We start from the raw sequence: 461,373 nt of genomic DNA, 5'->3' as shown, positions 1-461,373 counted from the left end.
CGAGCAATGCGGGCAGAACGCCCCGCACGGGGCGAACGGCGCCGGTCTGCGCGAGCTCGCCGATGATGACCATGCGCGGGAGCGACTTCTGCTCGAGGGCCATGAGCAGCGCCGTCGCCAGGGCGAGGTCGAGCATTCCGTCGTTGCGGGTGCCGGCCGGGGAGAACTCGACCTTGACCTTGTAGCCGTCGAGCCACTTCCCAAGCCTCGCAAGCGCAGACAGCACGCGGGTCTTGGTATCGCGGACGCTGGCCTCCGCGAGGCCGATCAGCTCGACGGCGCTCGATCCTGCCTCGATCGTGACCACGATGCTGACCAGCGTCGCGACGAGACCGGTGAGCGCGATGGACAAAACCTCGCTGCGGAGAGGTTTCTCCGGCAGGGGATTGGTCCCCATAGTGGTCTCCTTTTGGAGTGATTGAAGTGGAAGGAAGAGGGCCCGGAGGCGAGATGCCCCCGGGCCCTTCGTGATCAGAGGTCCCCGGACTCCTGCTTCGACCCGCCGGTGCTCATCGGCTCGCCCTCGGTCAGCTCCTGCCCGCCGAGCTTGCCCTTCTCGATGGCGCTCCGCAGCGCGACGGCCACGTTCGGCATGATGAGCTCGACCTCCTCGGCGAAGAACTCCGTCTCGGCCCGCGTGAGGCGCACGCCCCGCCACTCCTTCCGCCCGCGCCGCTTGTCGGCGGGCAGCTCGTCCTCGTGGATGTAGACGTGCCCGTCGCTGGCGAGCGCGAACGAGGCCATGCACTCCTCCACGCGATCCTGCTCCTCGGTCTCCGCGTTCTTCGTGGGCGACTGCTTGGACGACATGTGTCTCCCCTGAAAAAGCGAATGCGGCGCACGGAAGGACCGCACGCCGCATTCTTGTTGTTGGTTTGTCGCTCAGTCCTCTTCGGGTAAGAGGATCGTGATGACCGCCTCGCCGTCGTCGCCGGGGCCGATGATGGCCTTCAGCTCGACGAGAGACGGTTCGATCGCGTCGGTGATGACATACAACTGGTACCGGATTTCGACTTCATCCGGCCGTTGCAGGGCGGCGCAGCGGAACATCCAGAGGATGTCCCAGAGCCTGCCCGTCTTGTCGTTCCCCGCCTGCTCCGCGGCCGGCGACAGCTCGACGTACTTCTCCCAGACGGAGCGCGTCAGCGCCACCGGCGCCTTGATTCCAGCCTGCTTCGCGAGCTCGGTGACGTCGACGAGCGTGCCGTCTTCGAGCGCCTGCGCGCGGCTGTAAGCCGCAATCAGGACAAACTCTCCACCGACATCATGGTCTTCGTCGCTCACGTTGCCCCCGCGAGGAGCGTGATGCTCGAGCCCTCGGTCATCGCCTTGTCGTTGAGCTCGGTGTATTGCGCGGCCTTCTTCCGGAGCGGCGAGTCCTCCGGGATGGAGCACTCGATCGCCACCGTCCAGAGCCGCGCGCCGATGCTCGACGCCGCGTCGACCGACTTCTTCTGCTCCTCCTCGTGCCGGTCGATGCCGTCCGTGACGAGGACGATGTCGGCGCCGTGTTGGCCCTTCTGCGCGAGCGCCTTCACCTGGTCGACAGCCACACCGAGCGCCAGACCGATGGCCGTCCCTCCGCTGAGGAAGTGCAAGATCATCTTCACCACCCCGGCGGCGTCGTTCGGTTTCACGATCTGGACCACGGTCGAGGTCGCGTAATGCACCACGGCCACGGGCCGCTTCTCCTCCGAGGCGACACGGGCGAGCGCCACCGCAGCGGCCTTCGCCCACTCGTTCCGGATCCCGTGCATGCTGCCCGATTCATCGAGCGCGAGCACGAGCGGCCCTTTCGACTTCTTCGTGGTCCCCCGGACCGCATACTGCGCAGCCCGGCGAGAGGCGATTCGCTCGAGGGTCACAACCTCGAGCTGGGGTTCGGTCAGGAGCACCGTCTCCGCCGGCAGAAGCCGGGCGACGTCATTGCCCTGTTCAACCGAGTACACCTCGCCCGAGACCCCGTGGACCTTGCTCGCATGGGCACCGCGGAGCGAGGCGAACATACGACCTGCCAGCCGAGCAATACGCTCGACCCGATCCATGTCTCCCTGCGCGGTCTCGACCTCCCGCACCTGCGCCCAAGCCGCGGCGAGGTCCCATCCGAAGCCATCAGAGACGTGCCTGGCCTGCTTGGCCTTCTTGTCGAACGCCGCCCACTGCTCACGAGCGGCGCTCCGCATCTCGAAGGCCGAGGCCCCCTCCGGGACGTCTTTCCCCGCCTTCCAGAGGAGATCGAACGCGTAGGCTGCGCCGACCTCATCGAGGGCGAGGAAGGCCATGTGCTCGGGCGGCACCGTGTCGCGCACCGCCTCCGCGAAGGTCTTTGCAGGGGGATCCCTGCCCAGACCCACGATCGCATTCCAGAGGTCGCCGGCCTTCTGCGCGTCTTCACGCGAAGCCTCTTTCAAGGTGAGATGCCGGCGCCTCGCTTGCAGGAATGAGCCCATGGCCTACGAGAGCTGGTAGCGCTTCGAGAGGTCGCCCGTGAGCGCGTCGTGGGCCTTCTTCAGCTCGTCGAGCTTGGGCTGGATGCGGGCATGGGCGCGGCGCGACACGCCGTTCTTCAGCATGTCCTGCACGCGTTTGCCCGCCTCCGTGACCTTGTCGGCGAGCTGCGGGAGCGTCGTCTGGTAGGCCGCCGCGTCGGTCGGCCGATTGGCGTACGCCTTGAGGGCCTCGTCGACGACATCGATGGCCTGCGCGACGACGGAGCGGTCCACCGTCTGCAGCACGGCGACAACACGCGCCCGATCCTCCGGCTTGTTCCAGAGCCCGTACTTCAGAACGGACAGGTGATCGAGCTCGACCGCGGGCGCATCGTCGAGCCACGCCGCGGCCTTGAGGACGCGCGTGAGCGCGATCCAGCGCCGATCCGAGAGGACGAGACCATCCGCCTTCAGCGCCGTACGGAGCCGGAGCAGCTCCTCGACGACACGCTGGGGCAGCTCGAGGCGCTGCACGTCCTTGCACGCGGCATCCCACTCGGCGAGAGCGATCTGCGCCGTGGGCTTGTACTCGGGCGGCGCAGCGACGAGCTGCATCCACGTCGCATCCGCCTGCACGTACTCGACGACGTCGCGCAAGAGGAAACGGTCGTAGATCGCCGCGAGGATCTCCTCCTCGGGCAGCTCGTTCGAGGCCCCGACGAGCAGCCGCAGGGGAATGGGATTCCCCTTGTAGAGCCGCTCGTTCATCGCGCTCAGGAAGGCATTGAGCACGCTGTCCGAGCCCTTGAACACCTCGTCGAGGAAGGCGCACTCGACGGCCGCGAGACGGCCATCCAGGTTCCTCTCCCAGAGGTCGTTCTTGAGCGCCGAGAGCTTCACGGGGCCGAAATACTCGTCCTCGGTCCCGAACTTCGTGACGAGCGTCTGGAATTTCCGCGCGTCCGGGAACGACGCGAGGAAGCCGAAGAAGAGCGCGCTCTTCGCCGTGCCCGGAGGCCCGACGAGCAGCGCGTGGCTCTGCGCAAGCGCGGCGAGCAAGATGCACTCGATCGCGTCCTCGCGCTCCCGAAAAGCCGCATTGAGCCCATCACGCACGGCACGGAACCGCGCGCGGACGGAGCCCATGTCGATGGAACCGTTCTTTTTCATGTTGTGGAAATCCGCGACTGGTTGAAGCCGCGGCGGCGCCCCGCCCCGGTGTCACCCGAGACGGGGCCGGTTTGTCGTGCAATCAGTCGTTCACAGCGATGGAGAACGACGGCCCGCTGCTGCTCCCACCCCCCGAGAGCTGGCGCTGGAAGCTGTCCTGGAGCTCCTTCACCTTCGTGGTGATCTTGTCGGAGACCCCCGCGAGCACGCCGCGGTAGAGCTCGGCCTTGGCGACGAGCTCGTTGCAGAACTGCACCCGCCGCGTGAGCGCGTCCTGCCGCATGCCGTCGGTCTTCGCCTTTTCGAGATCCGTGAGGAGCTCGGCGATGTCGGACTCGAGCGCGCTCTGCGCCGCGGACTTCGCGACGGCGACGTTGTCCGGCGCGTCGTGCATCTCGATGGTGAGGGGCTCGACGCGCAGTTCTTCGAGCGCGGGTTTGAGGCGCTTCCACGTGCCGCAGGACGGCGGCGGAAGCAGGTAGAGGCCGCCGCGGTTGCGGATGGGCACACCCGAAAGGGCCTTCACCATGGCGACGAGGACATTCGAGATGTCCCGCGTCTCGCAATGCGTGACGAGGTGGTTCGCGTGGGCGGCGATGTTCTCGGCATGCGCGAGAGCGGCCTCGAGCCCGGCGCCTCCCTCGGGCGGCAGGGAGACGATACGGTTGCCGCCCGAATCGACGCGGCACCGCGCGCCGCAAACGACACTGTCGCCCTTCTCGCCGTCGTTCTTGTTCTGGAGATAGACCCCGAACGACGCGGGCGTGTCGACGTTCGGGCGGGAGAACGGCCGGACGAGGATGTTCGCCGGCCGCTTGACCTCACCGGCGGCGCGGGAGAGCGCCGTGGCGGGATCCATATCCACGATGAGATGCTCGAACTTCTCGGGCTCGAGGAGCTTCCGAGCATCCTCGCGGGAGACATTGATGCGCTCCGTGTTCCATCCGACGATGTCGCCGATATGGCGACCTCCGGCGGCGGCGACACGGCGCTGGGACCGGGAAAGGGTCGAAGCAGCGCTGCTGGTCATGGGGTTATCCGGAGAGAGGACGCAATGCCTTGCAGGCATGCCGTCCGAAGAGAGGGCACCGCAGACGTGGTTCGTCGCGGTATTACGATCTACCAGGCACTACGCGAAGAGCGTCATGTTGACGACTTCATCGCCCAGCGAGACCGGACGCCGCGCTGGCCGCTGCGTCCGGTGCACGCTCGTCCGCTGCACGGGCGGTGTGAGATACACGTGCAGCCCGTACGCGATGTCGCGCGCGGGCACGTGCTGCGAAAGGAGGTTCAGACCGCCCCGCCCGTTCTTCCAGCGGAAGTGAAGCCCCTCGGCATCGGCCCAGACGACGAGGTCGTCGTGCTGGGAGAGCGCCTCGCCCGCGCTCCACAACGTATGGCGCAGCATGCGGACCTCGAACGCACGTCCGCCGTGGAACGCGATGAACTTGTGCCCCACATCCGCGAGGATGGCACCGAAGAGAATGCTCGGGTCGAGGTGCGCCCGCCCCTCGTGCCACACGGCGGTGCGAGCAAGAAGCTCGGCGGCGGAGCCGGCGATCTGAGCCGCCCGCTCCGCGCGCCTGACTTCCTGCGCTTCTGCTCGCCTGTGAAGCAGGGCCTCGAGCTTCGGCCCCACTTCACGGTCGGGTTTGCCGAGGAGCTGCTCGAGAGCCTCGCGCTCGACCCCGAGGAGAGCTGCCACGTGCTCGGACGTCTCCTCGAGATACCGACTGAGGCTCTCCGTATTCGGCTCCGCGATCCGAAGCGCGCACCGCAGCTCTTCGAGGCTGCTACGCCGCGGCATGGAGCGGCTCGTGCGGCTCCGGCAGCACGGGCTCGGGCCGATCGAAGTCCGGCGACGGCCCCGGCGCCTGGTCCGGCGCCCGCCTCGCCTGCGTGGCGAGGCTCTTGAAAAACTCCATATCGGGCGTGTTGTTCTTCGCCGCCCGAGCGATTCGCCGGGCGACCGTATACGGGTTCATGGAACGCGGCACGCGCAGCTCCGTGATGCCGAGCGAGAGAAACATCCGCCGCTCGGCGAGGGTGGAGTAGCGAAGCGTGCGGCCATTGACGCGCATGGAAATCTCCTTTCCGGAAACAGAAGGGCGCCCCGGAGCACGTCACTACGTGCCAGCGGGACGCCCTGGTCGACGGACGATGAACGTTTCAGCGATCCCACAACCTGCTGGGCCTCCAGGCCGGCGGCGGCTCCTCCTCGTCTTCGTCGAAGAGGTGGCGCTGATTGGGAGGCGGGTACTGGTTGGGGTATTGGGGTGGACCGTATCGAGGCGCATGCCGCGTCGGCGCATGCCGGAATGCCAGCATGGCCACGGGCCGGTTTCGCTCGACGAACACGACCCCGGTGAACATGGCCCCGTCCTCGCTGACGAGCTCGACGCCCGGTAGCGGACGTGCCGCTTCACGGAGCCATTCGAGCGTCTCATCGGCGACGGGCGCGATGTCCTTGAGGCGGCGCCGCAGTTCGTCGAACAGCGCCTCGCCGAGGATGTCGGCTACGAGTTGGAGGGCCAGATGGCCTCGGTCACGACCGCGAGCACGACACCGGCCACGAGGGCGGCGGCGCCTTTCTTCGCCGAATCATTGGCCATGACGCGCTTGATGAACGAGGCGCCGGGGTTCTCGGGGTTCGTCGGGGCGGCGTTGGGCGTGATGGGCATGGGTTCTCCTGTATATCTTTCGGATTGAATCGGGACGAGGTGGCTCCTCAGCCCAGGCAGATGGTGATGATCTGCGCGACCAGGGTGATAACGGCCGCTGCGATGCGAAGCGCCTTGCTGACCGCCTTGGGGTCGCGAAGGAAGCGGGAGATACGAGACATCACGGTGACCTCCAGGGTTGAGGGGTTCCTCGTGATTCTTATCCCCGCACTCTCGCGATTATTGCGAGGCCGGCTGGCTCGCCCACTGGTTCGCAACGAACGAGCTAAAGCTGCCTGACGCGACCACGATGACGTGATCGACGAGCGGCATCCCAAGCAGGTCTGCGGACTCCTGCACGCGCCGGGTGAGAGCGATGTCCTCGAGCGAGGGGTCCGGATTTCCGCTCGGATGGTTGTGGACCAGGACGAAGCCGGACGCGGCAAGCTCAAGGCCGGCTCGCAGGATGTCGGAGGGACGAACCGCGAGCGCGTGGAGGCCGCCTCGTGCGATGAGGCGAGCTCCGCGAAGCCCGCCCTGACCGCTGAGCGCGAGGAGGTGCATCTCCTCGTGAACGAGGTGCCCGAGTCGCGGGTGGGCCCAAGCGACGACCTCCTGACAGGAGAGAATGCGGGGTGCGTCTGTGCCTTCGATGAGTCGGCGGTGGCCGAGCTCGAAGGCGGCGAGGATGCGGGTGGCTTCGTCGGGGGTGAGGGCGAAGCGCTCGGTCAGCGCTTCGGGGGAGAGGCGGGCGAGAGCGGCAAGGTTGCCGAGGGCTTCGAGGAGATGGGCTGCGACGCCGGGGCGTCCGAGCACGTGGTCGAGGAGGGTTTCGGTGGCCTGCTGTTGGATCTCGGTAACAGGGAATGAAGGATTGTCGTCGGGCGGGTCTGCCACGAGTGGGATCTCCTTTACGGCTTGTGTAGAGTAGCCCCGGGGGATCACTCCCCCGGGGCCCTCGCCGGAACCGGACAAGGAGATTTCCACCATCCGGCTCTTCCGTTGATGTGGCTTGCGGCTACGTCCCCCAGATTCGGACTATCACGCGGGGACGGGGCAGAGGCAGGCTCTTCAGCATCTCGCCGAACCCCTCCCAATTCAGGCGCACCCGATTGCTCCGACGGCAGAGCCACTTGTACCAGGCCCTCTTGGCTTCTTCGACGAGCAACAGCAGACTGCGAACATTGCCGTTGACGCCGAAGTAGTTGAAGTGCCCTTGGATGCGCCTCTTGAGCGCGGCATGCTGCACCTTGACCGGCAGGTGCCGATAGCGGCGGCACCAGTCGGCGACGGACTGGACTGCCCGTCGAAGGCGAGCAGACCGAGTCTTGCACGCCATTTGCCATTGACCTCTCAAGGTCCGCCGCCAGTACAGCGTGAACCCGAGGAAGTCGAACGTCGCCAGACCTTTGCCGCCCGTCTGCGCGGCCGGTGGCCGCTGGAAGGGTAACAGGCGAGTCTTGTCCGGGTGAAGGGTCAGTCCGAATCGCCCCATCCGCTTGTGGAGCACCTCCATCACGCGCTCCGCGTCGTCCTGGCGCTCGAACACCATCACAAAATCATCCGCATAGCGGATGAGGTGCGCCTCACCCCGCGTACGCGGCTTGACCTCGCGATCGAACCACAGGTCGAGCACGTAATGCAGATAGATGTTCCCCAGGAGCGGGGAGAGCACCGACCCCTGGGCCGTGCCGATCTCCGGCTCGGAGTACTCCGCGCCGTCGAGCACACCCACGTGCAAGCATTTGCCGATGAGCCGCAGGAGCGACCCATCGGCCACCCGAGTCTGGAGCATCTCCAGCAGCTTGGTGCGATCCACGCTGTCGAAGAAGGACACGATGTCAGCCTCCAGAATCCACCCCACCTTGCCCTTGTACACGAGCCGGTCGAGGGCACGGATGGCGTCATGGGCACTGCGTCCGGGCCTGAAGCCGTACGAGCAGTCCAGAAAGTCCTGCTCGTAGATCGCTTCGAGCACCTCGCGCACGGCGTCCTGGACCAGTTTGTCCTCGAACGCCGATATCCCAATCGGCCTCGTCTTGCCCTTGTCCTTGGGGATGTGGACACGCCGGATCGGCTGGTGCCGATATCGCTTCGACCTCAGCCGTTCGTGCAGGCCCTGGAGGTTGCGCTCCAGGTCCAGCCCATACTGCTCCTTCGTGACTCCATCCACCCCCACCGCTGCATCCTTCCGCATGCGGCGATACGCGCGTGCCAGGGCTGGCCCGTCGATGAGATGGGCCAGCGCGTGGAACCGTCCTTCGGGCTCCCTTCTCGCTCTTTCCGCTACCTTCAACAGTCCCGGTGACATGTTCTCCGACATCAATGCGTCGGGCATGGTTCCCTCCTGAAGTTCACACCAACACGGGCTGCCTTTGCTCGGCCGGGTCCGGGCGCTACCCCGTTCCCCGACGTCATCGCTCGTATTCAGCCCTCCGACTCCCGCGTTCCCGTCGGCATCGGCTCCGGTTGTCCCTTGCCTGCTGCCTACCTCGGTGCGAATACTTCTTCTGTGCAGAGCCACGAGCATGGCTTCGGCCGGCCGCGCGCGTATCCGCAAGCGCGCGGCGCGTCGGAGATTGATCACCGGGTCTCCGTGGCACCGGTTGTTCCCGAAGAGGAACGCGGGTCTCCCAGGTCTCTGGACCGTCCCCTTCCTACGTGCCGTGGTCGTACACCCCGCCGGGAGTGCCCTTCCCTTGCCCACTTCTGGGAAGTTCACCGTCGCCTTCGGGTGCAATGACGCCCTCGGCCCCCGGAATGATTATAATTTTCGTGGCTGCATTCCCCACGGCCCGCACGCTCGCGCACCTACGCATCGCCGGCCGCGTTACCGTGACCGTCGCAAGGCTCGCTACCGGCCTGGGCGGGCCACCCTTGGCCGGGCGGGGATCGCACCCGCCGGACGGCAAACCGAATTTCATGAGTTTATCGCATCTCATTCCTTTCGGACCAGACTTGCCTGGTCGCACCATGGCTCTTATCCCACGAGCATTCACCCATTTGCCGACAGGTTACATTGTTCGGCTGGAGGCCGTTGAGGTCGAGGCCGCGGAGGTCCGCTTCGGCCTCGTCGACGCGGACGACATACCCTGATCCGAGTGGACGCGCCTGAATCCGACTTGTCTTTCCGCGTCCGCACTGAGCCACGTATCGTGCGGCGACACGTGGTCTGGGGCGTGCTGTTGTCGATGTACGAGACGGTGCACGTGCGCTGGCACGAGCAGGTCATCGACTCGCCCGGGGCGGGTGCTCGGGCGGCAGATGGTGGAGTACGAGCTGCGGGCGGCATCAATCGCAGGGGGTGGGGCGTGCGTCCGTGCCGTCCTCACAATTCACGTACAGGCACCCGCCCACGGATGGCGCACATGGCCTCGTAGCGCACTTCGACATCCGGATCATTCTGCATTTGCACAAGCGCCGCCGCACACTGCTCCACAGCCTCCGCTTCGTTGCTCCCCTTTGCGATGAGGGCGAAGGCATGAACCAGCTCCCGGCGAAGTGGGGCAGACGGGTGCGATAGGAGAGCGATGAGCGCGGGCAACGCTTCCGATGCCGCCGCCCCCATCTTGCGGAAGGCGATCACAGCTCCGGAGCGGATCTGTTGGTCGTTCTCGCAGGAAGCGCCCCAAGCGTTCCTCCATGTCCCCCTGGCAGCATCCACGAGGTACGGAATCGCTGACGGACCCATTCGCGCGAGCTCCTCCGTCGCCAGCGCGCGCTCCCCTGGCGAGCTCAGCCTGGCGATGAGGGTGTCGATGCCCGTGAGAGGGATGAGCGCGGCATGAGGTTGCCTTGTAGCACGAGGGAGTAGTGGTCCCCTTCCGACCCCGACCGATCCAAGTGTGCGGCCAGCCGCCCGCCGACAGACGAGGGTTTGACCTCCCCTGCGTGGTTTGCCATCATGCCAAGTTCCCGCAGGGCTGGCGGGTGTGCGCCATCCTGGTGAGGCGTCCTGGAGATCGGAGCTTCCCCCATGTACGACCACGTTCCCCGCCGTGTTCGCTTCGTCGACCTGTGCGACGCCCTCGCTGGGAAGCGGACCATCGAGGAGTTTCTGCCGCCGGACGTCGTTGACAGCCTCGCGGGCGCCCCGATGCCGCTCGTCCTCGCAGACTTCGCCGGACGCGACAGCGTGGCCGCGGCCATGGCGTGGCTCCGCGGGCGCGAGGTCGCGACCTTGATCCCGGTCGCCGACGTCGTGCCGACGAGGTACGGCAACTGGAGCGTCTACGACGACAACTGGGTGCGGATGCGCGACCACGTGGGTCGCGCGTTCCCGGGCGTGCGCGTGACACCGTGGTTTTGCCTGGAGGACGTCGATTTCTGGCGGATGCTCAACGCGCGTTTCCTGAATGATCTCTCCCGTACGTTCGGCTTCTTCACGCCCTGCCTCGGGTGCCACCTTCACTTCTATGCAATGCGCGCTGTCCTGGGGGAGGCTCTCGGCGCGAAGGTTCTCATCTCCGGCGAAAAGGAGCTCCACCACGGCGCGCGCCGCAAGGCCAACCAGACCGTGGAGGCGGTCGACGCTTATCTGCGGTTCTCGAAGGACCACGGAATCAATCACCAGTTTCCCATTCACCACGTGCGGACCGAGGCGGAGATGGCCGATCTGCTCGGCGATGATTGGAAAGAGGGAGATCGCCAGCTCCGTTGCGTCATGAGCGGGAACGACGCCGGGACGGATGGGCGGCCGCTCTTCGAGCCGGCGCAGATCAAGAGTTACATGGAACGATTCGCCTCCCCGCTCGCGGCTCGCATCGTCGAGCTTCGCAGGGCGGGCGTCGACGGCGCGCGGTTTTCCTCCGCCGTGGAGGCGTACGTGCGCGAGTTGCTGAGCGCGGGGGCCTCGTGACGGCATATGTCGAGCTCGGAGCCGGGAGCGTGCCCGAGCGGGTTGGCGGGAAGGCGGCGGGGTTGTTCCGGCTGCGGAGCCTCGGCGTGGCCGTGCCCGATGGGTTTGTGGTTCTCGCGGGCGAGGAGCCTTCCGAGGCGGAGATCGCCGAAGCCTTGCGCGCGCTCGTCGAGCGGTCCGGCTGCGTGACGGTCGCGGTCCGTTCGTCGGGGGCGCTCGAGGACGGCGGTGCTCGATCCCTCGCGGGGCTCTTCGAATCCGAGCTCGATGTCGAAGCGACGGCCGCGCGCGTGCTCGAGGCCATTGCAAGGTGCCGAAGCTCAGGGCGATCCATGCGGGCCCAGGCTGCAAAAGCCGCTGAACGACTCCCTGCCGTCATCGTTCAGCAGATGATTCACCCGCAATGGTCCGGGCTGCTCTTCACGAGGGATCCGCGCGACGGTGTTGGTGCAGCCGTGATCGAGGTCGTGCAGGGACATCTGCGCAATCTGGTCGACGGCGCCGCGCCGGAGCTGCGTGTTTCGCTCGATGAGCAAGGCCGACAGGCCGTCGCGGCGCGCCTCGGCGTCGATGGGCTCGACGCCCTCGACAAGCTCGCGCGTCGTGCAGAGCAGGCCGTGGGAGGGCCCACGGACGTCGAATGGGCGCTCGTGAACCACGACGTGATCGCGCTGCAAGCCCGACCGATCACCGGCCTTCGTGGACTTCGTGGCGAGCCGGGGATCGAGCTCGTTCCCGTGGATCGAGCGCATGCGGCGCGCTTGCCGGATGCTGTTCGGCGGCATGACAAGGTGACGCTTCGGCTCCTCGCAGAGGAGCTCGACATCCCGATCTCGCGAGGCTTTGTCGCGGTGTGCCAGAAGCCTGAGGCCCAGCATGTTGCGGCGGTAGCGGAGGCTTTGCGCTCGTGGGGAGAGCTCATTGCGGTGCTGCTCGTCCCTTTTCGCTGGCAAGACAAGATCGTCCGAAAGTTTGGCGCAGGAAACGCTGCCGAGGCTTGCATTCGGGCACTGATCGAGGAGCTTTCAGGACACGACGCGTGGTTCGCGTTCCTGCTCAAGGAGCTGCAACCCACGGCGCGGACGGGTATCGCGGTCCGACGCGAAGAGGGCGACGTGGTCGTCGAGATCGTGCATGGCCACTTCATCAGCAAGGGCATCGCCGACGCGACGACCTACCGGATCGGCCCCGGCGGCGTAGTGCGATCCGTGCGTCTCGGAAAACAGGCAACGCAGGCGGTCGTCGAGCATGGGAACGTTCGGGAAGAACCCGTCGACGACCCTCCCGAGCTCTCGCCCGCCGAGAGGAAGCAGATCTTCGATATCGCCCAGCGGCTCGCGACGCATCATCCCAAGGCCGGGATCGAGTTCGGCTATACGCCTGCGGGCGAATTTTTCCTGGTGGATCTCTACGAGGGCAACGCGGTTGCTCCCCGCTCTCTGCGCGACGACGTGATCTGCGAGGGGCGCGTCGTCGGTCGCGTGCAGTTCGTCGATCACGACCCGAGCGCTGTGCGCGCGAGCATCGAGCGCCACATCCACAACACGCGCAGCGCCGCGAGCGGAGGCGCTGGCGAGCCGCTGATCCTCGTGGCGCGAAGGCCCTTCCACGTGCTCGACGAGATCGTCTACGCAGCGCCGCCCGGCACGCTCGGGATGGTCTTCGAGGAGGGCTCGTTGCTCTGCCACCTCGCCGTGGTGATGCGCGAGCACGGCGTGCCGGGGTTCATCCTGCCAAACGTGCGACAGGAAGTGTCCGACGGCGATCGTGTGGTCCTCGACGTCAGCCCGGGATTTGCTCCGACGCTGCGCAAGCTTTAGCCCGGTCCGCGGCGTCGCAGCGGGACGAGCGCCTCGGCTGCGGGACGGATGGCGTCGTGTTTCCAGCCGTAAATCCCGCCCCGCTCGAGGAACCCCTCCACGTCCCAGCCCACCTGCCGCACGACCTCCCAGACACCCACGTCGAGCACCGACTCCGTGTAAACGTGCTCGCCCGTCTTGTTGCTGAAGAGCCTGCCCAGCGCATCCAGCATGAGGTACGTGCCCGTGAGCGCGCGATTGTCCTCGGCGACGGGCCCGAGCCCTTCCGCGTCGAGTTCGCGGTGCCGAGCGACGTAGGTGTCGAACTCTTCCCGCTTGATGAGCAGAGGCTCGACCTTGCCGTCGTTCTGGCCCTTCACCGGCAGCACCTGGAACACCTTCCAGCGCGCGGGGCGGAGCTCGCGGATGAGCGCGCGCATGTCATCGTGCACGTTCTGCCGGGTCACCACGGTGTTGATCTTCAGGCGGAGGTGCGGGTACTCGGAGAGCTTCTTCCAGCAGCGGATACAATGCTTCCAGAAGGCCGCATTTCCTCGGCCCATCTCGGCCATCAGCTCGGGCGTGCTCCCGTCGATGCTGAGCGAGACCCAGTCGAGCAGCGGCACGATCCGGTGAAGCAGCTGCTCCTTGGCGAGCCGCGTGCCGTTCGTCACGAGCATGGTCACGAGGCCGATGCTCTTCGCGTGCGCGATGAGCTCTTCGATGTGCGGACAGAGCAGCGGCTCGCCGCCGACGAACGTGACCTTCTCCGTCCCGGCCTCGCGAAACAGATCGAGGACGCGGATCGCTTCTTTCTTGCTGAGCGTCCGCGGAATGTCGCGGAACGTCGCGTAGCAGTAGGTGCATGCGAGATCGCAGTCGGGCCAGAGGTGCCACGAGACGTTCAAGGGCACGGGGAGCCCACCGGGGCCTGCGTTCTTCCAATTTTCTGCTCGCGTCATGACCGCCCCTCCAGTCGGGCGACGATCTGCTTGCGAAGCAGGATACCAGGCGAGATTGCGACAGGGCCGTCGAAGTGAAGGCCCGCGCGACGGGAGACCCACGCGCGGCAGGTCGGATCGGGGACGAGCAGGAGCGAGACCGCGTCCTCCACGTCGACGAGGTTCAGCATGGCTCGCGAGCCGAGCTGCTCGACGTGGGGCAAGCAGTCGTCGACGTGATGCCGCGCGCCCGGGAACTCGAGCTGCGACAGGATGTAGGCGCCATCCGCGTGATCGAAGTCCTTGCGCTCGAGCGCGATGGCGGCGCGCAGGTCGAGCAGGATGGCGCGCCGGCGAGCGTCGAACTGGGCTGCGATGAACGCGTCGTCGAGCGGGAAGAGCGCCGCGAGGGTGCGGTACGCCGCGCGGTCGCGCTCGGTGGTGATCGTGCCGCGTAGGGCCTGGGTGTTGGACATGATCGCGGCCTGGAGGAGCTGCGCGGCGAGGGGCGACGGGGGGATGCCGAGCGAGGGGTAACGCTCGGCGATGAGGGTCGCTGCCGCGCCGACGGGCTCGATGCAGAGGGCGGCGTTCGGGAAGAGCTCGGCGGCGCGGTGGTGCAGGCGGTGGTCGATGACCTCGACGACGCGGAGAGGGTCGAGCGACGGGGGCATGCCGCGGAGGTCGCTGGCGTCGACGAGGATGAAGGCGCAGTCGTTTGGCGGCGGCGTGTGGTCGAGGGGGATGCCCAGCTGGTCGACGACGAAGCGGGCTTCGGGGTCGGGAGAGCCGGCGATCCAAGGGCGTGCGGGGATCGACTCGGCAAGGAGGAGCTCGGCGTACGCGATGGCACAGGCGAGGCCGTCGAGGTCGGGGGTGGTGCGGGGGACGGTGAGGTGGGGGAGCATAATCCGTGTTGCTCTGGCAGGTTCTTGATACGTATGACATCTCACGATACAGCGAGGAAGCCGGACCATGTCTAGGATCCGCCGCGCGAACACGGAGCGCGCCCTCTTCGCGCCGCTCGTGAAAATACGCAACCGCCCGCCCCCTGAGCGCCTCAGGATACGCCCTCCAACGCCCCCACGTCTCGCGCCCGCAACACCTCCGTACGCTCTCGAGGCCCCATGACTCGCTTCGATGCTAGCCCCCTCGCCTCGCTGCCCTTGGTCGCTCTTTCGGTATTGCCCTGGCGGATGACGCCGGTCGCGTCTCCTCGCGCTCGACATAATCTGCTTGGTCCCCCTGCCGGTGAAGCCGCAGCCGCGCGCTCTTCCGCAGGCGGGTTGGATCAAATCGAAGCTCGAATGGGAACGCGGCCGGATGCATGAGAAGTTGGCTGAGCGGCATGCCTCCTCTTCCCGCGGCAAGGAGGAGCCCTTCGAGCAGAAGCTCAGAGACCTCCGCCGACACGACGATGCGCTTGGTAGGCGGAAGGTATTGGCCCGGTCGCTCGCCTTCCCGCAGCACGCCCCACCGGATCATCGACCGCACAACGCGCTGCGCGGCGGGTCGCAAGGTCGAGCGATCGCCCCAGACCTCGACCAGCCGCCGCGTCAATTGCGACAGCGAGATTTCACCGTTTAGCGCGATAAGTTTGCCGATGCTCGATGCGAGGTCAACGAAGAATGTGTACGCTGCCGACATCAGCGCCCAGTGGATAGCCTGGCGCTCCTCCACAGAGGCATGACGGATCAGCAACAACGCGGCGTCGCGCATTGGGCTCACGCCGGGTGGCACGGTCAACCAAATGCGTGAGACGACAGTGAGAGTCTTCCCCCGGGCGCTCTGGAGCGTCTCTCCGGCGACGACGCCGTCGAGCAGGTTCCAGATGACCTCGCGAGCCTCCTTGGCGGAAGCTCCAGCGGCGAGTCGATAGGCCAGGGCATCGAGCCACTCGAGTTGAACCGGACGGTCAAACCCGATCGTTCGTCGCTCTCCCTGGGTCATGGCGTCCTCGTAATTCGAACGAACGGGACGATGACCTCTTCCACGCATACGCCGCCGTGGACGACCGCTCGTTTCCCCGAGTTGATGAACGCTCGACGGGCAGGAGCGATCAAGGACAGATACTCGTCTGGCAGACCGATCGTTGGCCACACGATAGTTCCTGGATACTGTCCCGCGACGTTGTCGCGCGTGCGATCATCCCGGAACACGTGAACGCGCTCACCACGTTGCTCCACCGTTTCACCGACATTCGGCTTGCCAATGCCTTGGCCCTCGATGTTCCCGTGGTCGGCAGTGAGCGAGACCTCGAAGCCTGCGTCGAGCAGCATCCCGAGGAGCTTCGCGAGCCACCCCCGCTGGGCCCAGTGGCGCACGCTCGCGTGCAGCCCGTCCGTGCCGGTCACCACGCCGTGTAGCATCTGGTCGACAGTGCCCACAACGATCGCCAAGGCTTTGCATTTCGGTTGTTCTGCGTGCTCGCGGACGCGTTCCAGCAAGAGGTCGTCGTGCTCCTGATCTTTCTGGCACAAATACGCGATCTCGTTCTTTCGAAGCCCGTGGTCCTCCCAGAACCGTGACCAGTGCTGCTCCTCCTTGCTCGTCGTTCCAATGCTGGAAGCGAAGAAGAAAGGTGGATCGGCAGCAAAGATCGACTGGCGCGAGACTGACGTGAGCGTTGGCACCCACGCGAAGAGAGCGTTCTCGTCCATCAACCACGTGCCCACGGGGAGTTCCGGACGGATTACGGCCCACTGGTCTAGCGAAAGGCCATCGACGACGATCAGTGCCCGCTTGGCTGGAGAGGTGCCCGTCACTGAGTGCGCGAGGAACCGCAGCACGTGGTGCACCATCACCGGCCGGGGCCACGGCGCTAGACTAGACAGCGACGCATAGTGCGACTGAAGCCACCCCTGGAACGCGGCTTCGATGCGCTCGTGCATAGTCTCGAAACGTAGGTGCTCGGGCTCGGCAAGCGTAGGCTTGAGCGCCCATCGCACCGCCAGCGCCTCTCCCCAGCGTTGTGCCGCCTGGAGCCATTGATGGTGATCCGAGTCGGCACCAGGAAACTTGTCTTCTAGAAGGTCGAGCAGCTTACGGCCGCGTGCGGCCTCGTCGCCGCTCACGCCCACGGCCAACCAGGTCCCCCTAACGCTCGCTTTGGAGACCGCCTTCGTCGGGGTGAGAAGGCCCTCTACGAAGAGGTTGTCCATGTAGACACGAACATCGTCATGGTCGAAGGGAAGGTCGGTCGGCCCCGGGTAGCGTAGCCCACAGGGGTCCGAAGCGGGAGGCTCGGCCAACGTGTCCGGCTGCGGGAAGCGGTTCTGCTTCACGAAGATCGGCCAGCGCTCCTGGAGAAAGCCGAGAAAGCCCGCACGATTGGGAACAATCTGGTCTAGCGGCCAAGCGTCCCATCGACGGCTGTTCTTCAGCTGTCGAATCAGGTGCTCGTCTAGTGACGCGGGAAACACGCGTCCACTGTGGTGGCGCCTCAAGAGAACACGAAGCAGGTCCGACGGCGCCCGGATGAGCTCTGGGACGACCTCAAACACATGACGGAGAAGAAACTCCCGCGTGGCATTGACGCCGAGTGGCCCTGGCTGGTGCAACGCTTGGGCTGCATGAACGGCTTCTAGTTCATTGCGATCGAGATCGGCGATCACATGAGGCTGCAAGTTCGGAAAGAGTTCGGCTACGCTGAACGAGAGAATCCGCGACTCGCGCTTGGCTTCCTGGAGCAGATCATAGGGTAACCAATCGAGCTCGGCGCGTGGGGCTCGCAGCACGACCACGAGCTTGGTCGGCTTTCCGCGATCCCAGACGCGCCGGAAGCGCTGTTCGTAGGCGTAGCGGAATACCGCATGATCATCGAAGGCCAGGATCTCGAAGCCACGCTCGCGAACGCCGTCGACGATGCCCCGCTCCATGAGAAGTTGGTCTGGATCGGCAACGATCGTAAGTCTTGATACGGCCGCTATCTCCGGCGTGAAGTGCGAGAGGATCGGGTCCCGCCAGCTCGTCATGGTTGATCCTGACGAGCGACGCGCATGAGCACGATCGCTGTGAGTTCGGGTAGCGCAGCCTCACGCGCTGCCAGTCCCGCGGACCAGGCGCGCTCCTCCTCCACGAGCTGCGCCAGCCTGCGCGCCCTAACATGTGGCAAACCCATGCGCTCGATAACCCGCTTCCGCGACGTGAATGCATGGCTACCCTTCTTGCGCTCACGTCGGATGCTTTCGCGGTGGGCTCCCGCCAGTTCGTCGAAAACGGTTCCGCCATGCGCCTCCGCCGCAAACCGTGACATCTCGAACGTCGAAACGGCGGCCTCCTTCACGAGGACAGTCGCGTTCAGGCGCAGATCGTCGGGGAGAGCGATGAGGCGGTCCCAGATGGTACGCGCGGTGGGGCCGAGAACACGACCGTCGTCGCTCACGAAGAGCGCCATACACCGCTGCTCTCGGCCGTCGCTGGTCTGAAGACTGATCCGCCACAAGGACCAGACGCCAGACACTTTGTCCGAGACGCCGGGAACGAGCATTGTCGGGATGGGTTGCCCGGGCGCGAACACTGGAAGCTGCGTCGTCAGCGCCCGGATGTGCTCGTCTTCGAGCGATAGATGAACGGCTCCGGGCGGCTCAGCATTCCTGCGGGTGAAAACCGCGCTCTTGACCTCGTGCCCGTCCGGCCAGCGAAGGTTGTAGCCCACCTCGGCTCGTTCAACGGCAGCACCCGCCTGACTTCGGAGATGGGCGAGAGTCAGGCGCTCGGTCCAGAACGACATCTGATGACTCGCGATCTTCTGCGCGGCGCCGGGATCGAGCTGCGGCGTTGGGTTCAGTAGCTTGGTCCCCTCCCGGCCGGCCTCGGCCTTTCGCCGAATGTCCTCGACCAACGCAGCGGCCCGCCGCTCAGCATCCTGGGGCGAGAGGACGACTTGCACGAAAAGATCTTCGAAGGGAGCGCCGCCTTCCTCGGAATCGAGCACGTCGCCAAGCTTGTCGACCCCGAATTCCTCGAGGATGAGCTTCAGCTTCTCTTCAAGGACCGCGCGCACGCGGAGCTCGACCGTGTCCTCCAGCGCGAAGTTGAGGGCCCGGACGATGTGCTTCTGTCCGATGCGGTCGACGCGCCCGATGCGCTGCTCGAGCTTCATCGGATTCCAGGGCAGATCGTAGTTCACGACCACGTGGCAGAACTGCAAGTTCAGGCCCTCGCCGCCCGCATCCGTGGAGACCAGCACCTGCGCATCCGCGGCGAACCGTCGCTGCACCTCACGCCGCTCATCGAGGCACATCGAGCCATTCAGGCACACGACGCTGAAGCCGCGCTGGCGCAGGAAGTCGGCAAGCATCGTTTGAGTGGGAACGAACTCGGTGAAGACCAGGACCTTCAACGAAGGATCGTTGTCCTCCCGCTGCAGTCGTTGCACGCAATCAAGGAGCGCGAGCGCCTTTACATCGGGTCCCCGCGCCTCGCAGCGCCGTGCCACCGAGAGTAACAGCTCCACCTCTTGGCGCTCGTTCTTGAGTCCCTTAAGGCGAGCCTTCAAAACCGTGTCGAACTGCTCTTGCCCATCCAGAGCGGACCAGTCGTCAGCGATGTCTTCCGGGAATAGCGAGAGCTGCCCGGCGGGAAGCTCGAGCACCTGTAGGCGTCGTTCTAGCGCCGTGCGGATCGCCTCCGTGCTCGACGTGATCAGCCGCTGCATCAAAATCATTAGGAACCCAACGGCGTTGTGCTTCTCGCGTAGCGCCCTGTTGTATCCATCCTGCACATACTCAGTCACCGCCTCGTAGAGCGCTTGCTGCTCCGCATGCGACGGCCCCCAGGCGATGGGCACGAGCTGCGTGTGTCGCGGCTTGAACAAGGGCGCTCCCTGCGCATCGATCGCGCGGCGCTTCTCGGTACGGATGACGTAAGGGGCTACGTTCTCTCGCGACACGGCGCCGCCGACCGGGAGCGCATCGGGGTCAAGGAAGCCAATGAGCCGCCGGAAGGCGTCCGACTTGCCCTGGTGCGGCGTGGCCGAGAGCAGCAGCAGGTACGGCGCCGCTTCAGCGAGCGCTTCTCCGAGCTTGAAGCGAGCGACCTGTTCGGTGCTCCCACTGAGCCGGTGGGCTTCGTCGACGATGATGAGGTCCCAGCTCGCGGAGACCAGGTCCTCGAAGCGCTCGCGATTGTGGCGGGCGAGCTGCTGACCGCTCCAGCCACGACGGGCCTCGAGAGGCTTCACGGAATCCAGGGGGCAGACGACTTGGTCGTAGGTGCGCCAGGGGTTCTCGACTTCATCAAGTCCCGCGACCTGGCGGATCATCGCGAGATTGACCGGTAGCATGAGTCGGAAGTCTTCGTTGAAATGCGTCTTCATCTCGCTGACCCACTGACTGACTAGACCGGCGGGCGCGACCACGAGCACCCGCCGAACCAGGCCGCGGATCTTCAGCTCGCGGAGGATGAGGCCAGCTTCGATCGTCTTGCCGAGACCGACTTCGTCTGCGAGCAGGTACCGGACGCGATCACCGGACAAGGCGCGCTGGAGGGCGTGGAGCTGGTGAGGCAATGGGATGACGTTGCCCTCGAGCGGCGCGATCAGAGCGTCACGTTCAAGGGCGTCGGCAATGCGCGCCGCGGCGCTGATGAAGCTAAGGAGATCGAGCAGGTTGGCTTCAGTAGTTCGGAGCGGCGCTAGTCGGCTCTGAAGGGTGCGGAGCGTATTGGCACGGCGCGGGAGCCAGACCACGCATGTTGTGTGGTTCCACAGCACCTCGATGCCGACGATACGGCAAGGCTCGTCGTAGTCGAGGCTGTGCCACCACTCGCCAACGTGCATGCCGCCTTACGCCCCTCCGAGACACATGCGCGCGACATCGTAGTACCAGAGGAGCCCATGTGTCTCTCGCACAACGATCCACGGCAGTGTCGCAACTGCTATACTTGTGCGCTCTTCAGCGCTTCCCTGCGTAGACTTCACGTGGCAATTTCCCGCAAGTGATCGGCGATGAAGTACGTGCCCTCGCGTTCCGTCAGAAGAACCTGCCCGACAAGCACACGGATTGCCGCCTGGGCATCATTGAGAGTCAATCCAGTACCAGACACCACCGCTACGGGAGTGATACCCGCAGGATCAAGGGCCATATTGAGAATTGTGGCTTGATCCGGCGTAAGCCGTGCGCCGATGCGGCTTTTCCAAAATTCATCGTATGCATTCACCAACTCGCGCCAATCCAGTTGCACGGTAAAGGCATTATTTTCCCGACTGGTCTCAAACCGTGGCGGCCGGCGATTGGATTGGCGCCAAGCTCGCTGAAGCGCACTGATTCCTGAACCTGCGAGCTCAGCAAAACCGATGAGTCTCAACGCCCTTGCGATCAGGGGGTTGCGAGCCTGACTTTTGCCACCCTCGACGAGTTGCTCTGCAGCGAGCAACGAGTGCCCCATGTTAAAGAACGTCGCGCGCTGGCGCCCAATCTCAACTTGGGCCGCCGCGCGTGCGTCTCCATAGTCCTGATGGATGAATAGATTTACCAGGGCCTCGCGCATCGCCAGGTAGTCGGCGGACCCCGTTGTCTCAGAAAGCTTGTCGACGGACGAGCCCTCGATGTGAAGATGCCGTATAAGAAAATCCACCGCGACTCGAAGGCTCGCCAAGATATTCGAAGAGGTCTCTACGCGCTCGGCCCAACGCTGGTCGCCTTCTCCAGGCACGCGAAGGTCCAGTACCCCACGCCCGATGAGGCGGCGGACAACCCCCTCGGTCCCAAAGAGTATTTGGATCTGCCGGATCTCCTCTACCGAGAAGCTTCGGCGCCCGTCAAAGAGAAGCTCAGTGATGTGTGCCTGCATGTTTCCCGAACCGTTGGAGGGGAGGCGCGACGCGTACCACTGTAGCGTCGTCGCGTCGAAGTCCTCCCAGGGCAGCGTGCCATCAATCCGTTGAAGCGCGTCCTCGAGACGCCCCTTGCGTTCTCGCCAAGCACTAGAAAGCTTCCGACCTTGGGTGAGCAATACTCGCTCGGCGGGCCTAAGCTGGCCGGCCACGAGCTCCGCCAGACTCGATGCGGATGCCCCGTTTCGTTCGACCTCCACCGGATCCAATGTCTGATACCGGAGGCCTTTCTCTGTCACCCCGTCGACCACGAGTATACTGTACCGCTGTCGCGCTGGAACCACGGCCCAGGCGAGCACCGGATCCAAGCGCAGAAGCCGCTCATCAATTGCCACGTACGGAACCCTCGTCTCCTCGACGCCTAGATTCTCGACTTCGACCTCCTCGGGATCCGGATCCGGAGAATCGCCCATGAGCCACATTCGCACAGCCCAGACGCGTCGGCGCTCGAGTCGTTGCTGGTCGATCACGAACAGCGGACATGAAAGCAGCCCCTCCAGAGCGTCCAACGCCTCAACAAAACGCTCGACGGGACGGTGCTCTTGCACAATGGCGGTCGCGCGGGCGGCGCCAAGCCCAACCAAGTCGTGCCCGATCTCATTTCGCAAATTTAGAAGACTCACGAGGACGACGTCAGCGATTCCGCTTGTACGTTGGGCCCCCTTACCCTTTGAACGAAAGGGCGCGAGAAGTGAGCGGCATGGATGCTCGACGTCCATCGCGGAGACCTGCTGCACAACCTGCAAGAAGCGCCCAAAAGATAGGTCCCCCGCGAGTGGCGCAAGCGCGCGCCCATCCGAGCAAGCGCTCTCGCGGGCAGCGAAGGACGACACGCAAATACCGGCGAGATACCGAGCCAGTACTTCGGCCGCCTTCAGACAGCCATCTGCACATTCCGCGTCGTTGCGGGCACGAGCGAGGCGTCCGACCGCCATCGCCACTGGTTGCGGATAGACGGCGGCGCCTCGACGTAGCTTGGCCTGGGTATCCGTGTTCTTCGCCACAGTAGTCACTTAGCTCTCCAAAGAACTCGAAAATGTGCGCCTAGGTCTCCGTGATACAAGTGCTTTCCGATGAGCATCGTGACCCTACTCTTCTCCGAGACGCATACTTGCGACGTCATAGTACATTAGGAGCTTCTCGTCCTCTTGGAGAACCGCCTCTGGAATTCGCTTAGCAATGCTGACGATCGTCCTATAATCCCGAGCGTCGTAGGCCGCCTTGAAACCAGTTCGCAATGCCTCGGTGCGGAACTGCCGGAGCTTCTTTGGCGTACTTGCCTTGTACTCCTCGAATTCACGCAAAAGCGCCCGCTCGCGCAACTTATGAAGGTCAGATTGCTTGGTCGGATCGGGTACGTACCAGCGGTCCTTGCCCTTCTCCCGTAGTTCAGGATCATCCTTGTCGCGATTCCTAAGCTCCTTGTAATTGCTGGACAGGTACGAATGCACCTGAGTAGGCACAGGCTCTCGTCCATCGTAGACTAGAAAGTTCTGCTCAAGCATCTCGCGCAACTCAATCGTTCGCTCGTGTTTCGCCCAAGACTGAAGTTCGCGCATGAACTGAGGCTGCAACTCTTGAAACGTCTGCGGCTTTCGCTGAAGATGCTGGCGGAGCCACTGGACCGCGCTCGCCTCGTCACTGACGAAAAGGTCAAGTTGACGCAATTCCGTAACGGCACTCCGCTTTCGGTCGTACTCAGCAATTTGGTCCGAAAGAAAGTACATTCCATCTCGTTCTACAAATCGCTGAGACAAACCCGCGTAAAATTCGCTCGCTCCCATGGGTACAGCGACTCCAAGGCGTATATGGAACGCCACCATCCGATCGAACAGCAAAAATGGCTGTCGCTCCGCAATCATGGCTGCGTTCGCGCCGGAACCTACGAACACGGGGAGGTATCTCATGTGCTCCCTAACGAACTGCCAAGCGGAGTCCGACGTGCCGGAGCGCAATACGAATTCCCTGACGAAACCATCGCTCGGCTTATAAGCGGAGATAACGAGGTCTTGCTTAACAGCGCCAGCGGTAGTCATCTGCTTGTACGTACCTTGTCCTTTGTCCAACGTCCTCACATCGGCAACCACAAACCCGGCTTGCCCAAGCGCCTCCTGGATGGCATTCCAAACCGAATTCTTGCTATTATGAAACGCGACTGTTAGCCATCGGGCTGGCTTTAGCACTCGAAATAGTTCCTTGAAGGCCCTCACCATGAGCGCTTGATAGTCGGGCAACCCTTTCGATTGTTCCGATGAGATTATCGCCTCCTGATTCGTATCAGTGAATACGCGAAGCCAAGATTCGTATAGAAAACTTAACTCCGAGTAAATGATGTTGTCGCCAAATGGCGGGTCAATAAACACATAGTCCACTGAGCCGTCCGCCAAACCCAGGAGTGCGGTCGCGGAGTTCGTGGATATGAAGGTCGAATCTGGAGTTTTTTGAATCGAGAAGACGCTCTTGATGTCTTCCAGCTTTCCACGGGCCAGAACGAGAAGGTTGCGTTCAGCGCTTACGCTGGTGAGTTGAAGCGTATTGTAAATTTGACCGGCAAGGTTGATTTTTCCTCCCTTGAACCCAACGTTGTGCATGCGGCTTCCAGTCTTGACCGCGAGAGAAGTGCACAGGAATAGCATTTCACGTGGATGCATAGACTTTGCAGCACGCTCGAAGAGTTCCGAAAGGACGAGAAGATTTCGCCTTGTCCAGAAATGATGCGCATGCGTGATGCCGAAGTGGTAGCCGGCACGAAACATATCCCCCCATTCCGCACCCTTGAACATCATGGGCTGCATTGGGACGTAGTTCGAAATGGGTTCCGCTTCAACCTTCTTAAATAGCTGCATGTCAAACGCGGAAGGTCGCTTCCTCAGGGTCGCCCCATCAACGCGCGCCTCAACGAACACCGGGGTCTGCTTGTTCTGAGTCACCGGCGTGTTTAGCACGCTGTCTACGAACGTCGTTGTTGCACGTTGCGCACTCCGTTTCACGACGTTCGCCCCGCACGCAGGACATTTGAACACGGTTTCGGGCTCGGGGAGCGTTCCAGCGGGATTTGGCGGGTCCCAGAAGAGAATCTCCCGGCCGCACTCGCAAAATATTGATTCCGACCAAATTACATATTGAAGCGAGCCGCGCGCTGCAGTGCGACCGCCATCTGTCTCGTAAACCCAACCGTACTTTTTCTCAGTCTCAGCAACGATCCGCTGGGCTTCCTGTTCAAACGTAGTGACATCCAGGGTGGCGTTGAAGTTATGCGCGAGGAAAGTGGCAAAAGGAGAGATGTCCGAAAGGACTGCGAATCGTCTGCCCCAGGTCGGAGCACCAAAGCCAGCAGTCCTCCATTCCTCCTCGATCGTGTTGCGGAAATCTGGGTCGGGGGCGCCGCAAATTTGGGCTGCGAGACCAGTCATCCCAGTGCCCGAAAAGGAATCCAAGACGACGTCGCCAGGCTTTGTGTAGTGAAGAATGTAGCGCACGATAGCTCGATAGGGGACCTTTGTGTGGTATGTGTGCGCCATGCAAACCGGGTCTTGCTTACCCTCAGTGACGTCGAATGCGAATGGCTTGTGAATCAATGCAGGTCCAGAAGCACCTACACAAGAACCTGTCCTTTGAAGCAGCTCTCCGATAAACGGATTAGGGCATGCAGTGAAGTAGGGAGGGTCGCTCAACCGGAGGATCGCATCGTCGTCGGCTTTCGGAAAACCTGGCGTGTTACGAAAGCTTGGGTCGCCAAGCTTCTCACGTAGCTTATCCAGGAAATACGCGCGACGCGCCTCCTCGCTCTCAAATGTCAAGCCGAGGCACTCGACCGGGGGCCTCTCGAGTGCCCGCTGCTCGACAGACTTGTTGGCTATCCGCAGTTGCCCCGACTCTTCGATGAAGAGATCACCGTTCACAGGCTGAGCCTTCTTCGCCACTTTCACGTCTCCATTCACTCGATCACCACGCGCACCCTCGACGCGTCCTTGCCCTGGGTTAGCACCGTCAGATGCCGCTCGAATCGCGCACGCAGATCCGAGACGGTGCACGGCAGCCCACCATCGGCGAGGGCATTTCGAAGGTCTGCTGGGGTCAAGATAACCTTCAGGAGGCCGCTCAGCACTTCTTGCAGCGCCTTCACGAACGCTGGCGTAACCGGGTCCGGCAGTTGCTTCAGTCTGAGGAACGAGTGTACGTCCCGCTTGCCCTTGGAGTCGCTCACAAGCTCGACGTTCCCTGCTACCGTCGGGTCCTCAAGGTTCGTGAGCAAGGTCTGAGTCCATGCCTGCCCGAGCAGGTCGAGCTCCTCGTCGAGGTCGTCCAGTATCTTCGACGACACCGATGGCGAGCCCCCTTCCTCGGCAGGCCGGAACCCGCAATGAGGACAAAGTGGGTCCGCGTCGAGCTCGGGCTTGCCGAGCTGGAAGCACGTCTTCAGTGCGAATAGCCTATTCTCGAAATCGCGCAGTTGCTGGGTCGGCATCATCTCCACGGCGGAGAGCCTCTGAAGCTGCGCGAGACGCGGGCTTTTGCTGAGCGTCACCTTGCGCTTGTCGTCGTTGACACCCAGCCGCGTACGCTCGTGGGCACCGAGGTAGGCCTCCTGGTACTTCCCCTTAAGCTCGGCGAGCGTCTGACCCAGCAGTCGCTGGAAGCCCGCGTCCGCGCGATGCTTGGGGCTTCCGATTTTCGTGAGGAGATCGGCACGTCTGGAGCGGACCTCCTCCTGCCAAGCGTGGTTCGCATCCAGCAGTGCCTCGGCCTTCCCGAGGTACGACGTGAGGGGTGCCACCTTCTGGACGAGTGCGAGGAGGTCCTCGACCTCCCGAGTGAGGCCCAGGGCAGGCTTCTGGACCTGAACGCTGGCGGCGTCGTGCGGAAAGTTCTTGAGCTTGCCGGCCGTGTTAAACGGTTGCAGCGACTCCAGAAACGTCTTCAACGCACCGAGACGAGTTCGCCAATCGTTCTGTTCCTTCCCAGAAAGAACGGGCTGTCCCCAGAACACCAGCTCGCCCACGCGGGCCTGAGCGGTTACGACCTTGCCGAGCAGTGCCCCAACCGCCAGCTGGATTTTCGCGACGGCATCGTCGCGCGTCGCTGGGTTCACGATGAGCCCCGGGGCCACGCCGAGCAAGTCGCAGAGTTCCTGCAGCGAGCCGAGCGGCAGATCCTTCGGTCGCTCGACGTGCTTGAACTCGCTAACCTCCCGGACGCTCAGCTTGGCAAGCTGGTCGAGGCTCGCTGCGTCGATCTTCTTGCCCGCGAGGCTAATCACCACGTCGCCGCTGTGGACGAGGGCTGCGGCGACAACAGCGAGGAACTCCGGCTCCAGCCGAAATCGCGTCCAATAGTCGACCCCGAACTCTGCCTGCACGAGCTCGGTTCGGTTGAGCACTTGGCTCTGACCCTTCAGCGAAAGCAGCTCTAGCACGTGCTTCGCGTACCGTGACTCGCGCGGCTTCAGGACGTCGCCGTCTAGTAGCTCGAGAGCATCTAGGACCGCCGCGCCCTGCTTGCTCTTCACGTTGCCGGCCACCCAGCGGAGTGACTCCTGCGCCGCCTGTTCGCGGTTCTGGCGCGTGATGAGGACGCTGAAGATCGGGTAGTCGGGGCTCTTGTCCTGAAAGTGCGGTGCGAGCAGCACGGACCCTGCGCTGTTCACGTAATCGCGGACTGTCGCGTTCGGCGGGAGCTTACCCCTGACAACGTCGAGGAGCGACTTGCTTCGCCCTTCGTGGGATACCTCCATCACGCTCGGCACGTGCTCGCGCAGCCATGAGGTGAGCGTCCGCAGGTGCTCACCTGCCTTTTCCTCGTAGATCTTTTTGTTGACGCCGGATGCCGTCGCGGCCTGCTCCCGCGCACCGGCGTAGAGCTTGAGGGTGCGATCGAAGACTTCGTCGCGTTGCTTCAGGCGGAGGAAAACCTCATCGGCCTTCTTCTCGTCCTTGAAGTACGGCGGTTCGAAGGGCTGGACGAAGTAGACGTAGAAGTCCCGCGGCGGCTGCGCAGTGGACCGCTCGTTGGGTGCTCCGAAAAAGAGGTAGCCATCGCGCCCCGCCTTGCGTTCGCGCCACTCCACCTCGTACTCCCAGATGCGATAGCCCGTGACATAGGGCGGGGCGTCGGGATCCTCAAGCACGACGCGGCGTAGGGCCTCGAAGTAGTAACGGTCGAGCTGCGAGTCTTCGAGGGCCTCGGCTTTCTTCTCTATGAGCGAGTCAAAATCGACGTCCTTCTTGAGGTCGATGAAGTATTGGCCGTTCTCCTTGTTGAACGACAGAAACTGCCCGCTCACCGTGCGAAGGATCTCCTTCAGCACGGTTTCGACCACTGTGCGCAGGAAGCCCGCCTCGCGCTCCGGCAGCGGCAGCATGAGGCAAAGGTCATCGCGCAGCTCCTCCAGCGTAGCGCCGAGCGGCGCATAGATGTCGCTGGCGGTCAAGCGGTGCACGGAGAGCGCGTGGACGATCCGGAGAGCCGCCGGGCGGTACTGAGGTCGCGTGAACGCCTGCTGGATGCGCGCCTCGAGCACACTGCTTTTGTCGATGACCGCCTTGATCTCGGGGACGGAGCGGAACGATGGGTTATCGCGCAGCATGCCCCAGTACGAGTCGTACGCGATGACTCCAGTATCATCTGGGGGCACCTCGTCGTTGATGACCCGGCGGATGGTCACGCTCAGCGTCTTGAGCACCTCTCGCTTCTCGGCGACGTACACCCGCTCGAATGTGTCGAGGTACGCGGGGTGCACGGGGAACAGGCGGACGAAGTCGTCCATGCGCTCGTTCATCGAGCCGTAGAGCGGGGCAAACTTCGTCAGGTGCTCACGCACGAGCGCCTGTTGCCTGGCGTCTTTCTTCAGCAAGCGCTCGGCCACGACGTAGGCCACGTCCTCGCGGGCGATGCGCACCTGCTCGAAGCGGTCCTTCACGCGCCGGAGCGTGTCGGCCACAAACTGGAAGCGCGGGTTGTCGAAGAGGCTCTCCTGCACGCCCGAGATGAAACGAAAACGCGTGCCCTTGCAGACCTCGCCCAGCTCGCGCAGGAATGAGAGATCGAGGCTGAGCTCTTGATCTTTTCGGGAGCGGAGGTAGTCGAGCAACTCGTCGATGACGAGCACGAGACCGCGGTCAGGGTACACCGCCTCGAAGGCGGCCATCATCTCCTGGAAAGCTGACTTGTTCTCGTGCCGGTCGCCCGCGGCGGGAAACTCGAACTTGACGCCTAGCCGGCTGAGGTTGTCCTCGAGCACCGTGCAGACGATCTCGCGCAACGTCATCGTCGTCGAGCCAATTTCGGCGCGGATCACCTTGAAGCGCCCGGCGATCTGCACGGCACGGTCGGCGACTCGCGCGATGGAGATGCTCGTAGCAAGGTCTGCGTGCTCGGCGATGGCTGAGATTACGGCCATTAAGTGCGACTTACCAGTGCCGTAATTGCCAACAACAAGGAGCCCCTTGTTGTCGGCGGGCTTGGCGAACTGGAGCTGCGGGATGACCATGTCGCAGAGCAGCTCCGCCATTCGATCCGAGATGACGAAGGTCTCGACGAGGCGCCGCGCGTCGGGCTCCGAGTCCGCTTCGCGGAGCTGAACGACGGTCTCGATGGGCTCGAAGTGGATGAGCTCGGAGTATTTCATAGGGTCTTTTCCGAAAAGCCGAAAACATCGAGGGGTCGGGGCTCGTGCGCGTTTACGATGACGGCCTGGGGAGTCGAGTACTTCTTGAACTCGCGGTGCCCCGGCTCCGCATAAGCGAGGACTCGACCGTCGAACGTGCCCGGCCACGACGCGACGATGGTACGGTTGCGCGACAACCCCTGCAGGAGCCGTAGTGGATCTTGGGCGAGCTCGACGGCGAATAGCATCTCGATGTTGTCGAGGAGCACAACCTCCGCTGACGTGGCCTTCACGATATCATCGAGCAGACCAGCGACGCGAACAGCGCGCTGTTTCTGGGTAAGATCGAGGAGCCGCTCCGCGAGCTTGAGGTTCACGTTGATGCACGGCCAGCCGTGCGCGGCCGCAAGGTCGGTGAACGCTTCCGTCTTCCCGGAGCCCGCTGGACCGACCGTCAGGACGAGGCGGTGGTACATGACGCCGGCATCGGAGACGCGATCAAGCAGGCGGGCAGCAAGCGGAGCGGTCATGCTACTCCTCCTCCGAAAAACGCGCGCGCGCGCGCCGCGGTGGTCGATACTGCGACGCGCGGGACCAATAGCAGTACGCCGTGGGCGAGGTGTGGTTCCCCGCACCGTGGTCACGTCCAGCCGAGCGTTCGAGCAGAACGTGGGTGTTGAGCAGACTCATGCGCATCCGGAGAGGCTACTGTCGCCGGATCTGCCCGGCGAATCAATACCGAGAACGCCGACCGCACGGGTAGACTGGGCACCGCCGCCGGTGCGAGCGGGTGCGGCCCAGGATCGGGGAAGCCCTCGACGGCAAGCTCCGCCATCTAGACGAACATCCCCCGGCGGACGAGAGGGGTCTCGCCATCGTCGGCGACACGGGGACTTACCTTACCCGCTGGAAACCCAACGTTTCCCTTGAACTCTGATGGCACCCCCACCGCGAGTTCGGTACTGCCACTGAGGCCGCATCTACCTGTTTCGCCGCGGTTGTTCAGGCTCCTGGCGAGGTCGGGCAGGGAACGCATCGAGCACGGGCCTCGGCCAGGGTGGAAGCGGAGAGCGCTGCTTGAGCTCGCTCTGCACCGGAGTTGCTCAGGCTCCCGGCGAGGTTGGGGAGGAAACGCATCCGGCTGGGCGCCTCGTCACGATGTGGGGGCTTTGCAACAAGCGTGCTGCGCGCCCCGATGCTCGTCTTCCCCTCCGGCTCGGTCCCGGTCCGCAGCCACGCGATCACGCTGCCCCCCCCAAGCTCCCCCCACCCCCCTCCCGCCCAAACCTCGATCTTCACCAGAACCCCTGCAAAATCCCACGCTGGCAACGTTTCCGTTCCCGCTCGGGATCCGAACCTGCACACGGTGTGTAGGCCAACAATCATGGTTCTGTCAGGGGCTCACTGCTTCCTCCCGCGAAGGGACATCTTCGTGCCAAATCTCTGCCAAATCTCATGGCCAGACCGGTCCCCTCGTGTCCTCCCCTGGCTGCCTACAACCTGTTGGAATTACGTCGAAAACAGTGAGTTTCGTAGGACTCACTGAACGCCCCGGAAGAGGATTCCTAAACCGAAGGTCGCAGGTCCGATTCCTGCCGGGGGTGCCAGTAAATCCGAGGACTTAGCTCATCCTCTTGTGCCGCCGGTCATCAGCAGTGGCCTTGTGCCAGGCGGCAAACGAGAGCGCCATCCCTGTCAACCGGAAGTTGCCGCAGACCAGGCAAGCACGACCTTTGACGACCACGAGCAGGCGGCACAAACCGAAGGCGGCTCCGTGCGCCACGATGACATGCTGCGTCACCGGAGCGACAGACGCAGGGAAGCCACTGCGCACTCGTCAGGAAGATGTGTCGAGTCCGTTCGTCGTGCTGATGAGCGAACGAGCCACGTTTCCCACCCCACCGACGCGCCGCCCGTCCGCCCGCGGCCTCAGGTGTCTAAAGTTACACTCATACAGGCCCTGGAGAACTGCATCGTCGCAGCCATCGAGGCAGGAGATGCGCGGACCGCAAGGGCGGCGTTGCACCTTCTGCTTGGGCTCGTAGATGAGGGACAGCAGGGATGACGACTGCACGAGTAAGCCAGCCCCTATTCTCCAATGAGAAGGAGCTACAGATGCGCCTTCTCAACTCAGCGACTGCCTGGGGGACATTTCGTGCCAATGTCATCAAGGTTCGGCGAGAGATGCCTATTGGCGGTTGCATTCCTGATATCGTCACGGCGCTCTTCCATGACGAACCACCGCAACTCTTGCCAAGGGATTGGAGCTATCGGCACACCTCTATTATTTCGTTACTCCGCCGATTCAACAAACTATCGCCCCCAAGCATTACATCCAAACTATTTGACTCCCTCAAGCCAATAGAACAGGCATTAGCCGAGCTGAAGAGCAGTGGTGCAATTGAGCAAGTGGCATCCGGGTCCGTACGGCTGTCGACCTCGATGAGGAGTCTTGCTGGTGAGGTAATTTCAGTGGAGGCAAAGCTGCGACGGTGGTCTGACGCGCTAGCCCAAGCCATTACATACAAGAAATTCTCTGACACATCCATCGTAGCGATGGATCCGTCTTTTCAACCATCAGATAAGGTCCGACACGAGTTCAAAGCCGCTGGCGTGGGCTTGTGGACAATCAGCGATACGATTACGGTGCTGGTGCCTGCTAGGCGTGTCCCCTGTCGCGGTCCCGATAAGGAGTACATACTCGCATCGGCCACACAGAAGAAGACTCACACGTTATGGGTGCGTCGATAGTGCAGAAGCGCGTCGAGCCAGCCGCGCACGTGCCCAATTTTCGTTTTAGGTGAGCTACCAAGTCTTCGCGCAACTTGTTGCGTATTGGACACCGCCTGTGTCAGCCACTGCTCAACGCTCGGTAGTCGCTGAGACTCCGGCAGGTTCGACAACCGCGTCGTAGCCGCGATCGAGGACAGGAAGAAGTGTTCGCTACAGGTGGTCACGTTTGACTGCGCGTATCTCCACGGCGGAACGTCGGAAACACGGTTGCCGCTACGCGCAGCCTGCAACAAGCCGGCGGATGCATTCGTGTGATCTTGAAAGCACCCCAGCAGCCGTGCAGCCACCAGATTATCAAAATCTTCGTCTAAACTGAGATCGGATGCTGCGAGGTGGGACCAATAGCTTGGGAATGCTCGTCCACCTGCGATTGCGTCTGCAAGGCGCATGCGATATTGGCTCTTATACCAGCCGCTCGCCCACAAATTTGCGCCAGCAGCGATACAAACCAACCCGAACGAGCCAACAAAGTTCACTGCGACACTAAGCCCACTGTCGCGCGCCAAAAGGTGAATCAAGTGTAGGAGTGACGCCAGTGTCCTGAAGTTGCTACACTGGCGCGACTCAGTAGCCTCACCCCCTTGCTCAACGACGATATAGACGCCATCCACCCCGCGGGCACTGACACTATCAGCAATCAGGTCCAGCAATGAATTGCGCTCAGGATCGGTATATCGGAGACAACCGTCCGCTATGGCTACGGTTGCATAGACAGGGCGATCGGCACACTCTCGCGCGTAGCGAATACCCGCGTCCAGCCAGTCTATCTCACGATCGTAGCTCGTGCCCGGATCCACCGTCAACGGACTCGGAAGTATAATGAATCGAGTCGCAAGGCGGCGTTGAAGATCCACGCATTGCGCAACAGCTGCCGCGACTTCGTCGGCGTCTACAGGCGCAGAACCCCGCCAGTGGCGCGCGACGGAATTGACCGCATGAGATCTCCACTCAGTCTGCCGCTGGATGTCACTGTCATACTGGGGCAACCCGGGCGAGCCAAACTAGGGGTATGAACAGAGATACGCGCAAGTTCTCGGGCACGTATTCGCATCCATACCAGCCAAATACAGCTGCGGATCGAAAACAATGTTGGCAAGGTGATCGCGGCGACTAAGCCGACGGCGAATCAGCTGGTGAAATGGCATCCCGCTCGCCAGGATTACGCTACCCTCGGGACTAACGTCGTTCGGCAGGCTGAACCGGTACCCGAGGTTGGCATAGAAGCTCATTTTCCACCATCCCGTGCATGTGATGCAAGACTCTGCATTATCGCGGCGGGAACGGGCCGCGCCGTCGGTCGTGGCTGCAAGAGACTTTTCAACAGATCTGCGTAGCTCGATTTGCCGATACTCCCAGGCAAGAATTCGTGATAGCGACTCGACATCAAGCCCACCTGATCTCTTTGAGTCGGATGTCGACCAAGTCGCGCCTCCAGCATAACGATGCCCAAGGCAAAAACATCCGACTTGCACGTCAACTGCTTGGTTCCGCGCATTTGCTCAGGTGACAGATATCCCGTAGTCCCCCATGTCATTCCCGTCCCGGTAATAGATGACTGGGACACGTGGCGCGCGATCCCAAGATCAATCACCGAGACTCGTCCTGATGGCTCTACTATCAAATTGCTGGGCTTTAGGTCGCGATGCACAACCCGGAGTTCCCACATGTGGTGGATGGCGGCCGCAACATCGTAGGCCATCGCACACACATCGTCGTCGGACAGCTTTCTCTGCTTGAGCACCTCGCTCAATGGTCTACCTGGTACAAACGATGTCGCTACAATGCGTACCTTTTCTCCAACCAGCACTATATCGCCAGACCACAACAGACGCGCTATCGATCTGCAATTAAGACGTACAAGAGCATTTACCTCGCGCTCGATGCGTGTCTCAATCTGATCGGTCACGTAGAGTTTGATGGCTGCAGGAAGCCCGTTGACGTGCCCCTTGAAGACAAGCCCCTGGCCGCCGTCACCAAGCAGGCTCTCCGCGCGTACATGCGGAGGAAGGAGACGGTTAATCTCGTCTGGATCTTGCGTGTAGAGTGACGAATTGTCCCTGCGCAAACCGTTATCCTCCGCCCTAGGAGAGGTTACGCGTGCGACACACAGCCGTCAAGCCCTGGAAGTGCCGCATCAATGTACCACGGCACACTTTTCAAAGCCACGCTTCGCACGCTAGCCATTCAATATTGCTGCTCCGTGCCACATCGCCAAATCCCCCTCTGCCGCCGCACTGGCCGGAGTCGTTCGTGCCCCAGCAGCGAACCTGACCGCGCGCGTTGAGGAAGCAGGAGAAGGCGCGGCCGAGGGCCAGCGTGGTGCTCACGGGATCAGGGGCGCCAGCGGCGGGCGGGGCTCCGGCGCGGCGGTGGCGGAGGGTGCGGCAGAGGGCCGGGGTGAGGGGATGGGAGGGAGGGCAACGACGGACGGGAAGAGGGGGAGGGGGACGGCGACGATGTCGAAAGGACACCTGTCGAGCATCGAGCAAGGTCTCGCGGCGATCACCATCGAAATTGTCGAACGCATCTCACACGCGCTCTGCGTGTCCCCGTTTTGCGTCATCACCTTCCCGGCCGACGACGAGCTGAATCATATTGCGGATCTCACTCGTAAGCTGCCGAAGGGCGAGCGCCGGAAGGTCCGACGCACGACGGCGGATCCCCCGTCTCCGACGTCGGAGTAGCCCCCCTGGCTTGGCGTTGTCCTGATGAGGCGCCGACACAGCAGCCGCGATGCGGACCCCTGCATCTCGCTTTGATCCCACGCCGCAGTTCTGGAAGAGCCGGGAGCTTGGGCTGCGGACCGTGATTGGTGCCCCAGCATTTCTCTGGGTGCCCGACCGGGCACCAGCAGCGCGGGCTTAATCTTCGTCGTGTCGCCCATGCGAGAGCGCGGCGCACGAGAGGCAAGAAAAGGATATGTTGCCAACACACTTCGTCCCGCGTTTTCTCATCAATGACCTCCGCCCTGCCCAACCAACGGCGGCCCTTATAGCAGTCCACGAACAGATCGCGGATATGGACGCCCCTTCCGCTGGGCCGAGCGAAGAATACGAAGACCAACGGCCCGAATCGCGTGGACACATAGACCTCGACCATGAACCGGTCGCGGTAGCGATGTAAAATGAGCCGGGGCGGATCGCACTCCGCGATCGACATGTCCACGCTTGCCCCAACACCAGCGTGGCACGGCGGCGATCGTGTGACGTTGGTGGCCATTCGGCGCCTACTTCGACCGCGCTGCGAGAGTCAGATTGAACGCGGTGCGGTGGAGTTCCTGAACGATGCGCGCGGCTTCCTTGTCGGTGAGGGCGTAACCACTGAACTCTTTGCGCCCTTCGGGCTCGATCGCCCCCTCTTCGACGTACACGCCCCCATCGCTCCCGAGAGCGAGGCGTTGGAGGCAGGCCCAACGAAGCAAGCCGCCGATGCCATACCGTTTTCGTTCCTCGCTGGTCAGCGCATAACCAACAAAAACGCGTCGGCCCGCTGGCGGAACGTCCTCGAAGCGGACGTACATCGTGCCATCGCTGGCGAAAGCAAGCTCGGTTTCCATGCGTCAACCTCCCTCGAAAAGCTTGGCGAGATCAGGGTCGTTCTTCACGAATCGGATGAGGCTGCGCGCAGCGGCGGCGAGCTGAGCGTGGGGCTCCGCGAATATGCCTGGAATCACGAGCGTACAGGACGCACGCCACCCTTCGCCCTCCCGTTTGATGCAGCCGAGGATCTGCCCCCGCCATTGTAGGTCGTAACCAAAGGCGACAGGGCGCAGCCTGATCACAAGGGAACCCGAAGCAGCACGCGCTCGACCCGCATCGTGCCTCCCTCCGTCGTTCCCGTGAGCGTGACAATGCCAGCGGCCTCCAAACGAGTCAGCGCCGGCACGAGCGTCCCCGAGTACGACAATTCGGGAAGGCGGTCTCGCAAACGTGCGACGGAGACGAACCCCTCGGCATCCGGCCGCATGCGCGAGAGCGCGAAGTGCAGGAGCCCCTCGGCATACGCGTCGTCCCCGAGCTTCCGGAGTACCACCGCGTAGTTCGCGACGTACACCGCGGCGTTCTGGTACGGCCGCGCCGCGCGCACGAGATCGAGGAGGAGTTGCTCGCCTCGTTCGTCATGCACCACGGTGCCCACCGAGACGTGGGTCGCCGTCATGGACCGCAGTGGCGGAAGCGGGGGCAGGCGATCCGCGAGGCGAGCCTTGCGGAAGCGCTCGCACACGCTGCGGAGCGCGGCCCCGAGCGCGGCATGGGCACGGCTCCACGCCGACGGCGCGTCCACGACGGTATCGCGCGGCGGTTCGGAATGCGCGAGGCTGGGGCGTGTCCCGCTCTGCGGCGGGAGCGCGGAGCGGTCCGTCACGGTCGTCGCGACGTCATCGTCATCCATGTGCGGGGCGACGCTCATTGTTTACCTCCAGGAAGTCACCGACCCGAGGCGGCTGCGTCGCGTGAAGCGTGCGCGTACGGGGAAACGCCGCGCGGCGCAGCCGGCTCGGAGCGATGACAAACGACCGGCAGAAGAGGACGATGGAGGCGAGAGGTGCTTGCCCAAACGCGCGCGCCCCCCATCGCCCTCTTCTGCGGGCCGTCTATCGAAAAACCCGCCCGAGGCCGAACACGGCGCCTTTTCGTTTACGAGGCCAGGAGGACCGTGGTCGGCTCGGGCAAGAGGGGGGCAGGCGCCGGCCGGAAGCAGCGAGCCGCCCCCCTACCCACGCCCTTGACCGACCCCCGAATTTTGTTCGCTGATTTTTCGAGAAAGGTGGGAGCTTTTCCTACTCGGCGAACTCGAACGGCGGGAGGCAGCAGAACGTCACCACGTCGGTGGGGTCTTCCGAGACCGCGCCCGTAGGCTCGCCTCCCGTCGCAAGGCAGATGCCGGGGAGGTACGCGAGGTCCGTGATCGCCTTGCTCCCGAGCGCTCGGCCCGGCGGGTAGACGTTCGTGCATTGGTCTCCGAACGAGGCCACGTCAACCGTGTCCGCCCCGGCTTCGCACGCCGCGTCGCTGTAAAACCGCAAATTTCCAAGGCACGCGCTCCCGACGGGGCTACCGCCGCACTCGCATGCCGTGCAGCCGCGCGTGTCGACGGGCACCTCGCCGTAGAGATAGATGGGGTCATAGCGGTCGTAGTTGCCGGGGCACTTGTCGTGTATTCCCCTTAGCGCGACGCACTGGAGAAACGGGTACGGCAGATCGTACATGCATCGGTGCGTGGCCTTCTTGCACGTGCCCTCGCACTCCTTCGCCTCGCAGGCGAGGCCCATCCAGAGCCAGTCCGTGGTCTTGGTGACCGTGGCCGGCTTCGTGATGGACGGACACGCCTCGCTCGTCGGGCCGGGGAGCGGAGAGGCGTAGACGGACTGCGCGCAAGGCTCGCCGCCGCAATCAGCCCCCGCCGGCAGGGCGTTCGTGCTCGTGCACGAGCCGTCCCAGCCGACGGGTCCGCCGAAAGGGAGTGCGGGCGCTCCGTCTTCCGCGCACGTGCCAGCGCGGACCTCGAGCGTCTCGGGGAGCTTGGTGCACGTGCCTTCGGAGGCCGGACACGTGCATGGATCGCACGCCGCGGGGGGCGCGTCGAGGTAGGCGAAGCGTCGGTACTTCTCGAAGAACTCCACGTCATCGCCGTAGCCGCCGAGCTTGCGTGCCTCGTCGCAGTTCGCGGGCGCAAACTCGCGCGGACCGTACCAGAGAAGCATCGGCGTGCGCGGCCAATCCCCGGCCGACTCGCTACTCGGCTCGGGGGCGCAACGGCCGAGGCATTCGATTGCTTGGGGCCCAGGGTTGACCGCGTCGTCGCTTGCGTCGGCGTCGGCATCGGTACCCGCATCGGGGATACACTCGGGGGTAACGACGATCGCATTGGGATCACATTCGCCGCGAAAAAACTTATCCGGTGCGGAGCACGCGGCAAGGAGCGCTAGCAATAGGATTGAAGTGGCAATACGCGAGTTTTGCATAGCTAAAACTCCCATCCGGCCCCAAACTGGACAGCGATCATCACCGGCGGCTGCTCCGCGATCACGGTCTGGCCCACAGCGATCTGCGTGCCGCTCCGCAGTCCGAGGACATCCGCCGATGCTTGGATGAAAAATGACTGGGTGAGGGGAACTTCTGCGCCAATTCTGCCGCCGGCGCCGGGGTATACCTCTACGAAGCTCGCGGGCTTGTAGCTCTGTGCGGAAAAAATTAACGTTGATCACTCCCAAGTGTCCAAGCGCGCAGCCTGAAAACCACCGCAAGTGCCCGCACACTTTCAACAGCCCACCGGCCGTCATAGCCTCGACGGGCCTGCCTTCTACGCCCGTCGTGAGCCACGCGGCCCGTCCCTCAATCCCTAGCGATACGTACTCGTTCGGCCGCCAGCTCCCTCCCGCGGCCAGACCCACCGCAGGCATCCACGACGCCACCCCGAACACCACGACCGGCCCACCTCCGATCGACCAGCGTTTTTCCTCGGACTTCTGCGCAGGCCGCGGATCCTCGTACCCCCACGGGTCCTCTTGCTTCGGGAGCTTCGCATCGCTCCCAACAACCACCCGCTCCACCTTCGGCGGGTCCTTCTCCGGTTTGTACACCGCTGGCGCAGGTGGGGCAGGCACGGGCAGCGGTTTCAACGTGACCGGGAGCTGCTTGTCCTCCCGCTTCTTCACGGTGAACGGGACGAGCGCCTCCTCGTAGCCGTCGAGCGTCGCGCGTAGCTCGTGCTCTCCCGTGCGCATGAAGATCCAGAAGGACGAGCGACCCATGCGGTTCTTCGGTTTCCCGTCGATCGTGACGCGCACGCCCGCATGCGACAGGAGCACCTCGATCCAAGCGCCCGCGTCACGCGCGACTTCGTGCGCCTCGAAAAAACGTTTCCGCTCGGCCGGCGTTGCTTTCACGGCGAGCTGGAGGGCGTCCAGGAGATGGTCGGTCACCTGCTCGGGCTTGCCGAGCTGCACGAGGAGGACACCGAGCCGGCCGGCGATGAGAGGATCCGGCCGGAGTCTGAGCGCCTGCCGATAGGCCGCGACCGCCGCGCGTGGACGGCCCGCGGCGGCCTCGCGATCTCCCAGCGCTGCGAACGCCTGGAATCGCTGCTCGTCGGTGCTCTCCTCGGTCTCGTAGGCATCGTCGTCAGCTTGCGCCCACGCGGGCGAGACGAGGCCAATGACGATCGCGGACACCGCGGCGAGCCGACGCATACGCTTGGATCCTAGCGCATTCTCGCCAGCGGTTCTAGAGGGACCAACCTCTCCCCTCCGTCACGGAGCGCTCCGAATCTTCGCTCTCGCCTGCGTCGGTGGCGTCCGGCGCTTGGGACGCACGGGGACGCGCGGGGCGAGATGTTCGCAAGGGCTCTGCGGGATTCGGTGACCGCGACGGCGCGGATGCACTCGGGAGATCGTCGGGGACAACGAGCGCGAAACCGGTGGCGAGACCCGCGAGCACGCGCGCCGTGCCCGCGAAGGAGGCTCGCACGCGGGCCAGCTCCGGCTCGGGGCAGTGCATGCAGGCGAGCGCGAGGATGATCGGGCCGGACAGATGCGCGGCACGGTGGATGCACTCGTAGGCGCTGCGCATCGAGGCAGCACGACGTAGCCGCACGAGCAGCACGCCAATCCAGTCCTCGCGCTCCCCGAGGTGGTAGCGAAGGTGGTCGATGGCGGCGGATCGCCTCGACTTCACGGTTCCGATCGAGATCCGAAGCCTCTCCGCGGTCTCCTCGTACGAGACGTCCATGAAGTCGACGAGCACGAACACCGCGAGGTATCGCTCGGGCATGCTGCTCATCGCCGCCATGAGCTTGGTTCGGGCTTCGGCGAGGAAGGCGTCCTCTTCGGGCGTCCGCCCACGACCCGTCGCTTGCTCGGCGTCGTGCGTGTCCGCGGAGAACAGTTGGCGCTCGCGTCGCTCTGCGCGACGCGCTTCGTGCTCGACGTTCTTCGCAATGCCGAACGTCCAAGGACGAATGCCGTCCTCGTGGGGCACGTAGGAAGGGAGGCGGGCGAACGCTCGCGCCATCACTTCCTGGACTCGATCCTCGGCTTTCGGGGCTCGTCGTCCCCGGTGCACAAAGCGGGCGTTCAGGGCAAACGGAAAGTAGTTCAGTCCACAGTTGGGAAAGTTTGGCAGGACGCTCCATGCGCGCCCCATGACTGGGAAGGCGATTTGGTTCGCAGAAATCGACCGTTGCATGTCGATTTCTTCCGATCCTCGAAAAACGCGTCAAGTCGAGCCGTTATCTACCATGGCGGGGGCTTGCCCGGCAAAACTCAGGTCTGCGGCGTCACCTTCTCCTCGGCGACCCGGGCCACGTCGTCGAGCCCGTCGACAGCCGCAAGCTTCGCGACGGCCTGCCATGCATCGCCGTTGCCGCGGAGTTGCGCCGCGCCGACGAACCCGCGCCGTGCCGCGTCCCGGTCGCCCGCGGCGAGGTCCGCGCCCGCGAGCGCGAACATGACGGCCTCTGCCTCGCCCGCGAGCCCTCTCGCCCGGCACGCGTCCAGCGCGGCCCGCAGCTCCGCCCGCGCGGCCGCGACGTCGCCGCCATTCGCGACGAGCGCCGCCTGGACGACCTTCGCGCGCGCGTTCGCCGCTTCCAGGGCCGACGACGCAAGGAACCCCGCGAGGAGCCGCTGGTCCACCTCGAACCGCGCCTCGACGTCAAACACGTCGCCGCCGAGCACCGCGTGCTTCACGCCGAGCGGGAGCGGCAGGCCCGTCCACGTGCGCATCGCCGCCGCGAAGCCGTCCTCGACGTGCGGCGGGAGCAAGGCGACGAGCACGCCCTCGCGCTTTGCTTCGGCGATGCGCGCGACGACGACGGCGGCCCGGTGCATGGCCCCGCCCTCGCGCGGAGTCCGGAGCTTCACGAGGCCAAGTTGCGCGCAGTCAGCGGCGAGCTTCGCGGCGAGCCCGGCGAAGTAGCGCTCTTCGGAGGTGAAGTGCTCTTCGTAGAGGAAGAACGTTCGTCGATTATCGGGGGCACGCTCGATGAGCCGGAGCGTATTCACGGCGCTTCGGCGCTCTTCATGCGAGGCGACGATGCGCAGCGTGCGAGCGCGAGGGCGCCGGAGAAACGTGCACACGGAATCGGCGAACCGCTGCGAAGCCATCGTGATCGGATCCATTGTCGCTCCTCAATTCAGCTTCAATGCACCGCCCACGACATCCGTGACGCCGCCGGATACCTTCACGCAAGGTGCAGCGATCTCGATGGAGCCGGCCGTCATGCGAATGGATGAGCCGCCCACGCAGAGCAGTAGCTCGGCGAGCGCGACGATAGCTATGCTCGGCGCCTGCATCCCGCCCTCGCCCTGGGCGACGAGGGACATCGCGCCACCCGCGGAGACCGTGAATCCCGCGCCCGTGGCGAGCGCGACGTCCGCGCCCACGGCTGCCTCGGTGCTCGCTCCGACCTGCACGCCGAGCGCGCCCCCGATCGTCTGCGTCGCGCTCCCGCTGATCGAGCCGCCGTAGCTGCCCCCGATGTTTGCGGCTTGGTCGGCGCCGACCGTGAGAACGCGGCTCCCCGCCACGGCGAGCGTCGCGCTGCCGCCGATCGTGTCGCTCATGCTGCCGCCGACGTTCCGAGCCTGATCCGCTCCGACGGTGATGCTCCGCGAGGCGGACACGGCAAGCGACTGCGCCGCACCCACGGTCTTCGATTCGTTCGCCGCGACGGCCACGCTTCGGTCTGCACCCACGGAGATCGACTGGTTCACCCCGATCGTCATCGCCTGGTTCGCGTCGACGGCGATTGTTTCGTTTCCGCCGACGTGTTCGGCGTTGTTCCCGCTCACGTCCGTCGAGCGGTTCGCGCCCGTGCTCTCGCTCCGGTCGACGCCGACGCGTGAGCTTGCGTTGTTCGTCACGGTCTCGGCGCGGTCGTTCCCCGCGTGCGTCGCCATGTCACGGCACGCGTGGAGGCTCATCCGCTCGCGCCCCTGCGTGTCGTCGAACGCGAACTCGTTCTTCACGCCGCCGCCCGGCGTCGCGAGCGACTTGATCGTGCTCACCGATGCGGCGCCCTTCGCGTCCGCGGGCGGAAGGTTCTGCCCGTTGTAGACACTCCCGCTCACGAGCGGCCTGTCGGGATCGCCATCGACGAAATGCACGACGACCTCGTCCCCGACGCGCGGATGGAACAGCGCCCCGCGCCCCGCGCCCGCGGAGAGCTGCGAGACGCGCACCCAACATGAGGTGGCTTCCTTCGCGTGCCGATCGCTGTCTTCGTCCCAATGGAACCGGAGCCGCACGCACCCGATGTCGGCACCCACATTGACTTCGGCCCCGCGCGTCGACGGTTCGTCCGTCACGAACGCCGTCTGCGAGCCCATGACTCGCGGCTTCGGCGTGACGCGCGCCGGCCGGAAGCGCGACGGCTCGACGCGGGAGCCCTTGCCGCGCCGCACGAGCTCGAACGTCGCCTTGAAGGGCTCGGGGTTGTGATCGGAGGCTTGCGAGATGACGCCCGACTGCTCGGCGCGCAGTTCCAGGCGCGTGACGAGGTACTGCCCGTCGTGGTGCGTGCCGTCGTGGTCGAGGTGGAAGATCGAGCACGCGGAGAGCACGCGCACGCCGCCCGAGCCCGTGGCGTAGGCCGCCTCGACCGCGAGCCTATCGAGCCGCGCCTGCACGAGCGGAGCGCCGAGCGCGGGGCGCTCGTGGAAGACGCCCGGATAGCGGTGCTCGAAAAGCGCGGCGTCGCGTCCCGCTTCGGCCTGCATGGCGACCGAGGGTTTGCGCCAATCGTAATCGGAAAGCTTGACGGCCCTCTCGCGCAACCGCCCGCCGAGCTTGATTGCCGTTACGTCGCGTCCGTGCACGCCGGGACCGAGCGAGCCGAAGGGGTCAAGCTTCGTCTTGCCTTCATCACCGTCGGAGAGCACGAGGACGCACGTCCCGGGGCCGTGCTCGAAGTGGTACGCGATGCCCTCTTCTTCGAGCAGCCGTGACAGGAAGGCAAAGTCGCTCTCGTCGTATTGCACGCAGTAGGAGCGCGCCGCGCGGTCGTCGAGCCGCGTCGTGTCCGTGATGCGGTAGCAGTACCTCGCGCCGGCCGGCGTGTACGCGTCGGGGTGCTCGTCGTCGCCCTTCGCGTGTGCGCCATCGCTGCGCAGGAAGAACGGAGCGAGTACCGCGTCGATGATCTGGCGCAGCGTCTTGTCGACGAAGACGCGCGACTGCGTGCGGCGCGCAGCGAGCGCGAGCGGGGGCTCGAGGACGACGCGGTAGAGCTGGCCCTCGGGGACGGTCGCGAGCTCTTCGGTCTCGGTGATGATGCCGTGGACGATGCGGTAGCCCGGCGCGGTGAGCGTCGCGACGCGGAGCGACGCCCGCGCGCCGAGGAGTTCGTGCGGGTCGAGGCCGCCGTGGGCGCGGTGGAGGAGGTGGATCTCGTACGTGTAGGGCGTCGAGATCGCCTCGCGGCCGACGAAGCGCACGACGAGGAGCTCGTCCCAGCCCGCGCCCTCGCGGGCGAAGGTGAAGTCCGGATGCGCGCCGCCGAGGAAGGCGCGGATCTTCTCGATGACGTCGGCGACGACGCGAGCGGCGCCGACGCCGGCTTGGATGGAGTCGAGCCCGAACTTCATTGAAATCACATCCTACTGTCGAAGGCTCGTAGCCGTTGCAGAACGCTGTTCGCATTCGCAAATTTTCTTGCGGCGGCAGCACCGAGCACGCGCTCAAGGGCCACTTGTTGTTCAGGAGGCGCCAAGGCAGCAGCGTTCAGCAGTGCCTCCGTATAATCCGCATCGTTCGTCATTGCGCCGACGAGACCGATCGCCCAGTGTTGAGCCACACCTTCCATATCGGATAGCACTGCCAGCACCGACGGAACATACAAGTTGATCGGAACGGCTTCTACGAGGTGAATCAGTCCCCCCATCACTTCGCGATGCTGCGTGTCATCCCGAAAGATCCGGAGAATGGCTTCGACCTCGGGTCTGGTAAATTCGCCGAGGTGCTCCGCGCAGATCGAGAGCGCTTCGTCGAACGACTGCACGTCCGCTTCTGTTGTAAGGCTCTGGTGCACCACCAAGCGTCGAATCGCGCCTCGAATGACTTCACTCATTTGCATCCCTTCGGCCTTTGAAATGCAGACTGGAAGCTGTTCTTGTTCAGCGTAATCGCCTGGAGCAGGCCAGCGCGAATCCTGGACCCATATAATCCGTCGGCTTGGTAAATCCGTCGAAGGTCTCTGATGTCCTTTGCCAGTGCTTGCCTGGGAGTGAGCGAGAGAGCCGGCTGTCGTCCATAGGACCACGTCTGCCGATGGCGTCCGCCCCTCCCGGGAGAAAACTGCTCCATGTAGAAGCAAGCCCCGCTGTCATAAGAGTAGCCGGGCACCCCCAGCGATTGCATGTACGCATGCGAGGGCATGTGATGGGGCGTGAGGTGATCTCCAGGCCGGCGGAGTGCCCAGAGTTCTTCAAACGTTCCGACGCGCCCTTCATTGGGGAGCAGTGGGCCCAGCCCCAGCGGATCCACCCACGCCCACGGATCTCGGACGTAGGCATAGAGATTTAACCCTCCTGCCAGCCCGATCGGATCCTGCGAGATGTACCGGCCGACCTCGGGATCGTAATACCGGAACCTGTTGTAATAGAGCGCCGTCTCATCGTCGGCGTACTGCCCGGGAAACCGCCACGGGTTCGCGGTCTCGTCCACCTGCGTCCACACCTCGCCCCATACGTCGAGTTCCCCCACCCAGGCGGGCGCGCCGTCTTCGTCCACGAGGGCGAGCCGCACGCCAAGGTGATCGGCGAGCACGCCGTACCTCCGCTCGCCCTCGCCCTTCGCGAGCGGCGCGAACGTCCCCGGCTCGAATACCCACGTCACGAGCGGCGTCGCCTCGGGCACCTCGTGCACGAGCTCGTCGCCGTCCCATATGAAACGCCGCACCTCGCCCTCCACGCGCTTCGCCACGCGCCGGCCGAATGCGTCATACGCGAACTGCACGATCCGGTCGTCGGGGAGCAGCACCTCGATGAGCTGGCCGAGCGCGTTCCACCGGTAATCCCATTGCTTGCCGTCGGCCGTCCGCTTGGCGACGAGCTGCCCGTCGGCATCGTGCACGTACTGCGCGCCGTCGGCCTCGGTGAGTCGGCCTCCCGGCCCGTACTTGCGATCGTCACGCTCGGCGCTGCGGTAGACGTTGCCGACCTCGTCGACGGCCCGGTGCTCGACGTGCCCCGAGCGGTCCGCGCCCCACGTCAGGTTCCCGCGGAGGTCATGGCCGAACGACGTCCCGCCGAAGGCCGCGATCTCGTCGTCGCTCTTCCACCGATACTCCCGCTGGATCGTGGCGCCACGGAGCCCAGCCCGAAGCGCCGCCGGGCGACCGAAGCGATCTCGCGCCCATCGCATGTAGCCGTCGCCCGGCAGACGTCGGAGCGCCTCGTCCCCGTGCTCGTCGCGCTCGATCGTCGCTTTCCACGGCGCGCGGAGCCCCAGCTCGCCGCTGCGCAGGGACTCGAACGCGCCGAAGCGCGCATCGTAGCCGAAGGACATGGCCTCGAGCCCGCCGCGCTTGTCGTAGGCGAAGCGCGCCTCGTGCCCGAGGCTCGTCCGGCGGAGAGCGAGCTCGCCCGCGGCGTCGTAGACGCGCTCGACGCGAACGGTGCCCACGAGCTCCTCGACGACGCGGCCGAGCGCGTCGCGGCACAGCGTCGTCTCGACGGCCTTGCTCTTGCCCCACACGACATCGCCCCGTTCGTCGTAGCGGAACGCTACCTCCTCGATCTCGGGCAGTGCCTTGCCCTTGGGTACCCGCCCCGGCATCTGCATGCGCACGGCGCGGCCGAGCTTGTCGCGCTCGATGTCGACCCACTTCTTCGCAGCGTTCGTGTACCGGATGAGCCATCCCGCTTGGTCGTGGATGAATTCGGCCGTGCGGCCGTCGAAGCCCTTCTCTTTCTTCACGCGGCCCGCCTTGTCGCGGAGCATGTCGTGCTTCTCGCCGCGCTCGTTCGTTACGCTGACGAGGTCCTCCTCGCGATCGTAGCCGAGCTGCACGACGCCGCCCTCGGGGTCGACTTGCTCGACGAGCCGGTTCATGCCGGCGTATTTGTAGCGCCACGTGCGGCCACCTTCGTCGACGCGCTCGACGACATTGCCCTCGCCGTCGCGCTTCATGCGGACCCACGTCCCGTCGGTGCGCTCGACGCGTTCGAGGTGACCGGCCCGGCCGTAGCAGAACCGCAGCTCGCCGTGGCGGACGAGGCGGCCCAGCTCGTCGTACACGCGCTCGCCCGTCACGAGGTTACCCTGGTCGTCGTAGGCGAGAGCGAGCGAGCGCCCGAGCGGCCCTTCGATCCGCACGAGGAGCCCACGCCGGTCATAGAAGAACCGCGTCACGTTGCCGAGCGGCTCCGTCTCGCGGACGAGCACGCCGCGCGTGTCGTAGGACCAGCGCCAGGCGACCCCCGCGGCGTCGACCATCTCCTCGGGCAGGTTCATCGCGTTGTAAGCGAAGCGTGTCTCGTGCCCAAGCGGATCGCGAATGGAGACGACGTTGCCCCGCTCGTCGTAGGACCACTCGGTCCGATTCTTGTGGGCGTCCATCTCGGCCGACTTGCGATTGTCGATATTCCACTCGTACCAGCGCTCGATGCCCATCGGGTCGATCTCGCGCTCGACGAGCCCGTCGCCGTTGCCGATGTACGTCGTCGTGCCGCCGCGCGAGTCCTCCACCATGCAGGTGAAGCCGTACTTGTGGTACGTGAGCTTTCGTTCGTAGATCCCGCCGTCGCCCCACGTCTTGGTGCAATACCCCCACGGGTGATACCAGTCGTACTCGAAGTGAAAGGAGAGGCCATTGCGGTTCGTCTCTTTCACGAGCACGCCGCCGTTGTATTCGTACCGGAGAACCTGCTCGGCCGGGTCGATCACCTCGGCGAGGAAGCCGTCGTCGTGGTAACGAAAGCGCACGAGGAGCTGCCAGTCCCCCTTCACCAGCACGCGCACAGCCCACAGGCGATCGCCTCGCATGAGGAAGCGCAGGTGCCGGCCCGCGCTATCGATCACGTCGTGGAGCTGCCCGTCGCGGTATTGCAGGACAATAGCGTTCCCGCATCGATCGGACACAGACGCGAGCGGAAACGAGACGCGCGCCCCGGGGACGGGCTCGCATCGGTATCGCGTGCCATCCGCGAACGTGAGCGTGTAGCCCCCGGCGTCGCGCGCGAGCGTGTAGCGGTCCTGCGCGCGCCATTCGCTCTCGCCGGGCTCGAGCGGGTCGTGCTTCGCGAGCCGGCCGTCGGGCAGCCGCACGTGGAGGAGCAGCTCGCCCTCGTCGACGCACACCTCGAACGGGTGATGCCACCCCGGCCCGAGGACACCCACGGGCTCTTCCCATCGGCTGTAGTAATTGCGCTCGAAGACGAGCGGGAGCGGCCCCGGGAGCTCGAAGTCGACGTGGTCGGTGAGCACCTCGCCCGTCATGACGTCGACGGGATGGCCGGTCAGAAAGCAGACGAGCTTGCTGATTCGGGTGCGCGGCGTGATGCGGAAGAAGCCGTGGATGGCGTCCGATACGGCTTTCGTCCGAATACCGGCCATAACTGCGGCGAGGCCGTCGACGGCCTCGGGGCCGCCCACGTCGACGGAAGACGAGGCGATAATGGAGGCGTTCGGCGTGTTCACCGGGTAGCTACACGTCGACACCGCGGAGCCGGCGCGCGCGGCGGCGAACCCGCCGATCGAGACGGTCTTGCTGCCCGAGATGAGCGTCCCCTCGCCGTCTGCTGCGTCATCGGGCGCGAATGCGACGCCGGGAGGCGTGGGCTGGTGCGGAGTGAGAATGCGGACCGCGGTGCCCGCCGTCGCTGCGGGCAAGCCATTGATGAGCACGGGCCCCGCGCCGAGGGCGCATGAGAGCATGAGGCCCAAGGGGTCGAAGACGATACCGATGTAGATGTGGGGGAGAAGGACGGGGTTTGGCGTGCCAGGCACGATGACCGAGTGGACGTTCACCCCGACGACGACATCGAACCACTTGCTGCCCGAGGACATGCGACCCCCCTTACGCGGCGAGGTTCTACCGGGCGGCACGCGAGTCTGGCAAGTCTGGAGCTAACGTTGGGCGGACGGTGAATGTTTAGGCGGTTCAACGTGGTGGAAACGTTGACGAATAGCGCGGCGACGTGTTGTATCCTACAATGTAGAGCGAGGGGCGATGCGATGGGCTGGTTCGCCTGCGCCAGCACCCACGTCGCGAACCGCTTGTTCACCTTCGAGGGCTCGCCCGTGCCGTCCGCGTTCGCGAGGATCTCGTCGTCAGCGTCCTACGCCCTGGAAGGAGCCTCAGCGTCCTCGTTCGACGAGGGCGACCTCGGCCGCCTCGTCGCCCTCGGCCTGCTCGTCCTCGCCCCGCAGGCCAAGCATCCTGGCCTCTTCCTCAAGTTCACGAGCCAGCGCGCCCGACAAGAGGTCCACGACAAAGCGGCGCGACCGCAACAGCACGTCGTGCGCAGCGGCATCGATGACGGCTTCGAGCGTCATCCCGTCCGCGCGACGCGCAAGGAGTTCATTCCGCTGGCGCTCGCTCGGCGGGCTCGCCTGCAATCCCACGTAAGCATACCAGATGCGGTAGGCCCAATCGCACGCTTCAACCACGCGCTCCGCCCGCGCGTAGGACAACGCGATCGCATGCGTCACGGCCACTGCGACGCGGAAAAAGACGCGATCATCGGGAGCTTTTCCCTCCTCCGCCTCCCCCTGCTCGAGCGCGAGAGCCGCCGCGTCGGGTCGATCGGAGACCGCAGCGACGTAGGCGCGATACATATGCGCAGTGGCGCGGGTCTTCTTGGGAGAAATCGACGCGTGGCGAAGCACCTCGGTCACCCCCGCCTCCTCGCGAATCGCCTCGATTTCAGCATGGATCTGTGCGATTTCGAGCGCGGCGTCGTCCCGCTCCCAATGTATCCATTTGTTCCTTTGCTCGTGCACTTGATCGATCGCCTGCTCGAGGCCACGCACAAACGCGCGGGCGGCGGCTTCCATCCGGCCGAGAGCGCGTAAACATCGGCCGCGAAGGAGCCACCGCTCGACCTCGCGCCCGTCTGATATCCGAAATGCGTCGCCGAGGCGCTCCCGGGTCGCATCGGCGCGCTCGAACATGGCGAGCGCCTCCGCCGGACGTCCCGCGTGGTGATGCGCCGAAGCGCTGAGATCGAGCACCTGGGCGCCGAATACTGCCCGCATTTCTTCTGGCACATCCGACGCCCGCTCCGCAAATGAAAGGAATCGCTCGAGCCATGACAACGCGACCGCGAGCTCCTCCATGCCGAGACCCGCGCACGGCTCGACGGCAGCAGGCATCGGGGCCGGGAGCGCCAAAATCGGTCTCATGCGAAGCACGCTCACCATGAACAGCGCCTGCCCCAAGTCCATGTCACCGTCCATCGTGCGTACGTCGATGCCCTCATAAAGGACACTCGCCCGCTCAAGCCATTCGATGCACGCGCGGCTCGGGTCCTCCGCATGAAACGCTGCCTCTCCCAGCCCGAACGCGGTCTTGGCGAGCTTCGCCCTTCGCCCCCAATCGTCACGACCCAGCCTCACGTCGTCTGCCGCGCGATCGAACCAGTCGAGCGCCTCGTCATCGCGGCCGAGAGACACGAGCGATTCGACGAGGATGATGCGGCTGTCGGGAAGTGATTGCTCGGGGATACACCCCATCGTCCAAAACTCCGAGAGCAGGGCGACAGCTCGCGTGTAGTGACCTTTCGCCTCTTCGTGCCGACCGAGCCGCCCCATGCGCTGGGCGACGGTGGCCCAATGCACACCGCATGTCTCACGCCACACCGAGGCCGCGTCGAAAAGCTTCGCCGCTGCTTCAGCGGCCTTCTGGATATACCCAACCGCGACGACAATGCGACCATCGTCGTCGCCCGCAATCTCGTCGTATAACGTTCCGATTTGCGCGACGAGGTGCCACAGCTTCGTCACGAGCTCGACGCCGTCCCGCGTAGTGACGTCGCATTCCGAGGTTGCGGCCTCTACGTCCGGCAGCGCCCGCAGCAACCAGGACAACGCCTGCGCACGGCGCCCGCTCCGATCGACGCGCGTGATCGCCCGGCCGATCGTCGAGGCCATCGCCGTCAACGCCGCGTCGACCTCCCCCCCGAGGCCGTCCCAATCCGCGCGCTCGAGCGAGTAATCGAGGAACGCTTCGATGGCCGTCGCATCCGTGGGCCTGTCGCACACCGCGCACGCCGCGCTCCACAACCCCTCGAGGTGTGCGTGGATCACGCTCTCCGGCAGCGCAGGGCTCAGTTGACGACGAACAAACGCCGCGATGGGAGGTGGTACGCAGAGCTTCTCTCCATCGCGGACGAGCAAGCCCTCTTGCCGCGCTTCTTCGTACGCGATCTCGAAGAGATCCTCGTCCCATCCCTCCCCGCGGAGCAACGTCAGGAGCGGTCCGATCGGGACCCTCTCCGCGGCAAACAGACAGGAAATCCGCAAGAAAAGCCGCGTGTCCGCGGACAACCCTACCCATGCCTCGACCATGGAATCCAAGACGAATAGACCTCCTGCCCTTGAGCCCGATGAACCTGGGCGGGCCTCCCTCAATGTGTCCACGACGAGCGTCGACCGAGGAATTCGACCCTCTGCTCGAGAAGAGTAGGACAATGTAGGCGTATGCAACCGTGCCGAAGAACGAGGCCACCCCTCACGACTTGCCAGCGCTGCGCGCCGCGAGTTCACGCCGTAGTTTCGGCAGCTCCTTCTTCGGCACCCTCCGAACGAGGTCCGCGATGCGCGCACGCTCGTCGTCCTCGGGAAACGTGCACAGGTCCATGGCGAGCAGATCGAGCCCGCGCGCGATGCGCTCCAGGGTCTCGATGGTGATCGCGGCGAGCCCGTGCTCAATGCTCGAAAGGTGGCCTTTCGAGAGCTGTCCGGCTTCTGCGACCTGCTGAAGGGACAGACCTCGTTCGAGGCGTAGGTCGCGGATACGGGCGCCCACCTTGGCGGCGCCGGGAGAGGGTGTCGTTCGTCTGGGCATGACCAGCTTGTACCACGACAACCATCCGTGGACAAACATAACGAAGGAGCAGCGTGCACGCTCGAGCTCGCGCTGGCGCAGGCGGTACGAAGCTCCAGCCACGCAAACCGACTTGTCCCCGGCTGTGCAGAGAGTAAAAACGCAAGCCACGTGACTTGGACGTCCGTTCGCGTGCTTTACCCGCATGTGCGGCTCCGCCCCGAGGACTGGGGCGTCCAGCGTTGAACCATGACCGCACCGAAGCCCTACGAACTTCGCGCCGACTACGACACCAAAACAATTACCGTGTACCAGGCGTACTCCCCGCAAATTGCGACGGCGGCGCTGGAGCACGGTCGGTTCGTGGCACCGTTTTCGTTCAACCGGATGACGTGGATCAAACCCAGCTTTCTCTGGCTGATGGCACGGAGCAACTGGGGCGCCCGGCCAGGTCAGGAGCGCACGCTTGCCGTGCGGATCACGCGAACGGGCTGGGAACGCGCGTTGGCCCTCGCCGTCCCGACCGATCCCCAAGCGCCCGGCTACGGAAGTTATGATCGCTGGCGCGTCGCATTTGATCGCGCAGCGGTACATGTTCAGTGGGATACCGAGCGGTCACTCCACGGAGCCGGCCTCCCCTACTACAGCATCCAGGTCGGGCTGAGCAGGCACGTCATCCGGGAGTTCGTCGACGAGTGGATCACGGAGATCGTCGATCTCACGGAGCGCGTCCGAAAGATGAGGGACTTCCTCAACAGCCGGCAGGTCGACAAGGCGCGGCGCCTCCTACCTCGCGAGGCGGTTTACCCGTTGTCTCCAGAACTGCGCAGGCGCATCTGCGCTTCGGAGTAGGATCGCGCGCAAGGCCACTGGCAAGCCACCAAGTAGCCCGCCGTGGCGGCTCACGACCTCGCAGGGCGGGCGCCACGAGCTGCTCCCCGGCGTGCGCGGTGGGCGACACGGTAGCGTCTTGCTTGCCGGCCTCCGAGACGCTCCCGGGACGTTGGACGCAGCGCCCGAATCCTGCGGCGCCATGGTCGGCTTCGGCGCGCGACATCCCTTGCCGCCTTCGCCGGGTCGCCCTCCCCCCCACCGCCCCCCGGCAGCGCACGCCACGGTCACGTCGTCATCGGCACGCCCGGCCATGCCCCGCGCGACGTCGACCCGTGACCGCGAACTGGCCCTTCCATGGAAAACCCACTGCATTTCCCATGGCGTCTCCATGGCCGAGCCATGGCCCCCTCCATGGCTCGGTAGGTCGGCGGTCATATGCCCCTCGGGACATCTACGCGCATGTGCCACACCGCACCAAATCACCCAAGACAACGCAACTCAAACCACATTCATGGGTTCGTCTCGACGATCGAGGGTGAGGCATCCGCGATCCACCCCGACATCCGAAGCAAAAAGTGGATCGATTTCATGGATCACTCGAAGATCGACCTCTTAATTTCAAGGGTCGACTTGGAGATTTCCGTGTGTTGAGCGGGAAATTCGCACGCTCTCGGCTTGCATCAGCCTACGTTGACGGCTCCAGATGGTGAGGTAGCATCCCGCCGTAGATGCTTAGATCGGCCGATCCGGTCACCGTTATTCCGTGAAACATCCTCGGTCGCCAGTTCGGGGGATGAAATCGAGCAAAAAGTGGATCGATTTCACGGACTGTCCAAATTTCGACAGCCGTGAAACAGGGGTTTCCGAGACGTGCCTTCGAAAAGTGCCGGGTCTCGAATGGAAAAGTGGGTCTTTGGTCTGGGTTGTGCGCGCCGCCCACAAACGTGAACTAACCAACCAAAATTGAGCGCCCCGGAAGCCGCTATCAGCCTCCAAGTCTGAGCCTGGGTTTGTCTTTCTTCAGAACGCCTCAAAACCCGGCCGATTTTCCGTGCAACCTCGATCCCGGGAGCCGTGAAACAGGCTCCGGAGCGAGCTCGCGCCAAAACTGACGAAAAAGTGGATCGATCAGTGGCCGTACTCGGATCCGAAAGCCGTGAAACAGGCATTTCGCGCACAGCGCCCTCGCCGCGACACAAAAAGTGGATCGATCGCATGGACCTCCCGCGATCCGACCCTTCTCAACCAAGGGGGTCCGTGCAGGATCCCGCAGCGAATACGGCAAATCGATCGACACCTCGCAAACCGTTGATTTAGTTCACGAAATACCTTGGCACATCGCCCCGGCGGAGATAGGCTGCCATTGCTGGACGTCGCCTACGCGCGCAGTGCAGGGCGACGCCGACTTCCTTCGTGGGGCTCCGATGGGCGGAGCTTCAGGGGAGGGTTTTGTCGAAAGGAGCGCCGGGACCATGCACGATCGTCGTGCCCAGCTCGAAGCCATGCGCGCGCTCGTCGAGGCAGAGCTCGCCAAGCTTCCTCTTTCGTCCGAATCGAATCATCCACCACCGTCGTCCGTGCCCGCATTCATGACCGTCGAGGAGTACGCGAGGCGGATCCGGGTCCGGCCGGCGACGGTCCGCCGCATGGTGCGCGAGGAGAACCTGCCGCACGTGAGACCGAGGCCGCGGTTGATCCGGATTCGAGTGCGGGATGCGGACCAATGGGTGGCAGCGAGGGCATCCGGCGCGCTCGCGAGGCGCAGGGCCACGCTGGAGGCCCGCAAGGGGGTGGTTCCATGAGCTTGCCGAAGGGGACGTCGCTGTTCTGGCGGAAGAGCAAGAAGCGGTGGGTGCTCAGTTATGCGGATCCCGTGCGGGGGCAGCCGCAGAAGGTGCTGCCAAAGGAGATCGTTCGGCAGCGGGGCGCGGAGATTTGGGCGCTCGAATGGTTGCGGGTGCAGGGGATCCGGCCGGATGTGGTACTCACGCAGCGGCGCGAGGAAGGTCTCTCGGTGGCGGCGTGTGCGGAAAAGTGGATCGCGTTGCGGACGAAGGATAGTCGCGTCGCGCCGGCAACGTTGACGAACAATCGGCTGCACCTGGACAAATGGATACTGCCTCGGTTTGGGACGAGGGCCATTGCGGGGCTTGAAGTGCCCGAGCTGCGGGCGTTCATCCGGGACCTGCGGGAGCAGCGGGCAGCGTCGACGACGCGGAACGTGTACTACACGTTCTGTACGCTGTACGCAGATGCGATGGCGGAGGGGTGGGTGAACAGTCCCGCGAACCTGGTCGCGCATCCGGCGGTGCAGCGCGAGTTGCCCGAGCTCGAGGCGCGGGCGGTCGTGCGGATTCCGATCGAGTGGGCGCGGGTGCTCATCGCGGATGAACGGATCGCGCTGGAGTGGAGAGCGCGGTATGCGGTCGCGTTCACGAGCGGGGCGCGGGACGGGGAGATTGCGGGGCTTCGCTGGGGCGACGTCGACATGGAGGCCGAGCCGCCGGTGTTCCGAATCGAGCAGGCCGTGGCGATCATCGGCGCCAAGGGCGAGGGCGGGTTCGCCAAGGTGAAGGGGCCGAAGACGAAGGGGAGCCGGAGGACGATGCCGCTGCATCCGGCGGCGAAGGGGGCGCTCGTCGAGTGGCGGGAGCGGTGGCCCGAGCTGGTAGGGAGGAGGCCGCGGGCGGAGGACTTCGTGTTTCCGGGGCCGGGTGGTGGGCCGTCACGCCCGAAGAGCGCGGCGCAGATGCGAGAGGATCTCAAGCGGCTCGGGTTGCCGGGGGAGATCCGGGGGCATCCGGTGGAGTTCAGGGCGACGAGGGCGAGCTTTGCGACGTGGTTGGAGGAGGCGGGGGTGGCGGAGGGCGTGAGGAAGCGGTTGATGGGGCATGCGGTGCGGGATGTGACGGAGAGGCACTATACGGCCCGGGAGATGGAACAGCTAGCGAAGGCAGTATTGGCGATCCCGCTTGGCCCCTGACGTCTTCCAGGACTGTCTACAGCGTCAACGTAGGCCCAGCGACCGAACTCTCCTTCGATGCGTCAACACCGCGTCGGAGCCCCCCGGAGCCGTGACAGGCTGCGTAGGACCCGTAATGAGTGAGCCCGTTGACACGGCCAGGCAACTTCGTACCCTGTGTGCTCCATGGCACCGTCCACGACGAACGACGACGTCCAGCCGCGCCCGGAAGCCCGACCGCTCGCCTGGCAGCAACAGTCTAATCTGCCCACACCATACCTAAGCGCGGACCAGCAAGAAGCTGCCAAGCGTGCGTCTAAGCTCCTTCGCAAGATCGCTGCGAAAGACTGGAAGCCGCGACCGGACAAACCTTCTGGGTTGGACCTGTTCTTGCCGCCTATCGACGAGGAGCGGGTCAATCACGTCGTGATGCTCGATGGGAAACGTGGCTCCGGGAAGACCGCGCTCCTGGTCACGCTCCTGGATGCGGTGGCCTGGAACCTACGCGACGAGGACGGGTCCGTAGCGAAGGACGCGCGGCAGGTCGAGATCCAAGAAGCGTTGGAGCTCCGTGGGCAGGTCATCGTGCCCGTTGGGCTCGTGGACCTGCAGCCCCTGTCCACGTCGGCCAACTTGCTCCTCTACATCGTCGGCAGGTTCCAACGCGTGGTCGAGGCCATCGAGCAAGCGATGGGGGGCCAGGGAGCAGGCGCGCCCTGGCATGCAGTCGGGGAAGATGAGCCGAAGTGCCAGAAGCGGTGGCGTGACTTCCTGCGCGGAGCGGCCATCGGCTGGGACGGGAACCTCTCGGGGCGACGAGCAAACCTCGACCCAGAAGCCTACGCGCTCGAGGTGGATCAGGCGGAGCGGCAGCGGCTCGACGTGGTGACGAGCTTCCGGCGGTTCGTGGACGCGCTGGTCGAGGTGTTCTGCCTCCCTCGTGGAGGAAGATGTTCGCCAGGATCGGCGAAATCACTCCTCCTTGCGGTGTGCCCGCGCCGGGGTACGACAGCTCCCCCTGCTCGAGCACGCCTGCATTCAACCACTTTCCGATGAGCCGCAGCAGCACTCCATCGCGTACCCTGCGGCCGAGGATCTCCCTCAGCATTCGGTGGTCCACGAACTCCTTCTCGAGGAGCACGCGCTCGTGCCCGGCCGTGTCCCAGCGAGAGGTCGAGATGAAGTGGTGAAGCTGCTGCGTCTCACCTGGGCAAACTCGCGCGGCCATCGGCTCGATGCTCTTGCGGTCGCCTGGCCCGAGCAGCCCACGTAGGTAGACCGGCCCCCACTTCTGCTGGGACGGGTAGCCGAACTCGTGCAGGAACGGTGCAAACCAGTGCTCGAACTCGCGCTCCCAGTGTTCCTCAGGAAGTTCGTCACTCTCGAATGTGGGTTTGACGGCGGTCACGCGGGCAAACCAGCGCAAGGGAAGACGCTGGGCCAAATTTTTCGCCACGGCAGACCACGAAGGGCCGTAGATCAAGCTCGGCACGCGTCAGGTCGCGGGCAGGGTCGGTCAGGATGGCAGAGTAGTGCTAAGAGGGTGTTCATCAGGAAGTTTGGCCCTACCAGACTGGTCGTGCCAAACCCAATGTCCATGGGCATCGACGAGCGACCTTCCCGCCAGGGTTATCCTTCCGACCTGACTGATGCCAAATGGGATCTCATCGCCGAGCTGCTTCCACCTCCGATCTGGATCCAGAATCTCCAGCAGCCGAAGTACCACCCGCGGGAGATCATGAACGCCATTCGTTACCGCACGCGGACTGGCTATTCGTGGAGACAGCTCCCGCATGATTTCCCACCGCTTTCTTCTGTCTATCAATGGTACCAGCGGTGGACGAACGAAGGCGTGCTGGATGATATCCACGACCGGCTTCGCCGCATGGTCCGCGTGAAAGCCGGCCGCGAGGCAGAGCCGACCGCGGCCATCGTCGATAGCCAAAGCGTCAAAGCAACAGACGTCGGTGGCCCAACGGGCTTCGACGCGGGAAAAAAGGGGAACGGGCGAAAGCGTCATCTCCTCGTCGACGTCATGGGGATGCTCCTCGCCGTGCTGATCACACCGGCATCGACGCAAGATCGTGATGGGGCCGTTCCCCTGTTGCAAGAAGCGCATCGGGAGTATCCTACGCTCAAACACATATGGGCCGACGGCGCGTATCATGGGAGCGTGATCGACAAGGTTCGCGCAGACACGGGACTGACCATCGAGATCATCAAGCGCTCCGATGACCTGCGCGGATTTGTCGTATTGCCAAGAAGGTGGGTCGTGGAGCGCACGAATGGTTGGCTCTGCAAGTGGCGCCTCCTCAACAAGGAATACGAGCGGACTACCGCATCGAGCCGCGCCGATGTCCTCCACGCAATGACCGCACTGATGCTCCGACGCCTGACGACCACAGACAGGTCGCGTAAGCTCGCGCACGCCCTCGATTCGCCGTCGCCTCGGATCGGCGATGCCCACGGAGGAACGATGAATGCTCTTCGGGACGTCGACGACGACGCAGCAACGACCGTGATGGACCGCTCGGCACTTCCGCCGCAGATCGGGACGCGGATGAGCGTGGCGCATTCCGAGCCGCCGCGCGACACGATCGTGGATACGAAGTGCGGGCCGTCGCGATGGGAGCGATTCTGGACGTTCGTCGTCGGAAGGCGGACAGCTTCCTGAACGCGCTCCGCGAACCTCCCCTGTCGACCCTTCTCCCTCCTGTCCCTCCATATCGATCACCCCGTGAGACGCGCGTGTCCGCGGGAACGAGGCTCGGGGACGACCGATGGGAATTCCTGTTGTTCGAGCTCCTGCGCGCCCCCGGCATTACCAGCGGGCGGCACGAGAGGTCATCAAGTATGCCGTAGGCCTCCGGCAGCTCGGGGACGAGGCGTCCGTCGACGGCCTCGTTCACCTCGTCCTGTCGCGCCAGCGCGAAGACGCAGACGGCACCATCAGCATTGGGCGTCTGCGGGACATCCTATGCGACATGTCCTTCTCGGGCACCCTACATGCCCGCGCTGCGCCGCCTGGACGAGGAGGGCACGGTCGATCTCCTGCCGGCCCACGGGGACGTCGACCGCAACACCCCCTCGGAGCTCCGGGCCCCTCCGGCGCGTATCCGCCTCCGGGCGCTGGTTTGAGCGACGGAGGCCGGGCATGCCACGTCGGCAAGTCACGTCTCCCTTGCTCGTCGAGATCGGCGCGCGCATCCGGGAGATCCGCCTCGAGCAAGGGATGTCGCTGGACCAGCTCGCCAAGAGGAGCGGCGTCGCGAAGGGCAACCCTTCGAGCACCGAGAACGGGCGGGTTAACATCACGGTCGAGACGTGCCTGAGGATTGCGGCAGCGCTGGGGGGTCAGTGCGGCGGAGCTGTTGCCGGAGCCGGAGGAGAAGCGGGGAGCCGGCACGGAGAGGCCACGGCGACCCGCGACCGGGCGACCCGCGACCGGTAGACAACCGGGAAGGCCCGAGACGACGATGACGTCGACCCGCCGACGTCTTTTCGCGGCGCTGCGAAACGCGCGCCGGGGTCAGGGCGGCCGCTCGTCGGTGCCATGCGCGTGAAGCCAGATGCGGCCCACGAGGAGCGCGGGTGCCGGAAAGAAGTCGTTCGCCTGAACATCACGGGCGCTGAGCGCGAGGAGCTCTTGCGGCGACAGACGTGGACGATGCCCCAGGCAATGCCGTCGGCGGCCGGGATGCGGGAGTTCGTCTCTGTCCCGAGCGGTGATTGGTCATCATCTGGTTGTTCGCTTGCGCTCATGAAGAAGATCCGGCTTGAGTAGCGCCTGCAATGGCTGAAGTTCGATCTCCAGCATGTGACGGGCGAGCGATTCGTTCGCTCTCGGTTGATCTACCCGTCGAGCCGTACGAATGTTGCCCGCCACGGTAGCCCGCGCCTGGTTATCGCCAATTTCGACGTTCTCGCAGAAGGACCGCGGAACGCCTCCGGGCATCGAAAGCATACCGATAGAAACCAGCACTCTTCTTCGCGCATATCGCGCTTCGGCGATACGTTTGATCCATGCCTCATTCGATTCCCGGACAGCCTCCTCGTCGTCCGTTTGCGATGTCCTCCTTGTCCATCTTGAGCCAATCGTGCCCCTCCTCGTCCAGCTCATCCCATGCGTTGCGGAACTCAATCTCATTCCTGCTCGACGGCGAGGAATGGCGCCATGGCAACGAGCAAGCGAACCGGAGCCGGGCTGTCGTCCCGACGCGCCCTGGGATCGTGCCTGGCAGGGCGGCGCGCGCTGCATCGCCACTCATCGCACACCTCCGAATCGTCCGCCGGCAGGATCGTGCATGCCGTCGTCCGAAAAGATCCCTTGTAGGGTGGAGGCCGCCGTGATAGGGTTTCGAGCCGTGCGTGAGAACGCGCCTGTCGTCGCTGTAATCGCCCTGCCGGCGTCGGCCGCCGCTGCCATTGCGTGGCGCACCGCAGGGCAGCTCCACCTCACCGTCATCGCCAAGGCCACGTTCGCCTTCGTGCCCGACGCCGACATGCAGCGCGCCGATCCGCAGCCGATCCTGCGGGCCGAGGTCCATCACGGCAACAACCCGAGCCGCAGCGTCCGTTTCACCACGGATGTGGCGCCGTATCTGGGCCGCGCCGATGTGCTCTTCACGGGCCACGCCTATGCGCCCCCGGAGCGCGCCGCGCAGCCTTTGCCATTGCGCCTCGCGGTCTTCGACGGCCCAAGGCCCCTGCTCGACAAGCGGCTCGTGGCCCATGAAAAGGCGGGCTTTCAGCGCATGCCCGTCGTCTACGAGCGCGCGTGGAGCGGCGCGCTGGGGGAGGAAAATCCGCTCGGGATCGAGCAGGGCGCCGGCGAGGCAGGCATCACCGATCCGGGCGCACCGCTTCGCCCTGCCGGCTTCGGCCCGATCGCGCGTGCCTGGCCTGTGCGCAAGCGGCTCCTGGGAGCCACGCCGCGCAAGGCGCTGGAGAGCGCGATCGCGGAGATCCCCGATGGCTTCGACTGGTCGTATTTCCAGGCGGCGCCCCCGGATCAGCGCACGATGTTCCTGCGCGGCGATGAGTGGATCGTGCTCGAAGGGCTCTCGCCCGCACGGCCGCGCGTCGCCACGCGCTTGCCGGGGGCGCGCGGCTTCGTGAAGATTTTTGGTCTCTCCCAGTTCGGCGTGCCCGAGGGACATCTGCTCGATCTCGTGGCGGACACACTCCGCATCGACGGTGACGAGCAGCGATGCACGCTCGTGTGCCGGCGCAGCTTCCCCGTCGCGGGCGAGGCGGCGCTCGCGGCCGCGCGCATCGTCGCAGGCATCGAGGTCGCGGGGGAGGCGCTCGTGTGGCCCGATCCGCGATGGATGGAGCTGGCCGCGGCTCCGGCGTCACTCGTGACATCGCCCAGCGTCGATGGTGGCGACGCCGTGACGGTGGTCATCGGCAAGGGCGCGGAGACCGTGGTGCTAGCGGGCGACGAAGGAGCGTCGTCGGCGACGCGGCCGATCCTGCCATTTTCGCGTGCTTCGAGTCACGATGCGCCCGCTGCGCAGACCGGCGCCGCGGCCTCGACGCTCGTGCTGCCGCCCGATGACGGCGTCGTCACGGCGTCACCGCTCCCCTTCGCGGATCCGGGCACGCAGGGCGCGCCGCGCGCAGGGCCCGCTGCGCCGATCGCGGGCGCTCCCTGGTCCGGTCGGAGCGCGCCGCGCATCGTGGCGCCCGCATTCGACGCCGGTACGATGATGCTCGCCCCGGAGCCCGAAGAGGTCGCTCCGATTGTCCCGCCCGAGCCGGCGCCTCTCGCCGCTCCCGCACCTCCGGCCACGCCAACGCCTCCGGCCGTGATGGCACCCATCGTTTTGCCCGGGGCAGAGCCCCCTGCTGCACCGGCGCCTCCCGCGGCCACTGCACGAGCGACCACACCTTCACCGCACGACCGGATCGACCTCGAGCGCTGTGCCGCGATCGCGGCGGAGCTCGCCGAGCGTGCTGCGTCGCGCACCGAGATCCTCGCCGGGCACGGGCTCACGGAAGAGATCTGGCGCGCCGCGGAGCAACGCTGGAACGACGCTGTGGATCAGGAAGTCAAGCGCGGGGCGAAGGCGCTGCGCGATCGCTTCGACGCGGCGTACGTCGCTGCGTGGGAGGCCATCCGTGGCCCGTTCGACGTAAAAATTTACGCAACACTCGTCGTCGCCGACGAGCGCGGCAGCCTTTCCGCGGCGCTCGATGCTCGCCGGATCCGGCGCACCGTGTGGACACGCGTGAAACGGCGGTGGGAAAAGCGGATGGTCGATCCGGTGCTCGCCGCGCAGGTCAAAGAAGAGATCGCCCGGGTCCGGTCCGAGTGAAACGGCGTCTCGAAGGTCTCGCTCCGGCTGCTCGACTTCATCATCACCTCTTTTTCCTCGGGAGCCGGATCGCTATACTCCGCGCCCGAAGCGCCGGGCCCTCGGCGCCGCGATGAGAAAGGTACATCCATGCGCGACCTCATCACCTTTTCGTCGAGCGGACTTCCCCGCCCTTCGCGTGTCGTCGGCTTCCGTGGCATCGAAGCCGTGTCGCGTCCCTATCGATTCGAGGTCTACCTGCAATTTCACAGCGACGACGGCGACATCGATTTCGCCGAAGCCGTGGGCGACCCGGCCAGCCTGGTGATCGATCGCGAGAGCGACGACATCCCGCCCTTCGTGCTCGCCGGCGTGCTCGGCGACGTCGATCTGGTGCACGAGTATGGGGGCCGGGCCTTGGTGCGCGTAGTCCTCGTGCCCCGCTTCGGACGCCTCGCTCTCTCGCGGCACAGCCGGATCTTCACCAAGAAGAGCGCGCCCGACGCCATCCGGGCGGTCCTCGACGACAACGGCCTCGCCGGCAGCTACGAATTCCGCCTCACCCAGAGCTACGAGGTGGAGGAGCACATCGGTCAATACCGCGAAAGCGATTTCGATTTCGTCTCCCGCTGGCTGGAGCGCGAGGGTATTTATTATTTCTTCGAGCACAGCGAGGGGGGCGAGAAGGTCGTCTTCTGTGATGACAAGTCCTACCCCGCCGAGGGCATGGGCAAACCGGTCCGCTATTTCCCCCAGACCGGGGAGGATCGCAGCGCCGGCGCCTCGTTCCGCTCCTTCTCCCTGAATCACGGCTCCATGCCCGCCGAGGTCAAGCTCCGCGATTACGATTATTCGCGGCCGAAGTTCGACATGTCGGGGTCTGCGGAGGTCTCGGCCAAGGGGGCCGGGAAGGTCAGCCTCTATGGCGAGCGCTTCTTCTCTCCCGACACCGGGGCCCGCCTGGCCAAGATTCGATCCGAAGAGTTCCTCACCCGGAAATCGATCGCCCGGGCCACGGGCACGCGGATGCACCTCCGCGCTGGCCACACCTTCGATCTCGAGGAGCACCCCCGCGCCCGCTTCAACACCAAGTATCTGGCCATCGAGGTGCACCACCAGGGCAACCAGGCCGCCGGGGATCTGCACCTCAAGGAGCTCATCGGCCTCGAGCACGAGGACACCTATTTCGTCGAGGTGGCGGCCATCCCGGCCAGCACTCAGTTCCGGCCCGAATCCCGGACGCCGTGGCCGCGGATCTACGGTTTCGAGAACGGCGTCGTCGACGGCGGCGGGGAGAGCGAATACGCCCAGATCGACGAGTACGGGCGCTACCTCGTGAAGTTCAACTTCGACGAGAACGACTCCCCGAGTGGCTCCGGATCCACCTACGTGCGGATGATGCAGCCCCACGGCGGGAGCATCGAGGGATTTCATTTTCCCCTCCGCAATGGCACCGAGGTGGTCCTGAGCTTCCTCGGCGGAGATCCCGATCGCCCGGTGATCTCTGGCGTGGTCCCCAACGTGCTCACCCCCAGCCCGGTGACCAGCGGCAACCACACCAAGAACGTCCTCCAGACCGGCGGGCGGAACCGCCTGGAGCTCGAGGATCTGGCGGGCTCGCAGCGGGTCACGCTCTCCACGCCCTATTCCAACAGCTACATCCGCATGGGCTCACCCAACGACGGCCACGAGTTCATCGCCAAGACCGACGACAATGGCCTCATCGGCATCGGCAAGAACCTCGACACCAACGTGGGCCAGAACTGGAACATCACGGTCGCCGAGAACATGGAGGCCAAGGTCGAGGGCGACATCGAGATGACGGCCGTGGGCGACGCCAAGGTCGAGTCGGAGAACAAGATCGAAATCGAGCGCTCCGACAAACTTTCGATCACCGGCGGCGCCACCATGGATATCAAGGGCGGGGTCACGTCCGAGTTCTTTGGCGGTTGGAAGCAGGAGCTGCTCCTCGGGGCCAAGACCGAGCAGCTCATCGGCGTCAAGCAGGCCACGCACTTCGCGCTGGTACACGAGGTCTTCCTGGGGGCGAAGATCGAATTCATCAAAGGCAAGAAGGCGGAGACGCTCAAAGGCCCCAAGACCGAGCTCCACGTCGGCGACAGCAAGTCGACGGTGACCGGCAAGCAGACCTCGCTTCACACCGGCAACGCCAACTCGCGGCACATCGGCAACCTCGACGAGTTCCAGCAGGGCAACGCCAAGTCGGTCCTCCACGGCACTTTGCAGGAGACGCACCGGGGGAACGCCACCACCTCGCACTACGGAAACGCCAAGGATACCCACATCGGCAACCTCACCGAGACCCACCGCGGCAACGTCACCTCGAACAGCACCGGCTTCTTGCGCGAGACGCACAACGGAGCGGTGGTCTCGAAGGTCAAGGGGTCGATTCTCGAAGTCTTCGAAGGCCCCTTTGCCGAGGTGAAGATCAAGGCCCTGGAGCGCCACGAGGCCAACGTGCGGGTGAGCAGGATGAGGACCGATATCCAGAACGAGGTCAACACCCTGTACCGGACCAGCCGCTTCGTGATCCTCTGAGGTCCTTCGAGGTTCTTGCGTCATGCGTGTCGTCAAACCGAGCCGCATCTCCGTCTTGCAGCGCGTCTTTACCGTTCGCGGTAAGCACTATTTGAGCGTCGGCCTGCTCGCGTACTTCCCTCTCGAGGCCCCGGAACTGCCCCTGCCCGAAGTGGCCCTGTGGCAGAAGGCGACGGCGGAGATGGGCAAGGGCGCGAGCGCCCCGCCCATCGTCGACGAGTGCATGCCCAAGCCTCGCGGTGAGGTTCTCCTCTATGGTAGCGCCTTCGCGCCCGGGGGGAGACCGAGCCCTGCCTTTGCCGCGCGCGTCGTGCTTGGCCCCGCGGAAAAGCCCCTCGTGGACAAGACGGTTTACGTGGTCGGCGCCCGTCAGTGGCGTAACGGCGTGCCCACGGATCCGGAGCCGATCCTGGAGATGGCCCTCTCGTGGGAGAATGCCTTCGGCGGACCCGCGTATCCGCAGAACCCTCGAGGAATGGGCCTCTCTCCGGTGGAGGAGAATGGCAGGTCGGTGCATGGTCTCCCCCACCTCGAGGATCCCAGGCACCTGATGACCTCGCCCCGGGATCGGCCCCCGCCGGCCTGCTTCGGCGCGCTCGATCCCGCGCTCGAGGCGCGCATCGCCAAACTGGGCACCTACGGCACGGCCTGGCTGGAGAAAGAGTTCCCCGGCTTTGCCAGCGACATCGACGTCGAGGCCTTTCAGGTGGCGCCCGCGGATCAGCGCCTCGGCGACTACTTCCAGGGAGGCGAGGCGATCGCGCTCGAGAACCTCCACGCCAGGAAGACCCGCCTCGAGAGCCGGGTCCCATTGCTTCGCGCTCGCTGCTTCGTCTCCAGCGCCGAGACGGCCGAGACGGTGAGCGCCGAAGGGGCGTTGCGCGAGGTGCCGACGCGCCTCGAGACCGTGATTCTCCTCCCCAACTTGGAGCGCGGAATTGCCGTCTTTCGCGGGGTCGTCGAGGTCAGCGAGAACGACGCCGGCGACGTGGCGCTGCTCCTCGGCGCCCTGGAAAAGGCGGATACGCCGAAGCCCGTCGAGCATTACCGCGACGCCCTCGCCGCGCGCCTCGACGAGGAAAAGGGCGCCATCAACGCGCTCCGCGATCGAGATCTGTTGCCTCCGCCGGACCCCGGCGCGCCGCTCTTCGAGGAAGAGCTGAGCACCGACATGGACGACCTCCTCGAGGACGAAGAGATCCTCGAGAAGCGCGCCGAGCTCCGGGCCGAGCGCGATCTCGAGCGAGCCCGCGAAGAAATCCGCGCCGCTGGTCTCGATCCCGACGCGACACTCCCCAAAGAGCCCGTCAAGGCCATGCGGCCGCCGTCCTCGCTCGATGATCTGCCGGATTACATTGCACGTGCCGACGCCGAGTCGGCCGCAATGGAGAGGGAGAGCGAAGCGCGAGCCAAGGAGACGGAGGCCAAGGCGCGCCGCGATTGCGCCGCACAGGGGCTCGATTTCGACGCCCTCGTCAAGCGATCAGAGCAGGGGGGTGGCGGCCCGCCCCGGTTCCGCGCCGACGCCGAGCTCACCCAGATGCGCGAGCTCGCCGAGGCAGCGCGCAAAGGCGGCTCGCCGATGCCGGACCTCGAAGCCAAAATCGCGGATCCGAAATTCGTCGCCGAGCTCCGGGAGGTAGAGGCCTCCTCGCTCGAGGCCTATCGCGCCAACGCGCACATGTTCCCCCCTACCGAGGCCCTCTCGGATGCAGAAAAGGCCACGTTGCGCGCCGAGGTCGAGGCGGCGCTCGGCGCGGGCGAGTCGCTCGCCCGGCGCGATCTCACCGGCGCGGATCTCCACGGTCTGCGCTTCGCCGAGGCGGATCTCCGCGAAGCCCTGCTCGAAGGCGCGGATCTCTCGGACTGTGACTTTACCGGGGCGGATCTCTCGGGCGCGGTCCTGACCCGCGCCAACGTGAAGGGCGCGCGCTTCGAGGACACCAAGCTCGTGGAGGCGAACCTCGGCTTCACCGAGGCCTCGGGCGTGCGCTTCGCCGGCGCCAATCTCCACGATGCGGTCCTCTACAAGGCTCGCCTCGATGGCGCGCAGCTCGCCGGGGCCGATCTCACCGGCGCCGGGTTTTTCGAAACCCTGGTGAACGGCGCCGACTTCACCGACGCCGACGCCCGCGAGGTGCAGTTCTTCGAGCTCGATCTCACCGAGGCCCGCTTCACCGGGGCCCAGCTCGGCGGGGCGACCTTCCTGCAATGCAAGGGAGCCCTTGCGAACTTCGACGGCGCCCACCTCGAAGGGACGAGCTTCCTGGACTTCGCCGGAGAGAAAGCCTCCTTCCGCGAAGCGCGGGCCCGCGGCCTGTGCATCATCGCCAGCTCGGCGCTGCCGGGCGCGGATTTCTCGGCGGCCGATCTCGAAGAGGCCAACCTCAGCGGCGTGAACCTGGAAGGCGCCAACTTCGAGAGAGCCCAGGCCGAGGGCGCGGACTTCAGCGAGGCCGTGCTCCGCGGTGCGCGCCTCACGCAGCTCGCGGCCCGGGAGGCGCGCTTCGCCGAGGCCGATCTCAGCGGCGCCGATCTCCGCGAGGCCAACCTCATGGAGGCCATCCTCGACAAGGCCAAGGTACCGGGCGCGATCTTCGAGAAGGCCAACCTCTTCGGCGCCAGCCTCCTTCACACCATCGGCGATGACCGCACCAGCTTCGCCGGGGCCCTGGTGAAGCAGGTGGTGTTCACGAGGCAAGAAGGATGAACGGCGACGAGCTCCTCGCGGCCATCGCCGAGGGCGAGATCATCACCGGAGCCGATCTCGCCGGCCTCGATCTCGCCGGCCTCGATCTCGCGGGCGTGGTCTTCGAGGGCGTGGACTTTCGGCGCGCGAAGCTCGCGGGCGCGAAGATCAGCGAGTCGATCTTCAACGCCTGCGATCTCGGCGGCGCCGATCTCGCCGGGGTCAAGGCCCGCCACACCTCGTTCTACAAGTGCGCCATGCAGGGCACCACGCTCCCGGGCAGCGATCTCGTGGACGCCAAATTCGTCGATTGCGATCTCTCCCGCGCCTCCTTCGAGGGCGCGGATCTGAGCATCGCCACCGTGGTCCAGGGCCGCGCCGCCGAGACCAGCTTTCGCAAAGCCAAGCTCGATCGCTTCGTGCTCGTCGAGACCGAGCTCGAGAAGATCGCCCTCGATGAGGCCGAGCTCGAGCGCTGCTGCCTGATCGGGGCCGACCTCTCCAGCGCCAGCCTGCGCGGGGCCAGGATGCATCTCTCGGTGCTCAGCGGAGCCAAGCTCCGGGGGCAGGATCTCTCCGGGATGCACCTGTCCTTCACCATGCTCGACGAGGCCGATCTCAGCGGCTGCGATCTGCGCAAAGCTGAGCTCGTGCAGACCAACTTCAAGGGCGCCAAGCTCATCGGCGCCAAGCTCGACGGCGCCAACGCCGAGCGGGCGATGTTCGCAGAGGCCCGGCTCGGCGGGGCCTCGGCCAAGGGACTACACGCCCGGCAGGCGGTCTTTCAAAAGGCCAACCTCGAGGCCGCGAATTTCGCCGACGCCTGCCTCTACCAGGCCAATTTCCAGCGCGCCGCGTGCAAGCTCGCGAGCCTCCGCGGCGCCGATCTCACCTACGCCGATTTCTCCCACGCCGGCGTGGAAGAAGCGGATCTGTCGCAGGCCAAGCTCTTCCGCGCCCGCTTTCACCAGACGCGCGACGAAGGAGCGGTGTTCACGAGCCGGGCCGGGATCCTTGGCGATGACGAGGAGCTGCTGGAAGCAGAGCGTTGGTCTCCTTGAGAGGCCTCTTGCGAGATATGGAGACGAGCGATGCGAGACAACTTGGCTAGACAGCGGACCGAGACCCTGGCCACCCAGGAGGTCGGCACGGTGACCGCGATCCTGGGCAAGCGCCTCCAGGTGCGCGTGGGCTCGGGCGAGTACGAGGCCCAGAGGGCGGTGAGCTGCCTGGTCGAGCCCGAGCTCGGGGACCTGGTGCTCCTCGCCCTCCACGACGAGGGCTGCCACGTGCTCGCGGTGCTGGAGCGCAAGGGCGGCGGGGCGACGCGGCTCGTGGCCGAGGGCGATCTGGAAATGAGCGCGCCCGCGGGCAAGGTGACGATCCGCGCCCAGAGCGGCGTGTGCATGGCCACGCCCGGCGAGACCACGCTGGCCGCGGGCAAGGTGCGGGTCCACGCCCGGGAAGGGGTCCTGGCCGTGGAGGCCATGAGCTACCTCGGCGATCGGCTGGTGGCGAAGATCGATCACGTCAAGACCATGGCCCGATCGGTGGAGTCGGTGGCCGATCGCTGGGTGTCGCGCGTGGCGCGGGCCTATCGCTTCATCGCCGAGTCGGAGCAGGTCCGGGCCCGGTATTACGAGGTCTCGGCCAAGGCTGCGGTGAACATCAAATCGCAAACCACCCTGGTGACGAGCGGAGAGTTGACCAAGATCGACGGCGGTCAGGTCCACATCGGTTGAGGAGGATCCCATGTTTGCCAACACCCAGCGCGGGGGCATGGCCTTCGCGATCCCCGACGTATGCCTCACGCCCCCGGGGCCCACGCCGATCCCCTATCCCAACTTCGCCGCCAACCCCATGGCGGTCTCTGCGGTCTACAAGGTCCTGTTCGTGTGCGCGCCGGCGCACAACATGCGCACCAAGGTGCCCATGACCAACGGGGACAACCCGGGCATCAACGGGGGCGTGCTCTCGCGCTCGGTGATGAGCACCTCGCGGCACGTGATGGGAGCCCGCAAGGTGCTCATCAAGGGCGCGCCGGTGACGCGATTGACGAGCCCCACCATGCAGAACCGCACCAACGCCCGGGGCATGACCATCGCTCCGAGCCAGACCAAGGTGCTGATCCTCGCTCCCTGACGACGCAGCGCATGAAAGAGCAGAACCGCCTCCGCCTCGAGCGGCTCACCGCGCGCTACGCGCGGCGCATCGCCGAGGGGCGGACGCCGGACGAGGCCGATTTCCTCCGGAGCTTCGCGGCCCTCCGCGACGATCTGCTCCGGCCGAAGATGGAGGAGTTCGCGGCCGAGCTCCGGCGTGCCGGGCACGAGGCCCGGATCCTCCTCGATCAAGGGCACGACACCCCGAGCATCGAGCTCGCCCTCGGCCTCCGCGGGGCCACGGGGAGCCGAAACGTGGTCGGCTTCTGCGTGATCCGCTGGAAAGGATATCCGCTCCAGATCCTCGCCTATCTGGAGGTCAACCCGCCGCCCTTCGATCTCGAACGCTTCGCCGACGCCGCAGCCATCGGGGCACCGCGGGTGGAGCAGATCCTCATCGACGCCGTCGAGCACATCATCATGTGCAACGCGCCCTGATACCTCAGCGCGGCCGGCGAGCGCAGCGAAACCCCACCCAGCTCGTCGCAGCCGTAGGGTCGTAGGCGATCCGGAAAAACGAGCTCAGGCTCGTCGCGTCGTTGTTCCAGTCGCCGCCGCGCGCCTCGCGGCCCCCGATGACATTCGTCAGGTTGGCGCAATCGTCGCAATTGTCCGGGTACGCGTCGTGGAAGTCGAGGGTCCACTCGCGCATGTTGCCAGCCAGGTCGGATTGTCCCCATTTCCCATCGCCCGCGGGAGACCTGGAGCCGACGTCCGAGATGTCGGCGAGCGTCGCGGTCGGACAGCCCTGATCCACCTCCGAGTAATTCGGGCAATACACCGCATGGTCATCGTCCGGCGCGGCGCTCCCCCACGGGTAATTCGTCTCTTCGCTGCCGCGGGCCGCTGCATAGTTCCACTCGGCCTCGGTCGGCAATCGGCCGCCATCCCAGGCGCAAAAGGCGAACGCGACATACCAGTTGACGCAATTGATGGGCTTGTGTTCACCGTCGCCGGGCACGTCCGTCCAGGTCTGGTAGTATTGACTGCACTTCAAAGAAGCGGTGAGCTCGGCCTGGTCCTGCGGTAACGGCCAGGAATCGTACCACCCGCTGTTCTCTATGTTCGGATGAGCCCCCTCGCCCGCGGCCGGAATATTACCAGGATACTCGCGCAAGAACCTTCGAAACCGCCCGACCGTCACCTCGAAGCGATCCAGCCGAAAGTCGCTCACCGTGGCCGGGTAAGACTTGTTCTGGTCCAGGTCGAGGCGCTCGTACTCCCCCCCCGTGACAAGCGAGTTCGCGCAGCATATCTCGTCGCTCCTGGGCCCGCACGTGGCCGCCAGATCCGTGCAGCTCGCGAGCGAGGAGTTCGGCACGACGTCGGCGATGCAACCGGCCGGCCCCACTGCCAGGGAAAGGGAGCACAGGAGAGACCACTTCGAAGTAGCCATCAGAATCTCCCGGAAATCAATGCTCCGGCTGCGCCGGGAGCGACCCAGGGCGTCACCGCGACGCCCTGCGGCTCGGCCGGTTTCGAGCGAGGCGCTGTCGCGATCCCATAGACGGCGGCGCCAAGCGCCAGGACGCCTGCGCCGCCCAGCCCCAGGGCGAGGCCGAAATCGAGGTTCTTGCGCCCGTTGTCCGCCCGGTAGTCGTAGCCCGAGGCGCAGTACGTGCCATTGTAGCTCGCGTCGCAGTTTTTATGCAGGGCGTCGATCGCGGCCTGATTGTCATAGACGAAATAGACGCTGACGCCCGCGAGCGCGAGCCCGGCGCCGCCGGCGATCCACGCCCAGACGGGGACACCGCCCCTGGGCGTCGTGTCGACCTCGAACGCGATCTCGACCGTGCTCGTCTTGCCTTCTTCGAGTGTCACCTCGACCGTCCGAGGCTTGCGGCCCGGGGCCCGCGCGCTGACCTCGTGTTTGCCCGGATCGACGGGGAGCGCCTCACCCCACGCGGCGCTCGGCAAATCCTTGCCGTCCCGCGAGACTTCGATTCCGGCAGGAGGCGCGGTGACGACGACCCTCAGCCTGGGCAGGCGCGGCTCCAGGTCCTTGATCCCCTGGTTTGCGATGTCGTCGAGCTCCCGCTTGCGCGCAGCTCCCGCCGTCTCGCGATTTAATGTCTGTGCGCGGTGGTAGTCCTCCCACGCGGTGGCGAGCTTGCCGTCATGCTCGTGGCACCTGGCGATGTTGAGCATCGTACCGGCGGATGGATTCAGCTCGAGCGCAGCCTCGAACTTGGGGCAGCCCGCAGCATAGTCACCCTTCTTGACGAGGTCGCGGCCCGCTTTGAACAGCGCCTCCGCGGCCGCTGGATCCGATTTCACGGGCTCGGCGTGCGCCGCGGCCGAACCCGTGACGATCGCCCATGTCACCCATACCACGGCTGGCCGGAAGCGTGCCCCGCGGCGCGCGGCTTCACTGATGGTCGAGCGGATCATGGCCTGTCTTGGTCCCTTTTTTCAGCTGGACCCCGCCCTTGACGGGCCTTCCGGGCGGCGCCTTTGCGCCCCCCCCCGTGGCGCTCGCGGACGCCGTGGCGCTCGCGGACGCCGTGGCGCTCGCGGACGCCGTGGCGCTCGCGGACGCCGCGGCGCTCTCGGCTCCGGCGGGACTGGGCTCGGAAGACGCCGGACGGTTTCCTTCACCTTCCGGATTGGAAACAGGCGCGCTCGGGGCCGAGGCGCGCGACCACGCGAACGCGCCCAGCCCGACGGCGAGGCCGGCAGCAAGAGCGATGCTGACCGCCACCGCGATCGTGCGCGGCTTGCTCGCCGGCGATTGCGCGAGGCTGAGCCCCGAGGGCGAAAGCGTTCCGCCCGCCCCCGAAGCTGATTCCGGCGCGCTGACGGCTGCTGCGCTCGGCTCCGGCGGCGGGCCGAGCGCGTTATTCTGCGACGAGGTGCTCATCGGGATTGGCCCGCTGCCCCTCGCCACCGCCGCGAACGCGTCGGCGAACTCGCCCGCGCTTTGGAATCGCTTGCCTACGTCGCGTGCCAGCGCGCGCTCGAAGAACTGGTCCACGTCGGGGCCGAGAGCGCCGTGGATGCTCGATGGGGCAGGGATCGGGTCCGTGCAGATCTCGACGAGGAGATCGCCGAGCTCTTCGCCGGAGAACGGCAGCCGGCCCGTCACGCAGCGGTAGGCGATCACCCCGAGCGACCACAGATCGCTGCGGGGATCGACATCTTTCCCGCGCCGCACCTGCTCCGGGCTCATGTATTGCGGCGATCCGATCAGCGTGCCCGTCCTGGTGGCGTTTCCAGCGAGCACCGGACCTTTCGCCTTCGCGATCCCGAAGTCGAGGATCTTGACGAGTTCCTCGTCGTCGTGGCGCGACAAGAAGAGGTTCGCGGGCTTCAGATCGCGGTGCACGAGCGCCAGCTCGTGCGCGCGACGAAGGGCCTTGCAGACCTGTTGCACGATGTCCATCGTGGCCGCGAGCGAGAGACGCCCGACGCGGACGAGCCGGCGCTCGAGGTCCTCGCCGTCGAGCAGCTCCATCACGATGTACGGGCAGTCGCCCTCCACGCCGTAGTCGTACACCTGCACGACGTTCGGGCTCTTGATGACCGCGGACGCCTGCGCCTCACGCTCGAAGCGTGCGCGCGCGTCGGCGGAGGCGGCGAGCTCGGGCGCCATGAGCTTGATGGCCACGCCGGTGCGGAGCTGGAGATGCTCCGCGAAAAAGACGGAGCCCATGCCGCCCTTCGCGAGCGGGCGACCGAGCCGGTATCGGCCGGCGATGATGCTGCCTTCTGTAAGCGCGCTCATGCACCTTCCGCCACGGCTCGCCGCCTGGCGGATACCCTAACAATAACCGAAACCGTCTGCTCGTCCTAGCAGCCGTTGATTTCCTGCTGCGCGCCCCGCCGCCGGTCCGACGCTGGATGCGTGGAGCGGTATCGAGGACTAGGAAGCGCAAAGGGGTTCGCGAATGTCAAGTGCTTTTGTGCGCCCGCCCCGGCCCGGGAGGATCAGGTCGTCGAGCCCCCCAGCGCGTGCCATGCGGGGCTGTTCGCGTGATCGGCGTTGAACCAGATGAACGGCGGCACGATGGCGCTCGCGAAGATCGACAACCCCACGAACAGGCGCCCGGCCAGCGAGCCGCGCTCCGCGCCGCGAGCAGGTGCCTGTCCACGGGTGCGCTCGTGTCCACGATCGATTGCATAGGTCGCTCCCCAGGCTGCGGCGGACGAGGGCCGTGATGCCCGGGACGCGGCCGTATTGCTTGCCCCGGTGCACGCGCCCGAACGGAAACGCAACCGATGAAAAGGGAAGCCCATGTCCAAACGTCTTGTTGATCCCGCCCGGCGTCCTTCTGCTGAAGCCGGTCCCCGAAACCACGCCGGCGATATCGCCGCGCGAGAGCACCCGGTACTGGCGAATGCAGGGGCTATCGCATTGCCTATACCCACGTGCCGCGACGCGGAGACGGCCCGCAAGGCCGCCGGTCATCTTCCGGCGGGCCCGGCGGATACATCCACTCCTCGACGATCGCCGTCATCGGCCAGACTGCCGGCCGGTTCAGGACGAAGGCTCGGCTGGCACATAAGGCATCAAGGCCCGTTTACGCGACAAGGTACTGCTGCTACGGTATAATAACGTGCACGATGAGGACGGCTTCCCCCGTCTGTCATGGTAACATCCTGAACGTGCAGGGTCATCGGTGGGTCGGGGCTTGGACCAGGAGACTCATGCCGGTGGCGCTTCTCGCGCGGGGGGAAGGAGAGGTGGTGCGCCTTCCGGAAGCCCAGGGCGTGGCATGTACACTCTGACAGAGCTGCTTTTCGACAATAACGGAGTCGCCCTTCATCGCGGACTCAGGAATAGCGATCACCGTCCGGTGGTGGTCAAGACGCTCGATCCGAGGCGGTGCCGGCCGAGGGATCTCGTGCGCCTGAAGAACGAGTACGAGATTGGCCGGAAGCTCGACATCCTGGCGGTCGCGAAGCCCCTCGCGCTCGAGACGCTCGAGGGCATGCCCGCCCTGGTCATGGAGGATACTGGCAGCGAGTCGCTCTGCCGCCTCCTCGGAGCACCGATGGGCGTGGAGAGGTTTCTCCCTCTCGCCGTTTCCATCGCGCAGGCAGTCGCGGAAGTCCACGGCCAGAACGTCGTCCACAAGGATCTCAAGCCGGCAAACATCCTCGTCAATCCCTCGACCGGCGAGGTGAAGATCGTCGATTTCGGGATCGCCTCCCGGCTTCCCCGCGAGCAGCAGGCCGCGCAGCCCCTCCGCCTCATCGAGGGCTCCCTGCCCTACATGTCGCCAGAGCAGACGGGGCGGATGAGCCGGGTGATCGACAACCGCTCGGACCTCTACTCCCTCGGCGTGACGTTCTACGAGATGCTGACGGGCAGGCTACCCTTCCAGGCGAAGGATCCTCTGGAGTGGGTGCATTGCCACATCGCGCGGTCGCCCTCGCCTCCTCGGGAGGTCGTGCCGTCGGTGCCGGAGGTGCTGTCGGCCATCGTCATGAAGCTGCTCTCCAAGGTGGCGGAGGAGCGCTACCAGAGCGCGGCCGGTCTCTGGCACGACCTCGCGCGCTGCCTCACGGCGTGGCAATCGACGAGCCGGATCGAGCCCTTTCCTCTGGGTCAGCGAGACGTGGCGGATCGTTTTCAGACGCCCCAAAAGCTCTACGGTCGCGCGGAGGAGTTCGCCGCGCTCCTCGGCGCCTTCGAGCGGGTGGTCGCCACCGGGACACCCGAAATCGTGCTGGTCTCCGGTTACTCGGGCGTCGGTAAATCGGCCCTGGTGCACGAGCTATACAAGCCGATCTTCCGGCAGCGGGGCTCATTGGTCTCGGGGAAGTTCGAGCAGTACAAGCGCGATATTCCCTACGTCACGATCGTCCAGGCGCTACGCGAACTCGTGCTCGAGCTCCTCGCCCAGAGCGAGGACCGGATCGATACCTTTCGGCAGCGGCTGCGGGCCGCCCTCGGGATGAACGGCCAGCTCATCGTCGACGTAATCCCCCAGGTCGAGCTCGTCATTGGCCGGCAGCCGTCCGTCCCGGAGCTGCCCCTCGCCGAGGCGCAGAACCGCTTCCACATGGTGTTCCGGCATTTTGTCGGGGTGTTTACCCGGAAGGAGCACCCCCTCGCGGTCTTCCTCGACGATTTGCAGTGGGCCGACTCGGCGAGCCTCGGGCTCCTCGAGGATCTGATGACCCACCCAGAGACGCGCCACCTCCTCGTCATTGGCGCGTATCGCGACAACGAGGTGACCGCCTCGCACCCTCTCGTGCGGGTGCTCGACAAGATGCGGAAGGAGGGCGTGCGCGTCTCGGACATCGTGCTCGGCCCGCTCTCCCGGGAGTGCCTCGCCGCGCTCGTCAGCGATACGCTCCATTGCCCCTGCGAAGACGCCGCTCCGCTCGCGAGCCTCGTCCACGAGAAGACGGCCGGCAACCCCTTCTTCGCGATCCAGTTCCTCACCGCGCTCCACGAAGAGCGCCTGATCGAGTTCGACGGGCGCGCCGGTGCCTTTCGGTGGGACTCCGCGAAGATCCGCGAAAAGGGCTTCACTGACAACGTGGTTGCCCTGATGGTCGGGAAGCTCGTGCGGCTTCCCCAATGCGCCCAGCATGCGCTGAAGCAGCTCGCCTGTCTGGGAAACACCGCGGAGGTCACCATCCTGGCGACGGTCCGCGGCCGCTCGGAGGAGGCGTTGCATGCGGACCTGTGGGAGGCCGTCCGCGCGGGGCTGATCCTCCGCATGGGCGGCACGTACAAGTTTCTCCACGACCGTGTCCAGGAGGCGGCCTATTCGCTCATCCCCGCAGGCGAGCGGGCGGCGATGCACCTGGAGATAGGCCGGCTGCTCTCGGCGCGTACGGCGCCCGACGAGTTCGAGGAGAAGATCTTCGAGATCGTGAACCAGCTCGACCTCGGCGCCGCGCTGATCACGTCGCGGCAGGAGAGCGAGCGGGTGGCTGAGCTCAACCTCGTCGCGGGCAAGCGCGCCAAGGCGAACGCGGCCTACGCCTCGGCATTGAAGTACCTGGCTGCCGGCTCGACGCTCCTCCCGGAGGAGACCTGGGACCGGCGGTACGAGCTCGTCTTCGCGCTCGAGCTCCACCGGGCCGAGTGTGAGTATTTGACGGGCGAGCTCACGTCCGCGGAAGAGCGGCTTTCGACGCTCTGGCGCCGCGCCGGGAACCTCATTGACCTCGCGGTCGTCACGTGCGCGCGCCTCAACCTTTATACCACCCAGGATCGGACCGACCGCGCCGTCGACGCTGGCCTCCAGTACCTCCGGCTCATCGACATCGAGTGGTCGCCGCACCCGACGGCGGAAGAGGTCCAGCGAGAATACGAGCGGATGTGGCGACAGCTCGGGGGACGGCCGATCGAGGGGCTCATCGATCTGCCGTCGCTCTCGGATCCGCGCTGGCGGGCGACGATGGACGTCCTCACGATGCTCGCGCCCCCGGCCCACTTCATCGACAAGAACCTGAGCTGCATCGTCATTGCTCGCATGGCGAACATCAGCCTCGAGCATGGCAATAGCGACGCGTCGTGCTTCGCCTATGGCTGGCTCGGCACCGTCCTTGGACCGCTCTTCGGCGACTATCCGACGGGGTTCCGCTTCGGCAAGCTCGGCCTCGATCTGCTGGAGAACCGCGGGCTGCTCCGCTTCAAGGCCCGCGTCTACCTGCTCTTCGGCAAGAGCATCAATCCATGGTCGAAGCACCTCCGCACTGGCCTCGAGTGGCTGCGGCGCGCCTTCGCCGCGGCGCAGGAGACCGGCGATCTCACGTATGCGGCCTATGCCTGCAACCAATCCTTGACGCTCCTGCTCGCTGCGGGAGATCCGCTCGGCGAGGTGCAGCGAGAGGCCGACGACGCGCTCGAGTTCGTGCAGAAGGCGAAGTTCGGTCACGTCGTCGACTCCATCACCGGACAGCGCGTGCTCATCCGGGTTCTTCGGGGCAAGACGCCGGATTTCGCCTCCTTCAACGACGCCGAGTTCGACGAGGGCCGGTTCGAGCGGCACCTGGAGAACGATCCGCGCCTCTCGATCGCCACCTGCTGGTACTGGATCCGCAAGCTGCAGGCGCGCTTCTTCGCGGGCGCTTTCGCCTCCGCGGTCGAGGCCGCGTCGAAGGCGGAGCGGCTCCTCTCGACGTTGCCATCCTGCTTCGAGCAGGCCGAATACCATTTTTATGGCGCGCTCGCGCGGGCAGCGCACCTCGACACGACGCCTGGCGACGAGCGGCCCCGGCACCTCACGGAGCTCGTCGCCCACCACGAGCCGCTCGCGGTGTGGGCCGATAACTGCCCCGAGAACTTCCGGAACCGCGCCGCGCTGGTCGGCGCAGAGATCGCGCGCATCGAAGGGCGGCACCTCGACGCCGAGCGCCTCTACGAGGAGGCCATCCGCTCCGCGCGCGACAATGGCTTCGTCCACAACGAGGCGGTCGCCTACGAGACGGCCGCGCGCTTCTACCGTGCGCGAGGCTTCGAGCTCTTCGCCGACACCTACCTGCGCGAGGCCCGCGCTCGCTATCTTCGCTGGGGCGCCGACGGCAAGGTGCTGCAGCTCGACCAGCGCTACCCCCGATTGCTGGAAACGAAGCCGATCGCGCCCACCGCCACCTTCGCGGCCCGACCCGAGCAGCTCGACCTGCTTTCGGTGACCAAGGCCTCGCAGACCATCTCGAGCGAGATCGTCCTCGACAAACTGGTACGCACGCTGCTCGAGGTCGTCCTCGAGCAGGGCGGCGCGCAGAGGGCTTGCCTCATCCTGTGTCAGGGCCAAAGCCTCTCGATCGAAGCGGAGGCCGCCCTCGAAGAGAGAGGGGAGGTGACGAGCTTCCGCCAGACTTCGCCGGTGGAGGTCTCACAGCGCGTCCCTGTGTCGCTCGTCCACTACGTGCAGCGGACGAGGGAGCGCGTCATCCTCGGCGACGCCGCCTCCGATGCAGGGAAGTTCTCGGGTGACGACTACTTCGCGCGGCACAAGCCCAAATCCGTCCTCTGCATGCCCATCCTGAGGCCGGCCGAGGTGATCCATTTCCTCTATCTCGAGAACAACCTCCTCGCCGGTGCCTTCACGCTCGACCGGCTCGTCGCCCTGGAGCTCCTCGCCACGCAGGCGGCGATTTCCATGGAGAAGGCGCTGCTCCACGGCAAGGAGCAGGCAGCGCGGGCGGCGGCCGAGGAGGCGGAGCGGCGCGCGGCTTTCCTGGCCGAGACGGGGGTCATCCTGTCGGAGTCGCTCGATTGCGAAGAGACGTTCGCCCGCCTGGTGCGGCTCTGCGTGCGCTCGCTCTGCGATTGGTGCGTGATCGATATCGTGGAGTGTGAAGAGATCCGGCGTATCGCCGGGGCCCACAAGGACCCCGCGAAGGAGCCGCTGCTCGAGGAGCTGAAGCAGCGCTACCCTCCTCGGAGGGATTCGCCGCACCCGGCTGCCATGGTCCTGCGGACAGGAAAGGCGCTCCTGTTTCCCGAGCTCTCCGTCGAAGACATCCGGGCTACCTGTGATGATGACGCGCACGCGGGGCTCATCCGCGCGCTGGGGACGCGGACGGGCTTGGCGGTGCCGCTCGTGGCGCGGGGGCAAACGCTCGGGGTGCTGAGCATCGCCTCGTCCGCGCCGGGGCGCCGCTATGGGGACGCCGACCTCACGCTGGTCCAGGAAGTGGCGCGCCGGGCCGCGACCGCGATCGACAACGCGCGCCTCTACCGCAAGACCCAGGAGGCCATCCGCGTGCGGGACGAGTTCCTCTCGGTGGCCTCGCACGAGCTCAACACGCCGATAACGTCTCTCACGCTCGCGTTGCAGTCGATGAGCAGGGCCATCCAATCGGGTCGACCCTCCGACGGGCAAGCCGTGGGCAAGCTGGTCGAGCGCGCCTTGCGGCAAGGGGCGCGCCTGGCTCGGCTGAACGATGATCTTCTGGATGTCTCGCGAATTCACGCGGAACGGCTCCCCCTGGAGCCGGAGGACGTCGACCTCGGGGCCCTCACCCGCAACGTGGTCGAGCAATTCACCTTGGATCTGGCGCGGGCCAGGTGTGCGGTCTCGGTCCGGGACAGCGCCCCGATCGTGGGCCATTGGGATCGCTCCCGCGTCGAGCAGATCGTCACCAACCTCCTCTCCAATGCGATCAAGTTCGGGGCCGGCAAGCCCATCGAGATCTCCCTCGGCGAGGAGGCCGGGACAGCGTGGCTCGCGCTGACGGATCATGGAATCGGTATCGACCCAGCGAGGCAGGGCCGGATCTTCGAGCGCTTCGAGCGCGCCGTATCCAAGAACTACGGCGGGCTTGGGCTCGGCCTGTACATCAGCCGGACGATCGCGGAGGCGCACGGGGGCACGCTCCGTGTCCAGAGCGAGCCGGGTGTGGGAGCCACCTTCACCCTTAAACTCCCTTGCGCCGGGCCGGCCTTGACCGGACTGATGTCGTAGACCGAGAGGTACATCACGAGGAGCAACGCGCGGTTCCAGATAGCGTCGGCCACATTCGTTGCGTAGTCAGCCAAAAGGGCCAAGATGCGAAAACGACCGAGCGAGCTCTGTTCATCTCGTCTCCCCAGCGACACCTGCCGGCCGCGCAGGCCATCTCGAGCCGCGCGATGGTCGAGCGAATCTTCACTGCGCTAGGCGCGAGCCAGCCGCCGCGCTACCGCAAGCTGGGCGACTTCATGCTGCGCGGGCTCGGCATCGTCATTCCCATGCTGGGCCGATGGCGCTGAAGGGGGTGGTCGTTCCTCGGCTCAAGACAGGTCCGCTCGCCCGCGTTACCAACCCGTTACCACGACTCCATTCCGCTGCGGTCCGTGCGGCGGACCGATGACCGTGACGAACAGCAAGCGCAGCTACGAGACCGTGAAGGTCTACGGCTGCGCCTACAGCCGCGACAGTGTACTGCTCACGCCGATCGAGACGCCCGAAGAGAAGCGGTTTGGGGTGGAGGGTTCCGCGAACGTGTGGGCCCTGTTCGCGGCTGGATGTCTTCAATCAGCGTCCCCAGGGGGATTGGGAACGTTAATGAGGAAGGGGATGAGGGAGCGAGGATGGGGGGGCGGCGTGAGGGGCGCCGCGAGCATCATGTTCACCCCGTCATGGTCAGGTCCCTCGCGCGGCTGGCCGGGTATCCACGCCCAAGCACAAAAGCCCGGTGATCAGCGCGAGCACAATGGAGACCGTAGAGTGGGCAGCGTCGGTGGTGGGGGCGGTGGTGGTTGCCGTGGCGACCGTGGGCGTCAACGCGGGATCAGGTAGATCGCGGGCTCTGCGCTCAGGTTGCGCTTGACCTCGCGGGTGCGTTCATCGGCCAGCACCTCGCTTTCGCCGGCTTCCAGCGCATCGAGGGCGCGGGCGACGATGTCCTCGGGAGTGGCCTTGGGCGCGCTGATGCCGTGGGTCAGGTCGGTGTCGACGAAGCCCATGTGCAGCGTCAGCACCTGGGTGCCCTGCGGGCGCAGGTCGTTGCGTAGCGCGTTGCTCAAGCTCCACAGCGCGGCTTTCGACACAGCGTAGTTGGCCAGGGTCGGGGCAGAGAGCCAGCTTGCGACGGAGGCCACGTTGAGCAAGGCGCCGCCGCCGTTGCGCGAAAGCACGGGCGCGAACGCCTGACTGACACGGAGCACACCGAAGAGGTTGGTCTCCAGGTGGCGGCGCAGCACGGTCTCGGCCTCGGGGGTGTTGAAGCTTCCGAATGTGGCGATGCCGGCGTTGTTGATGACGAGCGTGGTGTCGGTCGCAGCCGCAGCCGCGGCGCTCACGTCCTCGGGCGAGGTCACGTCCAGCTTCACGGGCGTCACGCCTGCGAGCTCGATGCTCGAGGGGTTCCGCGCGGCGGCGTAGACCTTGCGCGCTCCGCGCTCGAGGACGGCCTTGGCGAAGGCCAAGCCGATACCGCGGTTGGCGCCGGTGATGAAGACGGTCGCGTTCTGGATGTTCATGGTCACTATCCGGGTGATGGTTGTGTTTCTTACTTCTGGCAGCATGAGTCGGGGTGTCGGCGTCCGCGCCAGGCAGCCGAATATTACGACCATCATATTATGATCATCATATGTACCTGTCAACCCAGCCCCGTGGCCGCTAACGCTCCCGATCAGGGAGCGCGGCGGGTCCGCTCGGCCCTGACGAGCTCGCCGAGGACGAACGCTCTTACCTTGGGCAACGGGTTCGACGGGAACCGACGATCGTACCGCTCGAACGCCGCCCGTGCGTCCGCGATGTCGCCTTGCTCCAGCGCACCCACCGCCCGATTCAGCAAGGCCGAGCTTCGGTCACCGGATCCGCAGGACGCGGCATCGAACTCGGCGGGCTCGGCGGCGGCGCAGGTGATGATGGCGCTACTGTCGGCGAAGCGGCAACAGCCGGGGGAATGCGCTCGTCGAGGTGGCTCCTCGTGGCCTCTGGCACGACCGCCGCGGGACGCATGAGGAGATAAACGACGACCGCTCCGACAATCCCGCCTGTGATGTTTCCTCCAAGAAACGACGCCACGTCCGGCCCGGCCTGCCCGGTGCCTGGAGCTTCGCCGTCCGGCGCGGTCGCGGGCGTTTCCGGTCCCGTTGATCCAGAGCCCTGCTCGACGACGGCGCGAAGCCGCTCCCGCAGCTCCTCCGGAACGTGCTCCGTGCGAGCGCGCAGGAACGCGAACAGCCCGTCCACCGCGAAGGGCAGGACGACCATGCCGTTGTCGCGCATCTTCCTCTTTGATCCGCCGCGTGAAATCTTCCTCGAGCCAACCATCCCGGCACGCGGAGCGCAAGCTGCGCGAGTAGCTCGCGAGGATCATCTGGGGTGTCGGATCGTCGGGTCACGTTCTATGGATTGGGTTGGGCGCCCGAAAGGGACACCCAAATCGTACACTTCAGAGAAACGCTCACCGGCTCCGGCGGGGCGGCCGCCGGCGCGGGCCCTCGGGCGCCGGATCTGATGGCTCGTCTCTCGGCGCTGCTTCGAGGCCCGCGAGAATGAGCTGGATCCCGTAGCGGAACCGCGCATCGAGGTCGGCATCGAGCAAATGCGTGGAGGCCTGCCCGAGGTGCGGGTACGCGCCGCGGGCGAGCGCCGCCCGGAGGTGCTCCGGATCGACCCTGCCGCCCTCCGTACCGGGAAGTGGCGCCAGGGCTTGCTCCTCGAGGGTGAAGCCGATCGTGTAGTAGACCATCGTCCAGGTCCCCCACGCGGCGGCGCGCGGCGAGAGCCCTGCCTCACGCAGCGCGCCGACCCACGTGTCCGCGAAGCGGAGCGTGTTCTCCTGCGTTACGTAGGTCCCCGCGAAGACCCGCGCTCCGTCGCGGTGCGCGAGCAACGCCCGGCGGAGCCGCTCGGCCATGTTGGCCGCCCGATCCATCCACGTGAGCCCCTCCGGGGCGCGGGCCACGCAGTCCGCCAGCATGGCTTCCGCCATGGCGTCGAGCAGCTCCTGCTTGTTCTTCACATGCCAGTAGAGCGTGGCCGCCTGCACGTTCAGCTCCTGCCCGAGCCGGCGCATCGTCAGCGCGTCGAGCCCGACCTCGTCCAGGAGGCGCAGCGCCGTCGAAACCACCAGCTCGCGTCGTAGTCGCATCGCAGTTCCCCGTTCTTTTCTTCCTTGCTTGCCCGAGGCGGGAGGACGAGCCCGCGCCGCCGCCTTGACTCTAACACCGTTCGAGTTACTCTAACGTTGTTAGAGTTAGAGACCTGGAGGTTCCGTGATGGTGGATACGGACGTGGTGATCGTGGGCGCAGGTCCGGTCGGGCTGATGCTGGCGTGCGAGCTCGCGCTCGCGAGGGTCCGGGTGCGCGTGCTGGAGCAGCGGACGGCGCGGATGGAGCAGTCGCGCGCGCTCACGCTGCACCCGCGCAGCATCGAGATTCTCGACCAGCGCGGGATCGTGGGCCGCTTTCTGGAGCGCGGGGTCCCGATCCCCACGGGGCATTTCGCGATGCTCGACACCCGGCTCGACTTCTCGCGCCTCGACACGGAGCACCCCTACACGCTGTTCCTGCCCCAGGCCCGCAGCGAGGAGCTCCTGGAGGCGCGGGCGCGCGAGCTGGGCGCCGAGATCCTGCGCGGCCACGCGGTCGTCGAGATCATGGAGCGGGAAGGGAGCGTCGCGCTGCGGGTCCAGGGCCCCGAGGGCCTGCGCGACGAACGCGCAAGCTACGCCGTGGGCTGCGACGGGGCGGCGAGCGTGGTGCGCCGCTCGATCGGCATCGCCTTTCCGGGGAGCGAGACGACGCTGACGGCTTTCCTCGGCGACGTCGAGGTCGCGGAGCCTCCTGCCCGTCCGGGCTCCCGCGTGGGCCCGCACGGCGGCGTGATGGTGGTTCCTCTCGGCGACGGAGGCTACCGCTTCGTCGTATTCGATCCTCGGAGGATGCACGCGGATAGGTCCGAGCCGGTCACGCTGGACGAGCTGCGGAGCTCCGTGCAGCGGATCCTCGGCACGGACTTCGGAATGCGCGACCCTCGCTGGCTGTCGCGCTTCGGCAATGCGACGCGGCTCGCGGAGCGATATCGCGCAGGGCGCGTCTTTCTCGCGGGCGACGCCGCGCACATCCATTTCCCCGCCGGCGGCCAGGGGCTCAACGTCGGTCTGCAGGACGCGATGAACCTCGGCTGGAAGCTCGCTGCCGCCGTGAAAGGCTGGGCGCCGCCCCACCTTCTCGACAGCTACCACGAAGAGCGACACCCCGTCGGCCGCGCCCTCGTGCGCAATACGGAGGCCCAGATCAGGCTGATGGACGTCTCGGATCCCGGCCTGGCCCTCCGCGAGATGATGAGCGACCTGCTCGGCATCGAAGCCGTGAACCGGCGCCTCGCCGGGCAGATCAGCGCGATCGACATCGCTTATCCTCCTGCCGAGGGCGCGTCGGCACACGCATGGGTCGGCAAGAGGGCGCCCAACCGCGCGCTCGAGACGGGCCGCGGCGCGGCGCGCCTTCACGAGCTCTTGCACGCGGGTCGGTATGTGCTGCTCGATTTCGCCGACGACGCAGAGCTCCAGGCCGCGAGCGAGGCGTGGGGCGATCGCATCGACGTCATCCAGGCCAAGGTCGCGGCCCCGCAGACCGATCTATCTGTAATCGATGCGCTCCTGGTGAGGCCGGACGGGCACGTCGCCTGGGCGAGCGACGGCGAAAGGCGCACGACGCGCCTCGACGGTCTCCGGGCTGCGCTCGCGCACTGGTGCGGGCACGCTCGATGAGCGGTCTCGTTGATTTTGGAGTCGACTTGCTTCCAAGGGTCGAGCCCGCGGGCAAGTCGAAGCAGGCTTCCTTGAAAGGGTGGTCCACAAGAAGTTTGGCCGGCTCCGTCTGGTCATGCCAAACCCTGTGGCGTGGTCATCCAAGATCGTCCGTCGGAGGCGCGGCTACCTAGGCGCCACATGGCGATGAACCTGCGTTCGTTTTTCAGCGCTGCCGCGCTCACCATGACTGCGCTCCCCGCAATCTGCACGCTCGTGGCGTGCGCGTCATCCGAGCCTATGGGCACAGGCTCGGGGGGCGGTGGAAGTGGTGGCGGCAGGGCGACGGGCGGCAGTGGGCCCATCATGAACGACGCAGGCGTAGAGCCAGAAGGCGGCGCCGAAGACGCAGGACCGCAAGGCGACGACGGGGGGCAAGGTACGCCCGATGCGGGGAATGGCGACCCGGGCTACGGCCTCGACGGATGCTGGATCACCCAAACGAACTCGGGCAATACCCAGCTCGATCTCGACGAGGCGCAAGGGAAGGTGACGGGCACCCAGTCCTACGCAGGGATCAGTTATCCCGTCGAGAATGGGGTGGTCGATGCGCAAGGGCTCCGCTTCACGGTGAACTGGTCGAACTACAACTTCACGTGTGAATACAACTACACCGTTGTGGGACCGGCGTTTCTCTCCGGCGTGAGCAATTGCGCCGGCAACAAGCAGACGATGACCGCAGACCGCACCTGTCCCTGACAACCTGGAACCAGCCCCATCCCAACCGAACCATCGCCATCGCCGCCGCGCCTGGTCGAGTCCGGTGTCGAGTCAGCGCAGCGCCGGGTAGTCCGTGTAGCCCTTCTCCTCGCCCGTGAAGAAGGTGGCGACGTCCGGCGGGTTGAGCGGGGCCTCGCGCCGGAAACGCTCCGGGAGGTCCGGATTGGCGAGGAACGGCACGCCATAGGCGACGAGATCGGCTTCGCCCCGGGCCAATGCCTCCTCTCCAGCGCGCGCGTCGTAGCCGCCGTTGACGATGAAGGCGCCCTGGAAGGCCTTGCGCAGCAGCGGGGTGATGCGCTGCTCCGCGCTCGGCACCGCGTTGCCCGACACGGCCTCGGTCACATGCAGGTAGCCGAGTCCCAACCGGCGGAGCTCCCGGGCTATGTAGGTGAAGGTCTCGACCGGGGTGGAGTCCTTCATGCCCGCGTAGGGGAACGGTTGCGGCGAGAGCCGGTAGCCCACCTGCTCCGCGCCCCAGACGCCCGCCACCGCCTGGGCCACCTCCAGCGGGAGGCGTGCCCGGTTCTCGATGCTGCCGCCGTAGGCGTCCGTGCGCTGGTTGGAGCCATCCCGCAGGAATTGGTCCAGCAGGTAGCCGTTGCTGCCGTGCAGCTCGACGCCATCGAAGCCCGCCTCCCGGGCGTTCTCCGCCGCGCGCCGGAATTGCTCGACGATGCCGGGAATCTCCTCGGTCTCGAGCGCTCGCGGCGTCACGATGCGCGTCTTGCCCTTGAACGTGAAGACCTCTCCTTCGTAGCCGATCGCCGAGGGCGCTACAGGCAACTGGCCGTCATGGAAGTCCGGGTGCGAGACGCGCCCGACATGCCAGAGCTGGGCGAAGATGACTCCACCCCATGCATGGACGGCGTCCGTCACCTTCCTCCAGCCCGCCACCTGCTGGGGCGAGTGCATGCCGGGCGTGCGGATGTACCCAACGCCCTGGGGGCTGACCTGGGTGGCCTCGGTGATGAGGAGCCCCGCCGAGGCGCGCTGCTCGTAGTACGTCGGCGCCAGGGGGCTGGGCACGTTGCCATCCACGAGCGCCCGGCTGCGCGTCATCGGCGCCATCACCAGCCGGTTCTTCAGCTCGAGGCGGCCCAGGCGGAAGGGGGACAGGAGCTTCGAAACGTTTGCCATGGTTCTTCCTTGTTGAGGTCTGGTGGACAGAAAATGGGCAGGCCGCTATGGACGTGCCATGGCATCCAGTCCAAATAAATTGACCGATCGTCCAGCGCCAGTGGACGAGCCGGTAACCGACGTCCTCGCGGATGTGCTGGACGCGATGCGTCTGACGACCCTCATGCATGGTCGCTTCGAGCTGGGTGCTCCCTGGGGAATCCGGTTCCCGGAGAGCCCCGGCGCGCACATCGTCATCGTCGCGCGTGGGAGCGCTCGCCTGGAGGTCGAGAAAGTCGAGGGAGCCATCGTCCTGTCCGCCGGTGATCTGGCGCTGTTTCCGCACGGCGGAGGGCACACGCTGCGCGATGCGGAAGGCAGCCCGCTCCACATGCTCGGACACGGTGAATGTCAGCGGGCCCGCGGGGTAGGGCCGATCCGGCTCGGCGGTGATGGGACCCGCACCACCCTGGTCGCGGGGACCTTCCGGCTCGGCGCCGCGCCTCGCACGCCGTTGTTCGAGGGGCTTCCACGCGTCATTCACGTCACCGCGGACGATCCCGCGATGTCCCCCTCGCTGGCGCCCCTCGTGCAACTGCTCATCGCGGAGAGCGCCTCGGTAAGCCCGGGCGCGACCGTCATCATGAGCCGGCTCGCGGACATCCTGTTCGTGCAGGCACTCCGGACGCACATCGCGGCGCGCCAGTGCCACGAGCACGGGCTGTGTGCGCTCGCGGATCCGCAGATCCGCAAGGCCCTCTCCCTCATCCACGAGAGACCCGCCGAGCCCTGGACCGTCGAGCGTCTCGCGACGGCCGTTGCCCTCTCGAGGTCCAGCTTCGCCGCGCGCTTCAGCTCGCTCGTCGGAGAGCCCCCGCTCGAGTACCTCGCGCGGTGGCGGATGACGAAGGCCGCCCAGTTCCTTCGGGAGAGCGAGCTACCACTGATCGAAGTCGCGGAGAGCATCGGTTACCAGAGCGAGGCGTCGTTCAATCGGGCCTTCAAGCGCTGGGGCGGCGTGGCCCCAGGCGCATACCGGCGAGAACACCGCCGGGGTGAACGGCATGAGGCCTGATCTCCCCGATGCGCCTTAGAGGCGCTTGCGCACACGCAGCGCAGCACGACGCCCGGGTGCCGGCGCTCACGTGAGCGCGACAGGTGGGCGAAGGCGGGAACGATTTCGTCTCACCCGTGAGCCGTTTTCGCGCGCCGATCCACTTGCTGCTCGATGAGGCTCCCTTCCCTCTTCGTTCGCGCTGCTCTCGTGATGCTCGCCTGTGCCTGCGGAGGTGGAGGCCAAGGCAACGCAGGATCCTCGGACGGGGCCGGAGGGAGCGGCGGCACGACGGGCTCCGGCACGACGGGCTCCGGCCCACAGACCCCGGAGCCGAGCACGCCGACGCGCGGCGGGACCATGACGTTCACCAACGTCGGCGCGCCCGGATGGTGGCCCCGTCGAATCGACCGCGAGGCCGGCGATCCAGCGTGCACCTACAAGGACGGGACAGACACCTGGGGAGGGCACTGCTGCATGAAAGAGCAGCACACGACGAGCGACACGCTCGCGCCCTTCGACGAGGAGATGACCTTGATCCTGAAGGCCATCCGCCTCAAGCAGCTCGCGGTCTACCAGCCGGGCGAAGACCCGTCGTCGTGGCCTTTGGTCTCCTCGTGGGACGCGCAGAGCGGCCACGGCAAGAACCTCGTCGTCACCGAGGGGCAGACGACGTCTGCCGACTTCACGGGCGACTTCACGAAAAAGGATTGCGTCAATTACTTCATGCAAGAGACGCCGTTCTCGTGTGGAGACGGGAAGGATTATTATTGCCCGAACGATCCGGGCATCAACCACCTCGGCTGGAAGGGCTCGAAGCTCATCGTCTTTCTCGCGTCGATGACGTTCGACGACGCGGGCGTGCAGAAATGCGACGGCGGCGGGCAAGGTCACCCGGGCCCGTGGGTCGCGTTCGTGGCTTCCGAGCTCATCCGCGACGGCGGCCGCAAGTGGAACGGGCTCTGCAATTGCTACTCGAAGACGGGCACGGTCGGCGACGGCTGCGGCGAGATCAACGTCTTCGAGGTGGTGATGGACAACAATCAATACAGCAACCGCGAGTTCATGAGCACCGGCGTCCGCTCGTTCCAGGCCGGCCACGTCGGCGGCAACGTCTGCGGGGAGGGCTGCGATCGCGACGCCTTCGCCGACGACGTCGAGGTCGTCGATGCCTGCGCGAAAAAGGCCTACACGACGGGACCCGAGATCGCGGTCGGCGGCGCTTCGGACGGTTGCCCCGTGTGGCGCCGGCCCATCGGCGATCGCTACTTCATGATCCTGCTCGACGAGAAGCAGCGACAAATCCAGGTCGCGGTGATCCACCCCGACAAGGTCCCTGCCGCGGCCGCGGAGATGCTCCCGTCGCTGCCCGGCGGCCTTTCCCGCACGACCATCGACGCGCTGCTCTCGATGCGCTTGCCCGAGTGATTGATCCCATGCTTCACGACACACGAATTCGATGGTTGGCGGGTGCGGCGATGGCGGCGCTCGTCTCGGCTTCCTGCGGCTCGAGCGAGCCGCTTCCGGGCCCGGGCGGCGGCAGCGGGCCGCCGATCCAGCATGCCACCGGCTGCAAGCGCGGCGTCGCCTACGGTTACCATTCGAAGGCGGACATGGCGGCGCTCTCGCCAGCGGTATCGTGGTGGTACAACTGGGCGCACGTGCCGGACGAGGGCGTGAAGCCCGACGTGTACAAGATGCTCGGCGTCGAATACGTTCCCATGGTGTGGGGCGGCGGCGGCCTCGACAGCATGCGCGCCGCGCAAATCGCCGGAGAGATCCCCGACGGCGTGAACTTCTTGCTCGGCTTCAACGAGCCGAACTTCGGCGAGCAGGCCAATATGTCGGCGGCCCAGGCCGCGGCGCTCTGGCCCCACGTGGAGGCGGTCGCCGACGCGCGCGGCCTCGCGCTGGTGTCGCCCGCCGTGAACTTCTGCGGAGGATCGTGCCAGGAGACGGATCCCTTCAAGTACCTCGACGACTTCTTCGCCGCCTGCGAGGGGTGCCGCGTCGATTACATCGGCATCCACATCTACACGGCCTGCCAGGGCGACGGGACCAACAAGGCCCGGTGGCTCATCAACCACATCGAGACCTACAAGACGAGGTTCGACAAGCCGCTCTGGCTGACCGAGTTCGCGTGCGACAACGCAGGCTCGCTCGCCGAGCAAAAAGACTTCATGGTCGACGCGCTCGAGTACCTGGAGGACGAGCCGCGCATCGCGCGGTACGCGTGGTTCTCCGGTCGGCCCGACAACGTGGCGAACGCGAGCCTGCTGGGGGACGACGGCGTATTGACGGAGCTCGGCCAAGCGTACGTGGCCGCGCCCCAGAAGCCCTGCGAGTGACAAGACCGCTTGATTGGACTGGAGGGTGCTCTCGATGAAAAGCGCAATCATGATAGGAATTGGCCTTCTCTCCAGCGTCCTCGCCGGCTGCGGGGGCGATGGCGCGAACTCGGACGGCGACACCGGAGGGCCCTGGGTCGACAACGGTCCTGACAACCGCCCCGAGGACGCCTGCCTCGCGGAAGGTGTCGACAACTCCACTCCATTCTCCAAGACGTACCGGGTCAAGCACATCGGGGACACGACCTTCCAGGGGACTCCCTACGAGATCGTCGCCTCGATGCCGTGGACCTACACCCTTCAGGCGGTCCAATGCGAGAAGGCGTTCCCGATGGTGGAGACCGAGACCCACTACATCGTGGATAGCAACTTCGAGCTCCCGTACATCAAGGGAGTCATGGACGACGTCGCCTGGACGCCCGGCGAGAAGAACAAGGGCTGGTCGATTGGATCGAACGACGACCCCGGCGAGCTCGTCCAGAAGAATGGAGGGATGCGTCCCTTCATTTATCACGTGAACGGCGGCTACGAGTACGGATACTCCATCTACAACAAGGATCCGCTCCCCGGCGATCCGATCAACTTTACGGGCTTCCGGCCGACGTGGGTCGTGCACCCCGACGGCGACGGCTACGAGATGTTTTTCCTCAACCCGGCGGCGCCCGACTCGCAGGGGTTCGAGTGGCCTCGACACGGCGCGAACTGGCAGCTCAACTTCGGACTCTACGTCGATCCCACGGGCCACGTCTACGTGCCCAAGCCGGAGAAGGCCAAGCTCGCCAGCCACGACGAAGGCTGGGACGATTACCACGGCTGCGTGACCATCAACAAAGCCAACGCGCCCATCCCGACGACACGGACCCAGTTCCCCGGCAACGAGTCGTATTACGCGTCCGAGACCTTCCTGCCCGGCTACGCCGCGCCCGGGGCTCCTGGACACAAGTACTGGGGTCAAAAGGGCCGGCCCATGGAGGAGGTCGCCATTTGGGAGGACGACGGCGCTCCCGGCCTCAACTCGCCCGGCAACTACCACAAGCCTTATTCGGGCGGGTGCGACAAGGCTGGCTACAACTTCGCCCACGCCGAGGGCTTCACGTGGCCTGAACTGCGCGCGGCGCGGACGCAGATGGGCGACATCCCGACGAAGGATCAGCTCTACAAGATCACGCTCTACCGGTATCTCGGCAAGGACAAGACGACCGAGCTCCTCGGCACGCTCTCGTACGAGCAGCAGGAAAATGGCGAGTGGATTCCCACCGGATCGGGCCCCGAGTGCCATTCGCTCAACGACAAGAACGGCCGGTGGATCATCAACGGCCCCGTCTTCCAGGACCGCGGGGATCACGTTTTCGCGATTCTCGAGGATCTTTGAGCCTGGATTCCTCCATGAGGTTTTCTTTGCGTCGACTCTTCGGGCTGGCTCTCCTCGTCCTCTCGGGCGTGATCACGGTCGGGGCGTGTGGCTCGAGCAATGGCGGCGGCGGCGGTGGCTCCGGCCAGGCCGGAGGCGGCCCGCCGCTCGGCGATCCGGACACGGGGAACTGGCTCGATCTCGGCAACACGCACGCGCCGCCGCACGAGCCGGCGGTCCCGACGAACACGGGCGTCGTCACCCGCGGCGGGACGTTGACGTTCCTCAACATCGGAGCGGAGGGCTATTGGGGGCGTCGCATCGAAGCCGAGCCCGGGGACCCCCGCTGCGACGTGCAGTCGGAGACCATCGACTTCGGCTGGGGCAGCGAGTTCTGCTGCCGGACCAAACACGAGGTCACGTCCAACCTGCTGACCCCGTTCAACGAGCAGCTGACGATGGTGCTCGACGGGCCGCTCCGCGTGAAACAGTTTGCCGTCTATCAGCCGCTCGCCGATCGAGGAGGCCCGTGGGCGATCCGTTCGTTCTGGGACCGGCGGACGCCGGACACGCCGTACAATTTCCACTTCTCCGGGCCGAACGACGCATCGATCTTCGACGGAGACCTGGGCAACAGCTGCACGTTCTTCGCGATGCAGCAGCGCAAGTTCCCGTGCGGGCCCGGCAGCGATCCGTACTGTCCGGGGTCGGGTCTCGACTACGATGGATGGCCCGGCTCGAAGCTCGTCGTCCTGCTGGCGTCGATGCCCTACGCCGATGATCCTTCGCTGAAGCCTTTGAGCTGCATCGCGGCGGACCAAGACGAGCGAGAGCAAGATTCGCCCTGGATCGGCATCTCCCCCTCCGAGCTGAATCGCGACGGCTGGTCCGGATACCACCCGTGCCATTGTTTCAACAACACGAACAACGGCCAGCTCGGCGACGGTTGCGGCCAGATAAACGTGTTCGAGGTCATCGCCGAGGCGTCCGGGCCTCAGTGGGGCAACCGCGACGTCATCAGCACGGGCATTCGCTCGTACCAGGTGGGATCGCTCGGTGGTGTGACGTGCGGCATTCAGTCGTGCGGGATCGAGCAATTTCCTGCCGACGCCGATCTCCTGGACGTGAACAGCCTGACCGCGATGAATGCAGGCGCGGTCATCGACGCGGATCACCCTGCGACGAAGGAAGGCCCGGCGTGGCGGCGCGCCCTGGATGATCGCTACTACCTGTTCCTGCTCGACGAACTCTCGCGCACGGTGCAAGTGGCCGTGATTCATCCGGGCAAGATCCCGCAAGCCGCGCAGGCGATCGTCCCCGCGCTCCCCAACGCGGTTCCGCGAACCGTGATCGACGAATTCGCGAGCCTCCGCCTACCCCAGTAGACGATGGAATCCGCCACACACGGCCAGTGAACGCGGAAAAATCGCGCGCCGGGTGAGCCGTTTTGTGCGGTCGAGCTACTTAGCTCGTGGACCCACCATGGCCGAGCCCGTCACGAGACTGGACCCGCGGCGGAGCGACGCGGCGCTCGTCACGGCTGCGCTCGAAGGGGACGAGCCGGCGAAAGAGGCGCTGTTTCGCCGGTATGTGGGGATGGTGAGCGGGCTCTCGTTCCGACTGCTCGGGCGCGACGAGGAGCTCGAGGACATCGTGCAGGAGAGCTTCGCCCAGGCTTTCGGCGCGCTCCACAAGCTCGAGCGGCCCCAGGCGTTCGCGGCGTGGCTCTCGTCGATCGTGACCCGTGTCACAATCGCGACCATCCGACGCCGGCGGCTGCTGGCGCGCCTGGGGCTCCTGCGCGGCGAGCCGGTGCACCTGGAGACGCTCATCGCGTCGACGGCGCCCCCGGACGTTGCCGCCGAGCTCGTGGCGGTCTACGGCCTCATCGCCAAGCTGCCCGTGAGGGAACGCGTCGTGCTGATCCTGCGTCGGGTCGAGGAGCTCTCGCTGGAGGAGATTGTCGTGCAGACCGGGTGGTCGCTCGCCACCGTCAAGCGCGCGCTGGTCCGCGCGGAGGGCCTGCTCGACGTTTCGCGTTCGCGCGGGGAGGAGGGGCGATGAGATCGGTGTCGCGTCGCCGCATCGCGGACTTCGTGAGCCCGGCGCTGAGTGAGGCGCGCATCGCGCGGATGTGGTCGGCCATCGCGGACGCCGAGCGAGCGCGGCTCCGGGGATCGGAGAGCCCGCGTTCCGCGGTGCGCCGCGCGATGCGCTGGCGGGCAGCCCCGATCCTGGCCGCTGCGCTCGTGGCCGTGGCGCTCTTCCTTGGTGTGTGGCGAAGGCCGCCGTCGAGCCCCGTGATGACGGGGCTCGTGATCGACACGGGGGCGGCGGTTCAGGAGGTGTCGCTGCCCGACGGGAGCATCTTGAGCCTGGCCGCGGCGACGCGCCTGCACGTGCTCTCCGCGACCGCCCACGAGGTCCGCCTGCGCCTCGAGCGCGGCAGCGTGATCTGCGACATCGTGCACCGCGAGGAGCGCCGCTTCGTCGTCGCCGCGGGAGACGTCGAGGTGGAGGATCGAGGCACGCGCTTCGCGGTCGACGTGCGCCCGGAAGCGGATCGAGAGGTGGTCGAAGTGCGCGTCGAGCGCGGCGCGGTCGAGGTGCGCGACGCGGCGCAATCGGTCCTCGCGACGCTCAAGCCGGGGCAGGATTGGAAGAGCGGCGGCCCCGAGCCGCTCACGATGGGGCCGCCGCTCGCCCCGCGGGGCAGTGGCGAGCCGGCGGCGCCGAGCGCGTCGGCCTCGGCGCCGAGCGCGCCGGCCAGCACGGCGGCGCCTTCGGTGTCCGCTCGATCGGCGCGCGCGCTCTCGCCCGAGGCGCTTTTCGATCGCGCGACCGCGGCGCGGCTCGCCGGACGCCACGCGGACGCGGCCGCCGACTTCGAGCGGTTCTACCGGCGCTTCCCCGACGATCCGCGCGCCGGGCTCGCCGCGTACGAGCTCGGGCGAATCCGCCTCGGATCGCTGCGCGATCCGCAGGGCGCGGCCGCGGCGTTCGAAGCCGTCCTCGAGCGTCCGAGCGATCCGTTTCGCGAGGACGCGGAGGCGGCCCGCATCGAGGCTTTGGCGAACCTCGGCGACCGGGAGGCTTGCACGCGCGCGCGCGACGCGTTCCGTGCGCGCTACCCGCGGAGCCTGCATGCCGGGCGCGTGGCAAGGCTCTGCGGAGGCCCATGAGGACAGGACTTCGTTCCCGCATCGCCGGCGCTTTGCTGCTCGCGTTCGGCGCGCTCTCGGCCCGCGCCGAGGCCGCGCCCCCGCAGGCCGGGAGTGGTCGCGCGGTGGTCGAGCTGGTGCTGGAGGTCGAGCCTCCGGATCGCATCATCGGCACGGCCCTGGAGCGGCATCTCCGCGCCGAGCTCGGCGCGCGCGATATCGACGTCGTCGTCGTCCCGAGCGCGGCCCCGGGTCCCCCGGCCTCCGGTGCGCGCCCCATCGCTCGGATCACCCTTCACGTCGAGCACCAGGCGAGTGGTGCTTTCCTCGCGACCATCCGGGTCGGCGATCTGATCATGGACAAGCGCGTCGAGCGCACCATCGATCTGGGACGAATCCCCGCGAACGGCCGGCCTCTCGCCGTCGCGGCGTCGACCGACGAGCTGCTCCGCGCGAGCTGGATGGAGCTGACGATCGCCGACGCGCCGGCGCCGGTCGTCACGCCGCCGCCGCCCGTCCTGCGCGCGATCGCGGCCCCGGCTCTCCCCACGCGCGCGCGGCCGCCGCTCGTCGAGATCGGCGTCGTCGGGACCGCGGTCGACTTCTTCGGCCACCGCGTGGGGTTCGGAGGCGCGGCGTGGGTCGGCGCCTGGTGTCTGTCGCGCTTCCTCGTGGAGCTTCGTTTCGCCGCCGATTTCGGCCTCCCGCGCGCATCCCTGCACGGCTCGGCGCGCGCGGACACCCTTGGCCCGGGCCTCGGGTTGGCCTTCGCGTTCCTGCCTCCCGACGCGCCGTTCGGCGTGCGGCTCGAGGCGAACGCGGACGCGGTGCGCGTCCACCTCGTCGGATCGGCCTCGGGCTCCGCGACGGCGAGCGACGGATCACGCTGGACCGGTCTCGCCGGCACGACGGTCCGCGGCTGGGCGCGGACCGGCCCGATCGCCTGGACCCTCGGCGTCGGCGCGGTCGTCGCGCTGCACACGGTCGCGGCCACCGACGACGGCGCCGCGGTGACCGCGATCCAGGGCGTCGGGGGCAAAATCGAAGCGGGGCTCTCCTTCACCCTTCGCTGACGAGCCGTTTCCGGCGCTCGATCCACTTACCCCTCGATGCACCACCCTCCGCGTCTCCTCGCTCGCGTGTCCATCGGCCTCGCGGCGGCCCTCACCGCCTGCGGCTCGAGCAGCGTCGAGGTGCTGCACACGGGCACGGGGGGCTCCGGCGCGGATGCCTCGAGTTCGAGCGGCGAAACCGCGTCTGGCGGCGCATCGTCGTCGTCGAGCACGGGCGGCGCTGCCCCGGCCGCGTGCAAGCGCGGAATCGCGTACGGCTACCACTCCGTGGCCGACCTCACCGCGCTCTCGAAGGGGATCGGCTGGTGGTACAACTGGGCGGCGAAACCGGACAACACCGACGTCGCTGCCGCCTACGCCGGGCTTGGCGTGGAGTACGTGCCCATGGCGTGGGGTGAGGCATCCCTCTCGGGGCTTTCCGCGGAGGTCCCGCCCGACGCGCGTTATCTCCTCGGCTTCAACGAGCCCAATTTCGGCTCGCAGGCGAACCTCACACCGACGCAGGCGGCCGCGCTCTGGCCTCAGATCGAGGACTTCGCGAAGCAGCACGACCTCGCGATCGTGTCGCCCGCTGTCAACTTCTGCGGGGGCACCTGCAACGTGGCGGACCCATTCGAGTGGCTCGACCAGTTCTTCGCCGCCTGCCCGGCCTGCAAAATTGACTACATCGCTATGCACTGGTACGCGTGCGACGGTAGTGCGCTCACCTGGTACCTCCAGCAATTCGAGAGCAAGTACACGCAAAAGCTCTGGCTGACGGAGTTCTCGTGCCTCGATGGGAGCGACACCTCCGAGCCCGCGCAGCAAGCCTACATGAAGGCCGCGCTCGCGATCCTCGAGGCCAATCCCAGGGTCGTACGTTATGCCTGGTTCACCGGGCGGAGCGACTTCACGCCAAGCATCGATCTGCTGGGCGCCGACGGCGAGCTCACCCCGCTCGGCGAGACGTACGTGAACTACCCTGCGAGCTGCAAGCCGTGATCGGATGAGCCGTTTCGCTTCTTCGCCAAGTCTTTCGAGATCCCGAGCTCCTCGGCGACCTCCTTGTGCGACTTGCCCTCGATGCCAACGCGCATGCGTACCTGGGAAAAGCTCGGCAGGCATCTCCTCCATGGCCTTCACGGCCTTCCGCTGCACGTCGCGCAAGTGTGCGAGGCGCTCGGGGGAGGTGGTCGGCGCGGGCGTGGATTTCCGCTTTGCCGTCCTCCGGCCCCGAGATCGGCTTGCACTGGCGGACGTTGTACGGCTGGGCCAAGGGCGCGGCGCCGCCGAAATTGCCGGCTGCCGGGTTTTCGCCTGTTGGATTGCTCAGAAGAATCGGCTGCTCGTCGGCGAGAAGTCGGAGCGTCGCGGCAGAGTCGAGCACGACGCATCGCCGAAGCCGCCACAGAAGGGCCACGGACCGAAGGCGCAGCCGTCGTTGCTGATTGTGGAGCTCGTGCACGGGCTCGACGAGGCCGATAAGGTCTGCAGCTCGTGCGGCGGCGCGCTTGAGGCGTGGGAAGGGCAATTCGAGGAATCGGAGGAGGTCGACGTCGTCCCGCGACGCTTCGAGTTCAAGAAGCACAAGCGGCAGAAATATCGGTGCCGTTGCGACGGCCGTCAAGCAAGACGAGGCTGGGCGTGGAGATACGGTTGAAGTACATTGACCGTGTCCAGAGGTCATTCCAGCCAATTGCTACGGTTTTGGGGTCCGTCTGGCACGAGACGGTGGACAAGCACCTGCTGGGCGCTGGGCCAGAGGGGATGCGCGAGTTCTTTCGCGGAGGGCTCGAAGCTGCGACGAAGGCAAATGCACCGCCGGTATTGTTCGATGAGGGGGAAGACCTCGGGCAGAGGATCGACCTCGGCGTACGCAAGTTCGGCGTCTTCGTTGAGCGCGTACCACGGCCGAAGAGGGTACTCGGGGTCAGTGTCTCGGGATCCGCTGCCCGCCCCCGGAGGGTATCAGCCATACGGAGAGATCCCCCTACTACGCTTCACCGCAGAGGATGTGAAGAATCCACCGCACTCCTCCTTCCGGCGACACGTCTGGCATATCTCGACGTACACATTCTTCCAATCCGAGATGCTCTTCCGGGCGAACCGGTGCAGCGTCGGATCGAGCACGCAGAGCTGATGGTTATAGATCGAGGTCGCCATCCCCGCACGTTCCAAAGTCAAGACGGCTTCCCGTAGTGGCCCTTGGTAATCGAGCGGATCGATCCACAGCGCCTCGAGATTGGTCTTCGCGAACCCCACGTGCTCGAGGCCCATGAGCGCGACGTGATCCAAAAAGGTTAAGTTCCTCGCGACGAAGCGCGCGAACTCCGCCATCCTCTCGACCGTCTCCCGGTGGATTACGAACCGAAGCTCGACGCGGACGCGCCGCCGCTTCAGGTTCAAGATTCCTCGCACCGTTTGGTCGAAGGCTCCTTCGGCCTGGACGACGTAGTCGTGTTCCTCGGCCAAATCCGAGTAGAGCGGAATGCCGATCATCAGGTCAGGGTGCCTCACATCACCGACAGCGCGCGCAAAACTGGCGTCGGCGAACCTTCGACCATTCGAGAGGACATGCACACTCGTGCGGGGGAGGTGCTCCCGGAGCAGCACGAGGAGCCGTACGAGACGCTCGCCGAGGAGAGCAGGCTCGCCGCCCGTGACACCGATCTCCGAGGCTTCGGGCGAAATCAAGGGGATGGCCCGCTCGATATCGTCCACGAGCCACCCATCGTCGTGGTCCTTGGGCGGCTGGGAACACATCACGCAGAAGTTGTCGCAGCGCTCGGTCACGAGGAACGTGTTCGACCGGGAGTTCGCTCGGTAGAGGGCCGAGACCGTACCCCGCACGGGGTCGATCCGCACGACATCCCCCTCCCGCAGGTAATCGTGGTCGACGCCGAGGTGATACGTGTCCTTTCGGTCTGAGGGTCGTGGCTGGCGCAAGAGGTATCCTCGGAACCCCGGCGGGAGCTCGGACGCCTCCTCGGACAGAAGCAACAGATCGCTCGATCGATACGCCTCCGGGAGCGCGGGATTCTCCGAGATTCGCGCGACGAACGGCCTGCGCGAGGTTTCCGACAATGCTCGTAGACCACGCGCGGAGAGCTTCACCAGCATGGACTCATACCCACCGGAGAAGGATGTCTCGCGCCTCGGCGTCGGTCTCAAGGAGCCCGATCACGTGCCGCAGGACGCCCATCTGCTTCGTGCAGAATGCGCTGAACGCCTTGTGCCCGACGGCGTCGCCCTGCGTGGCCCTGTGAAACACGGGATCGGCGCCGCAGTAAGGCAGGAAGGGACAGTCGGCGCACATGGGCATGCCCTCGAGGATGGTCTCGCCGAGCGGCACGAGGAGCGCTTCGGACGTCAAGAGATCCTCGTAGCTGTGCTCATCCAGGTGCCCCAATCGGAAGGTCTGGTCCCCCATCTCGGCCAGCATGCGGCCCTCGTCCGAGGCGTACACGGCACCGTCGTAATTGTAGACGAGCGCCCCGATCCCGATTCCTGCGGGGGATTGGAGATCGACGTATCCCGAGCTGAGAGGCGAGAACATCTTCTGGAGCAGGATGGTCGTGAACTCCTCGCGCAAAAAGTAGCCCCCGGCATTGATCCGGAGGATGTGCGAGAGCCCGCGCTTGTAGAAGTCGAGCCAGTCTTCGACGCCGTACCGTTTGACCAGGCTCCGCGCCGCGAATCCGTACGGGCTGAGGCTCCGCAAGAAGATGCCGTGGAACCCGAGGTGAACGTACTCGTCGATGATCTTCTCGACGCGCGACAAACTCCTCGGCGTCGTCGTCATGAGCGCCGATATCCGGTCCGGCCCGAGCGCCTCGCGGACCCTGTGAATCCCTTCGACCGTTTTCCGATGGCTGCCACCGCCGCGCGTCGGCCGCTGGCCGTCGTGGAGATCGGCGGGACCGTCCAGCGAGGTCGACAGGTACACGCCGTGCTCCTTGCAAAATGACAATACGTCATCGGACAGACGTGAAAGATTGGACGTGATGACGAACTGGAGGTCGCGCCGGTGGTCCTCGTTTTGCTTTCGCGCGCGCTCCACGATGTGGCGGACGAGCGGGAAGTTGAGGAGCGGCTCGCCTCCCTGAAACTCGATCTTGATGTGCTCGTTTGGGCTTCGGAAGACGAGATCGAGCGCCTTGTCGGCGTGCTCGACCGTCATGTCGAATGCGGTACTGTCCTCCGATTGTCTAGAGACCTGGCAATACTGGCAGGAATGATCACACCGCAACGTGACGACGAAGATGTGGAGCCCCGTAAACGCAGCAACGCGTTCTGCTCGGCTCCTGTATTTCAACGCCAGCAAGTCGAAGGCGACGGACGAATCGTTTTCGTACAGGAAATGGCGCGACTTCAGCGCCTTGTAAACGCTCGTGTTCGGATCGAGCCTCCGCTCGAGGAACGCGACGAGCTCGTCACGCGCGAGGCGGACGTACTCGCCGACGTCGTTCGTTACGATGTACGCATGCTCGTCGAGGCGACCGAAGCGCAGGGGCAGCAGGCGATATCCCGCCGACGGCGCGTAGGCACTCCTCGGATGGAAGACCGCCCGCACCATGTCACCCGCGGGGAGGGAGGCTCGTGCGCGAGAAGGCGTGAGCGAGGATCAGCGCGCGGAGCGAGGCTGTTTGTTCTCCAACTTTCTCACGGAGCTCCTGGTCGAGGAGCTCCTGGAAGAAGAGCCTCGCCGTCTCGAGGGCCTCGCGCTCGCCGGTCGTGGGCGCGAAGGTGAGCGTCACGACGAGCGAGTGCTCCCGGACCTCACCGATGATGGCGGTGCACTTCGCGGCCAGCCTGTAGGCGGTCTTCTGTACGGCCGAGAGGCGGTAGGCGCGGACATCGACGGTGACGCCGATGCATCCGTCCCGAAACACGAAGGGAGCGTCCGCACCGGGATCTTCGGCCCTCATCCGCCTACCACTGGACCACGATCATGCCGGTCTGCCCCTCGGACACGTCGATGCTCGTGTTCGTGTCGCCGACGAACTTGTTCTCCACGCGGACCTCGTGTCGTCCGGGCGTGAGCGTCAGCGTCGCCGTGGAGTCGGTTCCCACGAGCTTCCCGTCCACGAAGATCCGGCCCCCGGGATAGGCCACGAGCGACACGGTGGCCGGCTTGGGGGGAGGAGGCGGCGGGGCCGGCGCTTCTTCGCTGTCGGAACCTCGGGAGCCCGAGCCATAGCCCCCGGAGTAGTGGCTGCGGTGCGACGCGTGCGAGCGATGTGAGCTGTGCGACCGGTGCGCGAGGTACATCGGCTGCTCGATGCTCGGGGCCGTGAGCAGCAGTGAGTCGTCCTCGCCGTCGTCGTCGGGCTTCCGTGGGGACTGGGCGAGCGCGCTCGGGACGAGCGCGTCGGAAGGCAACGCTCCCTGCACGACGGCCATGATGGCTGTTCCCAGCGCGACGAGAGGAGGACGCGGGTTGCCCACGTCGCATTCTCGTCCGGATCCTCCGTGTGCGTCAAGGCGACCTGTTTGTCCGACCCGAGGAGGGCTCTTTGGCGCACTTTTTCCGCTCCGCGGGGATGTCTGGAAGCTCTACACGGCCCGTCGGGACGAAGGTACGCTCGCCAAGATGGTCGCAACTCCGTATCGGGGCGAGGAGACGGACGACGCAAGCGCGAACGTGAACGTGCGTACCGCGTTCGCGTCGTGGGCCCGCACAGTGTTCGGGGCTCCTCGACACCCCGATGCGTTGATCACGTCGGTGAAGGAGCGTGACGAGCTCATCACGCGCGTGGCGACGACGGTGATCCGTCGCGACCTCGTGCAGCAGCGCATCCCCACGCACGAGCGCAGGAGCCGCAGCACGAGCCCGGTCCACGAGGCGACGCTCGATCCGTTCCGCGGGACGATGGAGGAGCTGCGCACGCGTACCGAGCACGTCGACCGCTGCACGCCGTGCGGCGGCGGCGGCATCGCGGCGTGCCCCGCATGCGGCGGCAGCGGCAAGCAGCGCTGCGGGGGCTGCGGCGGCAGTGGGCGTGTGCTCAAGCACTACAAGAAGTCGAGCAAGTACATCAACTGCTCGATCTGTCGCGGAGGCGGCACCGTGGGCTGCGGCGGGTGTCTGTCGAAGGGCACCGTCACGTGCGCGGGCTGCGCGGGGAGCGGCCAGCAGCTCGTGTGGTGGACATACCAGGAGAGCATACGCGTCGTCGTGCAGAACTCGACGGACAGCCCGATCGTGATGGCGCACGGGCAGCTCCGCGAGGAGCGATTCCTGCGGCCTTCGGACCTCGGAGCCTTCACGCAGTTCGTCTCCGTGGAGGGCGCGGGCAGCATCGCCGGAGGAGAGCTCACGCCGGACGATGACGCGGTTCTGCGAAGACAAACCCCCGCGATCGATCCCCGGCTCGAGCGGATCCAGGCGCAGCAGTTTCTCCGCTTCGGTGTCCTTCGCCGCGACGTGCGGTACGAGATGTGCGGCACGAAGGGGACGGTCGTCCTGTCGGGCGCGAACCTGGTCGGGGCCACGACGCCGAAGGCCGTGCGGCCGATCCGCCGACGGCTGATCCTCTGGGGCATCACGTCGTTCCTGCTGTTGATCGGCGGCACGTGGTTCATCACGGCGATGAGCGGGCCGACGACCTATTTCCAGTCCGTCAACCGAGTCATCGCCTTCGCGTCGTTGATCGGCATCGCCGCGGCCATCGTCGCGGTCGGAGGCCTGCTGCGCGCGCTTCGACCCGGCTTCCGTTTCTGGCCGGCGAGCGTCGTGGATCGCGCCGCGATAGGGATCAGCGCGGCCGCCTTCCTGCTCTGCCCCGTGGTGGGTTACTTCGGCAAGCCGAGCCCAAAGGAGGTGCAGCAGGCGGTCGCCACGGGGGACCTCGATCGAGCCCGGATCACCGCGGAGGCGCTCACGGCGACCGAGTCGTCCAAGCAGGTCTCGGATGTCGTCGACGAGCTCGAGCTCGCCGAGGCCGAGCGGCTTTCAGGAGATGCGCGCCTCGAAAAGCTCGACGAAATCGCTGCGCGAAACGGCAGTCATGCGGGCGATGCCAAGGCGCGCACGCAGCGGGCACGCATCGAAGCGATCGAGGCGGCCCTCCAGGCGAACCGGTCCGCGGACGCCGCCGGGCTACTCGAGCGCTGGTCGTCGGAGCTCTCGGACGTCCCGGAGATCGGTGATCTCAAGGCGCGCGTGTTCGACGTGCAGGGCGCTGCTTGTACAGAGGATGCCTGCCGCTTCGGAGCGGCGAGAGTTGCAAAGGCGGCACACAGCACGCCCGAGCGCGAGGCTACGCTCGACAAGACGCGGCGGAAGCTCTGCGAGGAGCTCGACGCCCGGAGCATTCCCGCAGGCGATCTCCTCTCGCGGGTCCGCTGGCTCAGGTCCCAGTCGAAGCTGGCTGCCTCCGCGCGACGGCTCGGCGAGGGGGACGGCGAGGTCCAGGAGAAGGCGAAAGCGGCGGCGGTGTGGGCGAGCAGCGAACTCGGCAAGGTGGCGCTGCTCGGCGCGCCCGTGAGCGTGGTGAACGAGATTCTTGAACGCGAGCCGGGCTCTGCGAGCACGGGGTGGACCGAATTGAAGGGCGTGTCCGTGTACGCGGCGATGGTCGGCGGCGTGTGCACGGGCATTTATGCCGTCGGAGCAGCGCGGGGCCAGCGGTCTCTCTACGGGCAGGAAGAGGGGCTGCGGCGGCTCGTCGCGCAGGCGACGGGGCGGTCCGAAGTGAAGCTACCCGCGCGGCCGGCGTCCGCCAAGGCGCATGAAGTCTCGAAGTGGAATGAGGGGAGCACGCCGGTGATGGCGCGCTGGAACGACAATCTGTTGATGGAGTTGCGGATTGGGAGTGTGAATCTGTAATGCATCGGGGCATGTCGTGAACTGGGCTCCAATCTTGATGGGCGTCCTGGGCGCGTGCCTCGTTGCGTGCGGCGGCTCGACACGTCGTGCTGCGTCGCCAAACCCGACCACGCCGACCTTCATCATATTGCCGCCGTCGAGCCCACCCATGCCAATCACCGCTCCGTGGCACGCCGAGCTCACGAAACCATGCGGTTCTGCGCCCCTGGTCTCGCGGGCGCAGCTTGCTCCGGTCGGCGATATCGACGGCGACGGGCGCATCGACGTCCTGGAGACGACCTGCGCCGACCACGCGGGGGCCGATGCGTGCGTCATGCGTCTCTGCCTCGGTGTTGTCCAGGGAGGTGGGTTCATGGCTGCGGCGTGGACAGCACCGACGCCCCAGTCGGTCGTCGCGTTCAGCGACGTTGCTGCGCCGCGAGACTTCGAGGCATTCGAGGTGAAGTACGCGGGGGGTGGTGCGTGTGTCTCCGGCCGCCGCTTTCACTGGGTTCGAGGCCGAGGCGGCTACCTGAGGACAACGAATCTCCGCTGCGCGTGCACAATTCCGGCGGGTGCCCCGCTACCGCCAGGATGTGCGAGGGTTCTCCCGTGAAGCGACACTCGCTCATCGCCGGGGGCATGTTCATCATCTCGGTGCTGGTCGGATGCAGCGCGCAGATGGACCGACGCCTCGGACAGGTCGAGCAACGGCAGTCGGAGCTCGATCTCCGGGTGGCTGAAGACGAGCGACGCGCAGCAGACCTACGCGCCGATACACTTCAGTTGCAGCACCTGCTCGATGCGCAGCGACGATGCATCGCTTGGCAGGAGTGCCGAGCTCGGACCTCGCGTATCCAAGCGACCATCATGGCCAAGCTCGCCTCGTGCAACATGAACACGGCGCACTGGTTCGCGTGCGACGCGCAGCGGACGAGAAACACCGCGGAAGGTGCCGGGCTGGGCTGCCTCCTCGGCTGGGTAGTCGCCGGCGTGACCGGCGGCTCCGCGGCGCCTGCAGTTCTGATCGGCTGCGGGGCGGGTGCTGCTACCGGCAGTTCGGGGAGCACGGGCTCATGCACGACGCAGCCGAAGCCGCAGCCTTGTGGAAGGATGGAGCCCGCGTTCCGGAGTGAGGCGCTCATGCTCGAGGGCCTCACCACCATGCCCGATTGCGGAATAATGCCGACAGAATGCGTCGCGCTGAACTTTTCCTCGCGCTAGGCGTTTTCGCCTGCGGTTGTGGCGGAGGCCGTCTCGAAGGAGTGGCCGCGGTGGAGCAGTCGCTCGCGGACAGCGAGCAGACCCTCGAGCAAGCGGATGAGACGTACCGCCTGACGGAGCAGGACATGGCCTTCATGCGCGCGATGGCCATGGATGTCCTTGAGCGTGGCAACCGAGCTGCCCGTGATCTGGAGGCTGCGGCGCGGACCTACGAACAGGCTGCGGCGTTGTACGGGACGGCGAGCGTGGAGTTTGGCAACGCGGCCGGTTCCTACAAGATGGCAGCGGACAAGTACCGCGAGGTGACGATCACGCTCGTCGCCGCCGCGGCCTCCGACCTCTTCCTTCGCGGCGTCTGCGGGCGGTCCGTGAGCACGCGGCAATACCGCGAAACGCTCCGAGCGCAGGGCGTCAACCTGGAGGGCAAGGACATCGACCACATCGTCCCGCGTTCGCGTGGCGGGCCGGACATGCCGTGGAACTACAACCCGCTGGACGCGAGCATCAACCGGAGCCTGCAGGCGAACGGGACGTGGTGGAAGCTAATGAACTACCCCCTGGAGACGATGAACGCATGGGCCAAGTACGCATCGTATTTGCTCATGTGCTGACTTCACTTCAGTTCCTTCTGAGGTAACTCAGAGGGGATTCCACAAGAAATTTGGACGGACCAGTCTGGTCATGCCGAACCCTGTGGCGTGGCCATCCAAGATAGTCCGTCGAGGTGATCCTCCCATACGAGCGCATGATCGTCCCGGCACTCGTCCGTCTCGAAGAACAGGGCGTCGTGACGCTGGTCCAGACCAGAACGGGAGACCCGGGATCACCCACGTCGAGCTGCGGGTTCCCGCGTGAGCCGCCTCGTGAGGTTCCGCGGCATCGCCTTCGGCAATCGGCTCGAGCTGCGAGGGCGAGCGCCCTGGGGGCCGTCGTTCGTCACGCAGGCGAGAATACGAGTCCCGTGCGCCTCATCGGGGCTTGGACATTTCGTCGGCGAACGGGCAGGTCTTGATGCCCTGAGCTTCGACTTCTTTGCGAAATACGCCGGGTCGACTGCCAGGGTCGAGCACGCCCATTTGCTTCGCAAGATCCTTCGCCTGATCGGTCTGAAGCTGCGCGGAGATCCACTCGGCCAGGATCCGCGGTCTGTCCGCCGCCGAAGCCGTTGCGGCCCCCGGCGCGCGCGAGGGCGCATTGCACCAGGCTTCGAGGTCCGATTTGTAGGACGGCTTGGCCTCGGCAGGCGCCGAAGCCTCGGCGGAAACCGAAGTCGCCGGGGCGCCCGTCGCTCCCGCTTCTGACGGGGGAACCTCGACCGTCGATGCAGGAGGGGGGCTGCTTCCACCGCACGACGTGGCGAACAGACCAGCCATCAGGGCCGCAGAAAACAGGAAACGCATGAAGATTCTCCTGGGGCAAGCTCCTACGCGCGAATCGCAGGCCCTGCAAGCACGATTGCATACGCGGGGCTTGCAGCCCGGGGGCGAACTCGTGGACGTGAGCGAGCCGCGATGGGGGCGGCTCCGGGGCCCGTGGCGGCGGAGGAGCGGGAAGGGGCGGTGGCTCCAGCCTCACGGGAGGCGCCGGCGGGACCCGTCGTCGCGGAACGCTGCTGGGGCGCTCGCGCTTGTGGTTCGTCGCACCGAACAAAAAAAACGCAAAAGCGCCCCTCCCTCCCCGTCTCTAGGGCGAGCGCCGGCGGCCCGATGGTCCCGGCGACACCGTGAGGAGAACAGGGATGCGCAAGCTCGTGGTTGTCATGGCGCTGCTGGCGGTGGCCGGCTGCAATTCGAACAAGGGCGAGGACGCCGCCGCCAAGCCGGCCGGCTCGGGCGTGCCGGCGGCAAAGGGCGCGGCCGAGGCGCCGAAGGGTGGCGATGCCAAGGGCGAACTCGTGGACGTGGAGCTCGCCTCGCTGCCCCTCAAGATCAAGGTTCGGCCGGGCGGCATGGGCGCCATGGACATGAGCCTCGACGATCAGCACAAGAGCGCCACCGTGGACATCGGCGACGGGGCCTCGCTCAACGTCAGCGAGGCCAAGGACGATTTCGCGGCCCTGAAGAAGGGCTTCGAGGGCGACACCGCGCTCTTTCCCTTCAAGAAGTGGGCGAAGGAGGGCCCGAATATGGCCATCGTCCAGTTCGAGAACGCGGGCAAGACGGGGTATATCGGCTTCATGCTGAAGGAGATCGGCGGCAAGAAGTACGTCTGCAAAACGACCGGCCTGGACGGGGTTCCCTCGGTCGAGGTCGCGGAGAAGAACCTCAAGCCCTGCGAGACCCTCGCGGCCAAGTGAGGCGGCCGCGCCCCGGAAGGGCGCGCCGCCCGCAGCAGGCGGGTAGCGAGGATGGCGGCCGTGTCCTCCGAAGGGGTCGACGCGGCCGCTGCCGAGCCGGCTGGGAATACGCGAAGCCGCATCTTTCAAGGGAGCATCGAATGTCATCCGAATGGTTGTGTGCTGTTCTCGGAGGTCTCCTGCTCGCCACAGCCGCGGGGTGCGCGGCCGGTCATGCAGGTCAAGATCCGTCGGGCGGTGGCTCGGACAACGCAGGCGGGGCCGGCGGGGCCGGCGGCGGTGGTCACGGGGGCGGCGGCAGCGGCGGCGGCGGAGGATCGCCGGGCCACGCGCTGCCGCCGCTGCCGCTTCACACCGAGGGACGCTGGATCCTCGACGCCTCCGGGGAGCGATTCAAGTTCGCCGCGGTGAACTGGTACGGCGCCGAGGAGATGGACTACGTCCCCGCCGGCCTCGAGATCGCGGAACTCGGCGCCATCGCCGCGCGCATCCGCGCTCTCGGCTTCAACGCCGTTCGGCTCCCGTGGTCGAACGAAATGGTCGATCTGAACCCGGTCGTCGCCGACAAGGTCGTCAGCGCCAACCCGAAGCTCAAGGGCAAGACCGCGCTCGAGGTGTTCGACGCCGTGATCGACGCGCTCGCGCACGAAGGGCTCGTGGTCATTCTCGACAACCACGTGAGCGAGGCCGACTGGTGCTGCAGCGATACCGATCAGAATGGTCTCTGGTACACATCGAAATACCCGGAGGCCACGTGGCTGAAGCACTGGGAGGCCCTCGCGAAGCGCTACGCGGCGCAGCCGGCGGTCGTGGCGGCGGATCTTCGTAATGAGCCGAGGCCGGTGCTCGAAGCCGGCTGCCAGGCCTGCACGCAGTGCCCCTGCGGGAGCTGCGGCTGCGTGACGCCCGTGTGGGGCGGGGGCGATCCCGCCACCGACTGGCACGGGGCGGCCACCCGCGGGGGAAACACCGTGCTCAAGGAGAACCCGAACCTGCTCATCGTCGTGGAGGGGCTCAACTATGGGTCCGACCTCGGGGGGCCTTATACATTGCCCGTCACGCTCGACGTCCCGGGACGGGTCGTCTACTCGGCGCACGACTATGCCTGGTTTCACACGGGGCTCAGCGATTATCAGCAGCTCAAGACGGAGCTCGGCAACAAGTGGGGCTATATCCTCACGCAGGGGCAGCCCTTCACCGCGCCCGTGCTCGTCGGCGAGTTCGGCACCTGCCACAGCGGGGCCACGTGCGTGAGCGACGCGACGGGGCAAGGGTTCTGGTTCTCGGCGTTCCGAACGTATTTGAGTGAGGCGGACATCGATTGGGCGTATTGGGCGGTGAACGGGACGCAGGCGCGCGGCACCGGCCGGGTCTTCGGCGCGGAGGAGACATACGGTATCCTGGACACGAAATGGGAGGCTCCGGCGTCGGAGCCTCTGCTATCGTCGCTGCAAGCGCTCCAGGCGGTGACGCAGAAGCCGTAGCTGCCGCCGGCAGTTGACGCTTGACATCCCCGCCAAATCCGGGGAGCTTTCGCACCGTGCCCCCCGAACGGTCCCGTCGGCGCGCCCAGCTCCCGCTGGCGAACACCGCTGGCCCCGCACCGCGCCGGGCCCTCGCGCCGCTGGAGACCTGCGGGCCCGACGATCGCTTCCACGACTACATCCTCGCCGAGTACGAGCCGATCGCACCTGCCCTCGGCAAGCTCCGCTCGCTCAACGTGCTCGTGGAGTCGTTCGCGATCGCAGGCGTCGAGCGCGAGGGGCTCGCGCTCCTGTCGGCCGTTCGCGCAGGGCTCGGACCATTCCGCACGGTATGGGGTATCAAACGTCATCACGCGCACGGCGAGCTTGGTTGGGAGCTTTATTTCTACGATTTCCAGCGCGCGCACGCCGACCTCTCGATTGCCCGTGTTGCTTCCCTCCTTGCCCCCCACGTTCGGGTGACGGGGCGGGAGCCCCGGCCGCTGCCCTGGCACATGTTCAGCGTCGAGCTCGGCCCGGCTGGGCTGCTCCAGGGGGCGCCTTCGGCCATCGACATCTACATCGACATGCGCTCTTACAAGTGCGAAGGGGACGAGCTCGTCTTCGAGAACGTCTACACCTTCCACGACGCGCACACCGAGATCGAGGAGGTCCTGCACCGCCTTCGCTCTTGCATTCATTTCGATCCGAGCCGGGACGCGCTCCACCGGCTGATGCCGCCGCACCTGTTCAACTGCCGGAAGATCTGCGTCGCAAACAAACGGCACGCCGACGCGATGTATTTCTCACGGATCCCCACCCCCGCGCTCGCGCGTTTCCTCCGTGACCATCAATGGCCCGAGGCGCTCCAGGATTTCGTGCGCACGCGTGAGGATGCGCTCGGCCACCTGCTCTGGGACGTGGGAATCGACTTCCGGGCGATCGATGGGCGCGCAACGACCCTCAAGAGCGGAATTTATGGCAGCTTCTGAGCCGCAATCCCCCTTGCCGGAGGGCGGCGACGTCCGCTTCCTCCCGCCTGCTCCTCCGTGGCCGGGCGAGAGTCTGATGGTCACGTTTGCGTTCCGGTGCAACATCGCCTGCACGTTCTGCATGGTCGAGGACGCGCTGAACGTGCTGCCCGGGACCTCGCTCGAGGCGTTCCAGCGCGCCGTCGAGGATCGCTCGATGCTCAACGGCATCTCGCGGATCATCTTCAGCGGCGGCGAGGTCACCCTCGCCAAGGACCTGCCCGCCTATGCCGCATTTGCCCGATCGCTCCCCGGGATCCGGCACGTGCGCATTCAGACGAATGCAACGCGCCTCGGCGACCGTCGGGCCCTCCGCACGCTGATGGACGCCGGCATCGACGAGTTTTTTGTGTCCTTTCACGCGCCAGAGGCGGCGCTGTACGACAAGCTGGTGCAACGCGAAGGCAGCTTCGAATCGATCCTCGCGGGCCTCGAAAGCATCGTGGCAGAGGGGGGAGCGTTGTCGACCAATACGGCCATCGTCGCGCCGAACCACGACCATCTCGAGGCCATCGTCGAGCGGCTCCTGCCTTTCCGCCCGCAATCGGTCGAGTTCTGGAATTACTGGCCGCGCGGAGACGAGGAGGCACAACGCCAGATGGCTGCGCGCGTGGGCGACGTGCGGCCGCACCTCATCGGCGCCCTACGCCTCGCGCTCCAGAACGGCATCCCGCCGGTGGTGAAATGGTTTCCGCGCTGCCTGCTCGGGCCCTTCGCGCGTTACCTCGACGACGCCCAGCCGAAGGCCTTGATCGACGACGCTTACTGGACACGCGAGCCGGCGTATTCGTGCATTTACGAAGGGATCTGCGCCGACGCTGGGAGCGCGTGCTCGGGCCTCAGTCACAGCTATGTCGAGCAACACGGGTGGGAGGAAACCCTGCTTTCGCCGCGCAGGCAGGAGGCCGGCACGAGCCGCCCGAACGAAGCGCGCGTCGAAACGCGCTCCCTCGTGAAGGACGCCGGGGAGAAACGTACACACGCGGCTGCTGTCGCGACGTGGCTCTCGCAGTTCGGGCTCGCCCCTGGCATGAATCTCGAGGGATTCCGGCTGCACGGCGCGGCACTCGGCCGGGGCGTCGCCATGCTCGCGCTCCAGTTCGAGCGGGAGGGCGAGCGGATCGAGGTACGCCTCTGCCCCCGGGATCCGCGCCGCCCCGCGTTCACGCGCACGGCGAGCTACGACATGATTTACGCACGCGTGCCACCGGCGCTCGAGCGCGCGGCGCAGCGGCTCACCGAATCCCTCGCCCGTACCATCGCCGCACAGGATCAAGGCGGCAGGGGCCTGCCTGGATGAACGATCTCGTCCGAGCCATCCCCGCCGAGCGTTATACCTCGCCAAACTGGCTCGCGCGGGAGCTCGAATCGGTGTTCGGCGTCGCCTGGCTCCTCGCCGTGCACGCCTCCGAGCTCGAGGGCGCGGGCGCGTTCACCACGCTCGACATCGCGGGAGAATCGATCTTGATCGCGCGGGGTGATGACGGCGCGTTGCGCGGGTTCTACAACGTCTGCCAGCACCGCGGCGCTTCGCTCTGCGCACAATCGCATGGTCGCGCGGCGTCTTTCCGTTGCCCTTACCACCACTGGGAGTATGCGACCGACGGGCGTCTCTTGCGCGCGCCCGGCGCTGGCTCGGCGGCGCTCACGGACGAGGGGCGCCCGGTCTCCCTCCGCCCCGTGCATTGCGCCGAGCGCTTCGGCTTCGTCTGGATCTCGATGGCCGAGACGCCGCCCGATCTCGACGCCCACCTCGCGCCCATTGCGACCGAGCTCGCCCGTCATCGACCGGAGGAATATCGCCTCGTCAGCGAGACCGTGGTCGAGATTGAAGCGAACTGGAAGGCGTCGGTCGACGTCAACAACGAGGCCTACCACCTGCCCATGCTCCACCCCGAGCTCCGCGACGTCGTCGACGCCCGCGGAGCCCGGTTCGTCCTGCGCGGCGATCACTCGACCATTTCGCTCCCGATCGGCCGGCCCGGGCGCGAGGTCGCCCCCGACGAGCGCGCCTCCGAGGCATTGCGGGGGCTGCTCGCGCGGCTCGGCGTGAAGGGTTTTCCGAGCGACGGGCTCGCCTCGGACGTGCCCCCCGCCATCGCGCGTGCCTTTCGCGAGCGCGCGCGGCGCGAAGGATTCGACCTCTCCGCGAGATCCGACGACGAGCTTGCGCGCAAGGAGCAGATCCACATTTTTCCCAACGTGCAGATGAATTTCCTCCCCTTTTCGCTCGAGCTCTACCGGCACCGCCCCCACCCGATCGACCCGTCGCGTTGCTGGTTCGACGAGCTCACGTTCGAGCGCCATGGACGCGGCGCCGCGCCAAACCCGACCCGCCGCCGCGTTCGCCACGGGGAGCACGATCTCGGGCCTGTGATGGGCGCCGATGTCGACATCCTCGCACGCTTGCAGGTCGGGATGCGCTCGCGCGGCTTTCGTACCCTCCGCTTGACCGAGGGCGAGCTCGGCATCGCCCACATGCACCACGTGCTCGAAGATTGGCTCTCGCGAGGCAAGGCAACGTGAGCATCACGCCGGCCGAACAAGAGGCCTTCGCTCGCGACGGGTATTTCGTCCGGCCGGATTCGGTCTCTGCGACGATGGTGGACGCGCTGAACGCGCGGTTGTCACAGCTCATCACCCGCTGCGCGGCCGAGCACCAGGACGGCACGCGAAGAAGCCTCGCATTCTGGGACATCCTGCGCGGGTCGCGCGACGATGCGTCCGTATGTTGGGAGATGTCGCACGGGGAAATGCCGGCCCGCGCGGAGGACTGGGAGGCGCGAGCGATGCGGGTCGGGCACGGGCTGCATCGCGTCGACGAGCTCTTCGCCTCGGTGGCGCGAGGGCAGATGCTCGGCGGCGTCCTCTCGGCCCTCCTGCCACCGCCCGCCTGGATCGTGCAATCGGCCGTCGTCTACAAGCAGCCCCGATCGGACGTCGTCCAGTTCGGCCTGCACCAGGACTCCGCGTATCTCACGACGGAGCCGGAATCGCTGGTGCTCGCGTTTTTGGCCCTCGACGACATGGACGAGGAAAACGGGGCGCTCTCCGTGGTGCCGGGGACGCACCACGATCCGCTGCACGTGGCGCTCGCCATGGGGCCCGATGGGTTTTACCCCGTGGAAGGACGGCCGCGGCCGGAGCGTGATTACGCGCCGGTGCTCCTCCCCATGCGACGTGGAACCGTGGCATTCATCCATGGTCGCACGCTCCACGCCTCGGGGCCGAATCGATCGCCGCGGCCGCGGCGATCCCTTATCGTGCACGTGATGAGCGGAACGTCGAGGCTCTCGCCGAATACGTGGATACAGCCGCCCCCCGAGGGCTTCCTGTCGATCTGATGACTGCCCCCGGCGCTCCTCGTCCGGTTCGCCTCGATCGCGCGTGCGCGCTGCGAGACGCCCTCTTCCCGCGCGCCGGCTCCACGGAGGCCGAGCGACGTTTCGTCGACGCGGTGCTCGCCCGCTTCGCCGAGGACCGCCGGCATTTCTCCGACATCCTCGAATGGTCCCTCGCCGAGGACGAACGAGGCGTGGATACGGCGCGGTTCTCGTATGCTTTTCCCGGGTTCGTCCACGCGCGCGAAGACGTGACGCGCGCCGTGCTCGCCTGGGCCGATGGCCTCGGGGAAGGCGCCTCGCGTGCGGCCAAGGGCGTGCTCCGCGCGGCGCGAAGCCCCACGGTCGAGCAGATCCTCATGGGATACGCGCGTGGTACGGGGGGAGGCCCCCCGCGCACCAAGTTCTATCTTCAATTTCGCGACGGCGCTGGGCCAGCGGCGCTGGCACTCTCGCGCGCGATCCTCGGGACGCAACGCGCCACGCAATCGGACAGTCTCCCACTCCACCTCCTCGGGCTGGACATCGGCCCCGAGGGGCTCGCGGGCGCAAAGCTTTACTTCGCACACCTCGGCGCTCCGCCCCCTGTCGAGGGATTCTCCGGTCCCGTCCGGAACGCGCTCTGGATCCATCGCCTGCGGCACCCGGACGACCCTACCTTCGAGGCGCCCACCGAGATCGATTTCGCTCTCGTGGGTTCGACGTGGGACGCCCTCGCGAGCTCGCCGGCGCTCGATCCCCACGCCGCGGCGCGCACGGCGTTCGATGCACTCGGGGTCTCGTTCCGGCTTCGCGCGCGCCGCGCCTCGCTCGGGCTGCGGGGCGCGCACAAGCTCAATGTTTATTACGTGCTCGACGAGCTGGAACCGTGATGCCTTCGATCACGGAGGAACGTCGAGCTACACGTTCGACCTCATCGTGCGCACATTGCTCTCGCGGCTCCGCTTGCTCGCCGACAAGCATCCTTTCCAGGTCCTCGTGTCGAGCCGAGGAGCGAGCGCGAGGAGCCGCACACCTGCGTAGCCACCGCGTCGGAATTGCGCGGGCGCGGTCGGCACCGGTAGCATCCCGTGGGTGAGCGATGATCCGCCTCTTCGCAAGCTCGACCAGATCGTGGGCGAGCTGCTCGCGCCGTTGTTGAACGCCCGCCCGGCGCCCGGTGGCTGGCGCCTGGCCGGCTGGGACGTCGAGCAGGGCGTCTGCGTCGTGCTCGCCCGCGGCGACGAGTGGGTGCTGGTGGAGTTCGAGAGCCGCGACGACACGCGCGACTGCTACACGCGGACGTCCCGGTTCAACGTGTGCGCGCGGCACCAGTTCGATCCCGAGAAGCCTCTGAGCGCGTCGGCCCACCGCGCGGTCGGGCAGCTCGTCGACATGGTGCGCCGGCGAGAAGGCGCGCTGCCCATGGTCCCTCGCCCGGCGCCGACGCGCGGGAGCGAGGTGCGCGAGGTCCGCGTCGAACGAGCGCTCGTGCAGCAGGGCCCGGGGCATTATTACCTCAACCCGTACGTCGGCTGCATGATCGGCTGCGAGTTTTGCTACGTCGCCGACCGCGCTGACCTGTCGCGCGAGCTCGAGGGCCGCGCGCAGCTGCCGTGGGGGCGCTACGTCGACGTGAAGGTCAACCTGCCCGAGGTGCTCGCGCGCGAGGTCGCGACCCTGCCGCCTGGGCTGGTTCGCATGAGCCCGATCGTGACGGATCCCTACCAGCCACTCGAAAAGAAGTACCGCATCACGCGGCGTTGTCTCGAGGCGCTGGTGGGCACGGGCTTCACGCCCGGGGTGCTCACGCGTGCCGCGCGGATCGGAGAAGACGCCGAGCTGCTGGGGCGCTTCCGCCGCGTGCTGGTGGGCCTCTCGATCCCAACGGACGACGACGAGGTGCGGCGGCAGTTCGAGCCCGGCGGGGACCCGATCGAGGAACGGTTTGCGGCGCTCGATGCGTGCCAGCGCGCTGGGTGCGTGACGGTCGCCGTGGTGCAGCCGGTGCTGCCGATGGACCCCGAGCGGCTGGCCGCGCGGCTCGCGCCGCTGGTGCGTGCCGTGCGAATCGATCGAATGTACGATGGCCATCGCGTGCGCCACCTGTACGAAGCGGCCGGCCGGCTCGATGCGGCGACCGAGGAGTTTTACCAGCGGACCGCGGGGGCGTTGCGGGCCGCGCTCGAGGCGCGCGGCGTTCGCATCGACCCGCTTGATGACCTGCACACGTTGATGCAGTGAACGACGAGCCTGGATCGACGTCCGGGCTCGCCAAGGCTCCTGATTCCACGGCTGGACATTCGTCCCGCGTGGTCGCCGCAGCATGTGGACACTCCCCGCAGGCACCATGTTGCGCAAAGTGAAAGAGTGAATTCGTTACAGTGACTATTCTTACGGCAAACGAGAGGATCTAGATCGGGGACGTCGCCGCCGCGAAGCGTCGACGGCCACCCGGCTCCAAGCGAGGGAGAATCCTCATGTTTGCCACCACTTCGACCACGATTCCCGTCACCCATCACCGGACCGCGACCGTCGAGGGACTGGAGATCTTCTACCGCGAGGCCGGCCCGGCCGACGCCCCGGTGGTCGTGCTGCTCCACGGCTTTCCGAGCTCGTCGCACATGTACCGCAACCTCATTCCCGCGCTCGCCGACCGCTACCGCGTGATCGCCCCCGACTTGCCGGGTTTCGGCTTGTCCGCGATGCCTCCGCGTGAGGCGTTCGAATACAGCTTCGCCAAGTTCGCCGCTATCGTCGACGGCCTGCTCCAGCAGCTCGGCGCCGATCGCTACGCGCTCTACGTGATGGACTACGGCGCGCCAACGGGCTTTCGCCTGGCGCTCGAGCATCCCGAGCGCGTGGCTGCGCTCATCACCCAGAACGGAAATGCCTATGAGGACGGCCTGCTGGCCTTCTGGGATCCTATCAAAGCGCTATGGGCCGACAATTCGAAAGCCCATCGCGACGCACTCAGGCCCTTCATGACGCTCGAGATCACGAAGTTCCAATACGTCGATGGCGTGAAGGACATCTCGCGGCTCGATCCCGCGGCGTGGCTCTACGACCAGCTCTTCCTGGACCGCCCCGGCAACGTCGAGATTCAGCTCGACCTATTTTACGACTACCGCAACAATGTCGCGCTTTATCCCAGATTCCAGGAGTTCTTCCGGACGCACAGGCCGCCGACGCTGATCGCCTGGGGCGCAAACGACAGCATCTTTCCCGCCGACGGCGCCAGGGCCTTCCTGCGCGACCTGCCCGACGCCGAGCTCCATCTTCTCGATAGCGGCCACTTCGCGTTCGAAGACAAGGCCGACGAAATCGTGCCGCTGATACGCGACTTCCTCGCCCGCCACCTGCCGGCCTGACCAGCCGACCCATCGGTCGACCCCTGTGCCGTCCGGAACGCGCCGGGCGGCGCACCGCTCCACGCGTCTCGTTTTCAAGGAGTGAGACAATGAACAAGAAAGTCGTCATCATCACGGGCGCCTCGCAAGGCATCGGCGCCGGCCTCGTCGAGGGCTATCGCACGAAGGGCTGGAGCATCGTCGCCAACTCGCGCTCGATCAAGCCCGGCGCCTTCGGGGGCGATCCCGACGTCCTGATCGTCGACGGCGACGTCGGCCATCCCGAGACGGCGAAGAAGATCGTGGATGCCGCCGTCACCACGTTCGGCCGGGTCGACACGATCGTCAACAATGCCGGCATCTTCATCGCCAAGCCGTTCACCGAATACACGGCCGAGGACTTCACGAAGAAGCTCAACGTCAACGTCGCGGGCTTCTTCTACGTGACCCAGGCGGCGGTCACCCAGTTTCTGAAGCAGGGCGCGGGCGGGCATATCGTCAGCATCACGACCACGCTCGTCGACCAGCCGATCAAGGGTGTGCCCTCGGTTCTCGCATCGCTGACGAAGGGCGGGATCGACGCAGCGACCCGCAGCCTCGCGATAGAATATGCCGCAAACGGCATTCGCGCGAACGCAGTCTCGCCGGGCATCATCAAAACCCCGATGCACGCCCCCGAGACGCATGCGTCCCTCGACGGCCTGCACCCGCTCGGCCGCATGGGCACGATTGACGAGATCGTCCAGGCAGTCCTCTATCTCGAGGATGCAGGCTTCGTCACGGGCGAGACGCTTCACGTCGACGGCGGCCAGCACGCCGGCCACTGGTGATCAGGGAGAACCACGCCAGCGGCAAGGCCTGACCACCATGGAACGGCGCGGCGTGCCGCCCCCGCATGCCGCGCCGGCTCTCTTTAGCCGCCGGTGCAGGCGATCTGGCGCCGCGTGAATTCTGCTTTCAGCCGCGGGCCCGCGAATTCGAAGAAGGCGCGCACCTTGGGCACCGAAAGCCGGCCCTCGGGCGTGATCAGATGAACGGGGAGTGGCACAGGCTCCGCGTCGGCCAGCACGATCCGCAGTCGACCCGCTGCCACCTCGTCGGCGACCTGGTACGAGAAGACGCGTGTGATGCCGTTGCCCTCGACCGCGGACGCCACCGCTGCCTCGACGGTGTTCACCACCAGCCTCGGCTCGATCGCTACGTGCCGCGTGGCGCCCGTGGCCTTTTCGGGTGGGAAGTTCCAGCTCTCTTGGCCAAAGGAGGTCATCTGGATACAGCGATGGCGGACAAGGTCGGCCGGGCTCATGAGCGGTGGCGCCGCTTCGAGATACGCAGGCGCCGCGCAGAGCACCTTCCGCACCTCACCGATTCGGGTCGCGAGGAGGCTCGAATCGGGCAAGTGCGCAATTCGCAGCCCCACATCGATGCCTTCCTCGACGAAGCTGACCGTGCGGTCCAGCAGCAGCAGCCGCGCCCTGACCGCGGGTTCTTGCGCCAGGAACGCGTCGAGGATCGGACGCATGATCTTCGTTCCGCTCACCAGCGGCGCGGTCACGGTGAGCAGACCTCTCGGCGCGCCGCGCTCGCTCGCCGCGAGCATGTCGGCTTCCTCCAGATCGACCAGCACACGCCGGCAGGCCGCGGCATAACGCTCGCCAGCCTCGCTCAGATGGATCGAACGCGTGGTGCGGTGGAGCAGCTGTACGCCGACATGGTTTTCGAGAAAGGTGATCGCGCGCGTGATCGACGCCGGCGAGCGGCCGAGTTTGCGCGCCGCGCCCGCAAGGCTCCCCTCGTCCAGCGTCGCGACGAAGACGCGCATGGCGTCAATCCGGTCCATGACCCTTCCTAAAGCAGAATATTGGTGTGCCTGTCTCGGTCATTCTCTCGGATGTTGCAGAGATCCTTTGTAAGCTTGTGGCGCGGATCCAGCGTCGCTTCAGGAAAGGCTGCCGATGCGACGCCGCGCTCATGCTCTTCGGTTCACCCGGTCTCTACGGCAAGCGCAGTTCGCCTAAGGCGGACAAACCGGCATGTCCTCCTCCCCGACGCCTAGCACGTTTCCCGTACGCCGGGCAACCGTGACGCTATCCCAACGCGACGGGCCCGCACTTGGTGTCCACGATCATGTCGCGAGTGCCGGGCGCGGAGGCTGACTCGAAAGAGAGGCAGGCTCGACCTCGACGGGCTCGTGAGATCGATGCCCTCGTCACACCACAGGCAAGCTCTGCGCGAAGCGAAAGACGTTTTGCGGATCGTATTTTGCCTTCACCTGCAGGAGCCGCGGCAAGTTCCCGCCGTAATAGGCGTGCTGCCAGTCGGCGAGGTCCGGATCGATATAATTTTGATACGCCTCTCCGGACATGTACGGGCGCAGGGACGCATGGAGGTCGTTCAGCCCGTCGCGGTTCTCTTGTTGCGTCTCGGGCGTGTCCGTGGGGCGCTCGTAAGCGAGATACTGGCAAGAGAACAACGGGGCACGATGCACGAACGCCGTCGCGTCCGGCGCGACGCGGCTCAGCGCACCACCATAGGCGTCGAGCAGAATGTACCCTGTAGCGGTCGCGGTCGCGCGCGCGGCCACCCACTCCATCATGATATCAATGGCGGCAGCCGGCAGCGGCTCCGTGACGTAATCCGATTTGGCGCGATAGATCTCGCGCTCAAGCGTGCCTTGCGGCGCGAGGTGGCATGCCGCCGCGGTGCTCTCGCAGCCCGCCCACATCAGCGTGATGTTTTCGTAGGAGTCGGCCTCGACCACTGTTGTCGTCGGCGTCCCCAGCGCCGGCGACAGCATCGGGAGCAACAGCTTCTCGAGCGCCGCCACCGGCCCCAGGTACATGCCAATGACGCGGACCCACGGCTCCTTGCCAGGACGACAGAACAGGCCGCATAACGATGTGAGCTCGTCCGGCGCGTACGGGGCCCAAGCCTGCCACGCATCAACGACCTTCGCCGCGTCCGGCCAGCCCCATATGAGTCTGAAATAAGACGCCTCGCTGACGGCATACACCTGCAGCTTCAACGAGGTCACGACGCCGAATTGCCCGCCGCCTCCGCCGCGACATGCCCAGAATAGATCCGTGTTTTGCTTGTCATTGCAGGTGAGCAGGTCCCCGGCGGCCGTGACAAGCTGGATCTCCAGCAGGTTGTCCGAGGTCAAGCCAAACTTGCGCGAAATCAATCCATAACCACCGCCGAGCGCATGACCCGCGATGCCGACCGTGGGGCAGGTGCCGGCTGTCAGCGCGAGTCCGTGGGCAAAGAGCGCGCCATAGATGTCGATCAGCGATGCGCCGGCCCCGACCAGGACCGTATGGTTCGTCGTGTCCACTTCGATGGTCGCCATGTCGCGGACGTCGAGGACCAGCCCGGACGTCGTCGAGAAACCACCATAACTATGCCCGCCGCTGCGCGCTGCGATGTGAACGCTGTTCCGTCGCGCCCAACCCAGCGCTTTTTGTACATCGCTCGCTGATTTGCATTTCACGACAGCCAGCGGTCGAACCGCATCGAACCGGGTATTGTACAGGAGGCGTGACGCGTCATAGGCCTCGTCCGCCGGTACCACGACGGTGCCCTGAACTGATCTCGCGAGCGCGCCAATATCGTCGGGGACGGGCGCGGGCGTATCCGCGCAGGCATCCAGGAGAGCAACTCCAAGCGCACCAGCGGCGGTCTGGGTAAGAAACGTGCGGCGTGAAGTCAGGCAATGCGCAGTCATGCGCGGAAAGTGACAGCAAGGACCCCACAATGCAAAGCCTGGCGGCGCTCGACCGAGCTCCCGGATGTATCTACCGCGTTCCCTGCCCAGGCCGATTCGGGTACCGATGGCTCCATCCCGGACGGCGGCGCCGCAGGGCCGTCCAACGCGGTTTAATGTAGAATGAATCGGCGGATGCGAGCCACCGGCGGCATCGTGCCGCGTATGCGCTACCAGCTCCTCGTCACCTTCCTGCTCGTCTCGCACGCCGCGGCGTGCGTCTCCCACGACGCCCAGCCCGCGCCTGGGAACGACATCGATATCGTAGCCCCTTCGGAATGCACGACCGACGTCCCAGATGGGGAGGTCGTCGTCGGTTGTGACTTCGGCCCCGGCATCACGCCATTCGCGGTTGGCGCGGGCCGCGTGTACGTGGTGTCTCCAAGCGGCACGTATTCGGCGATCGACCTCGCCGCCGCAAGCACGACGCGCCTCTTCCGCTACCAGTTCACCGCGACCACGACGCAGCTCGCGAGCAGCACTGTAGTCCGCGGGGATACGTTGTACTTCCCGGGGAGCGTCATCGAGGGCGGCATCGTGCGGACCGCGCTGATGGCGTTCGACGCCGTGACCGCCACGCCCGACGGCGCGGCGGAAATCGTCGCATGGGGCGACCGCTACGAGCTGGTCGCGCCGATGATCGGCGACGGTGAGCGGCTGTACGCGGAATCGGTCGTCCACGAGGACATCTCGGCGAGCTCGGGCCCCGTGATCGCAATCGGGTACGACGGCAGCAGCCCGACCATGCTCACGGAGGAGTACGACGCGCCCATCGGCGTCGCTGGTGGCTTCCTCTATTATCGGCACGGCTACGAGGCGAAGCGTGTGCCGACGACGGGCGGTGCGGCCGAGTTGCTCGCGTCGGGACTATCGTCGCACGGCCTCGGCGATCACGCGGTCGACGCGGACTACGTGTACACGACGTCCGCGGTCGCGCCGTACGAGCTGCGGCGCTTCGGGGCCGGCGGCTCGAACGAGCTCGTGCTCGCTGCGCCAATGGGCGACGCCGAGTTCCCGCGCGGCGCGCCGCACGACCTGCGGCGCCACGGCGCGTGGCTGTATTTCCTGCAGAATTTCGGCGATGGCTACGCCATGCTGTCGCGCGTGCGCGCCGACGGCAGCAGTGAGTTCGAGCAGCTCGCGCAGGGCACGCAGCTCACGCCACCCGTATTCGATGACACCGGCATTTACGTCGCGTATACGCGCGGCGGCGCCGACGATCCGTTCGAAGGCGTGATCGTGCGGATCGCGCAATAGCCGCCGATATCATCTGCCGAAGGAGATCCGCCGGGCTTCCCGAGCACGCCGAGGGCACAGTGGCGCGCCAGGCTCGGTCGCCCGGGGACGCGTGATCAGTGCACGCAGGGATCGACCGGCGGCGGGTCCGCCGGGGCCACTGCGCCCAGCTCGACCGCCTTCATCGTGAATCCGAATCCGATCGAGATCCCGTCGCACGTCTTCGTCGGGTCCTGCGTCCCGTCCTTCATGATATCGGACGCCTGGCGGATCTGGTAGAGAATCGATTGCAACGTCGGCGAGTTCGGATCACAGAACGATTCGTCGAACTTCGCGGCCGACTTCGCGATCTCCACCAGGAACGCCTCGGTATCGATGATGCCGCCGAACTGCCCCTCGATGGCCCCGTCGTGGCCTGGAGAGAGCTTCATTTCGATGCGCGCGTGGCGGATGGGGAACGCCGAGAGGATCGCGCCGCTTCCGTCGCCGAGCACCAGGTCGAAGTTTACCCCGAGGCCGGATCGGTACACGTCCTGATCGATCACGCTCTCCAGAAACACGTTCTTCGCCGAGGCCGGATCCGCCGGGTCGTTCAGGAAATCCGGGCCGAGGGGCCAGGCGTCGGTCCCGTCCCATGTCGGCAGCGTCCCCAGGTTGTCGCCGCGATAAAGCTTGCTCGTCGCCGCACATGACGTCGACGCGCCTAGCCCCTCGATGGCCAGCATGTAGGTGAATTTGCCGGCCTGCACGTCCTGGTTCACCTGGTTCGGGTAGTCGCCGTAGAGCCCCAAGATGATGGGCAAGAGGTTCCTGCCGAAGGAGTTGTCTTTGCCATCGTACGCGTCGGGGTACGCTGCGGCGGGGGTGCCGCCGGCCGCCGGCTTGCACAAACCGACAGAGTCCTTGGTCGACGTCACGCCATCGAGGTTCAACCCATAATGCTTCCAGCCCGTGCTGGCGTTCGGCGTGCCGTCGGGATCTGTAACGCCCAGCAGGAACTTGTCGATGGCCAGGACCGTCGTCGTCCCGTCATTGCAGGCCGGCAAGCTTCCTCCGCCGCCGCCCTGACCGCCGCTGCCGCCCTGACCGCCGCTGCTTCCCTGACCGCCGCTGCCTCCCTGACCGCCGCCCCCTCCCTGATCGCCGCCATCGCCCCCGCTGCCGCCTTCGCCGCCCTGGCCTCCGCTGCCTCCTGGGCCACCGGCACCCGCGCCGCCGTTGATCACGGTGACATTGCAGCCGGCGGCGAATGCGAGCGCCGCCGCCAGAATACCCCCACCCGCTCGAAATATCAAAGAATGCTTCATGCCTCTCTCCTCGCGACTTCCTCTGCCGGCAACGGCAGCATTTCGACCATTCAGGCCTGATGCATGGCAACGTACATGCCGCGACAGGGTGGCTATCTTTTTCGGTCTACGCCTTCGCTCCTTGGCAACCTGGTTGGCATCCCGCCGGTCATGCTGCCAACCTGGCAAGAATCCAACGTTTCTGGCAGCGCCGGCGCCCCGGGGTTGATTTCCTGCTCCGAAGGAGGGCAGAACGCCCACGTCGCCGAGCTCGAGCGCGCGCGTGGAGTCTCGGCTCACCCCCACGGGTTGCGCTCGGGGGATGACCTTTTTGCGCGCTGGGGAAGACGGCTCCGAACCCGATCTCCGTCACGTGCTCGCGGACGCTGCCGATTCAACCCCCAACGCTTTCATGATCCGCGCAAGCACAGCATCCGAATTTCGCGCCCAATCCCGCGCCGTCACGCGTATGACCTTCCAGTCCCGCGCCCGCAACGAAGCCGGACGATGAACATGGCGCTCGAACGCTTCGCATGTCTCGTCCCCTTCGTCGCACAGGACAGCAACCGCATAACGCGATGATTGAACGCGATCTACCACAGCCAGCGGAACCTTGAAATCCGACGTCCCCACATCGAGCTCGCAGGTGACCCCGCGTTGCTGCAACGCCATGGCGATCTGCGCCTTGAGCGGGACATAACCCGGCGGGAGGTCCCTCGTCGCCGACGGAGCGCTCGTCGGACGGCTCTCGCGGACGACGTGCAACACGCGCTCGGCCAGTGCACGCTGCCCACTCGAAAGGTGGAAAGCAAATTCGAGGAATAGCTTGAAGAGCTTGGGGCCTTCGTTCTTGGTCCGTCCAACCGACAGCATCCCCGGCTCGAACGATGCGACGATGATGCACTCGCGTTTCGCACGTGAGACCGCCACATTGAGACGTCGCTCCCCGCCACGCTGCCCAAGAGGCCCGAAGCGCGCTGGAACAACTCGTTCCGTGCCCTTCTTGGTGACGCGCTCAACGGGCGCATACGCAGGCGAAAAGAGGATGATGTCGCGCTCGTCCCCTTGCACGTTCTCGAGGTTCTTGACGAACGGCCGCTCGTCAAGCCGTTCGGCCGAACACGCCTTATCCCAGCGTTCCGCAAACATACGATCCGATGCACGGCGCCGATCGATTTCGTCGAGGATCGTCTGCCGTTGCTGGATGTTGAGCGTCACGATGCCAATGGTCGGCACGGGGGTTCGTCCCAGAAGGTCCAGCACGATATCCATGACCACGCGAGCTTCAGGCTCGTTGCGGCCGGCATCGTACTTGCCATCGGGAACCATCACGGTACGAATGGCCGGGGGCGCCGTGCGGCTCGCCGTCGAGGGAATCGTGAGCAGCGAGCCGTCATACATGGCGTAGTTGGAGAATGCGATCAGCTCCTCGTGGGCGCAGCGGTAGTGCCACAAAAGGCCGCTTCGAGGCACTCGTGATCGCGCGAGCGTGAGGAGCGATTCTGCCTCGAAAAGCTCACGCGCTCCGGTCGCCTCTTCGTCATCCGAAATCTCCCCCTCGTCCGTTGATCTCGCTGTGAAAAACGACGTCGGCGGCATCTGCTTCTCGTCACCCGCGATCACCGAGCGCTGAGCACGAAGGAGCACCGGGAGCCCGCTTTCCACGGTGCACTGTGAAGCCTCGTCGAAAATCACCAGATCGAAGAGCGGCTGCCGCGGGAAGAGCACCGTCATGGTCTCCGGCGACAGGAGCCAAACGGGAACGAGATCGAGCAGGCCCTCCGGCGCGAATTTCCGCATGAACGTGCGCATCGGCATGACGTTCCGCTGCTTGCGACACTCCTTGAGCATCGCCTCTTTCATGGCCTGATCCGCCGTGCGACGACGACCTCGCTGCGCTGTCCCCGCGCGCAGGAGCGCATGGTTGTCGAGCCGGGCAGCGATACGTTTCCGCTCGAGGTCCGCCGCACGTCCGACCGTCGCCGCCATCCGCTGCTCGGCGGCCTCCTCATCTCCGTACGGCGTGGGACCGTCGAGCTGCCGGAGCTCCGGCGTCGATCGCTCCAGCGCGTCGAGGCGGGCAACGGCCCACGTCTTGACCAACGACTCGGTCCATGCCGAAGCATCCGCCGTCGGGAGGTGCTCCGAGAATGCATGAAAGACTGCGGGCGCCTCGGGGCACAACGTACTGAATGCAGCGAGGCGACGATCTGCCTCGGCAACCCGACGGGCATCGCGCCGAAACGCCTCCAGGAACGCCTCGAGCACGGCCCGTCCCGGCAGCCGACCCAACCAGGGGAAGAAGCCCGAAAGCGATTGTGCCGCGGTGTGGTGCGCGTCCCGCGCGGTGAGAACTTGGAGCCTCGCATCGAGGGCGCGATCCCATGCCTCGATCTCCTCGATCGAGAAGCGGGTCGGCCATGCATTCACGGCCTCGAGCAGATGCCTCGTCGCGACGAGGGCCGTCAGACGCCGATACGTCTCCCCCACCTTCCGAAGCAAGCCGCCCACATGGGCCGCTGAGTTGGACGCGAGCGAGCGCAGGCTGAAAGCTTCGAGGCATGCTTCTGCTTGCTCCCAAGCGCGCGTCGCGCGCGCCCGGGACAAGAGCTCCGTGAGAAGCGGCGGGTCGAGGGACGCACCGGCTTTCTCCGGGAGGAGGGCCGTTACGGAGCCGCGCACGACGCCCCTCGCTCGCCACCAAGCTGGCGAGAAGTACCGGAAGAATCGGTTGCCCCATTGCAAAAGCACCCCCATGGCGGCTTCGACCGTTGGCCCTGGATTGAACGCCACGCGTTGTGCGAAGTGGAGCAACGCTTCCTGTGCCTGCGCCCACGCCTGCTCTGTCTCCCCGAGGTTGCGAGCGCGGTCCGGGTAGAGGGTCGCGACCGTGAGGGCATTCGCGAAGAGCATCTGATCTTCCGGTTGGACGCGAAGATCGCGTGTCCCCCGCGCCGCCTCGAGCATGCCCTTTGCTGACTCCAGGCGCTCGATGGGCGTCGGCGCCACCATTGCAAGCCATTGCTCCAGCTCCGCGGCCGTCGTCACGGACCTGGCAATCGTAGGCTCGAAGCTCTGGAACCAGGACTCCGCCTTTTCGGCGAGGGAAATCCGCCCCGACCGCCACTGCGAACCCCTTCCGAACAAGTCGGAATAACGTTTCAGCGCCGCTATCTCCGTTTGAGCGCGGTGCAAATCGCTGTCACGGAGCCCCATGCAGCCGGACGCGGCTGGGACGGCTGTCGCGGGAAGTCCTGAGCCGAGCGCGTGAAGCTGCCCGACACGCATCGAGCATCCTGGAAGTTTTCGACCGAGCAACTCGGCACGCCGATCGAAGACCTGTGTCAACGCTGCAAGCTCCTGCGTGGTCTGCGCGGCCGACGCCGTGTCGAAATCCGACGATTGCCCGGCTTCGAGACGCGCCGCGATTTTCTGGTAGACCGGTTTCCGATCCTCCTGCACATCGTGCACGAGGGCAACGGCATGCTCGAACCCCGTTTGCTGCAGGCGTTGCGCCACGACATCGAGTGCGGCCCGCTTCTCGCTGACCACCGCAACCCGCTCGCCTCGCCCGATCGCATCCGCAACGAGATTGACGATGACCTGGCTCTTGCCCGTCCCTGGAGGCCCGTCGACCACGAGCGCACGCTTCGTCCGGGCGAGCGCGAGGACCTGCCGCTGGCTCGGATCGGACGCAATCACGGGCACACCGAGACTCTCCTCGCTCGTGGTCTGCGGGGGGCTCGGCGTCAGATTCGACCCGAACCTGTCCCGCATCTCGGCCGGTAAGAGCTCCAAGGCGCCGCCGAGCAATGTGCCCGTCGGGGTGTCGCCGCGTGCCAGGTCCGCGAGGAGACCGTCGTAATCCTGGAGGAGGTCCGAATTCGACTGGGGAAACAGCCCAAGGACCGCAATCTCCTCGACTTCGAGGAAGTCATCGCGTCGCCCCAGCACCTCCTCGCGTCGGTCTTTGAGGGGGGAAAGCTCGCCCGTCAGTTTGTTGGAGCTGATGCCAAGGCGTGAGAGCTCGCCAAGCAGCGCCTCGGGCCCGTGCGCCAGATCGGCAGCCAATTCATCGAGCCGTGCCGCAAGGTCGTCCTGCAGGGGAAGCCCTTTTTTGGTGAACAGCACCCGAAGAAGCGCGAGGTTTGCCGTGGGCGGCTGGTCCTTGTGCGGCTTCAAGGCGAAGCTGCGTGCCCCCCGATCGTCACGCTCGAGATCGACGGGGTAAAGGACGAGCGGTCCTCGCACGAGGTATCCGCCGGCGAGTCCGATCAGGAACGGATACCCAAGGGCCAGATCGTTTGCCCCCGTTTCCTCCAGGCGCCCATTGTGCTCCCGGTCGAGCATCAATAGCTCGCGTAGCGCCTGGTTTGCCCCTGCATGCCGTCCCGCCTCCGCGGCTTTCACGAGAACCGCGCGCTCTCCGGTGCGCACCTGCGCGAGCACCCGCTCCGACAAACCGACCGAGACTTGCTCGAGCGTTTCGAGATCAAAAGCGCGTCCGGGGCGAGCCTGGTACAGGCGGACCGATGGGCTCCGGCCATCGCCCGACACGAGCTGCTCGCGCAACTTGCCGATCCCGCGAAGGACGACGCTCTCGGGGCTACCAGGGACGACCGACGACGTCGATGCCGTGGGAGGAGGCGGCGTGACGCTCCGTGCCTCCAGGTGAAGCACGGTATCCAGCTCGACAGAGGCGATTTCCTCCGCAGGCCGCAACCCAGCGCGCTGGATCGCCTCCTGCACGGTGCGCAGGAGCTCCGAGCCTTTCCTTTTTGCGCCAAGGAGCCGCAAGAGACGGCGAAGCGTCGCCTCGCCTCCACCACGGCGCGCCATGGCACCGAGAAAGGCGTCGAGCGCGCTCTGCGCTTCCTTCGCGCGTGGGGGGAGCGGAACGTCCAGCACCGGCTGCGGAATCGCATCGGGTGACAAACCAAAACGGCGAACGAGGACAACCGCCAGGCGCTGGAACAAGGCGCCTGCGCCGATCGCATCCCCGATGGCCAGCAGCGTACTCACTTCGCGCGGATCCAGGACCCCATCCGCTCCGATCACATGTGCCAGGAGGCCGAAAAGAGAGCGATGGGACGCCGCCCCGAGAGAGGCCATCAAACCCGCGAGCTCGCCGAAGCGCCGGCGAGCAAACTCGACGTCGAAGTACGCCGCATACTCCGAAACGAGCGGAGCAAACACCCGCTCGATCGCCTCGGCCTCGGCATCTGCCATCTCCCCGTCGGCGGCTGCCACGAGGACGCTGCTGGCGAGCGCGCACGCATGAAGCTCGGCAGGCTGGGGCTCCAGCATGTGATAGCTGGTGTCGAATCCCGGCACCGCGAGGACCTTGGCAAGCACGGCGTTGATGTCGGCCATGCTGCGCGAACCGGGGCCACGACCGGTCAGCGAACGATAAAGATCGGATTCGCTGAAGAGCCATGCCGCATAGGCGCGGAGGTTGTGCTCGGGATGGGTGACGCCCAGGGTGCCGGATCCCTCGCGCAGGCACTGCTCGATGAGCTCCTTGCACTGTGCCAGATACGCTTCCGTATCCCACGTCAGGGCATTGCCAGGGAGCCCCGTGGTGCTGATCATCTCGAGCCGGAGGAGCGCATGCAGATCCTGGCACGCGAGCAAGCCAAAACGGTCGGCCGTGAGCTCGCCCGCCATGCTCAAGGAGCTGGACAATTTCTGGATGGGCTCGGGTACGTCCTCCGCGTCGGCAAGCACGCTCGCCATTCGACCCGCCTGCCCGAGCGGGGTCCACGGTCCGTGTGCAAGGTAATGCCCCAGCTCGTGACCGAGCACGGCGCGCATGCTCCCTGGGTCGAGCAAGGTGATCATGCGTCCCTGCACCTCGACGAGGATGGGCTCCTCGATGAGGTGAATCGATGCATTCTCGATCCCCGCCGACTGGTAGATCTCGACCGGACGCTCGATGCCAAGGACGCCCAGGCATTCCTTGGCGCTCGCGTGGAGCTCGGGAGCCATTCCCTCGCTGAGGCGCAGCGACTGCCCCATCAACTTGCGGCGGACCGCCGCAGGGTCGGGCAATGCAAGGGAACCTTGGATCGATGCCACGAAGGGCTCATGCTGGAGCTGGGCAGCGAGCTCGCGTTCGAGCGGGAGGCGTATGGCCTCCGTATCGAGATTGCGGATCGGGGTGGGCTTTTCTTGTTTGAAAGCGACGCCGGTCATGGAGATGGTTCCCCTGGCTCAGATCATTTCTGCGGCGGCATTGCGACGAAGTTCATCGAGATCCACGCGATACTCCGGCTGCAGCCGGTCGAACCGTGTCCCATGGCACGTGAGGAGAATGACCTGCAGCTCCTTGGCCGCATCCCGCAGGATCCGCACCATCGAGAGGAACCGCGCGTCGTCCGTCCAGCCCATCGTATCGTCGAGGATCAGCGGAAGCGGCCGCCGATCCTTGGCGAACACCCGCGCGAGCGCGATTCGCACGATGACCGAGAGTTGCTCTCGTGTTCCGCCCGAGAGCTGCCCGAAGTCCTCCTCCATCCCGCGGCGAACCACCTTGTCGAGCCGAAGATCCTGCGTCATCCGGATCTCGGTCCCGGGCCTCAGGTTGTTCAGATAAGGCGCGGCCTCGTTCAGCACGGGCCCGAGGAAGATACGTTGGGCCTCGGTATAGGCCTCCTCCGTCAAATCCCAGAGGATCCGCGCCGCGCGTGCCTGCCGCTCCACCCGCGTGAGCGCCTCGGCGGCGGCGGCTTGTTCTGCCTTCGCTTCGCTGAGGTCCTCGAACCGGCCCTCGGCCGCGGCTTTGGCGAGCAGCGCCTGCAAGCTGCTCACCTCGTCCCGCAATTTGCGCAGGTGTCCCTCGTGTGAATCCAGGGCAGACTGCGCGCGCCCCTCTTCATCCCGGAGGAGCTCCGGCGTCGCGGCCGCGAGCTCCGTGGACGCACGTTCGACATTCGACCTGGATTCTTCGAGCTCGCGACGGGCCTCTTCGAACTTCGCTTCGAGCACCGCGTCAGGCGCTTCCCTCCGGGATACGACGAGCTCTCCGGCGCGCCTCTCGTGCTGGGTGACGAGCTCTCTCCACCGGCCGCGGAGTTCCCCGACCTCGTGCATGCAGTCATGCTCGAGCTTTTCGGCCGCAATCGCTTGCTCTTTCGCGGCCGCCTGCGTGGCCTCCAGCGGCGACACTTCGGCCTCCAGCGCCTCGATCCGTTGCCGGAGCGCCTCGACGGGCATCTCCGATTCCCCCGCGGGCCCCTCGGTTGTCGCGGCCGCTTCGAGCGCGCGTTTGCGCCCGCGTAATGCTTCGAGGCCGTCCGGGGCCACGAGCTTCAGCGTTTCGACGAGCCGCTCTCGTTTGCCGACGAGGTCCCGAGCCGCCGCCCACCGCGCTCTCGCAGCGCTCACGTCCGCAACCTGCGCCCGCTGGAATGCCTCGTCGAGCGCACGCTCGGCCTCTTCGAGCCTCACCCATTCGCTCGATTCCCCGGGGATCACCGTCCACCCCGGCCCGCCGGCGGTTTCTTCGATCGGCACCGGCTCCCCCACGACGACTTCCCGCCCCGCGAGCAGGCCGGACAAACCACGCAGACGCGCTGACTTCATCGTGACCGTCGCCTCGCGTGCGAGGAGGGCCTCTTCGAGCTCGAGGAGCCGCTTGAATTTCGGTGCGCTCACGGGATTGGCGCCGAGCACGACCTCGACCTCGGCCTGCCGGGTGAGCGCCTCCCGCGCCGCGGCGAGCTCGGTCTCGGCGGCCTGGGTTTCGCGCTGCATCCGGTCCACCTCGACGCGCAGCGGATCGATCCCACGCGGCGCGGCCTCGGCGAGGCGCTGTTCGAAGGTCGCTTTTTTTCTCGCAATCGCGTCGCGGGCCTGCGCCATCACCTCCGCCTGCTCCAGCGACTCGACCGCGTGCACGCGCAGCGCCGAGGCAAACGCGCGCTCGGCGTTCTCCAGGCGCGCCGTGGCCCGGACGAGCTCCTCCCCGCGCGGCGTGAGGAGGACCTCGGCCAGGTTGCCGATGGAAACCGTCGTCGGACGCGTGACCTGGCGCGCAATCGTCTCCCCGGACGACAGGGTCACGGGCGGCTCTTCGTCCCCCACCTGCACGGTGACCTCGGAGTTGGCCCGGAGCAGAAGCTCCGTGCCCATCGCCCCCCGCGACTCCCTCGCGAGCGCGACCAGCTTCTCGGCGGCGCGCAACGCCTGGATCGCGTCCGCGTCGATCGTGTGCCGCGCGAGATCGGACCGGATACGATCCAGCTCCTCCTGCGCCTTCAGGGCCGCGCCGAGACGCCCTTCCAGGCGCTTGTGCTCTTCGGCCCGCTGCGACGCGCGGACGGCAAGCTCGTCGAGTCCCGACGGCGCGAGCTGCTTGATACGCCGGCGCAACGCCTCCGCTTCTCGCTCGGCCTCCTCGCGCGCCGCGCGCCGCTCCCGTGCGCGCGGCACGTCCTCGACGCCGAGGTTGTAGAGCGCCTCCTTCAGCGCGGAGCGGGCCTCCTTCACGAGCACCACGGCTTGCCCGAGGCCCGGCTGCGCGGGCACGAGCTCGACGTTCCCGAGCTCGGGGACCTCCATCCCCTTGCCCGTGCCGATCCACACGCGCCCGTCCGATCGCGCCTGGATCCGCGTCCCCTCGATCGACAGCTTCGCGCGCAGCGTCTCGACCCTCCCCGAGAGCTCCTCGATGTCCTCGTAGCTCCGCGCGTCGAGGCCTCCGCTCGTGCGGGCCTGATCCACAGCCGATAAAGCAGCCGCAGCGCGCGCTCCGTGTCCTCGGTCGGTTTGTCGGGCAGGCCCGCCTGGAGGCGCTCCGCGACGCGGCCGATCCACCCGCTCGTACGCAGCGCAGCGATGTCCTCGTCGCCGAAGATCGTGTGCAGGTTCTCGTCGCGCACCCGCAAGAAGCGAAACCTGTCCCGCGCGCGCGCGAGGACGTCGTTCTCCAGGCGGCTGCGGAGCTCCATGCGCGGAGCTCCCTTCAACGTCAGCTCGATCAGCGTCGAGTCCTTGCCCTGGTACGCGTCGAGGAAGCGTTCGAGCCGCTCGAGCTCATCCTCCGTCTCGACCGTGAACTCGTGCTGCTTCCAGTGGAACGTGCAGACCTGTTGGCGAGCGACCACGGGCCGCTCCCCTCTGCCGCCCACCTCGACGAGCAGCACGCTCCCCGGGTTCTGCTCCTTGAAGCGTGTCGCCTCGGGTGTCCCCGAGTACCAGGTGCGCTCGTCGATCTGCAGGAGCCCGTGCCAGTCGCCGAGCGCGAGGTAGTCGAGCCGCGCGCGCCCCGCGAGGTCCTTGGGAATCGCGTTGTGGATCATCTCCTCGTCGTCGACGAGCGCCGCGAGGAACTCCTTGATACCCCCGTGTGCGACCCCGATCCGCACGTGATCCTGCGGCCCGTACTCCGCCGTGAGGTGCTCGGTCACGTCGCCGAGCTCGTGCCGCTCGAAGAGCGGGCATGGCAGGAGCGCAACGCCCTCGCGGAGGATCATCGGCGCGCGCGAGTCGAGTACGCGGACGTTCGGCGGGCACTCCTTCTTCCACAACGCCGTCCGGTACAACGCCTCCGGGGTGAGCGGGTCATGGTTCCCAGGAAGCAACAGCACCTGCGCGGGGATGTCGCGCATCTTGTCGAGCGAGCGCCGGATGGTGTCGGGCTTGAGGCCGTGATGCTCGAAGACGTCCCCTGCGACGACCACGAAGTCCGCCTTGAACTCGCGGGCGATGGTTCCGATCTTCTGTACGGTCTCGAGCCGCGCGTTCCGCACGACCGCGCCGGCGTCTCCCGGGATGAAGTGCGCTCGAAGCCCGAGTTGCCAGTCAGCGGTGTGGATGAAGCGTACGGGGGTCATGGTGCGGGAAGGAAAAACGTACCGTGAACTCGGATCGCGTGACGTAGCGCAAAACAGTTTGGGAGACAAAACACAATCTTGGGGCGACACGGCAGCTCAGGGCACCGGATCGAGGATATCCGCGTGCATCCACCCCTCGTAGGCCACACCGTTCACGACCGCCCGCACGTGGTACCACGTCTGGCCCGCTTCCGTCTTCGCGCGGCCCACGTCGACCATGGTGCCATGAGGCACGAACGCAGCTTTGGGCGTATCGAGTCCGGGGAGGGTCCGCAAGACGCCGGTTTTCAGATCTGGCCGTCGGACATTGACGAGCGCGTCCCCCGAGGCGCAGCGGCTTCAACCGAATGCAGCGGGAAGGGACCACCTCGTCACTGCTGCACGGGGATTGCCCATCCTCATCGACTGTACGGCCCTGAGCATTGGTCTCATCTGGGAAGCGCCGCGTCGGGGCGCCGCCCCGGACCCCGCGAGGGGCTGTCCGCCCCCTCGACCCCGGACCAGCCAGGGGCTGGACCCAGGGTTGAAAAACTGCGCGGTGCGCAGTTTTTCAAACAGGCCGACGAAGAAGCCGGAGTGCCAGCAGAAGCAGCAGCGCGGCTGTCTCGGTGGGGAACGCCGCCGCCGGTCAAGACCGGTGATGGCCCTGCCCTGTCTACCAAAGGCCGCAGCGCTGGCAGGTCGGCGGGCAACGTCTCGTCGCATGACGTCGTGTCGTGAAGCGGTGGCCTCAAGTGCCAAACGGCACGGCTCCGTCCCACCACGCGATGGGGCCGTAGGTCTAAGGCGATGAGCCGATGGTCTCCCGCATCGTGCCCATCTCTCGACGCCACGAGCCCGTCACGTCTTCCATCGCCCCCGTCCCTCCAAGGCACGGCCTCGTACCTCCGGAGACTCGGCCGCACGCCCCAGAGACACGTCCCCGTCCCTCCAAGGCACGGCCTCGTACCTCCGGAGACTCGGCCGCACGCCCCAGAGACACGTCCCCGTCCCTCCAAGGCACGGCCTCGTACCTCCGGAGGCTCGACGTCGTCTCTTCAGACCATGCCCCCCATCTCTCGCACACACGTCCCCGTCGCCTTTTGGCTCGGCCCCCAAGCTGGAAGACACGGCCTCATCGATGAACTGCGCATCGCGCAGTTCATCGAACCGACGCCAGCGAACCCCCCCATGGTTGATGCTGCTCGTGTGCGATGCCGCTCCGACGACGCAACCGTTCCTGGTCAAGGAGATGGAGGAGCTCCGGCGGAGCCGGCAGGCGCCGGTGGTCATGGTCTTTGCCGGACGGAGGTGACCCGGCGCCCATACCCTCGAGGCCAAGGCAGAATTCGATGAGCTCGCTGGGTTCGTGCGTATCGTTCCGATGCCGGGCCGTCGGGGCATGACATCCAGGCGCCGTCCACTACAACTGGGCGCCAAGGAGACTTCATGAAGCGCCCTCTCGCGAATCCGCAGTTCGACCCCCAGATCGCGCCGCTCCTCCCGGCCCTGGAGGGGTATGTGCCGGTCGGCATGACGCCCGATCGCCTGGAGCATTTCCGCGCATTGAAAATGCCGACCATCGAGGAGATCATCGGCGACCTGCCCGTCCAGTGCGTCGACCACACGATTGCTGGCTATGGAGGTGCCGAGATCGTCGTCTCGGTGATTTCCCGCAAGGACCACCACCAGCCCGGCCCCGGGATCTACAACATCCACGGGGGCGGCATGGTCATGTGCAATCGGTTCGCGGCGGTCCACCCGCTCGTGGACTGGGCCATGAAGCACGACGCGGTGGGCGTCACGGTCGAATACCGACTGGCGCCGGAGCACCCGGCCCCGATCCCCGTCGAGGATTGTTATGCCGGCCTCGCATGGATGGCGGAACATGCCGAGGAGCTGCGGTTCGACCCGGAATGTCTGGTCATCTTCGGCGGCAGCGGCGGCGGCGGGCTCGCGGCGGGCACCACGCTCCTTTCGCGCGACCGGAAGGGGCCGAAGCTGGCCGGACAATTGCTCCAATGCCCGATGATCGACGACCGCAACGAGACGGTCTCCTCCTATCAGTACCAGGGCACCGGCATATGGGATCGCACGAGCAACCTGACTGCCTGGACGGCCGTACTCGGCGAGAAGCGGGGCACCGAGAACGTTTCGCCCTACTCCGCACCGGCGCGCGCCACCGACTTGCGTGGCCTGCCGCCGACGTTCATCGACGTCGGCGCCGCCGAGGTGTTCCGTGACGAGGACGTGGCGTACGCCAGCGCTATCTGGGCTGCCGGCGGCCATTGCGAGCTGCACGTATGGGGCGGCGCCTTCCACGGGTTTTACGACATCGCCCCCCAGTCGGAGATCGCCAAGGCCTGCCTCGCCGCGCGCGAGGCCTGGCTCGCCAGGCTGCTCTCCCGCTGGCAGGCGAATCGAGCGCACGCCAGCGAAGACCGTCGCTGATCCCCTCCCCCCGCGCCCTCTCAGCCGCCCGTGGGCGCGGGGGCCGCTTGGGATGGCGGAGCCGGCGCTGGCTTCACGTCCGTGTTCTGGCCGGCGACAATCGCCCACGTGCCCCCCGATTGCTTCATGACATAGCGCATGCGGGTGCGCAGCACGCCCTGCTCGGTGGCCTGCACCCCCGGGGGCAACCCCGTGTACCCCGTGACCACGTGGTCGGTGTCCACCACGGCCACGGTGGGCTCAACGAAGCGCATTTTCCTCACCGTCACCTCCGCCCGGCTGTCCTTGAAGACGCTGGCGAAGATGCTGGCGTGCCGCTTTTGGATCTCGTCACGACCATTGAAGACCGTCCCCACGATATTGATGAACTCGGCATCAGGAGCGAAGGCCTTGCTCCACGCCGCCGCGTCGTGGTGATTCCAGGCCTCGGTCTGCTCGGCGATGAGCTTGCGCAGACTCGCCTCCTCGTCCTGGGACGTGCCCTGGGACTGCCCCTGGGTCTTCTCGGTCGGGTCGGGTGCGGAAACACAGCACGACAGGAACAAGGCCATGACGGCCGAGCTTCGCGCAAACCTGTTCATGAAGAGCTCTCCTGGGATCCAAGAATGAGAATCAGGGTTTGGGTCGTTGAAAACGCGGTCAGTCACTCAATGCCGCGAGCGATTCGGGCAGCGTCTGACCGCCGTCGACGACGAGGGTCTGTCCGGTGATGAAGCCGGCCTCCTTCGAGGCAAGGAAGGCCGCAGCATGCCCGATGTCCTCGACGCTGCCCAGGCGCCGCAGAGGAATCGAAGCAATCATGGAATCGACATAGTCCTGGCCGAGATCGGCGAGGCCCTCGGTCGCGATGTTCCCCGGCAGGATCGCGTTCACGGTGATCCCCTTCCGCGAGAGCTCCAGCGCAGCGGTCCGCATGAAGCCGAGCTGCCCGGCCTTGCTGGCGGCGTAGTGCGACCAGCCGGGGAATCCGGTGATCGGCCCCGTGATCGAGGAAGTCAGGATGACGCGCCCGGCCCCGGAGCGCGCGAGCGCGGGGATGCAGGCGCGCACCGACAGGAAGCAGCCCTCGAGGTTGACGCGCATGACCTCGCGCCACTCCGCGAGCGTCATGGTTTCGAGCCGGGCGGCGGGGAAGATCCCCGCGTTTGCACAGAGCACGTCGAGGCCGCCATGGCGCTCGACGGCCGCGTCGACCATGGCCCTGACCTGCTCCTCGTCGCTCACGTCGGCGGCGAAGGCCGAGGCGACGGCGCCCGCATGCGCGAGGTCCGCGGCGACCTCGGCTGCCGCGCGGCCATCCCGCGCGACCAGCAGCACCTTGGCGCCGTTTTGCGCGAACACCCTCGCGATGCCGCGGCCGATGCCCTTGCTCGCGCCGGTGACGATGACGGATCTTCCTTCGACGAGTCCTCGCATGGGCGAATCTCAAGGACGTCCGTCGGGAGGTGTCAAGCGTGCGTTTGTGGCACGACACAACTCGGCGTCGAGCGCGTCCTTGAAGGGTGCTTGGGCCAAGGCGAACGCCTCATCCGCCAGCCGGCGGACGCGTTTGATACAGCGTGTCGCCGAGCAGCTCGAACCACGTCCCCGCCGCCAAGGGCGCTCCGCCGATCCTGGCGGCTTCGCGTAACGTTCCACTCGAAAGCTCGCGCGCCTCGCCTTGGAGTACGACGCGTGTCTCGGCTGCGAGCGGAACGCCATCGACATCGTGAGCGCGATCGAGCACGCCGGTGACGGCCGCAGAGAAGACCGGATCGTACACGGTGACCTCGTGGCCCGCGCGGAGCGGAAGCCCGTCGATCACGAGCGGCTCCGCAGGCGTGAAGCGCAACGGACGTCCGGTCACCGGATGAAGCGACAGGGGCGTCCCCGCTGCGCATGCAATTCCATCGACGACTGCGCGCGCCGCGAGTGTCAGGAAGTGGATACGTCCCTCGTCGGTGAGGTAGATCGACTCGCCGCCGCGCGCGGGAAGACCGGCGGCGAGGACGTCGTGCGCGGAGACGACTTCGGCGGGCCGGCGCGTGCGCGCATGCACGCGTCTCACGTCGACGAGCCCCTCGATGCCGGGGACGCGCACGGCGCGCGGTAGGTTGGCCGATGCCTCTTGGTCGAGCGTGGGCAGGTCGTACGGGTCGAAGCCGCGAGAGAGCCGCGCGAGAAGCTCGGGGTACGACGGCGCCGCTCGCCGCGCGTCGCCGTAGCCGCCGGACATGTGGAGGTGAACGATCGATCCGGCGCCTCCGCCGAGGTGGTCCTCGACATCGCAGTACCAGACGCCACCACCGCCATCGGTCCCGAAGGGCACGAGGGTGGGAAGCTCGTCGCTTTCGTCCATGTCGTCGGCGAGTTCGATCTGGCTGTTTGGGCCGGAGATCGACCATGTTTGTGTCTCACGCGCTCGCGCGAGATCGTCGAGAAGCTTCGGCGGAAGACGTGCGTTCATGAAGGCCATGCGAGGTTGGCCCGGGCAGCGTCGGCACGCAACGGGGCAGCGCTCGTCGGGGTGATCGCCGAATCGTGAACTGCGCCGACACCTTGGCGCGACGCTCCCCGGCGCATCGGACGGGGCGCGATGGCGCGCCTACCGCTTGGAGAGCGAGCGTTTCGTCACGATGCACGGATCTCGGGTGGTTGCCGAGACAACCTGTCGCATATTCTTGTGGCGAATGACATCTTGTCGCGCATTCGACGCTTTGCGCGTGTTTTCCTCGTGGGATCGCGCAGTACATCCCTGGCACATGTCATGCATCGGCATGGGTCATGCGCTTTGCAACGTGGTGCTTGGTTGGTTTGTCTGCGTTGATCTTCGGCTGTGAGGGCGAGCCGCTCGGCGAGGAGCCCGGTGATTGCCCCGGCCCGGAAGGGCTGGACGCGTCGCTCGTCCAGTCGACGTTCCTGCTACCCGACGAAGCGACACCGAACGAGAATGGTTACATCGGGCCCTTTTGTTGCACGGGCGACACGGCGACCATCGAGTCCATCGAAGGTCATCCCGTTGGATATGCCTACTTCTTCAACTGGAAAGGGCAGGCGTACAATGGGGCGTCGGATCATTCGTATGCGCCGGACGTGCAAATCATGGTCGCGGGGCTCGAAGACGTGCACGATCCGAACTCGGCGCTCGTGCAGAGCGTGATCGAGTTCGACGCGAGCGAGATGGCCATGTGCGCCGAGCGTTCGGTGAAGGCCGGGCAGCTCCGGTTCACGGTGACGCTCCTGCATGTGACGCTGACACCGAGCAAGGAGTACTTCGATATGCAGTCGCTCGAAGCGAGGCTCGACGTCTTGGCGGAGCCGGCTGGGGAATGAACCAGATCAGCCGAGCGCCTCGTGCTCGCTCGGTACAGCCAGCTCGACATCGTTCCCATCGGGGTCTTGGAGGATGATTCCTGCCCCAGGATGCGCGTCACGACGCCATCGGCCGCCCGCTGCGATGGCGGCCTCTGCAGCTCGTGCTGGATCGTCCACGCGGAAGCCCAATCGCATACGCCCACGCGGCGCCTCCTTGGCCGGATACAGTTCGAGCAACGTCGCTCCGACCCGACACGAGTCATGTCTTGGCCCGCCCTCATGCCGCTCCTCTCGCCAGAGGAGACCAAGGGCTTCGTAGAAGCGTTTGGCCGCATCGATGTCGGAGGTGCGAATGACGAGCAAGGACAGGTCGACCACCATGCTCATTCCCCTTTGCGGCGAACGTGGAGGCTTGCCGAGGGACGTCGGCTCGAGCGAGCGACGGGTCAGGCCACTACACGCCCGCGAACTGGTTCTGCATGTCCGCCGCGCTGCCAAGGAGTGCGCGGGCCGCCGGGAGAAGGACCTCCGCCAATGCCCGCCGCGCCGTCCGGCGAGAAGCCTCGCGATCGAGCAGCCCCACCTGGGCCAGCACCGCGGGGTCGTCACAATCCCCCGCGAGCGGGACCGCGACGCCCATTCGAGCCGCCCGAGCAAATACGTTTTCGACAGCCTCCCTCACGTCGGGACCTCCGACACGCAAGGCCCAAGCCACGGTGCGCCATCCGAGCAGAGAGTGCCGCTCCTCGTCCTCCGCGATTCCCAAGAGAACCGCGCGAATCTCGGGTTCGTTGCAAATCGCCGCAGCCTCGCGGGCCAGGAGGGAGGCCACCGCTTCGCCGATGCAGCCGTCCTCCGCGGCCTCCGCCGCGACCTCCGCGAGCCCCGCCGAGAGGGGCACTTCCATGCCGAGCGGGAACGCCCCCGGGCCCACCGGCGATTCCATCAACGCCGAGGCAATGGCGAATCCCTGTCTGGCATGGCGAACCTCGTCCAGAGCGGCGACGTGGGCTTGCTCGATCAGCTCGGGCGGCGCCCCGAGCCGGAGCAGATCCAAAGCCACACGGCTGAACGCTGCAATGGATGCGTGCTCGTCCAGCGCCGAACGGCACCACCTTTCGGCCAGCGCATGCCGGGCCTCCGTCGAGAGCGGGCGAAGGACGAGGCTCGCCGCCCAGGTCGGGTCTTCCACGAGGCTCGATCGCAAGGCCTGCGCCGCAATCTTCAAGGGGCGTCCATAGTTACAGCTCGGCTCGGTTTCCAGGACCGGATAACAACAGCCGGGCATGGGCTCGGGCGGCACACCGTTGAACGGCACCTGCTCCACCCGCGTGCCCTGACCGATCACCTCGGCCACCTCGACCCCGCAATCCTTGACGGTGAGATCTTCGGGATCCACCTCGGCAGCCGCGGGGCAGGTGCGCTGGTTGGGAGCGATCTCCATGCAGGCGGTGCTCTCGGTGTTCGCACAGGCGGGGAGCGCAGCGAGGATACCAAGGAGGAAGGTATGGTAAGCGTTTCGCATTCGTTCATCATGCCATGAGACGGCAGCGAGGGCGACGTGTTGTTCGGTCCGGCGCAGCAGCAAAATCCTGCTCCGATGGGTTGGAGGCGTCGGCCGGGTGCAGGTCAAACCTTCCGCGTCGACTTGACACCTCGCACGCTTGCCAAGTAGCATTGCCCAATACGGGTTGGGCTTCACGCAAGCACACAACCCGTCATTTAAACTCATATTCAACAACAAGCAGCGGCTCGCTACCCTCAACGCGCACGCCGGTGGAGACCATGAGTCCCTTTGAAGGTAAAAATTCGTTCGACAGCGAAACGTTCGACAAGCTCACGCTCGAACGAGCGGACCTCAGGGATCGCGAGTTCTCCTACTGCGTATTTCGACGCTGCAAGCTCGGCGAGAGCCGATGGACGCGGACGCGGCTCGAGGGCTGCGTATTCGAAGAATGCGATTTGAGTCGGATCGACCCCACCATGCTCTCGCTGCGAGGCGTGACGTTCACCTCTTGCAAGCTGATTGGGGTCAACTGGACGAAGATCGCCAAGTTCCCCGACCTGTCGTTCGAGGACTGCGACCTCCGATATACCGTGATGGACTCGCTCGCGCTGCGCAAGACGCGCTTCACCCGATGCGGCATCACCGAGTCGGTCTTCGCGTCGATGGACTTCACCGACGCCGTGTTCGAGGAGTGCCGTTTTGGGGGGACACGTTTCGACGGTTGCGACCTTCGCAACGCGCAATTCCCCCGCTCCTCGGATCTGTTCGTCGATCCGGCGAAGAACAAGGTGAAGGGCGCCCGCGTCCCGCTCGATACGGCGATCCTCCTCGCGACCTCGTTCGGGATGCGCGTGCTCGGCTTCGACGAGCAAAAGAACGATTGAACCCCCGGCTCGAAAGGCCGGGGTTCAAGTTCCTACGAGTGGATGGGGGAAACAGGGCCGGTCCACCTCTCACCGCTGCGGGCGGCGGCGCCGGAACGACGCCAGGCGTACCATCACGAGGCCCCACACGGGCGCGCTCCCAGCAGTGCCGCACCCGCCACCGCTGTCGTTCTCGCCGTCTGGCTCATCGACGGGCGAACCCTCGCCCACCCTCACCGTCAGCTTCGTCGCTGCGGCCCTGTCCCCCTCCGGGAGGAGGTCCGCATTCGAGGAATTGCCGGCCCCGAAGAGCGTGAGAGTAACATCGGTCGCGGGCGCGACGAGCGAGAAGTCGAAGCGCAGCTCGTCGGCATGAAAAGGCTGCGGGGCGGAATGCGTCAACTCGGCGCCGAGCTTCTTCATCCCGCTGCTGGCGGTCTCCAGGCTGGCCTCCGCGTTGTCCACGGAGATGTCCACCCCTCCCGTCTTTGCGGCGCCCCCCCGGATGACGAAGCTGTACTGGCCCGTGGCCCCCGGCGCCAGGGTCGTGGGGCCCTCGAACTCCACGGTGCAAGGCTCTCCGCCCTTATGGCACGTGATGCACGTCGCGCCCTTCTTGCCGGACTGCCCCGTGATGCCCGCGCTGGCGGCAAGAGCAGGAGACGACCCCAACGCCAAAACGGCGAATACACCTACGACACGGAACAAAGGATGCATCGAATCTCCAAGGAGGGATGAGAGCCGGTGTTGCTTTTGCAGCCGCGCTAGCGAAGCTGGAGGAAGGAGAAGGAGAGTCCCTGCGTGGTCACCGTGGGCTTGCCATTGTCCTCCAGCACCCGCAGGGTGGTGGACGTGGCGCCCTCGCCAAACTCGGTGTAGAGGGTCTGGTTCTGCGACTCGAAGAGAAAGACGCTGCCCGAGGTCGCCGGGAAGCTGGCCTTGTGCGTCGCGGTCAGCGTGTCGAACTCGAGCTCCCACCACTGCCAGCCCGTCCCGCTCGCAATGGTGCGGGGATGGGTGCCTTCCACGACCGGGGCAATGGTCTCATCGAGCACGCGCACGTACGCCGTCCCCTCCGGGCCTGGGACGAGCGTGCCCGCGGTGCCACCGCCCACCAGCCCGTCGAGCGTCCGGTAGAAGGCGGGGTCGAAGGTGCGGGTCTCGGGATCGAACCTGAGCAGGCACGGCGCGGGCGCTTCCTCGCCCACCACGCGGCGCACCGCCGCTCCATATGCCTCCGTCGCGACGTACACCTTGCCGTCGGGGCCAACGGCGGCGTCATGCGTGTACCCACATCGATCGTCTGTCGCGATGGTGGGCTCATCGGTCGCCGTGTCGATGGAAACCACGCCCGCCTTGGGGGTGATGCCCACGCCCGAAACGGGACGCCAACCCACGGGCATGAGGACCTGACCGTCCAGTCGGATGGCTGCGCCCGAGAAGGCCATGACCGTATCCGGAATCATCAACGCATCGAGCGCGATGTGACCCGTGACCTTCATCTCCTCGGGATTCCAGATCACGACCTGTGCAGTGGCCCCATCGAAGAAGTAGGCCTTGGTCTCCGAGATGAACTGGAAGTTCGCCTGGTACTCCCCGAGTGACGTCACCCCCAGGCTGTCGAAGCTCACGGTGCCCGTCGGCTCCAGCCCCCCCGTGCTGGTGAGCGTGTAGCGGGTCACCGTCGCGCTGTCGTCGCTCACGACATAAACCGCGCCTGACTTGGGAATGCCCACGCCGAGCGCACGGCCCGTCACCCGGACGGCGTTGTCCAGAGAGAGCGACGCCGTCTGCTCCGCCTGGTTCGTCACGATGACGTAGCTGTCCACCGGATCGGCGATGAGCAGCTGCGTGGTGATGGCGTACAGCGGCCCGTTGTCGTCGCCGTTTTGCCCCTCCGAGCCGCCACAACCCGTGGCCAGGGCCAGGGCGAGCATGCCGGCGGAGAGCCGCAAGGAAGTGACAGACCCCACATTCTTCATCGGAACGGCCTTTTCTGCTGAAGTGAAAACGATACTCATTATCATTTTCAACACTAGGATGTTCCCGCGCACCGTGTCAAGAGCAGGCGCGACGCCGAGCAGCACGAGCCGCAGGAGCACGGCTCGGCGCGGCGCGGTCCCCCCTGCCCGCGCCGCCGGGCCCCCTGCGTCTTGCTTCGTGGTCCTCGACGGACGGCTCGGTGCCCGTCATCCTTTCGTCGCCTGCCACGAAGGCAGGGTCAGGACGCAAGCATGGAGACAACCCAGTCCGCAGACGAGTGAGCCGCAGCAACCCCTGAAATCGTTGCTGCGGCCATCTGCTCTCGATCGCTCGACGCATGCCGTCCTGGAGGCAGATCGCCGCCGAATGTCCACCATTTGCGCGGGTGTATCGTCGTGCCTCGAACAAGAACCTCGAATTGGAATGTTTCGCTGTCCGCAGCGCTGCTGCTGATGGCCCCCTTCGATCTGTTGGCCTCGCTGGCCATGGATGTCTACCTGCCCGTGGTGCCGATCATGCCCGGCATCCTCGGCACGTCGCCGGCAATCGTTCAGCTCACATTGAGCCTCTACATGGTCGTCCTGGGCGCGGGACAACTCGTGTTCGGGCCCATTTCGGACAGAATGGGTCGACGGCCAGTCCTGCTCGGCGGCGCGGCCTTGTTTGCTGCCGCGTCGTATCTGCTTGCGGGCACCGGAGCCGCTGCATGGTTCATCGCGCTCCGCGTTCTTCAAGCGCTGGGCGCGGCCGCCGCGCTCGTCGCGACCTTCGCGACGGTACGCGACGTTTATGCGGAGCGTCCCGAGGGGGCGATGATCTACAGCCTGTTCGGATCGATGCTCGCGTTCGTCCCCGCGCTCGGGCCCGTGCTCGGCGCTCTGCTCGCGGACCATTTCGGGTGGCGCGCGATCTTCCTCGCGCTCGGCGTCGCCGCCACCGCGGCGGCATTGCATGCGGCTCCAAGGTGGCACGAGACCCGGCCCGTGAACGCGTCGAAGCCACACGCGGCCTTTGGTGAGATCCTCGCGGACGCCTCGTTCTGGACCTACACGCTCGGCTTCAGCGCGGCAATGGGCGCGTTCTTCGTCTTCTTCTCGACGGCGTCACGCGTCCTGATCGATCGGGCCGGCTTCTCGCAGCTCGCCTTCAGTCTCCTCTTTGCCACGGTCGCGCTCGTCATGATCGCGACGGCTCGGTTCGCCAAACGATTCGTGGCGCGGTGGGGAAGGGCCGGAAGTCTCGTCCGCGGAATGGGAATGCTGCTCCTGGGGGCCGCATTGCTGGTCGTCGGGCAGGTGACGGCCGCTCCGTCCTTCTGGACGTTCGTCCCGCCCATGTGGATCATCGCGATCGGCATCGTGTTCACCAGCTCGGTGACGGCGAATGGCGCGCTCCAGCGCTTCGGCCACGTCGCCGGCACTGCGACTGCGCTGTATTACTGCATCGAGAGCCTCGTCGTGGGGATCGTCGGAACGACGCTCGTCGTTCTCCTGCCTGGGGATACGGCATGGCCGCTTTCGGCCTATTGCACGCTCATGGCCGTCGTCGTCCTCGGCTTCGTCAGGCGTTTGGAAAAGGCCCCGGGGCTCCTGCCGGCGTGAACGAGGAGGCTGGAGGGGCGGCAGACACGCCGCCTCTCCGGCTTCGGCTCACCGCCTCTTTCGCCAACGGCCGTGCGTCAGGTACACTCTTGCATCGAACTGCGACGACCGGAGGCTCCGCATGAACCCCATGGAACTGCGACAGCGTTGCCACACGTTTTTCTCGGGAGAAAAGCCGACCACGGCCGCCGAGGACTTCGCCGCCATGGCGCGCTGGTGCGAAGCCAACGACATCGCCCATGACGCCTACGGCGAGGGCGCGTTGGTGCAGGGCTTCGAAAGGAAAATGGCCGATCTGCTCGGCTTCGAAAAGGCCGTCTTCTGCATCACTGGCACCATGGTGCAATCCGTTGCCTTACGGCTCGCCTGTGAAGCCGCCGGCAGCAAGCTGGTCGCGCTGCATCCGACCGCGCACGTGCTGCTGCACGAGCGCGGCAACCATCAATTGCTCGACCATTTCAAGTCGCTGCACGTCGGAGATCCTTTCCGCACCTGGACCGTCGACGACCTCCAGGTCTGGCCCGACCGGATCGGCGCGGCACTCTATGAATTGCCGATGCGCGAGATCGGCGGACAGTTGCCGAGCTGGGCGGAACTCGAAGCACTCAAGGCATATTGCCGGCAACGGAACATCCACCTCCACATGGACGGCGCGAGATTGTGGGAAGCCTCGGCCGGCTACAAGCGCTCGCTGAAGGAGATCGCACAAGGCTTCGATTCGGTCTACGTTTCGTTTTACAAGGGCATCGGCGCGCATGGGGGCGCGATGCTGCTCGGCAGCGCGGATTTCGTCGCGAAGGCCGATACGTGGATGAAACGCATGGGCGGAAACGTCTATCGCCGCTCACCCTATGTCGTGTCGGCGGCGATGCGCTTCGATGAGCGGCTGGCGAAGATGCCTGCTTACCTCGAACGCACCCAAGGGCTGTATGACGTCCTGCGCGATTTCCCGCAACTGCGCGTCAATCCGGCGCGGCCGCACGTCAACATGCTGCATGTGTATTTCCCGGTCGGCCGCGAGCGCCTGACCGAGATACGCAACGAGCTGGCATCGGAACACGGCATCTGGCTGTTCGGCGGCGCGAGACATGCCGCCTTGCCGGATCAGAGCTCGATCGAATGGTATGTCGGGGAAGCGTTGTCGACCCTGTCCGACGCGCGGGTCCGGGAAATTCTCGCGCTCGTGAACACGCGCCTGTCGGTGCCCCAACCCTCGCAACCGTCCTCCGCCGTCTCGGCCTGAACGGAGGAGACGTCGTACAGGCGTCCTCGCTTTCCGTTGCACGACACATATTGTGCCCAACTGAGCCAAACACCAGCTCCGCACCTGGCACACACGCATCAAAACACCGACTTACTTCGTGTTTTCGATTGGCACAGTTCGTGCCTGGGGCCGGCGCACGATGACACGTTCCGCTTTTTCTCCCCGCTCTCTCCTTCTTGGCGCCCTCTCCTTGGTCCTGACCCTTGGCTTGGTCGCGTGCGACAGTGAAATCGACGCCGACCCACCGAACAACGTCCCTGCACACGTCGATCTTTTCGCTTGCGGCGTGCAGCTCACCTGCCCTGCCTACTGCATTCACCTCTCCATTGCCGACTGTAGTAGCGGCGGACCGGAAACGCTGGGGTGCGCGGGTGAACTCTGGCTCGAAGGCGGGAGCGGAGCGCTCGAAGTGCACGATCGGCCGGGCCCCGGCAATTGGATGGGCGACAAGCTCACGTTGCTCCTGGGTGACGGCAAGGCGCTCGTCCAAAGCCGAACGCGCAGTTGCCTAGACGCCCCCTGCGAGACGATTCCCTGGGAGCTCGGCGCGCACGAGTTGTGCGACGTGGCGACGCCGCCTGCAACCTGCCAGCCGGGCGCCTGCTCCGAGCTTCCCGTCCTGGAAAACTGCGCTCCGCTCGAAACCGATTGGAGCTGCGGAGAGGTCGCGACGGCGATGTCCCCCATGCCGTGAGCTGATCCGGCGGCAGGAAAACCTCCCAAAGCCTACCGCGTGGTCTCTCTGCCCTCGGACTCCGCCCCTCCGAACGCGTCCAAGAGCGAGCCGGCGCCGCTTCCGTTTGACGATCCCGCCGGCGACGTGCGAGCAATCTGCCGATGGCATCGGCAGGGAAGCCCCATGGCGAGCGGCGCACCTTCATCGAGGAGGCGCGACGTGCTCAGATCATCGAGTGCACGATCGCCGTGCTCGCCAGCCACGGGTACGCGCACGCGTCGCTCGCGACGATCGCCGAGCGGGCGGGGATCAGCAAGGGCGTCATCTCGTATTACTTCGACGGGAAAGAAGACCTGATCGCCCAGGTGCATGCCGAGACGATGACGCTCGTCACGAAGCTCGTCCTGCCTGCGGTGGTGAAGGAGGAACGCGCGTCGGACAAACTGCGCGTTTACATCGAGGGCAGCATCGCGTTCGTGGAGACGCACGCGGCGCATGCCACGGCGCTGCTCGAAATCTGGAACGGCCTCCGTACGCCGGAGGGCCGTCCTGCCTTCGACGCTCGTGCGCACGAGCCGGGCCTCGAATTCTTGGAAGGCATCATGCGCCAGGGCCAGAAAGAGGGCGAATTCCGCACGTTCGTGCCGCGCGTCATGGCCCTCGCGATCCGCGGCGCGATCGACTGCGTCTTGCTTCAGCGGGTCGCTTATGGGGACAAGGTCGACCTGCGCGAGGCCGCGTGCGAGCTCGTGGCGCTCTTCGACGCGGCGATGCGTGACGTCGGGGGGCGTCGACCGACGAGCGCCGCGCCGCCGTCTAAGGCGCGTCGTGGGCGTCGATGAACGACGAGAGGCGATCCCGGAGCATCGGGTCGATGATCGTCGTCAGATGCGTCCGACCCGGCACGATGACGGCCTCGAGGTCCGGTAGCTCCCGCCTGAGCCGCGAAGTGGTGGAGTAGGGCTTGTCGAATTCTCCGATGATCGAGAAGACCGGAAACTCGATCGCGCGCAGATCGACCGGCGGCGGCCACCACGTGCCGTGCCCCTTCGCGATGGCTTCCACGACGAGCGGGTCCGGCGGCTCGCCGCCCATGGCCAATTCGAGGAGCTTTTCCTCGTCGGGATCGGTCCCCTGCGGGTCCATCGCCTCGGCCTCCGTTCGGAAGGCCTCCTCTGTCTCCTCGAGGCCCATGGCGCCGAGGCTCGCCGTGAGGAATCGCTCCGGCGCGCGGTGCATCAATCCAAGCGTGATCGCTCCTCCCATCGAGTAGCCGCCGATGTGGGCACGAGGGATCTCGAGGTGCTCGAGCAGCTCGATCACGTCCGTCAGCATGCGTTCGCCGTACGCCGCAACGTCTTTCGGTTTGTCGCTCTCGCCGTGCCCCCGCTGATCGAGCAGCACGACCCGATGACGCGACGCGATTGCGCTGGAGATCCCGGGCGCGATCCAATTCCCCTGCGCCGATCCCAGGAAGCCGTGCACAAGGACGACGGGGGAACCGGTCCCTGCGTACTCCACGTAATGCAGCTTGATTCCGTCGCTCGCCGAGAACCAGTGGTCGACCGGCTCACTCGGCAGAGCCGGGGCCTCCGGTTCGTGCGCGTCTTCGGCGGTACAGCCGAGCAACGAAGACGCAGCGACCGTGAGCGCAAACAGGATGAATTTCGACATAAGGATCCTCCTGGACGGGGATGGCCCGGCGCTGGACGAGCCGCGCACACGTCGCCATCACCCGAAACGAATTCGAGCAAAGAACGCGAATGCTGCATCGACGACGACGCGCACGTGTTCCGCGCGCCGAAAGGACACGACGTCCTCCGAACCGTACGACGAGGACAAGCATGAGGCAGCGCGCGCATGTTGTCCAGTTGATTAACAATTTGACCCATCGGTCAAATTTTAGGATGTAAGGCCAACACCCGACCGCTCGTGTAGGGCAGAAGGTTGCTGTTCCCGGCCGACGCTCCATCGCGCGCGCCGCCACCCCGGTTGGCGGTCCACGCTCGAATCCTCAACCCGGTTGCAACAACATCCGCGAGACGCAGAGCACCTGCAAAGGAACGGTTCGTGCATGAGCTTCCTGCATGCGCACATCGATAGCTTTGCTCTTCGTCGCCCCGCTGCTTTCTCCCCTCGGCTGTTCTGCTGACGTCCACGTCAATCGTTGTGATCCGGAGTTCTCGATGGAGCTCAAGGCGGTGCCCCCCTCGAATGCTTCCCTCACCGGTCAATGCCTGCCTGCGGCGCCGCCGCTGCTTTCTTCGGGAGAATCGGCGTGCGCCGTGATCGTCGCCGAGCACGTGTCCGCTACCTGCGCCTGCCAACCGGCCGCAGCGCGCGTCCCCGTGGCGCCCGAACACGAGGAGGCGCTCATGATGCTGCGCGATACGGACCTCGCGCGCGAGCTCGATTGGAACTGCTTCTGCGAGGTGCCTCAACTCAGCGGCGCCGCGGCGGAGGGGTGTCGGACCGATCCATCGGATCCCCCCGTCGTCGACGACCACCCCGTCCATGGCTTCTGCTACATCGACCCGGGGCACGAGCCGCCGATCGGGAATCCGGAGCTGCTCGCAGCGTGCCCCGCGGAAATGCCACGCGCGCTGCGTTTCGTGGGGACAGGCAAGGCTTCTTCCAGCGCACTCGCGTCGGGCTCCCACGTCGCGGTGGTGTGTCCAGCCCGCGTGTGCGCCGGCGAATCGGGGGACTGACCAAGGGCTGTCCACCGTAGCGGCAATGGTAGACCGATACCATCCACATCTACGGAGCCCCATGGTGCCCCAATGAACGGCGCGGCGCCGCCGCTCGCTTTTGCCGAGGGACGAGATTGCGGCTGCCGAGCACCCATTGCATTCTCGGTGCATGTACCACCTGCCGAATCCCCCGGAGGTCTTCGAAGGCCGAACGGACGAGCGCGCGTGGCTCTGCGACCGGCTCGCGCAAAGCCCTTTGTCCGTCCTTTGGGGCCCGGTCGGCCTCGGCAAGACGGGGCTCGCGCTGCGCGTCGTCGCGGACCTTCGAATCCCACGCGCCGCCTATCACTCGGCGCTCGACACGCCCGAGGACACGACCTTTCTCATCGGCCTCGGGCGGTGCCTCGCCGGGCTCGCCGGAGAGACGGTCGAATGGCTGGCGAAAGGACGCTCGCGCGCCGATCTCATCCTGCTGAATATCGAGCTCGCCGAACGAGCCCGCGCCGTGGTTCTTATCGACGACCTCCACGCGGTCGATCACGACCTCACGGAGCGGTTGCTCCTATCGATCAGCCGTCGTGCGCGCACGAGCCGTTTCGTCGTGATGACACGCACGCGCCCCCGCCACGAGGAGCTCGCGGACAAGGCGCTCCGCATCGAGCCGCTCCCCGAGGAGGACCTCGCGCGGCTCGTGCGTCGCTGCGCGCCATTTCGCTCCATCCCCGAGGCGACGGCGCTCGCGCGCGAGGCCATGGGCTCCCCCTTTCGCGCCCGCCGCCTGGTCCTTTCGCAGGGAGCCGATCCGGGCGGATCGCTGCTCGTCGATCTCGGCGACGAGGCGAAACGCGCCGTGCAAGCGTTGCGGGTCCTCCGCTTCGCGGTCGCGTTGCCCGCGCACGTGGCGCGCGAACTCGACGAGCGCGGGTTGATCCGGCTCACGGCGGGCGGGGTTCGTCTCGACGATCGCGTGCGCTCGTTGGTGGACACCGAGCCGCTCGACGCCGAGGCGCGCCGTACCGCGCTTGCGCTGGTCCTCCACACCGAGGGCCCTGCCTCCGCGTTCGAGGCCGTGCGACTCGCGATCGAGGAGGGTGACGCGGCGCTCTGCGCATCACTCCTCGACGAGCGCCTGTTCACGCTCTGCGCGGCTGGGTATGCCGAGGGGCTCTTCGAGCTGCTCGGTCGCCTCGAAAGCAATGCCCTGCTCCCGCATCGGCTCGGTTGCGCCGATTGGATCCACGGGGGTGCGTCGCTCGCATGGGCCACGGCCCTGCCCGAGCCCACAGATCCCCGCGTCCGCCTGCTCTGGTGCAGGCTGCTCGTGCATGGCGCAGCCGTGGCGCAGGCGCACGATGCGGCCCGCGCGCTCGCGGAACACGGGCCTCTCGACGTCCGGACGGACGCGGCGTTGCTCCTCGCCGACATCCTCCGCCACACGGCGGAGGTCGACGCGTCGGTCGCCTTGCTCGAACGACTCGACGTACGCACGCCATCCCAGCGCATCGATCGCGACCTGCGGCTCGCGACCGCGCTCATGTTGCGCGGAGACTTCGCCCGCGCGACGGACATGCTCGCGTCCATGCCGGACCAACTCCAAGGCCTCCGCGTCGAGGAACGCCGCCGGCTGCGCGCGACGCTCGCCTCGGCGCTCCTCGCGTCTTCGCGCTTCCGCGAGCTCGAGCGCGTGCTCGGCCCCGGCGATCCGCCCGCTGATTGCCGCCCGACCGAGCTCTTCGCGCACCTCGCGCTGGCGGTCGAGCGCGGGCGCTTCGGCCTGGGGCAGCGGCTCCTCGATCGCGTCGAGCCCTTCGTCGACGAGTCCGTCTACCTGCGCTTCGTCCACCGTTACAATACGCTCCGGTTGCGCCTCTTCGCGGGCCCCGGGGATGGCCTGGAGGAACTCGCGCGCGAGCTCGCCTTCGACGCCCCGCTGTTCAAGTTGCCGGAGCTCGTCGTATGGGCCCTCTGCGCCAAGGCCGCGGTCGACGTCACGTGCGCGCCGCCTGCCACGCTCGCGGATCTGCCGGCCGGCATGGCGGTCCCGGAAGGAACGGCGCGGGTGCTGCGCGAGGCGTGGCAGGCGATCGTCGCGACACGTCGTGGCGCGGCGACGGCCTCCTTCACGGCGCCGCCGGACCTGCCGACCGACGTCGGGCTCGTCGCGCGACGCGCGGAGGCGGAGGTTGCGATCGCCCGGGATGAGCTCGATCAGGCCGACGGCATCCTCGAGGGCGCGCTGGAGTTCGCCCAGCGCGAGGGCTTCGCGATCGAAGAGGCAAACCTGCTCGCGCTCCTGCTCGACGTGCGGCTCCTCCGTGCGGCCCGGGGCACGAGCGCGCGCACGCTCGTCGAGCTCATCGCGCGTGTTCTCGCGCAGGCCGCGGAGCGACTCGGCTCGCCGCGCCTCGCCGCGGAGGCGCGCCTCGCGACGTGGCTCGTCTCGGACCGGAGGGACCCGGCCGTCCTCCTGGAGATGGCGGAAGACCCGGCGTCGCACGTCGTGCGCAGGCGAGCGCGAGGGTTGCTCGGGCGCGAGGTCACGCTCGACGCGCTGGACCGAAGAATCGTGGAGCGCTCGGCCCACGGGGTGACACGAAGCGAGAATGCGGTCGTGGTGGTCGACCTCGAGCAACGCGCCCTGCGGCTGCCCTCTGGCAAGCAGGTGGACCTGTCGTCGGCGGACCTGCACGTGCGCATCCTGGAGGTCCTCGTGCGGGGTGGCGGGCGCGCGACGAAGCAGGACCTGGTGCTCGGCGCGTGGGGCCTCGCGAGCTACCATCCGCACCGCGATGACAAGCGGCTCCAGGTCGCTGTCCACCGGATGCGCCAGGTGCTGGAAGAAAACCCCAAAGAGCCGGCGCTGCTCCTCCGCGACGGAGACGGCTACCGCCTCGGCGCGCCCGTGCACCTCGGCCGCCTCGACGCGAGCGCGATGTAATCGCTCGCCGGGCAATGCTGGGTGAACTTCAACGGCATGTTCAAAACGGCGTCCGGCAAGACGACGGCGCCCCTCTCCCATTCCTATCGCGACGACGGCTCCCTCCGGGCGAGCTGGTGAAGCGAGCGAAGGGCGCGGCAGCGCAGCCTCCCCGCGACGCCGTCAACGCGCATTGAGTCGGACGCTCTCGCCGAGGATGCTCTTCGCCTCCTCGTGCTTCACCACACGCGCCGGCGCGCACAACCGCAATTCCCCTTCCTCGACGCGCTCGACCTTCGGGCCACCCAGGTAACGCGATGCGAGGAATGCGCTCCGCTCGATGCACACTTCCTTCGCCCCGGCCGCGGGCTTCGGGACGTTGATCTCTTGCCGCACCTTCGTGACGACGTGCCCCGTCTCGGCGGCGAGCGCGGTGCCCGCCGCGAGGTACCAGCGCTCCACGCCCATCACCCGACCGAATCCGATTCCAACGCCCACGCTTGGCCCGGGAGGGGGCGCCTCGTACGATCGGACCTCGGCCTTCGCTGCGAGCACGGTCGCAGCGCCACACCGGCCCGACAGCGGGAACATGACCTGCGCGCCCTTCGGCTCGACCGTCGCGGCCAGCGGCGCCATCAGCCGGATCGGCAACGGCACGCGCGTCTCGGCGAAGCCTACGTCCCTCGCCTGCAGCACGAACTTCGGCTCGAACGTCTCCCGCGACTCCTTCGGCAGCGTGGGGTACGCGTATCCGATCGACGCCGCGGGCAACACGACCGGCATCGACGCGAACGCGAACCCGACGAGCGAACGCCCATCTGCGAGCGGCACGATCGGCGCCCCGGGCAACACCTCGATCTTGCTCCCGTCGGGATACGACGCTGCGAACTTCGTCGTGACGACCGGCGCGAGGTCCTCACGCTTCACGAACAACCGGAGCCGCCCAACATCGAACTGGCTCCGCATGTTGAACCACGCGCAGTCGGTTTCATCGTTTTGCGCCTCGTCGAGGAACGGCGTCTCGACCTCGACAAACGCCCCCTTCGCCGCGACCACCCGCATCGGCACTGCCTCCGCGACGTGGTCCTTGCGCGCACCGAGCTTCGCGAGCTGGAGTCGTGGTGCGTCCTCCTTCGCCGCGAGATAAAACGGCGCATCGACCCACACAAGCACGCAGCCTGCGAGCGGCGCGTCCAGCGGCGCGCCTTGGGGCGCGGCGAGCTCCAACACCGGCACCACGGGCTTCTCGGCCGGCAGCGGAGGCGGGAGAGGCGCGGGGGGCGCAGGCTCCGGCGCAGGCGCGGGCTGCGCCGCCGCGACGACCGGCGCCGGATCGTTGGCGACCGGCGCTGAACTCCCGCCGCAACCAACGATCACGATCGCCACGACGCTCGTGGCGATGGAGCTAAACCGCATAACGTGCATACCGAAATACCATCCGATCTTTGCTCATACCATCTCGCGCGCAGGTGTCGACGCGACAGAAAATACGGGGGCGCGGAATGAGGAAGCTGGCATTAAATGAGGTTACACCAAACATTGCGATCCCAACAACAGGAATCGACGGTAGGACGTTCCCACGGACCCGTCCAAGCGTAGGGGCTCCTACCGCGGAGACGCGGGCGCCGACGTCCGAACGAGATCGACCACGAAGCCGCGAGGGACGCGTCGAGCTCCCCTCGCGTATCGCCGCGCCTTGGGGTTTGTCCACGGCAGTGGGGGAGGGTCGCCCTTGCCACGTCGACGTTCATGAGCAATAAAAGGTCGCCACCTACCTGGAGATAACATGGTGAACAAATCGCGCTTCCTTGCAATCGGTCTCCTGGCTGCCCTCGCCGTGCCCGCCTGCGCTGCGCAGGATTCTACGCTGCCGGAGGAGACGGAATCGGCTGCCTCCGCCGCCACGGCGACCCGGATCTATGCCTCGGAGGGGGACCTCGACTTTTCCTTCGAGACGCTCGGCACCTTCGAGGAGCGGGACGGCGTCCGCGCCCTCATTTTCCGCGGCACCGCGAACCGCTACCTGAAGAACGTGTTCAGCTTCGTGCCGGATGACGCCTTCGGGCAGGCGAACATCATCAGCGAGCGCCGGCTCGAAGTCGTGATCCACGAGGGCCACGAGTTGAATACCTTGCTCTCGGGCCTGCCGCTCTTCGTCTCCATCAACACCTTCACGGGCACGCCCAACCAGTACACCGCCCGCGTCGAGATCGCGGCGCGTTTTTACGATTTCCTCGGGGCGAGCGACCTCTGGATCGACGAGGCCGTGCAGCCCTACTACTCCGTCAACGGCATCGATAACGTCGTCTACCGCGGCGGCGTCGACGTGCTCGGAAACCCGCTCACCGTCACGGCGCCCGACGGCGCGCCGTCGGTCTTCCCCGTCGATGCGAACAGCTACCGCCTCGACTGGTCGTACACGAATCTCCACGACGCCATCGATCCGCACACGCAGCAGCTCTCCTTCAGCGCGACGCGCCCCGACGGCACCCTCGCGAAAAAGACGGCGCGCCTGGTCGCGCGCGTGACGGGCCTCGCCCTCACCTCCGGCGATCCCTACAACGTATGGCCGTCCCCCCCGTGTGAGCCGGCGGTTTATGCCTGCTACCACAGCCAGCCCGTGGGCACGACCGACTTCGCGGCATGTGGCACCTACCGCCAGGTGCAGCGCTGCGTCTATGCGGACGCGTGCGACGTGGGCCAGGAGCCCCTCTCGCTCTCCTCGATCGACGCTTCCTCGCTCGAACCCGCGCGCGCGGTGTGGAACCAGGGATCGAGCGGCTACAACTGGCGCAACCTCCAGCCCATTGCCGCCTACGACACGCCGGAGTGCCCGGAGTCGCCGGTCACGATCGCGAGCGTGGTCGACGAAATTGCCGCCTCGGATCAGAACCAGCCGGCCGCCGAATACGGCACGTTCACCGATCGCGCCGGCCTCTCTTCGACCACATTCTTCGGCTCGAGCGGCGGCAGCGCCCTGCTCGCCGCGGTCGACGCCTTCGCGGGCGGCGGCGACATCGAGGCGTGGTCCTACAGCGAGCAGGTGTCGTGCCACAACTGCACCGACTTCATCACGCGCGTCGTGCTCTTCTACCCGGCTAGCGGCGTGGTTCTCGTCCTCAACGGCAATTACGGCTACGATTCCTGAGCTCGCCCGACCCCCCTCCCCGCGCCCCTTTTCCTTCCACGAAGGCGCGCCTGCACTCAGCTTCCCCGAGCAGCCTCGAACGCACGTAGGGCGTCGAATCCACGTGCAGCGAAACGAGGCGCATAATCGCGCTCCAGCGTTCGCTCCACGATCTTGCCGTAGCGAGCCGGAGGCATGAGCCCCCATACGCGATCCTCCGCGGCGATCGCATCGTTTCCCCTTGCGCTGGGCGGCGCGTAGTTCCGCTGCAGGCGCCCGAACATCGCCGGCAGCTCCGCATCGACGAGGCGTCGCACATCGTCGGCAAAGGGCAATTCGAGGAAATGATCGAGCAGGCTCCAGCCGAAGTCTCGGTGCCGGACCTCGTCGCGTAACACGCGGTCGAGCGTGCGTCGCGCTTGCGGGACGGTGCACCCTTCGCGCAGCACCTTGAACAGCGGCACCGCCACCGTTTCGCCCAGGCAAAACACCTCGATCCCCGCGCGCGCCGCGGCCAGGTGAAGGGGCTCCGCCGGATTGCGGCGCAGCCCGAGCGTCTCCTGGGCGAGGAGCGGCGCCTCCTTTCCGCCGGCCGCTCGGTACGTCGCGTGGCTCATGCGCGCGTGGGCCAGCTCGTCCTTGACGATCCGCAAACCGTCGTGGATGAGGTCGGGCGAGACGCCGAGCTGAATGAGCCAGAGCGTCAAGTGCTGGGTGATCGCAGCCGAGCGGTATTCGGCGTGCACACGGCGGAGCCATTCGGCGCGGACCGCGTTGCTCGCGGCGGCGCGTGGAGCGCGCTTCGGGGAGGGCGAGGGCATGGCAGACTCAGGGGGCCGGCGGCAGGCATACCGAGACGGTCATGCCGCAAGCGTCGCACGCCTGGTTGTAGCAGGGATCGATGACCGCCTCCTGGCACATTTTGCCGTCGCCACACGTGACGCCGACGCAGTCCAGCTTGGCAAAACAGCCTGCCTGCGGAAGGATGGGAGGCTCGCAGCCCGGAACGAGCCAGCGGCAATCCTCCGCCGCGTTGCACTCCGCTTCGGTCGCGAGGGCCTGACAAGTGTCCGGGGGATTGTCAGTCGGGACCGGGGGATTGCATGAAATCCCCGCATCGATGACCCATACGTCGTTTTTACACGTGGCCTTTGCGGGTTGAGGACCGCAGCCGACATTGAACTCGTAGTCGCACGTGAGGTCGCCGATGCAAGCCTCTCCCTGCGACGGCTGCTCGGCAGGGCATGAAGGCTCCTCGGTGGGAGGCGGGTTCGACGTGACGGTCGTCTCGATACAACCGGGCAACAACGCGACGGTCGCCACCTGGGCAAAGGTGATGACGAAGGGCTTTCGTCGAGGCTTCTGCTTTCGGGGAAGAGGCATGGTCGTCATCTCCTGGTGATGGCTCAAGATGGCGCAACGGGCGCGAGAATAGGCTCGACGGGACGACCTATGCAACAACCGTGCGTGCAGCGACGCCGGGTTCCTGATGTGTCGTGGGAATTCGAGCGCTGGCTCCCTTACGCCCCCAGCACGCGCTCACTCTCGTCCGCCCAGCTCAACCACGCGCGCTCGCGCGTGATGCCGAGGCGCAGCGTCAGATAGATCAATTTTTTCCACTGCGGCATCTCAAGGACCGGCTCCGCATAGTGCTTCGCCACGATCGCCTCGTAGGTGGCGAGCAGCGCCGCATGGCGTTCGCGCGCGAGCGCGAGCTGGGCACGTAGATCCTCGATGCCGACGAGCTCGGCCGCGAAAAACTTGATCATCAGCGGGTCGGCGTGACGGGCCACCTCAGGCGGCTCGCGAAACCAGTCGGCGAACGCACGCCGGCCTTTCGCCGTGATCGTGTACACCTTCTTGTCCGGCTTGCCCTGCTGCGCGACTTCCTTGAACCGCACGAGCCCCGCCTCGGCGAGCGCCGCGAGTTCGCGATACACCTGCTGGTGCGTCGCGCGCCAGTAGAAACCGGCGACTTCGTCGAACTCCTTGGTGATCTCGTAGCCCGTGGCCGGGTGCGTGCCGACGACGGCCAGGATCAAGTGCTTCAGGGACAAGGCGAGGCTCCTCCGATCGGTCTACGTATGCACAGTGTTGCATACCCCGACACCGGATGCTAGGACATATGCCACAAGGTGCATACGTGGTCGCGATGCCTTCGCTAAAGACGCTTTCCTCCGGGCGCATGCGCTGGGCGCTCCTCGCCCTCGGCACGCTAGCGCTCTGCTTCTCGAACGGCGTTCACGCCAACGTCTTCGCGGCGTGGGTCGCGCCGGCTTTGATGTTGCGCTTCGTGATGATATCGCCGCCGCGCTCCGGCTTCGCCGCGACGGCGGTCGCGTGCGGCGTCGCCTCCTTCGTCACGTTCCGAGGCGCCATTCCCATGCCGGACGCGGAGTACGCGGTCACGAGCGCGATCTCCGGCCTGTTCGGCGCGCTCCCTTATTTGCTGCACCGCCTCGCGTCCCCACGTCTCGGAGGCGTGCCGGGCTCGCTCGTGTTCCCTGCAGCGAACGTCACGCTTCTCTACGTGGTCTCTCTCGGCAGCCCGTTCGGCACGTGGGCGAACGACGCGTACATCGAGCTCGATTTCCTGCTGCTTTCGGAGCTCGCCTCGGTGACGGGGGTATGGGGCGTCGCGTTCCTCGTCGCGTGGTTCGCCAGCGCGGTGCAGGGGCTTTTCGAATCGCGCGCGCCCCGCGCCAATCCAGCGCTCGCGGCGTTCGGAGGATGCTTGCTCCTCGCGCTCGGCTACGGCGCCTGGGCCCGCTACGCGCCCGCGCCCGCGCGTCAAACCGTGCGCGTCGCAGCGCTCAGCAATCCTTCGACCCTGAGCGACCTCTTCTTCGAAGGGTGCCCCTCACGCGAGGACATCACCTGCCGCGCGAAAAACAGCCGCACACGTCTCGACGTCCTCTTCGCGATGTCCAAAACCGCCGCTCAAAATGGCACGCGGCTGATCGTCTGGTACGAAGGCGCGGCGCAATACGACGAAGAATTCGAGCCCGAGTTCGTCACGCGCGCACAAGACTTCACCCGCCATCACGACGTCCATCTCGTCGCCGGCGCCCTCCAAGTCCCCCGGGAACCCGGCGCGCTGATGACCAACAAGGCGATGGTGTTCACGCCCGAGGGCCACCTCGCGTTCGAATATGTGAAGTCGATCCCGGTGCCTGGCGAGCCCATCGTCGCGGGCAAAGGCGACGTGCAAACGCTCGACACGCCGTACGGACGCCTCGGCGTGATCATCTGCTTCGACGCCGACTTCCCCGCGCTCGGTCGCCAGGCTTCACTGCGGGGCGTCGATCTGCTGCTCGTGCCGGCCAACGATTGGCGCGCGATCACGCCGCTTCACGGCGAGATGGCGGTGTTCCGCGCAATCGAGGGCGGCTTCAGTCTCGTGCGGGCCGCGAGCAACGGCCTGTCGGTCGCAACCGACGCGCGGGGCGTGCGCCTCGGGTCAAACGATTCGTTCGCCTCGCCTGGCGCCATCTTGTACGCAGACGCGCCGATGGCAGGCCAAGCAACCATTTACGCCAGATACGGCGACTTCTTTGCTTACCTCTGCGCCCTCGCTCTCGCAGCCCTCACAGTCAGCGCAATCGTGTCGATTTTTCGGCGACGGGCGACGTGAAGACGCACCCCTCCTGGCTCGAAAACGTCCATCCAAGCCCGCGCGCCTTGGGTACCGCCTGACCGAGCACCGACACGAGCGCCGAACCGTTCGGCGCTCGGGAAGCGAGTTCGCCTCGGGGATGCATCGGCCGGAGGCAGCCCTCGACGATCCGGAAGCAGCCGCGCACGCCTTCATGCGCGCCGGCGTCGACGCGCCCCCATGCCGACGACAAAGATCCCTTACGTCGCGCGCCGCAGTGACGTATCATCGTGCCATGTCGTGTGACCGCCGCTTCGTCCTCGTGCTCCTGCTCGCCGCATGTGGCGGGACCTCCTCGCCGCCACCTGCGGAGCCCGCCGCGCGCACCGCTGCTGATCTCGGGCCGATGTGCCATCGCTACTACGCGCGGCAGGCCACGTGCACCGACGACTACCTGTCCGCGGTCCTCGACCTCCGCATCGAGCTCGACATGCCGAAGGGCATCGGCGAGCGCGTCAAGACCGAGGGGCGCGACGTGGTCCTGAAGGAATCACGCGCCCAGTGGCAGAGCGATATGGAGCCCGCGAAAATCGACGCGATGTGCGAAGCGATGGCGACGCGCACGCCCGCCGACCAACTGGAGCGGCTGCTGAAGCAGGGCGACGCCTGCGAGGCGGCGGCGGACTGCAAGGCGTTCGCGACCTGCGCGGTCGGAACCGAGCGGTCGTACATCGCGTCGGGCGCGACGCACCATTGAGCGGGATCGCACACCAGCAGGTGTGAAACGACTCGAGCCTCCGAGCGGGAACCTCGGCACATGACGCCTCACATTCGCTTTTACAGCGTCCAAGACGCCTATGGCGAATTTTCCAATTTCGCGCCGTATCCCATCGTCCTGGGCAAGAAACGCTGGCCGACCTCGGAGCACTATTTTCAGGCTCAGAAGTTTCTCGATCCAAAGGTGCAGGAGCGCGTTCGCTGCGCGTCCACGCCGCTGCTAGCGGCACGGCTTGGGCGCGATCGGCGACAAAAACTCCGCGCTGACTGGGAATCGGTGAAGGTTTCGGTGATGCGCCGGGCGGTCGAAGCCAAGTTCCGGCAACATGACGACCTGACCAAGCTCCTCCTGGCGACGGCAGACGCTACCCTCATCGAGCACACCGACACCGATTCCTTCTGGGGCGACGGCGGGGACGGCTCGGGCAAGAACATGCTCGGGCGCATTCTCATGGACGTCCGCACGATCCTGCAGACGGAACGACGGCCATAATATGCTGTCGCGAGCCCGGCGTTACCCGCCGCGACGCTGACGAGCACGCAGTTCTTGCAGCGCTTCGCGTTCCTCCGTGCGCTCGGCGATGGCGGCGCGTTTGTCGTGGACCTTCTTCCCGCGACCGACGCCGAGGGCCACTTTTACGTGGCCATTCCGGAAATGCAGGTCGAGCGGCACGAGCGTGTAGCCCTCGCGCAGAATGACGCGTTCGATCTGCCGAATCTCGCGCGCGTGGAGGAGCAGCTTGCGCGCGCCGCGCTCGTCGTGCGGAAACGCGCGCGCGTGAAAGAAGGATGCGATGTGCATGTTCCTCAACCATACCTCGCCACGCTCGACCACCGCGAACGCATCGGCCAGGTGCACGCGCCCCTCGCGCAGCGACTTCACCTCGCTCCCGCGCAGCACGATGCCCGCCTCGTACCGATCCGATAGCTCGTAGTGAAACGTCGCCGCGCGGTTTCGCGCGATGACGTGCTCGTCGCTCTGCTTTCGTCCTGTCATGGGCAGCGTCGTTCAAAAGTCTACGCGTCGCGCGCACGCAAGGGAAGTGCGTTTGAGACACTCGGCTGCGAACATCGCGTGCCCGTCTGTCGCGTCCGCCGTTGGGCAACGACGAAATGGATGCCGAGACTGGGTTTCACGAACGTTCCGTAGCCCGAGCAAGCACGTCCGCGGCTCAGCAATCTACGGCGTAGCTCCACCCTCCGACGCGTCCGGGGCGCCGGCATCCCCCGGTGATCGTCCAGGCGAACGAAACCTCTCCAGCGCCTCGTCACGGCCGAAGTCCGCCAAGAGCTGGAGGTTGCCGCCGGACACGCACATCATCGGGTAGGACCTTTCGGGATTCGTCGGATTACGTTCGAAAATCAGAACGTCGTCGGACGATTCCTCGACGAGCACGTGGTGTGTCTCGCGGACGGGACCAAAGATACGCGCGCGCTCGTGGATGTCCCCGGAGCTCTGCGCAAAGGAACTGCACAAGGGGCGTAGGAGCCTGAGTTCGGGATGAAATCCGAGATCCTGGTTCGAATACGTGAGCTTGCCACCGGAGAACATCCAGCCTAGATGATGCGCGGCTCCGATGGACGCCATGCTGCACAGAAGCATGGCGACAAACAGCCCGAAGAACGAGGCCGCCGAGCGGAGGCGCCACGGCCGCGCCGATGGCTCGTCCTTCCGCAGGTGGCTATTGATACGCGAGATCACGGCATGCAGCCCTGCGAAAAGCGCCCCCGCGACGAGGAGCGCAACGAGGACGGCCTCCACGTCGACGTGGACCTTCGGCAATACGCGCACCAGGAAATGGAGCCATCCCATGGCCAAGAACCACGGGGCCTCCAGCACGATGGTCGACCCGCTCAAACTCAGGAGCCCAAGAAAGAGCATGGCCAGGGCCAGGCATCCGACAGCCGCAACGCGTCCCTTCACGGTGCCCCTTTGCTCGTCGGCGCGGCGTCGATGCGGCGCGTGATCTCGTTGATATCGAGCGCCGTGATCTCGCCGCTGCTCAGGAGCGCCATGCGCTTGCCGGAGTAGATGCCCGGCTCGTACGCGACGGGCACGGCCCCGCGTTCCGGGTGCAGGCCCGACACGTACACGTAATGCATTACGGAAGGATCCACGATGCGCCACGTGGCCTCGGGAATCTCCTCCACGTAATCGTGCGGCGGGAATTTGCCGCCGTGCGCATGGGCGTACCCCCATAACGCGGTTCGTAGCCTCTCGAGCTGCTGCTTGCGCGCATACGCGAGCGCCTCTTCGGCGGGGGCCGCGCGGGCGGGGCTGAGCTTGTACGTCGCCCCGTCCTTCTCCCATGCGCCGGGGGTCATGAGCTCACGGCCGCCGGCAATCATGCTGAGGACGAGGTGCATGCCGAGCGCCCACAGGCCGACGATGCCGAGCGACGCCTTGTGGGAAAGGCGCGGGAGCCGCGGGATGTCCCGCTGCACGGCGTTCCAGAACCACTGGACCAGCAGCGTGAGCAGGAAGATGAGGAGCACGAAAAACGAAATCGCCTCGAGCCGCATCCGCGCGAAGTCCGAGAGCCGCACGAACGGCATTCCAGCATGCGCTACCGCGGGGACGACGAGCGTCGTGACGAAGACGAGGATGCGGAGCTGTCGCATGGTCGCGTTTCTTTTGAAGCCTGCCCTGGAGCGGGCCGATCGGAAGCAGGACCCATACCAGAGGCAAAACCAAGCAACCGGCGCCCGAGAGACGTCGCCAGGGTCGAAGCGGTATGACGGTCTGTCGCGCTGCGCGGCGGGCGCGAGGACAAGTTGTCAACGAGTCGATCGCGGAAGACGAGGGGGAGCACGTCGCCCGGACGAGTGGCCTTGTAGCTCGGCAACGTTCGTGAGATACGCCCATGTGGTGAAGGCCCTGGAGCAGACAAGGACCACCTCGTCCAGAGATCGCTGAGCACTTCGCATGATCGACTTCCCGGAGGACATCGATGCCATCCGTCGCAGGCCAGGGATGTTCATTGGTGACGTCCGCGACGGTAGCGGCTTGTTGCACATGGTATGGGAGCTGCTTGCGAATGCGCTCGATGAGCACGTTCGAGGCATTTGCCGGGCCGTGTCGGTCGAAGTTGGCGAGGACGGCTCGGTGACGGTCAAGGACGATGGGCGTGGGATTCCCGTTCATCAAGTCGATGGGGTTCCTTTTGTTCAGAAGGCCCTCACGTCCCTCCACCGAACGCCAACCTTCGACGGACACGCGCCACATGAGCACGTGGGACTGCATGGCGTCGGGTTGGTTGCAGTGAACGCCTTGTCCTCGTGGCTCAGCCTCGAAATCTTTCGGGACGCCAGGTGCTACCGACAGCGCTACGAACGCGGAATACCTTGCGGCGATCTCGAAGCGGTCGGACCGACAAGCCAAACGGGGACGGCCATCACGTTCCTTCCCGACCCGACCATCTTTTCGGACCCCTGGATCAACGCGGGCGCCATCGCTGCACGGCTGCGCGAACTCGCATGCCTCGTGCCCTCGCTGAGCTTCTCCTTCGTCGACCACCGGAAGCACCACTTCCACGAGACGCGCGGCATTCGCGTATTTCTTGAAAGAACACGCTCCCCGGGCAAGCGTATCTTCGGCGTCGTCGCCGTCGAAGAGGTCGTGAATGACATCTCGGTCGAGGTGGCGATGGAGTGGCGAGACCATCGCTGGACGTCGATTGACAGTTTCGCCAACATTCAACGTACGACCGACGGCGGCACGCACGTCCGAGGTCTATTGAACGGCTTGGCTCGTGGGCTGCGGGATGTCGAAGAAACACGCGTGAACAAGCGACCGCTGGAGCAACTCCGCGACATCGTTGCCAGCGGCTTGCATGCAGTCGTCTGCGTGCGGCTCCGGGACCCAACCTATGAGTCCCCTACGACGAGCAGACTCGCGACACCGGAAGTGGCAACCGTCGTTTCGACGGTGGTGCGCCGCGCCTTCGCGCATGGACTTCGACACAACGCCGAGTTGCGAACGCATATCGTCGGCCTGATCGAGATCGTTGACAACCACTAAACAGACGTCCGCGCTGGCGCAGGCCGATCATGCCCTGACGCCGCGCCGAGGTGACGGCGCCCGCCCCTTTCCTCGCACTGCGTACGCGATGCCGTCCTGCAGCGACGCGAGCGTCACGACGCCACCGAGATCAGCGCCGAGGTCGACCAGCGCCTGCGCCACGGCGGGCCGGATTCCCGTCATGATCACCTCTGCGCCGAGCAGCTTCGCCGCCCGCGCGGCGCGCACGAGCACCTCGGCCACGTGGGCATCGACGTCGCTCACGCCGGTCACGTCGACGACGACGATATGCGCCCCGCGGGCATCCACCCCGCGCAACATCGTCTCCAGGAAATGCGCGGCGCGCACCTCGTCGATGGCCCCGATGAGCGGAATGGCCACCGCCTCGTCCGTGAGGGGGACGAGCGGCGTCCCGATCTCCTGAATGGCCAGGCGCTGCGCCTCGATGACCTGCTCCTGGAGCCGCCGCTGCTCTTGAGCCGCGCGCCTCTGTTCGGTCACGTCGCGCCCAAAGATCGCCAGGCGCGCGGGCAGTCCGTCGCCGCCCCGCACCGGATACGCGGTCACCTCGAACCAACGCTCGTCGCGCGCGGCGTCGAAACGCGCAGGGGTGCCGGTGCGCCGCACCTCCTCCACCAAAGAGGCCCGGCGTGCCGGCTCATCGAGCGGGAATACGTCGCGCATCCCGACCGCCTCCGCCGGGGAGCACCCGAGCCGCCCCGCGGCTGCCTGGTTGGCCATGACGACCACGCCTTCGAGGTCCACGAGCAGGAGCAGGTCCGTCGACGCGTCGAGCATGGCCTGCGCGCGCGCCTGGCTCTCGCGCAGCCGCTCCTCGGCCCTGCGCTCGGCCGTCACGTTCGACGCGATGCCGCCAATCCAGCGAATGGTCCCCTCGCTGTCGCGTATGGGGAACTTGATGGATCGGTACACTTGTACGCCGTCTTCCCCCGGACCAGACTCCTCCGCCACGATTGCTTCGCCCTTCGCGGCCACGAGGCGATTGTTCTCCCTCCAGGAGGCGAAAACTTCGGGAGGAAAGAACTCCCTGGCATTGTGCCCGACAATCTCGGAGACCTCCTGGCGGCCCATGAAGGCGGCGCAGGATTGGCTGGTGTGGCTGTACGTGTCCTCCAGATCCATCACGAAAATGAGCGCCGGGACGTGGTCGATGATCGTCTGCGTGACCCGATCTCGCTGCCGGACGGTCTCCTCGAGCTCGGCCACACGCTTGCGCAGCGTATCGTTCTCGAGCGTCAACCGCTCGACGGTTTCCATCTCGTTCGTCATCAACGTCTCCCGGGATGATGAACGTTACCAGGCCCTTCCCCAACAGAACAGAGAGGAAAGCGCGTCCTGGCCGCTGCACAATCGGCGAAGTACGCAGGATCGCTCCGCCAGGCGTGACAAAAGTTGGAGTTGGAATGAAACGTGGATGCCCGAAGGCGTGACGCGTCGAAGCCGCTCGGCTCAACGTGCCTTGCAGCGATTGCGCATCGAGCCATCCATGCTCGAGAGCACGCTTGCGGTGTTCATGGGGCCTTGCAGCACGTAGGTAGCGAACGGCCCGGTGTTCAGGGTGCAGCCTTGGCAACTGTTGCCGTACCGATAGTAGCCGCTGCTCACGTCATAACCGCAGGTCGTGGTTGCCGCGCCGAACAAGCACGTACCGAGCGTATCATCGTCGATAAATCCGAGCGCCTTGCACGTCTTCATCGTCTGACCGCCGACGGCGTTGAGCCGATCGAGCGGGCGATTGTTGCCCGAGGCGCGGTCAACCGCCGCGCCTCGACTGCGGCACCCGACGGCCGCCCCGCTCATGGGCTCTCCGTGCTTTCGTTCACCGCCGAGGCGCTGTTCGACGCTGGCGGCGTTACCAGTGGCTGCCCGCCGTCATACATCTCCACCATCCGGAACGGCGCCATGTCGAAATGAAAGTGGTTGTCATGCCCCGCGTAGCCCGGCCCGAGCAGAACCCGGAAGACGTCTTTCCGTGCGATGAGCCTCCTCGCCAGCGTCTTCAGGAACCGCGCGTGGATCGCCGCGTGGCCTGTCTGCGCCTTCCAGTGCGAGAGCACGCGAACCTCGAAGCCATTCTTGAAGCCGGCCGGGATGCCCTCCGGCAGGCTTTGTCCTTTCGGTAGCGGGCCAAAATCGAAGCCCGCAATGTCGATGGCGTTCCCCAGCGCGTGCTCGCTGAGGAACTCGGGATACGCGGCAATGCGGCGACAGCTGTACGTGCCGAGGTGCACGACGCGGCTCGGGGGGCGACCGTAGATCTCGGTCGCTGATCGGTCAGGGAACCTCCCTCGCCACGACCTCCAGCGACGCCTGCTTCCTCGACGCCGACCGCGTGGTGAATTGCCGAAAGCTCGTGGAGGAGGGCGACGGGATGTCCGCTATCTTTTCGCGCAGAGCTCGGCCCAGTTTGCCTGGTGAAGCGCGACCGGCCTCGGAACCGCTGTCCTCGTGGCGCGCGCCGGCGGAACGAGCACCTTGCCCGTCGGATCGAGGACGGCCACGTACACCTCGCTCACGCAGGTGCTCGATGGAGCGCATTGGCGCTGATCGTCATCGCGCAAATCGGTCCAGGTGGCGAGGATCCGGCTCTTGTCCGCTGTCGCCCAGAGTCCGTGTGTCCCGCCGGCCGCTTGGCTCAGGAGGACCTGCGGCGCCTGCGCTCCAGGTTCCGACGCAAAGACCAATTTTCGATCCTCGCTCCACAGACGCGTGAGCCGGCTGTCCATCCACGCCGCAGCGCCGAAGCGCGCCGTCTGCTGGTCCCAAGGACTGGCCGGCGTGTCGGAGAGCAGGCGGAAGTCGGCGGCCGTTAGCTCGATCGCGTGCAGACCCATGGTATCCCGCGCGATTGCATGATTCACGCCGTTATCGGCAACCACGATGCCCACCCGGTCGCCAAGCATCCCGAGCGCGACGAGCGTCCCCGTGTCCGCGAGCTTGACCGTGCCAGCGCTCCCCGTAGGCGCACCATCGGCAGCAAGGCGCTGGAGCCGAAGCTCGGGACCACCTTGGTGCCAGGCCAGCAAATAATCGCTGCCGACGGGCGCGAATAACATGTTTCCGCCCGCGAGACCGGCGCTCGACGAAATCGATACCGCGCCCCCCGTGGGCTCGCCATTCAGCCCGAGCGGCCTGAACCTCAACACCTCGTCCCCGCCCACGCGGCCTTGCCAAACGATACCCGCGCGGGCACCGGCGCGCGCCAGCGCGAGAAACACGGGCCGCCCAGGCTCCGTCGAGATCGTCTTGATCGGCCCCGGCCTCGGCGCTCCCTGGCTCGTGTCCACGTACACCAGACGAACGTCGCGGTCCTTCTCGCCACGGGCCGTCGTGAAGGCCACGAGCAGCCCGCCCGGAACGTCCAGCGTCTCGACGAGCCCCGGCCAGTCGTTATCGCTCCGCGCGAGCTCGACGGGCGCCCCGACCGGCTCGCCCCGACGCCCGAGCTGCTGGGCGAACACGGCCCCGATGGATTTCGTCTCCCCAGGCCGCACGTGCGTCTCGGTCCGTCGATAGACGAGGAGGTAGCCGTCTTCGCGTGCGACGAGCCGAGAAGGCGTGTTCTCCGCATACACGTGCTGCCTGGCCCGCTCGACCTGCGTGTTGCGGCAGGCCCAGAGCGCCTCATTGCCGCCGCGAATGGTGAGCTCGACAGGGTTCGAGACGAGCGCGAGCGGCGTGACCCCGGGCAGGCCGTCCGCCCGGTAGCGCACGCGCAGCGACACCACGCCGGGCCGGGCGTGATCGAGGACGCGGAACGCAGGCGCCCAGGCGTGCGCGTCCTCGATCACGAGCTTGCTACGCGCGCCAAGGACACGTCGATCCTTCGGCTCGATCGGGTTCGTGAGGGCACACCGCGCGGCGGGGGTGAAGCCCAGCGCGTGCGGCAGCGGCTGGCCTTTGGCATCCGCGAAGACGAGCTCATAGGCGGGCTGCCGCATGTCGCTCCACGAGCCGTCGAGGGGCGGGACGACGACAGCCGCGTCACCCGAGGCGTTGCGGAACGCGAGTTGAAAGCGGAGCTCATCGCCGACGGCGAGGTCAGCGTCGTCGACCGTCAGGACGAGCGAGACGCCCCGCTGCACCTCTTGCGCGGCAACATTTGCACGGGAAGCGGAGGTGGGCTCGGCGAGCGCGTGGCCCGTGTCGCAAGAGCCGAGCGCGAGCAGGGAGAGGAGCACGAAGCGCCGGTGAGCGACGGGGCTTTTGCCTATCACAAACGTATGATGCGAGATCCACGTGCGCCTTGGCAACAGCCACGTGGCGTCCGGCTGGCGGTATCCGCCTTCGAGGCGCTGGCCACCGCGGTCCAAGCCATCAAGTCCACCAAGCTCACGCCCGAGCCGAAGTGGACCGAGCCCGCGGCATCGAACGAGCGCGAGGCGTACGGTCGCGCGTACGCCGATGGTCGATCAGCGCTTCGGCTCGAAGGCACCGTTCACGAACACATAGCGGCGCTTCGGTGGTTTCTCCCAAGGGGTGACGACGGGGCGGATGGTGCCGCCGAGGGGCGCCTCGGTGAATTTCGATTCGCTGAGGCGCCAGGGTCTTTCGGCGCTGATTTCGATCGTCCTTGGGCTGATGGCGACCGCGTCGCGAATGTGCGGCGGCGCGTTCGCCTCGCTCCCGCAGCAGAGATAGACGGAGACTTCGTGTTCGAAGATCGGCACGAGCGGCGCGCCGGAGACGACGGGGACGACCTCCATCACGAGGTGCTCGGCCGTGTCCCGCGTTCGCCAATAGTGGAGGACCAAGTCGTCCTTGTCATCACGCGTGATGCGCTGGGCGCCCGCGCCCTCGACGCGCGTCTCGCCGGGAAAGGTGCGGGTCTCGCAATGCGCGTCGACCGTATTCTTGGGCTCGCACACGGTGATCTGATTGCCGAGCTTACCGACGCGCTCGAGCTTGGAGTCGCCGGTCACGTCGACGGCGATCGGGTAGTCCGCGCCGGCCTGGAACCAGGATCGCGTCGCGTGAGGCCAGAGGCGCTGGGCGATCGGATCGAGGCGTGCCAGGAGGACCTGCTCGAACGGCATGGGACAGAGATCTTCTTCCGCGTCGCCCATTCCGATCACCGCGCGCTCGTGACCGTCGCGCTCGTACACGAGCGCGGCGCGGATCCCGACGCGGGAGCGGGCAGCCGGTGCGAGCGCGGTCCACGGGATGCGGGCTTCGAGCGTCGTCTCGTCACCCGAGATCTGGAATCGCGCGCTCGCGTCGGATACGGCCGTCGGGGGCGGGCCTCCCGGCGCGCGCACCGTGACGGCGCCGCTCCTCGCTGCCACCGACACCTCCCAAGGCGCGCTGCTCGTGCCGCGGTCGAGGAAGCGAAGCCGGAGCTTCACGGTCGCGCTTCCATCGCGAGCAGGCCGGATGCGCGCTGCGATGTAGAGGGCCGCGTCGTCCGCGCCGAGCGTGGCGGCGAAGGTGTCCGGCGCGTCGGGCACCGCGCTCACGCCGGAGACGAGATCGCGCCATTCGTCGAGCTTGCCGTCGATCTCGACGCGCTTGGCAGCGTCGAAGCGGAGGCGTGATGCGAAGAGCGGAGGCGGGGAGCCGACAGCGGGGCCCTGCTGCGCAGCCGAGGTGGACGGCGCCGGGGACGGCGGGGCGCTCGTGGGCGCTTCGAGCGACGCGGGCCCGTTCTTACGGGTCGACGTCGGCCATTGCCTCTGGGTCTCGTCGAGCTTCTCGCGGGACGATGGTGCGGAGCCGCATGCAACGAGCGCGGCGAACGAGAACAGTGCACCCACGAAGATTCGCTTCATGATTGGGTCGATTGTGTACGCTGCGGGCACTTCCGTGTTCGCGCCCGAGGGTATGCAACGCGAAGGACTTTGTCCAGGTCCGCCCCCCGCCGCCGAGACGACGGCGGGGGGCTTCGAGCGCCACCTGCCCCAACGGGGCCCAAAGCGAAAGGCCGCCGGTACAGACGGGACATCTTCCCCCGCCTTCATGATCGAAGTGCCGAACGCGCTGCTCTCGCTCGATACCGATCACGGTCCATCCTCCGTGCGCCTCGGGTACGGGCGTACGCATTCTGACGGGGACGGTGCGTCCTTGCCCTGGCGGCTGTCCAGCCCGTTACGAATGTCCCGCATTCAGGGTGGCGCGTTGGCGCGCATCCATCCTAGAATCCTTGGAGGAGGTGGAGTATCATGAATACGCTCACCGGCGTGGACCCCCAAGCACTCGACGATACGTCCCCGTCGAATCGCGCGGATGCACTCGGTCCGGAGGCACCTTTCCATTGCGGTGGTCTCACGCGCGCTGAGGAGGAAGTGCGCACGCTGAGGGCTGTCGTAAAGTCGCAGACCTCCATGATCGAGCAGCTTGGTGTTGCTCAGGCGCTCGTCAATTGCGCCCTCGATGGCATCACGCTCACGTCCCTCGACCGCCGCGTTACTTATGCGAACGCAAGCTTCAAGGCAATGAGCGGGTTTGGAGAGAGCGCCGTCGGCCGCACGCTCGAGGAGTTCTACGATCCCGAGAATTATGCAAGGCTCCAGGCGGAAGTCGTCCCTGTGCTCTTTACCACGGGCGCATGGAGCGGCACCCTTCGAATCAGGCGTCCGGATGGCAGTGAATGGCTGGGACAGACCTCCGCCTTCCTCGTCAGAGACGCCGCGGGGGCGCCCGCGGGAATGGCCGGATTTTTCCGGGATGTCACGACGAGCACGGCCGAGCGCCTCCAGCTCGAGCTCCAAACCGAGCTGGTCAAGACCCAGCAGCGGGCCCTCCGCGCGCTCGGGACTCCGCTCTTGCCTATCGCCGACGGTGTCGTGGCCATGCCCCTCGTCGGAGATATCGACGACGCGCGGGCAGAGGAGATCCAAAGGGCGCTCATCGACGGCATCGCTTCGCACCACGCGCGGGTCGCCATCCTCGACATCACAGGCGTGAAGCTCATGGATGCCGAGATTGCAGATGCGCTGGTGAGCGCCGCGAAGACTGCCCGGCTGCTCGGCGTTGAAATCTTGATGACCGGCATCAGCTCCGCCGTCGCGAAGACCCTCGTCGAAATCGGAGCCGAGCTTTCAGGCATCGTCACACGCGGAACGCTCCAGAGCGGGATCGCGTATGCGCTATCGCGGCGCTGAGGCTCAGCCAGTTCCTACCGCGTAGTCCTGTTGGCAAGGGGGAAAGCGTGACGCGAACAACGATGATCAGCACGGATGCGCCTCGTGACGGAACGGTTCACTCCCTCTTCGAGGCGCAGGCCCGAGCGGCACCAGACATGATCGTGGCCGTGCACGAGGGGCGAACACTCACCTATGGCGCGCTCGATCGCAGCGCCGGACGGCTCGCACGCAGATTGCGGCGGTGCGGGGTGGGACCGGGCGTGCTCGTCGGCATATCCTTGGCCCGGTCACTTCCGATGCTCGTGGGCATCCTCGGCGTTCTCAAGGCGGGGGGCGCTTATGTTCCCATGGACCCCACATACCCCAAGGAGCGCCTGCGATGGATGCTCCACGAGACCGAGGCACCGGTGCTCGTCGCGCAGCCGGACCACGCGCGTCAGCTCGGATTCCAGGGCGACGTCGTCCCGCCCGACGACGACAAGGCGAACGGAGATGCCGACCTTCCATCGGGCGATCCGTTCCCAAATCCCACATCCGAGGCCCCGGCGTACGTGATGTTCACGTCCGGCTCAACGGGCCGCCCGAAGGGCGTCGTCGTGCCCCATCGCGCGATCGTCCGGCTCGTCGTGCAGACCAATTACATCGAGTTTTGTCGCTCCGACCGCGTCATGCACGCTGCGAGCCTGTCCTTCGACGCGTCCACGTTCGAGATATGGGGCGCGCTGCTCAACGGCGCGCGCCTCGTCCTCGTCCCGCAAGACACGTTGTTGTCGCCCGCCGCTCTCCGCGCCGCCAAGGACCGCGACGGCATCACCGTGATGTTCGTGACGACCTCGATCTTTCATCATCTGGCGAGCGCCGATCCCGATATCTTCTCGGGCCTCGAATATCTCGTCGTCGGCGGGGAGACGCTCGACCCGAAATGGGCTCGTGCCGTGCTGCGTACCGGCGGCGTGAGACGACTGATCAACGGGTATGGTCCGACCGAGAATACGACATTCTCCACGACGCATCTCGTCCGTGATGAGCCCCATGACGCCTCGAGCATCCCGATCGGTCGGCCCATCGCAAAATCCACCGCCTACGTGCTCGATCCGGACCTCTCGCCCGTTGCCGCGGGTGTACCTGGCGAGCTTTATGTCGGCGGCGACGGGCTCGCCATCGGGTATCTTCGCCAGCCCGAGCTCACGGCCGCTCGTTTCATTGCGGATCCATTTTCGAGCAAGCCCGGGGCGCGGCTCTACCGTACCGGGGACTTTGCTCGTTATCTCCAGGACGGCACCATCGACTTCCTCGGGCGACAAGATCGTCAAGTCAAGATCCGCGGCTTTCGCATCGAACTCGGGGAGATCGAGGTGGCGCTCTGCGCCTGTCCCCTCGTCAAAGAGGCCGCCGTGGTCGTGCGGGAGGACGTCCCCGGCGACAAGCGCATCGTGGCTTATGTCGTCGCCGACGCGAGCGTCGACACGAAGCAGATTGGCGCCCACCTCGAGGCACGCTTACCAAGCCACCTCCTCCCCTCACACACCGTACTTTTACCCGCTTTCCCCCTCTCGTGCAATGGCAAACTCGACGCCGCCGCCCTTCCGTCGCCACGGGACGTGCGTGCACGGGCCGAATTCGACGAGGCGTCGCCTCCTTCCACGAGCACCGAGATGCACCTCGCACGAATCTTTAAGGATATCCTCCGCATGGATGGCATCCACCGGGAGGACTCCTTCTTCGACCTCGGAGGTGATTCCATCCTTGCCGCGCGGCTCATCGTCCGTATCCGCCAGGATTTTCGGGTTGACTTGCCCGCGCGATATCTCTTCAACGCGCCGTCGCTCGCGCACCTTGCGCAGAAGATCGACGATGCTCGACGCGGCGTCTGCAAGGACGTCGCGTCGAGCACGATCGCGTCGTTCCACGACGACGTCGAGCTCGATCCGAGCATCCGCCCAGGTACTGCGACCCGCCCGAGCGGCCCTCCCCGGCATATCTTCTTGACCGGCGCCACCGGTTTTCTCGGCGCCTTCCTCCTGCGCGATCTCCTTCGACATACACGCGCGGAGATCCGCTGCCTCGTGCGCGCGGAGGATACGCAGGCGGGCATGGAGCGTATTCGCGCGGCGCTCACGATGTACGGACTGTGGCAGCCGCAGCACGAGGCACGCATTCTGCCCATTCCTGGCGATCTGAGGCAGCCGCTCCTCGGGCTCGATGCGCCCCAATTCCACGCCCTGGCCGGGCAGATCGACACGATCTACCATTCCGCCGCCGAGATCAATTATGTCAAGCCCTACCACGCGCTCAGGGGCGCGAACGTCTCGGGGACGTGTGAGGTCCTCCGGCTGGCGTGCGCGATCCGGCAGAAGCCGGTGCATTACCTATCATCGATCGGTGTCGTCGGCCATGTGGGTTATTTCAAGGGCGTGAGCGTCGTGTACGAGACCGACAATTTCGCGCACGGCGCGCCCTACCTCGATACGGACATGGGCTACTCACAGAGCAAGTGGGTCGCCGAGCAACTCGTCTCCACGGCGCGCTCGCGTGGGCTCGCCACGAGCATCTTCCGACCGGGGTTCATCATGGGCGACACGACGACGGGCGCCGCCAACCTGAACGATTTCGTCTGCCGGTTGATCAAGGGCTGCATACATGCGGGCTGTTATCCCGACCTGCCGCGCCAACGCAAGGACTTCGTCCCTGTCGATTACGTGAGCGCCGCCGTCACGCGCATCTCGCTGAACCCTGCAAACCTGGGCCGGACGTACCATCTCGTGCCGCCGGTGGCCGAGTCGCCTGATCTGCAGGGCTTCTTCGAACTCCTGCGCGGCGCCGGACATGCGCTCCGGAAGCTCCCGTTTGCGTCTTGGCTCGAATGCGTGGTCGATTCGGCCGGGCGCTCTCGGAGCAGCCCGCTGCTTCCGCTCATCCCGATGTTGACGGAAAAGGTGCACGAGGGGCTCACGCGATGGGAGCTCTACGAAGGCATGCCGGTCTTCGATGACACGAACACGCGCCATGCGCTCGCGGATACCTCGTTATCATGTCCACCGCTCGACGCCAGGTTGCTGCGCGTCTACCTGGCCTATCTAGGCGATCGCACGCGCCACCGAGGGGCGCCGTCCGGCAGTGCCGCGCACGCCGCACCACGTAGCGGCGTCGTCGTCCGGTGTCCTGCAGGGCGCTCATGTTCCTCCGTTGGCGTCGCTGACCCGAGGCGACGGCGAATCCATAGCGTGCGTAAGTCCACGCACAACAGATTGCGTTCGAAGCTCGGCGGGACGCGTTGATGGGTCTTCGCGTCGAGCCGCGAAGATGGTAGATGCCCGGCCCATGAGCCAGGCCACGATTCGTCGCGCCACGCCCGCCGATACCGAGACCCTGCGCGCGCTTGCCTGCGCGACCTTCGTCGAGACCTTCGGCCACCTCTACCCGCCCGAGGACCTGCGCGACTTCCTCGAAACGGCCTACGCCGAGGACAGGGCCCGGGGCGAGCTGTCCGATCCGGCGCAGGCCATCTGGCTGGCCGAGGCGGATGGCCGCGCCGTCGGTTATGCCCACGTGGGACCGTGCAAGCTCCCGCACGAGGACGTCACGCCCGCGTGCGGCGAGCTGAAGCGCCTCTATGTGCTGAAGACCGAGCAAGGCTCCGGTCTGGGCAGCCAGTTGCTGAAGCTCGCGCTGCATTGGCTGGAGCGGCCGGGGCGCCTCCTGTGGATCGGCGTGTGGTCGGAGAACCACGGCGCCCTGCGGCTTTACGGCAGGCTCGGCTTCGTGAAGGTGGGCGAATACGAATTTCCGGTCGGGCGTGTGCGGGACCGCGAGCTCATCCTGCGCCGCGGCTAAGAGCCGACGCGTCCCCTAGCGCGCCGGCGCACACGAAAGACGCGGCACCCTACAACGAGGCCGTGACAATCCTGCTGCGAGCAGCACTATCTCGACTGCCAGCGAGATTGACCCCGGAATGCAAAGGACGGTACGGTGTCCTTGCCATGCGAAACCAACACAGTAAGCGCACGAAATGGGCAGAGCTGTGTCGCTCGAATGAGTTCAGCGGGCGGTGGGTGGCGCTTCAAAATGTCCAATACAAGGCCGGCACGATCGAGCCGCACGAAGGGGACGTGGTCGACAGGGATACGGATATCGGCCTGCTATGCAGCCGGATGAGAGCGTCCGAACACAAAGAATGCGTGATTCTACACTGCGGGAACGACGGCAAGCCATGACCCAGGCCGCCCGTCCTCCGTAGGGAACGCGGGTTTGGCTCGGTCCATACGCCCATTTGAGTCACACGGGCCATGCGAGCTCTCGGGGCCAGCAGCGCATCCCCGGAGGGACACGCTCGCCCCTCTTGGAGGACCCTCTCGATCCTCCCCAACGACAGTCCCATCCCCCCGAAAAACGCTCTCGTCCCTTTTCGAGAACAGCGTCATCCCTCTTCAAGAGGCCCTCGCCCCTCTCGGAGGACGCTCTCGTCCCTCCCCTTGAAGGGGAACCATCCTCTCCGAGACCCTCCCGACCCCCGTCGGAGAACCCCTCGTCCCTTCCGGGACAGGGTTCTCCTTCACCACGAGGACACGCTCGACCCTCTTGCAGGAGGGTATCGTCCTTCCCCGGAGGTCCTGTCCTTCCTCCCTGAGACACCCGCGCCCCTTCCGGAGGGGGGTCTCCTCCCCCTCAAGGACACGCCCACCCCTCTTGCAGGAGGGTCTCACCCTCCCGGAAGACACGCGCATCTGTCTCTGGTGACCGTCTCACCCCTCCCGGAGACAGTCTCAACGATGCGGCCGCCTGCTCGCTACCCACCGAAGGCACCACGCCGAGCGTACCCGCGGTCACCGAGGAGGATCCGAGAAAACACGCGCGCTCGATGCTAGCATCGCCCCCGCGAAGCGAGGTCAAGGGGCGGGAGGCACGAACGGCGATGGTGCAGAACGAAAACAACGGCCCCCCCGAGGCGCATCCCCAAAGCCCGGACCCCGATCTCCCTTTGGCACGGACGGCCAGCGCGGAATCCCTCGCGGGACCGGGATCCGAGGCGGAGGCCGGGTCTTTGCGGGCCGGCTCCAGCATCAAGCACTACGAGCTCATCCGCAAGCTGGGCGAGGGCGGCATGGGGGTCGTGTTCCTCGCCCGCGACACCAAGCTCGGCCGCCTCGTCGCCATCAAGGTCCTGCTCGAACACAGCGGCCAGGGCGCCGAGCGTTTTCTCGCCGAGGCGCGGGCCACCGCCCGCTGCAAGCACGAGAATATCGTGGTCATCCACGAGGTGGACGAGCACGACGGATACCCGTACATGGTGCTCGAGCACCTCGAAGGCCGCACCCTGAGCGCCTTTCTGGCGCAACGCGAGGTGCCCGGCGCGTTCGAGCCCCGCTCCCCCGCGGACACCCGAAGCGGGCGCGTGTCGCCGAGCCTCGCGGTCGAGCTCGTCCTGCCCGTGGTGCGCGCCCTCGGCTGCGCCCATCAGCTCGGGATCGTGCACCGCGATCTCAAGCCCGACAACATCTTCCTGACCGGCGGCGGGCATGTGAAGGTGCTCGATTTCGGCATCGCCAAGCGGTTCGAGGCCGAGGAGCTCTCCGCCATCACCGCCTCCCGGCCGCCGCTCGTCAAGGGCGCCGGCCTGACCGAGGACGGCGCCCTCCTCGGCACGCTCCCGTACATGTCGCCCGAGCAATGGCGCGCCGAGGACATCGACGCGCGCAGCGACATCTGGGCCGTCGGCATCATTCTCTTCGAGCTTTGCACCGGGGCACACCCGCTCGCCCCGGCCAATCTGTTCCAGCTCTCGCAGGTCGAGATCCTCGACCAGCCCATGCCCAGCGTGAGCGACAAACGCGCGGACGTGGGCCCGCTCGGCGCCGTCATCGACCGCTGCTTGCGGAAGCACAAAGACGAGCGCTTCGGCTCGGCCGAGGAGCTGCTCGCCGCGCTCGAAGCCGTCTTGCCCGGTCGAAAGTCACTCACGCCGAGCGAGGACGAGAGCCCCTTCGCCGGCCTCTCCGCCTTCCAGGAGGCGGACGCTGCGCGCTTCTTCGGCCGCGATCGCGACGTCGCCAGCGTCCTCGGGCAGCTCCGCCACCAGCCGCTCGTGGCCGTGGCCGGGCCCTCGGGCGCGGGCAAATCGTCCTTCGTGCGCGCGGGCGTGATTCCGGCCCTGAAGCGCTCGGGCGAACGCTGGGAGACCTTCCTCCTGCGCCCGGGGCGCCGTCCTCTCGCCGCGCTCGCCGAGGTGCTCCTTCAAATCGCGGCGGCCGCGCCGGAGAGCAGCCGGGCGGGCGCGAGCGAGCCGAGTGATCCCGAGGATCTCGTGGCCAGCCTGCGCACGCAGCCGGGGCTCCTCGGGGCGCGCCTGCGCTCGCGCTGCCGCCGGCAGGGGAGCCTGCATCGCATTCTGCTCTTCGTCGATCAATTCGAGGAGCTTTATACCCTGGGGACCGACCCCGCCGAGCGCGCGGCGTTCGCCGCCTGCATCGAGGGCGCGGCCGACGACGCCTCGTCCCCGCTGCGCGTCATTCTCTCCATCCGCTCCGATTTCCTCGATCGCATGACCGAAGATCGAAAGCTGATGACCGAGGTGATTCGCGGGCTCTCGTTCCTGCCGCCCGTGGGGCACGAGGGGCTGCGCGAGGCCTTGACGCGGCCGATCGAGGCCACGGGGTATGGCTTCGAGAGCGAGGAGATGATCGAGGGCATGCTCGGCGCGCTCGAACGCACGCAGAGCCCGCTGCCCCTCCTGCAATTCACGGCCGCGAAATTATGGGAGGCGCGGGATCGGGAGCGCCGCCTGCTCACCCGGGATAGCTACGAGCAGCTCGGCGGGGTCGCGGGGGCGCTGTCCACGCACGCGGACGCGGTCCTTTCCGGGCTCTCGTCGCTCGATCAGCGGCTCTGCCGGGCAGTCTTTCTGCGGCTCGTCACGCCCGAGCGCACGCGCGCGGTGGTGAATTTGGAGGAGCTCTATGCGCTCGCCGAGGACGGCCGCGCGGTGGAGCAGGTGGTCCATCACCTCGCCGACGCGCGGCTCCTGCTCATCGAGACCTCCGGCGGGCGCGAGGGCACGACGGTGGAGATCATCCACGAGTCGCTGGTCGAGCGGTGGGCGAAGCTCAAGCAATGGCTCGACGAGAGCGAGCTCGACGCGCAGTTTCTGGCCCGGCTGCGCGCCGCGGCCGAGCAATGGGAGGCGAGCGGGAACGCCGAGGGTTTGCTCTGGCGGGATCGCGCGGCGGAGGAGGCGCGCGTGTGGCTCGAACGCCGGCGCGCGCAGGGGCGCGAGGCTTCGGCGGTCGGGTTCGGCGGACGCGAGGAGCGTTATCTCCAGGCCGTCGTCGCGCTCTCCGTGCATGCGCGGCGCATGCGCAGGCGGATCGCCGCGGGCACCGTCGTCACCCTCGGCGCCATTGCCCTCCTCGTGTCGCTGCTCGCGAGTCGAGCGAACCGAGAATCCGCGCGCGCGGATGAAGCGTCGGCGCTCGCCCAGGGCGAGGCCCGGCAGACGCGCAATACCACCCGCATGGCCTTGGCGCGCGAGCTCCTGGAGACCGATCCGACGACCGCGCTTGCGCTTCTGCGCGAGGTCGAGCCTCCCGGCGTGCCGCACGAGTGGTCCGATCTGGCGCTGACGGCCTTGCACAGCGGGCTCACGCTCGTGGTGCTCCACCACAACGACAGTGTCTTTTCCGCGGCGTGGAGCCCCGACGGCAAGCGCATCGCCTCCGCGTCGCGGGACAAACTCGCGCGCGTGTGGAGCGCCGATGGAACCGGTGAGCCCCTCCTCCTGCGCGGCCACGACAGCGCGGTCAATGCGGTCGCCTGGAGCCCCGACGGCAAGCGCGTCGCCTCCGCCTCCGACGACAGGACGGCGCGGGTGTGGAAGGCCGACGGGACCGGCGAGCCCCTCGTCCTGCGCGGGCACGAGGATGCGGTGAGCTCCGTGGCCGTGAGCGCCGATGGAAAGCGCATCGTCACCGCGTCGTTCGACAGGACCGTGCGGGTATGGAATGCCGATGGAAGCGGCGCACCCCTCGTCCTGCGCGGCCACGACAATGCCGTCCTGTGGGCGGATTTCAGCCCCGATGGCAAGCACATCGTCAGCGCCTCCCAGGACAGGACGGCGCGGGTGTGGAAGGCCGACGGGACGGGCACGCCTCTGATCTTGCGCGGGCACGAGAACAAGGTGCGTTCAGCGTCGTGGAGCCCCGATGGCAAGCGCATCGCCACCGCGTCGGAGGACAAGACCGCGCGGGTGTGGAATGCAGACGGGTCGGGCGAACCTCTGATCTTGCGCGGACACGAGGGCTGGGTCCGTTCGGCGAAATGGAGCGCCGACGGCAAGCGCATCATCACCACGTCCGACGACAAACGGGCGCGGGTCTACAGCGCCGATGGCGTGGGCGAGCCCTGGATCCTGCGCGGTCACGAGGGCTGGGCCCGTTCGGCGGAATGGAGCCCCGATGGCCGGCGCATCGTCACCGCGTCCTCCGACAGGACCGTGCGAATCTGGGACGCCCGGAGGATGGGGGAGCGGCGGGTCTTCCGCGGGCACGAGGGCGCGGTCTCTTCCGTGGCGTATAGCCCCGGCGGCGAGCGCATTCTCACGGCATCGGAGGACGGCACCGCGCGGGTGTGGAAGGCCGACGGGTCGGGCGAACCTCTGATCTTGCGCGGGCACGAGAACTGGGTCTCCTCGGCGGCGTGGAGCCCGGACGGCAGCCGCATCGTCACCGCCTCCGAGGACCGGACGGCGCGCATATGGAATGCCGAGGGGACAGGCGAGCCGGTGGTGCTTCGCGGGCACGAGAGCGCGCTCAATGCGGCGGCGTGGAGCCCTGATGGCAAGCGCCTCGTCACCGCCTCCGAGGACCGGACGGCGCGCATCTGGAACGCCGATGGAAGCGGCGAGCCGCGGGTCCTCCGCGGGCACGAGGGCGAGGTCCGCTGGGTGGCGTGGAGCCACGACGGCGCGCACATCGTCACGACGTCCTCGGATCGGACCGTGCGGATATGGAATGCCCATGAAGCGGGCGAGCCACGGATCCTTCGCGGACACGATCATTGGGTCGAATTCGCGGCATGGAGCCGCGATGGAAAACGCATCGTCACCACGTCCTCCGACAGGACGGCGCGCGTGTGGGACGTCGAGGGGACGGGCGAGCCGCTGGTGTTGAATGGGCACGAAGGCTGGGTCCGTTCGGCGGCGTGGAGCCCGGACGGCAAGCGTATTGCCACCGCCTCCGTGGACAAGACCGTGCGGATCTGGAATGGCGATGGGGTGGGCGAGCCGGTGGTCCTTCGCGGGCACGAGGGCTGGGTCTCCTCGGTGGCGTGGAGCCCCGACGGCAAGCGCCTCGTCACCGCATCCGACGACCAGACCTTGCAGGTGTGGAACGATCTGATGCCGCTCGTCAGCCCCGAGGACCCGCAGCTATGGGCCGCGACGCCCTACTGCGTGCCCGTCGATTGGACGGCCAAGCACCTCGGCTTGACCGAAGAGATGGCCCGCGCCGAGCAGCAGACCTGCCAGCGTCGCGTCGAAGCGGCCGCTGGCGGCGCCTCACGATAACACAGGCAGCCCTACGCCCAGACCAGCGGCAGGCTCGTGACGGCCAGGTTGAAGCCACCCGTGAATCGCGGCGGCGCCTGGGGGTCGAGCCGGAACGGCGGGACGCGCTTCAACCACTCCTGGTAGAACACCTTCATCTCCAGGCGGGCCAGATTCAGACCGACGCACCGGTGGGGGCCCGCGTTGAACGTCATGTGCTGCTCCGTCCGGCCCAGGATGAACTGCTCGGGGTTCGGGAATGCGGCGTCGTCGTAGTTCGCCGCGGGAAGGAGCAACAACAAGGCGTCGCCTTCCTTGAGCTGGACGCCATGACAAACGACGTCGCGCGTCACGCGCCGGGGCGGGCACGCGACGCCATAAAGACGCAGCAGTTCCTCGACGGCGCCGGGCAGGAGGCCGGGGTCGGCCCGGAGCTTCGCCTGCAATTCCTGATCACGCGCCAGGTGACGGACGCCAAAGCTCAGGGCATTCACCACGGTGTCCAGCCCCCCGAGGAACAGGGTGATGCTGTAGCCCAGCATCTCCTGGAACGTGGGGTTGCGGCCATGGATGTTCGCGTCGAGCAGCCGGCTGATCAGGTCGTCCTCGCGCTTCTCCTGCCGGAGCTTGATGGACTCCGCCAGGATCCCCGCAATCTGTTTGAAAATCTGCGCGCGGGTCGCGTGATCCACCGTGGCGGAGGTGGCCTGCGTGGCGAGCTCACGGAACTCGGTCAGGCGGTTCGTCGGCATGCCGGCGAGCTTCATGAAGAGCGTGACGGGCAGCGGCTCGGCGATGTCCGAAAGGAAGTTGCAGCGTCCCGCGTCGAGCACATTGTCGATGAGCTCGTTCGTCATCGTCCGGATCGCCGTCTCGAGTCCGGCGACGGATTTGGCCGCCAGCGGCTGGTTGAGGGGGGCTCGGTACGCCGTGTGCTGCGGCGGATCCGTCGAAATGGGCAGCATCAGGAAGCCCGGCTGCGGGGCCGCGTGGTCCCCTTCCCCCGCGTGCGGCTCCGAGGCATGGAAGAGGCTGTTGCTGTAGAGCTCCGGGTTCATCGTGATGTCCACGATCGCCTGCTTCCGGGTCACGAACCAATGGCCCCCATTGTGCGGGGAGAAGAAGATGGGCGGCGCCTCGAGGATGAGGGAGCGCATCCGGCCGTGCGGATCCTCGAGCATCCGCGGATCTCGGCTGCTGTCGTAGTCGTACACCAGCTCCGGCGGGACGTGCGCCGGAATCTTGTCCAATTTCTGTCCGCTGAATGCTTGCATGTTCGAACCTCTCTCGGGATTGCTCATTCACTCGTCTGCGAAAGGGGAAGACGGACCACGAGTCCATCCAGCGCGGGCGTCACCGTGAGCTGACAGGTCAGGCGGCTGTTCGGCCGGACGTGATAGGCGCACGCGATCATTCCCTCTTCCGCCGCATCGGGCGGGGGGACCTTCGTCAGCCAGGCCTCGTCGACATACCCGTGGCAGGTCGCGCAACTGGCGAAACCTCCGCACTCGGCGACGATGCCGGGCACGAGGTTGTCCATGGCCGCCTGCATGACGGACTGGCCCTCCTGCGCGTCGACCACGTGCTCCTTCCCATCCGCCTCGATAAACTTGATCTTCGGCATCATGTCCTCCTGGATTTCTTGTGGGATTCGATTGTCCTCAAGCGACGAGGCTCGCGAGCGGGACGGCCGCGTCGCCCATGCGGGTGACGTCCACCTCCGCCCGGCTCGCGACGAGCCGCTTCGCGGCCATGAACTCCGCGGGACGGCCAACGACATCCGCGGCGAGGAGCCGTTTGTCCTTGAGATAGAAGGCCGAGAATTCCTTGCCGCCGGCAGAGCCTCGCGTGACGCATTGGTCGTAGCCGGCGGAGAGCCCCACCATCTGCAGCTTCAAGCCGTACTGGTCCGACCAGAACCAGGGAATGGCGGCATAAGGCTCCCGCTTGCCCATCAGGGTGGCGGCGGCGACGCGCGCATGCTCGATGGCATTGGGCACGGATTCGAGCCGGATGCGTCCGCCCGTGATGGCGCTCGGCTGGTTCGCGCAGTCCCCGATGGCGAGGATGGCCGGGTCGGCCGTGCAGGCGTATTCGTCGACGACAATGCCGTCGTCGACGGCGAGGCCCGCCCCGGAGGCAAGCTCCGTATTCGGGACGAGGCCGATTCCCACGAGCACGAGGTCCGCATCGATCTGCTCGGGTACGCCATCACGAACGACGCGGACGCCGCGCACCTGGCGCCGCGCCTCGTCGAGCTCCAGGCCCTGCACCTCGCAGGCGAGCCGGAACTCCACGCCCCGCTCGCGGTGAAGCTGCTCGACGAAGGAGGACACCTCCGGCCCCGTCACGCGGGCGAGCAGGCGAGGCGCCGCCTCCAGCAGCGTCACCCGCAGCCCGAGCTGCACGGCCACGGCCGCGACCTCGAGCCCCACGTAACCGCCACCGATGAGGACCAACCGGTTGCCCGCGACGAACTTCGCGCGCATCGCCTCGATATCGGCGATCGATCGCACCGAGAACAGGTTGTCGAGCGTTGCGCTCTCCAGCCCGGGAAGGCGCAAACGACGCGCGCGGCCTCCCGTGGCCAGGACGAGTTTGTCGTAGGAGAGCCGGCTCCCGTCCTGCAGGGCGAGCTCGCACGTGGAGCGGTCGATGGCTTCGACGCGCGTGCCGAGCCGGAGCTCGATGTCGAAGCGCTCGTAGGTCGCCAGGGGCTTGAGGTAGAGGTCGGTCAGCGCCGCCTTTCCAAGCAGGAACCCTTTCGAGAGCGGAGGGCGCTGGTAGGGCGGATGCGGCTCGTCTCCCAGCAGGACGACCCGCCCCGCGTAGCCCTGCTTGCGTAACCCGGCCGCTAGCTCGCCACCGGCCTGGCCGGCTCCCACGATCACGATGCGCTCATCCATGTCCGCGACGTACCTCTCGTGCGTCTCAAGGCAACTCGTAGTTGCCATAGTACCCAGCACCGAGGTATTTGGCAACAACGAGTTGCCTTTGTGGCAAATCTGCGCGAAAACTACGGAAGATCCGTTAGGTAGACTCAGGCCATGCAGCACGAGAGCAGCCCCCCGCCCGGTCCTCGAACCCGCCGCACCGAAGGCACGCGCATCCGTGGACGCGCCGAGCGCGTGGTGTCGGCCGTGCTCGCCGCGACGCACGAGGAGCTCGGGCGCGTGGGCTACGGCGCGCTGCGCATCGAGGATGTCGCGGCACGCTCGGGGGTGAACAAGACGACGATCTACCGGCGCTGGCCGACGAAGGCGGAGCTCGTCGCGGCGTCCCTGCGCGCGGCCAACGAGGAGCAGGAGACGCTGGATACGGGCACGCTGCGCGGAGATCTGCTGGCCGTGGTGATGACCTCCGTGCGGATGTGCCAGACGCCCACGGGCCGCGGCATCGTGCGGATGCTGCAGATGGAGCGCGCGGATCCGGAGGTGGAGGCCATTTCGAGGGCCCTGCGCGATCGACGCCGGCTGCGCAACACGGCCATGCTCGAGCGCGGCATCACGCGCGGCGAGTTGCCCGCGGACGTGAACATGGAGCTCATCCTCGACCTGATCTTCGGGGGGATCTACGGGCGCCTCATCCAGCGCGGCGAGGACGTCAGCGAGGACTACGCCGCCGCGGCCATCGACACCGTGCTCGCGGGCGCCCGCGCAGGTGCGGCGCGCCTGCCCCGGTGAGACGGGCGCGCCCGATCGTCCACCGCCTCAGGGACGCGGCGTACGCGCGCCGATCGTCCAGCAGGCCGCGGAGAAGCGGACGTCCGCTCCGTGCACATAGGGCTCGAAGGCGGCGCGCACTGTCTCGATGACCTGCACGCGCGTCCGATCGTCCGCCTGTTGCAGGATCAGGCCGACAGGACCGAGCCGGGTCAGGTAACGGACGAGCTCGCTCTCGGGCAGGGTGCAGGCGACGTCGATCGGCTGGATGTCGATCTCGGCCCAGCCGCTCGCCTCCAGGAGGGAGGCGACCCGGTGCCGGTCCGCGAAGGCGAACTGCCCCACGGGCGCGTCCGGCCGGCGGGCGGGGAGGTTCGGCAGGAGCGGCGCCGCGGCGCGCTCGGCCGTCGTCATGAACGGGTTTTCCGCAGCACTCCGCCAGGCGATAAACCGACACGCGGCGCCGTCCCTCGCGGCGCGCCGCAGGTTCGTAAATGCCCGGACAGGGTCGTCGAAGAACATGACGCCGAAGCGCGAAATGAGCATGTCGAAGCTCGCAGGCTCGAACGCGTGGAGCTGCGCGCTTTCGCGAAGGAAGCTTGCCGGCGTGTTGTCCCGTTCCGCGCGGGCTCGGGCGGCGGCGATCATCGGTTCTGAAATGTCGATGCCAATGCAGCGGCCCTTCGCTCCGAGCAGCCGCGCGACGGCGAGCGTCGTGCTGCCCGTGCCGCAGCCGATGTCGAGCACCTGGCCTCCGGGTCCGGCGGCGACCGCTTCGACGAGCAGGTCTTCGAACGGCTTGAACATCTGATCGAGCAACGCCTGCTGGTCGACCCAGGCGCGTCCGGCAGGGCCGTTCCAAAGCTTTGTTTGTTCGTCCTCGGTGTGTTGCGCAACAGCCATGGTCGTCTCCTTTGCTTGCCATCAAGAAGCGGAAGCTGCACTGTGCCAGTTCAAGTCGACTTGAGGTCAAGAGGATGAGAGACCTGGACATCGCTGAAGTGGCGCGGCGGTCTGGCGTTCCTGCCTCGACGCTGCGGTTCTATGAGGAAAAGGGGCTGATCGCCTCGATGGGCAGGCGGGGCCTGCGCCGTCTGTTCGATCCCGGCGTGCTGGAGCGGCTGGCGCTCATCGCGCTGGGGCGCACCGCCGGCTTTTCGCTCGACGAGATCGCGCTCATGTTCGCGCCGGACGGGCAGCCGCGTATCGATCGGCAAATGCTCACGGCCAAGGCGGAGGAGCTCGACAAGACGATCCGCGACCTGAGCGCGATTCGCGACGGCCTGCGGCACGCCGCTGCCTGCCGCGCGCCGAGCCACATGGAATGCCCGACCTTCCGCCGCATTTTGCGGGCCACCGCATCGGGAGCGACGGGAGTGCGAAGGAAGAAGGCTCCGCAGCCGCCGCGGGGTTAGCACGATTCTGCCCATGACGCGGGATGCGGTGCGCCATTGAGCCGGCGCGTCGCCGCTGAATACGCCATACGAGGGCTCCTCAGCCGGCCTTCGCCTTCCTGATCTCGTGCGCCACATCGACGAACGCCTTGAGCGCGGGGGATACCTGCGCGCGACTCGGGAAGTACAGGAACAAGCCCGGGACCTCGGGTGCGTAGGGCTCGAGGACCACACGAAGCTGCCCACGTGAAAGCTCGTCGGCGATCGTGGGTTCGAGCACGTAGGAGAGACCAACCCCAGCGACAGCGAGGAGCCGCATGAGCTGGAAATTGTTCGTCGTCACGGGGCCACGCACCGGGACGCGCCAGGTCTTTTTTCCCCGTTCGAGCTCCCACGCCCACGGCTCGCCCGCCGTTGCCCAGCGCATGCAGATGCAATCGTGCTGGAGCAAATCCGCCGGCTTTTGCGGAATCCCGCGGCGCTCGAGGTAGGACGGGGCGCCCACCACGACCAGGCGGGCCGGGGCCGAGAGCCGGACGTGCACCATGTCGCGATCGATGGATTCGATGAGGCGAATGCCCGCGTCGAACCCTTCGGCCACGGTGTCCACGAGACGGTCGTCGACGCGCACCTCGACCTCCACCTTCGGGTGCCGCTCCACGAACCGCGGGAGCAGACGCGCGAGCACGAGCGTCACGGCGGCAGTCGGAACGGTGAGCCGAACGCGCCCGGTCACTTCGCCGCGCCTCGCCTTGACCGTCTTCATGGATTCGAGCGCCTGGTCGATGGCGGGACCGGCGTTGTCGAGCAGGCGCTCACCCGCATCGGTCAGCACGACGCTGCGCGAGGTTCGCGTGAGCAACGTGACCCCGAGCCGCTCTTCGAGCTGACGAACCGATTGGCTCAGCGCGGACGTCGAGACGCCGAGATCCTTGGCTGCGGCCGCGTAGCTCAGGCGGCGCGCGACCGCGACGAAGGCGTTGAGGGCGTTGAGCGGAGCAAAGGCCATCGGAACGATTTCCTACACGCTCCCGCGGCCCCATGCCACTTCACGAACAGCGCGGAGGCCCGGTTCGTGTTGCGCGTTCGGTCGCTCATTTGCCGACGCGCGCAGCCAAGTGCGCGGGATAGCGCTCGCCTTGCACCTGGAGGTGGGCGAGAGCCTCTTCGATCTGGCGCAGATCCTCCGCAGTCAGCTCCACGGACGCGGCGCCCAGGTTTTCCTCGAGGCGATGCAGCTTCGTGGTGCCCGGGATCGGCACGATCCACGTTTTTCGGGACAAGAGCCACGCGAGTGCGATCTGAGCGGGGGTCGCTTTCTTGGCTGCGGCGATCCGCCCGAGCCGATCGACGAGCACCTGGTTCGCTTTGCGGGCTTCCGGCGTGAAGCGCGGGACGATGTTGCGGAAATCGTCCTTGGCGAAGGACGTATTCTCGTCGATCTTGCCGGTCAAGAAGCCTTTGCCGAGCGGGCTGAAGGGCACGAACCCAATGCCCAGCGCCTCGCACGCCGGGAGCACGTCCGCCTCGGGCTCACGCCACCACAACGAATACTCGCTCTGGAGCGCCGCGACCGGCTGTACCGCGTGGGCGCGTCGGATCGACTGCGCGGAAGCCTCGGAGAGGCCGAAGTGCCTGACCTTGCCTTCGCGGATGAGCTCCTTGACCGTGCCGGCCACGTCCTCGATCGGCACGTTGGGATCGACACGGTGCTGATAGAAGAGATCGATGCGATCGGTCCCGAGGCGCGCGAGGGATGCCTCGGCGACGGCCCGGATGCGCTCGGGCCGGCTGTCCATGCCCGCTCCAGGATCCCCGTCCTTGAAGCCAAACTTGGTCGCAATCACGACCTGGTCGCGCATCGGCGCCAAGGCTTCGCCCACCAGCGCCTCGTTCGTGAAGGGGCCGTAGGCTTCGGCGGTGTCGAAGAACGTCACGCCCTTCTCGAATGCCGCCCGGATCAGGCCGATCGCCTCCTGTTTGTCCAAGGCGGGGCCGTACCCAAAGCTCAATCCCATGCAGCCGAAGCCGATGTCCGAGACTTCGAGGCCACTGTTTCCGAGTTTGCGCTTGTGCATTGCTCTCCTCCTGTGCGGCGCTGGCGCCCGTCGTTGCGAGGAGAACGTAGATCCGCGCGCAGGCTCGTGAAACCGGCATGAACCGCATGGGCCGTTTAGGAAACCTTCACGATGGCGAACGGCCCGTGACTCGGGAGGAGAGGACGGCACCTGCTACTGCAACATCGCACTGGCCTCCTGCGGCATCACGAGCGCGAGGATCTCCTCGCCGCTCCGGGAGGAGAGCACGGCGTACGTCGCGGGGCAGAGCGACAGGATCTGCTCGAGCCAGGCGTCGGCCTCGAACGCCGAGAGTTCGTCGTGCGACGAGGTGATCCAGCAGAGCAGCCCGAGCAGCGACGACGGCCCCGCGAAGATCCGCAGCTCGCCCCGCCCGCCCTGAAAAATCCCGCGCTTCGCGGGGCCGCGGGCGAAGGAGACCGAGAGGCGCACGAGGCCCGCGGCCGGGTCGTACCCGAGGGCGAGCGTCGAGTCCACGGCGACGCGCCGCACGGCGAGCCCACCCGAAGGTGCCCCGTCGATCGGCGAAAAGCCGGCCTCGTGGAGGTGGTGCGCCGCTCGCCTACAGAGGTCGTCATGCTCCCGGTCCGTGTTGCAGTCCATGTCGAACTATAGTTGCAACTATGATGCGTTTGCAATATAGAAGCGCTCGCCATGATCAAGCTGCCAGAGCCCGGCCTCTACCGGACCACGAAACCCTACCCAGGCCAGGAGGAGGTGATCCCTGCCGGCGTGCTCGTGTACGTCGGCGTCGAGGACGGCGTCGCCTTCGTGGTGCGCCCCGGCCAGAACCGCCGGAATCGCTGGTTCTGGGGCAAACCCACGTACGTCCTTCGCTCCGCGGCCTGGGGCGAGACGCTGAAGCCGCTCCCTTCGGAGGGCTTCTACACGCTCCCCCACGACCTCACGCTCGACGGCGGCGGGCGCTGGCTGAAGAACGCCATCGTGCAGGTCGGATACAACGGCGAAGGGCGCGGCATCCTCTTCGTCGCCGAGGACCACGAAGGCGAACCGCGCAACGTGCTGGCGTTCTCGGACCGCGGGGTGCTCGTGAGCGACGAGCTGCTCGCGAAGCTCGTATGGGCGCCGATCCTGCCCGTGCGCAAAGAAAGCGGAGCGCAGGAGGAACGATCATGACGAGCCTCGTGGCCCTCCCCGCGGTCCCCTCTTCACGGCAGGACAGCTCGTTTCGCCTCGGCGGTGATCCCGACGTCCTCGCGTCGATCCACGAAGCTTCCGTGAACGTCGCGATCTGGGCGCGTCCGGTCCCGCCGGCCCTCGGGCCCGAAATTGCGACGTGGGCCGGCAAGAAGGACGCTTTCGAGGGGATCTTCGACGCGGCGGAGATCAAGGCGGGCCGGCCCTTCGACCCCGAGGATGACACGAGCCCGCTGCGCTCGGATATCGGGCGTCTGCTCCGGCGCTTCGCGGAGCTCACCCGCGTCCGACGTGTCCAGGTGTTTTTCGGAGCGATACGCCACGATCAATGCCGCAAGTTCCACGTGGACTACGTGCGCCTCCGCCTCGTGACCACGTACCTCGGGCCCGGGACGGAGTGGTTGCCGGAGGACGTGGTTCGTCGGGAGGAGCTCGCGCCGGCCCCGCTCGCGCCCGCGGAGGCCAATCGTCGGATCGTGCGGGATCCTGACAAGATTCGCCGGGCGAGCGCCGGAGACGTGGTGCTCCTCAAAGGAGAGCGATATCCAGGCACGGAACGGGCGGCGGTGCACCGGTCGCCGCCCATTCAGGAGCTTGGTCTCGCGCGTGTCGTGCTCATCGCGACGACGTACGACAAGAGATGATGGTGGTCGGCGTCATCGGACGTGCTGCGTGACCCAGTCGACGACCGAGCGATGTCGAGGGCTCCAACCAAGCTCGGAACGGGCCTTGTCGGCGCGGACGCGGCTGTTGGAGCCGAGCGCGAAGACGGCAAGCTCACGGCCCCATTTCGCGACCGCTGCCTCGGCCGGCCAGGACTGCGCCTCGCCAAGCCCGAGCGCCTTGCCGATCGCGCGGACGAGATCGCCAAACGAGGCCTCGCCGTTCTCGACATAGTAGAAACTGCCTGCCGGCGCCTTGTCGAGCGCGAGCAGATAAAGATCGACCACGTCGGCGATGTGGACGTTGGACCAGACGTTGAGGCCTCGCCCGATATAACGAGGAATCCCGCTCTCCTTCGCCTGCGCGACCAGAGGCGGAATCTGCACGCTCTGCGCGGGGGGGCCCAGCGTGTCGCCATAGATCAGGCTGTTGCAGAGGACGATGGTCCGCACGGCAGGCGCCGCGTCGATGATGCGCTGGTTCAACGCGACGCGGTGGACCTTGTCGGGCTCGGGTTTGACCGGGGTGTCCTCCGTGTAGATCGCGTCGGAGGGCGCGCCCATCGCCTCGTCCCCGACGATGCTGCTGCCGCTCGTGTGGAGGAAGGGTTTGCCCGATCCCGCGAGCCCGGCGAGCAGGGCCAAGGCGGCGCCGGCGTGATCACTGTCGGCCGCGTTGATGACGGCGTCGGCGGCCTTCGCCTCGGCGCTCAGCAACGCGGCATCGTCGAGCGTGCCAAACACGGGCGTGATGCCCTTCGCGCGGACGCCATCGCCCTTGGCCGTCGAGCGAACGAGGCCGCGCACGGCGTGGCCTCGGGAGGCGAGCTGCGCGGCGATCGAGCCGCCGATGTAACCACTCGCGCCAGTCACGAAGATCTTCATGCGACGTTCCTTTCCATGCAGGAGGATGGAGCCTCGGAGGCCTTTCGAGAATCCCAGCCGCGTGCACGGGATCTGTGAAGTTGGTTCACCGAACCGACGAGGACAGACTCGACGCGCGCCGCAGCGTCGCGTAGACCCACCCGGGGCAGAAACAAGATGGACAATCGCGCGGGCGAGATGCAGGTCTTCGTGCGGGTGGTGGAAGCGCGGAGCTTCTCGGAAGCCGCGCGCCAGCTCAGGATGACGCCGTCGACGGTGAGCAAGCTGGTCAGCCGGATCGAAGCGCGGATGGGCGTGCGTCTCGTCGAGCGTTCGACGAGGCGTCTGTCGCTGACCGACGAAGGACAGCTCTACTTCGAGCGGAGTCGCGCGCTGCTCGCGGAGCTCGAAGATCTCGAGCGCGAGCTCGCGCGAGGAGGCGCGCACGCGAGCGGGACGGTGCGTGTCAGCGCCTCGGTGGCCTTCGGCGCGCGCGGGCTCGTGCCGTTGCTGCCGGCGTTTTGGCAGGCGTACCCCGACATCGTCGTCGATCTGTCGCTTTCGGATGAAATCGTCGATCTTTACCTCGATCGCACCGACGTCGCGTTTCGCATCGGGGCGCTCACCGATTCGAACCTCGTCGCTCGCAAGATCGGCACGGCGCGGCGCCGAATCGTGGGATCTCCGGCCTACCTGAAGCGGCACGGGACGCCGCGGACCGTCGAGGATCTCGACCACCACAACTGCCTCGGCTTCAATTTCCGGCGGGCAGCGCCGGTGTGGCCACATCGGCAGGGAGGTCGCCTCGTCGACCGGATGGTGCAGGGGAGCCTGCTCGCGAACAATGGCGAGACGGTTCGCACGATGGCGATCGCGGGCGTGGGGCTGGCGCGATTGGCCGATTTCCACATCGATCCCGATATTGCAGCCGGCCGCCTCGTGGAAGTGCTGACGTCCGAGGAGCACAGCGACGCGGAAGATGTGCACGCGCTTCATCTCGGGGGCCAGCGCGTGCCCCCGCGGGTGCGCGTCTTTCTCGACTATACCGTTCCCCGGCTGCAAGCGTTCATGGCGGGGAAAGGGCGAGATGACGTCGTTCGACGAAGCAGTCAACCCCGAGCGACGAAGAAGCGCGTCGATCCGGCGTGCAGGTGATCCAATACCACCCAGCGCCTCTCCATATCGTGAGGCTGTTTTACCAGGCCAGAATCGACGACACGGTGCTCCTTGGGCCGCATGCTGCGTGCGCCCCGACGTGATCGGTGTCCGTGGATGTCCGAGGACCATTGACACCGCCCCCACCCCAAGCAACGCTCCAGCGCAAGGAAGGAGCACAGGAGGATCTGATGGAGTACAGGCAATTGGGTGGATCGGGGCTCAAGGTCCCGGTGTTGAGCTTCGGCACCGGCACCTTCGGAGGGTCGGGCGAGTTCTTCAAGGCGTGGGGTTCGAGCGACGTGGCCGAGGCGACTCGCCTCGTCGACGTCTGCCTCGACGCTGGATTGACGATGTTCGATTCGGCCGACATTTATTCGGGCGGGGCGGCGGAGGAGATCCTCGGGCGCGCCCTCCAGGGGCGGCGCGACCGCGCGCTCATCTCGACGAAGGGCACGTTCCGCGCCGGCACGGGCCCGAACGACGTCGGGTCGTCGCGAAGCCACCTGCTGCGCGCGGTGGACGCAAGCCTCGCGCGTCTTCGCACGGACTACATCGACCTGTACCAGCTCCACGGCTTCGATGCGGTGACGCCGATCGAGGAGGTGCTGAGCACGCTCGACACGCTGGTGAAGGCGGGGAAGATCCGCTACGTCGGCTGCTCGAACTTCTCCGGCTGGCACCTGATGAAATCGCTGGCCGTATCCGATCGCCACGGATGGGCGCGGTACGTGGCGCACCAGACGTATTATTCGCTGATCGGGCGCGATTACGAATGGGAGCTGATGCCGCTCGCGCTCGACCAGCGTGTCGGCGCCGTGGTGTGGAGCCCGCTCGGATGGGGCCGACTCACCGGGAAGATCCGGCGCGGCCAGCCGCTGCCGGCGACGAGCCGGCTGCAAAGCAAGGTCGTTGTCGATCACGGGCCGCCCGTCGAGGACGAGTATCTCTATCGCGTCGTCGACGCGCTCGACGTGGTCGCCGCCGAGACGGGCAAGACGGTGGCGCAGGTGGCGCTGAACTGGCTCCTGCAGCGGCCGACGGTCTCGACCCTCATCATCGGCGCGCGCAACGAGGAACATCTAAGGCAGAACCTCGACGCCGTGGGGTGGACGCTGGCACCGGAGCACGTCGCCGCGCTGGATGCGGCGAGCGTGGTGACGCCGCCGTATCCATACTGGCACCAGCGCGGGTTCAAGGAACGGAATCCGCCGCCGGTGTGACGAGACGCGCCCTCGACGGCTGGGACGCCGCCGACGAGGGCCTTCCCTGCAAGCCCAACGACCTGCTAATAGGTAGGACCCGTCTCCGCAGCGAGCTGGGTGAGCGCCTTCTCCCAGGTGGCGCCGCGCTCGTCATCCTGCCAGTTCGTGGCCACGCTATCGCCGCGGCTCACCTCCCCGATATGCGCCATGGCCTCGACGTGCGCGGGGCTGCCGACGAACTGGAACATCGCCTCTTCGTCCTTCCAAACGGTGAGCGTGCGCCCCACGTGGCAATGCGCGGAGCTGCCGAGACGGAACGCCACGAGCCCCGGCTGGCTCTGGAGCGCCTCGCCAATGGGGCCCACGAGCTCCTCGAACTTCGCTTCGGACGCCGGTGTGCCCTTCCGATGGATCCAGGTGCTGCTCACGATGTAGCTCCCCGGCGCAAGGTTTCCCTCGGCGTCGACCCCCGCGCCCTGAAGGGGAGAGGACCCGAAGTCTTGCTCCAGTTTGTCTCGCAAACAACCGTCGTCGCTCGTATCGGGGGGCGTCTGCGTGGGTGGCTCGGCGTCCGAGCCGCTGCACGCAAGCAGGGAAAAGGAAAGGAGAGCTGCTGCTACGAGGTTTTGTTTCATGGTGTGGCTCCTTTGAAGGGAAAGCAATCGCAGGGAAGTCAGCGCGTGGCGGGCGCTCCGGACCGAACGGTGCCGAAGAGGAGCGGCGAGAAGTCGCGGCCCAGGCGCTTCGAATGGAAGTCCTCGGCACGCGCGAAGATCCGAACCTCGACGTCCTCCGCCGCAGAGGCGGTGGACGTCAGCGTGGCGATCCAATGACGCGCGCCCGCCGAATCCCGCACGCGGAGATAAAGGTAGGATCCGGCGGACAGGCGCTCCTCGACGTGACCTGTGAAGTCGAACCTCGCCGATGGCCCGAGCGCATATTGCACCAGGGGGTTTTCGACACGCCGCTCCGAAAAGATCGTGGGGGCCGCCGCGAGCCCCGCGGTCAGCATCATCAGCGCGGCAAGGACCGTTCGTCGCATGCACGGAAGCTACAGGTCCTGCCGTTCGCCTCCGGTCCGAGCCGATGTACGGCGCGGGAGAGCGGATGAGCGGCACGCCCCGACCGACGAGCGGTCCTACGCCTTGCGGAGACCGGGCTCGTCCGTGAGGCCCAGCGCCGCTTTCACCGCGGGCAGGGAGCGCCGGCTCACGCGCGCGACCTGGCCATCGTCAAGCTCGACCTCGTGGATCCCCTCTTCGCTGCGCAGGGCCTTGACGCTGTCGATGTGGATGAGCTCCCCCCGGTGCACGCGCAAAAAGCCATGGGCGCGCAGCCGCTCCTCGAGCGTGGACAGCGGCTCCTCGGTGCAATGTTCGTCCTGGTCCGCGCGAAAGAGCGTGTATTTGTCGCTGCTCCAGAAACGCGTGACATCGCGGGCATCGAAGAAGCGAATGACCCCGCGCGTGAGGGTGACGATGCGCGTCGACGATCCCCCGCGGCTCGTCACCATGGAAAGGGCGCGGGCCGCAGCCTCCTTGGTCGCGAGGAGCCGCTGGCGCGCGCGTTCGATGGCAGCCTGGAGTCGCTCGGGGCGCACCGGCTTGAGCAGGTAATCGACCGCGTTCACCTCGAAGGCCTGTACGGCGTATTCATCGTAGGCGGTAATGAAGATGAGGGGCGGCAGGTCCGTGTACCGTTGCGCGAGCGAGAGCCCATCCAGGCCGGGCATTCGGATGTCGAGCAGCATGAGCTCAGGGCCCCGCATCTCGATCTGCCGAAGCGCTTCTTCCCCGTCCCCGGCCTCGCCCACGACCTCGGTGTTCGGGATGTCTCGCATGAGGCGAATCAAGCGGCGGCGCGCGGGCTCTTCGTCGTCGACGACCAGGATCTTCATGCCACCACGTCCTTCACGGGAATGGCCACGCGCGCGAGACAGCCTCCTCCAGGCGCCGCCGAGAGGGCGATCGCTCCCTGCTCCCCATAAAGCAGGCGCAGGCGTTTGCAGATGTCCTCCACGCTCGTCTGGCTCCCGCGGTGCGACGAGGCGAAGGGCCCGGGGCCATCGTCGAGCACCTCCAGGGAGACACGATGCCCTTCGTGCCGTATGCAGACGAGCACGCTGCCGCTGCGCCGGTGGGCCATTCCGTGCAGGATCGCGTTCTCCACGAGCGGCTGCAGGATGAGCGGCGGGACGAGGATTTCGGCGGCCCGCTCGTCGAGCTCAACCCGCGTGTGGAGGCGCGAGCCATACCGCGCGGACTGGATGGCCAGATAGTCGCGCACCATCTCCACCTCGCGCCGGAGCGTGACGAACCGTGTCTTCGAGCTGTCGAGCGCATACCGAAAGAGATCGGCCATGCGTTCGAGGGTGCGCTCCGCGAGCGCGGGGTCGTCGTGGATGAGGCTCGCCACGGTGTTGATGCTGTTGAAGAAGAAATGCGGATTCGTGCGGCCCTGGAGCGCCTTGAGCTGAGCTTCGAGCGCGGCCTGCCGTTCGAGCTGGGCCATGCGCTCGATGTTCTGGGCCTTGTTCCGCAAGCGCTGCACGATGAGCGCCGGAAACACGTAGAGCCAAGAGATGATAATACATTCGAGGACAAACTTGGGCAGATCGTAATGTCCCGGGACGATCCTCCTCTTGAAGGAGAGGACGAGCGGGCCGAGGAGGACCGGGACCGCGGTCGTGGCCGCGACGTGGAGCGCGCCACGCAAAAGTGGCGTGCGGAGGCGCGGCACCACCTTGGGCATGACCCCTACGTAGAGCACGTGGAAGGCAAACGAGTGGGCGAGGAAAGGAATGTAGATCCCCGCGATCCGCACGAGCGCGGTGTCGAGCGGGAGCGAGAACAGGTTTTTGAGGAGCAGCGGCGCGGCTGCGAGCGGCACGATCGGGTAGAGCCAGAGCATCTCGCGAGGCAGGAGATCCCCACCTCCGGGCAGGAGGATCTCGACACGGCTGCTCGGGCGGCTTTCGGAAGGCCTCCTCATACGAGGCGGAGCGTAGCGGGCCTCGCTTGCAGGGTTCAACCCGCCCCGGATGGATGGTTCCTCCGGGCCGATGAACGGCCGGCGGAAGGACTGCGGACCCGCGCCGTCAGCGCGGACGGGTGTGCTTCTCCGCCAGCAGCACGAGGATCCGCGTGAGCTCGGCGCGCTCCCCGGTCGAGAGCCGCGCGAGCCTTCGCCCGAAGGCTTCGTCGAGGATCGTGCGGGCCGCCTCCATCGCTTTGCGCCCCGAGGGGGTGAGCGTCAGGCGGAAGCGCCTGAGGTCGTCCGCCTCCGTCTGGCGCTTGACGAAGCCGGCCGCCTCCAGCCGCTTCACCATGAAGGTAATCGTCGGCTTGGGCGTGAGCAGCGCGCGCGCGAGGTCCGCGGGGTACGGGTGGTCGTCGAGCTTCCCGAGGAGGAAAAACTCCTTCATCTCGATCCCCTGCGCGCGCACCTCGGGCTCCACCTCGGCCATGACCCCCATGGTCATCTCGAAGTGGAGCGTCCAGAGCTCCCAGGGTGAAGGCTTTCCCATGTTCTCCTGCTTGCGGCTTGACAACGGAAACGGCGGCGTTACTAGTAGTTCAACCTTGAACTGTTCGGAACCGGAACCGTTCGGGTGTGGAACTTTTTTGGGAGGAGACGCGATGCCGCTCGATCATTACGTCACGCTTGGTCGCTCAGGTCTGCGGGTGAGCCCCTTTTGCCTCGGCGCCATGACGTTCGGAGAAGACCTCGGCTGGGGGAGCAGTGTCAAGGACTCCGAAGCCATCCTCGATCGCTACATCGAGCTCGGGGGCAACTTCATCGACACGGCAAACCTTTACACGAAGGGGCATTCGGAGAAGATCATCGGTGACCACCTCGCCCACGACCGCGAGAAGCGGGACCGGCTGGTGATCGCCACGAAGTTCAGCGCGAATCTGTACGTCGGGGATCCCAACGGCGGCGGCTCGGGCCGGAAGTCGATCGTCGCGGCCTGCGAGCAATCGCTCCGCCGGCTGCGCACCGACTACATCGATCTCTATTGGCTGCACAACTGGGACAAATTCACGCCGATCGAGGAGACCATGGCAGCGCTCCACGATCTCGTCCGGTCGGGGAAGGTCCGCTACATCGGCGTGTCCGATACGCCCGCGTGGAAGGTGGCGCAAGCGCAGCTCATCGCGCAGTTCCGCGGGTGGGCGCCCTTCATCGGGCTGCAAATCGAGTATTCGCTCCTGGAGCGGACGATCGAAGGGGAGCTGCTCCCCATGGCCGAGGAGCTCGGGCTGGGCGTGACGCCGTGGTCCCCGCTGAAGAGCGGGATCCTGAGCGGCAAGTACACGCGGGCAAACGCCGCCACCCTCAAGCCGGAGCGGCAGTGGGCCGCGGGGTTCCTCGACGAGAAGAGCTTCGCGGTGATCGACGAGCTCGAACGGATCGCCAAGGAGCTCGACACCACCGTCGCGCGCGTCGCCCTCGCCTGGGTGCAGGCCCGCCCGACGGTGACGTCCACGATCATCGGGGCGCGCACGCTCGCGCAGCTCGAGGACAACCTCAAGGCGCTCGACCTCAAGCTCACGCCGGAGCAAACGGCCTCGCTCGACGCGCTCACCAAGCCGAAGCTGAACTTCCCGGCCGATTTCATTGAACTGGCGCGGATGATCCAGGCCGGGGGCACGACGATCAACGGGCACCCCTCGCAGCTCATCCCCTTCGGCGTCACGAAGAAGGGCGATCACTACTGACGAAGGCGGACGGAGGGGGCGCGTGGTCCCGCGGGCCGGCGCCCCCTACCTGAGCTCGACCCTCCTGCCCGTATCCTCACCCACGAGCACCCAGCACCCCGCCTTTTCGTCCCAGACGACCCGCCCAGGGTCGTCCCTCTGCGCTTTGCCCAGCAAGCGGGCGTCGCGCGGGCTTCGGGTGACCTCGTACACCTGACCGTCGAGGTCGAAAAAGGCGACGGCCCCGTCGGCGCGCACGCCATGGCCGCCCTTTCGGAGCGTCGGCGGGCTCCCCGGCACCTCGATGGGCGGCTCGGGCAGCGTCCCTGGCTTCACGAAGGCCACCCCCAGGTGGTTGTTTTTCACGCCGATCAACGCGAAGTAGCCGCCTTCGAGCGCGATCACCTGTTCGATCTTCTCGAGCGAGACCTCCCCCACGCGCGCCGTGGCCACGTCCGCCGCAGGCGCGGCATACGCGATGTGCTCGACGGCGCAGCGCTCCCTGGGCCCGTCGCAGCCGACGAACAGGGTTTCCTGCCGGTTCGAGACCGACGCCTGGAAATGCATGGCCATGTAATCGTGCGAGACCACGAGCGCGCGATGGGCGGGCTCCCAGCGGGCGAGGCGCCAGGCGCCAGAGACGAGCAGCTCGTCGTCCGGCAGGAGCGCCAGGCGGACGGAGATCCAGTCGGTGCCGTGGGTGTTGATACCCGCGAGCCAGGGCCCGACCTTTCCATCCTGGAGGCGGACCGCGGCGACCGAGAAGTTGTCGACCGCAAAATAGGCCGTGCGCTCGCTCGGCGCCTTGCCCGTGCAGCAAGCCACGTCGACGACGTTGCCGTCGAGCTCGAAGACATCGAGGAGGCGCTCGCCCGCGAAGCGCCAGACCCGGTTGTCGTCGCCGCCGCCGGCGAGGATGCCGGTGACCGGATCGAAGGTGACCGCGCGCTGATCGCGGGCGATCCCCCTATGTCCCGCTCGATACCCGTTCATCAGCACGGTCGAATCAAAGACGTACTCGTACGACGGCTGGGAGACGCGGTGGATGTCGATCGTGTCTCGGTTGCTCGCGACGGCGACCTGGTCGGGGCGCCCGGGCATGGGGAACACGTCGTTGGAGCCGCCGCCTACCACGTGGCTCTCTCGGGAGGTGATGTCGAGAAGGTTCACATACGCCCCGGCCATCGCAACGCGGGCGCCGTCGGCCGAGAAACGCATGCGGGAGGGGGGAGCGACATCGGGGAACGAAGCGAGGGGGGCGAGCGACGGGAACGAGACGACCTCGACGCGGGCCTTTTTGTCGTCGGGTTTGCCGATGGCGTAGGCGATCCTCGTGCCGTCGGGGGAGGCGGCGACATCGAGCACGGGCGGCGGCGCGAGGCGGGCGCGCATGGCGAGGGTGCGCGTCTCGTGGAGCCAGAGGCCGGTGGGGCTCGCCACGACGAACCACGTCCCGTCGCCCACCGGCGCGACGCTCCGCGCGGCGTGCGGGACGAAGCCGAGGGCGCCGTCCTCGCCGGGGAGGACCGCGCCGCGCAGGGCGCGCTCGAAGTCGCCGTCGACAGGGAGCGTCGACGGGTCGCCACGCGTGCCGCCGCGGCGCTCGGCGAGGAGGAGGGGCGCGGGCGTGCCCTCGGGGAGCGTCTCGGGGAGGGGCAGCCGAGGCGCCGGGCCGAGGGGGATGGGGCGCTGCCTGATGGGGCGCTCGGTCCACGGGCGCTCCTTGCGGCCGCAGGCCGAGGGCCCGGCGAGGAGGGCGAGGCCCGCGAGGGCGCAGAGCAGGCGGGCGGCGTGGTTCATGCGCGACGGACGATAAGCCACGCCTGTGGCGGCAGGCAACATGTGGCGGGGAGGAACATCCCTGATCCGTCTGTCCTGCGCCGCCGAAGGCGCCGCGCCGAGGACACGCGCCTTCCTCGCGAACGCCGCGGGAAAACCTCGTGGCATCGACGTTGCTCTTCCTGTTCGCATGACGACCGCGCTTCGCTTTTCGACGTCCCTCCCTTCCGCGCTCCTCGTGCTTTTGATGGCGCTCCCTGCGTCCGCGGAGGAGTCGCCCGAGTCCGCCCCCAGCGTGGGGCCGCGCAAGCGCTCCTTGTCGGCGAGCTTGAACGTGACGCCCTTTTACTTCGGCGAGGCCGTGGGGTTCACGAGCGGAGGCGGCGATTATTACTCGTCCGCCGAAGACCCGCTGCTCGTTGGGTTCTCGGCCGATTACATGTACAAGTACGACCTCGTTCGCCTGGGCTTCGGGCTGCGGTACTCGCACACCTGGGACACGAGCCCCGGCTGGAGCAACTTCTACGTCCACGAGCTCGGGGCCACCGCGCTCCTCGGGCTCGGCGGCACGACCAAGGGCGGCGTGGACTTCGCCGCGACGCTCGGCCTCGGGATCGGCCACTCCTGGATACCGACCTTCGATTTGTACCCCCCGAGCTGGGGCGTGACCGGCGAGCTGCTCGTTTCGGTCGCCATTCCGGTCACCCGGTATACCGATTTCCTCCTGCGCAGCGGCCTGCGGGTGGCCTTTTACAAAGGCAACCTGCCCGAGAACGGGATGCCGGCGGCTCAGGACGCCTTTCTCGCCCGCGCCTACATCCCCTTCGAGGTGGGCTTCCGCAGACGCTTTTGAGGGCCAGGAACGAGACGGGCACGGCGATGTAAGCCGCATGTAAGTTCCTCCGCAGCCCTCTTCGGGCCAGGTCTGAGCCGACCGGAGCGCAAACGATGACGCCGCGCGCCGGGCCCTTCCCACCCAACGGAGACAGACATGATGGTCCGCAAGAGCTTCCTCCTCGTCGCCGGAGGTTTCCTCGCTTTGATCGGCGCCTGCGGCGGCGACGATGGCGCCGCGTCGAGCGCGTCGGCTGCGTCGGAGGTCGTCGAATTGCCCCTGCACGGAGAAGACGACCTCCTCCCCGGATTCGCGTATTCCACGGGGCTACAGCCGAGCGGCTCGCCGGTGCAGGCGTCGTTCGACCTCTCGGCGAAAGGCGCGGCGACGGTGGACGCCAAGGCGGCGCCAAGCGGATCGAAGAGCGCGCCCAAGCTCACGGGCATCGCGGGCAGCGGCAAGGTCGCGTTGTCCGGTGGCTTCTCGATGGTGGGCAACCTCAAGGTCGACATCACCGGGCTGCCTCCCTATGACGGCCCGATCCCCGGCCTCGAAAACATCGAAATCACCTTCGAGGGGAGCACGGCGTTCGACCCCTTCTCGATCGGCACGGGCGTCACGACGAAGGCGCTGATCCCGGCCGTGCGGCTGCCCGAAATCCCGCTCGGGAGCGTCCCCGGCTCGCTCGTCCTCGAGGTCGAGGACGGGAGCTTCGTCGAAATCGGGTTCACCGGCACCTGCGCCGCCATCGACGGGACCGACGTGGCCTACGAAGGCGACATCGTGCGTGGCGGGTCGCTTATCATCCAGCCGAGCATCGAAATCAAGGTGCCCGGCCTCGGCACGAAGACGTTCGAGATTCCCAAGTTCACGGCGGACCTTGCCCTTGGCACCACGAACCTCGCAATGAGCGCCGAGGTGTCGAAGTTCGGCCTGCCCGCGAGCGGAGACGATGCCAAGGTGGGGACGTGCGAAGGGGATGGGGCTGGCGGCGGCGGTGGCGGATCGTCATCGTCCTCCGGCACCGGTGGCACGGGCGGCTCGGGCACGGGAGGTTCGGGCACGGGAGGCTCGGGCACGGGAGGCTCCGGCGCGGGAGGAGGCGGTCCCCTCTGCAACGACGACCTGAACCCCGAGCCGAACGATACCAAGGACACGGCGACCCAGATCATGGCCGACGTCAGTTGCAGCCCGCTGACGGAAGACACACGGGTCGGCGTGCTCAGCAGCGAGACCGACATCGACATTTACTCGTACCCGAACGGGATGGATACCTGCGCCGGCCCAGCCAAGCCGTGGCTCAAGGCCTATCCGACCAAAGCCTCGACGTGGTTCTGCCTCATCCCGCATTGCTACACCAAGGACATCCCGGATATCCTCGAATGCCAGGACGGGCAATACTACACGATTGACGGCATGGAAGCCTGCTGCAACCAGGGCGCTGACGTGCTGATGCACCTCCAATGCACCGTGGGCGCGAGCACCCTGACGAGCTTCCTCGTCTACGTCGATCAGCCCGGCGTGAACGAGTGCACCGACTACGCATACTCGCTCACGTACGTATCACTTTGAGGAGACGCCGCGCGCTGCACCCTCGCGTCGCAGCGCGCGGTTGTACCGCTCCACGAAGCGTCGGGCCTCGCTCTTCGTGAGGAGGTGGTCGTCCGTCCATCCGTCGTAGGGCGCGCCGAGGAGCCCGAGCCCCGCCGCCAGCGACGGGACCGAAATGCCCAGCATGATCCCTCCGACCGCGGGCACGCGCCGGTCGGACACCGCGGGATTGTCGGTGGCGAGAATCACCACGCCCACCGCCGCAGCCAAGACGCCGAGGCTCCCGACGACCGCGCCGGTCACGCGCATCTGCGGCGAGCGATCGCGTACGAAATCGTCGAGTTCGTGGGAGCCGGTCCGGTTCGCGTAGCGGCGTATGAATTCGTTTTCCGTGATGCACCGCTTTTTCGTGCAGAGTTCGAAATGGTCTCGATTCCGGGTCGATTCACGGACCTCGATGCTCTCCGCATCGTACGTCGCCCCCCCCGCGTGCTCGGGTTTCGTCTCGTCGGCGAAGGGGGGCTGCGCGCCCTGGCCGCCGAGCGCGAAGGCGACATAGCCGCGCACGTGGCGCCGGTCGATGCGCGTGAGTTCGAGCGGACGGGGGCCCTCGTCGAACGCGACGTCCGCAGGGCCGCCGGGCGCCGTCTCGCGCGCGAGCGTGATCTCCCCTTCGCCGAGCGTCGCCGAGCGGACGTAGCCGACGCCGCACGAGGCGCTCTGACAGCACGCCGTGTAGGCCTTCGTGGCGGCCTTCTCGACACGTGTGCGCACGTCGAAGCGGTAGTAGACGTGCGACGCGCCCGGAGCGCCGGCCGCACGCGCGGCGTCCGGGGAGAGGGGCTCGGCGTCTTCGATGACGTCGCCTGGAACCGGCCGCGGCTCGACGTCGACGAGAGCGGCCGCGCACGGGTTGGGGGCGAGCTGGTCGGCGAGCGGCCGCGTCGTGACGTAGGGCGCGAGGAGGACACGGCCGAGGAAGGACGCGTCCTCGGAGGGGGCGAAGACGAGGTGTTCGTCGCCCGCGAGGGGAGCGCGCGCGCGGAAGGGGGCGAACGCACCTCCGCGCAAGGTGGGCGGGGTGTTATTCACACAGCCGGCGGCGGACGCCAGCACGAGGAGGGCGACGAGGACGGCGCATGGTTTCATGAGGCTCCACCGTGCGGTCACGGGGGCTTACGTGCCGCTTACATCCGAGGTTCCCCCGCGGGTTCAGCAGAAATCGAGCGAGAGATCGGGCGAGAAGAAGTAGCCGAGGTCATTCCCGAGGAGGACCTCGCGCAGCCCGAGATCACGCATGCGGGTCAGCATGACGTGGAGGCGGTTGCGCGCGGCATCCGCCAGGATCCGCTCGCCGGGCCAGCCGATCTCGATGAGCTGCTCGAAGGAGGACGGGCGGGCCGGCGCGACGAGGTGGGCCCGCGCGAGCGCGACGAGGAGGCGCCGCATGACCGGTCGGTTCGCACACGCGACGCGCGGACCCCGCGGCGGCTCGAACCAGCGGCCGGTGGCGTCGATCCGCAGGACGCGGGGCGCCGTGGGAGCCGCGGGGGCCGGGGACGCGTGGGTCGCGAGCGCGCTGCCGAGGAGGCGCGCGAGGACACGCAGCTCGGTGACCCACCGAGCGCCCGCGCCGTTCGCAGTCGCGAGCACGGCGCCGAGCCGTCGGTGTGCGCCGCTTTCGAGCTCGGCCGCGGCCCCGCCGTCGCCGTTCGTTCGAGCGCGCTGGGCCTCGGCCAGATCGAGGAACCCTCTGCAGATTTCGAGCGCCGGCAAGTGCGTGTCGGCCCCCGCGTCGAGGTCGTGCTCGGCCGCCGCGAGCAGCTCGCGCGCCTCGTCGAGGTGGCCGACCGCGGCTTCGAGCACGCTCGAAACGACCGTGACGAGCCCCGAGTAGACATGCCGGCCGAGCCTACGCACCCGCGGGAGCGTTTCGCGCAGCTCCAGCCGCGCTTCGAGAGGACGCCCCTGCTCGAAGAGCACGACCGCTCCGCACGCCAGCGCGGCCACCTCCAGCGTGTGCTCGCCGGTGGCGCGCGCCGCATCCCGGGCTTCGCGGTACCGAAGCGATGCCTCGCTCGGATCCCCTGCTTCGAGCGCGGCGTGCCCCAAGCCGAGCAGCAGGCGCGGGGGCGGCGCGAGGCCGAGCGCTCGGGCATGGGCGAGCGCCTGCTCGGCGTAGGCACGCGCGGCATCGAGCTCCCCGGCGTCGAGGTGCACGTACATGAGCTCGAGACGCATGCTCAGCTCGAAGGGGGCTTCGCCCACCTCGCGGAAGCGTTCGAGCGCCTGCTCCACGAGCATCCGGGCGCGCGGCTGCTCCCCGCGCAGGCGGGCGACGAAGCCGAGCATCGCATACGCGAGGCCCTCCAGGCGGCGGTCGCCGACCTCGATCGCGAGGCGGAGCGCGTGGTCGGCGGCGCTGCGGCTCTCGTCGAAGCGCCCGCGCAGGAGCAGGACGAGCGCGAGGAAGCGCCGGGCGAGCGACTCGAGGGACACGTCGTTCGCGCGCACCGCGAGCGCCACCGCCTCGTGGAAATCGCGCTCGCTCACGTCGAGCCTCGCGGCGCGCCAGGCCACGCGCCCGCGGGCGATCAACGCATGGCCACGGACGCGCGGATCCACCTCGGCCGCGCACGGGTGCGCGAGCGCTTCGTCGAGCCAGAGGAGGTGCGCGGAAGGGGAGCCGTCGTGCCAGCGGGGCTCTTCGAGCGCCACGAGGATCCGGAGCGCGGCCTCCACCTCCTTCGGAGCGCTCGACGCGAGGCCTCGGCGCACGACCGCGAGCAGGTTCTCTCGCTCGACGAGCAGCCGCCGCGCGGCAGCGCTCGGATCTTTGCGCGTGAGCGCGGCTCCGCGCTCAGCATACGCGAGGAAGTAACGCGCGTGGCGCTCGAACGCCGCAGCACATCCCTCCGACGCCACGAGCCGCTCCTCGGCGTACTTGCGCACGCTCAGGTACATCGTAAGCCCCAGCTCGCCTTTGCCGTCGTCGTGCCGCGCATGGATCAGGAGCGACTTGTCGCGCAGCGCCTGCAGGGCCTCGAGCGCGTCGTCCCCGCCGGGATCGAGCACCGCTTCGGCGGCGTCGGCGCCGATGCGGCCGTGGAAGACAGCGCACTGCGCGAAGGCTTCCTGCTCCCACGGCTCCAGGAGCCCCCACGACCAGTCGATCGCGTCGCGCAGGGTCGATTGACGGCCGCCGGCCTTGTCGCGTCGCCGCAGGACGTCGATGCGCCGTTCGAGACGTTCGAGCAGCTCGGCGGGCGTGAGCGTGCCGAAGCGCGCAGCCGCGAGCTCGATGGCGAGCGGGAGTCCGTCGAGCTCCCGCACGAGGCGCGCCACGACGGGCACTTCGTCCGGCGTCGGGTCGTACGAGGGAACCACCTCGCGGACGCGCGCCATCCACAACGCGACGGCTTCGCTGCCGGCGAGATCGTCCCGCTCGGGCAGCGACAGCGGGGTGAGCTCGTGCACGACCTCGCCCGGGATGCGCAATCGCTCGCGGCTCGTCACGAGGAACTGGAGCTCGGGCACGGAGGTGAGCCACGCGCCCACCGTCGCGTCGGCGTGCTCGACGACGTGCTCGAAATGGTCGAGCACCAGGAGCGCGGGCCCGAATGCCGCGAGCGAGCCGACCATCCGCTCCATCAGCTCGTGCTCGCCGGCCCCTTCGGGCTCGGGCACGCCGATCGCGCGCGCGACGGCGGCGCGGATTCCGGCGGCCCCGCGCGCGCCTTCGAGGTCGCAAAAGCCGACCCGCAGCGGCTCGTCCTGCGCGGGATCCGCGAGCCTTTCGGCCAGACGCGCCGCGAGCGCCGTCTTGCCGATCCCCGCGGCGCCGGTGAGCGTGACGAGCGGCGCTCCTTCGGCGATGAGCGGCTCGACGCGGGCGAGATCGGCGCTCCGGCCGACGAACCCTTTGGGGGCCGATCCGGGCTGCACACGGAGCCGCAGCGATGAGCGAACACGTCCTCTCGTCACGTTTGATGCCAAGGACGGATGCTACGACCGCTGCGTCGAGCGGGAAAGCATCGACGTTCCCGGGGCTCTCGCGGCTTCTTCCACCGTAGGCCTCGAAGTCGAAAGTCCCTGCTTCCGTGGGGGCACATGAACACCCATATAAATTTTCCTACCCGACAAGAAAAACGAGGGGGTCGCGGGGCGGAATCCCCTCGAAAAGCGCCCGAGCCTTGCTGTCGCGCCGGACAATCCTGCGCGGGCCCCCTATCCTCGCCGCCCCGTGCGTCGCGAAAGAATCGTCATCCTGGGCGGAGGAATGGCCGCCCTGACCACGGCCTTCGAGTTGACCCAGGTGCCCGGCTGGGAGGATCGCTACGAGGTCACCGTGTACCAGCACGGGCACCGCCTCGGCGGGAAGGGCGCGAGTGGCCGCAACCGCGAGCGATTCGATCGCATCGAGGAGCACGGCCTCCATCTTTTCTACGGCTTCTACGACAACGCCTTTTCCGTGATGCGCCGCTGCTACGAGGCGCTCGGGCGTCCCGCCGGCGCGCCGCTCGCGACCCTCGAAGACGCATTCAAGCCGCACTCGCTCATCGTCTTCGAGGAGCAATCCGAAGGCACCTGGCAGCACCAGCCCCTCCTCTTTCCTCGGAACAGCGATCCCCCGGGCCTCGGCCAAAAGGTCCCCACCCCGGCCGCGCTGATCCCGATCATGTTGCAATTCCTCCTCGACCTCTTCGACGCGCAGCCCGCGCTCCGCGGCGGCGCGGACACGACCCCGCGGCCGCTCGGCGTCGGGCTCCGTGTCCTCCGACGGGGCGTCGCTCGCTTGCTCGTGTCCCTGCGCGACCTCCTCGCCCCGCCCGAGCGGGGCCTCGTGGCCGTGCGTCGCGAGGAGCTCCTCCGACGGCTGCTCACCTGGTCGGCCGCTGTGTTCCGCCGGGGCGAGCGGCTCCTTTCGCGGCAGCCGGAGATCCGGAGCGCCTGGGTGGCCGTGGACATCACGCTCGCGATGATCCGCGGGATGATCGCCGAAGGCCTAACCGACCAGGACAACGTCGATTGGCGGCGCCTCGACCACGAGGACTTCCGAGCGTGGCTCCAGCGGCACGGCGCCTCCAAGGCCTCCGTGCGGGCCTCGACGGTCTCGGGCGTCTACGCCGGGGCCTACAGCGCCGACCGCGAGATCGGTGCGGGGACAGCCCTGCACTGGACGCTGCGGATGCTCTATACGTACCGCGGCGCGATTTTTTACAAGATGCAGGCGGGGATGGGCGACGTGATCTTCGCCCCGCTCTACGAAGTCCTCCGCCTTCGCGGCGTGCGTTTCCGGTTCTTCCATCGGGTCGACAGGCTCCGCCTCTCGGCCGATCGCCGGCGCGTCGCGGCGATCGAGATCGGCCGGCAGATCGCGGTGAAGGACGGCACCGACTACGAGCCGCTCGTCGACGTGAAGGGCCTGCCCTGCTGGCCGAGCGAGCCCCTCTACGAGCAGCTCGTCGGGGGCGAGGCCCTGCGCGCGAGCGGCGAGTGCCTCGAAGATTGGGGCTCGCGGTTTCCCGATCAGGAGCCGCCCCTCCTCCTCGAAGACGGCCGCGATTTCGATCGGGTCGTCCTCGGCGTGGGCCTCGGCGTTTTGCCAGCCCTCTGCGAGGAGCTCGTCACCGACCCCGAAAACCCACGCTTCGCCGCGATGCTCCGGGAAGTCACGACCACGCCGACCGTGTCGGCGCAACTCTGGAAACGCGACGATCTCCGCGCGACCGGCTGGCCCCTGCCCTCGCCGGTGATGATCCCCTACGCCGCGCCCCTCGATACCTGGGCGGACATGAGCCACCTCCTGCCGCGCGAGAGTTTCCCCGAGCCGGGGGGCCCGAGGAGCCTCGCGTACCTCACCGCCGCGATGGACGACGACGAGCCGCCGCCCATCGAGCGCTCTGCCTACGTGGGGTACGGCGCCCGACAGCTCGAACGCGTGCGCACGCTGACGGCGCGCCATGTCGACGCGTCCTCGGCCCACCTCTGGCCTGCGATCTCCCGGCCCGACGGCGCCCTCGATCGCAGCCGCCTCCACGCGCCGGCGTCGAGCGACGATCCCCTCGCCTTCCAGCACTTCAGCCCGGTCCAGCACCCCTCCGATCGGTATGTCCTCTCCCCGCGGGGGACGACGCGCCACCGCCTCGCCGCGGACGAGTCCGGCTACGAAAACCTCGTCCTCGCAGGCGACTGGACCCTCACGCCGATGAACCTCGGCTGCGTCGAAGCGGCGACGATGTCGGGCATCCGCGCCGCCCAGGTGCTCACGGGCCTGCCGATCCCGATGCACGACGACTGGCTCGGCGGCAGCCCCGCCGCGCCGGCGAACGCCCCCCGCCCCCTCTACATCGAGCGCGGCGTCAACGAGTCGACCTCGCCGCCCTACGACGCGCGGTCGAGCGTCATGGTCGCCACCCTCCTCCAGGCCGATCCGCGTCGCCTGCGCGACCTCTGCGGCCGCCACCTCGGTCTCCACGAGGAGCGCGTCTATATCCCGCTCGGCCCGACGGTCGTCTTCTACGCCCAGGACAACCGCCTCCTGTCGGCTATCGACGCGCCGGGCGTCGTCGCGGAGCGCGATTTCGGCTTCCTCGTCCCGGTGGTGATCTGCGAGCGCCGCGGCGGACGGCTCGAACCACGCGCCGTCGGCGCCTACATCCCTTACCTCTGGGTCGACCTCGGCGCGGCGCTCGTCGGCGGCCGTGAGGTCCTGGGTTTTCCGAAGGGTCACGCCGCTCTCGGCTTCGAGGCCCATACCTCCGGCGCCCTCGCCCTCCATGTCGACGCGTGGCTGCCGCCCGAGGGCGGCGGCGACCTCACCCCGTGGCGCCACGAGCGGCTCGTCGAGGTCCGCGACGCCGGCGAAAGCGCGCCCGCGATCTCGCTCCTCGACGCCCTGCGCGCGAGCCACGACGCGACCTGGCTCGGCGCCGCGGGCCTCGACGGCCGCGCGCAGCGAAAGGTGCTCGCCCTCGCCGTCGACTGCCTGCGGACCGGGTCGGTCACCATGGTCTTCCTCAAGCAATTCCGCGACGCCGCCCGCCGCGAGATCGCCTGTTACCAGGCGATCGTCGAGGCCCCCTGCCGCCGCATGGGCGCCTCCCGCGTGAGCGCGAGGCTCCCGCGCCCGATCGAGCTCTCCGTCTTGCGACGCGCCGGCCTCGCAGGCGCGCTCGGGCTCGCCGGCGAAGGCGACGAGGAGCGGGTGCGCCTGCGGGCCCTCGCCGGCGTGTACATGGAGCTCGACTTCACGATAGGCGCCGGCGAGGTCGTGACCCCGCGCCGCGACGGGGATGAAAAGGGATAGGAAGGCCCCCTCATTCACGAGGCGAGTTTCGTGTAGCATGGGAACATGCATCTCAGAACTCTATGGGTAAACGGCGCGATCCTGATCGCGATGAACACGGCATGTGGCAGCACCCCGGACCCGCCCCGCGATAGCACCGGGTCGACCGGCGCCTCGACAGGCGGCGCGGGGGGCACGGGAGGCACGGGGGGCGCGAGCTCGTCGAGCGGCAGCGGCGGCGCGAGCGCATCGTCCAGCAGCACCGGCGGCGCGGGCGGCACAGGTGGCGTGGGCGGCGCAGGCGGCACAGGAGGCATGGGCGGCACGGGAGGCATGGGGACGACGACCTCCACGAGCTCCGGCGGGCTCATGTGCAATGGCAATCAGGTGCTCTGCGGCGATGCTTGCGCGGACCTCGCCACGGACCCGAACCACTGCGGCGCCTGCGGCCATTCATGCCTCGACGCCGCCTGCAATGCGGGCCAGTGCGCCGCCACCGCTCTGTATACGGGCCATCAAGCCGAGCTGGTGCGCGTGGACGAGCTCCGCGTCTTTTTCTCGTCGCATATCGATATCCTGAGCATGCCGCTCGCCGGGGGCGCCACGTCCAAGGTGAACAAGGAGGAGGGCGTGCAGGCCTTCGGCGCAAGGACGATGGAGATCGTCGGAGGCAAACTTTTTTGGACGACGCCGTCTTCGCCGATCTTCGGCTACATCTCGATGGTCAACAAGAGCGGGTTTGGCCAGGTCCACATCGTGGAGCCCGCCGTGAATCACGGGCAGCCGCACAAGATTGCGCTCGGAAACATCGATCCTTCTGGAAATGCAACGGCCGTGTATTGGTGCGCGAAGGGCGACGGTCAGTCGCCCAAAAACGCCATCGTGAAGACGACGTGGGGCGCCGGTGGCAACGGGACCTCGACGAAGCTCGCGGACGCGTCGGCCCTGTTCCTCCGAGGAATCACGCTGCATCAAGCCGATGTGTATGTCCTCTCCGCCGAGCCCTCTCAGATCCTTCGCGTGCCGCAAGCAGGCGGCGCGGCGACGGTGTTCACGCCCGGCACCTGGTCCGGGATCGATCTCCTTTCGGACGCAGAAAACCTGTACGTGCTCGACGTGGGTCCAGCCACGAACGGCAAGTACGCCGACGGCAAGGTGTGGAAGATCCCGTTCGCGGACGGCGTGCCCGTCGCGCTGGTGACGGGCGTGCCCAATCCATGGGCGTTCGCGACCGACGGCGAGCGTATTTATTACACGTCCGCATGGACGGAGAACGGGCAGCTCGCCGACGGAGCGGTGTTCGCCGTGCCCATCGCGGGTGGTCCGGCGGTCACCATCGCGGACAAGCAGCCGGCCCCGCGCGGGGTCGCCGTCGACGGGACGCATGTATACTGGGCGAATTATGGCGTCGGGCCCAACCAAGTGGATGGCGGGGTGCTCAAGGCGCCGAAGTAGGTGGGGAGCGAGCGGGCCTCGTCAGAAATCCGCGACCCGCCCGCCCATCATCACCTTGCGGACCCCATTGATGACGACGTTGATGTCCGTCAGGGGGTCGCCCTCGACCGCGATGATGTCGGCGTAGTAGCCCACCGCGACCTTTCCGATCTCGTTCTGGGCGCCGATGCTCTCGGCGCCATGGATGGTGGCGGTACGGATCGCCTCGAGCGGGGTCATCCCGGCCTGCACGAGCCAGGCGAGCTCGCGTGTATTCTCGCCGAATCCGGTGAACACGGCGTCCGAGCCCATCGCGATCTTCACGCCGACCTGATGCGCCTGGGTCGCGCTGGCGAGGTTGTCCTGGATGTACGCCTCGAACTTCGCCTCCAGATCGGGGGCGTAGCCGAAGAACGCGAGGTTGTCCTTGTAATACCGGTTGTGATCGATGGTCGGCACGTAGATCGTCCCCTTGTCGATCATGTTGCCGCAGTCCACCATGTCGAGGCCCTCCGGGTGCTCGATCGAGTCCGGGCCGGCCATGATGGCGAGCTTGGCCGTGTCCTGGTGGTACGCGTGGATCGCGATGGGCAAACCCTCCTGGTGGGACGTGTCGACCAGCAGCTTGAGCTCGTCGAACGTGAACGTCGGCGAGCATTCGAGCGTCTGGTCGGTGCACTTGTCAGCCCATACCTTCACGAGGTCGGCGCCGCGCAGCACCTGGAGATGCACCCAGTTCTTCAATTCCTCGGTGGGGACCGCGGCCGGGTACTTGTAATTCGAGATTCCGCCGATGGAGTTGTACATCCGCGGTCCCAGCGTCTTGCCGGACATGATCTCGGCGCGCAGGGGGTTCAGGATGAAGTCGCGGCCTCCCTTGTCGATCGCGGTGGTGACGCCGGTCTTGAGCGTCGCGAGAGCGGCGTTGCGGGCAAGGTCCATGAGCTTGTAGACGTTGTTGTTCATCAGCCAGTTGACACGGGTCCAGGGGAGCGTGCCCGGCTCCTGGTCCGTCTGGTAGGTGAAGTGGACGTGGGCATCGACGAGGCCGGGGAGACCGGTGTACGCCGTCCAATCGATGACGCTGGCTCCGCACGGGATCTGCTTCTCATCCGTGCCGACGTAGCTGATCCGATCCTCGTGGATCACGATGATTGCATTGTCGATGACCGTGCCATCCTCGGGCTTCACGAGCTTGCCCAGCCGGATGGCCTTGTCGCTGGTCACGCATTCACCACCGCCGGTGCCGCCGGTGCCACCGCCGGTGCCGCCGGTGCCGCCGGTGCCGCCGGTGCCGCCGCCGATGCCGCCGGAGCCACCGGTACCGCCGGTGCCGCCGGCTCCGGTGGTGTTCTCATTTCCCGGCCCGCAATGAACCGTCGCAAGGAGGACGAAGGCCAACGAAGATGTTCGAAAAGCTAGGTTCCACATGAGAGAACTCCTGATCTGTCGGGAAGCGGCTCCATGCCGAGCGAGGGATGGACGTCAAGACGCCAGGTTCGTGAAGCGCAAACTGAACATCCGGATGCGCCGCACCGGTTTTTCGTTTCCTTCGCGTCGAAACGCCCATGGACGTGACCTGTGCACGTGACCGGACACGGGGCGTCAAGAAAGTCGTATGAGAAGCTTACGTCGACCTACCGCGCCAAACCTGAGGCTCGGCGGGCCGTGCGCATGAGCACATCCCGGGCCAGCGGCACGAGGGCCGGCGACACGGGAAATCTCCGAGGACGACGGGCAGCACCCGCGGATCGACGAGCTGTTCTGGCGCGACAAGAGCCACTCTTGCGCGAATTGCGCGTGGAATGAATCCACCGAGAGGTCTGTCGCCGCGGTGCGTCGCACGTTTCCCGCGCGTGCCCGGATCGGGCCATCCGGCTCCTGGAGCGTGATGCGTTCAGCGAAATGCCAGATTGTGCACCCACCGCACGCTGGTCGGAATGGCAATCTGATAATAATCAATCACGACAACCGAAGCTGCTCCCTGCGAGCTTGATGGGGGGACAACGCCCGCGAGGATGCCCAAACGCCACGGTGCGAAATCTACGGGAGGAGCGGCCTCGCGCAGCGAGGGGTGATTTCGTCGATCACCCCCGTGATCGATCCGAGCGCACGCCTTTTCGCGGGGCCGCCGGCGATCGCCTCGAATCCTCGGCAATTTCAGGTGTTATCGACGTGGCACAGGAGCTGCTCTGGCCCCGCGCCAACGACGCCAGCCCGGAGCGGGCCGGCCGATCCTCAAGGAGCCCCCATGAAGACGAATCGCGCCTTCTCCCACCTCGCAACGTACAGCCTTCTCGCGGCGACCCTGGCGATCGGCTGCGGCGATATGGATGCACCCGAGCTCGACGAGGACGTGTGGGAGGCCGAGAGCCTGCTCATGGCGCCGAGCCAAGCCGATGCGGACAGCGCGATCAACAGCGCCTACAGCACGTGGAAGACGAAGTACGTGACGGCCTCGGGGGCGGGCGGCTTCCTGCGCGTGCAGCGGCCCGAAACTCGAATGACACCGTGTCGGAGGGCATCGCGTACGGCATGCTCCTCTCCGCGTACCTGGGCGACAAACCCACGTTCGACGGCCTGTGGGGCTACGCGAAGAGCCACTTCGACGGCAATGGCCTCATGCACTGGCAGATCAACGCGAGCAACTCGGTCATCGGCTGGAACGCAGCCACCGACTCCGACGAGGACATGGCGCTCGCGCTCATCGTGGCAGAGAAGGCCTGGGGCGCGTCGTACGGGGCCGACGCGACGACGCTGCTCGGGCGCATTTTGCAGCACGAGGTCGAGAGCGGGACGAACGTGCTCAAGCCCGGGGACGCGTGGGGCGGCTCCTCCGTGACGAACCCGAGCTACTTCGCGCCCGGCTATTACAGGGCGTTCAAGGCCTACACGGGTGATGCGCGGTGGGAGAGCGTGGCTGCGTCGTGTTATCAGATCATCGCGAACCTGAATACCAAGACGGGCGCGGGCACCACCGGCCTCTTGCCCGACTGGACGACCGCGGCGGGCACGCAGGCTTCCGGGATGGGCTTCGATTACCGATACGACGCGGCGCGCGTGCCGTGGCGCCTCGCGGTCGACGCGGTCTGGTACGGGACGCCGCAGGCGATCGCGCAGCTCGACAAGCTGAACACGTTCTGGAAGGGCGTGGGTGTCGGGAACATCAAGGACGGGTATACCGTCTCCGGGGGCCTCCTCGGGCAATGGCACAACGCGACGTTCGTCGGCATGGCGGCGAGCGGGGCGGCCGTATCGTCCGACGCGGCCTTCAAGACGGCGATGTGGAACGAGACGAAGAATTTCCAGAGCGAGAATTATTACAACGATTCGCTCCGCGTGCTCGCGCTTCTCTTCATGGGCGACCGGATGCCGAACCCGGTGGGCGGGAGCACGCCGCCTCCTTCGCAGAATGCGGCGCCCTCGGTGAGCGTCACGGCCCCCTCGAACGGGGGCACGTTCACGACGCCCGCGAGCATCACGATCCAGGCTTCGGCCAGCGATAGCGACGGGACCGTGAGCAAGGTGGAGTTCTTCGCCGGCGCGGTGAAGCTCGGAGAGGACACGACCGCCCCGTACGCGTATACGTGGAGCAACGTCGCGGCAGGCTCGTATGCGATCACGGCCAAGGCGACCGATAACGCGGGCGCGTCGACGACGTCGAGCGTGGTGGCCGTGACGGTGAACGACCCGAGCCAGCCGCCGCCCGTCGGGGGCGGCTCGCTGTCGGTGCAGTACAGGGCCGGAGACACGAATGCGAGCGACAACCAGATCAGGCCTCATCTCAATATCGTGAACACCGGGGCGAGCAGCGTGCCGCTAAGCGAGCTCAAGATCCGGTACTGGTACACGAGCGACGGCGCGAACGGGCAGCAGTCGGCGTGCGACTATGCCGTGGTCGGAGCTCGAACGTGACGCGGCAGTTCTCGGCGGTCAGCCCCGCGCGAACGGGGGCCGACACGTACGCCGAGGTGGGCTTCACGGCGGCGGCGGGAAGCGTCCCGGCAGGCGGGCAGAGCGGCGAGATTCAGCTCCGCTTCAACAAGGACAACTGGTCGAATTACAACGAGGCGAATGATTATTCGTGTGATCCGACGAAGACCAGCTTCGCGAATTACGCGAAGGTGACGCTGTACCGGAACGGCGCGCTCGTGTGGGGGACGGAGCCGCAATAGCACGCGTCTCCGCCGGGCGAGCCTTTGCTCACGCCGACTCCGTTCGACGTACCATCCGCACGGCCAGGGCGGCGGCGGAGGCGGTCGTCGCCAGGGCAACGACGCCGAGCCAGCCCCATTGCGCCAGTGCCAAACTACCTAGCGCGGCGCCCGCGGCCATACCAATGAACATCCCGGTGAACAGGAGCGCGTTCAGGCGGCTGCGCGCGCCGGGCTCGATGCCATAGACCAGCGTTTGGTGCGCGACCAGCGTGCCCTGGACGCCGAAGTCGAAACCGATCGCGGCGACGACGATCAGGCCCAGTTGCGCCGTCGTCGGCAGCAGGGGGGAAAGCCCCAGGGTCGCGAACGATACTGCGGTCAGTCCTGCGCCGAGGCGCGCGACGAACTCCGGCCCACGTCGATCGGCCAAACGCCCGGCCAGGGGTGCGCCCAGCGCGCCAGCCGCGCCGGCTAGCCCGAAAGCGCCGGCAGCGGCGCTGCCCAGGTGGAAGCTACCGTGCAACATGACCGCGAGCGTCGACCAGAAGGCACCAAAACCGATCGACAGCAATCCCTGCGAGAGCGTCGCCTGGCGCAACGCCCCGTAACGGCGCCATAACGCAACGAGCGAACCCATCAAGGCGCGGTAGCCGAGCTGGGTCGTGGGCTGAAAGCGCGGCAGGCCGCCCCAGGCAACCACACCGATCATAGCAATGGACGCCGCGGCGGCGAGATACACGGCGCGCCAGCCAAACTGCTCGGCCACGAAGCCGCTGACCACACGCGACAGCAGGATGCCCAAAAGCAGGCCGGTCATGACCGTCCCCACGACCTTGCCGCGCCGCGATTCCGGCGCCAGGGTCGCGGCGGCCGGCACGATGTCCTGCGCCAGCGTCGCCGTCAGCCCGACGGCCAGGTTTGCCCCGAGGAGCGAGGCAATCCCCGGGGCAAAGCCGCCCAGCAACAGCGCCAACGAAAGCAGCGCGGCCTTGACCAGAATGATGCTGCGCCGATCATAACGATCCCCCAAGGGGGCGAGCAGCAGGATCCCGAGGGCATACCCCAATTGCGTCATCGTGGGCACCAGGCCCACCAGCCGGTCGCCGGCTTGGAGGTCCGAGCCCAGCACCCCCAGCATCGGCTGACTGTAGTAGAGCGACGCGACGCTCAGCCCGGCGCCGGTGGCCAGCAGAAGCACGAGCGAGCGTGAGAGCCCAGCCTGAGTGGGGACGGCAACATGCGCTACATGAATAGATGCCATGGGGGACGCCTCTTCGGTTGACGTAGTGCCATCGTACAAGCCGTTCTGAAGACGTGGTAGCTGCCTCCCGCGCAGACTTGATATACGCTGGGCGCATGACCAACCCAGACATGAGCGGCATGGACCGCATCGGACTGATGCAGACCTTCGTGCGCATCGTCGAAGCCGGCAGCCTTTCGGCCGCGGCCGCGCAGCTGGGGACCAGCCAGCCCACCGTGAGCCGGCGCTTGCAGGCGCTCGAACGCTCGCTGGGCCTCGAGCTGCTGCAGCGCTCGACCCACGCGATGAAGCTCACCGACGATGGCGCGCGTTGCTTCGCACATGCGAAGACGCTTCTGGAGAGCTGGCAGGCGATGACCGCCGACTTACGCGGGGCCAAGGACGCGCCGGAAGGCCATCTACGGGTCCTGGTTCCACACGCGTTCGGGCAGGACCAACTGATGGCCCCCTTGATGGCGTACCTGCGTCGGTATCCTCAGTCACTGTCGAATGGTTGTTGCATGATCGGCGTCCCGATTTCATTGCTGAGGGCATCGATTGCGCCGTGCAGGTCGGCGCGGTGGACGATCCCGCCGTGATCGCCCTTCGATTGGCCGAGGTGCCGCGCATCGTGGTGGCCTCCCCGAAATTGTTCGGCGAGCGGCCGTTTCCGCGGGAGCCAGACGATCTCGCGGCGCTGCCTTGGCTCGCGCTGCAGACCTTTTATCGCAACGAAGTGGCGCTCGTGCGAAAGGCCGACGGCGTCACCCGCCGCTTCGCGATCCGACCCCGGCTGAGCACCGATAGCCTGTATGCGCTGCGCAACGCGATTCTCTCGGGCCTGGGAGTCGGAATCGTCTCCGCGTGGATGGTGACCGACGATCTGGAGCAGGGGCGGATTCGGCATCTGGCGCCAGGGTGGGAAGCACCGCGGCTGCCTGTCCATCTGGTCTATCCGTATGCGCGCTTCTACCCGGCCCGGCTGCGCGTGTTCCTGGAGGCCATGCGCGAGGCGCTGCCGACCATCGCCGGGTAGCTTCGTGCACGGGCGCAGTCTCATGGACATTCGCGCGATCCTGCAGAAGGAAAGTGAATCTCGAGGCCTCTCCGTTTCTGCATTGCCTGCGTGCGCGAGAATCGTGCTGCGGCGCCACGCCCAGGCTGCTCGATTCTTGCCCTGATCACTCCCACCATGTTAGGGTCCCAACCGTGCACGCGCAGTGCGGCACATCCTTAATGGTGGTATGATGAAGGCAGAACAGATACTTGTGGGTTCCTTGCTCGGCCTCGCTCTTGCTCCGGCGACGGCACGCGCTGAGCCCGTCACCGTGCCGGAGGGCGTCGCGGATGCCCTCGCCGGCCCAGGCACGGGCCTCTGCGCCGCGTCGGCGATAGCGACGAACCCGTCGACGGACTTCAACCTCCCCAATCCCGGCACCTACACGGAGTCGATCAACACGTTCATCGAGGCGCACGCGGCCGATCGCGTCGAGCAGGTGATCCGCACGCCCCTCGATCTGTCCAACAACAACGCGTCCGGCGTCCAGCTGAGCCACGGCGATTTCATCGACGCCGCGCTGCAGGAGGGTTGCAAGACGGGCGGATGCGATTTCTTCGTCAACGACACGACGACGGCCTTCGCCTCGCGCATGCGCGGCTTCTTCAACGTCACGGCCGACCTCGCGAACAAACCCATCCACTTCGGGCTCTACACGGACGACACGGTCAGCCTCACGGTGTACGACAAGGAGTTCACCGCGTATCCCGTCGTCGTCCGCCCTGCCGAGATCGGCATTTCAACGTGGCGCGTGACGAACCAAGTCACCTTCTCGACCCCGGGGCTCTACCCGATCGAGATCCTCTACACCCAGATCGCCGAGCACGCCGCGCTCGAGCTCTCGTACTTCGTAGGGGACTTCGAGGACTTCGCGCGACCGGCCAACACGCTGCCCATCGTCAAGCTCAACGACGCGGGATTCACGCTTTTCCCGTCGACCTCGTTTTTCCAGACGGTGAACGGCAACCCCTCGTTCCCGGATCTCGGCCTCTGCAAGCAATGCGAGCGGCAGTTCGTCAACCAGGCCGGCGACAACGGCTGCGACGCCGGGCACTTCTGCAATGAAGCGGCGCTCTGCGCACCTTGCGACACGGACAAGCACTGCGGGTCGAGCTGCTCGCCTTGCGGCGCCGACACCCCGTTCTGTGTGAACCTGAACGGCGATGCCCAGTGCGCCGCTTGCCGCACGGACGCCGATTGCCAGGGCGGCGCCACCTGCGATCCGACCACGAGGACCTGCGAGGAATCGTCTTCGCCCGCGGGCTCTGGTGGAGCTGGCGGCAGCGGAGGCGGAGGCGGCGGCGGCAACGGCGGCGGCGGCAACGGCGGCGGAGGCAGCGGCGGCGGAGGCAGCGGCGGCACGGATGTCTCTTGTGGCTATCGGGCCGCGTCGAGTTCGTCGCACGCCGGAATCGCGGGCATTCTGTGTCTCGTCAGCGCGGCGATGGCGTATGCCCGGTCGCGACGGCGCGCATCCAGCTCCTCGCGACGTTGACGCCCGCTGTGCTGTCACCGGCACATATCGCCGGCGCTGACGAGCCTGCTTGATCCGCTCCTCCCCTTCCCTTCCGCGCACGTACCAACCGCGCCTTGACGATAGGGGCTCCAGGGCGCGTCCCACCAGGGGACGATCTCGACGGCTCTGCGAACGGCGGCGCTCTTCGGCTCCGCCTGTTTCGTGGCCGTCACCGCGCTGATTTCCTTGACGATTCTCGGGACCCCCTCGAGGATCGCGATCCGACGCGTCCCACGGATCACGAGCGTCGCGCGCCGGGCCTTGACACGGCCGGTTCCGGTCACATGTTGCTCAGCCTGAATGAGCACCAAGGCCTCCCTTCACCTCGCCCGAGCCAGCAAAGCCGCGAAGCTTTTGAAGGAGGCGACGTCGCAGGAGGAAGCCGCACTTTTGCTCGACGCGGGCCTGACCGAGCTGAACGCAGCCCTGGCAGCGGCGCCGAAGGCGATCGCTGAGCGCGTGCAGCGCGTCGTCAACGACATCGCACGGCAGATGATGAGCGTCGTCCACGAGGACGTGCTCGCCGAGGCGGTCGAGGCGGCGCAGGCCTGATAGCGAGGGTATCCTCCCTCACCAGCCTCCTCCTTCCACCAACATCTCCAGTTCCGGCGCCACGGGCACCTCCCGCTGCCCCTTCGCGTACGCGCCTCCCCGTGCGACAGAATGCTCTGCCCACCGGCTCGACGAGCCGCGGCATCTCCGCGATCATCGCGCGCGGGTATTTCGGCGCCATTGCAAAATCGCAGTGCCGACTGGGGTATTCGTCGACCGGCCTACGTGGACAGCGCGTTCGTCGAGCGCGCGTAGGCGATGAGGCGATGCACGCTCGGACGCCCGAATGTTGGCGAGCCCTTGACTTCGCGAATCCATTTGGGCCCACTGGTCGTGCCCGCCTGTCCGCTACGCTCTGTCGCTTTCCTTCGCGGACCAACGCTCGTCCGGAAGGAACCCTCCCAGAAAGAACCCCACAGGATGACGCGACCACCGACGTATCCGTTCGACCACGCTCGTGCCGGAGCGCTCGCGCTCCTCGTCGTGCTCACAGGCTGCTCCAGCAGCGAGGGCCCGGGCACCTCCTCGGGGTCGACGACCCCGCCTCCGTCAAACGGCGGCAACGAACCGCCGCCGCCCGTTGTCGAGGGTGCCACTTGCGACAACGGCGAGTTCGAGGTCCGCTTGATCGGGACGACCGAGCTCGACGGCGAGACATACAAGGTCGTCACCGCCACGCCGTGCGAATACGTCCTCTCCCACATCCAGGGGAAGAAGAACTTTCCTATCGAGGAGCACGAGACGTTCTACGTGGCCGACAGCCATTTCGAGATCCCGTACATCCCCGGCGTCATGGACGACGTCGCCTATACGCCTGGCGAGAAAAACAAGGGGTGGGCGACGGGCATGGATGTCGAGGCCGAGGTGAAAAAGCTCGGCGCGCTTCCCGTCCTTTACCACGTCATTCCTGGATACGAATACGGGTACTTCACCGAATACGACGACGACCTCGGCGACATTTTCGGCGCTTTCCGGCCCACCTGGCGGTTCGTCAAGAACGGCGGCGACGTCAACCTGCTCTTCTTCTCGCCGCCCGACACCGAGTGGCCGCGCCACCGCGGTGGATGGAATCCGAGGGAGATCAACCAGGAAATCGGCTTCGGCTTCCTCGTCGACACCGACGGCAAGGTCTACGTCCCGAAGGGCGTACCGCTCGGACGACGGGGGTGGGACGACGAGCTCCGCTGCGTCGTCATCAACAAGGCGAAGCAGCCGGTGCCGGTGACGCGCACCCAGTTCCCCGGCGACGAGTCCTATTACATGGCCGAGACCCTCATGCCGGGATATGCGAGCATCAGCTCGCCCGGTCACCTGTACTGGGGCCACAAGGGCAAACGCATGATCGACGTCGCCAAGTGGGACGACACCTTGCCCGGTAATTTCGACAAACCCTTCATCTGGGGCTGCAGCCCCGACGGTTACAACGTCGGCCACGCCGAGGGCTTCACCTGGCCGGAGCTCCGCGAGAAGAAGCGCGACGAATACCTTGCTGGCCTCATCGACGCGATCCCCAAGGAGAACCTCTATCGCATCAAGGTGTACCGGAAGGACGAGCCGAACGGCGCCACCGAGCTCCTGGGCGAGCTCTTTTACGAGTGGGACGGCGATGAGTGGCTCCCTCGCGCCACGGGTGAAAAGCTCATCACGATCGACGAGGCCCGGTCGACGTACCGGATCAGCGGGCACCTGGGCGAGGGCCAGCGCGCATTCATCGTGATCGAGGATCTCTGAGCCCTCGAACGAAAAGAGGACCGCAAGGCGCAGGGAATGCACGAGGGACGCAAGGAGGAGAACGCATGAGGAAGCTCTCTAGGCAATTCGTTCACGCTGCTCTCGCAATCCTCGCCTGCGCCTGCGGAAGCGCGCGCGAGGAGGGAACGGGTGGCACAGGAGGCGACGGGGGCGCCGGGGCGAGCGGGTCGACATCGAGTTCGATGTCGAGCGCAGACACCGGCGTCGGCGGAGGCCTGGGTATGCACCCCACGGAGCCGAGCACGCCCACGCGGGGTGGGACCATGACCTTCACCAATGTCGGCGCGCCCGGGTGGTGGCCGCGTCGAATCGATCGCGATTCGGGCGATCCGGCCTGTACCTACAAGGACGGCACGGATACCTGGGGCGGGCATTGCTGTATGAAGGAGCAGCACACGACGAGCACCACGCTCGCGCCCTTCGACGAGGAGATGACCCTCATCATGAAGGCCATCCGCCTGAAGCAGCTCGCTGTCTATCAGCCCGGCGCCGACGCGTCTTCCTGGTCGATGATTTCCTCCTGGGACGCGCAGAGCGGTCACGGCTCGAACCTCGTCGTCACCGAAGGGCAGATGACGTCCTCCGACTTCACGGGCGACCTCACGAAGAAGGATTGCGTGAACTATTTCATGCAAGAAGCGTCATTCGCGTGCGGAGACGGGAAAGATTATTATTGCCCGAACGATCCGGGCATCAACCACCTCGGCTGGTCGGGCTCGAAGCTCATCGTGTTCCTTGCGTCGATGACGTTCGATGACGCAGGCGTGAGCAAGTGCGACGGCGGCGGGCAAGGCCACGCGGGCCCGTGGGTGGCGTTCGTCGCGTCCGAGCTGATTCGCGACGGCGGCCGCAAGTGGAACGGGCTCTGCAATTGCTACTCGAAGACGGGCTCGGTCGGCGACGGCTGCGGTGAGATCAACGTCTTCGAGGTGGTGCTCGACAACAATCAATACAGCAACCGCGAGTTCATGAGCACCGGCGTCCGCTCGTACCAAGCCGGTCACGTCGGCGGCAATGTCTGCGGGGAGGGCTGCGACCGCGACGCCTTCGTCGATGACGTCGAGGTCGTCGACGCCTGCGCGAAAAAGGCCTACACGAGCGGCCCCGAGATCGAAGCCGGCGGCGACGCGGAGGGGTGCCCCGTGTGGCGCCGCCCCATCGGCGATCGGTATTTCATGATTCTCCTCGACGAGAAGCAGAGGGAGATCCAGGTCGCGGTCATCCACCCCGAGAAGATCCCCGCTGCCGCCGCCGGGATGCTCCCGTTGCTTCCCGGCGCCCTGTCCCGCAATACGATCGATGCGCTTCTCTCGATGCGCCTTCCCGAGTGATCGATATCCACGCAGAGGTGACCATGCCCATGATCCATCATGCACGGACCCAATGGTTGGCGGGAGCGGCGGCAATGGCGGCGCTCGTCGCGGTTGCCGCGTGTGGCTCGAGCGAGCCGTCCCCGGGCTCGGGCAACGGCGGCAGCGGCGGCAGCGGCGGCAGCGGCGCGTCGATGGCCGAAAGCAGCAGCTCCAGCTCGACCGGCGGCGGGCCGCCGACCAGCCATCCCACCGGCTGCAAGCGCGGCGTCGCCTACGGATACCATTCGAAGGCGGACATGCAGGCGCTCTCGCCGGCGGTGTCGTGGTGGTACAACTGGGCGCACGAGCCGGACGAAGGCCTGAAGCCCGACGTGTACAAGATGCTCGGCGTCGAATACGTGCCGATGGTGTGGGGCGGCGGCGGCCTCGACAGCGCGCGAGCCACGAAGATCGCCGGCGAGATCCCCGACGGCACGAGCTTTCTGCTCGGCTTCAACGAACCGAATTTCGGCGAGCAGGCCAATCTGTCGGCGACCCAAGCCGCAGCGCTCTGGCCCCACGTGGAGGCCATCGCCGACGCGCGCGGCCTCGCGCTGGTGTCGCCCGCCGTGAACTTCTGCGGAGGCTCGTGCCAGGAGACGGATCCCTTCAAGTACCTCGACGAGTTCTTCGCCGCCTGCGAGGGGTGCCGCGTCGATTACATCGGCATCCACATCTACACGGCCTGCCAGGGCGACGGGGCGAACAAGGCTCGGTGGCTCATCAACCACATCGAGACGTACAAGACGCGGTTCGACAAACCGTTCTGGCTGACCGAATTCGCTTGCGACAATGCAGGCTCGCTCGCCGAGCAAAAAGCGTTCATGCTCGATGCGCTCGACTACCTGGAGAACGAGCCGCGGATCGCGCGGTACGCGTGGTTCTCGGGTCGCCCGGACAACGTGGCCAATGCGAGCCTGCTGGGGGACGACGGCGTCCTGACGGAGCTCGGCCAGGCGTACGTGGACGCGCCCCAAAAGACCTGCGAGTGACGGGCCCGCGGAGGCCTCGAGGGGACCTCCGCGGACGCCTATTCGCGCACGACAGCCCGCCAGTAATGTGACGCGGCTTTGGCGAGATGAAACCGGACGACCGCAATCATCTCGTCGAGTCGCGCATCGTTTCATCCATCGCCTTGCTCCTCGCGAGAAACCGCAGTCTACTCGCCGATGTCGATCGCGCGTGGTCCGAGCTTCGGCGGCGCCGCGACCTCGGACGCCTCGGAGCTGTCGCCGTGGATCACGTCGGCGATGATCCGATCGGTCACCTCGTCGAGATACGCGCGCATCGCCGCGTTGATCTGCTGGAACTCGGGCCACAGCGTCTCGTGCACGAACGGCTTCGGCACCTTTACCATGACCGTGGTCCGACGCTGACCGCGGTACCGATATGGTTTGAGCTCATAGCGGCGAAGCAGCGAAAGGAAGAGCTTTCGTGACCAGGCGTCGGCGAGTGTGAACTGGAACTCCACCGGCGGATCGAGTCGCTCGACACTTTCGAGGCGCTGCTGGATCCGCCGCCGCGCCTCGGCCGCCGCGACACGCTCGCCTTCCGTCGTCGCGCCGGCAAACAACGCCTCGATCCTGGACAACTTCTCGCGCAGCTTGGCTTCATCCATCACGTTCCTCCTCGGGCTCACCCGCCTCGGACAAACCTGATAGCCTGGATGTCCAGCGATGCCAAGGGGCTTGGCGCACCGTTCGTCGACGTGGCGTCAGCGCGGCAAGGAAGTCGTGTATGCTTTTACTTCCCGCGTTCCTCGAACACGTACAGCCAGCTGACCGGCGGCAGTCTTCGACGCTGCGGTCCGTCTGCGGCCATGAAGCGGATGGTCAGGCACTGCTCTCCAGGCTGGATCTCGACCTCGCATGGTTCGGTGCGCACGGCGCTCACCCAAACCTCGCCGCGAAGAAGCAGATAACCTGGGTATCGCTCGACGATGCTGGCGATGAAGCCATCGAGCCAGTCGTGCCGGGGCCACATCGGATCGCGTTCCAGCGCCCGAGCCAGGAACACCTCCACCGCATCGCACAACGCCCGAAGTTCCGTGTCCGTGCATGTGGCCGACGCCGAAAGCAGCTGGGCCAACGCGAAAATATTCTGCATTATCGGCCCATCCGGCGCGGAACATGATCGTGTAAAGTCGACCTCTTCACGCAGCTCGTGTCAACGAAGGATGAGCGGGGGCGTGACCTTGGCGAAGTCGTGAAGGTAGCCCGCGTCGCGGCAGCTCTGCGCTTCGCACGGCAGGCGGAGGCGCCACGGGCATTCGCGCGCGAGCTGCGCCTCGATCACGTCGGTCCTCGCCCCCCATAACCGTTCGCATGCCACACGATGCCCTTCCGAGAGCGGCAAACCAGGGTTTGGGGGTAGCACACCAGGTGGCTGGACGAACGTCGACGGCCGCGCCGGGCAGATCTCTTTCAGCGCCGCGCGCGTCATCCCATCGTCCCAGGTGAATGCCCCGCTGGGGAGCCCGTGCAGCGGTAGCTCGGGTCCCGTCTGCCGAAAGCCGATGCCAGAGTCACAATGGTCCGCGACGGTATCGAACGGCCCGAAGCTCGTGGCGTCGAGGCGCCCGTCGCCGTCGAGATCCTTGAGATCCTGCACGATGACTTCTTTGAGCGGTGCGTACGGCTCAATGTGACCGCTCCGGAACGTGAAAACCCGACCACGCGAGAAAGGTGCTTTCTTGTCGTGCTGTCCTCGCACCCTGACGAAGGCCTCCGGGCTTCCATCACCGTCGAGGTCCATGAGACGCACGTTCACGCCGGTCCAGTCGTCGGGCTCCGCCGAGAGCCGCTCGCCGTCGAGCTGCACGTTATCCTCCTGCGCGTCCGAGTCGTCGCCTTGCTCCGTGGGAGCAATGGCCACACGCGCGGTTCCTTGGACGTGCTCAAGTTGCCACCGTAGTCGTATGTGCCCGCCTGAAATCACCGTCAATCTCGAAAGCATCACCACCCACGCGCCGTCTGCGCCCTCCGCGCATGCGCCAATGGCCCTGGGCACATCCCATGGGAAATACGCAGGTGGGTACTTCGCACGCTCTGCTTCGAACATCCCACGTGCCCGCTCCGTGGCTGCGGGCCGAAGGCTTTCGCAAGGCGTGAGCGTCGGCGAGGACAACAAGGTGGAGGGGGCCGTCCGAGCGCTCGACGCAGGGGACGACCCGCTGCCGACCGAGGCGCCACCCGCGCACGCGGTGCACGCCAGAACGACCAGGGCCCAAGCGCGGCGCATCCCTCGGAGATGACGTCGCTGCGGGCGTTTGTCAACGGAGGAGACGCGGGGCGTCGGCCCGGGGAAGGCGGGGCTCATCCCCGATCCGACGCAATGTCAGTCGAACCCGCCCCAATCCCCTCCGAAGTCGTCCCCCCCGAAGTCGTCCCCTCCGAGGTCGTCGCCCCCAAAATCGCCGCCGTCGCCCGCATCTCCGGAATCGGCAACGTCGGGCTCCTGCGCGACGTCCGCAGCCGACCCGACCGGCGCTCCGGACGGAGTCACCACGTGGAGCATCGGCATGTGCATCATGTGCATGAGCGACGAGATGAGCATCACGTCGAGCATCATCCCCATCGGGCTCGGGTAATACCGCGCGTAAGGGTCGTAGGCAGGGTTCGATGGATCGAGCTTCGTTTCCTGCTCCGCCTCGCGGGACGGCTTCACGACGAGCGCCTCCGCGCGCTTCTGCGAGATGATGGCCTCGGGCATCGTGGCCCGCAAAGCGTCCTCGAGACGCGCGACAAACGATTCGAACTGGAGCCGTGCGCTTTCGAGGCGCGTGCCGTCCGAAATGAGCGGCGTGACCCGCGTTCGATATTCCTCCGCAGACTCGCCGCGTTTCGGTTCGAGCTCCTGGATCCGGCCGCCGATCGATACATAGGCCGAAGGTTCTCCCGTACGATGCTCGGTGAACGCCCGCGTCTCCACAAGCAGGTGCAACCCGGCCTCCTCGTGTTCGAGCGCCAGCCGCAGCTCCTGGAATCCACTTCCAAAGAGCGACGTGTGCTCCGACATCGCGATCATGAGATCCGGTAGATCGCCGGCCTTGCCGTCCGTGTCCTGGAAAACGACGGTATCGTCGACCACGAGGGACACGGCGTTGTCGAAGCCCAGGCCGACGAGCGCCCGCTTGATGGCGTCGACGAGCGCGCTCGCCTCGAACGCCACCCGCACGCGGTCCGTCGTGAGGTCGGGCGAGCCGCCGAGCCGTTGCTTGATTCTCTCCCAGAAGCTCGGCTCCCGATGGATGACCTCGCCCCGGAGCGTCACGTGGATCTGTCCGACGAGCCTCATGCCTGCTCCTTCGCGGTCACGCCGACCCAGGGGCGGCGTCCCGCGTGAAGTTTAAGCACGAAGCGCAAGCCGTCACGCGGAGCCCGCAAGAAATCGGCCGAGGCCGCTCCGCGGACCGCGTGGTCGACGCTGGACGCTCGGCGCTCGCCCGCCGCCGTAGGCGATCAGAGGTAGTCGAAGCAGCTCGGCTCGCACGATACCGCCCCGGACGCAGCGCAGACGCTGAATTGCTTCAGCATTGCATCGGTGGCAGCGTCGCACGCGTCGTAGCAGATCTGGAGCCCGCCCGGGTTGAAGCACATGAAGAAGTTGTACACGTCGCAATGATCGTAGCACTCGAGCTTCAGGTCCGGGCAATCCTGAGGGCAGCTCTGCGACGACTCGCCGGCATCACATACGCCGTTGCCGCAGGGGTTCGGCGGCGCGCAATCTTCCGGACAAGTCCCGAACGATTCGCCGGCGTCGCATACCCCGTTGCCGCAGGGGTTCGACGAGCAATCGGCCGGGCAGGAGGCGGCGTCCTCGCCGCCGGTGCACTTACCATCCCCGCATACACTCGCCGTGACACAGGAGCCACCCGTGCATACCTCGCCGCAGCCGCAGTTCGCATTCGATACGCAACCTTCGGTGCAGTCCAAGATCGTGGGATCCGAGCAGTAGGTCCCCGGCTGACAGGTGATAGCGATCCCCTCGGGGCCACACGAAATGAAGCCTTGTTTCATCGGATCGCAGGTCCCGCCCGCGCCTCCTCCCCCGCCCTCACCCGCGTCTCCGCCCTCGCCCCCTTCGCCTCCCGCACCACCTGCTCCCCCCGAACAACCACTGACGCCGAGAAGGAATCCGACGAGGAGCGAGGGCACAAGAATACCGATCAACGACCGCATGGGTTTCACCTGGAATCGCGGATGGACCACGAGCCCACGCGGGCGCATACCTCGCCCACGGCCCGCACGCGGTCCCCGCTCGCCTTTCGCGCTACCTGACGCCAGCCGCCTGCGGTTCTTGCACGGAAGCTCGAAAAAAATTTCGTCCGGCCTCAGCCAGCCGATCTTCCGAGCAAGCTCTCCAGGCTCACGTCCAGCGATTGGGCCAGGCCAAGCAGGCTCTCGACCTGCGAGGCGGAGAGCTTCAGGCGCGCGCTGAGGCCGCCGCGCGTGCGTTCGAGCACCTCCTCACGCGCCCGCGCAATCCAGCGGGAGATCGTCGAGGCATTCACGCGGTGCATGATCGCCAGCCTGTCGAGCTTGATCCCCTCCGCGTAGTACATGCGCAAGAGGTTGCGGTCGCGGCTCGAAAGCGCCGCCATGGCCTCGCGCAGGGCCTCGCGTAGCTCCTCCGCGTGGCGCTCGCGCGAGAGCCTCGACTCCGGATCGAGCGTCGGATCCATGGCCGCCAGCAGCGCTCGCTCGTCCGCGCGCACCTCGCGCCGCCCGCGCCTGCGCAGGCTGATCCCCGTCCGCAGCGCGGCCACACGGATCCACGCCGAGAGCGGCCCGAGCCCGGCGTACGTCGCGAGCTTCGGCGCTCCCCCATCGCCCACGAGCAGCCTGGGGCCAAGCACCGATCGCACCTCATCGACGAGCTCGGACGCGGCGGCCATCCCCCGGAGCGCGGCGTGCACCTCGACATCGATGCGCCGGTCGATCTCCCGTAGCGCAGCGGCGTCGCCTGCAAGGCACGCGAAGGCGAGCAGGAGGTCGGCGGCGAGCACGCTGGAGAGCGCCTCTTCGATGTCGTCCTCGCCCGCGATGCGCTCCGCGAGATGGCCGATGAATGCCGCCTCGTCCACCACGACGTCGGGAAAGGCGCGCCGCGCCTCTTCGAGCAACGCTCGCAAGCGGAGCTCCAGCGCGTCGACGTCGCCGAGCCTCGCCGCCAGCGAAGGCGCGAGGCACCCGCAGAAGGCGCGGGACAGAAGGGGCAGCGGATCCGGATGCACGCGGGGCATGATACACAGCCCCGCAACGACGATGGAGCACCCTTCCGAGAACACGATCCTCGCATTCGTCGAGGGGCGACTCGTCGCAGCCGAAGCCGGCAGGCTCGACGACCACATCGACGCGTGCGAGCCCTGCCGTTTGTTGGTGATCGCGGCGGCCCGAGCCTCGCTCACGCCGGGGAGCGACGCGGAGGAGGCCTCCCCTCCCCCGGCCTTCGACGACGCGGCCCCGCTGGAGCGCGGCGCACAGCTCGACCGCTACACCATCGCCGACGTGCTCGGCAGAGGCGGCATGGGGATCGTGTACGCCGCACACGATCCAACGCTCGATCGCAAGGTGGCGCTCAAGGTCCTGCGCGCCGAGGTGACCGCGCGCGTTGGAGCCGACATCGCGTCGGCGAGGCTCTTGCGCGAGGCGCGCATCGCCGCGCGGCTCTCGCATCCGAACGTCGTGACGATCTACGACGTCGACAGCCACGGCGGCCAGATCTTCATCGCGATGGAGTACGTCGACGGGCAGCCGCTCTCCGCGTGGCTCGAAGAGGGGCCTCACCCCACCCGCGAGATCCTGGAGCGCTTCACGCAAGCCGGACGAGGGCTCGTGGCGGCCCACGGGGCGGGGCTCGTGCACCGGGATTTCAAGCCCGCCAACGTGCTCCTCGGCAAGGACGGGCGCGTCCGCGTGAGTGATTTCGGCCTCGCAGGCTGGACGGGTGAGGACGCCTCGGGCAAGGCCACGGCCGAGGGGGCGGGCACGGCGCTGACGCGAACGGGCGCGCTCCTCGGGACGCCGCTCTACATGTCCCCGGAGCAGCACCACGGCGAGCGGGCGGGACCACGCGCGGATCAGTTCAGCTTCGCGGTCGCGCTGTACGAGGCGCTGTACCGGCGCTCGGCCTTCGAGGGCAAGACGCTCGACGAGCTCGCGGCAAGCAAGGCCCGAGGGCCCGCCGAGCCGCCCGGCGGCGGAGAGGTGCCGGAGCATGTGCGGCGCGCCCTGCTGCGCGCCCTGCGCCCGCAGCAGGAAGAGCGGTTTCCCTCCATGGAGGCGCTGCTCCAAAAGCTCGAAGCCGACCCCGCGCGCACCCGCCGCCGCGCCGCTGTCGCCGTCCTCGCAGGCGTCCTCGTCGCCGCCGGTCTCGTCGTCCCTGCCTGGGTCGTGCGCGAGCAGCAGCGTGTCTGCCGCGGCGCGGAGGTGAAGCTTTCGGGTGTGTGGGATGATGCGCGGCGAGCCGCCGTGCGCGATGCGTTCGGCGCCTCCAAGGAGCCGTTCGCCGCGGTGGCGCTCGGGCAGGTGGAGCGCGCGCTCGACGCGCAGGCGGCGGCCTGGGTCGCCGGCCATGTCGATGCGTGCGAGGCGACGCGGGTGCGCGGCGAGCAGGCGGAGTCGGTGCTGGCGCTGCGCATGGCCTGCCTCGATCTGCGCGCCAAGGAGCTGAAGGCGCTGGTCGACATCTTCTCCGAGGCGGACAGCGCCACGGTCGGACGCGCCGTGCAGGCCGTGAACGCGATGACCCCGGTGCGCACCTGCGCCGACGTGGCGGCGCTCTCGGGTCCACTCCCGCCGCCGGACGATCCCGCGCTGCGCGCGCGCATCGACACCACACGCGGGCAACTCGCGCGCGGCAAGGCGCTGTACGACGCTGCGAAATACCCGACCGCGCGCGCTCTCGCCGACGAGGTGGTCGCAGAGGCCAAAGCGATCGCCCACCAGCCGCTGCTCGCCGACGCGCTCGACCTCTTGGGAAAGCTGCAACAGTCCCAGGGCGCGCACGCGGAGGCCGAAGCGACGTTCCTCGCGTCGATCCGGGCAGCGGAGGCGGGCCGCCACGATTGGCAGGCCGCGAATGGGCTGACCTCGCTGGTGTTCCTGGCGGGACACCCGCTCGGTCGCCCAGCGGACGCGCACCGGTGGGCGGAGCTCGCCGCGGGGGCAATCGCTCGGCTCGGCGGAGACGCGGAGTTCGAGGCTGCGCTGGCCGGGAACGAAGCGACCGTCTACGTCGAGGAGGGCAAGCTCGACCTGGCGCTCGACGCCGCCTCGCGCGCCCATTCGCTCGAACAGCGGCTGCATGGCGACGCGCATCTCCACACCGCCAAGGTGAAGACCAACCTCGGCGCCGCGCTGGTGGCGCTCGGCCGATATGCCGAGGCGCGCGGCCACTACCAGAGCGCGCTCGCGACGTTCGAAGGGATGCTGGGCCCGGATCATCCGGCCTGCGCGACGGTCCTGAACAACAGCGTGGAGGTCCATGTCCGGCTGAACGATCTGCCGGCGGCGCGCGCAGCGGCCGAGCGGGCCTTCTCCATCCGCGAGCGCGCGCTGGGCCCCGAGCACCCCGCGCTCGCCACCACGCTGCTCAACCTGGCCGAGGTGAGGATGATGGAGCGCGCATTCGCCGATGCCCGCCCTCGGCTCATGCGGGTGGTCGCCATCTACGAGAAGGCCCTCGGGCCCACGCACCCGAACCTCGCCGAGCCGCTGGAAAAGCTGGGCGAGCTGCACATGGACACCGGCGAGCCGACGGCAGCGATCCCGCTGATCGAGCGGGCGCTTTCGTTGCGGGCGTCGGGCGCCGAGGGGCCGTACAAGGACGCGTCGACGAGGTTTTTGCTGGCGCGCGCCCTGGTGGCGGCGGGCAGCGACCGCGCCCGTGCGAAAAAGCTCGCGGAAGAGGCCCGGGCGACTTATGCCGCCGGGGGTGAGGCCTGGGCGGCGCCAAGGGCGGAAATCGTGGCGTGGCTCTCGCAGCGATGAGGCGCGTCGCGGCGGGCCTCATCGCGAGCGGATATCGCGCGCGAACCTCTTGACCGATTTCAATAGAATCAACGAGGACAAACCGCGCATTTTCGGCCTGCGCATCGCGCCACTGTTCGGGTCGAAATACGCGCCGGCAGGAACAACGTCGATGATTGATGCGCGCAGCGTGTGTGAGTACGCACGGAAGTTGCCCTACAAAGACACGCGCTGGTAGGTTGCTCTGGATGAACACCGGGGATCGACTCGGGGGCAAGTACCGCCTCCTGCGCCAGCTCGGCGCGGGTGCCATGGGCGTGGTGTGGGAAGCTCTGCACGAGACCACCCAGCGGCGCGTGGCCATCAAGCTGCTCACCCGGCCCTCCGAGGACCTCCGGCACCGCCTGCTCCGTGAAGCGCGCATTTGCGGATCCATTGCACACCGAAACGTCATCGAGATGTACGACACCGGGGAGACACACGAGGGCGAGCCCTACCTCGTGATGCAGCTCCTCTCCGGCGAAACGCTCGCCGAGCTGCTTCGTCGAAAGCGTCGACTCGAGCAGCCCCTCGCGGCCCAGATCGGGCGCGACATTGCGCGCGCGCTTGCGGCCGCGCACGCCGTGCACGTCATTCACCGAGACCTCAAGCCCGCCAATGTATTTCTCCATCAGGAGGCCGGAGGCGACGGGCTCGTCGTGAAGGTCCTCGATTTCGGGGTCGCCAAGAACCTCGCGGTGAACGAATCCCTCGTGACGGCTGTCGGCGGCGCTGTCGGGTCCCCGGCGTACATGAGCCCGGAGGCCATCAAAGGGGCGCGGGATCTCGACGCCCGCACGGATGTCTGGTCGCTGGGCGTGGTGCTCTTCGAGATGCTCACGGGGACGCGACCTTTTCCCGGCGGTGGACAAGAGGTGCTCATTCGTGTCGTGACCGGCAACATCCCGCGCGTGTCGGAGATCCTGCGCCACATCGAGCCGGGGTTCGATGACGTCGTGGCCATGTGCCTCGAACGTGACCGCGCCAAACGGATTGCGTCCGCCACGGTGGTCGAGCGCCTGCTTCAGACCTACGTGGGACCCGAGGAAGGATCGCGGGTTCACATCGGTCTCGCGGAGCGCGCCCTGGCGCTTCCCGCGCCCGCCGCAGCGCGCCCGGAGGTGCCGGCGAACCTCGAAGTGACGGAACCTTTGGCGAGAAACTCCCCGGCGCCCATTGCACCGATGCTGCCGTGGACGGCGTCGCCGGCGGTGGATACCACGATGCCTTTTTCGCCCTCGTCGGCCCCCAAGCCACCGGTCGGCAAAGCAGGGACGGCGATCCTCGCGCCGGAACCGGCGAAGCGGATCACGGGTCCCCGCGGAACCGCGCTCATGATCGACGCGCGTGCAGCACTCGCGCAGGCGCAGCGGGCCACCCCTCCACCGAGTCCACCGCCGCCGCCGCCATCCGTGCAGCACGTGGAGAGGCCCGTCGTCCGGTCGAGCCATGCGCCGGCGTCGCAGACCCGGAAGCGCTTGCCCCTCCTAGGCCTCGCCGTGAGCGCCCTCGTGGCCTTTGGCGTCGGTGTGGCCGTGATCCTCGGTTTGGCTCGGTAGATCCCGCGCAGCGCCGCACGGCTCGTCGACCAGGCACATGTGTTGCGGCTGAACGCGCGCCCAGACCAATCCGGCATCGTCTTGGGAACCGCTGACGATCTGCAAAAGTTCGTAAGCGGAGCACGTTGGCAGACAAAATTCTTGTGACACCGCTCGCTTCCATGGAATGCTCGCGGGACCATGAAATCGGGCGATCTCCTCGGCGGCAAGTACCGGCTCGAACAGGCGATCGGTCAGGGTGCGATGGGAGCCGTGTGGGCGGCGTACGACCACACGATGAACCGCAAGGTCGCGCTCAAGCTGATCCTGCCGCAGCAGAAGGAGCACCTGACGAACGACCTGCGCCAGCGCCTGCTGCGCGAGGCGCGGGCGTGCGGGAAGTTGTACCATCGCAACATCGTCCAGATCTTCGACGTGGGCGAGACGCCGCAGGGAGAGCCGTTCCTCGTGCTCGAGCTCTTGCAGGGGCAAACCCTCGGCGACCTGCTGAAGGAGAAGCGGCGCATCGAGCCTGCGATGGCGGCGCGCATCGCGGGCGAGATTGCGAGTGGGCTCGCGGTCGCGCATGCCGCGCAAGTCATCCATCGAGATCTCAAGCCCGCGAACATCTTCCTCCACCGTGAACCTGGCATGCCCGAGGACACGTTCGTGTCGAAGATCCTCGACTTCGGCGTGTGCAAAAACCTCGACTCGGTGGACAGCGTCGCGACGCAAACGGGCACCGCCGTGGGGTCGCCCGCGTACATGAGCCCCGAGCAAGTGGGCATGCGCAAGGACCTCGATCACCGCACGGACATCTGGTCGATCGGGATCGTGCTCTACGAGATGCTGACGGGAAGCCGTCCGTTCACGGGCTCGGTGCAGGACGTGATCCGTCACATCCTGATCACGCCCGTGCCGCCGCCGTCGAGCAAGGTGCGCGACGTGCCAACGGAGTTCGACGAGGTCGTGGCGCGTTGCACGGCCGCGAAGCGAGACGCGCGGTTCCCGAGCACGGATGAGCTTGCGCGCACGCTGCTCGCGATCGCGGGGATGCCGCGCCCCATGACGCGCAAGCCGACGTTCACGGGTGTAGGCCAACCGATCCCGCAGACGCCGGCCCCCGAGCGCAAGCCGACGTTCACGGGCGTCGAGGCAGCACCGCCGCCACCCATGTCGAGCCCCGAGCGCAAGCCGATGTTCACGCCGATGGACGTGACCGTACCGTTGCCGAATCCCGCGCCGCGCGTGGCGATCGCAGCGAGCACGGAGGACGAGGACGAGAGCGATCTCGCCGCGACGATGCCGCTCCAGGGTCGGATGCTCGCGAACATGCGTCGTCCTGCGCCGTCGGCGGCGCGTGGAGAGGACGCGTCGACGGGGACGCAGCTCTTGCAGCCAAACCTGCCGATCGCGTCTCCAGCGCCCGCGTGGAAGGAAGAGATGCATCAGGCGATTGCTGCGCATCGGCAGTCGTCGTTCAGCCTGGAGCCGCCCGTGTCGGAGCAAGCGGGGAACGGGCAAACGCAGATGATCACGCCGGAGATCCGGGCGACGCTGGCGGGCGGGCGCGTGGATCACGCGGGGACGACGTCGGCGGCGGGCGCGCTTTCGCACGGGACGGGCGGGTATCCAGCGCCGCCGATGCCGCTGATGATGGATCCAGCGGTGGCTGGGGGGAGGCAGAAGCGTGGGAAGGGGGTGCTGTTTGGCGTGATGGGCGCGGGGGTGGCGGCAGCGATCGGGGTGGTCGGGTTGCTGGTGGTGAATGCGGGGAAGATCGGCGCGGGGGAGGAGGCGGCGAGCGGAAAGGCAGCGGGCCCCGAGGCGGCGAAGAGCGCGGCGGCGGGGTCGGTCGGGCAGGAGTTGCCGAGGCCTCCGGTGAAGGCGGAGGTGGCGGTGCAGCCGACGGCGCAGGCGGAGGGGACGAGTGTGCCGGCGGCGGTGCCGTCCGAGGTGGCGACGGCGGCGCCCGTCGTGACGGCTGCATCAACGTCGGTTCCCGCGCCGCCTGTGGCGTCGACGGCCGCGGCACTGCCCACGCCGACGTCTACGTACAAGGCGCCAGTGACGAAGCCGACGACGCAGGTGGCGAAGCCCGCGCCGGCAACGAAGAAGCCCGAATGCAAGACCGTCGGGTTGTTCAAGAAGTGCAACTAGGATCGATGCGTCGCAACCTGTTCATCGCGCTCGTTTCGTTGTCGAGCTTGGTCCACGCGGGCTCGGCGTTCGCGATCCAGTCGCGCCCGCGGATCGCGGCGCTCCTCGGTCGTGCGGAGTTCGAGCTCGGCGAGCATCGAAGCGCGGCCGAGCATCTGTCGTTTTTCCTGCGCGAGCAAACGAACCTCGGCGCAGAGGACCGCAAGCGCGCAGAGGAGATGCTCGAACGCGCGTCATCGAAGGTCGCGACGGTGACAGTGACAGTCGATCCTGCGGCAGCGAAAGTGCGCGTGGACGGCCGCGAGGTCGACGCAACGCCGCTCGCGGGCCCCGTGTACGTCGACCCTGGGACGCACGGGTTCGAGGCTGTCGGGGCGAACGGCGCTCGTGCGCGTGTCGAGCTTCCGGCGACGGCGGGCGCGAAGCACGACGTGGCTTTCTCGCTGCATGGCGGGCGTGCGCCTGGTGTCGCCCCGATGAACAGCGGGCTTCGTTGGAGCATCGCCGGCGTCGGGCTCGTGGCGAGCATGGCGGGCCTCGGTGCAGGCGTGGCGCTTTGGATGGTGGCGGAAGACGAGCGAAGCAGCACCCTTGCGACTCGGTACCACGAGGGCTCCCTGGCCGCGTTCGTCGCGGGCGCGGGCCTCGGCGCCGCGACGACCTTGTTCGCGCTCGTGACGGCGCCTGGAGATGCGTCCGAAGCGAAGGTCACGGCGGCACCGTGGGGTTTCCCCGGAGGCGGGGGATTTGGGGTTCGGGGTGTGTTCCAACCGCGTGATTTTGCTTGCCGTCGATCAGCTTTTGCAGTCGAGTTCCTAGGCGTAACGCATGTTCAGGAGCGACGGGTTGAATGCGCTGAGAAAGCGGAGCCGAGGTGCCACTTGGGTTCTCGTAGCGTACGTGGTGAGCGCAAGCGGGGGCGAGGTGTGGGCGCAGGGGAACGCCGTTCCGCCGACGGCGGGATCGGCGCAGCCAGCCACGACGCCGACGGCGAGGGCACCAGAGGCGCCAGCAACCCCGGAGGCCGACAAGCATTTCGAGAAGGGGCGCGCGCTCGTCGACAATGACAAGTGGGCCGACGCGTACGGGGAATTTCGGGCGGCGTACGAGGTGTCGCCGGAGCCGAAGTATCTGGCGGCGTTGATCAGGGCAGAGATCGTGACGGGGCGGAAGCCGGATGCGGCGACACATCTAGTGCTCCTACTGCGTCAGAGGCATCAGCTCAACGGCCCGACGGTGACGCAGGCCGAGCAAACACTCGCGGAGCTGCGGGAGAGGCTCGGGGTAGTTCGCATAGCGGTGAACGTCGAGGGGGCGGAGGTGCTCGTCGACGGGAAGGTGGTGGGGAGGTCGCCGATGGAGGGCGAGTGCTTCGTGGCGGCCGGGTCCCACACGTTCGAGGCGAGGAAGGCAGGGCTCGTGCTCGCGCAGGGACCCAGGGCGGTCGAGGTGAAGGGAGGGACGACGTTGCCGGTGGAAATGACGCTGGTGGCGAAGAAGGACGAGCCGGGGAAGGTCGGGGGGCCGAACAAGGCGTTGGTATATGCGGGGATTGGGCTGGCGGGGGCACTGGCGGTCGTCGGGGTGGGGACGGCGATTGGGGCCGCCGTCGCGGAGCAAAAAAGCCTGGACGACTGGAATGCAGACAATTGCACTGCGGCCCCGAAGGACGCGTGTTATTCCAATTTCGACGAGCAGGAGAACAAGCGGTTCCTGCTCGGGAACACCGCGGTCTGGACGTTCATCGGCGCGGGGGCGGTAGGCGTCGGGACGCTGGTGTACGCGCTGATCGCAAAGAAGCCGGCCGAGAATTCGCCAAAGCCGACGGTGACGGTGGCGCCGGCCGTGGGTGGTGTGGTCGTTCTGGGGACGTTCTGAGCCAAGCACGTTTGTGACCGCATGAAGAGCCGTGGATTGTTGCTTTCGGTCGGCATCTCATTCGTGGTGCCGGCAATCGTGCTCGTCGGATGTTTGATTGGGGAGAGCAATGAGTATCCGGACGGAATGACGCGCCCCCGCAGTGGGCACGTGGTCACGACGGGGGGCGCGGGTGGAGAGGGCGGTGGAGGTGGGAGCGGGGCGGGTGGCATGGGGGGCGGCGCCGTTTGTGGGGATGGAACTGTCCAGAAGCCGGACGAGGCATGCGACGACAAGAACATGATCGACGGCGATGGATGCAGCTCCACGTGCCAGGTCGAGGAGTGCTGGGATTGCTCGGACGGCGGGTGTGCCCTGATCATGCCCGGCACTGCTTGCAATGAGGGTACGCAAGTCTGCGATGGGCCCCGCGGCTGTGCCGACTGTGTTTCCATCGATCTCGCATGTGACAATTGCAAAAACTGCGGCGGCTCCCCGTGTGATGGAGCGGAAGATTGTGCATCCGGCGTGTGCGTCACGGGCATCTGCCGTTCCGCGACGGAGACCGGATGCGAGGCCGCAGTGCAGTGTGTATCCAATTTTTGCCTGGGCTCAACGAAGGCCTGCGCAGAATGCACGAACAACCAGCAATGCAAGAGTGGCTCGTGCGATGCAGGCCGCTGTCGCGCTGCGGCCGGTGAGCCTTGCGATGAAGGCATGCCTTGCTTCGATGGAGCCGAGTGCATCGAGAACCTTTGCAAGGCGGGGCTGGACGGCCAATGCGAGGGCAACCATCAGTGCAAGAGCAACCGGTGCTTGAACGGTTTCTGCGCCGCCTGCATGAACGGCGGGGATTGCGGTGGCCCCGCATGCACCATGGGCGCCTGCCCGCCTGCCACCGCCCCTGACGGCGCCTACTGCATCGACAACGACGACTGCATCAGCGGCAGCTGCACCGGCTTCCCACCTCGCTGCGCCCCGCCCTGATCCCGAGGCTTTCCTCTCGCCCATATCTTGACCACCGCCACGGTTCGTCGTACATCCCGCGACAAACACGTTAGGGGGAGATCATCGATGGCAGCGACCACGCCGATGACCATTCGCATCCGCCGCACCTTTCTGCTCGCTGCGGCTCTGCTACTCACGACCCAGGCGCACGCCCAGCCCTCCGCCGCGAGCCGACAAACCGCGCGTACCCTTCTCCTCGAAGGCCGCGAGCTCCTCGAATCCGGCGACGCCCGCGCCGCGCTTGCGAAGTTTCGTGCTGCCCACGAGATCATGGGGGTACCGACGACGGGCCTCGATGTCGCCAAAGCGCTCGAAGCGCTTGGCCAGCTCATCGAGGCGCGCGCCATGGCGTACGAGGTCACCCAGATGCCCCTGCCGCCCAACGCGCCGGCGGCCTTCACGAACGCTCAGGCTGCCGGCGAACAGGCCGTCGAAGCGCTCGATAGCCGGATCCCCTCGCTCATGCTGCGCATCGAGGGGGCGCCGAGGGAGGCCGTACGGGTGACGGTGGACGGCGAGACGATCCCGGCGGCTGCGCTGACGATGGCGCTCGCGCGGAATCCGGGGTCGCACGAGATCGTGATGACGGCGCCGGGATATCGGACGGTGCGGAGAAGCGTTGTCCTGAAGGATGGTGTGCTGGCGGCCGTCGAGGTGCCAATCGTGCTCGAGCGGGACATCGATATCACGACGAAGGTCGATGCCACGACGAAAACGGAGGCGGGGAGGAGCAAGGCGCTCATCTACGCGGGGGTTGGCGTGGCGGGGGCGCTGGCGGCGGTGGGGGTAGGGACGAGGATCGCGTCATGGGTCGTCTATGGGAAGGCCAATGCAATCGATCCCACTGTCTGTGGACAGAAGGACCGTTTGCCTCAGTGTTCGGCTGATTTCAATAAGTATGAACGGACGCGGGTGGCGTTGAATTTCACGTCGCTGTTCACGCTCCTCGGGGCGGGGGTTGTTGGTGGCGCGACCGCTGCATACGGATTGACGGCGGGCAAGACACCTGCCAAGGGGCCGACAACCGGGTTCGTTACGTTTGGCCCCGGCAGGGCTGAAGTTGTCGTCATGGGCGTTTGGTGAATTCATTTACCAAGTAGACGCCTTCAGTCTCCTGCGAGGAATGAGAATGCTTTCGAGTGCGCGAACGAAAACGCTGGCGCTTTTGCTTGCTGTCGGGGCAGGGCTCGTCTGGGGTTGTCAGAATAGTGAGTTTCGCGCGAGGACGCTCGACGGAGGTACGTCCACCGGAGGGAGCGGAGGCATTGGGGGCACCGGGGGAATGGGAGGCATGGGGGGCGGCCCCGTCTGCGGGGATGGGAAGGTTGAGACGGATCGCGGGGAACAATGCGACAATGGGGAGCCCGACGCCGGCGACAGCGACGGATGTAGCTCTACGTGCCAGGTCGAGGAGTGCTGGACGTGCCCGGGCGGCGATTGTATGCCGCTCGCGGCTGGCACTGCTTGCAATGAGGGCACCCAAGTTTGCGATGGGAAAGACGGCTGCGCCGACTGTGTTTCCATCGATCTGGCATGCGACAACTGCAAAAACTGCGGCGGCTCCCCGTGTGATGGAGCGGATGATTGTGCATCCGGCGTGTGCGTCACGGGCATCTGCCGTTCGGCGACGACGACCGGATGCGAGGCCGCGGTGCAGTGTGTATCCAATTTTTGCCTGGGCTCAACGAAGGTCTGCGCAGAATGCACGTACAACCAGCAATGCGATAGTAGGTCGTGCGACGCAGGCCGCTGTCGCGCTGCGGCCGGTGAGCCTTGCGATGAAGGCATGCCTTGCTTCGATGGAGCCGAGTGCATCGAGAACCTTTGCAAGGCGGAGTTAGACGGCCAATGCGAGGGCAACCATCAGTGCAAGAGCAATCGGTGCCTGAACGGCTTCTGCGCCGCCTGTATGAACGGCAGCGATTGCGGTGGCTCCGCATGCACAATGGGCGCATGCCCGCCTACCACCGCCCCCAGCGGCGCCTACTGCATCGACAACGACGACTGCCTCAACGGCAACTGCACCGGCTTCCCACGTCGCTGCAATTGATCCCGTCGCATCCACACAACTTCCAGACTAAAAGAGCCGGGGCCGTCCGGACGAAACCGCTGGTTTTGCAGTCGGCTGGCTGCTCGCCGCGCCAGTGGACGATGTTCGAGGCTTATTTCGCGTGTTTGCCGCCGGCTTCACCGATGCCGTCCCGGCCGGCTGATCCAAAATCACCGCTGCGTCCTGCACCTTCACGCTCGGCTCCGCCGTCGGCCCCCCCGTCCCCACCGGCTTCCCCGTCCCCACCACCGGCGCCACACTCCCCGCCCCCGCCCCCTCCTCCACCACCACCGGCGCCGACCCAATCCACACCGCCGCAATCACCCCGAGCACCACCACCAACAACCCCACCCCGATCAACGTCGAAAACTGCTGCTTCCGCTGCTTCGTCTTCAGCTCCGCCGCCAGATCCGGCTGCGGCAACAACAATCCAGGCGCCGCCTCCGCCCTCTCCACCACCTGAACCAATCCGCCGAGCCCTGCCGTCTTGAGCGCCGGATCCTCCACCGCCGCTGGCGCCTCGACCGGTTGTGCCCACGGCCGCGCCCTCTCCTCCGTCGGCATCGGCCCGGGCCTCACCGAACCAACTCCATTGCTCGTCGTCGCCATCCCCGCGCCGTGCCCCGTCCCCGTCCCATTCTGCTTCGCCTGCTGCTCCTGGACGAACCGCCAGTTCATCCGCAGGTCCGGGAGCTGCGAGACCCGCACCTCGTGCGCATTGAAAAGCTGAGCCGCGATCTCCGCCGGATCCTCCGGCACCTGCTCCAGGTACATCAGCACCACATCCGCGGGCTCCGCCGTCGCCTCGCGGCGCGGCACGAATCGCACCGTCAAGCCTCCCACCACGTCCTGCTCGCGCCCATTCGAGATCGCCGTCCACTTGACGTCGGACTCCACGAGCACGTTCGCGATTCGCGCCATGCAATACGCCAGCGTCGGGAAATCGACCCGGTCCGGGTACACGATCACCACCCGCTTCGGCGGTGTCGAGTTCTCCACCGTCCACCGGAACGACAAACCGCTCGGCCCCGGCTTGTGCAGATCCTCGAAATCCTCGAGGTACATCTTCAAGAGCGGCAACAGCGCGTCCGCGTTCTGCGCGTGCTGCACGTACGTGTGATACCAGCCGCTCCCCTCCGCCTGCGACTCCTCGTCCGGCAAAAGCTTCTGGTAGAACTGCACCGCCGTCCCGTAAATCGCCTGTCCGTCGAGGTTCCGGTCGACGATCGCCGCCGAATGGCAAAACGGCGGGTCTTGCCTCCCCGCGTGATCCTTCGCCCCCTTGATGCGCAGGCCGAAAATCAGCGCGAGCCCACCGTGCCCCGGCTCGTATTGCGTATCGTCGCGCGACAGGTTCCCGATCGCGAACGCATAAGCGCTCCCATGCCGTGGCTCGATGTATTTCACGAGCCGCGAGAGGTGGCTGAAATGCTGCCGCGTCAACGGCTCCTGCGGCACCTCGGGCCGGTAGATGAAGTCGATCTGATGCCCCGGCACGTTCCCGTGGAGGAAATGGAACCACGTCGCCCCGTAGGGCACCTTGTAGGTCGGGACCTCGTATCCCGCAGTCACCACGTGCGTCTCGTCCATGTCCCCCTCCGTTCAACCCCGCCGCGGAGGTGGCTGGCGATTCAAGAGTGGCGCCGTGACTTCCATCGGGTTGAGGTCCTCAATTGGCATCGTCCCCTTGACGTTCAGCTTTGGCGGGCCGAACGCGGGCGGCCGCGGCCCGAAGCCCTGCGGGGCCGCCTGCGGCGCGGGCGCGTGCTGCGCAGCCTGCCCGTAATGCTGCGGCGCCGGCATCTGCGGGTGCCCATTCGACGGCGGCGGCTGCGCGTGCGGGATTTGCGGCGCCGGGAACTGCGGCTGCGATTGCGACGTGGGCGCGTTCATCCCGGGCGTGACTGTCGAAGCGCGCGACCGGAACTCCGACTTCATGCGCTGCAAAAGCTGGTGGTCGTAGGCCGACTTCGGGAGGATCTGCTCGACGAAGTGCGAGAAAAGGACGTGCGTCGAGTGCCCGTAGCTCGCCGACCCCACGAGCACCTTCACGTCGATCTGCGTCGCGTATTGCCGCAGGCTGTCGATGAGCGGCGTGTAGAGCGCCCTCGCCTGCGCCTCCGCTTGCGCGGGCGAGCCCGGGATGAGGTCGCTCTTGTTGATGAAGAGCACCACGCTCTTGCACGACGCCACCGTCTTCGGGCTGAAGAAGTACTTCAGCGCCTGCGGGTTGAACTCGTTGAGCTGCTCGCCGATGCGGTTCGTGTCGACCTGCCGCGCGTCCTTGCCGCCGAGATCGACGACCATCAAGAGCCCGTGAATCTCCTCGATGATGAGCTCCTGCTGCGCGTCCACGATGTGCTCACCGCCCCAGTCGTGCACCTCGAACACGTGCTCGACGAGCGTGTCCTTGTTCCGCACGTGGCTCACGGTGCGCTCGTACCGCTCGATCTTCGTCCCCTCGATCGTCCCGAGGTCCACGAGCGGGTTCGACCACTTCAGCGTCAGCGAGCTCTTGCCCGTCGCCTTCATGCCGAGCGTCAGGATCCGGTAGACCTTGCGGTCGATCTTCGGCCGCTTCTCGAGCTCGGCCTTGTGCCAGTTGAGCTCCTCTTCCATGTGGTCGAGCCAGCCGATCTTCTTCTTGTTGTCGCCGTCGAGCGTCGTGACTTGCGTCTGGAGCTCACGGTTCGCCGCGGCGAGCGACTGGTGCTTCATCTCGGCCGCTTCGAGCTCCTCCGTGAGCTTCGAGGCGCGCATGCCGAGGACGATCAAGACGACGACCAGCGCCGTGATGATGATGCCGATGATGATGAAGACCGTCGTCATTCGCCCCTCGCGTCGGACATGGTTTGGCTCGTGCCATCAGATCACGCGGCCCTGGTAGCGCGCAAGAAATCTTACCACGAATCGTTACACGGTTCGCCTGGTACGCTACGATGCTCCGCATTGGCGGCATTGCCGGCACATCTGTCCTGACCAACGATGAAAGCTGGAAGTACGATCGGGAAGAAGTACCGCCTCGTCCGGGCCATCGGCGCAGGCACGATGGGCACGGTCTGGGCCGCGGAGGAGATCGACACGCGCCGCGAGGTCGCGCTCAAGTTGCTCTCGAAGTCGACGACGGAGCTCCGGCAGCGCTTCCTGCGCGAGGTGCGGCTCTCGTCGCGCTTGTCGCACCCGAACATCGTGCGCCTGCTCGATGCAGGCGAGACCGACGACGGCGAGCCGTACCTCGCGCTCGAGCTCCTCTCGGGCGAGTCGCTCGCCGACATGCTCAAGAACAAGCGGCGCATCGAGCCGAAGGTTGCCGCGCGGATCGCCCGCGACATCGCGAACGCCCTCGAAGCGGCACATCAGGCGAAGATCATGCACCGTGATCTGAAGCCCGCGAACGTCTTCCTCCACCGCGCGCCGGGCGCGGGCGAAGACGAGTTCGTGGTGAAGGTGCTCGACTTCGGCGTCGCGAAAAGCCTCGGTCCGACCGAAGAGACGCAGGCAACCATGACGGGCATGGTGATCGGCTCTCCCGGCTACATGAGCCCCGAGCAGGTCGGGCTTCGCGCGGACATCGACCATCGCACGGATCTCTGGTCACTCGGGATCCTGCTCTACGAGCTGCTCGCGGGCGTTCGCCCCTTCAGCGGGTCGCTGCAGGATGTGGTGCGCCAGGTGCTGATCGCGCCCATCCCGCCGATTTCGGCGCGGGTGCGCGACGTGCCGCCGGAGCTCGAGGACATCGTGATGCGCTGCCTCGAACGAGACCGCGACAAGCGCGTCGCGAACGCCGCCGAGCTCGTCGCGCTGCTCACGCCGCTCGTGGAGTCGAGCCGGATCTGGCGGGCTCCGTCGAGCGCCGCAATCTCCGCGCCGCGGCCCTCGCAGTCGTCGCCCCTGCTCGCGCCGCCCGACACGACGCCCGAGGGCACGGCCTTTTTGCAGGCGAACGCGCCCACGCCCGATCCGCTACCGCCGTGGCGACGCGAGATGCAGGAGTCGCTCTCCGCGCACCGGCGAACCTCGACATTGACGGCGGGGATTCCCCTGCCTGCCGCAGAGCTCACCGCGCCGCCGACGGTGCGCGAAGAGCCCGTGACGAGCACCACGACGATCCCACGGCGCAGGCAGGGCCGTACGATCCTGCTCTTGTCGTTCGGGCTCGGCGCGGCGGCCATGCTCGCGCTCGTCCTGCTTGTCGTCGTGATCGGGCTGCCCGGGAGCGACCCCGCGAACGCAACGCAGGCGCCGACGGCCACCACCGTCGCAGATGCACCGACCCCTCATCCGACGGCTCCGCTGGAGCGAGCAGAGCCGACGACGCCCCCGACGCCAACGCCCCCGCCCGCCTCGACGCAGACGGCTGCTCCGAGCGCGACGCCCGCACCCACCGTCGCGGCGCCGCCGTCGTCCTCCGCGCAGGTGGTGGCGGCCGCGAAGCCCACGTCGACGTACACGCCGCTGCCGCCGTGCACGCTGACGCTCCGGGTCGGGTGCAGGAACGTGAACAAGGCGAAAGGCACGTTTGCCCCGTCAGGACTCTGAGCGAGCGCGCTGAGGGTCCAGCGAAGCCTTCGACCCATATCTGTGTTCACAATTGCTACGAACTTGTCCTTTCGGAGCAAACACTGCTAGCGCCCTGTGCATGATCGCCGGGAGCCGACTCGGAGGCAGGTATCGTTTGTTGCGCCCGCTCGGAGAGGGCGCGATGGGCATCGTGTGGGAGGCCGAGCACATCGCGACCTCTCGTCGTGTCGCCGTGAAGGTCCTCCGCGTCGCGTCCCCGAGCCATCGGTATCGATTGTGCCGGGAGGCGCGCCTCTGCGGCGCCATCGCGCATCGGAATGTCGTCGAGGTCCACGACGCTTCGGAGACGGACGTCGGCGAGCCGTACCTCGTGATGCAGCTCCTCCACGGCGAGACGCTCGCCGATCGCCTGCGCCGAAAGAGGCGCCTCGAACAACCGGAGGCTGCGCGGATCGGCCGCGACATCGCCCGCGCGCTCGCGGCGGCGCACGCGAAGAACATCATCCACCGCGACCTCAAGCCGTCGAACGTCTTCCTGCATCAAGAGCCCGGGACCGAAGGGTTCGTCGTGAAGGTCCTCGATTTCGGCGTGGCCAAGGACCTCGACGCGGACGACACGCTCGTGACCGAGCGCAACGGCGTCGTGGGAACGCCGGCCTACATGAGCCCCGAGCAGCTCGCGTCGTCGCACGACGTGGACGCGCGCACCGACGTTTATTCGCTCGGCGTCGTGCTTTTCGAGATGCTGACGGGCGTGCGTCCCGTCTATCCGCTCGAGCTGAAGGAGGGCCATGGCCTGCGCCTGCGTCCGACGCCGCGCGTCTCGGACTACGTGATGAACGTCGACGACGAGCTCGACGACCTCGTCGCGTATTGCCTGGAGCGAGACCGGCAGCAACGGATCGCGAAGGCCACCGCCGTGGCGGATCGGCTCGACCTGTATCTCGCGCTGCAAGCTTGCACGGCGCCACGCGTGAGGGACACATGGCCACGGATGGAACCAGGGCGTGTGCCCCGAGATTGGCAGGCGCCGGAGCCGCGGATCACGCAGCCCTGGAACGGGAGTGACGGCGCGTCGTGGATTCCCGAGACGCTGCCCTCACGGCGGGATGGATCGACGGCGGCGGCGATGGTCCGATCGCACGCCGCGCCGACGACAACGGCCGCGGCCACGATGCGTTTGGGGCCGCAAACGTTGAACGTGCTCGGGGGGCTCATGTCGCTGATCCTGGTGGCGGTGATGGTGGGGGATCGGATGCAAAGGCCGGCGCCGATGCCCGCGAAGGCGGAGCGGGGCATCGCGAGCGTGACGGCGGAGCTCGCGGTGCTGCAGCGGCCGAAGTGCTTGGATGATCCAACGCTCGGGGACGAATCGCGGAACGCAGAGAAGGTGCAGGGCACGAACCCGAAGAAGAAGTAGGATCGGGAGCAGGCATGGAACTCGTTTGTCTCTGTCCCCTTCGCGCGTCGACGTTTGCCTGGCAAGCCCATTCCGGGACGCATGCACTGACGGTGATTGTCAAGGCTACTTTCGTAGTAGAACCGGGCGCATGCTCGCTCGCGCCGGCGCAGGAGCAGGTGCACGAGGAGGACGGGCACTGGAACGACGATCCGGCGCGGAGCGTGGTCACGCCGAGCGACAAAGTGCCATACAAGCCGCGGGCGGACGTGATGCTCGTCGGGCACGCGTATACGCCGGGAAAACAGCCGGCGCGCTCGGTGATGACGCGGCTCGTCGTGGGAGAGCTCGACAAATCGATCGAGGTCTGGTGCGATCGAGGGTTCCGCGTGCAGGACGGGCAGCTCCTCGAGGGTCCGCGATTCACGAAGATGCCGCTCCGGTGGGAGCGCGCGGCGGGCGGGCCGGAAACGAACAATCCAGCGGGGCTCCGGTTTGACGCGGCGCCGGATGCGTATGGAATGGTGTCGATCCCGAATTTGCAACCGCCGGGGATGTTTGTGTCCAAACGATCGGATACGTTTGCCCCGGTGTGTTATGGGCCGGTTGGGGGGGAGTGGCCGGCGCGGAAGCAGCGGCTCGGTCGTTTGGCGGGGACATTTTCGCAGGCGGGGTGGGCGGAGAGGCCGCTGCCGGAGAAGCTGGATCCGGGGTATTTCCAGGCGGCGCCGCCGGATCAGCAGGTGGCGGAGATCCGGCCGAACGAGCGGATCGTGCTGGAAGGGTTGCATCCGGAGCATGCGCGGGTGGTGACGAATTTGCCGGGGGTGCGGCCGAGCGTGGTGGTGGATCGGGCGACAGGGGAACGGGAGGACGTAAAGCTGATCGCGGATACGTTGTGGATTGACACGGACCGCGGGGTATGCTGCGTGGTTTGGCGGGGAACGATCGGCCTGCGGAGCGCAGACGAAGCCGGGCGGATTGCGGTGCGGATGGAGGGAGCGGGAACGCAGGCGAACGCGGCGGCGGCGGTCGAGGAGCTCGCGGAGGATTTGCTGGAGACGATTCCGCCAACAGCACTCACGGCAGCGGACGGAGACGAGGGGGAGGACCTCGCGGCGATGACGCTGGTGCCCGCATTTGGGGCGAAGGCGGCGGGGCCGGTGATGCCGTTCATGGGTGGCGAACGGCAACGGGTGACGGGGGCACCTGCTCCGAAGCCGGGGGACGCGGCATTGCCGTTCGGGCAGCCGACAGGTTTGGCGGGGCTCCGGGCGGTGGACGTCGCAGCGGTGCCGGTGGCGGGGGACCAGACGATGCTTCCGCCCATGGGGAGAAAGGCTGCGACGCCGGCCCCGAGCGCGACGCCGATAGCGCCTCCGGCGTACGTGCCGCCGCCTCCACCGGTGGCGGCTCCGCGCGCGACGGCGGAGAGCGTGTGGGCCTCGGGCGGGCCGAGCACGGCGGCGCCGTCGCGGGAAACGATTGGTTCGGCCGCGGCGACCGCGGCTGCTGCGGCGGCGGCGATTGCGACGCCGAGTGTAGATCGCGCGAGCCAGGAGGGCGCAATGGCCGCGTCGAATGCGGCGGCCGGTGCGACGCCGTGGAGCGTGCCGAAGCGGGATTTGCGTCCGGCGACCACCGAGAACGAGGCGCTGGGTGTCGAACCGGCGCGGGAGATGTTGCAGCTCCTCTGGTACGACCCGGAGAGCATCGCGCGAATGCGGCGGGTCCCCGCGTGGAAGAAGGTATTCGAGGAGCTTGAGCGGAGTCCGCGATCACGAGAGATCGAGATTGTGGATGGAGCACGCGAGCCGTGGGAGATCGAAGATCGGCAAGAGGTGTTTCAGGTCCTCGCCAAGGCACCACGTACCGACGGCAAGGGTGTGGACGAGGCGCTGGAGGGCGCGATCGGGGAGGACGGGAAGTTCGTCCCGCCGATGGTGTTGCTGGCGGGGGAGATTGAGATGCCGTTCGACGAGCTGGAGGCGCTCAAGGCGGCGATGTCGACGGCGGCTCCGCTGGTGACGGCGGCGGACGAAGGGCTGAAGGCGGCGGTGGGGGTGGCGAAGGATTTCGTGCAGATGCCGGGGTTATCAGCGGCACCGGCGGTGTGCGAGGGGTTGACGACGCGGATACGGGATGCGTTTTCGCGGGAGAAGAAGGGGTTGCCAGCGGATTATTTGGAGCAGCAGATGGAGAGGGTGCTGCTCGGGGGGAGGCATTACCAGAAGAGAGAGGTGTTCGGGGGGAGGTTCTTGCGGTGTTTGATCTGGTTGCCGGGGGAGAAGGGGGCGATCGTGGGGTATTTGCCGGAGGAGGTGGGGAAAAAAGTGCCGATGTGGAGGCGGTGGCGGGGGAGGGTCGTTGGGGAGGTTTGGCCGGCGCAGGATCAGTATGAGGCGGGCCCTGTGACTGTCAGGGGTATGGCGCTCGCGAGGGGAACGATCCGACCGAAGACGCGATGAAACGGAGATCTAATCGAGGTTCTTCCGGATCTGAGTCATGTAGTACCGACGCCCGATGGCCGCCCCTCGCTCTTGCCCGGGAATCCCTTCTGCAGTGAGGTTTTTGGTCGTGGGGTCGAAGCTAAATTCCCTGTTGGCCCCCTGCGCTTTGTGGGCCGTCGCCGGGTCGTGAAAACGATACTTCCCTTCACTGGTCTTCTCGAAGACCACAACCCAGTGCTCGGTGAGCCCCTCGTTTACTCGTTTGTTGGGATCAGCAGGCTGATCTCCGTAACTTACGCCAAGCATGACCGCCCTGCCCAGCAAGAGCTGTGCATCGAGATACACGACGCCCGTCGCCAACGCGATCGGATCGATCGACTGGGTTGGCACGTCTCCCTTCCACGTCTCCTTGGTGATGATCCGAAACGTCTCGTACTTTCCTGCCTGTTGGACCCCCACGGCATGTAGCATCGTGTCGGCCGCGGCGAAGCAGCCTTTCTGTCCCGCCCCGATTACGTGGACCTCATCGAACTGGTCGATGAACGGCACGGGATAGAGCGCATCCGGCGTGAAGGATCGCCCAGGGAGCACGGCCGGCACGGGTTGCGACAGAGTTTTCCACGTCCTTCCCACGTCGACGGTCACCTTGCCGTCCGGCTTCGGCAGTCCCACGACTTTTTCCTGGAAGTGGAGGACGGCCCCGTCGGTCGCCCAATCAAAATGGCCGCTCTCGTTGACGTCATACCCCCAGTTTTTTAGCATACCTTGAAGTTGCTTCACCTGGGGCGCAAGTTCCGAGCGAATCTTCGGAAAACCGTCACCAAGCTTGAGGGTGGTCATACAGTCACCTTCGGAGCACGCTCGTCTACTTCGTCTGCTTGGCCTTTTCGTCCCACCACGAGAGCCACTTCTGCTTGACCTCCCGTGGGCTGAACGCGCTCGGGTTATCGATCATCTGCACGCCGGTGATCTCCTGAAGCGCGAAGCCCCAAGGCAGGTCGTCTCGCCGATATCTTTCGATGATGAGCGGAACGGCAGGTTCTCCCAGCGCGACGATGCTCCGGTATGCCGGGTGGTCCAGGTAGGTCGCCATCTTGGAGGAAAAACTATTTCTCAGGCAATGTCTCTGCCACTCGTCGGCCAGTTTCTCGAACTCGCTCATCTTGACCTCATCACGGGGTGCATTGGTCGGCACGATTGCAACATCCGTGCGTTCGCTGCACCCAGCCCCCACAAGCCATCCGCAGAGCAATATCTGGCATGGATTCATTTCTCGTATACCGCCACGGGCTCGCCATAATCGGCACCATTCAGCGCTCCCGGGGTCTCATGTCGGATCAATGGCCAACCTCCGAGCTTGCTCGTCCACGTGCCGTGCTCGTCCTGGATCGCCCCGTGAGTGACATCTGCGATCGACCCATCTGGATTTTTCGTAGCATACACCACGATCTTTTGTTTACCGGGCTCCAGATCGAAGTTCATGTCGGACGAACGAGTATACCCTTGAGCGCCGTAGATACCGTCCATCCCCTGGAGTGGATTTGAGGCCGGGCCCGTTATCGGATCGACCCATTGGTTATGGTCGCCCAGGGTGTGCGCGATGCAGTTATAGTCCCTCGTGTGTGGTCCGAGAACCTCGAAATTGTCCCCGAGGTTGGAAAAAATCGTGGCCACCCCCAGATCCTTCATGAACTGGCGTTCTTCGGGGAACTTGCTTTGGTCCATGGGAGGCGGCGGTTTCCTCTCCTCTTCCTCTTCGTCCTCCTCTCTATCCTTGTCCTCGTCCAGGTCCCCAGGCAGCTCCGGCTCCTCCGGCTTCGCCCCCTTCCCCTTGCCGGCCTTCTTCCCTCCCTCGTTGATGTAGACCATCGTCCCCTTGATGGTCACACCCATCGAATCAATACGGATGAATCCGCCGGGTCCCTGGATCGTGATGTCCTCCGCCGCCTCCCCCACCAGGACCTCGGCCGAGCTCAGGTGAATCTGTTTCCCCGTTTCGAGAGCGTATCGACCTTCCACCTTCTCGTGGCGGCTCTCGATGACCATCATCGACTGGTCCTTCTCGATGATCTCTCGCCGATCGCCCTTGACGAGAAGGTGGATGTCCTCGTCGACGAGCTCCCGCTTTTTTTTCGCCAGCCGGATGTCTTGATTCTTGCCCACGCGAAGGCGCCTCTCGCCTTGCGTCTGCTCGGCTTCGTTTTTCTTGATCAGCTTGCGGCGCGTGCCACCAATCACGGTCATCCGGTTCGCTCCGGTCGTCTCCGAGCGATTGATGCCAGTCACCTCGAATCGGTTCACGCCGGTCGTATCGGTCTCGTTGACGCCGACCTGCTTCTGCCGGTGGCGCAGCACCGTGATCGTCTCGTTGTTCTTGACGAGCATCCGCCGATTCTTCTGGGCCTGCTCGTAGAAGAGCTCATCCCCCTTCTTGTCCTCGAACTTGAGTTCGTTGAACCCGTCGGAGCCCAGTGAGGAGTCGCCCTTCCATGTGCTGATCGTCTTGTTCTCCGGCAGCGCGTAAGGGACTGGCTCGATGCGGTTGTAGACGCGGCCCACCACGAGGGGCTGCTCCGGATCACCGTCGAGGAAGCTGACGAGGACCTCCTGGCCGATCCGCGGGAGCGCCAGCATGCCGAAGCCCGTGCCGGCCCACCCCTGGCTGACGCGGATCCAGCACGACGAGCCGTCGTCATCCTTGCCCTCGCGATCCCAGGGGAACTGCACGCGCACGCGGCCGAACTCGTCGGTATGGATCTCCTGCCCTTTGGGGCCGACGACCTTCGCGCTTTGCATGCCCAGGGCCCTCGGCTTCGGCGTTCGGGCCGGGGGACGGAATGGCATGTCCGTGAAGACGGCGCGACCGCTCATCGTCCACTCACCGCCGTGCGAGCCTTCGATGGAGAAATCCGTCACGAGGAGCGGCTTGCCGACGACTGCGGAATGGGGGTGACCGAGGATGGAGAAGACAGCGCCGGCCTGGGTATCCATCACATTCGTGCTGAAGGATACGGATTTTCGTCCCATCCGTTCGGCGTGGAGCATCTGCTCGGCGCGCGTTTGGCCATACGCCTGCTCGTACCGCGCGACGCCCTTGTCGTCGGCGACCGGCGTATCACCGCCCTTGCCGTCGTCGACGAGGAACGTGCCTGGATCGTAGACGTACTGCTCGTACCGGTTCTCGGGGGCTTCGGCGTTCGGAGCCTTGCCGAAGAGCTCGAACGCAGGGCGACGGAAGTCGTGATCGCGCATCGTGAACGCGCCGGGGCGCACTTCGCGCGCGAGGCGGACGTTCTTGACGCACTCCTTTTCTGCTTGCTGATTCGGGTTGTTCGTGAAGACGAGCCCCGGCCGCGGCGCGCCCGACTCGAACGCACCGCCGAAGGTCAGCTTGGCGCCTTCACCGTTCGGATCGAGGAAGGCGAACGCGATGCCGACCTCCTCGAGCAGGCGCGAGATGAAAGCATAGTCGGTTTCGCCGTACTGAACCTTGTATTCGAGCTTGTGGTACTTCCCGGCGTCGATCTTCCAGTCGGCCTCGATCTTCCATTCGCCGAGGATCTTCTTGACGATGTCGGGCACGGTGACGTGCTGGAAGATGCGGTGGTTGCGGCGCTGGGTGAGCAGCCAGAACGTGGGGACGATGCGGGCGTGATACGTGTGCAGCGGCTTCTGACCGGGCAGCGGAGTGACGGCCTTGAGCTGCTGGAAGTGAGAGCAGATACCGGCCCACAGGCGTGTACCGCCGCTCGTGACGTGCGCATATCCAGTCTCCAGGCGGAAGCTCGCGGGCTTGCCGACCACGGATTCCATCGAGATGCTGTCGTCCTCTGAGCGGGCCCAAATGGAGATGGTGAAGGGGGAGGAGATGGATTCGTGGACGGAGAAGCGGCGGACGGAGAATGCCGTACGTGCGCTAGTGATGATTTGGGATATGGCCATGAGTTGGACTCGTCGAAATTAGGCCGTGAAGACGACGAGTTTCCTGCCGTCGACTAACCTAACAGCATGGCCATCCCACGATGAACACAAGCTGATCATCCGTGGGTCGAATTCTGGGCCCTCGGGGGGTTGCTGCAGAAGAAACCCCTCATACCAAACATCGCCAGCCCAATCGTCATAGATTCGCGCGCGGAACACGTAGGGAGGATCATCCGAAACGCGCTCAATAAGAGCAAACACTCCGCCATCGGGACCGCCAAACCATGACGCAGTATCAGGAACAGCTTTGGGGCGCTGCGCGGACATTAAACACTCCAGCTTGTTTTTGCTTCACTCAGGGTAATTCACGTTTTCGTAAATCTTGCGAAGCCCGTCCATACCACTCTTGGGAAACAGCGCATCGCCTGCGGAGAGATCGGTGCCTGACTGTCTCGCAACATCAAGCGCGAAGGTATAACAATTATGACTACGGATGGCGTATGGCTTTCTCTTAGGATTATCATTCTCCTTCAGATGCTTGAGAGCATACGCTACCATGTTACCATATTTATCCTTCGCTGTGAGCCTCACGCCGATAATTTTGCCGGAGTGGGCGGCTTTTCTCGACACATCCGCGAGCGCTTTCTTTAATGAATCCCTAGCAGCCCGTGGATCTACGCGCCCCCGATCGCGACCCCAACATCTTGCATTTGATGCGGGTACATCCCGCGCCACGTGGCCCGGGAAAATCGTGCCAACCGCCTCGGCGTGCCCCGTACCAGGGCCACCATGGCTGCCCATATCACCAAAACTGCAAGGGCGGAGCCCTTCCGGGCCGCGGCCAGGGCCCGCGGGGTCCCTGCGCCGAGTATTTGACGTAGCACGAGCCCCAAATTGAGCGCGGCGATATGCGCCAGGTAGCGTTTTCTCACGTTCTCCCGGCCTCTCACTCGCACCCTCCTCATTCCGCCCGTCTCGCATGCGTGGGCGAATGTTCGTTCGATGAGCTCTCCACGTTTGCGTTGAAGAGCGCGCCCCTTCGGACGACGCACGCGGTTTCGGTTCCCGTAAAACGTTTGCTGCATATCCCAGCCCTTGTCCACCCATCTGCGGACGGACTGGATCCTCTCCGGGACGTACGTGCGATAGCCGGACACCTTCAACGATAGAAGCAGCTCGGCCTTGTGATACCCCTTGTCCGCCACGACCTCGATCACGGTGCGCTCGGGCTCCGCGTCGCTGCTGCCGCCCTCCGGAGGCGGATCGTCGTCCGAATCGCGCTCCTCGCTGCTCTTGGCCTGCTCGACATTCGTGCGCGCCTGCTCGAGGCTTTGCGCCATCGTCGCTGGGTCGGCCTCGTTCGCTGAATAGACCTCCGCGGCGACCACGACGCCCGTGCTCATGTCGACGACATGCTCGGTCTTGTAGGCCAATCGCGTGCGGCCATCCTTGAGCTTTGCGATGCGGGCATCTTCGTCGGTGGGGCTTTTCCAGTCGGTATTCGACGTCTTCTTTCCCTTGCGCTTGCGGTCGAGTCGCCGAGCATCCTCCATGGTCGGATTCTCGATGCCTTCCTCCTTCGCCAGCCGCTTGATGTAGTCCGCGTACACCTCGCCCGTCTCGCGCCGCACGATCGCCTTCATCGAGGCGTCCGCGCGGAGATACGTCGAGTCCACGCCCATGACTTTGCCATGGAGGAGCCCGGAGCGATTCACGACCCCGAGCACGAAGGCGAACATCCCCTCGAAAACCTCACTGCCGAGGCGCTTGCGCATCTTGGAAAGCGTCGAATGGTCGGGCACCGTTTCGCCGGGCAACAGCCCGAGGTATTCCCGCAGCGACAGCGAGTCCGAGCAGCGCCACTCGAGCCCACGCTCGGACTCGATCCCCTCGAAGTAGCCGACCAGCAGCATCCGGAAGTAAAGCCCAGGCGGGATCGATGGCCTCCCCGCCGTCCCGTCGGCCTCGAAATACTTCGCGCACGCCGCCTCCATGGCCCGGTCAAACCCGTTCTCGCGAAGAAGCTCGTTCAGCTTCTCGTAGAACCGGTGCCCCGGCGACCGCGGCAGCGAAGGCGCCGCCACCCAGAGCGACGCCTGCTTCTCACGTGTTCGCCCCATCGACATGACGCGGACAAACTACCATCGACGCCAGTTCCTGTCGAGCCTCCTTCGGGATAAGTCCACAGGCTGCTAGTAGGCGTGCCGTCTGATTCCACTTTCACATCTGACACCGAATGTTCACGCACGAGTCCGATGCGCGCTGCATCATATCTACCATATTCAAAGTATCGAGTCTCCCCGGTCTTGCCGTTGATAATCAGAACCCCCGCGTGCCCCAGCCCAGAGATCTTGACCTCCTTGTCAGTTTCACTGGCGATGGATACTCCTGGCGTAACCTTTATCCCCGCTCTTTCCTTCCAAGAAAAATCCTTTTTTTCTACGGTGATAAGGAAATCCGGAAATACCATTGGAATAACCGAATCCTCGGATTCGCAAACAACTTTACCATCCTTATCATTTGGGAATTTTTTATCGATGTTGCAGGCGACTTCGCTGGCGTTGGAGTGCTTTCTGTCCATGGCGTCTCATCCGCGCAGATCACCTGCATCCGCAGTCGATTGGGCTTCCAGAACAAGCAATTCGATTAGTACTTCCGGCTCAACCTCGTCTCTTTGTGAGAGCAATTCTCTGGCCCAGGCATGCATTTCATGAAATTCACTTCCGAACAAGGCCGAGAGCATGACAAACTTGGCGATCTGTCTGTCTGTCGTGAACCCGTAGCTCATTGCTCTCGCAGCTGCGTCTTGAGCAAAGCGCAATCCCTGATCGCTGGATTCACACCAGGTTAGCTCTTCGCGCTGCAACACCTCGGTCAGATACTGGTAGATCTCCCTCACGAGCTGCTCATGTAAGATCGCTTGAAGACCGCGGCTGACCTCAGCGCTTATTTTGAACATGGTCGATATCCTCTGCAGGGTTCTTTACAATCACGGGCGTGCGCCCCCTGCACCGGAACGAGGTTCGAGAACATTCAGCACCGTGAACTGGCGGCCGTTCCCTTCCGCGAAAAGCAGGAGATTGAAGCCTTTCACGGCTTGTTGGTGCCGCATCGACGAGAATGACCAAAACGTGCTAATCACCCACGGATCATAAAACCTAAAATATACCTTCTCCCCCGTCTCCTCCATCTCCACCATCAAAAGCCGCCGAAAATGCCTCCTCACCTCCGTAAACCCCTCCCGACTCGTCACAAAAATCCCCCACCGTCGCCCCCACCCCTCCATCACGAGCCTATCGAGCAGCACCGAATCATCCCGAAACGGACCCGTCAAATACGGCGCCACCGTCGCAAGCGGCTCCCCCTGGATCCCCTCGTACAGCGACTGATACGGCTCCGCCGACTGCCGCAACAACTCCAGAATCCGGTCATCCCGCGCCGCATCGAGGATCGCGTACATCGGCTCCTTCCCCGACTCCTCCCGCAACTTCGCCAGCGCGATCCGGGCCGCCTCCCTGCGCTTCTCCTCCTCGGCCCGCTTCTCCCCCGCAAGCGAGCGCTCGTCCTCGGTCGCAGGCTCGTCCTCGTCGAGATCGTCCTCCTCTTGTGGGGGGATCTTGTCCTCGACGTACACCATGAAATCCGTCTCGCCCGCCCGAATCCAGGTCCCGTGCCCGACCTCGCCGAATTTCACGCGTTGCCCATCGAGATACGTGCCCTCGACCGTCTCCTCATCCCGGAGCGTCCCTCGCTCTCCATCCCAGCTCAGCGTGAAATGGCGACGCGAGAGACCCTTGTCGTGAGGAAGAATCAAATCCGACCACTCGGTCCGGCCGACGCGTAGCGATGCTCCGGCGCCAATCAACGCCTTCCGACCCTTCATCGGCCCCCAGCGGACTTCCACGATCAAGCGACGCGGCATCTCGACCCCTCGTTACTTCCCCTTCGCCTTCTTCTTTTCCTGCGCCTTGCGCTTCCGCTCGCAATCCTCGCAAAACGGCTTATCCGTCCGCAAAGTATCCGCCTGCGCCGACGACCCAATCAACACCGTCGGACACCCCTTGACGATGATCCCCCCATGCGACGTCGGGTCACCAATCCGCGCCGCATGCTTTCCGCCGATCCGCACCGTCGGCTCCCCCCGCGACACGGAGTCCGGCGGGCCCACGCACACGAGCTTGTCGCCCACCCGCGCCGCCGGCTGAAAGCCAATAAACACGGTCGGTTCGCCGACGACGACAGGCCCCCCGACGTGAGGAACCGGCCCAGGTTCCACCTTGGGACACACGTGCATATCCGTGATTCGCGCCGCCGGAGGCATGCTCTCACTCCTCCCCGTACCTCATTGCGCCAAACCCGTGACGGCCACGTTGTCCGGCACCGGCTTCTCCGGTGCCTCGATGACCGCTTCGACAGCCTCGGCCGGCTCCTCCGGTTTCGCACCGCTCCCGGACCCAGGCGACCCACCGCTGTTGATGTTTACGATGTTGCCCTTAATCGTGATGCCACCCGCGTCGATCCGGATGAACCCCCCCGGCCCCTTGAGGGTCAAGTCCTTCGCCGCCTCGATCACCAGCGCGGTGCCGGCCTTGAGGTGGATCTCCTCGCCCACCTCCATCGCGTGATTCTTGCCGACCTTCTCCTGCCGGTTCTTCTTTACCGTCAATGATTGGTTGCCGTCGATCCGCTGGTTGCGCTTGCCCTTGACCCGGAGATGGCTGTCGCCCTCGATCTGCTCGCGCTTCGTCTGCTTGATGACGATGTCCTGGTTCTTGCCGATGTAGATGACGAGGTTGCCATCGGTGCGCTCGATCTCGTCGCCGGCGATCTGCTTGCTGCGATTGCCCCCGATGACCGTGGTGCGATTCGCCCCGGTGATCTCCGTACGATTCGCGCCCGTCACCTCCGTGCGGTTGGCCCCCGTCGTCTCGGTCTCGTTGACGACCACGAGTTTCTGGCGGTTGTTACCGACGGTAATGGTCTCGTCGTTCTTCACGAGCTTGCGCAGGTTCTTCTGCGCCTGCACGTAGACGAGCTCCTTTCCCTTGAGATCCTCGAACATGACCTCGTTGAACCCGCCGCCACCGAGCGAGGAGTCGCTCTTCCACGTGCTACGCGTCTTGTGTTGCGGCAGCTTGTAGGGCACCTGGTTCGTTGCGTTGTACACGCGCCCCACAATGATGGGCTGATCCGGGTCCCCAGCCAGAAAGCCGACCAAAACTTCCTGGTTGATGCGCGGAATCATGATCATGCCGAACCCCGCGCCCGCCCATCCCTGGCTGACGCGAATCCAGCATGAGGATCGGTCGTCATGCTTGCCCTCGCGATCCCAGGGGAATTGAACCCGCACTCGACCAAACTCGTCCGTGTGGATCTCCTGGCCCTTGGGGCCCACGACCGTCGCGCTCTGAACGCCGTACACCGTCGGCTTCGGCGTCTTGATCGGCGGCCGGTAGGGCACCTTGGAATCCACGAACAAGGCGCGCGCGGACATGCTCCATTCTTCGTCCGGCGTGCCCTGTGCAGAGAACTCCGCGACCAAGAGCTTTTGCTCGGCGCCGATCTCTGCGTGCGGATGGTTCTCGATCGAGAAAATCTGCCCAGGCCAGAGATCGATCGTGTTCGTGTCGAACGTGACGCTACGTTTGTCCGCGCGCGTCGACAAAAGCACGCGCTCGGCAAGGTCCTGCCCGTACTTCTGCTCGTAACGCGCGACCCCCTTGTCATCAGCGACTGGCGTATCGCCGCCCTTCCCTCCCTCGACCAGGAACGAGCCGGGATCGTATTGGTACTGCTCGTACATGTCCTCCGGGGAAGACGCCTTCGTCGCCTCGCCGAAGAGCTGGAACGCGGGGTTGCGGAAGTCGTAATCGCGAACCGTGTGAGCGCCGGGGCGAACCTCGGAAGCGATGCGGACCTCGGTGACGAACTCCTTCTCCGCGGCCTGGCTCGGGTTGTCCACGAAGTGGATCGGTGGCGCAGCCCGGGGCTTGCCGGCGTGGAGCCGATCGCTGAACGCCAGAAGCGAGCCCTTGGTGTCGTTGTCCGGGAAGACGAACGCGATACCTGCCTCTTCGAGCAACCTGCTCACGAAGGCGTAGTCACTCTCGCCGTACTGCACCTTGTACTCGAGCTTCGGGTACTGGGCCCGGTCGATCTGCCATTCCTTCTCGAGGCCCCACTCGCCCAGCAGCGCGTCGACGATGTCGGGGATCGACATGTGCTGGTAGACGCGGTGACCCCGACGCTGCGTCATGAGCCAGGCCCTTGGCACGATCCGTAGGTAGTAGGTCGAAAGCCCTGTCGGCTCCGCCTGAACCTGCTCCATGTAACTACAGATGCCCGTCCAGTACCGCGCTCCCCCCATCAGCGCCCATTTGTAGCCGGCGACGATGCGCAACGTGGCGCTCTTCCCCACGATCGCGTCGAGATCGAGGCTATCGTTCCTCGACCGTGCCCAGACGGAGACGGTGAAGAGGCTCGAGATCCCCTCTTGAACCGAGAAGCGACGAACGGAAAGGGACCCGTCCCCCCCTTCCAGCGACAACTCCAGCACCGCCATACAGCCTCTTCCTTACTCCCGCGGCGACCCATGTTCGCACCGGTACACCGCGCCCAGGCTCCGCGACATCTCACCCTACCAAACCTCAGGGTTTGCTCGTGAACACTCTCGTATGCACCACAACAATCCCAAGCAAGTTCAACGAGTTAGTACGCCCCAACCCAGCCCCATCCCTGGATCCGCCATCCCCCACCTCATCACCTCCGCAAAAGTCAACATGTAACCACATCACCCACACATCCCCCATCCCAAGGGACCCACCAACTCCGCTCCCATGTCAATTCCACGAACGTAGTACCCGTACCAGTTTCCCCTACCAACCCACTCCCTGTACACTCCCGCCTCATGTCATCGACGGGAGGACCCGCGGCCCCTGGCGACGTCGTCGCCGGGCGGTATCGCGTCGATTCGTGGCTCGGGCAGGGCAACATGGCCGCGGTGTTTCGCGCGACGCACCTCGGGACCGGAAAGACCTGCGCGCTCAAGCTCGTGCATCCGCAGCTCATCGAGCGCACCGAGATCCGCGACCTCTTTGTTCAAGAGGCGCGCATCGGCGCGCGAATCGGAAAAAACCCGCACATCGTCGACGTGTTCGACGCCGGGATCGATCCACAGCGCGGCGTGCCTTTCCTCGCGATGGAGCTACTCGAAGGCGATACACTCGACAGGTACATCAAGCAGCGTGGGCCCGTGCCGCCGGGCCTCATGCGAATCCTCTTCCTCCAGCTCGCAGATGCCCTCGGACAAGCCCACGCGGCGGGCGTCGTTCACCGCGATCTCAAGCCCGGGAATCTGTTTCTCACGTACGAACGCGACAAGAGCCCGCTGCTCAAGGTCGTCGATTTCGGTATCGCCAAGGTCCTCGAGGAGGGCGTCCAGGGAACGGCCACGCAGGTCGGATCCCCCGCATATGCCGCACCCGAGCAGCTCGGCGCGGCCATGCGGCCCATGGCCGCGAAGATGGGGGTCGACATCTCGCACGGCGTCACGCCCCAAACCGATATATGGGCCCTCGGCGTCATTGCCTACGAGCTCTTGCTCGGCGCTCCGCCGGGCCATCTGTGGACGGGCTCGGAGCGGGGGAGCATCGCGGACATCATGATGGGCGTCGCCATCCAGCCGACGCCGTCCGCGGTCGCTCGGGCGGGTTTCAAAGCGCACCTCTTCCCGCGAGGATTCGATGAATGGCTGGATCTATGTCTCCGAAAAAACGCCACCGAGCGATGGCCGAGCGCCGCGAAGGCCGTCCGAGAGCTCGCCACCCTACTCGACAGCGGGTACGACGACGGAGAGACGCAGCAGATTCGCCCGCACGCATTGCTTGGCCTCACGAAGCAAGCATCGATGCGCGCGACGATGCCGCTCCAGCCCAAGCCGCCCTCCATGCCCCCTCCGCCCGTGCAGACGGCCGTGCTTCCACCGGGTCTCTACCCTGTTCCCGAACAGACGGCTGTGCCGCCCCCCCAGCCACAGAAGCCTCGCGCGGCCGTTTTGCAAACGCTGCCGCTGCAGGCGATGCCGCCCGAACTCCGCGCAGCGCCGCCTCCTCCCATCGAAGTCCCTCTGCCGCCGACGGCCCGCGCGCCGCTGCCCTCGACCCCGGCGCAGGTTGGTCCCGCGTATTCCTCCACGTCCTCGACGCATACGCCGATGGCATCGGAGCCGCGGCCCGCGCTGCCATCGGTCCCTCAATCGGCCACGACGACACACGGTCTGGCCGCGACGAACCCACCGACCCCGGGAAGTGCTTCGAAGAAGCTTGGAATCGTGCTTGGCGTCTCGACGCTGCTCGCGGCCTTGAGTCTCGCGGCATTCGTGCTGACGCCGAAAACAGGAGGGCTCCGGATCGAGGTCACCGGCCGTGATCTCGGCAAGGTCGCGATTTACGTGGATGGTCAGGAGCGGTGCGGGACGACGCCGTGTGTCGTCGGTGATCTCGTGCCAGGAAACCGCATCATCAAAGTCATCGCGCCAGGAAAGGGCGAGAAGCTCGTCTCTGCGAGCGTGGAGCGAGGGGAAGAAAGCCCTGTCCTGATTCCCATGGAAGCGGCGGGACCGGACCATCCGAGCCCTGCCAATGCCGAGCCGCCGAAGTCCGTGGATACAGCGTCGACCCCTCCCACCGAATCACCCACCGTGGCGGAGGCGGTCGGCGCCATCCCGGCCGCAACGCCAGGAGAACCCGCACGAGCGCCGGGCCCCTTGCCGACGACGACGCCCACGGTTGGCACGGCAACCCCCCAGGCAGCGCAAGGCAATGGGACGCTCAACATCAACTCGATCCCAGTCTCGAAGGTAGTGCTGGACGGGCGGCCGCTGGGCAACACGCCCAAGGTCGGCCTGTCCGTGCCGGCGGGGACGCACACGGTGACTTTCGTCCATTCCGAGAGGGGGAAGCAGACCGTGACCGTCACCGTGAACGCGGGGGAGACGAAGACGGCCGCGGTGAAGTTCAAGTAAGGGGCGAGAACGCGGACGGCGCGGTCAAGACGGTTCTTTCGTCTTGCACCCGGAGACGGTCACGCGCGCCGGACGCGCCGCCGCCATGCGAGGAGAAGCCCGAGCCCGAGCATTGTCAGCGCGGGCGAGTGCCCTTTCTGCGGCGACGTGCGGCATCCGCAGCCGCCCTCTTCGGAGGTCTGGCCACCGCCCACGCCTCCACCGCCGGCACCGCCCATTCCACCAGCACCGCCCATTCCACCAGCACCGCCGGTCCCGCCTGCGCCATCCATTCCTCCGGCACCACCCGCACCGCCCATACCGGTCATACACGCGCCGGCTTCACACACGCCATCCGCGCAGGGAGTTCCATCAACCACGAAGCCGTCCGCAGGACATTCCCCGGTTTGCCCGTCGCACGCCTCGGCCACGTCACACACACCTGCGGAATCACGGCATTCGATACCGGCCGACAGCGGCGCACACGTCCCGTCCACCGCCGCTCCCGCAGCGACGCTGCACGCCTGGCAATCACCAGTCGCGCCTCCGCCGCACGCCGTGTCGCAACAGACGCCGTCCACGCAAAAGCCGCTCGCGCACTCTGCGAAAGCCGCGCACGCATCCCCCTGGCTCGACGCCAGGACGAACACGTAGGCAGCGCCGGCATTGTTGCCCTTGTCCGCGTCCCCTGGAGCCCCGAGGAGCGCCGTGTTTCCCGAAATTGCGACCGACGTGCCGCTCTGATCAGCCGCGCTGTTGTTCACAAGCAACTTCGCCTGCTGGACCCACGCCCCGCCGCTCCGCGCGTACACGTACGCTGAGCCGGCTTCCGCGCCCTCGTCGCTGTCCAGGTACGCACCGACGAGCGCCGTGTCCCCCGCGATTGCGACGGACGCGCCGAATTCGTCCCCCGCTGCCCCGTCGTTCGCCACGAGCTTCGCCTGCGGCGCCCATACCCCGCCGCTCCGCACGTACACGTAGGCCGCGCCGGCATTCGAGCCCTTGTCGTCATCGCCGTACGCACCCACGAGCGCCGTGTCCCCCGAGAGCGCGACCGCATCCCCGAAAGAATCGGTCGCCGCCCCGTCGTTCGCCAGAAGCTTCGCCTGCTGCGTCCAGACGCCCCCATTCCGCGCGAATACATAAGCCGAGCCGGAGAACGTGCCTTTGTCGTCGTCCCCGGGCGCCCCCACGAGCGCCGTATCGCCCGCGACCGCGACCGAGTCGCCCAAATAGTCTTCCATGGCCCCGTCGTTCGCCAGGAGCTTCGCCTGCTGCGTCCAGACGCCTCCATTCCGCGCAAACACGTAGGCCGAGCCGGAATTCGAGCCCTTGTCGTCGTCGCCGTACGCGCCCACGAGCGCCGTGTCCTCCGAAAGCGAGACCACGCCGCCAAAACAATCCCCTGCCGCCCCGTCGTTCGCCAGGAGCTTCGCCTGCTGCGTCCAGATGCCAGCGTCTCGCACGAATACGTAGGCCGAACCCGCGTCCTCGCCGAGGTCTGCGTCCCGATAAGCGCCCACGAGCGCCGTGTCCCCCGAAAGCGCGACCGCGCGGCCGAACCGGTCGCCCGCCGCGCCGTCATTCGCCTGAAGCTTCGCCTGCTCGGTCCAGACGCCGCCGCTGCGCACGAACACGTAGGCCCTATTGACATCCGTTCCGTAGGTCCCGAGGAGCGCCGTATCCCCCGAAAGCGCGACCACACCGGCCAGGCGGGCACTCGCGGCCCCGTCGTTCGCCAGGAGCTTCGCTTGCTGGGTCGCGATCAACGGATCGATCTCCACAGGATAGACCGCCCCAGCGTCATCCACGTGAACCGCGACACGCCCCGATTCGAGCGACAACCACGCGGGGAGCGTTCGACCCGCTGCGTCCTTCACATAAAGGTCGGTATACCCGAGCGCCGCGTGGCCCTCGTCATCCCGGAACGTCAGCGCCTCCCCGCGCCCGTCGCCATCCTCGTCCACGAGCGCCGCGCGCAGCTCCCCATCCGTTTCGATCGTCACGACCTTCGTCCCGGCGCACGACGGCGCCGCGCCGAGGACGAACCCCTGTTCGAGCCCCAGCGGCCCGTTCACGTACCATTCTTCCAGGCCCTCACGACCATAACGAACCCGGTTGCCGGTTGCCTCTGCCTGCGCCGCGCCGAGCTCCGTCCCCTGACTCTCGCAGCCGACGCCCGCCGCGCGCATTCCCAGCGTCCACGCCCCATCGTCCGACGAGAGCACGATCCCCGAGCTGCCGAGCGTCGTCACGAACGCTTGCGCCTTGTTCTCCGCGCGCCAGAGCCCCGGCGACACGGCACGGGCAGCATACCCTGCGGACGCGCCCCGCTGCACGGACGTGATGTAAGCCGCGCGCAGATCCTTCGGGATGGACGCCGTATTCTCTCGCGCCTCATTTGGCGGTGCGCTCGAAGACGCGGAAGCGCCCTCGCCGCCACACCCCGCGAGCATGACGCCCATGAAAAAGACGAGGGCGTGGCGCGGCCACGGCCCGAAATGCCTTCGTTCGCCGTTCATTGAACCGTATTCCTCTTCGCTGTGTTCTTCGTGCCCGGATCGCCGCGGCTTACGCGCGCACGCGCGGCTCGCTCCGCCTTCACGTCGTGAATCGGCGGCAGGGATTTCCCCGGGGTTCCCTAGACGATGCGTCTCGTGATTGATTCACCACGAAAGCGTCAAACGATTGGAACGTCGGTCTTCCTCAGACACGCCCGCCGCGCGGACTCCTCTCGGCTCGCAGCATGCGGAGCGTGAGCTCGACGTGGATGTCGGCGAGCGCCTCGAGGGGAAGAGCCTCCGACGGCTCGTACCAGGAGGGGATTCGCACGCCGATCGCGGAGAGCGCCGATGCGGTCGCCGCCTTGTCAGGGATGGAAAAGCGCCCCATGGCCACGCCTCGTTCAAGGATCTGGAGGACGAGCGCCATCGACTGTGCGCGAATCGCGAGCGCCGGCGCCGCCAGCTCGGCGGTCAGCGCGAAAATCTCTTCATTGACCACCACTGCCAGGTGCGGATACGTCGCGTGGAGGAGGGTATGGGCACGGGCGAGCGCACATACCTGCTCGATCGGATCGTCGCTCGCGTCGCGGAGCGCCGCCTGCAACGTCGATGCGTGCACCTCGTAGCCCACGCGGACGAGTTCCGAAAGGATGTGCTCCTTGGAGGGGAAATGCGAATACAGCGCGCTCGGCTGCAGCTCCAGCACCTTGGCCATGTCGCGGACCGAGGTGCCGTGGAAGCCCTCGCTCGCGAAAAACCGCAAGGCGACCTCCAGAATCCGTCGCCGCGTGCCCTCGGGCACGGACGACGGCGGAAGAATCGCCTTTGCAGCCCGCAATCGTGAGGCCCGGAGTGAACTCATGACGTGATCCGCAAAACGAAGGCTCGTTCCGCGCTGGGTAGCAGAGTCCACTGGAGCGGTCAATACGGTCTGCTCATGGGTGCGCGTCGAACCAGCCGACAACCTCTTCGGGGCCGGCCGCGAGCCAATCGTGTCCCACACCTGGCTCGACGACGACACGCGTCTCCTTGCCCTCGGTGACGAGGCGTGCGTTGTACTTCTCCATCGTGCCCACAGGGACGACGAGATCAGCCTCGCCATGAAGGAAGAGCGTCGGCGGGTGATCCGCCGGCAGCGCGTCGGGCAGGATGCAAAGCGGGCCGCTGCACGTCGCGTACGACGCGGAGTGGATCGCAAGCGCGCGGAACTTTCCCTGGTAGCTGACGGCCATCCGGCTCGTCATGTAGCCACCACTCGAAATGCCGGTCGCGTACATCCGCGATGCGTCGAGCGGACCGAACAAGCCGTCGGCAATCGAATCGAACAACGAAAGCATGAACGCATGGTCCGGCGCGGTCGACCAGGCAATCGAATACGGGGGGACGTTCGTATCCCAGAACGTCGAGCCCTCCGCATGCGCCTCCGGAGCGAGCACGGCGTAACCCGCGTCGAGGAGCCCCTTCACGGTGAGCGCCAGGTGATACACCCCGTGGGGGCCATCCACTGCACCCTTGAACATCTTCGGGGGACCATAAAGGGACCCCTGGAACAGGAGCACCACGGGAAAACCCTTCGCGGGCGGCGTTCCGAACGGCACCTGCCAGATGACGTCCCGCAGAATCCCCGCCTGCGCCGGGATGCTCTGCGTTTCGTAAGGACACGCGACCTCTTGCGGCGAGACGGTACAGCGCGACGCGGCACCGCCGCCCGAGCCCCCGGACCCCGAACCGCCGACACCCGAACCGCCGCCCGCCGTGCCGCTGCCGCCCGAACCGTCACCACCCGAGCCGTCGCCGCCCGAGCCGCCAACCCCCGAACCGCCGACACCTGAACCACCTGCCCCGGCGCCGCTGCTCGAGCTCGCAGCCTGCGGTCCTTCGCCGGGCGGCTCGACATTGATCGTGCATCCGCTCGTGGAAACAACGAGCGGCATCCAGGCTGCCACCAGAAATCGCCAAGATTCACGTACCATGACAAACCTCCCCGTGTTCCGCCGGAGCCGTCGCGTGCTCCTTCAGGAAATCGAGCAAGAGCTGGTTGAACGCTTCCGGTTGATCGATCGGCGTGCAATGCCGCGAGTCGGCGACGACGGCTACGCGGGCACGCGGGATCCGGGCGGCATACGCTTCCTTGGCCGCGACCGGGGTGTAGTCCTGATCCCCCGTGACGACGAGGACCGGGCATCGAATCGTGCCGATTCGTTCGGCGACGCTCCATCCGAGGATCGCGTAGGACGCGGCGCGATACGCGGCCTCGTCATTCTGCGCGAGGCGCGCGGCGAGCTTCCGCCGCAGCGCCTCCTGATCGGGGCGCGGGAGATTCTTCTCGGCGATCTTCCGCGCGAACCCTGGCAGGCCGAGCACGCGCAGCGCGACGATTCGTTGCACGACCGCCAAACGCTCGCGGAGCGTGCGCGGCACGAAGGCCGGAGCGCTGTTCACCACCACGAGCGATCGGACGAGCGAGGGGTGGTCGACCGCGAGCTGGAAGCCGATCATGCCGCCCATCGAAATGCCGACGACGTGCGCCGGGCCGAGCGCGAGCGCGCGCATCACCTGCGCCACGTCGGCCGCAAACGTGGCGATCCGGTACGGGCCCGGCGGCTTCCCCGAGCGGCCATGTCCACGCATGTCGACGGCGACGACCGTGTACCGCTCCGCGAGCGCGGGGATCTGCATTTCCCAATCGAGCAGGCTCGAACCAAGGCCGTGCAAGAGGAGCACAACCTCGCCCCGCCCCTTCACCTCGTAGTGGATCTCACACCCATCGACGTGTATGTGCGGCATCGTTCCCCTCGAACGCGATCCCAGCCACTGAACGATCGTTCGTTCAGAAGAGGACTACCAGAACTTCGGCCGGGAAGTCAACAGGTGTCGGCATCCCCAGCGCGGGCCCGTCCACGAGGCGCCCGCTTGCCGTCGTACGGAATTGCGAAGTAGGATCGCCATCGATCACGTGGACGCAGGCAACGTGAACGAGACGGCGATCGAGAGGCTCTCCCTCGCACATTACGCGGCGGTCAAGGCGGCCGTCGCGGAGGGGTTCACGCTCGACGAAGTCCTCGCGGCGGAGGGCCTTTCGTCGGAGGACTTCAAGCGGGCAGATGCCACCTGGAAAACGAAGCTCGCCGCGGACCCGCACTTGCTCGGCAACTACGCAGAGGCGCTCGCGCATGCGGAAGGCCGGCTCGACCGTACAGTGGAACCGCTCTCGGGCGATGCAGCCGCCTGGGCGAGTTTTCTCACGGCCATCGAGACCCACGAGCACCCTCTCGACCTGCTCGCGACGCTGGGACTCGGCGTGAACGATCTGTCGCGTCTCGCGCGCCACTGGTCGCGCCGGTTGGAGGCGGAGCCGGCGCTTGCGAAGCGTCTGGCAGAGCTTCGAAAAAAGAATTCCGCCGCGATCCCAGCGTTCAAGGTTGGAGCGCCCATTCTACGGCCGTCGCCCATGGCGAAGGTGAAGGACAAAGATGCGTCTGAACGACCGGCCGCAGCGTCTCCTTCGATACCGGACGTCGTCCCGCGTGGAATGCGCCATTTCACGCGCCTCACAGGGACGACGCCTGCCCCTGATGTCGTCGCGGGGCCGGTCCTCCCTTTTGCATCGCCCCACGAGCCGGAGCCCGCGCTGCCGCCCGGGATGCGCCATTTCACGAGCCTCACCGGAACGACGCCCGCGACCAACATCCCCCGCGGGCCCGCCCTGCCTTTTTCCTCTGGCCCAGCCCCGAGCGCTCCGACCCTGGCCGCCGCACCGAGCCTCCCGCTCGAGCATTACGCCTGCATGTGCGTCGAGTTCGCGCTTTACCCCACGCACGGCGCAGCCATTCTCGCCCGATATGGCATCCATGACGACGAGCGCCGGCGGCTCGACGGCTACTGGGGCGCCAAGGTCCGGCAGGACGCTGGCGCTCGAGCTTTGTGGGAACGCATCTATGCCGAGCACTGGACGCGGCTCGGCGGGCCGCCGAAACGGAATCGCTGACGTCAGCGCCGCTGCTGACCGCAACACGCGACGGCCCCCGGCGCGCGGAGAATGCAGGTCGTCGCGCCCTGCGTGGACACCATGACGGCATCGGAAACCCCGACCGCGTGGACGGGCTGCGCATGCTCATCCGTCGTGCCGTCGCAAAGCTCGCCCCATTTGTTCGACCCCCAGCACGCGACCTTTCCGTACGTATCCACCGCACACGCATGCATGGGCGCCACGGAAACCTGAGCAGCGCGCAGATCCGGCACCGGCCGAGCCGTCCACCCGCCCTGGCCCCGCGCGCGAACCGCCGCGGCGCCGAGGTCCCAGCAAGCCACGGCGCCTTCCCGATCGATTGCACACGCGCGCTCCGACGACGACGCGAGCGTGACGACGTCGCCGAGCCCGGCCACGTCGCCGCCGAGCACCTGGCCGTTGGATCCCCTCATCCAGCAGCGAACGTGCCCGTCTTGCCCCGCAACACAACCGACATATCCGAATGCGGGCGTCATTGCGCGAAGCCCTGCACCGAAAGGCACACCTTGCTCTTCTTCGAGGGCGCCTGGTGCATGGGAACCCCAGCAGCCCGCCGTTCCCTCGGCGAGCAGCACAGACCCGCATGCCGCCCTCGTGAACCGGCGCAGGGGCCAGCGCCGTCACGCGCGCGTCCCCGAGGCGCTTCTCAACGCCCGGCGTGCCCGTCCGCGGCTCGATAGGCGTGCACGCGGCCTGTCCACCCGTCGTGATCCCGCACGCGTGCCATTCATCTACGAACGCCGCTTCGAGCGGGCCCGAGAGGGGGATTGGTTCTGCGGGGGCGCTTGGCTCTGTTGGGCTCTTGCCGCCGCGACGCTTGCGCGAGCGGTGCGAACCGCGGTTTCGGTCGAGACGCGCGCATGGAAGCGACCTGCGCTTGCGCTCGTCTTGATCGCCGGCACACTCGCAATCCTCCAGCAGGTGGATGCGCGGCTGGGCGAACTCGTGGCCGTTCAGGGATGAGACCTCGCCAGGCCATCGTCGCATGGGGCGTGGAGTCGGTGGCCCACGGGAGCACCGACAGATCCTTCCACGCCGCGTCCGTTTCGTAGTACCTCGCCGCCCCGCCCTTCTTGTTGTTGCTAGAATGCGTCTCTCGCGCCCCAGGATGACACGAAGCGCCCATCGCGCCTTTTTTACCTTGCAGGCCGCAGTAGAGGACCGACTTGTAGCCCACGACGAAGATTTCTTTCTTGCTCCATCGCTTTCCTGCCCCGGTCAAACAGCACATGAAGAAGACCCCGGTATGCGAGCACGCGCTCGATCTGATCGAGCGGGGTCGTGTACTTGGAGATCGTGCCTGCGTTGAGCATCCGCGGATCGTGCACGACGCTCGTATCCATGTCCCTTCCCGTCGTGTTGTCGATGTCGATGCCGCCCGGAGCCCCGTGCGCGAGGAGCGCGAGGCGCGTGTTCTGGTTTTCTTCGATCGGACCGCAGGCGAACAGCATGTTCTTGCAGACGAAGCTGGGCAGGTCGAGCTGCCCGCCGCCGAGCTTGTTTCCGAGGTCTGCAAAGTTCGCGAAGTCGACCCCGACGAGCCAGTTGTCCTGGCCAAACGGCTGATCACCGCCTCCGGGGTTCGGCAGCCGCGCGTCGTTGTCGCTGAATCGGAGCGGCGTGCCAATGCCCGCTGCCCACACGTGAATCGGATTCAGGTGCCTGCCGTTCACCAGATTGTGGGCGCTTCCCGCGTCCCCGGGTGTCGCCGCAATCGGCTAGCTCACGAGATCCTGCGAGGTGCTTTCGTTCCCCATCGTTCGATCTCCCTGTCAGCTCCCGTGCGCCGAGACGAGCGCTTCCTTCGTCGCCTCGTCGGCTTCCTCGCTGACGTGTAACCCCGCTGCTCGCTGAAACGAGGCGAGCGCGAGCCGCAGGCGTTGGTCGGCATCGAACATTTCGAGCCCCTGCATGTAGCCGAGGTGCTCGAGGCGCTTGCGGACGCCGGAGGGCTCGTCGATCGGCTCCATGTCGCCGATCATGATCGGGAAAACCATGCCCTTCTTCGTGAACCGCACGCGGACCTCGCGCACATGCGCGGGGATCTGAAGGGTCACCTTGCCCGATGCGTCACTCTCGCCGGTCTGCGGGGCCCCGAGCCCTTCGACCTCGTAAGGCTCACTCGCGATGGCCTTGCCTCCCACGTGGAACGTGAGACGCACCGGGACCCTGGGCACGTCGGCCTTGTACCGGTTCGTCGTGCCACACTGAAAGGGGAGCGTGGGCCGCGCGGGCTCCGGGACGAAGAGGACGTCGCCGGGCACCAGCAGGTTCGGCTTGCGCTTTGCGCGGAGCTCGCCGTTCTTCGGGTGCTTCCAGATCTCGTCGGCGGCGATGCCGAAACGCAGCGCGACTTTGGCGAGATAGTCTCCCTGCCGAATGACGTAAGACTTCATGATCGGGGCCGCCTCCTCATGCCTCTTCGACGCCACGCAGCTCCGGGAACGAAATCTTCCCCGGCGCCTTCACCTCGACCACCGCTTTGCCGTCCTTGTCCGTCACCCCGCTGATCTCGGTCCCGTCGTCGAGCGTCAGCACGTAACGCTGGTGGGCGAGCGGGTGGCCTTCCTTGTCGACGAGCTCGAGGATCGTGGGCGGTTCCGGCTCGGCCACCGGGGGGTCCTTCGCCCTTTCGGGCGAGTTGAGGAGAATCTGCGCGCCGTCCACCTTCACCTCGTTGCGCATCACGAACGATGCCCCCGCGTCGGTCTTCAGGAGAATCGCATCCCCCAGGACCTGCGCATACGCGTGCTCCGACGTCATTCGCAGACCGTCTTCGGACACGGACAGCTTGCTCGACCCGCCCTTCACCCGCAGGCTGGGCGCATCGAGCTCGATCCCACTCTCCGTGATCCGTATCGAGCTCTTCCCGCACCGGAGAATCAGCTCCTTGTCCGTCCGGATCTCCGTGGTGCCCGTGCTGGAAAGCGAGGTCACGCCCTCCACGTGGACCGCGAGCGAGCGCTGCGCCTCATGATGGCCCACCACAATCGTATGGCAGCCTTGGACCCGCGTGGTGAGATCCCCCATGTACGCGAAATTCGCGTCTCCTGAGACCTCGTGCCGCTCCTGCCCTTCGACACGCGCGACCCGATCCCCCGACACCCGCGAATCCACGTTGCCGCTCGTCACATCGATGCGGTTGCCCGACACCTGCGTCGCGAGATCCTTCGCGATTCGCTCGTCCACGCTTCCACCGACCCGGAGCCGCGCGTCTCGCCCAATGGCGTCGTCGCGGTCACGCTCCACCCGGATCGCCTCGTCCACGCGCACGTGCAGGGTGTGGTTGCGTTCCACCACCTCGTCGAGGTCCCGCTGCGCGCGCAGATAGATCTGCTCCTGGTCTTTCTTGTCCTCGAAGCTCAGCTCGTTGAAACCACCTCTGCCCGGGGACGATTGCGTGCGGATCCCGCTCCGCGTCTTGTCCTCCGGCAGCCGGAACGAGGGCGGATGCGTGCCATTGTACATGCACCCGAGCACCATGGGTTTGTCCGGGTCGCCGCCCTCGAACGTCACGACCACCTCCATCCCGACGCGCGGAATGAACTGCGTGCCCCAGCCGGCCCCGCCCCAGGTCTGCATCGTGCGCACCCAGCACGAGCTGTGCTCGTTCGCCTGCCCCTCGCGATCCCAGTGGAATTGCACCTTGATCTGGCCCATGCGATCGGTGTGAATCTCGACGTCCGGAGGGCCTACCACCGTGGCCGTCAGCGCCACGGTCGCGCTCCGTCGCTTCGGACGCGGCGGGCAAGAGACGACGCTCGCAGGCACGCACGAGAAGCGATTGCGATACACCTCCCGCTGCCCCTGGAGGGATGCCGCCCCTTCATGCTCCACGGCCGTCACTGCATACTCGCCATTGACGTCGTGTACAGGGTGATCCTCCAGCCGGAAGCGGTGTCCGACCCCCAGCGCAGGGCAGAAGCTTTCGCCCTCCGCGACATGCGCATCCCGCCGCATCTGGCGCAATATCAGCGGCGGCTCCTGGCTGGCGTCGCGCCACTTCGGGAAGAGTAAAGGGGAATGATGCTCGAAGTATTCGAGCTCGGGCTCCGCGAGCTCCCCGCCGGGCGAATCCACCGGCGCGCTTTTTTCGGCCGCCGTGAGCATCGTCATCGGCCGCTCGGGGTCGTATTCACGGTACGTGGCTGCGGTCGTGCGCACGCGCCGCTCCGGCTCGAATCTCGTCACCTTGTCGAACGCCGCAGTGCTCGTGCCCTGGATCGACAGGTAATAAAGCGTCGGGCTCGGAAGCTCCACCGCGATCGAAGCCCCTCCCACGTCGGCCGTCGGGCCGGCAAGCGCGAACGCCGCGATCGCCGCGCCGACCGGGTTGCCATCGTCAATAGGCGCATAGGCGCCTGCATGATCGGCAAAGAGGATCGTCTCGCCGGAGAAAAGCTCCGCCAACACCGCCCGCTCGCGGGCGCTGGGCGGCGTCCCCGGAGCTCGCACGCCCACGGCGCTCGCGGCAGCCAAGGCTTCCTCTACGGCCTTTCCGCGCTGCGAATAGCGGAAGAAGAAGCCCGCCTCGGCGGCGAGCCGCCGGAGGAAGCGATAATCCGTCTCCTCGTACTGCGTGCAATACTCGCGCGCGGCGTACGTGCGCTGGAGGTTGAAGCGCGACTCGACGCCCGCTTCCTTCAAGACCGCTGCGAGGATCTCGTCGACGCGCTTGCCCTGGAAGATGCGCGAGCGGCGGCGGTGCTTGAGCAGCCATAGCCGCGGAACGAGGCGGATCCTGTACTGGGAAACGCCGTGGGCTCCGCGGGCCCCTTCTTGCCGTACAGCGGCGACGACCCCGTGAAATACCCGTGACGCCCTCCCCGCGCGCAGCAAGAGCAACGCACGCTGGCCGAGCGCGCGTCGCTCGAGCGCGCCCGCGGCGTCCTCCGGCGCGGTCGCCACGACGTCGAACGAATAAAGGCCGGAGAGCGTCTCCTTCCCGCGGAACGAATGCACCGTGAAGTGATCCAGCGGGAAGGGGTGGACCATGAAGCGATACAATGCCTGCCCCCCGTCGAGCGAGCCGGCGCCGCGTTCGTTCGATGCGCTTGCTGACATGAGCAAAGTGTTCCAGACGGACTCGGTTCTTGATGCCCGGTGGCAAGGTAAGCGAGCACGCACGCGGATGTCGAGGGGAAAGTGTCGAGGAGAGGGGCCCGTGGGCTCTTCCCTCATGGGATCCAGGCGCTGTAAGATGCTCGGAGAGCTGGCGGCCACGAGAGCCCCGGCGAAGAGGTTTCCCATGGGTGCGCCGGGTGCAAAAGAGGGGGATACAATCAACGGGATCGACACGCATATCGTCCTGGTACCGTCCCCCCGGACCGGTGCCGACGCCGACGCCCCTGCCGTTCGCCGGAACCATCTCGGAGCAGGTTGCGACCACTGTCTTCGTGCAAAACAAGGCGGCGGCGACCGAAGGAAGCGTGGCACGCAACCAACCTGCGCACGTGCCTCCAGGGGGATCGTTCCTGAAAGCCCCTTCCAATCAGGCCCGTGTGTCCAAGGGGAGCACGACGGTGTTTCTCGAGGACAAGCCCGCGGCACGCATGGGGGATCCTGCTTTGACCTGCAACGACCCAGCGGATGCGCCGAACGGCACGGTGGTCGTCATCGCCGATGCATGCGGCCCGGGAACGGTCTTCGTTGGCGATTGAGGAGTTCCTGGGCCATGAAGGAACCATGAATCCAAGCAATGGTCCCCTCACGCTGGCCTCCACGGCCTCCCCCGCGGGGCGCCGAACGAGGCGACCCTGTCAGCCTCGATCCACGCTCGTCGTGTAGGTCCCTCTCCTACCTATTTTTCGCACCTCGTGAACCCTTTTGGCCCGCGGGTGCGCATTCCCCATCGGGACGACGACGAACCCGTCGCTCGCCGCCGTCCGGTGGGCGTGTCTCCCGCCGACGCGTCGGCCCCTCCGGCTGGCGGATCCAGACGCCACGGAAAAGCGTACTCCGGCCGTCCCCGGGGCCGTATTTGCACGGTTCACGTGCGCTGCGTGCGCCACCGCATCCATGGCGAGAACCACGCGTTGCGGGGTAGACCCGGTGCTCGGAGGCGTGACCAGGGCTCGGAGACGGGGGAGGCGCAGCACGCATCGGCCTTGCTCCCTGTATCCGCGCCGGTTCAAGGTGTGGTACATGGAGGGCGTGGTTATGTTCGGTCGCATCAGAGACTTTCTTAGGATCCCGCTCTTGCTCTCGGTGGTTTCGATCGGCGCAAGCTGCGCCGTGGGCGAACTCCCCGTCGGTGAAGATGCGGGCAGCAACGAAGGCGGCGGCGGCGCGGGCGGCAGTGATCTCGGGCCCTGCGGTGTGGACTGTTCAGCGCTCGAGACACCGCAGTGCACCATCGCCGTGTGCAACATCGGGCAGGAGATCGGCCCGGTCAACACCTGCGTCGTGGTCCCAGCCCCCAAGGGAACCGCGTGCGACGACGGGAAATTCTGCACCAGCAACGACACCTGCGACAGCGGCAGCTGCGTCGGCGGAGGCACGAACCAGTGCGGGATCACGCCTGATCCGTGCTCGTCGGTCATTTGCTACGAGGACTCGAAGTCCTGCGACGTCTTGCCGGTGAACGACGGCACGGCCTGCACCCCGAAGGACCTCTGCCGGATCAACGGCGTATGCAAGCTCGGCGAGTGCCTGGGCGAGGTCAAGCCCTGCACGTTCTCGCCGCTGAGCGAGTGCAACGCGGTGGCCTGCGATTCGGCCACGGGCAAGTGCGTGGGCACCCCCGACTTCACCAAGGACAACAAGCCCTGCGTGCTCACCGGAGACCCCTGCATGGTCAACCGGACATGCGCGGCCGGGCAATGCGTCGGCGGCGCCCCCAAGGATTGCTCGGCGCTCAACGTCGGGTGCCAGCGCGGCGTGTGCGACACCATGACCGGCTTCTGTGCCCCGACGCCCGCGGCGGTCGGGACCTTCTGCTTGGAGGGCGTCGCCGAGTGCCAGGTGGGCGCGTGCGACGTGAAGGGCGTCTGCGTCGCCTCGCTCGCGGCCGATGGCAGCGCGTGCAACGACTACAACTCCTGCACCACCGCGGACACCTGCATGGCCGGCGCTTGCGCGTCCGGCGGCCCGGTCGCGGACTGCGTGTCGTACCTCCACGAAGGCTTCGAAACCTGCCCGAGCGACTGGACCTTCGGCGGGGATTGGGAATGCGGCAAGCCCTCGAACGTGGGCCCGACCGCGGCCTACATCGGCGAGAATGTCATCGCCACGCAGGTCGCCGGCCTGTACCACGTCAACCAGCTCTTCAGCACCTCGGTCGCGACGTCGCCGGCCATCGACTTGACCCAGGCCGCCAGCCCGAAGCTTTCCTTCTGGGCGTGGGACCACACCGAGGGCGGCACCTTCGACGGCTGGAACCTGAAAGTCAGCACCAACGGCGGGCAGAGCTTCACGGACGTCACGACGGTGAGCCCGACCTACAGCCTGACCATCGCCGGCCAAGCCGCGTGGGGCGGGAATCACTCAGCGGAAGGCTGGCAGAACTACACGGCGGATCTTTCCGCCTACGCTGGGCAGTCGATCCGCCTGCGCTTCGCCTTCCGCAGCGACGGCGCCGGCGTGTACCCGGGTGTCTACATCGACGAGGTCGTCGTCGCCGAATCGCTGCAGATCCCGCTCTACATCACCACGACGTCGCCGCTCACGGACGTGTATTCGGGGATGAGCTACTCGGCTCAAGTCGTCAAAATCGGCGGCACGAACAACTCGGAGTGGAGCCTCAAAGGCGGCCAGAACGCAGATTGGCTTACGATCGGTAAGACAACCGGCCTGCTCCAAGGCACGCCTGCGGCAGCGAACGTGGGGCCGGTGACCGTCACCGTGCGCGTCGAGGAGCCGTCGTTGCCCTCGAATTTCGCGGAGAAGACGTTCACCTTCAACGTCAAGCACGACGCGTACTACACGAGCTTCGAGGGCACGTGCCCGGACGGCTGGACGCTGACCGGCGATTGGCAGTGCGGTGTCCCCACGCTCGTGGGCCCCGCGACGGCATACCTGGGAACGCAGTGCCTCGCCACGCAGCTCAGCACCAATTACAGCGACGGCCAGACGTGGGAGGGGACGACCGCCACCTCGCCCGACATCGACCTCACCGCCGCGCCGAGCCCGACCCTCACGTTCCGCATGTGGATGGATACCGAGGGCTCGACGTACGACGGTGTTCACCTGGAGATCAGCAACGACGGCGGGATGACGTACTCGGTCCTCAATAGCGTTTTGCCGGCATACCCGCTGACCATCGCCGGCCAGCCTGCGTGGGGTGGTCACCAGTCCGCGTTCGGCTGGCAGCTCATGCAAGCGGATCTCTCAGCCTATGCGGGCCAGATCATCCGCCTGCGGTTCGCTTTCCGGAGCGATCCCACCGGGAACCATCCCGGGGTTTATCTTGACGATATCTTCGTCGACTGAGGAGCCATCCATGAGCCGACCTGCCAGGATTCATCGGCATCTTTTCGTGTGCCTCGCGATGGCCAGCATGGCCGCCGCCGTGTGGGGGGGCTGCTCCGCGGCGCCCGTGGAGAACACGACCGGGTCGAACAGCGCGAGCAGCAGCTCGTCGTCCGGAAGTGGCGGCGCGGGAGGCGCCGGGGGCACCGGGGGCACCGGAGGAGACATCGACTTCGATGGGGGTGGGGGCGACGACGACTCCGGCGCCTGCATCTCCACGAGCGCAGAAGCCCGCCGCATCCCGCTCGACATCGTCTTCCTAATCGACCAGTCGGGCAGCATGACGGGCCAGAAATGGAACGGGACCACGGCGGGCTTGAAGACGTTCTTCAACGATCCGGCGTCGTCCGGCATTGGCGCCGGCTTGGTCTACTTCCCGACCCAGGAGCCGTACGACTGCGAACCCTCGCATTACGCGCTCCTCGACGTGCCCATTGCCGGGCTGCCGGGGAACGCGTTCGAGTTGTCAAACTCGATGCCCTTCGACGCCACGGGGATCGGTACCCCCACCTGGGGCGCGCTCAAGGGGGCGCTCAGCGCGGCGACCGCCTACCAGGACACGCACCCGACGCACAAGGTCGTCGTCGTCCTCGCCACCGACGGCGATCCCCTCGGGTGCGGGTCGGCGACGATCGACGACATTGCATTGCTGGCCAAGAGCGCCCGCGAGTACAATGGTGTTCGCACCTATGTCATCGGCGTGGCCGGCTCGATCATCAACAATCTCAACAAGATCGCGGCGGCGGGCGGGACGACGGCGGCCTACGACATCACGCAGGACATCAGCAAGTTCTCCGCGAAGATGGCCGAGATTCGCAGCGAGGCGCTCGGCTGCGATTTCGAAATCCCGCCGCCGCCGAACGGCCAGGAGCTCGACCCGAACAGGGTGAACTTCAGCTACACGCCGAAAGGCATGGGCACGCCGAAGATCATCCCCCGCGCCGACAATCTCGCCGATTGCAACGAACTCCCCGGCTGGTACTTCGACAGCAATGCCGGCCCCACGAAGATCATCCTCTGCCCTGCGTCGTGCGCCACCGTGCAGGCCGACAGCAGCGCGAAGGTCTCCGTGCTCTTCGGCTGCGACTCGATCATCCATTGAAACACCCTTCTCGTGTCGTGGCGCGGCGCGAAGTCGGCGCCGGCCACGCACGGGTTCTTCCGGAAGCCTTACCCTCAACAAAAGTAGGACCAATATGCTTAGAAGCAATCGCGTCTATCTCGCCCTCGCGCTCCTGACCACCGCAGCCGTGGCCGAGGGCTGCGGTGGCGGCGAGGATAACGTGGGCGTTGGCGGCAGCGGCGGGCAGGGGGGAAGCACCTCCTCCATGAGCTCCTCGAGCAGCACCGGCGGCACCGGCGGCACCGGCGGCGCCGGTGGCAGCGGTGGCGGGGTGACGTGCCCGGACGATCAGGCGACGGTGTTCGCCGTCAAGGAGCTCTTTTTCGGCGAGGGCAACAGCGGCGAGTGGAAGAAGTTCGGCTTCAACCTCGACGACAAGGTGTCGACCGGGAATTCGGATGACCTGTGCAAGCCGAGCTCGGGCGGTACGGGACAAACGGCCTACCCCGACGGCGACGACGGGAACGACAACTCATTCGGAAAAAACCTCCTGCCCACGATCCTCGGGCTCTATCCGGCCTGGCCGCAGGACGTCAACAATGGCATCCAGAACGGCAACTTCACCGCGCTCGTGAAGGCGCAATGCCTGCCCGAGACGGGCGACGCCCAGGGCCTCACTTCCAAGCTCTTCGGCGGGACGACGCTCGGCATGGCGCCCAAGTTCGACGGGACGGACAAATGGCCGATCGAGCCCGGGCTCCTCAGCGATCCCATGGACCCGCAGTCGTCGACGATCCTCTTCCCGAACAGCTCGGTGACGGGCTCGCTCTTCGAATCCGGAAAGAACGGGACGTTCATCCTCTCCGTCCCGGTGAAGTCGCCGACGAAGAGCACGTCGATCAAGCTGACGTTGCACTCGGCGCGCATGGCCATGAAGCTCTCCGCAGATCGCAAGAGCGCGACGGAAGGCATGATTGGCGGCGTGCTCAACACCGAGGAGTTCGTCGCCGAGGTCAAGAAGGTCGGCGATCTGCTTGGCTTGTGCGGCAATCCGCTGTTCGACAACCTCCTGAACCAGGTCCGGCAGGCGTCGGACATCATGACCGATGGCACCCAGGATCCGAGCCAGACGTGCGACGGCATCTCCATGGGCCTCGGGTTCGAGATGGTGGAGGCCATCATCGGCGACGTGGGGCCGGCGAACCCGGTGGGTTCGGCCTGCCCGTGAGGGTAGCTTCGGAACAATAAACGGGATCGGTGGGGTGGGGGCAGCCCCCTTCCCCACCCCTTCTCGCGAAATCACGCAGTCGCGGCGTGTGGCCTGAGCTCGCCGGGCGGCAGGTGCGCGCGGACCATCTGTAAGAGCTTGTCCCTGTTGGTGACGCCGACGTGCCGCGCGACCTCCTTCCCGCCCGCGAATGCAATAACCGTGGGGAACCCGCGAATCCCGAAGCGGACGGCGAGGCCGGGCTCGTCGTCGCCGTTGACCTCCACGACCTTCAGGCGCCCCACGCCCTCCGCCGCGATCGCATGAAGGATCGGCGCGAGAACGCGGCAGGGCGGGCACCAGGTGGCGGTGAAATCGACGAGCACCGGCACGGCGGCGCTCGCCACCTCGGCCTCGAAGGTCTGCGCTGTGACGGATCGGACGGGGGTCGTGGACATGAGACGCTCCTTTTCTCGGGAGGTCTCGAGACGGGCATCCATTACGGCGATCGTCCTGCTGTAATCTCGGGCGTGCTCGACACCTGACCTTTCGGGACCCATGCACGACGCCAACGGTACGGAGGACGTTCTGGAACACATCTCGCGACTCGCCCTCGCGCGGCGAGCGGCCCTCGCGGCCCTCGCGCGGAAAGAGGGGGTGTCGCCCGAGGATGCGATCGATTGCGTCCAGGAGGCCCTCTGCAAGCTCCTGGTGGCCGCGCAGGACGGCTCGCTCCCGGTGGAGGACGAGGACTGGGCCGCGATCCTCGGGGGCATGGTGCGCAACGCCGCGCGCAACCGGCGGCGACGCCACTTCCTCGCGCGGCCCCACGACGATCTCGACGCACACCCGCTCGACGCGGGCGAAGGCGTGGCCGCGGACGAGGCGCTCGTGCGCGCGGAGGAGCACGTGCGCCTGCGCGCGTGTGTCGAGGAGTTATGCGAGATCCAGAAAGCGGTGGTGACGCTCCGGATGCTGGAAGAACAGCCGGGCGAGGACGTCGCGCACGCGCTCGGCATTACGCCGGGGTACGTGGCTGTCCTGCTTCACCGCGCCAAGATGGCGCTGCGCGTGTGCATGACCGGACGCGACGCCGGCGCGTCCTGACCCTCGCCACGGGCCGCGGTCAGCTCTTGAGGAACGCGAGGAGATCGGCGTTGAGGCGGTCCTTCTCCGTCGCCGCGAGCCCATGCGCTCCGCCCTTGTAAATCTCCAGGCGCGCATTCTTCACGAGCTTGACGGCCGCGAGTGCGCTCGCGCCGATGGGGACGATCTGGTCGTCATCGCCGTGGATGAGGAGCGTCGGCACATCGATCTTCTTCAGGTCCTCGGTGAAATCCGTCTCGGAGAACGCCTTGATGCAGTCGAGGGCGTTCTTGAGGCCGGCCTGCATGCCCTGGAGCCAGAAGCTGTCCCTGAGCCCTTGCGAGACCTTCGCCCCTTGACGGTTTGCCCCATAAAACGGGATCGTCAGGTCCTTGAAGAACTGCGAGCGATCGGCGTGGACGCCCGCGCGAATGCCGTCGAACGTCTCGATCGGCAGGCCGCCCGGGTTCGCGGGGGTCTTCAGCATGAGCGGCGGCACGGCGCCGACGAGGACCGCCTTGGCGACCCGCTCCGTCCCGTGGCGACCGATGTACCGCGTCACCTCGCCGCCGCCGGTCGAATGCCCGACGAGCGTCACGCCTCGGAGGTCGAGGGAGGCGATGAGCTCGCTCAGGTCATCGGCATAGGTGTCCATGTCGTTGCCGTTCCAGGGCTGGCTGGAGCGGCCGTGACCGCGACGATCGTGGGCGATGCACCGAAAGCCGTGCGAGGCGAGGAAGACCATCTGATCTTCCCAGGCATCCGCGTTGAGCGGCCAGCCGTGGCTGAACACGACGGGCGGCCCGCTGCCCCAGTCCTTGTAATAGATCTGCGTGCCGTCCTTGATGGTGATCGTTGCCATACGACAAACTCCTTCCCTTCAGAACGCGAAACACTCGCAGGCGCCGTCGAACAGGGTGCCCAGCTCCGACAGCCACCGCGGAAGACCCAACGCCGCCTCGGGCTTTGCGTGCGTCTGCATGCAACGATTCGCAGCAGGAAGCGCGGCCTGCGCGCTCTGCCGGAAGGCTCCAGGATACCGGTGCACCGGCGACCAGTCCGGCATCACCGGCAGATCCCCCGGATCGAGCGGCTTGAATTCTTCGGCGGCGTACACCGGTTTGCCGCCGACGATCGTGAGCACCGATTCGAGCGCCTTGATCTCCTCGTCGGGAATCCTGAAGTAGTCGGCGGTCAGCACCGCCAGATCGGCGAGCTGCCCGGGAGCGATCGCGCCGCGCGTCCCTTGCTCCCGTGACATCCAGGTGCTGCCCTGGGTGTACAGCCGAAGCGCTTCCTCCCTCGTCAAGCGCGCCTTCTCCGGATAAAGCGAAAGGCCGCCAAGCGTCTTGCCCGTGGACATCCAGTACAGGGAGACGAACGGATTGTAGCTCGCGACGCGCGTCGCGTCCGTGCCTGCGCCGACCGGCACACCGAGCTCCAGCATGCGCCGGAGCGGAGGTGTGCGCTCGGCCGCCTTGGCGCCGTAGCGGTCGACGAAATATTCACCCTGGAAGGCCATCCGGTGCTGAACGGCGATCCCGCCTCCGAGCGCCTTGACGCGCTCGATGTTCCGGTCGGTGATCGTCTCGCAATGGTCGAAGAACCAGTGCAGCTTGTCGATCGGGACGTCGCGGTGGACCTTTTCGAAGATGGACAAGAACCGCGAGATCGATTCGTCGTACGTCGCATGAAGCCGGAACGGCCACTGGTTCTCGGCCAGGAAACGAACGACGCGCTCGAGCTCGCTTTCGAGCTTCTCGGGGAGGTCGGGGCGCGGCTCGAGGAAGTCCTCGAAATCCGCCGCGGAGAAGACGAGCATCTCGCCCGCGCCGTTGCACCGGAGCATGTCGTCACCGTCGCCCGGCTTCACGACCTTCGACCAGCGCACGAAGTCTTCGAGTTCGCCGCCGGCTTTTTGCGTGAACAGGTTGTACGCGATCCGCAGGGTCATCTCGCCGCGCTCGTGGAGCTGCTGGATGATCTGGTAGTCCTCCGGATAGTTCTGGAAGCCGCCTCCCGCGTCGCACACGCTCGTCACGCCGAGCCGGTTGAGCTCCCGCATGAAGTGGCGGGTCGAGTTGTATTGGTATTCCGGCGGGAGTTTTGGCCCTTTCGCGAGGGTCGCGTAAAGGATGGTCGCATTCGGCTTCGCGATGAGCATCCCGGTCGGGTTGCCCGCCTTGTCGCGGACGATCACGCCTCCAGGCGGATCGGGGGTATCCTTCGTGTACCCGCACGCGCGAAGCGCCGCGCGGTTCAGCAAAGCCTGGCAGTACAGATGCAGGACGAAGACCGGCGTGTCGGGGGCCGCCGCATTGATCTCGTCGAGCGTCGGCATTCGCCGCTCGGCGAACTGGAACTCGCTCCATCCGCCGACGACGCGCACCCATTGCGGCGCGGGCGTACGGGCCGCCTGGTCGCGGAGCATCTCGAGCGCCAGCGCCAGCGAGGGCACGCCCTCCCAGCGCAGCTCCATGTTGTAGTTCAGTCCGCCGCGAATGACGTGGAGGTGCGAATCGTAGAGCCCCGGGATCACCCTGCGTCCGCCGAGATCAACGACCTTCGTCTTGGGCCCGCGCTCGAACTCAGCAGCATTGTCGACCCCTGCGATCCGGCCGTCGACGACGACCACCTCCTTCGCTTCGGGGTGGCTCGGATCGAGCGTGGTGATACGTCCGTTGTGGAGGATGAGATCGGCAGTGGTCTTCATGAGGTCCTGTTCCCGGGTTGAAGCCAAGCATGCGCGAGCTTCACGAGCAATGGCATGGCGCCCCACGTGAGAACCGCAACGATGCCTCCGGCGATGACGCCGGAGGCGAGGACGTGCGGGAAATTCGGGCCGAGCAAGGGCAGGAGAACCGCCGGGACGATCATGCTGACTGGCCACACGGCGATCCAGGTGAGCAAGGCCATCTTCCAGCGCGGCGGCATGGGCTCGGCGGTGTTGCGAAACCAGGCTTCGAGACCTTCCAACCGCCGGTACGTCGCTTCACCTTCCACCATCGGCGCGATGCGAGCGAGCCATTCCTTGTAGAGGGCCGTCTCGTAAAACGCATCGCGGTCGGCGGCGCTGGCAAAGCTGCGCAGAATGCCGTACTCGTTCGAGTCGGAGCCGGGCGGCGGGTAGAGGCAATGCACCCCCCGCGCGCCGGGCTCGGCCAAGGACCGGCTGGCGAATTCGGTGAGCGCGCGCTCGAAGTCCGCGATGTGCGTCTTCCGAACGCGCCGGACGATGGCGATGTGGAGGGTCTCGGCCATGGTTACGCCGTCAATGACCGGACTTCTTGGGCACGATCTGCGGCTTGATCGCCGATTGCGGTGCGTGATGGACCATCGTGTAGGCGTACTCGACGCCCACGCCGTAGGCCCCGCCGTGCTGCTTGATGAGGCCCATGAGCTGGTTGTAGTGCTCGCGCTTCGCCCAATCGCGCTGCCACTCGAGGAGCGCGGGGATCGTCGTCAGCCGGATCGCGCCTGCCTGGACCATCCGGGACAACGCCGCTTCATGGGCGGCCGGCGAGGTCGCTCCGCAGCAGTCCTCGACGATGTAGACGTTGTATCCAGCGCCGAGCATTTCGATGGCGGGCCAGGTCACGCAGACCTCGGTCCAGAGCCCGGTGAGGAGAATGTTCTTTCGGCCCGTCGCCTCGATGGCGGCGCGGAAGCCCGCGTCGTCCCACGAATTCATGCTCGTCCGCTCGACGATCGGCTGCCCCGGGAACACGTCAAGGAGCTGCGGCCAGACGTATCCGCTGAACGACTCCGTCTCCACCGCGGTGAGGATGGCGGGAACGCCGAACTCCTTCGCGCACTTCGCGAGCAGCGTCACGTTGTTGATGAGCGCCGCACGATCGATGTTGGCGACACCAAACGTCATCTGCGGCTGGTGATCGATGAAAACGACCGCGCTGTCTTCCGGCGTGTAAAGCTTATGGTATTTGTTCATCGTCCTTGCACCTGGAATGAGGGTTACCGTTCGAGCCGCCAAGCAGAAGCCTGTCGAGCACGCGTGCGGCGCAAGAGTACCCCGTTCTGGCGAGAACGCAATCGACCGTGCAGCCTACGCCCCCTCCCTGCCGACGAACGAACCACCTCTCCTCCTTTCGAAGGATGGACCATCGGTTGAAATTCTGAGATGGCCGACGTGCAATCGCGAGGCTCAATACGTGTACGTGGTCCATGTCCCGAAGAAGTCCACGTCGGTCCCGCCCGCGTCCGTGATCGCCGGGCCGGGGAAGACGTGTGTGTACTCCGCATTGAAGGAGAAGTGGCGGTCGGCCTTGTAGCCGATCGACAGCGACGTCTGCGCGGCGGTGTAACGCGCCCGCGTCGCCTCGCCCGACACGAGGACCGTGCCGGGCGGCGCGTATACCGCGTCCTCGACCGCCTGCCGCCAGAACAGAGTACATCCAGCCTCGAACGACATCTTCGCCCCTTCGATGCGGAGCAGCGGGTGCGCGTCGTAGAGGTTCGTCGGATAGATCGCCGGCAGCGCGCTGAAGAAGCTCTGATTGGGAAAGAGCGGTTGGAACGTCGTCGTCCGCCCGTCGCGCAGGCGAGTGTCGCCGCTCAGCGCGTCGCCGCGGATGCCCAAACGAACGGGCTCGAGGGCGCCGGGCAGGCGCTGCCACAACGCGCCAGCGAATCCCCACGCGAACACGCTGTCGTCCTCGATCGAGCCGCGCTGCACGAGGGCGTGCCCGACGTACTCAAGGCCAAAATCCGTCTCGCCGAAGATACGCGCGCCAAACGTATGGCGGACCTCGCGCCCTTGCACGTCCGCGTACGCCGCGTCGGGTCGCCGGCGACCGAGATAAAAAACGTCCAGGCCGAGCAGCTTTTTCGGCAGAACGGGGAGCGTCGCGTACATCCCCCAAAAACGATCTTGCCCATCGGGCGCGTCGTCGAACGCTCCGCGCCGAAGACCCGGGACGACACCAAAAAACGTCTCCACGTTCCACCCGCCGTGCTTCGAGAGCGTGACGCGGACGAGATCGAACGCCTGCCGGACGTTCGTGCCGTCGCGCGTGCCCACCCATCGCGTGGAGCCGAGCGCCATCTCCTGACGTCCGACGCGGCCGGTGATCCGAATGCCGCCGAGCTCGGCGCTGCTTTCGACGAAGAATTGCGTCACGTCGAGGACGTCGGCGTCCGGAGGCTCGGCTTCGGAATGCGGCACGCCGAGCGCGTAAAAGCCCCCGAGCTGCGCGAAGACGCGGAGGCCTCGCGAGAGATGAAGGTCGGCGTGAAGGAGGTTGCGCGAGAGGAGCACGCTGCTCGTCGTACGACCGGCGCCGATTCCGATGTCGATGGGATCGACGAGCTCGTAGCGGAGCCGATGCTGTCCGCCGAGGGAGAGGTATCCGCCGGGCCAGAGCGGAATGTATTTGATCGGATCCCACGGGTCGTCCCGCGGCACATCCGTACGACGAGAATGGTCCTCGAGATACCGGATCGGCCGGTATGGCGAATACGCTCCCGTCTCGTCGCCGTGCGCGGGGAGGTCGGGCGAGGGCCCGCTGTTGGGGGCAGATTGTCCCGCGGCAGGATGGGCAAAGAAAAGCAGCCCGAAGAAGAGCATCTGTGCAACGTGCGCGCCTGGCCTCACCGTTCGTCTCCACGGAGGCTCCACGCCTTGGGAGCGAGGCGAGCGCCCAGGCGGTCCCAGCGCTCGCACAATCGATGATCAAGCGACCAACGTCCTGGGCCCGTGAGCACGAGGACGAGATATGGCAGGGCGTAGAGGAGGGCCGACTGGACGTCCGCACCCTCGAACCCACGCGCGCCGAGGACGAGCACCATCAGCATCGTGAACACAATGGGGAGCGACGACAAACGCGTCGCCAAGCCGAACGCGACGAGGATGCTGCATACCCCCTCGGCGCCGAGCGCCATCACGAAGCTCGTCGCGTGGCCGACGCCGAGCGGATCGGGAAACGAGCGGAGTTCGTGATCGAAGTCGGCGAGCTTCCGAACCATGTGGAACGTCCAAATGAGCGCGGCCGAGCCGACGCGCAGCAAGAGGAGGCCGAGATCGAGCGTGCGCGCGCGGAGTGCGGCCATGGGGCTCATGGCGAGATTCTCCCACATCGCCCGGGAGATAGACCATTGACCTTGCTGCGGGGGTCCTTCTCCTTCGAATGGAGGACCTCGTACTCCTCCATTCGAGGGAGGCGGCCCTGCCCTGGGATCCACATGTGCGTCCGCATTCGACCTTCCCTCTCACGCCTGCTTGTGGCAACATGCCGCCGCGAAAGTGGAGCGATTCGCGGGACGCACGATTACGTTACGTAAGGCCGGCCCATGCACGATGATCCGGATAGCCCCGAGTTCCTGACCCCGTCGACCCCTTCGCCGTCTCCGTCCGCGCATACGAGCGAGCGGGAAGCCGCCGCCGAAGAGCTGCAACGACTGAACGCGGAGCTCCGGCAGCAGGCCTCGCATCTGCGGGAGGTCAACCAAACGCTGCTCGAGAGCGAGCAACGCCTGCGGCTGGCCATCGAAACAGGAAGAATCGGCCTGTGGGTCTGGAACTCCACTGACGTGGCCAACGTGGGCGACTGGTCGCAGCGGATGAAGGAGATCTTCGGGTTACCGCTGGACGCCGAGGTGACGCATGACATGTTCTTGAAATGTGTTCACCCGGACGATCGAACGCGCGTGGACAGTTTGGTCATGCAAGCACTCGCCGGTGCGAATGGCGGCGAATATCGCGCCGAGTACCGCACGATTCATCCGCAGGACGGCTCGGAGCAATGGGTGACGGCCCGCGGTCAGGCGTTCTTCAACGCGGACGGCCAAGCGATTCGTTTCATTGGCACGGTGATGGAAATCACTGAGCGCAAACGTGCCGAGGAAGCTTCCGCGCGTCTGAACATGGAGCTCGAGCGGCGGATCCGCGAGCGCACGGCGGATCTGGAGCGAATCAACCAGGCGTTCCGTGTCGAAATCGAGGAACGAAAAAAGAGCGAGGCCTCGTTGACCAGGACCCAGCGCCTGAGCCAAACGGGAAGCGCGACCTGGATCCTCGCGACGGGCCAGCTCATCTGGTCGGATGAGACCTATTGTATCTTCGAGGTTCATCCCGACACGAAGGTCACGCCCGAGCTGGTCGCGTCGAGGGTCCACCCCGAGGACCTCCCCCTCTACCTCCAGGCGTTTTCCGACAAGGGTGAGGATCTTCATTTCGGCCACCGCCTCGTGATGCCCGACGGTTACATCAAGTACGTGGAGGTCGCCGCGACGGCCATACGCAACGACGCGGGTCAGATCATCGAATGGGCGGGCGCGATTCGCGACGTGACCTCGATCAAACAATCCGCAGAAGCCTTGCGGGCCTCGGAGCACCTCGCGCGGGGTCAGTTCGCTGCGCTCACCCGCACGCTGGATGCGCTCGCCCAGGAGTCGAATCCCGAACGACTCCTGGAGCATGTCTTGCGCATGATCGCCGGACGGCTGAACGGGCAGAGCGTCAGTGTGTACGAACGAAACGGGGCCAACGAAATGGACATGGTCGCGACGTTCGAGGATGATCGGCTGCACGCCCCCTCGAAACACCTGTCCGCGGTCAAAAAGGTCACGCTTTTCACGGAGGACCATCCCGTCTGGAGCGAAGTGCTCCGCACCGGTGTCGATATCGTCATCGGGGAGCTCGATTGCGATCCACCGCGCATTCGACTCGGCAGCCGTGAGAATTCGCCCTGGTATCCATGGCACGGAGACGCGCCTCACGATCCCAATATGGCGGTGATTTACCGACGGCTGGCAGCGATGGGCGTCGTGGCCACGCTGACGGTCCCGACGCTGATCGGCGGCAAGCTCGCCGGCTTCATCGGGATCCGGTCGAGGCACAAGAACCTCTTTCGAACGAGCGAGATGGAGCTCGCTCGTGCCCTGGCCCATCAGGCCATGCTCGCCATTCAGCTCATGCGATTGTCCCGACAAAGCCGCGAGGCTGCCATCGTCGCGGAGCGCAACCGTATGGCGCGGGATCTCCACGACACGCTGGCGCAGGGATTCACCGGCGTGATCGTGCAACTGGAGGCGACGGAGGATGCCTGGTCGAGGGGCTTGCTTCCCGAGGCCGGAAAACACCTCGTCCGCGCGCGTGAGCTGGCGCGCGGCAGCCTGCAAGAGGCGCGACGCTCCGCGCACGCGCTTCGATCGCAAGCGCTGGCTGAGAAGAACCTCTGTGACGCGGTGGAGGATTTGATCAAGAAGATGACCAGCGGGACCAGCGTGGTCGGCGCGTTCACGCGGGAGGGCATCCCCTGGCCATTGAGCAACGAGTGGGAGGAAAACCTCCTGCGCATCGGCCAGGAGGTGCTGACGAACACGCTCCGGCACGCACGCGCGCGCCATTTCAACGCTCATCTCGCCTTCGAGCCCCAAACACTCCGATTCGAGCTGCGGGACGACGGCGTGGGGTTTGATCCTGCGTTACAAAACGAAGGCCTCGGCTTGATCGGAATCAAAGAGCGCGTCGAAGTGATGGGCGGCCAGTTGACCATTCGAAGCGCGGAAGGAAGCGGGACGGCCATCGTGGCGTCCTTACCAGGTCCGTACCCCTCTAGCGGCACCTCCCTATGAAAGACCCCGCCGACATTGCAGCGAAGCCTTCGGGCCTCGATAAAATACGGGTGCTCATCGCCGACGATCACATCACGGTGCTGGAGGGCCTGGCAGCCATCATCAGCCGTCAACCCGACATGGAGGTCGTGGCCGAGGCTTCGAATGGTCGGCAGGTGGTGGAGCTCTGGCAACAACATCGTCCGGACGTCGCGCTGATCGACATCCGCATGCCCGTGCTCGACGGCGTCGCGGCGATCGAGGAGATCCGGAAAAACGACGCTTCCGCCCGCTTGATCGTCCTCACCACATTCGACACCGACAACGACCTACTCAACGCCGTCAAAGCCGGCGCGAAGGGATATCTCTTGAAGGATTCGCGCCGGGAGGAGCTCCTCGACTGCATCCGCAGGGTGCATCGGGGAGAGACGTGCCTTCCTGCATCCCTGGTGCAAAAGCTCGCGGCGAGCCTGAGCCGTGAAGCCCTCACGAGCCGCGAGGTCGAGGTGCTGGAGTATCTGGCGCGCGGGCAAAGCAACAAGGAGATCAGCGCGCTGCTCGGCATCGGTGAGACGACGGTGAAATCGCACCTCCGGAGCATTTTTCGCAAGCTCGACGTGCTCAGCCGGACGGAAGCCATTGCCACCGCGAGCCGCCTCGGTCTGATCAAGCTGTAACGCGCCGCGGACGTTGGAACGCGCTGCTACGTGCCGTTTGGATCAGGGCAGGGACCGAACAAAATCGAGGAGCGCCGCCGAGCCAATTTGCGCCGTCACGCCGGCCGGCAGCTTCCGGACAATCCACGTGACCTCGTACGTGGCCGATGCACCGGGAGCGATCTCGGCATACCTCCCTTGGTTCTCCACTTCGACGTAGCCGCCTTCCGCGGCCGATTGCGCGAAGATCTCCACCTCGCCCTCGCCGGGCGCCTGGGCCGACGAAGGCACGTCGGCAAACCTCTTCAGGAACAGGAGGTCACCCGCCACATGCGCGACCCAACCTTCCTTGCCGTCGGCGTTCAATTTTTTCTGCTGGCCGTCGGGCGGATGGGCCGCGCCATCGAACCAGGTCACGTTCTCCGCGGATTCGACAGGCAGGGGATTGGAGCCTCCGGGGGTGAACTGCGTGTCACCCGTCGGGAAGAAGGTGAGTCCGCCCTGGGCCACGCGCGTCACCTCCCACGGCGCGACCGAAAACGGCGCATTCCCCGTGTTCCGGATCGTATAGGTGATGACCACGGCCTCGCGCGAAAAATCGGCGGCGAACGCTTTTTCGATCGAAAGCGTCTTTCCCGCGTAGTTCGCCTGCGGACCTGCGAGACGGAAGGACGATTCGTCGATCGTCGGCGTGTAGGCACTGGAATCGACCGCGACGGGCGGCGGCCATCCCCAGTCGCTCTGGGGGCTCGTCCAGAATGTGGAGCCCCAGTTCACCGCGTTTACCGTGGCATCGGTGAGAAGCTCGATGCCGTTCCAACGGAGCGCGCTGATCCGAGCGCCCTTCGATGGGTCGACCTCGAAGTAGAGCGAGCTGAACTCGAGAACGAGGGCCCCTTCGCGCTCGATGGGCCCGTCGAGCATGTCCACCGGACCCGCGCCTCCTCCTCCTTCTCCACCACTTGACGATCCACCGGTCGACGCGCCGCCGGTCGCGCTGCTCGAACTGGCCGAAGCGCCGCCTCCACCGGTCGTGTCGTCGGGGCTCTTGGCACTGCAACCGAACAACAGAGTCAGCATGAGGAGCGTGGCCGAGGCAGGAAGGTGATTCATGGTTCCTCTCGGGGAGTTTCTTCAGAGGAGAACGTTTGCGACCGTCTGTCAAGGCTCATGGAGTCTTCTCCCGACGCCGCCGCGTAGTAAATGACTGAATTTGCCTATTATTTTTCTTGGGGCTCTTCATGCACGCGTGGTAGGCAAAGCGACGTGAGCCAGGGTATGAGTGACTTCAGCGTTGCTCTCGCGACGGGGCTTGTCGTGCTCGCCGCCGGGGGCTTGGCCGCCGGCTGTATCGGTCCCCAAGGCGCCGTCGAGCCGTGCCCGCCTTGCCCTTGTGAGAATCCCTCGTCGGGGGCAAGCGCCTCGGACACGCCGCCCGCCGCGGCGCGCGGCGATCTGCTGGTCCCCGATCCGGTCGTGCCCACGGGCCCCATGATTTGGGATGGCGGCGGCATCTCGAACCTGCCCACGATCGAGCCTCCGGGGAGCTGGTTCGTCTACAGCGACAAAACCGCGGCCGGCGTGAAAAAGCCGCCTTCGGTCGAGGAATTCACGAGCGCGATCGAGAACGGGGCGATCCACACGACGGGGAAGGGCTATACCGAATGGGGCGGCGGCATCGGCACGAATTTGTGCGGCGCGCCGCTGCTCACGCCGGTGGATGGCACGAAGTACAAGGGCATCCGTTTCAGGGCCTCCGGCTCGACGCCGATGAAGTTCCTCGTGGCGACGGTGGATACGATGCCGGAATTTGGGCGCTGCAAGAAGTGCTATGACCATTTCACGGTCGCCATCACGAATCTCTCGGCGGAGATGAAGACCTACGAGCTCAAGTGGAGCGACCTGAAGCAGCTCGGATGGGGCGACAAGGCCAAGCTGGACACGAAGGCGCTCGTCGGATTGAATTGGACTTCCAAAGACGCGGTCGCGTGGGACTTCACGATTGATGACGTAGCCTTCCTGGAGTGATCCATGCGCTCCTCTGTCCTCCTTCGCTCGTCTGCGCTCGTCATGGCGCTCGTCTCTGGCTGCGGGCGGGGTTCGTACGATCCCACGGACCACCTCCGTCCGACGCCGCCCCCCAAGGCGCTCCCGGAGAACGTCGATTTCGAGCTTCGAGAGGAGTTCGACGGCCCCTGCGCGGCGCGAACAACGATCGACGTGAACCTCGGGAATACGCCCGAATCGTTCGTCCGTGCGGCACATTGCCAGATCCATGGCGTGGAACCGAGCGCCGAGCTGATCACGAGCTGGGCCGAGCAGCTCCGGACCCGTGAATGGGTCCGACGGATCGACGTCGTGCGCAGCCTTTGCAGCGGGGCTGGCAAGAGCTGTCCCCTGACCTACTCCGATCCCTGGAAGGAGCAGGTGCTGCTGACGACGCCGTGTGTGCGGAAAACGCCACGCGACGTCGGCGCCGTCCTGATGTTCTTCAGCGAGTGCCCCGGCGGGGTCAACTGCGATCTCGATTGGGCCAATACCCACGCGAGCGGCATGGATGCGCCCCATCGGCTCCACGCGTTCGGCGCAGCAGCAGAGGGCTATTATCATCCCGACAACGCTGGGTTCTGGAAGCGCGAGCTCCTCGATGCACGTTGGGCGGGGCTCCAGTTCCTGCTCGTGAACACGTACGGCCCGGACCTCGGCAGGCTCGGCAGGCTGAGCGAGGCCCTCGCCGACGTGGATGGAGGCATCCAGATTGCGCTCTTCGACGATACTTGGTCCTGGGGGCGGCCGCAGCAGCCGCCGCCCTGGAACGTCCCCCCGAATCTGACCGACGCCGACGGCGCCGCGCAAGTGATCTATCAAGCGAAGTGGAAGCCATTCTTCGATGCGATCGCGCCCGAGCACTGGTACCGCGTTGAGGACAGACCGTTCATCTATTTTTACAACGCTGGCACCCTGAAGCCGCTCACCGCCGCGGCGGCTGTGGTCGCTCGACTGAAGCAGCTCTTCGCGGCGGATTTCGGCGTCGAGCCGTTCGTCGCGGTGGATCGCGCATTCTTCCAGGACCCCGGCATGCCAGCCGTGGCCGATTCGCAGTTCCTCTGGGATACCTTCGGCGACGAGGACAGCCACTCCGACCTCAAAGGCGTGACGCATGACCACTTCATGGTGAAGTGGGATTCGCTTGGCCGCGATCATCCAGGCGACCTCGCGACCGACAACGATCGGCTCGTGAAGGGCCCGGAGCTCTTGCAGGAGGCCCTGGGCAGCTCCGCGGCGTCCGACCTGGCGGTGTTTGCCACGTGGAACGACCTCGGTGAGGGGACCGGCATCCACCGCAACTACGACTACTACCATCAGGGGCAGTGGCTCACGCCGCACGCCTTCATGAGCCTCCTGCGCGCCGCGCAATGCGAGGAGTAGAAGTGGCGTCGTACCACTTCTAGCGTGCGCGCACCGTTCGACGGTGAGGACGACCTGAAGGCGTGGGCCGATCGACCGCTGGCACGACCAAATTGCATCCCGAGAGGGATCCGAATGCATCCCGAGTAAATGCTACGCGTTGACCATGATTCGCATTGACGGTGCCGGTGCAGTTCGCCGAACCTGTACACGAGCTGATCACGACAGCGAAGAACTCTCGAAACTCACGAGGAACGGGGCGAGACTATGAAGCGGAATCGTGCGTTGCATCTGTCCATCTACACCGTTTGTGGCGCCTTGGCGCTCGCGTCGGCGTGCTCGTCCGGCACGGGCGACCCCAACGGCGGCGCCGGCGCCGGCAGCGCCAGCAGCAGCGGGAGTGGCGGCAGCAGCAGCTCTTCGAGCAGCGCAGGCGGCAGCGGCGGCAGCGGCGGTTCGTCCCCTCCCAGCGTGTGTGACGACAACGTTCGCGTGCTGACCGTCGACGATGCGTTCGTGGACGACTTCGAGACCGAAATGGCGTTTCCGGGTTGGTACTCGTTCGCGGACACGGACGCCGCCAACTTCAGCAAGATTGCGCGTGAAGGCGAGGGGGCCGTCACGACGACCATGGCCGCTCACGTGAGCGGCACCGGCATCAAGGCGCCGACCGACGGCGGCTTTGGCGCAGGCTTTGGCTTCGGCCTGAAAGATGCGAACGGGGCGTGTGCCGGCATTTCGGCCTTCGACGGCATCTCGTTCTGGGCCAAGGGGACCGCGGGGGCCGACAACGCGCTCCGGGTCCAGGCCGTACACCCGGCGACACAAGCCAAGGCGGACGGCGGCGACTGCGAAACGAATTGCTACAACCACCCCGGGAAGAACATCACGCTGACGTCGGAGTGGAAGCAATACACGATCAAATGGAACGAGCTCGCAGGGTCCGTGCAGGTCAAGGACGTCATTCTCGGCCTGAGCTGGATCACGCCGGGCCCTGATTTCGACATCTGGATCGACGAGGTGACCCTGTTCGCGGGCACGGCGCCGACCGGTCCGATCGGCAAATGAAGCCGCGAAACGTCGCGACCGGCCTCGAGTGGGCGGCCCTCCTGGGGCCGGTCGCGCTGATTTCGGGCCTGCTCTCGGGCTGCTTCGACCAGACGATGAGCCAGGTCGACAGCCCTGAGCAGAGCTCCGCGGCAGCGGTGGGCGCTGGGCCTCGGGCCCAAGCGACGGGAACACGAGCCATGAGCCATCCCATCGACGAAAAAGACCTCGGACCGTTCAAGCTCAAGCCCGAATGGACGGGTCCCTGTGCGCGTGTGGAGGTCGTCGACGTCAACCTCGGACACGCGCCAGAAGCCTTCGTGCGCGCGGCCCATTGCCAGATCACGGGCAAGGAGCCGAGCGCCGAGGTCGTCCGCGGGTGGGCTGAAAAGCTCAGGAGCCAGCCGAGGACCCGCCGTATCGATGTCGTGCGTACGCTCTGCGAAGAGGAAAAGCGCACCTGCCAGCTCGCCTATTCGGATCCCTGGGAAAACCACCCCGAGCTCGCGGGGGCTCCGCTCAAGAAGCTGAAGCGCGACATCGGCGCCGTGTTCATGTACTTCTTCAATTGCCCGAACGAGGTCAATTGCAAGATGGACTGGGCCAACACGCACGCGCCGGGTATGGCGGAGGAGCATCCGCTGCTCGGCTTCGGCGAGCGGAAAGCCGGCTACTACGTGCCCTCGAACCCTGGGTTCTGGCGACGCGAGCTCGTCGACGCGAAGTACGCGGGCCTCGATTTCTTGCTGCTCAACACGTATGGCCCCGATATCGAGGAGGGCAGGCTCGAGCCCCTCGCGAAGGCGCTCGCGAGCCTCGACGACCCGATCAAGATCGCGTTCTTCGACGACACCTGGACCTGGGGTCAGCCCTACTTCTCCGAGGCCTGGAAACAGAAGCCCGATCTCAACGACACGGAAGCAGCGGCGAAGCGAATCTACGAGATGAAGTGGAGGCCCTTCTTCTCGCAGCTGGACAAACGCCATTGGTATCGCTTCAAGGGCAAGCCCTTCGTCTACTTCTACAACGCGGGCACGCTCCTGCCTCGCACCAAGTCCGCAGCTTTGATCACGAGGCTCAAGGAGATGTTCGCCGCGGAGTTCCACGAGGAGCCGTTCGTCGACGCGGACTCCGCTTATTTCGAGGATGCGGCCATGGAGCGCGTGGCGGATGCGCGTTATCAGTGGTTCACATTCAACTCCCCCGAGCGCCGCAGCCGTTCGACGCTCAAGGGCCATGTCATCGATCACGCGATGGTCAAGTGGGACGCGGTGGGCCGTGATCTGCCCGGGAAGCTCCCCCGCCAAACCGACCTGATCATCAAAGACGCCGCCGTCTTTTCACGCGTGCTCGAAGAGACGCGTGACGCCGAGCTGCTCGTGATCGCGACCTGGAACGACCTCGGCGAGGGGACCGGGATCAACCGCAACTACGATTACTACTTCCATGGGCAGTGGCAACGCCCCGACTACTTCATGCAGCTCATCCGGAAGTCACAGAGCGGACAATGAAGGTCGAACTTTGGATGGCAGGGGCCCTCCTGTGCACCGCGGCTGCCTGCTCCCATGAGGGGAACGCGGGTCGAATCTGGCTCACCGACGGGCTCGCGGCGGCCGTGCCGTGGGCCAATGGGGCGGTACCGCTTCGGAACGAGAATGGCGCGCTGGTCACGCCAAACGAGCCCGTCTATCCGCCGATCGGGGCGGGGACGCCGGACCCCGGCTCGCGCGTGGTCGACTGCAGCGGGCTGTCCGGCATCGAGCTTTCACCCTTTTGGATCGAGACCTTCGAGGCCGATCCCAGCCTCCCGAACGCCGTGGGCGTCGCGGAGGGGTGGTCCGCATACGACGACGAAACCTACGGCGCCTTTCGCGTACCGGGCGACGCGGCGTGGTACCCGGGGCTCTTCGGGCGCTACAAGGAAAAATGGGGCCTCGCCGCCGATCGGATCACGAATGGGCCGAGCTGCGACGGCCAGCCCAACGGCTGGGCCTTGCATTTCCGCGGCGGGCGCTTCAACTATTTCGGCGCGGGCCTGGAACACCCGCTCGCCGCGATCGTGCCCTGCCCTTCGGGCTCCGACGTCTGCCCCCAGCCGCCTGTCCCGGGCGCGACATTGGATCCGGTGGGCCTGCCGCTCACGCGTCCGGACGGGCACGATTTCGAGCAGCCGGAGCCGCACCGTTACTGGGATCTCAGTCGGTATGATGGCGTCACGTTTTGGGCGCGTCGTGGTCCGGACAGCCAGCCCGGCGTCCTGGTCGCGCTCCACGACAAACATACGAGCGACGCGCTCAACCGCGAGCATCAAACGTTCTGCCGCCGGATCAAGGCCTGCCGCCCCAAGTGCCAGAACGGCTTGCCCTGCACGGTCGAGAATCCCGACGCGCCGGTGCCGACGCACCGCTGCTTCGATCCCGCGGTAGGCATGGCGCCGATCGCCGAGCCGGCGTTGCTCGAGGAGCTTTATCCCGTCTGCGGCCCGAGCGCATGTCGGTCCCCGGATTACTATTACGATCGGGACCTGGACGGCACCGAATGCAAGGCCTACGATTTCTCGGGGGCGCAGGCTGGCTATTATTGCTACGGCAGCGAAGCGCCACCCGCGGAGGAGGAGCGCTGCGGCGATGGTTGGGTCGCGTCCATCCGACTCACCACCGATTGGCAGCTCTTCGTGATCCCGTTCAGCGAGTTCCGCCAGGTCGGGTTCGCGAAACACGCGCCGTTCCTCGACCTGCGCTCGATCAACATGCTCGCGCTTCAGCTTCCGGTTGGGTTCGCAGACGTATACATCGACAACGTGACCTTCTATCGCCGCCGGTGAGGGACCCGATGAGACGGCTTTCCGAGCTGGTAGCGCTCGCGTGGGCTCTCGGTGCCATCGTGACGACAAGGGCGGCCCTCGGGCAGGAGGCGCCTCCAGAGCCGCCGCCCGTTGCGCCCCCCAAAGTGACGGACGCCATCCCCGCGCCGCCTCCGCCCCCCGAAGCGCCGGAGAAAAAGGACGCGCCCATTGCGCCTCCGAAGGCCCCCGCTGCAACGGCCCAGGTTGCGCGTCCGCCCGGTGCCAAGAGGCAGCCCGTCCCCGCATTGCCGCCGAAGGGCTATCTCCCTGGCTCGCGCCGCTCCGTGGGGCTCGGCCTCTCCCCATTTGCCCCGAGCGGGCCGACGCTGCCGGGCGGCGCGACCATTCCGTTCAGCGTGCCGGCCGAGGAGAGCAGCGAATTCACCTTCAAGTTCAGCGGCTTCATGAGCGCCGCGCTCCGGCTCTCCGTCGACGAACGTGAACGCGCGACGCCCAGGCAATTCGAGACGACGCTGCTCGCTCCGCCGCAGACGCCCGATCTCTACGGCGCCGTGCGGGGCACGAACGCGCCGCTCGGGAGCTGGGTCGAGCTCCGGTTCGATTACGGCAACGCCAACGTCAAGGCGGTCGTGAAGCTCAGCACGTGGAAGCCGTCGGCAGGAGAAACCTGGCGCGAGACCACGAGCCAGAACTTCTTGAACGAAGCGTTTCTCTTGTTCACGGCGCCCGTGACCGCAGATCTGACCCTGAACTGGACGGTGGGCGTATTCCGCAATGCGTACGGCTCGCTCGGACAATACGGGGCGGGTCAGTACAACGCCGCGATCGTCGGCTCGCCGTTCGGCGTCGGCGAGACGCTCAGCGCGAAATACAAGCTCTCGAGCTCGCTCTCGCTCATCGCGGAGCACGGCGTGATGGGGCGGCTCAGCAAGGTGCCCCTCGGCGGCGGGCCGAACGTCTACGATCACGACGCGAATCCCTCGCGGCCCTCGGCCTTCGTCCACCACGCGCACGTCGGCCTGGGAATCGAGGGCGACGTGCCGTTCGTCTTCGGCCTACATTACCTCAGCAATTTCGCGCAGGACGAGCGCGACCAGATCGACGACCCCAAGACCCCATTCCTCGACGAAGGCCTGCGCCCCGACCCGCAGATGACCGTGCTCGGCGCCGACGTTCGCATGATCAACAACCACCTCGGCAACTTCGCCATCGCGGCCTCGTACGCCGACGCGTCGTACGCGCATCTGCTGACCGGCATGAATTACTACGGCGCCGACACCGGCGAGCTGCTCACGAAGCGGCTCCTCGGTCAGGCGGGCGGAGGGACGGGCAAGCTCCTCATCGCGGGCTTCGAATACAACTTCAGTTGGTCGAAGTTCCTCTGGCACCCGACGGCCTTCTGGGGGGAAGGGCCCGATCTCATCACGAGCGTGTTCGCGAACGTCGGCACCGTGCTCGAGAGCCGCGATCCGAGCTTCGACGGCCGCACGCTGTACAAGCTCGGCGCGGAGGCCACCTACCGGTTTTTCTCGTGGCTCGCGCTCTCGGGCCGTTACGATTACGTCTCGCCGAACTCCAAGGACCGCGAGGAGAGCTTCCACGTCATCAGCCCGAAGCTCGTCTTCCGGAGCAACTGGAACAGCCACGAGCACGTCACGCTGAGCTACACGCGCTGGTTCTACGGCGCGCATACCCGCGGCGAAGCTCCGAACGATTACACGCGCGAGGAGCTCGATAACCAGATGCTGGCCCTCACCTTCGGGATGTGGTGGTGATCATGAAGGAGCACATGGGTTCATGCGCACGCGGGGCGCGCGCTCTCTTCCTTTCGCTCTGCACCCTGTCGTTCGTCACGAGCGCCGCATACGCCCAAGAAGAGAAAGACAAAGACAAGGCGAGCGCCACCGCCTCGGACACAGGGCTCGGCCTCACGCCCGGGACGCCGGTCGTCGCCACCTTGCCCGGTGGAATCGGCCCCTCGTACGGGAAAAAGCCCGCGAGCGAGCAGGACTATGCCTTCGACTTCCACGGCCTCATCACGATGCCGCTGCGGCTCGGGCTGAACCAGCGCGAAGGCTTCGTGACGACCGAACAGAAAAACCTCGTGCTCCACGCGCCGCCCGTGGTGCCCGATTACCGCGACTCCTTTGCGGGCACGACCGTCGTGCCGCAGCCGTATGCGCAACTCGCGTTCTCGTACGGGAACTCGATCGTGACCGGCACGGCCATCATCAAGGCGTGGACGGCCACCACCGCGGCGAGCTTTTTTGATCCCACGCTCCAGGGGGGCATCACCGACGCCTTCATCACATTCAACCTCCCGAATCTGGCCAAGAACACATACTTTGCCATCAATGTGGGCGCGTTTTCGAATCGCTATGGCACGATGGGCGAATACGACGAGGGACGCTACGGGACGGCCCTCATCGGTCGCACCAATGGCGTCGGCGAGAACATCGTCGCGCGCCTCTCGCTTGGCAACGTGGTGCTCGCATTCGAGCAGGGCTTCCAGGCGCAGCTCGACAAGCCCCCGATCGGGCTCACCACCGACGGCTGGAACGGGTTCGCCGATCCCAACACTGGCACGAGCCTCGTCATGCACGAGCACCTTGGAATCACCTTCCGGCGCCAGCTCACGCTCGGCCTTCATCACATGCGCGCGTGGAGCCAGGACGATCGCGCCTCGCAGGCATTCACGCCCGACGGGACGATCACCGTACTCGGCGCGGACATGCGTTTCTCCGCGAGCCACCTCGGCCACGTCTATGTCGGCGCATCGTACACGGATGCCACCGACGCGCGCTCGGTGGGCCGGATCCTCTCCGTCATGAACACGCAAGGGGGGCCCGATCTGATGCGCAATTATCTCGGCCCGAACAGCGGCGGGACCGGCCAGCTCGTCACGCTCGGGGCCGAATACAGCGTGAGCCTCGCGCGCCTGCTCCTCTATCCGCGCGACTACGACGGGAAAAGCCGCGACATCATCCTCTCGGCCTTCGGGATCTATTCCCATGTCAAGAGCGACGATCCCGCGTACAACGGGGACCACAAGGTCAAGTTCGGCGCCGAGGGCACCTACACGCTCGCGTCGTTTTTGGCCGCCTCCCTGCGCCTCGACCACGTACGGCCGACCAGCAACGTCGACGGGCGCGAGTTCACGATCATCTCGCCGCGCCTGATCTTCCGCACCAGCTGGCAATCACGCAATCAGGTCGTGCTCCAGTATTCGCGCTTCGTGTACGGCTCGAACCCGCTCGTACGGAACGGGTATCCGGCGGTCGACGACCCCATGCTGAGCCCCGACGCGGACATGATTTCGCTCTCCGGGAGCATGTGGTGGTAACGCCGTCGAGCTCTCCTCCGGCAAACGGCGTATCTCCTTTTGATCTTCTGCAAGGTGGGGTGCCATGACAACACGCGCATTCTCGTCGTCGACCTTCGGATTCATCGTGGCAGCGGGCATGGGGCTCCTCGCCAACGTCGCCTGCTCGACCGCCCCGGATCCCCCCGCCGGGGGCGGCGAGAGCATCGGGGGCGGCGGGACCGGCAGCGGCGCCGGCGGGACTGGCGGCGATGCTGGTTCCGCCGGCGCTGGAGGCCAGAGCGCGGGCTCGGGTGGCGCGGGAGGACAGCCCCCGGGGCCATCGGGGGGCGGCGCGGCGGCGCCGTTCGTCGAATACGAGGCCGAGGTCATGGAGACGAACGGCGTCGTGCTCGAGCCGACCCGCGCCTTCACGGCGGTCGCCTCCGAAGCATCGGGCCGGCAGGCCGTACGGCTCTCCAACGTCGGCGACTACGTGCGCTTCAAGAATCAAAGCGTGTCGAATTCGATCGTCGTTCGGTACTCCATCCCGGACGGTGGCAGCGATTTCTGGACGACGCTCAGCGTGTACGTGAACGACGAGCTCCGTCACAAGCTGCCCGTCACCTCGCGTTATGCGTGGACCTACGGCGACCACAACCATTTCAACCAGCCCGACCAGAACAACCCTGGCCTGGGTGTACCGCATCACTTCTTCGACGAGTCACGGGCGTTGCTCTCCGACATCCCGGCGGGCGCGACCGTCATGCTCCGAAAGGACGCGTCGGACACGGCGGCCGAGTACGTGATCGATCTGGTCGACATGGAAGCGGTCGCGCCCCCGCTCCCGAAGCCCGCGGGGTATCTTTCCCTGATCGACGATTGCGGGGGCACGCCGAACGACGCAGGTGACGACTCCGGGGCCCTGCAACATTGCATCGATCGCGTGCAGGGCGAGGGGCACGCCGGACTCTACCTGCCGCCGGGAGAATTCAGGAGCCTCAGCAAGCCGCTCAGCCTGTCGAACATCGCGGTCCGCGGCGCCGGCATGTGGCACACGACCGTCTCCGGCTATTTCGCGCGTTTCGACTGCTGGGGCAACAACTGCAAGTATCATGATTTCTCCGTGTTCGGCGACACGATCCAGCGCAAGGACGACTCGCCGGAGAATGCGTTCGGCGGCAACGGCAGCTCGGGCTCGCTGCTCGAGAACATCTGGATCGAGCACGTCAAGGTCGGCTACTGGACGGGGGCCGACACGAACGGGCTCATGATCCGCAACTGCCGCATGCGCAATTTGTTCGCCGACGCGGTGAACTTCTACGGCGGAACGAGCAACTCCGTCGTCGAATACACGCACGCGCGAAACACGGGAGACGACGCCTTCGCGTCGTGGTCCCCCGCCGACCGGGCGCTCAACCGCAAGAACGTGTTCCGAAAAAACCTCGTGCAGGTGCCGTGGATGGCGAACTGCTTCGGGATTTATGGCGGCGAGGACATCAGCGTCGAGGACAACGTGTGCGCCGACGTCGTGCAATATCCCGGCATCCTCATCGCTCGGCAGTTCGGCTCGCATCCCTTCAGCGGGATGACGCGGATCGAGCGCAACACGCTGCTTCGCGCCGGCGGCTCCGCGTACAACGAGGAGCACGGAGCCTTCAAGCTCCACGCCGCCCAGGGGTTGCTCCAGCACGTGACCGTAAACGACCTCGAGATCATCGAGCCGACGCACGCGGGCATTCACGTCGAGGGCCCGGCAGCGATGGACAGCATCTGGTTCAACAAGGTCAACATCAAGAAGCCACGAACCGCCGCGTTCCACCTGAGCCCCGGCTCGAACGGAGCGATGGACGCGGCCTATGTCGTGGCGACCGAGGCCCCGGTCGGCGTGATGGATCAGTCGCAGGGCCAGTTCAAGATCCTGCCCGGCGCAGGGAACGCGGGCTGGTAACGCGCCCGTTCAGAGCGCCTCGTGCAGAGCGCCCTGCCCTGCGCGAGGCACCGCGGCGCTGCGCGCGTCATCGAGCGTGAGCGCGAGCGTGAAATCCTCGGCTCGATTCTCGAACTCCACGACCCCCTCCTCGACGCGCACCACCCGGCCATCGAGCGTGATCTCCTTGCCCCGGAAGCCGTGGAACACGAGGCGCAGCGCGTGCCTGCGAAACTCGGGAAAGCCGCGCCCCGTCACCGCCGCCGATACCGAGAGCGCCGCGCCACGTCGCGTGAGGCGGAACGTCGTTCGGTAATAGGCGCCGCGCGCGAACGCAAGGGTGAGCCCGTCGTCTTCGTGTAGCTCCGAGACAAACTCGCCGTCCTCGTCCGGAACGAAGACGTGAAGCACGAGCCGCTCCGGAGCATGACCCATCGTCGACTCCGGGGCCGATTCGTAGCTCGGGATGATGTATCCGCCGCGCGCGAACAGCGGAATCCGATCGAGCGGCGCCTTCGCGGTGATGAACTGTCCACCGGCATGACGCTCCTCCGTGTGCCAATCGACCCAGGTCCCCGCGGGGAGGTAGACCCGGCGCTCCGTGCAGCCTGGCGTGCAGACAGGGGCGACGAGCAGCGCCTCCCCGAGCAAATATGCGTCGGCCGTCTCGCGCGCGTGCGGATCCTGCTGGAAATCGTAGACGAGCGGTCGTGCAATGGGATCGCCCGACTCGCTCGCTTGGAAAAACGCGCTGTAGAGATAAGGGAGCAAGCGATAGCGGAGCCTTATCGCGTCGCGGCAGATCGCTTCCACCTCGGGACCGAACGACCAGGGGTACTGATCGGGCTCGCCCCAGTGGTTGTGATAGCGACAGAACGGCATGAGCGCACCGCATTGGACCCAGCGCGCGGCGAGCTCCGGGCTCGGTGTCGAGACGAACCCCGGGATGTCCGCGCCGATGAAAGGCTGCCCGGAGATCCCCATGGCGAGCGCCATCGGGACGCTCATCTGGAGGTGCTCCCAATTCGAGCAGTTGTCGCCGAGCCACTGCGCCGCGTAACGCTGGATGCCCGCGGATCCGGCGCGGCTGAGGACGAACGTACGATGGTCGGGCCGCGCCTCGGCGAGGCCTTCGGACGTGGCTCTGGCCATCAGGAGCGCGAACTGGTTGTGATACCGCTCGTGGGGGTGATCCTCGCCGTCGCGATCGAAACGCATGCCGAACGGCTCGATGTCGCCCGTCGCTGGCTCGTTCATGTCGTTCCAGATCCCGGCGACGCCCGAGGCGACGTGCTGCGCGACGAGCGAGGCCCACCAGGCGCGGGCCTCCGGCTTGACGAAGTCCGGAAATGCGCTGCGCCCAGGCCAAACCTTTCCGATGTAGAGGTTTCCGGATTCCGTCTTGCAGAGCAGGTTCCGAGCGCGGGCCTCGTCGAACACCGGGTAGCCCGGCTCGACCTTCACGCCGGGATCCACGATCGTGACCAGACGAAACCGGCTCTCTTTCAGCGCGTCCAGGAAGCGCGGCGCGTCGGGGTATCGCGTCGGGTGCCAGGTGAACACGCGGTAGCCATCCATGTAGCCGATGTCGAGCCAAAGCACGTCGCACGGGATGCCGCGCTCTCGATATTGCCGACCGATGGCAGAGATCTCCTCGTCGGTGTAGTGGTGATATCGGCACTGGTGATGACCGAGCGTCCATAGCGGCGGCGCCGCCATCCGCCCCGTGACGAACGTGTACGCGCGGAGCGCTCCGCGCAGGTCCGGACCGGCGAATACGTACTCGGTGTACTGTCCACCCGCGAAGGCATACCGGTAGTATTGTTCCGCGGAGAACTCGAAGTTTCCCTTGTAGCCGTTGTCGACGAAAAAGCCCGCGACCCTCGCCGCGTCGTCCGCGGCGCTGCAATGGTAAAAGAGCGGGATCGACGTGTAGTAGGGGTCGAACTCCGGGCTTCGGCCCGACAGCGTGTGGTCAGCTTCGTACAGGTGGTTCAGGCGGAGCACGTCCGGGTGCAGGATGTCCGTGTTCCAGAGCGCGTAATTCTGACCCCGCCGATCGAACGGGCCCGTTTTTTCGCCGAGCCCGTAGATCGAATCACGCGGGGCCAAACGCCGCGTCACGACGAACGCATCATTGAGCTGCAAATACCCACGCGCGTGGCCCTCGTCGTCGCGATAATCCTCGAAGATCACCGAGCCGTCCTCGCGATAGGCGTCCATCGCAAACGGCCGCTTCGAGATGCGGAGGCGGATGCGCGCCGTCTCGACGAGGATCTCGTCGGGCGTATCTTTGACCTCGAACGGTGGCGGAGCTGGCATTTCAAAGCACGCCGCGAATGTCGGGCTCTCATCAAACGAACCCGCCTGGGAGATCTTCAGGCGCAATACGTCAGGGGAAAGCACGTCGATCCGCACCTTCTCCTCGCCGACGCCGAGGAGAAGGCCGCGCTCTGTCTGCTCGACCCAGTCGACGTCGCCCAGCGGGACGTAGTCCGTGCAGTCGATCGTCTTTCGCACCATGACGCTCCTCTGTTCGCTCGACGCCTCGAGGCCGCGCCTCGGTTCGAGCGAAGTCTTCGTGTTTTATTGCCCGCCCCGAAATGAGTCAAGGCGGATTCATGATTAACTATAGCTGTTTACCAAGCGCGCTCTGCCGCATCACGCCATCCGAGCGAGCGGACGCGCGCGACGCGTCAACGCGCGAATGCGCGTTCCATCGCCACACAATGAATGGTTCGTTATCGTTTCGTCTCTATCGACGCCGCGTCGCGATTCGCTCCCCGACCGCGCCGGGCGCAAAAAAATGCACGCGCTCGGTGTCGATGAAGAGCGGCAAGGTCTCGCCGACACGAATCCCCGCGTGCGCGTCGACGTGCGCGACGGCGTGCGGGTGACGCGCGGTCGCGAGGACCACGTCCATCTTGTCCCCCAGGGGTTGAATCAGCGTGACGCGCATTGGGATCGCATTCTCCGCAGTCGCAAACCGCGCGCTCGCCTGGTCCGACATCGCCTCGGGCCGCACGCCCATCACGACGGCCGCCCCGGCGCGCGGCGCGAGTTCGGCGCTCGCCCACGCCGGCACCGGAACCTTCGCCGTCCCCTCGTCGAAGAGCAAGCGATCCCCCTCCCGCACGAGCTGCCCTTCGAAAAAGTTCATGGGCGGGCTCCCGAGAAACCCAGCGACGAAACGATTGGCCGGGTTGTGGTAGATCTCCAGAGCGCCGTCACACTGCTGAATCACCCCGTCCTTCATCACGACCACGCGATCTCCGAGCGTCATCGCTTCTTCCTGATCGTGGGTTACATAGACGGTGGTTGCATGGAGGCTCATGTGGAGCTGCTTGATCTCCGCGCGCATCTGCACGCGGAGCTTCGCGTCCAGGTTGGAGAGCGGCTCGTCGAAGAGAAAACACTTCGGCTCGCGCACGATGGCGCGTCCCACCGCGACCCGCTGCCGTTGTCCGCCGGAGAGCGCCTTCGGCTTGCGATCGAGCAAGCCTTCGATCCCGAGAATCTTGGCCGCGCGCAGGGCCTTCTCGCGAATCACGGCCGCGTCGAGCCCGCGCAGCTTGAGCGCGAAGACCATGTTCTCGTAGACCGTCATGTGCGGGTAGAGCGCGTAGCTCTGGAACACCATCGCGATGTCGCGATCCTTTGGGGGCACGTCGTTCACGACACGGTCGCCAATTTTGATGGTGCCGGAGCTGAGCTCTTCGAGCCCGGCAATCATCCGGAGCGTGGTCGACTTTCCGCAGCCGGAGGGCCCCACCAGCACGACAAACTCTCGATCGGCAATCTCGAGGTTGAAGCCATCGACGACCTTGACGCCGCCCTCGTAGACCTTCACGACGTCCTTCAGCGTCACGCTGGCCATGTTCGCCTCGCTCCCCCTGTTCGTCGCGTCCCTCGCGGCACGCGAGCGAAGCCCACGGCGCCGCGCCAGGGCACTTCGACTTGTTGCCTGCAAGTGACGCGGGTCAGGGATGGACTGTTTCCTCTTCCACGCTCGCGGCTGTCGCCGTGGGAAGAGGGCGCGTCAACTCTCCAAGAAAACGAGCTGGAATGAGGCGCGAGGGACACGGCGCTCCCTCGCGGTGCGCGTCGATGAGGTCTTTGCCCGCGCAAAGAACCTCCCTCACATCGAAGCCGATGTGCTCCACGCCCTCCGACAAACCGAGCGGCCGCGGCCAGTTGCAATGGGCGAGCACGTAGACGTCTTCGCCCGCCTTCAACTTCGCGCGCTGGAGCCCCGCGAGCAGCGGCGGGATCAGGTTGTCGTCCATGACGAAGATCGCGTCCGGGCGGTTCCTGCGTTCGAACATCAGCTCGGTCAACCGCTCGCACCCAATCGGCGCGGCGTGCACCGTGAGCAACCGGTCGGGCTTCAGGCCAAACCCTTCGAGGCACTCCTGGGCCGCGGCGAGCTTCGGCGCGTGCGGCGACATCACGGCAATGCGCAGCCCTTTTTCGAGCAAGCGCGCCGAGGCCCGCTCGATCAGCCCCGCAAAGTCGAGCGTGACCAGGCTCGCGTGAGGCAACGGCGCTCCGATCGCGACGCGCGGCAGCCCGGGCTTCTGCAGCACGGGGAGCAGATAGAGCATCGCGGAGTTGACGAGCAATAGCCCCGCCGCCGATCCACGCGCCTCCACGTCGCAGAGCTGCCGGTACTCGGGGTTGTTGGCGCGGCCGTCCACGCCCACGAGCGCGCTCACCTGGCCGGCAATCCCGGTCTCGCCCCGCTCGATGACCTCGTGGGTGATGGATAAAAACAGCGACCACTCGTTCGAGCCCGGCTGTTCGCTCGTGACCCACACATAACGGTCGTGATGCGGGAATCGCTGCGTCACGAAGACCTTGCGCTGGCCCTTGACCGTGAGGAGACCTTCCTCCCGGAGCGTGTCGAGCACGCGCACGACGGTCGGTCGCGTGACGCCAAACTGCTCCATCAACGCGTCGTACGTCGGCAGCCGCGAGCCAGGCGCGTAGCGCCCTGCCAAGATCTGCTCTTTGAGCAGTCGAGCGATGGCTTCGACTTTTCGCGATGGCATGGTCCGACGCGCAGACTATCACGGCGGTCCTCCTGCGGGGCAAGGTGCTCGTCGTCGACGTCATGACAGGGCCTCGGTGACGCTCCGCGTAATCACGTCGTCGTCCCGCTCAACCTTCGAAGCTCTGCGTCGAGCTCATGCCTTGAAAAAGGGCCCGCTGAACGATGAAGAAGAGGACGACGATCGGCAGCGTGGTCATGACCGAGGCGGCCATCAAGAAGTGCCACTGGGTTCCGCCTTCCTGGCTCTGGTACGCCTGAAGTCCCAACGTCAGCGTGTATGTGCTCTGGTCGGTGAGGAACAGGAGGGGGCCCAGGAGGTCATTCCACGAGTACATGAGCTGAAAAAACGCGACGACCACGAGCGGCGCCTTGGAGAGCGGCAGGTACATTTGCCAGAAGATGCGAAACTCCGAAGCGCCGTCGAGGGTCATGGCCTCCGGCAGGCTCTTCGGGATTCGCATGAAGAACTGCCGCAGGAGAAAGATGCTGAAGGCGCTGCCGAAAAAGGTGGGCACCCAGAGCGGCTTCAGCGTGCCAATCCAGCCGAGCGTTCGGTAGACGCTATAGAGCGGCACCATGACGACAGGGAAGGGCACCATCATCGTCGCCAAGGTCAGGCCAAACAGCAGGTTTCGCCCCGGCCATTCGAGGCGCGTGAAGCTGAAGGCCACGAGCGCGCTCGACAACGTCGTCCCGATTGTCGCGAGCGTGCAGACGAACACCGTGTTGAAAGCGTAGCGGAGGAACGGGATGTACTCGATGGTCGCGGCGTAGTTCCGCCACTCGATCGGGCGCGGGAGCCACACGGGGTCGGGGGTCAGCGTTTGCTCGATGGGCTTGAGCGAGGTGGACAGCATCCACAAGACGGGGAAAACGAACACCAGCGAGCCGACGATGAGCAGGACATGAACGACGGCCCTCGACCACGGTCGCTGGCGAAACGTGCTGCTGAAGGGGGAATCTGCGGCGGCCATGGTTCACGCCCCTCCGTAGTGGACGCGGGTATGCCCGAGCCGGTGCGCCAGCGCGGTCAGTCCGAGCACGACCAGAAACAGGATCCACGCCATGGCGCAGGCGTAGCCCATGCGCAGGAAATAAAATGCGTTCTCGTGCATGCGCTGCGTATAAAACAGCGTCGCCCGCGCGGGGCCGCCCGCCGTCATGATGTAGGGCGTCGCGAACACCTGGAGGGCGCCGATGATGCCCATGATCGCGTTGAAGTAAATGACCGGCGAGATCATGGGGATCGTGACGTGCCGGATCTTCTGCCAGAAGCTCGCGCCGTCGATGTCGGCGGCTTCGTAGATCGATCTCGGCACGTCCCGCATCGCGGCGAGCAACGTCAAGACGGTTTGTCCGACGGTCCACGTGCTCACCAGGATCAACGACGGCAACGCGAAGCGCCGCTCGGCGAGCCAGGAGGTCTTCGGGAAGAGCCCGAAGCTCGCCTCGTGCAAGAAATGGTTGATGACGCCAAACTCGCCGTTCAGCATCCAGATCCAGATGGTCGCCCCCGCGACCACCGGGACGAGCGTGGGCAAAAAGATGAGCGTGCGGTAGATGCTCGATCCGCGCAGCTTGGCGTCGAGCAGGAGCGCGAAGAAGAGCGCCACGGTGAGCCCGAGCGGGAGCGCGATGACCACGTAGATCAGCGTGTTCTTCAGCGCGATCCAGAATACCTCGTCCTGGAACAAATCAATGAAGTTCTGAAGCCCGATCCACCGCGGCGGCGACAGGACGGAATAATCACAGAAGCTATAGACGATCGAGGACGCCACCGGATAGGCGAGAAACACGAGGAGCCCGATGCCCCAGGGGGAGAAGAACGCGAGCCCCTTTCGCAATGAGGCATTCGAGCGCACCGGCTTCTCGACGCCGCTCGTTTGGGCGAGCCGCCTCTGCTCGCGCCGAGCGGCCCCGACGAGCCCCACGCCAAGGAGCCCGATCAGGCCGAACGGGAGAACGGAGAGCCAGCGCGACGGCGCGGCGTCCTGCCGATGTCGATGGCGGTCCCACGATTTCTGGACGACCGTCTTGACGTCGCCGAGCGCCTGGTCGGCCGTCGCCTCCCCGAGCCACAACCGCTGCGACGCATTCCGAATCTCGAGGGTGTACTCGTTCCAGACGCTGATCCGCGGCTGCGGCGTCGCCCCTGGGCTCGCGGCGAGATCCTGGAGGCTCTTGATGAAGGGGTTCTTGTGCGCGCGGTAAAACTCCGGGCTCACGCTGCGGAGCGGCGAGAGCTTCCGCTGTCCCAGGCAGAGCTTTTCCATGGGACCTTGCTGCGTGAGGTATTCGAGGAACGCGAAGGCCTCGCTCGGGTGTTTGGCGCCGCTCGGGATCACCAGCATGTCGGCGTCGGCGATGGCGACCGGCGGCCCTCCCTCCTTTTCGGAGGGGAACGCCGCGGCGCCCCAGCGCATCTCGGGGCTGAACTTCTGGATGAAGTTCCCCATCCAGATCCCCTGGAGCACCATGGCGAGCTTGCCGCTCAAGAACGGATTCTGCGCCGAGGCGAAGTTGCCAAACGAGCTCGTGAAATTCTGGAGCTGACCGGCGTCGTGGCGCTTTCCGTAGCCCTGGAACCAGGAAAATGCCCGGACGTTCTCCGGCGAATCGATCGTGATGTTCGCACCGCCGTCCCATAGCCGCGCGCCGAACCAGAAGCCCCAGCCATAAGGCCACCAGTTCGTATCGGCTGGCATGAACCCGAGCTGCGCGATCCTGCCGCCCTCGACGACCGTGAGCTTCTCGGCCATCGCGTCGAGCTCGGCGATGGTGCGCGGCGGGCGATCCGGATCGAGCCCCGCTTTCGCGAAGAGATCCTTGTTCCAGTACAGGCTCACCACGTTTGGCACGGACACGACGGCCCATACGTGGTCCCGATAAACGCCCATGTCCCAGTACACCGGCAAGAAGCTCTCGCGGCCCATGTGTGTACCGCGCATGAGCTCGTCGAGCGGGACGAGCGCGTTTTTCTCGGCAAAGTCGGCGATGTCGGCCGCGAGCAGCCCCGCGATGTCCGGCGGGTCGCCGCCCGCCGTCGCGATCAGCGTCTTGTGCTGGTACTGGGAGACCGACTGGTAGTCGACCCAGATCCTGGATTGCGAGCGATGGAAGTCCTGAATGACGGACTCCATCGCCTCCTTCTCCATGCCGGTCCATTTCTCCCAGTAGCTCACCCGCACGCGCCCCTCGGGCGACGGCGAGGGTGAACCTTGCGCGTGTACGGCGGGGGAGATCAGCGAGCAGAGCGCAATGGCGAGGACCGAGAGGAGCGCGACGAGGGTACGTCGCGGCCGAGCGCTGCTCGACCGGGGGGCACGGGCGAAGGGCGCCGCCAGGCGGGCGGGGGCCGCCCATTGCTGAACGTCGAGACGATCCGACGAGCAACGGCGCATGGCGCGGGACTCTAGCCACGCAGCGGCCGAGAATACAATCGAAAACGGGGTCAAATTCGAGTGTTTACCGGGACGAGGGGACGCCCCGCCGCCGCCGCCCGCGACCGGGTTACTTCGGGACGTCATCCGGCAGGATCCCACACTCCCGGAAATCGAGGCTCGTCTCGATGCGGAAGTTCGAGCCGCCGGGGTTTCTCTCGGCCTGGAAGAGGTCGAGCTTGTAGACGTTGCCCACCGTGATCCCGAGCTCCGCCGCGCGCACGTCGAGGTTCACGTTGCCCGTGAGCGGACCGTGGATGCCTCCGATGTCCACCGCGAGCTTGTCGTTGATGAACACGAACACGTCGTCGTCGCCGCGGAAGTTGAAGACCTCGCCGCCCTTGTACTCGAACGCGGTGTGCAGCTCGATCGTGAACAGGAAGTTGTGCGGGCCGACGTCGTTGCCGCCGATCTGCACGTCCCCCGGCGACGTGTTGAACTTGTCGAGCGGGAAGAAGCTGTTCGAGTCGAAGAGGAAGTACCCCTCCTTTTCCGGGTCCGGCTGTAGCCACAGATCCATCACGTAAGGCACGTTCACGCCGCCAACGTTCCTGTACCAATCGTCGAAGGACTCGATCACGTCGAGCGGCATACGCGCGGGGTTGATGTCGGGCTTGCGGTCGGTGGGGAGGAGCGGGAGGATCTGCCCTGTGTAGAGGCCGGGATCGATCCACGACGCCGGCTTCTCTTGGCCGAAGTCGATGTGCGCTTGCGTGAAGTCGCGCGCGATGGCGCGCAGCACGTTGGCGCAGACGTTCTGGCTCGGCTCGTTGAAATCCGCGAGCGGCCCGAGGATCTTCCAGCCGCCGTAGGTCGTCTCGGCGGTAAAGCCCGGAGGCAACGTCTCGTCAATCTTCGGAGGCGGTTTGTCCGGCCCGCCCCCTCCCCCGCTCCCGCCGCTGCCCGCGAGGATGAGCCCCCCTTCGCCACCCGAGCCACCACTCGAGCCACCCCCGCTGCCGCTGCTACTGCCTCCACTCCCTCCTTGCCCGGCAGGTGTGGCGCTGCAGGCGATCAAGCCGAGAATTGCAACACTCAGAGAAGCGAAGAGGAGCGGGCGTCGAAGCATGTGGGGAACGATAAACAAACTCGGGCAATTGATCAGTACATTGCGTACTTTTACCATCAGCCCCGCGAGGGCCGTCTCTGCGCCGCATTGCGTCAGGATCACGCGACGAATCGGCGCGAAAATTCCATATGGATCGCTCCTCGCGACTGCGTCGGTAAAACCGACCCATTGACTACGAATTTGATGGATCGCGACCATCTCGTGTTGTTAGGGCTGGTCGGACAGTCCACTCGATGGGGGAACTCACCATGGATCGGAGGAAGCGTATGCTGCCCGTGCTGCATCGGCGCCGCGCCGCGAGGGCGCGCGCGCTCGCCTATGCGTGTCTCCTTTCGTGCGCCGCATGCAGCGCGACCTCCGGCAGCAACACGACCGGCAGCGGCAGCGGCGGCAGCAGCGCGGGCGGCGGTGGCACCGGCGGCAGCGGCGGCGCCGGGGGCGATATCTCCGTCGGCGTGGGAGGACTCGCCATCCCGGACGGCGGCACGGAAGAGGACGGCGGCATCGTCGAGACACTGCCTCCGGCCTTCCTCGCGACGGAGGTGGGGGGCTACAAGCTTGGAGGGCCGACGAGCGAGGGTTCGGGCAATGGTGGAGGAGGCCCGAGCGAGAACGAGGCGTGCGGCAATGTCCTGGTGGCCGTCGTTCGTGACTTCAAAGGCAGGAGCGAGGCGGGCGGGCACCTCGACTTCGAGGGCCCCTTGTACGGCAACGATATCACGAAGGGCCTGGTGGAGCCTGTCCTCGGCCCCGACGGGAAGCCCGTCTACGCGTCGCAGTGCGAAGAGGGTCATCCGGCTCCGCCGCCGACGTGTCCCTTCGGGCCAGAGACGACGACGAAGGCAAACTTCGAGCAATGGTATCGCGACACGGCGAACGTGAACAAGCCCTACCTGCTCGAGTTGTGGCTCGCTCCGCAGCCCGGCGGGCTCTTCACCTTCCAGAGCTTGTCCTTCTTTCCGCTCGACAACGCGGGCTGGGGCAACTCGGGCGTCGACAAGGAAGGCGTGATCCACAACTTCAGCTTCACCACGGAGCTGCACACGCGGTTTCAATACAATGGCGGCGAGACCTTCCTGTTCGAAGGAGACGACGATGTGTGGGTCTTCATCAACGGCCAGCTCGCCGTCGATCTGGGCGGGCTTCACCCGAAGGGATCGACCGCGGTCGTCCTCGACGTGTCCGCCGAGCAGCTCGGCCTCGTGAAAGGGAAGGTCTATTCGCTCGACCTTTTCCACGCAGAGCGACACACGCCCGAGTCGACGTTCCGTATCGACACGAACCTCTCGTTCGTGAATTGTGGACCGGAAGTCCCCAAGTAAAAGCGTCTTCCCCAGCCGAGAGGACGCCTGTTCCCCGACCACGAAGACCCCTTCCCCCTCCGTCGTCCGGGGAAGCCGCGTCCGTGGCTGGGGAACAGGGGCTCTCGGTCGTCCGTCAGGGCTCGATGCCCCACACCACCGACTGGCCTTGGTACATCAGCACCACGTTCGCCCAATCCATCTGCATCGAGGCCGCAGCGTTGAACGAATGGTCCCCGGTCTGCGTGAAGCTCTGGGACATGAAGTTCTGAACGGTCCACGAGAACTGCAGGCGGTAGCCGGGAGAGAGCATGTTGCCGCCCGTGAAGCCGAACTCCAGGTACGTGTCGGCAGACGCCGCGGGCATGGCCATCGGCACGACCCCGACGCTGATGTTGCCCGTGGGGAAACCCGTGTTGGGGCCGCCCACGACGCCGACATTGGCCCAGTTGACGGTCTTCATGAGCGTGGCTGCGACTTCGTTCGTCAAGTAATAACGAAGCGTGAGATCATCGAGGCTCACCGGCTCGCTGCCGTTGTTGACGATCCAGAACTGGGAACCGATGGCCGCACTCGCGGCGGCGCTGATCTCCACCTTGTACTGAACCACCATGCCGGTCGGGCCGCCGCCAGCGCCACCAGCACCGCCGCCCCCGCCAGCACCACCAGCGCCACCACTCCCTCCCGCGCCCGATGACGCGGACGAGCTCGATGACGCGGACGAGCTCGATGACGACGAACTCGATGATGCAGACGAGCTCGATGATGCGGACGAGCTCGATGACGCAGACGAGCTCGATGATACAGACGAGCTCGACGCCCCTCCCTGACCGGTGCCTCCCGCGCCGCCGGAGCCGGTCCCGGCGCCAGCGCCGGCGCTAGGATTGTCGGGCTCGCCCGTGAGCCCCTCGGCACAGCTCGCGAGAATGAGCGTCGACATGAGCAGGAGCGCGTATCTCCCACGCGATCTCGTTCGGGCTGAAGAGGGGAGGACATGCCAGCCACGGCTCGCGCAAGGGTTCATGAGACCTCCTTATGGCATAACGAGATCGGCACTATCACGTTGCTTCGGCGAAACAAATCAGAAACACGGTCAGAAAAGGCCATTTACTGCGGTGGCATCGGGACACCCGAGCGCGGTTATGCGCGCCTCGGGACGATGCCGTGGACGATCGAAACGGGTGGCCCCTCCGGGCCCTCCTCGCGGGGTTGCCCGAGCGTGGTGGGTGTCGCGCGTGGTCACGACGCGCGGTCACGACCGCGTGACCTGTCACGGCCGCGTGACGCCGAGGGGACGTGCTGGGTGCGCAGAGGCGCTGCTGGATCCGCTTGCCTTGCGCTTCACGGGGCCCTGTAGATGGCCCCTCCCTTCATCACGAACCGGACCTTCCGAAGCGCCCCAATCTCCCGCGTGGGATCCCCTTCGACCGCGATCAGATCGGCCAGCTTGCCGGCCGCCACCGCGCCGATCGCCGCGTCGAGGTGCAAAAGCTTCGCCCCGCGGGCGGTCGCCGCGCGCAATGCATCGACCGGCGTCGCGCCGTACTCCACGAGCAGCTCGAGCTCTCGGGCATTGTCGCCGTGCGCGAATACGCCGGCGTCGCTCCCGTTCACGAGGCTCACCCCTGCGTCGAGCGCTGCCTTGAAGACCTTGCGTTTCTTCGTGAGGCTCGCGGGTTCGGGCGTGCTGCCCTTCTTCCAGCCCTGATAACGCGCGAACGCCTCGCTTGCCGCGAGCGTCGGGCAAAACGCGACATGATTCTTTGCCATGAGCTTGAAGACGTCCGGCGTCCCCTCGTCGCCGTGCTCGATCGTATCGACACCGGCGAGGGCCGCGCGCCGCATTCCTTCGGCCGAGGTCGCGTGCGCCGCGACGCTCCGGCCGCTCGAACGCGCCGTCTCGACGATGAGCTGAAGCTCCTCGACCGAGAACGTCGGCCGCGCCTCGCCGCCGGGCCCCCAGTAGTAGTCCGCATAGACCTTGATCCAATCGGCGCCGTGCCCGATCTGGTCGCGCACGACGCGCATGAGCTGATCCTTCCCATCGGCTTCCTCTGCGCCCTGCGGCACGTGAAAGCCGGGATCAAACCCCTTCGGACCATAACTCCCCGTGGCGACGATGGCCTTCGTCGTGACGATCATCCGCGGGCCGGGGATGATTCCCTGATCGATGGCCTGCTTGAGCCCGACGTCGGCGTACCCTGCCCCTTCCGTCCCGAGATCACGGACCGTGGTAAAGCCGGCGAGGAGGGTGCTGCGCGCGTGGTTCGTCGCGCGGGCGACGCGGAGCGTGAGCGGCTCCCGGGCCACCTGTTTGTCCCAGGAGGCTTCGTCGTACGGATGCAACAGGAAATGCGAATGCCCCTCGATGAGGCCGGGCAACAGCGTCGTGTTCGGCAAATCGACGACCACCGCGTCTTGGGGCGCCTGCACCTGCGCCTCGGGCCCCGCCGCTTCGATGCGATTGCCGCGCACCACGACCACCCATCCCTCGTGCGGGCGCGCGGTGTCGCCGTCGAAGACACGCGCCGGCTTGAGCAGATAGAGGCCTTTTCCAGCCGTCCCCGTGAATGTGGGCGCGGGGAGGGCCGCCGGGAGGGAGGCCGCCGTCGAGCCACCTGGCTCGGGAATCGACTCCACCGCGGGGCATGCACGCGCGATCGGGGGCGTGCCTCCGCCGCTCGCCGTGGAGGCGCGCGGCGGCCCGAGGGGCGCTGTCCCGGACGCTCCGCCGCAGCCCGAAAAGAACGTCATTGCAGCCAGCAAGGCCCCGATGGCACCAGCGTTTTTCATGGGTTCATGCAAGGAAAGCAGCATTGGGGAATGGAGAACCTGCGCGACGCGCGTCCCTACCACGGGCGCTCGTCCGGAGGCACCGGAAACCAACGTCGGGGCGTGCTACTCTCCGGCCGTGGAGCGCGGCTTCAGCGGAGTGCCTGTCACACGCAGCCGCCCCGCTCCGATACCATCCCCATGCAGCGAATCGTAGCCTTCCTCGTGACGTCGTTCGCCCTCGCCGCGCCCGCGCTCTGCGCCTGCACGCCGACGCCAGAGCCCAAACCGTCGGTGGGTGCTTCGAAGCCCGCAGTGCTCCAGGTGGCCGGCGATGTGCCCGCCAAGGAAATCGTCGACGAAAAGGGCCCGGACGCGGAGGAACGAGACGCGCCGCCACGACGGGAGCCCCCGAGGGAGCTCGTGACCCGGCTACGCTCCGCGCTGCCGGATCATCACGTTGCCTGTGATGTCGCGCGGTCAAGCCCGTGTAGCGTGCAAGGCGATCTCGACGGCGACGGCCGCCTCGACGACGCGGTGCTCGTGCGCAGCCGCGCGGGCGCCCTCGGCATCGCCCTTCTCATGGCTACGAGCCCCACAGACCTGCTCGGCGGAGGGCGCCGAGGCATCTCCTGGACAAAGACGGAGGTGGCCGACGTCGGCGCCGCGCCGGAAGCGGCGGGGCCCAAGGAGGAAATCGACGCCGACCTCGGCTGGATCCGGCGCTGGGAGCTGCGACCCCGCAAGCTCCGCAACGGCGCCCCCTTCTTCGTCGGGCAGATCGGCAAGAGGATCGTCGAATCACCTGCGCCGGGCGCCGTCGGCGACGGGCTGCTGCTCGACGGCGGCGACGCGGCGGCCATCCTCTATCGCGTCCCCGGCGGCTGGACGCTGATGCACCTCGGCTATTAGCTTCGCCATGCGCAAGCGCCGGGGTTGGCCCATGCGAGACGACGGGGGAACGACGAGGCGACCCATGCGTACGGCGCCTCCGCGGTGTGCATCCGCGCCCCCCTGCGCAGATCGCGCAGCGGATTTGCGCGAATTGCGCAACGTGTCGCTGGCACCTCCTCGGCGCTACGGGTGTTTGTCGGGCGCGCCGAGCTGGCCCGGGGCTTGCTTGCAGGTGCGCTCCCGTGGATGAGGGCTCCCTGCGCGTGGGCTGGCTGCTCGTGGCGACCGCCGCGCATGGGGCGTTGTTTGGCGCGGGATACCTGCACGACGGGAGCCACGCCAGGGTGCGCGAACTGCGCGAGGCGATCCAGGCAGAGCTCGATCCGTTCGAGGTCCCGGTCGAGCCGCCGCCACCGCCGCCCGAGAAACCCGCGCCCGAGCCGCCGGAGGAGCCGCCGCCCACGCCCATTGCAATGCAGGCGCCGCGGCCTCCGCAAAAGGATTCCGCCGATAACCCGCCGAAGGAGGCCCCCGAGGAACCGGAGCCCCTCCCGATGGCAGCGCCGCCGGTGCTGGTGCAGCAGGGACTGCCGGATCTTTCGGCCGTCACCTTCGTGACCGGCATTGGCGAAGGCACCGGCTTGGTGTCGATGCTTGGCGCGGGGCTTCGACCGGCGCGCCGGACGCAGCGGGGGGGCGGCGCGCCGTCGCTCCCGCGCCCGCTCCCGCCGCCGTCGCCCGATCGATCCCGGCCGGCGTCGCTCCACGGCGACCGCGCGTGGGACTGCGATTTCCCGTCGGAAGCCGAAGCAGCCGGCATCAGGAACGTGGTGGTGGTGCTACGGATCCTCGTGCGCGCGGACGGTCGCGCGCAGAATGTCGAGGTGGTGTCCGATCCGGGGTACGGCTTCGGCGCCCAGGCGAGGTTCTGCGCGGCGCAGCACCACTACAGGCCCGCGCTGGATCGGGATGGGCAACCGATCCAGGCGTCGCTGGGGCCGATCCGGATCCGCTTCGTTCGCTGAGGGCCTCCGCAAGATTCTTCCAAACGGCCCCTCCGCCGGCCCGCGCCGCGCCCGCCCGAGCCACCTTCGCGCCCTCGAACGCCGCGATTTCACGCTTTTTCGCGGGGGCGCAAGGCGCGTCCATACGCCGCGCCTCGCTGGATGCATCTTGCCCCTCGTCGGCGCGCACCTCTCCCCCGCGTCGACGAGGAGCTTACGACCATGCACAGCCGTTCCCTCTCGATTGCGATCGTCTCGTTTCTGGTCTCGACCTCGGCGCTCGTCGCCGGATGCAGCGATGATCCCGCGCCCGCCTCGACCCAAAGCTCTTCGTCGGGCTCCGGCGGGAGCGGCGGCGCCGGCGGCAATGGCGGCACGGGCGGCCAAGGAGGCGACGGCGGTGGCGGCGGGAGCAGCAGCGCCCCCGAGGTGCTCGCCGCGTTTGATCCCATGAAAGGCGAATACGTCGAGGGGCTCGACATCAAGGACGGCGTCGCGTACGTCGGCGCGGTGCTCACCGGGCAGATCCTGAAGGTCGACCTCGCGACGGGCGCGATTTCACCTTTCGGCGCCATGCCCGCCTTCCCGCAAAATGGCGGCGCGCTCGTCGGCCTGACCCTCGGTCCGGACGGCGCGGTCTACGGCGCCCTCAACATCACCGCGGCGGGCGGGCCGCAGACGGGCATTTACCGCGTCGCGCCCGCGGGCGGCGATGCGACGCTCTTCGCCTCGGATCCGGGCATGGTCTTCAACAACGACCTGCGCTTCGACGCGGCCGGCGACCTCTTCGTCAGCGACTCGATGTCCGGCGCCATCTTCAAGGTATCAAAGGACGGCGGCACGGTCTCGAAGTGGGTCGAGGGCATGCTACTCACGCCCGACCCGACGGTCTGCGGCGTGCAGACGAACTTCCACCTCGGCATCAATGGCTTCGTGCGCGCCGGGGACGCGTATTACGCGACGAATACCGATCGCGCCTCGATCGTGAAGATCCCCGTGAACGCGGATGGCAGCGCGGGCACCCCCGAGGTCTTCCTGGCCACGGATTGCGCCACGCTCTCGGGCGCGGACGGGATCGCGGTGGACCCGAGCACGGGCGACCTGATCGTGGCGATCAATTACAAGGAGACGATTCTCCGCATCGGCATGGACAAGTCGGTGAAGAGCATCGCGAGCGGCGAGCCGCTGCAATCGCCGGCCTCGCTCGTCGTCGACGACGAGACGCTCTACATCACGAATGCGGCGTTCGCGGCGCTGGCCTCGGATCCGTCGAAGGCCAAGCCGTCGCTCGCCAAGCTCGCGCTCCCGTAGGCGCGGGATCGGGCGTATCACCGAGGCGCGCGCGGGCGCGTGGCGGGGCGAGGTCCCGGAGCCACGCGCCCGGCGTCGTCCCGAACTCGGCGCGGAACGCGCGGGTGTAATGGCTCTGATCCGCGAAGCCGAGCTCGTAGGCGATCGCGGAGGGCGGCTGCCCCTGCCGCAGCAAAAAAAGCGACCGGGTGAGGCGCAGCCGGAGCTGGTAGGCGTGCGGCGGCATTCCCACCGCCGCGCGAAACGCGCGGACGAGGTGGTATTTGCTGAGGCCCGCGACCGCCGCGAGCTGGTCGAGGGGGACCTGCTCGCCGGGATGGGCGTGCAGGTATTCGCGGGCGAGCGCGACGCCGCGCGGCTCGGAGAGCGTGCCCTTTCCCTCGGGCGCGTGGCCGGGGATGGCGGTGACGGCATACGTGGTATGCGCGGGCATGATCCACACGCAAGGCGCTTCACGCGCGTCGCTGACCAGGAGCCCGCCGGCCGCCTCGGTGCGGACCATGCCACGGCGCAGCACCCCCACCAGGATCCGCGCGTTGTCGGTGCTCTCGGCCGCGAACGATCGCGCGTTCGAGCGAAAGAGCTGCACGGAGGCGCCGGTCGTGGGCGTCTGAAATTCGCACGCGTGAGAGGTCTCCGCCGGTTTTCCCATTCTCGATGCAATCGTAGCATCGATCCTGGATGCACAGAAGGACGAGCCGGGGCTGGACACGCGGACTCCCCATCGTCCTCCCAACGCCCACGACGATGACCGCGGGGGTCGACGCGAGGCTACCCCCTCGGTGGACGATGACCGGCAGGGGTCGACGCGAGGCAACCTCCTCGGTCCACGATGACCGGTGGAGGTCGACGCGAAGCTACCCCCTTGGTCCACGATGGCCGGCGGGGGTCGACGCGAAGCGACCCCCTCGGTGGACGATGACCGGCGGGGGTCGACACGAGGCGACCCCCTCGGTCCACGATGACCGGCGGGTGTCGGCGCGAGGTGACCCCCTCGGTGGACGATGACCGGCAGGGGTCGACGCGAAGCGACCCCCTCGGACCTACGTTCCGGCCTACTTCAGCGACGGATCGCCGCCACGCCAGTCGCTGAATGCACCACGCTCGCGTCGACACTCCACCACGACGACGCGTTTGTTCGCCTCGGAGGACGTACCCCACTGCGCGGGCATCAGGAGGACGCTGGTGCCCTCGCCACAAGCGCTCATGATCTCCGGACGAACCGCCTCGACTTCCTTGGGGCCCTTGGCCGCGGCAGGCGTCTCGCCGCACGGCGTGAAATGCCACCCGCGCTTCTTGGGCGGCGAAATCTTCGGATCGGTAAAGCCCCCCGGGGTGGCCATGCTCTCGACCCATACCTGTCGAATGCCACACGCGGTGACGGACGCCGATTCGAATTCCGTGAACGCCTTCTCGCACTGAGCCCGCATCTCGGCCGCCGTCAGCTCGCCTTTCGAGGTGGTGAGCTTCGCCTCGGGATAGTCGCGGGCGAAGGTCTTCCAGGAGTGCTTCGAGAAAGTATCGTCCGGAGCCACGTCGCCGCCGCAGAGCCAGAGTTTCTCCCGCGCAGCAGCGCGCGCCTTCACGTCGGCCTCGGTCGCGAGGTCCACCGGCGCGCTGACGCCCAGGGCCGCGTCGAACTCGGCGAGCCGGGCATTCGCCATATCCGGATCCGGGGAGCGGCCGCCGCCGCCCGCAAGCGCCCCGAGACAGCCGGTCCCGAACAAGACCAGCACGTTCGTCACGACCAGGAGCCCGTATTTCATGGAGACCCGCTATGCCGGGTGCCATCCCCTGTCAAGCACGAAGGAGCGGCATTGGAAGGCGCGGGAGCAGCGATTTCAGCGGATGTTCAATTGTCGCCGTGGTTCGCGGATTCCAGCCCGAACACACGTTCGTGACGCGCGCTCACGTGGCAGCCCATGCACGACGCGACGCGCCCTGCGGACGTCACCTCCCCCTCGGGCGTGACCGTTCCATAGACCCAACCCGCGTCCGTGCCCGGCGTTTCGGGCGCGACCTTGAGCACGACGTACGCCCCGGCGAGGCGCGAGGCGCGGTAGACCCGATCGCCGACCCGTACATACGGATTGAAATGGTCGGCCGTCACGGGCTTTTCCTGGAGGGCGTTGAGTTCGTCCTGAGGAATCGGCTTGTCCATGAGCTCGGGGAGATAACTCTCCTTGACGAGGGTCTGCCCCAACGGCTGGGGCACGGGCGCGGCGGTAGGGATGATCGGGTAGGGATGCTGCTCCTTGGCAAACACCGAATAAAGCTTGCGCGCGTGGCCGCCGTCCTCCGCAGCGCTCATGCGCGCACGGCCCGGCTGGGGCATGCGGCAAAGCCAGGGCGCCCAGCGCAGCTCGTCGTCGACACGCGCCCAGGTCTTGTAGTCGCGGAACGCGGCGGCGATGAGCGGGACGAACCGCGGATCGAGCTCGGTCGCCGTGGAGGCGCCTGCCGGCGCCGCGGGGGTTTGTGCTTCTTTGCTTTCGTTCGCAGGGGTGATGGGCTCGTCGAGAGGGCGGGTGCACCCGGGCGCGAAGGCGAGGACGAGGAGGAGCAGAGCAGGACGCATCGGGCTCGATGAGACGGACATGGCGCGCGGAGGATCTGTGCCTTCCGCTCGGCGCGCGTCACGCCGACGACGGATGCGGCGCATCGGGTGCGGCAAATCGGCCGAGGATGGCAGGTGTGTCGCTGACGGAGATGAGGACGATCTCCTCGTCCGTGGCAATGGCGATTCGATCGGCGGCAGGGCTGAACGCGGCCGCGAGGATCCGCGCGTCGATCCGGAACAAGAGCTTCTCGCCGTCACTGACCACGCCGGTGCCGTGGAGGATTCGAAATCGATTCTGCGGGGTCAACCCCATCGCCGTCGCCATCTCGCCGGCATAAGCTTCCTCGAACGGGGCCTCCGAGGACACGCGCACCGCGGGGTCCTCCGCAGAGATTTCGGTTTGCGTCACGGGGTCGAGCTGCGGGATTCCCGTGTCGAGGTCGAGGACGGCCGTGCTGTCCCGCTCGCCGACCCAGGCGAAATGGCCGTCGCGCGTGCTGCCCAGGACCGCGGGCCGATCTTCGCCCCAGCGAAGGGGCGCGGGCCTGGCGCGCGGCGCCTGCGACGCGCCGTCGTCGCTGCCATTCGACGCGTCACCTGCGACGCTGCCGACCACGAGCTCCTCCGGCTGGTCGTGCTCGAGCAAGCGCAGCGGCATGTCCGCGGGATAGGTGTCGAGGTACGCCTTCGTATCGAGGTCGAGCACGGCCACGCTCGCGCGGCCCGAAACCGCGTCCCAGTATTCGTCTCTGTCGAACCAATCCCACGCGTCTCGAATCCACTCCGGCATGCGCAAGCGCGCGCCATGCACGCTCCTGGCAAGACGGCCGCACGTGGGTACGTGCGCGAGCACGTCGCCGCCGGTGGTGACGAGCCACGAGCCGTGGGGCCGCTGCACGAAGAGCCGCGCGTCGTCGACGAAGAAGAGGCCCACTACGTCGGTCCCGATGTCCTCCGGCAAATGGCCCGGCGCACCCACGAGGCGCACGGGCGACGCCATGGGCTTCGGCTCGGGCCACGCGCGCGTCGCCGCGGGCGGGGACACGGTCGCGTGGACGACGGCCTCGAAGAGCTCCTGCACCACGCGCTGCTGGGACATCAGGATCACCGGCGGCGGCGCAAGCTCGACGAGCTTTTGCTGGTTCTGCGCCGCGAGCACGAGGGCAAGCCAGGCCTCGTTGAGCGGGCCGATCCACGGGTCGACCATGGCCGGGCCGAGATCGGCATAGAAGGGACGCATGCCCGGCGGCGGCAGCGGGACGGCGCGCGTGATCAGGATGCCCACGAGCGCCGGATCGGCCCCTCTGCGTACCAGCGCCGCCGAAAGCGCGGAGGGGCCCGTCGCGCCGGCATTCTCGTGGGTATCCATCTCGTCGGCCGGGCGAACGGTGTCGCCGTCGAGCCACGCTTCACAACGCGCGATGGCTCGAACCTGATCGGCCGACAAACGCAGCGCGTCGGCCACGAGGGGCGCGAGCGCGGGGTGCAGGACGCCCACGACCTGCACGTGGCCATAACGACGCTCGCGCAGCGCCGGCGTGGAGCAGAGGACGCCGCAGCGTTCGCACGTCTCGCCCGCGTGCGCCTCCCCGGACAGCGCACCACACGCGCAGCGGAACGTGCTCACGGGCCCGAAGATCCGCTGGCAAAAAATGCCGTCGCGGACCGGCCGCCGCCCGCTCGCCGACCAGCGCCGCAGCAGGTCGCCGCTGGTCACGCGGCCATGCGAGCGAATGTCTTCGGGCGCCGCGGGATCGAGGAGGTTCGTCTGGACCCATTGAAGGTCCGCCACGACGTCCGACGGAGAGAAGAACCGGTCTCGAAGTGACATGGGCGCGATCCTCGCTCGGAGAGGTACGACGCCGCACGTACGCGACCTTCTCGGCGGCGTCAATGGAGGAGCGCGCCCGTATCCCGGGCAGGCGGGACCGGATTCAGGGCGAGAAACCCGGCCGCGTCGTCATGCGGATGTTCTTCGGGGCTTGCTCCGTGAACGAGCCGATCGTGCTCACCTCGGCCGTTTCGCCGCGTAGACGCGCGACGCGCACCTCGCCGTCGATCCCACCGCCGGCGTAGGCGATGAGCGCGTCGTCGCCGCAGATGCCGGGAGCTGCGCCGATCGATACCGTGGAGCTGGCCGTCGGGTCGATCGTGACAAGCTCACCCCAGCCCACGCCGGGCACGTAGCGCAGCGCGGAGAGCGCGCCCGATGTCGAGGGAAGGGCCACGATCACGTCCCCTCCGGGGGTCGCGGTGATCGCAGGCTCGAGGCTCTGAATCTCCAGAGAGATGCTCTCCGGGGCCGACCAGACACCGTCGTGGAATCGCGTCGCCGCGATCCTCGCGTAGCTCTCGTGGTACACGACGACCACGTCGTCATTCGGGAGCACGACGGCCTGCGGAGGCGCGACGGGGATCTCGTTGCCCATGAAGACCTTCACGTCGGCGCGGCAATGCGGCTCCGTCCAGCCTCCGCCGTCCGACCAGAAGACCTGCGCGTCGCAGAGCTCGTTCAGGTTGCTGAGGCCCACGCCGAGGACGCTGCCCTCCGAGATCGTCCGGACAGCCGAGGTCAGTTCGAACGGCGCCAGCTTGGGATAGGGATACCAGTCGTACGCGTCCGGATCGAAATGGGCGAGGGAGGATCCTTCGCCGGCATTGCCCATGAGCAGGGAGACGCCCACGGTGAGGACCGGGCTCGGCACCAGCGGGAACCAGCCTTCGACATCGTAGAGGTCGAATTTCGTGCCATCGCCGGTCACCATGAAATGGCTCAGCGCGGAGTCCGTGCTCGTCTCGGTCCAGAACACGCCGAGGTGACCATAGACATCCACGTACGTCGTCATCCGATCCGCGCCCTGCATCGGATAGGAGGGCGTGGTCCACTTGCCCTCGTGATGGACGATGACCTGGCCGCTCTGCCATCCGACGGCCGCGACAATCGCGGCCTCGCCCGGCGCGCACGTGGGCGCGGGGAGGCCGCCGCTGCCGCCGCTGCCGCCGGTCGATGACGACGAGACGCTCGTGCCTCCGCTGGAGGCGCTGCCCCCGCCCCCCGCGCCCGTCGCCTCGGTCTCGACCTCGCTCCCGCACGCCGCGAGCGCGGACAAGATCGCGCCTGCCGCGATTGCGCGCCTTCCGGCGCTCACCCTCTCGAACATGATGCCTCCTCCGTTCGCCCACCCCGATCGAGCAGGCCCGCCGAGGGTGGCCGTACGGCGTCGGCCCCGCACGTTAAAGCCGATTAAATCCACGGAGGACGAGGTCTCCCCCCTCGTCGAGGTCCACCTGCGCGCCGAAGCCCCGGCAGATCCGATGGAGGGTCTCCCGCAGCCACACGGCATCGCTCCGGCTGGCCCGGCGCAGCCGGAAGCGTCGGATCTGCATCGGCGTCATGCGGAGGCGCGCGAGCTCGCCCGTGGACGGGTCCACGACGGGAAAGTACATGAGGACCAGATCCCCCCGAAAGGACACGTGGCCCCTGATTCCCTCGTAGTCGTTGAGGAAATCACCGCAGCCATAAAGGATGAGCTTGTTCTTGTAGACCTCGATGGGCCGCGGGTGGTGGGAGGAGTGCCCGTGGATGAGGTCGACGCCGCCATCGAGGAGCGAATGCGCGAAACGGACATGCTCCTCCGGGACCTCGTACCCCCAGTTGCTCCCCCAATGGATGGAGGCAACGACGACGTCGCCTGGCCGTTTGACGCGGCGTACCCTCTCCTGGATCTGGAGCGTGGTCGCGTCCGACAGGTCCGCGAGCCGATCGATGCCGGGGGCATCGTCGGTCGCGGACCAGCTCGCGGGAATGCCGCTCGACCCCGTCCCGAAGGCGAAGACGAGGAGCCTGCCGCCTCCGGGGAGCGGGAGGACCGCGGGCGCGCGCGCCTCGCCCAGGGTTTCCCCCGCGCCCGCGATCTTCAGACCCGCCTGCTTCAGCGTCGTCAGGGTTTCGAGGAGCCCCGAGGCGCTGTAATCGAGCACGTGGTTGTTCGCGAGGACGCAGACGTCGATCCCCGCGGCCGTGAGGCAAGGGGTGTTGGCCGGGTGCATCCGGTAATTGATGCCCTTGTCCGGCCAATACGCGTCGCTGCGCGTGACGCTGGTCTCCAGGTTGATGATCCGCGCCGCGGGGGCCGCTCGTTCGAGCGCGGCGAGGGCGTCTCCCCAGATGTAGGAGAATCCGAACGGCCGCTGGATCGGGCCGTTCGTGTCCTCCGCCATCGCGACGTAGTCCCTGGCGTCCCGTATGTACGGCTCGTAAAGGGTCGGCTCGCTCGGGTGCGGCAGCGCCTGATCGATGCCTCGCCCGGTCATGACGTCGCCGCACAGGAACAATTCGAGGAGCTCGCCTGTGGCCTTTGCCGGCTGCACCCGATGGTCTTCGACGGCCTCTGGACCTTCGTCAACGCGGGCGCCGGACCCGGCTACTCGATGCGGCAGGCCTCGTCGAAATCGAGGCGGGGGTTGCGCGGGTAGAGCTTCGTCGGATCGCCATGGCCGAGGTTGACGAGGAGGATCGATTTCCACGGCAGGTCGGCAAAAAACGCCGCGTCGACCTTGTCGCGGTCGAAGCCGGCCATCGGCCCGCAGTCGAGCCCGAGCGCGCGGGCCGCCAGGATCAGATAACCGGCCTGGAGCGAGGCATTCTGGAGCAAGAAGAAGTCGCGCTGCTCCGGCGGCATCGCGGCGAGGGCCTCGCCCATCGTCGGGCGCGCCGGGAAGAGCTTCGGCATCTTCTCGTGAAAGCGCGTGTCATAGGCGATGATCGCGGTGGCGGGCGCGCCCATGGTTTTCTCGACGTTGAGCGGGGCGAGGCAGGGACGCAGGCGCTCCTTCGCCTCGGGGCTCTTCACGAAGACGATCCGCGCCGGCACGCTGTTGGCCGCGGTCGGTCCGAGGCGCAGGGCCTCGTAGAGGCTGTGCAGGGTCGCGTCGTCGACGGGCTCGGACAACCAGCCGTTGTGGGTGCGGGCCTCGACGAAGATTTGCTGGAGGACAGGGTCGTTCATGGCGGCTCGTGGGGTGGGAGGTGGAGGGATACGTTCCTTCAGGTCGCGAGCGCGGGTTTGGCGATGCGGGCCTCGGCCTCGCGCTTCGGTTCGCTCGCCAGCTTGCGGCTCTCGGGGCGCAACGCCCACGAGGCGGCGGCGATGGCGACGAGGACGAGCGGCGTGATCACCTTGCCGGTCGGGTCGCCGCTGGCGGCGTGGGAGACGGCGGCGCCCGTGAGATCGAAGATGATGCCGGCGTACGCCCACTCCTTGAGGCGAGGGAAACGCGGGACGAGCAGGGCGACGGCGCCGAGCACTTTCCACACGCCGAGGATGGTGGCGAAATAGGCCGGGTAGCCGAGGTGCGTCATGCCTTCCATGACCTCGGGGGAGCGGGAGAGATCCCCGAGGCCGCCCGCGGCGAACGCGAAGCCGAGGAGACCCGTCGCGACCCAGTAGCCGATCGTTCGTGCCTTGTCGTTCATGAAGGAGCATTGTCAGGCCTGCGCGCGCCTGTAACAATGCATCAACAATTGGAAGCACCTGCCAGGATCTGATCCAGATGGACGCCCCCCTCGAGACCTCCGAGCTGCTCGCCTTCGCGAAGACCGTAGAGGCGCGATCGCTCTCGCGCGCCGCCGTCGAACTCGGCGTCCCCCGCGCCACCATCAGCCGCCGGCTCGCGCGGCTGGAGGAGCGGCTCGGGGTGCGCCTGCTCCGCCGCACCACGCGCAGCCTCGCCCTCACCGACGCGGGCGAAGCGCTCCACCGTCACGCGCGCATCGTGCTCGAAGCCGTCCACCACGCCGAGGCGTGCGTGCGCAAGACCGACGACGCCGTCCGCGGCGAGCTGCGCGTGTCGGTGCCGCCGATGAACGGGACCAGCTTCGGCGCGATGATCTGCGACTTCGCGCGGCGTTACCCCGAGGTCCGCCTCCACATCCACAGCACGACCCAGCACGTCGACCTCCAGCGCGGCGGCTACGACGTCGCGCTCCGCGCCAGCATCGACCTCGAGCCCGGGCTCGTCGCCCGGAGGCTTGCGCGTCACCCCGTCCTCGCGGTCGCCTCGCCCGCCTACCTCGAGGCCCACGGCACGCCACGCACGCGCCGCGACCTCCGCCACCACCGCTGCCTCATGGGCTTCGTCCGAGGGGAGTTGCCGCAGACGCAATGGCCCTTCTCGGGCGGCAAGTTCCAGGTCGAGGGCGCGCTCTTCACGAATGACATTCATCTGCTCTGCGACGCCGCGCTCGAAGGCCTCGGGATTGCGCTTTTGCCGCAGGTCATGGTGCAGCCACACCTCGAAAGCGGCGCCCTCGTGCACGTGCTCCCGGGCGCGATTCAGGCGGAGTCGCACATCGCGGTGGTGTATCCGGAGCGGGAGTTCGTGCCGCCGCAGGTGCGGGCCTTCATCGACGCGGTGGTGGCGTGGGCGCCGGAGCTCGTCGTGCGGGCGGACGCGCCGAAGCCGAAGCGGGCGGCGAAAAAGCGAGGCGGACGCGCAACAGCGTGAAAGGGGTGCCACACCCCGGATCTGCGCGCCGAAGGTTGCATGCCCGGGAGGGGGCCGCGCGCGTCGTTGAACGCCCTGCAAGTCAAGGACGGTCCGTGTTTGGCATGGGCGCTGCAAAGGCAGCGCCTCCTCATGTCGAAGACACGCTTGGCTTCCTGGGTCCTTGGATTCATCACGGCGATCGCGACCCTCGGCTGCAACGCGAATCATTACGCGACGCCGCGCACGGTGCCGAAAGGAAAGACGTCGCATACGATCGCGCTCGACGCGTACGGGGCCTTCGAGGACGACGGCAGGCTCATGCCCGCCGCCGGGGGTCTCCGTTATCTGCTGCGCGCGGGGCTCGCGGAGCGCGTGGATTTCGGGCTGACGGTCAGCGGGACCGTGATCGGCGCGGACGTCAAGGTGAACTTTCTGCGCACGAAATGGGTGGACATGGCGGTCTCTCCAGGGTTCGAGTTCGGCGTCCTGCCGGGGTACCATTCATGGGATACCGAGTTCTTTACCCGGGGCGCGGTGCCGATCTCGCTGGGGTTCAACGTGTCGAAGGCAACGTCGATCTACCTGCACGGGGGCCTCGGCGGCTTCGTGTACGATCAGGAATACGACGAATGGTGCTGGGAGCCGGAATGCGACGAAACGCTCTCTGGAATGACGGTGCAAGGAGGGCTCGGTGCGCAGTTTCGCCTGTCGAACTTCGTCGCGCTCCAGCCGGAGCTGAGCGTCATGGGGTCCACGAGCTACCTTCCCGGCATCTTCATGCAGCTCGGATTCGGCGTGTCGCTCGGGGCGCAGCCGAGCTACCCGGAGTTCGATTGAGCCTCTCGAAGCTACAGGGGCGCGGCTCCTGCCTCGAGCGCCAGCAGGGCGAAGGTGGCCAGCCAATGCTCGCCCATGTAATCGCCGGCCACGTGGGCGAGCCCCGCGGCGAGGTGCTCGTCGGCCGCCGATAACACGACGGCGCGGGCCGGGTCGTCCGCCGCGAGGGCGCCCGCAATCGAGCGGAAGCACCAGGCGCGGCTCAGGTTGAGGCCGTCGAGGTGGGCGATTTTGCCGTCGCTGCGGTCGCTCACGGTGGCCGGCGTGAAGAGGCTCTCGGGCATTCGGTCGGCCGCTCGGGGCAGGAAACGTGCGAACCATGGCCGGAATTCGGTCACGGGGAGCAGGCGGCGGAGGCATTCGGCTTCGACGAGCGTGGGGGACAGGAAGTCGTCGCCGCTCGGCTCCCAGGCCGGGGCGTCGGCGTCGGCGAGGTACCATCCCCGGGCGGTGGTCTCGATCCGCCGGGCCAATGCGAGGTCATTCACGGCCTCGGCATACACGGAGGCGAGCCCCAGGGCGAAGGCCGTATTGAAATGCGTGCCGGCGCGGATCGGATAGGTGGCCTTCGGCAGGAAGGCCTTGAACCGCTCGGCAAAGGCGCGCGCCAGGGGACGGAGGGCGTCACGAGGGGAGGCGCCCTCATGGCGTTCGAGCTCCGCGCCCAGCATCAACATCCACGCCCAGCCATAAGGCCGCTCGAACCCCGCGCTCTGCGGGCGGGCGAGATAGGCGAGCTCTCCCGCGACGTTCTCCGGCGTCATCATGCGATCGAAGAGGGCACGAATCTCGGCCGCCGGGGCCATGTCCGGGAATCGCCGCAAGAGGCGGGCGAGCAGCCAGTAGCCGTGGACGCAGGAATGCCAGTCGAAGCTGCCGTGGAAGATCGGATGCAAGACCCGCGGCGGCAGGACATCCTCGTCGCCGGCCATCACATGGTCGAGCTTGTACGGATAGGGCCGGGTGACGTGGCCCAGGGCGAGCCGCGCGAATTTCGCGGCCAGCTCCGGGGTGAGCTCAGGAGCGGAAGACGAGGACATACATCAGGACCGTATTGGCGAGGAGGAGGAGGAGGGCCGTGGGGATCTGCGCCTTGATGACCGCATTTCGGTCGGACAGCTCCAGCAGAGCCGCGGGCACGATGTTGAAATTCGCGGCCATGGGCGTCATCAAGGTCCCGCAGAACCCCGAGAGCATGCCCACGGCGCCCATGATCGCGGGATTGCCGCCGAAGCGCTGGACGATGAGCGGCAAGCCGATGCCCGCGGTCATCACCGGAAAGGCGGCGAAGGCATTCCCCATGATCATGGTGAAGATCGCCATGCCGAACGTATACGCCGCCACCGCGGCGAATTCGCTGCCGGCAGGCAACCAGGCCGAGGCGAGCTTTCCGATGGCGGTCCCGACGCCGGCCGCCGCGAAGACCGCGCCCAGGGCGGCGAGCATCTGCGGCAGAATGGCGGCCCAGCCGACGGTGTCGAGCAATCGGCGTCCCTCCTGCATCGGGACGTTCGGCCGCGCCCCGAGCATCGGCATGGCCATGGCCAGCGCGACGAAGACGCCCAGGATCAGCGAGACCAGGGTCGCCTGCTTGGGATCGACGATCCCGGCGAGCTGCGGCCGCTTGAACAGGAACGTGCCGGTGAGCGCCGTGAAGGGAATCGCGAGCGCTGGCAAAAACAGCCTGCTCCCCAGCCGGGCCGCGCTCGCACGGCGCTCCTCGGGCCCGGTCGTGGCCGGAGCGCCGCGGCCGAGGCCAAAGACGCCCGCCGTGAGCACCATGGCGAGGACGACGAGGCCGTTGACCACATCCGGCAGGTGCGAGCCGAACAGGAAGCTCACCGCAAAGAGCCCCCAGAACGTGGTGTTCTTCCAGCGCTTCGGATTCGTCTTGTCGCGCGCGCTCAAGCCCGCGATGGCCACGAAAAAGACGCCGGCGACGACGTAGAGGACCTCGAGCCCGATCATCGGCGGCCCTCGGCGATCCTGCGGGCCAGATGTCGGTCGAACAGCATCATCTGCGTGCCATGGATCAACAAGGCGCAGATCGCCGTGGGAATGGCCCATACGGAGAGCTGGAGCGGTTCGACGAGGATCCCGTTTTGCGCGAGGAAACCCTTGATCAGGAGGATCGAGGCGATCGCGATGAAGATGTCCTCGCCGAAAAACAGCGCGATGTTATCGGCTGCGGCGGCGTGGGCCCGTACGGTCTGGCGGGCCTCCTCGGGGAGCGGCCCGTGGTGACTCTCAGCCGCCGCCTCGGCCATGGGGGCGATCAAGGGGCGCACCATCTGCGCGTGGCCGCCGAGCGAGGTCAGGCCCAGCGCCGCGGTGATCTGGCGAAAAACGAAATAAAGCAGGAGCAGTCGGCCGGTGGTGGCCGCGTGGATTCCGCCGATCAGGGTCTTGGCTCGCTCCTGCAATCCGGCCCGTTCGAGCAGCCCGATCACGGGGAGCACGACCCATACCACGCTCACATATCGGTTTTCTTTGAAGGCTTTGCCGAAGGTCGCCACGACCTCGACGGGTCCCATGCCGCCGGCCAGCCCGGTCACGAGGGCGGCCGCCGTCACCACGAGCAGCGGGTTGAGGCGGGCCATGAAGCCCAAGACCACCACGGCGATCCCTATCAGCGACAGCACGTGCCCTCCCGTTCGGCCGGCGAAACCAGGGCCCTCAGTGCGTGATGGGGCCCGTGGAGAGGATGAAATCGTCGTAATCGACGGTCTGCGCGGACGGAGGCGCCCAGCTCGCGTCGCTGCCGCCGAAGAAGGTCGAGAAGTACAGCGCGTCGATGCCGTACGTGGCGCCTGCGAGGCGGAAGAGGAAGGCCTGCTCGCCGAGGACGGGCTGCTTGTCGAACCAGGCCTCGAGGACGCCGTCGTGCTCGCCGGGCGTGTTCATCACCAGCCGGTGTTCCACCGTGTGCCAGGTCCCCGGCTCGAAAGAAACCGCGCTCCCGCCGGACATGTACGCGTAATCGTCGCCGCAGTCATTGATCTTCTCGGGGAAGTACATGTACTGGACCGCCGCTCCCCCGCTGCGCCACATCATCCGCGCCGAGAAGCCGGTCGTGTCCTCGACGCAGCCCGTGGGGGCCGAACCACCGACGAGCCCCGGGAGCTTGCCGCCCTTCACGAAGGCGAATCCGGCGCCGAACCGGACACGATAGGAGAGGAAAAGCTCCTGATACGTCTGCCCGAGCGGCACCTTGAACTGCACGCCGCCATGAGCCGGGCCCACCTCGCCCGCCGGATACGTGACCCGCAGGAATCGATTGCCCGCCTCGTCGACGATGCTCGCGCGCCCCTCGTCGAGCCCATTGTTCCAGGTCGGCGCCCCGACGAAATCGCCCGCCACCATGTCCTCGCTGTACACACCCGGCTCGCGCTGCTGGAAATCTGCATGTACGAGCACGTCCCCCGGACTTGCTCCGCCTGCACCCGCAGCGCCGCCGGCGCCTGCGGTTCCGCCAGCGCCTGCCGTTCCCCCGGCGCCTGCCGTTCCCCCGGCCCCCGCGGTCCCGCCCGCGCCGCCGTTTCCGACGCCGCCCACACCCCCGGCGCCGCCCGTGGCCGAGGAGGGACCCTTTTCCGTGCACGCGAACATCGACGCCCCGACGAGAACGAGCGCGCCGGCGGTGATCCCGTGAGCCATGGCAGGATGGGAATGAAATTCAGTTGGCCTGTCAAGCGGGAATCGCCACGATTTCCCGCTCGCTCAAGAACGGGCGCCGTCGAGCGCCACGACGAACACCACCGCCTCGTCCACGTCGGCGGCGACCGCGATCTCCGCCTGACCATTCACGATCAGCGTCTCCGCCCCGAGGAGATCGGTGGCCGTGTCGGAGCCGTCGACACGAATGGCGACCCTGCCGCGGAATACATGAAGGATCTGCGTCTCCGCCGCCAGGCAGAGGTGGACGATCGAGCCGCGGGCAAGCGAATGCACGGCTGCGCTCGGGCGGACGAGCGCACGTCGCGCCATGACGTTGAAATCACGCGCGGGCGTCCCACCGAGCTCGCCGTGCGTCGGCCATGCGCCGTCGAAACGATAGGGGGCCAAAAGCACGAGCCTCCGCCGGCCTCGCCCCTCGTGCACCAGCTCCATGGGCGCGCCCTCGGTCTGGAGGAGGATCCGCTCGATACCCGGGAACGTGGAGAACGGCCCCGAGGCCGCCAGATCGGCGATGCTCAATCGCCAGGCAAAATCGTCGAGCCCAGCTCCAGGCGGCTCGACGGCGATCTCGGTCGTGGTGCCGAGGCCGTTTTTCCAGGGCATCACGCGATAATCGGACGGCCGGAGGTGGCGAATCTGCACGGGGCGCGCAGGGTTCATCCGGAGATCTCCTCCCTCACCTCGACGGCGAGCTCGATCAGGTTCTCGTCCGGATCGTACACGTACACCGATTCGATCGGCGCCACGGCGCCGGTGCGTCGCCCGCGCCCCTCGAGGATCGGCACGCCCTTGTCCCGCAGGTGCGCGATGGCCTCGTCCAGCGTGCCCTCGATCAAGAAGCACAGGTCGGCCGAGCCCGGGGTCGCGTGACGTACGTTCTTGTCGATGGGCTTGTCCGCAGCATGGAGGTTGATTTTCTGGTTTCCGAACCGGAGCGCCTTGCGGCCGGCGCCGAAGGTGATGGGTTCCATGCCGAGGATTTCGGTATAGAAGGCAAGGGTGCGGTCCATGTCGCGGACCGTGAGGACGAGGTGATCGAGGGAGCGTACGTGCATGCGGCCGAGGATAGCATCGTTTCCGCGCCGTGTGTCCGAGCTTGTAGGCAACGGCGCAAAGATGTCCCGCACGCCTGGGATATCGCTGCGCGAATTGAGCAACCACGTGCAGCTTGCGCAAGGTTGCGCGATCTGGCCAGCGCGGCCGACGGCGAAATCCTTTCAATGCTTCCGAAATCTCTTGGCACGTCGTGTGCTTGGCGCATCGAGCAAGGAGACGAAGGATGAAGATGAAGCATGCTCCCGTCGTGCTGGGCTTGTTGGCGCTCGCTTCCAGTGGGTGCACAACGGAAACGGCAGCGCCGGCGCAAAACGACGAAGAGACGCTGCAGGACGCCGCGGAGACGTCGGCATCGGCGATCACGGCGCAGGTGGCCGAATTGGTGCGAGAACAGGTCGCCGGCGATGTGTATCATTACAGCTTTCTCGTGAAGGTGGGGGACACGGCCAATGCGCGCGTCCGCGTGCACCGGATCGTGCGCGAGGACGCACCCTGGCGGGCGCGCCCCGCGGCCCGCGCGATCCTGCTCCTGCACGGCGATTTCGCGACCTTCACCACGAACTTCGCGCCCTCGCTGACGAGCTCCGCGGCGCAGCCCGATCACGGGCTGGCCGTCTACCTGGCCGAGCGCGGGATCGACGTGTGGGGCCTCGATCGGCGGTGGACCACGGCGCCGAAGGAGGGCGCCGATTTCTCCGATTTCGCCGACATGGGCGTGGTGCAGGCGGTCTCCGACACGGGGCGCGCGCTGCTCTTCGCACGTACGATTCGCAGCCTGACCGGCGCGGGGCAGGGCCTCATGTTCCTGGGCGGATTCAGCAGTGGCGCGCAGATCACGTACCTCCATGCCGCCGAGGAGACGCAAAAGCAGCCGGAGCAACGGCAAGTCAAGGGGATCGTCCCCATCGACATCTATGCAAAGGTGGCCCCCGAGGACACGGCCAGCAAGCAAGTGGCCTGCGACAATGCTGCACAGGAGCGCGATCTGGTTGCGCAGGGCGAGGTGGACAGCGACAACAGCGCCTTCTTCCAGCCCCTCGGCGAGCTCGCCGCCTCCGCCCCCGCGGACCCGTCGCCGTTCTACGACGGCTATACGAACCGTGAGGTGATGCTGGGTTTCGTGACGCAGACGTACCAGTTTTACGAGCCCAAACCCAAATACCACCTCATCGCCGGTGCCTTCACGGACGGCGCGCCGACCGATCTCCAGTATGCGTCCGAGGCGCTGATCAACGACTGGCTCGCGCATTCGCCGCCCCACCAGGCGCTCGTCGAGAGCGCCGATCGGGATGCCCTCTGGTGCGGCGAGGCGCCCCTGCCGCTCGGCGACCACCTCGCCGATATCACGGTCCCGCTCTTCTACCTCGGCGCCGCGGGCGGCTTCGGCGATCACGGCCTTTACACCACCACGGTCGTCGGCTCCACCGACGTCACCACGCATGTCGTGCGTCGCCTCCCGGTCGAAAACGAGCCCGAGGACTTCGGCCACGCCGACCTGCTTTACGCCGACGACGCGCCCACGCTCGCGTGGGAGCCGCTTTCGCAGTGGTTGCTCGCGCATTGAGGGACGCGAAAAGGGTCGAGGAGGCGCAGGGAGCTCGTCCCAGCCTCCCCGAGGCGGCGCTGGAGCGTGCGCGGCTCGCCACCGAAGCCCCTACCCCGTAGGCGCTCGCGTTCGCCGGCTCGGGATGGCTTCGGCCAGGGACGTCCACGACCGTTCGCGCTACGATCGGATTCAGATGCCGCCGCGGCCCGGCAAGACGCAATCACCTCGGGACGGAGGCCCCAGCCGATTCGTCGGACGCGAGCACGCGCTTCAAAAAATCGCGGATGCGTTCACGCGCGGGCGCCTCGTCGAGCTCATCGGGCCGCCGGGCGTCGGCAAGACACGGCTCGCCACGGAGTTCGCGCGGCGGACGCCGCCCCTCTCCGCGCTTCGGTTCTGCGACCTGACGGAAGCCGCCTCGCTCAGCGCGTTCCTGTTCCAGGTGGCGCGTTGCCTCGGCGTGCCCGTGCCGCTCGACATCTCCCCGGATGAGCTCGCGCGGCGCGTGCGCGAGCAGGTCTTGGCGGAGGACGCCCTGCTGCTCGTACTCGACAACTTCGAGCAGCTCCCCGCGTCGGCCGACGCGGCGCTCGCGGCGTGGTTCGAACGCCCGGGGGCGCGCGTGCTCGTCACATCGAGGCGGCGCCTCGCCGGTGCGCCCGCGACGACGATCAGCCTCGCGCCGCTTTCGACCGAGCGGCGCCCGGGCGAGCCCTGGTCCGAAGCGGCGGAGCTGCTCGTGACGCGCGCTGCTGCCTTCGTGCGCGATGCGTTCGATCCGCAGGAGGATCGCGCGACCCTCGAAGAGCTCGCCCGCGAGCTCGATGGCCTGCCCCTCGCGCTCGAGCTCGCAGCGTCGCGCTTCCGCATGCTCGCGCCCAAGCAAGTGCTCGCGCGCCTCTCGCAGCGCTTCCGCATGCTCCGGCGGCCCGACGGGACGATCACCCGGGCGAACCTCCGCGAGAGCATCGAGATGTCGTTCGTGATGCTCGCACCACCGGAGCAGGACGCGTTCCTCGCAAGCTCCGTGTTCCGCGGCGGTTTTTCGCTCGACGCCGCCGACGCCGTGCTCGGCGAGGAAGGCGAATCGTGGCCGCTCGATCTGCTCGAATCGCTGCTCGACCAGTCGATGCTGACGGTCGATCAGGATCCGAACGAGCGCCGCTACGACCTTCTGATCTGCATCCGCGAGTTCGCCGAGAGCGAGCTCGCGCGCCGGGAAGGCGGAGCGGCGCGCGCGGCCGAGCGGCATGCTCGCTACTACGTGGGCCTTGGCGAGCGGCTCGTCGGTTCTGCCGACGCAGGCGCGCGCCGCGCCCTCGAACGCGAGCGGGAGAACCTGGCCACGATCGTCCATCGGCGAGGGCTGCTGGGTGCCGACCTCACGCTCCGCGCGGCGCTCGTGCTCGCCGCGCCCGCGTCCGGGCTGCCATACATCACCGTCGAGGAGCTGCTCGGCGGCGCGCTGGGCGACGACGACGCCGAAGGTGCGCCGCCTCTCCTCGTGGGGCGCGCGCTCCTTTCGCGCGGGACGGTCCGCCGCTTCCTCGGCCGGATGCCGGAGTCGACGGCCGATCTGGATCGGGCGCGCGCGATCGGCGAGTCGACCGGCGACCGCGCGTTGCTCGCCGAGTCGTTCGCGGGGCTCGGCAACACGCTGGCGGGCCTCGGGGACTGGGGACGCGCGCGCGCCTTTTTCGAGCGCGCGCTCGAAGCGTGCGCCGAGCCGAAACTCCGCCCGCGCTTGCTCGCGATGCTCGCGAACAGCTTCGGCGGGACCGACGAGTACGACCGCTCCATCCCGCTCTTTCGTCAGTGCATCACGGAGTCCGATCGCGCCGGCGACGAGAGCACTTCCGGGACGTCGCGCCTCGCGCTCGGGGTGATCCTGCTCGCCGCGGGCGACTTCGACGAAGCGGAGCGCCTCCTCGGCGATGCGCTCGAAGCCCTCACACGCATCGGCTCGCCGCACTGGGAGGGGATCTCGCTCTCGTACCTCGCGCGCTGCAAGCAAGAGAGGGGCGATCTCACCGGCGCGCTCACGTTGTACTCCGACGCCGTGGCCCGCCTCGACGCCGCGGGGGTGCGGCGCGCCCAGGCCGTCGCCTTGTACCAGTTCGCGACCGCGCTCATCGAAGCGGGCGAGCTCTCCGCCGCCGCAAAGCACCTGCGCGCTGCGTTGCCGCTCGCGCGTGAAAACTGCGGCGAATACGAGGGCGTCGTGCTCGCGGCCCAAGGCGTGGTCGCCGCACGGCGGGGCGCGACGGGCGACGCGGCGACGCTCTACCGGCGCGCCGAAGCTTCGCTCTCCGCCTACCCCAAGCCGATGTTCCTCGCGGCGGTGCGCGTGCTGCTCGGCGAGGATCCGCCCGCCGCGTTCGCAACGTGCTCGGAGGTGCGCCTCGCCCTTCGTCTGCGGAGCCCGGTCCCCGCGCCCCACACCACGCCTCCGCTCCTCCTCGCGCGCGACGGGAGCTGGTTCCGCGCGCCCGGGAGCGATGCATCCATCCCGCTCGAACGACGCAAGGCGATCCGCGGCGTGCTGCGCGCCCTCGCGCGGCATCGGGAGGAGCGCCCGGGCGAGGCCGCCTCGGTCGCGGCGCTCGTCGAGGCGGGATGGCCCGGCGAGCGCATCCTCACCTCCGCGGCCGCCGAACGCGTCTACGCCGCCGTGGCGACGTTGCGCCGCTTGGGCCTGCAGGGCGTGATCCAGCAGAAGGCCGGGGGGTACCTCCTCTCCCCCGAGTACCCGGTCGTCTTGAGCTGATTTCGGCCGGCGCGCCCGCCTTTCAACAAACTTTCAACGCGGCCCCGCGAGCGCCGGCGCCATGGTTCCTGCGCACGCTTAACGACGAGGTCATCACCATGATTCGCAAGCTTATTTTCGCCACGTTCGGCTGTACGATGGCGCTCCTCGCGGGTTGCGCCGACGACGTGCCCCCCTCACCGGGCTCCGGCGGCTCCGGCGGCTCCGGCGGCTCGGGCGGCGCCGGCGGACAGGGCGGAGGCGGCGGCTGCATCACGCTCGACGTCTCGCGCACGCAGATCTACCGCTTCACCGACGCCTACTTCTCCGTCCAGGCGAACGTCTCGCCCACGGCCGACGACGCGTACCAGACGCTCGCCGTCCTCGAGATCTACGACGAGTGGATCACCCCGGGGCTGCCTCCGCTCGTGCCGGGAAGCTTCGATCTCGCGGCGGCGCCGAACGACCACTTCGGCAGCTGCCAGCACTGCGTCACGGTGATCACGCCGGACTCCACCGAGATCCCGACGCGCACGTATTTCCAGACGAGCGGCAAGATCGAGCTCACGAAGCTTGATCCCGACGATCGCAGCATCGCGGCCGGTAAAATCACCGACGTCACGCTCTCCGAGGTCGCACGCAAGGAAGACGGGACGTGGGAAGCCGTGCCGGGCGGCGGCTGCTTCGTGATCCCCTCCTGGTCGTTCGACACGACGCCCGTCGACGGCATCCCCTGCGAGAAAGCCGAGGACTGCGGCAACACCACGCGCCAGGTCTGCTCGCCCAAGACGAGCACATGCGCGCCGTACGAGTGCCTCTTCACGTTCGACGTCATGTGCCCCGAGGGCGAGCAGTGCATGGCGCAGGTGCCCGCCGAGAACTCGATCGGGGCTTGTTACAAGGCGTGCACGCCCTTCGCCTCGGGCGCCTGCCCCACCGGCGAAGAGTGCATCGCGACCGACCCGGTGCAGTACTACGGCGTCTGCCGGCCGACGGGCAACGGCGCGCCCGGCGAGGCGTGCAGCGAGCCCGACATCTCGACGGGCTGCGAGGTCGGCAGCCTGTGCGCGGGCGTGCCCGCCGCGTGCGAGAAGACCTGCTCGTACCTCACGGCCGACCCCGGCTGCCCCGAAGGCCGCGTCTGCGGCATGTCGAACGTCTGCCTCGCGCCCGAGAGCGGCGATCCGGCGCCCATCGACGGCGCGTGCCAGCCGAGCTGGGTGCCGTATCGCGGTTGCGCCTCCGACGGTGAGGCGTTCCGCGGCATCTGCCTGAGCCTCTACCCCGAAGAGCCGATCGAGCATTGCGAGCGCATCTGCCGCACGGACCTCAATGAATGCCCCGCGGGCGAGTACTGCGCGAGCATGTTCTCGAACCCGAACGTCGGCCTCTGCTGGACGATCCCCGTCTGCGGCGACGGCGTGCTCGACCCGCTCAACGAGATCTGCGACGACGGCAACACCACGTCGGGGGATGGCTGCTCGGGCGACTGCAACAACGCCGAGTTCGACGTCCTCTGCAAGGTCGCCGAGCCGCTCACGCTCGACGTCGACATCCAGAGCACGACGGCAGGCGCGCCCACGGGTTACGGCGGGAGCTGCGAGCTCTACATCGTCGTGCCCTCGAAGACGTTCACCTTCGACGTGCCGGGACCGGGCCGGCTCTCGCTCAGCCTCACGTCGGCGGAGGACCTCGACCTGCTCGTGCTCGGCGACTGCGCCGATCCGAGCGGCAGCGAGCTCGCTTGCAAGAGCACCGCGAACACCCCCGAGGAGCTCGACTTCGACTTCGCAACGACGCCGAGCGGCCCCGTGATGATCGTCGTGCGTGGCAACACGATGAAGGACGAAGGGCCCTTCACGTTGCGAGCGGCGTTCACGCCGGCGGTCTGCGGCGACGGCGTCGCGGTCGGCCCCGAGGCTTGCGACGACGGCAACACGGTGCAGGGCGAAGGCTTCTGCTCGGCCGATTGCCTCAGCCCTGACTGGCCCACGACCTGCGGAGGCCTCGCGACGCTCTCCACGTCGTCGCCCAACGTCGGCGACACGACGAGCGCGCCGAACCTCAACAACGCCAACGAGTCCTGCACTTACGTCACCGGCGGCGAGGTCATGTACCGCTACGTCGCGCCGAAGGACGGGACGCTGACGCTGCACATCGACGAGACGAACGCGAACTACGCCCTCTACGTGATCGACGGCTGCGCGGCGGCGACCGAGGGCACGCTCCTCGGGTGCTCGAACTGGGGCTGGCCCCCGAACAGCGTCGAGGATGTCGCGGTGCCTCTCGTCGCGGGGCACGAGGTGACCGTCGTCGTCGACACGATTCCGCCGAGCAAGGGCGGTCCGTTCAGCCTCCAGGCGAGCTTCCAGTAACGCGCCGCGACGACGTCGCCGCTCCCCCCGCGCGCCGCATCCCGCCTGGCGGCCTCCCCGCCGCCGACCCGCCCTACCCCGCATCCCCCCGCGCCGGGCCTCACGTGCTCCAGCGCACTCTCCTCCCACTCCCTTTGGCACAACACGACGTTGCGCGAATCACACTTCGCCCCGTCGTGTCCCACCTACCACAGAAGCCACGAGAATGGACTTGACTTTGAACTTCATTTTCAACAAATGTTGGGTCAGTTCGCGTCAAGGAAGTGTCCAAGCCAACATGTTCGAACGAGCCGGTCAAACCCGACTCCCTTGCGGGCCCATCGTCGCGCGGCTGCTCGCGGGAGGGGCGCGTAATGCCTGAGCCCTCGAATGCGCGCTGGCCTCTCTCGGCAGCGCAGCACGGCATCTGGTTGGGCCAGGAGCTCGACCCGACGCTCCCGATCTACAACGCCGGCGAATGCATCGAGATTGGCGGACCCGTGGATCCGGCCGTCTTCGAGGCCTCCCTGCGGCAGGCGGTCACGGAGGCCGAGGCGCTGCACATGCGCCTTTTCGTGGCCGAGGACGGACCCCGACAGCTCCTTGCGCCTTCCCTGGATTGGCCCCTGCACCGGATCGACGTCGCTTGCGAGGCCGATCCGTGGACTCTCGTGGACGCATGGATGCGGGCGGACCTCGGAACGACCGTGGATCTCCGCCGCGGGCCGCTCTTCACGGAGGCCCTTTTCACCGCCGGCCCGGACCGCACCTACTGGTACCAGCGGGCCCACCACATCGCGCTCGACGGTTTTGGATTCTCGCTCATCGCGCGGCGCGTGGCGGAGCTTTATACCGCCCGGATCGAAGGCCGCACCAATACCGGTGCGCCGTTCGGCTCGCTCCTGCGGGTCGTCGAGGAAGACCTCGGCTACCGCGCCTCCCCCGCCTACGAGCGCGACCGCGCCTTCTGGATGCAGCGGTTCGCCGATCGCCCCGCGCCGGTCAGCCTCGGCGTTCGTTCCGCCATGGCTTCGCGCAGCGCATTGCGAAACACCACTTCGCTCTCCCCCGCCACGATGGAGCGAATGCAGGCGGTGGCGCGCAGCACGAGCGCGAGCTGGCCCGACGTGATCGTCGCCGCACTAGCGGCCTATACCCATGCCATGACCGGCGCGCCGGAGCTCGTCCTCGGCCTCCCCGTCATGGGCCGCCTGGGCTCCGTCTCCCTGCGTATCCCGAGCATGGTGATGAACATCGTGCCGCTGCGCGTCCCTGTCGCGAAAGGAACGAGCCTGTCTGCGCTCGTCAAGACGGTCGCCGACGAGATGCGCGCGATCCGGCCCCATCTGCGCTACCGCTACGAGCAGCTTCGCCGGGACCTCAAGCTGATCGGCGGGGCTCGACGGTTGTTCGGACCGGTCGTGAACATCATGCCGTTCGATTACGACCTGCGCTTCGCCGGCCACCGCGCCATCGCGCACAACATCTCCGCCGGGCCGGTCGAAGACATCGCGATGAACGTGTACGCGCGGTCGGACGGGCGCGGGCCCCGCCTCGATTTCGACGCCAATCCGGATTGTTACACCGCCGAAGAGCTTGCGGCGCATCAGCGTCGATTCCTGCATTTCCTCGAAGCGGCCTTGTCCACTCCCGCGCAGCCGATCGCCGAATTCACGATCCACGGAGCCGCGGCGCCTTCGTCCTCCACGGCAGATTCGCGCCCCGGCGAGATCCTCGACGGCGGGCCGCTGAACGCCCCGCCGCGTGACATCGTCGAGCAAATCCTCGAACACGCGCTCGCCGAGCCCGCCGCCGTGGCCCTTGAACACGAAGGGCGGCGAATGACGTATGGCGAGCTCGTTCTCGCGGCCCGTCGGCTCTCGGCTCGCCTCGTGGCGCTCGGCGCCGGACCGGGCACGCTCGTCGCCTTGATGCTTCCCCGCAGCATGGAGGCCATCACAGCCATTCTCGCCACGTTGTTCTCCGGCGCGGGATACCTGCCACTCGATCCCAAAGGGCCGAGCAGCAGGACGGCGGCCATCCTCGCCGACGCCAGCCCCGCGGTGCTCGTCACGAATGCGGAATACGCCGAGCAAGCAAAGCAGGCGACGACGGCTCCGATCGTGCGGGCGGACGAGGAGATCCCCTCCGACCTGCCCGAGGCGCCGATTCGTGGAGGGGCCGAGCATCCGGCGTACGTGATTTACACCTCCGGCTCGACCGGCCGGCCGAAGGGCGTCGTGATCAGCCGCGCGGCCCTCTCGCATTTCGTGGCCGGCGCGACGACCGGGTATGGGTTTCGCCGCGACGATCGGGTGCTTCAATTCGCGCCGCTGCAATTCGACGCGAGCGTCGAGGAAATCTTCGGGAGCTTGTGCCTGGGCGCCACGCTGGTCTTGCGCACGGAAGCGATGTTGCAATCGGTCCTCCGGCTGCTCGACGCTTGCGCCGAGCACGCCATTACCGTGCTCGACCTGCCCACGGCCTTCTGGCACGAGGTCGCCTACAGCCTCTCGACCGGCGCGGCGTCCCTTCCCCCCAGCGTCCGCATCGTCATCATCGGCGGGGAAGCTGCGCTCCCGGAGCACGTCGCGCGTTTTCGTCGCGCCGTCGGCCCCACGGTCCAGTTGTTCAATACGTATGGCCCCACGGAAGCGACCGTCGTGGCCACGTTCGCCACGCTGTCCGGCGGAGAATCTGCGGCCGGGAGCGACGAGGAAGTCCCGATCGGCACCCCATTGCCCGGCGTCCGCGCGGCCGTCCTCGACGCGGATGGAAGGCTCGTCGCGCGAGGCGCCGTGGGGGAGCTGTATCTGATGGGCGGAGGGCTGGCCACGGGGTATCTCGGGCAGCCGGAGCTCACCGCCGCGCGATTCCCGACCCTCGAACACCTGCCCGATCCGCCGCGCGCTTACCGCACCGGGGACCTCGTCCGGCAAAATGAGAACGGCCAGCTCGTGTTCGTCGGCCGCGTCGACGAGGAGCTCAAGATCAGCGGGCACCGCGTCGATCCAGGCGAAATCGAGACCGTCTTGCTTCGTTTCCCCGGCGTGCGCGAGGTCGCGGTGGTCGGATCCGTCCTGCCCGGGGGCATCAAGCGCCTGACCGCGCACATCGTGGCCGATGCTCCCCTGCCCTCCCCGGCCGCGCTCCGCCAGCACGCGCAATCGGCGTTGGCCTCCGCCTCCGTTCCTTCGGCATTCCTCTTCACGGATCGATTGCCGCGGACCAGCACGGGCAAAATCGACCGAGCCGCGCTGCGAGACGCGGGCGCCACCCGCACCGCCGCGTCGGACGTCCCGACGACGGACCTCGAAAAGATCGTGATGGGCGTATGGGAGCAAATCCTCGGGGTTTGCGACCTCTCCGTGGAAGATGATTTCTTCGAGCGCGGCGGACAGTCCCTGCAAACCATTCAGGTCGCCACGCGCCTCGGCATCACGCTCGGGCGCGAGATCCCCGTCGCGATGGTGTTTCGACACCCGACGATCGCGGAGCTCTCGCGCGCCCTCGAGCAAGCCGGAGGCATCACGAAGGCCTCCGCGGGGCTCACGGATGCCATGCTCGCCGACGCCGTCCTCCCGGAGGACATCGTCCCTCCCTCGCTCGCGCGCGCGACCGTGCTTTCGTCGACCCGCCAGGTCGTATTGACGGGCGCGACAGGGTTCGTCGGGGTGCACCTCTTGCATGCGCTCTTGCAGCGGACCGCAGCCCGCGTGGTTTGTCTCGTGCGCGCCGCGGACGAGACACAAGCGGCGGATCGGCTCCGCACCGCCTTGGAAAAACAACACCTGCCGACGGCGCATTTCGAGGATCGGGTCGTGGCCGTGCCCGCGGATCTCGCCTTGCCCCGCCTCGGGCTCGGAGAGGAGACGTGGAATCGCCTGGCCACGGAGTCCGACGCGATCTACCACGACGCCGCGATCGTCAGCCTCGTTCGTGATTATCGCAGCATGCGCGCGGTGAACGTCCTCGGGACCCACGAGGTCTTGCGCCTCGCCGCGACGGCGCGCCCCAAGCCCGTGCACCACGTCTCGACGCTGGCCGTGGCACCGTCGATCGCGAAAAACCCCGAGGTCCACGAGGCGTTCGTCCCGGCACATCCAGAGCTGAGCGACGGCTACAAGCAGAGCAAATGGATCGCCGAGCGCCTCGCAGAACAAGCGGGCGAGCGCGGATTGCCGGTCGCCGTGTATCGCCTCGGCCGCGTCGTCGGCGCTCCCGAAACGGGGATCGTCAACGAGCAGGATCTCGTCTTCCGCCTCCTCCTCGCCGGCATCCCCAAGGCGACCTTGCCCGACCTCGACGTCTCCGAGACGTGGACCCCCGTCGATTATGTGGCACGCGCGATCGTGGAGCTCTCCCTCACCGGGCCATCGCGCGCCGCGGTGTACAACCTGGCCCCCGCGCCCGACGTCCGGTTGAAGGACGTGTTCCGCTGGGTTCGCGAGTATGGGTATGTTGTCGAGACCTGCTCCGTCCCGGCCTTCCGCGCTCGCCTGGAGAGCGGCGCCGGCGCCGCCGAAAGCGCCACGCTCGCCTTCTTCGATCTCCAGGCAGATCCCGGAGAGCAGCCACAAGCCTTCGGCCTGGGGCGCGTGCGGAGTGACAACGTGCTTCGTGGCCTGTCCGGCAGCGGAATCGATTGCCCCGCCATCGATCGTTCGCTCGTGTTTCGTTACCTGGATCATTGCGTCGAGACCGGCAAACTGCCGCGCCCGTCGAGCCGGCGAGAGGGCCGCGCCTGAAGCGACGCTCCACCCGAACCAAAGGAAATCTCGCATGACCTCACGGAAGCTTGGTGTAGACGAAGGCAGTCGGGAGCTGGGTCTCCCGCGCCCCATCGTCGGGGAATTGAAGCTCGATCGCTCGAATGCGCTGCTCGCCGATGCGCGCCGGCTGATCCCCGGCGTCACCCAGTCGCTCATGAAGCGGCCGGAGATGTACGCGCTCGGCTCATTCCCGGTGTACCTCGAGACCGGCGAGGGCGCGCTCGTGCGCGACGTCGATGGCAACGAGTACATCGATTTCATCTGCGGCCTCGGGGCGAACACGCTGGGGCACAACCACCCGGCCGTCGTCCGCGCCATTCGCGAGCCGCTCGGGAACGGCGTGCTGCATTCGTTGCCGACGGAGATCGAGGTCACGGCCACGCGCGCGCTGGTCGATTTGATCCCCGGCGCGGAGATGGCCCGCTTCTTCAAGACCGGAGCGGACGCGACCTCGGCTGCGATCCGGCTCGCCCGCCACGTGACGGGGCGCGAAAAGGTCGTCACCATTGGCTACAATGGCTGGCACGATCACTTCATGTTCGACACGCCCGGCGTGCCGGCGGTGCTGCGCGACTACACCTATCGCATGCCGCTCATGGCCGAGGCCGAAGAGCAACCGCTGCTCGACCTGATCGCCCAGAAGGGCTCCGAAATCGCGCTCGTGCTGCTCTCGTTGCCCTACAAGCGTGTCGTCTCGGCGGAGTTCTTGCGTACCTTGCGCGAGACCTGCCACGCCCACGGCGTGCTCTTCGTGCTCGACGAGGTCGTGACGGGCTTCCGCCTCGCGCTCGGCGGCGCCCAGGAATTTTATGGGATCGCGGCCGATTTCGTGTGCCTCTCGAAGGGCATCGCGGCGGGCATGCCGCTCTCCGCCATCGCCGGCCCGCGGGAGGTGATGAGCCGCCTCGCGGAGCTCCAGGTATCGACGACGTTCGGCGGCGAAATGCTCTCCCTGGAGGTCTGCAAGGCGGTCCTCGGCGAATACCGGGATACCGATTACATCCAGCGGATCGCCTCCCTCGGCAAGCGGCTTCGGGAAGGCGTCAACGAGAAGTCCCAAAAGATCGGGACGCCGCTGCGCGTGGTGGGCTACGACGCGATTCCGTTCTTCCTCTTCGCGGACGATCTCCCGACGCACACGAAATTCGCGGCGCAGTTCGTCGGCGCCATGGCGACCCGCGGCGTGCTCCTGCGCCGCGACGTGAGCTTCATCTCGGGCGTGCACACGCAGGCGCAGATCGATTTCACCATCGACGCGGCGCACGACGCGCTCGCCGAGATGGCGAAGCGCGGCGCATTCGAGGGCAGCCCGGCCGGCGCGAGGTCCTGAATCTCCGATGGCCCGGGCGCGTCGTTTTTCGTGCACCGGATGGGCCGGGGGCCTGGCCCTCGCCCTCTCGGTTTGTCCGCCCGCCCTCGCGCAGGACGCGGAGCCGAGTGGCTCGGCGCCTGCGCAGGCGAGCCCGACGACCGAGCGCACGGTGCACCCGCCCGAGCTCATCGAGGTAGCCGAGGCGGTCTATCCGGACGAGGCACGCGCGGCCCGACGGGAGGGCCGCGTGGTGCTGAAGCTCCGCATCGACGCGGCGGGGCACGTCACGAAAGCCGAGGTCGTGGAGCCGGCCGGAAACGGGTTTGACGAGGCCGCCCAAGAAGCGGTGCTGCGATTCCGTTTCACGCCGGCTCGCCGCGGAGACAAGGCCGTCGCGGCGATCGTCCTCTACGCCTACGAATTCAGGTTGCCGCCGGAGCCCGCCCCGACCCCCGAGGCTCGGCCCGCCCCGGCCACGGCCCCCGCAGCGCCCGCGCCGACGGCCCCCGCAGCGCCCGTCACGGTCGGTCCTGCCAAACCTCCGATCGATGTCATGGTCCGCGGCGCCTCCGAAGTCGACCGCCTGCGCCGGTCCGCGCAGGCCGTCCAGGTCATCGAGACCGAAGAAGCGCAGCGGCGCACCGCGGACCTCGGCGAGGTGCTGGCGCGCTCCGAGGGCGTCGGGGTGCGCCGGGCCGGCGGGCTTGGATCGAACGCGCGCCTCTCGCTCAATGGCCTCACGGGCGAACAGATCCGCTTTTTCCTCGACGGCGTGCCCCTCGATTTCGCCGGGTATGCGCACGGGATCACGAATGTCCCGGTCAACCTCGTCGAGCGTATCGAGATTTACCGCGGCGTCGTCCCCGTGCGTTTTGGCGCCGATGCCCTGGGAGGCGCGGTGAACCTCGTGACCGATGCGGACGTCCACGGCACGCACGCCTCGGCGTCCTACCAGGTCGGGTCCTTCAAGACGTACCGATGGACGCTGAGCGCCCGGCATCTGCACGAGCCCAGCGGTTTTTTTGCTCGCGTGAATGGATTCTACGACTACACGCGAAACGACTATCCGATCGACGTCGAGGTCTTCGACGCGCAAGGCCGCCTCTCGCCGGCCCGCGTTCATCGGTTCCACGACGGCTACCGCGCCGGCGGCGGGAGCGTCGAGGTTGGGCTCGTCGGGCGCCCGCGAGCGGAGCGGCTCCTCCTGCGCGCCTTCTATACCGAGCACCAAAGGGACGTTCAGCACAATGCCCTCATGTCCGTCCCTTATGGCGCGGTCACCTACGCCAAACAATCGGGGGGCGCGCACCTCCGGTATGCGCAGCCCTTCTCCCGGAGGACACGGTTCGACGCGGTCGCCGGGTACACGTACACGCACACGGCCTTCCAGGATCTCTCCACGTGCCGGTACGACTGGTTCGGCCGTTGCGTCTTCGAACTCCCGCAACGCGGCGAGATCGAGGCCCGCGCGATCGATCAGGTCATCCAGCAACACAACGCCTTTGCCCGCTTCAACCTGGCCTGGACCCCAGCGCCCTGGCATTCGCTCCGTTTCGGGCTCTCGCCCACCTATGCCGTTCGGACGGGGAAAGACCACGCCATTGCCGCGACCGACTACGACCCGCTCACCGCGCAGCGAGGGCTCCTGAGCAACGTGGCCGGCGTGGAATACGAAGCGCGTCCGTTCGCAGGGAAACTCGCGAACATCGCCTTCGCCAAGGGCTATCTGCAGATGGCTCGGACGAAGGAGCAACTGCCGAACGGCACCCTCCGCGACCTCGACCGGACGACCCAGCGTGGGGGGATCGGCGACAGCCTGCGGTTCCGCTTCTCCGAAGCGTTCTACGCCAAGGCATCGTACGAGTATGCCACCCGCTTGCCGAACCCGGACGAGGTGTTTGGCAATGGCGCGCTCATCGTCGAGAACCTGCACCTCGAACCGGAGACGAGCCACAACGTGAACCTCGGCCTGACCCTGGAGCGCGCCGAGACCGCCGCCGGCCTGTTTCGGTTCAACGTGAACGGCTTCGGTCGCTTCGCGGAAAACCTCATCGTCCTGCTCAGCAACGGCAATTATTTTCAGCACGAGAACGTCCTCTCGGCGCGATCGGTCGGCGTCGAGGGCGCGCTCGGCTGGACGTCGCCGGGGGATTGGGTCGCGCTCGACGGATACGTCACCTGGCAGGACTTTCGCAACACGGCGAACGAGGGCGCATTCGGCAAATTCGAGGGAGATCGCATCCCCAACCGCCCGTACCTGTTCGCCGGCGCGAGCGCCCGCTTGCAAGGGACCCATTTGCTCCGGTCGCGCGATGCCCTCTCGCTCACGTGGCAGGCTCGCTACGTAGAGGCCTACTTCCGCGGCTGGGAGAGCGTCGGGGCTGCCGATTCCAAGATCGTCATTCCCTCCCAGCTCGTCCACGCGCTCGCGCTCACGTACGCCATCAAGCACGGCGACGGCTCCGTCAGCGGCACCATCGAGGTGCAAAACCTGACGGATGAAAAAGTCTTCGATTCGTTCGGGGTCCAGCAGCCGGGGCGAGCGGCGAACGCCAAGCTCGTCGTCGAGCTCTGATCCACCCATTGCTTCCCAAGGAGATACATCCATGAAGAAAATGACGGCGCTTCTGATCACCCTTGCTTTTCCTGCTCTTGCCGCCTGCAGCGGCGGTGACGGCGACGGCACCGGCGGCACCGGCGGCACCGGTGGTCAGGGGGGCGGGGGCGGTTCCGCGACCGGCCCCCTGTATGCCCTCACGACCCAGGTCTTCGGTGCCAATGGAGGGGACAACACGAGTTATATCCTCGTGACCGACAAGCTCGGGGGCAACGCCGCGCTCACGCTCGACAACGGCGTTGAAATCGCGGGCCGTGCTCTCGGTGTCGGGCCTGAGGACGGAGGCGCCGTGTTCATCGTGGGCGACGCCGGCCCGACCGTGACGCGTTACGACCTCCAAGCGGATGGCACCTTGAAGTCGGGTGCCACCATGAGCTTCCAGGGCAAGGGAATCGCCACGATCGGCGAGTACCACGGCCAATTCCAGTTTGTCTCCGAGACGAAGGCGTATTTCTTCGATGGGCCTACGGCCCAGGTCATCGTCTGGAATCCGAAGGACATGACAATCACCGGGGACATCAAGCTCGCCGAGCTCGTCATCGCAGATACCACCTTGACGTTCACGGCCGCGCCGCTGCGCCTGGGTGACGACGTCATCACATTCGCCGCCTATCGAAAGGGGCCGGAGGTCCCGAGCCGCTCGGCGATCGTCGTCGTGAATGGCAAGACGGATCAGGCGACGGTCGTCACGGACGACCGCTGCGGCTATGTGCGGGATGGCATCGAGGGGCCCGACGGCAAGATTTATCTCGCCACGGAGGCCTACGGCTCGGCCGTGCACCGGTTGAACGAGGCCAATGCCGCGCCGCCTTGCATGCTTCGGTTCGACCCGGCGACGAAGAAGTTCGACACCGCGTTCCACGTCGAGCTCAACACGCTCTTTGGCGGACAAACCGCCGGCTCCCTGCTCCGCGGCCCGGGCAACGAGGCCTATTTGCGGGTGCTCGACGAGAGCGCCTTCCCGATCATGGCGGACACGCACCCGCGCGTCCTCGCGAGCGCTCCGGCCTGGAAGTGGGCGACCTTGACGCTCGGGGACACCCCGACGGCCGAGGTGCTTGACGCCGCCCCCAGCAATGGGAGCGTCATTCCGCTGCAGTTCGGCGACCGGAGCTTCGTCTCGCTCTTCCAGGGCCAGGACTCCACGAAGCTCCTCGAGCTCGGGTCGAAGGGCCCGGGTGAAATCGCGCTGAGCACGCCCGGCCTCGTCTTCTCGGCCCTGAAGATCCAATGACATCTCCGGACGCCGCGAAAGAGGCCCCTCCGCCGCGGGCCGAGCACCCTCGCCGCCGAGGGTATGGCGCCGTCATGAAATTCGTTCGGCGCCTGCACATGTATCTCGGCTTGCTCGTGTTCCCGTGGGTGCTCCTCTTCGGGATGAGCGGCGCGCTCTTCAATCATCCCGAGATCGGGCGTGACATCGAACAACGGGACCTCTCCGCGGCGGAGCTCGCCACGCTCACCGGATTGAAACCCTGGAATCCGGACGACATCGCGCAGAAGGTCGTCGCGCAGCTCAATGCCGGATCCTCAGGGGGTTACGTGCTCGATTCGGGCGCCCCGCGCTCTTTCTCGGGCTGGCCTCTGCTCGCGGCGCCGAGCCGCAGCGGAGGGCGACACGTGCTCATCGTCAGCCTCGACGGCGGCGGCGCCACGGTCTCCACCCATGCCCCGGAGCCGAAATCCGATCCGCCCCCCTTCTCCGGCGCCACGGTCGATCTCCCCGAATACAAAATGGCGGCCGTGCAGGAGCAGGTAAAAGAGCTCCTGCCCAAGCTGGGCATCGACGCGGAGGCACCTTTGCGGGCGCATCCGAAGGTCCACCCCGAGGTACGTTTCCGCGTGCGTGATGCCAATGCCCGCACGTGGAACATCGTGTACGACCTCAGCACGGGCCGCGTCGACGGGCGGCCAGCCGGTCCGGGCCAGTTCCGCTTCGTCGAACTCCTGGAGAAGCTCCACACGACGCACCATTTCCCCATTCACGGGGACATGGCCTGGTTCTTCGCGCTCTTCGCGGACATCACCGGCATCACGCTGATCGTGTGGGCGCTCAGCGGCCTCGCGATGTGGTGGCAGATGAAGCCCACGCGGGTCCTCGGCGCGCTTGCGATCACGGTCGCCATCGCTGCCGCGGCGCTCGTCATGCGCGGGACGGCCTCGGAGATTCAATTCGGCAATGTGAAGGGCGACGGCCCCTGAACACGGCGCGACGGTGGCGTCACCCCCCCAGCGTGGCGCCGCCGTCGACGCAGAGATCGTGCATGGTGATGTGCCGCGCCTGATCCGAGAGCAGAAACAACACCGCGTCCGCGACGTCGCTGGGCTCGGCGATCCTTTGCAGGGGAATCCCTACCTTGAACGCCGCGGGCGCGCCGTCGATCACGGCCTGCGCCCCGCTCCCGTCCTTCCACAACGATCGCTGCATCGGCGTATCCGTCGATCCGGGTGAAACCACGTTGCAGCGGATGCCGTGCTTCGCGAGCTCGAGGCCGAGGCATTGGGTGAACATGGCGACCGCGGCCTTCGACGCCGCATACGCGGACATGTGCATGCGCGGCGTCCGCGCGGCGTTGGATCCGACGGTCACGATGGCCCCGGAGCCGCGCGGCACCATGTGCCTGGCCACGGCCCGGCAGAGGTAAAACACACCACGGGCATTGACCGCGAAGGTCCGCTCCCAGTCCTCGTCACGCAGCGCGTCGATAGGACCCACGTGGAGCACGCCCGCGACATTGACGAGAAAATCGATGGGGCCGAGCTCGCGCTCGATCCGGTCCACCGCAGCGTCGACCGCCTCGCTCTTCGTGACATCCGCGGGGAACGCCTCCACGTGCTGGCCGCTCGCCTGCATTTCGGCGATCACTTCGCCGAGGCGCTCCGCGTTCGAATCCACCGCGGCCACCTTCGCGCCGCGGGTGGCGAGCGCTCGCACGACCGCCTCCCCGATGCCCTGCGCCGCGCCCGTCACGAGCGCGGTTTTACCCGTGAGCGCCATGCGCCTCCTGCCCTTCCGGTCGAGGCCAGCGGGCGTGTTGCATTCGCGGCGAGAGCATGTCCCACCACTCTTCGAGCGTCGCTCGCTCGGCGAGCTCCACGAACGAAATCTCGATGCCTGTATTCCGGAGCCGCTCGACGAGCGTCATGAGGCGGATGGAGTCGAGGCCCAGGTCGAGGAGAGAATCGCCGTTCAGGATCTCGGAGGCGGGCCGCTCCAAGAGGTCGGCGATCTCGCTGCGCAAGCGCTCGATGTCGAACGGCGCGTCCTTCGGCGAGCCCTCCTCGAACGCATCCATCACGTCGCGGGTCGAGAGCACGACGCCGCACCGCTGCGCCACGTACGTCATGGCCATCTCGTGCCAATTCCGCGTGAAATCGGACGTCGCGTCAGCCACGAAAAACGGCTGCACGTCGTTCATGAAGGCCTCGCCTGCGGTCAACATGCAGCCGATGTGCGCGTACACACCGCAAATGATGAGCTGATCACGGCGCCATCCGCGCATGAGGTCGAGGAGCTGGGTGCGCTGAAATGCGCTGTAGCGCCATTTCTTGAGGACAGTGTCCTTGTCCTCCGGCGAGAGCACGTTCACGATGGGATGCTTGTGCGGGTGCGCCGTCAACCCGGGGCCCCAGAAATCCAGGAGGAGGCCACGCTCCTCGGCCGTCTGCTCCGACGGCTGCATCGTATACACGACCGGAATCCCGAGCGCCCGGCACCGCTCGCGCACCTGCCGGATGTTCTCCAGCAGCTCGACGACCGGCGAAGCCTGGGTGTCATAATAATCGATAAAGTACTGCTGCATGTCGTGGATGAGGAGGACGGCGCGGTCCGAATCGAGCGTCCACGACATCCGGTTCTTCGGAAGCTCGTCCTTCCGCGGCATGAAATACGGCTGGATGCTGGGGATTCCCATGGTCGATGTTCTCCGAATCGTCACTGGCCCTTCGGGGCGATCTTGTCGGCGATCCATCGGCGGAGCGCCTTTTTGTCCACCTTCCCCACGCTCGTCTTGGGAAGGTCATCGATGAGCTCGATGCGGTCGGGGATCTTGTAGGGCGCGAGGCCGCGCGCCCGCAGGAATGCGGTGAGCTCACGAGCGGCGGGCGGCTGCTCCCGCGGCACGACGAACACGCACGAGCGCTCGCCGAGGAATGCATCGGGCATGGCCACGAGCGCCGCGTCGCGCACCGCCGGATGGGCGAGGACGTGATTTTCGATCTCCTCGGCCGCGATCTTCTCGCCGCCGCGGTTGATCTGATCCTTCGCCCGTCCCTCCACGACGAGATGCCCCGAGGCCGTTCGCCGCACGAGGTCCCCCGTGCGATAAAAGCCGTCGCGCGTGAATGCCTTCTCGTTGTGGGCGGCGGCCTTGTAGTACCCGCGGATCGTATAAGGGCCCCGCGTGAGCAGGTGCCCTACCTCCCCGACCTCGACGTCACGGTCGTCGTCGTCGACGACCCGGACCTCGTCGTCCGGGGAAATGGGCCGACCCTGCGTCTCGATGATGACGTCCTCGGGGTCGTCGAAACGGGTGTAGTTGACGAGCCCCTCGGCCATTCCGAACACCTGCTGCAACGTGCAGCCAAAGGTGCCTCGCACGCGGCGCGCGACTTCCGCGCTCAGCTTGGAGCCGCCCACTTGCAACAAGCGGAGGCTCGAAAGATCGTACCGGGTATTGCGCGCGGCTTCGAGCCACACCGCGCAGAGAGGCGGCACGACGGCGGTCACTGTGACGCGCTCTTTTTCGATCCAGAGGAATGCCTCGTCCGGGCTCGGGCGCCGGCTGAGGACGACGCGGCCTCCAGCATCGAGCACGCCCAGGCTCCCGGGCGAGCTCAGCGTGAAGTTGTGCGCCGCAGGCAACGCCGCGAGAAAAACGCTGTCTGCATCGAGCGCGCAGATCTCCGCGCTCGCCCGGACGCTGTAGAGGTAATCGTCGTGCGTTCGGGGGATCAGCTTGGGCACCCCGGTGCTGCCGCCCGAAAGTTGAAAAAATGCGACGTCTCCAGGCGCGGTCTCCGGGAGCGGCGCGGGCTCGCCGTATAGGCTCTCCAGCGCGGTGAACGGCCCTGGTTCGCCCGCGACGAGGACGTGCTTCACGGTCGGCGCCTCGGCCCGGATCTCCCCGGCGAGCGTGCGATAATCGAATCCACCGTCCTTGTCGGCGATGACGTAAGCGACGGCCTCTGTGAATTGGCAAAAGTACGAGATCTCGGACCGTCGATGCGCAGGCAGGGCGAGCACGGGCAACGCGCCGAGCCGAAACAAGGCGAAGCAGACCTCGAAAAACTCCACGACGTTCGGGAGCTGCACCACGACGCGATCCCTCGGGCGAATGCCCAGGCCGAGGAGACCTGCGGCAAGCTGCGAGGCTCGCGCGTCGAGCTCGCGATACCTCAAGCGGCGCTTTTCGCCGACGACCGCGGTCCGATCGCCGAACCGTTCGGCCCGCGCGCGGAGCCATTCACCGAAGGTCTCTCCGAGCCAGTAGCCGGCTTTCCGGTAACGCTCGGCGAATTCGGCAGGCCACGGCGTGAACCCCTCGATCGGCTGCGTCTCGGGGGATGCATCGGCGCGCATCAGAGATCCTCCGGCAAGGAACCCAGGCCAAGCGCGGTCAGGACAGTGCGCATCTTGGCCGAAATCTCGGCACGCTCGCGTTCGGGCGCCGATCCAGCGACGAGGCCGGCCCCGGCGTACACGCGAATCGTGTCGCTGCTGATATCGGCGCAGCGAATGGTCACCGCCCATTCACCGTCGCCCGACGCGTCACAATACCCCACGAGACCCGTGAACAAGCCGCGATCGAACGGCTCGATCGCCTCGATGGCGGCGCGCGCGCGTGCCGTCGGATATCCACACACCGCGGGCGTCGGGTGCAAGGCCATGGCGAGCCGCAGCGATGAGGTCGAAAGATCCGCGAGTTCCCCCGTGATCGGGGTCGCGAGGTGCCACATGGCCTCCGTGTGCACGAGCGACGGGCTCGACGGGACGGACAAACTCCGGCAGAACGGCTGAAGCGCGTCCGCGATGGCTTCGATGACGACCGCGTGCTCGCGCCGATCCTTCTCGGATGCAAGCAGCGCGTTCGCCCGCCGTTGATCTTCCTCGGGATCCGGGCTCCGTGGCGCGGACCCGGCAAGCGGATTGGCAAATACAGCTTTTCCGGATCGCGACACCAAAAGCTCCGGGCTCGCTCCGATCAAGGTCCGCGGATACGTTGCACCCGAGCCGCGCCCCTCGGGGAGCCTGACCGCGAACGTATACCCACTTGCGTTCCGCTTCGACAACCGCTCGAGCAGCGGATGGAGCTCGACCGGCTGCGACAAACGCAACTCCAGCATCCGGGAAAGGACCACCTTCGACAGCTCGTCGTCGCGTATCGCGTCGAGGGCGCGCTCGACCCCTCGCAGATACACGTCCCGCTCGGGCGACATACGCATCCCATCCACGGAGACCGGCGACGAGGGACGAGGCGATATCGACGCCGCGTCCACGGGCCCGGCGCTCCGAATGGCTGTCGGCACGAAGAGGTGGGCGGGGGAATTCGCCGCGAAGGGGAGCGCGCCGACCGCCATGGGGCGGTCGTGCCCGGCTCTCTCCAGCCCCGCGAGCACGGTGGCAACGCGCTCAGCAAACGCTTCTGCAGGCGCCGATCTACCCGGCCGTGCGATGATCTCGCCCACGCCCCGCCCGAGGATCGTGCGGACCTTCGACGAAAAATAGAACGACGATTCGATGTCGTACTCTCCGAGGAGCCCTGTACCGCTGGGCGCTGGGGCAAAGGGGGCCTCGGACGCCGGAATCGATGTCATGAATCGACTCTCCTTGCAATCTTGGACGGGGTCATGATCAAAAACGCACGGGCTACAGGCTCGCCCGCATCCGGCGCGCGATGCAATACGAGAGCTCCAGCGCCTGCGCCTGGTTCAATCGTGGATCGCAAAGGGTTTCGTAGGCGCGCGTGAGATCCTCCTCGCGCACGCCGCCGCCGATGCATTCGGTGACGTCGTCCCCCGTGAGCTCGAAATGAACGCCGCCGAGGTGGGTCCCGCAGGCGTCGTGCGCGTCGTACGTCTGCTCGATCTCGCGCATGATCGACCCGAACTCGCGTGTCTTGATGCCCGAGCTCGTGGTGATCGTGTTGCCGTGCATGGGATCGCAAATCCAGAGCACGCGTCGGCCCGCGCGCTTCACGACCTCGAGCAGGGGCGGCAGCGTATCCTCGACGCGGTCCGCGCCCATGCGCGTGATGAGCACGATGCGCCCGGGGATCTCGCGCGGGTTCAGCGTGTCGAGCAGACGCAGAACGTCGACCGGCGAGACCGTCGGCCCGAGCTTGATGCCGATCGGATTGCTGATGCCCCGGAGGAACTCGACGTGCGCGCCGTCGAGCGCTCGCGTGCGCTCGCCGAGCCACGGCATGTGCGTGGTCAGATCGTAATGCTCGTCCTGATACGGCGCGGTGCGGGTCTGCGCGGATTCGTAATGGAGATTGAGCCCTTCGTGGGACGTGAAGAACTCGACGCGGGAAAGCTCGTTTCCCACGCCGCCGAGCGCGTCCATGCAACCGAGCGCGTCGCCGAGCTGCCGCGTCGTCGCCTGGAAGCTCTCGCGCACGGACATGGGCAGGTCCTCACGCTCGGAGAACGAGAGGTCCCAGCACTCCGGGCGCTTGAGATCCGAGAGCCCGCCAGCCGAGAACGACCGCACGAAATTGAGCGTCATCGCGGAGTGCTGGTAACAAGAGAGCATCCGCTCCGGATCCGGGCGCCGCGCCTCGGGCGTGAATTCGGGCCCGTTCACGAGATCGCCGAAATAACTCGGAAGCTCGACCCCGCCACGGACCTCGGTCGGCCGCGAGCGTGGCTTGGCGTATTGCCCGGCGAAACGCCCCACGCGCACCACGGGCTTCCGGCCGCCGACGATGAGCACGAGCGACATCTTGAGCAGGATCTCGAGCTTGTTGACGATCGTGTCCGCGCGACAATCACGCGTGGTCTCGGCGCAATCACCGCCCTGGAGCAGGAAACGCCGGCCGAGCTGGGCGTCCGCGATGAGCAATCGCAATCGCTCCACCTCCCACGAGCTCACGAGCGGCGGCAGCGCCTCGATCCGCGCCACCACGCGCTCGACCGCGGCGGGATCGTCGTACCGCACCGCTTGCGGGTCGGGCTTTGACTTCCAGGACGTGGGGCTCCAGCCGCCCACGCGTGAAGAGGGGCGCGTGCGCGCGAGCGCGCGCTCCCCGGGCGGAGGCTCCACGGCGACCTCGTTGTCCGAGGAGATCCTCGCCGGCGTGCCCATGGCGATTTCGTGCATCATCGAAGGCTTCCGGATCAGGTGTGCGCGGCGCGCTGCGGAACGGGGCTGCGCCCGAGCACCCAGAGAATGCAGAGCGCGAGGAGCGAGACGCTCACCGCGAGAAAACCCATGTGGCCAAAGCCGACCAGCGCCCCGTCCGGCGTCGTCGTGAGAAAGAGACCGCTCGTCCACGCGGCGAGGCCGGAGGCGCCGTCGCTCGCCGCCATATTGACCGCGAGATAACGACCGCGCAGCGCGGGCGGGACCCGCGACGTGACGAGCGCGATCGTCGGAATGGCCCGTCCCGATACCAGCGTCATGAAAAGGACAAAGATGGCGGCCACGATGGCCTTTGGCGAGGGCGTCAGGTGCGTGAACAGAAGATAGGGACACAAAGTGGCGACGAGCAACGTGCCCAGCACCCGGGGCGGACCGTGACGGTCGGCGAGGTGGCCAATCCAGCGCGAGCTGAAGAGCGTGGCCGCGCCGCCGCATAGATACACCCAGGACAGGTCCGAGAGGCGGAGCCCTAGATTGCCGACCATGAACGTGCTCAGATATGGAATCAGCAAAAAGCCTGCAAAGACCACGCTGAACGTGAGCCCCCAGCCCAGCGCGAGCCCTGGCGCCGAGAGGGTCGGGGCGGCAGCGCTTGTGCCCTTTTCGCGCGCCGTGGCGAGGTGACGATCGACGCGGGGCAGGATTCGCCAGGCGAGGAGCCACAGGGCGCCGGCGAGCGCGCTGATGGCCCAAAAGGGCGCGCGCCAGCCCCATTGACTGGCGATCGAAAGCCCCAGCGGCACGCCGCCCACCGCCGAGAGGCCGTAGGACGACATCACGGTACCAATGGCGCGACCGCGGCGCTCGGCCGGCACACAATCGGCGAGAATGGCCATGACGACGGCGCTCAACAGGCCTGCGCAAGCGCCCGCCGCGGTCCTCGAAAAAAGCAACCACGTCGCGCTGGGTGCAACGCCGCACGAAATCGTGGCCGCGACGAACCCCACATAAAGAAGCAAAAATGCGTGCTTGCGATCCCACCGATCCAGCCAGAGCACGCCGAGAAGACCCATGATCGCCGAGGCCAGCGTATAGGCCGACACCATCGCCCCGAACCCCGCCGCCGAGATGCCGAAACGCTGGATGAGCTCCGGCCCGAGCGGCATCAGGATCATGAAATCGAGGGTGTGCGTGAACTGCACGGCAGCCAGCAGCCAAAGCAGATGTCGCTCATGCTTTGTTATGGAGGAATCAGCCACGAAAAGACTCCAGGAGGCGCCGGGGCGCGAGGCGACGCAGCGTGGGCGGGCCACGTGACCCTACGCCCAACCGCATACGACCTGCGATCTTGGTGAAAATGATAATGAGAACCATTATCAACTGTCAAGGCGGCGGCGTCGCTCGCGACGAGATTTCGGGCTTCGATGTAGAATTTTACGATGAAGATGGAACATTGGCAACAGAACCGTGTACTACGACACAGGATTCGGCACCGCCAAACGTCCTCGAGGCGTGCTGCACACGAGGCGCGGACTGCGCGCTCGTCTTGCGCGACGTGGAGTTCAGGGTGGAGACGGAGGCGGCGTGATGCCGCACATGGGGTTCGCGCCTACGAGAGCGGAGGCGCGCGAACCTCGGAACACGCTTCGAGGCAAGAGCGATCGTCGCTCAAAGGTATCGATAGGTGCTCTTCGTGTACTCTTTGAGCCAGGGAGCGTCCAAGAACGACATTCCGAGCGCGCGCTCCCCCTGCCATTGCAAGATACCGATACACCCAGGATTCAACCGGTGCGGGCGCCAGAAGCCCACCGCGTTCAAGTGGTAGCTCTTGGTGGTCGTGCAGAACGAGATGTCCTGGCCCGCTTCATGGTAGTGCCCGCAGAAGTGATACGCTGGCTGAAAATTCTGGATGAATTCCCGAACGGCTGGGGACCCGGCGCCCGCATACTTGGGGTGGATGGCGACCGCAGCGTCGAGCGGCGGCTCATGCGACAAAAATACGTCAAACCTCTCTTTCAAGGCGAAAAGCCGCTTGATGTCTTGCCTCGTGTAGCACTCCCCGCCGTCCAACCTGACCGGGTCGCCGTCTTCGTCCGCGATCCCTCCCAGGCCGGCGATCCGTAACGAATGCCCGTTCTTCTCGTACGTGAATGGCACACCGCTCTTGAGGTAATGTATTTTCTCGAAAGCATCCACGGGCACCGGCCCCTCCTCCGTGCCCTCCAGCCCGCACAGGTATGAAAAATCGTCGTGATTGCCACGAATGAAAATCATGTCCGCGTCGATCCTGCGGTGCTCCGACGCGTCGAGGCCCAAGATCTCCTCGGCCTCGGGCTCACCGTGAAAGTATGCGGTGAAGCCCAGCTCGTCCGGATCGCTCTCCGCGAAGCGCTTGGTGGCCTTGTCCAATCGATAGGGCGGTGGAAAGGCCCCGAAGTCTCCGACCTGCAAGATGAGATCGATCCGCTGCGCTTCCTCCGCCTGCCAGCGCTTCAACACTCGGTAGGCGAGCGTCAGGTGACCGTGCGTGTCGCCCAGGATCGCGATGTTGAGGTGATCCATCTCCATGTTGGTAGGGCAGATACGCACATCCTGTCAACGACCTTTGCCGATGCGCGGCCCTGAGCGAAAGCGCATTGCAATGGCTCACATCGACGCTGGTTCAACTCGACGAGGGCGAGGACGTCAGCTCGAAGCGGCGGTCCGGCTCCGCGCGAGGGCAATGTCGCGGATGGCGTCGTTGCCCATGCGAGCGCCGCCTTCTGCGACGATCTTCCACTCCGCCGCGGACAACGTGAGCCTGTTCAACATGGGGCGCAACGTGCCTGCGAGGAACGCCGGCGACGCGCCCGTGGCGAAGAGCAACGCGACGGCTTCGGCAAGCGCTGCCTGCGACGTCTGCTCCGCTCGCTCCAACACCTCCTGCGCCGCGTCTTCTCTGTTTCGCGAGACAGCTTCCTCCAGCAGCTCTTTCACCGACATCTTCGCCTTGCGCTGCCGTTCTTCCCGTTCGAATCGACTCCGCTCCTCGTGTCTGCGCTCTGCTTCTCGGTCGCGAAGCTCGAGATAGTAGTCGCCGAATCCTTCCTCCACGCGGTAGTCATCCGCGACGACGCGAGACGCGTACTCGGTCGCCCAGGCCACGAGCGAAGCCGCGTGCATGCGAAGGGGAGGCGAATCATCGTGGAGAATCTCGAATACGCGCCCGCTCACCGTGTTCACGACGAGCCCATCGGCGTCGCGGCCGGCAAAAGGGAGCCAAGCATCCGAAAAGAGCTCGTCCTGCGTGAGTCCCGATTCCGGCACGGTCCGAGGGTTTTCGCGCAGGAACGCGAGCGCGTACATGACGGAGTCCCTTCCGGAGAGCGCTCCTTCGATCGTGAGGAGGTCGAAAGCTTCGACGAAACCGTTCATCTCCTCGTGTTGTCCATCGTGGAGCGACCACAAAGCACGCAGCTCACACCCCAGCGAAAACCCGAGCTCCGCCTCGGCGTCCCTCAATCGTTCCGCGCTCGCGCCGGGCGCGAGGTTCTGGACCAAAAGCTCCGCGCCATGGTTCGCCATCCATGCCTTGACCCGCTCGAAAGCCTCGGCCAGCAACTCTTCCGGTGTCATGGGCCGATGCGTAGCAAAACCGCGCACGTGCAAGCAAGCCCGGCCGCCCTGGCACGTGCGCGCGCTCGCTGATGAGGTCCGAGCCACGCTCGCCGCGCTCCTCCTGGATGATTCCGCGCAGAACGTACGTACCTGCCGCTCGTGGCGGTTGCCATGACGAGCTCCACGTAACGCGCCGCCTCCGTCCTCCCACGCCCGCCATGGCTCCTCGGGGTTGCTGCCACTCCCTTGCGGGAAGTGCGGACCCTCGTCTGAATCGTCCCGCACGCGCTCGACCCATCGCTGGGGACGCGAGGCTGGGTACCCCGTAAAACACGACGACGGTCGCCACTCTCGGAAAATGGGATCTTTGCAACAGCCCCATTCGCGGAGCAAAGTCCCCGGCGCTGGGGGGCGGCTTCGGCGTGCGCGTCGTCGATCGTGAATCGATCGGGACGTCGGGCGCTCGTCCATCCGGGAAGGAACCCATATGATGCACAGGCTTGGACATCGATTCATTCTCGTGCTCGTTTCGTCGGGCCTCGCGGCCTGCGGCACCGGCACGGACGATCACGCGGAAGACGTCGGGACCGCCCCGGCCGCCCTCTCCCCGGATGGACGGTACATCCTCAAGTTCAAGGATTTTTCAAAGCGAGGCAATGTGCTCGCCGCGGCGGGTGGGAAGCTCGAGCTCGAGCTCCCCGAGCACGGCGTCATCGCCGCCAAGCTCCCCGACGCGGCCGTTCAAGCCCTCGCAAAGAACCCGAACATCGAGTACGTCGAGGTCGACCCGCGACGTGAGCTCCTCACGCAATGGCCGCCTTATGGCATCGGGATGGTGCAAGCGTCGGATCCGGCCTTGGCGGGCCTGGACGACGGTCGCACGAAGATCTGCATCATCGACTCCGGTCTTTATACCGGGCACCCCGATCTCCAGGGCGTACCCGTCTCGGGCTACAATGGAAACCTGCCCTGGAACGAGGACGGCTGCGGCCACGGCACACACGTCGCCGGCACGATCGCCGCGGTCAATAACACGCAGGGCGTCGTCGGCGTCGCGCCGGACAACGTATCGCTTTATATCGTGCGCGTCTTTGGCAACAATTGCTCGTGGGCGTACTCGTCGACGCTCATCAACGCGCTCGGCAGGTGTAGGGCGGCCGGGGCGAAGATCGTCAGCATGAGCCTCGGCGGCACCGTGAGAAGCTTCTTCGAAGACATCGCCTTCCAGGCCGCCTACAACGACGGTGTCCTCTCGATCGCGGCCGCGGGCAATGGGGGCAATACGTCGACGACTTATCCGGCCGGATATACTTCGGTCATGTCGGTGGCAGCCATCGACAGAAATAAGGCGCTCGCCGGCTTCTCGCAACGCAATGCCGACGTCGAGATCGCCGCGCCGGGCGTGGAGGTGCTCTCGACCGTTCCATGGGCGACACCGAGCGTCGCGGTAGGCTCGAACGTCGATTCGGGCGGGCTCATCGAAGGCGCGGCGCAAAAGACCGTCAAGGGCGCGCTCGTCCATGGCGGCCTGTGCGACAACGTCGGCGCTTGGGAGGGCAAGATCGTGCTTTGCCAGCGCGGCGTGACAGGCCTCGCGGCCAAGGTCGACAACGTGCGGAGCGGAGGCGGCGTCGGCGCGATCATCTACAACAACGCCGCTGGCTTCTTCTCGGGCACGCTCGGCGCGGGCGTCACGAGCACGATCCCGGCCATCAGCCTGCGGATGGAGGATGGCCAGGCCCTCGTCGCGAATTCGATGGGCGCAAGCGCCACGCTGAACACGGCGCGGCTCGTGCCGGGCGGGGGTTACGAGTGGTGGAACGGCACGTCGATGGCGACGCCGCACGTGTCGGCCGTCGCGGCGCTGATCTGGAGCCAGAAGCCGACGGCGACGAACGCCGCGATCCGCAATGCGATCAACGCGACGGCACTGGACCTCGGCACGGCGGGCCGCGATTCGTCGTTTGGATATGGCCTCGTGCAGGCGAAGGCCGCGCTCAACGCCCTCATGGGCATCAGCAATGTCGCTGGAAGCGGCAGCGTCGATGAAGACGGCAGCGTCGACATCTGCAGGGCCGCCGGCGAGAGCTGCTCGGACGACGCGGCGTGCTGCTCGGGCACCTGCCAGAATGGCAAGCAAGTCTGCAAATGAAGGATCATCGCCGCGCGGTTTGCCGTAGCCAACGTGGGAGGCTCTCGGCCCCCAGGCGCCACGGCATTCGACTCAGCGCGGGAAGTCGGTCGAAATCGCGACGGCGCGCCACGCGTCGAGCTCCTTCGACACGAGGGCGTTCTTCGCCTCGATGGCCGCGACGGTGTCACTGCCGAGCGGCAGCCGAAGCGGGGGATTGTCCGCGCGGGAGAGCTCGATCACCACGCGCGCGAGACGCGCCGGATCGCCCGGCTGCTGAAGGCTCACCGATTTGGCGACCGCACGAACCTTGCCCGCCGTATCGGCGTAATCGGCGATGACGTTATTCGTTTCGACCACCGACTTCGCCTCCAGGAACTCCGTCCGGAAGTATCCCGGCTCCAGGATCGTAACGGCGATGCCGAGAGGCGCGAGCTCGGCGTGCAATGCCTCCGAGATCCCTTCGACGGCGAACTTGGTGGAGCAATAGACGCCGAAGCCGGCGCCGGACCGGTAGCCGCCGACCGAGGACAGATTGAGGATGTGCCCCGATCACTGCTTCCTGAGCAGCGGGAGCACGGCGCGGGTGACCGCGAGGAGCCCGAAGACGTTCGTCTCGTAGAGCCGCCGCACATCCTCCGCGGACGTCTCCTCGACCGCGCCGATCACGCCGTAGCCCGCGTTGTTCACGAGCACGTCGATCCTACCGAAGCGCGCGAGCGCCGCCTCGACAGCGGCCGCGACCGAGCTCTCGTTCGTCACGTCGAGCGCGACGGGCAGCAGGCCCTCCGCGTTCCCGAAGCGCTCGGCGATATGCCTCGGATCGCGCGCGGTCGCGACGACGTAGTCCCCCGCTGCCAGCGCGGCGCTCGTGATCTCCGCGCCGATCCCTCGCGACGCCCCCGTGATGAACCAGACCCGCTTCGTTTGCTTCGTCTCCATGATGAGCTCCTTTCGACGAGGATGAAGCTAGCTCCGATCGATCGTGAAGAAAATCAGGCCAACGGTTGATGGGTCTTGAAGTTCTGGTTCATAATCCGCCCATGGACGGCACATTCGACGGGCTCCCTGCGTTTCTCGCGGTGGCAAACCACAAGAGTTTCACGGCGGCCGCCGCCGGCATGGGGGTGTCGCCGACGGCGATGAGCCAGAAGATCAAGCTGCTCGAACAACGCCTCGGCGTCGTGCTTTTCCAGCGCACGACGAGGCGTGTCTCGCTGACCGAGGCGGGGGCGAACCTCTTCGCGCGCCTGAAGCCCGCGCTCACGGAAGTCGAGGACGCGCTCGCCGCGCTCGGCGACTACCGTGGTCGCCCCTCGGGGCGGCTGCGCATCACCGCGCCGCGCACGAGCGGAGCTTGGCTGCTCCCGCCGCTCGTCACGCGAATGGGCGAGCAATACCCGGAGCTCTCCGTCGAGATCTGCCTCGATGACGCCTTCATCGACCTCGTGGCATCCGGCTTCGACGCGGGAATCCGGCTCGGGGACGCGATCGAGAAGGACATGGTGCGCGTACCCATGACGAAGCAGTCCGCGTGGTCGATCGTCGGCGCGCCGAGCTACCTCGCGCGGGCGGGGCGGCCGCGCAAACCCGAAGAACTGCTCCGCCATCACGCCATCCGCCAGCGCATGATCACGACCGGCGTCGTCTATCGGTGGGAGCTCGAACGGCAGGGCAAGCCGATGACGATCGACGTTCCCGGCACCGTCGTCGTCAATGACATCGGCCTCATGGTCGCGCTGGCGCTCGAGGGCGCGGGGCTCGCGTACGTGCCCGACGAGGCGATCGCCGACGCCGTCGCCGAGGGCCGGCTCGAGCGCGTGCTCGAACCCTTTGTGACTCCCGGTCCGGGGTTCTGCCTCTACTTTCCCGCGCGCATGCAGGAGCAGCCCAAGCTGAAGGCCCTCGTCGAAACCGTGAAACGCATGCGCGATGACCTCCTTGCCGGTGTACGGGGCGCGACTCCCAAAACAAAAACCACGAGCGGCGCGTCGCGGAGCAAGTAGTCGCCCCGGACGCTCCGCCTCCGCGGACCCGGGCTTCTGGGCAAATTGTCGCCGCTTCTGTCCTTGCTCCGACCCGCCTTCGTATGCGATAGAAAGGTTCGTCATGGCGAGCAGCACCAGCAAAGGGAAGCTCGCGGAAGGCGAGGTCTTCCGGTCGAGCCAGTTCGTGCTCATGCGAGAAGCCGGCGGGAAGCTCGTGCGAATCCGCCGGACCGACGTCCCCCTCGACGATGGGGCCATGTCCGACGTCCTCGCATTTTTCGACCGGTTCTTCCCGCCGCTCATGCGCGCCCAATTCGTCCTGCTGTTCGACTCGCGGGACGCGCCCATGGTCATCGATCGCGACATGGAGCGGCGCATCCACGAGGCTGGCGCGCGGCTCCTTTCGGGGTTCGCCCGTGCGGCCGTCCTCGTCGCGAGCGCCACGGGCAAGCTCCAGGCCGCGCGGATGACGCGCGAGAGGAGCCGGGCGCCCGTGTTCGTCGACGAGACCGAGGCGATCGCGTACCTGCTTTCGGAGCTTTCATTCGATTGAAGCCGCTTGAGCCCGCCGTCGAGACGCGGTAAGCAGGATGAACGCGGTGGGGCTCCCATGACGAAGCGAATGCGCAAGGTCGTGACCGTTGCCACGTTGTCCGCCGCGCTCGGGGGCTGCAACGCGCGCGCGCTCGGGCTCGGACCCGAGCCGCAGACCTGGCAGCCGAGCATCGCAATGTCCGGGCTCGGAAGTGGCCGTGTCGTCGTCGAGAAGCTGCCGGACGGTTGCGGGGTCGAGTGTCTCGATCACTGGGGCAAAGGGATCGCGCTTCGCTTGACGCCGGTTCCCGACGAGCGCTCGACGTTCGTGGGCTGGGCCGGCGCGTGCTCCGGCACGGGCATCTGCGAGCTCATGCCGGATCGATTCTGGATGAAGGCAACGGCTCGTTTTGCCGACCGCTCGTCGGTATGGTCGACCGTCGTCGCATCGCGGGTCAACTCGAGCGGAGCCTGGAGCCTCGCCGTGACGGGCGACGGCGACGCGCTCGTCGGCGGTGCGGACACCGACTTTCTGTCACGCTTCGACGCCCGTGGCACCCGCGTCTTTCGCCTCGACGCCCGCGGCGCATCCGCCCGTGCTGTTGCATTCGATCCTGAAGGCAATACAATCGCGGTGGGTATCGCGCGGCGCCCCAAGGGCGACGGCGCGGAGGTCGCATGGCTCGGCCAGGTGGGCGAAGGGTCGAGCGCCTTCATCGCCAAGATCACGAGCAATGGGCGCGTGTTGTGGTCGCGCACGTTTCCGGCCTCGTTCTTCGCCTCGCTCGACGCGGTCGTCGTCGATCCGTCCGGCGATGCTTACGTCGCCGGTGGCTTTCAGGGGCGGATGACGATCGAGGATCTCACCTTCGATGATCCAAACGGCAGCGGCAGCGGCCTCATTGCACGTTTCCGACCGGACGGTTCGCTCGTGTGGGCGCGCGCATGTGTAGACACCGGCGTGCGCATGGCCGGCATTGCCCTGACGCCCACGGGCGACGTCGTCGCGTCCACGGGGAGGCTCGTGTGGGAGCGGCGTCCCGTGGGCGCCTCCGTCGTCGCTATCTCGACGCAAGGCGAAGACCGCTGGAGCTGGCATAGCGGGCCCGCCGAGCTCGACCTCGATGCGATCACCCCCTTGGCCGGAGGTGACGTCGTGGTCGGGGGCCAAATTCGAGGGCCGGTACACTTGGCAGGACGTGATTGGCCGCCGCTCGGGCGATCTGGGGAGGACGCCATCGTGGTGCGGCTCGCGCCCCCCGGCGTCGAGCGATGGGCGCAGCGCTTTGGTGGGCCGGGACGTGATCGCGTGACGCATCTCGGCGGTGATAGGCGCGGCGGGTTGATTGCGACCGGGGCGTTCACCGGCCCCATGCGCTTCGGCGATCACGTGCTCGAAAGCGAAGCTTATCACGTGGAGCAGCCCGGGGGCAGTACGCCGCCAGCGGATGGGTTTGTCGTGGGCATTGGTCCCGAGGGCGAACAGCGCTGGGCGGATCGTTTCGGCCACGCGGGGGACGACACCGTGTGGGCGGCGAGCGTGGACGCGCGCGGCACGCTCCGATTGCTGCTGGAACACCTGGACGCGCGCGAGCAGGTGCATGAGATGGGAAAGACAACCTGGAGCGATCACGAATATGCGCTCCTTGCGCGTGTCTACCCTTTCCGATGATCGACAGCATCCAGGCGGGCCCCGAGACGGCTGCGCTCGACGCCACCATGCTCGACAACGTCCCTCCCGGGGACCGATGGGCGTGCGCGTGGCCCCCGGATCGTCGTGAGGTCGAGGTCCTGATCGACGGCGACGAGGACGCCCCGTACGAACGCCTCGTGGACATCGCCCGGCTGATTTTGCCGAAGCTCGGCGACTTCGAGCGCGTGGCCGACGCGTACATTCGCAAGTTCATCAAGCCCGAGGAGCACGGCTTCACGGGCCGCTGGTCCGTTCAGTCGCTCGTCGTCGCCGTCCCCCGTCACCGGCGTCCCGGTCATTCCGAGATCGAGCTGGGCCTCGCGATCGGCGGTGACGACTACGGGACCTGGGCGGTGCGCTTCCTCTACGATCCCGCGCCCCACACGTCATTTCGGCCGCACTTCTTCTCGCGGCGACAGGGGTGAGGCGAGGACGAGCGGCACGCTGCGCCTGCATTGACGCATCGCGCAGCCTCGCATTCTGCAACCTGCGTCCGCGGTGGGCGAGTATACTGGCCTTTATGAGGACACGACGACGCAGAGTTCGGCTCGCAAGAGGTTCGCTGGTGCTCGCGTGCGCAGCGCTCATCGGCTGTGGTTCCGAGGTGGTCGAGCAGCCCCATCCACAGGCCACGACCTCGGGGACCAGCACGGAGGGGTGGACGACGCTCATCGACACGAGCTGGGAGATCGGCGGGGGCAGCGAGAGTTATTGGTGCGCGACCAAGACCTTCCACGAGGATCTCTACATCAACGCCTTTCGCCCCCTCGGTTCGACGGGGACGCATCACACGCTGCTCTTGTGGTCCAAGGGCAATCAGCCCGACAGCGAGACCGTCTGCGGGCCGACGCTCGACGAGAGCTTGCTTTTTGCGTCGGGCGTCGGCACGGACGACCTCGTTTTTCCTGAAGGGGTCGCGCTCAAGATCCCGGCAGGGACACAGCTCCTCTTGAACCTGCACCTCTTCAACACGACCACGGCTCCCCTCCCCGGCATTTCGGGCACGCTCGTCAAGACCCTCGCTCCCTCCGAGGTCAAGCAGGAGGCCGAGATGATCATGCCCGGCGCAAACGGAATCTCCGTGCCCCCGAACAGCCCAGGCTCCGTGCAAGGCGACTGCACGTTCCCCGGAGACGCGACCCTCATGAGCGTATGGCCCCACATGCACAAGTACGGCACCCATATGCGGGTGACGCACCAGATGAACACGGGCGAGGTCCCCCTGCACGACGCGTCCTTCAGCTTCACGGAGCAGAAAAACTATCCGATCACGCCGGTCCCGGTTCTCGCGGGAGAGCGTATCCACTTCGAGTGCTCGTACATGAACACGACATCGAAGACGATCGGCTTTGGCATCAGTTCCGACGACGAGATGTGCTTCCTCGGCCTCTACCGATATCCAAAGCTCGCCTCCGCCTGCCAGTAGGGACAGCGCGCCGGGCTCTCGACGTCCGGGGTCGGGGCTCGACGTTCGGCGTGCTTGAAGGGGCGTGTGTCAGGGCTGATAGGGCTGCGTGTCGAACGCGCCGCCGTAATATAACCCGACCTTCCGGTTCGATTCGGTCCCCGCGAGCCCACAATTGCCGACCGTGCCGTACACCTCCCCGGTGAAGTCGGTGTATGCGCAAAAATTATCGGCGACGTTGTGCAGGCGAATCGGGAAGTTCACGTCGAACCCGCCCTGCTCGTAGGCTTCGAGCTTCCACCGCTGCTCGTCGCTGTTGTTGCACGGAGCCGTGACCACGGTCCACGGGCCGGCCAGAATGCCGGATTGGGCCAGGCATTCTCCGCTCGAAATATTCCGGAACCCGAAGGCGTCGCCGTCGGGGAACATCTCCCATTGCTGCTTGGGATCCGACGGCTCGCACGTGCTCGTGGACTCGACCTTTCCGTCGCCGAGGATCATGCACCGGTTCCCAACCTTGAAGCGAATGACGACAAAGTCGGACTGGCTGTCGCAGACGTCTCCGACGCCGTCCTTGTCGATGTCGGATTGGTCGGTGTTCGGGTGCTCGGGGCAGTTGTCCTCGGAGTCGGGGATGGCATCCGCGTCGCCGTCGGCCCCCTGGCAGGAGCCCATGACCGCGACCGGGCAGATGTCGCCGTGGCAGCTCCATTGCGGGAAATCGTAGGCGATCTTCGCGCCCGCCGGCGCGCACTCTTTCCCGTCCAGCGAATCGGCCGTGCAGGCGGCGTCGAAGCTGCCGCCGCTGCGCTTCTTGTCGCCGAGCACGATGCGCGACGTGACGCTGCCCGTGAAATCGCCGGACACCGTGACGGTCCCTCCCTCGTTGCCATTGCCGCTGAAGTCGGTATCCTGAATCAACGTGCCCGTGACCACGAGGTTGAACTTCCGCGGGACCGTCATCCCGCCCTCCTCGACGTCGATCGTGACGGCGTGAGCGCAGGCGTCAAAGGTGAACTTGCTGATGGCCCGGAAGCCGCTCAGGCTCACGTCCCAGGCGACTTGCCCGGAATCGCACTGCTCCAACCAATCCCCCGTCCCCGAAGGATTCTCGCATCCGTTCAGCTTGCATTTCGTTTCATCTTGCCAGAGCGCGAATGCGCGCGCGAGCTCTTGATTCGACCATGGCACCACCGGATCGCAGCTCTCTTTACAAGCCTCGCTCTCGACCTTGTAGTTGGCCTCGTCCGTGCCTTTCGACCACGCGATGCGGATCAGGTTGAATCCGCACTTGGGCACCGCAATCTGACGACTCGCATCGAGCCGGTTCGTGCAATTGCCGCCGTTCCACTCGGGTACCGTGCCATCGGTGGTGAAACAGATCACGGGCTCGTCATCGAGGTTGATCACCTTGACGAGAGAGTTCACCTCCGGGAGGGTGGTGGCGCTGGGAGGGTCGAAGTGCGGCACGGCGGTCTCGAGACCACTGGTGCCGCAGCCCACGGCAGCAAATGTGAGGAATACAGGAGCAAACCAAGGACGCATGGCCCCAGCATATCGCCGATCGAGGGCAGGCACTTTGGAAAATTGTTAAATCTTGTAGAGCTCGCCTGTCTGCTGCACTGCGTCGTCCATCACGAGCGCATTTTCTGCGCACAGGGCGTGCATCTCTGGATTTTCGCTTTCGCGGCCAGGGTCCCGCCAGACGCGCCGACGCTGTGCCCGAGGATCGTCGCCACGGAATCGGGGCGAGCGAGCGCCGCGGTACCCGGTCCGCGAGCGCTTCGGCAATGGAAACTGGAAACTCCGCCAGGCTTGGTGACCACGACATCGAAGGCCGCGACCATTTCATCCATATTGTGGATAAAAACGGAGGATCATAGCCTCCTCAGGCAACGACCCCCGGCGCGAGGCGCGAGAAGGCATCACACACGGCACGGACCATGGCGCTGCGCTGGGTGAGCGCAACGCTGACATGGCCCCCGGGTAGGTGCCGCACCTCGGCGCCCTGCCAATGCTCCGCGAGGCGCTGGGTGGAGCTCGGGGGGACGAAGCCGTCCTCCTGGGCGGCAAGGAGAATGGCGCTACGGAGAGCGGGAGGCGGAGGGAGCGCCGTGATCGATGCCGGTGCGAGGACGTCACAAAGATGCCTGCGAATGGCAGGAGAAGCACCTCCCTCCGAACCCAGGGCTCTCCAGTCGGCCATATCGGAGAGCACCCCCTCCTCGAAAATGGGAGCTATGGCGTGCGCGGCGGCGACGGGGATGACGGCGAGGGGCTCCGAATACAGCGCAGCCGTGTAGGCGGCGAGGCTGCCCCCCATGCTGAAGCCCGAAATCCCGAGGTGATCGTGGCCGCGCGCGCGCAACCATTGCAGGAGGGCGAGGGACTCGACAGCGGCCGCACGAAACATGAGCAACAGATCGATGACCGTGCGCACCGCCACGCTCCGTTGCCCCGGAGGGCGACGCGCACCGTAATAAGGGTTTTCGAGGAGCAGCGCGCCGATCCCGTGCAGCGCGAGGCCTTCGGCCAGCGAGCGACGCCGGCCAAACCCTTCGTCTCCCGAGGCGGCGAGGAGCAGGCACACGGGTGGACGCGCGCCGGCCCCGGCAGGCAACACGAGCTGAAAACGTGCAGCATGACAAGCGGGAGGCATGAACTCACTCGCAGCGGGGCTCTTGAAGCGCCCCTCCTGCACGAGGAGTTGTCCCTCGCGCACGGCCCGCCCGATCACGAGATCGTGGAGATCGGCAGGTGTCCGAGGCGGCTCGAGCAACGCGTCGCGCTCGGAGAGCGGCCCCCACCCGTCGGAAAAATATCGCGGAGATCGCGACAAGACGATCCGACCAAAGAGCGCATCAAGCCAATGAATCTGCATGGATTCAGGGTACCGTGGAGGTGGCGCGGCATATCACGAGGAGCAAAAGGCCCGCGAGCGTCGCGAGCCATTGCGCCTGATCGGTCACCATTCGTTTCTTGAGACCCGACGGGAGCAGCACGAAGACCAGACAAAGCGCAGCCACAGCGAGCCCGACGATCAGCCTTTGCGTGCCCGAGAGGTTCAGGAGGACGAGCGACGCCACGCCCACCGAGGGCCAGACGAAGAGGTGCGGCAGCATGGGCTCGATGCGCCGGACGTCGAGCACCGAGGCGGTATTTCGGATGCCCGTCTTTCGATCGACCTCGAAGTCGCGAATTTCGTTCCACAGGTCGCCCGCCATGGAGATCGTGCAGATGAAGACAGCGCCCAGCGCGGCCGAACGAGGGAGATCGGGGGCGCGGGCGTACGTGACGCTGAGAAATTGGAGGGTGCCCAGGAAGAGGCCATGGGAAATGAGGTCGATGAAGGGCATGGCCTTGAGCCGGATTCGCTTGTACGAATACAAGAATCCGAGGGCCACGTTCACGGTTCCCAGGAGGACCACGCGCCCCCCGAAAGGCCAAAGGAGCGCGAGGCCGGCGAACGCAGAGAGCCAGCTCAGCACGAGCGCCTGGCCCTGCGTGAGCAAACGAGCGCAGATGGGGTTGCGAACGACCTTCTGCGCATCTTTGCTGTCGTCCTCTGCGTCCTCGACATCGTTGATAGCAAAGGCGAAGATCGTCAGCAAGAGATTGGCCGTGAAGAGAAGAACGATGTCCGCTGCCGAGAGCCGAGGGTTGAAAAGTGTCCCGAGCGCGACGAGGGCAATGGTGTTGCCGTAAAATTCCTCGACGCGGCTCAGGCGAAGCGTGCCCAGGAAAGGCCTGGTGCGTGTTGCGAGCTGGTTCATAGAGAATGCGCCTGGAGCCCAGACGGGGAGTAAGCGCTTGAATGTAGTTCTGTCAAGCGCCTTCGTGACGGACCACGCAAGCCAACCTCCGCGGGCACGCGTGGTCTCTACGCCTCCTTCGAGATGGGAAGCGTTTGGGGGACGAGCTCCTCGCCGGTCGTCGCTAGCACTACTCTGCCATCCTGACCGACCCTGCCCGCGACCTGACGCGTGCCGAGCTTGATCTACGGCCCTTCGTGGTCTGCCGTGGCGAAAAATTTGGCCCAGCGTCTTCCCTTGCGCTGGTTTGCCCGCGTGACCGCCGTCAAACCCACATTCGAGAGTGACGAACTTCCTGAGGAACACTGGGAGCGCGAGTTCGAGCACTGGTTTGCACCGTTCCTGCACGAGTTCGGCTACCCGTCCCAGCAGAAGTGGGGGCCGGTCTACCTACGTGGGCTGCTCGGGCCAGGCGACCGCAAGAGCATCGAGCCGATGGCCGCGCGAGTTTGCCCAGGTGAGACGCAGCAGCTTCACCCCTTCATCTCGACCTCTCGCTGGGACACGGCCGGGCACGAGCGCGTGCTCCTCGAGAAGGCTGGAGCGCTCGTCGGCGGCAAGAACGCCCACCTCATCATTACTACACCGCAATTCCAAAGAAGGGAATGCACTCGGTCGGCGTCGCGCATCAGTACTGCGGGCAACTCGGCAAGAACGCCAACTGCCAGGCTCTCGTCTCCATCACGCTTGCGCGTGACGAGGTGCCCGTCCCGGTCGCGCTCCGGCTTTACCTCCCGAAGCAATGGGCGCGCGATCCAGAGCGACGGCGACGCGCGAAGGTACCCGAGGACGTGGTATTCCGGACGAAGTGGCAGATCGCGCTCGCCGAGATCGAGCGCATCATGCGCAGCGGCATCGAGTTCGGCGATGTCTTGGCGGACGCGGGGTACGGCGCGTGCGCCGCGTTCCGGCGTGGGCTTTCGGAGTTGAAGCTGAAGTGGGCAGTGGGCGTGAATCCGAACCAGCTCGTCTATCCGAAGTCCGTTCGTGTGGCCGCGCCCGAGCGAACACGACCAGGCGGGCGTCCGCCACAGCGTGGGAAGGTGTCGGCTGCTCCGAGGAAGGCGCAGGAGGTATTCTCGACGCGCGCAAAGAACGGCTTCAAGGAGGTACAATGGCGTGACGGGACGAAAGGCCCGCTCTCCGCGTCGTTTGCCGCCATCCGCGTGCGTGTGGCTGATGGGCCGAAGGTCATCGGACACAATCGTGGGCCAGGCGAAGAAGCCTGGCTCGTCTGCGAAAAGCGCGCGAACGGCGTGCGGAAGTATTACCTTTCGAACTACCCGCCCGACACCGAACTCGGAACGCTCGCCTCGGTGATCAAGGCGCGCTGGGCTTGCGAGCAAGCACATCAGCAGATGAAAGAGGAGCTCGGACTCGACCATGTCGAGTGCCGCTCCTGGCACGCGCTGCATCATCACGCGCTCCTGACGATGATGGCCTTCGCCTTCCTTCAGCACCTACGCAACGCCGAAAAAAAAGCTTGGGCGCAGCGGCCCACCGCCTGAACCGTCGCTACCGGAGATCCGGCGGCGACTGATTCAAAGGCTCGCTGCGCCCATGAGATGCGCGCGGTGCGGAGCGACGGTGCGGGCGCTCGTGCCGATATGAAGGTGTGGTTGGTGGTGGCAGAGTAGTGCTAGGCCGGCGCCCTCCGCCGCGCCGCCGATTTCGGGTCGAGGTTGGCGTCGAGGCGCTCTTGAATCTTGGCGTCGGTCATGCGCCGCAGCGTGGATCCTTCGACATCGTGTCCCGCATCCTATCCAAGCTTGACCGCGCGAGCAACGGGAGCGGCGCATTCGAGCTTGTCAGACACCGTGCGAACGCTGGCGGAAGGAGCAGTACACGCGTCTCGTCAGGGTGGCGACGGAACCCATTCGTAGAGAACCGTGTTCGAATCCTCCGCCTCCATCGCGGAGCGCGTAAATCCGAACTTTATCAGGAGGCCGATCGAGGCGGCGTTCGCGGGCGAAACGAGCGCGATCACCTTGCGAAGCGCGAGCACTTCGGCCGCGATCCGAAGCACCGCCGATCCCGATTCGAAGGCGTACCCGCCGCCGCGAAACTCCGGCAAAAAGGCGTAGCCGATATCGACATCCGCGTATTCCTCGCGCTTCAGCAACCCCGACATGCCCATCAGCTCACCCGTCGCCGTGAGGGCGACGCCCCATAGCCCGTGCCCGTTGCGTTCATAGCTGGCAATCGGCCCGTTGCGGAGGTACGCCTCGGCGTCCTCGAGCGTCCGCACGCCGCGATCGCCGATGTACCGTAGAAAATCCGGGTCATTGACCAGGCGGAGAATGAACGGCGCGTCGGCCGGCGTCAGTTTACGTATCGTGAGCCGTTCGGTCGTTACGAGCGCGCCGTTCATGATGCCGCCTCTTATGAACGTTTCGTGCGATCAGAGCAAGCGAGAAGCGCGAAAGCGTTACTTTTGGCGGCAAACCCCGCAGGGATGGCTCTCGCCGACGCCTTATCGATGACTTGCGGTGCCGGCAGCATTGCGCGAAAACTCCTCGGCACAACGCGCGGCGGTGGCTGAGTAGCTGCGTGCGGTGCGAGTTCACCGCTGCGACACGACGAACCTCTGCCACGTCTCCTCGTCGTAAAGACCATCCGCCCACTCCAACAGGGACCGCTCGAGCGAATGCAGGTCATCACCGAACAGGGCCGAATCCTCCAGATTGAGGAGCCATCGGCCGGCCGGGTGGTTCACATCGAAGATCACGAGCGGATCGTCGGGCAGCCCGTAGATGTAGGCCCCGAGCACGTCGGGGCGCGACCCGTCGCCTCGACGCTCGCAGATGCGCCGCACCACGGCTCCCAGGATTCCTCCCACCAGGGCAGCGCAGGGCGCGCATCCTCGACATAGCGGCGTGTTCGGATGAAGTCATCGTAGTTCATGGGAACCCACGGATATTCAGCGCTACGACGGACGAGAACCGGAAAGCTCACTGGACCACGATGCCGCGACCGGGGGTATGATGGTCCCGTACTCCTGCAGACACGGAGCAAGTTTTCGACGGTTGACGACTGACTTAGTTATGTCAGGACACACTCTGTACGTCTGTTGCATGTAGTGGCGCTCGCGTGAGCTACTCACGCGGGTATGCCGGAAGGAGCCCGGAACGAACCAAGCTCGTAGGGGGGGCTTGCGGGGTCGTCGGGTCCGCTGCCGAGTCATGAGGTTTGTGTCGTCTGCGGATGTTTCGCGGACGAATCGATAACATCCATCATCCGTGGGGAGCATCGCGCGGCTCGGTGTCTCCGGCATGTGCCGGAGCGCCCGCGCGAGACCGTCGACGCGCGATCCGGCACGCGCGAACGGTATCGCTCTGCCCGCAGGAGGCCGCAATGACAATGAATGTCGAACCCAACCGTTCGTTCGATCTGAGGGCTTACCTGAGCATCCGTCGAGCGAGGATCGATGCGACGCTGGAGAGCTATCTGGCCATCGAAGAGCCTCGCGCGCTCTACGAGGCCATGCGTTATTCCTTGCTCGCCGGCGGAAAGCGGCTGCGACCCATCCTGTGCCTCGCGGCCTGCGAGCTCGCGGGCCCTCGGGCCGAAATCGCGCTGCCCACCGCTTGCGCCATCGAGATGATCCACACGATGTCGCTGATCCACGACGATCTGCCGGCGATGGACGACGGCGATTACAGGCGCGGCCGCCTCACGAACCACAAAATGCACGGAGAAGCGCTCGCTATCCTCGCTGGCGACAGCCTTCTCGCCCATTCGTTCGAGCTCATCGCCCGCCGCACCGTCGGCGTTCCGGCCCAACGGACGCTCGCGGTCATCGCCGAGCTCGGCCGCGCCGCGGGCCCGAGGGGGCTCGCCGGCGGCCAGGTGGAGGATCTCGCGCACGAAGGCAAATACGGCGTCGGTGTGGAGGCGCTCGAGGACATTCATACCCGCAAGACGGGAGCGCTCCTCGAAGCGTCCGTGCTCTCCGGGGCGATCCTCGGCGGCGCAGATGCGCTCACCACGGCGCGCCTCCGCCGTTATGCGCAGAGGCTGGGGCTCGCCTTCCAGATCGTCGACGATATCCTCGACCTCACGTCCACCTGCGAGGCGGTCGGCAAGAGCGTCGGAAAAGACGCATCCGCTCGAAAAGCGACGTATCCGAGCGTGCTGGGGCTCGCGGAGTCCCACCGCCACGTGGAGGTTTTGATCGAGCACGCCATGAGCGACCTCGCCTGCTTCGGCGACCGCGCGACGCCGCTCGTGGCCCTCGCCGCGTCGCTCGCCCAGAGCCTTGGATGAAGCCGGCAACCACGGAGGTTCGACATGAACGTCTTCCCTTCCAACCTGCGGGCCGCGCGCGCCACGCCAAACGTCATCGTGCGCGAGCTGTCGCTCTTCTGGTCGTTCGTCGCGGGCGACCTGTCTTCCGCGGTCGCCCCGGCGTTCCTGTTCACGCTGGCGGCGTGGAAGACGTCGGGCGCGGAGCCGGCGCGGCTGCCGGGCGTGATCACGCGCAGCTTGCTTTACTTCTGCCTCTATCTTTACGCGTTTTGTCTCGCCAACCAGGCCACGGGACTCGAAGAGGATCGGCGCAACAAGCCACATCGGCCACTGGTGACGGGCCTCGTGTCGGTGCGCGGCGCGTGGTTGCGCTGGGCCGTCGTGATGGCGCTGTTCACCCTGATGGGCGCGTGGCTCGGGGTCATCGAGTATGCGCTCGGCTGGCAGCTCATCATCCTCGTGCACAACGTCGTGCTCGGCGCGCGCAACTGGGTCGTCAAGAACCTTTGCATGTCGCTCGGGATCCTCGTTCAGCTCGCCGCGGCGTGGCAAATGGTCACGCCTCTCTCGCCGCTCGCGTGGCGGTGGATCCTCTTGCCCGCGGCCGTGATTTTCCCCCTGGTCTCCGTGCAGGACCTGCGCGACATGAATGGGGATCGCGCGGCCGGTCGGCTGACGTTCCCGCTCGTCTTCGGCGAGCGCGCGACCCGAATCCTGCTCGCCGTGTGTTTCGGGCTCCTGCCGCTCGCCGTTCATGTCGCGCTCCTGCAGCCCGCGGGCGCGCGAGGAGCGGTATGGGCCGCGGACGCCGCCCTCGGGGCCGTGGCGCTCGCCATTGGCCTCCGCGTGGCTTTCTTCCGCACGCCGAGGGAGGATCACATCACCTATCTGCTCTTCACAGGCTGGTATTGCCTGCTCCTGATCACCGCCGTCGTCGTCCTCTGAAGGAATCGAGGTACACCCATGAAAACTGCATCTCCGCCTGGACCCCAAGGGCTGCCTCTCCTGGGCAGCTTGCTCGACCTGCGTAAAGACAAGCTCGGGTTCCTGACGAGCCTCGCCAAGACCTACGGTGACTTCGTCCATTTTCGTGTCGGGCCTCGCAACGCGTATCTCGTGAGCCGGCCCGATTGTGTCCACGAGGTCCTCGTCGAGCATCCGAAAAGGATGCCGAAGGAATGGATTCACCAGCGGATCGTGGCGCCGTTCTTCGGCAACGGCGTCGTGACCTCGAACGGCGCGGTCCATGACCGGCAGCGCCGGCTGGCGCAGCCTGCCTTCCAGCCGCGGCGCCTCGACAATTATTGTCGGGTCTTCGTGGAGCAGGCGCTCGAGGGGATCCGCGGGTGGCGCTCGGGCAGCGAATACGAGATCGACAACGAGATGCTGCGGATCACGATCCAGAATGTCTCCTTGACCCTGTTCAGCGCGGACGCGACCGACATCGTCCCCCGCGCCGCGACGGCGATGACCGACATCCTCGGGCTCCTCGGCAGGGAATACGACATCGCGTTCCCAATCCCCATGTGGGTCCCGAGCGAGTACAACCGCCGCAAGCGAGCGGCCATCCGTGAGCTCAACGATATCGTGATGAAATTCGTGGAGGACTGGCGCAAGACCGGGCAGGACAAGGGCGACCTCCTGTCCATGTTGATGCTCGCCCACGGCGAGCGCGGCGGCGTGACGCACGACGACCTACGCGACAACATGATCGCGATGTTCTCCGCGGGTCACGAGACCACGGCGTTCACGCTGGTATGGGCGTGGATCATGCTTGCGCGACATCCCGAGGTGGAAGCCGCGCTATGGGAGGAGCTCGACCGCGTGCTCGGCGGGCGCCCCCCGACGGCCGAGGATTACCCGCAGCTCGCCTATACGACGATGATCATCAAAGAGACGTTGCGCATCTACCCGACGGGCTGGCTTTTGTTCCCACGAGAAACGACCGAGGACATCGTCCTCGGAGGGTATCCGATCCCAAAGGGAAGCATGCTCTACGTCGCGCCCTACGTGATCCATCGGAACCCGACGTATTTCGCTGATCCCGAACGCTTCGATCCCGAGCGCTTCCGGGCGGGGGCCGATAAGCAGCTCCCCCGTGGGGCTTACATTCCTTTCGGCCTCGGGCCGCGGGTATGCATGGGTCAGCACTTCGCCACGATGGAAGCCGTGCTCACCCTGGCGACCGTGGCGCAGCGTTATCGCGTGTCGATCCTCGCCAAACAACCGCTCGTGCCCAGCGGAAGCCTCGCGCTGCGGCCGCCCCGAGGCGTGAAAGTGCGGGTCGACGCACGGCAACCGACGGCCGCGGCCGCGGCGTAACCGCGGGGCGGGCGGAGTTCTGCTACCTCCGCCCCTCCGCCCGCATGCGGCGCATGCAAAGCGCGAGCGCGTCGCGCAGACTCGAAAGCGTGAGGACGCTGGACATGTCGATGCCCATGCTGACCATGGTCTGCGCGACGTTCGGTCGGATGCCGGAGATGATCCCCTCGGCCCCGAGCAGGCGGACGGCCCCGATGATCGAGAACAGATGGCCGGCCGTGGCCGTATCGATGACGTCCACGCCCGTCAGATCGAGAATGGCGAACCGCGCGGACAAGCGGCTGACGGCGCCGAGCACGTCATCCATGACCCGCGCGGCGCGGCGGCTGTCGACGACGCCCACCATGGGCAGCGTGAGCACGTGGTCCCATACCTGGATGATGGGGGTCTCCAGGTTTCGGATCACCTCTTGCTGACGCTCGATGAGCGCGAGCTTCGCTTCAAGCTCGGCCTTGGCTTGCTGCAACTCGGTGACGTTGAGCGACATGCCCACGGTCCCGGTCACGTTCCCGTCCGCGTCCTGCACGGGGATGACGCGGTTGTCCCAGTACTGGCCGTTGTCGGTGCTGACGTGCCGGGATATCGTGCCTTCGAGGGCCTTCTTCAATCCCGTGGTGGCTTCTGGCGGGTAAAGCGCGAAGGAATTCTTGCCGATGAGGTACTCGGGCTTGATGCTGGAGAACTCCAGGCCTTTGCCGTCGGCATAGGTGCACACGGCTTCTTTATCGGTGGCCCATACCATGATCGGGAGATTGTCGAGGACGACGCGCAGCACCTGCTCGCGGCGGCGCACGGACGACTGCTCCACTTCGGCCTCCCCGTCCTTGGGCCGCAGCGACACGTGGACGCGGTCGCCGGAGGACGCGCGGCGCGCGTGGAGGACGAAGGCCCGAGCCTTCGCGCCCTTGCCGCCGAGGAGAACGGCGAATGCGGACGGCTTGCTGCTCGCGACGATCGCCGCCCACTCCGAGAGGAAGTGCCCGAAATCCCCTGGATGCACCCGCTCGGAGAGCAACGTCTCCGGCCCGACGTCGCCTCCGAGCGCGCTTGCGGCCGCCTCGTTGACGTGAAGGCAATGCCCTTCGCGGCTGGCGACGATCTGCGCGTCGGGATGCTCACGGAAGAACTCCTGCAATCGTTCCACGTCGTCGATGGTCTGCATGCTTCACCGAGAAAGCCTGACGACCACATCCCACCACACTTCACGATCTGCTGCTAGAACGAAAGCTCACCCGCCCGTGGCCACGCACGAGGCGTGAGGGAAGGTGCGAAGCATCTCACCGCCGTGAGGGGCTCACGAAACGGAGGGCCGTTCGGAGTGTCTCTTTACGTGACCTCACGATATTGGGTCGGACAGGTTCACGGTCCAATGTGGGCATCCATGGGACCAGACGTCTCGTTTCCAACGACCTTGGTAAGGTCGAAATCTCTTGCACCGCGAGCCCATATGTGCATCGGCCTACAGGAAACGTGGTCCCTGGCCGTGAACCTCGTAATGAATGGCTCGCAGACGACGTGACAAGTTCGCTCCTCCCTTCAATGTTCGAGGAACCTCGCGATCGCTGAGCCGAGCCAGCGCCCGTCCTCGTAGGCGGGCGATAGCGGCTCGCCGGTCATCACGGAGACGAGCTCCCAGTAGCGCAGCGCGCGTGGATCCTGCGTCCTTCGCATCTGATCCTCGAATGCAGCGTCGAGGTCCTTGCCGCTCGCCTTCGCGGCTTCGCGGACGAACCGCTCCGCGATCACGAGAGCCTCGGCGGAATCGGGCTCCACGCCCCGTGCCCGCGCCTCACGCGTGGCGGCGACGGCCTCGCTCTGCGCGTGGAGGAGGGCCGCTTGGTCGACCTCCTCGCTCCACGTGACGGCCGCCATCACGCGCATGTTCGCGATGAACGTCGGATCCGCGAGGATCTCCGCGAGCTCGATCCACGCTTCGAGCTGCGCGGGCGTGGGATCGTCCGGCAGCTTCGGGGCGCTCGCTTCGATCATCCCTCGCATCCACTCGGCGTCGATGGGCACGCTGTCGGCGACCTGGTCGTAAAAGCGGGAAATGACTGCTTTGCGTTCTTCATTGGATAGTCGAGTCACGGTCCACAACCTCCTCAAGTCCTTTTCGCTGGGCTCTCCCCGAAGGGCGGCGCGCAACGCAGCGGCGATACGCGAAAGCGAGGCCGCGTGGGCTTCGACCGCCGCGAGGCGCAGGCGGAGCGCGTCCTCGAGCGACAGGTTCCTGGCGAGCACTTTGCGGATCGTCGCGAGGTCGACCCCCGCTTCCCGGAGCGTCCGCACGAGCTCGACACGAACCACCTGCTCCTGGTCGTAAAGCCGGTAATTGGCGCGGGATCGCCGCGCCGGCGGCAGAAGCCCTTCATCCGAGTAGAATCGAAGCGTCTTGACGGGAATCCCCGTCCGCCGCGCCAGTTCCCCGATGGTGAGCGCCTCCCTCTTCGGCATGGCGGCCACTCTGAGGTCTCCACCTGCTGGAGAGTCAAGCAGGAAACACGTTCACGGGATCCACGAGACGAGACACGAGTGGTGCCGGGTTCCGTGATATGCCCGTCATGCCCAAGAGAGCGCGATCCTATCTTTTCATCCGCGTTCGCCTCTTCCACCACAGGCACGCTCGACGACGGCCGCTTCCGTATCATCTTGAACAGGGGGCGGATTCATGAGGTACGTTTGGCCGATGTTCGCCTGCGCCATCACGCTGCACGCGGAGATCACGTCGGCCTCGGGCTTCGTACGCGCCGCCGGGGGCCGCTTCCAGCGCGATGGGAAGCCCTACACGTTTCTCGGAGCGAATTTCTGGTATGGCATGAACCTCGGCGCCGAGGGACCTTCGGGAAACCGGGAAAGGCTCTCGCGGGAGCTCGATCGCCTCGCGGCCCTCGGGGTAACGAACCTGCGTATCCTCGCGGCCACCGAAGGCCCGGAGTCCGCGCCCTGGCGGATCCTCCCCGTGCTCCAGCCCTCCCCGCGTGAATACCGCGAAGAGATCCTCCTCGGCCTGGATTTTCTGTTGAAGGAGATGAAAACACGCGGCATGATCGCCGTGGTTTGCCTGAACAATTTTTGGCCCTGGTCCGGCGGCATGGCGCAATACCTGCGCTGGAGCGGCGCGGGGCCGATTCCTTATCCCCCGCCCGAGCCCGGGGGGAGCTGGGGCACCTATCAGGCCTATACCGAGGCCTTTTATTCGAATCCGGCCGCCGTCGAGGCATCCCACGATCTCATACGGCTGCTGCTGAACCGGACAAACCGATACACCGGCATGCGGTACGCGGACGACCCGACGATCATGGCCTGGGAGCTCGCGAACGAGCCTCGGGGTGGGGCGAACGTCGAGGCGTTCCACCGATGGATCGAGCGCACGGCGGGGCTCTTGAAATCGCTCGATGCCCAGCACCTCGTGACCACCGGCTCCGAGGGTGAGACGCCCTGGCCTCGCGCGAGCGGCCTCAACGTCGTCAAGAACCACCAGTTCCCCTCGATTGATTACGTCACGGCGCACGTCTGGCCACAAAACTGGGGTTGGTACGATCCGGCGCGGCCCCTGGAGACCTACGAGGTGGCCGTGCGTGAAATGCAATCCTATATCCAGCGGCACATCGAAAAAGCGCGTATCCTGGGAAAACCCCTCGTGGTCGAGGAGTTCGGGTTCCCGCGCGACGCCGGCAGCCACGAGCCCGGCGCGACCACGGCCGCGCGTGATCGATATTATCGCGCCGTCTTCGACGTGGTGCTCGACGCCGTGCGCGCGGGCGCGCCCGTGGGCGGGGTCAATGTTTGGGCCTGGTCGGGCGAAGGCCGTCCGCGCATGTCCGGCGGCCATTGGCAAAGGAACGACCCGTTCACCGGCGATCCGCCGCACGAAGCGCAAGGCTGGTACGGCGTCTACGACACGGACCATTCGACCCTGCGTGTGATCGCGGACTATGCGCGTAGAATCGCCTTGGGCTCGGGGCGATTGCTCGACGCGTCAACCCCATGACGCACAACGACGAACCAACGTGAGCCGCCATGCGAAAGCTCTTGATGTATGGCCTGTCAATGCGGTACATTCGTAACAGCGGCCACCCGCCGCAACACGCCAACGAGCGAGGGTTGGACTTGAACGAGCACCTCACGGAGACTCACCGGGACCAGGACCGGGAGACGCTTCTTGCCCGCATCGACGTGCTGGAGCGCGAAAATGTGGCACTGCGACGAACCGCCCAGGAGGCGCAGCGGATCTTCGACGGCTCGTGCGATTTTCTGCAACGCTTCGACCTCGCTGGCAACTTCCTCTACATCTCCGCCGCCTGCCGCTCCGTCCTCGGCTACGAGCCCGACGAGATGATCGGAAAGGCCTCGTTCGAGTTCCTTCACCCGGACGACGTCGAGCCCACGAAGAAGGAGCAACAGGTCCTGCTCGCGGGCGGCCCGACATCCCGGATCGAGCTGCGGCTGCGGCGCAAGGACGGCGTGTACGTATGGATGGAGTGCCGCCCCGTGCTCATTCGGGGCCCGCACGGCGAGCCCCTCGAGTTCGTGGTGACCGCGCGCGAGGTGACCGAGCGCAAGCGCATGGAGGACCAGCTCCGCGCGAGCGAGGAGCGGTTCCGCGCGCTGCTCACGGGCCTGCACGTGGGCGTGGTCATGCAGGAACCGAGCGGGAAAAACGTCCTCTTCAACCCGCATGCGCTCACGTTGCTCGGCGTGACCGAGGATCAGCTTTTGGGTCGGACCTCGTTCGATCCCCGCTGGGGCGCGGTGTACGAAGATGGCTCGCCGTGCCCGGGCGAGGTGCATCCGATCTCCGTCGCGCTGCGGACGGCCAAACCCGTGCGTGATTTCGTGCATGGGATCGACCGGCCTGCGCTGGGCGATCGCGTGTGGCTCCTGGTGAGCGCGGCGCCGCAGCTCGACGAGCATGGCGTGGTGACAGGCGCCATCGCGACCTTCACGGACATCACGGCGCGCAAGGAGGCCGAGGATCTGGTGCGGTCGCAAGCCCGGATGCTCGAAGAGATGTCGACGCCGCTCGTGCCCATCCGCGACGATATCGTGGCGATGCCGCTCATCGGCACCGTGGACGCGCGGCGCGCCGATCTTGTGCTCGACACGCTGCTCACGGGTATCGCGCAGCGGGGCGCGCGCGTGGCAATCCTGGACATCACGGGCGTGAGCGTGGTCGATTCGCACGTGGCGACCACGCTGGTTCGCGCGGCGCAGGCGGCGCGTCTCCTGGGCGCGCAGGTGGTGCTGACGGGCATCCGCGGGAGCGTGGCGCAGACGCTCGTCGATCTCGGCGTGGATCTGTCGGGGCTGGTGACGCGAGGCACGCTGCAAGGCGGAATCGACTGGGCGTTCTCGCGCCGCTCGTAACGATTACTTGTTCTTTTTGCGCCCGCCGATCGCGGCGGGGGCATTTCCGGCGCACGTCGCGCCGGCGAGGTTGTAAGGCGTGTCGAAGAACATGAACTCGTAAACCCTGTCCGCGGCGAGCGCCGCGGAATTGAAACCCTCGCCGAGCCGAATGCCGTTCGCCACCATGAGCACCTGGTGCCCCTCGGCGAGGGCGGTGGCCCGCGGGCCGGGGAACACCTCCATGGCGTAGGTATCCGAGGCGACGATGGCCGGACGGAATTGCGCGAGCCAATGGCATTCGGCGATCCACGGGCCGGGCGCAGCGCCGAGGTACGTGGGCCAGAGCGCCTCGTTTGCCCAGTAATGGCTCCAGCCCGTGCGGATGATGACCACGTCGCCGGGCTCGATGCAATCGAGGTCCTCCCAATCCATTGTCGCTTTGAGGTCGGCGATGGTGATGCGATATCCGGGCGCGAGGGATTTTCCGTTTGGCGCGATCGCGCTCGTGTGCCCGACCGCGCGCTTGTAGCCGAGCACGTCGAGGAGCAGGCCCCGCGTGATGATCGGCCCGATGTTCTGGATCCCGAGCGATTGCGTGCCCCCGAGAATGCTGCCCGGCCCGTAGTTCGCGGCCTCGGAGTCAGCGCGGGCGAGGGCCTGCCGGTCGAGCGGGTCGAGGATGTCGGGGCGCGGCGTGATTTGCTCGAAGCGGTGGCCGCCGTAGAACCAGCCGCCGAAGCTTGGATGACCAAAATCATCGACCTGAGTCGCCTGCTGGAACGTGAAGGCCTCGAACCGCTCGTCCTGGTAGAAGAACTCGTTTTCCCCGACCGGCCCGTACGCGGCGATCCAGTAATCGGCGCGGCGCGGCGGGTCGTGCGGGAAGGCCGGGCTCCCCGCGCGCATGGGCTCGCCCAGCGAATACACCTTCGCGTCTCCGCGCGCCCCGAGCTTCAGCGCATCCTTGCGCTTCGCCTCGTTGATCTCGACCAGCGTGCCGACGGTGTCACCCCATACGTCGAGATCATCCCAGCGTGAAAAGATCCAATCGAGAGTGACGGGGGCATCGGTAAAAGGCCCGTTCGGGGGCACGGGGCAAGGCGGGCTCGCGAGGGCGTGCCTCGGGATCATCTGCGCGAGGACGGAGGCGCCCGCTGCGCCCGCCGCGCCGCCGAGGAAATCACGACGGCTCACCTGCGCCTTGTCGCCCTGGGCCGCGAACACGTGCTTCAAGAAACGCATAAGCGTTCTCCTTTCGTGCAGCGCAGCCGCAGTCTCGTGGCTGCGCCAATCGAGCGTCCAGCGGATCGAACGGCAATGACCGTTCATGATTCACCAAACACGACGCAGCCGGAATTTGCAAGAACTTTCGTGAGGCCCGCGACGACGCGCGGGCCTCGTGGATCAGGCGGGCGGGAGCAATGCGAGCAGCGCTCGCGCGCCGACCTTCTTGTCGACGACCAGCACGCTCCGAACCATTTTTGCACTGCCGAACAGCGCCTGCCCCAGCGCCTCGCCTGAAATTTCGAGCCGGCATGCGAGGAGGCGCTGCGGGTAGTGGGAAAGGAGGGCGTCGCAATCTCGATAAAATCGCTCACTGCCGTCGTTCGCGAGGAACAGGATCCGCGACACGCGGGCGTTCTGAGGGCTGTCAGGGGTTTTCTGGTTCAGCGCGTCGAGGCCCTTTTGCTCACTGGCGAGCCTCTCGCCGATCAGCTCCAGGCCCTGGCAGGCGTGCCCGGCGGCGAGCGCGCCTCGGAGCTCTGCGGCAAGCGCGTCGGTCATCGGGAGCGTTGCGACCTGACTCCGACCGCGCTCCCAAAGCAAACCCGCGTGCGTGGAGAGGAGGCGCACAAGCGCATCGTGACGTGGATCGGCGACGACATCCTTCGGCAGCTTGAGGGCGGACATGGCTCGGGCAGGTCTAGCAGAACCTCGGCTCCCGGGCGAAGGGCAACGGTTTGGGAGGACGACGCGGAGAGGATCCGACTCACAACACGCGATCGAGGAGCGCCTCTCCCCGTTCGAACCGCCGCAGGTTGTCCAGGAAATGCCGCACGAGCGCGAGGTGCTCCCCGCGCCGCCCGCCCGCCGCGTGCGGCGTGAGGAAGCAATTCGGCGCCGACCACAGGGGATGGTCCGCCGGCAACGGCTCGACCTCGGTCACGTCGAGATAGGCGCCCCCGAGCCGCCCGCTTTGCAGCGCATCCAGCAATGCGCTCTGATCCACCGTCGTTCCTCGCCCCACGTTGTACACGAATGCCCCCTCGCGCATCCGCGCGAGCCGCGCACGATCGAGAAAGCCGCGCGTCCTCTCGTTTTCCGGCAACACGTTCACCACGTGGTCCGCCTCGCCCAGCGCACGATCGATGTCCCCTTCGTGCACCACCGTCACGTGGGCGTCTCCCTCTGCGCGTCGCCGAACCGCCAGAAGCCGCACTTCGAAAGGCGCGAGCAGCTCCGCGAGCCGGCGTCCAATGGCCCCGTATCCGAGGAGCAACACGGTCTGTCCGCGCAGCAGAATCGACCGCTCGCGCCGCAGCGTGCTCTCCCAGGCGCGCGTCGTTCGTTGCACGTCGAGCGACTCGGGCAGCCGCCGCGCCATGGACAGCATCATGGCCAGCACATGCTCGGCGCACGGATCGGCGTAGACGGTCGAGCTCGTCGTCAGAGCGATTCCCTTGGAGATGAGCGCCGCGCGAATCGCGTCGCCGTCATAACGGGTATACCCCGCGCTGGTCAGGTGGACCCAGCGAAGGCGCGACGAACCGAGGAGCCCGTCCACGGCCGGCTGGCCGAACGCGACGTCGGCCGTGAGCAGCGCGGGGTCGGGCGCTCCGCTCGCCAGATTGGAGGACGTCCTCGCGGAACCGAACACCAGAGAATGACCGGCCACACCCTCCGAAAGCGCGCAGAGCGCCTCTTCCGGGAAGGTCGTGTCACAGAAGATGGTCAGCTTCATCCGGGATACCTATCGCCGAAACAGCCGCCAAGCCTCGGCTCCGTCGAACGGCGGCGTGGGAATCAGGTTCAGGGCGATCAACACCAGGTTCGTCCTCGTGAGGGTCGACGCGAGGTCCCCGCCGAAGCCCCCCGAGGGCAGGATGCTCGACCAGAGAGGCGCCGTGAGCAGCACCGCGAGCTGCGCGAGGACGCCGCCCCATGCGACGATCGCGCGCTGCTTCATGGTGACCTCGCCGGTCCAATCGCAAGACCCGCCGGCCGCGTGAACGTCGATCGAGAAGACGTGGCCCCCGACCGCACCGGCGAGCACCGCGTGACCGAGCTCGTGCACGAGGACGAGGACCAAGAATCCGAGCCATGCGCCCGGCGCAAAGCTGAACCCACAAAGCACGAACGCGCCGAGCGGCATGCTCCAGTGGACGCGAATCGGTGCCCGCCTGAAGTGGCCGATCACGAGGTAGCCGTCACGAACGCGCATTGCCATCTCCGCGGAGGAGTGTCCCTCGGGCGGCGAGATACGTCAACCGGCACGCGCCGCGCCGAGCGCCTCGACTTCGCCGACGGACGTTGCTACGAGCTCAGGACCGCGATGCAGATCCATGGTCAATGCCACTGTGCAAACATCTCGTTCACGCTCGACTGGAAGCCGGAGCCCTCCGAGATTCCCGCGCGCGCCTGCACTTGCTCGTTCTGTACCAAGCATGGCGGCGTCTGGACCTCCTGCCCCACCGGCTCGCTCCGCGTGCGCGTGAACGAGCCCTCCCGTGTGGCGAAGTATGCATTCGGCACGAAAACCGCTGATTTCCACGTCTGCGCGAAGTGTGGCATCACGCCGGTGGTCACCTGCCGCATCGACGGTCGCCTCTACGCCGTCGTCAATGTCAACACGTTCGAAGGCGTCGATCCGACGCTCCTCCGGCGCGGCGCCGCGAAGTTGGACCAGGAAAACGAGGACGCCCGGCTCGCGCGTCGCAAGCGGAACTGGATCGCCCAGGTGGAGTACGAGGAGGCCACGCCGAGCGACGCGCCCTGATACGTTCGAGGTACGCTCGGCGGGCTTGTCGCCGCGGGAACTTTCGGCGACCATGCGGTCTCTCTCGCAGAACGCCCTCGTCCACACGCCGCCCATGAAGCCCTCTCCACCTTCCCCCGACTCCGCGCCGGCTCACGAAATCTTGAGCCTGCTCCACCCCGATCCGATCGCGCGGCCCGACCTCGAAGAGATGCGCCAGGCCCTCTCGTTCGCATTCGCGAGCGGCGTCTCCGGCGGGCTCTTCAGCCAGGCACTCGAACGGGCGCCGCTCGCGCCGTCCACATGGGATCCGAAGAGCTTTGCGCCGGACCTGTTCCTGGAGGAGTTCGTCGCCCGCGGATTCCGCGTGCGAACGGGCGGTGAGCGCGACGCGGTCGTGAACCGGGCATTCATCCTCCGCGTCCTCGCGCATCCGCCGACCGACCCCCGCGTGGCCGATTTCCGGCGGGAAATCCTGCGCGAGCTCTCCAGTTCGACCGTCTTTCGCCGCCAGTTCGAGGAGCTTTACACGCTCGCCTGCCGCCTGCGCGCGGCGCTCGAGGGCGCGACGGCGGGAAAGAAATTCGACGCGACGCGACGGCAACTCGACGTGCTCGTACTCGTCAAAGAGGCATTCGATCGGATGAGCGAATCCTTCGACGGCGCGAAATCCGGCCTCTCGGGCCTGCGTGAATTCGGCGCGTCGGTCCGCGAGACCGAGGGCTATCGCTCGATGGTCGATCTGCTCGACTACGACGAGCACCTCGCCACGCTTGGCGTCACCATCCGTGTCGGCGCCGACGGACGCGTGCGCGGGTTCGAGGTCCGAAACCTCCGCGAGCGTCAAGACAACCCCTTCGTCCTCTCGCCGGCGCGAAGGTGGCTCGCCAGGATCGAGATGTTTTTCCGTGGCTATCGCTTCAGCGACGGCGAAGTCATGGCGCGCCTGCTCGACGCGGTCTTCGAGGGCATCGAGGCGCACGTCCTCCGGTTCATTCCGCTCCTCGGCGAGATGGAAGTGTACCTCGGGGCGCTCGGCTTTCGGGATCTCGCGGAGGCCGCGGGCCTTGAAGTGTGCTTGCCCGAGATTCGCCCGGCCGTGGAGGGTACGGACGAACAGCCGCGCAAGCTGATCGGCCTCTTCAATCCGCTCCTCGTCGCGAGTGGCGTCCGCGCCGTGCCTTGTGATCTCGTGTCGGATCGGACGAACGCGACCGTTCTCATCACCGGGCCGAACTCCGGCGGCAAAACGAGGCTCTTGCAATCGGTCGCGCTGGCGCAACTCCTCGCGCAAGGGGGGATGTTCGTGCCCGCGCGCGAGGCGAGCCTCGTGCGGGTCCCCGGGCTCGTCGTATCGCTGATCCAGGAGACGCGGGTGGATCAGAGCGAGGGGCGGCTCGGAATGGAGCTCGTACGCATCCGCGCGCTCTTCGAAATGCTCGGCCCCGGCGCGATGGTCATGCTCGACGAGTTGTGTTCCGGGACGAACCCTTCCGAGGGCGAGGAGATTTTCGAGCTCGTGATCACGCTCCTCGCGAAGCTGCGGCCGCAGGCGTTCATCACCACCCATTTCTTGACGTTCGCGGCGCGGCTCGCGCGGGAGAATTCGATTGCGGGCCTCCGATTCATCCAGGTGGGGCTCGATGCGGCGCACCGGCCGACGTATCAGTTCGTCGCGGGCGTGGCCACGACGTCGCTCGCGTCGCACGCAGCGGCGCGGCTCGGCGTGAGCCGCGACGAGCTGGAAGGGCTCATCGATCGAAACATGCGCGCGCCGGCCGCGCGGGCGCGGGAGAGCTGACGTGGCGACATTTCTGGTGACGCCACGCATGAATCCGGCGCTCCGCGCGCGTGTGGAGCGTGCCGTCAGCCCCAAAGCACGCGCGCGCCATCATGCGGCGAGCGTCGGCATGGCCTCGCCCTTCGCGAGCCGCGAGGGATTCCGGCCGGCCAAGCTCCTGCCGCTGCTCGCGCTCGTGGTCATCGGGGGGCTTTTTGCGGCCATGACGATCCACGAGCGGCGGGAGCTGGAAGCGGATCGAACCGCGCTCCTCGCCGAAATCGACGGGCTGCGGCCGGGGCTGCCGGCGGGGCACGAAACACTCGTTCCGGACACGGAGCGTTTGCTCGTGGAGGCCGCGGCGGAGGCAGAGCCGCCGGAGATCATCGATCCGGCGCTGCGCGTGGCGGGCGCGCTCGACGCGACCTTGCGCCGGCCTGCGCTATATGTGCGTGCGCCGGCAGCCGAGCTCCGCGACGTGCACGGCATCGACGATGCGGCGCGCGGGTCGGTCAAGGACGCATTCCTCGTTTGCTTGACGTACCCGCCCGCGTCGACATCGGAGCGTGATCTTCTCGCGAAGGTGCGGGGCGTGTACTTCGCCGGGGCGAAAGTCGACAACGAGACGGCAAACGTGCGGCGGCTCGCGGAACTGCGCGTGGGCCTCGCGGTGCTCGCGCCGGCATTCGAGAGCTCGGTGCGGACCGCGCAAGATCGCAATGTGCTGAAGAGGATGCGAAAAGACCTTCAGAAGGCGCCGGTGGATCTCGCGAAAAAGGCGGCCTCCGCGGAGCTCATGCTGGTCGTCGCGGACACCCCGGCTGGGGCACGCGTGACGCTCTTTGATCTGGCCGCGAAAAAGCCGCTCCTGCGAGTACTTAGGCGACACGAGGAGCTCTCTTTGACTTCGCTGGGCGCGTCCCACCGCGAAGAGCTCGAAGCGTGCAGCTTGGCGGTCGCGGTGCGGCGCGCCGTGGCGGAGTGAAGCTCGCACGGGAAGGGAATAGGCCATGCCCGTCTTCATCAGCCGGCGCATCACTACGGAGAAACAGGGCAGCGTCGAGCGCCCCTATGCTTGTGCGGGTTGCAGCTACCGTGCGGAGGTCCGTATCGTCGCCGCTGCGCGCGGCCAGGCGGATGGCTCGATTGTGCTCCCTGCAAGCCAGATACGAGCCGAGAGCGAGGAGCGTGCGGATGCGGCGCTCGCGGACGAAATACAGGCTCTGTACGACCTCATCCCATGCCCGCGCTGCGGCGCCCGGTCCGATAATGCGGCCCTGTACAGGCAAAACACCGTACTCATCGTGATCGGATGGATCTTCGCGGGTCTCGTGATGGCGCTCGTTGCATACTTTCCGGCTGCATCGGCCTCGCCGGGATCGGACCCACCCATCGTTGGGCCGATCGTCTGGACGATCGCCGGGCTCGCGCTGGCCGGAGTGTCGTGGCATCGGCGCAAACAACGCATCGAGCGTATCGCTCGCGCGGTTGAATTCCTCCCCGACGACGAGAGCTCGTAGACCTGCGCCCGCCTCAAATCTTGGGCGAGAACCGCGACCGCATCATCTCGATGTACGCCTCCTCCGAGGTTTGTCGCCGCGCTTCGACGAGCGGCGCGATATCCTTCGTGGCGAGATACCGCAGCCGGTCGGTACCGTCGGTCGCGGCTTCGAAGACGACACGCGCGACTTCTTCCGATGTGGCGAGGCCGCGCGCCGCGCGGAGGTCCTCGAATACCTGGGCCGCGCCCTCGACAAACGGCGCGTAATCGGCGATCGGCGCCCTGTGGCCCGCCTCCTTGACGCTGCGCTCGCCGAAGCGCGTGCTCGTCACGCCGCCCGGCTCCACGATCTTCATCCGGATTCCGAGCGACAAAAGCTCGTACGAGAGCGCCTCCGAGAACCCTTCCAGCGCGAACTTGCTCGCGCAATACGCGGACAGCATCGGGAGCGTGAACACCCCCGCGCCCGAGCTCACGTTCAGCACGACGCCGGAGCGCTGCTTTCGCAGGGTCGGAAGGACGGCCCGCGTCACGTCCATCATCCCGAACACGTTGACCTCGAACTGCTCGAGGATCTTTTCGCGTGTTGTCTCTTCGAACACCCCGAAGAGACCAAAACCCGCATTGTTGACGAGGACATCGATCGAGCCGAACCGGGCGAGCGTCGAGGCCACTGCGGCGTCGATGCTCGCGCGCTCCTGCACATCGAGCCGCGTCACGCTCATCCGCTCCGACGCGCGAAGCTCCGCCTCCTGCTCCGGCGCGCGCATCGTCGCCACAACGTTCCAGCCTTCCGCGGCGAACACCTTCGCGATGTCACGACCAAACCCCGACGAACAACCCGTCACGAGAACCGTCTTGCTCATGCCCCCGATCTAATGCGTGCCGACCGACGAAACAATCCGTGCAATCTGGCATGGTCTGATGCAGACTTTGGAACAATGATCCGCGCCAGCTTGCTCGAGCTCGAAGCCGTGGTCGCCATCGCGAGCCAGAAGAGCTTCCGCGCCGCGGCCAGGCAACTCGACATATCGCCTTCCGCGTTGAGCCATGCGATCTCCGCGCTCGAACAGAGGCTCGGCGTCCGGCTGTTCCATCGCACGACGCGAAGCGTATCGCTCTCGGCGGCCGGCGAGCATTTCGTCAGGCGCCTGCAGCCGGCGCTCCGGGAAGTCTCGTCCACGCTCGACGAGGTGCACGAGCTGCGTGACACGCCGAGCGGCACGTTACGCATCAATACCTCGAAAGGCGCCGCGCAGATCGAGGTGCTTCCCATGATCCTCGAAATGCGACGCCGCCATCCTGACGTCCTCGTCGAGCTCGTCACGGAAGACCGCCTCGTTGACATCGTCGCCGAGGGCTTCGATGCAGGCGTGCGGCTCGCCGAGGCCGTGCCGCAGGACATGGTCGCGATCCCCTGCGGCGCGGACCTGAGCATGGCCGTGGTCGGCGCGCCGTCGTATTTCGCGTCCCGCCCGAAACCGACGAAGCCCAAGGATCTGCTCGACCACGAGTGCATCCGCCGCCGCATGGCGAGCGGCCAGGTCTACCGCTGGGAGCTCGAAAAGCGCGGTCGCGAAGTGGCCATCGACATCCGCGGCGCGCTGACGCTCGACAATGACGACCTCATTCTGCAAGCGGCCCTCGACGGCGCGGGCCTCGCGTTCGTGAGTGATCGCGCGACCGCCGCCGACGTCGAGGCGGGACGCCTCGTTCGCGTGCTCGCCGACTGGACGCCGCCGTTCCCCGGCCTCCGCCTGTTTCACCCGAGCCACCGGCTCGTCCGCGCGGCGCTGCGCGCGTTCATCGCGATCGTGCAAGAATCAACGCCCCGCGGGCACGGTCATGGTAAAGCAGGGAATCCCAACGAGCGTAGTGCATCATGATGACAAACTTCGTCCGGCCCCACCTCGCGCTTCTCGTCGCCTCTGCCATTACGCTCGCCGCATCCTCCACACGGGCCGAGGCCCCGCTGGGCGTCACGTCGCCCTCGGACGCAGAGGTCACGCGGCGCATCGCCTTCCTCCAGACGCGCCTCGATTCTGGCACCGCTGCGGCGAATCGATGGTGGTATGGCTGGTACACGGGGTGGAGCGCGCTGACCGTCGGACAGGGCGTCATTGCCGTCGCCGTCACCGATCCCGGCCTCCGCGCCGACGCCGCCGTGGGCGCGGTCGGTTCGTCCCTCGGCCTGATTCCTCTCGGACTCGTTCCCTTTCCCGCGCGTCATGCCGCCGCGGATCTACGAGCGATGCCCGAGTCGACGCCGGAGGAACGAAAGATCAAGCTCGCGCGCGGCGAGCGGCTGCTCCGCGAGAGCGCCGCGTCGGAGGTGCTCCGCCGCAAATGGTTCAATCACGTGCTCTGCGGCACGGTATCCACGAGCGTCGGCCTGGTGCTGGCGCTGGGGTATGGCAGGCCGGTGACGGGTGCGTTGAGCGCGACGATCGGTATCGCACTCAGCGAGGCGCAGATTTTCACGATGCCGACCGCGGCGATTGACGATTGGAACGAATACCGCAAGGAAGGTGGCGAGCATGCCGGGCGCGCGCGGCGGCCCGCGCCCAGTTTTTCGTGGTACGTCGCGCCGCTCGCGGGGGGCGGCGCGGTGGTGGGCGGCTCTTTTTGAGCCTGATCCCGCGATGATGATGGTCCGGACGATTCACTTTTGGGGGAGGGTGAACGACATCAGCAGCGATGCGACCGTCGCGTCGTGCGCAAGGGACAAATGGAGCCCCGGGCTGTCCTCCGCCGGGCGTGGAACGACACGTTTCGCCATGTCGTCGAAGAGCGCCTGTGCTTCGTCGCGCAAGCCGAAGCGTACGGCGAAATCGCCCAAGGCGAAGAGCCTCTGGGCGAGCGCGGAATCGTAGGAGGCGACGTCGCTCTCAGCGCCGAGGGTGGCGCGCGCGCACTCGATCCACGTGCGCAAAATGGCTCGACCAAGCTCGACGCTCGCCTCGGGGTGCCCCGATGCATGAAACGCGAGCAGCCGCTCGTAGGCCGGCTGGAGCTCTTCCCACACGTAGCCGTGCTCCGCGTGCCCCGTGGAAGGGTTCCGCCTCTGCGCTTGCTCCGAGAGCCACGCACGCAGTTCAGCGTGATGTTCGACCCATTCGATGTTTTCGGACAACACCGACGCGGCGCGCGTCTGGACCTGCCTCTTGTCGGTGTCGGGCCCGATCATACTGTGCGTGTTGTCGCCGGTCGGATCCCATTCGGCGATGTCGGCCGGCCCCGCGCGCAACCACCGGAGCACGAGGCCCACGCGTTTGCTCTCCGGCGCCGCGCGAAGCCCGGTTGCGGCGCGCAGGCGACAGAATGCTTCGGAGCTGAACGCCACCTTCCTGCCTTGCGAAAGCGGCGCGACCATCCTGTCGAAGAGGCGGTCCGCGTCGCCGGGGAGCACCCATCTCGCCTGCTCCCACAGCACGTGGCAACGACCATACGCGAACTTCAGCTCCAAAAGCTCGCCGTCGAGGTCGCGCATCCGCGCAGCAACGGCCTCGGCGGCGGGACGCGCTGGCGCAGGATCTCGGAGCCATTCCTCGTCCGGTCGGAACACCTTGCGCGCGGGCGAAGGCAGGCGCGTCCTGACGCTGGTACTGGCGTGCGGTGTCTCGAGGTCGAAAAGCGCGAACTGCGCGGTGACCGCCAGATCACGCGCGGCGCCGGGAATGCCCCGCGTGAGCGAAAATTCCCCCCGCGCCGCGATCACGCTTTCGAGGAGCTTGCGCGCATCGTCGGTCAGGCCGAGCTTGGTGCTGAAGACTCCCAGCGGCAACATGCGCTGGAGCACGATTTCGAGCGAGAGGGGGTCAGGCGGGCCCTGGAGCCGCCGCTGCATATCGGGAAGCCATGAGCGAAACAGGCCCTTGGCCTGGTCGTCGATGGCGTGCCACGGCGTCCGGCAGATGGCCGTGCCGAGATAGCTCATCACCTTGTCGTGCAGGATCCACGCCATGCGATCGTCCGTGGACGTCTGAAGCCGCCGGAAAAGCGCTTCCGCTTCGTGCAGGGGTATGCCGTCGCCCACGAGCATCGAGAGCGCCGCATATCGCACATACGATTTCGGCGGCGCTGGGCCGGACTCGCCGGGGGAGAACTGGTACGCGGACAGGCGCGCCTCGTCGAGCTCGGCGAGCCTCCGCAGATAGACGGTTTTTGCGTCCATCACGTCCCGCGTGCTTTGCAGGTCCCCCACGGCGCGGATGCGCCCTATGAGCCAACGCGAAAACACGACCGGCGTCTCGTCGAACGTCGCCGCGGAAGCCGCGTCGACGAGATCCAAGCGGCATCGAGGTTCGTCGCGCAGGTTGCTGACGTCGGGAAACAGCCATGGGAGTTTTTCGAGGATGTGCGCGCCGACGAGCGGCGTCGCGGCCTCGGACCGTTCGAGCTCCCGACGCACGAGCCGGAACATCTCGTCGGGCGTGGCGAAACCGACCTGGGGACAGGCGCCCGAGAGGCAAGGAGGAGGACGGCAGCACCCGAGCAGCGCCGTGCACGTCGCGAGGACAGCGAGGATCGAGGGAAAGGTTCGCACCGCAGGCAATCCTAGCATCCTGATGCGTGGCGGAATACTTGCCCATCAAGGGAGAACCGTGCTCGGGTCGGGACAACCCCATGGCCACGCTCCCTCCGCGACGCAGACGCTCCTGGCTCACGCTCCTCGTCCTCGGCGCGGCCCTGCGCGCGAGCTGCGGTGCCGCGGACACGGGTCTCGGCGTCGCCGAGGCGGCGCCGAAGCTCCCCGAAGCGCAGGCCGTCGCGTCGATCACCGAATTCAACGACAATCGTGGGTTGCCGGCGCTGCGCTTCCGCCTGCTCAACCCCTCGGCGCCGTTTGATCGTCTCACGGTGCGGAGGAGCCGCGGCCCCGTCGTTCCGGGCTCGTGTGATGCAGGCGAGCTCTTTGCCACGTTCCCGCGGGCGAAGCTCCGCGGCGCCCGCCTCACGCTGCCCACGACCGCGAAAAAACCGCTGTCGAATGGCGATTCGTACCGCGTTTGTGCATATCGAAAAGACCGCCTGGTCGCGACCAGCACGCTCGCCGGCGAGCGCCACGTGCCTTGGCTCTCCGCACGCGCCTTGCCAGGGGCGATCGAGGTGGACGTGCGGGTCTCGCCGCTCGACGACGACGCCGTCTCGTTTGCGCTCGTGTTCGCCGAAAAAGGGGAGCCGCTCGGCGGACTCGTGCGCATGACTTGCCGCGACGGACGCGTCGTGCGCGAGGTCGGGCGCGCCGTATTCGCGGCCGCGGGCGGCGACGATCTGACCCTCCCCTTCCGGGTTGCTCCGCCGGAGATCCGCCGTGACCGTCGGTATGCGGTGCTCGGCTGCGTGCGCGACCGCGAAGGGCGCCTGCACGCCGTGGAGGAAGCCTGGGGCACGTCCGTCTCGCTCGTCGACGGCCCCGAGGAGCACAATATCGTGGCCACGCCCTCCGGCGGCGTTCAGGACGATCGTATCGCCCCGGGGCACCACGTGCTCGCCTACGATGTCAAAAAGAAGCAACAGGTCACGACGCGCGTGCGCTCCGTGCGCACGAAGTCACTCCCTTCGGTGTGGTTGCGCCTCGACGACGGACGACGCATCGAGGTCCCTCAGGCGCGTGCGTTTTTCCTGCCAGACGCCGGGACATTCCGAGCCGCTTCGAAGTTGCAAAAAGGCGACGTGCTCCTCACCGCCTCCGGGGCCCGCCCTCGCCTCGCCGCCGCCCCGAGCGACGCAGGTCAGCTTCATGCAGCATTGCTCGACGTCGGCGCGCCGGACGATTGTTTCATCGACGACCTCCTCGTCCGTGACGAACGGCCAAGCCAAGCGCGCGCGGGAGAACCCGAGAAACTGTCCCCTCCACCGGCCGGGCCCATCGAACTCGTGCCGGCGCCCTCCAGCTATGATTGCAGCCTCGATGTGAGGCTCCACGTCCGCGAGCTCCCACCGGAGGCCCGTGCCGTCGCGATCGTGGCCGCGCCGCAGGAAAAAGCGCCGGGCGCGCGTGCCGCGCTCACGTGTGACGCGGGCACCGTGGTTCGCACGCTCGACCGGCGGCTGCTCGACGCGCTCCTCGGCGAGCGCGCGCTCCGAACGGCAGATGGCGCGGAGCTCGATGTGCAGCTTTCCGGGGATCCTATCGATTGTGATGGCGGGCATCTGCTCGTGCCCTGCGTGCGTGATGCCAAGGGCACGATGCGTCCGTCGACCCATGCTGTGCACGGGATCGCCGGCGCATCCTGCTTCGCCGCGGGCACGCCCGTCATGACGCCGCGGGGCGAGGTGGCCATCGAGCGCCTGCGGCCCGGCGAGGCCGTGATCGGTTATGATGTCGAGAGCTCCGCACGCCGCGTTTTGCAGGTTCGCCGCCTCGCTGAGCGCAAGGAGCGGCCGGTGGCGACGTTTCGGCTCTCGAACGGGGAGGAGTTACGCGTGACGGCCGAGCATCCCATCTTCGTCGTGGGTCGCGGATACGTTCATGCACGGGCTCTCGAAATCGGGGACGTTTTTCTCGGCGCGGATGGCGCGCCGGTGACGCTTGACGCGCGTACCGAATTCGACCATCGCACGACGGTGTACGACCTCTCGGTCGATGGCCTCCACAATTACTTCGCCGGTGGCGTCTTGGTGCACAACTACTGATCGGGGTCAAGGAAAACGGTACTGCGGACGAAGGCAGGCCGCGCGGAGGGCGGACTCTTTTTCCATCACGCGCCTATGCCTTCCTCGCGAGCTTGCGCCGTGTACGCCACGCGCCCACGACGGCGCCGAGCCCGAAGCCTACAACAAACACAGCGGCTGCGAGGCCACCCAGGATACGCAGCGGGCTGCGCGCGGAGCGCTCGCCCGACGGCCCCGGTGGTTTTTCCGCGGCGGCAACGACCAGGTATCCGCGAGAACGGCCCGACACGAGGTCCGTCGTGCGAATCGCCTTGTAAAGCGACTCGGCCGGCACCCAGGTCGGTGGATACTTGTATCGCGCGACGTCCATCACGAGCACGCGGTCCTTCGTGGCGTTGTAGGCGCCGAGTGGAGAATGGTGGCCCGTGTACTCCTGACCGACCTCCGACCGTTGATAATTCACGACGATGAAGTTCGTCGGGTCCGCGAGGTTCTCGGCGAGGCGCTTGCGAAACTCCTCCAGCGTCGTATCCTCGCCGTGCACCACGTCGACGCGTACGGGATGGCAGCGGAGCAGATCCGCGAGCTGCGCCAGCGTGGTCCCGCCTCGCGCGACGGACTCGGGCGTGTACACAGTGCGCGCGCACGAGTTGAAAAAGTCGCCGTGCGTGAAGGTCTGCACGCCGAGCTTGTCGTCCAGCGGCGCGGGGACCTGAAGGGCGTTGAGAATCGTGACGGCGCTCGCGATGCCACACGCAGACGGCGTCTCCTGCGTCGTGTGATGTCCGGCGATGTGAAAGTAATCGGCGCGCGCAGCCGATTCGACGAGGAGCGCCTCGCCCTCGGGCGTGTCGAGCGCGACGAGGTCGGCCGGAAGCGCGCTCTGCTGCGCGCGTGCAGGCGCCGCGGTGAGCCAGGTCATCGTGGCGAGCGCGGCCGCGGTTCGTCGAAGAATCCTCATTCGTCCCGTGTTGATCATCGGAGAAACCCGCGCTCCTCACGCGGCGAGAAAGCCGCCGTCGACGGGCAGAGGCGCGCCGGTCACGTACCCCGCGCTGTCGGAGCACAACCAGAGCACGGCGCCGGCAACCTCCTCCTCGGTGGCCATCCGCGACATTGGATGCTGCGCGACGAGGTTTTCGACGATCTCGGGGGCAAACGTCTCGAACTGGCGCATGCTGGGTGTCGCTGTGACGCCCGCGCAAATGGCATTCACGCGAATTCCACGGGTCGCATACTCCAGCGCCACGGACCGCGTCATTCCGACGACCGCGTGCTTGGAGGCGACGTACGCGTGCTGCGCAGGCCTCCCGGCCATCCCGAAGATCGAGCTGATGTTGACGATGGAACCTCCTCCCGATACGATCATCGCCGGGATTTCATGACGCATGGCGAGCCATACTCCCCGGGCATTGACAGCCATGACGTCGTCCCACACGCCCTGATCGGTGGCGTCGAGCGGGGTCATGTCCCCACCGCCGGCGCAGTTCACCGCAAAATTGAGCCGGCCGAAATGCTTTACGGTATCTTCCACGGCGCGCGACACCGCGGTCTCATTCCGCACGTCGGTCGGGACGAAAAGGGCACGCGCCCCCTCGGCCTGCAGCGCCGCGCACGCCTCGCGCCCCGCGGCTTCCCCGCGGGCGGCAATGGCGACGCACGCGCCCGCCCGCGCGAATCCGCGCGCCGAAGCGAGCCCGATGCCCGAGCTGCCGCCAATGACGAGTGCGACACGCCTCGAGAAATCAAATCGGATCATTCAAGTTTCCTTTCGACGCTCGGGCTTCTTCTCCGAGCCCAAGCCTTTTCGTATGAATTCAACGGCCTGATGGGCCAGCGCTCGACGACGCTTGGGCCCGAGCCGCTTGCGGAGAGAATCCGATGCCAGCACTTCGTGGAGCTCGGCCCCAAGCTCCTGGAGCACCACGTCGGTCAATCCAGGGCCGATGATCGTGGCCACGAGGCGCGTCGCCACGTCCAGATCGGGCGCGTGAAGCGCGCCGCTCTCGGCGCCGGTTTCAAGCACGGCCCGGAGCTCCTGAAGACCTGCTTCGCAGATGGCCTTGTGCAGGCCGCGGACCTCCGGGTTCGCCGTCGGATCGGCCGCGGCCGCGGAGAGACGGGCGAGGCGCGGGTGCTCGACGAGGAACGCCATGCCGCGCTCGACAAAGTCCTCGAGGCGTGTCCAGAAATCGCCTTCCGGGTCCGGCTTTCCGACGAACGCGCGCTTCAGGCGCGGCGCCTCCTCGGTGAGGAGCCATCGGTAAAGGTCGAGCTTGTCTTCGAAGTATTGATAAACGCTGCCTTTGGGGATGTTGGCGCGGCGCGCGATCTGCGACAGCGATGCCTCGGCGTACGTCCGATCGGCGAACTCGGCGATGGCCTCGTGCACGAGGCGCGCGCGCCGCTCCTCGGGGAGCCGGAAAAAGGTGCTCTTCGGCATGCGACCGATCAGTCATATGACCGATCGGTCGTACTGTCAAGGATGCCGTGGACGCTCGGCCGGCACGTCCGACCGCGCGCGTCCGAGGCGTGCACGACGCCAAGGACAACGTCGCGGGAATAGACGCGGACGCGGCCGGTTTCGGGCGCGATGGCCGACCCTCTTTCTGCTCGCCCTTCCACCCCTCCCCCTGCGCCTTCGTCCTCGCCGTCGCCACGGTCGCGGCCGAGCCGCCGCCGTCACGTCATCAAAGAGTTCCTGCCAATGGGCGCCGCCGCCGCCGTCATGCTCATCGCGCGGACCTCGCTCGCCGACCATTACGTCGTCCCGAGTGGCTCGATGGAGCCGACGGTCCAGGTCGGCGACCGTATCCTCGTCGACAAACGCGCGTTCGGGTTGCGGTTGCCCGTGGTCGACACGTATATCCTGCCGCTCGCGGAGCCGAAGCCGGGGGACGTGGTCGTCCTGGCGTCGCCCGAGAATGACAGCACGCTGTTGAAGCGGGTCGTCGCGGGGCCTGGGGACATGGTCGCCGTGAAGGGCGGCCGCGTCACGCTCAATGGGCAGGAAGCGCCCGTCACGCACGAGCGCGGCGGCGCCTGGGAGGCGCTCGGCGATACGCGCCACCCGCTGCGCCTCGGCGGCCCTGATTTCGGCCCCGTGCGCGTTCCCGACGGCCATTACCTCGTGATGGGCGACAACCGCGGAAACAGCCACGACGGCCGGATCTTCGGATTCGTCGCGCGCGACGCGATTCGCGGGCGCGCCGTGCGCGTATTCCTCCGCAACGGCGATTTCACCTGGAAAACGCTCTAGCCCGTCCGCCGCCTCGAATCATTCACGGGGCATACCGCGATCCCACCCCTATCCGCGACGTCGCATACCTCCTCGCCCCCGGAAGCCCGAGCGTCTACGATGGGGAGCCGGACGGCGAACGTCGCGCCCTTTCCCTCGCCGGCGCTCGTCACGCCCACGGTGCCGCCATGGAGCTCGACCAGGTTCTTCACGATCGCGAGGCCGAGGCCGAGCCCGCCGTGCTCGCGCGTCGTCGAGCTGTCTGCTTGGCGAAACCGCTCGAAGACGTGCGGCATGAATTCGGGCTTGATGCCTTGTCCCGTATCGGTGACGGTGATCTCGGCATCACCGTCGACGCGGTCGAGCGTGACCTGCACCTTCCCGCCGCTCGGTGTGAATTTGACGGCATTGCTCACGAGGTTCCAAACGACCTGTTGCAGCCGGTTCGGATCCCCGCGTACCTTCCCTGAAAAGGGTCTCGAATTGGATTCGAGATGAACTTGCTTTGCCGCGACCGAGGGAGCGACGGACGAGAGAACGAGCGCGAGCACATCATGCAGGTCCACCGATCGCATGTCCAGGTGCGCCTTCCCGGAGCTGATTCGGCCCATGTCGAGCAGGTCCTCGATGAGCTGCGCCAGGGCGCGGGCATTACGATCGATGGCCATGAGCCCCTTGTGGAGGTCCTGGTCCTTGCCGTTCGCCCGGCGGCGTAACACCTGCGACCAACCGAGAATGGCGGTGAGCGGGGTGCGGAGCTCGTGGCTCACCGTCGAGAGAAACTCGTCTTTGAGGCGGCTCGCGCGCTCTGCGTCCGCGCGTGCGGCCCGCTCGCTCTCCAGCAATCGCTCGCGCTCGTTCTCGGCGCGCTTGCGCGCGGTGATATCCATTCCGGAAGGGATGAGGTGGGTGACGTGCCCCTCGTCGTCGCGCAGGGGTGCGAGCTGAAAGTCGACGCAGATGAGCGAACCGCCTGCCATGCGCGCCGTCACGTCGAAACGAACGACCTCGCCGCGCGTCGCGCGGGCCATGGCATCGTGGAGCCGCGCCTGCACTTCGGGCAAACCGCTCCACCAATAACAATCCCAAAATTTCCTCCCGAGGACCTCGGTGGCGGAGATGTTCGCCGCTTCGAGCGGCGCGCGGTTGCACTGGAGGAGTGTCCCATCAAGGGCCATCACACCCACGAACGCAAACAAGTTATCGAGGACGCGGCGGATGTGCGCTTCGCTCTCGTGCAACGCCGCTTCGGCGAGCTTCCGCTCCGTGATGTCCCGAACGACCCCGAGCATCACGAGCTCGTCCCCCTTGCACTCGATGGCCCCGCTCGACTCCAGCCACACGACGGAACCGTCGGCGTGAATGGCGCGATATTCATCCTTGTAGGAATGGGGACCACTCCCCCCCGCCCGAGCCTGCTCGATGGCCTCGTTGACCGTCCTTCGGGCCAGCTCGCGGTCGTCGGGATGCACGCTCTCGATCCACCGCTCGTAATCGACCATGCAGCCCCCTCGGTGGCCGTAAAGCTCGCAGGCCTCCGTGGTCCAAAAGGTCCTCCCGGTCGTGAGGTTCCACGTCCAGACGCCGGTCCTTCCCGCTCGGCTGGCGAGGCGCAGCCGTTCCTCGTTCTCGCGGAGCACCTCGCCCCTTCGCCATTCGTCCACGACAGCGGCCAGGACCAGCGTGGTCATTGCGGCCACGGCGACGAATTGCTGGAGCAGAACGAGCTGGAAATTTTCTGCGAGGGTGGCAAACGCCCCATACCCTGCCGTCGTGCCCCAGACTGCGGCCGCGGCCACCGGGAGCATGGCCGTCGTCGCCCCCCGCACGCCCCCCGCCAACGCCCCCCACATGAGCGCCGGGAAAATCGCCCATGCGAGGGGGAGGCGGGGCATGTGAGGCCCGAAGATCAACCATGCGACGCTCCCCGCCGTCACCGTGCTCAACAAGAGATGAAGCCACCACCGAAAGCTCCGGCCGATCGGCTCGCTGCGCGTCCAGCTCAACACGAGGGGCGCGACGACCAGCATGCCCGCCACATTGCCCGCCCACCAGTTGAGCCACAACACCGGGGCCCAGACGAATGCATGCGCAACCACGCTGGCGAGCGCGACGCTGCCGATGGTGGCGCCGACAGCCGAGCTGACGAGGCCGGCGCCGATCAAGGCCAGCATGTCGCGCAGACGCGTCAGCGCGAGCCGGATATGAACGCGTTCCAAAATCCACGCTCCGATCACAGCAGCGAGCGCGTTTCCCATCGCAATGGCGGCCTGGGCCCATAACGGAAGGGCACGCCCGTCTACGAGGAACGCCACCAGCCTGCCGGCGAACACGGCCGGCCATAGCCGCCGGCCGCCGAGCAAAAGGCCGGCGAGGGCAACCCCCGCAGCAGGGAACACCGGCGAACCCGCGCCGCGGATCGTCGCCCACTGCAGCCCCCAGTCCGCGAGGAGGAAGTAACTCGTGAACAACGCGGCGGCAGAACCAAGTGTGCGGGACCAGTCCGCCTTACCGCTTTTTTCCATGCACCTACCCCACTGCTTCGTAATGCGCAGCGCCTGGAGTTGCCTCTGCCGCTCGTGGTGGTGTGGGAAGAATTTCGCCGGTCGAGCCGCGCAGTCCGTTCGTTTCGCGGGGAGACGAACGAGGTCAGCGTTCGAGGAGCCACGCCATGGCCTCGGCCATGATCTCGTCGATGTTGCCCGAATAGTGATGCCCTGCGCCGGGCATCACCCACAACCTCGCGGGATACCCTTGCGCGACGAGCTTCGCCACCGTCGCGCGCTCGCCCGCGACCTGGCCACTTCGCTCCCCCGCGATCATCGCCACCGCGCGCACGCCGGCTTTGCGCAGCGCCGCGCCTTCGAGCGGCACATCCGCCTCGTTCAAAATGAGATACGGCCAGCGCCCCGGATGCGCCAGCGCGATTCGCGCCGCGGCATAAGCGCCACGGGAAAACCCCGTCAAGATGGCGCCCTCGCGGGTGATCTCGCTGGGGTGCGTCGCGTCGACCACGACGATCGCCTTTTCGAGGTCGTCCCCCATTTTCTCGTAGGACCCCGACCACGTCGGCGCATCATAGGCGGCCTTGCCGCACGTCGCATCGCCGGTCGGACAAACGAGGAAACCGACATGCGAAGCCGCATTCACCCAGTAGCCGCAGGCATACCCGGGTGGATTGCAGACGCCGTGCAGGTTCGCGATCAGCCTGTGCCCCTTCGCGCGCTCGCTTGGCCTCGCGAAAAACACCGTACGCTTGCCGAGGAACGGAATCTCGAACGGACCGATCTCGCGCTTGGGCTCGACGTCGGGCCCCGCGTCGATGATGGGCTCCGGCCCCGCGTCCTCGAGCACGACCTCGGGTGGACGTGCATCGACGGGGCTCGAGCGCGGGGCCTCACACGCTGCGAGAAACAACAACGAGAGGGCGGCGCGCGCGGCGGTCTTCGAGGTCGACGGGAGGAGGCGCATGGTCACGCACATGGTATCGTGCGAAAGCGACGATGTGTGACGAGGCGCCACGCGGCCGAGGTCCGACCGATCACCGCGCGCGGACGTGACCATTTGCGCGGTGGATGCCGGTCCGCGGCAATACACCCATTTTCTCGGCGACCTCCACGTTGATGGCATGAATCGCAGCCTGATCGTCTGCGGCCACGCCACGCTCGTGCATGGTCCGGGCGATCATGTTGATCGCCACGCGCACGCTGCAAGCATGGCCGATGCTCCCGCCGAAGACCTCGGGCTTCACGAAACGAAGGTGCGCGCCGACGCGCCGCTCGGCGTGCAGCTTGTACACGAACGCGTCCTGCATGTGGTTGAGCAGCTCGACGATGTCCCGCTCATGCACGTTGCCATACCCGTCGCCGCCCTCGATCAGAGGGCAAAGCGCGATCTCGCCCGTCGCCTTGATGCGCAGCGTGGGGGCGGGGCGGAAGAAGTTCTTGCAGCGGAGCTCGTCATTGGTGAACGCCGCGAGGTCGCGGCGCGAACGCCGGAGTTTCACGCCGCCGCCGACGTCGATGAAATTGCTCACGTAGTTGGATTCGTCCAGCACGAGCCGCTGCGCAGCCGTGAGATCGTCCGGCGCGGGACCATAGATGCGCCGCGAGAGGCCGGCCATCCACGGCTGCGTTTCCGCGCGGGAGATGCCCATGCCGACCACGAGGGACACGCGTGGTTCGAGGCCGGCGTCGCGCACCTTGTCGAGCCCCTCGATCACGCGATCATAGAGACCCGGCACCCCGCGGCAAACATCGTGCGCCGCAGCAGGGCCGTCGAGGCTGACGATGACGTGCGTGAGGCCGCGGGCCCGGAGATCACCCAGGTATTCGCGATCGCTCGCATAACGTTTTCCCGCCGCGCGGAAATTCGTTTCGCCGAAGAACCACCCGCTCGTGATGACGGACGCGTGTGTGCCGCCCTGCGCGCGGATGTACGCGACGAGATCGAGCCATCCCTTGCCGTACAGCGTAACCTCACCGCCGATGAAATCGAAGCGGTCGAGGCCGAGCGGCACGACGGCGTCGACGATCCGCCGGAGCCGCGTCGGATCGGCCTCGGCGTGCGCCTCCAGGTTCGAATTGCGGCAGTGGTTGCAATCGAGGTTGCAGACCGTCGTGTACTCGAAGACCACGCGCCGGAGGTGCTCCAGCGGGTTGCGATCATAACGCAGGCGGGCGGCGTCGCGATCCATGCCTTCGGGGGCCGGCTCGATCATCCCGCGCGCCACGAGCGCCGAGAGCTCGGGACTTTCGTCCTCGTCGAGGACGCCGCGAGAGAAGATCCGACAGAGCCGACCCACGTCGTCCGCTTCGACGGCCTGGTCGAGCGCGCCCGAACGCGCGAGGTGCAAGAGGTAGCGGTGCCCGTAGTTGCTGAGAATAAAGCGCATCGACGCCTCCCGCGCAGAGCATCGGAGTCTACTCGGTTTCGGCCCCGGGCGCGACGAGGATCCGGCGAGTTCCCGCTCATCCAGCGACGAGCCGCAAGAGGGGCAACTCCGGCCTGCACGTGAACCGCACGGGCAGAACGCTCGTGCCGATACCGCGGCTCACGTAAATGGGCCCCTTGGCCGTCGTATACATCCCTGCTCGAAAACGCCCCGAGCCGGGCGGGACCCATATCGGCGCGCCGAAGGCCCGCACCTGTCCGCCATGCGTGTGTCCTGAAAGGCCGAGATCGAAGCGCGGCGCGTCGCTGGGCAGCTCGTCGAAAATGCCAGGCGCGTGCGTGAGAAACAGCCGCGCGGGTCCGGAGGGCAGGTCGCGCAGCGCGGCAGTGAGATCGTCGTGCCCGCTGCAAAAATCGTCCGTGGCGACGACGGTAATGCCGCTCGTGAGCCGCGTGGATTCGTTTCCGAGGAGCCTCGCGCCGACACGCACGAATGCCCGGCGTAGGTCGTCCATCGGGACCCCGCCCCAGTGCTCCCAGTTCCCGACCGTCGCGACCACCTCGCGCCCCGTCGCGGCGAGCGCGCGGCAGAACTCCGAGAGCACGCTGAGCGCGTTCGGATCCTCGACGGAGTCGCCGGTCAGGACGACGAGGTTTGGCTGGAACGACTTCATGGCCGCCAGTACGGCGTGGTGCACATGTCCGAGCGAACTCAAATGCAAATCCGAGAGGTGGGCGATGCGGAAGCCCTCGAGGCCCCGCGGGAGGCCCGGGACGGGGATGTCGTGCTCGACGATCTCGATCCTGGCAGGCTCGATCGCGAAGGCGTCGAGCGCAGCGATCCCGACCGCACAACAACCCGCGACGCGCAGGAGGTCTCGTCGACGCAGGCGCTTCTGCATCCGAAACCCTAGCAGCCTCGACGGCCCCGCGCCCGTACCGCAGGAAAACGCCGCCGGCGGGGTTGCACGCCGGGGTCTGTCCCGGTACCGTCCGCCCCATGAACCACAAGGCCCAAGGACGCTTCGATATCACCCGAACCGCCGAACCGCCGTACGATACCCGCGAAGGCGCCACGCTCGGGCGCAGCCGCTTCGACAAACGATTCGAGGGCGGACTCGTGGCCACGAGCGTCGTGGAGATGATCAGCGCGGTGTCTGGCGTGAAGGGTTCGGCCGGATACGTGGCGCTCGAGCGCGTGGAAGGCGCGCTCGACGGGCGCTCCGGGAGCTTCGTGCTGCAACACAGCGGCACGATGGACCGCGGCGCCGCCTCGCTTTCGGTGACCGTGGTGCCCGACACCGCCACGGGCTCCCTCACCGGGCTGCACGGCCGAATGCAAATCGACATCGTGGGCGGCGAACACCGATACACGTTCGACTACGATCTACCCGCCGAGCCCGCGGCCCCGTAACGCGCAGACGAAACGTTTGAGCTTGCGGGGGCCCTTCGAAGCCGACGACCTCGACGACGCTCCGATCGGCACCGACGCGGTGCTTCTCGCAGAGGGCTTCACCGCATCGAAGGGCCTATCTAGCAATCGGTCTTGGCGCAGGCGCCATCGCTGCACACATAACACGCCGCGCTCCCGTCGAGCCACGTGATCTTGCAGTGGCCCGTGGTCCCGAAGAGCACGTGGCACTGGATCGTCATCTCGCTCGGGTCGGGCGTGGAGCTCTGGAGGTCCTCCAGCGCGTAAAGCATGGTCGCGCCATAAGCCGGATCGCATCCGACGAGCCCCCCGGCCGCGTGGATGCCGCAAACCGCCAGCGTCGCATCGTCCGTGACCTTGTCACCCACGTTGTACACAACGAACGGTCTCTGGCCATCGGCGGTGGCGACGTACTTGAAGCCGTCGGTGGTCGTTGCGATGCGGATGTAACCCGCCACGTCACCATAATGACCTCCCACGGCGGCGAGACGATCGGAACGCGAAGTCGTCACCCGGGCGAGGGCCGTGCTCGCCGCGAGAGCGACGAAGAGTCCGAGTGCGCCTATCTTCTTCATGGCTGCTCCGGGCGCTGGGGTTTCCAATGCACGGAACGTGCCTCGCACAGGACGTGCCAGGCGAGGCCAACGGGTGGCTATGGGCATTTATCATTCCGGCGACGAGCTCCCGATGTTCTGCGGCGCAGAAGCGCTGTCACAACGGCGGAACACCGGGTGTCACGGCGGCGTGACAGTGTCGCGGCACCATGTCTCGCGAGGCGGGGCTGTGGCGCATGTTCCGTGCGATGGAGCATGCGCCGGGCCACCTTTCGGCCTGGCATGGGTCTTGTTATGATGGGCCGTATCCACGCGACGGACGAAAACGTCGCCCGAACTTCAGATAAAGGACTCAACTGCCATGACACCCCACCGCTCCCTCCTCCTTGCTGCTGCCATCGGTTCCGGTCTGCTCACGGCGGGGTGTCTCGCGGCGCCCGAGGATAGCGTCGATCCCATCGACAGCGTCGGGCTCGAGACACTCGAGGCCGGCGATCACGGAACCAACAGCCTCGGCACCGACGACTTCCACGATCACGCGGACCTGCTATGGGAAGCGGCGGACCTCAGCATCAACGCGCCGGAGAATACGGCCGTGGCCGAGCTGCTCGCCGACACGGGTAGCCGCACGCTCGCGTATGCGATCCACTGCGCATTGCCGGAGGGAACCTACGGCCCCGGCGGTCACGTCGGATGGGGCCACCTGAAGACCACGCCGGAGTGGGCGACGCGCGGCCTCACCCTCTCCGAGAAGTTGGACCTCTTCACATGCATGCTCGTGAACATCAACCCCAAGGAGACGCCCGTGCCGATCCGGATCACGGGGGATTCCGTCACCTCCAACGGCCTAAAGGGCATGCAGGCCATCATGTTCGGCTTCCAAGAGGCCCTCTGGGTGGCTCGCCTGTCGGACACGGGAGAACGCGAGTACATCGTCTGGCCCTTAAAGGAACTCGTCCTGCCATGCGAAAATTCGTACAACACGCTGCTGACGCGGACTTGCACATCGGAGCACACACCGGGCGACCTGATCCCCGACTGCAATGTGGAAGTGCGATCGAGCATGGGTACGGATTGCACGCAGAACCCCGTCACGAAAAACTGGAGCTGCCTCGGCCGTCCTGCCATCAAGACCTGGCTCAACACCATCGGAGGATTTTTCACCGCGGAGCACGACCCCGCGTGCGACGGCCCTTGATGCAATATTCTCAGGGGCCGCGCGCCGGCGCCTCCCGCGCAAGGCGCCGCGCGGCCTCGATGGCCTGCCGGTCCATCCTCTCGACGAGCGGGTTGTCCCGCGCAGCCGCCGAAAATGCCTCCAGCGACAATTTCGCAGCCTCGCGCGCCTCGCTCTCCCTCTTGGCCATCGACGCCCGCAGAAGCAAGAGCCTGCCCTTGCACGCGAGGGCGCCCGGCATGCGGGGATGAATGGACAACGCCTGCGTGATGAACGCCAGCCCCCGCGTGATCTCGGGCTCCGCGCCTCCGCCTCGCCCGCTCCTGAACCGACCTTTGAGCTCGTGAATCTCGCCAAGCGCGACGTAAAGTCGAGGATCGGCGCGCTTCACGTCGAGGAGCGGCAAAACCGATTCGAGCGCCGCATCGAATCGAGCCTCGTTGGCCTTGTTCCGTTGCATCGCCCAGCGCAGGGCGATCGTCTCCACCATGGCGCTCCCCACCCGATACTCGAGGTGACTCGGCTTCGCCTTCATGGCGTTTCCGAAGGCGTCCCTCGCTTCGAGGATCCAGGACGACGGATCCTCCCCGCGCTCGCAATGAAGCCGCGCGCGGATCGTGGCCGCTCGTCCGCGGAGCTTGTCCGTGAGGGAGGACGTCGGCGCGAGGCGCGCGTGCTCCGCGGTGTTTGCGTCGGCCCGGAGCAATGCAGGCGTCGGATCGCCGCCGGATTCGAGCAGGTACGTCGCTTCCATCAGCGCCAGCATGGCGCGAAAGCGATGCGGCACCGACGAGCGCGGCGATTGCTGCTGAAACGCATCGATCAGCGCCTCCGCTTCCTTCACGACGTCGCGCGGGGATTGCCCCATCGCCACCGCTTGCTCCGCCAGCAGCAATCGATGGTCGATCGCCGTGAGCTTCGCGTAGGAAAAACTCGGGTCGATCTCGAGGGCCTTGTTGCAACGCCGAAGTCCCTCCTCGATGGAGCGGCGCGCGTCGATGCCGTGCATGAATTCGTGCTGGGCACGGGAATAATACGCGGAGCAGCTTTCGTTCAGCGCCCACACGAAGACGGGGTCCCGCAAGAGCGCCTCGTCGTACGCCGTGATGGCGTGGTCGACCGCGGGCACCACATCGAGGCCGCGCTCGCTCGCGTGAAGGGCCCGCGTCCGCCAAACCGCGGCCACGACGTACCACGCCATCGGCTCCTCGGCGCCCCTCTGCGCCGCCTTCTCCGCGTGCTCGAGGGCCTTCGCGATCGCGACCTCCGGCTGCTCGTCGGGCGCATCCCCGACGGCGACGTGCCACGCGAAATGCGAATGCAATTGCGCCAATCGCAGGTGTCCGAGACCAATCGCGGGGCTCGCGGCGATCGCGTTTCCACACGCCTCCTTCGCCGCCTCGAAGCTCGGCCGGAGGGCCTTCTGCGCCGCGCGCGCGCCGTTCATCTCCTGCGTGAAGAGCTCGCACATCGCGACGTGCACCGCCGGATCGCTGCTCCCGATGGCGGCGGCCGCGTGATACGCGTCCCCCGCCTGACCGAACCAATTCGACATCTTTTCGTGGTCGAACGCCGCGTCGTGGCCGTACTTCCTCCCCATCGCGAAGAGCACGTCGCCTTCGAGCTTCCGCGCCTCGTACAGCCAAGGCGCCTTCTCGAAGGCCTCCCGCGCCTTCACGAGCGCCTCCTCGTGCCGCCCCTCGTGAAACGCGATCAGCCCCTCCACGTACGCAGGCGCCTCGATCGTCCCCCCGAGCGCCGCTTTGAGGTGCACGAGCGCCGGCGCCTTGTATTCGGCCTCGATCACCGCGATGCGTTGTCGCTTCCGCTCCCCCTCCATCCGCTTCGTGTCCGCGAGCTCTTTCTTGTAGATCTCGCTGAGCGCCATCCCCATCGAATAATCGAGCCCCGTATCCCGATACCCCGCGGCCTCCGCCCGCGTGAGGTGCGCGAGCGCCTCCGCGTGCTCCTGCAGCGCGAGGTACCCACACCCGAGCGCATAATGCCCCGGCCCCTCGCCGATCTTCCCCACGGCGCCCATCGACGACGCGATCGCCTTCAACCGCTCGCGCACGATCGTCCGCTCGCGATCCATGTCGTGGAGCGGCATGCCGTGCGCGTTTCGCAGGAAAAACTCCATTTCCTTCACGCTCTCGCCGAGTTCGCGCGAGAGCGTCACCTGCGTGGCAGCCCGCTGTCGCTCGCGTATCCAGGCCCCGACGAGCACCGCCACGACGACGAGCGCGACGCTCGCGAGCGCCACCTTGCCCTTGTGCCGCCGCGCGCGCTTCCACAGGACGTATCCGACCGATCGCCGCCGCGCCTCCACCGGATCACCATCGAGGAACCGCTGCAGATCGTCGCCCAGCGCCTTCGCCGATTCGTATCGCGCCGAAGGCTCCTTTTCGAGGCATTTCATCACGATCGCCTCGAGGTCCTGGGGCACGTCGCGAAAAACCTTGCGGACCGGCGGGGGCTCGTCCTGCACGATCCCCTGGAGCAAGGACGGGAGGTTGTCGGCGACGATCGGCGGACGGCCGGCGAGGACGTCGTAGAGCGTCGCGCCGAGGCAATACACGTCCGTGCGACGATCGAGGGAGCGCACCTTCCCCGCCGCCTGCTCGGGCGCCATGAACGACGGCGTTCCCATGAGCGCGCCCGTCACCGTCGCCCCGGTATCACCCATTTCCCGCGCGAGGCCGAAATCCATGATGTAGGGCTTCCACGCCCCGTCCTCGCCGCGCTCTACCAGGATGTTCGCGGGTTTGACGTCGCGATGCACGAGCCCGATCCGATGCGCCTCGTGCAAAGCCAAGGCGACCTGCCGGACGACGCGCACCTTCTCTTCCAGCGTCATCGCCGACCTCACCTTGTCGAGCGGCTCGCCATGCAGGAGCTGCATGACGATGAACCGGATATGATCGGCCGTCCCGGCCTCGTACACCTCACACACGTTTTCATGGTCGATGCGCGCCTGCGAGCGGGCCTCGCGGAGCAAGCTGCCGCCGAGCTCGGGATCGGCGCCGAAGAGAAGCTTGATGGCGACCTCGCGGCCGAGGCGAAAATCCCGCGCCTTGTACACGGCGCCCATTCCACCACGCCCGAGGAATTCGAACGCCTCGAAACGCGAATACAGCGCCGGCGGGATTTCCGACATTTCAGCGCCCGCGTCCGGCGGCACCTGCTCCGCACGCGCGATCTGCGCAGGTGCGTCCAGCGTATGGGTGACGTCGGACGCGCCGGCCGAAGATGCATGGTCCACGACGGGCGGCGCGCGAGGCGGCTCGGCCTGCTCGACCGTCACGTCCTGCGTTTGTCCGGGCTCGTCCCGTCGCAGCCGTCCGTATTTCATCGCGTCGATCAGGTCCGCCGCGACGCCGGGCTCTCGGAGAGGCCATCCTTGGCGCGTATCCCGTGCCGGTCGAGCAACCGGTGAAGGAGCTGCCGCGAGACGCCCATGGCCTCGGCCGCGCGCGAGATGTTGCCGTCGTACTTGCGAAGCTTTGCCGTCGCGTACTTGCGTTCGAGCTCTGCCAGCACGGCCTCACGCGCCTCGGGCAGCGAAAGTTCGAGCAATTTGCCGAGCTTCAAATCCTCCGGATCCACCTTCGCCGCCTCGTCGGCGCGCAGCGGCGCGGCCGTGGGCTCGGGCGCGTAGCCCGCCGCAGGGCCCAGGATCTCGTGCAGGAGCTCGGGAAACAGCACGAGACGCGCGATCACGTTTCGGAGCTCGCGCACGTTGCCCGGCCATTCGTATCCCACCAACATAGGAAGGGTCTCGGGCGGCAGGTCCGAGGCCTTCAGCGGTGGATTGCGGCTCGAAAGGAAACGTTCGACGAGCAGCGGAATGTCCTCCCGCCGCTCACGCAGGGGTGGCACTTGAAGCTCGAGCACCGAGAGGCGGAAATACAGGTCCTGCCGGAACTTGCCCGCTGCCACCATGGCCTTGAGGTTCCGATGCGTGGCCGCGACGATGCGCACGTCGATGGCCCGCTCCTGCGTCGAACCGAGCCTCCGCACGGTCCGAGCCTCGATCACGCGGAGCAATTTCTGCTGCGCTTCGAGCGGAACTTCACCGATCTCGTCGATGAAGATCGTCCCCTGATGCGCGGCCTCGAAGAAGCCCGCCCGGTTCACCGCGCCCGTGGCCGCACCCGCGACGGTCCCGAAGAGCTCGCCCTCGATGGTGGACGACGGGATGGCCCCACAATCGACGATCACGTACGGGCCATGGGCGCGCCGGCTCTCCTGGTGAAGGGAGCGGGCGAGCACCTCCTTGCCCGTGCCGGATTCGCCGAGCAAAAGAATGGTCTCTTCGGATTTCGCCACGCGCTCCAGCCGCGCGAAGAGCGCCCGCATCGCGAGGCCTTCGCCGACCGCGTCGCCGAACGAGCCGCGCGTGGAGAGGGGAAGGACGGCGGCCCCGCCGGACGGCTGCACAACGAGCATCGAATCGCCCACGGTGGCGGGCACGCCCGGCGGGAGGAGGGCCTCGACGATACGCACGTCACGAATGAAGGTGCCATTCCGGCTCTGGATGTCCTTCAAGAGGACGCCCTGCTCGGTGAGGCGGATCTCGCAATGCACCCGCGATACCTTGGGATCCGTGACCACGAGATCACATTCGGGGCTCTTGCCGAGCACGAGGGGCGCGAGCCCGAGGGGCGCCGTGACGGTTTGCCGATCGGGGGGCGTGACGGTGACCCGAAGGTTCGGCAGCCGCAGGGATCGTCCGTCGTCGATGCTCGTCAAGGTGAAGGAAGCGTCGCGTTCGCTGGACACGGCGGCATCCTATCCCCCATCACCGCGGAATTTCAACCTCCGCCGCCGTCGGAGGCGTGCCCCCGATAGCGTATCGACGAGATCGCGCCGCAAGAGCCCGAGGCCAGGACTTTGGTGGCCGACAGCCCGCCGTCATTCCCTCCGCGGGGTCACTTCTCCCATATCGACCACGGCGCCCGCCGAAGTGCCCGCGGGGAGCTTCGGCGCGTCGTAGCCTTGGCCGCCCGGGAGGCCCGGCTCGCGATGGAGGTGCGCCGCAGGGTAGCCGTGAAAATCCCGGGTCGTCAGGCGGATCTGGCAATCCGCCGCGGGCAGCTCCAGGATCGCGTGGGGGCCATTCACTTCGAGATCCGACTCGACGATCTCTTTCGTGGTCGGGCAAATGCCGACGAGGCAATCGCGCCGACCCTTGCCCGTGCGGGCGCTGGGATCCCCGCCCCAGCCGTCGGGATTCGTGTACCGAACGGTGATCTTCGTCGAATCGGACGGGGGCCACCCGGCGGCGTCCCGCGTGCCGGCCTTCGAGAACGCCTGTCCGCGCGTCCAGCGAAAATCTTTGCCGAGGTCGTCGTACGTCAGGTCCTGCTGCTGGAGGAGCTCGCCGAGCGGACGCGGCGCCGGGGCATCCTTCGGAGGCTCGCTGCCCGTCGGCTTGCACGACATGGCGATCAGGCAGACTGCGATCGATCCTCGCTTCATTGCGAACTCCTCCGGATCATTTCGGCCCGACAAACGAGGCGCGCTCGAAGGCGTCCATGTCATCGTAATAACGGCGAACATTGTCGGCATACACGGGGCGCGTGTACACGTCGATCTGCGGATTGCGAATCGCGTCGATCACCACGTCGGCGACCTCGTCGACACTCTGCGCGCCCGGCATGGATCGCGAATCGACCCCGCCGTGCACGGCATTGAGGCCGAACTCCGTCGCGACGACCCCCGGCGAGACGGTGGTGACGACGATCCCCGGGAACGTGTGTCTGAGCTCGGCGCGCAGGCCGGCGGTAAGGGCGTTCAGCGCGTGTTTGGAGGCCGAGTAGGCGGCCCGGAGGGCGAAAAACGGGATACGGCCGAGCATCGAGGAGACGTTGAGGATCTGCCCCGCGTTACGCTCCTTGAAATGCGGCAGGATCGCCTGCATGCCGTAGAGCGCGCTTTTCACGTTGTCGCGCATCATCATATCGAGATCGTCGTCCGTGATTTCGGAGGGGGCGCGGGTGATGCCGCGGCCCGCGTTGTTGATCCACACGTCGACCCGGCGGAACCGCTCGACGGCCTGCCGCGCGAGGGATTCAACGTCGGAGCGCACGGTCACGTCCGTGATCACCGCGAGCGCGTCAGGCCCGCACGCGGCGGCGACCTCGGAGAGCTCCTTCTCCCTGCGCGCGGCGAGCACGACGCGCGCCCCCTCGGCCGCCGCCTTTCGCGCGATCGCAGCGCCGATCCCCGCGCTCGCCCCCGTGATGACGATGATCTTGTCCTTCATGCCCACGAGCATGCACGAAGGACCCGCACAGGGGAAGCGCCCCGTCGTCACTTCGAATAGGCCGCGTCGAACTGCTGCCGGAGCGACGCCTTCCGCGCCGGCGGCACCATGAAAACGTGCAGCGATTTTCCGTTCAGATGCGGCACCACCCAGGCAGGGAGCTTCTGGTACCGTTCGAGCTCCGCGGGCAAACTCTTCGAGGTGACCACGAAATCGTTGCTATAGCTGTTGCCCCCGAGGCCGCCGACATACGGCGCCGAGGCCCCAAAGCGGTAGAGCGCGAGCCCTGCGCCGCGCGGGCCATACAGGAGCACCACACCCGCGGGACGGACCTCCTTCGGCTCGACGTCGAGGCCCGTCGCCGCGGCTTTCGCCAGCGCAGCCCTGTCCTTCTCGGGCGGCGCGAGGTTCACGGCCGCGCCTCGGTCGAGGTCGATCGTCACGAAGTTCTGGCCGCGGATCCCATGCGCGCCGCCATGGTAAGCATAGGTGTTGACGCTGGCCACGACGAACGGCCCCATGCCGCCCTCGAATCGCACGCCGACGCTGTACTCCTCGAGCGAGCTCTCGCATTGGGTCCCCATCGTCGGATACCCGTGACCGTCTTTCCACGGCGCCACGCGCTTGCCGTCCTCGGCGCGCACGAGCTCGGGCATCTCCATGTTCGGGTTTTCCCGCACCGGCTGCCCGTTTCGAACGACGACCTGCCCCTCCGCGTCGAACGTGTACTGCGAGCATCCCTTCACGATCGTCGTCCCGAGCGACCAGATCGAGGTCGACGAGACGGCGAGGAGCCCCGGGCGCTCCCCCTGGACCACGGGTTTGTCCGCGACCCGCTCCACCCACGACGAGCGAAACCCGCCCGTCGCCTTGTCGTCCTTCTGCCAGACGATGACGGCCGTCACGCTCTCCGGATCCAACGGAGGCTCGGGCGCCGGAGCCGCCGCGCTCGGCGCCACGCTCGACGAGGCAGCGGGCGGCGGAGGCAGCGGGGCCACGGGCGCGGCCGAGGCGCTCGGCGCCAACGAGGAGGCCGAAGCGCGCGACGTCTCCGCCTCTCCCTCTCCCCGCTGGCAACCCGACACGACGAACGCGACGAGCAGACCCACACGACACGCGGCGCACGTAGCTTCCATCGTCGAGGACGGTAGCATCCGTTCCCCCCGTCCTCTCAACTCCCACATGTCGGTCCAAAAAATCTTCGCTACCGTCGTCCGCGATGTCGAGAACCCGCCCTCGGCTCCGACATCCCCGTGAAACCGCGCCCCGTCCCGGGGTGCTCCGAACCAAGAAGACCAAGAAGGAAGAAGGAGCCGAACATGAAATACCTCCTGATGATGCACACGCCGTCCGGGGGCCCCTACCAGGTCATGAGCTGGCCGCAGAAGGACCTCAAGGCGCACATCGACTTCATGAGGAGCTTCGCGCAGAAGCTCACCGCATCGGGCGAGCTCTTGGCGGCCGAAGGTCTGGCCGGTCCCGACCAGGCGAAGCTCGTGCGCGCCGGCAAGGACGGGAGGCCCGTCACCGACGGCGTGTTCCCGGAGGCGAAGGAGTTTCTCGCCGGCTACTGGTTCGTGGATGTCGCGAGCCCCGAGCGCGCCTACGAGATCGCCGCGCAGGCGTCCGTCGCGCCCGGCCTCGGCGGCGCGCCGCTCTACCTCGGGATCGAAGTGCGGCAGGTGATGGCCGCGCCCCCCGCCGATTGGCCGTGACCACGTCGTCTGTGAACCCCCCGATCGAGCGCCTGCTGCGTGACCTCGCGCCGCAGGTGCTCGGCGCCGTCGTCCGGCGCTTCCGCGACTTCAGCGCATCCGAGGACGCGGTGCAGGAAGCGCTGCTCGCGGCCGCGACGCAATGGCCACGCGAGGGCGTTCCGGACAACCCGCAGGGCTGGCTCGTCCAGGTCGCGGCGCGGCGCCTCGCCGATCACGTCCGAAGCGAGTCGGCCCGCCGCCGCCGGGAGGCGATCGTGGTCAGCCTCGTGCCAGCGGAGATGCAGGTCGCGCTCGCCGAAGCGGGCGAAGGCGACGAGCCGGACGACACGCTCACCCTGCTCTTCTTGTGTTGCCATCCCGCGCTCTCGCTTCCCTCCGCCATCGCGCTGACGCTGCGCGCGGTCGGCGGCCTGACGACGGCCGAGATCGCCCGGGCCTTTTTGGTCCCGGAGGCGACGATGGCGCAACGGATCAGCCGGGCCAAACAGAGCATCAAGGCCTCGGGCGTGCCGTTCGAACGGCCGACGCCCGAGGAGCGCGCCGAGCGGCTCGGCGCCGTGCTGCACGTGCTCTACCTCATCTTCAACGAGGGCTACACGGCGAGCGCGGGCCCGGCGCTGCACCGGAGCGATCTGTCGAGCGAGGCGATCCGGCTCGCGCGCGTGGTCCACACGCTCCTGCCGGATGACGGCGAGGTCGCGGGCCTGCTCGCGTTGATGCTCCTGACGGACGCGCGACGCGCGGCGCGGACGGGGTCTGCGGGCGAGCTGATCCCGCTCGACCAGCAGGACCGGAGCCTGTGGGATCAGGCAGCGATCGCCGAAGGGGTCGCGCTCGTGACGCGCGCCTTGTCGAGCGGGTCGATCGGCGCGTACCAGCTCCAGGCGGCGATCGCGGCCGTGCACGACGAAGCAGCGCGCGCCGAGGAGACGGACTGGCCGCAGATCCTGGCGCTCTACGGCGTGCTGATGCAGATGTCCGACAACCCCATGGTGGCGCTGAACCACGCCATCGCGACGGCCATGGTCCACGGTCCGGCCGCGGGGCTCGATCTCCTCCGGGCGCTCGACGAGGACCCGCGCCTCGCAGGCCACCATCGCCTCGACGCTGTGCGCGCGCATTTGCTGGAGCGGGCGGGCGATCGAGAAGCGGCGATCGAGAGCTACGGCAAAGCCGCGGGCTGCACGACGAGCCTGCCGGAGCGGGACTATCTGCTGACGCAAGCGGCGCGGCTCCGCGAGGCCGGGGTGTAGCGGACATACACGAGCCCCCGATTGGAGGTGCCAGCCTCCATGCTTGGCGGTTGTCCCCCTCAACGGCGCCGCCATGAGCGACGTGCGCCCCGGAGGCGCTCGCCGCGAAAATCGAAAATTAGCGCGCAAATCGCGGAATTCTCGCGGCCGGGCCCCTCTGGCACGACCGATGCAATTGCCATGGTCACGAACGACGGGGGGACGAAGCCCCCTAAGAAAAACACTCGAGCCCTCTCGGAGCTGACCATGAATCTCGTGCAGAACCTCTCGCGTTTCGCCCTCTCGTTTGCCCTTCTCGCCCCGTTCATGACGGGCTGCATTGCCGACGGCAGCGATCTCGACGCCGCGGACCTCTCCGAGGATTCGGTCGCCGAGGCCGAGCAGGCCCTCGGCCCGCAGCCGCCGCCTCCGCCGCCCCCACCGCCCCCGGCGACGTGCCAGGAGATCCGGACCCGGAACCCCAATGCCGGCGACGGTCATTACCTCCTGCACATCGATCACAACGTGGCCAAGGGCTGGACGGCGTACTGCCACAACATGGCCTCCTCGCCGGTCGAGTACCTCACGTTGCCCAACACCACCGCGTCGGCGAATTTCTCGCAGTACACCGTGGGCGGCGCCGTCTCGGGCTCGAACGTGCGGACGAGCTATACGAAGATCCGCATCGACCCGGATTCGCTGCTCGTCGATATCGGGGACCAGACGTTCTCCTCGTCGAGCGGCCAGCTCACGCACGGCGGCGGGCCCGTCACGTCGATGCCGTTCGGCGTGGGCATGTCGTGCGACGCGTCGCCCTCGGGCGTCGGCAACATCGACCTCACCGGCACGCCGTTCGCGGTGGCGGAGGACGCGTTCCAGGTCGGCGGCGCATCCTCCTCGGGCTCGGCGGTCTACAGCGTCGACAACCGCGTCGTGAATCTGAGCGGCGGCGGCTTCTGCGGCTGGATTTGCTCGAACCCGGCGACGTTCAACCCCTTCAATGACGCGGGCGACTTCCAGCTCGCCCTCGAATTCGTCCCGCCCTCCTGAACCACGCTCGCGTCAGCCCTCCGCTTTGTGGAGGAGCGCCGCCATCCACGCCTCTTCTTCCGCGGCCAACCGCAACGACTTCTCCCGCGCGGCGGCGCGCACTTGCTCGACCGGGGGGTCTTCGTCCGGATTGTGGTAGGCGCTCAAGAGCCCGATCGACGTGAGCCACTCGAGCTCGTCGAAGCCGGCGCCGATCTTGCGCAAAAAATCTGCAATCACGAGCGTCAAGAGCTTGAAGTGGCCCTTGTAGGGCAGGCCGAGCGGCCGTACCGGCGCCTCTTCGCTGATCCAGACCGACGCGGTCACCAAAAGCGCCTGCGCGGCGACGACCGGCTCCTCCGCGAGGATCTCGACGGCGTCGGCGATCATCGTGAGCGCGTTCGGATCGCGGAGCGCCATCATGCCTTTGCCTTCGAAGTGTCGCGCCTCGATCTCGGCCGGCACGACGGTGGCGCGGAGCGCGGACTGCCCGTCGCGGTTTTCCCATACGGGTGAGATCTGGATCCCGGACGCTCGCGTTTCGGACCGGAGATTCACCGTGTGGAGCAGGATGGCTCGCGCGTCGTGCATCAAGTGATCGACGTCCGGGAGCGCGTAGCCCTCCGGAAGCTGGAGGAAGGCGCGGGCGGAGGCTGTATCGAATTCCATGCCCCCTTCTACCATCGATCGGCCTGGCTCCGCGAGATCGGCGTGCCGTGCGTGACCGCGAGGACCTCGCCTGCAGCGTTTGGTGATCCCCACGGCCGACGTTTGCGATACCCTCGCCCTCGATGCCGGACGAACTGCCCGAAACCCCACCCGCGAAGCCACGCCGGAGCCCGTTTCGGCGCCTCGTCCTGCTCGCGCTCTTCGCGCTCACGCTCCCCTTCGATTGGGGAGAGCACTCCTCGTGTCAAGGGAGCCCGAGGACGTTCACCGGGATCGAGGTCCTCACCGAGCATCCGGAAAACGGCATCAGCATCGCCGTCCTCATCCTGACGCCGGTCGTGCTCGGCTTGCTGCAGCCTCGCATACGCAATGCCGTCGCAGGCCTGCTCACGGAGTTTGCCTCGATGCTGTTCGCCTCGCTCGGGACGATGTTTTGCTTCGTCAACGCCGTCCTTGCGGGCGGCATCGCGCCGTCGAGCGGTCGTGTCTATCCGGCGCCGTGGATCGCCACCTTGGCCACCCTCCTGACGGTCGTCGACGCAGGCCAGGGCGCGGTCGAGCGCATCCGCGACATCGTTGCGAAACGAAAACAACGGCGGGAGACAGCCTTGAGCGACGAACCTGCAACGCCTTCCCCCGAACCTTGACGCGCGGCTCTGCAGCCGACACGGTACACGAATCCCCATGATGTTCCGTGATGCCCGCCGCGAGGATGTCCCGACCGTGGTCGCGCTCCTCGCCGCCGACGCGCTCGGCGCGACGCGCGAGACCGCCCAAGGGCCGCTGCCCGAAGGCTACTATCGGGCGTTCGAGGCGATCGAGCGCGACCCGAACAACCGCCTTGTCGTGGTCGAGGACGGCGGCGTCGTCCTCGGTTGTTTGCAGCTCACGTACATTCCGGGCCTCTCGTATCAGGGCGGCCTGCGCATGCTGATCGAAGGCGTGCGCGTGGTCGAGAGCCGCCGCGGCGAGGGCGTCGGGCGGCGCATGATTCAGTGGGCCATCGAGGAAGCGCGGGCGCGCGGCTGCCGCCTCGTGCAGCTCACCACGAACAAGGCCCGGACCGATGCCAAGCGCTTTTACGAACGCCTCGGCTTCACCGCGTCCCACGAGGGCATGAAGCTCGACCTCGGGACGCCTCCTGCCTGAACGGCGGATTGCGCCAGGGCGGCGGGCGTCGTGGCCGCGGCCTCGATTGCGTCCCGCTGTTCGACATTCCTCGATTGTCCGTCCGCGAAGCGACCGACGAACCCCTGCACTTCCTAACGCAGCACGCCGCGACGACGAGGCCTGAAGTGGCCTTCCTCTGCGCCCGGAAATACGCTTTACTGCGGCCCATGCGAACCCTGGCTCCCCTTCTCGGCGCGATCTTGCTCGCCGCATGTGGCGCCCCGCCGACGCCACCCCCCACGCCGCCGCCCGCCGCGACGGTCGCGACCGCCACGACGGCCACGACGGAGGCCCTGCCGATGAGCAAGCCTGAGCCCAAGGTCGAGGATCCCTACCTCTGGCTCGAAGAGGTCCTCGGGGACAAGCCGCTCTCGTGGGTGGCCGAGCGAAACGCCACGTCGAAGGCGGAGCTCGAAGCCGCACCCGGGTTCGGCGCGCTGCGCGATCGGCTGCGCCGCATCTACGATTCCAAGGAAAAAATCCCCACGCCCCAGGTGCGGGGCAAGTACGTCTACAACTTCTGGCGCGACGACACGAATCCCCGCGGCCTCTACCGGCGCGCCACGCTCGCCGAGTACAAGAAGCCGGCCCCGAAATGGGAGCTCGTCCTCGACCTCGACGCCCTCGCCAAGGCTGAAAAAGAGAACTGGGTCTGGCACGGCGCGGATTGCCTGTACCCGAAGTACGAGCGTTGCCTGCTGCACCTCTCGCGCGGCGGAGCGGACGCGTCCGTCCTCCGGGAGTTCGACACCGTCAAGAAGCAGATGGTCGAGGGCGGGTTCACGCTGCCGGAGGCGAAGAGCTCGGTCCACTGGAAGGACATTGACACGGTGTACGTCGGGACCGACTTCGGACCCGGTTCGCTCACGGATTCGGGGTATCCGCGGATCGTGAAGGAGTGGAAACGCGGGACGAAGCTCGAAGCCGCAAAGACGTTGTTCGAGGGGCAAAAGACCGACATGGTCGTGAGCGGCGAGCGCCAGTTCGACCACGGCAAGGAGATCGACTGGATCTCCCGCAGTCCGTCGTTCTTCACGGAGGAGCTCCACGTCCGCAACGGGGACAAATACGAGAAGATCGACAAACCCGAGGACGCGGAGGCGAGCGTCTGGGATGGCCAGCTCCTTCTGCGGCTGCGCAGCGCGTGGACCATCGCCGGCAAGACGTGGCCGGCGGGCGCCCTGCTCAGCACGCCGCTCGCGGACTACCGCGCCGGAAAACGCGAAATGATCATGCTCTTCGAGCCGAAGCCGAACACGTCGCTCGAGAGCTACATGGGCCTGAAGACGGCGTTCATGACGGTCGAGCTCGAAGACGTGAAGAGCTCCGTATTCGTTCATACGCGTACGAAAAACGGGTTCGTCCGGACGAAGGTCGACACGTCGCCCATGAGCTCGGTCTGGGCCTGGGCGTATGACGAGCACACCTCGGACGACTACTGGCTCATGGAGAGCAATTTCACGGCGCCGGAGACCCTGGCCCTCGGGAGCGCGACGAAAAAGACGCGCGCCGAGGTCGTGAAGAAGAATCCGGCTTTCTTCGAGGCCGCCGGGCTCGAAGTCGTCCAGCGGTTCGCGACGTCGAAGGACGGGACGAAGGTGCCCTATTTCCAGATCGCCAAGAAAAACCTCCCGCTCGACGGCAGCGCGCCCACGCTCCTCGAAGGGTATGGCGGATTCGAGGCGTCCATGACCCCGTCGTACCACGCGGCGACCGGCGCCGGGTGGCTCGAACGCGGCGGGGTCTACGTCGTGGCCAACATCCGCGGCGGCGGCGAATATGGCCCGGCCTGGCACCAGGCCGCGCTCAAGGAGAACCGGCAGCGCGCGTACGACGATTTCATTGCGATCGCCGAGGATCTCGTCGCGCGCAAGGTCACCACGACGGCGAAGCTCGGCATCATGGGCGGCTCCAATGGCGGCCTGCTCATGGGGGTCATGATGACCCAGCGGCCGGATCTCTTCGGCGCCATCGTGTGCCGCGTCCCCCTGCTCGACATGATGCGCTACCACAAGCTCCTCGCGGGCGCGTCGTGGATGGAGGAGTACGGCGACCCCGACAAACCCGAGGAGCGGGCGGCGCTCGCCAAGTTCTCGCCTTACCAGAACCTCAAGAGTGGCACGCGGTACCCGCGCACGCTCTTCACCACGTCGACGCGGGATGATCGGGTGCATCCGGGCCACGCGCGCAAGATGGTCGCGCGGCTCCTCGAGCTTGGGCAGGATTTGCTCTATTACGAGAACACCGAGGGCGGCCACGGCGGCGCCGCGAACAACGAGCAACGCGCCTACATGGACGCGCTCGCGTTCACGTTCCTCGGCAAGCAACTCGGCCTGCCGGCCAAGTAACGCCCTCCCCTCGAATCCCCCATCGCCGAGCGCCGCCCGGGCACGCGTGTTGCCTTTACGACCCCGAAATGGGTGAAAAACCCAGATTCGAGATCGCGAGGTATGACATGCAAGGCAGGGCGACGAAGTGGATGTATGGCATCGTGGCGACGCTCGGCGTGGTGGTCTTGGCGATGGGGTGCAGCGGGAGCGACGGGTATGGGGCGTGCCCGGTGGACAACTGGAGCGATGAGGTCTGCACATGGGAAGGCGGGATCACGTTCGTACCGGACAAGGTCTCGCTGGCCGACGGGTTCGTCTTCGTGCACGGCGAGATGATGTGGTCGCCTTGTGCCATGACCCCAGGCAAACAGATTCGCTCGTACGGCATCGACCCGATGACCGCGGTGACGGAGCGGATGGACGCGCCTGCCGACGCGGAGCCGGTGCCCCTCCCCGCCCAGGGCAAGATCGAGGTGAAGCTCCCAGGGACCATGCGCCGCGTGGTCATCGACCCCAGCGCCACCATCTCCGTGAACAAGTCGAAGCTCCCGATCGGAGAAGTCGTGAACGACGACAACGGAATCACCTTGCCGATCGAGCTCGAAGCCGTCTGCGATGAATGAACGGCCCAGGGTGGGGAACGGTTGCCCCAAGGGTGGGGAACGAGGACCCCACCCTGAGCCTCGGTTTCGTAATGCGGCACGCCGCCGTTTTCCGCAAAAGTTCTGCGGATGTGGAGCGGCGGCCCGATTTCGTGATCCACCCTCCAGGATGATGGGTCGGTACGCGCATTGCTGAATGGTCGGCCATGCGAACGACGTCGAAGTGGGCCCTTGTCTCCAACGTGCTCGTCCTTGCCTGTGGCCTCGCGCTGAGCGGCTGCGGCGGCGAGCCGCCGGACGAGCTCGATCCGGCCTCGGCGCTCGGCGGCGACGAGTGGCTGGACGACGGCCCTCCGCCGGGAGAGGAAGCCGTGGACGAGGAGCTCGGCAGCACGAGCGAGGGCGTGAGCGACATGCCCGCCTTCCAGCTCCCGTTCCCCTGCGGGCAGGTGTGGGCCGGACAAACCCGGACGAACCATAGCCCCCAGAACTCGGTCGATTTCAACCGCAACGATGACATTGGCGACGCCGTCGTGGCATCGGCCGCCGGCAAGATCACCCGCGTCGGAAACGAGGGCAACACGAGCTACGGCCGCTGGATCGAGATCGACCACGGCAATGGCTACCGCAGCCGGTATGCGCACTTGAACTCGCAGCTCGTCTCGGTCGGGCAGAGCGTGAGCAAGGGCCAGAAAATCGGCACCGTGGGCAACACCGGCGGCTCCACCGGCGCGCACCTCCATTACGAAGTGCGCCGCAATGGCATCGCCATCCGGCCCGTCTTCAACGGCGCCACGGCGTTCTTCTACGGCACCAAGAACTACACGAGCAAGAATAGCTGCAGCGGCAGCGGCGGCGGCGGCGGGACGTCCGTCACCGGCACCGTGAACACGAGTGGCATCAATCTCACGGTACGCGCGGACGCGAGCACGAGCAGCGCCGCGGTGGGCTCGGTCGCGGACGGCGCCAAGGTCACCATCACCTGCCAGAAGAACGGGACCTCGGTGACGGGCACCTACGGCACGTCGACCCTCTGGGACTTCATTGGGAACGGCTACGTGTCGGACGCCTATGTTTCGACCGGCTCGGACGGTCAGGTCGCGCCGACCTGCAAGTGAGCCCGCCCTCCCCGGGTTCGTCCTGACAGAAAGCTCGCCTCCCGCATCTCCGCTCCACGTGTTCCTTGGTCTCCCGGTTGCAAGGGAGTTCGTCACGCGACCGGCGCCGCCTTGCGCATGTAGCGCTTGACGAGCGACGGCATTCCGAGACCAAGGTGACGTGATGGGCCAGCCACCCAAAAACGGCCAGAAGCAAGAGGCCCTCTCGGGTCCGGGGGGTTTGGGGGCGCAGCTCGGCTCGTCCGAGCGTAGCCCCCAAGCGTCGGACGAGGCGCTTGCGATCGCCGATACGGTCGCCCCGTCTCCCCCAGAAAAAGCAGCCCCGATCACGGTGAAGCTGGCCCGCGAGAAGCGCCGTCGACGCGGCGCAAACCGCGCAGACGAAACGCCGCCAGCGGCGAGCGCATCCCCCGCGGAGGCGCCCACCGAGCCGCCCCCCGAGGTCTCCGCCGACGTACCTGCCGAGATTCCCGCCGATCTGCCCGCCGTCTCCGAACGCTCCCCGCTCGCGGATCCCAAGCGCTGGGATCGTTACGAGATCGTACGATTCCTCGGCCGGGGCGGCATGGGCTCCGTCTACGAGGCCCGCGACCGGCGGCTCGCCCGTCACGTGGCGATCAAGTTCATCCACGGGGCCGATCCCATCACGACGAAGCGCTTCCTCCAGGAGGCGCGGGCGCAGGCGCGCATCGATCATCCAAACGTCTGCAAGGTGCTGGAGGTGGGCGAGGTCGAGGACAAGGCGTACATCGCCATGCAGCTCGTCCAGGGCCTCTCGCTGCATGACGCGGCGCAGGCGATGACGATCGACGACAAGGTCCGCGTGATGAAGACGGTCACCGAGGCCGTCCACGCCGCGCACCGCATCGGCATCATTCACCGCGACATCAAGCCCGCGAACATCATGGTGGAAAAGAGCGCGGGCGCGGACACGCCTCCCTCGTATCGACCCGTGCTCATGGACTTCGGCCTCGCGCGCGAGGCCAGCGAGACGAAGGGCCTGACCGAATCGGGCACGGTCATGGGGACGCCGGGGTACATGCCGCCCGAGCAAGCGCGCGGCAGCGTCCGCAGCATCGATCCGCGCAGCGACGTCTACAGCCTCGGCGCGACGCTCTACGACATCCTCGCGGGCGCGCCGCCGTTCGAGGACGAGAGCGCCGTCAACGTCCTGCTCAAGGTGCTCATTCAGGACCCGGTGCCGCTGCGGGAGAAGGATTCGTCGATCCCGCTCGCCCTCGACATCATCGTCGGCAAGTGCCTGAACAAGGAGCCCCACCAGCGGTATACGACCGCGGCCGAGCTCGCCGACGATCTCGATCGCTTCCTCAACCGCGAGCGTGTGCTCGCGCGCCGCCTCGGGCTGCCGACGCGCCTCTACTGGCGAGCCAAGCGCAACAAGCCGATGGCCTTCGCGGTGATCGCGCTGGTGTCGAGCCTCGTGGCGTTCGCCGGCTACGGTGTCCGCACGGTGATCGTCAATGCCCGGAACGAGGCGATCGCGCAGAAGCGCGCCGAGCTCGGGCAGAAGCTCGGCCAGGCGGTGAAGGATCTCGAATGGCTCGTGCGCAGCGCGTACCTCGTGCCGCTGCACGACACGGGCCCCGAGAAGGCGGTCGTCCGCGCGCGCATGGCCGAGATCGAGGCCGAGATGCAGAGCTTCGGCGACCTCGCGGCGGGGCTCGATCATTATGCCCTCGGCCGCGGCTACCTCGCGCTGAAGGAGTGGGACCAGGCGCACGCGGAGCTCGCGCAGGCCGCGACGCTCGGGGTGCGCGAGCCCGAGCTCGATTATGCGCTCGGGCGTGTGCTCGGCGAGCTCTACAGCCGGGCGATCGAGGACGCGCGCAAGAGCGGCGACAAGAGTTACTTCGAGAAACGCAAGCAGGAGCTCGACAAGGAGTACCTCGAACCGGCGCTCGCCCACCTCACGCGCTGCCGGGGCCTGCCGACGGTGCCGGCGAGCTACCTCGAAGGCCTGATTCACTTCTACAACCGGCGCTACGACGAGGCCCTCGCGAGCGCACGCAGTGCCCGCGGCGGTCTGTCGTGGCTCTACGAGGCCGAGAAGCTCGAAGGCGACGTGTTCATGGCCCGCGCCCAGGGCGCGAAAGACCGCGGGGACAACGACCTGGCCGAGCAGGATTTCGCGCAGGCGGTGGCGCATTACGAGCAAGCCGCGGACATCGGGCGGAGCGACCACCAGATCTACGAGGCGCTCGCGGAGGCGTGGATCCGGCAGGAGGAGATGGACCTCTACAGCGGCCGTGATCCCAGGCCGAAGCTCGACAAGGCCCTCGCCGTCGCGGACAAGGCGCTCCTGGCGGCCCCCGCGGAGTCGGACGGGCACACGAAAAAGGCGTTCGCGTACCACTTCCAGGCGCGGTATGCGCAAGGCCACGGAGCGCTTCCGAGCGAGGTCGAGCGGCTGTTTCGAACGCAGATCGACGTGGGGCAGCGAGCGATCGCCCTTCACCCGAGAGATGCCTACGCCCAGGAGATCACGGGAGCGGCCTACACGAAGCTCGCCGAGCACTTGCTCGACCGGGGGCAGCCAGTGCAGCCCTTGCTGGACAAAGCGCATGCGTACCTGGAGGAGGCGATCCGCCTGAACCCCGAGTTCCCGTGGGCGTACAATGACTACGGGCTCGCCCTCGGCTATTCTGCGGCAAACAAGAAAAGGCACAACGAGGAGTGCCAGGATTTGCTGGAGCGTGCCATCGAGACGACCAAGAAGTCGACCCAGCTCGATGAAGGATACGTCATTGGATACAACAATACGGCCGTCTGGCTGACGGATCTGGCGCAGTGGCAATCCGACCACGGAAAGAACCCGGAACAGCCCGTCCAGGAGGCCGTACAGGCGGCGGAGCGTGCAATCCAGATCAACCAGCAGAACCCGTTGGCGCACGTGAATGCGGGTCTGGCCACCATGAATCTCGCCTCGTACAGGCTCGATGCGGGGAAGGATGGGCGGCAGCTCGGCCAGGAGGCCATCGATCGCTTCAAGGCCGCCCTCACCATCGACCCCAATTTCGTGTACGTCCAGCACGCGCTGGCCCGCGCGTATCACCTGCTCGCCAGCCACCAGCAGGCCCAGGGCGAAGATCCCCGGCCGAGCCTCGACGCGGGGCTACGCGCGCTGGAGCCGTGTTATCGCATCGAGCCAGAAAACCCCGATTGTAAAGCCGTGGAAGCATTGCTCCAAGCCGCGCAGGGTACATGGGCTTCGAAGCAAGACGCTTCTTCCCTTGCGTCCTTCGAGCAAGCCCAGCTCCGCGCGCGAGAGGCAACGCAGAAGGTCCCCGAGCGCGGGGAGTTGTGGCTCTTGCTGGGGGAAGTTTGCCTCGACCGGGCCGAAGCTCTGCTCGCCAGCGAGCGCCCGAAGGTCCCGCCAGGCCCCGTCGTGGACGAGGGTCTCCGCGGCATCGAGCAAGCGCTGAAGCTCGCTCCTGGCCTGCCGCGGGCGCTCGCGATCGAGGGGGCGCTCTACCTCGCCAAGGCGCGGATCGCGCCGGCGCAGGAGAAAACCTCGCTCGAACGCGCCCAGGCGAGCTTCGCGCGTGCATTCGCAGGAAACCCGCTCCTCGAGGGTCGTTATGGGAAGGTGGCCGCCGACGTGAATCGAAGGGTTCAGGGGCGGTAGGCGAGGAGGAGAGGGCGGGGACGTCGAAAGAAAATGCGGCAGGACGACGGTTCACTCGGCCGGCGGGACGAAGGTCGTGAACACGTTCGTGTAGCTGCGATTCGGCTCGCGGGTCGAAAAGAACGAGGGGCAATACCAGAGCCCGCCGCCGGCGTCGACGAGCGGCGCATTGCAGCGCTTGTTCGCAAAGTTCTGACCGGGCGACCCCAGAATCGCCCCGGTCAGCACGATGCGGTGCGTGCAGTTCGTGTCGCCCTCGGCGCAGCAGTAGTTGCCCTGCGATCCGAAGCAGGCACGCCCGCTGTCCACCGGGTCCGCCGTGTCGGGTCCCGCCACGTATGCGGTGGGATTCGTGGCGAACAGGTTCCCGAAGAACCCGCCCTCGCGGATGTTGAGGCTCGGATCGCTGCAGAGTTCACTGAAGGGCGCACCGCCCGGGCCGACAATACAAATCGCGAGATCCAGGTTGTTCCCGTTGAGCAGCGAGAGGAGGCAAGAGCTGACGCGCTCGCGTTTGTCCTCGCCGGTGAGCCGATTGGTTTTCCAGCCCGGATAGAGCTCCCATTGCCCCGGGAACGTCAGCGTGCCGTCGTTCGTCGAAATCGTGAAGCTCGACGACACCGAGCACTTCGCGATTCCCTTCATCATCGGGCCGCGGTTCGTCGCGTCCGCGGCCATCCACGACTCCCATTCCGGCTTCAGCGTGCAGCCCGTCGCGGTCACCGTGCCGTTCTTGCAAAGCGGCAGCGGATCCGGGTTCGCGGACGAGGTGATGCCAAAGCTGTTCGTCACGCTGCGCATGAGGGGATCACTGTCGATGGCGAAGGGCGGGAGGTTGTTGGTGCCCGTCGGGCCGGTCGCCTGCACGGCCTCGTCCACCTCCCCCTCGAAATCCTCGACGTCGACGGGCTCACCCCCGCAGGCCGGAAGCGCCGCAGCCGACACGAGGAGCGCGCCGGCGAACCCGAACCGCGAAACCAGATGCGTGAGCTGCGTCGTCATAATGATTGTCCTCCTCTAAGTCCTTGGCATCTGGACTATCCACGTTCCGTGCCAGTGCCGGGAACACTGCGAAAAAGGCCGTTCACGCAACGATTCCCCCCGCGCGGCGCGCTGTCTGGAGGCCCCAGCCTCCATGCCTGGAGGCCCGCCCCTCCATCCCCTGGAGGCTCGTCCCTCCAGGACGACCGCCTCGACCCGCCACCCCGCCGCGAGCGCCGCGTGGTAACGTGCGATCATGTCGACGGATGGCACCCTGCTCCTCCGCCCCAGCGCGAAGGAGCTGCGGCTCGAAGGTTTTTCGCTCACCGTGATCGAGGGCCCGGACACGGGGGTGTCACTGCGCGCTCAGAAGAGCGAGGTCTCCGTGGGCACCGCCCAGGGCAACGACCTCGTGCTCTCCGACCCGACGGTCTCCCGCCACCATATCAGCATCACCGCCACGCCCGAGGGCTTTTTCCTGCGGGATTTCGATTCCTCGAACGGCACCTGGATCGGCAGCACCCGGATCCTCACGGGGTATATCGACGACGGCGCGCGCGTCCGGGTCGGGCGCACGACCCTGCGCGTCGACCTGCTCGACGAGGACATTTGCGAGGCCTTGAGCCCCGAAGATCGATTCGGCTCCGTCCTCGGCGCGAGCGACGCCATGCGCCGCATCTTCGCCGCCCTGCCCCGCATCGCCCCGTCCGAGACCACCGTGCTGCTCGAAGGCGAGACCGGCACCGGAAAAGGCGTCCTCGCCGCGGCGATCCACGAGGCGAGCGCGCGCGCCCGCTCCCCGTTCGTGGTGCTCGACTGCACAGCCATCGCGCCCACGCTCATCGAGAGCGAGCTCTTCGGCCACGTGAAAGGCTCCTTCACCGGCGCGAGCGCCGATCGCCCCGGCGCCTTCGAGCAGGCCGCCGGCGGCACCATCTTCATCGACGAGATCGGCGAGTTGCCTCTCGACATGCAGCCAAAGCTCCTGCGCGCCCTCGAGGAGAAGACCGTCAAGCGCGTCGGCGGCAACCAGCGCATCCGGCTCGACGCGCGCGTCATCGCCGCGACGAATCGCGATCTCCGCACCGAGGTCAACCGGGGCACGTTCCGCGCGGACCTGTATTACCGCCTCAACGTCGTGCGCATTCACATCCCGCCGCTGCGCGAGCGCACCGGCGACGTCGAGCGGCTCGCGCGCCATTTTTATGCCGAGCTCGCGCCGCAGCGGACCATGCCGGCCGATCTGCTCGAATCCTTCTGCCGCCAGGCGTGGCCGGGCAACGTGCGCGAGCTTCGGGCCGCCGTCGAGCGCGCGGTCCTGCTCGACGATCCGGCCCTCCTGGCGCTCGGGAGCGGGCCTTCCGAGGGCAGCGCGGGCCCCGCCGCGGAAGGCGAATTCGATCTGCGCGTGCCCTACCGCATGGCGAAGCAGAAGGCCGCGGACCGCTGGGAGGAGCGCTACGTGCGCGAATTGGTTTCGCGCGCCAAAGGCAACGTGTCCGAGGCGTCGCGGCTCGCGCGCATGGACCGGAGCCATTTGCGGACGCTGATCCGGAAATACGACATTCGCAGCGGGGACGAGGGCGACGGCGGCGAGGGATGAGGCCGAGGGACATTTTCGCCGTTCTATGCTTCGCGACAGCGTGTGACCGAGCCGCGCCCCCGCCACCGGCGTCCACGGCGCCGCTTATCCCGTCGGCTCCGCTCGTACCGAGTGCACCGAACGCCGCCACAGCGCCTTCGGAGGCCTCGGCGGCGCCCCGCGTGTGTCCTCCACGAACGGGCTCGCTCAAGCTCGTCTGGACGAACGCCTCGTATCAACTGGTCTTCGACGACGCGGCGCTGCCCTGCCTCTCGGACGCCGAGCGCGCCGCGGTCGCGTATGTGGGCACGACGATCGGCACCGAATGCGAATGGGCGCCGGGCACGGACCTCGCGGCGCCCGAGCGCATGGATTGCAAGCTCACGACAGCGCTCGGGCTCGGGTATCAGTGCGAGGCCAAGCACAAGGATTTCCTCGTCACGTGGCTCGGCGACGACATCCCCGCGCAATGCGCGCGTATCCCCACGACGGCCTTCGCGCAGACGGCGCTCCAGGAGCTCTCGTTGCGAAACGAACCCACGACGCTCGTCGTGGCGTACAAGGCCGTCACGACGACCGGCCCCGGGGGCGAGGCGTGGTCGTGGTCGGAGACGATCGGCTTTCAGGAGAAGGGCCCGAACGCCCTGAAAATTGTCTATCGCAAGCCAGTGGGCAAACGCTGAGGTTCGCGGGAGCGGCCCGCGGGGCGCTCAGAAGTGGTGCGCATCGATGAAATCGTGCGGGGCCAGGATCTGGTAGCCGTTCAGGCTGCACCCGTTGTTTGTCCCCGAGGCCGTGTACGATTCCGGCGCGTTCGCGAGGTCGGCATGCCCGAGCCCCGGGACGCCGCCCGATCCATCATATCCGCAGGCGCCTCCGCCGTTCAGGCCCGCGATCTTGTCGCAGAGGCTCTTCGGCGCGATGAAATAATGCAGGTGGGAGTTCGACCCCTGGTCGAGGACCGTGCCGATTTGATCCCCGCGCTTGACGGATTGTCCCGGGGAGACCGTGCGCGTGGCCAGGTGGCCATAAAACGAGCACACGCTCGTCCCGTCCGGCATCGGGTGCTGGACGAGAATCACGTTCACGTAAGAACTCCCGTTCGGCGCGGAGACCAAAACGACCCCGTCCGCCACCGAAGAGACGGGCGCGTTCGCCGCGCCGGCCTTGCCGATGTCCTCGGCGAGGTGCGCCCCGCCGTACACGTCCCAATAATGCCCGAGGACCTGCCAGACCTGCCAGCCGGCTCCGCCCGCCGGACTCGTGCTCTTGTCACCCACGGGGTATCCGAAGGCCCCGCCGGCCGGCGGCTGCGAATTCGGGATCCCAGGGCCACAGCACCCTGCCTTGCAATCCCACGTGAGGACCCCCGAACCCTTGCAAGCGCCGTTATTTCCGTCGTCGCAGTTCGCGGTCGAATTGTAGAGCTGCGCGAGCACACCACACGAAGGGCTGCAGCAGCGCACGCAATCACTCGTCGGCGTGCCCGTCCCCGCGCACCAGTTGTGGGTGCCGTCGTCGCACGTAAAGGTGCCGCCGGGCCAGCCATTGGCCTGGGCCAGATCCGCGCAGCTCGCTTGCCCCCCGCCACCGCTGCCGCTCGACCCCGGGTTCGTGCTTCCCTCGACGAGCGCCTCGATCTGGCATTGCGCCACGGGGTTGCCCGGGTTGCCCCCGTTCTCCCCCTCGACGAACGTGAACGTCAGGACGCCGGGATCGAAGCCGTACACTGTGTACGTCCACGTATACGGCCCGGATCCCAACACGCCGCCCCATTGCGAGGCGGGCGCCCCCGGCCCCGTCACCTTCATGTTGACGTAGGCATAAGGCGTCTGGTTCGTGTACGAGACCGTGAGGATCGGCGAGGTGATGGGATTGCTGTCGAACGCGAATCCCGCGTCGCACGGCAGCATCGGCAGGCTCCCGCCGCTCCCCGAGCCGGGCCCCACGCCCGTCGAGGACGTCATTCCGCCCATCCCGCCGCCGCCGCCCATTCCCGCGCCGCCCGTGCCGGACCCGGTCGTGCTGCCGCTGCCCCCTTCCCCTCCGCTGCCCGAGGACGACGACGCGCCCGGCGCGGAGCACGCGAGGGGCAGCATCGCCAGCAGAAAAAGACGCGAGCGCGTGGTTCGTGACGCGAAGGGCATGGCACGAACGAGACTATCGAAGGAATGGAAGCGAGGGAAGCCCTTTCACCCCCTCATGCCGCGAGGAGACGCCCGATGATCGCGCCATACTGGACGAGGTGCCGGATCCCGAGAAATCGTTCCCGCACGCGCGCGCGCGCAGCGACCCCGAGGCGCTCCGCCAAAGCTCGATCCGCGAGGACACGGTGCAGTTCGCCCGCGAACGTATCCAAATCGGCCGGATCCCGCAAAAGGACCCCGCTCACCCCGTCCTCGATCTGATCCTGGATCCCGCCGACGGCGCTGGCGATCACGGGACGCGCCTTCCACATCGCCTCCGTCACCGTGAGGCCAAACCCCTCGTGCAGGCTCTTTTGCACGACGATCGCCGCGTGGCGTTGCAGCGCATGACGATCACCGCATTCTCCTCGACGTCCGCGGTCGGCAGCATCGCGAGGTGGACGTGCGCGCGGATGGCCGGCGGTTGTTCGAGAAAAGCACGGGAGACGGCCTCGAAGACGGCGGGGCCCTCCGGATCGTCGGCCACCGCGCGCACGTTCGGGCCCGCGAGCACGAGGTCGACCGCGGGGGCCGCGTGGTGCTGCACCATGCTCGAAAAGCCGCACAGCACGCCGAGCATATCCTTCAGCGGGTCCCAGCGGGACACCTGCACGACGAGCGGCGTCTCCCAGGCAGGCGCGCGACCGAGCCGAAGGATGTCAGCCGATCGCTCCACGCGCCCAGGCGTGTCGTCGCTGCGCACGAACGCATAATTGGGCGACGGCGGCGGAGGCCCTTCGAGGATGCCCACGTGGACCAGAATCGAGCGGACGGTGTGCTCGTCGAGCTCGATGTTCTTCGCGGAGAACGCGTCGATGCTCGGCTGGACGATCGACGCCCGCCCGTCGCGATACCGCGCCGGGACATACCTCTCCCGGGAAAAGATCATGCACCCGACGCCGTCGAGGTACCGCGCGAGGAACCGCCAGCCGAGCTCGACCTCTTCATTCGTCTCGTCCGCGCCGATGTGGCACCGCCAGAGGACCCGCGCGCCCGCCGCGAGCAGCATCGGCGCGAGGCCCGCGGGCTGCGGATCGTGCAGCAGCACCACGTCGCCGGAGCGGACGAGCTCGCGCAGCTCGACCGCATTGCGGCAGAGGGTCGACGCGTACACATGATGCGCGGCCTCGTCGAGCGGAGAGCCGTCGCCGCGATCGCCGTGAAGGGCGTGGTGCAGGCGCTTCGTGATTCGAAAGAATTCGGGCGCGCCGCCGATGGTCAACCAGCGCACGTCGAGGCCCGCGCCGCGCGCGTACCCGAGGAGCGAATGCAGCATTTCCGCCACGCCGCCGCCCACGGCCGTCGAGTTGACGTTCCAGATGACGCCGCCGGCCAGCCGCTCGTGGAGCCCCCGCGCGAGGCTCCGCGCATCGTCGACCGCGGTTTGCCCCAGCAGGGGCACGAAGCGCTCGAGGGAGCGGATCTGCGCGTGGACTTCCTGCACGAGGTCCATCATCGGGCTTCTAAAGCCGACAGACCCGTTCAGGCGGACAGGCGGACGATTTTCTGCACGGCCTCCTCGTCGTGCCCGCCGAGCGCGACCACATCGGGCGCCTCGGGCGGCTCGTACGGCAGGTCGAAGCCGGGCAGCCCCGAGACCTTGCCCTCGCGCGCCGCCGCATAAAGCCCTTTCGCGTCCCGCTCCGCGCATCGCTCGGGCGCGGCGCGAACGTACACCTCGAAGAAGCGGGGCGCGACGGCGCGCGCCTTGTCCCGAAAGACACGCAGATGCGCCGTCGCCGGCACCAGCACCACGTGTCCTTGCCGCGCCAGCATCGCCGCCAGGTTCGCCAGCGTCTCGTAGAAATCGGCCCGCGCCTCCTCGCCATACCCCGGCGGCGGCCGCATCGCCGCACGCACCACGTCCCCGTCGAGCAAAATGCTCGACCTGTGTTCCTCGACGAACCGCCGAAACACTCGGTCGGCCAGCGTCGATTTCCCCGCCGACGGGAGCCCGGTGATCCATACGACCGCGCCGTTCACGAGAAGAGGCCCTCCGCCTCGTCCGGATCGAAGCACGGCGCATCGAGGATACGCTCGACGAACCCGAGGAGCGCATCCCGCGTGCTCGCGTGAATCGACGGATACCAGCGGGGATTGCAGAGTACGAGCGCCCGCCACGCGAAGAAGGGCGCGGCCACGGAGAAAAGCTCCCGATCCCCCGTCACATCGAGGTACGTCTGGAAAAACGTCCGCCAGAGGGTCCGGAACGCGCCCTGCCAGGAGCCAGGGGCTTCGAGCGCGAAGAACAGATAATTGATCGACAAACACGTGACGTCATCCGCGGGATCCCCGGCCGAGCCGCGGCTCGTGTCGAGGAGCCGAGGTTCGCCCGCGCGGTCGAAGACCACGTTGAACGGGTGGAAATCGCCGTGCGTGCGGCGGAGGCGCTCGCCGCGGCCCTTGAGCTTCCACCGCCACGCGAGGCACCGCTGTTCGATGCGGAAGAGCCGCTCGGGCGGCGCCATCGTCACGCCCACCGGATACCCGTCGACGAGCCCGAAAATGCCCTCGCCGTGCCCGAGGAGGTCCCGGATCGCGCGCCGGTACGTCGCGGGTGCGTCCAGACGAACCGCGTGGACCTCCGCGCAGAGCCGCGCGAGCGCCTCGCAACGAGCGATGTCCCGGTCGGTGAGGGTGCGCTCGCGGGCGATCCGCCGGAGATCGTCAGCGTAGACGTGCCCCTCGACGTATTCGGTGATGAGGTAAAACTCGCCGCTCCGTCGCAACGACGCGAGGCGGCCGTCGTCGAGGACCGCGCCCACGTCGAGCGCGCACACGTGCCGCGGGATTCGCGCGAAGCTGTCGAACGCGAGGAGCAAGTTCGCGGCCCGGTCCGCACGCCGGTCGTGCCCGAATTCGTCGGGTTTGGCCGTGTGCAGGCAGAGGTCGCTCTCCGCGCCGTCCGGCCTGCGCACCCGGATTCGCAAGGGCACGCCGTATCCGATGGCCTTGCCCGTCGCCCCGCCGTCGTCGTCCTCGTCGGGGCCGAGGCGCGAGACGCGCAGCACGGCCGCGCCCGGCATCACGCTGGCGACCAGCTCGCTCACCTCGTCCTCGATCTCGGGCGGCTTGGCTCTCGTCATCACGTCACCTCCGAAAGGGTTCGGACGAACGGCGCGCGCCGTCATCCTTTGTCGTCGAGCGCGTCGGCCAGGGCGCGGAGCGCGTCGGTCGTCGTGAAGACACCGACGACGTGCCCCTCTTGCATCACGACGGCCGCGCCGTACCGGTGCTCCGCCATCTCGCGCGCCACGCCCGCGAGAGGGGTGCTCGGCGCGGCCGTGAACGGCAGCGGAGTCATCGCCTCCTCGACACGGAGCTTGGCTGAATCCACGTCGCGGAGCGCCTCGACGAACGCGAGATCCCGCTCGGAGAGGATTCCGATCAGCTTGCCGCCCCGAAGGACGGGCAGGTGCCGGATCTCGTGCTCGCGCATGAGTTTGTGCGCCTGCACAAGCGTCTGATCGAAGCCGATCGAGTGAGGGCTCCGGGTCATGTAGTCCGAGACGGTGGGGTTCTTCGTGTTCATGGGGTCCTCGGCGGAGAAGCATAGCAAGACTGTGACCAGACGTGCTCGCGCGGCGCCTCGCGGCGGATCGTGGTCGAGCAGGCGCCAAACATGCGCCGCCGCGCAATCGGTGCGCCTCGCATCCCTCCTCGGGGTCGGCCTGCCGCTTCGCTTGTCGAGCCCGGACGCACCGGGCATAATGGCAGTCGAGAGCATGAAAGCCCCGGACGATCAACTCCAGGCCCTTGACGGCGCGCTCCGGCGCGCGCTGACAGCGCTCGCCACGCATCCGTGGAAGAGCCGCGTGGACGACGTCGCCCGCGCCGTCGCAGCGACTGATGTCGGGCTGCGGGTGATCCTCGCCGCGCAGCTCACGGCGAACCTGTGGCATTCACGCCAGTACGACGAGGACGAGGTGTATCGAGAGGAGCAGGATACCTACGAGGGCGCGGTCTTCCATGCGGCGAGAGTGGCGCGGGAGCTGCTCGCGTACGAGGAGGTCGAGGGGTACATGCTCGCCCATCCCGGGAGCCGGGAGGTGCAGGGGCTGCTCTCGTACAAGGAGGCGACGGATCGAATGCGCGCGAGTGTGATGAAACAATGCCGCGTCGCGCGGTGATCGAGCGCGGCGTCAGCGCCCTGTTTCGATCGACACCGGCACGACCAAGGTCACGCCTTTGCCGGACGGCGGCGGAGGATACGTGCTGGTCCGGAGGACCCGCGAGACGCAGCTCTTCACGGGTCTCCAGGCGAGATGGTTCCCGGACACGTGATGGACTGCGGAAAAGTCTGTCACGCCAAACCGATCGATCTTGAACCCGATCTCGAACGCGGTGGCCCCGTCTCCCTCGGGCCCTGATCCTGCGTCGTTGCATGAGTGGATGCGCGGGGAGAGGCGCTCGATGTGCTCCGCGAGGGCGGCGGCTGGATAGTCCCCCCCGAACGTCTTCAGCGCGCCGAGGGTCACCTTGGCGCGCGGCCCTGGACCCGGCTTGGGCTCGGATCCTGCCTCCGTGGCGTCGACCGCGGCCCCATGCTCGCGCGCGCTTCGTCGCTCCGCCGCGGCGAGGGCGAGCCGCATCCCGCACCGGCCCCGCGCGCCTGCATGGTCGTGACGACCTTCATAAGGAATGTCGTTGCAATCGGTCAGCGGTACGTCGGGGAACAACGCCTCGACGTGAGCTCGTTGCATGCCTTGACCTGACCCGCCTCGCATCCCGGACGAGCCGCCTCGACCGCGGCGATCCAGCGCTTGCGTGTCGCGAGACAGCTCCCGTCCTTGCCCCCGCCCTCCGGGAGCGCGCAATACCGCTCGGAAGCGGAGGCCGCGCGTGTGGCATCCTGGCCGAGCATCAGGCGCGAAAGCTCCTCGCAACGCGACGCGGCCCCGAGGGAGCAGGCCCGGTCGATCAGATCCACGAGGCCCCGCTCGGCCTCTTCCACGAAGGGGTCCGGCGGCGCGCCTTCGTGTTTCTGGGCGTAGCGCACCTGGGTCGCCTTCACGCGGATGCCATCGATCGCCTCCGTGCACGCGTCGAGGTGACCGCCGAGGCAACCCTTGCGGAAAGCCCCGAGCGCAACGTTCCCCCCGCCGGCCTCCGTCGGCTCTTTTTTCTGCCGGCCCAGCGTGTGACACCCGCCCTCGCCCGCGACTCCCTCGGCGCACGCGCGCTCGCATGCCTCCGTGTCGCCGTCGACGCAGGCGCGCGTGGGCTCAGGCCGCGGTTTGCAGGTGCAAACGACGGCGATGACGAGGAGAAGCGCGCGCATGACCCGATGGTACCCACGCGCCCGTGCCGCACAAGGTGCCGCACCGTGACCTCATTGGGAAGGATTGAACCCGTACCCGAGTAAGCGCTATCATCATCCTCGGGGGACGTGTGCGCGCGAAGGCAGCGCCACTTCCGGGGCGTGCAGGTCGAGGGGAGAAAATTATGATGGAAGAGCAAGCATTGGGCATCGAGGCGCTTCGTTCCGAGATGGCGGATCTACGGAGGCGCCTGCAGGAAGCCGAGATGCGCAGCAGCACGCTCCGGGATCTCATCGACTGCGTGCCCGGCGCCGTGTGGGAAAGCTGGTTCGTCGAAGATCCGAGCCGCGGTCGTGTCGGTTATGTGAGCGGGCAAATCCTGGACATGACCGGCTACACGCCGGCCGAGTGGCTCGCGATGCCGAGCCGCGCCGCGCGTTCGGTCACGCTCCTCGGGGCCGAGCCGATGCTGACGGGCATCCGCCCCGAGGTGGCGCAGACGCTCGTCTCGATGGGGATCGACCTCTCTGGAATCGGCACGCACAGCACCCTGCAAACGGGTATCGCCCAAGCGATGCGTCGCGCCCGCACTGGATAAAAGAACAGCTCCTTGTCGAAAGCCGGGACGCACCTCGGCGTCAGCGAAATCCTTCCACGATCACGCTGGCGAGTGACATAAAACTGTGCTGATGTATGGGGTTTCGAGGGGGGATCATGAAGAAGCAGCATACACTCGACAGGGTGCAGTGGGGGTTTCTCGTGGCACATGCCTGGGCAGAGGCATCGTTCCGCCAGCAGCTCGCGCAGGATCCTTCGGGCACAATCAGAATCTTCGCAAAACAGCAATTTGGTCTGGAAATCGACCACGACGTCGCGCTCCCGCTCGACTTGCCGCTGCCGCCGGCCGATCTCGCGATCGAGGCACTCGCGCTGGGGATGGGGCTCGGGCCAGCCCCCGCGACGGCGTGCGGCTGCGGCACCGCGGGTGAGGTTCATTCAGGCGCAGGGAGAAACTGATCGGAGGCGGCGTCGCCCGACCGCTCATGCTCGCTCGCCCACGTTTCAAACACTCCTATCGCGTCGAGCCCATCGAGGGCGAGGGCGTCTACCTCCTTTGGGAGGGGGGTAGCCACGTTCTCCACGGCCGAGCCTATCAGGCGTTGGCACCTCTCCTGACCGGGACGCTCACCGAACAGGAGATCTGCCAGCGCCTGGAGGCGCACGTTTCGCCCGCCGAGGTTTTTTACGCCATCACCATGCTGCGCAAGGGCGGCTTCGTCACGAACGACGCGGCCGATATGCCTCGCGCGGAGGCCGCCTTTTGGGACACCCTCGGCGCCGCGCCTGTGCAGGCCCGCGAGCGCCTGCGCGGAGCGCGCGTCGTCCTCATCAACATGGGCGACGTGGATACGAGCGCGATTGCCGAGGCCCTCGCCGAGCTCTCGATCGAAACGGTCGCCGAAGGGGAGCTGCCCCTCGTCGTCGTGGACGATTACCTTCGCCCCGAGCTCGAAGCCTGGAACCAGGCCCAGCTCGAAAAACGAACGCCGTGGCTCCTCGTTCGACCGACCGGTAGCGATGGCTGGCTCGGACCGCTTTTCCTTCCCGGCAAGACTGGCTGCTGGCGTTGTCTCGCGCATCGCCTGGAGGGGCATCGCCGGGTCGAGCGTTATCTTGAGCGCCGTACGGGCAAACCCGTGCATCCGCCCGCCCTCGCCGCGCTCCCCTCCACACGACGCGCCCTCGCCGCCACGATTGCCACGGCCGTCGCGCGCTGGGCCGCGATGGGCGAGATTCCAGACCTCGAAGGGCGGGTCGTCACGATGGGCACGACCACGTTCGAGAGCCGCGCGCATCTCCTCGTGCGGCGCCCCCAATGCCCGGCGTGCGGGGATCGTGAAAGGATCGCGCGGGGACAAGAATGCCCCGTCCTTCTCGAACCCACGCCGCGCACGTTCTCGGCGGACGGCGGCTTCCGGCAGACGACGCCCGAGGACACGTACGATCGGCTCTCCCATCATTTGAGCCCCGTCACGGGCATCGTGAGCCGCCTGCACCGCAACGTACGCCCCAAGGACGACCTTCGGCTCGTCTTCTCGTATTCGACCGACCATAATTTTTCGCAGATGGCGCACGACCTCTCGTCGCTCCGCAGCAGCCTGCGCAGCCATTCCGGCGGCAAAGGTCGGACGGATATCCAGGCGAAGACCGGCGCAATTTGTGAGTCGATCGAGCGGTACGCGGGCGTCTTCCAGGGCGACGAGGCGCGCGTCCGCGCGGTCCAGACGGAGCTCGGCGAGGCGGCGATCGACCCGATCGTCCTGATGGGGTACAGCACCCGTCAATACGACGAGCGCGCGCGGTGGAATCGGCACGGCGAGATGAGCACGTGGGTGCCGGAGCCCTTCGATCCGGCGCAATCCATCGAATGGAGCCCGGTCTGGTCCTTGACCGAGCAGCGGCGGCGTTATGTGCCCACCGGGTTCTGCTATTACGGCTATCCGTTTCGCGAGGGCCCCGTATTCACCCGAGCGGACTCGAATGGCTGCGCGGCAGGCAATACACGCACCGAGGCCGTGCTTCAGGGGTTTCTGGAGCTCGTGGAGCGCGACGCGGTCGCGCTCTGGTGGTACAACCGCCTGCGCGTGCCGGGGGTGGATCTCGGGAGCTTCGAGGAGCCTTATCTCCTCGACACCGTCGCGCACTGGCGCGCCCGAGGACGCGAGTTATGGGTCCTCGACCTGACAAGCGACCTCGGCATTCCCACGTTCGCGGCGATTTCCCGGCAGATCGAGGGGCCCTTTCCATCGATCCTGTTTGGCTTCGGCGCGCACCTCGACGCTCGCCTGGCCTTGGTCCGCGCGGTCACCGAGCACAACCAACTCATGCCGTTCGCGTTCACGGGCGACGCGGGCACACCCTCGCCGGGCGGGCTGATCGTCGATTGGTTGCGGCGGGCAACGCTGGAGTCGGAGCCTTATTTGATTTCGAGCACAGCCACGCCGCGCACACCGCGTGATTTCGCGCTGCCCATCGGCGACGATCTCCGAGAATCCGTGAAGTTTTGCATCGAGCGCGCCCGTGACCGCGGGCTCGAAACGCTGGTGCTCGATCAAACCCGGCCCGATACAAGCCTCGTGGTGGTCAAGGTGATCGTGCCGGGGCTCCGCCATTTTTGGGCGCGCCTCGGCCCCGGCCGGCTTTACGACGTGCCTGTCGCCATGGGTCTGCTCGAATCGGCTCTCCCCGAGGAATCCATGAATCCCCACCCGATGTTCGTCTAGCGCGGGCTGCGGAGGAGACGTTGCCATGATGGAAACCTGGCGAAGACGACTCGGCCTGCGCTTCCGCGAAGGGGTCACCTGGAGCCTGGACGCGAGCGGCGCCGCCCAGTTGACCTCGCCCTCGTTCCCCCCGATCCCGCTCGGGGCATTGCCGCAGGCTTTGCTCACCGCATTCGAGCGCCTCTGCGCCGAGGGCCCGACGATCGAAACGCTGGCCGAAGGCATCGCCGCGCAGGACGGGCCTCTCGCCGTAGCGACATTGCTCCACCACCTTCGCCGTCTGGAGCAGCTCGCGCTGCTCGCGTATGTCGTGCGCGACGGCGATACCACGGTATCGGTGCTGCACCCCATTTCGCCCTGGTTTTCCCTGGGCAGCGGAGACATCGACCTCGCGCGTCGTTACGTGCTCTCCCGCTTCGCGTATCAGCGCCGCGCCGGCGAGGGCCCCGTGCTGGAATCACCGCGCTGTCACGCGCTCCTGCGCATCGAGGACGCCCGGGCCGCGGCCCTCTGCTTCGCGCTCGCCCGCGCGACCACGCCCGCGACGCTCGCCGTCCCCGGGGCGAGCCCCGACGCGATGACAACCCTCGTCGGCTTGCTCGTCGCAGCCGGTTTCGTGATCCCGGCCGAAGTTTCAGGGCATACCGAGGAAGAACAAGCATTCCAGCTTGCAAGCTGGTCCTTCCACGACCTGCTGTTCCACACCCGCAGCCGCCCCGGCCGCCATTCCTGGCCTTGCGGCAAAACCTACCCCTTCCGCGACCGCGTACCGCCGCCGCCCGCCCTCCGGCCGCCGCGCACCGCAGCCCCTCCTCCCATTTCTCTCCCTCGCCCGGACCTCGACGCGCTCTGCAAGGCCGATCGTCCCTTCACCGCCGTGCTGGAGGGCAGGCGCACCATGCGCGTCCAGGGACGTGATCCCATTTCAGTGGAGCAGCTCGGCGAATTCCTGTACCGGTCCGCGCGGGTCTGCGCGCAGATCCCCGCTACGCCTGAATCCGGTTACGACGTCACCACGCGCCCATCCCCCTCCGGCGGCGCCTGCCACGACCTCGAAATCTACCTTGCGATCAATCGCTGCCGTGGCGTCGACGCGGGCCTCTACCATTACGACCCCGCCGCGCACGCCCTCTCGCGCATTCAGGGACGCACGCCCGAGGTCACGGCCCTGCTCACGGGCGCCGCGCTCTCGACACTCCGCGTCGAATTGCCACAGGTGCTCGTTTGCCTGGCCAGCCGGTTCCAGCGCGTGTCCTGGAGTTACGAGGGCATCTCGTATTCGGTCACCCTCAAGAACGTAGGCGCGCTTTATCAGACGTTTTACCTGGTCGCGACCGCGATGAACCTCGCCTGCAGCGGCGTGGGACGGGGCGATTCGGATCTCTTCTGCAAGGCCGCCGGCACCGAGTACTACGCGGAGACGACCGTGGGCGAATTCGTGCTCGGCAGCCGTCCCGAGGAGAGCGAGGAATGAGCATCGATCGTGTCGACATCGAGGACAGCGCCCGACCGCCCCTCGTCGGCGCCATGCTCAAGGGTGACGTCTCCCCCGACGAAATCATGACCGCCGTGCTTTGGTTGCGCACCCCGGAGGGCTCTCCGCCGCTCGTGGAGACCGCCTGGAGCGTGGTCCGCACCCGCGACCCCTGGTCGCACGAGCGTTATGCGGCCACCTACGCAGCGAGCGCGGAGGATGTCGCGCGGATCGAGGCGTTTGCCCGCGCGCACGATCTTTCCGTGGTCGACGTCCGGCGGGCTGCACGAACGGTGACGCTCCGCGGGACCGCACAATCTTTCGAGGCAGCATTCGGCGTGAAATGGAAACGCCATTCCTACAGGGGGGAAATCGACGTCACGCACGACGCACCCCTCTCCGTTCCCGCGAGCCTCGACGGTGTGATCCTATGGGTTTTCCTGCCCCGCAACGCGCCCTTCACGAACGACAGCCCGCCGCCCCGAAGACGCGCCGAGGCTCCGCCGGTCCCGCCGGCCGCCGCCCCTGACAAACCGTGGCGCTTTCACCCGCCGCCCCGCTTCGCCGAGCTTTACGATTTCCCGGCTGAACTCACGGGGGAAGGCGTATGCCTCGGGGTGCTTTCCCTCTACGGCGGCTTTTCCCCAGACGACATGCAAGTCTTCTTCGAGGGCCTCGGCATGCGCGCGCCAGAGATCCTCACCGTGGGGCCCAACCGCTGGGCGACCGGGCACGACACCTGGGCCAATTACGAGGTCAGCATGGACGCGCAGATCGCCTTCTCCTGCGCGCCCGGCGTGCGTCCGGTGGTGTATTTCTCTGGCGCGCGGGGAAACCACGACACCACGAGCTACAGCTACTTCCAGCTCATCAATGCCGCGCTCTTCGACACCGAGAACCGGCCCTCCGTGCTCACACTCAGCGCGGGGCTGCCCGAGGATCTGCCCGGCGTATGGACCCGGGCCGAGGCCACGCGGATCAACGAGCTGTTCGTCATCGCCGCCATCCTGGGAATCACGATCTGCCTTCCTTCGGGCGACTCCGGCTCCATTTTCCCCATGGCGCAGGGTATGTTCTCGGCGCCCTCGCGGGTCTATTTCCCGGGCTCCAGCCCCTGGGTCCTGTGCTGCGGGGGCACGACGCTGATCCTCGACGAGGAAGGCGCCCGGAAGGACGAGGTCGTGTGGAATCGCCTCGCTGACACCATGCTCCTCGCCTATGGCCATGCGGGCAGGACCGCCAACCTCGGCAGCAGCAGCGGCGGCGTGAGCGGTTATTTCGAGCGCCCCGCATGGCAGGCCCGCGCCGCCGTCCCCGTCCGGACCTTCGCCACGTTCCGCGACTGGGTCTTCACCGAACCGGCGAGCACGTTCGCCGGCCGCGGCTGCCCCGACGTTGCGGCCCATGCGGATTTCCTCGACGGATACCGCATCTTCGTGGACGGCGCCTACCGGTACGGCGGCGGGACGAGCGCGTCCACGCCGCTCCTCGCAGCGCTCGTGGCCCGCCTCTGCCAGGGCGTCGGGAGGCGCCTCGGGTTCCTCAATCCGCTGCTTTATCGATTGCAATTGGAAGAGAGGGCGAACGTCTTCCGCACCATCGTCTCCGGCAACAACGGCGGATATGCCGCCTCGCCCGAGGCTGGCTGGAACGCCTGCACCGGACTCGGCGCTCCCCGCGGGCGAGCGCTGCTCGAAGCGCTCCGCAAGGTGTACGGCGTTTAGGACGTCGCCCCCGCGTGGGAGCGCACCTCGGCGCCCGCGGAGGTCGTCCCGGCAAACTCCATCGTGCCGTCGTCCACCTCCCCGAATCGCAAGGCCGCGATGTCCAGCAGGTAATTCTGATTCACCTTCCACGGCTTCTTCGAGCCCTGCCGCGGGAACGCGCCGACCGCGCGCTGGACATACCCCGACGAGAAGTCGAGCAAGGGCAACTCCTCCATGTCGGAATCCCCGCGGCGCGGCGTGCATCGGCGCGCGCTGATCGCGTCCATGTGGTTCAGCAAGCGACAAACGTATTCGGAGACGAGATCGGCCTTCAGCGTCCACGATGCGTTCGTGTACCCGAACGCGCACGCCAGGTTTGGCACGTCGCTGAACATCACGCCCTTGTAGCTGAGGAGCTTCGACGACTCCATGCGACGGCCGTCCACCACGACCTCCACGCCGCCGAGGAAAAGGAGCCGGAGCCCCGTCGCCATGACGACAAGATCCGCTTCGAGCTCCTGCCCCGACACGAGCCGCAGCCCCTTCTCGGTGAACGTCTCGATATGGTCCGTGACGACCGACGCCTTGCCCGCCCTCACCGCCTTGAAAAGATCCCCGTCCGGCACGACACAAAGACGCTGATCCCAGGGATTGTATCGGGGCGTAAAATGTTTGTCGACGTCGTAGTCTTGCCCGAGCTGCCCTCGCACGAGGTCGACGAGACGCTTCTTCATGCCCTCCGGCCTCCGCCGCGCGAGCTGATAAAAGAACATGCCCACGAGCACGTTTTTCCAGCGCGTGACGTCGTACGCGACATGCGAGGGGACGCGCTTCTGGAGCCAGCGCGCGATCACGTCCTGGGACGGGAGCGATACCACGTACGTCGGCGAGCGCTGAAGCATCACCACGTGCGCGGCCTCCTTGGCCAGCTCCGGCACGAGCGTGACGGCCGTCGCGCCGCTGCCGATCACGACCACGCGTTTTCCGCGATACTCGACGTCGTCCGTCCAGAATTGCGGGTGCACGACGCGACCCTGGAAGCGCTCGGTGCCCGAGAATTCGGGAGCATATCCCTTCTCGTAATCGTAGTAGCCGCTGCACATGAGCAAGAAATTGCACGTGAAGCGGACGATCTCCTTCGAAGGGCCGCGCTCGACCTCCACCGTCCACGCCGCGCGCTCACTCGACCACGAGGTCCGCACGACCCGGCAGCCGAACCGGATCTTCGATTCGATCCCGTCCTCGCGGGCCGTCTCGCGGATGTACGCGAGGATCGCCGGACCATCCGCGATCGCCTTCCGGTCCTTCCACGGCTTGAACGAGTAGCCGAGCGTGTACATGTCGGAATCGGAGCGGATGCCCGGATAACGAAAGAGGTCCCAGGTCCCGCCGATGGCCTCGCGCCCCTCGAGGATCGCGAAGGTCTTGCCGGGGCATCGGGTCGTGAGGTGGTGAGCCGCCCCGATCCCCGATAACCCTGCCCCCACGATGATCACGTCGAAATGTTCGGACATCTCTCGCACCTGCTCGTCACGCACCGCAGACGAGCCCACCGTAGCAGGACGAGCCGGCACTGGCTATCTCCGTGATATGCCGGCTCCCTCCTGCCGCGTGTGGCGGGTTCCTGTCCCGCGCCGTCGTCGCGTCCGCCGGTTCGTGGAAGGTCAGCCCTTCCAGTGCGGGGGAATCGTCTTCGCGTAATAAGGCAATGCCTCGATGCGCTTCATCCACACGGCGATGCGGGCGGGCCACCGGTCACCGAGGCCGTGCGCGGGCAGCCGGTCGTCGACGCGGCGGATGGCGCGGATGTGCGGGTACACCGCGAAATCGGCGAGCGAGAGCTCCCCCACGAGCCAATCGCCCGTGAGCCGGGCCTCCCATCGCGCGAGCTCATCGAGGATCGCCGCCTGGGCCTCGGCGATCTTGGTCGCGTCCCGCGCCTCTTCTTTGGTGTACAAAGTTTCCTGGAACAGACGTCGCTGCACCGGGGCGATGTAGCCGTCGGCCTCGGCGGCGAGCTGTCGGGCCTGCGCGCGCGCGGCCACGTCGCGGGGCCAGAGCGGGGAGTCGGGGAATCGCTCTTCAAGGTACTCGACGATCGCGTTCGACTCGGCGATCACGAGGCCGTCATGCACGAGGACGGGCACCTTTCCGCGCGGGTTGATCGCGAGATACTCGGGGGTGCCCGTCTCCCCGCGGTCGAACGAGAGCAGCTTCCAATCGTAGTCGAGCTTCTTGTGCTCGAGCGCGAGCCATACCTTCCAGGCGTACGGCGATCCGGAGCCGTAGTAGAACGTGAGCGCCATCGAAACGAGCCTCCTTCAGCCGAACGCGGCCGGGCCCGGAGTAAAACCACTCGAAAGGGCGAGGTCAACCACCCGCAAGCGACTCGCTTGTGCTCCCCATCGTCTGAACGTATGATCAGCCCATGATCCCGCTCCGCACGATCGCGCTCGACGAGACGCACCACGTAGAGGTCGGCGCCCTGCCGGAGGCCCTGGTCCCGGATGCCACCGGCCTCGAGGCGCTCTGGGCGCTGCACCCCGACGCGTTTCACGAGATCAAGATGCACGGCCGCCTCGTGCGCACGCCGCGATGGCAACAGGCGTACGGCGCGGACTACCGCTACACGGGCAACACGAATCGCGCGCTGCCGCTCACGCCCGAGATGGAGGACTGGCTCGGCTGGGCGCGCGCGACATTCGAGCCGCGGCTGAACGGCTTGCTCTTCAACTGGTACGACGGCGCGGAGGGGCATTACATCGGAAAACACCGCGACAGCGACATCAACCGCATCGAGGGCTCGCCGATCGTCACGATCTCCTTCGGCGAGGAGCGGGTATTTCGAATGCGGCCGTGGCGAGGAAAAGGGTTCGTGGACGTCCCCGCCCTTCATGCAGGGGTCATCGTGCTCCCATGGGACACGAATCGAGCCTGGACCCACGAAGTGCCCGCGCCCAAGGGCGCACGCGGACGCCGGATTTCGATCACCATTCGCGCGTTTCACGGGTAAAACGCCACCCCGCGCGGAGGCTCACGTCCACGTGCTGCGCGGCCCGGCCGAGCCTTCTCGGCGGCCCATTCCAGGGAAGCCTCAGCTCGGCCATTGCCGCACAAGCGCACAGCGCGAATGCTCGCCATGGCCAGGTTTGCCCCGTTTGCATGCTTGCCAGTCCACCAACTACTTATACTCAGGTGTGTCCCTACGGGTCATCCCGACGCAGAAATCAATGCCACACGGGCGGGCTCGGGATGCAAAGAATCATTCCCGTTCTGGTCATGGCTCCTCACGACAGACGAAACCCGCGATCGGCCGGCTCCCGGAGGCCATTGGAACCAATTCCCATCTCCCGATCGTGACGAGGCTCTAGCAAGAAGCGAATCCATGTTTTCCGAGGGCAAAGCGCACGAGGGCGAGGGGTTGCAAATCGACGGATGGGCCTGCCATTCGACCCTGCCGCGGGCGTCCTCCGTGCAACACCTCCGAAGCCCCATGGACCTCGACGATCTGTGTGCGCAATTCGTCAAAGCTCAGCTCGCAGGCGATCGGCGTGAAGCATTGCGCCTGGTGATGGAAGAAGGCGTCGGGCGCGGCGCGCCGGCCGCGGAGCTGTCCCAGCACGTCCTCGAGGCCGCCCAGCGCGAGATCGGGCTGCTCTGGCAGGACAACCGGATCAGCGTGGCCGACGAGCACCTCGCGACCGCGGTCGCGCAGGTCGTTCTCGCGCACCTCTACCGGCTCTCGCCTGCCTCACCGCTCATCGGCAAGCTCGTCGTCTTCGGCTGCGTCGAGGGCGAGCACCACGATTTCCCCGCGCGCCTCGCCGCCGACGCCCTCGACCTCGCGGGCTACGAGGTTCGATTCCTCGGCGCCGACGTCCCCACCGAATCGCTCGTGTCCATGATCCACAGGGAGCGCCCCGACCTCGTCGCGCTCTCGGCCACGATGAGCTTCAACCTCCACTCGCTGCGCATGACCGTGGCGCGGCTGCGGTCCGACTTCGGCGACGCGCTGCCCATCCTCGTCGGCGGCGCCGCGTGCAGTACGCTCGCCGATCCCGCGGGGGAGCTCGGCGCCGACGAATTCGCCCGCGACGCCCGCGAGCTCATCGAGGTCGCGGGCCGGCTGGTCGCACGCCCGGCGTCCCACGTGCGGCACCTGGCCCTCGGAGGGACGGCATGAACGAACGAACGGACGCGCGCTGGCTCTCCGAGAGCCGTGAGCTCGCGCTCGCATGCGACGCGCTCGGGGTCATCCAGTGGGCCGACGTGCGCGCGCGAAACCTCCTCGGCGCGCAGCCCGGCGCCGCGTTGACCACGCTCGCCGTGCCCGGCACCGAAGAAAAAACCCAAGCGCTGCTCACGCGCGCGGTGGGGAGTGAAATCCGCGGCTGGGAGCTCGCGCTCCTCTGCCACGGCAAGCCCGCCACCGTGTCATTCAGCGCGCGCCCGAACGGCGAGGGCGGCGTCGAGCTCTTCGGCTTCGTGTACCCGGAGGGCTACGGCGGCGCGATCGAGCAGCTCAGCCGCGCCCTCACCGAGATCGTGAACCTGAACCGCGAGGTCGTGCGGCAACAACGCGAGATCGAGCAACAACACGCGGAGCTCACCCGCACGAACCGCGAGCTCGACGAGTCGAACCGCGGCGTTGTCACGCTCCACGCCGAGATCGAAGAGAAGGCCGACGCACTCCGCCGCACCTCCGAGGTCCGCCGTCGCGTCCTCGCCAACGTGAGCCACGAGTTCCGCACGCCGCTGCACTCGATCCTGGGTCTGTCCCAGCTTCTGCTCGACGGCACGGATGGCCCGCTCAGCGAGGAGCAGCAGAAACAGATCCGCTTCATCCGCACCTCGGCCGAAGAGCTCTCGCAGCTCGTCAACGACGTCCTCGATCTCTCCAAGGCCGAGGCTGGCAAGCTCACGCTGCGCGCGGACCTCTTCACCGTCTCCGACTTCTTCGCCTCGCTGCGCGGCATGCTCCGGCCTCTCCTGCCCTCGCACCCCGGCGTGGATCTCCTCTTCGAGCTGCCCGAGGGCAACATCACGCTCGAGACCGATCGGGGCAAGGTCGCTCAGATTCTCCGCAACCTCATCACGAACGCGCTCAAGTTCACCGAGCAGGGCCGTGTCGTGGCGAGCGCCGTACGTCGCGGCGACGAGGTGGTCTTCCGCGTGCAGGACACGGGCATCGGGATCGCGGCCGAGCACTTCGATCGCGTCTTCGAGGAGTTCGGGCAGATCGACGGACCCGTCCAGCGCAAGCACAAGGGCATCGGCCTCGGCCTCGCCCTCTCGCGGCGCCTGGCGGAGCTGCTCGGCGGGACGCTCACGGTCGAGAGCAAACTCGGCGAAGGATCCACCTTCACCCTCACGATCCCCGCCACGCACCCCGAGGTCCGCGAACTCGCGACGCTCGCCGCGCGCCCGCTCGATCCCTCGCGCTCGCCAGTGCTCATCGTCGAGGACGATCGCAAGACGATGTTCATCTACGAGAAGTTCCTCTCGCTCGCGGGCTTTCAGGTCGTGCCCGCGCGCACCGTCGACGACGCGCGCAAACAGCTCGGCACGTTCCGCCCTGCGGCGATCGTGCTCGACATCATGCTCGAAGGCGAGGCCACCTGGGATTTCCTGGCCGAGGTGAAGCAGAGCCCGGAGACGCGCGAGATCCCCGTGCTCGTCGTCACCGTCATCAACAAGGAGCAACGCGCGCGCGCGCTCGGCGCCGACGAGTTCTGGCTCAAGCCCGTCGATCAGGATCACCTGCTCCGCAAGCTGAAGAGCGTGGCGCGGCCCGGCACGCCGGCGCGGCTGCTCGTCATCGACGACGACGAGCGAGCCCGGTACCTCATGCGCAAGCTGCTCGAAAAGACGCCCTACGAGCTCATCGACGCGCGCACCGGGCCCGAAGGCGTGGAGCTCGCCCAAAAGCTCCGTCCCGAGGTCATCCTCCTCGACTTCCTGCTGAAGGACGTCACCGCGTTCGACGTCCTCGACGACCTCAAGGCCGACCCGCGCACGCGGAGCATCCCCGTGGTGATCGTCACGTCCCACGTGCTCGAGCCCTCCGAACGCGAGCGGCTCGTGGCCGAGACCGAGGCGATCCTCTCGAAGGACAGCCTCTCGCGCGAACTCGCCATCCACCGCATTCGCGACGCCTTGCGGAAAGCAGGTGTGGGCACCTCATCGAGCACGGAGTGACGGGACGCATGCAACGGAACAACGGCAAGGCGCGGGAGCATGGGGGCAAGATCCTCAACGTGAACGACAACGAGGTCGCGCGTTATCTCGGCACGACGATGCTCCGCAGGGCCGGCCTCGACGTCGTCGAAGCGTCGAGCGGCATGGACGCGCTCGAGATGATCCACCGCGCTCCGCCCGACGTGGTGGTGCTCGACGTCAAGCTGCCCGACATCGACGGCTTCGAAGTCTGCCGGCGCATCAAGGCAAACCCAGACACCGCGGGCGTGAAGATCCTGCACACGTCGGCGACGTTCGTCTCGCTCGACAAGAAGGTGCAGGGGCTCGACATCGGAGCCGACGGTTATTTGACGCAGCCCTTCGAGGCCACCGAGCTCGTGGCCACCGTGCGCTCGCTCCTGCGGCTCGCGCAGGCCGAGCGTGAGCTCCGCGCGCGCGCCGATCGCCTGGCCGAGGCAGACCGTCGCAAGGACGAGTTCCTCGCCATGCTGGCGCACGAGCTCCGCAACCCGCTCGCGGCCATCACCGCGTCGCTGCCGCTGCTCGAACAACGCGACGCCGTGAACAAGGGCGAGCGCCGCGCCCGCGAGGTCCTGCGACGTCAGACCGTGCACCTCGCGCGGCTCGTCGACGATCTGCTCGACGTCTCGCGCGTCACGCAGGGCAAGATCGACCTGCGCCTCGGGCCGGTGGATCTGAAGAGCCTGCTCGCGCGTGTGGTGCTCACGACACGCGAGCGCAGCACTAACGCGCGCGGCCAGACGCTCACGCTCGCGCTGCCGGACGTGCCCGTGCAGATCCGCGGCGACATCACGCGCCTCGAACAGATCTTCACGAACCTGCTCGACAACGCGAGCAAGTACACCGACGTCGGCGGTCACATCCGCATGCGCCTCGATCCGATCACATCCGGCGGCGCCACGTTCGCGCGCGTCACGGTGCGCGACGACGGCGTCGGCATCGCGGCCGACGCGCTTCCCATGATCTTCGGCCTCTTCGCGCAGGCCAGCGTGACGCTCGCGCGCTCGCGTGGCGGCCTCGGGATCGGCCTCACGCTCGTGCGCACGCTCGTCGAGCTGCACAGCGGCCAGGTGGAGGCGCGCAGCGAGGGCATCGGGCACGGCGCCGAGTTCGAGGTGCGCTTGCCGCTGCTCGGGGTCGCCGAGGCGGGCGAACGCGCGTCGCAGCGAGGAACCACCGAGCTCCGCCGGCGGCGCGTCTGCATCGTGGAGGACAACGTCGACGCGCAGCAGGCGCTCGGCAATCTCTGCGAGATGTGGGGCCACGAGGTCCACGCCGCCTCGGATGGAATCGTGGGCGTCGGCAAAGTGCTCGAGCTCCTGCCGGACGTGACGCTCATCGACATCGGCCTGCCGGGCATCGACGGGTTCGAGGTGGTGCGGCGGCTGCGCGCCGATCCCCGCGGAAGAGGCCTCTGGCTCGTGGCGCTGACGGGGTATGGATCACCCGAGCAACGCACCTCCGCGCTGGCCGCCGGGTTCGACGTGCACCTCGTCAAACCGGTCGAGGTGCACAAGCTGCAGGAGCTGCTCGACGAGGGGCCCCCGGCCGTGCGCGCCTCGCGGCTCTAATCCGGCCGAAGGGCGCCCGCCCTGGTTTTCAGGGAACCCTCCCTTTATGCTCACCGGTATGCTCTCGAAATTCACCATTACCGGGCTCACCTTGCGAGGCCATCTCGACGCGTTCAAAGCGGTCGACGCTCCGCGCACCGTCTATACGAGGTACGGGCTCGGCCGCGTAGGGCCGAGCGGTGAGTTCGAGTTCCACGAGACGTGCCCTATCGACAAGCTCGTCCGGGCGGAGAACGAGCTGTGTGCGCTCATCGGTCCACAGAAGGCCTTCGAGATGGGCGTCGCGGGCATGAAGTACGCCGAGAGCCCGCCAGGCGTGACCGACATCGTCACGGCGATGCAGATGTTCGACGCCGCATACCATTTCAATCACCTGGAGGACGGCGTCCCCATGTTCGACCCGCAGACGGGTACGATGCGCGAAGGCATCGGTCATTACCGGTGCCTCTCCATCTCGCGACACCGCGCCGTCATGGAAGTGGACGTGCCTTACCCTTGCGATTTCGATCGCGGGCTCATGCAAGCCTGGGCGCGGCGGTTCGAGCGCACCGCGCTCGTCACGCACATCGAGCCCTCGGTCTGCCGAAAAACCGGCGCCCCGCGGTGCCGTTACGAGGTGAGCTGGAAATAAAGCCGTGCAGCTGGTTTGCGTGGCACAGCCGAGAAGCAAGAAACCAGCCGGGACCACGGGGCCCCGAGGGATGGTGCGCATGCGGCGCGGGCGCTACCATGCGGCGCGACAAGAAGGAGCCCTCATGCACACGCGTAAGCTCGGTCCCCTCACGGTCTCTGCCCTCGGCCTCGGCTGCATGGGCATGAGCGATTTTTACGGCCCGCGCGACGAAGCCGAGTCAATTGCCACGATTCACCGCGCGCTCGATCTCGGCGTCAACCTGCTCGACACCGCGGACATGTATGGCCCATTCACGAATGAAGAGCTCGTCGGCCGCGCCATCGCGGGCCGAAGAGGCGAGGTCGTCCTCGCGACGAAATGCGGGATCGTGCGTGATCCGAACGACACGCGCGTGCGCGGCGTCAACGGCACGCCCGCGTACATCCGGAACTCGTGCGACGCGAGCCTCCGGCGCCTCCGCGTCGACGTGATCGATCTGTATCAGCTCCACCGCGTGGATCCCAAAACGCCCATCGAGGAGAGCGTGGGCGCGATGGCGGACCTCGTGAAGGCGGGCAAGGTGCGGGCCATCGGCCTCTCGGAGGCGAGCGCGGCGACGCTCCGGCGCGGGCACGCGGTCCATCCGCTGGCCTCGGTGCAGACGGAATACTCGCTCTGGACGAGGGATCCGGAGGACGACATCCTTTCCGTCTGTCGCGAGCTCGGCATCGGCTTCCTCGCCTACAGCCCCCTCGGCCGCGGCTTCCTCACGGGGCAAATCAAGCGCTTCGAGGACCTCGCGCCCGACGATTTCCGCCGCAGCTCGCCGCGCTTCCAGGGGGAAAACTTCCAGAAGAACCTCGACCTCGTGGCCAAGGTGGAGACAATCGCCGCCGAAAAGGGCGTGAGAGCGTCGCAGCTCGCGCTCGCGTGGGTGCTCGTCCAGGGTGATTTCATCGTGCCCATTCCGGGCACGAAGCGCCGGAGCTACCTCGAAGAGAACATCGCGGCAGAGGCCATCTCGCTCTCGGCGGACGATCTCGCGCGCCTCGACGCGGTCATGCCCCGCGGCGCTGCGGCCGGGGCGCGTTATGCCGAGGTGAGCATGCGCCTCTTGAATGCGTGATCGGCGCGGGTAGGCGCTCCCGCCCCGTGGCGGGAGCCTGCCCGCCTCCGCGCCCGACCTGGTGTTCCGCTGCCTGTCCGCTATCCTGCGGGATGCTCTCGGAATTCGCGGCCACCCGCCCCATCCTCGAAAGTTACTTCGACGCGTTCAAAGCGGTGCCCGACGCCCCGCGCGCCGTCTTCACGAAATACGGGCTCGCCCGGGTGGGACCGAGTGGCGAGCTCGAGATCCCGCCGGCCAGCCCGCTCGACAAGCTCATTGCCGCGCTGGGCGAGTTGCTCTTGCTCGTCGGCCCGCAGAGAGCCTTCGAGATGGGCTGCCAGGTCGTCAACCACGCCGCCATTCCGCCCGGGGCGACCGACATCGCCACGGCGATGCAAATCTTCGACGCTGGATACCACCTCAATCACCTCGAAAACGGCGTGCCCATGTTCGATCCGCATACGGGCACGATGCGGGAGGGCATCGGTCATTACAAATGCGCCTCCGTTTCCCGGCACCGCGCCGTCATGGAGGTGGATTCCCCCTACAATTGCGATCTCGATCGCGGAATCATGCAGGCCTGGGCGCGGCGATTTGAACGCACCGCGCTCGTCACGCACCTCGAACCCTTGGTTTGTCGAAAGCTTCGCGGGTCGCGTTGCCGTTATGAGGTGAGCTGGAAGTAGAGAGCGGCACGGAATCCAGGAAACCAGAAAGGAGCTTCCCTTTGTTTCGTCCTATCTTCAGCACGTTTCTTTTCCTCCTCGGCGGGGCGGCGTTCAGCGCCTGCGCTTCGAACGACCCCGATGCCAATGGCACCTCGTCCTCGGGCAGCAGCGCCTCGTCGAGCAGCTCGGGCACGGGCGGCGCGGGCGGGTCCGGCGGCGCGGGCGGGTCCGGCGGTACAGGCGGCGCCGGTGGCGCCGGCGGCGCGGGCGCGCTTTTCAAGGCGCCAGCCTCGTACGTCGTCGGCGCGGACCTCTCTCCGCCCCTCTGGCTCGCCGGCGGCGACCTCGACGGGGACGGCGCGACGGACATCGTCACGGCCAATTCCCTGCAAGACAATACGTACACGATCCTCCGTGGCAAAGGCGACGGCTCCTTCGGCCCGCCGGAGACGTTCCCCGTGGTCATGAATATGAACACGATCTCGCTCTTCTCCGCGGCCATCGGTGACCTCTCGGGGGACGGCAAGGCGGACATCGCACTTTCGCACCTCGGCACGGTCTCGGTCCTCGTGAACCAGGGCGACGGCACGTTCCCGTCGCAGGCCATGAGCGCGAGTTACGAGGCCCTCGGCCAGGGAATGCACCTCGTCGTGCGGGACGTGAATGTGGACGGCCTCGGAGATTTGATCGTCCCTGGCCAGTCGGGCATCGGCGTGCACGTGCTCCTCAGCAAACCCGACGGGACGCTCGCGCCTGCCGTCACCTACCCCGCCGGCACGGCGCCCATCAGCATCGCGACCGCCGATTTCGACGGCAATGGCTCGCTCGACCTCGCCGTCGCCGCGTTTGATGACGTGAGGATCCTCCTCGGTCACGGCGATGGGACGTTCGCCGCTGCGACCGGCTACCCCGCGGGGAAGCTCGCGCGCGCCGTGGCAACGGGCGACTTCAATGGCGACGGGCACGTCGATCTCGTCGCGGCGAACGCGGAGAGCAACGACATGTCCGTGCTGCTCGGCAACGGCGACGGGGCCTTCCAGGCGGCCGTGCACCACCCCTCCGGCGGCGCGCCGATGGCCATCGGCGTCGCGGACTTCAATGGCGACGGGCACGTCGACGTGGCGGTCGAGAATTTCACGACCTCCGATCTGTCCATTTTCCTCGGCAACGGCGACGGCAGCTTCCAGCCCCTTCAGAAGCTCGCGCTCGGCCTGAGCCCCAATGGCCTTTTGATCGACGATTTCGACACGAATGGCCGCCCCGACATTGCCGTCGCGAATCGCCAGGATCGCGACGTGCTCGTCCTCCTCAACGCCGGCCCCTGATCGCCCACGCAATGCCGCTCTGGAGCGTGCCCAGGGTGACGATCCCCTGGAGGTCCGCGCCGAGATCCACGAGCGTGCGCGCGATGGCCGGGCTCATTCCCGTGAGCACGACCTCGGCGCCGAGCAGCTTCGCGGCCTGCGCCGCATGAACGAGCGCCTGCGCGACGTGCGTGTCGACGATACGGATGCCCGTGACATCCAGGATCGCGACCGTCGCCTGGTGCCGCGTGATCCCTTCGAGCAACGCATCGAGGATTTGCTGGGCCCGCCGCTCGTTGATCGTGCCGACCAGGGGCATCGCGACGACGTGGTCGGCGATGGGCAGGAGCGGGATCGTCAGCTCGCGAATCGTCGCTTCCTGCGCAGCGATGATTGTCTCCTGCAAGGCGGCGCGTGCCTGCTCCGCCTCTTGCTCGCGCGACATATCGATGGCCACCGTGCCCACACCGAATACCTCACCGCGCTCGTCCCGGATCGGGAACTTCACCGTCATGAAGGTCCTCCTCGACCCGTCGGGCACGGTCAGCGTAGCGGCGAACTGCATCCGCCCCTCCGTGAGCGCGCGCCGATCCGCCGCATCCATCCTCGGCACGTCCGCCGCCGCGAGCACGGACGAACCCGGATGCCCCAGCAACTCCGCCGACGAGCGGCCCGCGAACTTCGTATATTCTTCGTTCACCAGGACGAACCGCCCCTCGAGATCCTTGACGAACATCAAAGCGGGCGTGTTGTCGAGGAACGCCCAAAGCACGGCCTGCTGCGCCAAGAGGTCCTGCTCCATCCGCTTCGACTCGGTCCCAAGGGCCGCAGCCGCAGTCCCCTCCACCTTGGCGAGCCTGCGACGGAGCCGCTCGACCTCCGCCCGCAGCTCGTCGCGCTCGGCCTCGATTCCACTCGCGCTCTGGGCGCAATCGTTCATGACATTTCCCCCAAGTCTTCGACCCTACCCGCTCTCATTGGTAGCGTAAAGGGCGACGCACGTTCAGGACGCGTACGGGCGACGGCTTCAATCCGTGAGACAACCAACCGATGAGCCGTCTGGACGAGGTGCGGATACTGTGGCGTCATCAACGTGGGTACGTCGCAACTTTCCACGAGAACGAGCGAGCATCCTGCGGCCGGCAGCGGCGGCGGCGTGGTCGTCCGGGCCCTCCCTTTCGTGGGGGACGACGCCGTCTTGGTGACCGCCGTTCGTGCGGGCAACCGCGCGGCGATCGCGGCGCTTTACGATAGGTACGAGGCGCACGTCATGCGGACGCTCGTGCGCGTGCTCGGCGCCGATCGCGAGCTCGCCGATATCCATCACGATGTGTTCGTCCGCGCGCTCGGCTCGATCGACGAGCTACGCGACCCGGGCGCCTTGCGCGCCTGGCTCACCTCGATCGCCATTTTCACCGCCCGAACCTGCATCTTGCGCCGCTCGCGCCGATTCTGGCTCCGGCTCTTGCCCTGGTATGAAGTCCCCGAGGTGGAGGCGCCTCTGCCGAGCAGCGAGGTGACGGAGGCCCTTCGCGCCACGTACACGATCCTCGATGGTTTGCCCGTCGACGAGCGGATTCCCTTCGCGCTGCGCTTCGTCGGGGGGATGGAACTCACGGAGATCGCGGAGGCGTGTGGCGTCTCGCTCGCGACCATCAAACGGCGGCTCGCGCGCGCCGAGGCCCATTTCACCGAGCAGGCGCGGGAGCACCCGGCCCTCTCGGACTGGCTCGAAGGGAGTGCACGATGGGGAGCTCCGAAGAAGCGCTGATCCGGCTCGGCCGCAGGATCGCCGCGGAGCAGGACGAGATCCTCCGCCGCCGGGCGCCCGATCCCGCGGCGCGCGCGCGCCTCTTCACCGCGGACGCTGCGCGGCGGGCGCATCCTCCCCGGCGAGCCCGGAAACGGTTTGTCGGGGCGGCTCTCGCCGTGGCAGCGGCAACGTGCCTCCTCATTTTCTTCGTCCTCGGGCAGCGCCCGCTCACGTTTCACGTCGGCGCGGGCGACGGGGCCTATGCGGGCAGGGCCGGGGCCTTCATCGCGACGCCGGCCGGGCGCATGGTGCCCGTGGTCTTCTCGGATGGGACACGCCTCCGCATCCAGCCGGATTCGAGCGTCCGAATTGCCTCCGTGGATCGGGCGGGTGGGCGCGTCGTGCTCGAAAATGGCGCGCTCGAGGCCTCCGTCGTGCACCACGAGGGCACACGCTGGCTCGTCGACAGCGGCCCCTTCGAGATCCTGGTCACGGGCACACGTTTTCATGTCGCCTGGGATCTCGCCGCCGAGCGGCTCACGCTGCACCTCGTCGAAGGCTCGGTCTCGGTCGCAGGTCCCATCCTCGGCGAAGGAATCGCCCTGCGCGGCGGCGATACGCTGGAGGTGAACCGCAAGGAGGGGCGCTTCGTGATTCACCGGGACAACCAGGAGACACGCGAGACGCCGGACGTCCCTCAGAATGCGGCAGAGCCGCCGTCCTTGCCCGAGGACCCGCCCGAAAAAGCCCCGGATCCACCGCCTGCGCCGAACGTCCCGCGCGCCGCACCGCCGCGCAAGATAGCCCTTCCGCCCACACCGCCGGGCCCCTCGTGGCGTGATCTTGCGGCCTCGGGCAAATACAAAGACGCCCTCGAAGCGGCGGACCGCGAGGGGCTCGGTGCCATTTACGAGACAGGTAGCGCGGCCGATCTCCGCGACCTCGGCGACGCCGCCCGCCTGACCGGTGATACGGCGCGCGCCGTGGAAGCGTTCTCGGCGCTGCGACGGCGCTTCCCGGCCGACGAACAAGCCGCCGAGGCGGCCTTCCTCCTGGGAATCATCAGCTTCGACAAACAGGGCGCGCATGCGGAGGCCGCGCGCTGGTTCGCGACGTACCTGCGCGAGCGCCCGCGCGGCAGGCTCGCCCGGGAGGCCGCGGGGCGCCTCCTCGAAGCGCGCCTACGCTCCGGGGACAAACCCCTCGCCCGCGAGGCGGCGCGCGCGTATCTGCGCAATTTCCCGGGTGGCCCTCACGCCGAGGTGGCTCGGGCGGCGGCGGGGGACGAATGAGGGCGGCCTCGCTTTGCGTGTTCCTCGCCCTGATTTCCCTCCCGCTCGCCGATGCGCGCGCGAACGGCGAGCCACGGATCGTCCTCGTCGCGCCTGCGAAGGACGAGGGGATCGCGGTGCGCATTCGCGCCGAGCTCGAGGCACTCCATTTCGAGGTCCTCGACGTGGAGATGGAGGCAGGTCCGCCGGCGCGCGAGCCGCTGGAGGAGGCTGCGCGCAAGAGCGACGCGGTCGCGGCCGTGCGGATCGTCCCGTCGAGCGCCGGCGTCGAGGTGTGGATCGTCGACCGAATGACCGGAAAAACCGTGCTCCGCGAGCTCGTCGCGGAGCACGAGCCTCCGCACGGCGGCAGCGCCACGATTGCGCTCCGGGTGATGGAGCTGCTCCGCGCGAGCCTCATGGAGCTCGACGCGCCGCGGCCCCCACCCGGCGAGGTGGCCCCGCCTGCGGTCATTCGCGAGATCCTCGCCCCTCGCCCCGCCGAGGCGCCGCCTGCCGCCGCGCGCCCCAACAAACGGCCTCTCCTCACGCTCGAGCTCGGGCCGTCCATGCTGATGAGCCCGGGCGGCATCGGCCCCTCGGGGCTCCTCCATACGTCCATGCACATCTTGCGACCGAGCGAGCGGATCGGGATGAGCGCCTTCGTATCGATCCCGGTTGTCCCGGCGAACCTCCTCGGCCCCGAGGGCGTGGCGACCTCGCGTATCGGCTTGCTCGGCGTGGGGTTTCGGGGATCCTTCGCGCCGCGCGGCGCCGCGTGGAACGTGAACGTAGGCGCCGGCCTCTCGGCGGTCCTGCTCCATTTCGAAGGCCGCCCTGCGCGCTCGTATGCGGGGACGAGCGAGACGCTCTTCACCTTCGCGCCGTACCTTCGCGCGGGGCTCGGCTATGCGGTGACGCCGCATCTTCGAATCCGGGCGGACGTGCTCACCGGCGTCACGGCTCAGCGTCCGGTCGTCCAATTCGTCGGTCGCGTGGCGGCGACCTGGGGTTTGCCCTTCGTCTCTCCCTCCCTCGGCGCCGAGCTCTCCTGGAATTGAAATAAAATGCCTGCGACGTGAGCCGTGCCGGCAGGCTCTGGAGACTGTTCGGGGGAGAGGTGCTCATGTCGCTACGAAATGGTTTGCGAAGTGGTGCTTTCGTCGTTTCGATGGTCCTCGCAGGTCTCTTTTCCGCTGCATCCGGGCTCCTGCCCGGCTGCAACGTGATCGTCGCCGAGCCCATCCAGACGTCGAGCGACGTGGGGAATCCGTGTGTACCTTTCGTCGAACTCGACGCACGATTCCCCGGCTCGAAGGTCACGGAGCGCAGCATCGTGACGAATGATTTCCAGCAATGCGAGACCGGAATTTGCCTGCTCAACAATTTCCAGGGCCGCACGAGCTGCCCGCTCGGCCAACCCGAACCGACCCCATGCACGGGCCCCCTGGATGCAAGCTGCGGCCCGGACCAATCGTGCGTCGAATCCGGCGTCGTCCCGATCCCTTGTGATCCTCACGCGGCGGACGGGGGCGTCTCGCAATGCGCGAACTACGGCGGCGCGTGCAACGCGGAGCGCAGCTCGTGCGAGTGCACGGCGGACAACCATTGCCCCCAGGGCACGACGTGCGACGTGGGCACGAAGGAATGCAAAAAGTACGTCTGCCACGTGCCCGGGAGCTGCCAGAGCGGAGGCGCGAACGCGCTCGAGAACGAGGGCAAGAGCTGCTGCGTCCCCGGCTCGGACGCGCCGGTCTCGAGCGCCGTCTGCGGCCAGTGCAAGCCACGCCCTCCGGAGCAAGCGGTGTATTGTTCCTGCCGCTGCGGCCCTGCGGAAGGCGCACCGGACGAAGGGAACTATTGCGACTGCCCGGACGACTTCGAATGCAAGGAGCTCGTCCCCTACGTCGGGCTCGGTGATACGGCGGGGAAGTATTGCATCAAGAAGGGGACGGCGTGGGACGGCACGTGCGGCGCCGTGGACGGGTATTTCGACCCCGTCGCCTGCAAGGGTGTCGGTTTTCCCTGAGCCTCCCCTTTCTTCATCCCCGCCCGCCGCGGCCGCGCGGATGCGCGCGATCGATGGGCACGCCGTGACGCCACGGCTCGCCCGGGCTGTCCCCTCGGTCACTGACCACGCCCGTCGCCGGCCGGTCGCCCTCGTACCCGGTCTGTTGCACGTGTTCCTGCGCGAGGCGCTCGCTCTCGACGGTCTCGATGTCCTGCCGGACGCCCTGTTCCGCGGCTTCCTCGCCCTTCGGCTTGCTCGGCCCCTGATTCTGACCTGCCATTCGGATCACCTCCCAGGCGCCGATCTCTCGGGCCGCCCAGCGCCCGCGGCAAGCGTGGAAGGAAAACCCGTTACCGTGGCGCCCGGCGCGCCCCCCGCAGCCGAGGCAGGATGTCCGCGAGCCGATGCCCGAGCGCCACCGCGGCCGGGTCCCGGAACCGGACGTGAAAATGCGTCGCGTGCCCCCAGGCGTGGCGAACGATCGTGTCCCGCTTCGTGGGGGTCGGAAAAACGTCCTCGGGCGGGCGCTCGCCCTCGGGCAGGGTCGCGACGTGCGCTTGCAAGAGCCGCTGCACCGAAACATCGATGAAGATCATCTCGACATGGCCTCCCTCGATCAGCGCCCGCACGAGCGCCCAGGTACGCGCCACGTCGAGGTTCTGCGCCGTGGCGCGCTGGTACCAGGTCGCCTGCGTTTTGTAATAATATCCAATATCGGCGTCGAGGCCGGATTGATGGCTCCGGTGGGGCTTGAGCCAGCCGCCGCGCTCGCGGGCGATGTCGCCGACATAAAGCTGGGGTGAGCCCGGAAAACACCGCCGCACCTCCCGCACCGCGCGCTCGATCGAGCGAATGACGAGCTCCGTGCCCCAACCATAACCGCCCGCGCGCAGGATGCCCTCGGAGTCCTTGAGCTCCACGCCGCCGAACAGCGATCCCCGCGTGGGCGAACCCAGCGACGCCGAGCCGAGCGCGTCGGGTTTCTCCTTGGCGAGGCGAAACAGCTCCGCGGCGGGCGGAGGCTCGGACGCGCGCATCTCGATCGCTGGCTCCGGCGCACAACGCGCGGGCACGTTCGGCGCCTCCGCCGGGATCACCGCCGCGGGCACGTCGCTCGGCGGCGCAGGCGCGAGCACAGACGCGACCCCCGGCAGAGCTCCCAAGCGAAGCGCGGACGTCATCGGCGCGGCGGGTGCCGCCTCGTTCGGACGTGAAGGCGCCCCGCGCTGCGCGGCGGCGACCACGATCCACGCCGCAGCGACGATCACGATCGCGGAGCCCAGGACGCGCGGGGGCACGGACCTCACACCTCCATTCTACGCCGAAAACGCTCGCGAGCAGCCCACTTCGTGGCGCGGCCGATGTTGTGAGCCCCAACGGATGTTCCCGTCTCTTCCGCCCGACCCAGGCGTCGTCGCAGACAAACGCCGCGCTCGACCTGCCTTCCGCCTTCCCTCCGTTGGCTGAATGGTGTAACCGGCAGTACGTGGATTTGCGTCCGGGTGACCGTGTCGATCGCTACACGCTGATCCGGCCCCTTGGGGAGGGTGGACAGGGGGCGGTGTGGCAGGTGGTCGATCCCCTGGACGAAGGGGCCACGCGAGCCTTGAAGCTCGTTCACCTCTCGGAGGCCGGGCAGGCGGCGTTCGCGCGCGCCCGGCGCGAGGCGAAGATCCTCGCGGCGCTCGATCACCCGGGGCTCTGCGCGTGCCACGCGTTGTTCGAGGATCTCGACAAGGGCCTCGTGGGGGTCGTGCTCGACCTCGTCCAGGGCTCCACGCTCGACGCAGCGATGCACGATCGGCGGATGTCGAAAGGACATCGGTTCGCCGCGCTTGCGCAGGTGGTCGACGTCCTCGCGTACGTGCACGCGGCCGGGCTCGCGCACCGCGATCTGAAGCCGGCCAACGTGCTCGTGACGGACGCGTTCTGGGAAACCCCGCACCGGCCCGGAACGGTGAAGCTGGTCGATTTCGGGATCGCCGTTCCGATCGGCAATCCGCAGCGCTTGACGGCGGTGGGCGGCGTGATCGGGACCGTGCGGTATCTCGCGCCCGAGCTGTTCCGCCCGAGCCGGCGCGCAGCGGCCGAGGAGAGCTGCGCGCGCGACATGTTCGCGTTCGGCGTCATCGCGTGGGAGCTGCTCTGGGGCACGCACCCCGCAGGCCTCGGCCCTTCAGCCTCGTTCGAGGCCATGGCGCAAAGGTACGCGGACATCGAGGCGGGGCGGAGGCCCTGGCCGAATCCGAGTTTGTCCGGGCCCTGGGGCACGGCCATCGCGGCATGCCTCTCGCTCAGGCCGGAGGATCGCCCG

General features: G+C 66.7%; 368 protein-coding genes and 4 pseudogenes (2 of these 372 cut by a window edge). 174 read left to right on the top strand and 198 right to left on the bottom strand.

Annotated features, from left to right (window positions below):
- From POL67_RS05950 to POL67_RS05890, 13 genes are all read right to left on the bottom strand, one after another.
- On the bottom strand, window positions 1-397 hold the start of the coding sequence (locus POL67_RS05950) for a YifB family Mg chelatase-like AAA ATPase (protein WP_271916086.1). The gene continues 1,118 nt to the left of window position 1, outside the view; 397 of the gene's 1,515 nt are visible here — the first part of the coding sequence; the start codon lies at window positions 395-397; the stop codon falls past the left edge of the window.
- A 74-nt stretch (window positions 398-471) separates the two neighbouring features.
- Entirely contained in the window at window positions 472-810 is a 339-nt protein-coding gene (locus POL67_RS05945; protein WP_271916085.1) for a hypothetical protein, read from the bottom strand.
- Window positions 811-882: 72 nt separating this feature from the next.
- The gene (locus tag POL67_RS05940; protein ID WP_271916084.1) at window positions 883-1,284 is read right to left on the bottom strand and encodes a DUF6573 family protein; all 402 of its coding nucleotides are present in this window, start codon (window positions 1,282-1,284) and stop codon (window positions 883-885) included.
- Window positions 1,281-2,411, bottom strand: coding sequence for a vWA domain-containing protein (locus POL67_RS05935; RefSeq protein ID WP_271916083.1), 1,131 nt, complete (start codon window positions 2,409-2,411; stop codon window positions 1,281-1,283). Before POL67_RS05935 ends, POL67_RS05940 begins: the two co-directional genes overlap by 4 nt.
- 42 nt (window positions 2,412-2,453) lie before the next feature.
- Window positions 2,454-3,599, bottom strand: a complete 1,146-nt coding sequence (locus POL67_RS05930) for an AAA family ATPase (protein WP_271916082.1) — start codon at window positions 3,597-3,599, stop codon at window positions 2,454-2,456.
- 82 nt (window positions 3,600-3,681) lie between these two features.
- The gene (locus POL67_RS05925) at window positions 3,682-4,629 is read right to left on the bottom strand and encodes a DUF6744 family protein (protein ID WP_271916081.1); all 948 of its coding nucleotides are present in this window, start codon (window positions 4,627-4,629) and stop codon (window positions 3,682-3,684) included.
- A gap of 99 nt (window positions 4,630-4,728) precedes the next feature.
- The gene (locus POL67_RS05920; RefSeq protein ID WP_271916080.1) at window positions 4,729-5,406 is read right to left on the bottom strand and encodes a hypothetical protein; all 678 of its coding nucleotides are present in this window, start codon (window positions 5,404-5,406) and stop codon (window positions 4,729-4,731) included.
- Complete coding sequence (locus POL67_RS05915; protein ID WP_271916079.1) at window positions 5,393-5,680, bottom strand: hypothetical protein; 288 nt, start codon at window positions 5,678-5,680, stop codon at window positions 5,393-5,395. Before POL67_RS05915 ends, POL67_RS05920 begins: the two co-directional genes overlap by 14 nt.
- An 88-nt stretch (window positions 5,681-5,768) precedes the next feature.
- On the bottom strand, window positions 5,769-5,972 hold the full coding sequence (locus POL67_RS05910) for a hypothetical protein (RefSeq protein ID WP_271916078.1): 204 nt from the start codon (window positions 5,970-5,972) through the stop codon (window positions 5,769-5,771).
- 143 nt (window positions 5,973-6,115) lie between these two features.
- Window positions 6,116-6,280: a hypothetical protein gene (locus tag POL67_RS05905; RefSeq protein WP_271916077.1), complete on the bottom strand. Its 165-nt coding sequence runs from the start codon at window positions 6,278-6,280 to the stop codon at window positions 6,116-6,118.
- 219 nt (window positions 6,281-6,499) lie between these two features.
- Window positions 6,500-6,823: a JAB domain-containing protein gene (locus tag POL67_RS54110; protein WP_373372400.1), complete on the bottom strand. Its 324-nt coding sequence runs from the start codon at window positions 6,821-6,823 to the stop codon at window positions 6,500-6,502.
- A gap of 454 nt (window positions 6,824-7,277) precedes the next feature.
- A complete protein-coding gene (ltrA, locus tag POL67_RS05895) occupies window positions 7,278-8,597 on the bottom strand; it encodes a group II intron reverse transcriptase/maturase (protein WP_271916075.1) in 1,320 nt (439 codons plus the stop codon).
- A gap of 990 nt (window positions 8,598-9,587) precedes the next feature.
- The gene (locus POL67_RS05890) at window positions 9,588-9,845 is read right to left on the bottom strand and encodes a hypothetical protein (protein WP_271916074.1); all 258 of its coding nucleotides are present in this window, start codon (window positions 9,843-9,845) and stop codon (window positions 9,588-9,590) included.
- Between the two features lie 390 nt (window positions 9,846-10,235).
- Between POL67_RS05890 and POL67_RS05885 the strand changes: the two genes are divergently transcribed.
- Window positions 10,236-11,117: a hypothetical protein gene (locus tag POL67_RS05885; protein WP_271916073.1), complete on the top strand. Its 882-nt coding sequence runs from the start codon at window positions 10,236-10,238 to the stop codon at window positions 11,115-11,117.
- The gene (locus tag POL67_RS05880) at window positions 11,114-12,937 is read left to right on the top strand and encodes a PEP/pyruvate-binding domain-containing protein (protein WP_271916072.1); all 1,824 of its coding nucleotides are present in this window, start codon (window positions 11,114-11,116) and stop codon (window positions 12,935-12,937) included. Before POL67_RS05885 ends, POL67_RS05880 begins: the two co-directional genes overlap by 4 nt.
- Here POL67_RS05880 and POL67_RS05875 read toward each other — a convergent pair.
- The 12 genes from POL67_RS05875 to POL67_RS54100 form a co-directional block, all read right to left on the bottom strand.
- A complete protein-coding gene (locus POL67_RS05875) occupies window positions 12,934-13,878 on the bottom strand; it encodes a viperin family antiviral radical SAM protein (protein ID WP_271916071.1) in 945 nt (314 codons plus the stop codon). The genes POL67_RS05880 and POL67_RS05875 overlap by 4 nt on opposite strands.
- A complete protein-coding gene (locus POL67_RS05870; protein WP_271916070.1) occupies window positions 13,875-14,765 on the bottom strand; it encodes a hypothetical protein in 891 nt (296 codons plus the stop codon). Before POL67_RS05870 ends, POL67_RS05875 begins: the two co-directional genes overlap by 4 nt.
- 235 nt (window positions 14,766-15,000) lie before the next feature.
- On the bottom strand, window positions 15,001-15,807 hold the full coding sequence (locus POL67_RS05865; RefSeq protein ID WP_271916069.1) for a hypothetical protein: 807 nt from the start codon (window positions 15,805-15,807) through the stop codon (window positions 15,001-15,003).
- The gene (gene pglZ / locus POL67_RS05860; RefSeq protein WP_271916068.1) at window positions 15,804-17,831 is read right to left on the bottom strand and encodes a BREX-3 system phosphatase PglZ; all 2,028 of its coding nucleotides are present in this window, start codon (window positions 17,829-17,831) and stop codon (window positions 15,804-15,806) included. The genes POL67_RS05865 and pglZ overlap by 4 nt, the downstream gene beginning before the upstream one ends.
- Complete coding sequence (locus tag POL67_RS05855; RefSeq protein ID WP_271916067.1) at window positions 17,828-20,638, bottom strand: DEAD/DEAH box helicase; 2,811 nt, start codon at window positions 20,636-20,638, stop codon at window positions 17,828-17,830. The genes pglZ and POL67_RS05855 overlap by 4 nt, the downstream gene beginning before the upstream one ends.
- Before the next feature lie 137 nt (window positions 20,639-20,775).
- Window positions 20,776-22,698, bottom strand: coding sequence for an ATP-binding protein (locus POL67_RS53475; protein WP_271916066.1), 1,923 nt, complete (start codon window positions 22,696-22,698; stop codon window positions 20,776-20,778).
- Between the two features lie 84 nt (window positions 22,699-22,782).
- Entirely contained in the window at window positions 22,783-25,623 is a 2,841-nt protein-coding gene (locus POL67_RS05845) for a DNA methyltransferase (RefSeq protein ID WP_271916065.1), read from the bottom strand.
- An 8-nt stretch (window positions 25,624-25,631) separates the two neighbouring features.
- A complete protein-coding gene (locus POL67_RS05840) occupies window positions 25,632-29,321 on the bottom strand; it encodes a DUF6079 family protein (RefSeq protein ID WP_271916064.1) in 3,690 nt (1,229 codons plus the stop codon).
- Window positions 29,318-29,830, bottom strand: a complete 513-nt coding sequence (gene brxF, locus POL67_RS05835; RefSeq protein ID WP_271916063.1) for a BREX-3 system P-loop-containing protein BrxF — start codon at window positions 29,828-29,830, stop codon at window positions 29,318-29,320. Before brxF ends, POL67_RS05840 begins: the two co-directional genes overlap by 4 nt.
- A gap of 2,196 nt (window positions 29,831-32,026) precedes the next feature.
- Complete coding sequence (locus tag POL67_RS05830) at window positions 32,027-32,896, bottom strand: hypothetical protein (RefSeq protein WP_271916062.1); 870 nt, start codon at window positions 32,894-32,896, stop codon at window positions 32,027-32,029.
- A gap of 422 nt (window positions 32,897-33,318) precedes the next feature.
- Window positions 33,319-34,158, bottom strand: coding sequence for a protein kinase domain-containing protein (locus tag POL67_RS54105; RefSeq protein ID WP_373372351.1), 840 nt, complete (start codon window positions 34,156-34,158; stop codon window positions 33,319-33,321).
- A 91-nt stretch (window positions 34,159-34,249) separates the two neighbouring features.
- Complete coding sequence (locus tag POL67_RS54100) at window positions 34,250-34,420, bottom strand: hypothetical protein (RefSeq protein ID WP_373372350.1); 171 nt, start codon at window positions 34,418-34,420, stop codon at window positions 34,250-34,252.
- 129 nt (window positions 34,421-34,549) lie between these two features.
- On the opposite strand from POL67_RS54100, the gene POL67_RS05820 reads away from it, so the two are divergent.
- Window positions 34,550-34,777 carry a hypothetical protein gene (locus POL67_RS05820; protein ID WP_271916060.1) on the top strand — a complete coding sequence of 76 codons (228 nt, stop codon included), beginning with the start codon at window positions 34,550-34,552 and terminating at the stop codon, window positions 34,775-34,777.
- 542 nt (window positions 34,778-35,319) lie between these two features.
- Here the strand turns inward: POL67_RS05820 and POL67_RS05815 are convergent.
- From POL67_RS05815 to POL67_RS05805, 3 genes are all read right to left on the bottom strand, one after another.
- A complete protein-coding gene (locus tag POL67_RS05815) occupies window positions 35,320-35,649 on the bottom strand; it encodes a hypothetical protein (protein ID WP_271916059.1) in 330 nt (109 codons plus the stop codon).
- A 221-nt stretch (window positions 35,650-35,870) separates the two neighbouring features.
- Window positions 35,871-36,503, bottom strand: coding sequence for a hypothetical protein (locus POL67_RS05810; protein WP_271916058.1), 633 nt, complete (start codon window positions 36,501-36,503; stop codon window positions 35,871-35,873).
- 370 nt (window positions 36,504-36,873) lie between these two features.
- On the bottom strand, window positions 36,874-37,797 hold the full coding sequence (locus tag POL67_RS05805; RefSeq protein WP_271916057.1) for a hypothetical protein: 924 nt from the start codon (window positions 37,795-37,797) through the stop codon (window positions 36,874-36,876).
- A 1,140-nt stretch (window positions 37,798-38,937) separates the two neighbouring features.
- Here POL67_RS05805 and POL67_RS05800 point away from each other — a divergent pair.
- A complete protein-coding gene (locus tag POL67_RS05800) occupies window positions 38,938-39,300 on the top strand; it encodes a hypothetical protein (protein WP_271916056.1) in 363 nt (120 codons plus the stop codon).
- 19 nt (window positions 39,301-39,319) lie between these two features.
- Here POL67_RS05800 and POL67_RS05795 read toward each other — a convergent pair whose 3' ends face one another.
- The 7 genes from POL67_RS05795 to POL67_RS05765 all read right to left on the bottom strand — a co-directional run bounded on the left by POL67_RS05795 (window position 39,320) and on the right by POL67_RS05765 (window position 51,104).
- Window positions 39,320-40,237: an RNA polymerase sigma factor gene (locus tag POL67_RS05795; RefSeq protein ID WP_271916055.1), complete on the bottom strand. Its 918-nt coding sequence runs from the start codon at window positions 40,235-40,237 to the stop codon at window positions 39,320-39,322.
- 119 nt (window positions 40,238-40,356) lie between these two features.
- The gene (locus POL67_RS05790; protein ID WP_271916054.1) at window positions 40,357-41,214 is read right to left on the bottom strand and encodes a hypothetical protein; all 858 of its coding nucleotides are present in this window, start codon (window positions 41,212-41,214) and stop codon (window positions 40,357-40,359) included.
- Window positions 41,215-41,223: 9 nt separating this feature from the next.
- Complete coding sequence (locus tag POL67_RS05785; RefSeq protein ID WP_271916053.1) at window positions 41,224-43,680, bottom strand: type VI secretion system Vgr family protein; 2,457 nt, start codon at window positions 43,678-43,680, stop codon at window positions 41,224-41,226.
- Window positions 43,681-43,685: 5 nt separating this feature from the next.
- Window positions 43,686-44,162 carry an Imm30 family immunity protein gene (locus POL67_RS05780; RefSeq protein ID WP_271916052.1) on the bottom strand — a complete coding sequence of 159 codons (477 nt, stop codon included), beginning with the start codon at window positions 44,160-44,162 and terminating at the stop codon, window positions 43,686-43,688.
- Window positions 44,159-48,103: an RHS repeat-associated core domain-containing protein gene (locus POL67_RS05775; protein WP_271916051.1), complete on the bottom strand. Its 3,945-nt coding sequence runs from the start codon at window positions 48,101-48,103 to the stop codon at window positions 44,159-44,161. Before POL67_RS05775 ends, POL67_RS05780 begins: the two co-directional genes overlap by 4 nt.
- A gap of 291 nt (window positions 48,104-48,394) precedes the next feature.
- The gene (locus POL67_RS05770) at window positions 48,395-50,605 is read right to left on the bottom strand and encodes a hypothetical protein (protein WP_271916050.1); all 2,211 of its coding nucleotides are present in this window, start codon (window positions 50,603-50,605) and stop codon (window positions 48,395-48,397) included.
- A gap of 163 nt (window positions 50,606-50,768) precedes the next feature.
- Window positions 50,769-51,104 carry a helix-turn-helix domain-containing protein gene (locus POL67_RS05765; protein ID WP_271916049.1) on the bottom strand — a complete coding sequence of 112 codons (336 nt, stop codon included), beginning with the start codon at window positions 51,102-51,104 and terminating at the stop codon, window positions 50,769-50,771.
- 228 nt (window positions 51,105-51,332) lie between these two features.
- Between POL67_RS05765 and POL67_RS05760 the strand changes: the two genes are divergently transcribed.
- The 3 genes from POL67_RS05760 to POL67_RS05750 all read left to right on the top strand — a co-directional run bounded on the left by POL67_RS05760 (window position 51,333) and on the right by POL67_RS05750 (window position 54,900).
- Complete coding sequence (locus tag POL67_RS05760; protein ID WP_271916048.1) at window positions 51,333-51,935, top strand: DUF4291 domain-containing protein; 603 nt, start codon at window positions 51,333-51,335, stop codon at window positions 51,933-51,935.
- 1,454 nt (window positions 51,936-53,389) lie between these two features.
- The gene (locus tag POL67_RS05755; RefSeq protein ID WP_271916047.1) at window positions 53,390-53,719 is read left to right on the top strand and encodes an excisionase family DNA-binding protein; all 330 of its coding nucleotides are present in this window, start codon (window positions 53,390-53,392) and stop codon (window positions 53,717-53,719) included.
- Window positions 53,716-54,900 carry a tyrosine-type recombinase/integrase gene (locus POL67_RS05750; RefSeq protein WP_271916046.1) on the top strand — a complete coding sequence of 395 codons (1,185 nt, stop codon included), beginning with the start codon at window positions 53,716-53,718 and terminating at the stop codon, window positions 54,898-54,900. Before POL67_RS05755 ends, POL67_RS05750 begins: the two co-directional genes overlap by 4 nt.
- A gap of 559 nt (window positions 54,901-55,459) precedes the next feature.
- Here POL67_RS05750 and POL67_RS05745 read toward each other — a convergent pair.
- Entirely contained in the window at window positions 55,460-56,200 is a 741-nt protein-coding gene (locus POL67_RS05745) for a transposase (protein ID WP_271930754.1), read from the bottom strand.
- A gap of 276 nt (window positions 56,201-56,476) precedes the next feature.
- On the opposite strand from POL67_RS05745, the gene POL67_RS05740 reads away from it, so the two are divergent.
- The 9 genes from POL67_RS05740 to POL67_RS05700 all read left to right on the top strand — a co-directional run bounded on the left by POL67_RS05740 (window position 56,477) and on the right by POL67_RS05700 (window position 69,026).
- Window positions 56,477-57,553: an IS5 family transposase gene (locus POL67_RS05740; protein ID WP_271916045.1), complete on the top strand. Its 1,077-nt coding sequence runs from the start codon at window positions 56,477-56,479 to the stop codon at window positions 57,551-57,553.
- A gap of 480 nt (window positions 57,554-58,033) precedes the next feature.
- Complete coding sequence (locus POL67_RS05735) at window positions 58,034-58,330, top strand: helix-turn-helix domain-containing protein (protein ID WP_271916044.1); 297 nt, start codon at window positions 58,034-58,036, stop codon at window positions 58,328-58,330.
- Between the two features lie 895 nt (window positions 58,331-59,225).
- Window positions 59,226-61,199, top strand: a complete 1,974-nt coding sequence (locus POL67_RS05730; protein WP_271916043.1) for a DUF2169 family type VI secretion system accessory protein — start codon at window positions 59,226-59,228, stop codon at window positions 61,197-61,199.
- A 129-nt stretch (window positions 61,200-61,328) separates the two neighbouring features.
- On the top strand, window positions 61,329-63,737 hold the full coding sequence (locus POL67_RS05725; RefSeq protein WP_271916042.1) for a type VI secretion system Vgr family protein: 2,409 nt from the start codon (window positions 61,329-61,331) through the stop codon (window positions 63,735-63,737).
- A gap of 22 nt (window positions 63,738-63,759) precedes the next feature.
- Window positions 63,760-66,447: a DUF2169 domain-containing protein gene (locus POL67_RS05720; protein ID WP_271916041.1), complete on the top strand. Its 2,688-nt coding sequence runs from the start codon at window positions 63,760-63,762 to the stop codon at window positions 66,445-66,447.
- On the top strand, window positions 66,444-67,487 hold the full coding sequence (locus tag POL67_RS05715; RefSeq protein WP_271916040.1) for a pentapeptide repeat-containing protein: 1,044 nt from the start codon (window positions 66,444-66,446) through the stop codon (window positions 67,485-67,487). Before POL67_RS05720 ends, POL67_RS05715 begins: the two co-directional genes overlap by 4 nt.
- A 30-nt stretch (window positions 67,488-67,517) precedes the next feature.
- Window positions 67,518-68,168: a DUF3540 domain-containing protein gene (locus POL67_RS05710; protein WP_271916039.1), complete on the top strand. Its 651-nt coding sequence runs from the start codon at window positions 67,518-67,520 to the stop codon at window positions 68,166-68,168.
- Between the two features lie 10 nt (window positions 68,169-68,178).
- Entirely contained in the window at window positions 68,179-68,568 is a 390-nt protein-coding gene (locus POL67_RS05705; protein ID WP_271916038.1) for a DUF4150 domain-containing protein, read from the top strand.
- An 11-nt stretch (window positions 68,569-68,579) separates the two neighbouring features.
- Complete coding sequence (locus POL67_RS05700) at window positions 68,580-69,026, top strand: hypothetical protein (RefSeq protein WP_271916037.1); 447 nt, start codon at window positions 68,580-68,582, stop codon at window positions 69,024-69,026.
- Window positions 69,027-69,030: 4 nt separating this feature from the next.
- Here POL67_RS05700 and POL67_RS05695 read toward each other — a convergent pair whose 3' ends face one another.
- Genes POL67_RS05695 through POL67_RS05685 form a run of 3 tightly spaced genes read right to left on the bottom strand, consistent with a single transcriptional unit; the run spans window position 69,031 to window position 72,312 of the window.
- The gene (locus tag POL67_RS05695) at window positions 69,031-69,984 is read right to left on the bottom strand and encodes a formylglycine-generating enzyme family protein (protein WP_271916036.1); all 954 of its coding nucleotides are present in this window, start codon (window positions 69,982-69,984) and stop codon (window positions 69,031-69,033) included.
- The gene (locus POL67_RS05690) at window positions 69,984-70,979 is read right to left on the bottom strand and encodes a hypothetical protein (protein ID WP_271916035.1); all 996 of its coding nucleotides are present in this window, start codon (window positions 70,977-70,979) and stop codon (window positions 69,984-69,986) included. Before POL67_RS05690 ends, POL67_RS05695 begins: the two co-directional genes overlap by 1 nt.
- The gene (locus POL67_RS05685) at window positions 70,957-72,312 is read right to left on the bottom strand and encodes a serine/threonine protein kinase (protein WP_271916034.1); all 1,356 of its coding nucleotides are present in this window, start codon (window positions 72,310-72,312) and stop codon (window positions 70,957-70,959) included. The genes POL67_RS05690 and POL67_RS05685 overlap by 23 nt, the downstream gene beginning before the upstream one ends.
- A gap of 991 nt (window positions 72,313-73,303) precedes the next feature.
- Between POL67_RS05685 and POL67_RS05680 the strand changes: the two genes are divergently transcribed.
- Complete coding sequence (locus tag POL67_RS05680; protein WP_271916033.1) at window positions 73,304-78,964, top strand: sensor histidine kinase; 5,661 nt, start codon at window positions 73,304-73,306, stop codon at window positions 78,962-78,964.
- 797 nt (window positions 78,965-79,761) lie between these two features.
- On the opposite strand, the gene POL67_RS05675 is transcribed toward POL67_RS05680, so the two are convergent.
- From POL67_RS05675 to POL67_RS05665, 3 genes are all read right to left on the bottom strand, one after another.
- Window positions 79,762-80,463, bottom strand: coding sequence for an SDR family oxidoreductase (locus POL67_RS05675; protein WP_271916032.1), 702 nt, complete (start codon window positions 80,461-80,463; stop codon window positions 79,762-79,764).
- Between the two features lie 152 nt (window positions 80,464-80,615).
- Window positions 80,616-80,780, bottom strand: a complete 165-nt coding sequence (locus tag POL67_RS05670; protein WP_271916031.1) for a hypothetical protein — start codon at window positions 80,778-80,780, stop codon at window positions 80,616-80,618.
- Between the two features lie 615 nt (window positions 80,781-81,395).
- A complete protein-coding gene (locus POL67_RS05665) occupies window positions 81,396-82,085 on the bottom strand; it encodes a TetR/AcrR family transcriptional regulator C-terminal domain-containing protein (RefSeq protein WP_271916030.1) in 690 nt (229 codons plus the stop codon).
- A gap of 127 nt (window positions 82,086-82,212) precedes the next feature.
- Here POL67_RS05665 and POL67_RS05660 point away from each other — a divergent pair, with 127 nt between their 5' ends.
- Window positions 82,213-83,709: a monooxygenase gene (locus POL67_RS05660; protein WP_271916029.1), complete on the top strand. Its 1,497-nt coding sequence runs from the start codon at window positions 82,213-82,215 to the stop codon at window positions 83,707-83,709.
- 186 nt (window positions 83,710-83,895) lie between these two features.
- Window positions 83,896-84,447, top strand: coding sequence for a hypothetical protein (locus POL67_RS05655; RefSeq protein WP_271916028.1), 552 nt, complete (start codon window positions 83,896-83,898; stop codon window positions 84,445-84,447).
- Between the two features lie 72 nt (window positions 84,448-84,519).
- Here the strand turns inward: POL67_RS05655 and POL67_RS05650 are convergent, their stop codons facing one another.
- On the bottom strand, window positions 84,520-85,608 hold the full coding sequence (locus POL67_RS05650; protein ID WP_271916027.1) for an alkene reductase: 1,089 nt from the start codon (window positions 85,606-85,608) through the stop codon (window positions 84,520-84,522).
- A gap of 58 nt (window positions 85,609-85,666) precedes the next feature.
- Here POL67_RS05650 and POL67_RS05645 point away from each other — a divergent pair, with 58 nt between their 5' ends.
- The 10 genes from POL67_RS05645 (at window position 85,667) to POL67_RS05600 (ending at window position 96,213) form a co-directional block, all read left to right on the top strand.
- Window positions 85,667-86,662, top strand: a complete 996-nt coding sequence (locus POL67_RS05645) for an AraC family transcriptional regulator (RefSeq protein WP_271916026.1) — start codon at window positions 85,667-85,669, stop codon at window positions 86,660-86,662.
- Between the two features lie 153 nt (window positions 86,663-86,815).
- The gene (locus POL67_RS05640; protein WP_271916025.1) at window positions 86,816-88,069 is read left to right on the top strand and encodes a DUF2403 domain-containing lipoprotein; all 1,254 of its coding nucleotides are present in this window, start codon (window positions 86,816-86,818) and stop codon (window positions 88,067-88,069) included.
- Between the two features lie 8 nt (window positions 88,070-88,077).
- On the top strand, window positions 88,078-88,989 hold the full coding sequence (locus POL67_RS05635) for a glycoside hydrolase family protein (RefSeq protein ID WP_271916024.1): 912 nt from the start codon (window positions 88,078-88,080) through the stop codon (window positions 88,987-88,989).
- Between the two features lie 34 nt (window positions 88,990-89,023).
- Window positions 89,024-90,361: a hypothetical protein gene (locus tag POL67_RS05630; protein ID WP_271916023.1), complete on the top strand. Its 1,338-nt coding sequence runs from the start codon at window positions 89,024-89,026 to the stop codon at window positions 90,359-90,361.
- Window positions 90,362-90,375: 14 nt separating this feature from the next.
- Window positions 90,376-91,725 carry a DUF2403 domain-containing lipoprotein gene (locus tag POL67_RS05625; protein ID WP_308789509.1) on the top strand — a complete coding sequence of 450 codons (1,350 nt, stop codon included), beginning with the start codon at window positions 90,376-90,378 and terminating at the stop codon, window positions 91,723-91,725.
- 97 nt (window positions 91,726-91,822) lie between these two features.
- Window positions 91,823-92,404: an RNA polymerase sigma factor gene (locus POL67_RS05620; RefSeq protein WP_271916022.1), complete on the top strand. Its 582-nt coding sequence runs from the start codon at window positions 91,823-91,825 to the stop codon at window positions 92,402-92,404.
- Window positions 92,401-93,522, top strand: a complete 1,122-nt coding sequence (locus POL67_RS05615) for a FecR domain-containing protein (RefSeq protein ID WP_271916021.1) — start codon at window positions 92,401-92,403, stop codon at window positions 93,520-93,522. The genes POL67_RS05620 and POL67_RS05615 overlap by 4 nt, the downstream gene beginning before the upstream one ends.
- Window positions 93,519-94,574, top strand: a complete 1,056-nt coding sequence (locus POL67_RS05610) for a hypothetical protein (RefSeq protein WP_271916020.1) — start codon at window positions 93,519-93,521, stop codon at window positions 94,572-94,574. The genes POL67_RS05615 and POL67_RS05610 overlap by 4 nt, the downstream gene beginning before the upstream one ends.
- Before the next feature lie 66 nt (window positions 94,575-94,640).
- Window positions 94,641-95,555, top strand: a complete 915-nt coding sequence (locus POL67_RS05605; protein ID WP_271916019.1) for a glycoside hydrolase family protein — start codon at window positions 94,641-94,643, stop codon at window positions 95,553-95,555.
- Window positions 95,556-95,685: 130 nt separating this feature from the next.
- Window positions 95,686-96,213, top strand: coding sequence for an IS66 family transposase zinc-finger binding domain-containing protein (locus tag POL67_RS05600; protein WP_271916017.1), 528 nt, complete (start codon window positions 95,686-95,688; stop codon window positions 96,211-96,213).
- 308 nt (window positions 96,214-96,521) lie between these two features.
- Here the strand turns inward: POL67_RS05600 and hxsC are convergent, their stop codons facing one another.
- From hxsC to POL67_RS05580, 4 genes are read right to left on the bottom strand one after another with little or no spacing between them, the layout of a single operon-like run.
- On the bottom strand, window positions 96,522-97,673 hold the full coding sequence (gene hxsC / locus POL67_RS05595) for a His-Xaa-Ser system radical SAM maturase HxsC (protein WP_271916016.1): 1,152 nt from the start codon (window positions 97,671-97,673) through the stop codon (window positions 96,522-96,524).
- Between the two features lie 4 nt (window positions 97,674-97,677).
- On the bottom strand, window positions 97,678-99,129 hold the full coding sequence (hxsB, locus tag POL67_RS05590; RefSeq protein WP_271916015.1) for a His-Xaa-Ser system radical SAM maturase HxsB: 1,452 nt from the start codon (window positions 99,127-99,129) through the stop codon (window positions 97,678-97,680).
- Between the two features lies 1 nt (window position 99,130).
- Entirely contained in the window at window positions 99,131-99,445 is a 315-nt protein-coding gene (hxsD, locus tag POL67_RS05585; RefSeq protein WP_271916014.1) for a His-Xaa-Ser system protein HxsD, read from the bottom strand.
- Between the two features lie 40 nt (window positions 99,446-99,485).
- Window positions 99,486-100,001, bottom strand: coding sequence for a PEGA domain-containing protein (locus POL67_RS05580; RefSeq protein WP_271916013.1), 516 nt, complete (start codon window positions 99,999-100,001; stop codon window positions 99,486-99,488).
- 145 nt (window positions 100,002-100,146) lie between these two features.
- Here POL67_RS05580 and POL67_RS05575 point away from each other — a divergent pair, with 145 nt between their 5' ends.
- From POL67_RS05575 to POL67_RS05565, 3 genes are all read left to right on the top strand, one after another.
- Window positions 100,147-102,384 carry a hypothetical protein gene (locus POL67_RS05575; RefSeq protein ID WP_271916012.1) on the top strand — a complete coding sequence of 746 codons (2,238 nt, stop codon included), beginning with the start codon at window positions 100,147-100,149 and terminating at the stop codon, window positions 102,382-102,384.
- Window positions 102,385-102,975: 591 nt separating this feature from the next.
- Window positions 102,976-103,587, top strand: coding sequence for a hypothetical protein (locus POL67_RS05570; protein ID WP_271916011.1), 612 nt, complete (start codon window positions 102,976-102,978; stop codon window positions 103,585-103,587).
- 50 nt (window positions 103,588-103,637) lie between these two features.
- Entirely contained in the window at window positions 103,638-104,198 is a 561-nt protein-coding gene (locus tag POL67_RS05565) for an HNH endonuclease (protein WP_271916010.1), read from the top strand.
- Between the two features lie 357 nt (window positions 104,199-104,555).
- On the opposite strand, the gene POL67_RS05560 is transcribed toward POL67_RS05565, so the two are convergent.
- Window positions 104,556-104,987, bottom strand: a complete 432-nt coding sequence (locus POL67_RS05560; protein ID WP_271916009.1) for a hypothetical protein — start codon at window positions 104,985-104,987, stop codon at window positions 104,556-104,558.
- 338 nt (window positions 104,988-105,325) lie between these two features.
- Here POL67_RS05560 and POL67_RS05555 point away from each other — a divergent pair, with 338 nt between their 5' ends.
- The 10 genes from POL67_RS05555 (at window position 105,326) to POL67_RS05510 (ending at window position 115,877) form a co-directional block, all read left to right on the top strand.
- Window positions 105,326-105,883, top strand: a complete 558-nt coding sequence (locus POL67_RS05555) for a hypothetical protein (protein ID WP_271916008.1) — start codon at window positions 105,326-105,328, stop codon at window positions 105,881-105,883.
- Between the two features lie 140 nt (window positions 105,884-106,023).
- Window positions 106,024-107,367 (top strand): glycoside hydrolase family 5 protein, encoded by a 1,344-nt coding sequence (locus POL67_RS05550; protein ID WP_271916007.1) that lies wholly within the window; start codon window positions 106,024-106,026, stop codon window positions 107,365-107,367.
- Between the two features lie 56 nt (window positions 107,368-107,423).
- A complete protein-coding gene (locus POL67_RS05545) occupies window positions 107,424-108,338 on the top strand; it encodes a hypothetical protein (protein ID WP_271916006.1) in 915 nt (304 codons plus the stop codon).
- The gene (locus POL67_RS05540) at window positions 108,325-109,677 is read left to right on the top strand and encodes a radical SAM protein (RefSeq protein ID WP_271916005.1); all 1,353 of its coding nucleotides are present in this window, start codon (window positions 108,325-108,327) and stop codon (window positions 109,675-109,677) included. Before POL67_RS05545 ends, POL67_RS05540 begins: the two co-directional genes overlap by 14 nt.
- On the top strand, window positions 109,674-110,903 hold the full coding sequence (locus POL67_RS05535) for an aromatic ring-hydroxylating oxygenase subunit alpha (RefSeq protein ID WP_271916004.1): 1,230 nt from the start codon (window positions 109,674-109,676) through the stop codon (window positions 110,901-110,903). Before POL67_RS05540 ends, POL67_RS05535 begins: the two co-directional genes overlap by 4 nt.
- Entirely contained in the window at window positions 110,900-111,721 is an 822-nt protein-coding gene (locus tag POL67_RS05530) for a phytanoyl-CoA dioxygenase family protein (protein ID WP_271916003.1), read from the top strand. The genes POL67_RS05535 and POL67_RS05530 overlap by 4 nt, the downstream gene beginning before the upstream one ends.
- Entirely contained in the window at window positions 111,721-112,590 is an 870-nt protein-coding gene (locus POL67_RS05525) for a hypothetical protein (protein ID WP_271916002.1), read from the top strand. Before POL67_RS05530 ends, POL67_RS05525 begins: the two co-directional genes overlap by 1 nt.
- A gap of 202 nt (window positions 112,591-112,792) precedes the next feature.
- The gene (locus POL67_RS05520) at window positions 112,793-113,941 is read left to right on the top strand and encodes an SPL family radical SAM protein (RefSeq protein WP_271916001.1); all 1,149 of its coding nucleotides are present in this window, start codon (window positions 112,793-112,795) and stop codon (window positions 113,939-113,941) included.
- Between the two features lie 236 nt (window positions 113,942-114,177).
- Window positions 114,178-115,068 (top strand): alpha/beta fold hydrolase, encoded by an 891-nt coding sequence (locus POL67_RS05515; protein WP_271916000.1) that lies wholly within the window; start codon window positions 114,178-114,180, stop codon window positions 115,066-115,068.
- An 89-nt stretch (window positions 115,069-115,157) separates the two neighbouring features.
- Window positions 115,158-115,877: an SDR family NAD(P)-dependent oxidoreductase gene (locus tag POL67_RS05510; protein ID WP_271915999.1), complete on the top strand. Its 720-nt coding sequence runs from the start codon at window positions 115,158-115,160 to the stop codon at window positions 115,875-115,877.
- Window positions 115,878-115,960: 83 nt separating this feature from the next.
- Here POL67_RS05510 and POL67_RS05505 read toward each other — a convergent pair whose 3' ends face one another.
- Both POL67_RS05505 and POL67_RS05500 read right to left on the bottom strand, forming a co-directional pair.
- Window positions 115,961-116,887: a LysR family transcriptional regulator gene (locus POL67_RS05505; protein WP_271915998.1), complete on the bottom strand. Its 927-nt coding sequence runs from the start codon at window positions 116,885-116,887 to the stop codon at window positions 115,961-115,963.
- Window positions 116,888-117,256: 369 nt separating this feature from the next.
- Entirely contained in the window at window positions 117,257-118,771 is a 1,515-nt protein-coding gene (locus POL67_RS05500) for an FAD-binding oxidoreductase (protein WP_271915997.1), read from the bottom strand.
- 174 nt (window positions 118,772-118,945) lie between these two features.
- Here POL67_RS05500 and POL67_RS05495 point away from each other — a divergent pair, with 174 nt between their 5' ends.
- Window positions 118,946-120,067: a PQQ-binding-like beta-propeller repeat protein gene (locus POL67_RS05495; protein ID WP_271915996.1), complete on the top strand. Its 1,122-nt coding sequence runs from the start codon at window positions 118,946-118,948 to the stop codon at window positions 120,065-120,067.
- Between the two features lie 95 nt (window positions 120,068-120,162).
- Here the strand turns inward: POL67_RS05495 and POL67_RS05490 are convergent, their stop codons facing one another.
- The 4 genes from POL67_RS05490 to POL67_RS05475 form a co-directional block, all read right to left on the bottom strand.
- Window positions 120,163-121,353 carry a hypothetical protein gene (locus POL67_RS05490; RefSeq protein ID WP_271915994.1) on the bottom strand — a complete coding sequence of 397 codons (1,191 nt, stop codon included), beginning with the start codon at window positions 121,351-121,353 and terminating at the stop codon, window positions 120,163-120,165.
- A gap of 348 nt (window positions 121,354-121,701) precedes the next feature.
- Window positions 121,702-127,527 (bottom strand): AAA domain-containing protein, encoded by a 5,826-nt coding sequence (locus POL67_RS05485; protein ID WP_271915993.1) that lies wholly within the window; start codon window positions 127,525-127,527, stop codon window positions 121,702-121,704.
- A 2,291-nt stretch (window positions 127,528-129,818) separates the two neighbouring features.
- Window positions 129,819-131,168 carry a metallophosphoesterase family protein gene (locus tag POL67_RS05480; RefSeq protein WP_271915991.1) on the bottom strand — a complete coding sequence of 450 codons (1,350 nt, stop codon included), beginning with the start codon at window positions 131,166-131,168 and terminating at the stop codon, window positions 129,819-129,821.
- A gap of 96 nt (window positions 131,169-131,264) precedes the next feature.
- The gene (locus POL67_RS05475) at window positions 131,265-131,402 is read right to left on the bottom strand and encodes a hypothetical protein (RefSeq protein WP_271915990.1); all 138 of its coding nucleotides are present in this window, start codon (window positions 131,400-131,402) and stop codon (window positions 131,265-131,267) included.
- A 1,194-nt stretch (window positions 131,403-132,596) separates the two neighbouring features.
- On the opposite strand from POL67_RS05475, the gene POL67_RS05470 reads away from it, so the two are divergent.
- Entirely contained in the window at window positions 132,597-133,598 is a 1,002-nt protein-coding gene (locus POL67_RS05470; protein WP_271915989.1) for an alpha/beta hydrolase, read from the top strand.
- A 20-nt stretch (window positions 133,599-133,618) separates the two neighbouring features.
- Here the strand turns inward: POL67_RS05470 and POL67_RS05465 are convergent, their stop codons facing one another.
- From POL67_RS05465 to POL67_RS05455, 3 genes are all read right to left on the bottom strand, one after another.
- A complete protein-coding gene (locus tag POL67_RS05465; protein WP_271915988.1) occupies window positions 133,619-134,179 on the bottom strand; it encodes an SgcJ/EcaC family oxidoreductase in 561 nt (186 codons plus the stop codon).
- Between the two features lie 58 nt (window positions 134,180-134,237).
- Window positions 134,238-135,014 carry a 3-oxoacyl-ACP reductase FabG gene (gene fabG, locus POL67_RS05460; RefSeq protein WP_271915986.1) on the bottom strand — a complete coding sequence of 259 codons (777 nt, stop codon included), beginning with the start codon at window positions 135,012-135,014 and terminating at the stop codon, window positions 134,238-134,240.
- Between the two features lie 109 nt (window positions 135,015-135,123).
- Entirely contained in the window at window positions 135,124-136,044 is a 921-nt protein-coding gene (locus POL67_RS05455) for a hypothetical protein (RefSeq protein ID WP_271915985.1), read from the bottom strand.
- Between the two features lie 317 nt (window positions 136,045-136,361).
- Between POL67_RS05455 and POL67_RS05450 the strand changes: the two genes are divergently transcribed.
- Window positions 136,362-136,910 carry a hypothetical protein gene (locus tag POL67_RS05450; RefSeq protein ID WP_271915983.1) on the top strand — a complete coding sequence of 183 codons (549 nt, stop codon included), beginning with the start codon at window positions 136,362-136,364 and terminating at the stop codon, window positions 136,908-136,910.
- A 6-nt stretch (window positions 136,911-136,916) separates the two neighbouring features.
- On the opposite strand, the gene POL67_RS05445 is transcribed toward POL67_RS05450, so the two are convergent.
- Both POL67_RS05445 and POL67_RS05440 read right to left on the bottom strand, forming a co-directional pair.
- On the bottom strand, window positions 136,917-137,273 hold the full coding sequence (locus POL67_RS05445) for a VOC family protein (protein ID WP_271915982.1): 357 nt from the start codon (window positions 137,271-137,273) through the stop codon (window positions 136,917-136,919).
- A 73-nt stretch (window positions 137,274-137,346) separates the two neighbouring features.
- Window positions 137,347-138,417 carry a ferritin-like domain-containing protein gene (locus tag POL67_RS05440; RefSeq protein WP_271915981.1) on the bottom strand — a complete coding sequence of 357 codons (1,071 nt, stop codon included), beginning with the start codon at window positions 138,415-138,417 and terminating at the stop codon, window positions 137,347-137,349.
- 260 nt (window positions 138,418-138,677) lie between these two features.
- Here POL67_RS05440 and POL67_RS05435 point away from each other — a divergent pair, with 260 nt between their 5' ends.
- Window positions 138,678-139,283 (top strand): pentapeptide repeat-containing protein, encoded by a 606-nt coding sequence (locus POL67_RS05435; RefSeq protein WP_271915980.1) that lies wholly within the window; start codon window positions 138,678-138,680, stop codon window positions 139,281-139,283.
- Between the two features lie 69 nt (window positions 139,284-139,352).
- Here POL67_RS05435 and POL67_RS05430 read toward each other — a convergent pair whose 3' ends face one another.
- Together POL67_RS05430 and POL67_RS05425 are read right to left on the bottom strand one after the other, a co-directional pair.
- The gene (locus POL67_RS05430; RefSeq protein WP_271915979.1) at window positions 139,353-139,979 is read right to left on the bottom strand and encodes an MXAN_6652 family MXYO-CTERM-anchored protein; all 627 of its coding nucleotides are present in this window, start codon (window positions 139,977-139,979) and stop codon (window positions 139,353-139,355) included.
- Between the two features lie 47 nt (window positions 139,980-140,026).
- Entirely contained in the window at window positions 140,027-141,364 is a 1,338-nt protein-coding gene (locus tag POL67_RS05425; protein ID WP_271915978.1) for an MxcI protein, read from the bottom strand.
- A 276-nt stretch (window positions 141,365-141,640) separates the two neighbouring features.
- Between POL67_RS05425 and cml the strand changes: the two genes are divergently transcribed.
- From cml to POL67_RS05405, 4 genes are all read left to right on the top strand, one after another.
- Entirely contained in the window at window positions 141,641-142,846 is a 1,206-nt protein-coding gene (gene cml / locus POL67_RS05420; protein WP_271915977.1) for a CmlA/FloR family chloramphenicol efflux MFS transporter, read from the top strand.
- Between the two features lie 121 nt (window positions 142,847-142,967).
- The gene (locus tag POL67_RS05415; protein WP_271915976.1) at window positions 142,968-144,089 is read left to right on the top strand and encodes a threonine aldolase family protein; all 1,122 of its coding nucleotides are present in this window, start codon (window positions 142,968-142,970) and stop codon (window positions 144,087-144,089) included.
- Between the two features lie 211 nt (window positions 144,090-144,300).
- Entirely contained in the window at window positions 144,301-144,804 is a 504-nt protein-coding gene (locus POL67_RS05410; RefSeq protein WP_271915975.1) for a hypothetical protein, read from the top strand.
- Between the two features lie 143 nt (window positions 144,805-144,947).
- On the top strand, window positions 144,948-145,628 hold the full coding sequence (locus POL67_RS05405) for a TetR/AcrR family transcriptional regulator (RefSeq protein ID WP_271915974.1): 681 nt from the start codon (window positions 144,948-144,950) through the stop codon (window positions 145,626-145,628).
- Here the strand turns inward: POL67_RS05405 and POL67_RS05400 are convergent.
- Window positions 145,603-146,460 (bottom strand): alpha/beta fold hydrolase, encoded by an 858-nt coding sequence (locus POL67_RS05400; RefSeq protein ID WP_271915973.1) that lies wholly within the window; start codon window positions 146,458-146,460, stop codon window positions 145,603-145,605. The genes POL67_RS05405 and POL67_RS05400 overlap by 26 nt on opposite strands.
- 413 nt (window positions 146,461-146,873) lie before the next feature.
- On the opposite strand from POL67_RS05400, the gene POL67_RS05395 reads away from it, so the two are divergent.
- Both POL67_RS05395 and POL67_RS05390 read left to right on the top strand, forming a co-directional pair.
- Entirely contained in the window at window positions 146,874-147,497 is a 624-nt protein-coding gene (locus tag POL67_RS05395) for a hypothetical protein (RefSeq protein WP_271915972.1), read from the top strand.
- Between the two features lie 151 nt (window positions 147,498-147,648).
- Window positions 147,649-150,417: a winged helix-turn-helix domain-containing protein gene (locus POL67_RS05390; RefSeq protein WP_271915971.1), complete on the top strand. Its 2,769-nt coding sequence runs from the start codon at window positions 147,649-147,651 to the stop codon at window positions 150,415-150,417.
- 162 nt (window positions 150,418-150,579) lie between these two features.
- Here POL67_RS05390 and POL67_RS05385 read toward each other — a convergent pair whose 3' ends face one another.
- Window positions 150,580-151,812 carry a hypothetical protein gene (locus POL67_RS05385; RefSeq protein ID WP_271915970.1) on the bottom strand — a complete coding sequence of 411 codons (1,233 nt, stop codon included), beginning with the start codon at window positions 151,810-151,812 and terminating at the stop codon, window positions 150,580-150,582.
- A gap of 370 nt (window positions 151,813-152,182) precedes the next feature.
- Between POL67_RS05385 and POL67_RS05380 the strand changes: the two genes are divergently transcribed.
- Entirely contained in the window at window positions 152,183-153,544 is a 1,362-nt protein-coding gene (locus tag POL67_RS05380; protein WP_271915969.1) for a hypothetical protein, read from the top strand.
- Window positions 153,545-153,600: 56 nt separating this feature from the next.
- Here the strand turns inward: POL67_RS05380 and POL67_RS05375 are convergent, their stop codons facing one another.
- The 3 genes from POL67_RS05375 to POL67_RS05365 form a co-directional block, all read right to left on the bottom strand.
- Window positions 153,601-154,344 carry a ferritin-like domain-containing protein gene (locus POL67_RS05375; RefSeq protein ID WP_271915968.1) on the bottom strand — a complete coding sequence of 248 codons (744 nt, stop codon included), beginning with the start codon at window positions 154,342-154,344 and terminating at the stop codon, window positions 153,601-153,603.
- Window positions 154,345-154,351: 7 nt separating this feature from the next.
- Entirely contained in the window at window positions 154,352-154,906 is a 555-nt protein-coding gene (locus tag POL67_RS05370) for a hypothetical protein (RefSeq protein ID WP_271915967.1), read from the bottom strand.
- A 137-nt stretch (window positions 154,907-155,043) separates the two neighbouring features.
- Window positions 155,044-155,565, bottom strand: a complete 522-nt coding sequence (locus tag POL67_RS05365) for a PadR family transcriptional regulator (RefSeq protein WP_271915965.1) — start codon at window positions 155,563-155,565, stop codon at window positions 155,044-155,046.
- Window positions 155,566-155,675: 110 nt separating this feature from the next.
- Between POL67_RS05365 and POL67_RS05360 the strand changes: the two genes are divergently transcribed.
- From POL67_RS05360 to ybiA, 3 genes are all read left to right on the top strand, one after another.
- Window positions 155,676-157,157: a nitrilase-related carbon-nitrogen hydrolase gene (locus tag POL67_RS05360; RefSeq protein WP_271915964.1), complete on the top strand. Its 1,482-nt coding sequence runs from the start codon at window positions 155,676-155,678 to the stop codon at window positions 157,155-157,157.
- Between the two features lie 256 nt (window positions 157,158-157,413).
- The gene (locus tag POL67_RS05355) at window positions 157,414-157,875 is read left to right on the top strand and encodes a hypothetical protein (RefSeq protein WP_271915963.1); all 462 of its coding nucleotides are present in this window, start codon (window positions 157,414-157,416) and stop codon (window positions 157,873-157,875) included.
- 60 nt (window positions 157,876-157,935) lie between these two features.
- Window positions 157,936-158,388 carry a riboflavin biosynthesis intermediates N-glycosidase gene (ybiA, locus tag POL67_RS05350; RefSeq protein WP_271915962.1) on the top strand — a complete coding sequence of 151 codons (453 nt, stop codon included), beginning with the start codon at window positions 157,936-157,938 and terminating at the stop codon, window positions 158,386-158,388.
- Between the two features lie 21 nt (window positions 158,389-158,409).
- Here ybiA and smpB read toward each other — a convergent pair whose 3' ends face one another.
- From smpB to POL67_RS05335, 3 genes are all read right to left on the bottom strand, one after another.
- Complete coding sequence (smpB, locus tag POL67_RS05345; protein ID WP_271915961.1) at window positions 158,410-158,892, bottom strand: SsrA-binding protein SmpB; 483 nt, start codon at window positions 158,890-158,892, stop codon at window positions 158,410-158,412.
- 183 nt (window positions 158,893-159,075) lie between these two features.
- A complete protein-coding gene (locus tag POL67_RS05340; RefSeq protein ID WP_271915960.1) occupies window positions 159,076-159,819 on the bottom strand; it encodes a hypothetical protein in 744 nt (247 codons plus the stop codon).
- A complete protein-coding gene (locus POL67_RS05335) occupies window positions 159,816-160,517 on the bottom strand; it encodes a hypothetical protein (protein WP_271915959.1) in 702 nt (233 codons plus the stop codon). The genes POL67_RS05340 and POL67_RS05335 overlap by 4 nt, the downstream gene beginning before the upstream one ends.
- 304 nt (window positions 160,518-160,821) lie before the next feature.
- Between POL67_RS05335 and POL67_RS05330 the strand changes: the two genes are divergently transcribed.
- Window positions 160,822-161,916 (top strand): ATP-binding protein, encoded by a 1,095-nt coding sequence (locus tag POL67_RS05330; protein WP_271915957.1) that lies wholly within the window; start codon window positions 160,822-160,824, stop codon window positions 161,914-161,916.
- A gap of 27 nt (window positions 161,917-161,943) precedes the next feature.
- On the opposite strand, the gene POL67_RS05325 is transcribed toward POL67_RS05330, so the two are convergent.
- The 5 genes and pseudogenes from POL67_RS05325 to POL67_RS05305 all read right to left on the bottom strand — a co-directional run bounded on the left by POL67_RS05325 (window position 161,944) and on the right by POL67_RS05305 (window position 167,705).
- The gene (locus POL67_RS05325) at window positions 161,944-163,206 is read right to left on the bottom strand and encodes a PAS domain-containing protein (protein ID WP_271915956.1); all 1,263 of its coding nucleotides are present in this window, start codon (window positions 163,204-163,206) and stop codon (window positions 161,944-161,946) included.
- A 180-nt stretch (window positions 163,207-163,386) separates the two neighbouring features.
- Window positions 163,387-163,737, bottom strand: a complete 351-nt coding sequence (locus tag POL67_RS05320) for a hypothetical protein (RefSeq protein WP_271915955.1) — start codon at window positions 163,735-163,737, stop codon at window positions 163,387-163,389.
- A pseudogene (locus POL67_RS05315) lies at window positions 163,734-164,228 on the bottom strand (extensin family protein); the annotation flags it as partial. The gene POL67_RS05320 and the pseudogene POL67_RS05315, both read right to left, overlap by 4 nt.
- A gap of 87 nt (window positions 164,229-164,315) precedes the next feature.
- Window positions 164,316-166,118 carry a hypothetical protein gene (locus tag POL67_RS05310; protein ID WP_271915954.1) on the bottom strand — a complete coding sequence of 601 codons (1,803 nt, stop codon included), beginning with the start codon at window positions 166,116-166,118 and terminating at the stop codon, window positions 164,316-164,318.
- Window positions 166,119-166,349: 231 nt separating this feature from the next.
- Window positions 166,350-167,705, bottom strand: coding sequence for a DOMON domain-containing protein (locus POL67_RS05305; protein WP_271915953.1), 1,356 nt, complete (start codon window positions 167,703-167,705; stop codon window positions 166,350-166,352).
- Window positions 167,706-168,095: 390 nt separating this feature from the next.
- On the opposite strand from POL67_RS05305, the gene POL67_RS05300 reads away from it, so the two are divergent.
- From POL67_RS05300 to POL67_RS05285, 4 genes are all read left to right on the top strand, one after another.
- On the top strand, window positions 168,096-169,037 hold the full coding sequence (locus POL67_RS05300) for an STAS domain-containing protein (RefSeq protein WP_271915952.1): 942 nt from the start codon (window positions 168,096-168,098) through the stop codon (window positions 169,035-169,037).
- A 62-nt stretch (window positions 169,038-169,099) separates the two neighbouring features.
- Entirely contained in the window at window positions 169,100-172,297 is a 3,198-nt protein-coding gene (locus POL67_RS05295; protein WP_271930751.1) for an amino acid adenylation domain-containing protein, read from the top strand.
- A 43-nt stretch (window positions 172,298-172,340) separates the two neighbouring features.
- Complete coding sequence (locus POL67_RS05290) at window positions 172,341-172,853, top strand: GNAT family N-acetyltransferase (RefSeq protein ID WP_271915951.1); 513 nt, start codon at window positions 172,341-172,343, stop codon at window positions 172,851-172,853.
- A gap of 1,078 nt (window positions 172,854-173,931) precedes the next feature.
- Window positions 173,932-178,575: an nSTAND1 domain-containing NTPase gene (locus POL67_RS05285; protein ID WP_271915950.1), complete on the top strand. Its 4,644-nt coding sequence runs from the start codon at window positions 173,932-173,934 to the stop codon at window positions 178,573-178,575.
- 11 nt (window positions 178,576-178,586) lie between these two features.
- Here the strand turns inward: POL67_RS05285 and POL67_RS05280 are convergent, their stop codons facing one another.
- The 3 genes from POL67_RS05280 to POL67_RS05270 are packed head-to-tail and all read right to left on the bottom strand — an operon-like array spanning window position 178,587 to window position 181,460.
- The gene (locus POL67_RS05280; protein ID WP_271915949.1) at window positions 178,587-179,828 is read right to left on the bottom strand and encodes a cytochrome P450; all 1,242 of its coding nucleotides are present in this window, start codon (window positions 179,826-179,828) and stop codon (window positions 178,587-178,589) included.
- A gap of 23 nt (window positions 179,829-179,851) precedes the next feature.
- Entirely contained in the window at window positions 179,852-180,181 is a 330-nt protein-coding gene (locus POL67_RS05275; protein WP_271915948.1) for a 2Fe-2S iron-sulfur cluster-binding protein, read from the bottom strand.
- A 34-nt stretch (window positions 180,182-180,215) separates the two neighbouring features.
- The gene (locus POL67_RS05270) at window positions 180,216-181,460 is read right to left on the bottom strand and encodes an NAD(P)/FAD-dependent oxidoreductase (protein ID WP_271915947.1); all 1,245 of its coding nucleotides are present in this window, start codon (window positions 181,458-181,460) and stop codon (window positions 180,216-180,218) included.
- 141 nt (window positions 181,461-181,601) lie between these two features.
- On the opposite strand from POL67_RS05270, the gene POL67_RS05265 reads away from it, so the two are divergent.
- Window positions 181,602-182,237, top strand: a complete 636-nt coding sequence (locus POL67_RS05265; RefSeq protein WP_271915945.1) for a TetR/AcrR family transcriptional regulator — start codon at window positions 181,602-181,604, stop codon at window positions 182,235-182,237.
- 27 nt (window positions 182,238-182,264) lie between these two features.
- Here the strand turns inward: POL67_RS05265 and POL67_RS05260 are convergent, their stop codons facing one another.
- Complete coding sequence (locus POL67_RS05260) at window positions 182,265-183,119, bottom strand: class I SAM-dependent methyltransferase (protein WP_271915944.1); 855 nt, start codon at window positions 183,117-183,119, stop codon at window positions 182,265-182,267.
- A gap of 11 nt (window positions 183,120-183,130) precedes the next feature.
- Here POL67_RS05260 and POL67_RS05255 point away from each other — a divergent pair, with 11 nt between their 5' ends.
- Window positions 183,131-183,631, top strand: coding sequence for a helix-turn-helix domain-containing protein (locus tag POL67_RS05255; protein ID WP_276075421.1), 501 nt, complete (start codon window positions 183,131-183,133; stop codon window positions 183,629-183,631).
- Between the two features lie 79 nt (window positions 183,632-183,710).
- On the opposite strand, the gene POL67_RS05250 is transcribed toward POL67_RS05255, so the two are convergent.
- The 3 genes from POL67_RS05250 to POL67_RS05240 form a co-directional block, all read right to left on the bottom strand.
- Window positions 183,711-184,619: a LysR family transcriptional regulator gene (locus tag POL67_RS05250; protein WP_271915943.1), complete on the bottom strand. Its 909-nt coding sequence runs from the start codon at window positions 184,617-184,619 to the stop codon at window positions 183,711-183,713.
- A gap of 85 nt (window positions 184,620-184,704) precedes the next feature.
- On the bottom strand, window positions 184,705-185,688 hold the full coding sequence (locus tag POL67_RS05245) for an aldo/keto reductase (RefSeq protein WP_271915942.1): 984 nt from the start codon (window positions 185,686-185,688) through the stop codon (window positions 184,705-184,707).
- 153 nt (window positions 185,689-185,841) lie between these two features.
- Entirely contained in the window at window positions 185,842-186,291 is a 450-nt protein-coding gene (locus tag POL67_RS05240; RefSeq protein ID WP_271915941.1) for a hypothetical protein, read from the bottom strand.
- A 51-nt stretch (window positions 186,292-186,342) separates the two neighbouring features.
- On the opposite strand from POL67_RS05240, the gene POL67_RS05235 reads away from it, so the two are divergent.
- Both POL67_RS05235 and POL67_RS05230 read left to right on the top strand, forming a co-directional pair.
- On the top strand, window positions 186,343-186,825 hold the full coding sequence (locus POL67_RS05235; RefSeq protein WP_271915940.1) for a hypothetical protein: 483 nt from the start codon (window positions 186,343-186,345) through the stop codon (window positions 186,823-186,825).
- Window positions 186,822-187,490 (top strand): DUF1826 domain-containing protein, encoded by a 669-nt coding sequence (locus POL67_RS05230; RefSeq protein ID WP_271915939.1) that lies wholly within the window; start codon window positions 186,822-186,824, stop codon window positions 187,488-187,490. The genes POL67_RS05235 and POL67_RS05230 overlap by 4 nt, the downstream gene beginning before the upstream one ends.
- A gap of 12 nt (window positions 187,491-187,502) precedes the next feature.
- Here the strand turns inward: POL67_RS05230 and POL67_RS05225 are convergent, their stop codons facing one another.
- Window positions 187,503-188,393, bottom strand: coding sequence for an NAD-dependent epimerase/dehydratase family protein (locus POL67_RS05225; RefSeq protein ID WP_271915938.1), 891 nt, complete (start codon window positions 188,391-188,393; stop codon window positions 187,503-187,505).
- 156 nt (window positions 188,394-188,549) lie between these two features.
- Here POL67_RS05225 and POL67_RS05220 point away from each other — a divergent pair, with 156 nt between their 5' ends.
- Window positions 188,550-189,527 carry a LysR family transcriptional regulator gene (locus tag POL67_RS05220; RefSeq protein WP_271915937.1) on the top strand — a complete coding sequence of 326 codons (978 nt, stop codon included), beginning with the start codon at window positions 188,550-188,552 and terminating at the stop codon, window positions 189,525-189,527.
- A gap of 191 nt (window positions 189,528-189,718) precedes the next feature.
- The gene (locus POL67_RS05215) at window positions 189,719-190,750 is read left to right on the top strand and encodes an aldo/keto reductase (protein ID WP_271915936.1); all 1,032 of its coding nucleotides are present in this window, start codon (window positions 189,719-189,721) and stop codon (window positions 190,748-190,750) included.
- A gap of 65 nt (window positions 190,751-190,815) precedes the next feature.
- Here POL67_RS05215 and POL67_RS05210 read toward each other — a convergent pair whose 3' ends face one another.
- The 5 genes from POL67_RS05210 to POL67_RS05190 all read right to left on the bottom strand — a co-directional run bounded on the left by POL67_RS05210 (window position 190,816) and on the right by POL67_RS05190 (window position 194,258).
- Window positions 190,816-191,367, bottom strand: a complete 552-nt coding sequence (locus tag POL67_RS05210) for an antibiotic biosynthesis monooxygenase family protein (protein ID WP_271915935.1) — start codon at window positions 191,365-191,367, stop codon at window positions 190,816-190,818.
- Window positions 191,368-191,405: 38 nt separating this feature from the next.
- Window positions 191,406-191,774, bottom strand: a complete 369-nt coding sequence (locus POL67_RS05205) for a hypothetical protein (RefSeq protein ID WP_271915934.1) — start codon at window positions 191,772-191,774, stop codon at window positions 191,406-191,408.
- Window positions 191,775-191,870: 96 nt separating this feature from the next.
- Window positions 191,871-192,629, bottom strand: a complete 759-nt coding sequence (locus POL67_RS05200) for a LytR/AlgR family response regulator transcription factor (RefSeq protein WP_271915933.1) — start codon at window positions 192,627-192,629, stop codon at window positions 191,871-191,873.
- Complete coding sequence (locus tag POL67_RS05195; protein WP_271915932.1) at window positions 192,626-193,723, bottom strand: sensor histidine kinase; 1,098 nt, start codon at window positions 193,721-193,723, stop codon at window positions 192,626-192,628. The genes POL67_RS05200 and POL67_RS05195 overlap by 4 nt, the downstream gene beginning before the upstream one ends.
- Window positions 193,724-193,829: 106 nt before the next feature.
- Window positions 193,830-194,258, bottom strand: a complete 429-nt coding sequence (locus POL67_RS05190; RefSeq protein WP_271915930.1) for a MarR family winged helix-turn-helix transcriptional regulator — start codon at window positions 194,256-194,258, stop codon at window positions 193,830-193,832.
- Window positions 194,259-194,370: 112 nt separating this feature from the next.
- On the opposite strand from POL67_RS05190, the gene POL67_RS05185 reads away from it, so the two are divergent.
- Window positions 194,371-195,453, top strand: a complete 1,083-nt coding sequence (locus POL67_RS05185; protein ID WP_271915929.1) for an aldo/keto reductase — start codon at window positions 194,371-194,373, stop codon at window positions 195,451-195,453.
- A gap of 45 nt (window positions 195,454-195,498) precedes the next feature.
- Here the strand turns inward: POL67_RS05185 and POL67_RS05180 are convergent, their stop codons facing one another.
- A complete protein-coding gene (locus tag POL67_RS05180) occupies window positions 195,499-197,232 on the bottom strand; it encodes a WD40 repeat domain-containing protein (RefSeq protein WP_271915928.1) in 1,734 nt (577 codons plus the stop codon).
- Window positions 197,233-197,401: 169 nt separating this feature from the next.
- Between POL67_RS05180 and POL67_RS05175 the strand changes: the two genes are divergently transcribed.
- Both POL67_RS05175 and POL67_RS05170 read left to right on the top strand, forming a co-directional pair.
- Window positions 197,402-198,064, top strand: coding sequence for a hypothetical protein (locus tag POL67_RS05175; protein ID WP_271915927.1), 663 nt, complete (start codon window positions 197,402-197,404; stop codon window positions 198,062-198,064).
- A 138-nt stretch (window positions 198,065-198,202) separates the two neighbouring features.
- Window positions 198,203-199,618: a hypothetical protein gene (locus POL67_RS05170; RefSeq protein WP_271915926.1), complete on the top strand. Its 1,416-nt coding sequence runs from the start codon at window positions 198,203-198,205 to the stop codon at window positions 199,616-199,618.
- Here the strand turns inward: POL67_RS05170 and POL67_RS05165 are convergent.
- A complete protein-coding gene (locus tag POL67_RS05165; RefSeq protein WP_271915925.1) occupies window positions 199,610-200,746 on the bottom strand; it encodes a hypothetical protein in 1,137 nt (378 codons plus the stop codon). The genes POL67_RS05170 and POL67_RS05165 overlap by 9 nt on opposite strands.
- Before the next feature lie 63 nt (window positions 200,747-200,809).
- A complete protein-coding gene (locus tag POL67_RS05160) occupies window positions 200,810-203,542 on the bottom strand; it encodes an ATP-binding protein (RefSeq protein WP_271915924.1) in 2,733 nt (910 codons plus the stop codon).
- Window positions 203,543-203,840: 298 nt separating this feature from the next.
- Here POL67_RS05160 and POL67_RS05155 point away from each other — a divergent pair, with 298 nt between their 5' ends.
- Both POL67_RS05155 and POL67_RS05150 read left to right on the top strand, forming a co-directional pair.
- Window positions 203,841-206,906, top strand: coding sequence for an NAD(P)-binding protein (locus tag POL67_RS05155; RefSeq protein ID WP_271915923.1), 3,066 nt, complete (start codon window positions 203,841-203,843; stop codon window positions 206,904-206,906).
- 45 nt (window positions 206,907-206,951) lie between these two features.
- The gene (locus POL67_RS05150) at window positions 206,952-208,340 is read left to right on the top strand and encodes a hypothetical protein (RefSeq protein WP_271915922.1); all 1,389 of its coding nucleotides are present in this window, start codon (window positions 206,952-206,954) and stop codon (window positions 208,338-208,340) included.
- Between the two features lie 21 nt (window positions 208,341-208,361).
- Here the strand turns inward: POL67_RS05150 and POL67_RS05145 are convergent, their stop codons facing one another.
- Complete coding sequence (locus tag POL67_RS05145) at window positions 208,362-209,720, bottom strand: amidohydrolase family protein (RefSeq protein ID WP_271915921.1); 1,359 nt, start codon at window positions 209,718-209,720, stop codon at window positions 208,362-208,364.
- Between the two features lie 504 nt (window positions 209,721-210,224).
- Here POL67_RS05145 and POL67_RS05140 point away from each other — a divergent pair.
- Window positions 210,225-212,494 (top strand): annotated as a pseudogene (locus POL67_RS05140) (glycosyl hydrolase family 8).
- Window positions 212,495-212,522: 28 nt separating this feature from the next.
- On the opposite strand, the gene POL67_RS05130 reads toward POL67_RS05140, so the two are convergent.
- On the bottom strand, window positions 212,523-213,674 hold the full coding sequence (locus tag POL67_RS05130; protein ID WP_308789507.1) for an MFS transporter: 1,152 nt from the start codon (window positions 213,672-213,674) through the stop codon (window positions 212,523-212,525).
- 158 nt (window positions 213,675-213,832) lie between these two features.
- Between POL67_RS05130 and POL67_RS54505 the strand changes: the two genes are divergently transcribed.
- The 7 genes from POL67_RS54505 (at window position 213,833) to POL67_RS05095 (ending at window position 220,937) form a co-directional block, all read left to right on the top strand.
- Window positions 213,833-214,315, top strand: coding sequence for a LysR family transcriptional regulator (locus tag POL67_RS54505; RefSeq protein ID WP_271915916.1), 483 nt, complete (start codon window positions 213,833-213,835; stop codon window positions 214,313-214,315).
- A complete protein-coding gene (locus POL67_RS54500) occupies window positions 214,282-214,752 on the top strand; it encodes a LysR substrate-binding domain-containing protein (protein WP_308789506.1) in 471 nt (156 codons plus the stop codon). Before POL67_RS54505 ends, POL67_RS54500 begins: the two co-directional genes overlap by 34 nt.
- Before the next feature lie 208 nt (window positions 214,753-214,960).
- A complete protein-coding gene (gene traA / locus POL67_RS05115; protein WP_271915915.1) occupies window positions 214,961-216,268 on the top strand; it encodes an outer membrane exchange protein TraA family protein in 1,308 nt (435 codons plus the stop codon).
- Window positions 216,269-216,589: 321 nt separating this feature from the next.
- Window positions 216,590-216,841 carry a hypothetical protein gene (locus tag POL67_RS05110; protein ID WP_271915914.1) on the top strand — a complete coding sequence of 84 codons (252 nt, stop codon included), beginning with the start codon at window positions 216,590-216,592 and terminating at the stop codon, window positions 216,839-216,841.
- A gap of 420 nt (window positions 216,842-217,261) precedes the next feature.
- Window positions 217,262-218,572: a hypothetical protein gene (locus POL67_RS05105; RefSeq protein ID WP_271915913.1), complete on the top strand. Its 1,311-nt coding sequence runs from the start codon at window positions 217,262-217,264 to the stop codon at window positions 218,570-218,572.
- A 65-nt stretch (window positions 218,573-218,637) separates the two neighbouring features.
- Window positions 218,638-219,924: a DUF2403 domain-containing lipoprotein gene (locus tag POL67_RS05100; protein ID WP_271915912.1), complete on the top strand. Its 1,287-nt coding sequence runs from the start codon at window positions 218,638-218,640 to the stop codon at window positions 219,922-219,924.
- A 29-nt stretch (window positions 219,925-219,953) separates the two neighbouring features.
- Entirely contained in the window at window positions 219,954-220,937 is a 984-nt protein-coding gene (locus tag POL67_RS05095) for a glycoside hydrolase family protein (protein ID WP_271915911.1), read from the top strand.
- Between the two features lie 167 nt (window positions 220,938-221,104).
- On the opposite strand, the gene POL67_RS05090 is transcribed toward POL67_RS05095, so the two are convergent.
- The 6 genes from POL67_RS05090 to POL67_RS05065 form a co-directional block, all read right to left on the bottom strand.
- Window positions 221,105-221,563 carry a hypothetical protein gene (locus POL67_RS05090; protein WP_271915910.1) on the bottom strand — a complete coding sequence of 153 codons (459 nt, stop codon included), beginning with the start codon at window positions 221,561-221,563 and terminating at the stop codon, window positions 221,105-221,107.
- Between the two features lie 125 nt (window positions 221,564-221,688).
- Window positions 221,689-222,051, bottom strand: coding sequence for a hypothetical protein (locus tag POL67_RS05085; RefSeq protein ID WP_271915909.1), 363 nt, complete (start codon window positions 222,049-222,051; stop codon window positions 221,689-221,691).
- 60 nt (window positions 222,052-222,111) lie between these two features.
- Complete coding sequence (locus POL67_RS05080) at window positions 222,112-222,819, bottom strand: hypothetical protein (RefSeq protein ID WP_271915908.1); 708 nt, start codon at window positions 222,817-222,819, stop codon at window positions 222,112-222,114.
- 462 nt (window positions 222,820-223,281) lie between these two features.
- Window positions 223,282-224,241 carry a hypothetical protein gene (locus POL67_RS05075; protein ID WP_271915907.1) on the bottom strand — a complete coding sequence of 320 codons (960 nt, stop codon included), beginning with the start codon at window positions 224,239-224,241 and terminating at the stop codon, window positions 223,282-223,284.
- Window positions 224,242-224,405: 164 nt separating this feature from the next.
- A complete protein-coding gene (locus tag POL67_RS05070) occupies window positions 224,406-224,963 on the bottom strand; it encodes a hypothetical protein (protein ID WP_271915906.1) in 558 nt (185 codons plus the stop codon).
- A 314-nt stretch (window positions 224,964-225,277) separates the two neighbouring features.
- Entirely contained in the window at window positions 225,278-226,180 is a 903-nt protein-coding gene (locus POL67_RS05065; RefSeq protein WP_271915905.1) for a sigma-70 family RNA polymerase sigma factor, read from the bottom strand.
- Between the two features lie 31 nt (window positions 226,181-226,211).
- Between POL67_RS05065 and POL67_RS05060 the strand changes: the two genes are divergently transcribed.
- The 7 genes and pseudogenes from POL67_RS05060 to POL67_RS05030 all read left to right on the top strand — a co-directional run bounded on the left by POL67_RS05060 (window position 226,212) and on the right by POL67_RS05030 (window position 236,602).
- Window positions 226,212-228,938: a serine/threonine-protein kinase gene (locus tag POL67_RS05060; RefSeq protein WP_271915904.1), complete on the top strand. Its 2,727-nt coding sequence runs from the start codon at window positions 226,212-226,214 to the stop codon at window positions 228,936-228,938.
- Window positions 228,939-229,165: 227 nt separating this feature from the next.
- Window positions 229,166-230,515 carry a serine/threonine-protein kinase gene (locus POL67_RS05055; protein ID WP_271915902.1) on the top strand — a complete coding sequence of 450 codons (1,350 nt, stop codon included), beginning with the start codon at window positions 229,166-229,168 and terminating at the stop codon, window positions 230,513-230,515.
- A gap of 180 nt (window positions 230,516-230,695) precedes the next feature.
- Window positions 230,696-232,654, top strand: coding sequence for a serine/threonine-protein kinase (locus tag POL67_RS05050; RefSeq protein WP_271915901.1), 1,959 nt, complete (start codon window positions 230,696-230,698; stop codon window positions 232,652-232,654).
- 828 nt (window positions 232,655-233,482) lie between these two features.
- Window positions 233,483-234,532 (top strand): peptidase associated/transthyretin-like domain-containing protein, encoded by a 1,050-nt coding sequence (locus POL67_RS05045; RefSeq protein ID WP_271915900.1) that lies wholly within the window; start codon window positions 233,483-233,485, stop codon window positions 234,530-234,532.
- 21 nt (window positions 234,533-234,553) lie between these two features.
- Window positions 234,554-234,835: pseudogene (locus POL67_RS54090) on the top strand (DUF4215 domain-containing protein); the annotation flags it as partial.
- Window positions 234,836-235,228: 393 nt separating this feature from the next.
- The gene (locus POL67_RS05035) at window positions 235,229-235,498 is read left to right on the top strand and encodes a hypothetical protein (RefSeq protein WP_271931054.1); all 270 of its coding nucleotides are present in this window, start codon (window positions 235,229-235,231) and stop codon (window positions 235,496-235,498) included.
- Window positions 235,499-235,585: 87 nt separating this feature from the next.
- Entirely contained in the window at window positions 235,586-236,602 is a 1,017-nt protein-coding gene (locus tag POL67_RS05030; RefSeq protein ID WP_271915899.1) for a peptidase associated/transthyretin-like domain-containing protein, read from the top strand.
- A 994-nt stretch (window positions 236,603-237,596) separates the two neighbouring features.
- Here the strand turns inward: POL67_RS05030 and POL67_RS05025 are convergent.
- Both POL67_RS05025 and POL67_RS05020 read right to left on the bottom strand, forming a co-directional pair.
- Window positions 237,597-239,159 carry a hypothetical protein gene (locus tag POL67_RS05025; protein WP_271915898.1) on the bottom strand — a complete coding sequence of 521 codons (1,563 nt, stop codon included), beginning with the start codon at window positions 239,157-239,159 and terminating at the stop codon, window positions 237,597-237,599.
- Window positions 239,160-239,171: 12 nt separating this feature from the next.
- The gene (locus POL67_RS05020; protein WP_271915896.1) at window positions 239,172-240,398 is read right to left on the bottom strand and encodes a GTPase domain-containing protein; all 1,227 of its coding nucleotides are present in this window, start codon (window positions 240,396-240,398) and stop codon (window positions 239,172-239,174) included.
- A gap of 156 nt (window positions 240,399-240,554) precedes the next feature.
- Here POL67_RS05020 and POL67_RS05015 point away from each other — a divergent pair, with 156 nt between their 5' ends.
- The 3 genes from POL67_RS05015 to POL67_RS05005 all read left to right on the top strand — a co-directional run bounded on the left by POL67_RS05015 (window position 240,555) and on the right by POL67_RS05005 (window position 245,960).
- The gene (locus POL67_RS05015; RefSeq protein ID WP_271915895.1) at window positions 240,555-242,111 is read left to right on the top strand and encodes a serine/threonine-protein kinase; all 1,557 of its coding nucleotides are present in this window, start codon (window positions 240,555-240,557) and stop codon (window positions 242,109-242,111) included.
- 100 nt (window positions 242,112-242,211) lie between these two features.
- Window positions 242,212-243,513: a serine/threonine-protein kinase gene (locus tag POL67_RS05010; RefSeq protein ID WP_271915894.1), complete on the top strand. Its 1,302-nt coding sequence runs from the start codon at window positions 242,212-242,214 to the stop codon at window positions 243,511-243,513.
- A gap of 14 nt (window positions 243,514-243,527) precedes the next feature.
- A complete protein-coding gene (locus POL67_RS05005; protein ID WP_271915893.1) occupies window positions 243,528-245,960 on the top strand; it encodes a DUF2169 family type VI secretion system accessory protein in 2,433 nt (810 codons plus the stop codon).
- 9 nt (window positions 245,961-245,969) lie between these two features.
- Here the strand turns inward: POL67_RS05005 and POL67_RS05000 are convergent, their stop codons facing one another.
- The 10 genes from POL67_RS05000 to POL67_RS04955 all read right to left on the bottom strand — a co-directional run bounded on the left by POL67_RS05000 (window position 245,970) and on the right by POL67_RS04955 (window position 256,425).
- Complete coding sequence (locus POL67_RS05000; RefSeq protein ID WP_271915892.1) at window positions 245,970-246,782, bottom strand: peptidoglycan-binding domain-containing protein; 813 nt, start codon at window positions 246,780-246,782, stop codon at window positions 245,970-245,972.
- Window positions 246,783-246,807: 25 nt separating this feature from the next.
- Entirely contained in the window at window positions 246,808-247,104 is a 297-nt protein-coding gene (locus POL67_RS04995; RefSeq protein WP_271915891.1) for a hypothetical protein, read from the bottom strand.
- 104 nt (window positions 247,105-247,208) lie between these two features.
- Window positions 247,209-249,884: a type VI secretion system Vgr family protein gene (locus POL67_RS04990; protein WP_271915890.1), complete on the bottom strand. Its 2,676-nt coding sequence runs from the start codon at window positions 249,882-249,884 to the stop codon at window positions 247,209-247,211.
- Window positions 249,885-250,214: 330 nt separating this feature from the next.
- On the bottom strand, window positions 250,215-250,493 hold the full coding sequence (locus POL67_RS04985; RefSeq protein WP_271915889.1) for a hypothetical protein: 279 nt from the start codon (window positions 250,491-250,493) through the stop codon (window positions 250,215-250,217).
- A gap of 44 nt (window positions 250,494-250,537) precedes the next feature.
- Window positions 250,538-251,983, bottom strand: coding sequence for a transposase (locus POL67_RS04980; protein WP_271915888.1), 1,446 nt, complete (start codon window positions 251,981-251,983; stop codon window positions 250,538-250,540).
- Window positions 251,893-252,444: a hypothetical protein gene (locus tag POL67_RS04975; protein ID WP_271915887.1), complete on the bottom strand. Its 552-nt coding sequence runs from the start codon at window positions 252,442-252,444 to the stop codon at window positions 251,893-251,895. Before POL67_RS04975 ends, POL67_RS04980 begins: the two co-directional genes overlap by 91 nt.
- Window positions 252,445-252,450: 6 nt before the next feature.
- Window positions 252,451-252,822, bottom strand: coding sequence for a glycoside hydrolase family 25 domain-containing protein (locus POL67_RS04970; protein WP_271915886.1), 372 nt, complete (start codon window positions 252,820-252,822; stop codon window positions 252,451-252,453).
- Window positions 252,823-252,852: 30 nt separating this feature from the next.
- Window positions 252,853-253,767 carry a DUF4123 domain-containing protein gene (locus POL67_RS04965; protein ID WP_271930744.1) on the bottom strand — a complete coding sequence of 305 codons (915 nt, stop codon included), beginning with the start codon at window positions 253,765-253,767 and terminating at the stop codon, window positions 252,853-252,855.
- A gap of 30 nt (window positions 253,768-253,797) precedes the next feature.
- Window positions 253,798-254,184, bottom strand: a complete 387-nt coding sequence (locus POL67_RS04960; RefSeq protein ID WP_506333362.1) for a PAAR domain-containing contractile injection system baseplate protein — start codon at window positions 254,182-254,184, stop codon at window positions 253,798-253,800.
- A 21-nt stretch (window positions 254,185-254,205) separates the two neighbouring features.
- Entirely contained in the window at window positions 254,206-256,425 is a 2,220-nt protein-coding gene (locus tag POL67_RS04955) for a type VI secretion system Vgr family protein (protein WP_271915885.1), read from the bottom strand.
- 345 nt (window positions 256,426-256,770) lie between these two features.
- On the opposite strand from POL67_RS04955, the gene POL67_RS04950 reads away from it, so the two are divergent.
- Entirely contained in the window at window positions 256,771-258,885 is a 2,115-nt protein-coding gene (locus tag POL67_RS04950; RefSeq protein WP_271915884.1) for a serine/threonine-protein kinase, read from the top strand.
- Between the two features lie 59 nt (window positions 258,886-258,944).
- On the opposite strand, the gene POL67_RS04945 is transcribed toward POL67_RS04950, so the two are convergent.
- From POL67_RS04945 to POL67_RS04930, 4 genes are all read right to left on the bottom strand, one after another.
- Entirely contained in the window at window positions 258,945-261,386 is a 2,442-nt protein-coding gene (locus POL67_RS04945) for an MYXO-CTERM sorting domain-containing protein (RefSeq protein ID WP_271915883.1), read from the bottom strand.
- 184 nt (window positions 261,387-261,570) lie between these two features.
- Window positions 261,571-262,230 carry a TetR/AcrR family transcriptional regulator gene (locus POL67_RS04940; protein WP_271915882.1) on the bottom strand — a complete coding sequence of 220 codons (660 nt, stop codon included), beginning with the start codon at window positions 262,228-262,230 and terminating at the stop codon, window positions 261,571-261,573.
- Between the two features lie 73 nt (window positions 262,231-262,303).
- Window positions 262,304-263,341: an extracellular medium-chain-length polyhydroxyalkanoate depolymerase gene (locus POL67_RS04935; RefSeq protein ID WP_271915881.1), complete on the bottom strand. Its 1,038-nt coding sequence runs from the start codon at window positions 263,339-263,341 to the stop codon at window positions 262,304-262,306.
- Complete coding sequence (locus tag POL67_RS04930) at window positions 263,331-264,155, bottom strand: alpha/beta fold hydrolase (RefSeq protein ID WP_271915880.1); 825 nt, start codon at window positions 264,153-264,155, stop codon at window positions 263,331-263,333. Before POL67_RS04930 ends, POL67_RS04935 begins: the two co-directional genes overlap by 11 nt.
- Before the next feature lie 169 nt (window positions 264,156-264,324).
- On the opposite strand from POL67_RS04930, the gene POL67_RS04925 reads away from it, so the two are divergent.
- Window positions 264,325-265,356: a hypothetical protein gene (locus tag POL67_RS04925; protein WP_271915879.1), complete on the top strand. Its 1,032-nt coding sequence runs from the start codon at window positions 264,325-264,327 to the stop codon at window positions 265,354-265,356.
- Between the two features lie 2 nt (window positions 265,357-265,358).
- Here the strand turns inward: POL67_RS04925 and POL67_RS04920 are convergent, their stop codons facing one another.
- The 4 genes from POL67_RS04920 to POL67_RS04905 all read right to left on the bottom strand — a co-directional run bounded on the left by POL67_RS04920 (window position 265,359) and on the right by POL67_RS04905 (window position 270,441).
- Window positions 265,359-265,790, bottom strand: coding sequence for an RCC1 domain-containing protein (locus POL67_RS04920; protein WP_271915878.1), 432 nt, complete (start codon window positions 265,788-265,790; stop codon window positions 265,359-265,361).
- 723 nt (window positions 265,791-266,513) lie between these two features.
- A complete protein-coding gene (locus POL67_RS04915) occupies window positions 266,514-267,050 on the bottom strand; it encodes a hypothetical protein (protein ID WP_271915877.1) in 537 nt (178 codons plus the stop codon).
- 99 nt (window positions 267,051-267,149) lie between these two features.
- Window positions 267,150-267,773 carry a LysM peptidoglycan-binding domain-containing protein gene (locus tag POL67_RS04910; RefSeq protein ID WP_271915876.1) on the bottom strand — a complete coding sequence of 208 codons (624 nt, stop codon included), beginning with the start codon at window positions 267,771-267,773 and terminating at the stop codon, window positions 267,150-267,152.
- A gap of 16 nt (window positions 267,774-267,789) precedes the next feature.
- The gene (locus tag POL67_RS04905; protein WP_271915875.1) at window positions 267,790-270,441 is read right to left on the bottom strand and encodes a type VI secretion system Vgr family protein; all 2,652 of its coding nucleotides are present in this window, start codon (window positions 270,439-270,441) and stop codon (window positions 267,790-267,792) included.
- Between the two features lie 266 nt (window positions 270,442-270,707).
- Here POL67_RS04905 and POL67_RS53470 point away from each other — a divergent pair, with 266 nt between their 5' ends.
- The 4 genes from POL67_RS53470 to POL67_RS04885 all read left to right on the top strand — a co-directional run bounded on the left by POL67_RS53470 (window position 270,708) and on the right by POL67_RS04885 (window position 276,137).
- On the top strand, window positions 270,708-271,037 hold the full coding sequence (locus POL67_RS53470; RefSeq protein ID WP_271915874.1) for a PAAR domain-containing protein: 330 nt from the start codon (window positions 270,708-270,710) through the stop codon (window positions 271,035-271,037).
- Window positions 271,038-271,584: 547 nt separating this feature from the next.
- Window positions 271,585-273,807 (top strand): choice-of-anchor J domain-containing protein, encoded by a 2,223-nt coding sequence (locus tag POL67_RS04895; RefSeq protein ID WP_271930738.1) that lies wholly within the window; start codon window positions 271,585-271,587, stop codon window positions 273,805-273,807.
- Window positions 273,808-273,817: 10 nt separating this feature from the next.
- Window positions 273,818-274,948: a vWA domain-containing protein gene (locus POL67_RS04890; protein WP_271915873.1), complete on the top strand. Its 1,131-nt coding sequence runs from the start codon at window positions 273,818-273,820 to the stop codon at window positions 274,946-274,948.
- Window positions 274,949-275,042: 94 nt separating this feature from the next.
- Window positions 275,043-276,137 carry a hypothetical protein gene (locus tag POL67_RS04885; protein WP_271915872.1) on the top strand — a complete coding sequence of 365 codons (1,095 nt, stop codon included), beginning with the start codon at window positions 275,043-275,045 and terminating at the stop codon, window positions 276,135-276,137.
- Between the two features lie 71 nt (window positions 276,138-276,208).
- Here the strand turns inward: POL67_RS04885 and POL67_RS04880 are convergent, their stop codons facing one another.
- Entirely contained in the window at window positions 276,209-276,574 is a 366-nt protein-coding gene (locus POL67_RS04880; protein ID WP_271915871.1) for a thioredoxin family protein, read from the bottom strand.
- Window positions 276,575-276,674: 100 nt separating this feature from the next.
- Here POL67_RS04880 and POL67_RS04875 point away from each other — a divergent pair, with 100 nt between their 5' ends.
- Window positions 276,675-277,223: an RNA polymerase sigma factor gene (locus POL67_RS04875; protein ID WP_271915870.1), complete on the top strand. Its 549-nt coding sequence runs from the start codon at window positions 276,675-276,677 to the stop codon at window positions 277,221-277,223.
- A 19-nt stretch (window positions 277,224-277,242) separates the two neighbouring features.
- Here the strand turns inward: POL67_RS04875 and POL67_RS04870 are convergent, their stop codons facing one another.
- From POL67_RS04870 to POL67_RS04845, 6 genes are all read right to left on the bottom strand, one after another.
- Window positions 277,243-278,064, bottom strand: coding sequence for an alpha/beta fold hydrolase (locus POL67_RS04870; RefSeq protein WP_271915869.1), 822 nt, complete (start codon window positions 278,062-278,064; stop codon window positions 277,243-277,245).
- Between the two features lie 18 nt (window positions 278,065-278,082).
- The gene (locus POL67_RS04865) at window positions 278,083-279,915 is read right to left on the bottom strand and encodes an amidohydrolase (RefSeq protein WP_271915868.1); all 1,833 of its coding nucleotides are present in this window, start codon (window positions 279,913-279,915) and stop codon (window positions 278,083-278,085) included.
- On the bottom strand, window positions 279,912-280,463 hold the full coding sequence (locus POL67_RS04860) for an antibiotic biosynthesis monooxygenase (RefSeq protein ID WP_271915867.1): 552 nt from the start codon (window positions 280,461-280,463) through the stop codon (window positions 279,912-279,914). The genes POL67_RS04865 and POL67_RS04860 overlap by 4 nt, the downstream gene beginning before the upstream one ends.
- Before the next feature lie 10 nt (window positions 280,464-280,473).
- A complete protein-coding gene (locus POL67_RS04855) occupies window positions 280,474-281,151 on the bottom strand; it encodes a hydrolase (RefSeq protein WP_271915866.1) in 678 nt (225 codons plus the stop codon).
- A gap of 213 nt (window positions 281,152-281,364) precedes the next feature.
- Complete coding sequence (locus tag POL67_RS04850; protein WP_271915865.1) at window positions 281,365-282,786, bottom strand: alginate export family protein; 1,422 nt, start codon at window positions 282,784-282,786, stop codon at window positions 281,365-281,367.
- Between the two features lie 23 nt (window positions 282,787-282,809).
- Window positions 282,810-283,277 (bottom strand): DoxX family protein, encoded by a 468-nt coding sequence (locus POL67_RS04845; protein ID WP_271915864.1) that lies wholly within the window; start codon window positions 283,275-283,277, stop codon window positions 282,810-282,812.
- A 231-nt stretch (window positions 283,278-283,508) separates the two neighbouring features.
- Here POL67_RS04845 and POL67_RS04840 point away from each other — a divergent pair, with 231 nt between their 5' ends.
- Window positions 283,509-285,794, top strand: coding sequence for a sensor histidine kinase (locus POL67_RS04840; protein WP_271915863.1), 2,286 nt, complete (start codon window positions 283,509-283,511; stop codon window positions 285,792-285,794).
- Window positions 285,791-286,450 (top strand): response regulator, encoded by a 660-nt coding sequence (locus POL67_RS04835; RefSeq protein ID WP_271915862.1) that lies wholly within the window; start codon window positions 285,791-285,793, stop codon window positions 286,448-286,450. The genes POL67_RS04840 and POL67_RS04835 overlap by 4 nt, the downstream gene beginning before the upstream one ends.
- A gap of 42 nt (window positions 286,451-286,492) precedes the next feature.
- Here POL67_RS04835 and POL67_RS04830 read toward each other — a convergent pair whose 3' ends face one another.
- Window positions 286,493-287,542, bottom strand: a complete 1,050-nt coding sequence (locus tag POL67_RS04830) for a DUF4380 domain-containing protein (RefSeq protein WP_271915861.1) — start codon at window positions 287,540-287,542, stop codon at window positions 286,493-286,495.
- A gap of 153 nt (window positions 287,543-287,695) precedes the next feature.
- Between POL67_RS04830 and POL67_RS04825 the strand changes: the two genes are divergently transcribed.
- The 8 genes from POL67_RS04825 (at window position 287,696) to POL67_RS04790 (ending at window position 298,942) form a co-directional block, all read left to right on the top strand.
- Entirely contained in the window at window positions 287,696-288,457 is a 762-nt protein-coding gene (locus POL67_RS04825) for a hypothetical protein (protein ID WP_271915860.1), read from the top strand.
- Window positions 288,458-288,460: 3 nt separating this feature from the next.
- Complete coding sequence (locus POL67_RS04820) at window positions 288,461-289,858, top strand: DUF5010 domain-containing protein (protein ID WP_271915859.1); 1,398 nt, start codon at window positions 288,461-288,463, stop codon at window positions 289,856-289,858.
- Window positions 289,859-290,104: 246 nt separating this feature from the next.
- A complete protein-coding gene (locus POL67_RS04815) occupies window positions 290,105-290,905 on the top strand; it encodes a hypothetical protein (RefSeq protein ID WP_271915858.1) in 801 nt (266 codons plus the stop codon).
- A complete protein-coding gene (locus POL67_RS04810; protein ID WP_271915857.1) occupies window positions 290,902-292,395 on the top strand; it encodes a DUF5010 domain-containing protein in 1,494 nt (497 codons plus the stop codon). Before POL67_RS04815 ends, POL67_RS04810 begins: the two co-directional genes overlap by 4 nt.
- On the top strand, window positions 292,392-293,708 hold the full coding sequence (locus POL67_RS04805) for a CIA30 family protein (protein WP_271915856.1): 1,317 nt from the start codon (window positions 292,392-292,394) through the stop codon (window positions 293,706-293,708). The genes POL67_RS04810 and POL67_RS04805 overlap by 4 nt, the downstream gene beginning before the upstream one ends.
- Window positions 293,709-293,767: 59 nt before the next feature.
- Window positions 293,768-295,465 (top strand): hypothetical protein, encoded by a 1,698-nt coding sequence (locus POL67_RS04800; RefSeq protein WP_271915855.1) that lies wholly within the window; start codon window positions 293,768-293,770, stop codon window positions 295,463-295,465.
- 14 nt (window positions 295,466-295,479) lie between these two features.
- On the top strand, window positions 295,480-297,033 hold the full coding sequence (locus POL67_RS04795) for a hypothetical protein (RefSeq protein ID WP_271915854.1): 1,554 nt from the start codon (window positions 295,480-295,482) through the stop codon (window positions 297,031-297,033).
- A 64-nt stretch (window positions 297,034-297,097) separates the two neighbouring features.
- Window positions 297,098-298,942, top strand: coding sequence for a carbohydrate-binding protein (locus POL67_RS04790; RefSeq protein WP_271915853.1), 1,845 nt, complete (start codon window positions 297,098-297,100; stop codon window positions 298,940-298,942).
- A gap of 9 nt (window positions 298,943-298,951) precedes the next feature.
- Here POL67_RS04790 and POL67_RS04785 read toward each other — a convergent pair whose 3' ends face one another.
- The 6 genes from POL67_RS04785 to POL67_RS04760 all read right to left on the bottom strand — a co-directional run bounded on the left by POL67_RS04785 (window position 298,952) and on the right by POL67_RS04760 (window position 308,483).
- Window positions 298,952-301,444: a glycoside hydrolase family 31 protein gene (locus POL67_RS04785; RefSeq protein WP_271915851.1), complete on the bottom strand. Its 2,493-nt coding sequence runs from the start codon at window positions 301,442-301,444 to the stop codon at window positions 298,952-298,954.
- 232 nt (window positions 301,445-301,676) lie between these two features.
- Window positions 301,677-302,798: an ABC transporter ATP-binding protein gene (locus tag POL67_RS04780; RefSeq protein WP_271915850.1), complete on the bottom strand. Its 1,122-nt coding sequence runs from the start codon at window positions 302,796-302,798 to the stop codon at window positions 301,677-301,679.
- Between the two features lie 103 nt (window positions 302,799-302,901).
- On the bottom strand, window positions 302,902-303,972 hold the full coding sequence (locus POL67_RS04775) for a GntR family transcriptional regulator (protein ID WP_271915849.1): 1,071 nt from the start codon (window positions 303,970-303,972) through the stop codon (window positions 302,902-302,904).
- Between the two features lie 109 nt (window positions 303,973-304,081).
- The gene (locus tag POL67_RS04770; RefSeq protein ID WP_271915848.1) at window positions 304,082-304,948 is read right to left on the bottom strand and encodes a carbohydrate ABC transporter permease; all 867 of its coding nucleotides are present in this window, start codon (window positions 304,946-304,948) and stop codon (window positions 304,082-304,084) included.
- 3 nt (window positions 304,949-304,951) lie between these two features.
- Window positions 304,952-307,375, bottom strand: a complete 2,424-nt coding sequence (locus tag POL67_RS04765) for an extracellular solute-binding protein (RefSeq protein WP_271915847.1) — start codon at window positions 307,373-307,375, stop codon at window positions 304,952-304,954.
- 109 nt (window positions 307,376-307,484) lie between these two features.
- Entirely contained in the window at window positions 307,485-308,483 is a 999-nt protein-coding gene (locus tag POL67_RS04760) for a fibro-slime domain-containing protein (protein ID WP_271915846.1), read from the bottom strand.
- Between the two features lie 248 nt (window positions 308,484-308,731).
- Between POL67_RS04760 and POL67_RS04755 the strand changes: the two genes are divergently transcribed.
- On the top strand, window positions 308,732-309,805 hold the full coding sequence (locus POL67_RS04755) for a fibro-slime domain-containing protein (RefSeq protein ID WP_271915845.1): 1,074 nt from the start codon (window positions 308,732-308,734) through the stop codon (window positions 309,803-309,805).
- 115 nt (window positions 309,806-309,920) lie between these two features.
- Here POL67_RS04755 and POL67_RS04750 read toward each other — a convergent pair whose 3' ends face one another.
- On the bottom strand, window positions 309,921-310,397 hold the full coding sequence (locus POL67_RS04750) for a cellulose binding domain-containing protein (RefSeq protein ID WP_271915844.1): 477 nt from the start codon (window positions 310,395-310,397) through the stop codon (window positions 309,921-309,923).
- Here POL67_RS04750 and POL67_RS04745 point away from each other — a divergent pair.
- Window positions 310,396-310,614 (top strand): hypothetical protein, encoded by a 219-nt coding sequence (locus POL67_RS04745; protein WP_271915843.1) that lies wholly within the window; start codon window positions 310,396-310,398, stop codon window positions 310,612-310,614. The two genes, POL67_RS04750 and POL67_RS04745, sit on opposite strands and share 2 nt — an antisense overlap.
- Window positions 310,615-311,125: 511 nt before the next feature.
- On the opposite strand, the gene POL67_RS04740 is transcribed toward POL67_RS04745, so the two are convergent.
- Window positions 311,126-312,577 (bottom strand): amidohydrolase family protein, encoded by a 1,452-nt coding sequence (locus POL67_RS04740; RefSeq protein WP_271915842.1) that lies wholly within the window; start codon window positions 312,575-312,577, stop codon window positions 311,126-311,128.
- A gap of 180 nt (window positions 312,578-312,757) precedes the next feature.
- Between POL67_RS04740 and POL67_RS04735 the strand changes: the two genes are divergently transcribed.
- From POL67_RS04735 to POL67_RS04725, 3 genes are all read left to right on the top strand, one after another.
- Window positions 312,758-313,468: a hypothetical protein gene (locus POL67_RS04735; RefSeq protein WP_271915841.1), complete on the top strand. Its 711-nt coding sequence runs from the start codon at window positions 312,758-312,760 to the stop codon at window positions 313,466-313,468.
- A 224-nt stretch (window positions 313,469-313,692) separates the two neighbouring features.
- Complete coding sequence (locus POL67_RS53465; protein WP_271915839.1) at window positions 313,693-314,475, top strand: energy transducer TonB; 783 nt, start codon at window positions 313,693-313,695, stop codon at window positions 314,473-314,475.
- A 201-nt stretch (window positions 314,476-314,676) separates the two neighbouring features.
- On the top strand, window positions 314,677-315,765 hold the full coding sequence (locus tag POL67_RS04725; protein ID WP_271915838.1) for an SMP-30/gluconolactonase/LRE family protein: 1,089 nt from the start codon (window positions 314,677-314,679) through the stop codon (window positions 315,763-315,765).
- Here the strand turns inward: POL67_RS04725 and POL67_RS04720 are convergent.
- The 8 genes from POL67_RS04720 to POL67_RS04685 form a co-directional block, all read right to left on the bottom strand.
- Window positions 315,686-316,417 (bottom strand): helix-turn-helix transcriptional regulator, encoded by a 732-nt coding sequence (locus POL67_RS04720; RefSeq protein WP_271915837.1) that lies wholly within the window; start codon window positions 316,415-316,417, stop codon window positions 315,686-315,688. The two genes, POL67_RS04725 and POL67_RS04720, sit on opposite strands and share 80 nt — an antisense overlap.
- Before the next feature lie 403 nt (window positions 316,418-316,820).
- The gene (locus tag POL67_RS04715) at window positions 316,821-317,531 is read right to left on the bottom strand and encodes a hypothetical protein (protein ID WP_271915836.1); all 711 of its coding nucleotides are present in this window, start codon (window positions 317,529-317,531) and stop codon (window positions 316,821-316,823) included.
- Between the two features lie 86 nt (window positions 317,532-317,617).
- A complete protein-coding gene (locus POL67_RS04710) occupies window positions 317,618-318,364 on the bottom strand; it encodes a hypothetical protein (protein ID WP_271915835.1) in 747 nt (248 codons plus the stop codon).
- A 37-nt stretch (window positions 318,365-318,401) separates the two neighbouring features.
- Window positions 318,402-320,156 (bottom strand): hypothetical protein, encoded by a 1,755-nt coding sequence (locus tag POL67_RS04705; RefSeq protein WP_271915834.1) that lies wholly within the window; start codon window positions 320,154-320,156, stop codon window positions 318,402-318,404.
- Window positions 320,157-320,259: 103 nt separating this feature from the next.
- Window positions 320,260-321,486: a hypothetical protein gene (locus tag POL67_RS04700; protein WP_271915833.1), complete on the bottom strand. Its 1,227-nt coding sequence runs from the start codon at window positions 321,484-321,486 to the stop codon at window positions 320,260-320,262.
- Window positions 321,487-321,559: 73 nt separating this feature from the next.
- On the bottom strand, window positions 321,560-322,696 hold the full coding sequence (locus tag POL67_RS04695; RefSeq protein ID WP_271915832.1) for a CapA family protein: 1,137 nt from the start codon (window positions 322,694-322,696) through the stop codon (window positions 321,560-321,562).
- 53 nt (window positions 322,697-322,749) lie between these two features.
- Window positions 322,750-323,334: a malonic semialdehyde reductase gene (locus POL67_RS04690; protein WP_271915831.1), complete on the bottom strand. Its 585-nt coding sequence runs from the start codon at window positions 323,332-323,334 to the stop codon at window positions 322,750-322,752.
- Between the two features lie 38 nt (window positions 323,335-323,372).
- Window positions 323,373-323,801 (bottom strand): DoxX family protein, encoded by a 429-nt coding sequence (locus POL67_RS04685; RefSeq protein WP_271915830.1) that lies wholly within the window; start codon window positions 323,799-323,801, stop codon window positions 323,373-323,375.
- A 77-nt stretch (window positions 323,802-323,878) separates the two neighbouring features.
- Here POL67_RS04685 and POL67_RS04680 point away from each other — a divergent pair, with 77 nt between their 5' ends.
- A complete protein-coding gene (locus tag POL67_RS04680; RefSeq protein WP_271915829.1) occupies window positions 323,879-324,832 on the top strand; it encodes a LysR family transcriptional regulator in 954 nt (317 codons plus the stop codon).
- Window positions 324,833-324,964: 132 nt separating this feature from the next.
- Window positions 324,965-325,651: a hypothetical protein gene (locus POL67_RS04675; RefSeq protein WP_271915828.1), complete on the top strand. Its 687-nt coding sequence runs from the start codon at window positions 324,965-324,967 to the stop codon at window positions 325,649-325,651.
- 11 nt (window positions 325,652-325,662) lie between these two features.
- Here POL67_RS04675 and POL67_RS04670 read toward each other — a convergent pair whose 3' ends face one another.
- From POL67_RS04670 to POL67_RS04645, 6 genes are all read right to left on the bottom strand, one after another.
- Window positions 325,663-326,691: a DUF2891 domain-containing protein gene (locus POL67_RS04670; RefSeq protein WP_271915827.1), complete on the bottom strand. Its 1,029-nt coding sequence runs from the start codon at window positions 326,689-326,691 to the stop codon at window positions 325,663-325,665.
- Window positions 326,669-327,619, bottom strand: coding sequence for a DUF979 domain-containing protein (locus POL67_RS04665; RefSeq protein WP_271915826.1), 951 nt, complete (start codon window positions 327,617-327,619; stop codon window positions 326,669-326,671). Before POL67_RS04665 ends, POL67_RS04670 begins: the two co-directional genes overlap by 23 nt.
- Complete coding sequence (locus tag POL67_RS04660; protein ID WP_271915825.1) at window positions 327,616-328,293, bottom strand: DUF969 domain-containing protein; 678 nt, start codon at window positions 328,291-328,293, stop codon at window positions 327,616-327,618. Before POL67_RS04660 ends, POL67_RS04665 begins: the two co-directional genes overlap by 4 nt.
- A gap of 34 nt (window positions 328,294-328,327) precedes the next feature.
- Window positions 328,328-329,308 carry a polysaccharide lyase gene (locus POL67_RS04655; RefSeq protein WP_271915824.1) on the bottom strand — a complete coding sequence of 327 codons (981 nt, stop codon included), beginning with the start codon at window positions 329,306-329,308 and terminating at the stop codon, window positions 328,328-328,330.
- A 63-nt stretch (window positions 329,309-329,371) separates the two neighbouring features.
- Window positions 329,372-329,989 (bottom strand): HutD/Ves family protein, encoded by a 618-nt coding sequence (locus tag POL67_RS04650; protein ID WP_271915823.1) that lies wholly within the window; start codon window positions 329,987-329,989, stop codon window positions 329,372-329,374.
- Window positions 329,986-330,384, bottom strand: coding sequence for a VOC family protein (locus POL67_RS04645; protein ID WP_271915822.1), 399 nt, complete (start codon window positions 330,382-330,384; stop codon window positions 329,986-329,988). Before POL67_RS04645 ends, POL67_RS04650 begins: the two co-directional genes overlap by 4 nt.
- A 224-nt stretch (window positions 330,385-330,608) precedes the next feature.
- On the opposite strand from POL67_RS04645, the gene POL67_RS04640 reads away from it, so the two are divergent.
- The 8 genes from POL67_RS04640 to POL67_RS04605 all read left to right on the top strand — a co-directional run bounded on the left by POL67_RS04640 (window position 330,609) and on the right by POL67_RS04605 (window position 347,934).
- Window positions 330,609-331,949, top strand: coding sequence for an alpha/beta fold hydrolase (locus POL67_RS04640; protein ID WP_271915821.1), 1,341 nt, complete (start codon window positions 330,609-330,611; stop codon window positions 331,947-331,949).
- A 175-nt stretch (window positions 331,950-332,124) separates the two neighbouring features.
- The gene (locus POL67_RS04635) at window positions 332,125-334,698 is read left to right on the top strand and encodes an ATP-binding protein (protein WP_271915820.1); all 2,574 of its coding nucleotides are present in this window, start codon (window positions 332,125-332,127) and stop codon (window positions 334,696-334,698) included.
- A 98-nt stretch (window positions 334,699-334,796) separates the two neighbouring features.
- Entirely contained in the window at window positions 334,797-337,052 is a 2,256-nt protein-coding gene (locus POL67_RS04630; RefSeq protein ID WP_271915819.1) for a DUF4215 domain-containing protein, read from the top strand.
- Between the two features lie 353 nt (window positions 337,053-337,405).
- On the top strand, window positions 337,406-341,779 hold the full coding sequence (mxcG, locus tag POL67_RS04625; RefSeq protein ID WP_271915818.1) for a myxochelin non-ribosomal peptide synthetase MxcG: 4,374 nt from the start codon (window positions 337,406-337,408) through the stop codon (window positions 341,777-341,779).
- Between the two features lie 34 nt (window positions 341,780-341,813).
- Window positions 341,814-343,133 (top strand): aspartate aminotransferase family protein, encoded by a 1,320-nt coding sequence (locus tag POL67_RS04620; protein ID WP_271915817.1) that lies wholly within the window; start codon window positions 341,814-341,816, stop codon window positions 343,131-343,133.
- Window positions 343,134-343,140: 7 nt separating this feature from the next.
- Entirely contained in the window at window positions 343,141-345,690 is a 2,550-nt protein-coding gene (gene mxcH / locus POL67_RS04615) for a TonB-dependent siderophore myxochelin receptor MxcH (RefSeq protein WP_271915816.1), read from the top strand.
- A gap of 31 nt (window positions 345,691-345,721) precedes the next feature.
- Complete coding sequence (locus POL67_RS04610) at window positions 345,722-346,966, top strand: DUF4374 domain-containing protein (protein WP_271915815.1); 1,245 nt, start codon at window positions 345,722-345,724, stop codon at window positions 346,964-346,966.
- A complete protein-coding gene (locus POL67_RS04605; RefSeq protein ID WP_271915814.1) occupies window positions 346,963-347,934 on the top strand; it encodes a PepSY domain-containing protein in 972 nt (323 codons plus the stop codon). The genes POL67_RS04610 and POL67_RS04605 overlap by 4 nt, the downstream gene beginning before the upstream one ends.
- Window positions 347,935-347,953: 19 nt before the next feature.
- Here POL67_RS04605 and POL67_RS04600 read toward each other — a convergent pair whose 3' ends face one another.
- The 8 genes from POL67_RS04600 to POL67_RS04565 all read right to left on the bottom strand — a co-directional run bounded on the left by POL67_RS04600 (window position 347,954) and on the right by POL67_RS04565 (window position 357,652).
- Window positions 347,954-348,730 (bottom strand): 2,3-dihydro-2,3-dihydroxybenzoate dehydrogenase, encoded by a 777-nt coding sequence (locus tag POL67_RS04600; protein WP_271915813.1) that lies wholly within the window; start codon window positions 348,728-348,730, stop codon window positions 347,954-347,956.
- The gene (locus POL67_RS04595) at window positions 348,714-349,646 is read right to left on the bottom strand and encodes an isochorismatase family protein (RefSeq protein ID WP_271915812.1); all 933 of its coding nucleotides are present in this window, start codon (window positions 349,644-349,646) and stop codon (window positions 348,714-348,716) included. Before POL67_RS04595 ends, POL67_RS04600 begins: the two co-directional genes overlap by 17 nt.
- Window positions 349,647-349,666: 20 nt before the next feature.
- Entirely contained in the window at window positions 349,667-351,313 is a 1,647-nt protein-coding gene (locus POL67_RS04590; protein WP_271915811.1) for a (2,3-dihydroxybenzoyl)adenylate synthase, read from the bottom strand.
- Complete coding sequence (gene dhbC / locus POL67_RS04585) at window positions 351,313-352,548, bottom strand: isochorismate synthase DhbC (RefSeq protein WP_271915810.1); 1,236 nt, start codon at window positions 352,546-352,548, stop codon at window positions 351,313-351,315. Before dhbC ends, POL67_RS04590 begins: the two co-directional genes overlap by 1 nt.
- Before the next feature lie 52 nt (window positions 352,549-352,600).
- Window positions 352,601-354,058: a 3-deoxy-7-phosphoheptulonate synthase class II gene (locus POL67_RS04580; protein WP_271915809.1), complete on the bottom strand. Its 1,458-nt coding sequence runs from the start codon at window positions 354,056-354,058 to the stop codon at window positions 352,601-352,603.
- A 14-nt stretch (window positions 354,059-354,072) separates the two neighbouring features.
- Window positions 354,073-355,296 (bottom strand): myxochelin export MFS transporter MxcK, encoded by a 1,224-nt coding sequence (gene mxcK, locus POL67_RS04575; protein WP_271915808.1) that lies wholly within the window; start codon window positions 355,294-355,296, stop codon window positions 354,073-354,075.
- Between the two features lie 409 nt (window positions 355,297-355,705).
- The gene (locus tag POL67_RS04570; protein ID WP_271915807.1) at window positions 355,706-356,599 is read right to left on the bottom strand and encodes a metallophosphoesterase family protein; all 894 of its coding nucleotides are present in this window, start codon (window positions 356,597-356,599) and stop codon (window positions 355,706-355,708) included.
- 123 nt (window positions 356,600-356,722) lie between these two features.
- Window positions 356,723-357,652: an SMI1/KNR4 family protein gene (locus POL67_RS04565; RefSeq protein ID WP_271915806.1), complete on the bottom strand. Its 930-nt coding sequence runs from the start codon at window positions 357,650-357,652 to the stop codon at window positions 356,723-356,725.
- 469 nt (window positions 357,653-358,121) lie between these two features.
- On the opposite strand from POL67_RS04565, the gene POL67_RS04560 reads away from it, so the two are divergent.
- Entirely contained in the window at window positions 358,122-359,786 is a 1,665-nt protein-coding gene (locus POL67_RS04560; protein ID WP_271915805.1) for a S8 family serine peptidase, read from the top strand.
- 72 nt (window positions 359,787-359,858) lie between these two features.
- Here POL67_RS04560 and POL67_RS04555 read toward each other — a convergent pair.
- Window positions 359,859-360,707 (bottom strand): annotated as a pseudogene (locus tag POL67_RS04555) (oxidoreductase).
- Window positions 360,708-360,808: 101 nt separating this feature from the next.
- On the opposite strand from POL67_RS04555, the gene POL67_RS04550 reads away from it, so the two are divergent.
- The 5 genes from POL67_RS04550 (at window position 360,809) to POL67_RS53460 (ending at window position 365,406) form a co-directional block, all read left to right on the top strand.
- Window positions 360,809-361,771, top strand: coding sequence for a LysR substrate-binding domain-containing protein (locus POL67_RS04550; RefSeq protein WP_271915804.1), 963 nt, complete (start codon window positions 360,809-360,811; stop codon window positions 361,769-361,771).
- Between the two features lie 103 nt (window positions 361,772-361,874).
- Complete coding sequence (locus POL67_RS04545; RefSeq protein ID WP_271915803.1) at window positions 361,875-362,306, top strand: hypothetical protein; 432 nt, start codon at window positions 361,875-361,877, stop codon at window positions 362,304-362,306.
- Between the two features lie 57 nt (window positions 362,307-362,363).
- The gene (locus tag POL67_RS04540; protein ID WP_271915802.1) at window positions 362,364-363,959 is read left to right on the top strand and encodes a hypothetical protein; all 1,596 of its coding nucleotides are present in this window, start codon (window positions 362,364-362,366) and stop codon (window positions 363,957-363,959) included.
- Window positions 363,956-364,405: a hypothetical protein gene (locus POL67_RS04535; protein ID WP_271915801.1), complete on the top strand. Its 450-nt coding sequence runs from the start codon at window positions 363,956-363,958 to the stop codon at window positions 364,403-364,405. Before POL67_RS04540 ends, POL67_RS04535 begins: the two co-directional genes overlap by 4 nt.
- Window positions 364,406-364,545: 140 nt before the next feature.
- Window positions 364,546-365,406: a monooxygenase gene (locus tag POL67_RS53460; protein WP_271915800.1), complete on the top strand. Its 861-nt coding sequence runs from the start codon at window positions 364,546-364,548 to the stop codon at window positions 365,404-365,406.
- A 69-nt stretch (window positions 365,407-365,475) separates the two neighbouring features.
- Here POL67_RS53460 and POL67_RS04525 read toward each other — a convergent pair whose 3' ends face one another.
- From POL67_RS04525 to POL67_RS04515, 3 genes are all read right to left on the bottom strand, one after another.
- Entirely contained in the window at window positions 365,476-366,813 is a 1,338-nt protein-coding gene (locus POL67_RS04525; protein ID WP_271915799.1) for a thrombospondin type 3 repeat-containing protein, read from the bottom strand.
- Window positions 366,814-367,273: 460 nt separating this feature from the next.
- A complete protein-coding gene (locus POL67_RS04520) occupies window positions 367,274-368,266 on the bottom strand; it encodes an alpha/beta hydrolase family protein (RefSeq protein ID WP_271915798.1) in 993 nt (330 codons plus the stop codon).
- Between the two features lie 4 nt (window positions 368,267-368,270).
- Window positions 368,271-369,158, bottom strand: a complete 888-nt coding sequence (locus POL67_RS04515; RefSeq protein ID WP_271915797.1) for a UbiA family prenyltransferase — start codon at window positions 369,156-369,158, stop codon at window positions 368,271-368,273.
- Between the two features lie 536 nt (window positions 369,159-369,694).
- On the opposite strand from POL67_RS04515, the gene POL67_RS04510 reads away from it, so the two are divergent.
- Entirely contained in the window at window positions 369,695-370,705 is a 1,011-nt protein-coding gene (locus POL67_RS04510) for an IS701 family transposase (RefSeq protein ID WP_276076286.1), read from the top strand.
- Between the two features lie 347 nt (window positions 370,706-371,052).
- Here POL67_RS04510 and POL67_RS04505 read toward each other — a convergent pair whose 3' ends face one another.
- A complete protein-coding gene (locus POL67_RS04505) occupies window positions 371,053-371,568 on the bottom strand; it encodes a GNAT family N-acetyltransferase (protein ID WP_271915796.1) in 516 nt (171 codons plus the stop codon).
- Between the two features lie 192 nt (window positions 371,569-371,760).
- On the bottom strand, window positions 371,761-372,015 hold the full coding sequence (locus tag POL67_RS04500; protein WP_271915795.1) for a hypothetical protein: 255 nt from the start codon (window positions 372,013-372,015) through the stop codon (window positions 371,761-371,763).
- A gap of 536 nt (window positions 372,016-372,551) precedes the next feature.
- Between POL67_RS04500 and POL67_RS04495 the strand changes: the two genes are divergently transcribed.
- From POL67_RS04495 to POL67_RS04485, 3 genes are read left to right on the top strand one after another with little or no spacing between them, the layout of a single operon-like run.
- Window positions 372,552-373,463: a polyprenyl synthetase family protein gene (locus POL67_RS04495; protein ID WP_271915794.1), complete on the top strand. Its 912-nt coding sequence runs from the start codon at window positions 372,552-372,554 to the stop codon at window positions 373,461-373,463.
- 24 nt (window positions 373,464-373,487) lie between these two features.
- A complete protein-coding gene (locus POL67_RS04490; RefSeq protein ID WP_271915793.1) occupies window positions 373,488-374,390 on the top strand; it encodes a UbiA family prenyltransferase in 903 nt (300 codons plus the stop codon).
- A gap of 18 nt (window positions 374,391-374,408) precedes the next feature.
- On the top strand, window positions 374,409-375,767 hold the full coding sequence (locus tag POL67_RS04485) for a cytochrome P450 (protein ID WP_271915792.1): 1,359 nt from the start codon (window positions 374,409-374,411) through the stop codon (window positions 375,765-375,767).
- A 22-nt stretch (window positions 375,768-375,789) separates the two neighbouring features.
- On the opposite strand, the gene POL67_RS04480 is transcribed toward POL67_RS04485, so the two are convergent.
- Window positions 375,790-376,929, bottom strand: a complete 1,140-nt coding sequence (locus POL67_RS04480; protein WP_271915791.1) for a PAS domain-containing protein — start codon at window positions 376,927-376,929, stop codon at window positions 375,790-375,792.
- Window positions 376,930-377,303: 374 nt separating this feature from the next.
- A complete protein-coding gene (locus tag POL67_RS04475) occupies window positions 377,304-378,221 on the bottom strand; it encodes a helix-turn-helix domain-containing protein (RefSeq protein ID WP_271915790.1) in 918 nt (305 codons plus the stop codon).
- 214 nt (window positions 378,222-378,435) lie between these two features.
- On the opposite strand from POL67_RS04475, the gene POL67_RS04470 reads away from it, so the two are divergent.
- Together POL67_RS04470 and POL67_RS04465 are read left to right on the top strand one after the other, a co-directional pair.
- Window positions 378,436-379,758 carry a glycoside hydrolase 5 family protein gene (locus POL67_RS04470; RefSeq protein ID WP_271915789.1) on the top strand — a complete coding sequence of 441 codons (1,323 nt, stop codon included), beginning with the start codon at window positions 378,436-378,438 and terminating at the stop codon, window positions 379,756-379,758.
- A gap of 29 nt (window positions 379,759-379,787) precedes the next feature.
- The gene (locus POL67_RS04465; RefSeq protein WP_271915788.1) at window positions 379,788-381,134 is read left to right on the top strand and encodes a PAS domain S-box protein; all 1,347 of its coding nucleotides are present in this window, start codon (window positions 379,788-379,790) and stop codon (window positions 381,132-381,134) included.
- A gap of 3 nt (window positions 381,135-381,137) precedes the next feature.
- On the opposite strand, the gene POL67_RS04460 is transcribed toward POL67_RS04465, so the two are convergent.
- The 4 genes from POL67_RS04460 to POL67_RS04445 all read right to left on the bottom strand — a co-directional run bounded on the left by POL67_RS04460 (window position 381,138) and on the right by POL67_RS04445 (window position 384,558).
- The gene (locus POL67_RS04460; RefSeq protein WP_271915787.1) at window positions 381,138-382,358 is read right to left on the bottom strand and encodes a cyclase family protein; all 1,221 of its coding nucleotides are present in this window, start codon (window positions 382,356-382,358) and stop codon (window positions 381,138-381,140) included.
- 162 nt (window positions 382,359-382,520) lie between these two features.
- On the bottom strand, window positions 382,521-383,027 hold the full coding sequence (locus POL67_RS04455) for a hypothetical protein (protein ID WP_271915786.1): 507 nt from the start codon (window positions 383,025-383,027) through the stop codon (window positions 382,521-382,523).
- Window positions 383,028-383,106: 79 nt separating this feature from the next.
- Complete coding sequence (locus POL67_RS04450) at window positions 383,107-384,078, bottom strand: D-2-hydroxyacid dehydrogenase (protein WP_271915785.1); 972 nt, start codon at window positions 384,076-384,078, stop codon at window positions 383,107-383,109.
- A 9-nt stretch (window positions 384,079-384,087) separates the two neighbouring features.
- Window positions 384,088-384,558 carry a M50 family metallopeptidase gene (locus POL67_RS04445; RefSeq protein WP_271915784.1) on the bottom strand — a complete coding sequence of 157 codons (471 nt, stop codon included), beginning with the start codon at window positions 384,556-384,558 and terminating at the stop codon, window positions 384,088-384,090.
- A gap of 111 nt (window positions 384,559-384,669) precedes the next feature.
- Here POL67_RS04445 and POL67_RS04440 point away from each other — a divergent pair, with 111 nt between their 5' ends.
- From POL67_RS04440 to POL67_RS04425, 4 genes are read left to right on the top strand one after another with little or no spacing between them, the layout of a single operon-like run.
- A complete protein-coding gene (locus POL67_RS04440) occupies window positions 384,670-385,113 on the top strand; it encodes a GFA family protein (protein WP_271915783.1) in 444 nt (147 codons plus the stop codon).
- Window positions 385,114-385,165: 52 nt separating this feature from the next.
- A complete protein-coding gene (locus tag POL67_RS04435) occupies window positions 385,166-386,893 on the top strand; it encodes a MutS-related protein (RefSeq protein ID WP_271915782.1) in 1,728 nt (575 codons plus the stop codon).
- 1 nt (window position 386,894) lies between these two features.
- Window positions 386,895-387,857, top strand: a complete 963-nt coding sequence (locus POL67_RS04430; RefSeq protein WP_271915781.1) for a hypothetical protein — start codon at window positions 386,895-386,897, stop codon at window positions 387,855-387,857.
- 25 nt (window positions 387,858-387,882) lie between these two features.
- A complete protein-coding gene (locus POL67_RS04425; RefSeq protein ID WP_271915780.1) occupies window positions 387,883-388,392 on the top strand; it encodes a hypothetical protein in 510 nt (169 codons plus the stop codon).
- Between the two features lie 13 nt (window positions 388,393-388,405).
- On the opposite strand, the gene POL67_RS04420 is transcribed toward POL67_RS04425, so the two are convergent.
- Window positions 388,406-389,239, bottom strand: a complete 834-nt coding sequence (locus POL67_RS04420) for an SDR family oxidoreductase (RefSeq protein ID WP_271915779.1) — start codon at window positions 389,237-389,239, stop codon at window positions 388,406-388,408.
- 75 nt (window positions 389,240-389,314) lie between these two features.
- Between POL67_RS04420 and POL67_RS04415 the strand changes: the two genes are divergently transcribed.
- Together POL67_RS04415 and POL67_RS04410 are read left to right on the top strand one after the other, a co-directional pair.
- Window positions 389,315-390,259, top strand: coding sequence for a LysR family transcriptional regulator (locus POL67_RS04415; protein ID WP_271915778.1), 945 nt, complete (start codon window positions 389,315-389,317; stop codon window positions 390,257-390,259).
- Window positions 390,256-391,002, top strand: a complete 747-nt coding sequence (locus POL67_RS04410; RefSeq protein ID WP_271915777.1) for a hypothetical protein — start codon at window positions 390,256-390,258, stop codon at window positions 391,000-391,002. Before POL67_RS04415 ends, POL67_RS04410 begins: the two co-directional genes overlap by 4 nt.
- 33 nt (window positions 391,003-391,035) lie before the next feature.
- On the opposite strand, the gene POL67_RS04405 is transcribed toward POL67_RS04410, so the two are convergent.
- A complete protein-coding gene (locus POL67_RS04405; RefSeq protein WP_271915776.1) occupies window positions 391,036-392,919 on the bottom strand; it encodes a hypothetical protein in 1,884 nt (627 codons plus the stop codon).
- A gap of 80 nt (window positions 392,920-392,999) precedes the next feature.
- On the opposite strand from POL67_RS04405, the gene POL67_RS04400 reads away from it, so the two are divergent.
- Window positions 393,000-395,012: a Hint domain-containing protein gene (locus tag POL67_RS04400; protein WP_271915775.1), complete on the top strand. Its 2,013-nt coding sequence runs from the start codon at window positions 393,000-393,002 to the stop codon at window positions 395,010-395,012.
- 73 nt (window positions 395,013-395,085) lie between these two features.
- Here the strand turns inward: POL67_RS04400 and POL67_RS04395 are convergent, their stop codons facing one another.
- Genes POL67_RS04395 through POL67_RS04385 form a run of 3 tightly spaced genes read right to left on the bottom strand, consistent with a single transcriptional unit; the run spans window position 395,086 to window position 397,434 of the window.
- Window positions 395,086-395,952 (bottom strand): phytochelatin synthase family protein, encoded by an 867-nt coding sequence (locus POL67_RS04395; RefSeq protein ID WP_271915774.1) that lies wholly within the window; start codon window positions 395,950-395,952, stop codon window positions 395,086-395,088.
- A gap of 36 nt (window positions 395,953-395,988) precedes the next feature.
- Window positions 395,989-396,750: an SDR family NAD(P)-dependent oxidoreductase gene (locus POL67_RS04390; protein ID WP_271915773.1), complete on the bottom strand. Its 762-nt coding sequence runs from the start codon at window positions 396,748-396,750 to the stop codon at window positions 395,989-395,991.
- A complete protein-coding gene (locus tag POL67_RS04385; RefSeq protein WP_271915772.1) occupies window positions 396,751-397,434 on the bottom strand; it encodes a TetR/AcrR family transcriptional regulator in 684 nt (227 codons plus the stop codon). It lies immediately after the preceding gene.
- Between the two features lie 264 nt (window positions 397,435-397,698).
- Between POL67_RS04385 and lepB the strand changes: the two genes are divergently transcribed.
- Window positions 397,699-398,250, top strand: coding sequence for a signal peptidase I (gene lepB / locus POL67_RS04380; RefSeq protein ID WP_271915771.1), 552 nt, complete (start codon window positions 397,699-397,701; stop codon window positions 398,248-398,250).
- Here the strand turns inward: lepB and POL67_RS04375 are convergent.
- The 4 genes from POL67_RS04375 to POL67_RS04360 form a co-directional block, all read right to left on the bottom strand.
- Window positions 398,247-400,754, bottom strand: a complete 2,508-nt coding sequence (locus POL67_RS04375) for an ATP-binding protein (RefSeq protein WP_271915770.1) — start codon at window positions 400,752-400,754, stop codon at window positions 398,247-398,249. The two genes, lepB and POL67_RS04375, sit on opposite strands and share 4 nt — an antisense overlap.
- A 124-nt stretch (window positions 400,755-400,878) precedes the next feature.
- Complete coding sequence (locus POL67_RS04370) at window positions 400,879-401,700, bottom strand: hypothetical protein (RefSeq protein WP_271915769.1); 822 nt, start codon at window positions 401,698-401,700, stop codon at window positions 400,879-400,881.
- Window positions 401,701-401,770: 70 nt separating this feature from the next.
- Entirely contained in the window at window positions 401,771-403,123 is a 1,353-nt protein-coding gene (locus POL67_RS04365; RefSeq protein ID WP_271915768.1) for a radical SAM protein, read from the bottom strand.
- A 76-nt stretch (window positions 403,124-403,199) separates the two neighbouring features.
- Entirely contained in the window at window positions 403,200-404,024 is an 825-nt protein-coding gene (locus POL67_RS04360; protein ID WP_271915767.1) for a metallophosphoesterase, read from the bottom strand.
- A 98-nt stretch (window positions 404,025-404,122) separates the two neighbouring features.
- On the opposite strand from POL67_RS04360, the gene POL67_RS04355 reads away from it, so the two are divergent.
- Complete coding sequence (locus POL67_RS04355; RefSeq protein WP_271915766.1) at window positions 404,123-404,536, top strand: DUF3224 domain-containing protein; 414 nt, start codon at window positions 404,123-404,125, stop codon at window positions 404,534-404,536.
- Between the two features lie 119 nt (window positions 404,537-404,655).
- On the opposite strand, the gene POL67_RS04350 is transcribed toward POL67_RS04355, so the two are convergent.
- Complete coding sequence (locus POL67_RS04350) at window positions 404,656-405,129, bottom strand: hypothetical protein (protein ID WP_271915765.1); 474 nt, start codon at window positions 405,127-405,129, stop codon at window positions 404,656-404,658.
- A 340-nt stretch (window positions 405,130-405,469) separates the two neighbouring features.
- Between POL67_RS04350 and POL67_RS04345 the strand changes: the two genes are divergently transcribed.
- Complete coding sequence (locus POL67_RS04345) at window positions 405,470-406,306, top strand: hypothetical protein (protein ID WP_271915764.1); 837 nt, start codon at window positions 405,470-405,472, stop codon at window positions 406,304-406,306.
- A 10-nt stretch (window positions 406,307-406,316) separates the two neighbouring features.
- Here POL67_RS04345 and POL67_RS04340 read toward each other — a convergent pair whose 3' ends face one another.
- From POL67_RS04340 to POL67_RS04320, 5 genes are all read right to left on the bottom strand, one after another.
- A complete protein-coding gene (locus tag POL67_RS04340) occupies window positions 406,317-409,637 on the bottom strand; it encodes a serine/threonine-protein kinase (RefSeq protein WP_271915763.1) in 3,321 nt (1,106 codons plus the stop codon).
- A gap of 8 nt (window positions 409,638-409,645) precedes the next feature.
- The gene (locus POL67_RS04335; protein WP_271915762.1) at window positions 409,646-411,067 is read right to left on the bottom strand and encodes a sigma 54-interacting transcriptional regulator; all 1,422 of its coding nucleotides are present in this window, start codon (window positions 411,065-411,067) and stop codon (window positions 409,646-409,648) included.
- A gap of 132 nt (window positions 411,068-411,199) precedes the next feature.
- Entirely contained in the window at window positions 411,200-411,766 is a 567-nt protein-coding gene (locus POL67_RS04330; RefSeq protein ID WP_271915761.1) for a hypothetical protein, read from the bottom strand.
- A gap of 16 nt (window positions 411,767-411,782) precedes the next feature.
- Entirely contained in the window at window positions 411,783-412,553 is a 771-nt protein-coding gene (locus POL67_RS04325) for an SDR family NAD(P)-dependent oxidoreductase (RefSeq protein ID WP_271915760.1), read from the bottom strand.
- 47 nt (window positions 412,554-412,600) lie between these two features.
- Window positions 412,601-413,689, bottom strand: a complete 1,089-nt coding sequence (locus tag POL67_RS04320) for a hypothetical protein (protein WP_271915759.1) — start codon at window positions 413,687-413,689, stop codon at window positions 412,601-412,603.
- Window positions 413,690-413,872: 183 nt separating this feature from the next.
- Here POL67_RS04320 and POL67_RS04315 point away from each other — a divergent pair, with 183 nt between their 5' ends.
- The 3 genes from POL67_RS04315 (at window position 413,873) to POL67_RS04305 (ending at window position 416,553) form a co-directional block, all read left to right on the top strand.
- Window positions 413,873-414,268: a YciI family protein gene (locus tag POL67_RS04315; RefSeq protein ID WP_271915758.1), complete on the top strand. Its 396-nt coding sequence runs from the start codon at window positions 413,873-413,875 to the stop codon at window positions 414,266-414,268.
- A complete protein-coding gene (locus POL67_RS04310) occupies window positions 414,265-415,524 on the top strand; it encodes an RNA polymerase sigma factor (protein WP_271915757.1) in 1,260 nt (419 codons plus the stop codon). Before POL67_RS04315 ends, POL67_RS04310 begins: the two co-directional genes overlap by 4 nt.
- A 246-nt stretch (window positions 415,525-415,770) precedes the next feature.
- Window positions 415,771-416,553: a GON domain-containing protein gene (locus tag POL67_RS04305; protein ID WP_271915756.1), complete on the top strand. Its 783-nt coding sequence runs from the start codon at window positions 415,771-415,773 to the stop codon at window positions 416,551-416,553.
- Window positions 416,554-416,565: 12 nt separating this feature from the next.
- Here POL67_RS04305 and POL67_RS04300 read toward each other — a convergent pair whose 3' ends face one another.
- A complete protein-coding gene (locus POL67_RS04300; RefSeq protein ID WP_271915755.1) occupies window positions 416,566-417,201 on the bottom strand; it encodes a hypothetical protein in 636 nt (211 codons plus the stop codon).
- Between the two features lie 122 nt (window positions 417,202-417,323).
- Between POL67_RS04300 and POL67_RS04295 the strand changes: the two genes are divergently transcribed.
- From POL67_RS04295 to POL67_RS04270, 6 genes are all read left to right on the top strand, one after another.
- Entirely contained in the window at window positions 417,324-417,848 is a 525-nt protein-coding gene (locus tag POL67_RS04295; RefSeq protein ID WP_271915754.1) for a hypothetical protein, read from the top strand.
- 37 nt (window positions 417,849-417,885) lie between these two features.
- Window positions 417,886-418,350 carry a GNAT family N-acetyltransferase gene (locus POL67_RS04290; protein WP_271915753.1) on the top strand — a complete coding sequence of 155 codons (465 nt, stop codon included), beginning with the start codon at window positions 417,886-417,888 and terminating at the stop codon, window positions 418,348-418,350.
- A 188-nt stretch (window positions 418,351-418,538) separates the two neighbouring features.
- Window positions 418,539-420,719, top strand: a complete 2,181-nt coding sequence (locus tag POL67_RS04285) for a prolyl oligopeptidase family serine peptidase (RefSeq protein WP_271915752.1) — start codon at window positions 418,539-418,541, stop codon at window positions 420,717-420,719.
- Between the two features lie 107 nt (window positions 420,720-420,826).
- On the top strand, window positions 420,827-421,324 hold the full coding sequence (locus POL67_RS04280; RefSeq protein ID WP_271915751.1) for a hypothetical protein: 498 nt from the start codon (window positions 420,827-420,829) through the stop codon (window positions 421,322-421,324).
- A 185-nt stretch (window positions 421,325-421,509) separates the two neighbouring features.
- A complete protein-coding gene (locus tag POL67_RS04275; protein ID WP_271915750.1) occupies window positions 421,510-422,421 on the top strand; it encodes a peptidoglycan DD-metalloendopeptidase family protein in 912 nt (303 codons plus the stop codon).
- A 163-nt stretch (window positions 422,422-422,584) separates the two neighbouring features.
- Window positions 422,585-426,067 carry a serine/threonine-protein kinase gene (locus POL67_RS04270; protein ID WP_271915749.1) on the top strand — a complete coding sequence of 1,161 codons (3,483 nt, stop codon included), beginning with the start codon at window positions 422,585-422,587 and terminating at the stop codon, window positions 426,065-426,067.
- 51 nt (window positions 426,068-426,118) lie between these two features.
- Here the strand turns inward: POL67_RS04270 and POL67_RS04265 are convergent, their stop codons facing one another.
- Window positions 426,119-427,069, bottom strand: coding sequence for a hypothetical protein (locus POL67_RS04265; protein ID WP_271915748.1), 951 nt, complete (start codon window positions 427,067-427,069; stop codon window positions 426,119-426,121).
- Window positions 427,070-427,304: 235 nt separating this feature from the next.
- Between POL67_RS04265 and POL67_RS04260 the strand changes: the two genes are divergently transcribed.
- Together POL67_RS04260 and POL67_RS04255 are read left to right on the top strand one after the other, a co-directional pair.
- Complete coding sequence (locus POL67_RS04260) at window positions 427,305-428,651, top strand: sigma 54-interacting transcriptional regulator (RefSeq protein ID WP_271915747.1); 1,347 nt, start codon at window positions 427,305-427,307, stop codon at window positions 428,649-428,651.
- Window positions 428,652-428,812: 161 nt separating this feature from the next.
- Window positions 428,813-429,313, top strand: a complete 501-nt coding sequence (locus tag POL67_RS04255) for a hypothetical protein (RefSeq protein WP_271915746.1) — start codon at window positions 428,813-428,815, stop codon at window positions 429,311-429,313.
- A 27-nt stretch (window positions 429,314-429,340) separates the two neighbouring features.
- On the opposite strand, the gene POL67_RS04250 is transcribed toward POL67_RS04255, so the two are convergent.
- From POL67_RS04250 to POL67_RS04225, 6 genes are read right to left on the bottom strand one after another with little or no spacing between them, the layout of a single operon-like run.
- Window positions 429,341-430,777 (bottom strand): M23 family metallopeptidase, encoded by a 1,437-nt coding sequence (locus POL67_RS04250; protein WP_271915745.1) that lies wholly within the window; start codon window positions 430,775-430,777, stop codon window positions 429,341-429,343.
- Window positions 430,778-430,830: 53 nt separating this feature from the next.
- A complete protein-coding gene (locus tag POL67_RS04245; RefSeq protein ID WP_271915744.1) occupies window positions 430,831-431,136 on the bottom strand; it encodes a glycosyltransferase in 306 nt (101 codons plus the stop codon).
- Window positions 431,097-432,272: a glycosyltransferase family protein gene (locus POL67_RS04240; protein ID WP_271915743.1), complete on the bottom strand. Its 1,176-nt coding sequence runs from the start codon at window positions 432,270-432,272 to the stop codon at window positions 431,097-431,099. Before POL67_RS04240 ends, POL67_RS04245 begins: the two co-directional genes overlap by 40 nt.
- Before the next feature lie 26 nt (window positions 432,273-432,298).
- Window positions 432,299-432,799, bottom strand: coding sequence for an adenylyl-sulfate kinase (locus tag POL67_RS04235; RefSeq protein WP_271915742.1), 501 nt, complete (start codon window positions 432,797-432,799; stop codon window positions 432,299-432,301).
- A complete protein-coding gene (locus POL67_RS04230) occupies window positions 432,796-433,902 on the bottom strand; it encodes an aminoglycoside phosphotransferase family protein (protein ID WP_271915741.1) in 1,107 nt (368 codons plus the stop codon). Before POL67_RS04230 ends, POL67_RS04235 begins: the two co-directional genes overlap by 4 nt.
- Window positions 433,903-433,943: 41 nt before the next feature.
- The gene (locus POL67_RS04225) at window positions 433,944-434,348 is read right to left on the bottom strand and encodes a CBS domain-containing protein (protein WP_271915740.1); all 405 of its coding nucleotides are present in this window, start codon (window positions 434,346-434,348) and stop codon (window positions 433,944-433,946) included.
- 193 nt (window positions 434,349-434,541) lie between these two features.
- Here POL67_RS04225 and POL67_RS04220 point away from each other — a divergent pair, with 193 nt between their 5' ends.
- Window positions 434,542-434,946, top strand: coding sequence for a hypothetical protein (locus POL67_RS04220; RefSeq protein ID WP_271915739.1), 405 nt, complete (start codon window positions 434,542-434,544; stop codon window positions 434,944-434,946).
- 12 nt (window positions 434,947-434,958) lie between these two features.
- On the opposite strand, the gene POL67_RS04215 is transcribed toward POL67_RS04220, so the two are convergent.
- Together POL67_RS04215 and POL67_RS04210 are read right to left on the bottom strand one after the other, a co-directional pair.
- Entirely contained in the window at window positions 434,959-435,519 is a 561-nt protein-coding gene (locus tag POL67_RS04215) for a hypothetical protein (protein WP_271915738.1), read from the bottom strand.
- On the bottom strand, window positions 435,474-436,097 hold the full coding sequence (locus tag POL67_RS04210) for a hypothetical protein (protein ID WP_271915737.1): 624 nt from the start codon (window positions 436,095-436,097) through the stop codon (window positions 435,474-435,476). Before POL67_RS04210 ends, POL67_RS04215 begins: the two co-directional genes overlap by 46 nt.
- 164 nt (window positions 436,098-436,261) lie before the next feature.
- Here POL67_RS04210 and POL67_RS04205 point away from each other — a divergent pair, with 164 nt between their 5' ends.
- The 5 genes from POL67_RS04205 (at window position 436,262) to POL67_RS04185 (ending at window position 442,559) form a co-directional block, all read left to right on the top strand.
- The gene (locus POL67_RS04205; protein ID WP_271915736.1) at window positions 436,262-436,675 is read left to right on the top strand and encodes an STAS domain-containing protein; all 414 of its coding nucleotides are present in this window, start codon (window positions 436,262-436,264) and stop codon (window positions 436,673-436,675) included.
- 116 nt (window positions 436,676-436,791) lie between these two features.
- Window positions 436,792-437,094, top strand: coding sequence for a hypothetical protein (locus tag POL67_RS04200; RefSeq protein ID WP_271915735.1), 303 nt, complete (start codon window positions 436,792-436,794; stop codon window positions 437,092-437,094).
- Window positions 437,095-437,120: 26 nt separating this feature from the next.
- Complete coding sequence (locus POL67_RS04195) at window positions 437,121-439,361, top strand: TOMM precursor leader peptide-binding protein (RefSeq protein WP_373372347.1); 2,241 nt, start codon at window positions 437,121-437,123, stop codon at window positions 439,359-439,361.
- A 25-nt stretch (window positions 439,362-439,386) separates the two neighbouring features.
- The gene (locus tag POL67_RS04190) at window positions 439,387-440,835 is read left to right on the top strand and encodes a SagB family peptide dehydrogenase (protein WP_271915733.1); all 1,449 of its coding nucleotides are present in this window, start codon (window positions 439,387-439,389) and stop codon (window positions 440,833-440,835) included.
- Window positions 440,832-442,559 (top strand): S53 family peptidase, encoded by a 1,728-nt coding sequence (locus POL67_RS04185; RefSeq protein ID WP_271915732.1) that lies wholly within the window; start codon window positions 440,832-440,834, stop codon window positions 442,557-442,559. Before POL67_RS04190 ends, POL67_RS04185 begins: the two co-directional genes overlap by 4 nt.
- Here POL67_RS04185 and POL67_RS04180 read toward each other — a convergent pair.
- Entirely contained in the window at window positions 442,556-444,055 is a 1,500-nt protein-coding gene (locus tag POL67_RS04180) for a flavin-containing monooxygenase (protein ID WP_271915731.1), read from the bottom strand. The genes POL67_RS04185 and POL67_RS04180 overlap by 4 nt on opposite strands.
- Before the next feature lie 150 nt (window positions 444,056-444,205).
- Window positions 444,206-444,847 (bottom strand): glutathione S-transferase family protein, encoded by a 642-nt coding sequence (locus POL67_RS04175; RefSeq protein WP_271915730.1) that lies wholly within the window; start codon window positions 444,845-444,847, stop codon window positions 444,206-444,208.
- A 122-nt stretch (window positions 444,848-444,969) separates the two neighbouring features.
- Here POL67_RS04175 and POL67_RS04170 point away from each other — a divergent pair, with 122 nt between their 5' ends.
- The 8 genes from POL67_RS04170 (at window position 444,970) to POL67_RS04135 (ending at window position 454,045) form a co-directional block, all read left to right on the top strand.
- The gene (locus POL67_RS04170; protein WP_271915729.1) at window positions 444,970-445,554 is read left to right on the top strand and encodes an alpha-ketoglutarate-dependent dioxygenase AlkB; all 585 of its coding nucleotides are present in this window, start codon (window positions 444,970-444,972) and stop codon (window positions 445,552-445,554) included.
- Window positions 445,555-445,926: 372 nt separating this feature from the next.
- On the top strand, window positions 445,927-446,724 hold the full coding sequence (locus POL67_RS04165; RefSeq protein ID WP_271915728.1) for a cobalamin B12-binding domain-containing protein: 798 nt from the start codon (window positions 445,927-445,929) through the stop codon (window positions 446,722-446,724).
- The gene (locus POL67_RS04160; RefSeq protein WP_271915727.1) at window positions 446,721-448,739 is read left to right on the top strand and encodes a response regulator; all 2,019 of its coding nucleotides are present in this window, start codon (window positions 446,721-446,723) and stop codon (window positions 448,737-448,739) included. The genes POL67_RS04165 and POL67_RS04160 overlap by 4 nt, the downstream gene beginning before the upstream one ends.
- A gap of 8 nt (window positions 448,740-448,747) precedes the next feature.
- The gene (locus tag POL67_RS04155) at window positions 448,748-450,331 is read left to right on the top strand and encodes an ATP-binding response regulator (RefSeq protein ID WP_271915726.1); all 1,584 of its coding nucleotides are present in this window, start codon (window positions 448,748-448,750) and stop codon (window positions 450,329-450,331) included.
- Between the two features lie 58 nt (window positions 450,332-450,389).
- Entirely contained in the window at window positions 450,390-450,962 is a 573-nt protein-coding gene (locus POL67_RS04150) for a hypothetical protein (RefSeq protein ID WP_271915725.1), read from the top strand.
- Between the two features lie 124 nt (window positions 450,963-451,086).
- Window positions 451,087-452,070: an aldo/keto reductase gene (locus POL67_RS04145; protein ID WP_271915724.1), complete on the top strand. Its 984-nt coding sequence runs from the start codon at window positions 451,087-451,089 to the stop codon at window positions 452,068-452,070.
- A 92-nt stretch (window positions 452,071-452,162) separates the two neighbouring features.
- Window positions 452,163-452,738, top strand: coding sequence for a hypothetical protein (locus POL67_RS04140; protein ID WP_271915723.1), 576 nt, complete (start codon window positions 452,163-452,165; stop codon window positions 452,736-452,738).
- A gap of 41 nt (window positions 452,739-452,779) precedes the next feature.
- Window positions 452,780-454,045: an FG-GAP repeat domain-containing protein gene (locus POL67_RS04135; RefSeq protein WP_271915722.1), complete on the top strand. Its 1,266-nt coding sequence runs from the start codon at window positions 452,780-452,782 to the stop codon at window positions 454,043-454,045.
- On the opposite strand, the gene POL67_RS04130 is transcribed toward POL67_RS04135, so the two are convergent.
- Complete coding sequence (locus POL67_RS04130; RefSeq protein WP_271915721.1) at window positions 454,029-454,964, bottom strand: PAS domain-containing protein; 936 nt, start codon at window positions 454,962-454,964, stop codon at window positions 454,029-454,031. The genes POL67_RS04135 and POL67_RS04130 overlap by 17 nt on opposite strands.
- Before the next feature lie 153 nt (window positions 454,965-455,117).
- Here POL67_RS04130 and POL67_RS04125 point away from each other — a divergent pair, with 153 nt between their 5' ends.
- The 4 genes from POL67_RS04125 to POL67_RS04110 all read left to right on the top strand — a co-directional run bounded on the left by POL67_RS04125 (window position 455,118) and on the right by POL67_RS04110 (window position 459,077).
- Complete coding sequence (locus POL67_RS04125) at window positions 455,118-455,795, top strand: RNA polymerase sigma factor (RefSeq protein ID WP_271915720.1); 678 nt, start codon at window positions 455,118-455,120, stop codon at window positions 455,793-455,795.
- Window positions 455,771-457,069: a FecR domain-containing protein gene (locus tag POL67_RS04120; protein WP_271915719.1), complete on the top strand. Its 1,299-nt coding sequence runs from the start codon at window positions 455,771-455,773 to the stop codon at window positions 457,067-457,069. Before POL67_RS04125 ends, POL67_RS04120 begins: the two co-directional genes overlap by 25 nt.
- 17 nt (window positions 457,070-457,086) lie before the next feature.
- Window positions 457,087-458,109, top strand: a complete 1,023-nt coding sequence (locus tag POL67_RS04115; protein ID WP_271915718.1) for a hypothetical protein — start codon at window positions 457,087-457,089, stop codon at window positions 458,107-458,109.
- A gap of 65 nt (window positions 458,110-458,174) precedes the next feature.
- On the top strand, window positions 458,175-459,077 hold the full coding sequence (locus POL67_RS04110) for a hypothetical protein (RefSeq protein WP_271915717.1): 903 nt from the start codon (window positions 458,175-458,177) through the stop codon (window positions 459,075-459,077).
- A 13-nt stretch (window positions 459,078-459,090) separates the two neighbouring features.
- Here the strand turns inward: POL67_RS04110 and POL67_RS04105 are convergent, their stop codons facing one another.
- Complete coding sequence (locus tag POL67_RS04105) at window positions 459,091-459,339, bottom strand: hypothetical protein (protein WP_271915716.1); 249 nt, start codon at window positions 459,337-459,339, stop codon at window positions 459,091-459,093.
- Window positions 459,340-459,409: 70 nt separating this feature from the next.
- Window positions 459,410-460,357 carry a penicillin-insensitive murein endopeptidase gene (locus POL67_RS04100; RefSeq protein ID WP_271915715.1) on the bottom strand — a complete coding sequence of 316 codons (948 nt, stop codon included), beginning with the start codon at window positions 460,355-460,357 and terminating at the stop codon, window positions 459,410-459,412.
- Between POL67_RS04100 and POL67_RS04095 the strand changes: the two genes are divergently transcribed.
- Window positions 460,252-461,373: the 5' portion of a serine/threonine-protein kinase gene (locus tag POL67_RS04095; protein WP_308789505.1), read on the top strand. The gene runs 918 nt beyond the window's last position; only the first 1,122 of its 2,040 coding nucleotides appear in the window; it begins with the start codon at window positions 460,252-460,254; its stop codon lies off the right edge, out of view. The two genes, POL67_RS04100 and POL67_RS04095, sit on opposite strands and share 106 nt — an antisense overlap.

Origin of the sequence: Polyangium mundeleinium (assembly GCF_028369105.1) — a bacterium.
GTDB lineage: Bacteria > Myxococcota_A > Polyangia > Polyangiales > Polyangiaceae > Polyangium > Polyangium mundeleinium.
The sequence above is the reverse complement of the archived record's forward strand: the minus strand, read 5'-3'. Positions and strand labels throughout refer to the sequence as shown.

Bases quoted from the DNA above. Each gene is read 5' to 3' on its own strand.
- POL67_RS05945 (WP_271916085.1), bottom strand. From the start codon at position 810: ATGTCGTCCAAGCAGTCGCCCACGAAGAACGCGGAGACCGAGGAGCAG.
- POL67_RS05930 (WP_271916082.1), bottom strand. From the start codon at position 3,599: ATGAAAAAGAACGGTTCCATCGACATGGGCTCCGTCCGCGCGCGGTTC.
- POL67_RS05925 (WP_271916081.1), bottom strand. From the start codon at position 4,629: ATGACCAGCAGCGCTGCTTCGACCCTTTCCCGGTCCCAGCGCCGTGTC.
- POL67_RS05920 (WP_271916080.1), bottom strand. From the start codon at position 5,406: ATGCCGCGGCGTAGCAGCCTCGAAGAGCTGCGGTGCGCGCTTCGGATC.
- POL67_RS05915 (WP_271916079.1), bottom strand. From the start codon at position 5,680: ATGCGCGTCAATGGCCGCACGCTTCGCTACTCCACCCTCGCCGAGCGG.
- POL67_RS05910 (WP_271916078.1), bottom strand. From the start codon at position 5,972: ATGTTCACCGGGGTCGTGTTCGTCGAGCGAAACCGGCCCGTGGCCATG.
- POL67_RS05905 (WP_271916077.1), bottom strand. From the start codon at position 6,280: ATGCCCATCACGCCCAACGCCGCCCCGACGAACCCCGAGAACCCCGGC.
- POL67_RS54110 (WP_373372400.1), bottom strand. From the start codon at position 6,823: ATGCACCTCCTCGCGCTCAGCGGTCAGGGCGGGCTTCGCGGAGCTCGC.
- ltrA (WP_271916075.1), bottom strand. From the start codon at position 8,597: ATGCCCGACGCATTGATGTCGGAGAACATGTCACCGGGACTGTTGAAG.
- POL67_RS05885 (WP_271916073.1), top strand. From the start codon at position 10,236: ATGTACGACCACGTTCCCCGCCGTGTTCGCTTCGTCGACCTGTGCGAC.
- POL67_RS05875 (WP_271916071.1), bottom strand. From the start codon at position 13,878: ATGACGCGAGCAGAAAATTGGAAGAACGCAGGCCCCGGTGGGCTCCCC.
- POL67_RS05870 (WP_271916070.1), bottom strand. From the start codon at position 14,765: ATGCTCCCCCACCTCACCGTCCCCCGCACCACCCCCGACCTCGACGGC.
- POL67_RS05865 (WP_271916069.1), bottom strand. From the start codon at position 15,807: ATGACCCAGGGAGAGCGACGAACGATCGGGTTTGACCGTCCGGTTCAA.
- pglZ (WP_271916068.1), bottom strand. From the start codon at position 17,831: ATGACGAGCTGGCGGGACCCGATCCTCTCGCACTTCACGCCGGAGATA.
- POL67_RS05855 (WP_271916067.1), bottom strand. From the start codon at position 20,638: ATGCACGTTGGCGAGTGGTGGCACAGCCTCGACTACGACGAGCCTTGC.
- POL67_RS05840 (WP_271916064.1), bottom strand. From the start codon at position 29,321: ATGAAATACTCCGAGCTCATCCACTTCGAGCCCATCGAGACCGTCGTT.
- brxF (WP_271916063.1), bottom strand. From the start codon at position 29,830: ATGACCGCTCCGCTTGCTGCCCGCCTGCTTGATCGCGTCTCCGATGCC.
- POL67_RS05820 (WP_271916060.1), top strand. From the start codon at position 34,550: ATGTCGAAAGGACACCTGTCGAGCATCGAGCAAGGTCTCGCGGCGATC.
- POL67_RS05815 (WP_271916059.1), bottom strand. From the start codon at position 35,649: ATGGAAACCGAGCTTGCTTTCGCCAGCGATGGCACGATGTACGTCCGC.
- POL67_RS05810 (WP_271916058.1), bottom strand. From the start codon at position 36,503: ATGAGCGTCGCCCCGCACATGGATGACGATGACGTCGCGACGACCGTG.
- POL67_RS05805 (WP_271916057.1), bottom strand. From the start codon at position 37,797: ATGCTTCTCTGGTACGGTCCGCGCGAGTTTGCGCCCGCGAACTGCGAC.
- POL67_RS05795 (WP_271916055.1), bottom strand. From the start codon at position 40,237: ATGGGGCGCGCATGGAGCGTCCTGCCAAACTTTCCCAACTGTGGACTG.
- POL67_RS05790 (WP_271916054.1), bottom strand. From the start codon at position 41,214: ATGGATCCGATCACGATGGCTTCGCAGCGGTTCGCCGATTCCGTGTGC.
- POL67_RS05785 (WP_271916053.1), bottom strand. From the start codon at position 43,680: ATGAAGTTCGGGCTCGACTCCATCCAAGCCGGCGTCGGCGCCGCTCGC.
- POL67_RS05780 (WP_271916052.1), bottom strand. From the start codon at position 44,162: ATGAGTGAAGTCATTCGAGGCGCGATTCGACGCTTGGTGGTGCACCAG.
- POL67_RS05775 (WP_271916051.1), bottom strand. From the start codon at position 48,103: ATGTCCTCGGGCAGCAAGTGGTTCGATGTCGTCGTCGGGGTGAACGTC.
- POL67_RS05770 (WP_271916050.1), bottom strand. From the start codon at position 50,605: ATGGTCGAGGCATGGGTAGGGTTGTCCGCGGACACGCGGCTTTTCTTG.
- POL67_RS05765 (WP_271916049.1), bottom strand. From the start codon at position 51,104: ATGCCCAGACGAACGACACCCTCTCCCGGCGCCGCCAAGGTGGGCGCC.
- POL67_RS05760 (WP_271916048.1), top strand. From the start codon at position 51,333: ATGACCGCACCGAAGCCCTACGAACTTCGCGCCGACTACGACACCAAA.
- POL67_RS05755 (WP_271916047.1), top strand. From the start codon at position 53,390: ATGCACGATCGTCGTGCCCAGCTCGAAGCCATGCGCGCGCTCGTCGAG.
- POL67_RS05750 (WP_271916046.1), top strand. From the start codon at position 53,716: ATGAGCTTGCCGAAGGGGACGTCGCTGTTCTGGCGGAAGAGCAAGAAG.
- POL67_RS05740 (WP_271916045.1), top strand. From the start codon at position 56,477: ATGGGCATCGACGAGCGACCTTCCCGCCAGGGTTATCCTTCCGACCTG.
- POL67_RS05735 (WP_271916044.1), top strand. From the start codon at position 58,034: ATGCCACGTCGGCAAGTCACGTCTCCCTTGCTCGTCGAGATCGGCGCG.
- POL67_RS05725 (WP_271916042.1), top strand. From the start codon at position 61,329: ATGCGCGACCTCATCACCTTTTCGTCGAGCGGACTTCCCCGCCCTTCG.
- POL67_RS05720 (WP_271916041.1), top strand. From the start codon at position 63,760: ATGCGTGTCGTCAAACCGAGCCGCATCTCCGTCTTGCAGCGCGTCTTT.
- POL67_RS05715 (WP_271916040.1), top strand. From the start codon at position 66,444: ATGAACGGCGACGAGCTCCTCGCGGCCATCGCCGAGGGCGAGATCATC.
- POL67_RS05710 (WP_271916039.1), top strand. From the start codon at position 67,518: ATGCGAGACAACTTGGCTAGACAGCGGACCGAGACCCTGGCCACCCAG.
- POL67_RS05705 (WP_271916038.1), top strand. From the start codon at position 68,179: ATGTTTGCCAACACCCAGCGCGGGGGCATGGCCTTCGCGATCCCCGAC.
- POL67_RS05700 (WP_271916037.1), top strand. From the start codon at position 68,580: ATGAAAGAGCAGAACCGCCTCCGCCTCGAGCGGCTCACCGCGCGCTAC.
- POL67_RS05695 (WP_271916036.1), bottom strand. From the start codon at position 69,984: ATGGCTACTTCGAAGTGGTCTCTCCTGTGCTCCCTTTCCCTGGCAGTG.
- POL67_RS05690 (WP_271916035.1), bottom strand. From the start codon at position 70,979: ATGATCCGCTCGACCATCAGTGAAGCCGCGCGCCGCGGGGCACGCTTC.
- POL67_RS05685 (WP_271916034.1), bottom strand. From the start codon at position 72,312: ATGAGCGCGCTTACAGAAGGCAGCATCATCGCCGGCCGATACCGGCTC.
- POL67_RS05680 (WP_271916033.1), top strand. From the start codon at position 73,304: ATGTACACTCTGACAGAGCTGCTTTTCGACAATAACGGAGTCGCCCTT.
- POL67_RS05675 (WP_271916032.1), bottom strand. From the start codon at position 80,463: ATGAACATCCAGAACGCGACCGTCTTCATCACCGGCGCCAACCGCGGT.
- POL67_RS05665 (WP_271916030.1), bottom strand. From the start codon at position 82,085: ATGCGACTACGACGCGAGCTGGTGGTTTCGACGGCGCTGCGCCTCCTG.
- POL67_RS05660 (WP_271916029.1), top strand. From the start codon at position 82,213: ATGGTGGATACGGACGTGGTGATCGTGGGCGCAGGTCCGGTCGGGCTG.
- POL67_RS05655 (WP_271916028.1), top strand. From the start codon at position 83,896: ATGAACCTGCGTTCGTTTTTCAGCGCTGCCGCGCTCACCATGACTGCG.
- POL67_RS05650 (WP_271916027.1), bottom strand. From the start codon at position 85,608: ATGGCAAACGTTTCGAAGCTCCTGTCCCCCTTCCGCCTGGGCCGCCTC.
- POL67_RS05645 (WP_271916026.1), top strand. From the start codon at position 85,667: ATGGCATCCAGTCCAAATAAATTGACCGATCGTCCAGCGCCAGTGGAC.
- POL67_RS05640 (WP_271916025.1), top strand. From the start codon at position 86,816: ATGAGGCTCCCTTCCCTCTTCGTTCGCGCTGCTCTCGTGATGCTCGCC.
- POL67_RS05635 (WP_271916024.1), top strand. From the start codon at position 88,078: ATGCTTCACGACACACGAATTCGATGGTTGGCGGGTGCGGCGATGGCG.
- POL67_RS05630 (WP_271916023.1), top strand. From the start codon at position 89,024: ATGAAAAGCGCAATCATGATAGGAATTGGCCTTCTCTCCAGCGTCCTC.
- POL67_RS05625 (WP_308789509.1), top strand. From the start codon at position 90,376: ATGAGGTTTTCTTTGCGTCGACTCTTCGGGCTGGCTCTCCTCGTCCTC.
- POL67_RS05620 (WP_271916022.1), top strand. From the start codon at position 91,823: ATGGCCGAGCCCGTCACGAGACTGGACCCGCGGCGGAGCGACGCGGCG.
- POL67_RS05615 (WP_271916021.1), top strand. From the start codon at position 92,401: ATGAGATCGGTGTCGCGTCGCCGCATCGCGGACTTCGTGAGCCCGGCG.
- POL67_RS05610 (WP_271916020.1), top strand. From the start codon at position 93,519: ATGAGGACAGGACTTCGTTCCCGCATCGCCGGCGCTTTGCTGCTCGCG.
- POL67_RS05600 (WP_271916017.1), top strand. From the start codon at position 95,686: ATGGCCTTCACGGCCTTCCGCTGCACGTCGCGCAAGTGTGCGAGGCGC.
- hxsC (WP_271916016.1), bottom strand. From the start codon at position 97,673: ATGCTGGTGAAGCTCTCCGCGCGTGGTCTACGAGCATTGTCGGAAACC.
- hxsB (WP_271916015.1), bottom strand. From the start codon at position 99,129: ATGGTGCGGGCGGTCTTCCATCCGAGGAGTGCCTACGCGCCGTCGGCG.
- POL67_RS05575 (WP_271916012.1), top strand. From the start codon at position 100,147: ATGGTCGCAACTCCGTATCGGGGCGAGGAGACGGACGACGCAAGCGCG.
- POL67_RS05560 (WP_271916009.1), bottom strand. From the start codon at position 104,987: ATGCGTTTCCTGTTTTCTGCGGCCCTGATGGCTGGTCTGTTCGCCACG.
- POL67_RS05555 (WP_271916008.1), top strand. From the start codon at position 105,326: ATGCGCAAGCTCGTGGTTGTCATGGCGCTGCTGGCGGTGGCCGGCTGC.
- POL67_RS05550 (WP_271916007.1), top strand. From the start codon at position 106,024: ATGTCATCCGAATGGTTGTGTGCTGTTCTCGGAGGTCTCCTGCTCGCC.
- POL67_RS05540 (WP_271916005.1), top strand. From the start codon at position 108,325: ATGGCAGCTTCTGAGCCGCAATCCCCCTTGCCGGAGGGCGGCGACGTC.
- POL67_RS05535 (WP_271916004.1), top strand. From the start codon at position 109,674: ATGAACGATCTCGTCCGAGCCATCCCCGCCGAGCGTTATACCTCGCCA.
- POL67_RS05525 (WP_271916002.1), top strand. From the start codon at position 111,721: ATGACTGCCCCCGGCGCTCCTCGTCCGGTTCGCCTCGATCGCGCGTGC.
- POL67_RS05515 (WP_271916000.1), top strand. From the start codon at position 114,178: ATGTTTGCCACCACTTCGACCACGATTCCCGTCACCCATCACCGGACC.
- POL67_RS05510 (WP_271915999.1), top strand. From the start codon at position 115,158: ATGAACAAGAAAGTCGTCATCATCACGGGCGCCTCGCAAGGCATCGGC.
- POL67_RS05505 (WP_271915998.1), bottom strand. From the start codon at position 116,887: ATGGACCGGATTGACGCCATGCGCGTCTTCGTCGCGACGCTGGACGAG.
- POL67_RS05500 (WP_271915997.1), bottom strand. From the start codon at position 118,771: ATGACTGCGCATTGCCTGACTTCACGCCGCACGTTTCTTACCCAGACC.
- POL67_RS05495 (WP_271915996.1), top strand. From the start codon at position 118,946: ATGCGAGCCACCGGCGGCATCGTGCCGCGTATGCGCTACCAGCTCCTC.
- POL67_RS05490 (WP_271915994.1), bottom strand. From the start codon at position 121,353: ATGAAGCATTCTTTGATATTTCGAGCGGGTGGGGGTATTCTGGCGGCG.
- POL67_RS05485 (WP_271915993.1), bottom strand. From the start codon at position 127,527: ATGACCGGCGTCGCTTTCAAACAAGAAAAGCCCACCCCGATCCGCAAT.
- POL67_RS05480 (WP_271915991.1), bottom strand. From the start codon at position 131,168: ATGACCCCCGTACGCTTCATCCACACCGCTGACTGGCAACTCGGGCTT.
- POL67_RS05470 (WP_271915989.1), top strand. From the start codon at position 132,597: ATGAAGCGCCCTCTCGCGAATCCGCAGTTCGACCCCCAGATCGCGCCG.
- POL67_RS05465 (WP_271915988.1), bottom strand. From the start codon at position 134,179: ATGAACAGGTTTGCGCGAAGCTCGGCCGTCATGGCCTTGTTCCTGTCG.
- fabG (WP_271915986.1), bottom strand. From the start codon at position 135,014: ATGCGAGGACTCGTCGAAGGAAGATCCGTCATCGTCACCGGCGCGAGC.
- POL67_RS05455 (WP_271915985.1), bottom strand. From the start codon at position 136,044: ATGAACGCACGTCTTCCGCCGAAGCTTCTCGACGATCTCGCGCGAGCG.
- POL67_RS05450 (WP_271915983.1), top strand. From the start codon at position 136,362: ATGCGCTTTGCAACGTGGTGCTTGGTTGGTTTGTCTGCGTTGATCTTC.
- POL67_RS05445 (WP_271915982.1), bottom strand. From the start codon at position 137,273: ATGGTGGTCGACCTGTCCTTGCTCGTCATTCGCACCTCCGACATCGAT.
- POL67_RS05440 (WP_271915981.1), bottom strand. From the start codon at position 138,417: ATGCGAAACGCTTACCATACCTTCCTCCTTGGTATCCTCGCTGCGCTC.
- POL67_RS05435 (WP_271915980.1), top strand. From the start codon at position 138,678: ATGAGTCCCTTTGAAGGTAAAAATTCGTTCGACAGCGAAACGTTCGAC.
- POL67_RS05430 (WP_271915979.1), bottom strand. From the start codon at position 139,979: ATGCATCCTTTGTTCCGTGTCGTAGGTGTATTCGCCGTTTTGGCGTTG.
- POL67_RS05415 (WP_271915976.1), top strand. From the start codon at position 142,968: ATGAACCCCATGGAACTGCGACAGCGTTGCCACACGTTTTTCTCGGGA.
- POL67_RS05405 (WP_271915974.1), top strand. From the start codon at position 144,948: ATGGCATCGGCAGGGAAGCCCCATGGCGAGCGGCGCACCTTCATCGAG.
- POL67_RS05400 (WP_271915973.1), bottom strand. From the start codon at position 146,460: ATGTCGAAATTCATCCTGTTTGCGCTCACGGTCGCTGCGTCTTCGTTG.
- POL67_RS05395 (WP_271915972.1), top strand. From the start codon at position 146,874: ATGCGCACATCGATAGCTTTGCTCTTCGTCGCCCCGCTGCTTTCTCCC.
- POL67_RS05390 (WP_271915971.1), top strand. From the start codon at position 147,649: ATGTACCACCTGCCGAATCCCCCGGAGGTCTTCGAAGGCCGAACGGAC.
- POL67_RS05385 (WP_271915970.1), bottom strand. From the start codon at position 151,812: ATGCGGTTTAGCTCCATCGCCACGAGCGTCGTGGCGATCGTGATCGTT.
- POL67_RS05380 (WP_271915969.1), top strand. From the start codon at position 152,183: ATGGTGAACAAATCGCGCTTCCTTGCAATCGGTCTCCTGGCTGCCCTC.
- POL67_RS05375 (WP_271915968.1), bottom strand. From the start codon at position 154,344: ATGCCCTCGCCCTCCCCGAAGCGCGCTCCACGCGCCGCCGCGAGCAAC.
- POL67_RS05370 (WP_271915967.1), bottom strand. From the start codon at position 154,906: ATGCCTCTTCCCCGAAAGCAGAAGCCTCGACGAAAGCCCTTCGTCATC.
- POL67_RS05360 (WP_271915964.1), top strand. From the start codon at position 155,676: ATGCCTTCGCTAAAGACGCTTTCCTCCGGGCGCATGCGCTGGGCGCTC.
- POL67_RS05355 (WP_271915963.1), top strand. From the start codon at position 157,414: ATGTCGTGTGACCGCCGCTTCGTCCTCGTGCTCCTGCTCGCCGCATGT.
- ybiA (WP_271915962.1), top strand. From the start codon at position 157,936: ATGACGCCTCACATTCGCTTTTACAGCGTCCAAGACGCCTATGGCGAA.
- smpB (WP_271915961.1), bottom strand. From the start codon at position 158,892: ATGACAGGACGAAAGCAGAGCGACGAGCACGTCATCGCGCGAAACCGC.
- POL67_RS05335 (WP_271915959.1), bottom strand. From the start codon at position 160,517: ATGCGACAGCTCCGCATCCTCGTCTTCGTCACGACGCTCGTCGTCCCC.
- POL67_RS05330 (WP_271915957.1), top strand. From the start codon at position 160,822: ATGATCGACTTCCCGGAGGACATCGATGCCATCCGTCGCAGGCCAGGG.
- POL67_RS05325 (WP_271915956.1), bottom strand. From the start codon at position 163,206: ATGACGAACGAGATGGAAACCGTCGAGCGGTTGACGCTCGAGAACGAT.
- POL67_RS05320 (WP_271915955.1), bottom strand. From the start codon at position 163,737: ATGAGCGGGGCGGCCGTCGGGTGCCGCAGTCGAGGCGCGGCGGTTGAC.
- POL67_RS05305 (WP_271915953.1), bottom strand. From the start codon at position 167,705: ATGAAGCGAATCTTCGTGGGTGCACTGTTCTCGTTCGCCGCGCTCGTT.
- POL67_RS05300 (WP_271915952.1), top strand. From the start codon at position 168,096: ATGAATACGCTCACCGGCGTGGACCCCCAAGCACTCGACGATACGTCC.
- POL67_RS05295 (WP_271930751.1), top strand. From the start codon at position 169,100: ATGATCAGCACGGATGCGCCTCGTGACGGAACGGTTCACTCCCTCTTC.
- POL67_RS05290 (WP_271915951.1), top strand. From the start codon at position 172,341: ATGAGCCAGGCCACGATTCGTCGCGCCACGCCCGCCGATACCGAGACC.
- POL67_RS05285 (WP_271915950.1), top strand. From the start codon at position 173,932: ATGGTGCAGAACGAAAACAACGGCCCCCCCGAGGCGCATCCCCAAAGC.
- POL67_RS05280 (WP_271915949.1), bottom strand. From the start codon at position 179,828: ATGCAAGCATTCAGCGGACAGAAATTGGACAAGATTCCGGCGCACGTC.
- POL67_RS05275 (WP_271915948.1), bottom strand. From the start codon at position 180,181: ATGATGCCGAAGATCAAGTTTATCGAGGCGGATGGGAAGGAGCACGTG.
- POL67_RS05270 (WP_271915947.1), bottom strand. From the start codon at position 181,460: ATGGATGAGCGCATCGTGATCGTGGGAGCCGGCCAGGCCGGTGGCGAG.
- POL67_RS05265 (WP_271915945.1), top strand. From the start codon at position 181,602: ATGCAGCACGAGAGCAGCCCCCCGCCCGGTCCTCGAACCCGCCGCACC.
- POL67_RS05260 (WP_271915944.1), bottom strand. From the start codon at position 183,119: ATGGCTGTTGCGCAACACACCGAGGACGAACAAACAAAGCTTTGGAAC.
- POL67_RS05250 (WP_271915943.1), bottom strand. From the start codon at position 184,619: ATGGCCTTTGCTCCGCTCAACGCCCTCAACGCCTTCGTCGCGGTCGCG.
- POL67_RS05245 (WP_271915942.1), bottom strand. From the start codon at position 185,688: ATGCACAAGCGCAAACTCGGAAACAGTGGCCTCGAAGTCTCGGACATC.
- POL67_RS05240 (WP_271915941.1), bottom strand. From the start codon at position 186,291: ATGGACTGCAACACGGACCGGGAGCATGACGACCTCTGTAGGCGAGCG.
- POL67_RS05235 (WP_271915940.1), top strand. From the start codon at position 186,343: ATGATCAAGCTGCCAGAGCCCGGCCTCTACCGGACCACGAAACCCTAC.
- POL67_RS05230 (WP_271915939.1), top strand. From the start codon at position 186,822: ATGACGAGCCTCGTGGCCCTCCCCGCGGTCCCCTCTTCACGGCAGGAC.
- POL67_RS05225 (WP_271915938.1), bottom strand. From the start codon at position 188,393: ATGAAGATCTTCGTGACTGGCGCGAGTGGTTACATCGGCGGCTCGATC.
- POL67_RS05220 (WP_271915937.1), top strand. From the start codon at position 188,550: ATGGACAATCGCGCGGGCGAGATGCAGGTCTTCGTGCGGGTGGTGGAA.
- POL67_RS05215 (WP_271915936.1), top strand. From the start codon at position 189,719: ATGGAGTACAGGCAATTGGGTGGATCGGGGCTCAAGGTCCCGGTGTTG.
- POL67_RS05210 (WP_271915935.1), bottom strand. From the start codon at position 191,367: ATGAAACAAAACCTCGTAGCAGCAGCTCTCCTTTCCTTTTCCCTGCTT.
- POL67_RS05205 (WP_271915934.1), bottom strand. From the start codon at position 191,774: ATGCGACGAACGGTCCTTGCCGCGCTGATGATGCTGACCGCGGGGCTC.
- POL67_RS05200 (WP_271915933.1), bottom strand. From the start codon at position 192,629: ATGAAGATCCTGGTCGTCGACGACGAAGAGCCCGCGCGCCGCCGCTTG.
- POL67_RS05195 (WP_271915932.1), bottom strand. From the start codon at position 193,723: ATGAGGAGGCCTTCCGAAAGCCGCCCGAGCAGCCGTGTCGAGATCCTC.
- POL67_RS05190 (WP_271915930.1), bottom strand. From the start codon at position 194,258: ATGGGAAAGCCTTCACCCTGGGAGCTCTGGACGCTCCACTTCGAGATG.
- POL67_RS05185 (WP_271915929.1), top strand. From the start codon at position 194,371: ATGCCGCTCGATCATTACGTCACGCTTGGTCGCTCAGGTCTGCGGGTG.
- POL67_RS05180 (WP_271915928.1), bottom strand. From the start codon at position 197,232: ATGAACCACGCCGCCCGCCTGCTCTGCGCCCTCGCGGGCCTCGCCCTC.
- POL67_RS05175 (WP_271915927.1), top strand. From the start codon at position 197,402: ATGACGACCGCGCTTCGCTTTTCGACGTCCCTCCCTTCCGCGCTCCTC.
- POL67_RS05170 (WP_271915926.1), top strand. From the start codon at position 198,203: ATGATGGTCCGCAAGAGCTTCCTCCTCGTCGCCGGAGGTTTCCTCGCT.
- POL67_RS05165 (WP_271915925.1), bottom strand. From the start codon at position 200,746: ATGAAACCATGCGCCGTCCTCGTCGCCCTCCTCGTGCTGGCGTCCGCC.
- POL67_RS05150 (WP_271915922.1), top strand. From the start codon at position 206,952: ATGCATCTCAGAACTCTATGGGTAAACGGCGCGATCCTGATCGCGATG.
- POL67_RS54505 (WP_271915916.1), top strand. From the start codon at position 213,833: ATGACCAACCCAGACATGAGCGGCATGGACCGCATCGGACTGATGCAG.
- traA (WP_271915915.1), top strand. From the start codon at position 214,961: ATGATGAAGGCAGAACAGATACTTGTGGGTTCCTTGCTCGGCCTCGCT.
- POL67_RS05110 (WP_271915914.1), top strand. From the start codon at position 216,590: ATGAGCACCAAGGCCTCCCTTCACCTCGCCCGAGCCAGCAAAGCCGCG.
- POL67_RS05105 (WP_271915913.1), top strand. From the start codon at position 217,262: ATGACGCGACCACCGACGTATCCGTTCGACCACGCTCGTGCCGGAGCG.
- POL67_RS05100 (WP_271915912.1), top strand. From the start codon at position 218,638: ATGAGGAAGCTCTCTAGGCAATTCGTTCACGCTGCTCTCGCAATCCTC.
- POL67_RS05095 (WP_271915911.1), top strand. From the start codon at position 219,954: ATGATCCATCATGCACGGACCCAATGGTTGGCGGGAGCGGCGGCAATG.
- POL67_RS05090 (WP_271915910.1), bottom strand. From the start codon at position 221,563: ATGGATGAAGCCAAGCTGCGCGAGAAGTTGTCCAGGATCGAGGCGTTG.
- POL67_RS05085 (WP_271915909.1), bottom strand. From the start codon at position 222,051: ATGCAGAATATTTTCGCGTTGGCCCAGCTGCTTTCGGCGTCGGCCACA.
- POL67_RS05075 (WP_271915907.1), bottom strand. From the start codon at position 224,241: ATGAGGCTCGTCGGACAGATCCACGTGACGCTCCGGGGCGAGGTCATC.
- POL67_RS05070 (WP_271915906.1), bottom strand. From the start codon at position 224,963: ATGAAACAAGGCTTCATTTCGTGTGGCCCCGAGGGGATCGCTATCACC.
- POL67_RS05060 (WP_271915904.1), top strand. From the start codon at position 226,212: ATGGAGCACCCTTCCGAGAACACGATCCTCGCATTCGTCGAGGGGCGA.
- POL67_RS05055 (WP_271915902.1), top strand. From the start codon at position 229,166: ATGAACACCGGGGATCGACTCGGGGGCAAGTACCGCCTCCTGCGCCAG.
- POL67_RS05050 (WP_271915901.1), top strand. From the start codon at position 230,696: ATGAAATCGGGCGATCTCCTCGGCGGCAAGTACCGGCTCGAACAGGCG.
- POL67_RS05045 (WP_271915900.1), top strand. From the start codon at position 233,483: ATGTTCAGGAGCGACGGGTTGAATGCGCTGAGAAAGCGGAGCCGAGGT.
- POL67_RS05035 (WP_271931054.1), top strand. From the start codon at position 235,229: ATGCCTTGCTTCGATGGAGCCGAGTGCATCGAGAACCTTTGCAAGGCG.
- POL67_RS05030 (WP_271915899.1), top strand. From the start codon at position 235,586: ATGGCAGCGACCACGCCGATGACCATTCGCATCCGCCGCACCTTTCTG.
- POL67_RS05025 (WP_271915898.1), bottom strand. From the start codon at position 239,159: ATGGACGAGACGCACGTGGTGACTGCGGGATACGAGGTCCCGACCTAC.
- POL67_RS05020 (WP_271915896.1), bottom strand. From the start codon at position 240,398: ATGACGACGGTCTTCATCATCATCGGCATCATCATCACGGCGCTGGTC.
- POL67_RS05015 (WP_271915895.1), top strand. From the start codon at position 240,555: ATGAAAGCTGGAAGTACGATCGGGAAGAAGTACCGCCTCGTCCGGGCC.
- POL67_RS05010 (WP_271915894.1), top strand. From the start codon at position 242,212: ATGATCGCCGGGAGCCGACTCGGAGGCAGGTATCGTTTGTTGCGCCCG.
- POL67_RS05005 (WP_271915893.1), top strand. From the start codon at position 243,528: ATGGAACTCGTTTGTCTCTGTCCCCTTCGCGCGTCGACGTTTGCCTGG.
- POL67_RS05000 (WP_271915892.1), bottom strand. From the start codon at position 246,782: ATGACCACCCTCAAGCTTGGTGACGGTTTTCCGAAGATTCGCTCGGAA.
- POL67_RS04995 (WP_271915891.1), bottom strand. From the start codon at position 247,104: ATGAGCGAGTTCGAGAAACTGGCCGACGAGTGGCAGAGACATTGCCTG.
- POL67_RS04990 (WP_271915890.1), bottom strand. From the start codon at position 249,884: ATGGCCATATCCCAAATCATCACTAGCGCACGTACGGCATTCTCCGTC.
- POL67_RS04980 (WP_271915888.1), bottom strand. From the start codon at position 251,983: ATGGGGCGAACACGTGAGAAGCAGGCGTCGCTCTGGGTGGCGGCGCCT.
- POL67_RS04975 (WP_271915887.1), bottom strand. From the start codon at position 252,444: ATGGACAGAAAGCACTCCAACGCCAGCGAAGTCGCCTGCAACATCGAT.
- POL67_RS04970 (WP_271915886.1), bottom strand. From the start codon at position 252,822: ATGTTCAAAATAAGCGCTGAGGTCAGCCGCGGTCTTCAAGCGATCTTA.
- POL67_RS04960 (WP_506333362.1), bottom strand. From the start codon at position 254,184: ATGCCTCCGGCGGCGCGAATCACGGATATGCACGTGTGTCCCAAGGTG.
- POL67_RS04955 (WP_271915885.1), bottom strand. From the start codon at position 256,425: ATGGCGGTGCTGGAGTTGTCGCTGGAAGGGGGGGACGGGTCCCTTTCC.
- POL67_RS04950 (WP_271915884.1), top strand. From the start codon at position 256,771: ATGTCATCGACGGGAGGACCCGCGGCCCCTGGCGACGTCGTCGCCGGG.
- POL67_RS04945 (WP_271915883.1), bottom strand. From the start codon at position 261,386: ATGAACGGCGAACGAAGGCATTTCGGGCCGTGGCCGCGCCACGCCCTC.
- POL67_RS04940 (WP_271915882.1), bottom strand. From the start codon at position 262,230: ATGAGTTCACTCCGGGCCTCACGATTGCGGGCTGCAAAGGCGATTCTT.
- POL67_RS04935 (WP_271915881.1), bottom strand. From the start codon at position 263,341: ATGGTACGTGAATCTTGGCGATTTCTGGTGGCAGCCTGGATGCCGCTC.
- POL67_RS04930 (WP_271915880.1), bottom strand. From the start codon at position 264,155: ATGCCGCACATACACGTCGATGGGTGTGAGATCCACTACGAGGTGAAG.
- POL67_RS04920 (WP_271915878.1), bottom strand. From the start codon at position 265,790: ATGAGGGGATCCAACGGCCAGGTGCTCGGCGGCGACGTGGCCGGGCTC.
- POL67_RS04910 (WP_271915876.1), bottom strand. From the start codon at position 267,773: ATGAAGTCTTACGTCATTCGGCAGGGAGACTATCTCGCCAAAGTCGCG.
- POL67_RS04905 (WP_271915875.1), bottom strand. From the start codon at position 270,441: ATGTCAGCAAGCGCATCGAACGAACGCGGCGCCGGCTCGCTCGACGGG.
- POL67_RS04890 (WP_271915873.1), top strand. From the start codon at position 273,818: ATGAGCCGACCTGCCAGGATTCATCGGCATCTTTTCGTGTGCCTCGCG.
- POL67_RS04885 (WP_271915872.1), top strand. From the start codon at position 275,043: ATGCTTAGAAGCAATCGCGTCTATCTCGCCCTCGCGCTCCTGACCACC.
- POL67_RS04880 (WP_271915871.1), bottom strand. From the start codon at position 276,574: ATGTCCACGACCCCCGTCCGATCCGTCACAGCGCAGACCTTCGAGGCC.
- POL67_RS04875 (WP_271915870.1), top strand. From the start codon at position 276,675: ATGCACGACGCCAACGGTACGGAGGACGTTCTGGAACACATCTCGCGA.
- POL67_RS04870 (WP_271915869.1), bottom strand. From the start codon at position 278,064: ATGGCAACGATCACCATCAAGGACGGCACGCAGATCTATTACAAGGAC.
- POL67_RS04865 (WP_271915868.1), bottom strand. From the start codon at position 279,915: ATGAAGACCACTGCCGATCTCATCCTCCACAACGGACGTATCACCACG.
- POL67_RS04860 (WP_271915867.1), bottom strand. From the start codon at position 280,463: ATGGCCGAGACCCTCCACATCGCCATCGTCCGGCGCGTTCGGAAGACG.
- POL67_RS04855 (WP_271915866.1), bottom strand. From the start codon at position 281,151: ATGAACAAATACCATAAGCTTTACACGCCGGAAGACAGCGCGGTCGTT.
- POL67_RS04850 (WP_271915865.1), bottom strand. From the start codon at position 282,786: ATGCTCTTCTTCGGGCTGCTTTTCTTTGCCCATCCTGCCGCGGGACAA.
- POL67_RS04845 (WP_271915864.1), bottom strand. From the start codon at position 283,277: ATGAGCCCCATGGCCGCACTCCGCGCGCGCACGCTCGATCTCGGCCTC.
- POL67_RS04840 (WP_271915863.1), top strand. From the start codon at position 283,509: ATGCACGATGATCCGGATAGCCCCGAGTTCCTGACCCCGTCGACCCCT.
- POL67_RS04835 (WP_271915862.1), top strand. From the start codon at position 285,791: ATGAAAGACCCCGCCGACATTGCAGCGAAGCCTTCGGGCCTCGATAAA.
- POL67_RS04830 (WP_271915861.1), bottom strand. From the start codon at position 287,542: ATGAATCACCTTCCTGCCTCGGCCACGCTCCTCATGCTGACTCTGTTG.
- POL67_RS04820 (WP_271915859.1), top strand. From the start codon at position 288,461: ATGCGCTCCTCTGTCCTCCTTCGCTCGTCTGCGCTCGTCATGGCGCTC.
- POL67_RS04815 (WP_271915858.1), top strand. From the start codon at position 290,105: ATGAAGCGGAATCGTGCGTTGCATCTGTCCATCTACACCGTTTGTGGC.
- POL67_RS04810 (WP_271915857.1), top strand. From the start codon at position 290,902: ATGAAGCCGCGAAACGTCGCGACCGGCCTCGAGTGGGCGGCCCTCCTG.
- POL67_RS04805 (WP_271915856.1), top strand. From the start codon at position 292,392: ATGAAGGTCGAACTTTGGATGGCAGGGGCCCTCCTGTGCACCGCGGCT.
- POL67_RS04795 (WP_271915854.1), top strand. From the start codon at position 295,480: ATGGGTTCATGCGCACGCGGGGCGCGCGCTCTCTTCCTTTCGCTCTGC.
- POL67_RS04790 (WP_271915853.1), top strand. From the start codon at position 297,098: ATGACAACACGCGCATTCTCGTCGTCGACCTTCGGATTCATCGTGGCA.
- POL67_RS04785 (WP_271915851.1), bottom strand. From the start codon at position 301,444: ATGGTGCGAAAGACGATCGACTGCACGGACTACGTCCCGCTGGGCGAC.
- POL67_RS04780 (WP_271915850.1), bottom strand. From the start codon at position 302,798: ATGGCCAGCGTGACGCTGAAGGACGTCGTGAAGGTCTACGAGGGCGGC.
- POL67_RS04775 (WP_271915849.1), bottom strand. From the start codon at position 303,972: ATGCCATCGCGAAAAGTCGAAGCCATCGCTCGACTGCTCAAAGAGCAG.
- POL67_RS04770 (WP_271915848.1), bottom strand. From the start codon at position 304,948: ATGGCCGCCGCAGATTCCCCCTTCAGCAGCACGTTTCGCCAGCGACCG.
- POL67_RS04765 (WP_271915847.1), bottom strand. From the start codon at position 307,375: ATGCGCCGTTGCTCGTCGGATCGTCTCGACGTTCAGCAATGGGCGGCC.
- POL67_RS04760 (WP_271915846.1), bottom strand. From the start codon at position 308,483: ATGCTTCGACGCCCGCTCCTCTTCGCTTCTCTGAGTGTTGCAATTCTC.
- POL67_RS04755 (WP_271915845.1), top strand. From the start codon at position 308,732: ATGGATCGGAGGAAGCGTATGCTGCCCGTGCTGCATCGGCGCCGCGCC.
- POL67_RS04745 (WP_271915843.1), top strand. From the start codon at position 310,396: ATGCCGGTCGGGCCGCCGCCAGCGCCACCAGCACCGCCGCCCCCGCCA.
- POL67_RS04750 (WP_271915844.1), bottom strand. From the start codon at position 310,397: ATGGTGGTTCAGTACAAGGTGGAGATCAGCGCCGCCGCGAGTGCGGCC.
- POL67_RS04740 (WP_271915842.1), bottom strand. From the start codon at position 312,577: ATGAAAAACGCTGGTGCCATCGGGGCCTTGCTGGCTGCAATGACGTTC.
- POL67_RS04735 (WP_271915841.1), top strand. From the start codon at position 312,758: ATGCAGCGAATCGTAGCCTTCCTCGTGACGTCGTTCGCCCTCGCCGCG.
- POL67_RS04725 (WP_271915838.1), top strand. From the start codon at position 314,677: ATGCACAGCCGTTCCCTCTCGATTGCGATCGTCTCGTTTCTGGTCTCG.
- POL67_RS04720 (WP_271915837.1), bottom strand. From the start codon at position 316,417: ATGGGAAAACCGGCGGAGACCTCTCACGCGTGCGAATTTCAGACGCCC.
- POL67_RS04715 (WP_271915836.1), bottom strand. From the start codon at position 317,531: ATGAAATACGGGCTCCTGGTCGTGACGAACGTGCTGGTCTTGTTCGGG.
- POL67_RS04710 (WP_271915835.1), bottom strand. From the start codon at position 318,364: ATGTCCGTCTCATCGAGCCCGATGCGTCCTGCTCTGCTCCTCCTCGTC.
- POL67_RS04705 (WP_271915834.1), bottom strand. From the start codon at position 320,156: ATGTCACTTCGAGACCGGTTCTTCTCTCCGTCGGACGTCGTGGCGGAC.
- POL67_RS04700 (WP_271915833.1), bottom strand. From the start codon at position 321,486: ATGTTCGAGAGGGTGAGCGCCGGAAGGCGCGCAATCGCGGCAGGCGCG.
- POL67_RS04690 (WP_271915831.1), bottom strand. From the start codon at position 323,334: ATGAACGACCCTGTCCTCCAGCAAATCTTCGTCGAGGCCCGCACCCAC.
- POL67_RS04685 (WP_271915830.1), bottom strand. From the start codon at position 323,801: ATGAACGACAAGGCACGAACGATCGGCTACTGGGTCGCGACGGGTCTC.
- POL67_RS04680 (WP_271915829.1), top strand. From the start codon at position 323,879: ATGGACGCCCCCCTCGAGACCTCCGAGCTGCTCGCCTTCGCGAAGACC.
- POL67_RS04675 (WP_271915828.1), top strand. From the start codon at position 324,965: ATGTCGAAGACACGCTTGGCTTCCTGGGTCCTTGGATTCATCACGGCG.
- POL67_RS04670 (WP_271915827.1), bottom strand. From the start codon at position 326,691: ATGTCCTCGTCTTCCGCTCCTGAGCTCACCCCGGAGCTGGCCGCGAAA.
- POL67_RS04665 (WP_271915826.1), bottom strand. From the start codon at position 327,619: ATGATCGGGCTCGAGGTCCTCTACGTCGTCGCCGGCGTCTTTTTCGTG.
- POL67_RS04655 (WP_271915824.1), bottom strand. From the start codon at position 329,308: ATGGCTCACGGGATCACCGCCGGCGCGCTCGTTCTCGTCGGGGCGTCG.
- POL67_RS04650 (WP_271915823.1), bottom strand. From the start codon at position 329,989: ATGAACCCTGCGCGCCCCGTGCAGATTCGCCACCTCCGGCCGTCCGAT.
- POL67_RS04645 (WP_271915822.1), bottom strand. From the start codon at position 330,384: ATGCACGTACGCTCCCTCGATCACCTCGTCCTCACGGTCCGCGACATG.
- POL67_RS04640 (WP_271915821.1), top strand. From the start codon at position 330,609: ATGAAGATGAAGCATGCTCCCGTCGTGCTGGGCTTGTTGGCGCTCGCT.
- POL67_RS04635 (WP_271915820.1), top strand. From the start codon at position 332,125: ATGCCGCCGCGGCCCGGCAAGACGCAATCACCTCGGGACGGAGGCCCC.
- POL67_RS04630 (WP_271915819.1), top strand. From the start codon at position 334,797: ATGATTCGCAAGCTTATTTTCGCCACGTTCGGCTGTACGATGGCGCTC.
- mxcG (WP_271915818.1), top strand. From the start codon at position 337,406: ATGCCTGAGCCCTCGAATGCGCGCTGGCCTCTCTCGGCAGCGCAGCAC.
- POL67_RS04620 (WP_271915817.1), top strand. From the start codon at position 341,814: ATGACCTCACGGAAGCTTGGTGTAGACGAAGGCAGTCGGGAGCTGGGT.
- mxcH (WP_271915816.1), top strand. From the start codon at position 343,141: ATGGCCCGGGCGCGTCGTTTTTCGTGCACCGGATGGGCCGGGGGCCTG.
- POL67_RS04610 (WP_271915815.1), top strand. From the start codon at position 345,722: ATGAAGAAAATGACGGCGCTTCTGATCACCCTTGCTTTTCCTGCTCTT.
- POL67_RS04605 (WP_271915814.1), top strand. From the start codon at position 346,963: ATGACATCTCCGGACGCCGCGAAAGAGGCCCCTCCGCCGCGGGCCGAG.
- POL67_RS04600 (WP_271915813.1), bottom strand. From the start codon at position 348,730: ATGGCGCTCACGGGTAAAACCGCGCTCGTGACGGGCGCGGCGCAGGGC.
- POL67_RS04595 (WP_271915812.1), bottom strand. From the start codon at position 349,646: ATGGGAATCCCCAGCATCCAGCCGTATTTCATGCCGCGGAAGGACGAG.
- POL67_RS04590 (WP_271915811.1), bottom strand. From the start codon at position 351,313: ATGCGCGCCGATGCATCCCCCGAGACGCAGCCGATCGAGGGGTTCACG.
- dhbC (WP_271915810.1), bottom strand. From the start codon at position 352,548: ATGACATCGATTCCGGCGTCCGAGGCCCCCTTTGCCCCAGCGCCCAGC.
- POL67_RS04580 (WP_271915809.1), bottom strand. From the start codon at position 354,058: ATGATGCACGAAATCGCCATGGGCACGCCGGCGAGGATCTCCTCGGAC.
- POL67_RS04570 (WP_271915807.1), bottom strand. From the start codon at position 356,599: ATGGATCACCTCAACATCGCGATCCTGGGCGACACGCACGGTCACCTG.
- POL67_RS04565 (WP_271915806.1), bottom strand. From the start codon at position 357,652: ATGACACCGGAAGAGTTGCTGGCCGAGGCTTTCGAGCGGGTCAAGGCA.
- POL67_RS04560 (WP_271915805.1), top strand. From the start codon at position 358,122: ATGATGCACAGGCTTGGACATCGATTCATTCTCGTGCTCGTTTCGTCG.
- POL67_RS04550 (WP_271915804.1), top strand. From the start codon at position 360,809: ATGGACGGCACATTCGACGGGCTCCCTGCGTTTCTCGCGGTGGCAAAC.
- POL67_RS04545 (WP_271915803.1), top strand. From the start codon at position 361,875: ATGGCGAGCAGCACCAGCAAAGGGAAGCTCGCGGAAGGCGAGGTCTTC.
- POL67_RS04540 (WP_271915802.1), top strand. From the start codon at position 362,364: ATGACGAAGCGAATGCGCAAGGTCGTGACCGTTGCCACGTTGTCCGCC.
- POL67_RS04535 (WP_271915801.1), top strand. From the start codon at position 363,956: ATGATCGACAGCATCCAGGCGGGCCCCGAGACGGCTGCGCTCGACGCC.
- POL67_RS04520 (WP_271915798.1), bottom strand. From the start codon at position 368,266: ATGCAGATTCATTGGCTTGATGCGCTCTTTGGTCGGATCGTCTTGTCG.
- POL67_RS04515 (WP_271915797.1), bottom strand. From the start codon at position 369,158: ATGAACCAGCTCGCAACACGCACCAGGCCTTTCCTGGGCACGCTTCGC.
- POL67_RS04505 (WP_271915796.1), bottom strand. From the start codon at position 371,568: ATGAACGGCGCGCTCGTAACGACCGAACGGCTCACGATACGTAAACTG.
- POL67_RS04495 (WP_271915794.1), top strand. From the start codon at position 372,552: ATGACAATGAATGTCGAACCCAACCGTTCGTTCGATCTGAGGGCTTAC.
- POL67_RS04490 (WP_271915793.1), top strand. From the start codon at position 373,488: ATGAACGTCTTCCCTTCCAACCTGCGGGCCGCGCGCGCCACGCCAAAC.
- POL67_RS04485 (WP_271915792.1), top strand. From the start codon at position 374,409: ATGAAAACTGCATCTCCGCCTGGACCCCAAGGGCTGCCTCTCCTGGGC.
- POL67_RS04480 (WP_271915791.1), bottom strand. From the start codon at position 376,929: ATGCAGACCATCGACGACGTGGAACGATTGCAGGAGTTCTTCCGTGAG.
- POL67_RS04475 (WP_271915790.1), bottom strand. From the start codon at position 378,221: ATGCCGAAGAGGGAGGCGCTCACCATCGGGGAACTGGCGCGGCGGACG.
- POL67_RS04470 (WP_271915789.1), top strand. From the start codon at position 378,436: ATGAGGTACGTTTGGCCGATGTTCGCCTGCGCCATCACGCTGCACGCG.
- POL67_RS04465 (WP_271915788.1), top strand. From the start codon at position 379,788: ATGCGAAAGCTCTTGATGTATGGCCTGTCAATGCGGTACATTCGTAAC.
- POL67_RS04460 (WP_271915787.1), bottom strand. From the start codon at position 382,358: ATGCGTTTCTTGAAGCACGTGTTCGCGGCCCAGGGCGACAAGGCGCAG.
- POL67_RS04455 (WP_271915786.1), bottom strand. From the start codon at position 383,027: ATGTCCGCCCTCAAGCTGCCGAAGGATGTCGTCGCCGATCCACGTCAC.
- POL67_RS04450 (WP_271915785.1), bottom strand. From the start codon at position 384,078: ATGAAGCTGACCATCTTCTGTGACACGACCTTCCCGGAAGAGGCGCTC.
- POL67_RS04445 (WP_271915784.1), bottom strand. From the start codon at position 384,558: ATGCGCGTTCGTGACGGCTACCTCGTGATCGGCCACTTCAGGCGGGCA.
- POL67_RS04440 (WP_271915783.1), top strand. From the start codon at position 384,670: ATGCAGATCCATGGTCAATGCCACTGTGCAAACATCTCGTTCACGCTC.
- POL67_RS04435 (WP_271915782.1), top strand. From the start codon at position 385,166: ATGCGGTCTCTCTCGCAGAACGCCCTCGTCCACACGCCGCCCATGAAG.
- POL67_RS04425 (WP_271915780.1), top strand. From the start codon at position 387,883: ATGCCCGTCTTCATCAGCCGGCGCATCACTACGGAGAAACAGGGCAGC.
- POL67_RS04420 (WP_271915779.1), bottom strand. From the start codon at position 389,239: ATGAGCAAGACGGTTCTCGTGACGGGTTGTTCGTCGGGGTTTGGTCGT.
- POL67_RS04415 (WP_271915778.1), top strand. From the start codon at position 389,315: ATGATCCGCGCCAGCTTGCTCGAGCTCGAAGCCGTGGTCGCCATCGCG.
- POL67_RS04410 (WP_271915777.1), top strand. From the start codon at position 390,256: ATGATGACAAACTTCGTCCGGCCCCACCTCGCGCTTCTCGTCGCCTCT.
- POL67_RS04400 (WP_271915775.1), top strand. From the start codon at position 393,000: ATGGCCACGCTCCCTCCGCGACGCAGACGCTCCTGGCTCACGCTCCTC.
- POL67_RS04395 (WP_271915774.1), bottom strand. From the start codon at position 395,952: ATGAGGATTCTTCGACGAACCGCGGCCGCGCTCGCCACGATGACCTGG.
- POL67_RS04390 (WP_271915773.1), bottom strand. From the start codon at position 396,750: ATGATCCGATTTGATTTCTCGAGGCGTGTCGCACTCGTCATTGGCGGC.
- POL67_RS04385 (WP_271915772.1), bottom strand. From the start codon at position 397,434: ATGCCGAAGAGCACCTTTTTCCGGCTCCCCGAGGAGCGGCGCGCGCGC.
- lepB (WP_271915771.1), top strand. From the start codon at position 397,699: ATGGGCGCCGCCGCCGCCGTCATGCTCATCGCGCGGACCTCGCTCGCC.
- POL67_RS04375 (WP_271915770.1), bottom strand. From the start codon at position 400,754: ATGGAAAAAAGCGGTAAGGCGGACTGGTCCCGCACACTTGGTTCTGCC.
- POL67_RS04370 (WP_271915769.1), bottom strand. From the start codon at position 401,700: ATGCGCCTCCTCCCGTCGACCTCGAAGACCGCCGCGCGCGCCGCCCTC.
- POL67_RS04365 (WP_271915768.1), bottom strand. From the start codon at position 403,123: ATGCGCTTTATTCTCAGCAACTACGGGCACCGCTACCTCTTGCACCTC.
- POL67_RS04360 (WP_271915767.1), bottom strand. From the start codon at position 404,024: ATGCAGAAGCGCCTGCGTCGACGAGACCTCCTGCGCGTCGCGGGTTGT.
- POL67_RS04355 (WP_271915766.1), top strand. From the start codon at position 404,123: ATGAACCACAAGGCCCAAGGACGCTTCGATATCACCCGAACCGCCGAA.
- POL67_RS04350 (WP_271915765.1), bottom strand. From the start codon at position 405,129: ATGAAGAAGATAGGCGCACTCGGACTCTTCGTCGCTCTCGCGGCGAGC.
- POL67_RS04345 (WP_271915764.1), top strand. From the start codon at position 405,470: ATGACACCCCACCGCTCCCTCCTCCTTGCTGCTGCCATCGGTTCCGGT.
- POL67_RS04340 (WP_271915763.1), bottom strand. From the start codon at position 409,637: ATGAAATACGGACGGCTGCGACGGGACGAGCCCGGACAAACGCAGGAC.
- POL67_RS04330 (WP_271915761.1), bottom strand. From the start codon at position 411,766: ATGAAGCGAGGATCGATCGCAGTCTGCCTGATCGCCATGTCGTGCAAG.
- POL67_RS04325 (WP_271915760.1), bottom strand. From the start codon at position 412,553: ATGAAGGACAAGATCATCGTCATCACGGGGGCGAGCGCGGGGATCGGC.
- POL67_RS04320 (WP_271915759.1), bottom strand. From the start codon at position 413,689: ATGGAAGCTACGTGCGCCGCGTGTCGTGTGGGTCTGCTCGTCGCGTTC.
- POL67_RS04315 (WP_271915758.1), top strand. From the start codon at position 413,873: ATGAAATACCTCCTGATGATGCACACGCCGTCCGGGGGCCCCTACCAG.
- POL67_RS04305 (WP_271915756.1), top strand. From the start codon at position 415,771: ATGAATCTCGTGCAGAACCTCTCGCGTTTCGCCCTCTCGTTTGCCCTT.
- POL67_RS04300 (WP_271915755.1), bottom strand. From the start codon at position 417,201: ATGGAATTCGATACAGCCTCCGCCCGCGCCTTCCTCCAGCTTCCGGAG.
- POL67_RS04295 (WP_271915754.1), top strand. From the start codon at position 417,324: ATGCCGGACGAACTGCCCGAAACCCCACCCGCGAAGCCACGCCGGAGC.
- POL67_RS04290 (WP_271915753.1), top strand. From the start codon at position 417,886: ATGATGTTCCGTGATGCCCGCCGCGAGGATGTCCCGACCGTGGTCGCG.
- POL67_RS04285 (WP_271915752.1), top strand. From the start codon at position 418,539: ATGCGAACCCTGGCTCCCCTTCTCGGCGCGATCTTGCTCGCCGCATGT.
- POL67_RS04280 (WP_271915751.1), top strand. From the start codon at position 420,827: ATGCAAGGCAGGGCGACGAAGTGGATGTATGGCATCGTGGCGACGCTC.
- POL67_RS04275 (WP_271915750.1), top strand. From the start codon at position 421,510: ATGCGAACGACGTCGAAGTGGGCCCTTGTCTCCAACGTGCTCGTCCTT.
- POL67_RS04270 (WP_271915749.1), top strand. From the start codon at position 422,585: ATGGGCCAGCCACCCAAAAACGGCCAGAAGCAAGAGGCCCTCTCGGGT.
- POL67_RS04265 (WP_271915748.1), bottom strand. From the start codon at position 427,069: ATGACGACGCAGCTCACGCATCTGGTTTCGCGGTTCGGGTTCGCCGGC.
- POL67_RS04260 (WP_271915747.1), top strand. From the start codon at position 427,305: ATGTCGACGGATGGCACCCTGCTCCTCCGCCCCAGCGCGAAGGAGCTG.
- POL67_RS04250 (WP_271915745.1), bottom strand. From the start codon at position 430,777: ATGCCCTTCGCGTCACGAACCACGCGCTCGCGTCTTTTTCTGCTGGCG.
- POL67_RS04240 (WP_271915743.1), bottom strand. From the start codon at position 432,272: ATGATGGACCTCGTGCAGGAAGTCCACGCGCAGATCCGCTCCCTCGAG.
- POL67_RS04230 (WP_271915741.1), bottom strand. From the start codon at position 433,902: ATGACGAGAGCCAAGCCGCCCGAGATCGAGGACGAGGTGAGCGAGCTG.
- POL67_RS04225 (WP_271915740.1), bottom strand. From the start codon at position 434,348: ATGAACACGAAGAACCCCACCGTCTCGGACTACATGACCCGGAGCCCT.
- POL67_RS04220 (WP_271915739.1), top strand. From the start codon at position 434,542: ATGAAAGCCCCGGACGATCAACTCCAGGCCCTTGACGGCGCGCTCCGG.
- POL67_RS04215 (WP_271915738.1), bottom strand. From the start codon at position 435,519: ATGCAACGAGCTCACGTCGAGGCGTTGTTCCCCGACGTACCGCTGACC.
- POL67_RS04210 (WP_271915737.1), bottom strand. From the start codon at position 436,097: ATGCGCGCGCTTCTCCTCGTCATCGCCGTCGTTTGCACCTGCAAACCG.
- POL67_RS04205 (WP_271915736.1), top strand. From the start codon at position 436,262: ATGATGGAAGAGCAAGCATTGGGCATCGAGGCGCTTCGTTCCGAGATG.
- POL67_RS04200 (WP_271915735.1), top strand. From the start codon at position 436,792: ATGAAGAAGCAGCATACACTCGACAGGGTGCAGTGGGGGTTTCTCGTG.
- POL67_RS04195 (WP_373372347.1), top strand. From the start codon at position 437,121: ATGCTCGCTCGCCCACGTTTCAAACACTCCTATCGCGTCGAGCCCATC.
- POL67_RS04190 (WP_271915733.1), top strand. From the start codon at position 439,387: ATGATGGAAACCTGGCGAAGACGACTCGGCCTGCGCTTCCGCGAAGGG.
- POL67_RS04185 (WP_271915732.1), top strand. From the start codon at position 440,832: ATGAGCATCGATCGTGTCGACATCGAGGACAGCGCCCGACCGCCCCTC.
- POL67_RS04180 (WP_271915731.1), bottom strand. From the start codon at position 444,055: ATGTCCGAACATTTCGACGTGATCATCGTGGGGGCAGGGTTATCGGGG.
- POL67_RS04175 (WP_271915730.1), bottom strand. From the start codon at position 444,847: ATGGCGCTCACGTTCTACTACGGCTCCGGATCGCCGTACGCCTGGAAG.
- POL67_RS04170 (WP_271915729.1), top strand. From the start codon at position 444,970: ATGATCCCGCTCCGCACGATCGCGCTCGACGAGACGCACCACGTAGAG.
- POL67_RS04165 (WP_271915728.1), top strand. From the start codon at position 445,927: ATGTTTTCCGAGGGCAAAGCGCACGAGGGCGAGGGGTTGCAAATCGAC.
- POL67_RS04160 (WP_271915727.1), top strand. From the start codon at position 446,721: ATGAACGAACGAACGGACGCGCGCTGGCTCTCCGAGAGCCGTGAGCTC.
- POL67_RS04155 (WP_271915726.1), top strand. From the start codon at position 448,748: ATGCAACGGAACAACGGCAAGGCGCGGGAGCATGGGGGCAAGATCCTC.
- POL67_RS04150 (WP_271915725.1), top strand. From the start codon at position 450,390: ATGCTCTCGAAATTCACCATTACCGGGCTCACCTTGCGAGGCCATCTC.
- POL67_RS04145 (WP_271915724.1), top strand. From the start codon at position 451,087: ATGCACACGCGTAAGCTCGGTCCCCTCACGGTCTCTGCCCTCGGCCTC.
- POL67_RS04140 (WP_271915723.1), top strand. From the start codon at position 452,163: ATGCTCTCGGAATTCGCGGCCACCCGCCCCATCCTCGAAAGTTACTTC.
- POL67_RS04130 (WP_271915721.1), bottom strand. From the start codon at position 454,964: ATGAACGATTGCGCCCAGAGCGCGAGTGGAATCGAGGCCGAGCGCGAC.
- POL67_RS04120 (WP_271915719.1), top strand. From the start codon at position 455,771: ATGGGGAGCTCCGAAGAAGCGCTGATCCGGCTCGGCCGCAGGATCGCC.
- POL67_RS04110 (WP_271915717.1), top strand. From the start codon at position 458,175: ATGTCGCTACGAAATGGTTTGCGAAGTGGTGCTTTCGTCGTTTCGATG.
- POL67_RS04105 (WP_271915716.1), bottom strand. From the start codon at position 459,339: ATGGCAGGTCAGAATCAGGGGCCGAGCAAGCCGAAGGGCGAGGAAGCC.